The sequence below is a fragment of the Allobosea lupini genome, assembly GCF_900109525.1.
Lineage (GTDB): Bacteria > Pseudomonadota > Alphaproteobacteria > Rhizobiales > Beijerinckiaceae > Allobosea > Allobosea lupini.
Window position 1 is genome coordinate 1 of sequence record NZ_FOAN01000005.1, and the last position, 449,465, is coordinate 449,465.

A 449,465-nucleotide genomic window follows, 5' to 3' on the forward strand; every position below is an offset into this window, starting at 1 on the left:
ACGCCGAGGACGATCTGGCCGAGCTGGTAGTTGTAGCCGATCTGGCCACCGCCGACGAAGCCGTCGAGATCGCCGAAGGCGCTGACGCCACGCGAGTCCATGTTGCCCCAGCCGTAGCCGGCGTTGGCACCGACGTAGAAGCCGGTCCAGGTGAAGGCAGGAACGTAAACCGGAGCAACGACCGGGCCCTTGCGGCTCGGCAGGTCGGCAGCGGAGGCAGCGCCGGCAGCGATGAGGCCGAGGGCCGCAACGCCCGAAAGCAGATACTTCTTCATCACAAACTCCTTAGTCATCGTATTCCCGGCGCTGGCCGGTAGGCGGTATCTAGGACCCTATATAGAGACTGTGAATGACCCTGTCTGTTGCGGTAAGAACACATGTGCTGGCGCGACCATGTCGAAATTGCGGCACGATCCGTATTGCGGCAAACATATCTATGAATGCCGGTTAGTTGTTGCGAGGCCTCATGGAAGGCTAACCGGATAGTCACGCAATCACAATGACGCGGGCTCACTTCATAGCGAGCACCGGCATTGCGAACAGGCGGCGTCGTTATAAACGCTAAATGTTGCCTTCCCTATCCTTAGCTACCACAGTGTCGTAGAGGCCATAATATGTCAGCCCTTCGTGGCTTTCGATGCCTGTGTAGCGCAAGGAAGCATCCTCGTAGCGGCGGAAGGCAAAGACGGCCTCATTCATCCGCTCAGTATTAAACACCTTTAGCCGCACCAGGAGATGGAAATCCGTTACCGTTAAGCCCGTCACGGTAAGGAATAAACTGGGCTCTAGTTTGGTGATCACGTCCTGCAGGGTATTTTCTCGGAAATCCGTGAGGTACATGAAGACTGGGATGCGCGTCGCAAATTTGATTAATTTCTCTTGAACAAGCTTGCGCTTGGACTTATATTCCTTTTCTTCTTCACTCAACTCCCTTTTCTCATTTGCCGTCAGCTCGCGACCTTTAGCCTTATTCTTGATTTCTTTGACCTTATCGCTCTTGTTTATGATTGTCTCGATGATGCCATCGCCAAGAGCACGCCATCCCTCGATGCGTGCGACAGCGGCCATCGCCTCGCGACTACCGAGCACACGCCGCAGTGTGTCGTTGTCCACGTTCACTAGTAGTGCGGACTCCCATTTACGGGCGAGCAACGTGGCCGATGTGCCCGCCATCGCGATATCGAGAATACCTCCCGCGTCGATCTGGGTCATGTTGGCGCCGTCGTAGGCCAGCACCGGCAAGAACGAGACAAGCTCGCGGACGGCATTTTCCGGGTTCGCCTCGCCCGGCGAAAGACCGATTCCGTATTCCGACAACTGCCTCAACGCGCGAGTCGGCGCGAAGTCGAACACGAAGCAGACAGGCTTCAGCACTTCTTCTTCGCTCGGGTTGTCGCCGTTGGGGTTCTTAATCGACCAGGGAGATTGCACCCTGAAGGCGGCCTGAAAATAGGTTTCAGGAGACTTTAGGTTGCGAAGCATCAAAATCGACGCCCACTGCGCCACCGTCACACCGGTCGTCAGCTTGCCGCATGATAGCGTGATCGTCTTGCTGACGAAGCCGCTGCCGACTGCCAGCCGGACTGGCGGCAAAGCATCAAGACCTATCCCGGCCGAAGTTCCCGCCGCCACAATCACACTGTAATCGTGCCAGAAGGTATTGTGCTTCTCGGCCAGCAAATTCGCCATCGCATGACAAGCGGCAACGTTGGGCAGGAACCAAAACGAGTGTTGCAAGTAGGGTAGCAGCCGGACATCCGAATATGGGAAAGGCGGCCGTGTTCCTGTTTTCAGGCTTTCGACCGCTTGGGGCGCATGACCGCCCCGGATGATGTCCAGCCATTTCTGGACGTCAGTCTTGTGCTTGAACGCGGCAGCATTTCCCGAGCCGGCGGCGGAGAAAAAGGCGTTCAGGTCAAATTCATCGAACTCCCCGGCACTGGCGATAGCCAGCAGTTCGTCGGGCATCTGATAGGTCAGCAACCGCATCTGTGGCAGCGCGCTGTAAGGATTGCGCTCGCCTGGATAATTCTTTGCGAACTCGGCTTTGGCGCGCTGTTCGTCGGTATACGTCCAGTTGAAAATTTGTTCCTCAATGAACTCGCCCGTCGCCAGCGCCTTGAACGGCGTGCCCGAGAGATAGAGATAGGCGCGAGTGGTGATCGGCAGGAAGTCGCCCTCGCTTTCCGACAGCACGCCCAAATCTTCGTTCACGTCTTCAAGATCGTCAGCATATTCGAGGCTGGTTTCCCTCTTGGCATCCGCCGCATCTTCCCCCTCGAAAAGCTCCTGCGCCGTCTCGCGCCATGCGCCAAAATGGTATTCATCGAACACCACAAGGTCCCAATTTACCGCGTGGAGCCATTCGTTCCTGGCCTTAATGTTTCCGGCCTTGTCGCGCCCCAGCAGGTCCTGGAACGAGCCGAAATAGACAACCGGCTTGTCGCCGTTAGCCTGGCTAGGGTCTCGCCCGGAGTTGCGCGACAGATATTGCCAGCCATCAAAATCGACGTGAGATTCAAGGTCCGTTTGCCAAGCGTCTTCCACCGCGGGCTTGAATGTCACCACCAGCACGCGCTTGGCACCGAGCTTCTTAGCGAGTTGATAGGTTGTGAATGTCTTGCCAAAGCGCATTTTCGCGTTCCAGAGGAAGCGTGGGACAGCATTGGCGTCCTGCTTCCACCGGGAATGGAAATAAGCGCTGGTTTGCACCACTGCCGCTGCCTGTTCCTTGCGCAGCGGGAAGGTTTCGTGATGCGTGCCGGAGAATTGTTGGCCTGTGCGCAATTCGGCCAGCACGGTTTTCACGTCGGCGACGGTGCATCGCATCCATTCGAGCTGTGGATTGGCGAAGCCCTTGCGCCGCAGGGCTTCGCGCACGCTATGATCGGTGATGATACCGCCATCATCTCGTTCCGCGCTTTCGTCCAGCTCGATGATGTAGTTGTTGATCGCAGCAGTTCTGAGCTGTTCCGCCACCCGCTGCTTCACGTCGCGGGTGGTCTGTCCCACTTTAAGCAGCCCGTCATGCGTATCGGCAGTGATGCCATACGCATAGATGCGGGGGCGCGCATCAGGCTTGGGGGTCAGAATTTCCTCTATGGCGGGCTTATTCACGATCCGCCCCCATCGGACGGATCATCTGTTCGATGAACAAGATCTCGGCTTCGCTAAGCCCGTACTTTTTAAACAGAACAGCATCGGTCCATATCTGGTTCCACGGCTGGACTGGAACCCAGCGATACATTCCCCGAAAGACGTGCTGCGCCGGCTTACGAAGCGACACAAGGAAGCGCGCCAGTCTTGTCTGCAAATATGACTCAACACTCTCAGCTTCGATTCTTGAATTGAGGGGACCGGCGACGAGATAGGTTTGAGTGCACGCAGATCCTGGTTCCCCGATTATTGGCGGGCCCAGCACGACGTCTACGCCGCTTCTCTCTCGCTCACGACCGGAGCCAGCAACGGGTAAAAATAGCTTCCAAACGTCAAGCAAGTGCACGTTCTTGCTGATGACCTGTCGAGCCATGGCGCCACGAACTCTTTTTGTCCCAACATTGGCATAGAGACGAACCTGCGCATCATCTGGCATCTTATCACGGCCATAATCGGAAAAATTCGTCGCTAATCCAAATGGTGTATCTCCGCTAACAAGCTCCTCGAATGGCTGCTCTCCAGCCGCCAATACCTTATGTAAAATGTCTACTGCTCGCTTGTCTCGCACGAAGACATCAAATTCGTCTAAGACGCGCTGATGGGGTCCGATGGTCGCGCCGTTTCGATGATAGGTGCCTTCACATAAGCCCGGATTGTCGCGGTCCCATAGGAAGTAGCAAATTCCGCCACCGATGCCGACGGTCGGAAACGCATCCTTGGCGTTTTCATAGTCGACGAGTGTACGGGTACGATGATCGCTGAGAAATTCGGCGCGAAACTCGCCAAGTCCACGACCGCCAGCCATCCATCTTGATGGAATTACCATCGAAAGGAATTTCGGCTCTAATCGCACGGCTTGCTGAACGAACAACTGGTAGATGGGAGAATCATTCGTTCCACCGCCGCCGCCAGTCATTTGGTACGGCGGGTTTCCGATAATAACGTCGAACTGCATATCGGCTCCGAACATCTCGCCAATGCGAGCTTTGATATTGTTAGCATGAATAAACGCATAAGCGTGAGTTTCAAGATTTTCACCCCGGTCAAGGGCCTCTTTGCCGGCCCCGCAGAATACACATCTACCCTTGTCCCAAGAATGTTCTGTACGCTCGAACCAAACATTTCCGTCATTACTAATGAAATTCTTGGCGACAGAATGCTCCCCGGTTGCATGCTTTGAACAATAGAGACTTCGACGCGCAAGCAGGCTGGTAAGCTCGGTGATGCCGATTCCGAATACTTGCCGGGTCAGGATATGATCGACGCGCGCTTGCAGGTCCGGTATGTGCGCCTCTAGCCCTACTATCAATCGCCGGGTGACCTCTCGTAGGAACACCCCAGATTTCGTACACGGGTCAAGGAAGCGCACTGAACTGTCAGCCCAAATGTCGGCGCGTCCGTTTCGCGCCGCCCAGGTCTCAGCCAGCGTGTCCAACATGCGGTTTGCAAACTCTGGGGGCGTAAATACTTCATCGTTGGAGAGGTTTGCGATACAGGTCAAAACATCCGGGTTGCGTCCCCGGAGCGTAAAGCTCGCTTGCTCATTCATACCGCTCCCCCCGAGGCATCGCTGCTGGCTCAGCCTACCAGCTCGCGCACCGTTGTTGGCGGATATACCTTGGTAGGCGTAAAAATCTCGTGCTTGCCCAGATGGGCAAACAAAGAATCTTCTGCGCCTAAACTTGCCATGCCAGTCAGCACATCGAGCCGGAAGTCGCGCCGCTGAAACTTGCCTTTGCCAAGGTAACCCCATTCCACCACGTTGATCGGCATGCCATTCGTGTCGCGCATGGTCATGGCATCGCCGTGGACGAGATTCTGCGACAGGACGTTGTAGGCGGCGCGATACAGCTCATGCGTCTCGTCCAGATCGAGATATTCTGCGAACACCTCCAGCATATTCGCGCGGCATTCAGAAATGTTATCTTCTAGCAATTCGATGCCGTAGCAACACATCAGGCCCAGTAGGGCGTAATGCCCCTTCTCGAACGTGGACTTGCCGAACTTCGCCTCAACGGCGGCCAACTTGCGTTGCAGGACCGGCACCAGAAAATTTCCGCTGCCGCATGCCGGCTCCAAGAAGCGGGAGTCGATCCGCTCAGTTTCGCCCTTGACGAGGTCGAGCATTTTTTCCACCAGCCACGGGGGCGTGAACACCTCACCGTGATCGGCAACCCGCTTCTTGGATCTGATTAGACTCATGGTCAACGGGCCTTCATAGTCAGCGGTGGGGAACTGGACATAGGCGCAACTTTCATGCTCTTCGTCCTCACAATACGCCAGGGTCGGCGCTAGCCACCTTCGTCGTGTGGAGATGCGAAAGGTCAACTGGCGCCTTCACCTTGCTCATCTCAGCGAACAGCCGGGACACAGAATGTCCCGAGCCGTAGCCGCGTCCGACGTTCCTTCCGACTGCGTGCCCCGTCAAAGCATCATGCACATCCTCTGACAGACCAGCGTCGCGGCACATATCTTTGAACAGGTGTCGGAAGGAGTGGAACACCTTCGCCCTGTCGGCGATGCTGATCGGCTTCCGCCCCTGATAGTTCCCCCACCACTGAGACCATGCCGCCGTGTGCGCCCGGCCCTCAGCCGACCGCAGCAACGGCCACAGCGTCGCCTCAGCCCCACCTTCCCCTCGACGCAGCTCGACGTAGGCAAGGAAGCCCATGAGCTTCAGCTCCGGATGGATAGGCACCTTTCGAATGCTGGTCTTCGTCTTGACCTTCCGGCCCCCTGACGTGCCGATGCTGATGAAGGCAATGCCGCCATCGTCGGCTTGCACATCGCAGACCCGGAGCTGGCCCAATTCCGACAGGCGCGCGCCTGTGAACAGCGCCAGCAGCGGGAGCCAATACTGCGCTTCGCCACGTCCACCCGTCTGACGTTTTCCCTGCCGATGCACCGGCCCGTCCACGAAGATGCGTTTGAGATCGTCGGAGCTAAACGGCTCGCGGTCACCGCCTTCGTTGTCGTCTCCCTCAACCCAAGCGGACGGAAAATGGTTGGGCCATGAGCTTGCCTCTTCGAGGTCACTGCGCTTCCGTGCATGCTCGACCATGGCCGAGAGTAACGTAAAGGCCTTGTTGATCGTAGCCGGCGCCCTTTGAGGATACGCAGTCAAATCCTCACGCAGCAGCTCCGGCAGCGTCATTTTGGAGAACTTCTTCGGGAGCCGAGAGGGCAGCGCCGAAATGGCTGCGACGAACTCCTGCACTCGCTTTTTGGTGATCTCGCCGATGCGAATGTCACCATGCAGCTCTTTGAACCGCTGCACAGCGCTCGCGGCCTCCATGGCGGTCAGCTCGCGCGGCTTGCGGCCGCCCTGAACGCCGCTGCCTTTCTTCCAAAGGGCCAGCGCCTCCGAAATAAGCGGCCCCAGCTTATCGTTAGCATCCGCCAAATTGAACCCGGTTGCAAAAAGCGGGTCGGCTGGCATGAACGCCGTGCCATTCAACTGGGCCAGCGCAAGCCGACTGCCCTCGACGCTGGCACGGCGCACAAGGCCGATTAGATCACGGTATCGTTCCGCCGTTCGGTCAACATCAACCGTGGCCAAGTGCCGCGCGATGATCTGAACTCCGTCTTCGATGCCGGGCGGATTTGGACCGGTGTCCTTGACTTTGGTTCTGGTACTCGGCCAGCCGGCCTTGAGAAGGACATGGTCGGCGGTGTTCTGCACCCGCTCGTTGCCCTCTTCGTCGCGGCGGTCTTGCACACGGGCAAGCGTGTCGGTCCATTCTTCGACAAGCTCGGCACGGTCTTCGCTATCGATTGGCGGACTGATAGCGGCGGGGCGAAGCACGTCGCGGTAATAGCCGAAAACAAGCCTTTCCAACTCTGCCCGGCTAAGCCGGGACAGTTCGTGTCGGCGAACTTTCGCCTGAAAATCCGCTTCGGCGTCATCTGAGCGGCGCAGCTCATCAAATCGAGCGAGGTAGAAGCTCAGCTTCTCGCCTAACAGGCGGAGCGCTTGCTTTCGGTCCTTCGTCTTCAGGCTTACCCGGATAGTTCCGGTCTCGCGGTTGGCCCCGTCATTACGCTTGAACTTCGCGTTGTATGCGTCGAGCACGTCTTCCGGCACACGCATATCAAAATAGAACCGGCCATTGCGGACGATTAGGTAGGGTGTTTTGGGCACGGTTTCGCTGCTCATGTATGCCAAAATGTATGACAGCCCGAGCCGAGTAAACCGTTGATTTTTCGAGAGTTTAAGCCCTTCAAGGACTTAGGCCGCAAATGGCGCTCCCATGGGGAATCGAACCCCAGTTTTCGCCGTGAGAGGGCGACGTCCTGACCGCTAGACGATGGGAGCAGCGCGGCAAGGCCGTCCGTATAATCGGCGCCGGCCCGCGCCGCAAGCCCCTCCGTGCAGCCGAAGCCGAAAAACCTGCGGGCAGGATGAAGCACCGCCCGCAGGGACTTTCCCTCTCGTCTCAGCCGGCGGCGTGCGAGCGCTCGGCCTGCGCCAGCGCCGGATAGTCGGTGTAGCCCTTGGCGTCGCCGCCATAGAAGGTCGCGACATCCGGCGTGTTGAGCGGGGCGTCGAGCTTCAGCCGCTCCGGCAGGTCGGGATTGGCGATGAAGAGCCGGCCGAAGGCGATAAGGTCGGCCTCGCCCTTCTCCACCGTCTCGATCGCGAGTTCGCGGGTGAAGCCGTTATTGGCGATGTAGGCGCCGCGGAAGGCCTTGCGCAGCGCCTGGTAGTCGAAGGGCAGATAGTCGCGCGCATCGCGCGTCGCGCCCTCGACGACATGGATGAAGGCGATGCCGCGCTTGTCGAGTTCGCCGACGAGATGGCCGAACAGCGCCTGCGGATCGCTATCGCGGGCATCGTTGGCTGGGCTTACTGGCGAGATGCGGATGCCGACGCGCTCCTTCGGGAACACCTTGCTCACCGCATCGACCACCTCCAGCGTCAGCCGGACGCGGTTCTCGATCGAGCCGCCATAGGCGTCCTGCCGCTGGTTCGAGCCGTCGCGCAGGAACTGGTCGAGCAGGTAGCCATGGGCGCCGTGCAGCTCGATGCCGTCGAAACCGGCCGCCTTGGCGTTCTCAGCCGCCCTGACGAAATCGGCGACGATGCCGGGAATCTCGTCGAGACGGAGCGCGCGCGGCTCGGACACCTCGGCGAAGCCGCTCTCGATATAGGTCTTGGTCTTGGCCAGCACCGCCGAGGGCGCGACCGGCGCCTGGTTGCCCGGCTGCAGCGAGACATGGCTGACGCGCCCGACATGCCAGAGCTGCGCGAAGATCGTCCCGCCGGCAGCATGCACGCCCTCGGTCACCGCCTTCCAGCCAGCGACCTGCGCGTCGCGATAGATGCCGGGCGTCCAGATATAGCCCTGGCCCTGCTGCGAGATCTGCGTCGCCTCGGTGATGATCAGCCCGGCGCCGGCGCGCTGGCGGTAGTACTCGACATTGAGCGCGTTCGGGGCATCATCATGCTTGTTGGCGCGGTTGCGCGTCAAAGGCGCCATCACGACGCGGTTCTTCAGCTCGAGATCGCCGAGGCGGAACGGCGTGAACAGCTTGGCGGAGGAGGCATGGCTCATCGTGGCGATCCTTGTCGCGAAACGGCCGCAAGGCCGGGGGAAGCGTCCATGGCGCCGGTCGCCGTCAGGCGGGCCGGAGCCGTCGCAAGCAAGATAGGCAAGATGGCAGGGAATGGCAGGGGCCGCCCTGCCCCGCTCACGAGAAAGCGAAGATGCTCTCTTCGCGATAGCCGCCACGCATGAGCCTTTCCGAAAATCCAGAAAAGACAGGAAAAACCCTCTCCCTGCGCTGGCTGCAGCGCGGAGGCGGCTGGCTGCGGACGGGCGTCACCAGCGCCGTCAGCCTGGTCTACCCGCCCTCATGCGTCGGCTGCCGGGCGGCCACGAGCGAGGCGCAGGGACTCTGCGCCCAGTGCTGGGCCGGGCTCGGCCTGATCGAGCGGCCCTATTGCGAGCGGCTCGGCACGCCCTTCGAGGTCGATCTTGGACCGGGGCTGGTCTCGCCCGCGGCGATCGCCGACCCGCCCGTCTTCGCAAGGGCGCGCGCCGCCTGCCGCTTCGACGGCACCGCACGGGAGCTGGTGCACCGGCTGAAATATGGCGACCGGACCGAGCTGTCCCTGATGCTCGGGCGGATGATGGCTCAGGCCGGCCGCGAACTGATCGTCGATGCCGATCTCATCGTCCCCGTGCCGCTGCATCGCTTCCGGCTATGGACGCGGCGTTTCAACCAGGCGGCGGCGCTGGCCGCGACCATCGCCGGGCAATCAGGAAGACCATGCGCGCCGCAAGCGCTTGCCCGCGTCAAGCGCACCAGGCAGCAGGTCGGGCTGACCAGGGCGCAGCGCGCCGACAACCTGCAGGGCGCCTTCAAGGTCCTGCCGGCCATGCGCCCGCTGGTCGAGGGAAGGCGCATCCTGCTGGTCGACGACGTGCTGACCACCGGCTCCACCGTCAACGCCGCGTCGCGCGCCTTGCTGCGCGGCGGAGCGAGTGCGGTCGACGTATTGACCTTCGCCCGGGTCGTGACGGAAGCGTGACGGCTCCCTATATTGCGATGCGAAGATAGTCTTTGCAGGATAGGCCGATGCCGCAGGTCACGATCTACACCACGGGCTGGTGCCCCTATTGCCATGCCGCCAAGGCGCTGCTGACGAAGAAGGGCGTCGCCTTCGATGAGATCGGCGTCGACGGGAAGCCGGAGCTGCGCCAGGAGATGACGGCCAAGGCCGGCGGGCGGACGAGCGTGCCGCAGATCTTCATCGACGGACGCCATGTCGGCGGCTGCGACGATCTGCACGCGCTCGATGCGCGCGGCGAGCTCGACCCGCTGCTGAAGGCCGCCTGAGGAGAGCCCGATGACCGCCCCACGCTTCACCGCCGCCTGCGTCCAGATGCGCTCGACGCGTGATCCCCTGCGCAATCGCGACGATGCGGTGCGCCTGATCCGCGAGGCGGCGGCGGCCGGGGCGCAATTCGTCCAGACGCCGGAGGTCACCAATCTCTGCGAGCGCAACACCAAGGTCCTGCGCGAGACCAGCCAGGACGAGGATAGGCACGAGGTGCTGGCCGGACTGCGCGACGCAGCGCGCGGGGCCAGGATCTGGCTGCAGATCGGCTCGCTCTCGGTCAAGGCCGGCGAGAAGATCGCCAACCGCGGCTATATGATCGATCCCCAGGGCGAGATCGTCGCGCGCTACGACAAGATCCACCTTTTCGACGTCGACCTGCCCAATGGCGAGACCTGGCGCGAATCCAACACCTTCACCGGCGGCGACCAGGCGACCCTGGTCGAGACGCCCTGGGGGCTGGTCGGGATGTCGATCTGCTACGATGTCCGCTTCCCCTATCTCTACCGCGCCGAGGCCGAGGCCGGCGCCTTCATGCTGACCGCGCCGGCCTGCTTCACCCGCCAGACCGGCGAGGCGCATTGGCAGGTGCTGCAACGGGCCCGCGCCATCGAGAACGGCGCCTTCATGGTCTCGGCGGCGCAGGGCGGCCTGCACGAGGACGGCCGCGAGAGCTATGGCCACTCGATCATCGTCGATCCCTGGGGCCGCGTCCTGGCCGAGGCCGGCAACGAGCCCGGGCTGATCATGGCGCAGATCGATCTGGCTCTGGTCGCGGACGCCCGCCAGCGCATCCCGACCCTGCGCCATACCCGCTCCTTCGCGCTCGCGACGCGCAAGAGTGAAACGCCGCAGCTCGATGCGGCCGAATGAGCGTGAAACTTGCCGGTGGACGGCTGCGTCCCTATTTGCTGCCCTCACCGCCGGCTTTGAGTTGAGATGATCCGTTACACCCTGATCTGCGACAATGCCCACGAGTTCGAGAGCTGGTTCGCGAGTTCCGCCAGCTTCGACGAGCAGGCGAAGCGCGGCTTCGTCACCTGCCCGGTCTGCGACAGCGCCAAGGTCGAGCGCGCCGTGATGGCCCCGGCCGTGGCCCGGACCGATCGCGGCCCGCGCCCGGCAGAGCCAGCGGCGGAGGCTACGGCGCCCTCGCCTGCCCCCGTCCCCTCCCCGGCACCGCAGCCAGCGGCCTTGATGGGCGAGAAGGAGATGGCGTTTCGCGCCATGCTGACGGCCCTCCACGAGCATGTCGCCGCCAACGCCGAACCTGTCGGCAAGCGCTTCGCCGAGGAGGCGCTGAAGATCCATCACGGCGAGAGCGAAAACCGCGCCATCTATGGCGAGGCCTCCGCTGAGGACGCCCGGATGCTGCATGAGGAAGGCGTCGAGTTCCTGGCCCTGCCGCGCCTGCCGGAAGGGCGGAACTAGCTCCCCGTTGCATTCCTAGGATCGAGTCATCCCGGGCGACCGAAGGGAGACCCGGGATCCATTCCGGAACAAATCCGATGATGGTTCCGGCATGGATCCCGGACCGCAGCCGCTGCGCGGCTTTTCCGGGATGACACCCGAAGGCTCATGTATTCGGCGTTCGCCTCTTGCGTTCCTCTCGTAACGGGCATATACCCGCAACCCATGTCGGTTCCCTGCATTTGCACCACGCTGCGCTCCGCCTCCCGCCGGATGATCGCCTTCTATGACGAGACGATCGCGCCGGTCGGGGTCAACATCGCGCAGTTCAGCCTGATGCGTTCGATCGCAAGGGTCGAGCCGGTGACGCTGACCGCGCTCGGCCGCCGGGTGGAGCTCGATCGCTCAACCGTCGGCCGCAATGTCCGCGTGCTCGAGAAGATGGGTCTGGTCGAACTTGGCCGCGGCGAGGACCAGCGCGAGGCCACGGTCACCCTGACCGAGGCCGGCCATAAGGTTCTGGAAGATGGCGCCCCTCTGTGGGACGGCGCCCAGAAATCGCTCGAAGACCGTCTCGGCGTCGAATTCATGCGGCAACTGCACACCGCACTCGATTCGCTCTGATTTTCTGAAACAGATACGGGTATATACCCGCAAAGAAAGGGCCTTTCATGCCGACCGATCTCGCAGAACCAGTTCAACCTGTCGGCCTCGCCGCCGCGTTCGCCCGGCGCGGCATCCATTATGGCTGGGCCGTCGCGGCGGTGACGTTCCTGACCATGCTGGTCACCGCCGGCGCCGTCGGCGCGCCGGGCGTGCTGATCCTGCCGCTGCAGAAGGAGTTCGGCTGGGCGACCTCCGAGATCTCCTCGGCGCTGGCGGTCCGGCTGCTGCTGTTCGGGCTGATGGCGCCCTTCGCCGCAGCCTTCATGAACCGCTTCGGCGTCCGCCCCGTCGCGCTGGTCGCGCTCAGCCTGATCGCGGCGAGCATCATCGGCTCCTTCTTCATGACGCAGCTCTGGCAGCTGGTGCTGCTCTGGGGCTTCGTACTCGGCTTCGGCACCGGGCTCACCGCCATGGTGCTCGGCGCCACAGTCGCGACGCGCTGGTTCGTGCAGCGCCGCGGCCTCGTCGTCGGCCTGCTCACCGCCAGCACCGCGACCGGCCAGCTCGTCTTCCTGCCCTTGCTCGCAGCTCTGACCGAGCAGGTCGGCTGGCGCGCTGCCATGACCTTCGTGCTCGGCATGATCGCGCTTGCGGCGGTCGGCATCCTCGCTCTGATGCGCGACCGGCCTGCCGATGTCGGCCTTGCCCCGTTTGGCGCAACGCAGATCGTGCCGGCGCCGGCGCAAGCCGCCAGCCTCGGGGCGATGCTCGCCTCGCCGATCGTCGCTCTGCGCGACGCGGCGAAGACCAGCACCTTCTGGATCCTGTTCGGCACCTTCTTCGTCTGCGGCGCCAGCACCAACGGGCTGGTCCAGACCCATTTCGTCGCGCTCTGTGGCGATTACGGCATGGCGGCGGTGACGGCGGCGAGCGTGCTCGCAGTCATCGGCATCTTCGACTTCCTCGGCACGGTCGGCTCCGGCTGGCTCTCGGACCGCTATGACAGCCGCTGGCTGCTGTTCTGGTATTACGGCCTGCGTGGGCTCTCGCTGCTGTTCCTGCCCTTTACCGACTTCTCCTTCTACGGCCTCTCGATCTTCGCGATCTTCTACGGGCTCGACTGGGTCGCGACCGTGCCGCCGACGATCAAGATCGCCGCCGACCGCTTCGGCGAGAAGGCGACGCTCGTCTTCGGCTGGGTCTTCACCGGCCACCAGCTCGGCGCCGCCTTCGCCGCCTATGGCGCCGGCTTCAGCCGCACCGTCTATGACAGCTACCTGCCGGCCTTCTTCATCGCCGGCGCGCTCTGCCTCTTCGCCGCCGGCTTCTGCATCATGATGCGCGGCGGCGAGGCCAAGCCGATCCCAGCCACCGCCTGAACGGAGACCTCGCAATGACCTCCCTGTCCTATCGCAGCGCCCTGATCGTCGGCGCAGGCTCCGGCATCAGTGCGTCGGTCGCCCGCGCCCTGGCGGCGCAAGGCGTCAAGGTCGGCCTTGCCGCCCGCAATACCGAGAAGCTCGCCGCGCTCGCAGCCGAGACGGGCGCTGCGACCTTCCAGGTCGATGCGTCCGATCCGACTGCAGTCGCCAATCTGTTCGAAGCGGCGGACGCTAAGATCGGCGAGCCCGACGTGGTCATCTACAATGCCAGCGGCCGCCTGCGTGGGCCGATCGCCGAGCTCGATCCCGCGGCGGTCGCGCAGGCGCTCGCCGTCACCGCCTATGGCGCCTTCCTGGTGACGCAGCAGGCGGCGAAACGCATGCAGCCGCATGGCCGCGGCGCCATCCTGCTGACGGGCGCGACCGCCGGCATCAAGGGCTTTGCGCTGTCGGCGCCCTTCGCCATGGGCAAGTTCGCCTTGCGCGGCCTTGCCCAGAGCGCTGCGCGCGAGCTCGGACCGAAGGGCATCCATGTCGCGCATTTCGTCATAGACGGCGCCGTGCGCAGCAGCCGCCACCCCGATACGAACGACAACACGCTCGATCCGGACGCCATCGCCCAGAGCTATCTCGACGTGCTCCGACAGCCGCGCAGCGCCTGGTCGCTCGAGGTCGAGCTCAGGCCCTGGGTCGAGAGCTTCTAGAGGCCGGTCAGGCCTTCTCCATCGGCGGCACCTTGAAGGTCTCGACCGTCGAGGCACCGCCGGCGAGCAGCGTCTCCCATTCGGCCTCGGCCTTCACCCGCGCCAGGCACGGCGCGAGCTTCGCCTCGACTAGGCCATGAGGCACGAAGACGAGGCCGTCATCGTCGCCGACGACGAGGTCATGCGGCTGGACGGCGACGCCGCCGAAGACGATCGGCCCGTTGACGATCCCGCGCTCCATGGAGGACGGGCCGCGCGGCATGATCCAGCGCGAAAAGAAGACGAAGTCCGGCCATTGCGACACCGGCCCGACATCGCGCACCGCACCGTCGACCACGACGCCGGCAATGCCCTTGCGCCGGGCGGCACCGCCAAGCAGGTCGCCGATCATCGCCGCATCCTTGCGCCCGCCAGCCGCGACCACGATGACATCGCCGCGCTCGGCCACGTTGATCGCATGATGCACCGGCCCGTAATCGGCCGGCTCGCACCAGGCGGTGATCACCTGGCCGACCAAACGCTTGCCCGGCGCGAAGGACCGGGTCGGCCGGATGGCCGGATCGGCATGGCCGCTGCCGCCGAGCTGGTCGGCGATCACCGAGCTCGGCACCGCCTGCCAGGCGTCGATCAGGGCTTGCGGCAGGCGCGGATGGGCGGGCGTGGCGAGACGGGTCGGCATCGGCGTTTCCTCGGCTTTTCTTTAAGTCAACTCAGGCCGCCCGGCCGGGCCGCTCGGCGAGCAGGCGGCGCACCGCCCGCTCCAGCCGAAGCACACCCTCGACCAGCACCTCCGGCGGCGAGCGGGTGAAATTGACCCGCATCGCGCTCTTCAAGGCGCCAGACGGGTCGAATACGCTCGACGGCACGAAGGCGACGTTCTCGGCCAGAGCGTGAGTGTAGAGCGCATCGGTGTCGATCGCCTCGTCCTTGGCCCGCATCCAGACGAACATACCGCCCGGCGGCACCTCCCACTCGAACCAGTCGGAGAGATGCGTGGTTGCCGCGGCGCAGAGCGCATCGCGCCGCTCGCGATAGGTCGCGACGATCTTCGGGATGTGCTGCGCCTCGAAATTGCTCTCGATCATCTCCAGCGCGATCGCCTGCGTCAGCAGGCTGGAGGCGATATCGGTCGACTGCTTGGCCAGCGCCAGCGTCGCAATCAGCGAGGCCTCGGCCACGACCCAGCCGACGCGCAGGCCCGGCGCCAGGCTCTTCGACAGCGTGCCGAGATAGATCACCGGCCCGGCATAGGCACCGTTCGGATGGCGCTGCGCATGGTGGGCGAGAAGGCTCGGCCCGGCCGGCCCGTCGAACTGCAGCGGCAGATAGGGGTCATCCTCGAGCAGCCAGGTCCCGGCCGCCTCGACCTTGTCGAGCAGGGCAGCGCGCTGATCCTGCGGCACCAGCACGCCGGTGGGGTTGGAATAGTTCGGCACGGCATAGACGAACTTGGCCTGGCGTAGCGCCGCATCCTGGCCGGGCGCCTCCAGGCTCCAGTCGAGCCTCTCATAGCGCGGCATGCGCGGGCGCCAGGCGTCGAGCGCTCCGAGATAGGTCGGGAACTGCGAGAGGATCAGCTCGCCGGGGTCGACCAGCGTTTTGCCGACGAGGTCGAGCCCCTGCATCGCGCCCGTCGTCAGAAGCACGTTCTCAGGTCCGAAGCGGCGCCCGGTCGCGGCGCTGAAGCGCTCGGCGATCGCCGCCCGCAGCGCCGGCAGCCCTTCGATCGCCCCGTATTCGAGGATCTGCGTGCCCCAGCGCGTCAGCGCCCGCTCCTGGGCGGCGGCGATCGCCTCGACCGGATAGATTTCGGAGGCAGGCAACCCGCCGGCGAGGCTGACGACATCCGGCCGCCCGCCGATCGCCATGAACTGCTGGGTGATGCTGTTGCCGGTCGAGAGCCAGCTGGCAAAAGCCGGCCGAGGCGAAGGAGATTGCGTCATCGAAACTCTGCTGAAGACGAGATCGGGCGAAGCTATAGACCCGCGCCGCGGCGAGAAACCCGCTTGGACGCATGGCTGCGCGCCTTATCCGAACGTCTGGCGCGACTTCCGCGAACCACTGGCGTTATCTTCGCTGCAGTGCAACAATCGAGATTGCACGAGCACGGCAAGACGGCACGGCAGGGAGCGACCATGAACGCGATCGATCCGCTTCGGAATCAGGCCCAGCGCGACAAGCCCTGGATCTTCCGGACCTATGCCGGCCATTCCGACGCGTCCGAATCGAACAAGCTCTACCGGACCAATCTCGCCAAGGGCCAGACCGGCCTCTCCGTCGCCTTCGACCTGCCGACCCAGACCGGCTACGACCCCGACCATGTGCTCTCGCGCGGCGAGGTCGGCAAGGTCGGCGTTCCGATCACCCATCTCGGCGACATGCGGGCGCTGTTCGACCAGATTCCGCTGGCGCAGATGAACACCTCGATGACGATCAATGCGACGGCGGCCTGGCTGCTCTCGCTCTACATCGCCACCGCCGACGAGCAGGGCGCCGACCGCGCTGCCTTGCAGGGCACCACCCAGAACGACCTCGTCAAAGAATACCTGTCGCGCGGAACCTATGTCTTCCCGCCGCGCCCCTCGATGCGATTGACCACCGACATCGTCGTGTTCACGGCGCGCGAACTGCCGAAATGGAACCCGACGAACGTCTGCTCCTACCATCTGCAGGAGGCCGGCGCCTCCCCGGTGCAGGAGCTATCCTTCGCCTTGGCGACCGCGATCGCCCTGCTCGAGTCGATCAGGGCCCGGCCGGAGGTCGCGCCCGAGGAGTTCGGCAGCGTCGTCGGCCGCATCTCCTTCTTCGTCAATGCCGGCATGCGCTTCGTCACCGAGCTTTGCAAGATGCGGGCTTTCGTCGACCTCTGGGACGAGATCACGCTGAAGCGCTTCAGCGTCTTGGAGGGGCAGCATCGCCGCTTCCGCTATGGCGTGCAGGTCAACTCACTCGGGCTGACCGAGCCGCAGGCCGAGAACAATGTCTACCGCATCCTGATCGAGATGCTGGCGGTGACATTGTCGAAGAAGGCCCGCGCCCGCGCCGTGCAGCTCCCGGCCTGGAACGAGGCGCTCGGCCTGCCCCGCCCCTTCGACCAGCAATGGTCGCTGCGTATGCAGCAGGTGCTGGCCTATGAGACCGATCTGCTCGAATTCGGCGACATCTTCGACGGCTCGAAGGAGATCGACGCCAAGGTCGCGGAACTGAAGGCGGCCGCGCTGGAGGAGTTGGCGAAGATCGACGCCATGGGCGGTGCGCTCGCCGCGGTCGAGAGCGGCTACATGAAGATGGCGCTGGTCGAGAACGGCGCGCGCCGCATCGAGGCGATCGAGCGCGGCGAGCAGATCGTCGTCGGCGTCAACAAGTTCACCACCAGCGAGCCCTCGCCGCTCTCGGCCGGCGACGGCGCCGTCGTCACAGTGCCGGATTCGGTCGAAACCGAGGCGGTGGGCCGGCTGAAGGCCTGGCGGGCCGCGCGCGACGGCAAGGCGGTCGAAGCCGCACTCACCGAGCTCGCCAGCGCGGCGAAAGAAGACCGCAACGTGATGCCGGCGTCGATCGCCTGCGCCAAGGCCGGCGTCACCACCGGCGAATGGGCGCAAACGCTGCGCGAAATCTTCGGCGAATACCGCGCCCCGACCGGCGTCGACACCACCAAGCTCGGCGACGACGCCGGGCTCGCCACTGTCAAGGCCGCCGTCGCCAAGGCGGCCGAGCGGCTCGGCCGCCCACCTCGTTTCCTCGTCGGCAAACCCGGGCTCGACGGCCACTCGAACGGCGCGGAGCAGATCGCGGTGCGTGCCCGCGATGCAGGCATGCAGGTCTCCTATGGCGGCATCCGCCAGACGCCCGAGGAGATCGTGACGCAGGCCAGGGAGACGCAAGCCGACATCATCGGGCTTTCCATCCTTTCCGGCTCGCATCTGCCGCTGGTGCGCGACGTCACCGCCCGGCTGCGCGTCGCCGGCATGGACGTTCCCGTCGTCGTCGGCGGCATCATTCCGCCTGACGACGAGAACGCGCTGAAGAACATGGGCGTGGCGCGCGTCTATACGCCCAAGGACTTCGCCCTCGACGGCATCATCGCCGACGTCGCCGGGCTCTCGGCGAAGAAGGGCTGAGGGCTAGGATCATTGAGTTCGCAATAGGTTAGGGCTCTACAGCAATCATCGTCATCCCGGACAAGCGGCGTAGCCGCGCCGATCCAGGATCCATTCCGGAGCCTTTCCGAAATAGGTTCCGGAATGGATCCTGGGTCTCCCTCTGGTCGCCCGGGATGACCAGCGCTTTTTAAGGCGGGACAAGCGCATGACCCGACCGGCGTCCCCAGCTCTCCGCCGGCGCGAAAAGAGCTCAGGCTTCCCCAAGCGCGTGCGGATGATTATCGTCCCGAAACCGCTCCGATTGTCGCCATAGTCCTGGCGCTGATCGGGCTGGAAGGCGGCAGGCGGCAGGGCCGCCAGGGATTCGCTGAGGAGAGGAATGAGCGCATGCCCGCATGGCTGCAGACCAATTTGACCGGGACCAACATCCGCGCCGCCTTCATCGGCGCCGTGGGCCTTGCCCTGGCGGGGCCCGCCGCGGCTCAGACGATGGGCTTCGACCCCAGCGATTTCGGCAAGGTGAGCATGCCCCGGCGCCAAAGCACCGGCGACGCCGCCACCCACATCGAGAACAACAAGGGTGCCTTCGAGCCGATCGCGGAGCTCGACCAGCGCGATCCGCTCGCCAGGATGGCCAAGCCCGTCGGGCGCATCGACATCCTGCTGAAGGACAACAAGACCGGCAAGCAGTCAGGCGCCCATTGCACGGGTGAGTTGCTCCCCGGCGACTATGTCCTCACCAACCATCACTGCCTGCCGCAGAGCGGCGAGATGACACCGGTGCGCGCCATCATCGTCATGGATTTCCTGACGCAGGATGGAAAAGGCGCCAAGGTCTTCGAGCTCGACCCCAAGCCCGTCGAGTTCAATGCCAATCTCGACTACGCCATCGCCAAAGCGAAGGGCAATCCGACCGCGACCTATGGTTCGGTCAAGCTCGCGGCGACGCCGACCGGCGGCGCCCCCTCGCTCATGGTGATCCACCACCCGGCAGGGCGGCCGAAAGTGATGAGCCGCTTCCGCTGCATGGCGACCCGCCAGCAGGGCGACGCAGCCGAGATGCGCCATCGCTGCGACACGCTCGGCGGCTCGTCGGGCTCGCTGCTCTACAACGCCGGCAATGCGGGCATCGCGCTGCACAAGCAGGGCGGCCTCGCTCCCAACGACCCCAACAGCTACAACACCGCGACCAGCATGACCGCACTGCTCCAGGCCAGCCCGCTGCTGCGCAAGATGGCCGGCGCGGGCGGGCAGGCCCCGGCCGCGGACGGCGGCGGCGCGGTCGCGTCTGGCGGCGGTCAGGACGACCAGCCGAGCTCGACCGAGCGCAGCAGCGTGCGCGGCTCCGACAATCTCGACACCGACGGGATGAACTCGCTGCTGAAGAACTGAGGCGGGTTCGTCATTCCGGGGCGCCTTGGAACGGCGAACCCGGAACCCATGACCACGACGATTCTCCAGCGCCTCATGCTCGCCCTTGTGGCGAGCATCCACGTCTTGAACACCGAGTTTGATCAACGAAGCGAAGACGTGGATGGTCGGGACAAGCCCGACCATGACGGAAGGGGCAGGCGTCAGCCCTGCTCGCCGTGGCTGCGCCCGTAAGGGCTGCGCGTCGGCGAGTGCCAGCCCGCGAGTGCGGCAGGGTCGGCCTCGTAGATCTCGACCTTGAGCGGATGGCAGACGGCGACGTCACTTGAATGGGTCTGGCCGCAATCGCCGCCTGGACAGGCCGAGATCGCCCCGAGCAGATCGATCTCGGCGAAGAATTCGAGGAAATCGCCGGGCCGGACCGGGCTCGCCTTCATGAAGTACTGCTGCGTGTCACGGGTGAAGCCCGTGCACATGAAGACGTTGAGCACGTCATGGACGTGATGTTCGACCTCACGTGCCGGCAGCCCCCTTGCCTTTCCCAGCGCGCGGGCGAGGTTCGAATGGCAGCAATGATGGTAGTCGCCGCCATCGCCGAGCAGCCGGTGGGTATAGGGATCGCAGCGCGTGCCGATCACGTCGTGCACGCCGGCGCCATCCTGGTCGAAGCCGTACCAGCCGAGCGTGTCATGGGTGATCGTCGCCATCGGCCGCAGATGCGGCAGGTTGCTCCAGAGCCGGTCGCCCAGTCCGACATGGGTCGCGTGCAGGGCGCGCGTCTTGCCGCTGAAGAAGCGCTCGTCGAGATCGTCCGCGTTCCATAGATTGAGGTCGCCGACCTGCGGCCCCTCGATGCTGACGACCCGAAAGAAGTGGCCCTTCGGCACGCGGAAACTGCCGGCCTCGCGCGGCGGCACAATGATCTCGTCGCGCTTGGTCAAGGTCCGGCGTGCACGCGCCAGCATCGCCATGTCGGCCCCCGGCAGGCTGCCATTGGGGTAGACCACGACCGGCGGCTTGCGCCGACGCTCCTCCGCATCGGCGGGGGCGATCACCTGCGAATCCATGGCCATGACGTGCTCCGCCGACTGATATGTCCGCGGTTTTCTATCGGGACCGACGAGCCCGGTCCAGACTGCGACATGTCAGGCCAGCCCGTTGCTCTTCAGCGTCTGGTAGGCCTTGAGGATTTCCTGCAGCCGGCCTTCGCGTGAGCGGTCGCCGCCATTGGCGTCGGGGTGGAAGCGCTTTACCAGTTCCTTATAGCGCGCCTTGATCGCGGCGCGGTCGGCGCTCTCGTCGAGGTCGAGCGTCTCCAGCGCCTTCTTGGCGAGGACACCGACTCTGGGCTCGGCCCGTTCCTGCTGGCGGCCGGCGCGGCCACGGAACAGGTTGAAGGCATCCTGCATCTCCGGCCCGCCGGCCTCGCGCCCGCGCTGCGCCATCCGCGCGGCGCTGGCATTGACGCCGAGCTTCCAGGTCGGCCGGTGGCCGATCTCCTCCTGCTTGGCATAGGCCGCGAGCGCCTCGTCGTTCATGCCGGCGAAGTAATTGTAGGTGGCGTTGTAGGCCTTCACATGCTCGAGGCAGAACTGGAAGAACTTGCCTTCCTTGCCGCGCCCCATCGGCGCGCGGAACTCGCCCGCCTTCGTGCAACCCGGATGGTCGCAAAGACGCGCATCGGCCTCGACCACCTCTTCCGCCTCGGAAGGGCCGATCCTGATCCGGTCGAAAAGGCGCGAGCTGAAGTTCATCGTCTCATGGTTATGCGGGTTGAACGCTGCGCCGACAAGCCGACCGCCGCGCGGATCGCTCCGCGCCTGCAGCAAGCCGATCGCCTTGGCGGCAGCTTGACCCTGATTGCTTAAGGAACCCGGTTCAGCCGAAGCGGCCGGGATGCCCCCTAGATAGTATTTCCACGCTTCAAACTCAACGGCCGCGCGCCGCATCGCCCCGGTCGCGAGTGCGGGCTTCGACATGAGAGCCCGGAGAATCCGGCTCCAATGAGGCAGCGCTGCACACGCTCGATCTTGACCGTCGAGCGCGAATGGGTGTTCTCGCCACCAAGGGGCGTCAGCGCTCCATCTACTCACGAAAGAAGCATCCATGCCGACCATGGCCGACCGGATCGCCGGCAAGCTCACCGCGCAGCTGGCACCGGAGCATCTCAGGGTGATCGACGAATCCCACCAGCATCATGGCCATGCCGGCTGGCGCGAGGGCGGCGAGACGCATTTCCGAGTCGAGATCGTCTCGCCCGCCTTCTCCGGCAAGAGCCGGCTCGAACGCCATCGCCTGGTCAACGCCGCGCTCTCCGAGGAACTCGCCGGTAGCGTGCACGCACTGGCGATCGCGGCGCGTGCCCCGGGCGAGGCCTGAACCTCAGGCCGCCTTGCGCTCCGGCGCAGCCAGATAGATCGCGGTCGAGACAAGCAGCAGCGCCGCGAAGCCCCAGTGCATGTTGGCGAAGGCGAGTGCGGCATCGCGCCCATCGGCCCGCTGCGCCGCGACGAACCAGCCGGAGCCCCACTGGATCAGCCCCGCCCCGGCGATGAACAGGAAATTGACGAAAGTCATGCCGCGCCCGACCAGATGCGCCGGGAAGAACTCACGCGCATGCGCCATCAGGATCGCATAGGTGAAGCCTGTGCCACCAACGATCGCAAAGAGCAGGATGGCGCCGGCCAGCGACTGCGCACCGATCACTGCCAGGAGTGCGAATCCGATACCCGTAGCTACGGTGCCCCAGGCGACCAGCGCCTTGCTGCGGCCCGCCCGCTTCTGCAACGCACCATAGACGAAGGCGCCGACGACCATCATCGTCGCCATGCCCAGCGCGGCATGGCCGGCGGCGATGCCATCGAGCCCGTGCACCTGCATCATGTAAGGCGCGATCCACAGGCCGCGCGCCGTTGCGATTATGGCGTAGCCGACGAGAGTGATCGGCGCGAGCAGCCAGAGCGGTCCGATCGCGGCGATGCTCTTCAGACCCTGCAACAACCCCTCATGCTTGCCCGAGGCGTCGGTGACCTCAGGTGGATCGCGCACCAGCACTGCTGCGAGCACAGTTGCGAGCAGGAAAGCCACGGCGAAGGCGAGCATGGTCGGGCGCCAGCCATAGGCTTGGGCCGCCAGCGCCAAAGGCGCAGCACCGACGAGATTGCCGAGTGAGCCGAGGCCGATGAAGATCGAGGTCAACAGGCCGAAGCGTGCCGGCGCCTGCGTCCGCGCGAACAGATAGAGCGACGACATGAAGATCGGCGAGCAGCCGATTCCGACCAGCGCCATCGCGGCTGTGGCGGTATTGGCGCTGCCGGCCTGCGCGAACAGGAAGGCGCCGACGCTGCCGACCGCCATGGTCACCGCCACCGTCCGGCGCGGCCCGAGCCGATCGAGCGCCCAGCCGACCGGGAACTGCGCCAGCGCGAAAGCCATGAACCAGGCGGCGCCGAGCATGCCGAACTCCGCTGGCCCGATGCGCAGGTCGCCCATCACCGGCGCGGCGATCACGCTCAGGAAGGAGCGATAGAAGATCGACAGCACATAGGCAGGCAGCAGCGCGAAGAAGATGATCACGCCGCCCCTCCGGCCAATTTCTGGATGACCGCCGACGTGAGTTCGCCGGCAGCCCCTCGCCTCACTTCACCCGCTCGAGCACCGAGACGTAATTGGCGACGGCAGCGCCGCCCATGTTGAAGATGCCACCGAGGCGGGCATCCTTCACCTGCATGCCCTCCGGCGCCTCGCCGACGAGCTGCATAGCGGAAAGCACATGCATGGAGACGCCGGTCGCGCCGATCGGATGGCCCTTGGCCTTGAGGCCGCCGGAGACGTTGACCGGCAGCTTGCCGTCCTTCTGGGTCCAGCCTTCCTTGATGGCGCGGGCGCCATCGCCTTCCTTGGTCAGGCCCATCGCCTCGTATTCGATCAGCTCGGCGATGGTGAAGCAGTCATGCGTCTCGACGAAGGAGAGATCGTCGAGCGCGACGCCGGCAGCGGCCAGCGCCTGCTGCCAGGCGCGCGCGCCGCCCTCGAACTTCAGGATGTCGCGACGCGACAGCGGCAGGAAGTCCTGGACATGGGACATGCCGCGGAAGCCGACGGCGCGGCGCATGCTCTTGGCGGTCTCCTCGTCGGCGAGCACCAGCGCGGCGGCGCCGTCCGAGACCAGCGAGCAGTCGGTCCGCTTCAGCGGGCCGGCGACGTAAGGGTTCTTCTCGCTCTCCTCGCGGCAGAAGGCGTAGCCGAAATCCCTGCGCATCTGGGCATAGGGGTTGTCGACGCCGTTCTTGTGGTTCTTCGCAGCTATCATGGCGAGCGCATCCGACTGGTCGCCATGGCGCTGGAAATAGGACGAGGCGATCTTGCCGAAGACACCGGCAAAGCCACCCTGAACGTCGCTCTCCTGCGCGAGATAGGAAGCCTTCAGCAGGTTCTTGCCGATCTCCGGGCCAGGCGTCGTGGTCATCTGCTCGACGCCAACGACCAGCACGACCTTGGCCGCCCCGGCCTTGATGGCACGTACGCCCTGATGGACCGCTGCCGAGCCGGTGGCGCAGGCGTTTTCGACGCGGGTCGCCGGCTTGAAGCGCAGCGCCGGGTCGGCCTGCAGCACGAGCGAGGCAGTGAAGTCCTGGGCCGAGAAACCGGCGTTGAAATGCCCGAGCACGATTTCGTCGACCTGGTCGGCGGTGATGCCGGCATCGATCAGCGCGTCGGTGGCGACGCGCACGATCAGGCTCTCGACGGTCTCGGTATCCTGCTTACCGAAAGGCGTGTGGGCCCAGCCGACGATTGCAGCGCTCATAGCCATCTCCTGGTTGATGTGCAGATACACTACATCTGCCTCCACGCACCCGTGGCCACAAGCCATCAAGCGCGCATTCCTCCTGTGCGAGGAAAGGCCAACGAAACCGGGCGAAGTCAAGCGGATCAAGAGCCCGCGGCGAGCGAGCGCCGACCGGCCCTGCGGTCAGGACATGACGAGATGTCGCGCGACCCCCTCGCGCGACTTCCGACCCGCAAGGCTAGCGCAGCGTCTTTTCGACCTCCGACAGTGCCTTGTCCTTCCGGCACGCAGCCAGCGGGCGCGCCTTGGCCGAGACGATCTCGATGACGTTCTTCTCCTCGGCGTCCACCTTCACCGTCATGCAGGCGCAGCCATAGCCATAGCTGCCATTGCCGCTCTTGCGCCATTCGCCCGCCTTGTAGGGCGGCGGCCAGTCGCCCTTCGCCTGATGCCCGCCCTGCACGGCGATCGTCCACTCGCCGTCCCTGTCGTAGAGCGAGGCATTGCCCGGGCTCGGATTGTCGAGCCAGCCGCAGCGCTGCGCGCTGCCTGGCTGCTGCGCCATGGCGACGCCGGCCGCAAAGATGAGGGTGGCCGCAGCAGCGGCCACTGACCGGCCGATCATTGGAAGAACCTCGACTGGCTGGTGAACCGGGCTCCCGGCAGCGGCATGCCGGCGAGGCTGGAATCGATCGGTGGCGCGAAGGTGATGGGCCGGTTCGGTCCGGCCGCCAGCAGCACCGCCTCGAACACTTCGGCGATCGCAGCGATGTCCTTGGCGTGGTCGGATCCGTTCACCATGGCGCGCGCGCCGACATAGTTGCGGGACTTGCCGCTGAAATAGGTCGAGAACTTCCGGCCATTGGCGAACCCATCGCCGGTGAGCATGCCATGCGACATCACCGCATAGGCGATGGCGGGGGTCTTCACCAGTTCCGGGTCGAGCAGCAGATTGAGCCCCTGCCCGATCGCGGCGCCGGTCGTGGCATAATTCGACCACCAGGTCAGCTGGACATAGCCACGCCCGAAATAGGCGAGCTCGGTGCCGGTATCGTCATTGTAGGCCTTGACCGCGGCGCCGCCATCGACAGTGCCCATCTTGGCACCCTTGGTCAGCTTCGAGATCGCACCGCTTGCGGTGATCTTGAACTGGTCGCCATCCTGCTCGGTGACGCGGACGCTGCCATCGGCGAGCGTAGCGACCTTGACCGGCTCGTGATATTTGCGGCCCTTGCCATGGCCGACCTCGTCGACCGGCGCCATCGTCATCAGCCAGGCGCGACGCTTCAGCATCACCGCATTGCCCGCTTTGTCGACCAGCGGCTTGCCCTTCTTGTTCTTGGCCTGGACGAACTGCGTGACCGGGCTCGTCGTCTCCCAGGCGACGGTCGCCAGCATATAGGCCGCCCAGCGGATATCGGTGATGCTGGAGTCCCTGTTGATCAGGCGGAGCAGCACCAGCAGGTCGGGAATCGCATTGGCGTTGTAGCGCGGCTTCTTGCCGAAACGGTCCCGGAATTCCCGCTCGAAGATGCGTTCGTCGTAGGTTCCGACGTAGTGATAGGTAGCCGCCATCATCCATCTCCATAGGCCCGTCGGTTCGGGCGTAAGGAGCGACTGCGACAAATAAGTGGCTCGGTTTTTTAAATCGCCAGCAGCAGTAGAGCACCGACGCCGGCGACGATCATCGCCATGCCCAAGAGCTCGCGCCAGCTCGTGCCTTCAGAGAAGATCCGGCGCGAGGCGATCTGCGCCAGCGGCACCTCGACCAGCGCAAGCGTGCGGACATTGGCCGCCGTGGTCAACGAGAAGCCGAGGAACCAGCATTGCGAGGCAGCAGCGCCGAGGAAGCCGGCAGTGAGCGAGCGACGCCAGTTGCGCAGGCTGAGGATCAGCGCCGGACGGTTGGCGACGAGCATGTAGAGCGTCAGGAGCAGGGTCTGCAGCGCCAGGCCAAGAGCGAGGATCGTCGTCGCCCGCATCAGGAAGTGCCCTTCCGGCAGCGTCTGGATCGCCCCGCGGAAGCCGATCGCCGACAGCGCGAAGGCGGCGCCGGCACCGATCCCGAGCGCAGCCGGCCGCATCCCTGCCGCGCTGAGCTTGTCGCCCGGCTTCCACGACATCAGCACGACGCCGGCCGTCGCGACGACGATCGCCGCGAACTTCGGCCAGCCTAGCGCGTCGCCGAGCAGCGCCGCCCCGAACAGCGCGACCTGCACTGGCTCGGTCTTGGTGTAGGCTGTCGTCACCGCGAAGGAGCGCTCGCGCATCGCCGCCAGCATCAGCGCGGTGGCGAGAATCTGCGTCAGCGCACCGAAGACAGCGAAGCCGAAGGCACGCAGATCGGGCATCGGCGGCAGGGCGCCGCTCGCGAGGCAGACCAGAACGAGGAAGAGCAGCGCGAAGGGCAGGCCGAACAGGAAGCGCACCTGCGTCGCCCCGACGACGCCGATCACCTCCGTCAGCGAGCGCTGGGTCAGGTTGCGCGCGGTCTGGAGCAGCGAGGCGGCAAGCGTCACCGGTATCCACAGAAGGCTGAAGCTCACGCGCGGAGGTCCCGTAGAAAGAGCACCGCATTGCTTTGGACCGCCACGCCACGCTAGGCAAATCACCCGATGAAGGGTAGGTATGCGTCATGAGCGAGGCAGGATTGTCGCCCGCCGTCTCGAAAATGCCTCAAGCGTCGCGTTGAAGCCCCAGGCCCCCGCCAAGACAGGTTCAGACCTCAGCCGATGATCTCATTCCGTCTCGCCGCCGGCGCCACGCTCGCCACGCTCCTCGCTGCCGCCGTCCCGGCGCAAGCCGGCACCAGCATCGTGGTCGACGCCTCGAGCGGCGCCGTCCTGTCGAGCGAGAACCCGACCCAGGCCTGGCATCCGGCCTCCACCACCAAGATGATGACGCTCTATCTCGCGCTCAAGGCCGTGCGCGAGGGCAGGATCGGACTTGAGACCGCGATCCCGGCCTCGAAGCTCGCCGCCAGCCAGCCGCGCGTGAAGGTCTATATCAAGGCCGGCCAGGAGATCACGCTCGACAACGCCATGCGCATCATGATGGTGAAGTCGGCCAACGACATCGCCTATGTCATCGCCGAGGGTGTCGGCGGCAATGTCGAGACCTTCGTCTCGATGATGAACGCCGAGGCCCAGCGGCTCGGCATGAACGACACGCATTTCGTCAACCCGAATGGCTGGCACCATCCTGACCAGCAGAGCAGCGCCCGCGACCTCGCCGTGCTCGCCATGGCCCTGATGAGCGAGTTCGGCCGCTACTCCGATTACTGGAACACCGGCGCGGTCCAGCTCGGCAAGCAGGTGCTCAACAACACCAACGGACTGGTCGGCCGCTATTACGGCGTCAGCGGCATGAAGACCGGCTTCGTCTGCGCCTCCGGCTTCAATGTCGTCACCACCGCCACGCGCAATGGCCGCACGCTGATCGCCGTCGTGATGGGCGCCAGCTCCGGTGCGGAGCGCACCGTCAAGGCAGCGCAATTGCTCGACGACGGCTTTGGCAAATGGGGTGGCTTCGGCGGCAGCGTTACCGGCATGCCGTCCGGCAATGGCGGGCGTGCCTACAGCATCTGCGACAGCGTCCGCCGCGGCGGCCACGCGCTCGGCGACGACGCCGAGACATCGGGGCCGATCAGCTTCATTTCGACGAACAGCGGCGTCGGCGGCAATGCCGAGGGAACCTCCGACCGCTTTGCCGCGGCAGTGCCGCAGGGCGGCGGCTCCGGCTCGGTGCTGACCCGCGCCCCCTCCGGCCGCATCACGCTCGGCCCCCGCGCCAAGTTCGAGCCGATCCAGGTTTCCTTCGGCCGCACCCCGGGCTCGGCTTCGGCGCCGCTCGCCGCCAATGTCGTGGCCAGGCCCGACACCCAGGTCGCGCGCGAGACGATCCAGCCGGGCGCGCCCGTCGCCGCCGGCCTCGTCGCCGGCAACCGCACCTTCTCGCGCAATGGCGCGATCCCGCCGGCCTCCTCCGCCTTCGCGCCGGTTGCGCCGACGCAGGAGGAGACGCCCGCTACTGCGGCGCTCGGCTCCGGCCCGATGCGCCTGCAGGGCGCGATCCAGCCCGGCGCCGCGACGCCCGCCAGCCTGCGCCCGGGCGCAGCCGCCGGAATCAAGGCTGCGAACAAGCCGGCTGCCAAGCCATTGCTGACCAGGTCGAAGCAGGAAAAGGCGGAGCCTGCCAAGGCCAAGCCGAGCCAGGCGCAGGCCAAGCCGCTGGCGAAGCCTGCGGCCCGCCCTGGGACGAAGCCCGCCGCCAAGCCTGACGCCTCCAAGCCCGACGCCTGATCCGTCCGGCTGACATGCACGAGCGCGGCGCCTCCTCGGCCCAGCATGGCCTTGCGCTGGCGCTCGGCTCCGCCGCCGCCTTCGGCACCAATATCGTCAGCGCCCAGCTCGCCGGCCATGCCGGATTGAGCGGGCCGCTCATCGTCTTCTACCGCGTCTTCCTGATGCTGGCGCTCGTCATCGGCGCGACGCTGATCTGGCGCGCCAGCCTCGTCGTGCCGCGCCGGCGCTGGTCGGCGCTCGCCTTGTTCGGCCTGAGCACGGCGCTCACCGCTTGCGCCTATCTCTCCTCGGTCGCCTTCCTGCCGATCACGGTGGCGGCCGTGGTGTTTTATACCTTTCCCATCCTGATCGTTCTCGCCGAGCCGTTCCTCTCCCCAGCCCGCTTCAGCCTCGACCGGGTCGTGATCGCGCTTGTCGCCTTTCTCGGCGTCGCCATGGTGGTCGGGCCCGACTGGCACGGGCTCGACCCGCGCGGGCTGGCTCTCGCGCTCGCCGCCAGCGTGCTGGCCGCGGTGCAGTTCTTCTCGGCAGCGCGCTGCGCCGACACCGGCACCATTCCAAAACTGTTCTGGTCGCATCTCGTCATCCTGCCGGTGACGCTGGCGATCCTCGCTCTCACCGGCCTGTTCCAGCTGCCTTCGGCGCTGCTGCTCGCACCGGTCGCGGTCGCGGTGACGATCGGTGGCTATCTGATCGGCTTCCTGCTCCAGGTGATGGCGCTCGCCCGCGTCGCGCCCGGCCCAGCTGCGCTCGCTTTCTGCGCCGAGCCGGTCTTCGCCGTCGCGATCGCCGCGGTCTTCCTCGGCGAGCGCGTCGGCGCGCTGCAATATGCCGGCGGCGCCCTTGTCGTCGCCGCGATCATCGCCAATGTAATATTGGAACAAAAGCGAGCCCGCCGATTGCCGGCGGTGGCCGTGTAGGGAAGCTGACCACCGATGTCCGAGCAGTCCGTCCGCCCCGAACAGATCCCGCTGACGCTGCTGACCGGCTTCCTGGGCGCCGGCAAGACCACACTGCTCAACCGGCTGCTCAAGGACCCGGCACTGGCCGACACGGTCGTGCTGGTCAACGAGTTCGGCGAGATCGGCCTCGACCACCTCTTCGTCGAGGGCATCGAGGACGGCATGATCCTGCTCGCCTCGGGCTGCCTGTGCTGCACCATCCGCGACGACCTGATCGTCACGCTCGAGGATCTGCTGCGCCGCCTCGACAATGGCCGCGTAGCGCCGTTCAGGCGCCTGGTGATCGAGACCACCGGCCTCGCCGACCCTGCGCCGGTCCTCAATGTGCTGATCAACCACCCCTATCTCGCCATGCGCTTCAGGCTCGACGGCGTCGTCACGGTGGTCGACGCGGTCAACGGCATGGCCACGCTCGACGCCCACCCCGAGGCGCTCCGCCAGGTCGTCGCCGCCGACCGGCTGGTTCTGAGCAAGACCGATATCGCGACCGACGGCGCAGCGGTCGCGGCGCTGCGCAAGCGGCTGGGCGACCTCAACCCGGGTATTGAAATCCTCGCGCCCGAAGCCCCTGCCGAAGCGATCATCGGCGCCGGCCTCTACGACATCGCCGAACGCCCGGACGACTTGCGCCGCTGGCTCGCAGCGGAAGCGTTGGGCGGCGATGATCACGACCATGACCACGATCATGGCGACGCCGACGGGCACCACCATCATCACGGCGGGGATGGCCATCATCATCATCACCACGACGTCAATCGCCACGACGCCAGCATCCGCGCCTTCACCCTGACCGCCGAGGCGCCGATCCGCGAGGCGACCTTCGACCTGTTCTGGACCCTGCTGCGCTCGACCCATGGCGCCAAGCTGCTGCGACTGAAGGGGCTGGTCGCCCTTGCCGAACACCCCGAAGGCCCGCTCCTCGTCCATGCCGTCCAGCAGATCCTGCACCCGCCGGTGCTGCTGCCGGCTTGGCCCGACACCGACCATTGCTCCCGCCTCGTCCTGATCGTGAGGGATCTGGAAGAAGAGACGGTGGCTCGCCTCTGGTCGGCCTTCCTAGGCCGCGCCGCGCCCGCCCAGTCCGAGCCTCACCACCACCATCACGCCTGACTGGCTCCGAGCACCGGGCTCTCCTGCGTCTTTCCGAGGCAGCCCGCAGGGCTGAGCCCAGAATGACGCCGAGTGGCTATTCTCAACATCCCGACGGCCCGCTTCTTGGTTCGTCACGCGCAGACCCTGTCCCGCCCCGCGTCCACGTGCCGATCCGGCACGGAAGCGCACCGAAGCGGGGCGAGCCGCGAAAGGGCTGCGCCATGCCGAACCTCGCTGCATTCCCGGCTGCGCCGGAGGAGACCGTGCCGAAGACTGCCGTCTCCAGCCCGGCCGGCCTGACGATCGAGCGCCGCCCGCTCGCTGCCTGCGCCGCCATCGAGACCGAATGGCGCGACCTCGCCGGCCGCGCCATCGAGCTGAACCCGTTCTGCGAGCCCGATTTCGCGTTGCCCGCCGCGCAGCATCTCGTCGACTTCCGAGACGTCTCCGTGCTGCTGTTCTGGGATGGCCCCACCGCGCCACGCCGCCTGCTCGGCTTCGTGCCGGCCCGCCTCAGGCGCAGGCTGCTGGGCCAGGACGAGCTGATCGGCTGGAACAATCCCCGGCTCGGCCTCGCCACGCCGCTGATCGACATCGACCAGGTGGAACGCGTCGTTGCTGCCCTGCTCCACGCGCCTGGCCGCTGGGGCCTCGCCGATACGCAGAACCTGCAGCTGAGCCGTCTCGATCTCGACGGCCCGCTGCTGCACGGCCTGTTGCAGGCAGCCCAGCGCACCAGCCATGCCGCTGCCATTGAGCCGGCCTCCGCACCAGCCTCCCCGCCGACGCCGGATCTCGCGGCCCTGCGTCACGGCCTGTCACGCCATGGCAAGCTCTCCTTTGCCGAATCGGCCTCGCGCCAGGACCTGCGCGACATGGTCGAGCTCCATCTGGCGCTCGAAGCCTCTGGCTCGCTGGCGCGCGCCGGCGGCGCTGCGCTTCAGGACATCCGCGAAAGCGCCTTCCTGCGCGCCATGACCCGCAATCTGGCGCGCGGCCATCGCTGCCGGGTCGGCCTGCTGAGCCTCGACGACAAGCCGGTCGCGGGCGCAATCCTGATCGGCAAGAGCCCGCGCCTCTGGCTCTATTCGGGCGCGCAGGACGAGCGCTTCGCCAGCTTCGCCCCGTTGGCCCAGCTCGTCGCCTGGCTCGGCCGCCGCGGCCGCCAGCGCGAGATTCTTGCCGACCTGCCCGGCCTCAACGCCGTCACGCTGTCGCAGCGCCTCGGTGACGTCCGCCTCTCCGTGACGGCGAAAGCTACGCGCCGCCCGACGCCTTTCACCCGGCGTCGCGCAGCAGCCGCCTGATGATCTTGCCGGTGGTGGTCATCGGCAATTCCTCGCGGAACTCGATCTCGCGCGGGTATTCATGCGCCGCGAGCCGCTCGCGCACGAAACCCTGGATCTCCGCGACAAGCTCCGTCGTCGGCGAGTAGCCCGGCTTCGGCACGATGAAGGCCTTGACGATCTCGGTGCGCAGCGCGTCAGGCTTGCCGACCACCGCCGCGAGTGCCACCGCCGGATGGCGCAACAGGCAGTCCTCGATCTCGCTCGGCCCGATCCGGTAGCCTGACGAGGTGATGACGTCGTCGTCGCGGCCGACGAAGCGGATATAGCCCTGCGCATCCTGCGAGCCCTGGTCGCCCGTCGTCATCCAGTCGCCGATGAACTTGGCCTCCGTCGCCTCGGGCTTGCGCCAGTAGTGCAGGAACATCACCGGATCGGGCCGGCGCACCGCGATCTGCCCCTCCTCTTCCGGCTCGCAGATGCTGCCGTCTGGCCGGATCACCGCGACCTCATGGCCCGGCACCGCTTTGCCGATGAAGCCCGGCTTGACCACCCCGATCGCGGCGCAGGAGGCGAGCACGAGATTGCACTCGGTCTGGCCGTAGAACTCGTTGATCGTCAGGCCGAGCTTCTCGCGGCCCCAGGCCAGTGTCTCGGCGCCGAGCGCCTCGCCGCCCGACGCGACCGTGCGCAGCTTGAGATCATAGCGCCCGCGCGGATTCTCGACTGCGCGCAGCATCCGCAACGCCGTCGGCGGGATGAAGCAGTTGCGCACGCCCAGATCCGCCATCAGCCGCAGTGCTTCATCGGGATCGAACTTGGCCGCTGGCCGCGCCACGATCGGGACACCGTGATGCAGCGCCGGCAGGAGATTGTTGAGCAGGCCGCCGGCCCAGGCCCAGTCCGCCGGCGTCCAGAGCAGGTCGCCCGGCTGCGGCAGGAACTCGTGCGGCATCTCAACGCCCGGCAGATGGCCGAGCATCACCCGGTGACCATGCAGCGCACCCTTGGCATTGCCGGTGGTGCCTGAGGTGTAGATCATCAGCGCCGGATCGTCCGGCCCGCTGTCGACCGGCGCGAAATCATCGCTTTCCGCTTCCAGCAGCCGCGCGAGCCCATCAGCCCTTCCGTCCGGCCCGTCGGCCGAGATCACCAGCTCGAGGTCCGGCAGCGGCTCCTCGATCTGGCCGAGCTTGGCAAGCCCGGCCGCATTGGTGATCAGCGCCTTCGCCCCGCAATCGCGCAGGCGGTAGGACAGCGCGTCCGCACCGAACAAGGCCGCCAGCGGCACCGCAATGGCGCCGAGCTTGTAGGCTGCCATATGTGCGATCGGCACCAGGCGCCCTTGCGGCAACAGGATCGCGACCCGGTCGCCTTCGCCGACACCGCGCTTGCGCAGCGCATTCGCAAGGCGGTTCGACTGCACCCGCAACTCGCCATAGCTGACCGGCACGATCGACCAGTCGGGCTGAACCTCCAGGATCGCGATCTTCCCGGGATCGACCGCGGCCCAGCGATCGCAGCAATCGACGCCGATATTGTAGCGCTCCGGAATCCGCCAACGGAAAGCAGCGCGCAGGCGCTCATAGTCACGGATGTCGGGAAGCATGCGGCAGGCCCAGGATGACGGATCGAGCATACGCCGGTCGGCGCCCGCTCTTGCAAAAAGCGGCGCACGATATGCGAAGCCGAAAGCCGCTGTCACCTTGGCCTAAGGTCAACTGCCCGGCCGGTCAGAACGCCCGCTCGGCCTCCGCCGGCAGGAAGCCTTCGGCGAAGGCATTGCCGGCCTTGGCCTTGTCCTTGAAGGAGACAGCCAGCCCGATCTGGTCGAGCCCCTTTTGCCAGCGCGCCTTGTCGATGCTGCCGAAGCCGTTCGCCTTGACGCCCGGCGTCATCACATAGTGGTCGAGCGCCATCTTCAGACGCTCCAGCTCGATCTCGGGACGGGCACCGTCATTGCGCTGGAGCACGCCGGCGATCGCCGCCTCCGGCGCGGCGACGACATCGCGGACACTGCGCGTGATCGCCCGCAGCAGGCCACGCACCGCTTGCGGCTTCTCCGCGATCAGCTTCGGTGAGACGATCACGGCATTGCCGTAGAGCTCGATGCCATGATCGGCCATCAGCAAGGTTACGATATCCTCGGCCGGCACGCCACGCGCCTTCATGTTGATCACGGAGGTGTGGGCAAAGCCGAAGATCGCATCGAGCTCGCCGGAGGCCAGCATCGGCTCGCGCACGGTGAAGCCGATATTCTCGAGCTTGATCTTGGCGTCGTCGATGCCGTTGACCTTCCTGAACACCGGCCATTGCGCGAAGGCGCCGTCCGCGGCGGGAGCGCCGAGCTTCTTGCCTTCCAGGCTCTTGGGATCGCTGCTGATGCCGCGGCTCTTGCGCCCGACGATCGCGAAAGGCGGCCGGTCATAGACCATCATCACCGCCTTGAGATCGATCGTCGGCTTCTCGTCGCGGAAGCGGATCAGCGTATTCACATCACCGAAGCCGGCATCGAAGTCACCGCTTGCGACCCGGGGGATCGCTTCACGCGACCCTGTCCCGGGCTCGATCGTGACGTCCAGCCCTTCGTCGCGGAAATAGCCCTTGTCCAGGGCAGTGAGGAACAGCGCCGCCGGCCCCTCGAAACGCCAATCAAGCGTGAAGCGCAACGGGATGGTGGCAGCTGCGACAGGCGCACTGCGCAAGCCGGCCCAGGCGGCAACACCGGTTCCCGCGAGGAAACGCCCGAACCCGCGCCGGGAGATCGGCGCGCCAGGCAGGGGCATGGCAACGGACATGGCAAACTCCGGAGCGACCATAGCCGACACGGACGCAAGGACCTCTCCGACGGGGCTGACGGAGCACCATACCGGAGACGCAAAGCAACCAAGACTTCCCTAGCCGGCAGGTCAAGCGCCAACACGGCAAGATCGCGGCGAAATCGCGGAAATGGTTACGTTTTTCTGCGGCAGTGCTGCAGGAGTCACAAGGGCAGCGCCCCGTCGGTCTTGACCTCCTCCATCACCGCATAGGTGCGGGTCTCGCGGACGGCCGGCAGCGCCAGCAGCACATCGCCGAGAAAGCGGCGATAGGCGTTCATGTCGGCGACACGGGTCTTGACCAGATAATCGAAGCCGCCGGCGACCATATGGCATTCCAGCACCTCAGGAGCCCGCTTCACCGCTGCGGCAAAGCGCTCGAAGGCGTCGGGCGTCGTCTTGTCGAGATAAACCTCGACGAAGACCAGGAGGTTGAGGCCGAGCTTCACCGGATCGAGCGTCGCGCGGTAGCCGGTGATGAAGCCCTCGCGCGCCAGCCGCTTCAGCCGCTCGCCGGTCGCGGTCGGCGACAGCCCGACCTTTTCCGCCAGTTCGACGCCGGCGGCGCGGCCGTCGTTCTGGAGCAGCGCGAGCAGGCGCCGGTCGGTTCGATCGATAACCGGATTATTCTCTGCCATAGCAATATCCAGCGGGAAAAATCACTATATATTCGCCGAAATCTCCATTGATATCCAGCCCTGTTGCGATGATTCTGCAGATCATCCCGCCGCCGAGACCCGGAGCCTTCTTCATGGCCGCCCCTGCGCCCGTCTTCCACGCCCCTTATGCCGAGGACGATGCCGCGATCGCCGGTCGCCTGCTCTCCGGCGGCCGCCGGGATCCCCTGGCCAAGGCGAGGATCGATGCCCGCGCCACCTCGCTGGTCGACGCGATCCGCACCCGCAAGGTCGGCCTCGGCGGCATCGAGGAATTGCTGCGCGAATACTCTCTCTCGACCAAGGAGGGCCTCGCGCTGATGGTGCTGGCCGAGGCGCTGCTGCGCGTGCCCGACGCCGCCACCGCCGACCGGCTGATCGAGGACAAGCTCGGCCAGGGCGACTTCGCCCATCACGAATCCAAGTCCGACGCCTTCCTGATCTCGGCCTCGTCCTGGGCGCTCGGCATCACCGCCCGCATCATCCAGCCGGGCGAGACGCCGACCAGCATCATCGGCAACCTCTCGAAGCGCCTCGGCCTGCCCGCCGTGCGCACCGCGACGCGCCAGGCGATGCGCGTCATGGGCAACCATTTCGTCCTCGGCCAGACGATCGAGGAGGCACTGAAGCGCGCCCGTTCCGGCTCGGGCAAGCTCTACCGCTACTCCTTCGACATGCTCGGCGAAGGCGCCCGCACGCAGGCCGATGCCGACCGCTACTACGCCTCCTATGCCGACGCGATCGACGCCATCGGCCGCTCGGCCGGCAACGACAGGCTGCCGAACCGCCCCGGCATCTCGGTCAAGCTCTCGGCGCTGCATCCGCGCTACGAGGCGACCAATCGCGAGCGCGTCCTCGCCGAGCTCACCCCAAAGGTGATCGAGCTCGCCCGCCAGGCCAAAAAATATGACCTCAACTTCACCGTCGATGCCGAGGAGGCCGACAGGCTCGAGCTTTCGCTCGACGTGATCGCTGCGGTGATGGCCGAGCCTTCCCTCGCCGGCTGGGACGGTTTCGGCCTCGCCATCCAGGCCTATCAGAAGCGCGCCGCGGCGGTGATCGACCACATCGCGGCGCTGGCCGAAACCTATGACCGCCGGCTGATGGTTCGCCTGGTCAAGGGCGCCTATTGGGACACCGAGCTGAAGCGCGCCCAGGAGCGCGGCCTGCCCGACTATCCGGTCTTCACCCGCAAGGCGATGACCGACCTCAACTACGAGGCCTGCGCGAAGCAGCTCCTCGCCTTGCGCCCGCGCATCATTCCCCAGTTCGCCACCCACAACGCGCTGACCGTCGCCACCGTCGCCGAGCTCGCCGACGATGCCGAGAATTTCGAGTTCCAGCGCCTGCACGGCATGGGCGAGGCGCTGTATGAGCGCCTGCTGCAGTCGGATGCCGGCTTCGCCTGCCGGACCTATGCGCCGGTCGGCGGCCATCAGGACCTTCTCGCCTATCTCGTCCGCCGCCTGCTCGAGAACGGCGCCAACTCCTCCTTCGTCTCGGTCTCCGGCGATCCCGACGTGCCGGTCGCGACGCTGCTGGTGCCGCCGGCCGACATCATCGGGACGCCGAGCGCAGCCCGCCATCGCCGCATCCCGCTGCCGGCCGAGCTCTTCGGACCGTCGCGCCGCAACTCCGCCGGCGTCGAGCTCGGCGATGCGCAGAGCCTCGCCGGCCTCCTCGCCGAGATCCGCGCCGCCGCCGCCAAGCCCGTGCCCGAGGCCGTGCCGCTGATCGACGGCAAGCCCGGGACCGGCACCGCCCGCGACGTGCTCTCGCCGATCGACGGCAATCCGGTCGGCCGCGTCACCGAGGGCGATGCCGCCAGCGCCGAGAAGGCGATGGCCGCAGCCAAGGCCGGCTTCCACGCCTGGAACGCGACTCCCGCCCGCAACCGCGCCGCATCCCTGCGCCAGGCCGCCGACCTGATGGAGGCCCGCCGCGGCCCGATCCTGGCGCTGCTCCAGTCCGAGGCCGGCAAGACGCTGGACGACGCCGTCGCCGAATTGCGCGAGGCCGTCGACTTCCTGCGCTACTACGCTGCAGAAGCCGAGGCCAAGTTCGCCGTGCCGACCGCCCTTCCCGGCCCGACCGGCGAGGACAACCGCCTGATCCTGCGCGGCCGTGGGCCCTTCGTCTGCATCGCGCCCTGGAACTTCCCGCTCGCAATCTTCACCGGCCAGGTCGCGGCGGCGCTGGTCGCCGGCAACAGCGTCGTCGCCAAGCCCGCGCCGCAGACCCCGCTGATCGCCGCGCTTGCCGTCCGCCTCCTCCACGAGGCCGGCATCCCCAAAACCGCGCTGCACTTCGCCCCCGGCGACGGCAAGCTCGGCGCCGCCTTGGTCGCCCATAAGGACGTCGCCGGCGTCGCCTTCACCGGCTCGACCGCGACCGCCCGCGCCATCAACCGCGCGCTCGCCAACAAGGACGGCCCGATCGTCCCGCTGATCGCCGAGACCGGCGGCCTCAACGCCATGATTGTCGACGCGACCGCTCTGGCCGAGCAGGTCGCCGACGACGTCGTCCTCTCCGCCTTCCGCTCGGCCGGCCAGCGCTGCTCGGCGCTGCGCCTGCTCGTCGTGCAGGAGGACGTCGCCGACAAGATGGTCGAGATGATCGAGGGCGCCGCCCGCGAGCTCACGCTCGGTGACCCCCGCCAGATCGAGACCCATGTCGGCCCGGTGATCGACGCTGCCGCCAAGGAGCGCCTCGACGCCCATATCGCCGCGATGCGCTCAGCCGGCCGCGTGACCTATGCCGGCAGGACGCCGGATTTGCCCGGCACCTTCGTCGCCCCGCACATCATCAGGCTCGACAAGGTCGCCGACCTCGCCGCCGAGCATTTCGGCCCGGTGCTGCATGTCGTGCGCTGGAAGGCCGGCCAGCTCGACAAGGTGCTCGCCGAGATCGAGGCGACCGGCTACGGCCTGACCTTCGGCCTGCATTCGCGCATCGAGGCCACGGTCGAGCGCGTCGTCGACCGGCTCTCGACCGGCAACATCTATGTCAACCGCAACATGATCGGCGCGGTCGTCGGCGTGCAGCCCTTCGGCGGCCACGGCCTGTCGGGCACCGGCCCCAAGGCCGGCGGCCCGAACTATCTTGCCCGCTTCGCCACCGAGCAGACGGTGACGATCAATACGGCGGCGGCGGGCGGAAACGCCTCGCTGATCGCGATGGGGGAGTAGCCTCCTTCTCCCATGGCAGCCCCCTTCTCCCCTCGGGGGAGAAGGTCCCGGCAGGGGGATGAGGGCGGCTCGACCGGGCGAGCCGTCGACCACTCACCCCGCCTGACGGGCCCTCATCCGTCAGCGCTTCGCGCTGCCACCTTCTCCCCCGAGGGGAGAAGGGTTCCCCGCCCCCTACTCCGCCGCCCTTGCCGCTGCCTGCTTCAGCCGCGCCAGCGCTTCCTCGGCGCCGGCCTTGACCGCCGGGTCCGTCACCTGCCCCTCCTGCGCGACGCGCTCGGCCAGCGCCGCGACGCTGAACTCAGCCCCGCTGGCGACGAGCTTCAGCACCGCGTTCGACAGCACGTTCGGCCAATAGGCCGCGCCGCCCTTGGCCAGCCCCTTGGCCTTGCGGCCCTCGAATTCCTTGGTGAGCTGTTCGGGTGTCTTCCTGGCCATGGCGTAGGGCTTCCGGTGAATCGGGTCTGAGGCGAGCTTATAGCAGCCTGCCGGCAAAGAGCGCGGAACCTCGACGCAAACTCCCTTCCCCCTTGTGGGGAAGGGCCGGGGATGGGGGTGGTGCCGCCTGGCGATCGCTCGCCGGAAAGACGACTGGCAGCAGCGACAGCACTGTCTTGTTCGAGAGATCGCTCCAGCTTTGCGACCCCCACCCCTGCCCCTCCCCACTGATCTCGGGCCTGCCCGAGATCAGCACTCAGAGTGGTCGAAGTCGGGTAGACCCGACTTCGACGCGGGGAAGGGGTTCGCGCCTCGCCGTCTAATTCTCGCCCTGCAGCGGAATCGCCTCGAGCTGCGCCTTGTGCCCGGCGATGCGCCGCTCGGCCTCGTACCAGGCCTCCCTGCCCTCGACGCCCTGGCCGCGCAGGCGGATCGCCTCGTGGAAGGTCGCGCGCATCTCGTCGGAGAGGGCCTGCATGAATTCGCCTGAGCATTGCAGGCTATCCGGCCCACTACAGGCCTTCGCCCGCCGGCAATCCTTGCGGCCGCAGAAGCGCCAGCACTGCAGCAATGTCGCGAACTGGCGCAGCATGATCGGCCGCTCGCGCTGGAAGCGCTCGAACTCCTCCTTGGTCGCGCCACGATGGTCGGGATTACGGGGCATGGGATTCCTCCGATTAGCCTCCTTCTCCCCTCGGGGGAGAAGGTCCGGCAGGGGATGAGGGCGGCACGACCGGGTGAGCGTTTGAGCGTCGGGCTGGACTTCCCTCATCCGTCAGCGCTTCGCGCTGCCACCTTCTCCCCCGAGGGGAGAAGGAGCGCGCCGCGCCTCCCGCGCCCAAGCTTTTCCCCGCCCGCAGGCTGATCCAGCGGGCGTTGTCGCATGTGAGGGGCAGCGGAGCGCCGCGAGGCGCTGGTTTGGTATCCGCTTCCGTGAGTTACGGACGCGGCGCGGATGGATTGAGCCACCATCCGCACGCCCCGTGGCGCTCCGCCAGCGGCGATTTGAAAGCTCCGGGCCGCGCTTCTGTCACGCCGGTGCGAGCCGGCGCGGTCTAGCGAGCTCCTCGCGCAGGGATCGTAGTGTCCCCAGGTCGGTTCCCGAAGCCTCCCGGGAGCGAGGCGCAACCCTCGCCCGCAGGCGCCGCACCCACCCCGCCAAACGACATGCCTCCGGTTGGCCGCCCCTCGGGGATGGGATGCGGCGGAGTATACGGGAGGTTCGGAGGGCGGGGATAAGATTGCAGTCTATTCCCGCGAAGCGTCGCAAGCTCGAGAGCCCCCTTCCCCGGATGGGATACCTACCGTGGATTGCATTAGATATACTGATAACACATCATAAGCCGGGATTCGCGCCGATTTGGGATGGCCAATGTCACTCGAAGCAGAAATCAAGCAAAGCGCTCGAAAAATTGCTACAGACTCTTACGAGATGTCTGTTGGCGAATTGATGAATGTTTACCGAGATGGCGAGCTAATTGTGAGCCCCGAATTTCAGCGTTTGTTTCGTTGGAGCAGAAGTCAAAAGAGCCATTTGATTGAATCTTTACTGATTGGAGTTCCGATACCGTCGATATTTGTCTTTGAACTGGAAGACGGAATTTGGGAATTAATTGACGGCCTACAACGAGTTTCAACCATACTTGAATTTGCTGGTCTTCTTAGGAAAGAAGATGGAGATTTATACGATCCATCCGTACTCGAAGGCACACGTTATTTACCATCACTTCAAGGAGCAACATGGGAGAAATCGAAATCAGGAAATGGAATTGGATCGACGCATCAAATTGCCATAAAGCGCTCACGTATCAGCCTGCAGATACTCCGGAAAGCCAGCGATGAAAAGGCAAAATACGATCTATTTCAGAGATTGAATAGCCACGGTTCGACAGCAACAGCTCAAGAGTTACGTAATTGCATTCTGTTTATGCTAAACAAGGGTATGTTTAGGAGAATGAAACAGCTTGCATACGACGATAGATTTATAAATATCATGAAACCATCCGATCGACTCACGGAAAATCAAGCGATGCTTGATTACCTGACGAGATATTTGGTATTTATTCATGTTGATTATAATAAAGCATGGGACATTGAAGAATTCCTAGATAATGGCCTCGTCGAACTCTCGGAAGAAAGCGAAGAAGATATAGGAGATATGCTAGATACATTTGAAGAAACCCTAGATTTATTTAGCAGAATTGGCGAAGATAACGCGCTTCGACGTTTCAAAGATGGAAGATTCCAAGGAAAAGTTGGGCAGGCTGCATTCGAAACAATCTTTCTCGGTGTTGCTCAAAACATTTCATCGATCCAGAAGAAGAAAGATAAAAAAACCTATGTCCTTAATAGAATAAGAAATTTATGGCCGCGCGCTGACGTGATGGATTTTACGCGGGCAGGATTACGCGGAACGGATCGAATTCAGAAAACGATTCCATTTGGAAAAGATTGGTTTTCCAAATGAGAGCACTGACAATCGACGACCTACAAAGCATACTCGACTCCGAGCTAGTTTGGAGAAGGCGCGAAATGTCGTCTCTAGTAACTCTGTTGAAATCAAATACAGAGGTTACGCAAAAAGCAATTATTAGAGCCGGCGTTCCGCTCTTATATGCTCACTGGGAAGGGTTCGGTCGAGAATGCTTTGTACGATATTTTGAATACGTATCTTATAGAAAACTAAAATTCAGGCAATTATCTCCAGCATTTCTTTACATGTCTTCATTTCCAAGTATGTCAACAATACAAAATGGTGGAATTAAGAATGGAATCGATGCCATTAACTCAATTATAAAACGCATGGATTCGACCAATAAGGATCCATTTAGAAAAAGGATAAGCACAAAATCGAATTTGAGATCAGACGCTCTAGAGGATTTAATGCTTTCGTGCGGCCTAGATACAAGCGAGCTGATGCTACATTCTGAATTCATCGACAAAGAATTGTGCGACTCTCGCAATGAAATCGCTCACGGAAGCGGAGCGGCTCCGTCACTCGATGCATTTCTAAAGCGACGAGATACGACATTCACTATTATGACAACGCTACATAATACGGTAGTCAACGCAGCGATAAACCAAAAATACAAAGCAGCCGCTTAAGAGTTACGAGCAGCCCGCTCCCGGAAGCAGCCCGCTTGACTCCCCTCCCCCTCCCATCCTACGCCCATCGACGGGACACGCCGCCCCAACGCGGCGCGCCCATCTGCAAGGATGGAGACATCGATGGCGAATACGATTCCGGCAGCGCGTCCGCGCGTGCCGCATTTCTCGTCCGGCCCCTGCGCCAAGCGCCCCGGCTGGACCCTCAAGGCCCTCTCCGACGCGGCGCTCGGCCGCTCGCACCGCGCCAAGGTCGGCAAGGACAAGCTCAAACTCGCGATCGACCTGACCCGCGAGGTCCTGCAGATTCCGGCCGATTACCGCATCGGCATCGTGCCGGCCTCCGACACCGGCGCCGTCGAGATGGCGATGTGGTCGTTGTTAGGCGCCCGCGGCGTCGACATGGTCGCCTGGGAAAGCTTTGGCGAGGGCTGGGTCACCGATGTCGCCAAGCAGCTCAAGCTGGCGGATGTGCGCACCTTCACCGCCCCCTATGGCGAACTGCCGAACCTGAAGAAGGTCGACACCAGGAACCGCGACGTCGTCTTCACCTGGAACGGCACGACCTCGGGCGTGCGCGTCGCCGACGCCAGCTGGATCGCCGATGACCGCGAGGGCCTGACGATCTGCGACGCGACCTCGGCCGCCTTCGCCCAGAAGCTCGATTGGCAGAAGCTCGATGTCGTCACCTTCTCCTGGCAGAAGGTGCTCGGCGGCGAGGCCGCGCATGGCATGATCGTGCTCTCGCCCCGCGCGGTCGAGCGGCTCCTGACCTACAAGCCGGCCTGGCCGCTGCCGAAGATCTTCCGCATGACCTCGGGCGGCAAGCTCTCCGAGGGCATCTTCGCCGGCGAGACGATCAACACCCCGTCCATGCTCGCGGTCGAGGATTATCTCGATGCGCTGACCTGGGCCAAGAAGGTTGGCGGGCTCGACGGCCTGGTGAAGCGCGCCGACGGCAATGCCCGCGTCATCGCCAAGTTCGTGCGCGAGAACGACTGGATCGACTTCCTCGCGGTCAAGCCGAAGACGCGCTCGAACACCTCGGTCTGCCTCAGGTTCACCGACCCGGCGGTGACGGCGCTGCCGGCCGAGGCGCAAGCGGCTTTCGCCAAGCAGGTCGTCTCGATCATCGAGAAGGCCGGCGCCGGCTACGATCTCGGCCATTACCGCGACGCCCCTCCCGGCCTGCGCATCTGGTGCGGCGCGACCGTGCAGTCGCGCGACCTCAAGGCGCTGCTGCCGTGGATCGCCTACGCGTTCGCCGAGGCGAAGGCCTCGCTCGGCAAGAAGGCGGCGTAAGCGCGACCTAACCCCTCCCCCTTGCGGGGAGGGGCAGGGGTGGGGGTCGCAACCGCGGGCTCGCCCCTTGGACATTTTGCGCGACGCCGATCGAGCCGTCGCGCCTCTCCGCATTCGGCTGCACCCAGTCGTTCCACCCCCACCCCTAACCCCTCCCCACAAGGGGGAGGGGAATGGAGGCTGCCATGACCAAGCCCCGCGTCCTCATCTCCGACGCCCTTTCCCCCGCCGCCGTCCAGATCTTCAAAGATCGCGGCATCGACGTGACCTTCGATCCGAACCTCGGCAAGGACAAGGACAAGCTCGCCGCCGTGATCGGCGACTATGACGGCCTCGCCATCCGCTCGGCGACCAAGGCCACCGCCAAGCTGCTGGAGGCCGCGACGAAGCTGAAGGTGATCGGCCGCGCCGGCATCGGCGTCGACAATGTCGAGATCCCGGCCGCGACCAGCCGCGGCGTGATCGTGATGAACACGCCCTTCGGCAACTCGATCACCACCGCCGAGCACGCCATCGCGATGATGTTCGCGCTCGCCCGGCAGATCCCCTCGGCCGATGCCTCGACCCAGGCCGGAAAGTGGGAGAAGAACCGCTTCATGGGCGTCGAGATCACCGCCAAGACGCTCGGCCTGATCGGCTGCGGCAATATCGGCTCGATCGTCGCCGAGCGCGGCATCGGCCTGCGCATGCGCGTCATCGCCTTCGACCCCTATCTCTCGCCGGAGCGGGCGGTGCAGCTGGGCGTCGAGAAGGTCGAACTCGAGGACCTGCTGAAGCGCGCCGACTTCATCACGCTGCACGTGCCGATGACCGAGAAGACGAAGAACATCCTCTCGGCCGAGAACCTCGCCAAGACCAAGAAGGGCGTGCGCATCATCAACTGCGCCCGCGGCGGGCTGGTCGACGAGGCCGCGCTGGCGGAGCTGATCAAGTCCGGCCATGTCGCCGGCGCCGCTTTCGACGTGTTCTCGGTCGAGCCGGCCGAGCAGAACCCGCTGTTCGGCCTCGACAATGTCGTCTGCACGCCGCATCTCGGCGCGAGCACCAATGAGGCGCAGGAGAACGTCGCGCTGCAGGTCGCCGAGCAGATGAGCGACTATCTCTTGAAGGGCGCGATCACCAATGCCGTGAACTTCCCGTCGATCTCGGCGGAGGAAGCGCCGCGGATCAAGCCCTTCGTCGACCTCGCCGAAAAGCTCGGCTCCTTCCTCGGCCAGCTGACGGAAGCGCCGGTCAAGGGCATCCGCATCGAGTACGAGGGCGCGGTCGCCAGCCTGAACCTGAAGGCGATCTCGGCGGCGGCGATCACCGGCGTGCTGCGCCCCTTCCTGCCCGAGATCAACATGGTCAACTCGGCCATGGTCGCCAAGGAGAAGGGCATCGTCGTCGAGGAATTGACCCGCGAGGTCGCCGGCAATCTCGAAAGCGTCATCCGCATCGTCGTCGAGGCCGAGGACATGCCGCGCCATGCTTCGGGCACGGTCTTCCATGACGGCAAGCCGCGCATCATCGAGATCCGCGACATCCAGGTCGACGCCGAGTTCGCGCCGCACATGCTCTATGTCCGCAATGCCGACAAGCCGGGCTTCATCGGCCAGTTCGGTTCCTTGCTCGGCGCGGCCGGCGTCAACGTCGCGACCTTCAATCTCGGCCGCGACAAGCCGGGCGGCGACGCGATCTGCTATGTCGCCGTCGACGAGCCGGTCTCGGACGAATTGCTCGCCAAGATCCACGAGATCCCGATGGTCAAGCGGGCGAGAAGGCTGAAGTTCTGAGGGCTGGCCTTGTCATCTCGTCATGGTCGGGCTTGTCCCGACCATCCACGTCTTCGCTTCACTGCGGCGCATGCGGTGTTCAAGGCGTGGATGCTCGCCACAAGGGCGAGCATGACGGTGGTGGCCCTACCCACGCCGCAATCGCCCTCCCCTGTGGCGCCACCACAGGGGATTTTTCATGCCGACCCGCCGTGCCTTCGCCTGCACCACTGCCCTTGCTGTCCTCGCCGCGTCCCCGGCCTTCGCCGACTGGGACAAGGCCAAGCTCGATGCCGGCATCAAGACCATCGAGCAGGGCACGAAGGGCCGCATCGGCGTCGGCCTGATCGACCTCAAGGATCGCAAGAGCTGGACTTATCGCGGGGGCGAGCCCTTCCCGCTGCAGAGCGTGTTCAAGCTGCCGCTCGCGATCGGCGTGCTGCAGGCGGTCGAGGCTGGCAAGTTCAAGCTCGACCAGCCCATCACCGTCACCCGCAACGATCTCTCGCTCTATCACAGCCCGCTCGCCAAGGGCTTCAAGGGCGAGCGCAACGACTATCCGCTGCGCGAGCTTCTGACGCGCTCGACAGCCGAGAGCGACAACACCGCCGCCGACCTCTTGCTGCGCCTGATCGGCGGGCCGCAGGCGCTGACAGCCCTGCTCAGGGACGGCGGCGTCACCGGCATCTCGGTCGACCGCTACGAGCGCGTCTTCCAACCGGAGATTCTCGGCCTGCCCGGCTATGGCTGGGACCAGCAGATCGACACTGCCAAGTTCTACGCCGCCATCAGCGCTATACCCGCCGCAGAGCGCAAGAAGCGGCTGCAGGCGACGCTGACCGACAAGCGCGACGCCGCCTCGCCCGAGGCCTCGATCGCCTTCCTCGAAGGCCTCGCCAAGGGCAACTGGCTGCGTGATCCGGCAAACGCCGCGCTGCTTGACAAGATCATGCTGGAGGCCAAGACCGGCCCGAACCGGATCAGGGCGGGCCTGCCGAAAGGCGCGCGCTTCGCCCACAAGACCGGCCTCGGGCCGAGCGCCGACGGGCTTAACCACGCCACCAACGATATCGGCATCGTCACCCTGCCGGATGGGCGGCGCTTCGCCATCGCGGTCTATCTCGCCGGCGCCCAGGTCGGCGAGAAGGAGCGCGAGGCGGCGCATCAGGCGGTCGCGAAGCTGGCGGTGGAGAGCCTGCGCTAGCGCACTCACCCGTTTCTCCGAATCGCGGAAATGCTCTAAGTCTTTGTCCCATCACGTTTTCTTTACGCGAACCGGTGCCCACTCGCTCGAAAATGCTCTGGAGGCGGATCCGGTCAGGTTTGACCAATCTGATCGGCGCACCCGTCTCTGAATCCGAGAGCCCGCCGTGATCCCCCCTAATTGGACAGGCGTCCGGTATCCGGTCGGTCGAGGTCAAGCGTCCGGGTCTCGGGAATGAGCAGGCCGGTGATCAGGGTGATCCCTGAAACCACCATCAGGTAGACCAGGAACAGCCGCTGCTCGCCCGCTTGCGAGAGATAGGTGTTCACATAAGGAGCGGTGCCACCGAAGATCGCGGTCGCGAGCGAGAGTGGCCCGCTTACTCCGGTTGCCCTGACCTCGGTCGGGAAGACCTCGGCCCACACCGCTGTGTTGACCCCGAACAGGCAGGCCAGGATCAGCAAGGCGCAGATCATGGCCGTCAGCAGGCCTGAGAAGCTGTTGGTGATGAGCGCGTCGAGCTGGAAGGTCGCGGCGATGAAACCGACCCCGAACAGGATGATGAAGATGCGCCGCCCGAAGCGGTCGGCGAGCCAGCCCACGATCGGGATCGCGAGGAGAAAGACCGCCTGCGCGATCAGGCTGGCGGTCAACGCCGATTTGGCGTCGAGCCCGCGATTGATCTGCGCGAAGGTCGGGCTGTAGATCAGCCAAGTGTAGAACATGATCGAGCCGCCAGCCGAAAGGCCGAAGACGACGGCAACGCCACGCCAGTTCCGGACGAGCGGCGTCAGTCCGCTCGCGGTGTCGGAGCGCTGCGCTTTGACCTGCTCGAAACTGTCGGTCTCGGTGAGTTTGCGCCGCAGATAAAGTCCATAGAGGCCGAGCAATCCACCAAGCGCAAAGGGAATACGCCAGCCCCAGCTTTCCAGCGCCGGCCGATCGAGGTTGGCATTGAGCAGAAGACCGGTGACGGTCGCGATCATGGTCCCGAGCACGACGCTCATCCAGGACGTGCTGCCATAGAGAGCGCGCCGATGTCGCGGCGCGCGCTCGACCAGATAGGTGACGGATGTACCCATCTCGCCGCCATGCGCGATGCCCTGGGCGAGCCGCGCCACGAGCAGGATGACGGAGGCCGCAAGCCCGACTGTCGCGAAGGTCGGCGCGCAGGCGATGACCAGGCTGCCGCCGGCGGTGATGAACATCGCCAGCGTCAGGCTTTTCTTGCGACCGACGCGGTCGGCATAGAGCCCGAACAGGAAGCCGCCGAGCGGGCGGGTCAGGAAGCCGGCGGCGAAGACGGCGAGGGCCGCGAGCAGGGCCGCCGACTTGTCGGCCGACGGAAAGAACTGGAGCGCAAAATAGGGCGCGAAGATCGTGTAGATCGCCCAATCGAACCATTCAAGCGTGTTGCCGAAATTGACGGCGACGAGATCCTTCATTCGCCGGGATACGGCAGGACGAAGCTCGCCTGTTGCAGCGATGTCAGACATGGTGACCCCTCTTTTATTTGATGTTTGCTGGTGTCCGGCGCGACGTTGCGCGCGGTGCGTTAGCGGCTGGCGGCGCGCCCTTCGAGGCCGAAGCGGGCATCGGCGTCCGCTCCCGGCACGCGCATTTCGAAGGTTTCCTTCACCACCGCGTAGTCAAAGTAGCCGAGGCGGGCGATCGGCTTGATCGCTGCGATATCGAGCTTGCCGTCCGCGGTGATGAACCTGTCGTCGATATGGATCGTCTCGACCTGGGCGAAGACGATATCGATCGTGCCGACCGCCGAGTTGCCCTTCATCCGGTGCGTGCTGAGATATCGGCACTCGAACTTGACCGGGCTTTCCTGGACCATCGGGATGCGCGCATTGTCCGCATACTCCCGGGTCACGCTCAGGCGATCGAACTCGCTTTCCTGCGGCGGCAGCGCCATTGCGCTCAGATTGACGGCCTCGCGCAGATCGTAGGTCGCCATGTTCCAGACGAACCAGCCGGTTTCCTCGGCATTGAGCACCGTGTCCTTGCGCCGCCCGTCCGGGTACTGGTTCGCCGAGAACATTACCATCGGTGGGTCGAAGGTCAGATTCTGCCACTGGCTGTAAGGCGCGATGTTCTCGACGCCGGCCGCGCTGACACTCGACAACCAGCCGATCGGCCGCGGCACGGTACAACTCTTGAACGGCGAATAGGGCAGCGGGCTCGGCTCGATCTGGGGAGAGTACTTCATGGCGCATCCCGGCTGTCTGGTGGCATTCAAATAATATCCCACCGATATATCGGATGGATCACGGTTTGGAAAGCCCGTGAAATCGGCTATCGAGATTCCTGGGATTCGCCGTACCTGACCGGGCACGGCCATCGCTATGGAAAGGCCGGATGAACCAGTCGGAGCAGGCGCTCGGCGCCCTCGAGAGCCTGATCGAGCAAGGCGCTCTCAAGCCGGGATCGATGGTGTCCGAACGCGGCCTGATGGATCTGACCGGACTCGGCCGGACACCGGTTCGCGAGGCGATCCAGCGCCTCGCCCTCAACCACATGCTGAAGATCCACCCGAACAAGGGCATCGAGATACCGGCGATTTCTGTCGAGGACCAGCTCAGCGGGCTGGAAGTGCGTCGCGTCGTCGAGGTCCTGGCGGTCGAACTCGCCTGCAGCCGGGCCTCGGCGAAAGACATCCGCGAGATCGAGGCGCTGTCGTCAGCGCTGGATGGCGAGTTCGACCTTCGCGACTACTCGCAGACCGTTCGCCAGACACATGCGTTGATCATCCAGGCCGCGCGTAACCCTTATCTGGAAGCGCTGATGGTCCCGCTGCAGACCCTCTCCCGGCGTTTCTGGATCATGCATGTAAGGGACGAGCAGCAGGAGATCGTCCACGGAAAGCTTTTGCATCAGGCTATTCTGCGAGCGATCGCCGCGAGGGACATGTCCGCAGCCACCGCAGCCTCGTTGGCGCTCAACAGCTATTTGGTGGAATTCGCCCTGTCCGTCGTCGCGCGGATGGCCGTATCGCGCAGTTGACCGCGGCGACCGGCAACAGCAAGCCTCCGATCGGCTCCTCGTCGCTCCAGCGCTAGGCGTTCGGTCGCTGCCAGATCAGTCATGCACGGGAAAGTTGCATTGACAAATGAAGGACAAACCCCCATTTGTAGTGCTCGATCTAGGCCGAACGAATTGGCCCGCGCTATTTTTGCGCACCGCTGACGACCTTCCTGCTCAAATCGAAAACATGCGTGGCATGCGGCTGCGCGTGAATTGCCAACCGCAAGAAGGAATATGACTATGGCCAACGGTACTGTGAAATGGTTCAACGGCACCAAGGGTTTCGGCTTCATCCAGCCGGATGATGGCGGCCAGGACGTGTTCGTCCACATCAGCGCCGTCGAGCGCGCCGGCCTGCGCGATCTGCGCGACGGTCAGAAGATCTCGTACGAGCTGGTCCAGGACAAGCGTTCGGGCAAGATGTCGGCCGACAATCTGCGCGCCGAGTGAGCTGACGCGCTGTCCAGCGTGAGAGATCAGCGGCCGGCGACCACGGATGTACTGGCGCCAGGCCCGCTCCACGCGGGGTAGCTCAGGAAGGGTCGGGATCTACCCGGCCCTTTTTTGTTTTCAAGAGATGTTCGGTCAAGGCGTTTCGACCACACGTCTCGACCAGATGCTTTCACGAGAGGTAAGTCCGAATGCAGGTTCTCGTCCGCGACAACAATGTCGACCAGGCGTTGCGCGTCCTGAAAAAGAAGATGCAGCGCGAAGGCGTGTTTCGCGAGATGAAGCGGCGCTCGGCCTATGAGAAGCCGTCGGAGAGGCGCGTTCGCGAGAAGGCCGACGCGATCCGCCGCGCCCGCAAGCTCGCTCGCAAGCAGGCGCAGCGCGAAGGCCTGCTCCCCGCTCCCAAGCCGAAGCCGCGTCCGGCCCGCCCGCCGCGTCCGGCAGCCGTCGCGTCCTGATCCTCATAAAGGAGCCGCTGCCATGGCAACAAAAGGACTGACCGCCGAGCAGGCCAAGCTTCGCGCGGAACGGAACTTCGCCAAGACCGAGCAGCGGCGACAGGAAGCCGAGAACGCCATGGCGGCGGTTCAGGCCGAGCGGCGTGCCGTCGCCGAGAAGACCGCGAGGCTGCGCGCATTGCGTCTGGCCAAGGAGGCGGCAGACGCACAGACCGCCGCCGAGCAATTGGCGGCGAAACCAGTGGCGACGAAGAAACCTGCCGCCCGTCGCACCGTCGGGAAAGCCAGCGCCGCGCGCTGACTCTCCGGCGGCGCAGCCTCGACGTCGCAGAACAGCGCAATAGTCGCTATCCCGGTCTTGTCTCGGCTGGCTTTCGAGCCGGGCAGGATAGCTGCTCGAGGCGCGCCCCGGCCCATGCCAGGAGGCGCCCTTCCCTGCAGCTCCCGGCGCATCCTTCCAGCCGGGCTCGATCCCGTCATGGTCGGCAGCAGATGCGCGATGCCCGCGTGGCAGTCGATGCGGCCCCGGGGCGATGTCAGCGCGGCCTGCGTTCGGCGATCCAGATGCCGCCGAGCACCAGCGCCAGCGCGAGTCCGTGATAAAGCGCAAGCTGCTCGCCGAGGATCGCGACGGCGAGCAATGGCGCGAACACCGGCACGAGATTGACGAAGACGCCGGCACGGCCGGGTCCGATCAGCTCGATCGCGCGCATGAAGAAGAGCTGCGACAGGATCGAGGGGCCGATCACCACAAAGGCCAGGATCAGCCAGCCCTTCGGCGTCGGCCAGAAAGCCTTGCCGGTCGCGATCTCGACCCCGAGCAGCGGCAGCGAGACCATGCATGCGACGATCGCCATCGCAGTGAAGAAGATCAGCCCGGGCATTGGCGGGCGCGTGCGGATACCGACCGTATATCCCGCATAGAAAATGCAGGCGATCATCATCCACAGATCGCCCGGTACGAAACTGAGCTGCGAGAGGACGTGCCAGTCACCTCGGCTCGCCGTGACCAGGACGCCGACGATCGTCACTGTGACGCCGAGCGCCTGCAGGCCGCCGATCGGCGTGCGGAGGGCAAGAAAGGCACCGAGCAGCACGAAGACCGGGATCGAGCCCTGCAGAATGCCGATGTTGATCGCCGTGGTCGAATAGGCCGCGATGTACATCAGCGTGTTGAAGCCGGTGAAGCCGAAGGCGCCGAGCAGGATCACCTTGAGCCAGTTGACCTTCAGTGCCGGCCAATGCTCGCGCAGGCCCCGGCGGAACAGGTAGGGCATGACGGTGCAGACGAAGACCCAGCGCAGCGCCGTCAGCGTCATCGGCGCGATCTCGCCAACGGCGAGCCGGCTGGCCACGGCATTGCCGGCCCACATCAGCGTGGTCAGCGTCAGCAGCACATAGGCGTTTGCCCAGAAACGCTGCGGGAGGGAGGCTGCCGGCTGCAAGACGCATGATCCTCATGTCTGCGGAGCGCTTGCATAGCCTTGCACACAGCGCTTCTCCTATGAGAGGAGGCGCAATACAGCCCGTCGCCGCACGCAAACGTGCCAAGGACCTCATGAACGTGTTCAGCCGCAAGCCGCTCCGCGTCCTCGTCGTCGACGGCTACAAGCGCGAAGGGCGCGAGGAGTACATCCGCGACGCCGGCGCGACGCCGTCGGAGGCCTATGCCGCGGAACTGCGCCGCATCGAGCCTTCGCTGATCACCGATATCTGCCTGCCTGCCGACGAAGGCGCCAACCTGCCCGACGGCGCCGGCCTGTCCGCCTATGATGGCATTGCCCTGACCGGGTCTTCATTGCATATCCACAGCCCCGAGCCCGCTGTGACCCGGCAGATCGAGCTGATGCGAGCGATCTACAAGAGCGGCACGCCCTGCTTCGGCTCGTGCTGGGGCATCCAGATCGGCGCCGTCGCCGCCGGCGGCACGGTCGCGCTCAATCCGAACGGTCTCGAGATCGGCTTCGCCCGCCGCATCACGGTCAACGCGACCGGCGCTCGCCACCCACTGCTCGCCGGCCGGCCTGCCGCGTTCGATGCCCCGGCGATCCATTTCGACAGCATCGTCGTCCCGCCCAGCGACACGACCATCCTGGCCTCGAATGCGATGAGCCCGATCCAGGCCGCCGAGTTTCGCCAGGACGGCGGCACCTTCTGGGGCGTGCAGTACCACCCGGAATTCTCCCTGCGCCTGATCGCCACGATCCTGCGGCGGCACAGCCGGACCCTGATCGAGCGCGGCCTGCGCAAGGACGAGGCCGCCGCGGCCGCCTGGATCGCCGATCTCGATGCGCTCGACGCCGACGCCACCCGCAAGGACCTCGCATGGGGACTTGGGCTGGACGAGGAAGTGCTCGATCCGGTCAAGCGCGTGACGGAGCTGCGCAACTTCCTCGAAATGCGCGTCAAGCCGCAGGCGAGCGTCCGCGGGCGCGCTTAATCCTCAGCCGCGGCTCAGGGCGGCGAGCGCGCTCGCCAGCGCCGCGCGCGTATAGGGCTTGCGCAGGGCCGGTACGCCAGCTTCCAGGGACGGTACCGCATCATAGCCCGTCGCGAAGATATAGGGCACTTCGAGCTCGCGCAGGCGCTGCGCCACCGCGTCGGAGTTTTCGGCGCCGAGGCTGACATCGAGCACGGCGCATTCCGGCTTGCGCCGCCCGATCGCGGCGAGTGCCTCGCGCACGCTCGCACAGGAGATGACCTCACCTGCCCCGAGCCCTCGCAGCATCTCCTCGACCTCCATCGCGATCAGGAACTGATCCTCGACGAGGAGCACGGTCTTGCCGGCCAGCGGCTCGCCTTCATCCAGGAGCGCTTCATCGGGTGCGCGCTCGGTCTGCGCCTCTTCAGCGGCCGGCGTCGAAAGCCAGGTCACGAACACCGCCGGAATCGCGAGGCGCGCCTCGACGCCCTCCGGCAGGTACGAGACCTCGCTGCTGCCACCCAGATCGAACGGAATGCTGCGCGAGACCAGAACGCTGCCGAAGCCCTCGCGCGTCGGCGCACTCACAGGCGGGCCGCCGCGCTCGCACCAAAGCAAGCGGCAGCTGCCATCCTCGTCCCGCTCCCAGCTCAAGGAGAGCTGTCCGCTCTCGCGCGACAGCGCGCCGTATTTCGCGGCGTTGGTCGCAAGCTCGTGGATGACCAGCGCCATCACCGAGAAGGCGCGCGAGTCGAGCGCGACTTCGGGCCCGGCGATCGACAGACGTCCGGGCGCCGTCTTGTACGGGCCGAGCTCGGCCTCGATCAGCGCCCTGAGCGCGCCGCCGCCGGCACTGCGCATGACCTGGTCATGCGCCAGCGACAATGCTTCGATACGGCCCTTGATCGTCTCGACATAAGCGGCGATCGCGACTTCGTCGCCGAGCGGATAGGAGATGATCGACTTGATCACCGAGAGGATGTTCTTGACCCGGTGATTGAGCTCCTGGTTGAGGATTTTTTGGCGAAGATCGGCCTTCTTGCGCTCCTCGGCCAGCAATTCGCCCTGGCGCAGCACCACTTCGACGAGCGCGCTGCGTGCCGATTCCGCCAGCTCGCGCTCGATCTGCGTCCACGGACGCGAACGCTTCTCCACCGTCTGCTTCCAGACGGCGAAGCTCTGGCGCGGCGTCAGCCGGTCGCCGAGCGGGCCGGAGGTGTAGGTCTTGTTGGGATCGCCGCCCCATTCGATCGTCTGCACGAATTCGCGGCGGAAGAAGAAGAGATAGTCACGCGGCAATTGCGAAAGCGGCACGGCGATCACGCCGGAGACCTCGGCGCTGAAGACGCCCGCATTCGGCAATGATGCGCTCAGGCAATCGCTGCTCCAGACCGCGCCGGGCGAGATCATGCCGACATGACCGGCGAGCTCCGGCACGAACTCGGCCGGCGGCACCGAGCCGTTCGACGACCATTGCCCTTCCATCAGCAGGCCGAGCCCGTCGCACGCCAATAATTGCCGGAACTCGTCTAGATTGGCGCGCAGGAAACCGGCGACATCGGTGCTGTGCGAGGCCGAGGCAAGGAGATTGCCGAGGAAGGCGCGCGCCCGGTCGATCGCTTCCAGCGCCTGCTTCTGCGTCAGGGCACTGAGTTGCAGCGCGAAGAACTCGCCGAAGATCTCGGCCGCGATGCGCTGGTTCATCGACATCGAGCGTGGCGTGTAATGGTGGCAGGCGATCAGCCCCCAGAGCTCGCCGTCGACGATGATCGACACCGACATCGACGCGGCGACGCCCATATTGCGCAGATATTCGCAATGGATCGGCGAGACGCTGCGCAGATGCGCATAAGACAGGTCGAGCGGCTCGCCGCCCTCGTCGAGCACCGGCTCGATCGCGAAGCGCTCGCCGCTCGAATTGGAGACCAGCCGGATCGGGTTGAGCAGATAGAGCTGCCGCGCCTGCTTGGGAATGTCGGAGGCCGGAAAGTGCTGCCCCATGAAGCTTTCGAGATCGGCGCGCTTGGACTCGCTCACCACCTGGCCGGAGCCGTCGGCCGCGAAGCGATAGATCATCACCCGATCGTACTGCAGCACCGCCCGGAGCAGGCGGGCCGCGCTCGATATCAGGTCGCGCGGGTTGGACGCGCTCGACAGGCGCCCGACCAGCGTGCGCGCGAATTCGAGCGGTGAGCTCGTCCCGTCTGGCGCCGACCGCTCGAATTCGATGATGGCATTGCCTTTGAAGCGGTGGACGCTGACATCGAAAGGCTGGTCGGATGCCGAGAAGATCATCTTCGGCATCAAGCCGGCCCGCGCCGGCGTCCCCGAGCGCGCGAGCGCGTTGCGCAATTCGTGAACCGGCTGGCCGCCCATGACCTCTTCGAGCCGCCGCCCGACCAGATTGCCCTCGGGCAAGCCGAGGAAGTCGGCGGCATTGAGCGAATGGCGGCGGATGACCACCGCCTCCTCGTCGCAGACGAGCATGCAGCCATGCGGCTGGATGCTGCCGGGGATGTGGATCGGTTCCCGGTCGCAATTGGTCAGGTCGACTGTGCTCATCGGCCGAATCCGTTCTCCCGCATGGCGGTGGCCGCCTGCTCGAAGGTGGTTTCGGCGGCGCATACAGCCACCGCCATGTCGATGCTCTCCAGACGTTCCATGATAGCGAGCAGATCCCGCCAGGATCCCAGCCGCTCCTGCCGCACCAGATGGCGCGCGCCATGGTTCTCGTCGTAGCCGAGGGCGCCTGCCATGCGCCTGATCAGCTTTGCCCCGAGGGCCGAGCCTTCAAGGACGTAGATGACCCCGACGAGCGAGGCTATGTCTTTTGACAGGTGGAAGGGGCGTATGTCCGGTGGCCTGGAGCCGATATCGGCAAGATCGGCCGTGATCAGCGGTGCGATCGCGGTCGGGCGCCAGGTGCCGAACGAAGCCGGCCAGTCGGCGCCGGCGAGATAGTGCTCCACCGGTTGGCGATGCGCATAGGATGCCCTGAGAAAGCTCTGATAGGCACCAGCGCTGTCGAGCCGGCCGATGGTCCGGTCAAGCTCCTCATGGGCCTGGCGCGTGTGGTCACGGAGGTGAAGGCGAAGCGAGGTCGATGTCATCGCCGCCACAGAAGGGGCGGCGAGCCAATTTCGTCAAGGCTACTTGCTTCAGGCAGCCCGCTCCGACTGCAAAGCAGTCGCCCCGAACACCTTGCCGCCGAGCGCCCGCGCCGTGTCGAGATGATCGGACATGTCCGGCACCGGCACCAGGAATTCCGAAGTCACGACCGGCGCGCCGCAATAGCCGAAGATGCCATGGTCGATCTGCGTCTTCATCGCGCCGTAATAGCCATGGCGGGCGAAGGTGCGCATGTCGGCGCCGGCGAGCGCGACGAGATGGACCGGCAGATGCTCGAGCTTCTTGACCGTCTTCATGTCCTCGAGCTCCTCATAGGCCCAGCCATTGGCGAAGACGCGGTCGATCCAGCCTTTCATCAGCGCCGGCATCGACCACCAGTAGATCGGGTAGACCAGCACCAGCGCATCGGCCCGGTCGACCCTGGCCTGCTCGGCGGCGATGTCGGCGGGCTGGGCAATCTCGCGGCGATGGACGGCAAGATCGTTCAGCGAGAAGCGCGGGTCGAAGCCTTCCCTGGCGAGATCGGCGATCTCGACGCTGTGGCCGGAGCCGGACACGCCGTCTGCCAGTGCCTGCGCGACGGCATGGCTGAGCGAAGCGGGATCGGGATGGGCGACGACGACGAGGGCATGCATGGACAATCTCCTGGGATGATTGCGATCGGCTCGCGACCGCTATATACTTTTTGTAAGTTACTTTTGGTACATAAGACATGTCAAGCCCGGATCCCGAACGACCGCGCCGTCAGCGCCTGACCCGCGAGGATCGCCAGCGCCAGCTCATCGAGACCGCCTGGCGGATCGTCGGCGAAGAGGGCACCGACGCCCTGACGCTCGGCCGCCTCGCCGAGCGGGCCGGCGTCGCAAAGCCGGTGGCCTACAGCCACTTCGCTACCCGCAGCGGGCTGTTGATCGCGCTCTATCGCGACTTCGACATCAGGGAATACGCGATCATGGAGGCGGCGCTCGACGGCAGCGAGGCCACCCTCACCGGCAAGGCAGGGGCGATCGCCTCGTCCTATGTCGACTGCGTCCTGACGCAGGGGCGCGAGATCCCCGGCGTCGTCGCGGCCCTCGCCGGCTCGCCCGAGCTCGCCGCGGTGAAGCGCGATTGCGATCTGATCTTCCTCGAGCGTTGCCGCGCTCTGCTGGCGCCCTTCGCCGATGGACGGACGATCCCGACCGCCGGCTTGCGCGCGATGCTCGGCGCCGCGGAGGCGCTGTCGCATGCCGCGGCGACCGGCGAGATCGGCGCCGACGAGGCGAAGCGGGAATTGTTCGAGACGATCACCGCCATGGTCGCGCGCAGCGCGAAGGACTAACGCGACGCCACGGGGTTCCCCACACGCCGCCCACCCTGTAAGTCCGCGGCAACTCCAGTCTCGCAAGCGTCCCGGACATCATGATTCGCCTCGAAAGCATCGGCAAGCAGAACGGCCAGCAGATCATCTTCATCGAGGCCTCGGCAGCGCTGCAGAAGGGCGAGAAGGTCGGCCTTGTCGGCCCCAACGGCGCCGGCAAGACCACCTTGTTCCGGCTGATCACCGGCGAGGACCTGCCCGACGAAGGCCAGGTCAGCGTCGATCGCGGCACCACCATCGGCTATTTCAGCCAGGATGTCGGCGACATGAAGGGCCGCAGCGCCGTTTCCGAGGTGATGGACGGAGCCGGACCTGTCAGCGCCATCGCCGCCGAGCTGAAGGAGCTCGAAACGGCGCTGGGCGATCCCGACCGCGCCGACGAGATGGAGGAGCTGATCACCCGCTACGGCGAGGTGCAGGGCCGCTTCGAGGAGCTTGACGGCTATGCGCTCGACGGCCGCGCCCGCGAGGTGCTCGACGGGCTCGGCTTCAGCCAGGAGATGATGGAGGGCGATGTCGGCGCCCTGTCCGGCGGCTGGAAGATGCGCGTTGCGCTCGCCCGCATCCTGCTGATGCGGCCCGACGTGATGCTGCTCGACGAGCCGAGCAACCATCTCGACATCGAGAGCCTGATCTGGCTGGAGAGCTTCCTCAAGGGCTATGACGGCGCCCTGCTGATGACCTCGCACGACCGCGAGTTCATGAACCGCATCGTCGGCAAGATCGTCGAGATCGATGGTGGCACGCTGACCAGCTATTCCGGCGATTACGAATTCTACCAGCAGCAGCGTGCGCTCGCCGAGAAGCAGCAGCAGGCGCAGTTCGAGCGCCAGCAGGCGATGCTGGCCAAGGAGGTCGCCTTCATCGAGCGCTTCAAGGCCCGCGCCTCGCATGCGGCACAGGTCCAGAGCCGGGTCAAGAAGCTCGACAAGATCGAGCGCGTCGAGCCGCCCAAGCGCCGCCAGACCGTGCAGTTCGAATTCCAGCCAGCGCCGCGTTCCGGCGAGGATGTCGCGACCCTGAAGAACGTGCATGTCCGCTATGGCAACAAGACGATCTATGAGGGGCTCGACTTCCAGGTCCGGCGCAAGGAGCGCTGGTGCGTGATGGGGGTGAACGGCGCCGGCAAGTCGACGCTGCTGAAGCTGGTCGCCGGCGCCACGCAGCCGAACGAAGGCACGGTCGTCGTCGGCGGCACCGTCAAGATGGGCTATTTCGCCCAGCACGCCATGGAGTTGCTCGACGGCGACGAAACCATTTTCGAATCGCTCGAAGGCTCGTTCCCGCAGGCCGGGCAAGGCTCGCTGCGCGCGCTCGCCGGCTGCTTCGGCTTCTCGGGCGACGATGTCGAGAAGCGCTGCCGCTTCCTCTCCGGCGGCGAGAAGGCCCGCCTCGTCATGGCCAAGATGCTTTACGATCCGCCGAACTTCCTGGTGCTCGACGAGCCGACCAACCATTTGGACATCGCCACCAAGGAGATGCTGATCTCGGCGCTGGCGCAATATGAGGGCACCATGCTGTTCGTCAGCCACGACCGCCATTTCCTGGCAGCTCTCTCCAACCGGGTGCTCGAGCTGACCCCGGACGGCGTCCACAATTATGGCGGCGGCTACACCGAATACGTCGCCAGTACCGGCCAGGAGGCGCCGGGCCTGCGGGGGTGAGCGCTGCGGATGCAGGCGCCGTGTTTCCCTAACGAAAGTTGCCCTGATTTACACAAAGCCACTGCCGAAAGGTGCGCCGGAGGCTAAATCCTGTTGGCGTTATCTCGCTGACTGGGTCTATGCTCCAGTCTTCCGGCGACGCGTTCTTTGGTTTGCGCAAGGACAGGCGGCCCCAGCAGCCGGCCTCGACTTGCCTGCGAATGGGGATGGCAGATGGCAGGCGATCTCGATTTACTGATCGGAACCTGGACCGTCCGGGTCAAGGGCTGGGTCTGGGAATATGATTTCCGGCGCGACGGCGGCGTAACCTGGCGCGATCTCGGCAGCATGGAGAGCGGCGTCGGCAATTGGGCCGCCAGCTCCAAGCTGGTCAACATTTGGTGGAAGGGCTCGACCACCCGCGAGAGCTGGCAAAGGCCGCTGACCAGCGGCAACGACCATACCTGGTACGAATCGTCCTATTACCGCGGCAAGTACCGCATCGAGAAGACCGGCTTCACCCCGCCTTCGCCGACCCCGCCATCGGGACCAACCGATGCGACGCTCATCGACGCGGCCTGGGACGCGAGCCGCTCCTCCCTGCGCTTCGCGCTGAACCGGATGCGGCTGCTGCAGCGGCAGATCAAGTATTTCGAGGATTCAGGTGGCAGCGAGGACGCTTTCAACGAGTTACGCCGGAATTATCGGCGCGACATCGCGGTGATCTCGCGCAAGCTGCTGGTGCCGCTGAATGCAATGGACCCGGCCTTCCGCAGCGCGCTGGCAAGTGCCATCAACCTGGTCGAGCAAAACCTCGCCTTGCCGAAAGCGCTCAATGCGGCGCGCGCCGGCGGCAAATGCGGCGATCCCAGGCCGGCCTTCGCCTGGACGACACCGCGCCGCAAGCCACCGGACACCGACCTCTGCACGTCCTGGTTCACCTCGAACGCCGATCTCCAGCGCGACGTCGTCACCCATGAGTATTTCCACACCGTCGGCCTTGGCGACATCAGCGTGAACAACACCACGGATGCGCTCGGCAACGCCAACACCATGGCGCAGGTCGTCGCTTTCCTGCATGACCGCGCCCGGCAGAAGAACTCCGACGGCAACGAGCAGATGATTCCGGCGCTGCCGACGCCTTGAGGGCAGCAGGCTGCTCCTGACGTTGCGAAAACCGCACTGGCACAAGCAAGGGCCAATCATCGTCGTCGGGCGGTGATGGCGCCCTTGCGGCGCTGTCCCGCGTTCCGGCCCAATTCCGCCCTCGCCGCGCCGAAATCCACCGGACAAATCGCGGCTGCTTGATTTGTCGGGGGACTAGAATGATGAAGACCGGACTGGCCGCAGCCTTGATTTTCGCGCCGAGCCTCGCAGGCGCCGCCGAGATCGAACTTGCCTCGAGGATCGACAGTGTCACCGTCTACCCCGACGGGGCGGTCGTGACCCGTCTCGGCAAGGCCTCGCTGCTTGAGGGTGTCTCGCAGATCGTGCTGCGCGGCCTGCCTGCCAGCGTCGATCCCGCGTCGATCCGGGTCGAGGCGCAGGGCGACGGCTCCTTCGCGATCGGCGCGGTCGATGTCCGCCAGGTTCCGGGTGAGGCCCGCCCCGCCCTCGATCAGGTGCTGGAAGGCAAGATCCGAGTATTGCAAGGCGAGAAGGCCAAGCTCGCCGGCGAGATCAGCGCGATCGAGGCCAAGCGCGCCACCATCGAGAATTTCGGCAAGGTCGGCCCGGACAAGCTGGGCGAAGGCGGCAAGGTTCTGCCAGTCAGCGATTGGCCGGCCGTGTTCGACGCGATCGGCACGGCGCTGGTCAAGGTCCAGGGCGAACTGCTCACCCTGCGCAACCGCATCTCGGATCTCGACGCCGAGATCGCCGCGCTGGAGAAGGCGAGGCCCCTCGCACCGCGCGCCGGCCAGCCCAGGCGCGATGTCGCCATCGCCGTCGAGGCCAAGGCGCCCGTCGCGGCCGACATCGCCGTCAGCTACCGCGTCGCCGGCGCGAGCTGGCTGCCGGTCTATGAGGCCCGGCTGACGACCGGCAGCGCCAATGCGGCCGAGATCGCCTTCACCCGCCGCGCCGAATTGCGCCAGCGCACCGGCGAGGACTGGAACGAGGTCGCAGTCGAGCTCTCGACCACACGCTCCGCGCAAGGAACGCGCGCGCCGGAGCTCACCCCCCTGCGCATCGCCTTCTACGAGCCGCCAGTGGTCTATGAAGAACGGGCGCGCCTGCAGAGGCAGGATTCCGAGCGCACTGCCAGGTCGCCTGCCCTGGCGATCGCACCGGCGCCCGTCACACCCGACCAGGCGCTCGGCGCCGCCGAGCCCAAAAAGGCCGAGGTCCAGACCGCCAGCGTCAGCGCCGGCGCCTATCAGGCCAGCTTCAAGGTGCCGGGCCGGATCACCGTCCCGCAGGACGGCTCCAGCAAGGCGGTGGTCCTGACGCAGGGCAAGGTCAAGCCGGAGCTATCCGCTCGCGCCACGCCGGAGCTGGAGGAGAAGGCTTATCTGGAGGCCAGCTTCAATCACGAGGATGAGGCGCCGCTGCTCGCCGGCGAGGTCTATCTCCATCGCGACGGCGCTTATATCGGCAAGGGCCGGCTCGGACAGGTCGCGCCGGGCGACAAGGTCGAGCTCGGCTTCGGCGCCGACGATCGCCTCAAGGTGACGCGCGTGCCGGTGCGCCGGCGCGAGAACGATTCCGGCTGGCTCGGCTCGACCCGGACCGACCAGCGCGAGTTCAAGACGGTGGTGAAGAGCCTGCACGCCCAGCCGGTAAAGCTGACAGTGACCGAGCGCGTGCCCTTCTCCGAGAACAGCGCGATCACGGTCGAGCTTTTATCGCAGAGCACGCCGCCGACCGAGAAACAGGTCGGCGACAAGCGCGGCGTCTCGGCCTGGAGCTTCGAGCTCGCTCCTGGCGCGCAGAAGGAGATCCGCCTCGCCTACCGGATCAAGTATCCCGGCGACCGCGAGGTGATCTTCGACCAGACGCGGCGGTAGCTCCCGTCATTGCGAGCGCAGCGAAGCAATCCAGGGGACGTAGAGCTCTGCCGCTCCTGGATTGCTTCGTCGCTGACGCTCCTCGCAATGACGGTCGGGCGCCTCCCGCCCGGCCTGTCACTCCGCCGCGATCGCCTGCCAGCCCTGGCCGAGTTCCTGCTCGACCAGGCCGACCCAGTAGCGCACGCCGGCCGGGATGATCTCGTCGTTGAAGTCGTAGAGCGGGGTGTGCAGGCCGGCGAAGGAGCCGTCGGCTGCGACGCCGTTGCCGATGCGCATGAAAGCGCCGGGGCAGACCAGCATCATCTCGGCGAAATCCTCGCCGCCGGTCCCGCGCAGCATCTGGCCGTTGACATGCGCGGCCCCGACAGCTGCCGAAGCCGCCGCGACCGCGACCTGGACCTGCTCGGCCGCGTTTACCAGCGGGCTCGTGCCGCGATGGTAATGCGCCTCCGCCTCGCAGCCCCAGGCTTGCGCCGTCGCCGCGGCAAGCTCGGCGATGCGGCGCTCGACCAGATCGCGCACATCCTTCGAATAGGTTCGCGCCGTGCCGCCGATGACGAGTTCGGACGGGATGACGTTCGAGGCGTTCTCGTCGCCGCCATGGATGAAGCCGACGCTGATCACGGCGGTGTCGAGCGGCGCGACATTGCGGCCGATGATGCCCTGCAGCCCCAGCACGAAATGCGCCTGCGCATAGGTGATGTCGGTCGAGCGATGTGGCTGCGAGCCGCCATGGCCACCGACGCCGCGGAAGGTCACCCGCCAGGAATCGGCCGACGCCAGGAAGGGGCCGACCGCCGTCCCGAAATGCGACGCGGGCAGGCCGGGCGTATTGTGCAGGCCGTAGATCGCATCGCAGGGGAAGCGCTCGAACAGCCCGTCGGCCAGCATGGCGTTGGCGCCGCCGCGGCCTTCCTCGGCCGGCTGGAAGATCAGGTTGACCGTGCCGCCGAAATCCCGGTTCTCGGCGAGATAGCGCGCCGCCGCGAGCAGCATGGTGGTGTGGCCGTCATGGCCGCAGGCATGCATCCGGCCGGGGACTGTCGAGGCATGCGGCAGCCCGGTCAGCTCCTCCAGCGCCAGGCAGTCCATATCGGCACGCAGGCCGATGGCGCGCTGTCCCGGCCCATTGCCGCGGATGACCCCGACAACGCCGGTCTTGCCGACGCCCTCGGTGACCTCGACACCCCATTCACGCAGCCTGTCGGCGACGAGCCTTGCGGTGCGATATTCTTCCAGGCCGAGCTCGGGATGCGCGTGGATGTCGCGGCGGATCGCCGTGAACTCGGCGTGATGTTCGCCGAGCCAGTCGTCGAGCTTCGTCATGATCGTATCCCCAGCCTGCGGCGTTCTTTTGCAGGCATGGCTCATGCCACAGCCCGTCGCCATCCTGTTCTTCTCATACGTCCGATCGCCGCCAACTCATTCTGCGAACACGGCAAAACCGCCATGCTCCCAGAGACTGACGAGGGGTGTTCCGGCGGCGAGGGGGCCTGGAAGAGTATTCAGCCCGCCATCGCGACTTCGGCGCCGCGGCCGAGATCGGCCATCCACTGGCGATAGCGCGGCTGCGCCTCGAGCTGATGGGCATAGTGCCGGCGAAGCGCCGCGGTGAGCTTCCCACCGCGCTTCAGCTGCGCATCGGCGAAGCCGATCATCACCGAATTCGGCCAGGCCTGCGGGCGGATCGTGCGCAGGCGGGCGAACAGGGCGTCTTCGCCTTCCTCGGGTTCCACCTGCGCCATCAGCGACAGCATCGCCGCGGTCGAGCGCGAGATGCCCATATGGCAATGCACCAGCAGGTGCCCCTCCTGCCGCTTGATCGCCGACTCGCGCAGTTTCGCGCCGAAGTCGAGAATCTCGGCGACATGGGCCTCGGTCGGATGCACGCGGCCGTCCTGCGGCGTGATGATGTCGTGGAAACGCAGGGTCGTGCGCTCATGCGCCTCATAGGCCACGAAGGATTGCAGTTCCGGCAGGTCGGGATCGAGCAGCGACAGCACATGGCTGACCTTGCGCGTGCTCTGCGCCGGCAATTCCTCGATCCCGCAGATGGTGAGCGTCGAAATGGCGATGGGCAGCATCGGCGTTTGTCCCTGATTTCGAAGGCGCCGGGTTAATCCGCCCCGGCCACCTCCGCAACCGCGATCACAGCAGGGCTGCCCTGCCCGTCAGGGCCTGGCCTCGTAGCGCAGCCACTGGATGCCCCCGCCCAGGGTTGTCGCCGCGGCAAGCGCGAGGTTGCTGCGTACGCCCTCGGCGAAGAGCCGCCCGCCGGCACCGAGCACGACCGGATAGACCATCAGGTTGTAGGCATCGACCAGCCCGGCGCGCTGCAGACCATGGACGAGCTTCAGGCTGCCATAGACCAGGATGTCGCCGCCGGGCGCTTGCTTCAGAGCTGCGATGGCGGCAAGCGCATCGCCTGCCAGGATCGCCGTGCCCTGCCATTCGGCGTTCGTCAGCGTCGTCGAGGCGACATGCTTCGGCAAGGCATTGATCTGGTCCGCGAACGGGCTGTCGGTCACATGCGGCCAGACCGCGGCAAAGGCGTCGTAGGTCCGGCGGCCGAGCAGCAGGGAACCCGCGGCGTCGAGCTCCTCCTGCTTCAGCCGCTCGCCTTCCGGCCCGCGCGAGAACGGCCCGGTCCAGTCGCCGAGGCCGGAATTCTCCATGCCGACCGGATCCTCGATGACACCGTCGAGCGAGATGTACTGGGTGACGACGAGCTTGCGCATGCTGCTTCTCCAGCGGTTTTCGAAGCAGTGCTGCACCGCCCCTTCTGCCAATGCGTCGAACCGGAAGCAGCGGAATCGACAGCATGCGCAAAAATTCTTTCCCCGGCTTTGCCGCCGTCAGCCTTGACCTCGCCATTCTCTTGGACGAAGAGGGCTTGCAAGGACCTCACCCGAAACCCCGGCCTTGCGCCGGGGTTTTTATTCGTGCGGACGCTTGCGCCAGCGCGCTTTCCGTTCGGCCGGTCCGGCCGAACGACCGGAATTCGCGCTGACTCGATAGGTCAGCAAAGAGGGAATCTCCTCCATGGCGAACGTGGTCGTGGTCGGCGCCCAGTGGGGCGACGAGGGCAAGGGCAAGATCGTCGACTGGCTGTCGAGCCAGGCCGATGTGGTGGTGCGCTTCCAGGGCGGCCATAACGCCGGCCATACCCTCGTCATCGACGGCACCGTCTACAAGCTCTCGCTGCTGCCTTCGGGCATCGTGCGCCCCGGCAAGCTCTCGGTGATCGGCAACGGCGTCGTCGTCGATCCCTGGCACCTGGTCGAGGAGATCGCCCGGCTGCGCACGCAGGGCGTCGCGATCAGCCCCGAGAACCTGCGCATCGCCGACAACGCCACGCTGATCCTGCCGCTGCACCGCGAGCTCGACCATTTCCGCGAGACCTCGAACTCGGCGCTGAAGATCGGCACCACCAAGCGCGGCATCGGCCCGGCCTATGAGGACAAGGCCGGCCGCCGCGCCATCCGCGTCATCGACCTCAAGGACGAGACTGTCCTGAAGGCCAAGATCGAGCGCCTGCTCGCCCATCACAACGCGCTGCGCCGCGGCCTCGGCATCGACGAAGTCGACGGTGTCGAGCTGCTGAAGCAGCTGACCGAGATCGCGCCGCAGGTGCTGCCTTACGCCGACACGGTCTGGGCTCTGCTCGACGCCGAGCGCCGCGCCGGCAAGCGCATCCTGTTCGAGGGCGCACAGGGCGCCCTGCTCGACGTCGACCACGGCACCTATCCCTTCGTGACATCCTCCAACATCGTCGCCGGCCAGGCCGCGACCGGCTCCGGCCTCGGCCCTTCCGCAGTCGGCTATGTGCTGGGCATCGCCAAGGCCTATACCACACGCGTCGGCGAAGGCCCGTTCCCGACCGAGCTCTTCGACGAGATCGGCGAATTGATCGGCCAGAAGGGCAAGGAATTCGGCGTTGTCACCGGCAGGAAGCGCCGCTGCGGCTGGTTCGATGCCTGCCTGGTGCGCCAGACGGTCAAGACTTCCGGCATCGACGGCATCGCTCTGACCAAGCTCGACATCCTCGACGGCTTCAAGGAGATCAAGGTCTGCACCGCCTACAGGCTCGACGGCGAGATCCTCGAGCACCTGCCGGCCGGCCAGCGCGACCAGGCAAGGGTCGAACCGATCTACGAGGTAATCGAGGGCTGGGAGGGCTCGACCGCCGGCGCTCGCTCCTGGGCAGAATTGCCGGCGCAGGCGATCAAATATGTACGCCGTATCGAGGAGCTGATCGGCGCCTCCGTCTCGGTGCTGTCGACCAGCCCCGAGCGCGACGATACGATCCTGGTCCAGAACCCGTTCGAGGGTTGACGGGCCAAACCAACCCGGACATGTGAGGCCAATGGCCGATTTCCACCCCATTCTGGCGCGTGCGATCGCCGGACTGACCGACAAGTCTCCGGAAGCACGCCGCGCGGTCTATGATCGCGCGCGCACGGCGCTGCTCGCGCAATTGCGCAGCCTCGACCCGCCGCTTTCCGAAGCCGACATCACCCGCGAGCGACTCTCGCTCGATGAGGCCGTGTCGCGCATCGAAGCCGAGATCGCCCTCGCCGAGGCGATCGAGCCGAGCCTGCCACCGCTCCTGCTGGACGAGCCGCCGGCGGCTGCCGCGACACCGCCTGCGCGACCGGAACCGAAGCCGCGCCCCGCGGTATCGCAGGAACCGCCGAGCTTCGACGAGCAGGCGGCCGCTCGTGACGAAGCCCAGCCGATCCGCCCACGCGTCGCGCCGCCGCGCAAGCGCAGCGTCAACCCTGGCCATGTCCGCACGGCCATCGTCGGTGGCGGTGTTGCGCTCGCCGTCGCGGTGATCGCCGGCGCAGCCTATTACGTCAACAAGGTCGCCCCGCAGGACCAGCAGGTCCGCCCGCGCGTCGAAACCCAGGCTCCCCCGGCGCAGCAGGATCAGGCCGGCAAGATCAGCGAGCGCGCCGGCGGCGAGACTGCCCCGACGCCGAGCCAGCCTTCCGGCCAGCGCCCGAACCAGCAGGCCGGCGCCCAGCCCGGCAGCGACATCGCCGTCGCCCAGCGCGCCATCCTCTATATCGAGGTCCCAGAGACCCCGCAGCAACCGCGCACCGTTCAGGGCCGCGTGCTCTGGCGGCTCGACAGCGACACGGCCGGTCCCGGCCGACCGGTCGAGACGATCGTGCGCGCCACCATCGAAATCGCCGATGCCGGGCTCTCCCTCGACTTCACCATCCGGCGCAACACCGATAGTGCCTTCCCCGCCTCGCACATCATCGGCATGCGCTTCACCACCTCCGGCGAAGCGGCGAACGACGCGATCCGCGAAGTCGGCGTGCCGCAGTTCAAGCTCGAGGAGGGCGAGCGCGGCGCGCCGCTCTCCGCGATCTCCTCGGCGCTGGGCGAGAACCTGTTCGTGGCGGCCCTCTCGAACGTTCCAGTCGAGTCCGAGCGCAATCTCGACCTGCTGCGCAACCGCAACTGGATCGACCTGCCGGTCCGCTTCAACTCCGGCCGGCGCGCCATCATCACCTTCGAGAAGGGCGGCGCCGGCAACCAGACGATCGGCGATGCGCTGAACCGCTGGCAGGGCTGAGGCGAACAGGACCTCAGCGCGCCTGCCGCGTTGCAAGCTGCCGCATGACCTCGGCCATCACGGGATCCTTGCCGGCGGCATAGTCGGCAAAGCGCGGCGCAATGGTCACGGTCGGCCGGAGATCGCCTGCCGGCACGCCGTAGATGTAGTTCAGCAGGAAGCAGGTCGTGATCTGCGACAGGCTGCAGCCGTGTTCCCAATCATGGAAAGCGGTGGTGTAGCGCAGCGCCAGCTTCGCGTTCGGCAGCACGGTACCTCCACCTTCGCCCCAGAATTGCGAGCGGTCGCCCATCGCCTCTCCCATGATGATGGCGCGCTGTCCGGCGAAATGTCTCAGCCGCGCCGCCGTGCTGATCGCCGCGGAGAATGTGTGTGCGCCGGTCAGGATGAAGAGCCTGCCGGACGCAGGCAGAAGCTCCGGCAGCCGGCGCGTGAAATCGGCCGTCAATGTGTAGTTGCCGCCGGGATTGAACCGCAGATCGACGATGGCATTGCGAATGGGCTTCTTCGCCGCTTCGTCGAGCATTTCGGAGAGATAGGCGGATAAGCCGACCGGTCCCTGATCGCTCACACGGTTGATCTGGACATAGAGCAGGTCATCGGCCGGAAAATCGTGCCAGTAGTTCGCGTCGAGATGCGTGAGATAGGTCGGCAAGACGACACCGTCGAGCACATGTCGCCATCCGCTCGACCGCCCCGGCGGGCTCAGATTGTCGCTCGGCCACACGAAGCGATCGTGAGGCGGGCGAGTGGCCGCCTTGGCGACGAGCTCGACCGAACCAACGGCCCCATCCGCAAAACGCATTTCGAAGCTGCTGCCCTCAGCCGTCGCGGCAAGACCGGCCGCATGGAGCAGCTCCGGCGAGATCAGGAGGTTCGGCACGAACTCCCGGGCGAGATTTGCCGGCCCTCCAACATAGGGACGCAGCGCCTCGACCAGTGCAGCGAGCGGGCGTCCGTCGACGCCGAGCACTTGCCCGCCGAGAAGACGCTGCCTGTCCTCGTCGGTCGCGATCACGAACAGCCCGTCGGCGAACCAGTCGAGGCGGATCGGCACGGCGTTGAAACCGCGATCGCCCGCCAGCCCGAGCACATTGGTATGGCCGTTGTCGGCAAGAGCCACGGCCTTGGCCGCAGCCATCGCCAGGCCTGCCCGGTCGAGCTCGCCGGCGCGCGGCTCGATTGCGGCGACCGCCTGCCCGAACGCCGCACGGCTCTGCGCCGTGAAGCTGCGCTCGACCTCCGGCAGGCGGCGCAGATGGGCGAGGTCCTGGAGGTTCCTGTCGCGTTGCGTGGCAGCGGCGGGGACATCCGCTTTCGGATAAGGCTTCAGCGTCGGATAGAGGATGAGGCCGAGCGGGACCGTGGCGAGGGCAAGCAACGCTGCTGCGACCGCAAGCAGCCGGACCACACGTCGGCGCCACGATCGCATGGGGTTCTGATCGCCTCGTCGCATAGGCCCGACCAATCTCGCGGAAGTCCGCCTCACCTTTACAGGAGAATGGCGCTTGCCCCGTCGCAATGAGTATACAGGCGGCAGCGTCAAAGGCTGTCCTCTACCGTCCTGCAAGGCAGGGACGGAAGACCTCACTCTTGATCGGCTGCCACACCCAGTTGCTCGGCGGCTGCGCGTAACCGGCGATCCCTGGTCCAGAGCAAGGCATCGGCAAGACGCGCGGAAGCAAGGAGGTGGACATCGACATGGCCAATGCCGAGTCCGTAGAGTCGCTCATCCTCGATCAGGGCCATGACCTCTTCATGGAGAGCGACTGGAGCCTGCGGTAAGGCGTTCAGGATCGCGATCACATTGTCTCGCCGGGCCAACGAGCCGAGCGCAATCTCCGCGACAACGAATGAATGAACGAGCACTTGGCCCTCGGCGAGGAGCTCGATCAGCCGCGGTTCGCCATGTCGAAGATGATCGATCCAGACCGAGGTATCGAGCAGGATCATACCGTCGGCGGGCGCCTGCGCGGTGCCGGGGTGGCTTTCGGATCGGAGCCGCCCAGTTTGATCGCCCGCCGTGCCGCCTCGCGCTGGATCAAGGCGGCAAGCGCTTCCTTCAGCAGAACCGAACGCTCGGTTATGCCGGTGTAGGCCTGGGCCTTCTCGACGAGCTCGGGATCCAGGGTCACGGTGGTGCGCATGGCCTTCTCCGTCGGCGCATCAAATCTAGCATCAGATGATGCGCAAAGCCATGCGTGGCAACAGAGCTCGGCTCAGCCCCCCGACACCTTCTGGTAGTCCTTCACATCGGAGAAGACGATCTCGGGCGCGCGCTCGGCGTCGTATTTCAGGGTGAACTGCGACGAGGCCATGAAGACCGGGTCGCCGTCGAGATCATCCGCCATCGAGGACGGCTTGGCCGCCGTGAACTTCTGCAGCGCGACCTTGTCCTCGCTGGAAATCCAGCGCGCAATCGAAAACTGGCAGGGTTCGAAATCCACGGGGAGCGAATACTCCGCCTCCATGCGCTCCTTGAGCACGTCGAGCTGCAGCGCCCCGACGACGCCGACGATGGCGGGCGCACCGTCATGCGGCAGGAAGAGCTGGACCACGCCCTCCTCCGCCATCTGCTGCAGCGCTTCGCGCAGCTTCTTCGCTTTCATCGCGTCCTTGAGCTTGACCCGGCGCAGGATTTCCGGGGCGAAGCTCGGCACGCCGCGGAAGACGATGTCCTCGCCCTCGGTCAACGTATCGCCGATGCGCAGCGTGCCATGGTTCGGCAGACCGACGATGTCGCCGGCGAAGGCCTCCTCGGCGATCGAGCGGTCGCGTGCGAAGAAGAATTGCGGCGCGTTCAGCGGCAGCGGCTTGCCGGTGCGCACCAGCTTCGCCTTCATGCCGCGCGAGAGCTTGCCCGAGCAGATCCGCATGAAGGCGATGCGGTCGCGATGGTTCGGGTCCATGTTTGCCTGGATCTTGAACACGAAGCCGGTCATCTTCGGCTCGCCCGCCTCGATCAGCCGCTTGTCGGCCGATTGCGCCCGCGGGCTCGGCGCCAGGCGCCCCAGCGCGTCGATCAGGTCGCGCACGCCATAGTCGCGCAGCGCCGCGCCGAAATAGACCGGGGTCAGATGGCCCTCGCGGAAAGCCTCGAGGTCGAAGGGCTTGCAGCCCTCGCGCGCCAGGAAGACCTCCTCGCGGAAGGTGTCGGCAGCGCCATGGGGCAGCAGCTCGTCGAAGAGCTTGTCGTCCTCGCCGTCGACCTTCTGGCCGGCATCGCTCTCGTCGCCCTTCTGGTTGCGGCGCAGCGTGTTGGAGGCGAGGTCGAGCGTGCCGACGAACTCGCGCCCGCGCCCGACCGGCCAGGTCATCGGCGCCACGTCGAGCGCCAGCGTCGTCTCGATCTCGTTGAGCAGGTCGAAGGGATCGCGCGTCTCGCGATCGACCTTGTTGATGAAGGTGACGATCGGGATATCGCGGAGGCGGCAGACCTCGAACAGCTTCTTGGTGCGCGCCTCGATGCCCTTGGCGGCGTCGATCACCATCACGGCACTGTCGACCGCAGTGAGGGTCCGATAGGTGTCTTCCGAGAAGTCCTCGTGGCCGGGCGTGTCGAGCAGGTTGAAGACGTGCCCGTCATATTCGAAGGTCATCACCGAGGTGACGACCGAGATGCCGCGCTGGCGCTCGATCTTCATCCAGTCCGAGGACGTCTGGCGCCGGCCGGCCTTGGCCCGCACTTCGCCGGCGAGCTGGATGGCGCCGCCGAAATAGAGCAGCTTCTCGGTCAGCGTGGTCTTGCCCGCGTCCGGGTGCGAGATGATGGCGAAGGTCCGCCGGCGCGCATGGGGCGCCGCGGCAGCCGCCGCGTTGTCGATGGTCGAAAGATCGGTCATGGCGTGGTCAAGACAGGATGCCGCCCCTCCTGTCAATCGGGCGACGCATGATCGCGGCACCTCGCTCCGCCGGCACATCGCCCAGGCTCCCAACGCAAATTTAACCAAACCATGCCCTTATGGGCGATGGGTTCCCCGCTGCGCACCGAGAGAAAGCCGCGGCCTGCCGTTTCGCGAAACAGATGGCCACCCTGCGCACCATCTCGAGCCAGATACTTGCCGCGATAGCACTTCTCGTCATCGCCGCCGCCCTCGCCATCGGCCTCGGCGTCCATAGCCTCAGCCGCTATGCCACGATGACCAACGAGATGCAGTCGGTCACGCATCGCTCTGCCATCGCCGAGCGGATCAATGGGCTGGTGAACGCCGTCGTCATGGAATCGCGCGGCATTTACATGAGCGAGGGCGCCATAGGAGCAGAGCGTTTCGCCCCACCGCTCCTGCAAGGCCTCACCGAGATCGAACTGCTGATGGCCGAATGGAAGCCGCTGATCGAGGCGCAGGAACGGGCTGACTTCGAACTCCTCGAAGCGCGTGTCCGGGAATTCATCCAGTTCCGTCGTGAGATCGTTCGGCTCGGGCGCCAGGGCGCCACGATGGCGGCGCGTGCAGCCGGAAACGACGACGCCAATCGCGACAATCGCAAAGCGCTCAATGAGACGTTGAAGCGCATTGCCGGCAGCTATGACAGCCGCAGCGCCGCGCTCGATGCCAGGCTCGAAGCGATGCAGCGCGACAGCGTCAACCTGCAGATCGGCGTCGGCGTTCTTTCGATCGTCGTCGGCCTCGGCCTCGCGCTCCTCGTCGTGCATCGCCGTGTTTCGCATCCGCTGCGCAGGCTTGCGACGACGATGCATAGCTTGGCGGCAGCCGAACTCGTCCCGAATGTCCCGCTCGTGCACCGCCAGGACGAGATCGGCGCCATGGCTCGCTCGGTCGAGGTCTTCCGCGAAAATGCTCAGGCTCGAGAAGCTCTCGAGGTTGCAGCCGCTCGAGAGGACGCCGGGCGCACGGCGCGCCAGCAGCGGATCGCCGAGATCGTTGCGGCCTTCGATGCGCGCCTCGCCGACGCGCTGGAGACGGTCGAGACCGGCGCCCACACGCTGGAGGGTGCGGCAAGAGCGGTGAGCGAGATCGCCAGCGCCCGCACCATGCAGATCGACGGGGCGCAGAACGCCTCGCAGGATGCCTCCGACCGGGTCCAGCATGTCGCCGTCGCGGCTGAGGAACTGTCCAACTCGATCGCCGAGATCGCCGACCGTGTGACGCGTGCGAGCACCATAGTCAGCAGTGCTGCGCGGGACGCCCAGGGAGTGAGCCGGCGCGTCGATGGTCTCGCACAGGCCTCCGAACGCATCGTCAGCGTCATCGACCTGATCCGCGACATCGCCGAGCAAACCAATCTCCTCGCGCTCAACGCGACGATCGAGGCTGCCCGCGCCGGCGAGACCGGGCGCGGCTTTGCCGTCGTCGCCGCCGAGGTCAAGACCCTGGCGAGCCGGACAGCCGAGGCGACGAACGGTATCGCCAGCCAGATCGAGGCCTTCCGGGGCGAGGCCCGGGATGCCGTCGCAGCGATCGGCGCCATCGCCGCGACGATCACGGACGTCTCGCAGCACACCGGCGCCATCGCCGCCGCGACCGAGCAGCAGAAGAGCACGACCTCGGAAATCGCCCGCAACGCCCAGGCGACCGCGGACGGGGCCGCGACCGCGGCGCTGGCGCTGGGCAGCCTTGCCGCAGCCTCCGGCGAGGCGACGAGCGCCGCCTCGGATACGCTGCGCACCGCCGAGAACCTGGCGCGCGAGGCGGAGGCGCTGCGCGGCGCCGTCGCGACCTTCTTCAGCCAGATCAAGGCAGCCTGACGCGGCTGCCGGATCGTCAGTTCTTAAGCCGGTAGCCGGTCTTGAAGATCCAGGCGATCACGGCGATGCAGGCGGCGAGGAAAACCAGCGTCATGGCGAGGCTGACCGCGATCCCGACATCGGCCGTGCCGTTGAAGCTCCAGCGGAAGCCGCTGATCAGATAGACGACCGGATTGACCAGCGTCACCGCCCGCCAGAACGGCGGCAGCATGTCGATCGAGTAGAACGAGCCGCCTAGGAAGGTCAGCGGCGTGATGACGAGCAGCGGAATCGCCTGCAGCTTCTCGAAGCCATCCGCCCAGACGCCGATGATGAAGCCGAACAGGCTGAAGGTCGTAGCCGTCAGGATCAGGAAGAGCAGCATCCAGACGGGATGGGCGATCTTCAGCGGCACGAACAGGAAGGCGGTGGCGAGGATGAGCAGACCGAGCACGACCGACTTCGTCGCCGCCGCCGCCACATAGGCGAAGACCGCCTCCCACCAGGCGATCGGCGCGGAGAGCAGTTCGAAGATCGTACCGACGAACTTCGGGAAATAGATCGCGAAGGAGGCGTTGGCGATGCTCTGCGTCAGCAGCGAGAGCATGATCAGGCCGGGCACGATGAAGGCGCCATAGGGCACGCCGTCGATCGCCTGCATATGTGAGCCGATCGCCGCGCCGAAAACGACAAAATAGAGCGAGGTCGAGATCACCGGCGAGAGCACGCTCTGCAGCGGCGTGCGCCAGGTGCGGGCCATCTCGAAGCGGTAGATCGCCTTGATCGCGTGGAAATTGACGCTCATGCGTTCGCCCTCAGAAGGCCGACGAAGATGTCCTCGAGCGACGACTGACTGGTGCGCAGGTCGCTGAAGCGGATGCCGGCCTCGGCCAGGTCCTTCATCAAGGCGGTGATGCCGGTGCGCTCGGCCTTGGTGTCGTAGGTGTAGACGAGCTCAGCCCCCTCGGCCTGCAGCGCGAGCCCGTAGCGGGAGAGCGCTGCCGGCACCGCCGCGAGCGGCGCCTGGAGGTGCAAGGTGAGCTGCTTCTGGCCGAGCTTGCGCATCAGCTCGGCCTTGTCCTCGACCAGGATGATCTCGCCCTTGCTGATCACGCCCACACGGTCGGCCATCTCCTCGGCCTCCTCGATGTAATGCGTGGTCAGGATGATGGTGACGCCGTCGTCGCGCAGGCGCCGCACCAGCTTCCACATGTCCTGTCTGAGCTCGACATCGACGCCGGCGGTCGGCTCGTCGAGGAAGAGGATCTGCGGCTCGTGCGCCAGCGCCTTGGCGATCAGCACGCGCCGCTTCATGCCGCCCGACAGCGTCATGATCTTGCTGTCGCGCTTCTCCCAGAGCGAGAGGTCGCGCAGCACCTGCTCGACGATGGCCGGGTTCTTCGGCTTGCCGAACAGGCCGCGGCTGAACGAGACCGTCGCCCAGACCGTCTCGAAGGCATCGGTGGTCAGCTCCTGCGGCACGAGGCCGATCCGGCTGCGCGCAGCACGATAGTCGCGGATGATGTCGTGGCCGTCGGCGAGGACCGTCCCGGTGCTAGGCCGGACGATGCCGCAGATGATGCTGATCAGCGTCGTCTTGCCCGCGCCGTTCGGCCCGAGCAGGGCGAAAATCTCGCCGCGCTTGATGTCGAGATCGACGGTCTTCAGCGCCTGGAAGCCCGAAGCATAGGTCTTCGACAGGCCGGATATCTGGATGATCGGTTGCATGGGCGAACGCTATACTCGCAGCACGGCAGAGGGGGATAGCGGAATGCTGCCGTTTCGCCCTGCCGGCACGACATCCCGCGAAACAAGAATGGCCGGGCAAGCCCGGCCATAGCAAGTCCTTCTACCAGATCCTGTCAGCGCATGAAGAACCAGAGCAGGATGATGATCGGGATCGGAACGCCCACCAGCCACAGAATGATCGAACGCATCGACGCTACCCCCTTGATTGCCATCGGATCAGGATGACGGGACAACGTCGCGGACAGGCCGGCGGTTCCACCGCCCGCCATCGATCTCATTTGTAGGCGATGCTGTCGATGATCGCCGACATCGCCGCGTCATGCGTCCTATGGCCCTCGAGCGAGGCCCAATAGGTCATCATGATGATCTTGCCGCTCGCCACGTTCGGATTGATCGCGATGTAGCGGATCAGCGACTCGCCATCCTTGCTCTTGGCCTTGAGCTCGGTGAACGACCACGCCTTGCCTTTCACCTCCTGCTTCACCGTGTCGGAGGCGCCGGTGATGGTGACGCCTTCCTTCTCGAAATAGACGTTGTGCTCTTTCTGCAGCGTGTCGAGCTCGGCGGGCGCCACCAGCTCGAACCAGAGATAGATCTCCTCGTCCGGCGTCCTGATCTCGACGCCGCGCTTGATCTTCGCCGTGGTCCAGGCGTCCGGCACGGTGACGACCGCGATCGGATCGGCATCGGTGATCTGCAGCGCCCCGGCAACGGCCGGCGAGCCGCTGAAGCCGGCGAGCGCCAAGGCCAGCGCACAGACGATCTTCCGCAACATGAATGTCCTCCCCCGGGATCGGCCGGGTCCCGCGCCCGTGCGCGCGCCGTGATCCGCCGGGCGCGAGGGTGTGCCACAGCCCGCGGCGATGACAAGGCTGGGTAGCCGCAATTCAGGCGAGTTCGGCAGCGCTCGGATGCCAGAGAAGTTGATAGCCGTTCACAAGCGCGGCCAGAGATGTCGGCGGGGTGACGACGGCGACCGAACCGGACGGACGCGGCCGGCGCGCGACATAACCTGAGGGCGACCAGAGCAGGGTCTTGTCGCCGCGCACGGCCAGGAACTCGCCCTCGGGCATGGCGATCATCGCGCCATCCGGCAGGCTTTCCGCCGCCAGCCGATGCAGGCGCTTCCCGCGGCCCGTCCGGCGCTCGCGATCGAGCCGCTCGTCAATCGCAGGGAAGAGCGGCACTTCGGGAAGCCCGAGTCCTGCGACCAGCGCGGCCCGGTAGGCATGCGCATCGCTGCGTCGGCATTCGACGCAGGGACGGTGCCCTGCGGCGAGCGCAGTCACCTCGTCGCAGAAGAACAGCTCGGTGTAGTAGCGGCCCCAGACATCACGCTGCCGGCCCTTGAAGGAAAGCACGCAGCAGATCCATTGCTTCGTCGCGAACAGCCGCGTCGGCAATGCCTTCGTCGCCGGATCATGGAACTTGCCGCCGCGATTGCCGAACAGGAGGCCCCGCGCCGGATCGGCGAAGAGCGAGCCATCGGGGCGAACGCGATTGGGCAGTGGCATGGGGCGAGCCTATGAAGCGGTGACGCCCGATCATGTCACCAGCCCACTGGCCTTGCGACACCGTGCCGGACTCGCAGCTCATCATGCTTTCCGGCAAGCTCCCTGAGCGGAAGAAGCCGAAGGGCGCACGCAAAGGGGCAGGACAGCATGGACGGGATCACCGAAAACGGCACGCCGCCGCTGGTCGCACATCCGTCGCGCGGCGCCATCCTCGGCGAGATCCACGCCCGCCCCTTCGCCCCGCTTTCGACCCCGCAGCGGCTCCTGCACTTCGCCTTCATGACCGACCAGGCGCAGGCCGCCGCAGATCGCGAGGCCCTCGCCCGCTTCTGCGCCGAGCGTGGCGTGGCCGGCCCGGCGGAGGGGGCCAAGCATCACCGCACCAGGCTCGGCGAAACAAGCCTTCGCTGGGAGCAGCACAGCGAGTTCACCACCTATACTTGGGAACTGTCCTCCCCCGGTTCGGCGCCCTTCCTGCCGGCGACCACCATCCTGCCGCACGGCATGCATGCGTTGCCCCAGCCGGGGCCGCACCTGGCGTCGATCGACCTGCATCTGCTGCCGGAACGGGCGGCGTCCGAGCTTGACGCGGTGTTCGATGCGGCCAGCCTCGCCGCGTCGCTGGTCGATGGCGAGGCGGCGATCGCCGCGACCGATTTCCGCGCCGGCGCCGACGGCTTCGTGCGCATCCTCGTGCTCGACCGGGCCTTGACCCCGGCCAAGGCCGGCGCACTGGCGCAGCGGCTGCTCGAGGTCGAGACCTATCGCGTGCTTGCCCTGCTCGGCCTGCCGGAGGCCCACCGCCTCGCCCCCTCAGTGCGCCGCACCGAAGAGGTGCTGGTGCGCATTGCCGGCACGATGACGCTGACCGATGGGCTCGCCGCCGACAATGCCCTGCTCGACGAGATGACCGCGATCGCCGCGACGATGGAATCGGAAGCCGCGTCCTCGAATTACCGTTTCGGCGCCAGCCGCGCCTATGACAGCATCGTCGGCCAGCGCCTGGAAGCGATCGACGAGGCGCCTTATGGCGGCTGGCCGACCCTTGCCGCCTTCCTGTCGCGGCGCATGGCCCCGGCGATGCGCACCTGCCAGATGCTGCAGCAGCGCCAGCTCGACCTGTCGCGCCGGCTCGCCCGCGCCGCCAACCTGCTGCGCACGCGCGTCGACGTCGCGCTCGAACAGCAGAACCGCGACCTGCTTTCGGCGATGAACGACCGCACCCGGCTGCAATTGCGGCTGCAACAAACTGTCGAGGGGCTCTCGGTCGCGGCGATCGGCTACTACGTCGTCAGCCTGTTCGGCTATCTCGCCAAGGGCGCCAAGGATGCCGGCTACCTGCCGATCGATGTCGGCATCGCGACCGCGCTGTTCGTGCCTGTCGCGATCCTCGGCGTCTGGCTGATGGTCCGCCGCATCCGGCACGGCCACCGCGACGGCTAGAGCATGTTCCGCAAAAGTGGACACCACTTTTGCGATGAGAACATGCTCAACTTTTTGGTCTTGCGCGAATTCTTTTCGTTCGACCTATCCCGGTCGAACGGAAAGCGCGCTAGCGCTGCACGATGACCTTGGTGCCCGGCCTGACGCGGTCATAGAGATCCGTCACGTCGCGATTGGTCATCCTGATACAGCCGGACGAGACCGCGGCGCCGATCGTGTCGGGCTCGTTCGAGCCATGGATGCGGTAGAGGCTCGAGCCCAGATAGATCGCCCGCGCGCCGAGCGGGTTCTCCATCCCGCCTTCCATGTAGCGCGGCAGGTCGGGCCGGCGCTTCAGCATCGCGGCAGGCGGGCGCCAATCCGGCCATTCGCGCTTGCGCGTGACGGTCTTGGTGCCCGACCAGCTGAAGCCCTGCCGGCCGACGCCGACGCCATAGCGGATCGCCTGCCCTTGCCCGAGCACGTAGTAGAGCCGCCTCTGGCTGGTCGAGACCACGACCGTGCCGGGCGCCTGCTTGCCGCTCCAGGGCACGACCTGGCGCGGCACCGGCTGTTCGCTGAAAATGTTGAGGAAGTCCGCAACCCCGCGGCTGAACGCGTTCGAATAGGCGAAGGCCGGTGCGCAGAAAGCGAGACTGGTGACGATAAGAAAAATGGCGCGCAGCATGATGATCCCTGCAACGCCCCCCGCCGGGATTTAACCGGAAGAGGCAAAGCAGGGTCAACCCCGGATCACCCCCGCAGGCCGGCGGTGATCGAGCCGCGATAGGACAGCGCCGCCGGAATGAGCGCCGCCAGCGAGCCGAGCAGCAGGATCAGCCCGACCTGGGCGAGCTCCGCGGACCCCAGCGCGAAGGAGAGCCGCAGGCCCGTCTGCGCCTCGAACAGGCCGGAGACTGCAAGCGTAGCGGCGGCGCCAAGCCCCAAGCCGACAAGGCAACCGGCCGCGACCAGCCCGGCCATGCCGATCCAGACCACCAGCAGCACGTAGGCCGGCGGCGCCCCGAGCGCGCGCAGCACAGCATAACGCCGCCGCCTCAATCCCGTCACCGCGACGAGCAGCAGGAAGATCGCCGCCAAGATCAGCACGGCGTTGAGCACGGAGGCGACGCTGAGCACCTGCCCGACATCGCCGAGCGTGCGATAGAGCCCGACCAGCACCTCGGCCGGAAAGAAGGCCATGGTGCCGCCCTGACGATAGCGCGCTCTGAGCGCATAGGCGTCGGCAACCGCCTTCGGCTTCACCACCAGCGCCGGCACGCCGGGAATGCGCTGGCCGTCGAAGGGCGGGCCGAGCGCGGCGCCCTCGCCGGCATGGCCGTTGCCGAGCCCATGCACCTCCCAGACGCTCTCGACCGGCACCAGGATCGCCCGGTCGAAGGGTGAGCCCAGTCGCGGCAGGCGGCCGACCGCGACATAGGCATGGCCCTCATGGCGATGGCTCGCCTCTTCCGCGTCGGCGACTCCGCGCCTCGGCCAATGCCCGGCGATGGCATGCGAGGGCTCGATCTTGTCGCCGAGCCCGTAGGTGACGTCGGCGCCGAGCACGGCCTCGCCCTCGCGGGAGAACAGCCGGCCTTCGCTCGGTTGCACGCGCCCCCAGCGGCCGGCGAATGCGAGCGTGGTGCCGATCACCGGATGGCCGCGGGCGATGTCGCCGAAGGCGAGCGGCGCCACTGCAGCGACACGCGGGTCGCGAACGAGTTCGTTGAGCAGGCGCCCATCGACCAATGGCAGCGCCTCCGGCTGGAGATAGATCGCCGACATCACGAGTTGGGTCTGGCTGCCGGGTGCGCCGATCAACAGGTCGAAATCATCAGCGGCGCGGGCCGAGGCCTGGCGCAGCGCCCGCTCCTGCGCACCGATGGCGACGCCGATCGCCACCGCCAGCGCGACCAGCGCCACGATCGCCGCCGCCGTCCAGCGCAACGCCCTGAGGTCGGCGATGATCATCGGCAGCGGGTTCACGCCGCCGCCTTCAGTTGGAACGGGCCATCGCCAATCATCCCGACCTGCTGCATCCGCGCCAGCAGCACAGGATCATGCGAGGCGCAGAGCAGTGTCGCGCCGCTTTCTTTGGCGACCTCGACCAGCAGGGATCCAACCTCCGCCGCATGCACCGGATCGAGGCTTGCCGTCGGCTCGTCGGCCAGGATCAGGGCCGGCGCATTGAACAGGGCCCGCGCGATCGCGACACGCTGCTGCTCGCCGCGCGAGAGTACGGCGGCGCGCCGGCGCAGATCAGTCAGCCCCATACGCCCGGCGAGAGTGGTGGCACGCGCTTCCTGCTCGCTCGTCTGCCGCCAGCCCGAGAAACTCGCGGGCAGAGTGATGTTGGCGAGCACGTCGAGCTCGGGCACGAGATGAAAATCCTGGAAGACGAAGCCGACCGTGTCGCGCCGCCAGCGATCGCGCGCCGCACCGGGCATCGTGGAGACCACGAGATCGCCCCAGCTGATGCTGCCGGCATCGGGCAGGAAGAACCCGGCAGCGAGATGCAGCAGCGAGGTCTTGCCGGAGCCGGACGGGCCGCGCAGGCCGATCAGCGCACCGGGCGGCACCACGAAATCAGAAACGTCGAGCACCCGGAAGAGCCGTCCGTCGCCATCGCGATGATCGACCTGGATGCCGGAGAAATGCAGCGGCCGCACCCCGCCGCCTTGCCGCTCAGACACTGTGGAAGCCGGCATCGACCAGCCTGATCTGGCTGACGAAGCCGGTCTCGGCATCGGTCGAGGAGCCGATCTCGAGCCGGCCGCTGACCGCGACCTTCTGGCCGGCGCTGACCATCGGCGTCGCGGCGCGCATGAACACGACGACGATGTCGACCGGCCAGTCGGCGTCCGACTGGCAGAACGGGCAGATGGCGAGCGGCTCGCGCGTCAGCACGAAGAAATGGCTCTCCGGCTTCAGCGGCGGCGCCATGTAGCCGATCATCCTGACCGGCTTGCCGCGCAGAAAGGTCGCCCGATCGGAGAACTGGAAGCCGAGCACGCCGAAGGATTTGTAGAGCCCGTCGAAGGTCAGCGTCTCCGCCTCGGCGGCAAGCGCAGGCAGCGAAACGGGCAACGCCGCAAGCCCCGTGAGGAGCCCGCGGCGGGACAGCGCCCTGAGCAGGTGCGGCCGATGCGGGATCATGCGCCTGCTCCAGCTCTAGCTCACTTGCCGCCGAGGGCCAGCGCCTCCGCCATGACGCGGAAGACGAAGACGTTCGGCTTGTGGCCGCGGAAGCGCTCGGCGCCCGGGCCCATCGCGGTGAGCAGCACGTCATCGCCGGAATGGACGCCGGAATTGGCGTCGAAGGGCAGGTTGCCCTGCTTGCGGGTGGCGAGCGGCGAGGCGCAGTCCTTCTCGTTGGCGACATTGGTCTTGCCATCCGGGCCCTTCACGGCCGGGACGCGCTCGCCATCGAGATAGGGCCGGCCGGTGTCGCAGGTGTCCGGATAGCTGCCGAAGGCGACGGCGAGACGGCGCGAGGTATCGACCTTGGTCGGGTAGCCGTCGGCATCGCGCGGGCCGTAGTTCGGCGGCAGCGACTCGTTGTAGGTGCCGAGCTTGTCGCGCAGCAGCTGGCCCGGGCGATCGTCGTCATAGGTGCCGATGATCGAGATCGGATGGGCGTGGTCCGGCACGACGATGATCAGCGTGTCGTTGCGGTCGCCGGCGAACTCCTTGGCGACCTTTACGGCGTTGTCGAGCATGATCGTGTCGAAGACCGCGCGTTCCCAGTCGAGCGAGTGGCTGTACTTGTCGATGCGGGCCGATTCCACCATCAGGAAGAAGCCGTCCTCAGCGCCCTTCAGCATCTCGATCGCGGCCTTGGTCTGCTCGACCACGTCGGGCTGATCCGGAAATTTCGAGATCGAACCCTTCTTGGCGAGGCGCAGGTCGAAGGCACCGTCGATGTTCGAGGTGTTGTAGAGGCCGAGCAGCTTCTTGGCGCCGCCGGCGACCGCGGCATTCATCTCGGTCTTGGTGGTGGCGAGCGAGTAGCCCGCGTCCTTGAACTTGGCGATGAAGTCGAGATCGTCGGTGCGCTTGGTGCCGGGGGTCGACTTCGGCAGGAAGTTCGGCGAGCCGCCGCCCATGATCACGTCGGGCTGCACGTCGAAGAACATCTTGACGATGTCGTTGTAGTCCGAGCGGCGGCGGGTATGGGCGACCATCGCGGCCGGGGTCGCATCCTCGATCTCGGCATTGGTGACGACGCCGATCGCCATGCCCGAGCGCTTGCGCTTGATCACCTCGGAGATGGTTTCGACCTTGGGATGGTCGAGCGTCAGCGCGTTCTTGGCGCAGTAGATGCCGAGCGCGTTGACGCAGGATTTGTGGCCGGTGGTGTAGGCGCTGGCGGAGTTGGCGCTGTCGGTGACGATCGAGTCGGTGCCCGAGGTCGAGATCAGGGCCATGTGCGGCATGTCGTCGATGGCGAGCTCGCCGCCATAGAGGCCCTGCTCCCAGCCCTTAGACAGGATACGGGCGGCGGTGCGATGCGCGACCGACATGCCGTCGCCGACGAAGAGGATGACGTTCTTGGCCTTGCGCTCGGGCGTCGCATAGACGGTCCAGTTGACGCTCGCCCTCTCGCTGCCCTGCGTCGCCTCGATGACGTACTGGCCGGCCGGCAGCTGCGCGCCGCGCAGCCAGAGAGCCGAATGCTTTTGGCCTTCCTCGCTCTGGACGAACTGGGCCTCGCGGCCGAAGGCCTCGTTTACCGGCTTGCCGTTGATCGTGACCTTGACGTCGGCCGAGGCCGGTGCGTTCGGGAACTCGACCTTGAAGTCGAAGCGCGAGCCCTCGAGGATCTCGGCGCGGTTGAGCGGATAGATGGTCTGCGCCGTCGCCGGCGCCACGCTGGCGAGCATCGCCGCCGCTATCAGCAAAGTTCGCTTCTGCATGATCTTCTCCGCCCCAATGCATCCGGTGGCCGGTCGGTTAGGCGCGCGAGATGACACTATGATTACTTTGCTCCGGCCAAATTGTTATACTATAACAACTTGCGATCATCGAGATCGGGCGGCCGGAATGCCTGCGCATAGCGCCTAGGCACCCGCCCCTTCATCGTCGCGCGCGAGACATGGTCCGAAAAGCAAGAGCAGGCGGAGCCATTCGCACCCGCCCGCGTTTCGATCAGCGAGTATCGGGCACGTCAGGCTCATCCTGACAACTCCTGACACATTGCTTTCCTATCAGCCTCGTCGCCGCACGAGGAAACGCCGAAAGAGACATCGCCATGCTGACCTTCTATCACGCGCCGCAGTCGCGCTCCTTCTCGATCCTCTGGCTGCTTGAGGAGCTCGGCCAGCCCTATGAGACGGAGATCGTCGACATCCGTGCCGAAGGCGGCCCGCCGGAAAGCTATCGCACCATCCAGCCGCATAAGAAGGTACCGGCAATCGTCCATGACGGCACGACCGTCACCGAGCGCGCCGCGATCTGCCTCTATCTGACCGAGCAGTTTCCCGAAGCCGGGCTGGCTCCGGCGACCGGCGACAAGGACCGTCCGGCCTTCCTGACCTCGCTGATCTATACCGACGCCGTGCTCGACCCGATCATCGCGACCTCAGTCCACAAGTTCAAATACGAGGCACGCGGCTTCTCCTTCGGCTCGCATGCCGACACCGTCGCCAATCTCGCAAAAAAGCTCGGCGAACATCTCTATGCCGCCGGCGAGCGCTTCACCGCCGCCGACACCCAGCTCGGCGCGGGCATCCATTTCGGCATGAACGTCGTCGGCGTGCTGCCGCGCCTGCCGGTCTTCGAGGCCTATATGGGCCGGATGATGGAGCGGCCGGGGCTGCAACGGACACTGCAGAAGGACGGCACGCCCGCCACCGCCCAGGCCGGCTGAACCAGTGCTCAGCGCCGGCCGAAGCGGAACTGCTCCAGCGCCGCGATCTGCTGTGCCACGGGCGAAACCTGCGCCGCCAGCGAAATCCCCTCGAAATGCCGGCGGCCGCGGAAGCGGGCCCGCTCGAAATTCGAGCGACCGTCGAAGGCGGCGTTGCTGAACCAGGCGCCTCTGTCGAAACGAGCCGCGGCGAAATTCGCCATCTGCCCGAACCGCGCATCCTCGAAGCCGGCATTGCCGGCGAACTCGGCCTCGCCGAAATCGGCCGCGCCCGCGAAGCGGCAATCGCCGAAGCCCGCCTCGCCGGCATGGCGCACGCCGCGGAACTGTGTCACGCCGTCGAAACGCGAGCCCCGGAACCAGGCATCGCCGACGAATTCTGCCTCGACGAAGCAGGCCGTGCCCTCGCAGCGCATGTCGCGGAACTCCGCCGTGCCGTGCAGGGTCGCCGCGCCGAAATCGGCATCCCCGGCGAAATGTGCCCGGTCGAAGAAGGCGTCGGCACGGAAGCTGGCATCGCGGAAGCTGGCCGGCCCATGAAAATGCGCCTCCGAGAACCAGGCATCGCCGCAGAAGGCGCTGCCGGAAAAGCGCGCCGCCGCCGGAAAGATGATGCCGGCGACATTGAAATCGCCCTCGAAAATCTCGTCGACCAGCTCGACATCGGCAAAGAGGCGCCAGAGCGCCAGCAATGCGCCGTCGGTACCGATTCGGCTGCGCAGGCGAGTCATCTCACCGGCCCAGCCATTCCAGGCCGCTGCGCCCTCTCCAAGCCGCGCCAGAATCGCCTCGCGCCGGGCAGCCATGAAGGCAGACGCCTCCGGCCCGGCCGCGCCGAAGCGCGCCGCGCGCTGCGCAGCGGCAAAGCCGGCCTGATGCGGCCGCGCCCAGGAATTCAGCTGCAGGAGTTCGGCGCGTGCATCGGGCACGAGCCGGAACAGGCTGGCCATGGTTGGATGACGCCCCGGTTAACGATTCATTAGCCATAGGCGAGCCGCCGATTGGGTTCAATCGCTGCTTTGCGCGCAGCAGGCTCCGACGCCTCTCGTCGATGGACCGTCCGCCCGCGGATTTCTCCGCCAGGGGCAGTACATCGTTAAGGCTACGGGTCGATAAGCCGCTGTAGCGTAAGGCATTCGAAGTATTTTCAGCGTGATCCTGAGCCGTATCTGCCACGCGGAATGCCAGCGCCGATGAATGCCATCCTGCCGACGATCCTGTTCACGGCTGCGGCCGACGCAGTGGCGCCGTCGACATCGAAGCACCATATTGCTGGAAACGATGCAGTGAAGATCGATGGTGGCGAGCTGATTCTCACCATCTTCATCGCCCAGAACTGAGGGACGCCATGAACCTGCTGGCCCGCTTCATCCTCCGCCTCGGCGCCGTGCTCGCCCCGGCCCAGCCGCAGCTGAAGCCGATCCCGGTCCCGGTGCGCCGCCCTCAAGCGCGGCGCTGAGCCGCCCCGCAAGCTTCTCCCCAGAAACCATCAGGCCAGGCCATCGCTCTCGCGATGGGCTTGCTCGCATGCGAACTTGCCGCGACATCGTCTTGGGCCGGTGGCGGGCCGCCCGGCCTTGACAGCAGGCCGCCTGCCCCCAACTCTATGGATATGACGACGAAGTATCGCCTCGTATTCCGGGTCGCCCCGATCGCGGAATCTTAGCCCCGGACTCGGCCCGAGCGCGCCCCGAGTCCAGGGGTGCCGTCGATGCTGTCCGCCGCCATGGCAGCACGATTGTCCAAGGCGTCTCCCCCAAAGAAAACCTTCCAGACCTTGCCGGTCGCGCCCTGGCGCCGCCGTCGCGCGCGTCATCGCAGGACACCAGACCCATGACCCAGCCGAGCCAGAAGACCCATCGCAAGCCGAAGATCATCGTCGGCGAGATCGACCATGAGCGCCTGACCGGCCTTGCGACAACCGCGCTTGATCGCATCCCGGAGGTCGCCGAGGAACTGCTCGCCGAGATGGACCGCGCCAAGGTCGTCGCGCCGGCCAAGCTGCCGGCCGACGTCGTGCGCATGGGCTCCTTCGTCACCTTCGATTCCGACAGCGCCCAGCACCGCCGCGTCCAGCTCGTCTATCCCGGCGAGGCCGATATCGAGCAGGGCCGCATCTCGGTGATGACGCCGATCGGCGCCGCACTGATCGGCCTTGCCGCCGGCCAGTCGATCGCCTGGACCGCTCGCGACGGCAAGAAGCATGTGCTGACGGTGACCGCGGTCGAGCAGCCCGCCATGGCGGCGACCTGAGCAGATGACGGCCGCCCCCGCTCGCTTGAGGTGGGGAGGAAGCTGCCCTCAGCCGGCCGCCATCACCTTCATGGTCCCGCCCTGCGGCTCGGCCCAGCGCAGTTCGCCGAGCCGCAGCATCGCGTTCACATGCGCGAAGACCTCGCTGAAGGCGAAGGAGAGCTGGTGCGGGTCGAGCGGCCGCGTAAACATCACCGGCACCAGCTCTGCGACCGAATGCGGCCCCTTGGCGACTGCGCCCGCGATCAGCCGGCAGCGCTCGGCGTGATGGGCGCCGAGCGCGGCGCAGCGCTCCTGCAATCCATAGAACGGCAGCTGGTGCCCAGGCAGGACCAGCGTCCCGGGCGGGATCGCCTGCGGCAGCGCCCGTAGCGAACGCAGATAGAGGCCGAGCGGATCACCCTCCGCATCCACCGCCCAGACGCTGATGTTGGGCGTGATCTTGGCGAGCACCTGGTCGGCCGCCAGGAAGACGTTCGCCTCCGGGCAATGGAACATCAATTGCTCCGGCGCATGGCCATCACCTGCGAGCACGAAGAAGTCACGCCCGCCGATGCGCAAGACGTCGCCGGCGACGACCCGGGTGAAGGTCGGCGGTAGCGGCGTCACCTGCCGGAGATAGCCATGGCCCAAAGTCGAGACGACCTGCGTCACCTCGGCCGAGAGGCCGTGGCGCTGATAGAACTGCTTGTAGACCGGCGCCTCGGACGCACCCGGGCTGAGCGAGATGTTGAGGCAGCCGAGATAGCCGGTCTGGCTGGTCAGGAGCGGCGTGCCGAAACGCTCGCAGAGCCAGCCGGCGAGGCCGATATGGTCTGGATGGAAATGCGTGACGAAAAGCCGGGTCAGCCGCTTGCCGGCGAGCGCCCCGGCCATCAGCACGAGCCAGGCCTGCTTGGTCGCCTCGTCGCCGATGCCGGTGTCGATCACGGCGAAGCCGTCGCCATCCTCGATCAGGTATATGTTGACGTGGTCGAGCCGGAACGGCAGCGCGATCCTGGCCCAGAAGATGCCGGGCGCAACCTCGATCAGCTGACCGGGCACCGGCGGCTCGGGAAAGGGGAAGGTCAGGCCGTGGGGATCGGGAGCGTGCAATTTGGTCAGCCCTGAACAATGTCTGCAGGGTTCATAGCAGGCGATGATCGCGCCGGACAACGGTTGTTAAGTCTCGCGCGGCAAGATCGCACGATGAGCGATTTCGACACCCTCCGGCGCGACTGGCTCGCCCATCTCGGCCATGAGCGCCGGCTCTCGCCGAAGACGCTCGAGGCCTATGGTCGCGACATCGAGCAGTTCGCCACTTTCCTCACGCATCATCTCGATGCGCCCCCTTCGCTGAAGGCGGTCGCAGCCCTGAAGCCGGCCGATCTGCGCGCCTTCCTCGGCTATCGCCGCCGCGACGGCGTCGGCAACCGCACGCTGATGCGCCAGCTTGCAGCGCTGCGCTCGCTCGCCCGCTTCGGCGAGCGCAGCGGCCGGTTGACCGCTGCCGCCTTCGCCGCGACCCGCGGACCGCGACTCGGCAAGGGCCTGCCGCGCCCGCTCGACGCCAAGGCCGCCGCGGCCGTGACCAGGGCCGACAGCCGCGCCGGCGAGGAGCTGCCCGACTGGGTTCTCGCGCGCGACGCCGCCGTGCTCTCCTTGCTCTATGGCAGCGGCCTGCGCATCTCCGAGGCGCTCGGCCTCAGGCGCTCGCAGGCACCGCTCAGCACCGCCGATGCGCTGACCGTGCTCGGCAAGGGCGGCAAGACCCGGATGGTGCCGGTGCTGCCGGTGGTGGTCGAATCGATCGGCGCTTATCTCGCGCAATGCCCGTGGCGGCTGGCGCCGGAGGGGCCACTCTTCGTCGGCGTGAAAGGCGGGCCGCTCTCGCCGCGGATCATCCAGCTCGCGGTCGAGGGCTTGCGCGGCTCGCTCGGCCTGCCGGGCAGCGCGACGCCGCATGCGCTGCGCCATTCCTTCGCCACCCACCTGCTCGGCCGCGGCGGGGACCTGCGCGCCATCCAGGAGTTGCTCGGCCACGCCTCGCTCTCGACCACGCAGATCTACACCCGCATCGATTCAGTCCGCCTGCTGGCGGCTTATGATTCCGCCCATCCGCGCGCCCGGGGATAACCGCTTACCTTCGGTAAATTCGTCTTGATTCCGTCACGCGCACCGGGCATCAGGCGCGGCCTTTCCGGGGGGAATCACTGATGGCCTCAGTTGCACCAGACGTCACCGAAGACAACCAGCCGACCAGCAAGGTCAACAAGCGCATCGCGCTCCTGATCGGCATTCTCGCGCTCCTGCTCGCCTTCTCGGAGATCGGCGGCAAGAACGCCGAGCAGGACGCGCTCGCCAAGAACATCGAAGCCTCCAATCTCTGGGCCTTCTTCCAGGCCAAGACGATCCGCGGCACGACGCTGCGCACCGCCGCCGACGCGATGGAGGTCGAGCTCGCCGGCGCGACCGACCCGGCCGTGCGCGAGCGCCTGCAGAAGCGTATCGACGGCTGGAAGGCGACGATCGCCCGCTATGAGTCCGAACCCGAGACCAATGAAGGCCGCAAGGAGCTGATCGTCCGCGCAAAGGCGGCCGAAGCCAAACGCGACATCTCCAGCGCCCGCGACGACAAATACGACATCGTCTCGGGCCTGCTGCAGATCGCGATCGTGGTCTCGTCCGCGGCGATCATCACCGGCGTCGCCCTGCTTGCCTGGACCGGCGTCGGCCTCGGCGCGCTCGGGCTCGCGCTGATGATCATCGCCGAGGTCGCGCCGACCGCGCTGTTCTGATCAAGCCGAGGGCGCGGCACTCAGTAGTGGATCGCGCCCTTCGAGCCGCCGCCGCAGGCGATCGCGTCGCCATTGATCGCGACGCTGCGCGGCGAGGCCAGGAAGGCGACGATGTCGGCGACCTCGGCCATGTCGACCAGCCGGCCGATCGTGACATTGGCGGCCATGCGGCGCTCGACCTCTTCGGGCGCCAGCCCTGACGCCGCCACCCGTGCCGCGACCACGCCCGGCGTCTTCTCGGTCCGCGTCGTGCCGGGATGCACCACGGTGACGTTGATGCCCTGCGGGCCGAGCTCGTCGGCGAGGTTCTTGGTCAGCGCCGCCACCGCGACATTGCGGATCGAGCCGATGGTCGAGCCGGTCAGGCGCGCCGCCAGCCCGCTGATGTTGATGATACGGCCCCAGCCACCCGTCGCCATCACCGGCGCCGCCTCGCGGGCCATCCTGAGATAGCCCATCACCTTGACGTTGACGTCGTCGAAGAACAGCGCGTCGGTGATCTCGGCGAGCTTGGGCGGCGTTGCCTGACCGCCGGGCTTGGCCGCGGCATTGACGAGGATGTCGAGCCCGCCCAGCGCCGCAACGGTGCCGGCGACCACCGCCTTCACCGAGGCATCGTCCTGCGTATCGACGGTCAGGCCGACGATGTTGCGGCCGGTCTCCTTCGCCAGCTCGGCCGCGGCGGCATCGAGCTCCGCCTGGTTGCGCGCCGCGATGACGACATCGACGCCTTCCAGCGCCAGCTGCCGCGCAATGGCACGGCCGATCCCCTTGCTGCCGCCCGTGACCAGAGCGCGCTTGCCGTTCAGCATCAGATCCATGGTGAGGTCCTCGAAGGCGGGATGGCGGGGCGCGTAGACTGCATCGGTCCCCGCAGTTTCGGGCGCATCCTGCGTGAGCCGCGCGACCTGGTCCAGCGCCCCTGTCACACCCCCGTTCTGCTTTGCCCGCGAAGGCGCTTGACCAACTCATATCTCTCTGGTTATGAATAAACCCATAGCCAACGGGTTATCGATTGTAATGCCAGACTCCCACGACATGCTGTTCAGGACGCTCGCCGACCCGACGCGGCGCGCCATCTTCGAGCGCCTGTGCCGTGATGGCGAGCTGACCGTCGGGGCCCTGACCGCGCAGGCCGGGGTGTCGCAGCCGGCCGTCTCCAAGCATCTCGGCGTGCTCAAGCAGGCCGGGCTTGTGCGTGACCGGCAGGCCGGCCGCCAGACCCATTACAGCGCCCAGCTCGGCGCGCTCAGCCCGCTGATCGACTGGACCAGCCAGATGGCCGGGTTCTGGGAGGCGCGGTTCGACGACCTCGAAGATCTGCTCGCAAGGATGGACCAATGACCACCGCCACACTGACCCGCTCCGTCACCGTCGAGCGCGAGATCGCCCATCCGCCGGAAAAGCTCTGGCGCGCCCTGACGCAGCCGCACCTGATTGCGGAGTGGCTTATGAAGAACGATTTCGCGCCGGTCGTCGGCCATTGCTTCAACCTGCGCGGCGAGTGGGGCGGCGTGCTCGATTGCGAGGTCCTCGACATCGAGCCGAACCGGATGCTGTCCTACACTTGGGATTTCGCCCATGACGATCCGGCCTTCAACCTGAAGAGCACGGTGACCTTCACCCTGACACCGACGCCCAAAGGCACATTGCTGCGCATGGAGCAGGCCGGCTTCCGGCCGGAGCAGAAGCAGGCCTTCGGCGGCGCCAGGGCCGGCTGGCAGGAGTTCCTCGGCAAGCTGGAAGAGCTGCTGGCGCGCGAAGCCTGAACGCTCGCCCTGGCTCTCATCTCAAGAAGGAGGTTCCGTTGACCTGGAACAACGTCATCCGGCAGGGCCATCGTTGGCTCGCCCTCATCTTCACCGCGACGGTGATCGCCAATTTCGTCGCCATGGCGCTGGGGCAGCCGCCGGCCTGGATCGTCTATTCCCCGCTGCCGCCGCTGTTCCTGCTGATGTTCTCCGGCCTCACCATGTTCGCCCTGCCCTATGCCGCCAGCTGGCGCCAAGGGCGACGGGCGCAAGGCTAGGAGCCGAGCCGTGGCTGGCAAGACCACGAAAGCGGCGCCGAAGCCGGAAGCCGAAGCCTCGGCCTCGGAGCAGATCGACGCCCGGATCGCGGAACTGACCGACTGGCGCGGCGCGACGCTCGCGAGGGTCCGCGCCGTCATCCGGGAGGCCGATCCCGAGGTCGAGGAAACCTGGAAATGGCGCGGCGTCCCGGTCTGGGAGCATGCCGGCATCATCTGCACCGGCGAGACCTACAAGGCCGTGGTGAAATTGACCTTCGCCAAGGGCGCCTCGCTGCCCGATCCCGCGAGCTTGTTCAATTCCAGCCTCGACGGCAGCACCAGGCGCGCCATCGACATCCATGAAAGCGATGCGATCGACGAGGCGGCGCTGACGGCACTCATCCAGGCTGCCGTTGCACTGAACACGGCCGGGAAGAAGCCGAAGACGGCGTGATCAACCTGCGTGCTGGGGAGCGCGCGGCCAGTCCGGTCCCTGCCCCCGCAGCCTCTCCCAGGCCCGCGCCATCTGCAGCACGCCGACATCGTCGAAGCGCTTGCCGGTGATCTGCAGGCCGATCGGCAGGCCCGACGCCGTCATGCCGGCATGGACCGAGATCGCCGGCTGGTCCGACATGTTGGCCGCCACCGTGAAGACGATGTGCTCGAAGGGCCGCTCGGGATCGTGGATCGGCGAGGCCAGTTCGGCGGAAAAGCTCGGCACCGGCGAGACCGGCGAGAGCACATAGTCGAATGGCGCGATCGCCTTCAGCGCCGCATGGCGGATCGCCAGCATCTGGCTCATGCCGCGATGCACCTGCGCGCCGGTGAGAGAGCGTCCGCGCTCGGCCCAGGCGTAGATATAGGGCAGCACCTTGTCCTGCCGCTCCGGCGGCAACGAGCCGATTTCGGCCCAGGCGCGCTGGCGCCAGAAATCGTCGAGCCCGTCGAGCATGTCCTGCGTCAGGAAGGGCGGAGCCAGTTCGACGATTGCACCGACCCGCCGGAAGGCATCGGCCACCTTGGCGATCGCCGCCCGCACCTCCGGCTCGACCGGCAGGCCGATGCCCGCTTCGAGCTGGAGCCCAACCTTCAGCCCGCGCGGCTCGCGCTCCAGATCGGTCCAGGCGATCTCCTGCGGCGGCAGGCTCATCGGATCGCGCTCGTCAGGCTTGGAGAGTTCGCGCATCATCAGCGCCGCATCGGCGACCGTGCGCGTCATCGGCCCGGCGACGCGGCCGTAATAGGTCGGGTCGATCGGCACGCGGCCGAAGCTTGGCTTGAGGCCGACCAGCCCGCACCAGCCGGCCGGCAGGCGGATCGAGCCGCCGATATCGGTGCCGACATGGAAAGGACCGTAGCCGGCTGCGCCGGCGGCCGCCGCACCGGCCGAAGAACCGCCCGGGTTCTTCGAGAGGTCGAACGGGTTGCGCGCCAATTCGTGGAAGCTCGACAGGCCGGAGGAGAGCATGCCGTAATCCGGCATCGTCGTCTTGGCGAAGATGACGCAGCCGGCCTCGCGCAGGCGCTGCGCCGGCGGCGCGTCCGCAGCAGCGGGGGCGAGCTCCATCGCCGCCGTCCCGAGCGGCACTGCCGTGCCCTTCGTCGCGATGTTCTCCTTGATCGTGCAGGGCACGCCGTCGAGCGCCAGCGCCTCGCCGCGGCGCCAGCGGCCCTCGCTTTCCTTCGCAGCGATACGTGCGCCCTCGGGATCATAGGCGTAGAGCGCCTTCAGCGCCGGCTCCCAGATCTCGACGCGCTGGATCACCGCCTCCGTGACCTCGACCGGCGAGAGCTCGCGCGAACGGAAGGCCCGGAGCATGTCGACGGCGCTGAGATCGGCGAACTCGATCATGACTTGAACTCCGCAAGCATAGTCATATCAGTCCCGGGAACGGCGCATGCGCGGATCGACCGCGTCGCGCAACCCATCGCCCAGCAAATTGAAGGCCAGCACCGAAAGCGCGATCGCCGCGCCGGGGAAGATCGCGAGCCAGGGCTGCGCCGCCATGAAGGTCTGCGCCTCGTTGAGCATCCGGCCCCAGGAGGGAGCCGGCGGCTGCGTGCCGAGACCGAGATAGGACAGGCCGGCTTCGGCGAGGATGGCGAGCGCGAACTGGATCGTCGCCTGCACCACAAGCACGCCGGCGATATTGGGCAGGACGTGCTGGCGCGTGATCGCCATCTCGGTCAGCCCGGCCGCGCGCGCCGCCAGCACATAGTCGAGCGCCCAGCATTGCAGCGCCGCCCCGCGCGCCAACCTGGCGAAATAGGGCAAGCTGAACAGCGCGATCGCGATCACCGCGTTCATCATGCCGGGACCCCAGACCGCGCTGATCATGATCGCCGAGAGCACGGCCGGAAAGGCGTGGCTGAAATCGGCCATGCGCATGATCAGGTTGTCGAGCCAGCCGTCGCGCCGGATCGCGGCGACCAGCCCGAGCGCGCTGCCGACCGTCAAGCCGAGCCCGACCGCGCCCAGCCCCACCGCCAGCGACTTGCGAGCGCCGACCATGATCATCGAGAACACGTCGCGGCCGAACTGGTCGGTGCCGAACCAGTGCTCGGCCGAGGGCGGCCGCAGGCGCTTCAGGATCGCCATCTGGGTCGGCTCATAGGGCGTCCAGAGATGGGAGATCAGCGCCATCGCGACGACGAGCCCGCCAAGCAGCAGGCCGGTCAGGAAGGACGGCGAAGCCCACCAGCGCCGCGGGCGCGAACGTGGCGCGACGGCGCTCATGACGCCTGCCGCAGGCGCGGATCGATCAGCCCGTAGAGCAGCTCGATCGCGAAGTTGATGAAGACGACCAGGCCTGAGAACAGCATCACCAGGTCCTTGACCACGATCAGGTCGTGCTGCGCGATCGACTGGAAGACGAGCCGGCCTAGCCCCGGCAACGCGAAGACGTTCTCGATGATGATCGCGCCGGCCAGCAGCACCGAGAACTGCAGGCCCAGCACGGTGACGACCGGGATCAGCGCATTGCGCAGCACATGCCGCAGCATGGTGCGCCGCCGGCTGACGCCCTTGGCGCGGGCGGTGCGGACATAATCCTCCTGCATCGTCTCCAGCATGGCCGAGCGGGTGACGCGGGCGAGGATCGCCGCCTGCGGCAAAGCAAGCGCGACAGCCGGCAGCAGCAGCGATTTCAGCGCCGGTACGAGCCCGGCCTGCCAGCCCGGAAAGCCGCCGGCCGGCAGCCAGCCGGCGCCGACGGCGAAGACCAGCACGAGCAGGAGGCCGAACCAGAAATTCGGGATGGCGAGCCCGGCCTGCGCGAAAACCATCACCGCCGCATCGCCGGCGCGGTTGTGATTGGCCGCGGCGAGCACGCCTAGCGGGATGCCGATGGCGGAAGCGAGCAGGATCGCCATTGAGGCGAGCGGCAGCGTCACCACCATGCGCTCGCCGATCAACTGGGTGACGGGCACGCGGTAGGTGTAGCTGAGACCGAGATCGCCGGTGACAAGCCCGCCGATCCAGGAGAAGAACCGCAGCAGCGCCGGCTGATCGAGCCCCATCTCCGCCCGCAATGCCGCAAGCGCCTCCGGCGCCGCATTGAGTCCGAGCGTCACCGCTGCCGGATCGCCCGGCAGGATCTCCAGCACGAGGAAGATGACGATCGCCGCGCCGAGCAGCGTCAAGGCGAAGGCGAGGAGGCGACGGAGCAGGTAGGCGGTCACCCGCGACTCCTCCTGCTTACTGAAATACAACCCGCGCTGTCATCCCGGACGCAGCGCAGCGCAGATCCGGGATCTATTCCGGAACCTATCCGATAGAGGTTCCGGAATGGGTCCCGGGTCTCCCTCCGGTCGCCCGGGACGACCGGGAACATGCAGAGATACGTGCCCACGCTACCGCCAGCGCACCTCCGCCAGCGGCGTCAGCGGCAGCGGCCAGTCGGTCCACATGCCCTCCAGATCGGCCTTTGTGACGGTGATCTTTGGCAGGATGAAGAGGAAGCCGTTGACGGCATCGCGCGCCAGCATGCGCTGGGCGTCGCCATAGAGCTTGTTGCGCTGCGCCTCGTCGACGGTGCGGTCGATCGTTTCGATCAGCGCCTTGAACTCGGGATTCCTGTACTGGAAGTAGTAGTCGTCGCGGGCGTAGTTGGCGATGTCGAGCGGCTCGGTATGCGAGATGATCGTCAGGTCGAAATCCCTGTTCTTGAATACCCGCTCCAGCCATTGCGGGAATTCGAGCGGCTCGATCTTCGCGGTGATCCCGATCTGCGCCAGCAGCGCAGCAATGATCTCGCCGCCGCGCCTGGCATAGGCCGGCGGCGGCAAACGCAGCGTGCATTCGAAGCCCCTCGGGAAGCCGGCCGCCGCGAGCAGGGCCTTCGCCTTGGCGAGATCGACCGGGTAGGTGCCGGTCAGGTCGACATAGGCCGGATGCAGCGGCGAGAAATGGCTGCCGATATAATCGAGATCGAAGCCGTAGATGCCGAGCGCGATCGTCTTGCGGTCGAGCACATGCGAGATCGCCTGGCGCACCCGGATATCGCTGAAAGGGGCCTTCGCGTTGTTGATCGCGAGGATGGTCTCGCCCTCGGTCTTGCCCAGCGTGACCTTGAGCTTCGGATCGGCTTTGAGCTGCGGAATCGCCTCCGGCGCCGAGAGATTGGTGAAGACGTCGATGTCTCCCGCACGTAGCGCCGCGACCTGCGCCTGTGGATCGGAGATGAAGCGGAAGACCGCCTTGGCGAGCGAAGGCTTGGCGCCCCAGTACTCGTCGTTGCGCGCCAGTTCGAGCCGGTCGCCGCGGTTCCAGCGCGCGAACTTGAACGGGCCGGTGCCGACCGGATTGGTCTTGTTGTTCGCTGCCGTTGTCGGCGAGACGATGATCGCATCGCCCCATGAGAGCCCATAGACGAAGTTCGCCGTCGGTTGCTTCACCTTGATGATGACGGTGATCGGATCGGGCGCCTCGATGCTCTCGATCGGCGTGAAGATCCAGCGCTGCGCATTGGTCGAGTCGGGCGCGACGGCGCGCTCAAACGAGAACTTCACGTCGCGCGAAGACAGCGGCGTGCTGTCGTGGAAGCGGGCGTTCGGCCTGAGTTTGAAGGTGTAGGTGAGATTGTCGGGCGCGAGCGTCCAGCTCTGCGCCAGCGCCGGAACCAGCTTGCCGGTGCGGTCCATCGCCACCAGCCCCTCGAAGATGTTCTGCAGCACGACCTCGCGGATCGCTTGGGCCGCGCCCGAGGTCGGATCGAGCGTCGGAGGCTCAAGCGTCATGCCGATGGTGACGCTGTCTCTGGCCTGCGCGAGCGCCGCGAACGGAAGCTGGGTTGCGAGCGCGGCGAGACCCGCTCCCGCCAGAAGATCGCGCCGCGTCGTCATCGTCCGCCTCCATCGTCGTTGCGGCGCAGGATGGCGCGGGAGGTGGGAGCGAGGCAAGAGCACTGAAGGGCGCGTCATGCGCGGGCTCGCCCCGAGCATCTCAGGCAGAATGAGGCTCCGGCAGGAGCCATCTGGTCACGAGATTCTCGGGTCTGCGCTGAGCTTCGCCCGAGAATGACGGGCTCGATCAAACGAAATAATCCGGATAGCTCGCCTTGAGGTGCACCAGATCGGGCAGCAGCGTCCCCAAATGCTGGCGCATCGCGACGACCGCGGCGGAGGCGTCGTGCCGTCTGATCTCGTCGACGATGGCGAGGTGCTCGCGGATCACCATCGCCATCCGGCCCGGCACCGGCAGCGTCATCCGCCGGCAGCGATCGATCTGGCTCTTGGCGGCCTGGGCGAGCTTCCAGACGCCGGGATAGCCGGCGATATCGGCGAGCGCCTCGTGGAAATCCTCGTCGGCGAGGTGGAAGCGCTCCTGATCATCGGCCTCATACGATTCGTGCAGCACTGCGATCGTCGCATCGAGCCGGGCGATGTCCTCGGCGGTGGCCGTCCGCGCCAGCACCTCGACCGTGGCGCATTCCAGCGCCTGGCGGATGAACACCGCCTCGGGGATCGCCCCCGCCGGAATGCGGGCGACGAAGGTGCCGGCCTGCGGGAAGATCTCGACCAGCCCCTCCTCCTTCAGCCTAATCAGCGCCTCGCGTACCGGCGTGCGGCTCATACCGAAGCGGGCGGTCAGGTCCTTCTCGGACAGCGGCACACCGGGCCGGAGCACCATGTCGAGGATCTCGCGGCGAAGCTCGTCCTGCACGACGGAGGCGGCCGTGGCGCGGCCCGCCGACGCTCCGGCCACACGCTGCGGCTTGCGCTCGCGGCGCGAGCCTCCAGTCTCGCCTATCCCTAACGCCTCCGACATCGTCCTATCCTGGCCATGATCACTGCCTTATTGGACCACGATGCGCGCTCCGCGGCCAATCAGGGCGTAACACGGCCGAGCGGTGCATACTAGTATATTAGTATATTGACGTCTCACCAGTGCTGGCCCTATGGTCCGGCCCGACAGAGGAAACGCCAGCAATGCTGCTGCACGACGATCGTCTTTTGCCTGCCGAGCCGGTGACGCGCGGCATTGCGCGCCGCCTCTATGCCGGCGTCCGCGACCTGCCGATCATCTCGCCGCATGGCCACACCGACCCGCGCTGGTTCGCCGAGGACAAGCCGTTCCCCGATCCGGCGACGCTGTTCGTCAAGCCGGACCACTACATTTTCCGCATGCTCTATTCGCAGGGCATCAAGCTCGAACAGCTCGGCATCGCCCGCAAGGATGGCGGCGAGATCGAGGGCGACCCGCGCCAGATCTGGCGGCTCTTCGCCAGCAACTGGCACCTGTTCCGGGGCACGCCGACGCGGCTCTGGTTCGAGCACGCCGCCTTCTCGATCTTCGGCATCACCGAACGCCTCTCGGCCGAGAGCGCCGACCGCATCTATGACCGCATCGCCGAGCAGCTGGAGCAGGACGCGATGCGCCCGCGCGCTCTGTTCGAGCGCTTCAAGATCGAGGCGATCGCCACGACCGAAGGCGCGCTCGACCCGCTGAAATGGCATGACATGATCAGGGAATCCGGCTGGGGCGGCAAGGTCGTCACCGCCTACCGTCCCGACAGCGTCGTCGACCCCGAATTCGAGGGTTTCAGGGACAATCTCGACCAGTTCGGCGAACTGACCGGCGAGGATGTCGGGAGCTGGACCGGCTATCTCGAAGCCCATCGCAAGCGCCGCGGCTATTTCATCGAGCGCGGGGCGACCTCTTCCGATCACGGCCACGCCACGGCCCGCACCGCCAACCTTTCGCCGGCCGAGTGCGAGAAGCTCTTCGCCAAGATCCTGAAGGGCAAGTTCTCGGCCGAGGACGCCGACGTCTTCCGCGGCCAGATGCTCACCGAGATGGCGAAGATGAGCCTCGATGACGGGCTCGTCCTGCAGATCCACCCCGGCTCCTATCGCAACCACAACCCGCATCTGTTCGAGCAGTTCGGCCGCGACATGGGCTCCGACATCCCGCGCGGCATGGACTATGTCTCGGCACTGAAGCCGCTGCTCGACGCAGTCGGCAATGAGCGTGGCCTCACCGTCATCGCCTTCACCCTCGACGAGACCAGCTATTCGCGCGAGCTCGCCCCGCTCGCCGGCCATTACCCGGCGCTGAAGCTCGGACCGGGCTGGTGGTTCCTCGACGCGCCCGAGGCGATGCTGCGCTTCCGCGAGCTCACCACCGAGACCGCCGGCTTCTACAACACGGTCGGCTTCAACGACGACACGCGCGCCTATCTCTCGATCCCCGCGCGCCACGACGTCGCCCGCCGGATGGACTGCCACTACCTCGCCAAGCTCGTCGCCGAGCACCGCCTCGACGAGGACGAGGCTGCCGAAGTCGCCCACGATCTCGCCTACCGCCTGGCCAAGGAGGCCTACCGGCTGTGAGGCAGAGACCTCCCCATACTTGGTCGTCCCGGACAAGCCGCGTCAGTGGCGCCGATCCGGGACCCATGCCTGAACCATTCCGGCATGGGTCCCGGGTCTCCCTCCGGTCGCCCGGGACGACTCGCGTTGATGTCACCGCTTGCAGAAAGAACTGCCGATGACGACAAAGACCATCGACGAACGCCAGGCCGCGCATCCCCGTGATGTGCGCGGCTACGACACCGAGACGCTGCGCCAGGATTTCCTGATCGAGCGCATCTTCGTGCCGGGCGAGGTCGCACTGACCTACAGCCATTACGACCGCATGATCGTCGGCGGCGCGATGCCGGCGGCCAAGCCGCTGACGCTCGATCCGTTCCCGCCGACCGGCACGCCCTTCTTCCTGGCGCGGCGCGAGCTCGGCGTGATCAATCTCGGCGGCGCCGGCTCGGTCAGCGTCGACGGCGAACGCTTCGAGCTGCCGTCCCTTGACGCGCTCTATGTCGGGCTTGGGGCAAGGGAGGTGTCTTTCGCCAGCACCGACCCGGCCAACCCCGCCAAGTTCTACCTGACCAGCGCCCCGGCGCATCGCGAGGCCAGGCACCAGCTCATCCGCAAGGACGACGCCAATACCATCCATCTCGGCTCGGCCGAGACCTCGAACAAGCGCACCATCCGGCAATACATCATGCCGAACTCGACCGGCACCAACCAGTTGGTGATGGGCATGACGGCGCTGGAGCCGGGCTCGGTCTGGAACTCCATGCCCTGCCACACCCATACTCGGCGGATGGAGGCCTATCTCTACTTCAACCTCGACCAGGCCCACCGCGTCTTCCACTTCATGGGCGAGCCGCAGCAGACCCGCCACCTCCTCGTCGCCAACGAGCAGGCGGTGATCTCGCCGAACTGGTCGATCCATTGCGGCTGCGGCACCTCGAACTACTCCTTCGTCTGGGCCATGGCCGGCGACAATGTCGAGTTCACCGACATGGACGCCGCCCCGGTGGAGACACTGCGCTGATGGCCGCGCCCTCGCCCTTCTCGCTGGACGGCCGCACGGCGCTGGTGACTGGCGCCAATACCGGCATCGGCCAGGGTATCGCGGTGGCGCTCGCCGAGGCTGGTGCGAAGGTCGTCGCGGCTGGACGCTCGAGCATGGCCGAGACGGAGAAGCTCATCGCGGAGGCGGGTGGGATCTGCTTCGCGCTGCAGGTCGATCTCCAGCAGCAGGGCATTGCAGCACGGGTTATCGAGCAGGCCGCGGAACTGGCCGGCCCGCTCGACATCCTCGTCAACAATGCCGGCATCATCCGCCGGGCCGACGCGCTCGATTTCAGCGAGAGCGACTGGGACGAGGTGATGAACCTCAATCTCAAGGCCAATTTCTTCCTGGCCCAGGCCTTCGCCAAGGCCGCGCTCTCCGCCGGACGCACCGGGCGCATCGTCAACATCGCCTCGCTGCTCTCCTTCCAGGGCGGCATCCGCGTTGCCTCCTATACGGCGAGCAAGAGCGGGCTGGCTGGGCTGACCCGGCTGCTCGCTTGCGAATGGGCGGCCAAGGGCATCAATGTCAACGCGATTGCCCCCGGCTATGTCGAGAGCAACAATACCGAGGCGCTCCGTGCCGATCCCGACCGCAACGCCGCGATCCTCGCGCGCATCCCGGCCGGCCGCTGGGGCAGGCCGTCCGATATCGGCGGCGCGGCGGTGTTCCTGGCGAGCGATGCCGCGGCCTACATCCATGGCGCGATCCTTCCCGTCGACGGAGGCTGGCTGGCCCGATGAGCGACCGTCTCAACTCCTTCTTCCAGCACGACACTGACATCGCCTGGGAGCCGACCGAGCCCGGCGTCAGGCGCAAGATCATGGCCTATGGCCCGGACCTGATGGTCGTGCGCGTCGCCTTCGAGCAGGGCGCGATCGGCAAGGCCCACCAGCATCCGCACCGCCAGGCTTCTTACGTCGAGAGCGGCGTCTTCGACGTCACCATCGACGGCAAGACCAGCCGGCTTGTTGCGGGCGATACCTTCTTCGTGCCCGAGAACCTCGTCCACGGCGTCGTAAACGTCGAGGCCGGGCAACTGATCGATTCCTTCACACCGATGCGGACGGAATTTTTGTGAAAGTCCGCTGCGCCGGCCCTGCCGGCGCAGCTCCCGCCTGGGGCAAAAACGACCGGAATAAGCCGGCGATCATTTTGGGGAGAGGATCAAGACCATGCTCAATCGACGGAGTTTCTCCGCGCTCGCCGGCGTCGCCTTTGCCGCGTTGCTTTCGACCTCGGCTCAGGCGCAAAACGTCACCCTGCGCTCGACCGACATCCACCCGACCGACTATCCGACGGTCGAGGCCGTCCGCCATATGAGCAAGCTGCTCGATGAGCGCACGCAGGGCCGCATCAAGATCAACGTCTTCCACTCGGCCCAGCTCGGCCAGGAGAAGGACACGATCGACCAGACGCGCTTCGGCGTCATCGACATCAACCGCATCAACATGGCGCCGTTCAACAACCTGATCCCGGCGACCAACGTGCCGTCCCTGCCCTTCATCTTCCGCTCGGTCGACCACATGCGGAAGGTCATGGACGGGCCGATCGGCGACAATCTCCTGAAGGACTTCGAGAAGCACGACCTGATCGGCCTCGCCTTCTACGATTCCGGCTCGCGCTCCTTCTATAACTCCAAGAAGGCGATCAACAGCCCGGCCGACATGAAGGGCATGAAGATCCGCGTGCAGCAGTCCGATATGTTCGTCGCGCTGGTCTCGGCGCTCGGCGCCAACGCCACGCCGATGCCGTTCGGCGAGGTCTATTCGGCCCTGCAGACCGGCGTCATCGACGGCGCCGAGAACAACTGGCCGTCCTATGAATCGACCCGGCATTTCGAGGTCTCGAAGTTCTATTCGGTGACCGAGCACTCGCTCTCGCCAGAGGTGCTGGTGATGTCGAAGAGGAGCTTCGACAAGTTCAATGCCGCCGACCAGGCGCTGATCAAGGCCGCCGCCAAGGAATCCGTCGCCAAGATGCGCGAGCTCTGGGACGCGCGCGAAAAGGCCTCGGAAGCCAAGGTCAAGGCCGGCGGCGCGCAGATCAACACGGTCGAGAAGCAGCCCTTCATCGACGCGATGAAGCCGGTCTACGACAAGTTCGTCACCGACGCGAAGCTCAAGGACATGGTCGCCGCGATCCAGGCGGTGAAGTGAGCTGAACGACGGGGCGGCTTTCGGGCCGCCCCGTTTTCCAAAGCCCTCATCCTGAGGAGCGATCGCAGATCGCGTCTCGAAGGATGCTCCAGTTGGTTCCGGAGCCTCCTGGAGCATCCATCGAGACGCCGCTCCGCGGCTCCTCAGGATGAGGGCTGAGCACAAGCAACCGACATCAGTCTCGGACATCCCATGCACGCCTTCACCGCGTCTCTCACGCGCCTCGGCGCCAAGCTCAGCCTCTACGCCCTGTTCGCCGCCGGCGCCGGTCTCGTCCTGATGACGATCATGGTCGCCTGGGGCGTTTTCGGCCGCTATGTCCTCAACGACACGCCGATCTGGGTCGAGGCCGGCTCGCTCTTCCTGATGTCCTGGTTCATCCTGCTCGGCGCCGCCGTCGGCGTGCGCGAGAGCGATCATCTCGGCTTCGAGGTCGGGCTCGCCATGTCGCCGCCGCCCCTGCGCGCCGCTCTGATCCTGATCGGCGAGGGCCTCGTCTGCGCTTTCGGCATCGCCATGCTCGTCTATGGCAGCCAGCTCGCCGCCGGCACCTGGAGTGACCGCATGCCGATCATCGGCATCTCGCGCGGCTGGGACTATGTCCCGATCGCCGCCGGCGGCGCGCTGATCGCCCTCTTTGCGTTTGAGAAGATGCTGCTCTTCGTCACCGGCGAGAAGCAGGCCCCGCTCGGCTTCGGCCATTTTGGCTCCGAGCAGGAGGTCTGAACCATGGAACTCTGGGTTCTCTTCGGCGTCTTCTCGCTGCTGCTGCTGATCGGCGTGCCCGTCGCCTTCTGCCTCGGCATCGCCTCGGTCGCGACCGTCGCCTATATGGGCCTGCCGCCGGTCGTCGTCTTCCAGCAGATGAATTCCGGCATGAATGCCTTCGCCATGATGGCGATCCCGTTCTTCATCTATGCCGGCGACCTGATGATCCGCGGTGGCATCGCCGAGCGCCTGATCCAGATGGCGGCGAGCCTGGTCGGCCATCTGCGGGGCGGCCTCGGCCAGGTCAATGTCGTCACCTGCACGCTCTTCGGCGGTATCTCCGGTTCGGCCGTGGCCGACGCCTCCGCCGTCGGCGGCCTGATGATCCCGCAGATGAAGAAGCGCGGCTACGACGCCGACTACGCCGTCAACGTCACTGCGAATGCGGCGATCATCGCGCTGCTGATCCCGCCCTCGCACAACATGATCATCTATTCGCTCTCGGCCGGCGGAAACCTCTCGATCGCCGATCTCTTCACCGCCGGCGTCGTCCCCGGCCTTCTGCTCTGTGCCGCGCTGATGGTCGCGGCCTGGGCGGTCGCGGTAAAGCGCGGCTATCCGCGCGAGGCCTTCCCCGGCTTCGCCGCCGTCGGGCGCTATGTCGTGCTGGCCTTGCCAGGCATCCTGCTGATCGGCATCATCTTCGGCGGCGTCCGCTCCGGCGTCTTCACCGCGACCGAATCCTCCTGCGTCGCTGTGGTCTACGCCATCCTCGTCACCATCCTGGTCTATCGCCAGCTGACCTGGACGGCCTTCGTCGAGGCGACGCTCGGCGCGGTCCGCACCACCGCCATGGTGCTGCTGGTGATCGGCGCCGCCGGCTCCTTCGGCTGGCTGATGGCCTTCCTGCAGGTGCCGCAGGCGACGATCGCGGCGATGAAGGCGGTCTCCGACAACCCGCTCGTCATCCTCCTGATGATCAACATCATCCTGCTGGTGCTCGGCACCTTCATGGACATGGCGCCGATGATCATCATCTGCACGCCGATCTTCCTGCCTGTGGTCAAGGCCTTCGGCGTCGACCCGATCCATTTCGGCGTGATCCTGATCCTCAATGCCGGCATCGGCCTCAATACCCCGCCGGTCGGCTCGGTGCAGTTCGTCGCCTGCGCAATCGGGCGGATCTCGATCGGCGAATCCATGCGCACGATCTGGCCGTTCTACGGCGCATCTGTTGCCGTGCTGCTGCTGGTGACCTATGTGCCCGGCATCTCCCTCTGGCTGCCGAGGCTGTTCCATTGACCCGTCTGTCCTCCGCCACCCTTGCCTCGCTCCCGGCCGCCGTCAGGCGTCCGAGCTATGATCGGAGCAAGCTCCAGCCGGGCATCGTCCATCTCGGCCTCGGCGCCTTCACCCGCGCCCATCTCTGCGAATTCACCGACGATGCGCTTGAGCGGGAGTTCGGTGACTGGGGCATCGTCGGCGCCAGCCTGCAGCGGCCCGACCAACGCGACCGGCTGAAACCGCAGGACGGGCTTTACACCTTCCTGAAGCGCGCTCCCGCCGGGCCGGAGTTGCGCGTGATCGGCTCGGTGCTCGACGTGCTCGTCGCGCCCGAGAACCCGCAGGCGCTCGTGGCGAAGCTCGCCGCCCCGGAGACGAAGATCGTCTCGCTCACCGTCACCGAGAAGGGCTATTGCCACGACCCGGCGACCGGCAAGCTCAAGGCCGACCATCCCGACATCGTCCACGATCTCGCCAATCCCGATGCACCGCGCTCGGCGGTCGGCCTGATCGTCGCCGGCCTTTCCGCCCGCAACGCCGCGGGCCTTGGCCCGTTCACTGCGCTCTGCTGTGACAATCTTCCCTCGAACGGCCATATCCTGGCCGGTCTCATCAGGGACTTCGCCGCCCTGCGCGACGACAAGCTCGCCGCCTGGATCGAAGCCAACGGCGCTTTCCCCTCGACCATGGTCGACCGGATCGTGCCGGCGACCACCGAGGCCGATATCGCCGAGGTCGCTGGCCTGCTCGGCCTCGACGACGCCGCCCCGGTGATCGGCGAGCCCTTCCGGCAATGGGCCGTCGAAGACGTCTTCGCTGCCGGCCGGCCACGCTGGGATGCGGTCGGTGCTCAGATGGTCACCGAAGTCGCGCCGTTCGAGTTCATGAAGCTGCGCATGCTCAACGGCGCGCATTCGAGCCTGGCCTATCTCGGCTATCTCGCCGGTCACGAGACGGTCGCAGAGGCCAGCCGTGATCCGGTCTTCGCGCGCTTCCTGCAAGGGCTGTGGAGCGAGATCATTCCGACCGTGCCCGCTCCGCAGGGCGTCGACCTCAAGACCTATGCCGGTGACCTGCTCGCCCGCTTCCAGAACCCGGCAATCAGGCACCGCACCTGGCAGATCGCCATGGACGGCTCGCAAAAGCTGCCTCAGCGCCTGCTCGGCACCATCCGCGAGCGGCTGAAGGCCGGCGCGCCGATCGATCACCTTGCCCTCGGCGTCGCCGCCTGGATGTCCTATGTCACCGGCACCGACGAGACGGGCGCTGAAATCGATGTGCGCGACCCGCTTGCCGGTGAATTCGCGATCCGCGCCAAGGCGCTCGGCCGCGATGCCGTGGCGCTGAGCACGGCCCTGTTCGGCATTGGCGCGATCTTCGGCGAGGACCTGCCGCGCGAGGAGCGCTTCACGCAGGCCGTAGCGGGGCATCTCGACAGCCTGTTCCAGAAGGGCGCGAAGGCGACGGCCGCGGCGCTGGGGTGAATGACGTGCGTCATGCTCGGGCTTGACCCGAGCATCTCAGGCTGGAGTAGGCTCCGATCGGCGCCTTCTCGTCAGGAAATTCTCGGGCCTGCGCAGCGCCTCCGCCCGAGAATGACGCACTTGGTCCCCCTTGATCCCCGCCCCGCCCTGACGCCAGATACAGGCGATGTTCGCCCGCTTCGCCAACGCCCTGGCCACCAGTGCCCTCGCCGCATTGCTGCTCCTGCCCTCAGCGGAAGCGAAGGCTCAGGCGCAGCCGGCCGCAACCTATGTCGTGCCGAACTACTGGGACCCGAATGTCAGAGTCGAGCGGCCCGATCCCGGCCCGCCGCGCGTGATCCGCTTCCTGACCGACGACGATTTCCCGCCGATGCATTTCGCCACGCCGGAAGGCGGCGTCACCGGATTCTCCGTCGAGCTCGCACGAGCCGTCTGCGAGAAGCTGATGTTGAGCTGCACCATCCAGGCGCGCCGCTTCGACACCTTGCTGGACTCCCTCGCCGAGGGACGCGGCGACGTGCTCGCCGCCGCCATCCCGGTCACTGTCGAATTGCGCACCCGCTTCGCCGCCAGCCAGATCTACCACCGCTCGCCAGCAAGGCTGCTGACGACGCGGGGCAATGCCCGTGCGGACCTCGAACTGGGGAGCTTGCGCGGCACCCGCGTCGCCGTGGTCGCGAGCACCGCGCATGAGGCCTTCCTCGAGCGCCTCGCCCCGTTCATCCAGCGCCGAACAGCACCCGACCTGCAGGCGGCCCTTGCCATGCTACGCAGCGGCGATGCCGAATATGTCTTCGGAGACGGGGTCTCGCTGGCGCTGAGCATCGCCGGCCGTGGCGGCAGCGAATTCGCCTTCGCCGGCGGCCCCTATCTCGAAGCCCGCTATTTCGGCGAGGGCGTCGGTTTTCTGCTGCGCAAGGACGATCTCGCCTTGAAACGGGCGATCGACTACGCGCTGCAAGGCCTCTGGGACGACGGCACCTATGCCAGGCTGTTCATCCGGTTTTTCCCGGTCAGCCCGTTCTGATCATCCCTGGCGGGCTGGCTCGGCTTGGCGAGGCGCCCTTCCTCGGCCTTGTAGAAATACTGCGAGGCGACCAGCCAACCTTTGAGCGGCCGCAGGGGCGGGATGCAGGTCAGCAGCACCAGCGGCAAGGTCGTGACCAGATGTACCCAGGTCGGCGGCTGGTAGCTCAGCTCCAGCCAGAGCGGGAAGGCGACCGCCGGCACGCAGACGAACATCATCACGAAGAAGGCCGGGCCATCCGCCGGATCGGCGAAGGAATAGTCGAGCCCGCAGGCCTCGCAACGCGGCTTCAGAGTCAGGAACCCGTCGAAGAGCTGTCCTTCACCGCAGCGCGGGCAGCGGCCGCGCAGGCCGGTCTTGAGCGGAGACAGCGCCGGCCAATGCTGATGTGCCATGTCGTCCTCCTGACGGTGAAGCAACGAAATTGACTGCATTCACCAGAGATTGACAGCCACATAATCCCGATATTGATTGCAGTCAATATTCATGCATATGCAGCACTGTCGCACCCTATGCATTGGGTACAGTCCCGATCCGATCAGAGCGCTCGGACACTCGCTTCCGGAGCCTGCTCCAGTGCGTGCGCCATGAAGGCGAGCGCATCGCCCAGCGCCTTTCGGCCGATTGGCCCTCCCAGGCAGATGCGGGCAGCTTCCGGCGCCGGCCCTTTCGCGGTGAAGGCATCGCTGGCGACGATGCCGATTCCGGTCGCCTGCATCTGCCCGACGAAGGCGGCCCGGGTCCATGGCTGCGGCAGCTCCAGCCAGAGATTGAAGCTGAGCGGATCGGCGCTGCTCGAGCCCGCCGGCAGGATTTCGGCGGCGAGTCGCTGCCGCGCCGCCGTCTCCGCCCTGACGAAGGCAAGCAGCGCATCGGCGCTGCCGTCCTCGATCCAATGCGTCGCAAGCGCCGCGGTCAGGGGCGAGGCCATGATGCTGCTGGCCCGCAGCGCGGCGGCGAAGGGCCAGCCGGAACGTAGATCCGACACCACGACATAGGCGAGCCGCAAGCCGGCCCCAAGGCATTTCGACAGGCCCGCAATGTGCCAGGTCAGCTCCGGCGCCAGCGCCGCAAAGGGAGCGGGCGCATCGGGCGGCAGGAAGCCATAGGCATCGTCCTCGATGATCGCCACGCCATGCCGGCGGGCGATCGCTGCGACCTCCCCGCGTCGCCGTTCCGGCATGGTGATCGTCGTCGGGTTCTGCAGCACGGGATTGAGATAGAGCGCTTTCGGCTTCAGGCGGCCGCAAGCCTCGGCAAAGGCGTCGGGGTCGAGCCCGTCGCCATCCATGGCAAGGCCGGTCAGGGACAGGCCAAGCTGGGCGCAGATCGAGCGGATGCCGGGATAGGTCAGCGCCTCGCACATCACCGCATCGCCCGGCCTGGCGAGAGCGCTCAGGATCGCCAGCAGCGCCGCATTCGCGCCCGGCACGACGAAGAGCTGTTCAGAGGCGGGAGCAAGCCCGCGCCGCCCGAGCCAGAGCGCAGCCGCCGCCTTGTCGGCGGGCGAGCCACCGAGCGGCTGATAGCGCAGCAGACTGACCAGTCGCTCACTGACCTCGACCATGCCCTGCCGCAGCCGGGCGACCAGTGCCGGATCGTCGGGCTCCGGCGGCAAGGTCATCGAGAGGTCGACCAGCTCCGGCATGGCAGGCCGCGGGATCGAGTCTCGACCGGTCGCCGGGGTCTTGACTGTCGCAGCCTTGACGAAGGTCCCCTGCCCGACCCGCGACTCGACCAGGCCGCGCCGCTGCGCCTCGACATAGCCGCGCGCCACGGTGGTGAAGTCGATGGCGAGCGCCTCGGCCAGCCGACGCTGCGGCGGCAGCCTGTCACCCGCCGACAGCGCTCCCGCGGCGATGTCGGCGGCGATGCGGTCCGCGATGGCGAGATAGCGCGGCTTGTCGCTTCGGGTCAGGTCGGGGAGCCAATCCATCGATGCGATCCGTCGAAAGGCGAAGCACTGAATGGATTGACTGTATATTGTTGCGCAGCCGCGCTGTCACTAGCGAGAGCGCTCCGACTTCGATCGTCATTGCGAGCGAAGCGAACCAATTCAGAAGGGCGTAGAGTTCTGGGCCCCTGGATTGCTGCGTCGCTTTCGCTCCTCGCAATGACAGGAGAGGTCGACCGCCTCTCAGCTGACGATCTCGCCCCTGAACGCCCAGCGCGTCATCCGGCGCTCGACCAGCGCGCAGGCGGCGTACATCAGCACGCCCATGATCGCGATGGCGAAGAGGCCGGCGAAGGTCGTGGCGGAATCGTTGCGGGCGCCGGCCGAGAGCATCAGGAAGCCGATGCCGCGATTGCCGCCGACCGTCTCGGAGATCACCGAGCCGATGAAGGCGAGCGTCACCGCAACCTTCAGGCTGGCGAAGAGATAGGGCATGGCGCGGGGCACGCCGACCTTGGTCAGGATCTCCCATTGGCTGGCGCCCAGCGAACGCATCACGTCGCGCATCTCGGGCTCGATCGTGGCGAGGCCGGTCGCGACGTTCACCACGATCGGGAAGAAGGAGATGACGAAGGCGGTGATGATCGCCGGCAGGGCGCCGACGCCGAGCCAGATCATCAGGATCGGCACGATTGCAACCTTGGGCACCGCGTTGAAGGCGATCAGCAGCGGGTAAAGCCCGGAATAGACGAAGGGCGAGGCACCGACGGCAAGGCCGAGCAGAACGCCGAAGCCGATCGCCAGCACGAAGCCGATCGCCGTCGTCCACAAGGTCTCCAGGCAGTATCGCAGCAGGATGTCCCAGCGCTGGATCATCACCTCGAAGATGCGGGAGGGCTTCGGCGCCAGGATCTCCGGCACGTCGAAGACGATGCAGGCGAGTTCCCAGAGCAGCAGCAGGCCCGCCATGGCGAGCCAGGGCATGGCAACGAGCAGGATCTGCCTCTGCCGATCAGTCATAACCTTGGTCCTGCCGGGGCCGCATCACGCATGTTCCATATGGATGCGTTCGCGCAGATCGTGGACGATGTCGACGAACTCGGCGGTGAAGGTCGTCTCCAGCGTGCGCGGGCGCGGCAGCTCGATCTTGCTGATCTTGACGATCCGTCCGGGCCGGCGGCTCATCACATAGACGGTGTCGGCGAGATAGACCGCCTCGCGCAGGTCGTGCGTCACCAGCACGGCGGTGAAGCGGCGCTCCAGCCAGAGCGCCTGCATCACGCCCCAGAGCTCCTCGCGGGTGAAGGCGTCGAGCGCGCCGAAGGGCTCGTCGAGCATCAGGATCTCGGGCTCGTGCACCAGCGCCCGGCACAGGCTGGAGCGCTGCTGCATGCCGCCGGAGAGCTGCCAGGGAAACTTGTCGCCGAAGCCGCCGAGGCCCACCGATGCGAGCAGCTTTTCCACCCGTTCGACGTATTCGGCCTTGTTCGCCCGGAAGCGGCGCTTGTGCGGCTCGACCACTTCGAGCGGCAGGAGGATGTTGTCGCGCGTCGTGCGCCAGGGCATCAGCGTCGGCGCCTGGAAGGCCATGCCGACGCCGCGGATCGGGCCCTTGACCGGCTGGCCGTGGACCCGGACCTCGCCGCCGCTCGGTGGCAGCAGCCCGGTGACCAGCTTCATCAGCGTGGACTTGCCGCAGCCGGAGGGGCCGACCACGGCGATGAACTCGCCCTTGGCGATGTCGAGCGTCGCATCCTCCAGCGCCAGCATGCGCGAGGGCCCGCTGCCATAGGCGAGGCTGACCTTGCGCAGTTCGACGAGAGGCGTGTCGGTGGAAGCCGGCATGGAGGGCGTCATTCTCGGGCTTGTCCCGAGAATCTCAGGACCAGGAATCTCCAGGAGATGGTCGGGTCGAGCCCGACCATGACGGCTGAGATCAACGCCTCAAGGCGCGACCATGCGCTCCGCCTTGGGCGGCAGGAACTTGTTGGTGAACACCTTGTCGGGTGCCGGCGCGGCCGGCAGGCCGAAGGCGTCGGCAACGTCGGTGACCGAGCGGGCAAAGCGCGCCGGGTCGACATCGCCCATGCCGTTCTCCTTCACGAAGGGCGTCAGCACATTCATCTTCAGCGACAGGTCGAGGCGCTCGGTCTCGAGCTTCTCGTCGATCAGCGGGTCGCGCTGCTTGGCGGCGGCGATACCGAGAGCCGGATTGGCGGCGACCTCCTTCCAGGCCTTGGCCGTGGCGCGCAGGAAGCCCTTCACCACCTCAGGCTTCTCGGCGAGGGCCGGCGAGACGATGATGCCGTTGCCGTATACGTCCATCTTGTAGTCGGAGTAGTTGAAGGAGACGATGTCCTCCTGCTTCACACCGCGCGCCTTGAGGTCGAGCACCGAGGAGAAGAAGTGCCCGCTGATGAAGTCGACCGTGCCCTGCACCATCGACTGCTCGCGCAATTGCGGCGTCAGGTTGACGTGATTGACACTCTTGGCATCGATGCCGACCTTCTTGGCGAAGGCGGGAAAGAGCCGGAACGAAGCGTCGAATACCGGCGCGCCCAGCTTCTTGCCGGCGAGATCGGCCGGCTTGGTGATGCCGGTCTTCTTCAGCGTGTGCACGCCGAAGGGCGGGAAGTCATAGGCCATGAAGACGCAGAGGATCTCCTTGCCGGCGTTCTTGGCGTTGTACTCGATCAGCGAGTTCACATCGGCGAAGCCGATATCGTAGGCGCCGGTGGCGACGCGCTGGACCGCGCCGGCCGAGCCCTGGCCGGGATCCATCGTCACGTCCAGCCCCTCGGCCTTGTAGTAGCCCTTCTCCAGCGCGACCAGGAAAGGCGAGGTCGGCCCCTGGAACACCCAGTCGAGCGTGAACTTGACCGCGGTCTGCGCCTGCGCCGGCGACATCGCCCCCAGTGCCAGCGCAGCCGCGCCGGCGAGCGCGACGCGGCGGCTGAGCGCCGCCAAACCCTTGCCGGCCCGCTGCGAGCCGGAATGCCCCCACTTCACCTCACGAACCATCGAAGCCGACCCCTGCTTATGTTGTACGACGACGCTAACGGGGCTCTCTTGTGAGTCAATCGACCGGGCGGGGTTGTCTGCCGCTTTTTCAGGCAGGCGTTTTCCATCTTGCCGGCAGATGGCGTCCCGGTTGTTGCACCGCACGCGCATATCTGCGAAACCGCGCCCTTCCCTGCCCTATCCTGCGAGACCTCTAGCCAAAATGCCCGCTTTCGAACCCGCGCTGATCGAAGCCGCCCGCGTCTCGGCCGCCTGGCCGTTCGAGGAAGCCAAGAAGCTCGTGGCGCGGTTGCAGAAATCGGGCAAGCGGGAGGTGGTGTTCGAGACCGGCTACGGTCCGTCGGGCCTGCCGCATATCGGCACCTTCGGCGAGGTCGCGCGCACCTCGATGGTGCGCCATGCCTTCCAGGTGCTGACCGACGGCGCGATCCCGACCCGGCTGATCGCCTTCTCGGATGATCTCGACGGCCTGCGCAAGGTGCCGGACAACGTCCCGAACAAGGAGCTGCTGGCGCAGCATCTCGGCAAGCCGCTGACCGAGGTGCCGGACCCGTTCGGCACGCATGACTCGTTCGGCCGGCACAACAATGCAAGGCTTTGCGCCTTCCTCGACCAGTTCGGCTTCGACTACGAGTTCAAGTCCTCGACCGACGCCTATCGCGCCGGCGAGTTCGACGCGACCCTGCTCAGGATGCTGGCCCGCTTCGACAAGATCATGTCGATCATGCTGGCGACCCTGCGCGAGGAGCGCGCCGCGACCTATTCGCCTTTCCTGCCGATCCATCCGAAGACCCGCATCGTCATGCAGGTGCCGATCGAGGCGCGCGATGTCGAGGCCGGCACCATCACCTGGACCGATCCGCAGAGCGGCGAGCGCTTCACCACGCCGGTGACCGGCGGCCATGCCAAGCTGCAATGGAAGCCGGATTGGGCGATGCGCTGGGTCGCGCTCGGCGTCGACTACGAGATGGCCGGCAAGGACCTGATCGACTCGGTCAAGGTCTCCTCGCAGATCGCCCGCGCCATCGACGGCACGCCGCCGGAGGGCTTCAACTATGAGCTCTTCCTCGACGAGCAGGGCCAGAAGATCTCGAAGTCGAAGGGCAACGGCCTGACCATCGAGGACTGGCTGAGCTACGGCCCGCCGGAATCGCTGGCGCTGTTCATGTATGCGCGTCCGCGCGAGGCCAAGAAGCTGCATTTCGACGTGATCCCGCGCGCGGTCGACGACTACATGCAGTTCCTGGGCGGCTATGATCGGCAGGACTGGAAGAACCGGCTCGGCAATCCGGTCTGGCACATCCATGCCGGCACCCCGCCGCAGCCGGAGGTGGTCGCCACCGGCGCCGGCGACAATGCGGTGCGCACGCAGATCTCGTTCTCGCTGCTGATGAACCTCGTCGCCGTCGCGAACTCCGAGGACAAGGCGGTCCTCTGGGGTTTCCTGCAGCGCTATGCGCCCGGCATCTCGCCGCAGACGCATCCGCGGCTCGATGCGCTCGTCGGCTACGCGCTCGCCTACTTCAGAGACTTCGTGAAGCCGGCCAAGCACTACCGCCCGGCCGACGAGACCGAACGCGCCGCCTTCCTCGCATTGGACGCGGCACTCGCCGCGCTGCCGGCAGGTGCGAGCGCCGAAGAGGTTCAGGATGCGGCCCTCGACGTCGCCAGAGCCATCCCGCGGTACCAGAACCTCAGCGCCAAGAATGCGACGCCGGAGCGGCCGGGCGTCTCCGGCGACTGGTGGAAGGCGATCTACCAGGTGATGTTCGGCGAGGATCAGGGCCCGCGCTTCGGCTCCTTCGCTGCGATCTACGGCCTCGACAACACCCGCAAGCTGATCGCCAAGGCGCTCGATGGCGGGCTGATCCGCGAGCATGAGGCCTTCCTCGCGGCGCGCCAGCCGCTCAGCGCATGAGTGCAGTGGCGGCTGAGGCGGTCGAGAAGGCCATCGCCAGCCGCCGCGCCGTGCGCGCCTTCTTGCCCGATCCCGTCGATCCGGCACTGGTGCGCCGCCTGATCGCACTGGCCGCGCAGGCACCGAGCGGCACCAATATGCAGCCCTGGCGCCTGCGCGTGCTCGGCCCCAGGACCCGCGCGAAGCTGGAGACGGCGCTGGTTGCCGCGCTCGACGATCCCTCCCCGCGCGAGGAGGAGTATCGCTATTATCCTGCGACCCTCCGCGAGCCCTATCTCTCTCGCCGCCGCAAGGTCGGCTGGGACCTCTACGGCCTGCTCGGCGTCGCCAAGGGCGACCATGCCGGGATGCGCCGCCAGACCGAGGCGAACCTGCGCTTCTTCGGCGCGCCGGTCGCGCTGATGCTGACGGTCGACCGCGATCTCGAGATCGGCTCCTGGCTCGATCTCGGCGCCTTCGTCCAGACCTTGCTGATCGCGGCGCAGGGCCACGGCCTCGATTCCTGCCCCCAGGCGATCTTCGCCAGCTTTCATGGAATCGTGCGGCGCGAGCTTTCCATTCCACAGAGCGAGGTCGTGGTCTGCGGCATCGCGCTCGGCAAGGCCGATCCGAACGCTCCGGCAAACCGGCTCGTGCCGGAGCGCGAGCCGGTCGAGGGCTTCACCAGCTGGCTGGATTAGGGCGCGCCCCGCGCCTCAGCCCGCCACGGCGGTATACTCGGTCTCGACCGAGGAATCGTGCAGATGGTGGTCGTAGCCGTAGATGTGGATCGAGATCGCATCGCCCACGCCGCGGTTCTGCATGCGGTGGATGTTCGGCCCGGTCGGCAGCATGCAGGCGACATAGCCAGCCTGGCGCTCATGCTCCTCGGTCGGAACGGCGCGACTGGCATCGATGGCGCGATACCAGGTTTCCGTCAGGACGCCCGCGACCATGCCAAAGCAGCACGAGCAGTGATGGTCGTGGATGCAGGTCGTGGCGCCTTCGCCCCAGACCATCGCCCAGACGCTGACGGCCTCGTTGCCGGCGAGCAGGTTGCGGGCATAGCCGCCCTGCTTGCGCAGCAGCGGCAGGGCCTGGATCAGGTCGGGGATAGCAACGAGCTCGTCGAGGACGGCACGGGCCGCGGCGAGATAGTCGCGCGAGCAGGTGCCCTCATGGGTCTGCAGGGCATTCAGCACCGCGCCGCTCCGCTCCTCGCCGAGAAAGCCCTGCATGTCCCTGATCTCCCGTCGCATCGAATGACAGGAGGATGATAGGCCGGACCCGGTGGGAACGGTTTGCGATCCGCCGCCAAAAATGCAGCAGAATTAGAAACAGATACCAATATAATTCTCGATATGAGAAAATAATTTCCGCTCGTAGATAACGAGTGATATTCTGTTCCGAGGAGATTCGTCGCCGTGGCCAGGCTCGACACCTTCGATCTGCGCATTCTCGCCCTGCTGCAGCAGGATGCGAGCCAACCGCTGGCGGAGATCGCGGCGGCGGTCGGACTGTCGCCGACACCATGCTGGCGGCGCATCCAGAAGCTGGAAGAGGCGGGCCATATCAGGCGGCGCGTCGCGCTGCTCGATCGCACCAAGCTGAAGGCCGGCGTCACCGTCTTCATCGCGGTGAAGACGGCGCGCCATACGATGGAATGGCTGGAGCGCTTCCACGCCGCCGTGCACGACCTGCCCGAGATCGTCGACTTCTATCGGATGAGCGGCGATATCGACTATCTGCTCAAGGCCTATGTCTCGGATATCTCCGCCTATGATGCACTCTACAAGAAGCTGATCTCGCGCATCGAGCTCAGCGACGTCACCTCCATGTTCGCCATGGAAGAGCTGAAGTCGACCACGGCGATCCCCCTCGGCTTCGCCGCCGAGGAGCCGTAACGGATCAGGCGCGGAGCGAGTTGAACCCCTTGCCCTCGGCCGCGAGCTTGCGCAGCAGCGGCGCGGGTTCGAGCGAGGCATCGCCGCTTTCCTTCGCCTGCTGCTCAAGCCGCTCGACGATGGTGGCCAGTCCGACGCTCTCAGCCCAATGCATCGGCCCGCCGCGCCAGGCGGGCCAGTTGTAGCCGTTGAGCCAGACCGTATCGATGTCGCCGGCGCGCGTGGCGATGCCTTCGTCAAGGATGCGCGCGCCCTCGTTGACCATCGGGTCGAGCAGCCGCGCCAGGATCTCTTCGCTGGTGAAGCTGCGCCGCGTTACGCCCTTGCTCGCCGAGACCTCGACGATCAGCGCCTCGACCTCAGGATCGCGCTCGCCGGCACGCGCGCCTTCGGGATAGCGGTAATAGCCGCGCCCGGTCTTCTGGCCGAACCAGCCGCGCTCGCAGATCGCATCGGCCACTGCCGCGCTCTTGCCGCGTGCCTTGCGGCTGCGCCAGCTGATGTCGTTGCCGGCGAGATCGGACATGGCGAAAGGGCCCATCTTGAAGCCGAAGCCGGTCAAGGCCGCGTCGACCTCATGCGGCATGGCACCGGCGACGAGCAGGCGCTCGGCGGCGCGGGTGCGCGCCTCCAGCATGCGGTTGCCGACGAAGCCGAAGCAGTTGCCGACCACGACCGGCACCTTGCCGAGCTTGCGCCCGAGGCCGATCGCGGTTGCGATGACGTCGTTGGCGACGCCGGCGGGACGAACGATCTCCAGGAGCTTCATCACATTGGCCGGGCTGAAGAAATGCATGCCGAGCACGTCCGCCGGCCGGCTCGTCACGGCGGCAATCTCGGCGAGGTCGAGATAGGAGGTGTTGCTGGCGAGGATCGCGCCCGGCTTGGCGATCGCGTCGAGCGCCCCGAATATCTCGCGCTTGACACCCATCTCCTCGAAGGCGGCCTCGATCACGATGTCGGCCTCGGCGGCGGCGGCGAGCCCAACCGCCGGCGTGATCAGCGCCATGCGCTGCTCGCGCACCGCCTCGGTCATCGAGCCGCGCTTGACCGAGAAGCCATAGGTGTCGCGCACCCGGGCATAGCCCTTGTCGACCTGCTCCTGCGTGGTCTCGATCAGCGTCACCGGGATGCCGGCATTGGCGAAGCACATCGCGATGCCGCCGCCCATGGTGCCGGCGCCGATCACGGCTGCACGCGCGATCGGACGCGGCTTCACGCTCTCGTCGATACCGGGCACCTTCGCCGCCTCGCGCTCGGCGAAGAAGACATAGCGCAGCGCCTTGGAGCGCTCGTCGCCGAGGAGCTTCACGAACAGCGCCCGCTCGGTCGCAAGCCCCTCCGCCAGCGGCAACGTCAGGGCCGCGCGCACCGCCTCGACCAGCGCCGCGACATTCGGCATCTCGCCCGATTTCGCCAGCGCATCCTTGGCCAGTGCCTCGAAAGCCTCGCGCTCGCTCCCGGTCAGCTTGTCGGTGCGCGCGCTGGTCTTCACCGGCACGCCCTTGCCTGCCAGCTCCTGCGCCAGCGCGATCGCAGCCGCGGTGGCATCGCTCTCGACGAGCTTGTCGACCAGCCCGAGCGCCAGCTCCTTCTGCGCCGGGATCGGCTCGCCCGAGAGCATCATCGGGAAGGCGGCGGCCGCTCCGATCAGGCGCGGCAGGCGTTGCGTGCCGCCGGCGCCCGGAATCAGGCCGAGCTTGATCTCCGGCAGGCCGAGCTTCGCGGCCGGCGTCGCGACGCGGCCATGGCAGGCGAGCGCCACCTCGAGCCCGCCGCCTAATGCGACGCCCTCGATCGCGGCGACCACAGGTTTAGGCGCATCCTCGATCGCCGCCAGCAGGTCCGGCAGGATCGGCGGGGCCGGAGGCTTGCCGAACTCGCTGATATCAGCACCAGCGATGAAGGCGCGGCCCTTGGCGGCGATGACCAGTGCCGTCACGGCGGGATCGGCCATCGCCTGCGCCAGCGCGTTGTTGAGATCATTCCGGAGCGCAGCCGAGAGCGCATTCACAGGCGGGTTGTCGAGCGTCGCGACGGCGATCTCGCCCTGGCGGGTCAATGTAACGGTAGGCATGCGATCTCCACCCTGTCCTGCTCGCAGCGCAACCGCACCGCTGAATTAGTTGAAACTTAAAATAATGACGGGAGCCCCGCAATGCCGCGAGCCTAAGGGCTTCCTTGACCGGCGCAAGCGGCTCCCCCATCGTCTGCCGCCCGTTTCCGGCGGGAAGGACATTCGAGAAGGTTTGCATGACCGAGACCGTTCTGAGCGAGACCCCGGCCGAGGGCGTCAGGCAGATCACCATGAACCGGCCCGATCGGCGCAATGCGCTCGACCGCGCCACCTATCAGGGGCTGATCGACGCGCTTGCCGCCGCTGATGCCGACGCCTCGGTGCGCGCCGTCGTGCTCACTGGCGCCGGCGGCTGCTTCACCAGCGGCAACGACATCAAGGATTTTGCCGCGGCTGCCGCGACCGGCGTCGGCGCCGAGATCGCCATCGACTTCCTGACCGCGATCTCGACGGCCAAGAAGCCGATTGTCGCTGCGGCGGAAGGCTTCGCCGTCGGCATCGGCACCACCATGCTGCTGCATTGCGATCTCGCTTTCGCCGGACGCAGCGCCAGTTTCCGCATGCCCTTCGTCAGCCTCGGCCTCTGCCCGGAAGGCGGCTCGAGCTATCTCCTGCCGCTGATCGCCGGCAGCAAGCGCGCCGCCGAATTGCTGATGCTGGGCGAGCCCTTCGGGCCTGAGGTCGCGCAGGACGCCGGCCTGATCAACGGCGTCACCGACGAAGGCGGCGCGCTGGCGGCCGCGCTTGAGAAGGCCAGGGCGCTGGCGGCGCTGCCGCCACAATCGGTCGCGCTGACCAAGTCGTTGCTGAAGCGCGGCAGCGCCGCCGCCGTGGCCGAGACGATCGGCACCGAGGCACGCCATTTCGGCGAGCGCCTGAAATCGGCCGAGGCACAGGCCGCCTTCCTGGCCTTCCTGACCAAGCGCTGACGGCGCGCGACGACGGCGCCAATCTGTCGCGCCGTTGTCGCGGGAATCGCGGAACTTCCTGCTCCTCGTCACGTTGACGCGCGTCGGCAATCGCAAGGAGCAGGATGTGAAGCTGAAGGTCGTCGCCACACTGGTCTATCGCTTCGACCATGAAACGCCGGTGATCGTCGCGATCGAGCCGGCGCGGTCCCCGGATCAGACCATCGTTTCGGAGCAACTGCTGATCGACCAGCCCGCCGAGTTGATCCGGGACCTGGATGCGGACACCGGCATGCGCCGCTTCCGCGGGGTGCTGTCGGGCCAGGTCTCGATCCAGTATCAGGGCACGATCGACAACGGCACACGCCGCCTGCTGCACGCCGATGCGCGCCAGCACGCTTGGGCCGAACTGCCGGCAGAGGTGCTGCCCTATCTGTTGCCGAGCCGCTTCTGCCCCTCCGACAACCTGATGCGCTTCGCCCAGCGCGAGTTCAGCGACATCGAGGCCGGCGGCGCCAAGGTGCTCGCCGTGGTCGACTGGCTGCAGGAGCACGTCGATTACATCCACGGCGTCAGCAACGCCCAGACCACGGCCGAGCAGACCTTCATCGACCGCGCCGGCGTCTGCCGCGACTTCAGCCATCTCGCCATCGCGCTCTGCCGTGCGCTCAATCTGCCGGCCCGCGCCGTCAGCGTCTATGCAGCCGATCTCGCTCCGCCGGACTTCCACGCCGTCTTCGAGGTCTATCTCGACGGCCAATGGTGGCTGGTCGATCCGACGCGGCTGGCACCGGTCGACGGCATGGTCCGCATCGCGGCTGGGCGCGACGCGGCCGACATCGCCTTCCTGACCAGCGGCAATTTCTGCCAGTGCCTCAACCAGTGGGTCGAGGTCAGCCGCATGGAGGACAGCGAGCCGGCGCAGGCGGCCTGAGCTCAGGCAGCCGCCATCCGCCGCCGTCCGGCGCGCCACAGGCTGTGCGCCAACGCCGCCAGGAAGAGAACCGCCTGCACCACGACGATGCACGGCCCGGTCGCGACATCGAGATGGAAGCTCAGGATCGTGCCGAAGACGCTCGACGTCACCGCCGCCGCGATCGCGGTCAGGAGCATCAGGTCGAAGCGGCGCGTCGTCAGGAAGCCGATCGCGCCGGGCGCGACCAGCATGGCGACGACCAGGATGATGCCGACCGCCTTGAGCGCGGCGACGATGGTCAGCGCCAGCATGGCGAGCAGGCCGAAATGCAGTGCCCTGACAGGCAGGCCGATCGCCCGCGCATGCGCCGGGTCGAAGGCGTGCAGCAGGAAGTCGCGTCGTTTGACGAGCATGAAGCCGGCGACCGGCAAGGCGATCAGCGCCGTTTCGGCGATGTCGCCCCAGGTCACGCCCAGCATATTGCCGAACAGGATGTGCATGAGGTGCTGGTCGCTGTCGACCTTGACGAAGAGCACGAGGCCGAGCGCAAACATGCCGGAGAAGACGATGCCCATCACCGTGTCCTCCTTCACCCGGCTGTTCTCCTTGAGATAGCCGATGCCGAAGGCGCAGGTGAGGCTCGCCGCGAAGGCGCCGATGGCGAGCGGCAGGCTCGCGATATGGGCGAGCACGATGCCGGGCAGAACCGCATGCGAGACCGCATCGCCCATCAGCGACCAGCCCTTGAGGACGAGTAAGCAGGACAGCACGGCACAGACGAGGCCGACCATCACCGCGACCGCGAGGCCGCGCAGCATGAACTCGTGCGCAAAGGGCGCGAGCAGCCAGGTTTGAACGAGGCTCATGCCGGGCCTCCGACGCTGGCGGCCCGGCGCGCGCCAAGGTGGCCGTGTTTGGGTGCGAACAGGAAGGCGGCGAGGAAGAGCAGCGTCTGGAACACGACGATCAGCCCGCCGGTCGAGCCGTCGAGGAAATAGCTGGCATAGGCGCCGACCGCCGACGTCACGACGCCCATCGTCACCGCAATCGCGATAAGCAGCCCGAAACGGTCGGTCAGGAGATAGGCGGTCGCGCCGGGTGTCACCACCATGGCGATGACGAGGCAGGCGCCGACCGTCTGCAACGCCGCGACCGTGCAGGCCGAGAGCAGCACGAAGAACAGGATCTTCAGCCGTGTCGGCGACAGGCCGACCGCACGCGCCTGGTTCTCGTCGAAGAAGACCAGCATCAGGTCCTTCCAGCGCAGTAGCAGGATAGCGAGCGAGACGAAGGCGATGATCGCGACCTGGACGACGTCCTCGTCGGAGATGCCGAGGATGTTGCCGAGCACGATCGACTGGACGTTGACCGAGGTCGGGTTGATCGAGACGATCATCAGGCCGACGGCGAAGAACGTCGTGAAGACGATGCCGATCACGGCATCCTCGCGCAATTGCGTGCGCACCCTGACCAGCGCCATGGCAAGCGCCGCCAGCAGGCCGGAGAAGAAGGCGCCGGCGGCGTAGGGAACCTTCAGGAGATAGGCGAGCGCGACGCCAGGTACGATCGCATGCGCCAGCGCGTCGCCCATCAGCGACCAGCCCTTGAGCATCAGGTAGCAGGACAGGAAGGCGCAGACGCCGCCGACCAGAGCCGAGACCCAGATCGCCTTGACCATGTACTGATAGCCGAAGGGTTCGAGCAGGAGCTCCATCACGGCTGCCCGTCCTTCCTGCCGGCGGCGGGCTTCTCATGATCGCGATCGCCGTAAAAGACGAGCGGGCGCTCGTCGTCGGTGATCACGGTGACGCGCCGCTGGTCGGCGTCGGCATGCAGGCTCGCGCCCTCCAGGCGGAAATGCCGGAGCGCGCCGCCGAAGGCCCGCTGCAGATTGTCCTGGGTGAAGGTCGTCTCGGTCGGCCCGGCCGCGAGCACAGTCTTGTTGACGATCACGACCTGGTCGCAGAAATCCGGGATCGAGCCGAGATTATGGGTCGAGACCAGCATCAGCCGGCCTTCCGCCCTGAGTTCGCGCATGAGCCCGACGATCTGGTCCTCGGTCTTGACGTCGACACCGGTGAAGGGCTCGTCGAGCAGGATCACCTGCCCGCCCTGCGCCAGCGCCCGCGCCAGGAAGACGCGCTTGCGCTGGCCGCCGGAGAGTTCGCCGATCTGGCGGCGGCGGAACTCCAGCATGTTGACGCGCTCAAGCGCCAGCTCGGCCGCTTCGCGGTCCGCCTTACGCGGCATGCGCATGAAGCCCATATGGCCGTAGCGCCCCATCATCACGACGTCGTCGACCAGCACCGGGAAGGTCCAGTCGACTTCCTCGGCCTGAGGCACATAGGCGACGAGGCCGCGCTTCAGCGCCGCGCGAACCTCCATGCCGGCGATGCTGACCAGCCCCTGCGCCGGCTTGAGGAAGCCCATCAGCGTCTTGAAGATCGTCGACTTGCCTGAGCCGTTGACGCCGACCAGCGCGCAGATCGTGCCGGGGCCGAGCGCGAAGGAGGCATCGTTCACCGCGGTGACGCCATTGGCGTAGCGCACGGTGACGCCGCTGACCACGATCGACGGCGTCGCTCCCTGCCCCGGGCGAATCTCGGCGGTCCGAGGATTCACTGGCCGAACCCTTTCGCGATGGTATCGACGGTGACTTCGAGCAGCTTGAGATAGGTCGGCACCGCGCCGCGCGCATCGGAGAGCGAGTCGACATAGAGCACGCCGCCATATTTGGCGCCGGTCTCGCGCGCGACCTGCTTGGCGGCACGGTCCGAAATCGTGCTCTCGCTGAACACGGCCGGAATCTTGTTCTTGCGGACGAGGTCGATCAGGCGGCGCACCTGCTGCGGCGTGCCCTGCTCGTCGGAGTTGATCGGCCAGAGATAGGCTTCGCGCCAGCCATAGTCGCGGGTCAGATAGCTGAAGGCGCCCTCGCTCGAGACGAGCCAGCGCTTCTCGGCCGGCACCTTGTCGAGTCGGGCGCGCAGGGGCGCGTCGATCGCCTTGATCTGCGTCGCATAGTCGGCGGCGTTCTTGGCATAGGTCGCGGCATTGGCCGGATCCGCGTCGGCCAGCGCCTTGCGGATGTTCTCGACATAGACCAGCGCGCTCGCCGTCGACATCCAGGCATGCGGATTGGGCTTGCCCTCATAGGGTCCGTCCTTGATGCCCATCGGCGCGATGCCGTCCGTCACCACCGCGCTCCGAACGTTCTTCACATTGTCGAAGAACTTCTCGAACCAGCGCTCCAGGTTCATGCCGTTCCAGAGCACGAGATCGGCCGATTGTGCCTTCACCACGTCGAGCGGAGTCGGCTGGTAATCGTGGATCTCTGCTCCCGGCTTGGTGATCGACTCGACGATCGCCGCCGTGCCGGCGACGTTCTGGGCGATGTCCTGGATCACCGTGAAGGTGGTGACGACGCGCAGCGGCTTGCCCGGCGCGGCCTGTGCCAGGGCGCTACCAGCGAAAACGGCGAGGCCAAGCGTCAGTGTCGTGGCTGCGACGAGATCAAGGAAACAGCGGCGCGAGGGCATGGTCTCTCCAATAGCGAACAGGGATTGCTACAACGCTATTGCAAACTATTTGCATCTGTCAACGCAATTGCAACCCAATTGCGACAAGTCATTTTTGCAAATGCGTCTCAGGGTTGCTACCTCTCGCGCATGAAAGGAATCGACCAGCGCGTAACGGAATTCGAGCACCAGCTCCGCAAGGCGGGCCTGCGCATGACCCAGCAGCGCCGGCTGATCCTGCGGGTCCTGGCCGAGGCCGATGACCATCCCGATGCGAAGGGCATCTTCACCCGCGCCTTCTTGCACGACCCGACGCTGTCGCTTTCGACCGTGTATCGCACGATGAAGCTGCTGGAGACGCAGGGCGCGATCGAGCGCCATGCCTTCGAGGACGGCGTCTCGCGCTACGAGCACGCCGACCAGCAGCACCATGACCATCTGATCGATGTCGAGACCGGCCAGGTCGTCGAATTCTCCTCGCCCGAAATCGAGGCGCTTCAGGCGAAGATCGCGGCCGAACTTGGCTACGAGATCGTCCGCCACAAGCTCGAACTCTATGGTAGGAAGCTCGGCCGGAAGGGCCGCCGCAAGCCCGGCGAAGGCTGAAGCCGGGTTTTGGCGGCAATGAATTTACTGAATCTCAATCGCCACTTCGATAGCTCACGCAACGGCAACTTGCCTGTCGGAAGCGTGCATTAGCTTTGAGTAATCGTTTCGAATTGCCAGCCGCCATTCGCTCGCGCTCGGGCGCCAGCCTCGATACCAAGCTCGTTCTGGGTTGCATGGTCCTGCTCGCGCTCTCGCTTGCACTGGCGCTCGGCCTGATCACCATTCTCGGCAGCGATTATGTCCGTGCCAGCCGCAATCTCGAGGCGCTGACGCTCTACAGGAAAGTGCTGACAGCAGCGAACCGGCTCTCGGCCGAACGCGGCCCGATGAACAGCGTGCTCGGCGAGGAGCCGGCGGCGGACGGCCCTGCCGCGCGCAAGCTCGCCAAATTCCGCACAGTGAGCGATCAGGCCCTGGCCGAGATCACACCCGATGACGGTAATGAGATCACCCGGCGTCTCGTCGATCGCGACAAGCTAGACAACGTCCGCACCAGCCTCGCCGCGGCAAGACGCGCAGCGGATCGGCTGAGCGCACGGCCACTGGCCGAGCGCGACACCACCGAGATCCGCAGCGTGATCGCGGGCATGTTCGGGGTCGTCGAGACGATGCGGCCAGTGGTGCTCGCCGCCATGGCCGAGCTGATGGAACACGACATCTCGCTGACGGGGCATGCCCTGACCGGGCTGATGCTTGGCGATCTGCGCGAGTATGCAGGGCGGCTCGGATCCTTTCTCGCCCCGTCGATCGCTGCGCGCCAGCCGCTCTCCGCGACGGCTTACGACGAACTCATCCTGACTCATGGGCGCGTCCTGCAGATCTGGCAATCGCTCGAACACCAGCTTGCCCTGCACGTCGACGCGCCCGAGTTGGTCGCCGCCGTCGGCGAGGCGAGAATCCGTTACTTCCGCGACGGGCTCGATCTCATCGCGCGGCTGAGCGCCGAGGGAAAGACAGGCCACTATTCTGTCACCACCGAACAGATGACCTTGCAGTACGTTCCGACGATGGCGCCGCTGGAACGCCTGCGTGACGGCTTCCTCGACGATATGCTGGCGCATGCACGGGCCACCCGGGCGAACAGCGTCCATTGGCTTCAGTTCGTCGTGGCCTTCACCGTTCTGATCGTCCTCACCAATCTGCTGCTGCTCGTGCTGGCGCGCCGGCGCATCTTCCGCCCGCTGCTGCAGGCCCGCAACCACATCGTGGCACTCGCCGAGGAACGCAATCTCGACCAGCCGACGCGCGTCAGCAGGCATGGCGGCGAGATTCATGAGCTGTTCGCGGCCCTTGAATCGCTGCGCCTCAAGCTGCGCGAGCGCCTGCGCCTCACCGAGCGCCTGAAGGTGCAGGCCGAAACCGATGCGCTGACCGGCCTGCTCAACCGCGGCACGTTCGATCGCCTCGGCCAGGACGACTCCGGCTTCGCCGACCTGCCTGTCGAAACCGGCCTGATCCTGATGGATATCGATCGCTTCAAGCTGATCAACGACACCTATGGCCACATCGCCGGCGATCAGGTCCTGCGGGCCACTGCGGGGCTCGTGGTGGAAATGGTTCGCAAGAACGACCTCGTCATGCGCTATGGCGGCGAGGAGTTCGCCATCGTCCTGCCGAGCACCTCCCTGCGCACGCTGGCGCGGATCGCGGAAACGCTGCGCGCGGCGATCGCCGAGCAGGCGATCGCGCTCGACGACGGCACCGAAGTGCTCGTCACTGCGAGCTTCGGCGTCGCCACGGGCCGACGCGATGGCCCTGGCTGGAAGATATTGATCGAAGCAGCCGATCAGGCGCTTTACATGGCCAAGGCCGAGGGCCGAAACCGGGTCGGCGTCGCCGGCGAGCACGGGCTCGCCGGTCAGGTCGTGGCCGATCGGGTCAGGGCAGCCTGAGGCCGCCCGAGCCTCAGCCCGCCTTTCGCTTGTTCTGCCGGTTGGCGATCAGGTCGTCGACGACGGCCGGATCGGCCAGGGTCGAGGTGTCGCCGAGCGCGCCGAACTCGTCCTCGGCGATCTTGCGCAGGATGCGACGCATGATCTTGCCGGAGCGGGTCTTGGGCAGGCCGGGCGCGAACTGGATCAGGTCCGGAGAGGCGATCGGGCCGATCTCGTTGCGGACATAGGAGACCAGCTCCTTCTTCAGGTCGGCAGAGGGCTTCTCGCCGGCCATCAGCGTGACATAGGCGTAGATGCCCTGCCCCTTGATGTCGTGGGGGTAGCCGACCACGGCCGCTTCCGAGACCTTGGGATGCGCCACCAGCGCCGATTCGACCTCGGCCGTGCCCATCCGGTGGCCGGAGACGTTGATCACGTCGTCGACGCGGCCGGTGATCCAGTAATAGCCGTCGGCGTCGCGCCGGCAGCCGTCGCCGGTGAAGTACTTGTTCGGATAGGTCGCGAAATAGGTCTCCTCGAAGCGCTTGTGGTCGCCATAGACCGTGCGCATCTGGCCGGGCCAGCTCTCGGCGATGACGAGGTTGCCCTCGGCCGCGCCCTCCAGCACCTTGCCCTCGGCGTCGACCAGCTCGGGCTTGACCCCGAAGAAGGGCCGCGTCGCCGAGCCGGGCTTCAGCTTGGTCGCACCCGGCAGCGGCGAGATCAGGATGCCGCCGGTCTCGGTCTGCCACCAGGTGTCGACGATCGGGCAGCGGCGCTCGCCGACGACGCGGTGATACCACTCCCAGGCCTCGGGATTGATCGGCTCGCCGACCGAGCCGAGCAGGCGCAGCGACTTGCGTTTGGTCTTCTTCACCGGCTCCTCGCCGGCGCCCATCAGCGAGCGGATCGCGGTCGGGGCGGTGTAGAAGATGTTGACCTTGTGCTTGTCGATCACCTCCCAGAAGCGGGAGATCGTCGGATAGGTCGGGATGCCTTCGAACATCAGCGTCGTCGCGCCGTTGGCGAGCGGCCCGTAGAGGATGTAGCTGTGCCCGGTGACCCAGCCGACATCGGCGGTGCACCAGTAGATGTCGCCGTCATGGTAGTCGAAGACGTATTGATGCGTCATCGCGGCGTAGACGAGATAGCCGGCGCTGGTGTGCAGCACGCCCTTGGGCTTGCCCGTCGAGCCCGAGGTGTAGAGCAGGAACAGCGGGTCCTCCGCCTTGACCTCGACCGGCGGGCAATGGCCGGACACCTTGGCGATCTCGTCATGATACCAGACGTCGCGGCCGTCCTTCATGGTGACGTTGCCACCGGTGCGCTTGACCACGATCACCGTCGCGATGCCACCCTTCACCTTGTCGTCGGCGGCATCGACATTCTTCTTCAGCGGCACGGCACGGCCACCGCGCAGGCCTTCATCGGCGGTGATCACGATCTTCGAATCGGAGTCCTCGATGCGGCTCGCCAGCGAATCCGGCGAGAAGCCGCCGAACACCACCGAATGCATCGCACCGATCCGGGCGCAGGCCAGCATCGCATAGGCCGCTTCCGGGATCATCGGCAGGTAGATCGTGACCCGGTCGCCCTTCTTGACGCCCTTGGCCTTCAGCACGTTCGCGAACTTGCAGACCTCGGTATAGAGCTGGCCGTAGCTGATCTTCTTCGACTCCGAGGGGTCGTCGCCTTCCCAGATGATCGCCGTCTGCTTGGCGCGCGTCGCAAGATGCCGGTCGATGCAGTTGAAGGCGACATTGGTGGTGCCGTCCTCGAACCATTTGATCGAGACCTTGCCCGGCTTGTAGCTGGCGTTGCGGACCTTGGTGTAAGGCTTGAACCAATCGATCCGCTTGCCCTGCTCCGCCCAGAACTTGTCCGGGTCCTTGATCGAGGCCGCATACATCTTCTTGTACTTGGCGTCGTTCAGATAGGCCTTCTTCGCCCAGGAAGCCGGCACGTCGTAGATCATCTCGGTCATAACAGGCGTCTCCCCGGACTTCGGCCGTCATCGGGGCCGGCATGCAGATCGCGACGGCGATGCCACCGCGATCCGACCGGCCTTTTTCAAGTTGGTCGCATCATAGGGCGCGACATCACGCCGACAAGCGCCGCGGGCTCGCACTTTCGTTGCTGCGACTTTCGGCGGAAATCGTGGTCGTCAGAGCCCGCCCATCTTGCAGACGAGAGCCCATTCCTCGTCCGTCACCGGCTGCACCGAGAGGCGGAAGGAGGTGACGAGCGCCATCTTGGCGAGCTTCGGTTCCGCCTTGACGGCGGCGAGCGAAACCGGCTTCGGCAAAGGCTTCAGCGCCTTGAAATCGACCAGCACCCAGGGCGGGCCGGCCTCGGTCCAGGGATAGTGCTCCTTGATGACTTCGGCGATGCCGACGACCTCGAGACCCTCGTTCGAGTGATAGAAGAAGACCTGCTCGCCGGTCTTCATCGCCATCAGGTTGAGCTTGGCGGTGTGGTTCTTCACCCCGTCCCAATGCGTGCCCTTGGCGCCGGCCTTGACCAGGTCGTCCCAGGAGTAGACCGACGGTTCCGATTTGATCAGCCAGTGCGCCATCAGCCTTCGTCCTCTTCCTTCAGGGGCACCGGCGGCCGCGATGCCGCCTCGCCATTCTCGTTCCAGAACCTGACCATCTCGCGCGTCAGCCCGGCATAGTCCTGCGGGCTGAGCTCGACACGAACCTCGGCTTCGCCGAAGGGCAGGATCAGCACGAAGCGATGCGTGTCCTCGGCGCGCCGGCGGCGCAGCTCGATCACCCGCTGGGCAATGCGCCCGGCGAGCGGCACCGGCTGGCTCTCGGCCACCAGTTCGGCCCCCGTGGTCTTGCGCACCTCGGCGATGCCGCGCGCGACGCGCTTCGTCAGATCGGACCAGTCATTCGCCATGCATATCCTCTCCGCTCAGTTCTCCGCCCGCACCGGCCGCGCCAGCAGCTCGGCGACGGCCTCGCGCACCCCGACTGCCCCAGCGATGATGCTTGATACGGCCTCGGCGATCGGCATGTCGATCGCCTCCGCACGCGCCATCTCGACCAGCACGGAGGCTGTGAAGGCGCCTTCGGCGAGCCTGCCCCCGGACGCGTCAGTCGGGGTCTTGCCCTGCCCCAGCGCCTGGCCATAGGCGAAGTTGCGCGATTGCGCCGTGGCGCAGGAGAGCACGACGTCGCCCAGCCCCGACAGCCCCATCAGCGTCTCGGCCTGCGCGCCATGCGCCTCGCCGAAGCGGCGGAGTTCCGCAAATCCGCGCGCCACCAGGGCAGCCCGCGCGCTCTCGCCGAGCCCGAGGCCGATGGCGATGCCGGCGGCGATGGCGAGCACGTTCTTGGCGGCACCGCCGATCTCGACGCCGCGCGGATCATTGCTGTGATAGAGGCGCAGCGCCGAGGAATTCAGCGCCTCCGCCAGTGCCTTGGCCAGAGCGGCGTCGGCGGAGGCTAGCGACAGCGCCGTCGGCAATCCGCGCGCAATGTCGGCGGCGAAACTCGGCCCCGACAGCACGGCCGGACAAGCTTGCGGCAGCGCTTCGGCGATGATCTGCGTGGTGAAGCGCCCGCTGCCCTGCTCGATGCCCTTGGCGGCCGAGATCACCGGCAGCCCTTTCGGCAGCGCCGGCGCCAGCAGCGTTGCGGCCGAACGCAAGGCCTGGGTCGGCACCGCCAGGATCAGCGCCTCGACCCCGGCCAGCAGCGCGATGTCGGAAGTCGGCTCGATCGCCTCGGGTAGCTTTGCCCCCGGCAACCGCGGCGCCTCGCGCTTCTCGCGCAGGCTCGCCACTGTCTCCGCGTCGCGGGCCCAGAGCACGACGCGCCGCCCGGCCCGCGCCGCCGCCAGCGCCAGCGCCGTGCCGAACGCGCCGGCGCCGGCGACGCCTATCGTCCGGTAGCGGCTTTTTGCACTCACGCCTGCGCCCTGAGTTCTTCGAGCGGCCAGCGCGGGCGTGCCACCGCGCCCATATCATCGACGAGGCCGAGCCGCAGGCGCTCCAGCCCGGCCCAGGCGATCATCGCGCCATTGTCGCCGCAGAGTGCGACCGGCGGCGCGACCATCGGCAGCCCGGCCTCGGTCGCAAGCCGCACCAGGCCATTGCGGATCTGCTGGTTGGCGGCGACGCCACCGGCAACGACCAGCGAAGACGGCTTGATCCCGGCCTCGCGGCAGGCGCGCAGGCCCGCCCGCGTGCGATCGACCAGCACGTCGACCACCGCAGCCTGGAAGGAGGCGCAGAGATCGGCGACATCGCGATCGGAGAGCGGCGCGATCCGCTCGGCGACCAGGCGTACCGCCGTCTTCAGGCCGGACAGCGAGAAATCCGGATTGGGCCGGCCGCTCATCGGCCGCGGGAATTCGAAGCGCTCGGGATCGCCGCTGCGTGCCTCGCGCTCGACCGAAGGTCCCCCCGGATAGGGCAGGCCGAGCATCTTGGCGATCTTGTCGAAGGCTTCGCCGACCGCATCGTCGATGGTCGTACCAAGCCGGAGATAATCGCCGACACCGCGCACCGCGAGCAATTGCGTATGCCCGCCGGAGACCAGCAGCAGCAGATAGGGGAAGGCGAGATCGTCGGTCAGCCGCGCCGTCAGCGCATGACCTTCGAGATGGTTGATCGCGATGAAGGGCTTGCCCGTCACCAGTGCGATCGCCTTGGCGGTGGTGAGGCCGACCATGACGCCGCCGACCAGTCCCGGCCCCGCTGCCGCCGCGACGCCGTCGATCTCGGAGGGCTTCATGCCGGCACTCTCGAAAGCACGCGCCACGATCCGGTCGATCGCCTCGACATGGGCACGCGCCGCGATCTCCGGCACGACGCCGCCATAGGCGGCATGGGCCGCGATCTGGCTGAGAACCTCGTTCGACAAAATCTTGGCCTCGCCGGAGCGTTCGACGCAGACGATCGCGGCGGCCGTCTCGTCGCAGGTCGTCTCTATGCCCAGAACTCTCATGCTCGTCATGGTGTTGGGCGGGCATCGGCACTGGTCGCCGGGCTGCCGCCGAGGTGCGCGGTTTCGCGCGGGGATTTCCTCCGTATAGTGCTGCATGAAGGAGAAGGCCAATGCCCAGCGTCGGCCCATCCGCACAGAACCGGAGAGCTCGCACCAGATGACGGACATACCGATCGCCGGTTATGCCATCCTTGTCGGCGAATGCCTTGGTTCCGTCACGGAGGCCGCGCAGGGAGCGAGGATCGGGCGCGGATCTCGCATCCGTATCCAGCCCGGCAGCTTCGATCCGGCCTGAGCCCGCCCGAGGAGACGATATGCGCGTTTTGGTGTTCAGACCGCTTGAGGATGCCGAGCGCAGCGCTCAGAGCTTGCGCGAGCGTGGCAAGGACCCGGTGGTCGCGCCGCTGTTTCAGGTCCTGCCAACAGGCGAGAAGCCGCCCAAGGGACCATTCGACGCGCTGGTGCTGACCAGCGCCAATGCCGTGCCGGCGCTGGAGGGCTTGCCGAAAAGCTGGCGCGGCGTCCTGCCTGCGTTCTGTGTCGGCACGCGCACTGCGGACGCTGCCGGCAAACTCGGCTTCACCGCCCACAGCGCCAGGGGTGGGCGCGCCGAGCTGCTGGCGCTGATTCTGGAAAAGTTGCCGAAGGGCCAGAAGTTGCTCCTCGTCGCCGGCCGCGACCGGCACGAAGACCTGCCGCAGCAACTGGGCGACGCCGGCCACGAGGTGACGATCTGGACCGCCTATGAAGCCAAGGCCGTCGACGCCCTGCCCGCTGCGGCCGCCGATGCGTTGCGCGACGGCTCGGCCGACGCCGCCCTGCATTATTCGCCGCGCAGCGCAGAGATCTTTTTCGACCTCGCCGGCAAGGCCGGGCTAACCGAGCAGGCGCAGGCCCTGCCGCAGCTCGCGCTCTCGGTCGCGATCGCCGCACCGCTGATCTCGGCAGGGTCCGACACCGTGCTCGTCGCCGAGCATCCCGAGGAAGCCGCGCTCTTCGCCGCACTCGATCAGCTTCCCGCTCGCACTTTGCTGACCGGCGATGCTAAGGAGCCGGCAGCGGCGGACGACAAGGCGGACAAGGACGAGATGGCGGCGGGACCGAGCAGCGACCAGGGCCAGACCGGCAAGCGCCGCAATCGCTCCGGCCGGACGCCGCCGACCATCGAGCTGGCCGCCAGCCCGGCCACGGAAACGGCCCCCGCAGAGGCTGCCGCCTCGACGACGACCGCAGCCGAAGCCGAACGCATCGAGACCGCCGCCGAAGCGGTCCTGCCGACCGAGGCGCTCCCCGAAGAATTCACGCCGCCGCCGGTGCCGGAGCAGCAGCGCCGCTACAGCCTGCCGACCGTCGCGCTCGCCGGCCTCGCCGGCGGGGTGATCGGCGCCGGCCTGGTCCTGTTGGCTCTGCGCCTCGCCGGTCCCGATGACGGCGCGCGGCTGGCCGAGCTCGCCAAGCGCGTCGAGAGCCTGCAGGCGCAGAGCGCCACGATCGGCGCCATCGACCGCAAGGCGACGGCGGCGGCTGAAAGCGCCGCCAAGGCGGGCAGCGAAGCGCAGGCCAATGCCGCCCGGCTGGCCGAGCTGGCCAAGGCCGCCCCGGTCGGCGCAAGCGTCCCCGCCGGGTTGGCAGAGAAGCTCGACCGCGCCGACAGCGCGGCCGTCGCCGCGCGCGATGCGGCAGCGACGCTGGGCCAGCGCCTTGCCGGCGTCGAGGCCGCGGCCAAGAGCGCCGCCCAGCCGAGCAGGCAGGCGCTCGCCGCCGCCCGCGTCGTCCTGGCCGAGCGCATCCGCGACGCGATCGGCTCCGGCCGGCCCTTCCAGGCCGACCTGACCGCGCTCGGCGATATACCTGCCGAGCAGAAGGCGGCGCTCGCCGCCGTCGCCGGCACCGGAGCGCCGACACGCGACAAGCTGCTGGCGCAGTTCAAGAGCCATCAGACCCTGTTCGTGCGCGAGACCACCCCGGCCGCGAACAGCTGGGAAGACAAGTTGCTCGGACTGGCGAGCCGTATCGTCACCATTCGTCCCGTCGGCGACTCCGGCTCCAGCGATCCTGCGACCCTTCCGATCAGGCTGGAGGGCGCCCTCGTCCAGAACGACATCGCCAAGGCCGCCGAGCTCTGGACGCAACTGCCCGAGCCGGCGCGGCGCGGCAGCGAAGCCTTCGGCGCGGCGCTGAAGCAGCGCGCGAGCGCGGAAACGACGATCAACCGCATCGCGCAGGATGCGGTCGCGGCGCTGGGCACGGCAGGCTGAGAGGATAGATCCCGATGGTTCGCGTACTGGTCTATCTCCTCGTCATCGCCGCCCTGGCCGCCGGCGCCGTCTGGCTCGCCGATCGGCCCGGTGAGGTCTCGATCCTCTGGCAGGGCTATCGCATCGAAACCAGCGTCGCGATCGCGGCGATCGGCGTCGTCGTGCTCGCCTTCCTCGCTTTGGTCGCCTGGGCGATCGTGCGCTTCGTTTTCGGCCTGCCCTCCGCCTTCGGCTACGCCTCGCGGGCCAGGCGCCGGGCCCGCGGCTTCGAGGCGATCTCGCGCGGCATGGTCGCGATCGGCGCGGGCGATCCCGTGGCTGCCGGGCGCTATGCCGTCGACGCCCGCAAATTCGTCGCCAACGAGCCCCTGACCCTTCTGCTCGAGGCGCAATCGGCCCAGCTCTCCGGCGATCGCGGCCAGGCCGAGGCCGCCTTCAAGGCGATGCTCGACAAGCCGGAGACGCGCGTGCTCGGCCTGCGCGGCCTGTTCGTCGAGGCCCGCCGGCGCGGCGACATGGCCGCCGCCCGCGCCTTTGCCGACGACGCGGTGCGCCGCTCGCCCTCGCTTGCCTGGGCCAATGACGCCCTGCTCGATTTCCACACCGCCGCCGGCGACTGGCAGGCGGCTCGCACCGCGGTCGAGCGTCGCGCCGCGCTGCGCCTTGCCGACAAAGGCGAGGCCAAGCGCCAGCGCGCCGTCTTGCTCGCCGCCGAAGCGCTGGAGGCCAAGGACCGCGAGCCCGAAAAGGCGCTCGCCGCCGCGCTCGAAGCCGTCAAGCTCGCGCCCGGCCTCACCCCGGCCGCAGCGCTCGCCGGCCGGATGCTCTCCGAGCGCGGCGACATCAAGAAAGCGGCACGTCTGCTGGAGGCGGCCTGGAAACAGGTCTCGCATCCCGATATCGCCGGCGCCTATCTCGATGTTCGCCCCGGCGACAGCGCCCGCGATCGCCTCGCCCGAGCAGAAATGCTGACCAGGCTCCGTCCCGCCGATCCCGAGGGCGTGCTGGCGCTCGCCGGCGCCGCTATCCATGCGCAGGACTTCGCCCGCGCCCGCGCCGCGCTGAAGCCGTTACTCGCCGGCGGCGCCTCGGTCCGCGCCTGCCTGCTGATGGCCGAACTGGAAGAGGCCGAGCACGGCGCCACCGGCCGCGTCCGCGAATGGCTGGCCCGCGCGACCCGCGCCCCGCGCGACGCCGCCTGGGTCGCAGATGGGCTCGTCTCCGACAAGTGGCTGCCGATCTCGCCGATCTCGGGCCGGCTCGACGCGTTCGTCTGGACGGTCCCGCCAGCGACGCTGGGCAGCCAGGGCGCCCATTTCGACGACGATGTCCTCGCCGATCTCGACGACCCCTCTGCGCCGCTGCTCGAAGGCAAGGCCGAGGTCGCGGAAGCGGTGACGGTTCCGGCCGCTGCCGGTCTCGCTCCGCCGCCTGCGCCCGAACCAGCGAAGCCGGAGCCCAAGGTCGAGCCCAGGCCTGAACCGGTCGCTGCGGCCGCCCCTCCTCCGGCCGAGCCGGTCGTCGAGATCGGTCCCCCGGCGACGAAGCCTGCGACACCGCAGGCCAAGCCTGCCCCTGTCGTCTTTCCGGTGGCGCATGCACCCGACGATCCAGGCCCTGAGCAGCAGGCGCCGGGCGAGACCAAGGGCCGGTTCCGGATTTTCAGTTGACGTTAAAGCGGGCGTCATTCTCGGCCGAAGCGCAGCGAAGAGCCGGGATTCTCGCGACGCGAAGGCGCTAACCAGCGCCTCCTCCCGCCTGAGATGCTCGGGTCGAGCCCGAGCATGACGCGTGATCTTTGCGCCCCGGGCGCCTATAGACGGCGCATGACCGTCTCCGAGATCACCACTTCACCCGTCATCGACCTCGTCATCGCGCCCGAGCAGGCCGGCCTGCGCCTCGACAAGGCGCTCGCCCTGCTCGGCGGAGAGGTTTCCCGCGCCCGCCTGCAGCAGGTGATCAAGGAAGGCGGCGTCAGCATCGACGGTGTGGTGGTCGCCGATGCCAGCCGCAAGGTCGCCGTCGGCCAGCGCCTCTCCCTCATCATGCCCGAGGCCAAGCCGGCCGCGCCGGTCGGCCAGGACATCCCACTCACAGTCGTCTTCGAGGACGAGCACCTGATCGTCATCGACAAGCCGGCCGGGCTCGTCGTCCATCCCGCCGGCGGCCATGAGGACGGCACGCTGGTCAACGCGCTGATCGCCCATTGCGGCGAGAGCCTGTCCGGCATCGGCGGCGTGCGCCGGCCCGGCATCGTCCACCGGCTCGACAAGGACACCAGCGGCCTGCTCGTCGTCGCCAAGAACGACAAGGCGCATCGCGGCCTCGCCAAGCAGTTCGCCGACCATGGCCGGACGGGCCCTCTCGAACGGGCCTATCTCGCTCTGGTCTGGGGTTCGCCGCGCCGGCAGACCGGCACGATCGACGCTCCGATCGAGCGCTCGAATCGCAATCGCGAAAAGATGATGGTGGTCGGCGAAGGCCGGGGCCGCGAAGCGATCACCCATATCGAACTGATCGAACGCTATCCGCCCTTGCTGCGCGGTCATGAGGAGGTCGAGGCGCTGGCAAGCCTGGTCGAATGCCAGCTCGAGACCGGTCGCACCCACCAGATCCGTGTCCATATGAGCCATATCGGCCACCCGCTGCTCGGCGACCAGCTCTACGGCTCCGGCTTCATGACCAAGGCGAGCCGCCTGCCCGAGAATGCCCAGGCGGCGCTCGCCGATCTCGGCCGCCAGGCGCTGCATGCGCGCCTGCTCGGCTTCGAGCATCCGGTCACCGGCGAAGAATTGCGCTTCGAGTCGGAACCACCGGCCGAGTTTGCACGTTTGCAAGCAGAACTCTCGATCCTGTGACCGATTTTTGCTGCGTTGCCCACTTTCCGCCACCCTCGCATCGTCTATACTGCGTTGCGAAAGCGGATGGCTAAAGGGGCGCCGCTAGGGTGTTTTCAGCGGGCGACAGGGCGAAGGTCGTCGTCAACGCATGGCACCGGACGATCCTGCCCGATGGAACATCGGGTGGTTGGCTCGCCGCTCGGCGGGAGCCGGAAAGGAGTACGAGCATGGCGACTGCGTCGTTGCCCGTCATGTCCGCGGAGGGCGGACTTTCACGTTACCTGGATGAGATCCGTCGGTTCCCGATGCTGGAGCCGAACGAGGAATTCATGCTGGCCAAGAGCTGGCGCGAGCATGGCGACCGCGACGCGGCCCATAAGCTCGTGACCTCGCATCTGCGCCTCGTCGCCAAGATCGCCATGGGCTATCGCGGCTACGGGCTGCCGATGGGCGAAGTCGTGTCGGAGGGCAATGTCGGCCTGATGCAGGCGGTCAAGCGCTTCGAGCCCGACAAGGGCTTCAGGCTCGCGACCTATGCGATGTGGTGGATCAAGGCCTCGATCCAGGAGTACATCCTGCGCTCCTGGTCGCTGGTGAAGATGGGCACCACCGCCAACCAGAAGAAGCTGTTCTTCAACCTGCGCAAGGCCAAGAGCAAGATCTCGGCACTGGGCGAGGGCGATCTCAAGCCCGATCAGGTCAAGACCATCGCGACCAAGCTCGGTGTCAACGAGCAGGACGTGATCGACATGAATCGCCGGCTCGGCGGTGACGCGTCGCTGAACACGCCGCTGCGCGAGGATGGCGAAGGAGAGTGGCAGGACTGGCTCGTCGACGACAGCGAGAGCCAGGAGCGCCGCCTCGCCGATTCGGAAGAGAGCGACAACCGCCATCTGGCGCTGCGCGAGGCGCTGGGCGTTCTGAACGACCGCGAGCGCCGCATCTTCGAGGCGCGCCGCCTCGCCGAGGACCCGATCACGTTGGAGGAGCTCTCCGAGGAGTTCGGCGTCTCGCGCGAGCGCGTGCGCCAGATCGAGGTCCGCGCCTTCGAGAAGGTGCAGGACGCGGTCAAGAAGGCGCTGGTGAAGATTGAGGCGCCGCGGGCCGCCCTGCCCGCAGCCTGATCAGTATACGGGTTGCAGCGGCTGCAAAGGCAGCCTGAGCGGCCCAAGGAAGACCCTGCCTTCGCGCAGGACCAGCGGCGGCAGCGGCGAAAGCCCTGCCGCCGTATTGCTTTGCCCACTATCGCCGGTTCGCCCGCCGAGCAGGGCCCCCAGCCCCGCCGTCAGCCCGCCGACCTTGATGCCGGCGATGCGGTCGATGCCGGCCACCGCCGCCACGACCTTGCCGGCCGGCCGGTGCGCCTCGTCGAGCGCCAGTTGCCCGCTTGCCTCAAGCCGGGTCGGCCCCTTGACCAGGACGAGCTTGGTCACGTCCACGAGGCCACCGGCGGTGCGCCAGGCTTCGAGCGCATCGGGGTTGAAACCGCGCCGGAATGACAGCGCGCGCGACAGGCTGGCCTGCAGATCGAGATCGGCAAGCTGGCCATTCCCGACAAGCGCCTCCAGCGCCGGCAGCACGCCGCCCTTGGCGTTGACCGCGAGATCGACGGTGCCGTCACTGGCGAAGCGCTGCGGATTGGGCCGCAGATGCACTTCGGTGGCGCTCGCCCGCCAGGTCTCGGCAGCGCCCTGCCCCGGCTCGGTGACGGTCAGCACCGGCTCGCCCAGCACCAGCGAAAAGCGTTCGAAGGCGAGCCCGCTGAGATGCAGGCTCGCGGCCAGTTCCTTCCAGTCGAGCGCGGCCTTGCGGCCTTGCGGCAGGCTGGCCAGCATCGGCCCGGTCATCTGCAGGATGATGTGACCGGGCGTCCAGACCTGCGCGACCGCGACGGCCGGCCCGGCATCGACCTTGACCTCGTCGCCCCAGCGCGAGGAGGTCAGCGTCAGGCTGGCGCAGCGCACCTCGATGCGGAAGGGATAGCCGCCGACGCTGCGCTCCCGGCAGGTCCAGTTGCGGCCGGCCCCTGCCTCGCGGGCGATGCCGGCATCGAGTTCCTGATCAACCCTGCTCCGCGCAAAGCCCCAGATGGCGGACCAGCCGGCAGCGAGCAGCGCCAGCAGCACGAAGGGCGCGTAGAGCCAGAAGCGGCCATGCCGGCGCACGGGCGTGGGATCTGACATGCGCGGGCGCTCCATTGCGAAAATCTCGGCAGGTTGATAGCGACCGGGGCCGCGGCACGCCAGCGCCGCCGCAGATTATCCGCCAACCGGTCGCGAAGCCTCTCTGGCGAGGCAAACGGGCTAAATTGTGAGGAAACGGATGACGGCGCCGCTTCCGCCGGAAGATCTCTGGGTGTTCGGCTACGGTTCGCTGATCTGGCGCCCTGGCTTCGCCTTCGTCGAGCGCGCCGGCGCTCGCCTGCACGGCTATCACCGCGCGCTTTGCATCTATTCGCATGTTCATCGCGGCACGCCCGAGGTGCCGGGGCTGGTGCTCGGCCTCGATCGCGGCGGCATCTGCCGCGGCGTCGCCTTCCGCGTCGCCGCCGAGCAGGCGGAGGAGACGATCGACTACTTACGCGCCCGCGAGCAGGCGACTTCGGTCTATCTCGAACGGCGGCTTGCGCTGCGGCTCGACGATGGACGGCGGCTCAATGCACTCACCTACATCGCCGACCGCAACCACGAGCAATATGCCGGCCGCCTGCCCGAGGAAGCGGTGCTCGCCCTCGTTCGCCAGGGCAAGGGCGTCTCCGGCGAGAACCCGGACTATGTCCGGCGCACCCATGAACACCTGCACGAAATGGGGATCCACGACCCGCTGCTGGCTCATCTGGTCGCCGAGATCGACAGGGCGAGCGGGCCAGCGATCGGCTAAGCTCCCTCTCAATCCTCATCCTGAGGACGCCCGCAGGGCCGTCTCGAAGGATGAGGGTTGAGAAACACGCGACACGAGACTCACGCCTCCGGCATCAGGTCGCAGAGCGCGGCGCGACGGCCGGCGCTGTCTTCCGCCAGGAGATGGACATGGATCTCGCTGGCGCCGGCCATGGCGACGGCATCGCGCCAGCGCGTCAGAGCCGCATCGATTCCGAACGGGCCACTGTCGCGCGCGGCGACGATCTTGCGGTCCGTCGACACCGCCAGCAGCACCGCGTCGGTGAAGCCGAGCGCATGCCCATCCTGGATGCCGAAGATCGAGGCGACATAACGCCGTCCCGAGCGACCGCGCCAGGCGGTGAAGCGCCGTTCTGCGAGCTGCGCGGTGGCGCGCAGCGGCATCTCGCGGACCTGCCCCGACAAGGCCGAAGCATCCTCGAACAGCGGAGCCGTACGCTCCGCCTTGGCGGGCTGCAGCGCCTCCAGCAGGTTGAGCTGGCGCGGCATGGTGTCGAGTGACCGGTTGCGGTCGAATGGGAAACGGGCTCGGGCCAAAGCAGCCATGTCGTTCCTCCTTTGTTCTAGAACAAAATCGGAACAGAACGACCCAATGTCAAGGCCGATCAGGCGCCGGGCTGCGGCTCCTGCCGTATGCTGACAGGAGCGGGCACTCCGAGCCGCTCGAGTTCGGCCAGCCCGTCCGCCAGGAGGCGGTTGCTCGCGGTCTCGATCTGCTCCTGCAACAAAGCGTGGAACGCCGCCTTGTCCATGCCCGGCTGGATCGCCGGCATGATCTCGACCTTGATCGTGCCCGGCCGCTTGATCAGGCTGCGCCGCGGCCAGAACAGCCCGGCATTGAGCGCGACCGGCACGCAAGGCACGCCCAGCTCGGTGTAAAGATGGGTGACGCCGTATTTATAGGCCGGCTCGGCCCCGGCCGGCCGGCGCGTGCCTTCCGGAAAGATCATCAATTGGCGCCCGTTCTGGCCGAGCTCGACCTTGGCGCGCCGGGTTACCGCCTGCAGGGCCCGGCTGCGGGCGCCGCGATCGACCGGGATCATCCTGAGTTTCAGCAGGCACCAGCCAAAGAAGGGCAGCCAGGTCAATTCGCGCTTGAGGATGTAGACGGGATTGCGGAACACCGTGATCAGCGCGAAGGTCTCCCAGGTCGACTGGTGCTTCGCCGCCATGATGATGCCGCCGGGCGGAATGTTCTCGACCCCCTTGATTTCATAGCGCGTGCCGACGATCACCCGCATCCACCAAAGCGACGTCTGCGCCCAGCACAGCGCGACCTTCAGCAGGAAGCGCGCCGGCAGCACCATCGTCATCATGGCTGCGAGCAGCCAGAATGAAAGGTTCAGATAGAAGGCGACATTGAAGAGCAGGGAGCGGATCAGCAGCATGGTCCGCAAGAACCCCGGCGGTCGATGGACGTCAAGAGCCCGCCGGAAAGATCAGGCGCCGCGCGGCGGTGCCGGCGCCCGCGAGCGCTTGTCGTAATCGGGGCCGATCAGTTCGCCCGGCTTGGGCGAGATCGGCTTGCGGCCGCCGATGATCACGGAAAGCCGCGAGGTCTCGGGGTCGGTCTCGAGCTTGCTGCGCAGTGCGGCGACCAGGTATTTGAGGTATTCCGGCACCAGCAGGCGGATCGCGTGCCAGTCGCGCCACCAGCCGGCGACGTCGACCTGGTCGGTCACCACCGGATGCGGCACGAAGCGCACGCCCGGCATGGCATGGCGCAGTTCGAGCAGCGTGCGCGGCATGTGGTAGTTCGACGTCACCACCAGCAGCGAGCGGAAATCGTGGCGGCGAACCCAGCGGCGCGTCTCGATGGCGTTGCCGATGGTGTTTCGGGCGCGATAATCGAGGTCGACGCAGCAGTTGAGCGCCTCGCGCGCGCTCGGGTTGAGCTTGGCGAGTTCGTCGCGGCCCGTCCGCTCGTTGACGCCGCTGATCAGCAGGCGCCGTCCGCGGTCGGCATTGAGCAGGCTGACGGCGTCGTCGATGCGCTGCGCGCCGCCGGTGACGACGACGATCGCATCCGTGCGCGGCGGCGCGCCGGCTTCGGTCAGCGACAGGCCGGTGGTGTACCGGACATAGCCGGCAACCACGACGAAAGAGCAGAGAAGGACGCTCCAGAACAGGAAACGGCGAAACCAGCGGCGCCGCGGGGAAGCAGGCGTCGTCATCGGTCGCAGGGCAGCCGGGCTGTCCTCAACGCAGGGAAAATGACCTTGCCGGGTTCCAAGCAGCACCATGAGATCGGGATACTAACGGCCCAATCGGGCACAATGACGGCATTCCCACAACCCCGCCGCGCAGCGAGTCAGCCCATTGCTCTGAGATAATGGCGCACCGTCAGCCGCGAGACGAGTCCCGCGATCGTCGCGACCACAGCCGCGACCAGGATGACGACCGCATAGCCGGACCAGCCGATCTCGAAGGCGCCGAACAGCGCCTGCAACTGGTCGGCCTCGGGCGTCGCGCTCCAGGCCGAAGACAGGAAGCCGAGCAGCGCGATCGCGATGATCGCCGCCAGTCCCCCGGCCGCGCCGCCGCGCAGGCCGAGTGCGACGAAGCGCGTCTGGAATTCGCGGGCGATGAACTCGTCGGTCGCCCCCACGAAATGCAGCACCTCGACCGAGTCGCGGCTGCCGGCCATGGCGCCGCGCGTCGCGAAGGCGACGGCGAGCCCGGCCGCCACCAGCACCAGCAGTACCACCGCGACGCCCGCAAGGATGATCGTGCTGGCCATGGTCGAGAGCCGGCGCACCCAGAGCCGGTGGTCGTCGAGCGTCGCGCTCGGCACCTCGCGCCGCAATGTCTGGCCGAAGGCGACGAGTTCACTGGCGGAGGTCGAGGACAGCCGCAGCACGATCAATCGCGGGATCGGCAGTTCGACGAGGTCGAGCCCGGCGCCGAGCCAGGGCTCGAGCAGCTTGTCCGACTCCGCCTTCGGCAACGGCTTGGCCTCGGCGACGCTCGGCACGGCGCGCGCCAGCTCGACCGCGCGGGCGATGTCCCGCTCGATGTTGCGGCGCGGATCGGGCCTGACCTGGATCGTCATCTCGTTGGCGACCGCGCCGCGCCATTGCTCGGAGGCACGGGCGGCGAGCAGCGCCGCGCCGGCGCTCAGCGCCGCCAGGAAGGTCAGGATGGCGATGACGACGACGAGTGCGCGCCCGGCAACCGAATCCACCGGCACCAGTGGCTGGTCGCGGCGCAGGCTCGCTGGCAGGCGCTGACGACCGCGCGGCCGCTCTTCCTCGGTCTCGTCGATGTCGAGGGGCTCAGGCATCGACATGCAGATGCCCATCCGCCAGCACGAGGCGCGGTGCGTCGTAGAGTTCCATCAGCGCGATGTCGTGGGTCGCGATCACCACCGCCGTTCCCAGCGACTGCAATTCCATGAACAGCCTGAGCAGACGCCGGCCAAGGCCGGGATCGACATTGCCGGTCGGCTCGTCGGCGAGCAGCAATTGCGGCCGGCTGATCAGGGCGCGCGCGATCGCGGCGCGCTGCTTCTCGCCGCCGGACAGGACCGCCGGCACGGCATGCATGCGCTCGCCGAGCCCCACCCAGCGCAGCAGTTCGACGACCTCGGCACGATAGCTCGCCTCGTCCTTGCCGAGGACGCGCAGCGGCAGCGCGACGTTCTCGTAGACGGTCAGGTGATCGAGCAGACGGAAATCCTGGAAAACGACGCCCATGCGCCGGCGAAAGTCGGTCAGCGTGGCGGCTTCGAGGCGCGAGACGTCCTGGCCGAACAGGTTGACCAGTCCGCGCGTCGGTTTGAGCGCCATCAGGACCAGGCGGATTAACGTGGTCTTGCCCGCGCCCGACGGCCCGGTCAGATACTGGAAGGAGCGTGGCGCGATGCTGAAGTTGATGTCCTTCAGCACCTCCGGCCCCATCCCGTACCGCAAGCCGACATTCTCGAACCGAACCAACGCACTTCCTCTCGCTGATCTTTTCCGAATCGTGCCGGACGAGCGCCGAGCCGACAGGACCTTACACCGAGACGTCTCCCCGGCGGAAAGCGCCGGCAGGTTTTCCTCAGCCTCGCGCGGCGCAGGCTTTACGCGACGTTAACCATAAATCGACCCTATGGGAGGCGGAGCCGCCGACCGCACCCGCTTGCGCTTGCGCGCAGCGAGGAGAGGATCAGGCTCCGGACCGACATCTCTGGGATGCAGCGCGGAGCGAGCATTTTTAAGGCCATGCAGATCGTCTGCCCCAACTGCGCCAGCCGGTACGAGATCGCCGAGGCCAAGATCGGGACCGGCGGCCGCAAGGTGCGCTGCGCCAGCTGCCAGACGACCTGGCAGATCGAGGCACCGCGCGCCTCCGACGCGCAACCGGCGGATGACGTCCTGCAATCCGACCTGGATGCCGCGATCCCGGAGCTTCCCAGCCCTCCCAGCGCCGAGCAGACCGCCGCCGAGCTGGAGGAGGAGCTGCGCCGCGCCGCCGAGATCGACGCCGACATCTCGGCGATCGCATCGGAGCAGACCGAGCCTCCGCAGCCGGACGCAGCACCATCACGGCCTCCCGGGCGCAAACGCAGCTGGATCGCGCCCCGCAATCCGGCGGCACGCCTGTCCTCGGCAGCGGCCGGCCTCTTCGTCGCGGCCGGTCTCGCCGCGCTCGGCCTCGGCCTCTGGCAGCGCGAGCGCATCGTCCGGACGGTACCGCAATTCGCCGGGCTCTACGCGAGCATCGGCTTGCCGGTCAATGTGCGCGGGCTCGCCTTCAGCGCCGTCGAGAGCGAACTGGTTCAGGATCAGCAGGGTCGCTTCCTCGTCGTCTCCGGCGATGTCACCAACATCGCCAAGGGCACGACCAAGGTGCCGCCGATCACGGTGATGGTGCGAAGCGAGGATGGCAAGGTGCTCTACAGCTGGACGACGGAGCCGCCGCGTCCGTCGCTGGAGCCGGCGGAGCTGATGCATTTCCGTGCCCGCCTCGCCTCGCCGCCCAATGACGGACGCTCAGTGCAGCTTCGTTTCGGCGCCGGCAGCCCCGGCGGCGTCGCCAGCCTCAACTGATCTCTTCCGGCTGGTTTCCACACCGCCACCGCCCAGCCGCTTCAATTGTCGGCGCATGGACGCTATGACTGGGGCCTGTTGAGATGAGCCCGCGATTACGGGGCTGCGCGGGCATCGGCTCGCGCCGAAAGGAACTGTCGTCGATGTCCCAGCCCAAGCGTATCCGCGTTCTCTATGACGAGGCGGCGATCGCCGCACGCAATGCCGAGATGGCCAGCGATATCGCCGCCAATGCCGGCGAGGACCTGCTCGTCGTCGCGGTGCTGAAGGGCAGCTTCATGTTCGTCGCCGACCTGATCCGCGCCATGCATCGCGCGGGCATGACTCCGCAGGTGGAGTTCGTGCATTTGTCGAGCTATCGCGCCGCCACCGTCTCTTCCGGCCAGGTCGAGATTCTGCGGGATGTGCAGAGCGATGTCCGCGGCCGGCATGTCCTGCTCGTCGACGATATCCTCGAATCCGGCCGTACGCTCGCCTTCGCCAAGGACCTGCTCGCGGCGCGCGGCGCCGCCCGCGTCTCGACAGCCGTGTTGCTGGAAAAGCCGGCCAAGCGCGCCGTCAATATCCAGGCTGACTATGTCGGCTTCGAATGCCCCGACTATTTCGTCGTCGGCTACGGCATGGACGTCGCCCATTCCTATCGCCAGTTGCCCTATGTCGGCGTGATCGAGACCGCCGACCAGGCCGGTCTGCCGGGGATCTGAAGCGATGTCGCGCATTCTCGTGGTCGATGACGAGGAGAGCCTGCGCTCGCTGGTCGCGCGCGGCCTCGCCATGGATGGGCACGATTGCCTGACCGCCGGCGACGGCGCCGAGGCGCTCGACATCCTGATGGCCGAACAGGGCCATTTCGACCTGCTGCTCACCGATATCCGCATGCCGCTGATGGACGGCATCGCGCTGGCGCTCGCTGCCAAGCAGCACTTCCCCGACCTCACGATCATGCTGATGACCGGCTATGCCGAGCAGCGCGAGCGGGCAAAAAGCCTGGAGACGATCGTCTCGGAGGTGATGACCAAGCCTTTCACCATAGCCGAACTGCGCGAGACGGTGCTGCGCGTGATCGAGCGCTCGATCGGGTAAAGCCGTTCGTCTCTTGACGCTCGGCAGCTGATATCTATCTTTGGTAGATATCGCCAGTTGGAGCCTGTGACATGGGGACCGCTTCCTCGGCAAGAGCCAAGCTCTTCATGCATGGCCGCAGCCAGGCGGTGCGGCTGCCGAAGGAGTTCCGCTTCGAGGGCAGCGAAGTGCGGGTCAGCAGGGTCGGCGACAAGGTCATCCTCGAACCGATGGCCGGCGCGCCCTTCGATGCAGATGCATGGCGCGCCCGGCTCGATGAACTCGGCGCCCGCGATTTCCTGGTCGACGGGCTGCCGGATGATCCTCCGCCGGCCGACGAAGACGAGATCGCATTCGGCTGAGGCGATCCGATGTTCTGCCTCGACACCAATGTGATCGTATACGCGATCAATGGCCGCGTTCCGGCCATCGAGCAGCGGCTTCGCCAAGAATTGGCGATAGGAACGACACTCCTCGTCCCCGCCATCGTCCTGTTCGAGCTCCGCTACGGCATCGCCAAGAGGATGCGGCGCGAGGCGTCCACGCGGGTCCTCGATGCTTTTCTGGCGGACGGCTTCGACGTGCTTTCGTTCGAGGCCGAGGATGCCGCCGAGGCCGGCGACATTCGCGCCGCGCTGGAAACCTCCGGCATGCCTATCGGTGCCTACGATATCCTGATCGCAGCCCAGGCTCGGCGGCGCGGCGCCGTTCTCGTCACGGTCAATCGCCGCGAATTCGAGCGCGTCCCCGGCTTGATGGTTACAGATTGGGCGGGATGACCGCTCAGCGGTTCAGCCACCAGATCGAGGCGTTGAGCAGGCTCGCGAAAGAGACCCAGGCGAAATAGGGCACGAAGAGCGCCACGGACAGCCTGTCGCCCAGCCTCGCGAAGCACCGCATCGTCCAGATCATCGCCGCCAGCAGCATCGCGATCACGACGAGCCCGCCCGCCGGGCTGTTCAGGCCGAAGAAGGCGCAGGACCAGAGCATGTTGAGCACAAGCTGGGCATGATAGGCGAGCAGCGTCTGCGCCCTGCCCGGCGTATCGACTGGCTGGCGCAGTGTGCGGAACGCAGCCAGCGCCATCAGTGCGAACAGCGTCGTCCACACCGGAGCAAACAGCCAATTTGGTGGATTGAACGGTGGCTTGGCGAGGCCGGCATACCAGCCCGGAATCTGCGGCACCGTCACGGCGCTGCCGATCAGCGACGCCGCGACCACCGGCAGGATGGCGAGGAGCGCGGCAAGCCACACATTCAGCTGACGATCGGTGCTGCCTGACGATATGCTCATGCGGTGACAATGGGGTGAGCTTGCGCGCCGCACAAGACGAGCCTCTTGCACCGCAACAATTCAGGTGAGATGAATTTTCTCACATAGTGGAAATCGGATCGCCTCATGACCAAGCGCCCGCTGCACCCCCGTTCGCTCGCCGCGCAGGCGCTGGGCAAGATCGATCCGCTGACCAAGGCCGTGGTGCCGCCGATCCATGTCTCCACCACCTATATCCGCGACGAGGACAACGCCTATTCCTCCGGCTTCATCTATGGCCGGCCGGACAACGAGACGGTCCATGAGGCGCAGGCCGTCCTCGCCATGCTGGAAGAGGCCAAGGCCGGCGCCCTGCTGTTCGGCTCGGGGATGGCCGCGGCGACCGCCGTGTTCCAGGCGCTCTCTCCCGGTGATCATGTCGTCGCCTCCAAGGTGATGTACTGGGCGCTGCGCGCCTGGCTGCTGACCGAGGCGACCCGCTGGGGCCTGAAGATCGACTTCGTCGAGACCGATGACCTCGCCAGGCTCAAGGAAGCGGTGAAGCCCGGCGTCACCAAGCTGATCTGGGCCGAGACCCCGTCCAACCCGCTCTGGACCATCACCGACATCGCCGCGGTCGCGAAGATCGCCCATGCCGCCGGGGCCAGGCTCGCGGTCGATTCGACCTGCGCCTCGCCGGTTCATACCCGGCCGCTGACGCTCGGCGCCGACATCGTCATGCACGCCGCAACCAAGGTGCTGAACGGCCACTCCGACGTCGTCGCCGGCGCGCTCTGCGCCAATGCCGATGACGAGTTCTGGAACCGGATCAAGACCATCCGCAAGGGCCAGGGCGGCATTCTCGGCCCGTTCGAGGCCTATCTCCTGATGCGCGGCATGCGCACGCTTCATGTCCGGCAGGAGCGCCAGTCGGCTTCGGCCATGGCGCTGGCGCAGAAGCTGTCCGCCCATCCGCTGGTCTCGCGCGTGCTCTATCCCGGCCTGCCGCAGCATCCCGGCCACGACATCGCCGCCAGGCAGATGGAAGGCGGCTTCGGCTTCATGCTCTCCGTCCAGGTCAGCGGCGGCGAGGCGGCGGCGGTCAAGTCGGCCGCCCATGTCGAGCTCTACAAGCGCGCGACCTCGCTCGGCGGTGTCGAGAGCCTGATCGAGCATCGCGCCTCGATCGAGGGCGCCGGCTCGCCCTGCCCGCCCGACCTGCTGCGCCTTTCGACCGGCATCGAGGATGTCGAGGACCTCTATGCCGATCTCGACCAGGCGCTGAAGGCCGGGCACGGCTGAAACCTCAGAACCAGATGCCCTTCGCTGTGATCAGCAATTGCCGGCGGTCGGCGAGCCCGTTCAGGCCGCCATTGATCAGCTGGGTGACCCGGGCCGCATCGTCGCGATCCGCGGCGGCGTTGATCTTGCGGTCGCGCCAATAGGCGAAGGCGATCTGGACCGAGATGCGCGGATCGAGCGCCAGCTCCGGCCGCCCTTCGAGATCGACGTTCAGCATCCGGCCGATGCGCTTGTAGTTGGCCCGCCCCGTGAGCTGAAAGATACCGCGCCCGTGATAGCGCGCGCCGTCGCCGGGCTCGGTGTTGCCGAGATCCTCGCGGCCTTCGTATTTGGCGAACTGCTTCTTCCCGCCCTTCTCCTCGAGCGTGCGGAAACGGTCGGTCTCATGGGCGGCCTGCGCCAGGAAATGGCAGACGCGCAGCGGCGTTGTCAGATCGGCCTCGGCGGCGAGCCGGGTGAAATGCAGGGCGATGTTGCCCATGATCTCGGCCTTGCCGATCGGCGCAAGGCGCGACAGGCGCTCGAGACTGACGGCGAGATCCGGCTGCCGCGGAGCCTGCGGCTCCTCGACCGGTATATCTTCGGCTGGCGATCCCTGCATCGACATGGCGGCACTCCTGTTGCGCGTTTGCGCGAGTATGCATCGGTTTCGCGGTGCGGGGATAAGTTCGCCGGCAGAACCGTCATGGCGCTGAAACAGCGCGCGTCTAGCGAGGGCCTCCGTCCCAGGGAAAGCTCGCCATGACCACCGACACCGCTCTCAATCGCCGCGCATTGCTCGCCGGCCTCGGCACTGCCGCGCTCGCCGCTGCGGCAGCGCCCGCCCTCGCCCGCTCGCTTCCGCCTGTGCCGACGAGCAACCTTGCCACCGACACCGGCTATTGGGATGCCGTCCGGCGCCGCTACAGCGTCACGCCCGACATGGTGAACCTCGAGAACGGCTATTGGGGCATCATGGCCGAGCCGGTGAAGGCCGAGTTCAAGCGCCTGACCGACTTCGTGAACTTCGAGAACACCGTCTATGCCCGCAGCAGGATCGGCCAGGATCTCGACAACATCCGCACGCCGCTGGCCGATTTCCTCGGCGTCGCACGCGAGGAGATCGCGCTGACCCGCGGCGCCACCGAAGCGCTGCAGACGCTGATCGCCGGCTACAACAAGCTGAAACCCGGAGACGGCGTTCTCTACGCCGATCTCGACTATGATTCGATGCAATACGCGATGAACTGGCTGAAAGGCCGGCGCGGCGTCGAGGTCGCGAAATTCGATATCCCCGAGCCGGCGACCAAAGCCAATGTGCTCGCCGCCTATGAGGCCGCGCTCAAGGCCAATCCGAAGACGAAGCTGCTTCTGCTCACCCATATCAGCCATCGCACCGGGCTGATGATGCCGGTCAGGGAGCTCGTCGCCATGGCCAAGGCGCGCGGCATCGACGTCATCCTCGACGCGGCCCATAGCTGGGGCCAGGTCGACTTCAAGGCGAGGGATCTCGGCGTCGATTTCATCGGCTTCAATCTGCACAAATGGATCGGTGCTCCGCTCGGCGTCGGCCTGATCTACATCGCGCGCGAACGGCTGGCCGATATCGACACCCATTACGGCGACGAGGATTTCAAGCCGGACGATGTCCGCTCGCGTATCCACACCGGCACGCCGAATTTCGCCGCCCAGCTGACGGTCCCCGCCGCGCTCGCCCTCCACCAGGAGATCGGGCCGCAGGCCAAGGAGGCGCGCTATCGGCACCTGCGCAACTACTGGGTCGCGAAGGCGCGAGAGCTCAAGGGCGTCGAGATCCAGACGCCGGACGATCCCGAGATGGTCGCCGGCATCACCTCTTTCGCCCTGACCGGCAAGCGCTCGGCCGCCGACTGCAACGCTGTCGTCGCGGCGCTGCGCGACCAGCACAAGGTGATGACGGTGCGACGCGGCGGCGTCGCCAAGGGCAACACCATCCGCATCTCGCCGGCGCCCTATCTGACGGAAGCCGACCTCGACCGCTTCATCGCGGCGCTCGCGGTCGTCTCGGGCAATAGGGCGGGTTGAGATTTGGCCGTCATTCTCGGGCAGCGCGAAGCGCAGACCCGAGAATCTCGTGACCAGAAGGCGCTGGCTTGCGCCTCATCCGGCTTGAGATGCTCAGGTCAAGCCCGAGCATGACGCGGGACCGTCAGATCAATTCCGCCGCAGCAGGCGCTCCAGATAGTCGAGCTCCTCGGTCGGCCGCAGCGGATCGCCGAGGCGCCGCCGCAGTTCCTCGAGGATGCGCCGCGCCCGCTGCGTCGCGCTCTCGTCGGCACCCGGCACGCGCACGCGGCCATCGGCCCAGTCGCGCTGGCGCTGCGGGCGGCCAAGCGGATCGTTGTTGTCGCGCTGCTGCGCCGAGGGCCGGCCGGCCGGGCGTCCATCCGGCTCGCCATAGGCGTTCTCGTTGCCCTCGCCCTCGCCGGGCTCGCCCTGCATCTGCTGGGCGAGGTTCTGGCCGCCCTTGCGCAGGGCTTCCAGCGCCCGGCCCTGCGAATCGACCGCCTGCCCATCCTGGCCTTGGCCAAGCTGGCCCTCGGCCTCGCGCATCGCATCCTCGGCCTCGCCAAGTTCACCGGGGTCGGCGCCCATGCCGCGCATGCGCCGCTGCAGATCCTGCAGCCGCTCGCGCAGGGCCTGCTGGCGCTGTGACAACCCTTGCTGTCCCTGGCCCTGCCCGCCTTCGGCGTTCTGCCCGTCCTCGCCCTCGCCGTCCTCGCCAGGCTGCTGCCCGGGTTGCTGGCCACGCTGCCCGCGCTGGCCCTGCTGCCCTTGCTGGCGCTGGCCCTGCTGGCCGGGACGCGCCTGCTGCTGGCCGGGGCGGCGGCCCTGCTGGGTGCGGTTCTGGTTCTGCTGGTCCTGCTGGTAGGTCTCGTCGCGCAACTGCTGCTGCTCGCGCGTCATCCGGTCGAGATCGCCCAACGCCTGGTTCATCTCACGCTGGCGCGGGTCCTGCTGGCCCGGGCGCGCCGTCTTGAGGTTGTTCAGGAGGTTGTTGAGCTCTTCCATCAGGCGCTGCGCCTCGGCCATGTCGCCGCGCTTGGTCAGTTCCTCGATGCGGTTGAGCATGTTCTGCAGGTCGCGCGGTGTCACCGTTCGGAAATTCTCCGGCAGCCGCGCCTGGTTCTGCTCGCCGTTCTGCTGCTGGCGCTGCCATTGCTGGGCAAGCTCGCGCATGTACTGGTCCATGGCGCGGCGCAGATCTTCGGTGAGCTTCTTCATCTCCTCTTCGGAGGCACCGCGCTCCAGCGCCTGCGCCAAGTTCTCCTGCGCGGCCCTGAGCGCCTTTTCGGCATCCGAGAGGTCGCCATCCTCGAGCTGCAGCGCGAGCGCCCACATCATCTCGGCGGCGTCGCGGAGCTGGTCGTCGCTGGCGGCGCGGCGCAGTCGTTCGCCGATCATGCGCATGCCGAGATAGACACCGGTCTCCTTCATGAAGCGGTCGGGCTCGATCATCAGCGCGTCGAGCGCAAGCTGAACTTTCTTGCGGTTGTCGACGTCCATGACGAGCTTGCGCCGTTGCTCGACCAGCGCCTTGGCCAGCGGCTTGGTGAAAGTCCGCTGCGGCAGCACGACTTCGAGGGTCTCGCTGCGTCCCTCCTGCCCGGTCTCGTCGCGCGCCAGGAGGCTCATATTAACCTTGGCGCCGGCCCAGGGATGGGCCGAGAAATCGACCGTGCTCTTCATCTCGTCGTCGCCGGAACCGGAGGGCGGCACCGGCAGCACCTGCTTCGGCGCCTCGACCAGCGAGCGGCCACCCGTGATCGGCCCGACACGCGAGACCAGCACTTCGGCCGAGGCGATGCCGTAATCGTCCTTCGCGCGATAGCTGAGGCCGAGCCCGCCCTGCACGCCGCTGACGGGCTTGGGCGCATCGGCGAAGGCGATCTCCGGCTTCTGGTCGATGATCGCGTGCAGGCTCAAGGTCTGCGCCGGGGCGCCCGAGCCGGTGATGCGCAGGGTGCCGTCGCCGGCCACGAGATAGCGCTTCTCGGTCACTGCGACCGTATTCGGCGGCACGGCCTTGGCCGGCGCCGGCTTGGCGTCTCCGGATTTGACTTCGCCGGGCTTGCCCTCGACCGGTACGGCATCGAGCCGGCCGGTCGTTGCGACATCCATTCCGCTTTTGCCGGCGATGCGCACCACCACCGTCGATTTCTCGGGCACGTTGAAGTTCGGGCTGGCGAGCCTGCCGAAATCGATCAGGATCGGCGGCATGCGCGTATAGGAGGGCGGGTCGATCCAGGCATCGATCCGGACCGCAGCGGTGGCAAGCGCAGGTCCGCGCCAGTCGAAGGCGGCGGCGAGCCGCGGCAGGGCCTCATGCCCGGCGACGAAGAAGCCGGCGACCGCTGCGACCAGCGGCACGGCGCGCAAGGCCCGCCTGTCACGCCCGGCCATGCGCGGCTGTGGCGGCGCGACCTTCAGCGCCGCGACGTGAGCGCTCTGGCGCTGCAGATGCAGCGTCCACAACGCCTGCGAGACCGGATCCTTGCCGCCGACCGCGAGCGTATCCTCGAGCGAAGTCGCCGGACGGTGAGCCCCGTCCATCGAGTGGTCGAGCCGGGACAGCGCCTCGCGGCGGCTCGGCCAGCGACCGGTGACGGCCGGCCAGAAGCTTCCCAGCAGGAGCAGAGCAAAGACGGCGGAGCCGGCGGCCCGCCCCCACCAGGGCAGATACAGCCAGAGCCCGAGCCAGGAGACGGCGAGAAAGGCGAGGACGACGCAGAGCGGCGCCCACAGCTTCGGCCAGAGACGCTCCCAGGCGAGCGACAGCCGCGAGGCCGCAGTGAGCCGCTCCAGCCGCTTGCGGATCGTACCAACCGAATCTAGCGCCGTGCGGCGCGGTGCTTCGCTCATCCGATGCTCCGGGCCGCCCCCCGCGGCGCCTCTCCTAGCTTCATCGATCGAGCAAAGAGGCTAGCACGTGATTGTGGCGTGACCAGCACCCAGGCACGATGCCCCACAGGCGCTCCGCTTATTGTGAAGCAGACTCAGGGCAGCCAGGGCGGTGCACGATCCGTGCCGATCAGCTCTTCATAGGTCTGGCGCGGCCGAGTCACCGCGAATTTGTCGCCTTTCACCAGCACTTCGGCGACCAGCGGGCGCTGGTTGTAGGTCGACGACATGCTGGCACCATAGGCGCCGGCCGTCATGAAGGCGATGAGGTCGCCCGGCTTCAGCGCCGACAATTCGCGTCCGGCGGTGAAGGTGTCGCCTGATTCGCAGATCGGCCCGACGACGTCATAGGCGATCGTCTTGGCCCCCTCCGCCGGCTCCGCCACCGGCCAGATCTCGTGATAGGCCTCGTACATGGCGGGCCGCATCAGGTCGTTCATCGCCGCATCGACGACCAGGAATTCCTTGGTCGGGCGCGGATTGAGGTGGAGCACCTTCGTCAGGAGGATGCCGGCATTGCCGACGATCAGGCGTCCCGGCTCGAAGCCGAGCTCGGCGTCGAGCCCTTGCATCAGCTTGGCGACCATTCCGGCATAGGCTTCGATCAGCCCCGGGCCATGGTCGAAATCCTTCGGAACCTCGTAGGGGATGCCGAGCCCGCCACCGAGGTCGAGCCGGTCGACGCGGTGCCCTTCGGCCCGCAGCGCCAGCACGAGATCGCGCATCTTGGTGTAGGCCGCTTCGAAAGCATCGACCTCGCGGATCTGGCTGCCGATATGCACGGCAAGGCCCATGATCCTGACGCCCGCCATGTTGGCGGCGCGGGCATAGAGCCGATGCACCTCCTCGAAGGAGACGCCGAACTTGTTGGCCGAGGAACCGGTGGTGATCTTGGCATGGCCGCCGGCACCGATGTCTGGATTGACCCGGAACACCGCCTCCTGGCGCTTGCCCAGCCGCTGCGCCACCTTCGACAACAGGTCGAGTTCGCCTTCGGTCTCGATATTGACCTGGTAGATGCCGGCCTCGACAGCGAAGGCGAGCTCGCTCTCAGCTTTGCCGACACCGGAAAAGACGATCTTGCTGGCCGGAAAGCCGGCGGCGAGCGCCTTGCGGATTTCGCCCTCGGACACCGTATCGGCGCCGGCGCCGAGCGCAGCGAGCGTCTTCAGCACGCCGAGATTGCTGTTCGCCTTCATGGCATAGAAGACATGCGCCGGCTTGCCCGGCGCGGTCGACGCCATCGCCGCCTCGTAGAGGCGGTAATGCCGCTCGATCGTCGCCGAGGAATAGACATAGACCGGCGTTCCAACCTTATCCGCGATCTCGCGCAGGTCGACATCCTCGGCGAAGAGCGCGCCGTCGCGATAGGCGAAGTGATGCATCGAAAACTCAGAGCAACGGGTCGAGCACGAAAGGCTTCTCGGGGACCTCGATCGGCCGGTTGCGCTTCGGCGGCTTGCCGAGCGGCGAAGCATCCGTCGCGTTGAAGCTGTTCTCGACCGCGCCTGTCTGCTGATCCGGCAGGTCGATTGCATTCTTGGCGTTAGGAGGCGGTTCGAGCGGGCCGCGGCGGCCGCAGGCGGTAAGCGCGAGACCGAGTAAGCCGGCCAGCAACACGGCGCGACCGATAGTCAGACGGGAATGCGGCACGAACGGGTATCCTCGGGCAAAGCGTCGGAGGGACTGTAGCGAATGGCGGGCAAGCTTGCGAGCCTTTGCGCCGGGATCATGACTGTGGCTTCGCGTCCTTGGCGAGCTGCTTCAGCCAGCGCTTGGCCTGCCGCTTCACATTGGCGGGCGCGGTGCCGCCATAGCTGGTGCGGCTCTTCACCGAACGCTCGACGCCGAGCACGGCGAAAATCTCGTCGCTGATCTTGGGCTCGACCTCCTGCATCTCGGCGAGCGAGAGCTTCTCCAGGCCGACGCCCTTGCTCGATGCGAGGCCGACGAGCCGGCCGGTGACGTGATGGGCGTCGCGGAACGGCATCTTCAGCACCCGCACCAGCCAGTCGGCGAGATCGGTCGCGGTGGCGTAGCCGAGGCCGGCCGCCTTCTTCATCGTCTTCAGGTCGGGCTGCATGTCGCGGACCATGCCGGCGCTGGCGGCGAGGCAAAGCGACAGGGTCTGCACGGCGTCGAAGGTGCCTTCCTTGTCCTCCTGCATGTCCTTCGAATAGGTCAGCGGCAGGCCCTTCATCATCGTCAGCAGGCCCTGCAGCGCCCCGAAGACGCGCCCCGCCTTGCCGCGCACCAGTTCGGCCGCGTCGGGATTGCGCTTCTGCGGCATGATCGAAGAGCCGGTCGAGAACTTGTCGGAGAGCTTGACGAAGCCGAACTGCGGCGTCGCCCACAGCACGATCTCTTCGGCCAGGCGCGAAAGGTGCATGGCGCAGATCGAGGCGGCCGAGAGCGTCTCCAGCACGAAATCGCGATCCGAGACCGAATCGAGCGAGTTTGCCGTCGGCCGGGCGAAGCCGAGTGCCTTGGCCGTCATGTGCCTGTCGATCGGGAAGGAGGTGCCGGCGAGCGCGGCGGCGCCGAGCGGGGATTCGTTCATGCGCTCGCGGGCGTCACGAAGACGGCCGCGGTCGCGCGCCAGCATCTCGACATAAGCGAGCAGATGGTGGCCGAAGGTGACCGGCTGCGCCGACTGCAGATGGGTGAAGCCCGGCATCACCGCCCCGGCATAGGTATCCGCCTTCTCGGCGAGTGCGAGCTGGAGGTCGGCGACCTGCTCGTCGAGCTGGTCGAGCGCATCGCGCACCCACAGGCGCATGTCCGTCGCGACCTGGTCGTTACGCGAGCGGGCAGTATGCAGGCGCCCTGCGGCGAGCCCGATCCGGTCCTTGAGATTGCTCTCGATGTTCATGTGGATGTCTTCGAGCGCGCGCGAGAACGTGAAGCGCCCGGCCTCGATCTCGGCCTCGATGCCCTTGAGTCCGGCGGAGATCACGTCCACGTCCTCACGCGTCAGGATGCCGGTCTCGGCAAGCATGGCGGCATGGGCCAGCGAACCGCGGATGTCCTGGCGCCACAGGCGCTGGTCGAAATCGATGGAGGCGTTGATCTCCTCCATGATGGCGTCGGGACCTGTGGCGAAACGCCCACCCCACATGCGGTTGCTCACGGCGGTCTTTCCTGCTCTTCAAGGACGCACGATGACGTCTCGGTCGAAAATGGCGGTGGCCTGTGGGGCCCTGGCGCTGCTGGTGCTCGGCAGCGCAGCGGCCTTCTACTCCGTGCGGGGCGTGGCCGGCAATTCCACTTGCAGCGCCGCCTCGGCGAAGGCTGAAACGCTGCGCCCCCTTGCCAAAGGCGATGTCGCGGGCGTCGAGGTCGCCAAGCAGCCGGCGCTCCTGCCCGATCTTGCGTTCAACGGCCCCGACGGCAAGCCGACGACGCTCTCGGCCTTCCGGGGCAAGACCGTCCTGGTCAACCTCTGGGCGACCTGGTGCCTGCCCTGCCTGACCGAGATGCCGGCGCTAGATGCGCTGCAGGGCGCGCTCGGCAGCTCGGATTTCGAGGTCTTGGCGATCAACATCGACACGCGCCACCCCGACAAGCCGAAGAAGTGGCTCGCCGACAAGGCGATCACCCGCCTCGGCTATTATGCCGACCCGCAGGCCAAGGTGTTCCAGGACATCCGCGCCGTGAAGAAGGTCGAGGGCATGCCGATCAGCCTGCTGATCGACCCGGCCGGCTGCGAGCTCGCTCTACTGCAAGGGCCGGCCGAATGGGCCGGCGCCGACGCCAAGGCCTTGATCGGGGCAGCGCTCGGCCGCTGACGCCTCAGTACGCCACGACTGTCCAAGTGATCGCGCCCTTCTTGAAGTATCCACCGACGTCGTAGGTGAGGGTTCCCGTCCCCTCACCCGCGCCTGCCTTGCTGGGTGCGCCGCCGAACTTGCCCTCGGAATTGCGCGTCACCTTGGTCAGCGTGATCAGGACCTGAAAATACTCCTCCTCGCCGGCCTTGTGCGAGGCGCGCGCCATTTTCGAGCCGATCAGCATGGTCGCCGGAGCCTCCGACGTCCACTCCCAGTACAGATGTTCCTTGGCATCGCTGGTGAACTTGATCCTGCCCTCGTCGGTGCTGTCCTCGAAATGGACCCAGCGGCCTGACGCCGACTTGCCGGAGACCTCGTTCTTGTCGGTCAGCCTGAGGATTGCGTAGACGGATTTCTCTCCGCTGCCCTGTTCGATCATGATCTTATGTGTCCGCAGCATCGCATGTTCTCCGGTGAGAAGGGGAAGGCGACGACCTAGGCAGAGCGTGACGCCGCTAAGGGTGCGGATTGCAAGGCAGGGCACAGGCCTGCGGCATCCCGAGAGGATTGGACCGCTCTGATGCCGTTTCGCGCCGCCATAGGGCCCCGCATTCGGCGGCCGGCAGGACGCGCCGCTACGATTGCGCCGCAAACTTGCGCAAGGGAACGACGACCGCCCTGCGCGGTTCGTCCGGGCACGGCATCACGGCAATAGGCCTCCCGACAGCGAATGGAGCGACAATCATGCGTTTTTCCGGACTTTCCCGCGCCGGCACGGCCCGGACCCTTCTCCGGCTGGCGGCGGGCGCCCTTTTGCTCGCCGGGTTGGCCGGGCACGCACGGGCCCAGGATAGGACCGCGATCTCGGGTACGACGGTCTCGCTGGCGCCTCTGAAGGGCTTCGCGCCCTCGACCAAGTTTGCCGGCCTGGAGAACACCGAGGCGAAGGCCTCCATGCTCGTCGTCGAGATGCCGCCCGAGGCGCATGCGCAACTGTCGGCGCTGTTCAACAATCTCCAGACCGCCAAGACCAACTTCGCCAAGCAGAACATCGTGATCGACGAGGCCGAGGACATCGATACGGCCGGCGGCAAGGGCCGCATCCTGACCGGCCACCAGAATGTCGCCGGTACGACCTTCGACAAATGGGTCGTGCTGCTCAAGGGCGCCAAGACCGTGATGATCACCGTGCAGGCGCCGGAAGATTCCGATCTCGATGGCGACGACGTGGTCACCATGCTGAAGAGCGTCTCGCTCGGCGCCGAGCCGACGCTCGACCAGAAGCTTGCGGCCCTGCCCTTCCGTGTTCGCGCCACCGAGCCTTTCCGCGTCGTCGACACCTTCGGCGGCCTTGGCGTGCTGATGACCTCAGGCCCGCTGAACGTCGACCCCAAGGGCAGCCAGCCCATGCTGATCGTCAGCTATCAGACCGGTGGTCAGGTCGCGGCCGGCCAACTCGCCGCCGTCGCCGAGAAGCTGCTGCAGACGACGCGCGGCTTCGAGAAGGCCGAGATCGCCAAGCGTGAGACCGTCGCCTTCGCCGGCAGCAAGGCTGGCGTGCTGCTTTCGGGCAGGACCGCTGAAGGTGCCACCGGCAAGCGCTTTGCCCAGTATATCGGCCTCGGCCCGGATGGCCGCTTCGTGCGCCTGATCGTCAGCGCCGATGAGGCGACCTATCCCTCACTGGAGCCGGCGATCAAGGCGATCGCCGACAGCATCGCCTTCGCCCAGTGATCGACCGATGCCACTGCCCGGCGTCACGGATCTGCAACATTTGCCATGGCCGGCCGGCTGCTCCATACGCTGCCGGCCATGAGCTACACCATCGGCCTCGCCACCACCTTCCACGACCCGGCTATTGCCATCATCGATCCCGGCGGCGAGGTCCTCTTCGCCGAGGCCACCGAGCGCTATCTGCAATACAAGCGCGCCCCGAACTGCGAGCCGGACACGGCTGCGCGGATGGAAAGCCTGCTCAAGCGCTACATCCCGAAGGATGCGCAGATCAGGCTCGCGACCAGCTGGGGCGAGGAGTTCACCGGCTTCCTCGACCAGATGAGCCGCGCCGGCTCCTTCAGCCTCGACTCGCTGCTGAAGCTCTCGCCCGCCTTCAATCGTTCGCTCGTGCCCGAGCGCAGCGAACGCGCCCTGATCGCCAACCTGCATCACCAGCAGCAGCGCGCCGGCCTCGGCACCCTGCTCGGCCTCGACCGCGCCTTCGGCGAGGCGAAGGTCAGCGGGATCAAGCGCTACGGCCACCATCTCAGCCATGCGGCTTACGCCTGTTGGTCGTCGCCCTTCCGCGATGCCGCCTGCCTCGTCGTCGACGGCATGGGCGAGACGGGCGCCTCCGCGATCTTCGCGCTCAGGGATGGCCGCCTCACCGAGCTGAAGCGCCATCGCGGTCGCGAATCGATCGGCTTCTATTTCGGCTTCGTCACCGATCTCGCCGGCTTCGACCAGGCCAAGGGCGAGGAATGGAAGATCATGGGCCTGGCGCCCTATGGCAAAAACGATCCTGAGCTACTCGCGCTGCTGCGCAAGCTCTATCGCGTCGACGGCACCAAGCTCAGCTTCGCCGACGCCGCGACGGTCCAGAACGTCGCCGACGAAATCCTGGCTCGCCGCCCGGCCGACGCGCTCGACAAGGGCTGGGCCGATCTCTCGCGCTGCGGCCAGAACGTCTTCGCCGAGATGATGGAGGCGCTGCTCGCCGAGACGGCGGCGCTCTGCCCGTCGGAAAATCTCGTGGTCGCCGGCGGCTGCGCGCTCAACTCCTCCTTCAACGGCAAGATCGTCGGCCGCCACGGCTTCAAGCAGGTTCATGTCCCCTCCGCCCCCGCCGATGACGGCAACGCGATCGGCGCCGCCTGGCTCGCCCATGCCGAGGCCAATCCGGACTGGCAGGCGCCCAAAGGGCCGATGAGCCCCTATCTCGGCTCAAGCCTCTCGACCGAGCCGTTCGAACGCATGGCGGCCTGGGAGCCGCGCCTGAAGAAGCTCTCGCCCGACGAAATCATCACCGCGACGGCCAAGCTCCTGGCCGAAGGCAAGCTGATCGGCTGGGCCCAGGGACGGGCCGAGTTCGGGCCGCGCGCCCTCGGCAACCGCTCTATCCTGGCTGACCCCCGCCCTGCCGACGCCAAGGACATCCTCAACGCCAAGGTGAAGTATCGCGAGGCCTTCCGGCCGTTCGCGCCCTCGATCCTGGCCGAGCACGGCCCCGACTGGTTCGAGAACTACCAGGATGCACCCTATATGGAGCGCACCCTGACCTGGAAGGAGGCGGTGCGTGACCGCGTCCCCGCCGTCGTCCACGAGGATGCGACCGGGCGCCTGCAGAGCGTCACGGCGCAGCGCAACGCCCGCTATCACGCGCTGATCTCGGCCTTCCACGCGCTCACCGGCGTGCCGGTAATCTTGAACACCTCCTTCAACATCATGGGCAAGCCGATCCTGCACACGAGCGAGGATGCGATCCTGATGTTCTATACATCAGGGCTCGATGCGCTGGTGGTCGAGGACTGGCTGCTGGTGAAGTGAGCGCCCGCTTCGGCGGCAGACGTATCCGGACATGAAAAAGGCGGCGCTCGCGCGCCGCCTTTTGATTCCACGAAGGGGAAGAGGCTCAGCTCGCCTGCTTGACGGCGATGCCCTTCTCTTCGAGCAGCGCCTGCAACTCGCCGGCCTGGAACATCTCGCGGGTGATGTCGCAGCCGCCGACGAACTCGCCCTTGACGTAGAGCTGCGGGATCGTCGGCCAGTTCGAATAGGCCTTGATGCCCTCGCGGATCTCCTGATCCTCGAGCACGTTGACGCCCTTGAACGGCACGCCGACGTAAGAGAGGATCTGCACGACCTGGCCGGAGAAGCCGCACATCGGGAATTGCGGCGTGCCCTTCATGAAGAGCACCACGTCGCTGGACTTCACTTCGGCATCGATACGGGCGTTCACGTCGCTCATGGCCTTATCTCCAAATGCGGGTTCAAGGCCCGCCGGATGAACTCGTTCTAATCTTGGGGAACCGTCGTCGTCAGCGCAAGGGCATGCAGCACGCCGCCCATGTTTCCTTGCAGGGCGGCATAGACCATCTGGTGCTGCTGCACGCGCGATTTGCCCTTAAAGGCGGACGAAACCACTGTCGCGGCATAATGGTCGCCATCGCCGGCGAGATCCTTGATCTCGACGACGGCGTCGGGGAACGCCGCCTTGATCATCCGTTCGATCTCGCTCGCTTCCATCGCCATGACTGGTCTCCTCAGGCGGCCTTGCCGGCCATGTAGTCCGGCAGCCAGCTCTCATGGGTCTTGCTGAGGGCTGCGACCGAAACGGCAACCTCACCCGGCAGAACAAGCTCGCTGCCGCCGGTCTTGCCGATGATCAGAGCCGGAACGCCTGCGGCCTTGGCTTCGGCGACGACCGCCTCGGCAGCACCGGCCGGCAGCGACAACAGGTAGCGGCCCTGATCCTCGCCGAACAGCACCGCATGAGCCGGGCCGGCCGGCAGGGCCGCGATGGTGGCGCCGATGCCCTTCGCCATCGCCATCTCGGCGAGCGCGACGGCAAGGCCACCATCCGAGAGGTCGTGGCAAGCGCTGAGGCGTCCGGCAGTGATCAGCGAGCGCACGAACTCGCCATTGCGGCGCTCGACAGCTAGATCGACCGGCGGGGGCGCGCCCTCCTCACGACCACAGACCGTCGCGAGATAGGCGCTCTGGCCGAGCCAACCCCTGGTTTCGCCGATCAGGACGATCGCCTCGCCCTCGGCCTTGAAACCGATGGTGGAATGCTTCGTCACATCGGCGAGCACGCCGACGCCGCCGATTGTCGGGGTCGGCAGGATCGAGACGCCGTTGGTCTCGTTGTAGAGCGAGACGTTGCCGGAGACGACCGGGAAGTCGAGCGCCCTGCAGGCCTCGCCGATGCCGCGGATGCAGCCGACGAGCTGGCCCATCACCTCGGGCCGCTCCGGATTGCCGAAATTGAGGTTGTCGGTGATGGCGAGCGGCAGGGCCCCGACCGCCGTCAGATTGCGCCATGCTTCGGCCACCGCCTGCTTGCCGCCCTCGAACGGATCGGCCTCGCAATAGCGCGGCGTCACGTCGGCGGTCATGGCGAGGCCCTTCGGCCCGTCCTCGATCCGCACGATGCCGGCATCGCCCCCCGGCGTCACCGCCGAATTGCCGAGGATCAGCGTGTCGTACTGCTCGTAGATCCAGCGCTTCGACGAGAGGTCGGGCGAGCCGACCAGCGCCAGCAGAGCCTCGGCGTTCGACATCGGCGGCGTCACGTTCGACGCCTCGATCACCGGCCGCTTCGGCGTCTCGACCCAGGGCCGATCGTATTCGGGAGCCTCGTCGCCGAGCTCCTTGATCGGCAGGTCGGCCATCGTCTCGCCGTCATGCTTGACGACGAAGCGTAAGCTGTCTGTGGTCTTGCCGACGACGGCGAAGTCGAGGCCCCACTTGCGGAAGATCGCCTCGGCCGGCTCCTCATGGCCCGGCTTGATCACCATGAGCATGCGCTCCTGGCTCTCCGAGAGCATCATCTCATAGGCGCTCATGCCGTCCTCGCGGCAGGGCACCGCGTTGAGATCGAGCTCGACCCCGAGATCCCCCTTGGCGCCCATCTCGACCGCCGAGCAGGTCAGGCCGGCCGCGCCCATGTCCTGGATCGCATCGACATGGCCGGCGGCCATGATCTCGAGGCAGGCTTCGAGCAGCAGCTTCTCCGCGAAGGGGTCGCCGACCTGCACGGTCGGGCGCTTCTCCTCGGCGCCCTCGCCGAAGGCGGCAGAGGCCATGGTCGCGCCATGGATGCCGTCGCGGCCGGTCTTCGAGCCGAGATAGACGATCGCCTTACCGACGCCCGAGGCCTTGGCGTAGAAGATCTCGTCGGAGCGCGCGAGGCCGACGGCCATAGCGTTGACGAGGTTGTTGCCGTCATAGCGCCGGTGGAAGCCGGTGGCGCCACCGACATTCGGCACGCCGAAGGAATTGCCGTAGCCGCCGATGCCGGCAACGACGCCGGAGACGAGGTGGCGAGTCTTCGGGTGGCTCGGATCGCCGAAGCGCAGCGCGTCGAGCACGGCGATCGGGCGCGCGCCCATGGTGAAGACGTCGCGCAGGATGCCGCCGACGCCGGTGGTCGCGCCCTGATAGGGCTCGATGAAGGAGGGGTGGTTGTGGCTCTCCATCTTGAAGACGATCGCGAGCCCGTCGCCGATGTCGATCACGCCGGCATTCTCGCCCGGGCCCTGGATCACCCAGGGGGCCTTGGTCGGCAGCGTCTTCAGATGGATCTTCGACGACTTGTAGGAGCAGTGCTCGTTCCACATCGCCGAGACGATGCCGAGCTCGGTGATCGACGGCTCGCGCCCGATCAGATGCAGGAAGCGCTGGTACTCGTCCGGCTTGAGGCCATGTTCGGCGACCAGCTGCGGGGTGATCTTGATGTCGTTGGGAATCACGCGGCCTGTTCCTGACGGAGGGGGCGAGCCGAAGGCTCGATCTCAAGCGGGGGCAATAGCCTGAAAACGCCGGTGGAGACAATCGCTCGGAGCGCCTACCCTACCCCGATCTCCGCCATGGCCGCACGCAGCTTGGCCGGGATCGGCACCGGCGTCTGCGGACCGCGCTCGACATAGACATGGGTGAAGAGGCCTTGCGCCGCCGTGAGCTGCCCGCCCTGCCGGAAGATGCCGATGCGATAAGTCACCGAAGAGCGGCCGAGCTTCTCGACCGCGAGGGCGCCCTCGACCACCTCCGGAAAGGCGACGCTCTCGAAATAGTCGCAGCGCGTGCCGACCACGAGGCCGACGATCCTGCTATCCTTGACGTCGAGAAAGCCCTGCTCGATCAGCCAGGCGTTCACCACCGTGTCGAACCAGTTGTAATAGATCACGTTGTTGACGTGACCGAAGACGTCGTTGTCGGCCCAGCGCGTCGGGATCGTGCGGAACAGGCGAAAATCGGCACGCCCGAGCCTGACCGGCTTTTCGCTCATCGCTCTTCCCCGCCCGCCTTGTCGCCCGTGCCGATCTCCGGAACGCCGAGCGCATCCGCCAGCCGCGCCTTGGCCGAGCCGGGCCGAAGCGGCTTCTGCTGGCTCTCATGCGGCGCCCAGCCGGAGAGCCAGACGATCTCGAACGTCGCGCGCAGGCGTCCATCGGGATCGGAAAAGCGCTCGGCATAGAGCTCAGCCGCCCGCAGCAGCACCGCACGCCGCAGCGGCTTGCGGCTGCGTTCGGTCAGCGCATTGGACCAGCCCATGGCGCGCAGATCGCGCAACAGGCCGAACATGTCGCCATAGCGGACGGTGACGCTCTCGCTGTCGATCACCGGGAGCGCGAAGCCGGCGCGCTGGAGCAGCGAGCCAAGATCGCGCAGATCGGCGAAAGGGGCGACGCGCGGGCTGGCACCACCAGTCAATTCGACCTCCGCCGCGAGCAGCGACTGGCGCAGTTCGGTCAAGGTCTGGCCGGCGAGCAGGCAGGCGATGAAGAGCCCGTCCGGCCTCAGCGCCCGTTTGATCTGAATAAGGACGCCCGGCAGGTCGTTGACCGCATGCAGCGCCAGCAACGAGGCCGCGAGATCAAGCGATTCCGCGGCGAAGGGCAGTGCTTCGAGATCGCCCACGACAGTGGCGCCAGCTTCCGCGGCCTCTGTCATGCGCAGCAAGCCGCCAGCCCGCGCCTGCAGCGCCGATCCTGCCAGCGGCAGCGGCGTGCCGAGATCGGCAGCCCGCTCGAAGCGTCGCAGCACGGCGGACAGCCGCTCGTCGAGATCGCCGACGCAGCGCGCCAGCAGGAAATCGGGATAGCCGGCAGCGAGCGCAGCCGAAAGGCGGCGGCGATAGAGCGCGCGGTCGAAGACGACTGAGCTCACCGCCCGCCCCGCTTCACTCCATCCCCTCCAGCTCGATGATCAGCCCCTCGATCATCCTGAGCCCGATCTGCCAGAAGGCCGGATCACGCGCATCGAGGCCGAACGGCTTCAGCAGTTCGGAATGATGCTTGGTGCCGCCGGCCGAGAGCAGCGCGAAATAGCGTTCCTGAAAGCCAGAGGCCGAGTTCTGGTAGACGCCGTAGAGCGAGTTCACCAGGCAATCGCCGAAGGCATAGGCGTAGACGTAGAACGGCGAGTGGATGAAGTGCGGGATATAGGCCCAGAACGTCTCGTAGCCCGGCCCGAGCCGGATCGCCGGCCCAAGACTCTCCGACTGCACGCTGAGCCAGAGATCGCAAAGATTCTCGGCCGTCAGCTCGCCCTGCCGGCGCGCCTCGTGAACCTTGCGCTCGAACGAGTAGAACGCAATCTGGCGCACGACGGTGTTGATCATGTCTTCGACCTTGGCCGCCAGCATCGCCTTGCGCTGCTTCTGGTCGCGCGTCTCGTCGAGCAGCTTGCGGAATGTCAGCATCTCCCCGAAGACGCTCGCCGTCTCGGCCAGCGTCAGCGGCGTCGGCGCCATCAGTGCCCCGTTCGGCCCGGCCAGCACCTGGTGCACGCCATGGCCGAGCTCGTGCGCCAGCGTCATCACGTCGCGCGGCTTGCCCTGGTAGTTGAGCAGCACATAGGGGTGCGCCGAAGGGACGGTCGGGTGCGCGAAGGCGCCCGGCGCCTTGCCCGGCCGCGCCGGTGCGTCGATCCAGTGCTCGTCGAAGAAGCGCTGCGCGATCCCCGCCATATCGGCTGAGAAATTGCCGTAGGCCGAGAGCACCGTGTCGCGCGCTTCGGTCCACGGGATGGTCCGCTGCTCGACCTTGGGCAGCGGCGCGTTGCGGTCCCAATAGTCGAGCGTGTCCTGACCGAACCAGCGGGCCTTCAGCTTGTAGTAGCGGTGCGACAGGCGCGGATAGGCCTCGCGCACGGCGGCGACCAGCGCATCGACGACCTCGCGCTCGACGCGGTTGGCCAGATGGCGAGAATCGGCGACGTCCTCGAACTTGCGCCAGCGGTCGGAGATCTCCTTGTCCTTGGCGAGCGTGTTGGTGATCAGGCCGAAGGTACGCAAATGCTGGCGGAAGACGGTGCCGAGCACCTCCGCGGCTTCCTTGCGCACGGCACCGTCGGCGTCCTGCAGCCGGTTCAGCGTCAGTTCGAGCGTGAGGTCGTCGCCGCCGACCTTGAAGCGCAGCGAGGCGATGGTCTCGTCGAAGAGCCGGTTCCAGGCGCCATGGCCGGTCACCGACTTCTCGTGGAAGAGCTCCTCGATCCGATCCTCGAGCTGGTGCGGCTTGTCCTTGGCGAGATCGTCGAGCCAGGGCTTCCAGTGGCTGAGCGGGGCCTGCGCCGCGGCCTTGGCCAGCAGTGCCTCGTCGATTCGGTTGAGCTCGAGCCCGAAGAACAGCAGCTCGGTCGAGATCGCGGTGACCTTGTCCTGCGTGTCGCCATAGAACTTGGCGCGCTGCGGGTCGGTGGTTTCGCCGGAATAGACCAGTCCGGCATAGGACATGATCTTGCCGACCAGATCCTCCAGCCCCTCATAGGCCCTGACCGCCTCGGCCAGCGCGGCGCTGGCGTCCTCGCGGGCAGCGAGCGCCGCGAGCTTGCCGCGATAGAGCTCCGCGAAACGCCGCGCCTCGGCAGCCGCGCGCTCGACATCGGCCGCGAAGGCGGGCGAATCCATCGCCGGGTAAAGATGCGTCAGATCCCATTCCGGCAGGGCGCCGAGCGCCTCGGCCGCGCCTCCGGCATAAGCGGCGCGTGCGATCGCGGGACGGTCGAAGGAGCGGGTCATGAGCAATCTGCCTCGGCCTGTCGGAGAGGATTTACGGCCCCCTCATATGCGCGGCCAGCGGCTCGCGATCAACGGTCGCGCTGTCACAGCAGCTCGATTTCCCGCTGGCGTCGCCGGCTTAAGCGGCGCTTAACCGTTCTCCCCGACAGTGACCCGAAACGGAACAGCCGCTTCCGGCTGATTGCCTGGCCTATCGAGGTTTCATGTCCGCAACCATCCTGGTCGTCGACGACGATCCCGTCCAGCGCCGGCTCCTCGACGCGATGCTGAAGCGCTTCGGTTACGAGGTCGCACTGGCGGAGGGCGGCGAGCAGGCTCTGGCGGTTCTCGTCGATGAATCGCGCCGTATCGACTGCCTGATCCTCGACCTCGTCATGCCCGGCCTCGACGGCATGGGCGTGCTCGCGGCGCTGCGCGAGCGCGGCAGCGAGGTTCCGGTGATCGTGCAGACCGCCAACGGCTCGATCGAGACCGTCGTCTCGGCGATGCGCGCCGGCGCCGTCGATTTCGTGGTCAAGCCGGCCGGCGCCGAGCGCCTGCAGGTCTCGCTCAAGAACGCGCTGAAGCTCGGCGCTCTCGAGCACGAAATCCGCTACATGAAGCGGCGAGCCTCAGGCCAGCTCGGCTTTCGCGATCTCGCCAGCAAGAGCCAGGACATGGGCCGCGTCGTCCAGCTCGCCGAACGCGCCGCCCGCTCCAACATCCCGATCCTGATCGAGGGCGAGTCCGGCGTCGGCAAGGAGGTGCTGGCCCGCGCCATCCAGGGCTCCAGCGACCGCCGCGGCAAGCCCTTCGTCACCGTCAATTGCGGCGCGATCCCGCACAATCTCGTCGAATCCATCCTGTTCGGCCATGAGAAGGGCGCCTTCACCGGCGCGACCGAGCGCCATATCGGCAAATTCGTCGAGGCCAATGGCGGCACGCTTTTCCTCGACGAGGTCGGCGAACTGCCGCTCGATGCGCAGGTCAAGCTGCTGCGCGCCATCCAGGAGAGCGAGGTCGATCCGGTTGGCGGCAAGAAGTCGGTGCGCGTCGACATCCGCGTCATCTCGGCGACCAACAAGAGCCTGCTCGAGCAGGTCAAGCGCGGCGAGTTCCGCGAGGACCTATATTACCGCCTCAATGTCTTCCCCATCACCTTGCCGCCGTTGCGCCGGCGCCGGGAGGACGTCGCCGACCTCGCCCGCGGCTTCCTCGCCCGCTTCGCCGCCGAAGAGGGCCGCAAGCTGCGGGGTATCAGCGCCGAGGCGCTCTCGCTGCTCGCCGACTATGACTGGCCCGGCAACGTCCGCCAGCTCGAAAACGCGATGTTCCGCGCCGTCGTGCTCTCCGATGGCGACGAGCTGACCATCGCCGAGTTCCCGCAGATCGCCGCGCAGATGGATGGCTTCGACGTGCGCATTCCGCCGGCGCCGGCCTCCATTGCCAGCGAGCCGCGTGGCGAGGCGCCGCCGCGCGTCATTCAGGTGCCTGTCCGCGATCCCAACGCGCTCGACCTCGTCGCCGGCTCAGACATGCGCACGCTCGACGAGCTGGAGCGCGAGATCATCAAGTTCGCGCTCGCCCATTATCGCGGGCACATGTCCGAGATCTCGCGCAAGCTCGGTATCGGCCGCTCGACGCTCTACCGCAAGCTCAAGGACTATGGGCTGATCGAAGGCGAGGACGCCGCCGACGGCGCCGACGCCGCCTGATCCGCCCGAATCGAAACGCGTTCTGCGACCCACAGGGGACGGGTTGCAGAGGGCGAATATCGGCCGCTGTTGCAGGGCGGCATCTTGTCGAAACAGGCCGAGTCACGCAGTTATCGGCGTGGATCGGCCAGGGACCGGGGAAGTTTATCGATGCGCCTTCGCCGCCTGGCGGAAACCGTCTCAGCCGCCGCTCTCGGCCTTTCGTTCGCGCTCGCTGCCGCAACAGCGCAGGAGGCAAGCGGGATCGGTCAGCCACTGCCTGAACAGCCCGCTCTGGTCATTCTCAGGACCGACGCCGAGCCGCGACAGCTCGACATCCCCACCCCGGCGGAGGTGACGCTCGACCTGCGCCCGTCCGCCGGCCTGCAGTCGGCCGAAGCGGCAGAGACCAGGGAGATCGTCACCGGCGCGCTCTCGACCAGGCCCGACCACAGCCCGGCCGAGCTTGAGCTCGATCTGCCCGAGCCGGAGATGCCGCCGGTCGATCCGGCTCTGGTGAAGCCGGCTGAACCCGCGCCGCAGCCGCAACTGGCAAAGCCCGCACAGATCGACCTGCCGCCGCTGCCCGACGTCGCGGTCACGATGCCGCCCGGGCTCGAACTCTCCGGCCGGATCGCGGCCCAGGTCGAGATCGCAGCCGCCCTGCCCCGCCTGTCCGCTCGCGAGCGGGCCGACATCGTCGCCGCTTATGCCGCCAACGAGAACCGCCCGTTCTGGATCGACGGCAAGGGTTTCGGTGCCTCCGGCAAGCAGATCGTCGCGCGGCTCGGCCGCGCCGGCGATGACGGCCTGCGCGCCGGCGACTATCTGCTGCCGGTCTTCGAGGGCAGCGACAAGGACAGCCTCGCCGCGGCCGATATCCGGCTCTCGGCGCTCGCCGTGCTCTATGCCCGCGACGCCCGCGGCGGCCGTCTCGACCCGCGCCGTCTGTCGAAGCTGATCACGCCGAAGCTCGAATTGCCGTCAGCGACCGAGGTCCTGTCCGAGCTCGCCGGTGCGGCCGATGCCGGCGCGGTTCTCGCCGCCTATAATCCCCAGCATGCCGGCTATCAGCACCTGAAGGCCAAGCTCGCCGAGCTGCGCGCTCACAAGCCCGAGACGCCGGTCGCCCACATCCCGGCCGGCCCTGCCCTCAGGGTCGGCATGCGTGACGAGCGCGTTCCGCTGGTCCGCGCCCGGCTCGGCCTCGGCAGCAGCGAGGAGCCGGTCTACGACCGCTCGACCGCGCTGGCTCTGGCCGACTTCCAGAAGCAGGCGGGGCTGCGCGCCGACGGCGTGCTCAGCGACCAGACCGTCGCCGCCCTCGCAATGCCGCGCTCGACCCGGCTGGAGAGCGACATCATCGCCCAGATGGAGCGGTGGCGCTGGCTGCCGAGCGATGTCGGCGAGAACCGCATCGTCGTGAACATCCCCGAATACCGGATGCGCGTGATGCACGGCGACAAGCTCGCCTATGAGTCGCGCGTGATCGTCGGCAAGCCGGAATCGGCGACGCCGGTGTTCTCGCACCGGATGGAGCACGTCGTCGTCAACCCGTCCTGGTACGTGCCGCCCTCGATCCTGAAGAAGGAGTTCCTGCCCGGGCTCGCCAACGATCCGACCTATGCCGCCAGGCGCGGCTATGTCGTGACGCGGGGCAAGAACGGCAGCATCTCGGTGCGCCAGCCACCGGGCGAGCGCAACGCGCTCGGCTGGATCAAGTTCATGTTCCCGAACGACCATGCCGTCTACCTGCACGACACGCCCAATCGCGGCCTGTTCAGCGCCGGCAAGCGCGCCTTCAGCCATGGCTGCGTGCGCGTCGAGAACCCGTTCGCCCTCGCCGACCTGGTGCTCGGGCCGGAATGGACGAGCGAGCGGCTGAAGCGGCTGATCGGCTCGGGCGAGCGCACCATCAAGCTGCCGCAGCCCCTACAGATTCATCTCGTCTATGAGACGATCGTCGTGGACGCAGCCGGTGCCATCACCACCTTCGACGATATCTACGGCTTCCACAGGCTGGTCAGGAACGCCCTCGAGCAACGTTCCTGACGGTTCCGGCCTGGAAAAAGTCCCATTCGGCACGGTTTCGCCATGATCTGCCGGTAGCGAGCAATCTTGCTTGCCGGATTCCGGCGGGGAGTTGTCTCGCCGGTAACCTCCCGTTAAGCCTTCTCGGCAACTGTTCCTTCACGTTTATCGCTCCGGTTCGCCGGGTGCTTCGAGACGGGTCTGGCAGAGTGAGCAGGTCGAAAGCCGAGATCGCAGCACGGCTGCCGCAGTTTTTGCGGTTGAGCGCCCGCGCCGGCTTTCTGCTCGCTACGAGCGCAAGCTTCCTGGTGCTTGGCGTGCGCGGCACGCAGAACGCCGTCGCCAACGGCGACACCCGCACGATCACGATCAAGCACATGCACACCAAGGAGGAGACGACCGTCACCTTCAAGCGTGACGGCCGCTACGACTCAGCGGGGTTGGAGAAGCTAAACTGGGCGCTGCGCGACTGGCGCATCGACGAGCCGATTCGCATGGACCCGCGCCTGTTCGACATCGCCTGGGAGGTCCATCGCAAGGTCGGCTCCGACCAGCCCTTCCACGTCGTCTCCGCCTATCGCTCGCCCGGCACCAACTCGATGCTGCGCCGGCGCTCGCGCGGCGTCGCCAAGCACAGCCAGCATATGCTCGGCAAGGCGATGGACTTCTACCTGCCCGACACCCCGACAGCCCGCATGCGCGAGGTCGCGATGCGGATGCAGCGCGGCGGCGTCGGCTTCTATCCCGGCGCGCATACACCTTTCGTCCATCTCGACGCCGGCTCGGTCCGCTCCTGGCCGCGCATGACCCGCGACCAGCTCGTACGCCTCTTCCCCGATGAACAGACCGTGCATCTGCCTGCCGACGGCAAGCCGCTCGCGGGCTACGAGGTCGCTAAAGCTGCGATTCTCTCCAGCGGCGGCTCGGTGATGGGCTATGGCGCCGGGGACTACGACGAGGGCGCGATCATGGCGTCCGGCGGCGGCGGCAAGAGCTTCTGGGCGGCGCTGTTCGGCGGCGACGACGAGGAGGCCGACGCCCGCCCGACCCGTGGCCGTACGGCCGCAGCCCGTCGCGCGCCGACGCCGCAGCCGACCGTCATGGCTTATGCCGGCGACAGCAACAGCGGCGATGGCGGCCGCTTCGCCGTGTTCAATGCGCAGCCGGCCCAGCCCGAGCCGAGCGGCCGTTCCGTGCTGCGCGAGCGGTCGAATCGCGCAACGACCACCACCGCGCCGCCGCCGGAGGAGACGCAGGTCGCCGCCCTGGCTCCTGCCCAGGTTGCGCCGCCCGAGCCGTCGAAGCCGAGCCCGATCGCGACCGCACTTCCTGTGGCGCGCCCGAGTGGCCTGACGCCGCCCGTGCCGAATCCGCCGGCCGGCTCGTCGCAGCTCGCCGCCCTGGCGGCGGAGGCCACGGCCCTGCCGCTGCCCGCTTCCGAGCAGAAGCTGATCCTCGCCTCGCTGCCGCCGCGTAGGCCGACCGACCTGCCCGGCCCGTCGCTGGAGACCATCCTGACCGGCAAGGCCGTCTCGGCCCCGCTGCCGCCGTCTCGCCCGGTCGCGCTGGCAAGCCTGTCGACCGAGGGGCTGCGTCTGAGCGACGACGCCGAGGACACCGTTTCCGCCATTCCCGCCGGCGCCAAGCTGGTCGCGATCAATCATCCGATGCCGCCGATCCGGCCGCGCCCGCCGGGCGCCGCGCCGGAGCAGGCCGGCACGACGCAGGTCGCCGCGCGGCCGCGTAGCACTCCGATCGCTGCGGAATACAACGCCGACCGGGCCGGCCTCGACTCGCTCTTCGCCGCCGTCTCGGCGCCGGAGGCCCCTCCGGCACGGCGCGCCACCGTCGCGACCGCCAAGGCGAAGGCTGGCTCGGAGGCTCAGGCCAAGGGCTGGGTCGCCGGCGCGAGCCCCGCCGCCTCGCTCGGCTTCTCGGCCGCCGAGCCCAGCGATGTCGGCACCAGCGGCTTCAGCGGCCCGGCGGTCAAGGCGCTGCCGACGACCTTCGTCCAGAACTGAGCGAGCCCCAAGACTATTCCTTGTCGATCGGCCAGGCCTTGAACACCGGAAGCGCCTCGCAGGCCGCTGCCTGGCGCGCCAGCGCCGGCCAGCGCTTTTCTTCGACGAATTCCGGGATAACGAAACGGCAGAACCCCCAGGCGATCGCGGCAGCGATATCGCCCGGCCGCAGCCCAGGGCCGGCGCCGATCTCGCCACGCTCCGCCGCCTGGTCGAGCAGGTCGAGCGCGGTGTGGAGCTGCGCCAGAATGCGCTCCTGCCAGTTGTCGTAGCGCTTCTCCTCCGGCCGCTTGCGCTCGTATTCGACCGAGACCGCCTTGTCCGCCGCGACGATGCCGATGCCGGTAAGGCTCAGGTCCCTGACCCGCACAGCCTTGTCCGTCGGCCGCAGGGAACGGCCAGCGACGTCCTCGAAATGCTGGATGATCAGCAGGGATTCGCTGAGCACCGTGCCGTCATCGGCGACCAGGCTGGGCGCCTTGATCAGCGGGTTGATCTTGCGGAACTCCGGCATGTGCCGGAACACCGAGACCGAGCGATGCTCGAATTCGAGGCCGAGCAAGGTCCCGGTGATGGCGGCGCGCCGCACATAGGGGCTATCGAGCATTCCAACCAGCAGCATCGCGATCTCCCGTTGTCATGGTCGGAACACTGGCCGCTTACGCACGCCTTGCCACGCGAATTCGGGTGAAGCGCAACTTCACGCCATTTGATGCTCGTCGGCGGGATAGTCCTCGGGCGCCAGCTCGCCGGCCGCGATCTTCGCCTGAACGGCCGCCTGGCAGGGATCCCATGACGGTGTGTTGCCGAAGCGCTCGAGCATGAGATCGATCAGCACCCGCACCTTGCCGGGCACGTAAGGCCCCGGCGGACGCACGACATGCAGCGCGCTCTCCCGCATCGGATAGCGCCAGAGGATATGCTCGACGGTCCCGGCGCGAATCGCATCGCTGGCAATGAAGGTCGGCAACACGACGATGCCGAGCCCCGCCTCGGCCCAGCGCAGCAGCGTATCGCCATTGTCCGAGCGCAACCGCCCGGATGGGCGCACGGAAACCCAGCGCCGGCCCATGCGGAAGCCCCAGTCGACCACGCTATTGCCCGAATAGACCAGGCATTCGTGCCGGGCGAGGTCGAGCGGCGTCTCCGGCCGGCCGTGGCGGGCGAAATAGTCCGGGCTGCCCAGCACCGCCGCCTTCACCGGTGCGATGCGCCGCGCCACCAGGCTGGAATCCTTGAGTGAGCCGATCCGGATCGCGGCATCGAAGCGCTCGCCGATCAGATCGACCTGGCGATCGCTGGCTTCGACATCGAGTTCCAGCCGGGGGTGGCGCTCCGCGAGCTCCGCCAGCACCGGCGCCAGATGGCGATAGCCGAAGGAGAGCGGCATCGACAGCCTCAGGCGCCCGGCGACACCCTCGGATTGCTGCGCCATAGCCTCGCGCGCCTCGGCGAGCTCCGACAGGATGCGCTCGCCGCGCGCCTTGAACTCCAGTCCCGCCTCGGTGGCGGCGACGCCGCGGGTCGTGCGGCTGAGCAACCGCGTGCCGAGATCGGCCTCCAGCCGGGCGATGCGGCGGCTGACGATCGATTTCGCCAGGCCGAGGCTATGCGCGGCCCGGCCGAAGCCGCCGGCGTCGACCACGGCGACGAAGCTCCTGATATCGTCGATCTCGGACATGAAGCGTTCCTGACAGCGTTCCTGGATGAGCAACAGATTGGTGCCCAATATGGGCATTCTGGTGCGCCAGGTGAACCGCTACCTCTTCCTCATCAAATCCCGCTTTCGCAGGAAGGCCGCCTAGAGGCGCGCTCCGAGACAAACAGCCCCGTTTCATCGGCCTGCCAGCGTTACAGATGAGGAAGCCATGCTCGACAAGCTCAAGAAGCGCCGTACGCAATATGCCCTCGGCAAGAATCTGCCGATCTCCGAAACGCAGGTCGATGCCCTGATCCGGGAAGCGATCCGCCTCTCGCCCTCCAGCTTCAATTCGCAGAGCTCGCGCGCCGTCATCCTGTTCGGCCGGGAGAGCGACAAGTTCTGGAGCATCGCCAAGGAGGCGCTTCAGGCGATCGTGCCGGCTGCCGACTTCGCCGGGACCGCCAAGAAGCTCGAAGGCTTCGCCAGCGGCGCGGGTACCGTGCTGTTCTTCGAGGACCAGGAGCCGGTCAAGGCTCTCCAGGCCAATTTCCCGCTCTATGCGCACAATTTCCCGATCTGGTCGGAGCATTCGACCGGCATGGCGCAGCTGGCGGTGTGGACTGCGCTTGCCGATGCCGGCATCGGCGCGAGCCTCCAGCACTATCATCCGCTGGTCGATGCCGAGGTCGCCAAGACCTGGAACATTCCTGAGTCCTGGAAGCTCACCGCGCAGATGCCGTTCGGCTCCAACGAGGCGCCCTTTGGCGAGAAGACCTTCATCGACGACGAGGTCCGGTTCCGCACCCATCGTTGATCGGGGGCAGCTCGGGCTGATTGCCTGAAGCAACACCCCGAAGAATAAAGCGCCGCCCGGGGAGCATCCTCCGGGCGGCGTTTTTGTGCGACGCACACCGAATCCGGTCCAAATAGGGCTGCTTCGCCTGAGATGAGGTCCCCGGCGCTGGTCATGAGCCCGCCGCCCCGCCGGCTCGATCTGTCCGGCGCGCGCCTCGGCGCTTGCAAAGACGCCGCTCCTGTCGGATGCCATAGGGAAAGCGCTGCAGGTTTCGCAGTGGCTCGCTAGGCTGAACGGCCGGGCTCAAAGCAGGAGGGGGAGCGTAGTGAAGATCGGTTCGCCTAAGGAACTCTTCGCGGGTGAGGCGCGCGTCGCCATGACGCCCGACAGCGCCCAGCAACTGCAGAAGCTTGGCTATGACTGCCTCATCGAGACCGGAGCGGGTCTCGCCGCCGGCTTCACCGATGACGCCTACCGGGCCGCCGGCGTGACGGTGGTCGAGAGCGCCGCGGCGCTCTGGGACGAGGCCGACATCATCGCCAAGGTGCGCCCGCCCGAGACCGCGGAAGCCGAGCGGCTGAAGGCCGGCAAGACGCTGATCTCGTTCTTCTATCCGGCGCAGAACAAGGAGCTGCTGGAGTTCTGCAAGGGCAAGGACGCTAACGTCATCGCCATGGACATGGTACCGCGCATCTCGCGCGCCCAGAAGATGGACGCGCTCTCGTCCATGGCCAACATCGCCGGCTATCGCGCCGTGATCGAGGCCGGCAACAATTTCGGCCGCTTCTTCACCGGCCAGATCACGGCCGCCGGCAAGGTGCCGCCGGCCAAGGTGCTGGTGGTCGGTGCGGGCGTTGCGGGTCTTGCCGCCATCGGCACCGCGACCTCGCTCGGCGCCATCACCTATGCCTTCGACGTCCGCCCGGAAGTCGCCGAGCAGATCGAATCGATGGGCGCTGAGTTCGTCTATCTCGACTTCAAGGGCCAGCAGCAGGATGGCGCCGCGACCGGCGGCTATGCCGCGCCCTCCAGCCCCGAGTTCAGGGAGGCCCAGCTCAAGAAGTTCCGCGAGCTCGCTCCCCAGATCGACATCGTCATCACCACGGCGCTGATCCCCGGCCGCGATGCGCCGGTGCTATGGACCGCCGACATGGTCGAGGCGATGAAGCCCGGCTCGGTCATCGTCGATCTCGCCGCCGAGCGCGGCGGCAATTGCGAGCTGACCAAGCCGGACGAGAAGATCGTCACGCCGAATGGCGTCACGATCGTCGGCTACACCGACTTCCCGAGCCGGATGGCGGCCCAGTCCTCGACGCTCTACGCCACCAACATCCGCCACATGATGACGGACCTGACGCCGGCCAAGGACGGCAAGCCCGTCCACAACATGGAGGACGACGTCATCCGCGGCGCGACGGTGACCTTCGAAGGCGCCATCACCTTCCCGCCGCCGCCGCCCAAGGTCGCCGCGATCGCGGCCCAGAAGCCGAAGGAGAAGGCCAAGGAGCTGACCCCGGAGGAGAAGCGGGCCAAGGAAGCCGCCGCCTTCAAGGCGCAGACCCAGTCGCAGCTGATGCTGCTCGGCGTCGGCACCGTGCTGATGCTGATCGTCGGCGCCTATGCGCCGGTGAGCTTCATGAGCCACTTCATCGTCTTCGCCCTCGCCTGCTTCGTCGGCTTCCAGGTGATCTGGAACGTGTCGCATTCGCTGCACACGCCGCTGATGGCCGTCACCAACGCGATCTCCGGCATCATCGTGCTCGGTGCACTGCTGCAGATCGGCTCGTCCAGCTGGCTCGTCACTTTCCTGGCGATGATCTCGGTGCTGATCGCCTCCATCAACATCGTCGGCGGCTTCCTGGTCACGCGCCGGATGCTCGCCATGTTCCAGAAGTCCTGAGGGGGCCGCAGTGAGCATCGGTATCGTTTCTGCGGCCTACATCTCCGCCGCCATCCTGTTCATCCTCTCTCTCGGCGGGCTCTCGAACCAGGAAAGCGCCAAGCGCGCAGTCTGGTACGGCATCGTCGGGATGGCGCTCGCCGTCATCGCCACGGTCTTCGGGCCGGGCAGCGGCAAGCTCTGGCTCGTCATCGTCATGTTCGCCATCGCCGCGGCGATCGGCTGGCAGGTGGCGATGAAGGTGCAGATGACGGAAATGCCGCAGCTGGTCGCGGCTCTGCACTCCTTCGTCGGCCTGGCCGCCGTCCTCATCGGCTTCAACGCCCATATCGAGCTCGCCTCGGTGATGAAGCTCGATGCGGTGGCCCGCGAGGCGCTGACCGGCTTTGCCGGCGTGCTGGCGCATAAGACCGGGGTCGAGATCTCGATCCTGAAGGTCGAGGTCTTCCTCGGCGTCTTCATCGGCGCGGTCACCTTCACCGGCTCGATCATCGCCTTCGGCAAGCTCGCCGGAAAGGTCGACGGCAAGGCCAAGAAGCTGCCCGGTGGCCATATGCTCAACGCCGGGGCCGCTGCGCTCTCGCTGCTGCTGCTGATCCTCTACGTCCAAGGAGCAGGCTTCTGGGCCCTCTTCCTGATGACGCTGCTCGCCTTCTTCATCGGCTACCATCTGATCATGGGCATCGGCGGCGCCGACATGCCGGTCGTGGTCTCGATGCTGAACAGCTATTCCGGCTGGGCGGCAGCGGCGATCGGCTTCACGCTCGGCAACGACCTGCTGATCGTGGTCGGCGCGCTGGTGGGTTCGTCAGGCGCGATCCTCAGCTACATCATGTGCAAGGCGATGAACCGCTCCTTCATCTCGGTCATCCTCGGCGGCTTCGGCAACACCACCGGACCGGCGCAGGCGATCGAGGGCGAGCAGATCGCGATCGACGTCGACGGCGTCGCCACCGCGCTGAACGACGCCGACAGCGTCATCATCGTGCCGGGCTACGGCATGGCGGTGGCGCAGGCGCAGCAATCGGTGTCGGAGCTGACCCGCAAGCTGCGCGCCGCCGGCAAGGAGGTGCGCTTCGCCATCCACCCGGTGGCGGGGCGCCTGCCGGGCCATATGAACGTGCTGCTCGCCGAGGCGAAAGTGCCCTACGACATCGTCCTGGAGATGGACGAGATCAACGAGGACTTCCCGAACACCGACGTCGCGATCGTCATCGGCTCGAACGACATCGTCAATCCGGCGGCGCAGGAGGACCCGAACTCGCCGATCGCCGGCATGCCGGTGCTCGAGGTCTGGAAAGCGAAGCAGGTCTTCGTCTCCAAGCGCGGCCAGGGCACGGGCTATTCCGGCATCGAGAACCCGCTCTTCTACAAGGAGAACACGCGGATGTTCTACGGCGACGCCAAGAAGAGCCTCGACGAACTCCTGCCCAAGATCGCCTGATCGCACAGGCCATTCGCCGAGCGGCAGACCCGGGAGCGCCCCGGCAGAAACGGAAAAGCCCGCCCGGCGATATCGCCGGGCGGGCTTTCTTCTTGCGCGAAGGTGCCGTTCAGGCGGCCTTCGCCAGCTCCGGCGCTACGGTGAACGGCGCGGCCGTCTTGGCCTTGACCTCGTCGAGCGTGACGTCGGGCGCGAGCTCGATCAGGGTCAGCCCGCCACCCTTGGCCTTGTCGCAGGCCATGACACAGAGATCGGTGATGATCAGGTCGACCACGCCGGCGCCGGTCAGCGGCAGCGAGCAACGCTCCAGCACCTTGGATTCGCCCGCCTTGTTGGCGTGATCCATCACCACGATCACCTTCTTGACGCCAGCGACGAGGTCCATCGCACCGCCCATGCCCTTCACCATCTTGCCGGGGATGGTCCAGTTGGCGATGTCGCCATTGGCAGCCACTTCCATGGCGCCGAGGATGGTCAGGTCGATATGGCCGCCGCGGATCATCGCGAAGCTATCGGCCGAGGAAAAGAAGCTCGAGCTCGGCAGGATCGTGATCGTCTGCTTGCCGGCATTGATCAGGTCGGGATCGGCCTCGCCCTCATAGGGGAAGGGACCGATGCCGAGCAGGCCGTTCTCGGACTGGAGCGTGACGTCGACGCCGTCCGGAATGTAGTTCGCCACCAGCGTCGGAATGCCGATGCCGAGATTGACGTAGAAGCCGTCCTGCAGCTCCTTGGCGGCGCGGGCGGCCACCTGTTCACGGGTCCAGGCCATCAGGCGGTCTCCCTCTTGCGCTCGGTGAGCTTCTCGATCTTCTTCTCGTTGATCGTGCTCTTGATCAACCGGTCGACATAGATGCCGGGGGTATGGATCGCTTCCGGATCGAGCGAACCGACCGGCACGATCTCCTCGACCTCGGCGACGGTGACCTTGCCGGCGGTCGCCATGTTCGGGTTGAAGTTGCGCGCGGTGCGCCGGTAGATGAGGTTGCCGGCCGTGTCGGCCTTCCAGGCCTTGACGATGGCGAGATCGGCCCGCAGCCAGGTCTCGCGTACATAGAGCTGGCCCTCGAATTCCTCGACCGGCTTGCCCTCGGCGACGACCGTGCCGACGCCGGTACGGGTGTAGAAGGCCGGGATGCCGGCGCCGCCGGCGCGGATGCGCTCTGCCAAAGTGCCCTGCGGGTTGAGCTCCAGTTCGAGCTCGCCGGAGAGGTATTGCTGCTCGAACAGCTTGTTCTCGCCGACATAGGACGCAATCATCTTCTTGATCTGCCGGGTCTGCAGCAGCATCCACAGGCCGAAGCCGTCGGCGCCGGCATTGTTCGAGATCACGGTGAGGTTCTTCACGCCGGAATCGCGGATCTGCGGGATCAAGCTCTCCGGGTTGCCCGACAGGCCGAAGCCGCCCGACATGATCGTCATCCCGTCGAACAGCAGCCCGTCCAGGGCCGCCGCCGGACTGTCATAGACCTTCTGCGTCATTCAATTTCACTCCCGTTGTCATTGGATTGCGTTGGCAGCTTGCCGTCAGGCGCGTTCGAGTCCGATGGCGATGCCCTGGCCGACACCGATGCACATGGTGGCGAGTGCGCGGCGCTTGCCGGTGAGCGACAGCTCCAGCGCGGCCGTGCCGGCGATGCGGGCGCCCGACATGCCAAGCGGATGGCCTAGCGCGATCGCCCCGCCATTCGGGTTCACGAAGTCCCCGTCTTCCGCGATGCCGAGCTCGCGCAGCACGGCAATGCCCTGGCTGGCGAAGGCTTCGTTGAGCTCGACGATGTCGAAATCGCCAGGCTTGATGCCCAGCCGCTCGCACAGCTTTCGCGTCGCCGGGATCGGCCCGAGGCCCATCACGCGCGGCGCGACACCGCCGGTGGCACCGCCAACGACGCGCGCCAGCGGGGTCAGGCCGTATTTCGCCGCAGCCTTCTCGGAAGCGACGATCAGCGCCGCCGCGCCATCGTTGACGCCCGAGGCGTTGCCGGCGGTGACCGTGCCGCCTTCCTTCCGGAAGGGGGTCGGCAACTTGGCGAGCTTCTCCAGCGTGGTGTCGCCGCGCGGATGCTCGTCGCTCTCGACGCTGATTGGATCACCCTTGCGCTGCGGGATGACGACCGGAACGATTTCCTTGCCGAGACGACCATTCTGCTGGGCCGCGACCGCCTTGAGCTGCGAGCGCAGGGCGAAGGCATCCTGGTCGGCCCGGCTGATCTTGCAGTCGGCCGCGACGTTCTCGCCGGTCTCCGGCATGGAATCGATGCCGTACTGTGCCTTCATCAGCGGATTGACGAAGCGCCAGCCGATGGTGGTGTCGTGGATCTCGGCATGGCGCGAGAAGGCGCTGTCGGCCTTGGGCATCACGAACGGCGCCCGCGACATGCTCTCGACGCCACCGGCGATCATCAGTTCGGCCTCGCCGGCCTTGATCGCGCGCGCTGCGGCGATGACCGCATCCATCCCTGAGCCGCAGAGCCGGTTCATCGTCGTGCCTGGCACCTCCTTGGGCAGGCCGGCGAGCAGCAGCGACATGCGCGCGACATTGCGGTTGTCCTCGCCCGCCTGGTTGGCACAGCCGAAGATCACGTCGTCGACGGCGCCGAAATCGACGCCTGGGTTGCGCTCGATCAGGGCCTTCAGCGGCACGGCGCCGAGATCGTCCGCCCGCACCGAAGAGAGAGAGCCGCCGAAACGGCCGATCGGCGTGCGGACATAGGCGCAGATGAAGGCTTCGCTCATGCGGAAGGACCCTTGCTGTTTCCTCGAATTCCATGCGCCGCCGGATGCGGCGGATGCAAATTATCTTTCGCCCCGACTGCCGACGCTTGCTTGCGGCGGAATATGCAGCAGCCAAACTCTTATGTTAAATGAAATCACTGCCCACGATAATAACCGTGAGGTTATCGAGCCATGGCCGAGTCGCTCCTGTCGACAATGGATCGGCGCATCAAGTTTCGCCATCTCCGTTGCTTCATCGAGGTCGCGCGGCTGAAGAGCGTCGTCAAGGCGGCATCGGTGCTCCATGTCAGCCAGCCCGCGATCTCCAAGACCGTGCAGGAGCTCGAAGAGCTCCTGGGGGCCGCCTTGTTCGAACCCAATCGCCGGACCATGCTGCTCACCGGCGCCGGCGAAATCTTCCTGCGCTATGCCAGCGCCAGCGTCACGGCGCTGAAGCAGGGCATGCGCATGGTTGGCGGCGACGAGATGTCGCCGGAGCATGCCTTCACCGTCGGGGCCCTGCCGACGGCCTCGGCCAGGATCCTGCCGGCCGCCATCGCCCATGTGACGCGACGCTATGAACGCCTGAGACCACGGGTCGTGACCGGGGCGAACGACGTGCTCATGGCGCAGCTGCGGCTCGGCGACCTCGATCTCGTCATCGGCCGCATGGCCGCGCCGGAGACGATGACGGGCTTCACCTTCGAGCACCTCTATTCCGAGCGGATCGGGCTGGTCGTCCGGCCGGAACATCCCCTGCTGCAAGCGGAGGCGTTCGCCCTTGCCGCGATCGCGGACTATCAGCTGCTGATGCCACCGCCGGGATCGGTGATCAGCTCGACGGTCGAACGTTATATGATCGCCAATTCGATCCAGCCGCGCTCGGGCGTGATCGAGACCGTCTCGGACGCCTTCGCCCGCGGCTATCTCCGGCAGACCGATGCGATCTGGTTCATTTCCGAGGGCGTGGTCGCCGAGGACGTCGCCAGCGGCCAACTGGCCCTCTTGCCGGCCCATACGGAAGACACGCTGGGGCCGGTCGGCCTGACGACGCGCGCCGACGCCGTCCTGTCCCTGTCGGCCCAGATCTTCATCACGGCGCTGAGGGAGATCGCCGCCGGCTGGCGCGCGGGAGGCACCTGAAAAGCCAGGACCGCAACGATCTCGAGGGCAACTTCCAGCCGAAAAAGCTTGTCGTACCGCGCGACCGGAGGCCGACCCGGGACCCAGTCCGGAACCTCAATCGGAAAGGCTCAGGGATCGATCCCGGATCTACGCTTCGCTTCATCGGGGATGGCGGCGTGCCAGGCCCTGACGATAGCCTCAGGCGCTCTCGCCGACCGCCTGCAGATAAAGGTCGAGGATCGCCTCTTCCTCCTTGCGCTCGTCGAGGTCGCGCTTGCGCAGCGCGATCACCTTGCGCAGGACCTTGACGTCGTAGCCGTTGCCCTTGGCCTCGGCATAGACCTCCTTGATGTCGTCGGCGATCGTCTTCTTCTCTTCCTCGAGCCGCTCGATGCGCTGCACGATGCTCTTGAGCTGATCGCCTGCAACCGGATCGTCCATTCTCAAAACCCTTCTTCGGAAATTGGCCGCAGGGGTTCGCAAGGATGGGCGGCAAGGTCAAGCAAGAAGGACGCCGTGTTCACATCTCTCGTGCCGCAGCCAGCGCTCCCGGCAGAAGCCGCGCCAGCCTCAAGCCCCCCGCGCGAGCCGCATGCGGCTCGCCGATCAGGTCCTGCCTGATCTCGATCAGCGCGTCGAGGAGGCCCCGGCGCGTGGCATGGCGGTCGATCGTGTCGCCTGGCAGGCCGCCATTATAGGGCTCGTTGTCGCCGACGATCAGGTCGCCCTCCGCCTGCAGCGCCGCGATCAGCGCCTGCGCGAGGCGCCCCTCCCTGTCCCAGAGCACGCCTGCATGCCAGGGCCGCGGCACGCCCTTCCAGAACGGCGTGAAGGAATGCAGCGAGACGACCGCCGGCGGGTGGCCGGCGGCAAGCGCCGTCTCGATCGCGCCATCGATGGCCGCGTCATAGGGTGCGTAGTAGCGCGCGATCCGCTCGGCGATCCCTGCCTCGTCGATGCGAGCATTGCCGGGGACGATCGCGCCGTCGGAAATCCGCATCACCAGCGTCGGATCATCGCGGCCGCGATTGGGGTCGATCAGCAGGCGCGAGAAATTGCTGAGCACGGCGGGCGCGCCGAGCGCCTGCGCCATCGCCCGCGTCATCTCGGCCGCACCGATATCGTAGGCGATATGGCGTTCGAGCTGCTGCGGCGGCAGGCCGAGCAGGTTCAGCTCAGGGGGGATCGCGTTGGTCGCATGGTCGCAGAGCAACAGGATGCCGGTCTCCGGATCGCCGGGAATGACCTCGACCTCGCCGGGTTGCCGCACCGGAGCACCGCCCTGCAAGCCCTCGTCCGCACGCATCATGACCTCGGACTACATCATCAAATCGCGGGTGACGCCCACGCCGACGCGGCATAGAAGGGGCTGAGACGAAAGTCGATTGCCAACGGCAGATTCGCAAGAGGAAGCGGCTTGGAGCAGCGGCAGGACGCAATCGCGGAGCGGCATCGGATCGCCCGCCGGATCTTCGACGCGGCCGTGGACAGAGCCCATCCGCGCAGCTGGCTCGCCGCGCATCTGCCACCCCCGCCGCCGCAAGGCCGCCTGATCCTGCTCGCCGCCGGCAAGGCCGCCGGCAGCATGACGCAGCTGGCGGAGGCGCATTATCTCGACACGCTGAAGCTCTCGCCCGAGCGCTTCCTCGGCCATGCCGTGGCGCGCCATGGCTACGAGGCTCAGACCCGCCACATCCCGATGCTGGCCGCCGGCCACCCCGTTCCCGACGAGGGCAGCATCGCCAGCGCGACGCGGGCGCTCGAACTCGCTGCGTCCGCCACCGCCGATGATCTCGTCCTGGTGCTGCTCTCCGGCGGCGGCTCGGCCAACTGGGTCGCGCCCGCCGGCGCGCTCGCGCTCGCCGAGAAGCAGGCGGTCAACAAGGCACTGCTGCGCTCGGGCGCACCGATCGGCGAGATGAACATCGTCCGCAAGCGTCTCTCGCGCATCAAGGGTGGCCGGCTCGCGCTCGCCGCCGCACCAGGCAGGCTGCTGACCCTCGCCGTCTCCGACGTGCCGCATGACGATCCTGCCGCGATCGCCTCGGGCCCGACCGTGCCCGATCCGAGCACGATGGCCGACGCCCGCGCCATCGTCGCCCGCTACGGGCTGTCGCTGCCGCCGGCGGCGCTGGCGCTGCTCGCCGACGATGCCAGCGAGACGCCCAAGCCCGGCGATCCCGCCTTTACCGGCAGCGAATACCGCATCGTCGCCCGCCCGGCCGACGCCATCGCTGCAGCCGTCAAGGCCGCCGCCCAGGCCGGCTACGAGCCGATCGATCTCGGCCCCGATCTCGAAGGCGAGGCGCGCGACGTCGCTGCCGCCCAGGCCGCCCGGGCGAAGGAACTCAAGGCCGCCGGCCGCCGCGCCGCGCTGATCTCGGGCGGTGAGCTCACCGTCACCATCGCCGGCAATGGCCGTGGCGGGCCGAACCAGGAATTCGCGCTCGCCCTGGCGCTCGCGCTCGCCGGCGAGCCCGGCATCGTCGCGCTCTCCGGCGACACCGACGGCACCGATGGCGGCGGCGGCGAAGCGACCGACCCGGCCGGAGCGGTCATCGACGAGACGACGCTGGCGCGCGCCCGCAGCCTCGGCCTCTTTCCCGCCCAATCGCTGGCCCAGAACGACTCGACCGGTTTCTTCTCGGCTCTCGGCGACCTGTTGCAGACCGGCCCGACCCTGACCAACGTCAACGATTGCCGCGTGATACTGATCGATCCAAGAAGCGATTCATGAGCAAAGGCGCACGTCTCCATTCGATTTTGCTGGCCGGAGGGCTGCTCCTGGCCGGCGCCAGCCCGGCGCTGGCCGATCTGCGCATGTGCAACACGACGGGCAGCCGCGTCGGCATCGCCCTCGGCTATCGCGATGCCCAAGGCTGGATCACCGAAGGCTGGTGGAATCTGGCGCCGCGCGCCTGCGAGACCCTGCTGCGCGGCACGCTGGCGGCGCGTTTCTACTATGTCCACGCCGTCGACTACGACAAGGGCGGCGAATGGACCGGCAAATCCGTCATGTGCACGCGCAACAAGGAATTCACCATCCGCGGCATCGAGGACTGCCTGGCGCGCGGCTATGAGCGCTCCGGCTTCTTCGAGGTCGACACCGGCGAGCAGAAGGGCTGGACGATCCAGCTCACCGACACGGCAGGCGCGGCGCCGCGCCCGTGATGCGGCGCAGCAAATCGCTTGCCCTAATCGGTTGAATCGGCGAGGGCTGCCGAAAGCGGCCCAGAAGGCTTTTGAAGGGGGAATGACGCGATGAGGCGGGAACGGCGGATCAAGATCATCGCCACGCTGGGGCCGGCCTCGTCCACCTCGGAGATGTGCGCTGCCCTGTTCAAGGCCGGCGTCGACGTCTTCCGCATCAATATGAGCCACACTCAGCGCGAGGACCTGCCGGCAAGGATCGCGATGCTGCGAGGGCTGGAGAAAGAGTTCCGCCGCCCGGTCGGCATCCTCGCCGACCTGCAGGGGCCAAAGCTGCGCGTCGGCCAGTTCGGCGGCGATGGCGGCGTCATGCTGGAGAAGGATGCCCGCTTCATCCTCGACGCCGACACGGCGCCCGGCACAGCCAAGCGCGTGCACCTGCCGCATCCCGAGATCCTCTCGGCGCTGGAGCCCGGCCATCACCTCATCCTCGACGACGGCAAGATCCGCCTCGTCGTCGAGAAGGCTTCGCCCAAGCAGGCCGTGACCAAGGTCGTCGTCGGCGGCCGCCTCTCCTCGCGCAAGGGCGTCAGCCTGCCCGACACCACGATCCCGGTCTCTGCCATGACCGACAAGGATCGCTCGGACGCCGAGGCCGCGGCCGAGGCCGGTGTCGACTGGATCGCGCTCTCCTTCGTGCAGCGGCCGGAGGACATGGCGGACCTGCGCAAGATCGTCCGGGGCCGGGCGCTGGCGCTTGCCAAGATCGAGAAGCCGCAGGCCGTGCTCCGGCTTCAGGAGATCATCGAGGCCTCCGACGCGATCATGGTTGCGCGCGGCGATCTCGGCGTCGAGATGCCGATTGAGAAGGTGCCGGGCACCCAGAAGCGCATCACCCGCATGGCGCGCCGCATGGGCAAGCCGGTCGTGGTCGCGACCCAGATGCTGGAGAGCATGATCACCGCGCCGGTCCCGACCCGCGCCGAGGTTTCCGACGTCGCGACAGCGGTGTTCGAGGGCGCCGACGCCGTCATGCTCTCGGCCGAGAGCGCCGCCGGCCAGTACCCGATCGAGGCGGTCGCGATGATGAACCGCATCGCCGAGGAGGTGGAGAGCGAGTCGATCTACCGCTCGATCCTCGAATCGCAGAAGGCCGAGCCGGAGGCGACCGGCGCCGACGCCATCGCCAAGGCCGCGCACGAGATCGCCGACGCGCTGCATCTCAAGGCGATCGCCGCCTGGACCTCCTCGGGCTCGACCGCCCTCCGGATTGCCCGGGAGCGGCCGAACTCGACTGTCGTCGCGCTGACGCCGAACGCCGCCACGGCGCGCCGCCTGACGCTTGTCTGGGGCGTCCACTCCGTGGTGACCAAGGACGCCAGCGACATCGACGACATGGCCTTCCGCGCCTGCAAGTTCGCGGTACGCGAGCGTTTTGCCGCCGAGGGCGACCGGCTCATCGTCGTCGCCGGCGTTCCGTTCGGCACGCCGGGCGCGACCAACATGGTTCGCATCGCCTTCGTCGCGAAGGAGCATGTCGAGCAGGCGTGATCTGCTCGGCATTCCCCTGCGCCCGCCCCTGCTCTACTGCTTGAGCGGTCAGCCTCTGCGAGCCAGCGACGCCCATGGCCCTCACCGACATCGCCACCCGGACCTATAATCACAGCTGGCGGCTCGACCCGATCATCCGCAGCCTGCTCGACACCGACTTCTACAAGCTGCTGATGCTGCAGATGATCAGGAGCTTCCACCCGGAGGTGCAGGTCACCTTCGGCCTGATCAACCGATCCAAACAGATCCGTCTCGCCGACGTGATCGAGGAAGCCGAGCTGCGCGCTCAGCTCGACCACGCCCGTGAATTGCGCTTCACCAAGAAGGAGCTGATCTGGCTCGCCGGCAACAGCTTCTACGGCAAGACCCAGATGTTCACGCCGGACTTCATCGCCTGGCTCGCCGAGTTCCGCCTGCCGGACTACGAGCTGCGCAAGGTCGACGGCCAGTACGAGCTGACCTTCGCCGGCCCCTGGACCCATTCGATGATGTGGGAGATCCCGGCGCTCGCCATCGTCAACGAACTGCGCTCGCGCCAGGCGCTCAAGACCTGGGATCGCTTTGCGCTCGACGTGCTCTATGCCCGCGCCAAGTCGAAGCTCTGGGACAAGGTCGAGCGGCTGAAGAAGCTGCCGGACCTGCGCATCTCCGATTTCGGCACGCGCCGCCGCCACGGCCATCTCTGGCAGCGCTGGTGCGTCGAGGCGCTGAAGGAGGGCTTGGGCCCGACCTTCACCGGCACCTCCAATGTCCTGCTCGCCATGGAGAACGATCTCGAGGCGATCGGCACCAACGCCCATGAATTACCGATGGTGCTGGCCGCGCTCGCCGACAGCGACGAGGAGCTGAAACGCGCGCCCTATCGCGTCCTCGACGAATGGCGCCAGGTCTATGGCGGCAACCTCCTGATCGTGCTGCCCGACGCCTTCGGCACAACCGCCTTCCTCGATGATGCCCCGTCCTGGCTCGCCGACTGGACGGGCTTTCGTCCCGACAGCGCCCCGCCGATCGAGGCCGGCGAGCAGATCATCGCCTGGTGGAAGTCGCAGGGGCGCGATCCCAGGAGCAAGCTGCTGATCTTCTCCGACGGCATGGACATCGACTCGATCGAGGAGGCCTACCGGCATTTCCACGGCCGGGTCCGCACCGGCTTCGGCTGGGGCACCAACCTGACCAACGACTTCGTCGGCTGCTCGCCGGTCGGCACGCCCGATCTCGACCCGATCTCGCTGGTCTGCAAGGTCGTCAGCGCCAATGGCCGCCCGGCGGTGAAGCTCTCCGACAACCCGAACAAGGCGACCGGCGACCCGGCCGAGATCGCGCGGTATCTGCGGGTGTTCGGTGGGGCGGATCGGAAGGCGAAGGCTGTGAGGGTTTAGCCGCTGGCTCTCATCGGCGGCTGGCTCGCGTCGGCGATCGTGGTCCGTCAGGGCCTCGTGGTCGGCCCTAGAAGTCGGCGTCAGCGATCGGCGTCGCGTGGAAGCTGCACAGGCAACAGGAAGCCGAACGGCGTCTTGGCGCGAAAGCGATCGTCCTTCGTTGCCCGATTCATCTCTCCGTCGGAGGATGCCAGGCGCAGCTTTGCTGCGAAACTTTCGCTGTCCTCGGGAGCACTGAACAAATAGCCTTGGCCGATCGGACATCCCATGCCGGCCAGCAGCGCCCGCTGGGCCTCGGTTTCCACCCCCTCCGCCACGACGGCGGTACCGAGGGCGCGACCGAGATCGATGATGGCCCGGACGATGACCATCTGCGAATGACTGGCAGCTAGTTCGGCGACGAAGCTTCGGTCGATCTTGATCTCCGTGACCGGAAATACCTCGAGCAGACGCAGGTTCGAATAACCGGTCCCGAAGTCATCGACGGAGAGGCCGACGCCAAGGTCCCGCAGCTGGTGTATCGCCGCCAGCACGCCGGGCGAGTCGTTGAGAAACATGCTTTCGGTGATCTCGAGCGTCAGCCAGGCCGGTTCGACACCGGCCTTTCGGATCACCCGGTCCACGATCTCCGCCATGTCGCGGTGCAGAAATTCCGTGGCGGACACGTTGACCGAGAAGCGCAGCGGCCGTTCCCTGTATTTGTTGATCTTGCTTGCAAAGGCGGCGACGGCAGCAAGACCGCGCTCGCCGAGATCGAGGAGGAGGCCGATCCGCTCTGCCGCCTCGATGAATCGCCCCGGCGGCAGGACGCCGAACAGGGGGTGGTTCCATCGCATCAGCGCCTCAGCGCCGACCCACTCGCCCGTCACCAAGTCGATCTGGGGCTGGAAATGATGGAAGAACTGGTCGTTTGCGAGAGCAGCCCTTAACTCGCGGGTCAGCTGGACCCGGTTGCGCGCTTCATCCTCATCTTCGCTCTGAAACTGGCGGGGGCCGCTCAGCGGAGCCGATTTCGCTGCACGCAGCGCCGCCCCGGCATTTCGGATGAGGGAGATCGCGTTGCCATTGGGCTGACCGAGCGCATAGCCAACGGCAAAGCGCAGCGAAACATTTGCTCCGGGAACGACGAAGTCCGGGGCGAGCGCGGCGCACACCTCGGCGACGATCGGCGGCCCGCTGGCTTCATGCGCCGGTTCGAAGGCCAGGGCGAACTCATTTGCTCCGATGCGGGCGACGAGAGCAGCGCCGGTCTCGCGCAGTCGGCGACCCGTTTCCATCAGCAGCGCGTCCCCGACATCGAAGCCGTACCCGGCGTTGATGTCGTGGAAGCCGATCACGTCGAGCTTTACGATCATGACCGGGCCGGCGCGTGTCGCGAAACGCCTTTCCGCAGCGACGATGAAAGCCTGTCGGTTGAGACATCCTGTTGCAACGTCGAGATTAGCGGCGCGATCGAGGGCGATCTCTGTCTGGCGCGTCGCCGACACGTCGCGAAGAATGGCAAGATAGAGCAGTTCGTCGCCGATCGTGAATGGTCGGAGGCTGAGGCTGTTCCAAAAGGCCGACCCGTCCTTCCGGTAATTGCGCAAGGTGACGTCGACCGGTTCGGCCGCCCTGATGGCCGCTGCTATACGGGCGACTTCCGGCTGCTCCCGCTCATTGCCTTGCAGGTAGCGACAATCTTTCCCGAGCGTCTCGTGCCGCGCATAGCCCGTCAGCCGTTCAAAGGCCGTGTTCACGTAGATCAGCGGCCCGCTTCCTTCAGAAATCCGGCCGATAGCCACACCATCGGAGAAGTCCTCGACCAGCGTCGGCAGGATCGAGCGGAGCAGGGAGTCCGAGCCGGAGTTCACGCAATTGCCGAACGGTTTCGGCACGTGCTTCATGAACTTCGGGAGCTCCAGTTCCTTGAAGTCTTTCATGACCCGAGCAATGGCGCGGTTGCCTGTCGCCGGGCAATCCGGGGTCGCGGTCGTTTCGGGACAACCGTCAGCCGATTTCGGCCATAGTGGGTCTCGACCCGTTTCCGGACGTCCGGAATCGTTCGCGGTAGTCTGAGGGCATCGCTCCGATATGAGCGAGAAAGGCGCGGCGCATCGCCCGCGCGGAGCCGAAGCCGCTTTTCGCCGCGACTGACTCGATTGGCAGGCGGCTGGCTTCCAGCAGAAAGCGCGCGACATCGATCCGCGTGAGATCGACATATTCGGACGGCGCGATTCCCACCTCCTGCGTGAAGACCCGCGTGAAGTTGCGCGGACTCATCGCCGCGATACGCGCCAGAGTGTTGACGGAAAGGTCGGCATCCGGATGGCTCAGGATATACTGCTGGACCTTGTTGAGGCGGCTGCGGTCGATGGCTTGGGCCGCCAGATGCATGCTGAACTGAGACTGGTCCCCCGGCCGCTTCAGGAACACGACCAGGCGACGGGCGACATAAAGCGCCACGTCGCGGCCCAGATCCTCCTCGACCAGCGAAAGGCCGAGATCGATCGCCGCGCTCGACCCGGCGGAGGTGACCATCGCGCCGTCCCGAACGAAGACGCGATCACCGTCCACCTTCGCGTCCGGAAATCGCTCGGCCAGGAGCGGCGCATACTGCCAGTGCGTCGCCACGTGGCGGCCACTGAGGAGCCCGGCGTCACCAAGCAGGAACGCCCCCGTGCAGACCGAGCCGTAGCGCCGTGTCTGCGGAGCCGTCCGGGCCAGCCAGTCGATGACGTCCCTGCCCGGGGCACTGGGAACTCCGACGCTGCCGGCCATGAGAAGCGTATCGGGATCCTTCGGGCTCCTGAGGTAATCTGAGTCCGGCAGGACCCTGAGTCCCGAGCCGCACCGGATCGGCCCGTCCTCTTCGGCGACGATACCGACCTCGTAGAACGCCTCGGCTGCGCGCGCATTGGCTTCGGCGAACACGTCCATCAGGCCAGCGAGTTCCAGCGAGTGAACGTTGGAGGGAACGAAGATGGTGATCCGCATGTGGATATTCCTCGGGCGGCGAGTGCATACGCTGCAGGAAGGTCAGCCCGCACCAGCCTGTGAGAGCGGCCGCTATCGCCGGCCAGGCGCATCTGCCCGCGACAATCAGGCGCTCCTCTGGAGCAGCACCTTAGGCTGGAAACTGCTCGCCGTCCTGCCGCCCCGGCGCCGCCTCCAGATCACCACCTCGCACGATTCCATATGCCGCGATCCTAAGCGCTCGCCCTCAATCCTGCACATGCTCTGAAGGGTACGGCAGAGGGCCCGAACGCCTCTGCTCGACATAGCCGACCGGGGACAGGGTCAATTCGGTGCGGAGCTTGATCGCCCGGCAAGCCGGAGCCGCAGCGATGCAGAAACACTCCCGCTTCCAGCGCATGGCGGCTGTTCCTTGCCGCGCTGCGCAAGTCGGGTATCGTCGAGGTGTTCTCAGGGCGGGGCGAAATTCCCCACCGGCGGTATGCGGCCCCGGCCGTGAGCCCGCGAGCGCCTTTCGCGAGGAAGGGTCAGCAGATCAGGTGCGATGCCTGAGCCGACGGTCACAGTCCGGAAGAAAGAGAACGTGCCGTCGTCCGCGCTCCACCGGCGCGGCGCGCGGCCGTGATCGCCTTGGGTGACGTGTCTGTCGCGAAAGGAGATCACTGTGACACTCGCCCGTTTTGCCTTCATTAAAGCCGCCTGGCACGCCGATGTCGTCGACCAGGCCCTCAAGGGCTTCCTCGAGGTCATCCCTCCCGCTCAGGTCGATGTATTCGACGTGCCGGGCGCATTCGAGATGCCGCTGCTCGCACGCGACCTCGCCGCGACCGGCCGCTACGCCGCAGTCGCCGCCGCGGCGCTGGTCGTGGACGGCGGCATCTATCGCCATGACTTCGTCGCGCAGGCCGTCGTCGATGGCTTGATGCGGGCCGGGCTCGATACCGGCGTGCCGGTGCTCTCGGTCTCGCTGACCCCGCATCATTACCGGGAGGCGCCGCATCACGCCGAGATCTTCAGGGCGCATTTCGTGACCAAGGGCCGCGAAGCAGCGGAAGCAGCGCTCATGATCGTCCGCACCCGCGCCCGCTTGGCGGCCTGACGATCAATGCATTAGGCTGCCTCCCGCGCGATCGAGAGGCAGCCTCGATGGCCGCTAGACCTCGATCAACAGCGGTCTGTGGTCCGAAACCTCTGGCTGCTCGACGACCGTGAAGGCGAGAACCTCGACCGTCTCGTTCACCAACATGTAGTCGGCATAGCGACCCGGCTTCTTGTAGTGGGATGTCCGGGTATCGGAATGGCCGCGGCCGACGACGAGATCCTTCAGCCCGAGACTGGCCAGAATCCCGAAGGTCTGGCTGTCGGGCTCGACATTGAAATCGCCGCAGACGACGAGCCGGTCACCCGGCTCCGCCACGGCCTGGACCAGGCCGACCAGGCGCTGCGCCTGCGCGAGGCGCTCCGGCGTGTCGATCTTGCCGCGGAGATCTCTCAATCCATGCATGTGCGCGATGGTGATCGGCTTGCCCAGATCGAAATCGTGGAGCCGGACGACATGGGCGCTACGCGAGCGCGGATGCTCGCCATAGCCGTCCGGGGAAAAGCCCTTGTGCACGAAGCCCTGCATCTGCCCGACGATCGGAAAGCGGCGGTGCACGAAGGTTGCGAGCCCCCATTGCGATGGCACGGTCTCATCGCCATCCCACAAGATGCCCTGCGCCGCCGGGCAGAAAATCGCGACATGCTCCGGCAGTGCCGCCGATATGTCCTGGAAGAAGTTGGCGCGCTGCGGCAGCACATGATCGCCGTCGCGATAGTCCAGCCAGTCCTTGTTTGCTGCCGGCGTATGGACGACCTCCTGCAGGCAGAGGACATCAGGCGCCTCCCGCGCCAGATACGCGCGCGCCTCCTCGTGCAGTGTCCCGCCCCAGCCATTCAGGCACATGATGCGCAATGCGGTAGTCCTTGTCTGTCTAGCCGATCCGGAACACCTTGCCGGTCCCGGCTTCGCGGAAGAGATCGACCCGCTCGCCGTTCCAGTGATAGTCGAGATGCCGGCCCTGGACGGGATTGCCGGCGAGATCGGGCCAGAATAGCCCGGCGCACTCTCCGCCCGGCCGGCGCACGCTCGGATAGGCCACGCCATCCGAGCCGGCGGCGCGCAGCCTCGAACCCAGCGCCTGGCTTTCCGAATAATCGTCAGGCCGCAGCAGCGCGCTCTCCCCAGCCCGCTCGTCGCGCAGATCGTGGAGGGCGGCCTCGATCGACAGTACCAGTTCCCGGAACTGCGAGGTCCAGCCGGGCGGCTCCTTCGTCCGCGCCATGAAGCGGCCATGGTGGTGGATCGTCTCGAACAGCGCCGTCTCGAAGCTTTCGGCGACATAGAGCACGCCGAAGCTGCCATCGCTGAACCGGCTCGGGCGGTCGCGGCTGATATGGGTGAACGGCGCCATCAGCCAGCTCGCGCCCGCCCCGGAGACGCGGCGGGCCGGCGGCACCAGGTCGAGATTGCCGATCGTCTCCATCAGCCGCGGATTGGTCTTCATCTCCGCCAGGATCAGCAACGGCCAGTCGCCGGGGTCGGCGATATCCTCGAACAGGTCGATCGGCGGGAAGGCACTGCGGATGATACGGACCGCCGCCGGCCAGACGACCGGCGCGACGGGAAAGTCGCCCGTGCTCACCAGAGCCCGCGCTCCGCGTCGAGATAGCGCCGCACCCGCATCAGGTCGGTGAGCTCGCCGCCGAGCATGACCTCCAGTGCCGACTTGCCGGCGAAGGCCGCGTTGCCCGTCTTGATCCAGGCATAGCCGCGCTGCGGCTCGCGGAAGATCAGGCGCAGCGCCTTGTGGATGCCCATCAGATTGGAGAGCCGGGCTCGCGCATCGCGGTCGATCCGGCCGATCTCGCCCGCCTTCCAGCGCCGATAGCTGCGCACGGGCTGGTCGAGCAGCACGGCGGCCTCCTCGTCGGTCAGCCCCCAGAGCCGGAACAGGTTCACCGACGCACGGAACATCGCCGCAGCCTCGGCCTCTGTGATCGCAGCAGGCGAGAAGGCATCGGGCGACGTTGGAACCGGGGAGAGCTGGCTCATCAGGCAATCTCCATTTGGCATAAGATAGATAAAATGCTGCCAAATGGCAATAGGACGCAAAGATCGCGTCAATCGGCGTTCAATGCCAGCCCCGATGTCGCCCCGACAATCTGGTCGATCGCATCGACGACGATTTCCGGCGCGGCGTGATGCGGCATGTGACCGACACCGGGCAACAGGACGAACCGACCTTGCGGGGCCTGTCGCGCGATCGCCGCGGAGTGGATTGTCGGCGAGACGATGGCATCGCTGTCGCCGGTGATCGCCACCACCGGAACCTTCAGCTCGCGATAGTGCGGCGCCTGCGCGCTGACGAAATCGAAGGTCGCGGCGATGTCCTGGGAATTCGCCTCGAACACGGCCGGGCGCATCAGCAGGCGGATCTCGCCGGTCTCGATGTAATCAGGCGTTTCCGGTGCCGGTTCGAACACCGAGCGCGCCCCGCCGCTAAGCAGATGGCGCGCCACCGGTACGGCGACGACGCGGCTGAACACCGGCCCGAGCAGCGGCGCCGTGGTGAGGTGATGATACCAGGCGATGCCGCCCGGCCATGGGTGGGTGACCGCACCGAGCAGGATAAGTCCACTCAGCCGCTCCGGCCGCTCGAGGGCGATCCGCGCCGAGGCTGCGCCGCCGAGCGAATGCGCCACCAGCGCGAAGCGCTCGGGAACGATCTGGTCGAGCCCCTGCATCAGCGCCTGCGCCTGCCGTCCCGGGTCGGCCATCGCCCGCCCGGCCAGCCGCTCGCTCCAGCCATGGCCCGGCCGGTCGATGGCGACAACGCGATAATGCGACAGCTCAGGCCCGAGCGTCGCCAGCAGGTCGGCATGGTTGGACGAAGCGCCATGCACCAGCACCACCGTGCCGCGCGATTGTCCGTCGGGCCCCCGCTCGCGATAATGCAGCCGTCCACCTTCGACGGCGACGAATGCACCCCGCGGCGGGTAGCGCTGCTCCACCTCGGCGCGCGTCATCTCGCTGAACAGGGCAAGCCCGACGGCAACGAGAACGAGAGCGATCAGGGCAAAGCGCAGCATCGACGGATTACGCGCGGCGAATGGATTCGGTTCTGCGGACAACGCGAGTCACGCGTCGCGGCCGTCGACCTCGAGCTTGAGCGATTCGACGGCGTCCTTCACCGCGTCGAGCTGCGGATAGATGGCGAGCGCCCGCCGATAGGCGACCATGGCGCGCTTGTCGTCGCCCTGCTGGCGCAGGATCGTGCCGAGGCCCATCATCGCGCCGTAATGGCGCGGCTCACGCTTCAGCGTCTCGGCGATGTCGAGCAGCGAGCGAATCGGATCACCCGCGAGAAACAGCGCATTGGCCCGCTGATTCCAACCCTCGGCCCAGTCGGGCTCCAGGGTGACGACCCGGTCGAGCAATTCGATCGCCAGCGGCAATTCGCGCGCCTTCAGCGCATCCTGCGCTCTGGTCATGAGGAGATCGGCCGTATCCGACCCCGACCGCGCCCAGCGACGCTGGATCAGGTTGGCGATTCCCTTCGCCTCCTCCGGCGTCTTGGCGCCGGCAAGCCGCTCGAACAACCGGTCAAGCGTGACGGGGCTGCGCGGCGGCGGCACTTCCGGCAGGTTGGGCTTGTCGTCGCGATCGGCGTTCGGCACGGCGCCGTCACGCAACGGTTTGTCCTGCGCAAGAACCCCGGGGGCAGCTGCGAGCAGCAGCCCCGGAATCAGCGCAAGGCGGGCAAGACGAGAGAGTCTCATGCCCTCAAGGTGAGCCCGGCGAAGCCCGGCGTCAATTCACGGCCCAGCGAGATCGCTGGAGAACATGGCCATGCACACGCCAAAAAAGCGGGCCGCACACTGTGCAGCCCGCTCAATCTCGACAAGGAAGCTTCCAGCGCAGCCCGACGGCCGCACGGAATCTCAGCCCTGACGCGCCTTGAAGCGCTTCTGGACCTTGTTGATGATGTAGACGCGGCCCTTACGGCGCACGAGCTGGTTATCGCGGTGGCGCGCGCGCAGCGACTTCAGCGAATTGCGGATCTTCATAACCGGTACTCCCATCGGCCCGCCTCGCGGCGAAACCGGTCAAAAAACTGAAGGCGACGCGAACCGGAGGCCGGCTCTCATCGAGCAAACGACATGCGCGCCTGATGCGATGGCCGGCTGTATAAGGATTTTGCCGGGATTGGCAAGGCCCCGGCGCGTTTTTCCGCCTGGTGATCGCGTGCGTCATGCTCTCGTCGCAATCGCATGGCGGCCCTAGCGTCCCGGCCACTGCATACCTAGATTGCGGCGACGGCAGACCTATCAGGGAGCTCTCTCCATGTTCAACGCCAAGTCCCTCCTCGACGCCCTAGTCAATGCGGGGAGCCAGGCTGGCGCCCAGGGCGGCCAGGCCGGCGGGTTGGGCGGCGTGCTCGGCAACCTCGCCCAGCAGGTCCAGCAAGCCGGCGGCGCCGGCGGCCTCGCCGGCATGGCCGGCCAGATCTTCGGGCAGGCCAGCCAGGGCGTGCAGGACGCCGCCCGCAATACCGGCCTGCAGCAAGGCGCGACCGATATCGTCGGCCAGTTCTCCGGCGGCAAGACACCCGAGCAGTTGATCGAGCAGGCCAAGGGCATGCTTGGCGGCAACCAGCTCGCCGCCGGCGCCGTGCTCGGCGGCCTCGGCGCGCTGATCTTCGGCACCTCGGCAGGCCGCTCGATCGCCGGCTCCGCCGCCAAGCTCGGCGGCCTCGCTCTGGTCGGGGGCCTCGCCTACAAGGCCTATCAGAACTATCAGGCCGGCAAGCCGCTGCTCGGCGCAGATCAGCAGGCCGCGCTTCCCGCACCGGCCGGTTCCGGCTTCGAGCCTGAAGCTGCCAAGAACGAGCACGCGCTGGTCTTCATCCGCGCCATGATCGCAGCCTCCGCTGCCGACGGCCATATCGACGATGTCGAGCGCAATGCCATCATCGGCGGGCTGCGCGAGGCCGGGCTCGATGCCGAAGCCAATCAGTGGCTCGCCAACGAGCTGGCGAACCCGGCGAGCGTGGATACGCTGGTCGAGGGCGCCGAGACGCCCGAGCTCGCGGCGCAGATCTATACGGCTGCCCGGATCGCCATCAATCCGGATACCCCGGCCGAGAAGGACTTCCTCGCCGGCCTCGCCGGCTCGCTCGGCCTCGATGCCGAGCTGGTCGCGAACATCGATGCGGCCGCGAGCGCCGCGAAGGCCTGACCGGTAACGCAGGTCTGCAGTGCGCCGGGCATGGATTGACCGCCCGGCGCGCCGAGCCGTCCAATGCGGCATGCAATCACCAAATCCGCATTGGTCGGCGCGCCTGCCGTTCTATTATGGCTGGCTCGTCATCGGCATCGCCTTCGTCACCATGGCGGTGGCGGTCAACGCGCGCACGGCGTTCTCGCTGCTGCTGCCGCCGCTGATCGGCGAATTCGGCTGGGATCGCGGCCTCGCCTCGGGCGCGTTCTCCTTCGGCTTCCTGCTGTCGGCCGTGACCAGCACCTTCGTCGGCCGCATGATGGACAAGCACGGACCGCGCGTGGTCATCGAGACCGGCGTGGCGATGCTGGCAGCGGGCATGTTGATCGCGCCTGCGATCGGCGCGGCCTGGCACCTCTATTTGACGCTTGGCGTCCTCGTCGGCTGCGGCGCCAACCTGATGAGCTTCTCGGCGCAGTCGCTGTTCCTGCCCAACTGGTTCGTGCGGCGCCGGGCCTTCGCCATCAGCATCGCCTTTTCCGGCGTCGGCTTCGGGGCGCTGCTGCTCCTGCCCTGGCTGCAATCGATCATCAGCCGGGACGGCTGGCGCGCGGCCTGCTGGATCATGGGCCTGCTCGTCCTGTTCCTCCTCGGCCCGCTCAACCTGCTGGTTCGGCGCCGGCCGCAGGATCTCGGCCTGCAGCCGGACGGCGAGACTGCCCCGCCCGGCACCGTCGCCGAGCAACGCAAGGCGGCGGTGGTCGATCCGGCCTGGGTCGCGGTCGACTGGACGCTGGCGCGGGCACTGCGCACGGCCCGCCTCTGGTGGATCATGATCGGCTATTTCTGCGCGCTCGTCGCTTGGTATGCCGTCCAGGTCCACCAGACCAAGTACCTGATCGAGGTCGGTTTTTCTCCGCTCATGGCGGCTTGGGCGCTGGGGCTGGTCAGCGCCGTCGCCATCCCCGGCCAGATCGCGCTCGGCGCCCTGTCGGACCGGATCGGCCGGGAATGGATCTGGATGATCGGCTGCCTCGGCTTTGCCATCTGCTATGCCGCGCTGATCGCGCTGGAGCACACACCCTCGCCCGTGTTGCTCTATGTGATGGTGATCACGCAGGGCTTCCTGGGTTATGCGATCACCTCGGTGCTGGGGCCGATCGTCTTCGAGATTTTCGAGGGGCCGCATTTCGGCGCCATCTTCGGGACGGTCACGGTGGCGCTGCTCGGTGGCGGCGCCGCCGGACCCTGGCTCGCCGGCACGATCCACGACGCCACCGGCAGCTACCGCCTCGCTTTCCTGCTGGTCATCGCCTGCTGCTTCATCTCGGCGGCAGCGATCTGGCTGGCAGCGCCGCGCAAGGTCCGGCTGGTGCCGGGCCGCGTCAAGTCGTCCGGCTGATCAGGGCGCGCGCTTGACGCCCTGGTCGTCCTCGAAGACCGGCCGGAAGAAGCTGCGCTCATAGCTGACGATGAAGCGGTGCTTCTCGTTCTCGGCGACCACCGCGAGGCATTCGGCATCCTTGAACGAGGCCTCGCGATAGGCCTCGTACTCGGCGAAGGACGGGAAGCTGAACATTGCCAGCGCGACGTTGGAGGTGCCTTCCGACGGCATGAAATAGCCGTGGTGCTTGCCGCCGAAGCGCTCGACCAGGCGGATCCAGGCCTTGCCATAGGCTTCGAAGGCCGGGAGCTGGTAGGGGTCGACGATGTAGCGCAAATGGCAGGTGATCGTCATGGTCAGGCAGCCTTCGCACTCTTGAGAAACTCGGCCATCCGCCCGAGCGCACGTTCGATATTCTCCAGCGAATTGGCGTAGGAGAGCCGGATATAGCCCTCGCCATGCACGCCGAAATCCGGCCCGCCGATCGTGGCGACGCCGGTTTCCTCGAGCAGGGCCGAGGCCAGCTTCTTAGCCTTCCAGCCGGTCTGCGACACGTTCGGAAAGGCGTAGAAGGCACCCTTCGGCACGATGCAGGAGACGCCCGGCAGCGCGTTGAGCCCGGCGACCACCGCCTTCCGACGTCGGTCGAACTCCGCCAGCATCATCGCGACCGCATCCTGCGGGCCGGTCAGTGCGGCGAGCCCCGCCCATTGCGCCGGGGCGTTGACGCAGGAATGCGAGTTCACCGCGAGCTTGCGGGCGTTGTCGTAGAGCGGCTTCGGCCAGACCGAGAAGCCCATGCGCCAGCCGGTCATGGCATAGGTCTTCGACCAGCCATTGAGCAGGATCAGCCGGTCGCGGATCTCGGGATAGCTCAGCAGGCAGACATGCTTCTCCCCGTCATAGAGCATCTGGTCGTAGATCTCGTCCGACATCACGGCGACATCGGGGAAGCGGGCGAGGCCGGCGACGAGCTTGTCGACCTCGGCCTTGGGCGTGACGCCACCGGTCGGGTTCGCCGGCGAGTTGACGATCAGCAGCCGCGTCTTCGGCGTGATCAGCGACAGAGTCTCCTCCGCGGAGAAGGCAAAGCCGTTCTCCTCGCGGATCGGCACGGGCACCGGCGTCGCGCCGGTATACTCGATCATCGAGCGATAGATCGGGAAGCCTGGATCGGGATAGAGGATCTCGGCGCCGGGCTCGCCGAACATCAAGATCGCCATGAACATGGTGACCTTGCCGCCCGGCACGATCATCACCTCCTCAGGCGAGACATCGACCGAAAAGCGCTTGTGCAGGTCGGCGGCGACGGCCTCGCGCAACGGCAGGATGCCGTTGGCCGGCGTGTAGCCGTGATGGCCGTCGCGCAGAGCCTTCACCGCCGCCTCGACGATATGCTCCGGCGTCGGGAAATCCGGCTGGCCGATACCGAGATTGATGATGTCCTTGCCCTGGCGCTGCAATTCGGTGGCGCGGGCGAGCACGGCAAAGGCGTTCTCCTCGCCGATCCGGCCAAAGGACGGGACGACATGCAGCGTCATGGCAGTTTCCTCTTCACGTGCGGCGCCAGCGGTTGCGCCTTTCCCACTCTCTTCCGTGCAAAGCACCGAGCTGGCAAGAGGACCGCGCCGACCGCCATCACGACACGCAAGGCCCTGCAGCGCATCTCGACATCAGAAGCCCGCAATGCAATCCTGACGTTCATAAGGACGGCCGGATCCGCGGCTTCGCCAGCGCTTGCCTCGACCGCGACCGTTTAGGGGGCGAAACATGGCAAAAGCGACGACATCCGGAAAGCCGCCGGCGGAACGCGCCAGCGAGGCTCAAAAGCCGATCGAGCCGGTGACCCCGGCGGAAGCAGCGGCCAAGATTGGAGCGGAACCTGCCCCGGCCCCGATCGAGATGCCGTCCGATACGGTCGCCGACGTCGACGCCCCCGTAATCCGGATCGCCAATCGTAGTTTCAGCGCCAGTCCCAAGAAACTCTCGGGGCGCAGGCTGGATGTCCTGCCGGACCTGCCGGATATCCGCGACCGCATCTACCAGCCTCATCTGCGGGCTTTGAGACCGAGCCGCTATCCGTCGATCCCCTTCAAGATCCGCGATCAGGGCAGCAGCAACAGCTGCACGGGCTATGCGCTCGCCCATGCCGTGGACATGCTGCTGCATCGTGCCGGTCTGGACGCGCCGGCGATCAGCGTCAGCGCCCGCATGCTGTACGAAATGGCCAAACTGAACGACGAGTGGACCGGTACCCGCTACGAGGGGTCGAGCATTCGCGGCGCGATCAGCGGCTTCTACCGCAACGGCGTCTGCACCCAGGGACTGGTCGACGACGATGCGACCGATCCGTGGGTCCTGACCTATGAGATCGGCAAGGAGGCGCGCCAGAACCGGATCGGCGCCTACTATAGATTGATGCCGGATCTCGCCGACTATCACGCCGCCATCGACGAGATCGGCGTCATCGTCGCCTCCGCGCAGATTCACTCGGGCTGGGCCAAGCCGGAAAAGAATCAGATCGTGCCGAGCGGCGTGTCCGCCGGTGGCCACGCCTTCGCCATCGTCGGCTATGACGCAACCGGCTTCTGGGTGCTGAACTCCTGGGGCAGTGCCTGGGGCGATGACGGCATTGCCCACTGGTCGTACGAGGACTGGGCCGCGACCGTCATGGATGCGTGGGTGCTGCAGCTCGGCGTCCGTGCACCGACTGCCTTCAGCGCCCTGCCACGACGCACGCTCGCCAATGCCGGCCTGCTCAAGGAGACCGCAGCGTCCCCTGTCCGGACGGATATCGTCGGCCATTTCATCAATATCGACGACGGCGCCTACGTCACCGGCGGCCGCTACTATTCGCCGACGCCGGCTGAAATGACCGAGACCGTCAAGCGCCTCGTCGATCCCACATCGAACGAGGGGCAGGGTTACCAGCATCTCGTCATCTACGCCCATGGCGGCCTGAACAGCACCAGCGACGAAGCCAACCGGATCGCCACGTGGAAGCGCAACGCGGTCTTCAGCCGCAATGGGATCTATAACTTCCATCTGATGTGGAACACCGAGGCGATCGGCGAGGTCTTCGGCAAGATGTCCGAGGCGCAGGACGGACGCGCCGCCGGCTTTCTCGGCGACCTCGCGCTCGAGACGCTGCTGCGCCCTCTCGGTCTGCGAGCCTGGCGCAACATGAAGCAGGATGCCACCATGTCCTTCGCCAAGGGTACGAGCTACGATGGCGGCTTCTACGGGCTGAAGCCGCTGCTCCAGGGTCTCGACAAGGCCGGCAAGCGGCCAGTGCTGCACCTGGTCGGCCACAGTGCCGGCTCGATCATGCTGGGCGAAATGCTGGCCGCGATGTCCCGCTTCGGCCTGTCGCAGCTCGAGCTCGGCTCGATCCACCTGATGGCGCCGGCCTGCACCACCGAGTTTTTCCAGGAGACTTATGCACGCTATCTCGCCAAGCCCGGCGGACCGGCGCTGATCGACAAGATCTACCTCTACAATCTCGATGACGAACGCGAGCGGAACGATGTCGTCGGCTGGGGTGGGCCGTTCGGCTACGGTCGTTCGCTCCTCTATCTTGTCTCCCGCGCGTATGAGGAGAAAGCCAATATGCCATTGGCCGGCATGCAGCGCTTCCGCGACGAGTTGGCACCCTCAAACAAGATCCGGATCGACTATTCGTCGAGCGCGAACGACAAGCTCGGCCTGACCCGCTCGACCAGCCATGGCGGCTTCGACAACGATGTTGCCACGCTGACGACCATCATGACGCGGATTCTCGGCAAAGCCCCGAAAAAGCCTCCGACCAGCGACGAACTGACGGGCTATTGAAGGCCGGCCACCGGTCTGCAGATACGGCCCGACCCACATCGATGCGGCGTAGCATGTGAATTCGGGTCGGCGATTTGTCCACTCTCACCGCGCGCGCGGCTGCGCTGCCTGGGAGGCAGGGGCGCATTTGGAACACTTGCAAACTGCGCCGCAGCGACCTTTGCTGGCGAGGGCGCCAACCAAGCGATTGGCACGGCGCTTCAAGTCGTTGTATGCAGCATACAGCAATTGCGGCAAGTGTTCTTGCCACTTCGCCTCAGATCGGCATGACCTGCCGGTCAAATCGATTTAAAGACGATGCCGAAGCGGCGCGAAGGCCGCCTGGCTGCGAGAGGGAATGACGGGATGGCCAAGACGCCGACGAGCAAGACGCCTGGGAAGAAGCCGGTCCGCAAGGTCAAGCCGGAGCAGTTGCGCTCGAAAGCCTGGTTCGACAATCCTGCCAATGCCGACATGACCGCGCTCTATATCGAGCGCACCATGAATTTCGGTCTGTCGCGCGAGGAGTTGCAGTCCGGCCGGCCGATCATCGGCATCGCTCAGACCGGCTCCGACATCGCCCCCTGCAACCGCCATCACCTCGAGCTCGCCTCCCGCGTCCGCGACGGCATCCGCGAGATGGGCGGCATTCCCTTCGAGTTCCCGATCCATCCGATCCAGGAAACCTGCAAGCGGCCGACCGCCTCGCTCGACCGCAACCTGCAGTATCTCAGCCTGGTCGAGATCCTCTACGGCTACCCGCTCGACGGCGTCGTTCTGACCACCGGCTGCGACAAGACCACGCCGGCCCAGATCATGGCCGCCGCGACGGTCGACATCCCGGCGATCGCCCTGCCCGGCGGGCCGATGCTGAACGGCGACTTCCGCGGCGAGCGCACCGGCTCGGGCACCATCGTCTGGAAGGCGCGCCAGATGATGGCGGCCGGTGAGATCGATTATCGCGGCTTCGTCGATCTTGTTGCCTCGTCCGCGCCGTCGGCCGGCCACTGTAACACCATGGGCACGGCCTCGACCATGAACGCGCTCGCCGAGGCGATGGGCATGACCCTGCCCGGCGCCGCCGCGATCCCGGCACCTTATCGCGACCGCTACGAGATGGCCTATCTCACCGGCCGCCGCATCGTCGAGATGGTCTGGGAGAACCTGATCCCCTCGAAGATCCTGACACGCGAAGCCTTCGAGAACACCATCGTCATCAACTCGGCGATCGGCGGCTCGACCAATGCCCCGATCCACGTCAACGCCATCGCCAAGCATATCGGCGTCAAGCTCGACAACGAGGACTGGACCAAGATCGGCTACGACACGCCGCTCTTGGTCAACATGCAGCCCGCGGGCGAGTATCTCGGCGAGGACTATTACCGGGCCGGCGGCCTGCCCGCCGTCATCGCCGAGCTGCTCGAGAAGGGCAAGCTCAAGCCGGCGATCACCGCCAACGGCCGCACCCATGAGGAGAACTGCAAGGGCTTCTTCGCGATCAATCGCAACGTCATCAAGAGCTACGACGAGCCGATGAAGAAGGAGGCCGGGTTCCTCAACCTGTCCGGCAACCTGTTCGACTCGGCGATCATGAAGACCTCGGTGATCACGCCGGAGTTCCGCAAGCGCTATCTCGAGAACCCGAAGGATCCGATGGCCTTCGAGGGCAAGGCCGTCGTCTTCGACGGGCCGGAGGATTACCATCACCGCATCGACGATCCGGCGCTGGCGATCGACGAGCATACGGTTCTCTTCATCCGCGGCGTCGGCCCGGTCGGCTATCCCGGCGCGGCCGAGGTGGTGAACATGCGGCCGCCGGATTACCTGATCAAGAAGGGTGTCACCGCCCTCGCCTGCGTCGGCGACGGCCGCCAGTCCGGCACCTCGGGCTCGCCCTCGATCCTCAACGCCTCGCCGGAAGCGGCGACCGGCGGCGGGCTGGCGCTGCTCAAGACCGGCGACAAGGTCCGCATCGACCTGAAGAAGCGCACCGCCAACATCCTGATCTCGGACGAGGAGCTGGAGAAGCGCCGCGCCGAGCTCAAGGCGGCTGGCGGCTACAAGTATCCGAAGAGCCAGACGCCCTGGCAGGAGATCCAGCGCAAGATCGTCGACGAACTCTCCGAGGGCATGGTGCTGAAGCCGGCGGTCAAGTACCAGAAGATCCACAAGAAGTTCGGCATTCCGCGCGACAACCACTGACACGGCACAGGGGCGGCGGCGGACCTCCTGCCGCCGGCCATTCCTAACGCGCATCCCCGCTCGCCGGCCGATGCGCGCAAGCGGGGCTGACAAATCGGCTCAGGGACGACAGTATGACGCCCCTGAGCTCATTTGAAACGATTTAAAATGGCTTACACCCCGCCAGTCGACGCGTTTCGCCAACTTCACGCCTCCGGCTGCTTCGTCATGCCGAACCCTTGGGACGAGGGCTCGGCTCGCTGGCTGCGCGGCCAGGGCTTCAAGGCCCTTGCTTCGACCAGCGCCGGCTTCGCCTTCACGCAAGGACGTGCCGACCAGGACGTGCCGCGCGACATGATGCTGGCCCATCTCACCGAACTGGTGAAGGCGGTGCCGGATCTGCCGGTCAATGCCGATTTCGAGAACGGCTATGCCGACACGCCCGACGGTGTCGCGGCCAACGTCAAGCTCTGCATCGCGACGGGTGTCGCCGGCCTCTCGATCGAGGACGCCACCGGCCGCGCCGATGAGCCGCTCTATCCCTTCGAGCTCGCCGTCGAGCGCATCCGGGCCGCCCGCCGCGCCGTCGATGAGACCGGCACCGGCGTCGTGCTGACCGCCCGCGCCGAATGCTTCCTCACCGGCCATCCCGACGCGCTGAACGAGTCGGTGCGGCGCATCGAGGCCTATGCCGAGGCCGGCGCCGACGTGCTCTACGCCCCCGGCCCGAAGACGATCGCCGACATCAGCGCCATCGTCGCGGCCGCCGGCGGCAAGCCCGTCAACACGCTGGTCTATGGCGATGTCGGCCTCAGCGTCTCCGACATCGCCGCCACCGGCACGCGCCGCATCTCGATCGGGGCGGCTCTGGCGCGCGCCGCCTGGGCCGCCTTCATCGAGGCGACGCGCCTGATCAAGGACGAAGGCAGCTTCAAGGGCTTCGCCGGCAATGGCGCCTCGGCCCCGCTCAACCCGTTCTTCCGCGACGATCTCAAGGCGCGCTCGTGAGCGGGCAGCTTCTCATCGCCCCGGAATGGCTCGGCAAAAGCGGGCTCTGGCAGGTCGATGCCAAGGGCAAGCGCAAGCCGGTCGACGCCGACGACATCGATCTATCCGACGAGCTCGCCGACCGGCTGGAGAGCTGGATGGATACCTTCGACGCGATCTATGACGAGGCGAACGAGGCCGCCTCCGATTTCGCCGACGAGGCCGAACGCATTGCCTGGGAGGCGGAAGGCACGGAGCTCGCCGCCGCCATCGCCGCCGAGCTCGGCCCGGACTGGCAGATCACCCACGACTTCACCGCCTGGCGCAGGACGATCAAGGCATGACGACGCTGAACTGGACGCCTCGCCCCTTTCCGCCGGCCAAGGTGCTGCAGGGCCACTATAGCCGGCTGGAGCCGCTCGACCCGGCCCGCCATCTCGACGACATCTGGCAGGCCATGGACGGCCATGAATCGGTCTGGGACTGGCTGCCCGCGACGCTTCCGCCGAGCCGCGAGGCCTATCGCGAACTGCTGACGTCGATGGTGGACAAGGCCGGCATCATCCCCTTAGCCGTGATCGACGAGGCCGACGGCAAGGCCAAGGGCCATCTCTGGATGATGGAGATCCGGCCCGAGCACGGCGTCTTCGAGGTCGGCTGGATCACTTATTCGCCGTCGATGCAGCGCACCCGCATGGCGACGGAAGCGGTCTATCTCGTCGGCGAATACGGCTTCTCGCTCGGCTATCGCCGCTATGAATGGAAATGCAACAACCGCAACGAACCCTCCAAGCGCGCCGCACAGCGCTTCGGCTTCCAGTATGAAGGCCTTTTCCGCCAGCATCAGGTGGTGAAGGGCGAAAGCCGCGACACCGCCTGGTTCTCGATCCTCGACGGCGAGTGGCCCAAGGTCGGGCAGGGCTTCAGGAACTGGCTCGCGCCGGAGAACTTCGACGCCCAGGGCCAGCAGAAGACCTCCCTGGCCGATTGCATGAAGACGGCCGGAGCCGCCTGAGATGGCCCTTCGTCGCGCCACGATCGACGACATTCCGGCGATCGTCGCGCTGACGCAGGCCGCCTATCTGCCGAACGAGAGCATCATCGGCGTGCCCTCGCTGCCGCGCATCGCCGACTATCGCAAGGTACTGGCGGAGCACGAAATCTGGCTCGCCGAGAGCGAGGGGACGCTGGACGGCGTCCTCGTGCTCGAGGACGAACCGGCGAAGTTCACGCTCTGGAGCATCGCCGTCTCGCCGGCCGCCACCGGCAGGAAGATCGGTTCGCAACTGATGGATTTCACCGAGGAGCGAGCCAAGGCGCTCGGCCATGACGCTGTCCACCTCTACACCCACGAGAAGCTCGCCGACCGCATCGGCTGGTACGAGCGTCTCGGCTACCAGACCACCCATTTCGAGGATCTGCCTGATCGCCGGCTGATCCATATGCGAAAAAGCCTTCGATAACCGGGAAACCAAGGGAAGAAACGACATGGCAGGACGTTTGAAGGGTAAGGTCGCGGTCGTCACCGCTGCCGGCCAGGGCATCGGGCGCGCCATCGCCGAGGCCTTCGTCGCCGAGGGTGCGACCGTCTGGGCCACCGACAAGGACGTCGCCTTGCTAGACGGCATCCCGAAGGCGAAGAAGCGCAAGCTCGACGTGCTCTCGACCAAGGCGGTCGAGGCCTTCGCCGAAAAGGTCGGCACCATCGACATCCTCGTCAACGCCGCCGGCTTCGTCCATCACGGCACCGTGCTCGACTGCGACGACAAGGCCTGGGAATTCTCCTTCGACCTCAACGTCAAGTCGATGCACCGCACGATCAAGGCCTTCGTCCCCGGCATGCTCGCCGCCGGCAAGGGTTCGATCGTCAATATCGCTTCGGGCGCCGGCTCGGTGCGCGGCATCCCGAACCGCTATGTCTACGGCGCGACCAAGGCGGCGGTGATCGGCCTGACCAAGGCGGTCGCAGCCGACTTCATCAAGAAGGGCGTTCGCGCCAACGCGATCTGCCCCGGTACGATCCAGTCGCCCTCGCTCGACCAGCGCATCGTCGACCTCGCCAAGGTGACCAAGACGACTGAAGCAGCCGCCCGCCAGGCCTTCATCGATCGCCAGCCCATGGGCCGGCTCGGCACCGCCGAGGAGATCGCCTGGCTCGCCGTGTATCTCGCCTCCGATGAGTCCAGCTACACCACCGGCCAGATCCACCTCGCCGATGGCGGCTTCGCGCTCTGATCAGCGCAGGAGAAGCGCCATGCACGTCCTGATCAGCGGCGCCGCCGGCATGATCGGCCAGAGGCTCGCCGCGCGCATCGCCCGCGAGGGCGCCTGTGCCGGCACGCCGCTGACCCGGCTGACGCTGACCGACGTGGTGACGCCACCGCGCCCGGCCGGCTTCGACGGGCCGATCGAGGCCCGCACCGAGGATTCGAGTTCGGCGGCAGTCGCGGCCGAGCTCGCGGCCTTGCGGCCCGACATCGTCTTCCACCTCGCCGCGATCATCTCCGGCGAGGCGGAGCGCGATTTCGACAAGGGCTACCGCATCAATCTTGACGGCATGCGCAATCTGCTGGAGGCGATCCGTCAGGAGAGCGCGAAGAACGGCCCGTATGTGCCCAAGCTCGTCTTCTCCTCGTCCAGCGGCATCTTCGGGGCCCCCTTCCCCCCGGCGATCTCCGACGAGTTCCATGTCACGCCGCTGACCAGCTACGGCGCGCAGAAGGCGATCGGCGAGCTCCTGCTCGCCGACTATTCGCGCCGCGGCTTCGTCGACGGCGTCGGCATTCGCTTCCCCTCGATCGTGATCCGCCCGGGCAAGCCCAACGCCTCGGCCGGCGGCTTCTTCTCCGGCATCATCCGCGAGCCGCTGCAAGGCCAGGAGGCGCTGCTGCCGGTCGCGGACGACGTTATCTTCACCCATGCCTCGCCGCGCTCGGCCGTCGGCTTCCTGCTGCACGGCGCCTCGCTCAGCCGCGAACAGCTCGGCCCGCGTATCAACCTCAGCATGCCGGGCGTCTGCGTCACCGTCGGCGAGCAGATCGAGGCGCTGCGCCGCATCGCCGGCGACAGGGCGGTGAAGCTGATCCGGCGCGCGCCTGACAAGGCGGCCGCCGACATCGTCAAGGGCTGGCCGACGCGCTTCGATGCGAAGCGCGCATTGTCGCTCGGCTTCACGGCCGAGCAGGATTTCGACGAGATCATCCGCGTCCATATCGAGGACGATCTCGGCGGCCGCCTACCCAACTAAATGCAAGAAGCGAAAGATCGGACAAAGACATGCATATCCTCGTCATTGGCGGCGCCGGCATGGTCGGCCGCAAGTTCATCGAGCGCCTGGCGCGAGACGGCGGCCTCGGCGGCAAGGCGATCGACAAGGTGACGGCGCAGGACGTTTTCCCCGCCTCGGCGCCGGCGAACGCACCCTTCGCCTTCGAATCGCTGACCTCCGATCTCTCGCAGCCCGGCGAAGCCGAGAAGCTGATCGCCTCGCGCCCCGAGCTGATCGTGCATCTCGCCGCGATCGTCTCGGGCGAAGCCGAGGCCGATTTCGACAAGGGCTACCGCATCAATCTCGACGGCACGCGCTATCTCTTCGACGCCATCCGCCTTGTCGGCGACGGCTACAAGCCGCGCGTGATCTTCACTTCCTCGATCGCCGTCTTCGGCGCGCCCTTCCATGACAAGATCGAGGACGAGTTCTTCACCACGCCGCTGACCAGCTACGGCACACAGAAGGCGATCGGCGAGCTCCTGCTCAGCGACTATTCCCGCCGCGGCTTCTTCGACGGCGTGGGCATCCGCCTGCCGACGATCTGCGTCAGGCCCGGCGCGCCGAACAAGGCCGCCTCCGGCTTCTTCTCCAACATCATCCGCGAGCCGCTCAACGGCGAGGAGGCGGTGCTGCCGGTTTCCGACCAGGTCCGCCACTGGCATGCCTCGCCTCGCTCGGCGGTCGGCTTCCTCGTCCACGCCGCGACGATGGACACGAACGCGATCGGCCCGCGCCGCGCGCTGACCATGCCGGGCTACTCCGCCACCGTCGCCGAGCAGATCGAGGCGCTGCGCAAGGTCGCCGGCGAGAACGTCGTCAAGCGCATCAAGCGCGTGCCCGATCCGGTGATCGACGCCATCGTCGCTGGCTGGCCGCGCAATTTCGACGCGAAGTGCGCGCCGGCGCTCGGCTTCAAGGCGGAATCGAGCTTCGAGGAGATCATCCGCGCCCATATCGACGACGAGCTCGGCGGCACCTTCGTCGCGTAAGGTCCGGACTCCACCGTCATGCTCGCCCTTGTGGCGAGCATCCACGTCTTGGATGCCGCACTCGTCGAAGGAAGACGTGGATGGTCGGGACAAGCCCGACCATGACGGAATGAGGCGAACCTCTCTCAGGGCACCTTCTTCAGCATCAGCGGTGCGCCGACGGCCGGGTCCTTGCGCCATTGCCCGCCTTCGAAGACCAGCTCGATCTTGTGGCCCTTGCGGGCGATCAGCTCGAGTCGGCCGGCCTCGTAGCGCCAGGCGACCGGCGAGAAGATCGTCAGGCCGGTATCGGGGCAGAGCCCGTCGAAGCTGGTCGCGAAGGCTCCCGCATTGGCCGAGGGCGAGGTCGAGAGCACGAGCTTGCAGACATCGCGGCCGACCTGCCGCATCACGGTATAGCGCCCGGGCACCGTCGTCGCAGCGGGCGCGCTGGCCGGATCGACCACGGTTGGGCGTGCCGCCGCTGTTGCCGCAAGCTCGGCCCCTGCTGGCGCCGGGCGCTGCTGCGCCCGCACATGGCCCGTCGGATCGAGCCCGTAATCCGCCCCGTCGCTGCCCTTGCCGCGCCGCCCCGGATCGGCCTTACCACTGAAGACGATCACCGGCTTGCCATGGCCGTCGAGCAGCCTCGGAGCGCCATCGACCACATCCCAGGCGACGACCCCGGTAAGGATCGGCAGGGCCCGCCGACACGTCGCCGGGAATCTGACCTGGCGCCCCTGCCCGGCCGCCTCGGTGCCGAACGTCACCGTGCACTCGCGCGCCGCACCGAGCTTGTCGAGGTCCCAGGCGCCGATGAACGGCTTCAGCGCCTCGGGCGCCTTCTCGGCGCCGCGTGGCAACGCCTGCGTCTGCGCCACCGCCGGCGAGACGGCGAGCAGTGCCAAAGCGGCGATCGCTACGCCTGGCCGCATCCAGTGCATTCCCGTCGTGATCAGGCTTTTGTCCATGGCGTCTCGGCAACCGGTGTCAAAGGACCCTTGCCATCGAACCATGAAACCAGATTGTCGACCAGAAGCTGACCCATCTGTTCGCGCGTATGCACGGATGCCGAGCCGACATGCGGCAAGAGCACGATATGATCCATTGCGATCAGCTCGGCCGGGACGCGCGGCTCGTCCTCGAACACGTCGAGGCCGGCGGAGAGGATGGTCTTGGCCTTCAGCGCCTCGATCAGCGCCTGCTCGTCGATCACCGTGCCGCGGCCGACATTGACGACGATGCCGTTCGGGCCGAGCGCCTTCAGCACCTCGGCATTGATGATGTGGTAGGTCGACTCGCCGCCCGGCGCGACCGAGACCAGCGTGTCGACATCCTGAGCCATTTCGACCAGCGAGGGGTAGTAGCGGTAGGCGACGTCGGCCTGGCGCGAGCGGCCGTGATAGGCGATCGGCACGTCAAAGGCTTCGAGTCGACGCGCCACCGCCTTGCCGATCCGGCCGAGGCCGACGATGCCGATCTTGCGCTTGCGCAGCGAGGTGGTGAGCGGATAGGCGCCCTGCAGCCACTTGCCGGCGCGCAGATAGCGGTCGACCTGCGGCAGCTGGCGCACGGTGGAAAGCAGCAGGCCGATGGCAAGATCGGCGACCTCGTCGGTCAGCACATCTGGCGTATTGGTGACGATGATCCCGCGCTTGCCGGCGGCGACGGCATCGACATTGTCGTAGCCGACGCCGAAATTCGAGACCACTTCCAGCTTCGGCAGCGCATCGAACAGCGCGTCGTCGATCCGCACATGCGCGCCGCCGCCGGCGACGCCGCGCACCCGGTCCTTGACGGCTGCCAGAGCCGCTGCGCGGTCCTGCTCCTTCCAGAGCTCGTGCACGATGAAGCGTGCCTTCAGCTGGTCGGCGGCATAGGCCATCAGCGGCCCGGTCATGATGATCTCGATCTTGCTCTGCGCGGTCATGGCCCTGCTTTCCTGGAACGCCTGCGTGACTTGATTTCAAATTCTTAAAACGATTAGATCAACCTAGCGGCCCGCATGTCGCCGGGGAATTCCCACAGCCGCAGACAGGGCTGCTCGCAGAGCCGGTTATGCCATCCCGGCTCCGCTGTCGATTCAGCCCGATATAGTATGATTTAATCACGCGGTTTTGCCCGCATCTGCACCAGCTCGACCGGCGAGCAGACGCAAGGTGCTGTTCAGGCTGTCGATCACCAGCCCACTCATCCGCGCTGCCGCCAAGTCGCCGTCGCGTTGTACGATCGCGTCAAGAACGCGTTCGTGATCGATCAGGGAAGCGGTGAAGAAGAACTGGTCGTCCGGAGCCTTGAGAAAGAGCGACCACTGGATCGTCGCGCAAACCGCAGGCGCGAGGCACTGCAGCGGTGGATTGCGGGTCGCGGCGAAGATCGCCTCGTGGAAGGCAAGATCGGCATTGACGGTCGGCTCGGCATAGGGCGGGTTTTCGGCCATGCCGCGAAAGGCCGCCTCGATCCGGCGCAGATCGGCGTCGCTGCGCCGCTGCGCCGCCAACCGGGCCGCGCTGGGCTCGACGAAGAGCCGAAGCTCGAACAGGTCGCGGATGAATTTCTCGTTGGGATCGGCCTTGAAGTGCCAGGCGAGCACATCGGGGTCGAGCAGATTCCAGGTCTCGCGTGGCGCCACCCGCGTGCCGCTCTTCGGCCTGGCCTCGACCAGCCCCTTGCCGGACAGAAACTTCACGGCCTCGCGATAGGCGGTGCGCGAGACCGAGATCTCGCCCTTCAGATCGTCCTCGTTCGGCAGCAGCGCTCCCGCGGGCGAGGCGCCGGTGATGATTGCGACCGCGAGCCTGTGCGCAACCTGGCTGAACAGCCGGTCGGGATTGAGCCTTGTCGCGCGCACTTTGACATGAAGCTGCATCGAACCGCGATTTCCTCCGTGATCGCCAGCCTGCGAGAGCTCACTCCGCGGCCGGTCCAGCGCTTGACACGCCTGTTTCTATCGTATGACTTTATCCGGGAACGAGGTTGACGCAACAGGCGGCTCGCCTGGGTTGGGTGGCCTCGTCTCGATCGGCCGTCAGAAGCCGATGTTCTGCAACGCCGCCGGCGGGGATTGTGTCAGGCACCCCGGGGCAACCTGAAGAGCGGGAGAAACAACCAAGATGGCATCCGTCCAGATTGCCGACGTGCGCAAGGCCTATGGTTCGACGCAGGTCATTCACGGCGTCGACATCGACATCAACGATGGCGAGTTCGTCATCCTCGTCGGCCCCTCGGGCTGCGGAAAATCGACCTTGCTGCGCATGATCGCCGGCCTCGAGAACATCTCGGGCGGCGAGATCCGGATCGGACCGCGCGTCGTCAACGACGTGCCGCCGAAGGAGCGCGACATCGCCATGGTGTTCCAGAACTATGCGCTCTATCCGCATATGACGGTGGCCGACAACATGGCCTTCTCGATGAAGCTGCGGAAGGCGCCGAAGGCCGAGATCGACGAGCGCGTCAGCAAGGCCGCCGGCATTCTAGGGCTCGACAAGCTGCTCGACCGCTATCCGCGCCAGCTCTCCGGCGGCCAACGCCAGCGTGTCGCCATGGGCCGCGCCATCGTGCGCGATCCGCAGGTCTTTCTCTTCGACGAACCGCTGTCGAACCTCGACGCCAAGCTGCGCGTGCAGATGCGCACCGAGATCAAGGAACTGCACCAGCGCCTCAAGACCACAACGGTCTACGTCACCCACGACCAGATCGAGGCCATGACCATGGCCGACAAGATCGTCGTGATGCATGACGGCATCGTCGAGCAGATGGGCGCCCCGCTCGACCTCTATGACAACCCGGCGAACCTCTTCGTCGCCGCCTTCATCGGCTCGCCGTCGATGAACCTGCTGAAGGGCACGATCCGCGCCAACGGCTTCGAGACCCAGGGCGGCGTGATCTGGCCGGTCGGCAAGCATCCGGCGGATTCGAACGACCGGGCCGCGGTGCTCGGGATCCGTCCAGAGCATCTCATTCTCGACCCCGCCGGCCTGCCGGCCGAGGTCGTGGTCATCGAGCCGATGGGCTCGGAGACGCAGGTCGTCGTCCGCTGCGGCGGGCAGGACCTGACCTGCGTCTTCCGCGAACGCATCACCGCCAAGCCCGGCGAGACGATCAAGATCCGGCCCGACACCTCGGTCACCCATCTGTTCGACGCCGCGACCGGCAAGCGGATCTGATTTTCATGGCCGCCGCACGGGGAACACCCCGGCGGCGGCGATGGCCCACAAAAACGCGACGAGGCTCCCATGCAGGGCCTCGCGGCAACCCGGAGGAGTGAAGCAATGAGCATTTCCAGACGTGACGTACTGATCGGCGGCGCAGGGCTCGCAGCCGGCGCTACCCTTGCCGCGCCGTCGATCGCCCAGACAGCCAATATCGAGAAGGGCGCGACGCTGCGCGTGCTGCGCCCGACCAAATTCGTCGATCCCGACCAGACGATCTTCAACGAGAACACCGAAGCATTCACCAAGGCGACCGGCGTCCAGGTCCGTGTCGACTATGCGAGCTGGGAGGATCTGCGTCCGCAGACCGCCGTCACCGCCAATACCGGCGCCGGCCCCGACGTCGTCGTCGGCTGGGCCGACGACCCGCACATCTTCGCCGACAAGCTGATCGACCTGACTGCTGTCGCCGAGGATCTCGGCAAGAAATATGGCGGCTGGTACCCGGTCGCCGAGAAGTACGGCAAGAAGGACAAGACCAATACCTGGATCTCGATCCCGATGGGCGGCTCCGGCGGCCCGGCGGTCTATCGCGAATCCTGGGTCAAGGAGGCGGGCTTCGACAAGTTCCCGACCGACCATGCCGGCTTCCTCGACCTCTGCCGCAAGCTCAAGGCAAAGGGTCATCCCGCCGGCTTTGCGCTCGGCAACGCCGTCGGTGACGGCAACTCCTTCTGCAACTGGCTGGTCTGGTCGCATGGCGGCTACATGGTCGACGAGAACAACAAGGTCGCGATCAACAGCAAGGAGACGATCGAGGCGCTGAAATACGCCAAGGCGCTCTACGAGACCTTCATCCCCGGCACGCTCTCCTGGCTCGACATCAGCAACAACAAGGCGCTGACGGCCGGCGAAATCGGCCTGACCCAGAACGGCGTCTCGCTCTACTTCTCGATCAAGAACTCGAAGGACGAGAAGACCGCGGAGATCGGCAAGGATCTCAACCATGCGCCGATGCCGATCGGCGCCGGTGTCGGCCGGCCGACCGAGACGGCGCTGGTGATCAACGCCATGGTGTTCAAGCACACCAAGTTCCCGAACGCGGCCAAGGAGTATCTGCGCTTCATGATGGAGAAGGAGCAGTACGACAAGTGGCTGACCGGCTGCTTCGGCTACTGGACCCAGCCGCTGAAGGGCTATGCGCAAAGCAAGGTCTGGGAGAGCGATCCCAAGATCCTGGTCTATCGCGACACCTGGGAGCGGGCTCTGTGGAGCGGCTACAAGGGCGCGATCACCGAGGCTGCCGGCACCGTCAACGCCGAATACGTCATGGTCCAGATGGTCGCGTCCGTCTGCGCCGGCCAGGCGACGCCCGAGCAGGCGGCCGCCGAAGCCGAGCGCCGCGCCAAGCGCTACTATCGCACCTGATCCGTCGACACCGCGCCGCTGGATAACCGGCGGCGCGGCTCCATCACGGGATAAAGCGCCATGACGATTGCGGCCGAAGCCCGGCCGGCCACCCAGCCCGAGCAAAGCTGGCTGGTCAGGCTGTTCGACTACAAGCCATTCCTGATCTTCATCTGCCTGCTACCGGCGCTCGGCCTGCTATTGGCCTTCCTGAGCTATCCGCTCGGCCTCGGGGTCTGGCTCGCCTTCACCGATACGCGCATCGGCCGCAGCGGCGTCTTCATCGGCTTCGAGAACTTCGAGTCGCTCTGGCACGACCCGGTCTTCATCACCTCGGTCTGGAACACGCTGCTCTATACCGGCGTCGCCACCGTCGGGAAATTCGGGCTCGGCCTCTGGCTGGCACTGCTGCTCAACAACAACCTGCCGTTCAAGTCGCTGCTGCGCGCGCTGATCCTGGTGCCGTGGATCGTGCCGACCGTGCTCTCGGCCATCGCCTTCTGGTGGATCTACGATCCGCAGTTCTCGATCATCTCCTATGTGCTGGTCGACGTGCTCGGCTGGCGCGACACCTATATCGACTTCCTCGGCTCGCCCTGGCCGGCCCGCTGGTCGCTGATCGCCGCCAATGTCTGGCGCGGCATTCCCTTCGTCGCGATCTCGCTGCTCGCCGGCCTGCAGACGATCTCGCCGGCGCTTTACGAGGCGGCGATGCTCGACGGCGCCAATGCCTGGCAGCGCTTCCGGCATGTCACCCTGCCGATGCTGATGCCGATCCTGGCGATCGTGCTGACCTTCTCGGTGCTGTTCACCTTCACCGACTTCCAGCTGGTCTACGCCATCACCCGCGGCGGGCCGATCAACTCGACCCATCTGATGGCCACCCTCGCCTTCCAGCGCGGCATCCCCGGCGGCCAGCTCGGCGAGGGGGCGGCGATTGCGGTGGCGATGATCCCCTTCCTCGTGATGGCGACGCTGTTCAGCTACTACGCGCTCGCGCGCCGCAAATGGCAGCAGGGAGAAGACAATGACTGACCAGGCCTCCCCTGCCGCGCGCCCGCAGCTTGTCGACAAGGAGCGGACGGGTGTGATCGACTGGTCCTCGGGACCGCGTCGCTTCATCACGCTCTATCTGCCGCTCTCGATCTTCGTGATCGTGCTGCTGTTCCCGTTCTACTGGATGGCGATCACGGCGATCAAACCGAACGGCGAATTGCTCGACTACAAGAACAACAACCCGTTCTGGGTGAAATCGCCGACGCTGGACAATATTAACAAGCTGCTCTTCCAGACCGACTACCCGCAATGGCTGCTGACGACGATGACGGTGGCGACGGTCGCGACCGCGCTCTCGCTCTTCGCCAGCGTGCTCGCCGCCTATGCCATCCAGCGCCTGAAGTTCAAGGGCTCGAACTATGTCGGTCTCGCCATCTACCTGGCCTATCTGGTGCCGCCCTCGATCCTGTTCATCCCGCTGGCGACGCTGATCTTCCAGTTCGGCTTGTACGACTCGCAGCTCGCGCTGATCCTGACCTATCCGACCTTCCTGATCCCGTTCTGCACCTGGCTCCTGATCGGCTACTTCAAGTCGATCCCCTACGAGCTCGAGGAATGCGCCATGATCGACGGCGCGACCCGTTTGCAGACGCTCTGGAAGATCACCCTGCCGCTGGCGCTTCCCGGACTGATCTCGGCCGGCATCTTCGCGTTCACCCTGTCCTGGAACGAGTTCATCTACGCGCTCGCCTTCATCCAGTCGGCCGAGAAGAAGACCGTGCCGGTCGCGGTGCTGACGCAGCTCGTCGAGGGCGACGTCTATCATTGGGGCTCGCTGATGGCCGGCGCGCTGCTCGGCTCGATCCCCGTCGCGATCCTTTATTCGTTCTTCGTCGACTACTACGTCGCCTCGATGACGGGTGCGGTGAAGGAGTAGCTTCCGGCGGGCGGCCAGGCCGCCCGCCTTCCAACCAAGGCAAATCGTCGTGACCTCAATCGCCTTCGTCGGGCTCGGCGCCATGGGCGCGCCGATGGCCGAGAATCTCGTCAAGCGCCAGTTCCGCGTCACCGGCTTCGACATGCGGGAGAGCGCCCGGACCGCGCTCGTCGCAGCCGGCGGCCAGGCCGCCGACAGTGCTGCCACCGCGGCTGAAGGAGCCGAGGCGCTCGTCTTGATGGTGGTCAACGCCGCACAGGCCCGCTCGGTCCTGTTCGACGCCGGCGCGCTCGATGCGCTGGCTCCGGGCGCCACCGTCATCCTGATGGCGACCTGCCCGCCCGGCGAGGTCGAGACCATAGCTGACGCCGTGACCAAGACCGGCCGGCATTTCGTCGATGCGCCGGTCTCGGGCGGCGTCAAGGGTGCGCATGGCGGCACGCTCACCATCATGGTCGGGGCCCCTGCCGACAGCTTTGCCAAGGCCAAGTCCGTGCTCGACGCCATGGGCGACAAGGTCTTCCATGTCGGGGGGAAGCCGGGCCAGGGCGCGACGGTGAAAACCGTCAACCAGTTGCTCTGCGGCGTTCATATCGCGGTCGCCGCGGAGGCGCTGTCGCTAGCGCAGAAGGCCGGCATCGACGGCGCCCTGCTGTTCGAGATCATGGGCGGCTCGGCCGCCTCGTCCTGGATGCTGAGGGACCGCGGCCCACGCATGCTCGAAGACGAGCCGCCGGTCGCCAGCGCCGTCGACATCTTCGTTAAGGACCTCGGCATCGTCCTCGACGCCGGCCGCGCCGCCAAGGCGGCCTTGCCGCTGGCAGCAGCCGCGCACCAGATGTTCCTCGCCGCCTCTGGCCTTGGCCATGGCGGGCGCGACGACTCGCATGTGGTGCGCGCCTATCGGGCGCTGAACCGCAAGCCGGACAACGATGCGTGAGCTAAGGCATTTTCAAGCGAACTGGGCACCGGTTCGCGTGACGAAAATGCGTCAAACCAAAAACCTGGCGTATGTCCGCGTCTTTGAGAAACGTGAAAATACGCCGGCTTCAGCGCGTCGCCTTCGGCGGCGCCGTGGTCCCGCGCACCACCAGCTCCGGGGTCAGCACGGCGCGCTGCGGCGGTGCCGCTGGATCGGCGATGCGGCGGAGCAGCATCTCCGCGGTCTTGCGGCCCATCTCGTCCTGGAAGTTCTTGACCGTGGTCAAGGCGGGATACCATTGCGAGGCTTCCTGAACATCGTCGCAGCCGATGATCGAGAAGTCCGCACCAGCTTCCAGGCCGCGATGGCGCAGGCCGAGCATGGCGCCGAAGGCGGTAAGATCGTTGAAGCAGATCGCGGCGGTCGGCGGGTTCGCGGCGTCGAGCACCTTCTGAACGCCCTTCAGCCCATTCTCGCGCGTGCCATAGGCCGAGTAGACGATCGTGGGGTCGAGCGGCAGCCCATGCTTGGCCAGGGTCTCGCAATAGCCGCGATAGCGGTTGCGCCCGGTCGAGATCAGCGGGCTTTCGCCGAGAAAGGCGATGCGGGTGTGGCCGAGGCCGATGAGATGCTCGACGGCCAGCACCGTGCCGTGCCGGTCGTCAGAGCCGACGAAGTCCAGGCCGATGCCGGGAATCTCGCGCGAGAGCTGGACCAGTGGCACTTGCGCCGCCATCAGATGCTGCAGCGTCTCCGCCGTGGTGCCGCCGGCCGGGCAGATGATCATGCCGTCGGGGCGATATTCCTTGAGCGTGGTGAGGACGCGGTCCTGCCGCTGGAGGTTCTCGGCATAGGTGCCGAGCAGGATCGAGCGGCCATGCGCCGCTGCCGTCTCCTCGATCGCCGCGAGCAGCTCGGCGAAATAGGGATTGGTGATGTCGTGGAAGCCGACGCCCAGGATATTGGTCCGGTCGGTCCGCAGCGAGGCCGCGCTGCGGTTGTAGCTATATCCCATCTCGCGCGCGATCTGCTGCACCCGAAGGCGGGTGCCGTCGGCGACCAGCGGACTTTCGCGCAGAGCAAGAGAAACCGTCGCGGTCGAGACCTCCAGCCGATCGGCGATGATCTGCAAGGTAACGCGACCCCGGCCACCGGGCTTTACACCCGCCTTCCCCGCCCCCGAAGGGTCGCGCGAGTGTCCGTCATTCGCCATCGAACGCTTCTCCTGAAGCCGGTAAGCCGATGCATTCAACCAGTTCTTGGCCAAATCGTTCCGCATTGCATTGTTCCATCTCATAGAATTGGGAGAAACTGAAGATGAGCACGACTAAAGAATCGATCGGCTTCATCGGTGTCGGTTACATGGGTCAGGGCATGGCGAGTTGCATTCTCGCCAAAGGCTTTCGCCTGACCGTCATGGGCCATCGCAATCGCAAGCCCGTCGAGGAATTGAAGGCGGCCGGCGCCGCCGAGGCGGCCACGCCGAAGGAGCTCGCCGGGAAGGCGAGCATCATCTTCCTTTGCGTCACCGGCTCGCCGCAGGTGGAGCAGGTCGTCAACGGGCCTGACGGCATCGCTGCCGGCGCCCAGCCCGGAACGGTCATCGTCGACTGCTCGACCTCCGATCCCGTCTCGACGGTCGCTCTGGCTGAACGGCTCGCTGCCATCGGCCTGCACCTCTGTGACGCTCCGCTGGGCGGAACACCCGCCCAGGCGAAGCTCGGTCAACTCTCCACGATGATTGGAGCCGACAGTGCGGTTTTCGAGCGCATCCGCCCGGTCTGCGAAGCCTGGGCCCAGAAGATCGTCCATCTCGGCCCGGTCGGCGACGGCCACAAGATGAAGCTGCTCAACAACTTCCTCTCCCTCGGTTACGGCGCCATCTATGCGGAGGCTCTGACGCTGGCCCAGAAGGTCGGCATCACCCCGCAGACCTTTGACAGCGTCATCACCGGCGGCCGGATGGAGTGCGGCTTCTACCGGACCTTCATGCAATATGTGCTGGAGCGCGATCGGGATGCACACAAGTTCACGCTCTCCAACGCGCTGAAGGATGTCCGCTATCTGGAGAGCCTCGCCAATGCCGCCGGAGTTCCCAACCCGGTGGGCGGTGCCGTCAAGAACGTCTATGCGGCAGCCGTCGCCAGCGGCAAGGGCGAGGACTATGTGCCGATGCTCTCGGACTTCGTCGCTGCGCAGAGCAAGGTTTCGCTCGGCTGAGTCCGGCTGTGCCATGGCGGGACGCGCCCGGAGCACATCTGTGCCGAACGCGGTCGCCGGTAGCCAGTTGCGGTGCCAAACCGTCATCATGGCCTCCATCCACGGGTGGAGGCTTCAAGATGCGTGCCGGCATCAGTCCAGGCGGGCCGAGCCTTCGGGCACGTGCCGGATGCGCTCGCGGTAGAGCAGGTAGAGCCCCGACGCGATGACGATCGTCGCGCCGATGAAGGTGAAGCGGTCGGGAATCTGGCCGAAGACGAACCAGCCGAGCAGGATCATCCAGATGATCTGGGAATAGATGAACGGCGCCAGGATCGTCGCCGGCGCCCGCTGATGCGCCAGGATCAGCAGCCAATGGCCGAGTGCGCCGAAGAAGCCGGTCCCGCACATCAACAGCCAGCTTTGCCAGTCCGCTGGCCAGGACCAGTACAGCGGCAGCAGCGGCAGCATGATCACCACACCGCCGATGCCGGAGTAGAACATCGTCGTCTGCGGCGAGTCGCTCGCGGCCAGCATCCGCGTCGACAGGCTGTAGAAGGCGTAGCAGAGACAGCCGCAGACGCTGAGCAGGGCCGCCGGATGCAAGCCCCCCAGTCCCGGCCGCGTCACCACGAGGACACCGAGGAAGCCGACGCCGATCGCGATCAGCCGGCGCGGCCCGGCCCATTCCCCGAGCAGCGGCCCGGCCAGCAGGGCCACCAGCAGCGGCGTTGCGAACATGATCGAGACCGTCTCGGCCAGCTGCAGATATTGCAGGGCGACGAAGTTGAGCGCGGTCGAGCCGAGCAGCAGCAGCGAGCGGAAGCCCTGCAGCCAGGGACGCCTCGTCCGGGTGATGCCCGGATGGCTCCAGGGATTGAGCAGGAGCGAGACCAGGGCGACGCTGATCACATAGCGCGCCAGGACCACCTGCATCGGCTGCATCGTCCCGCCAAGCCATTTGGCGCATGTGTCGAGCAGGGAAAAGCAGACGATCGCCCCGCTCATCAGGGCGATGGCGGTCAAGCGTGTCCGGCGCGTATCCGGAAGCGGAGCGGGAGCGGCCGACAAAGGCTGAGCGTCTCGTCATGCTCTGGAGGAATGACGAGACATCAATGAACCGATTTAAGGCTTGAAACCAGCCCGCCAGCGCATGCGAGTCATGCCGCCGACGCGCCCGGCGTCAGGCGGCGTCCTCAGCCTCGTCCTCGGCATCCTCGACATCGGCACCGGCCTTGGACAGGCCCTTCGACGCCTTGCGCAGCAATTTGCGCAACTGCTTGCGCTCCTTGGCGTCGAGCTTTTCGAGCAGCTCTTCCTCGACCTGATTCCAGACCGCATCGAGTGCCGCCGCGGTCTTCTGGCCGTTCTCGGTCAGCGCCACCTGCACCAGACGGCCATCGCGCCCACCGCCCTCGCGCGTCACCAGCCCCTGCAGCGAAAGCCGGCCGATCGTCTTGGACACGGTCGGCGGCTTGACCCGCAACAGCGTCGCAAGCTCGCCCATCGTCATCGGTGCGCCCTGCAGGGATTTCAGCGCCTGTTCCTGGCCCGGGAAGAGCCCGAGCGCGTTGAGACGCTCGCCCATCCTTGCCCTGTGGAGCCGCGCCGTCACCAGCAAGGCACGGCCGACGCTTTTTTCGAGGGACTTGGTCATGAGCCGGCCCTTGGAAAAGGTTGCGGATACTTTTCGCCGGCTGTGCAATCGCCCGCCTTCATGACAGGCCGATGACAATTGTCAGACAGGCTTTTGAATCCGCGCGATTTCCTGCGCAACCCTGGCGAGAAAAGCCGCGCGGCTCTGCGGCGTCGACCGATTCATGTCGTAATGCGCGAGATAGGAGACCCGCGCAGCCGGGTGGCATACCGCCCGCAAGCCGCGTTTGATCTGCCGGCGCGGCGGATCGCCCATCAGGAAGGTGCGCCAGCGCGAGCCGCCATAGCTTGTCACCGTCGTCAGCCGGCGAATGTTCCAGAGATTCGGGCGGATCGAGCCATCGACCAGCTTGAACGAGACGCCCGGCAGGAAAACGCGATCGAAATAGCCCTTCAAGATCGCGGGATAGCCGTAGTTCCAGACCGGGAAGCACAGATACAGTGCGTCCGCCCGCAACAGGCGCTCGACATAGCCGGCTACATTGTTCTGGTTTGTGCCGAGATCATGATAGCCGACGCGCTCCTCGCAGCTCAGCACGGGATCGAACCCCTCGGCATAGAGGTCGCAGTCGTCGACCTCATGCCCGGCGCGGCGCAGGCCGGAGACAACAGTCTCATGCACCGCCGCCCCGAAGCTTGCGGGATCGGGGTGGGCATAGAGGACGAGCGCGCGCATCGATCGGCTCAGGCGCCGACGCCGGCTTCGCCGAGCGCCTTGAACAGGAAGGTCTTGCCCGAGCGGTAGTCGTAGTCCGGGTCCTCCCAGGCGATCATCTTGCCGGGATTGAGCAGCCCCTGCGGATCGGCCTCGCGCTTGAAGGCGAGCTGGACCTCGTCGGTCTGCTTCATTCCGCCCTCCTCCAGCGTGTAGCGGTGCGGATTGAAGATCGGCGCGCCCATCTCCTCATGGATCGCCATGATCTCCTCCAGACGCTCCTCGCTGGTGAAGCGCACCAATGGCAGGCCGAAGCAGGTGATCTTGCCGTCGAAGCGGACGAATTCGAGATGGCAGGTGACCTCGTCGCCGAAGCGGGCATGGATCTTGTCGACGAGATCGACCTGGTTCGGGAAGGGATAGAGCACCTGCAGATAGGTGATCGAGGGATCGACACGCAGCGCCCGCAAGGTGGTGTGGTTCCAGCCGAGCTCGAAGGTCGGCGGCAATCCCTTCGCCTCCTCCGCCGTCAGCGTGTCGGAGCGCATCAGCACTTGCGAGCCGCCGAAGCGGCGGGCGAAGGCCAGCATCGATTCGACGGCGAAATCGGCGACCATGACCATGACGCAATGGCTGTCGCGCGGCAGGAACTTCCTGTGGCGCAGGAAATAATCGTGCGGAGCGGGCGCGGCGACGACCGCGAGGTTTTTCAACGCCAGCCCGTCCTGCTCGCCCAGCGCATTGGCGAACTCGGCCGCAGCGCGCAATTCGCCGAAGCCGAGAATGACGTCGACCCAGGCATAGGCCGGGCCGAGCGGCATCTCGACCTGAGTGATGATGCCGTTGGTGCCATAGGCATGGGCGACCTTGTGCAGGTCTTCGCCCTGGAGCTCGAGGATGCGCGGCGTGCCCTCCATCGTCGCGACGCGCAGCGAGATGATATTGCCCCAGTCGCGCAGGCCGCCCCATTTGATCGAGCCGACGCCGCCGGAGCCGCCGGCGATGAAGCCGCCGATTGAGGCGGTGTGATAGGTCGAGGGGTGCAGCCTGATCTCCTGGCGCGAATGGGCGCGCGTCTCCTGGTCGATCTTCGCCAGCACGGCGCCGGGCTCGGCGACATAGCGCCCGGCCTCGATGCTGGTCACCTTGTTGAAGCCGGCGAGGTCGAGCACGATCCCCCCTGAGAGCGGCATCGCCTGGCCGTAATTGCCGGTGCCGGTGCCACGCGGCGTCACCGGGATGCCGAGCGCATGCGCCGCCGAGAGTGTCTCCAGCACCTGAGCTTCGCTCACCGGCGAAACGATGATGTCGGCGACGACATGGTCGAGCTGGCGCTTCAGCGTCGGCGAATACCAGAAGAAGTCGCGGCTCTTCTGCTTGACCAGCGCAGGGTTGTCCTCGGTGCGGATGCCGGAGAGGCGGCGCTTCAGGGCGTCGATGTCGTAGCGTGCGGTCATGCGGGGCGGCTCATCAGGGAATCGAGTTCGCGATAATCGGGCAAGGCACGGTCGATGGCGCGGCCGTTGACCAGAATAGTCCGGTCGGCCTGCGGCCTGGCGAAGAATTCGGTCCAGTCGCGGGCGCGTGTCAGGATCAGGTCGGCAGGGCCACCGACAGCCAGCCGGCCGGCGCTGGCCAGTCCCATGACCTCGGCCGGCGTCGCAGCGACCGCCCTTGCCCAGTCACGGTCGGAATGGTCGAGCTGAAGGATGCGGGTGCCCTCGCGCAGCGTCTCGACGAGATCGAGGTCGCCATAGGCGTAGAACGGGTCGCGGGTGTTGTCGGAGGCGACCATCACCGGCACGCCAGCGGCCTTCAGCTCGTGCAGCGCGGTGACGCCGCGCCAGCGTGGCGTGCGTCCGCGCTGGCGATCCTGCAGATACATGTTGCACATCGGCAGCGAGACCACGGCAATCCCCGCCTCGCGCACCTTCCCGATAATGCGCGCCTCGTCCTGCGGCTGCTGCAGCGAGAGCGAGCAGCAATGCCCGGCCAGGATCTTGCCGGTGAAGCGATGGCGCAGCGCCGCATCGGCGATGTGCTCGAGCGAACGCGCCGCCGGATCGTTGGTCTCGTCGACATGGAAGTCGAGATCGAAGCCGTGTTCGATCGCCGTCCGGAAAAGCGTGTCGAGGGCGACGTCGAGCTCAGGCACCATATAGGTGACGGCGCCGAGCAGCCTGTCGCCATGATCGGTCACGGCCCTCACGATCGCCCGCATATGGGCGGGATCGGCGACGGCATCGATCCCAAACAAGGGCGAGGCTTGCAGGGCGATCCGACCGGCCCATTCCGCGCGCAACTCGGCATAGACCGGCCAGGAAATGCCGATCTGCTTGCCGAGCGAGTCGAGGTGGGTGCGAATCGCCGCCGTGCCATGGGCATAGGCGCAGCGCAGGCCGAATTCCATGCGCACCCGCACGTCGCGGGCCGACCAGTTCGCCTCGCGATCGGCCGCGACCGCGCTGAGCGCGCCCATGAAGCTGCCATCCGGATTGGGCCGGCGCGGCCAGATATGGCCCTTGTCGAGATGGGTGTGGACATCGACCAGCCGCGGCAGCGCAATACCGCCGTCGAGATCGACTGCCGGCTGGGCTTCGAGCGCGGGCGTGCCGCCCGGCCGAAGGGAAGTGATGACACCGTCCTCGACGGCGATGTCGAGCAGCGTCAGGCCGCCGCGGTCACCAGCCAGGCTGCCGGCCTCGACCAGATGGGCAGGCGTCCTGACATTGCGCAGCACATAGCTGCCGGAAGCCGGGATTGCTGCAAAGCCGGTGGTCACGTCGATCGTCTCCGGCCTGCACGCCGCCTTCTGAATCACCCGCCGACCATGCTGGCTCGCCGCGTCCCGATCAAGCGGCGCGCGCGGCATCCCCACACGCCGGAGATTCAACGCAAAGCGGCCCTTGTCCGTTCTGTCGCAATGCAGCAAGAGAGCGGCGCAGGGCATCAAACCGGAAACTGGAATCCGCTTTTCGATCCGATGCCTCACCAAGGAGCTGGTCATGGCGGCACGCATCATCGACGGCAAGGCAGCGGCGGCGGAACTCAGGGCCGAAATCGGTCGCGAGGTTGCGGCGCTCAAGGCAGCCGGCAAGCCCGTGCCCGGCCTGCATGTCGTGCTCGTCGGCGAAGACCCGGCCAGCAAGGTCTATGTCGCCTCCAAGGAGAAGCTCGCGGCCGAGATCGGGATGAACTCGGTCGCCCATCGCCTCTCGGCCGACACCACGGAAGCGACGCTGCTCGCCAAGATCGCCGAGCTCAACGCCGATGACGGCGTCGACGGCATCCTCGTCCAGCTGCCGCTGCCCAAGCATATCGACACCGGCCGCATCATCGATGCGATCGACCCCGCCAAGGATGTCGATGGCCTCCACCCGATCAATGCCGGCCTGCTCGCCGGCGGCAAGAACGGCCTCGTGCCGTGCACGCCGCTCGGCTGCATGCTGTTGCTCAAGCAGGCGCTGCCCTCGCTATCGGGGCTGGAAGCGGTCGTCATCGGCCGCTCCGAGCTGGTCGGCCGGCCGGTGGCGCAATTGCTGCTGCAGGCCGACTGCACCGTCACCATCGCCCATTCGCGCACGCGTGACCTGCCGGCCGTTGTGAGGCGCGCCGATATCGTCGTCGCCGCAGTCGGCCGGCCGCGCATGGTCAAGGGCGACTGGATCAAGCCGGGCGCGACCGTGATCGATGTCGGCATCAACCGGATGCCCGACGGCAAGCTCGCCGGCGATGTCGATTATGCGCAGGCGGCCGAAGTCGCCGGCGCGATCACGCCGGTCCCCGGCGGCGTCGGCCCGATGACTATCGCCTGCTTGCTGCGCAACACGCTGACAGCCTATCGCGCCCGGCGCGGATAGGTCGGACGCGGAGGCCGGCGTTAACTATAGATTAACCAAGAATTTGTGCGGCGCCGCGGGCGGGAGCATGGTCGGGCTCTCGAACGACGTGGAGGCGCGCCATGCAAGGCTCGGCCATCGACATCGCCCGGCACAATGCCGATCTGTTCGACCGGACCGAGATCGCCGAGTGGTACGGCGAACAGAGTCTCTTTGCCTCCGAAGCGGTGATCCTCGAACGCTTCCAGCACGCCTATGCCGGCAAGCGCCTGCTCGATCTCGGCGTCGGCTCCGGCCGCACCACTGGCGCGCTGCTGCCTGACGTTGCCGACTATGTCGGGATCGACAAGGCCGAGGCGATGCTGGCCGTCGCCAGGCGCCGCTTCCCGGGCGCGACCTTCCTCGACCTGGATGTCCGCGCGATCAGCGAGTTCGGCCCCGGCCGCTTCGATTTCGTGCTCGGCGCCCTCGCCATTCTCAGCGCCTTCGATCATGCCGAGCGCCTGGCTGTCATCGCGTCGGTCCGTGAGGTGCTGGCGCCCGGTGGTGTCTTCGCCTTCTCCTTCCACAATCGCGCCTGGAGCCGCGCCGGCGGCATGCCGCTGCATGCCCGCTCCTGGCACCCGCGCGAGATCGTGAATTCGGTCCATCCGCAGAGTTGGATCAACTATCTGCGCCTGCGGCCCTTCGCGCGTGAGGAGGCAGACTACGCCATCCATGTCGACCCTGCCCATCGCTGGAGCGGGCTGTTCTATTTCATCGACCTGGCGACGCAGGAGCGCCAGCTCGAAGCGGCCGGATTCGAGATCCTGGCGCGCTTCGGCGAGGATGGCCGCCCGCTCGCAGCGGGCGACGACACCAGCCGCGACGGGCTCCTGAACCTCGTCTGCAAAAAAGCCGGCACGTCTCACTGACGCGCCGGCCCCGCAGTTGAAAGCGTCGTCGCGCGAGCAGCGACCTCGCCTCACATGTGGATCGGGCGCTTGTCGACGGCGAGCGCCGCTTCCTTGACCGCCTCGGCCAATGTCGGATGGGCGTGGCAGGTGCGGGCGAGGTCTTCCGCCGAGCCGCCGAACTCCATCAGCACCGTCACCTCGGCGATCAGGTCGCCGGCATGCGGGCCGATGATGTGGCAGCCGAGCACGCGATCGGTCGTGGCATCGGCGAGGAACTTGACGAAACCGTCGGTGTGCCGCATCGCGCGCGCCCGGCCATTGGCCGTGAACGGGAACTTGCCGACCTTGTAGGCGACACCCGCAGCCTTCAGCTCTTCCTCGGTCTTGCCGATCGCGGCGACCTCGGGGGCGGTGTAGACGATGCCCGGAATCGCGTCGTAGTTCACATGGCCATGCTTGCCGGCAAGGATCTCGGCGACGGCGACGCCTTCATCCTCGGCCTTGTGCGCCAGCATCGGCCCGCGCACCACATCGCCGATAGCGTAGATGCCGTCGACATTGGTCTTGAAGTGGTCGTCAATGACGACGCGGCCGCGCTCGGTTGCGACGCCGGCCTTGTCGAGAGTCAGACCGTCCGTGTTCGGGCGCCGGCCGATCGCGACCAGCACGATGTCGGCATTCAGCGTCTTGGCCTCGCCGCCGGCGGCCGGTTCGACCGTGACGGTCGCGCCACCCTTCTTGGCCACGTCGACCTTGGTGACCTTCGAGCCAAGATGGAAGGTGAAGCCCTGCTTCTGCAGGATGCGCTGGAACTGCTTGGCGATCTCGTCATCCATGCCGGGCAGGATGCGGTCGAGATATTCGACCACCGTGACCTTGGCGCCGAGCCGGGCCCAGACCGAGCCGATCTCCAGGCCGATTACGCCGGCACCGACAACCAGCAGCTCCTTCGGCACGGACGCAAGCTCCAGCGCGCCCGTGGAGGTCACCACCGTCTTCTCGTCGGTGGTGACGCCCGGCAGCGCCGCCGATTCCGAGCCGGTGGCGATGACGATATTCCTGGTCTCGAGCTCCTGCGCCTTGCCGTCCTCGCTGGTGACGACGACCTTGCCGGCGGCGGGAATCGAGGCCGTGCCGTGGAACGGGTCGATCTTGTTCTTCTTCAGCAGGAAGGCGACGCCGTTGACGTTGGCGTCGATGGTCTCCTGCTTGTGGACCAGCATCTGCTTGAGGTCGAGCTTGGGCTTGCCGACGGTGATGCCGAGGCTCGGGAACGTATGGCTGGCCTCCTCGAACATCTCGGACGCATGCAGCAGCGCCTTGGAGGGGATGCAGCCGACGTTGAGGCAGGTGCCGCCGTGGGTCTTGCGCTTCTCGACCACCGCGACCTTGAGGCCGAGCTGGGCAGCGCGGATGGCGCAGACATAGCCGCCGGGGCCGGTTCCGATGACGACGAGATCGTAGGACATGGTCTCTCTTCCGTTCAGACTTTACGATTGCTGTTGCGCCAATGGCGCGTTGGGTCCGAAGCGATGCTCCGCCTTCCTCAGGCCAACAGCCGGATTGCCATTAACGCCAGGCCGACTGCGCCGGCCAACCAGACCAGGGTACGCCAATAGGGGATGCCGGCGAGGTAGAGCGGGATGTAGACGATGCGGGCGATGAGCCAGACCGCGCCGCCGATGAAGCCGATGCCATCAATACGACCGCTCGCGACCAACGCCACGGCCAGCACTGCAAAAGCCGGGTACGTCTCCAGATAGTTGCGCAGCGCCCGCTCGGCCCGCCCCGCGAAGACGCCTTGCGGCCTCACATCGTCATCGCGCGGCCCGGCATTCCAGGCCGAGCCCAGCTCGCTGGTCGCCGCGATCGCCTGCGCTCCGATATGGACGAAGAGCAGGGCGACGCTCGCGACGATCAGCGAGAGCATGGGTTCGCCTCAGAGGTCGAGGACGAGGCGCGCCGGGTCTTCCAGGCCTTCCTTGATCCGGACGAGGAAGGTCACCGCTTCCTTGCCGTCGATGATGCGGTGGTCGTAGCTGACCGCGAGATACATCATCGGGCGGATCTCGATCTTGCCGCCGACCACCATCGGGCGCTCCTGGATCTTGTGCATGCCCAGGATCGCCGACTGCGGCGCGTTCAGGATCGGCGTCGACATCAGCGAGCCGTAGACGCCGCCATTCGAGATCGTGAAGGTGCCGCCCTGCATCTCCTCGATCTTGAGGGCGCCGTCACGGGCCTTCTTGCCGAACTCGCCGATCTTCTTCTCGACGCCGGCTATGGAGAGCTCGTCCGCATCGCGCACCACCGGCACGACCAGGCCCTTGTCGGTGCCGACGGCGACGCCGATGTGGTAATAGTTCTTGTAGACGATGTCGGTGCCGTCGATCTCGGCGTTGACGGCCGGGATCTCCTTCAGCGCCTGCACGGCGGCCTTCACGAAGAAGCCCATGAAGCCGAGCTTCACGCCGTGCTTCTTCTCGAACACATCCTTGTACTGGTTGCGCAGCGCCATGACGTTGGTCATGTCCACCTCGTTGAAGGTGGTCAGCATCGCGGCGTTGGTCTGGGCTTCCTTGAGGCGGCGCGCGATGGTCTGGCGCAGCTTGGTCATCTTCACGCGCTCTTCGCGCGAGCCGTCGTCGGGAGCCGACGGCGCCCGGACCTGAACCGGAGCGGCAGGCGCGGCAGCGACGACGGCCGGGCCGGTCGCGATCGCAGCGAGCATATCACCCTTGGTGACGCGGCCATCCTTGCCGGACGCTGCGACCTTGGAGGGATCGACGCCGCTCTCCGCCGCAAGGCGCGAGACGGCCGGGCCGGAATCGGCGGCCTTGGTCGCCGGCTTGATCTGCGTGTCGCCGGCGACTTCGCCGGCCTTCTTCTGCGCATCGGCGGAGGTCTCGGCTCCGGCCTTGCCGGCGGCCTGCGCCACGGCAGTGTCCGCCTTCTTCTCGTCCTTGGTCGGTGCAGCGGCCTTGCCGTCGCCGGCCGCAATGGTGCCGAGCAACGCGCTGACGCCGACCGTCTCGCCTTCCTTGGCGACGATCTCGCCGAGCACGCCTGCGGCCGGAGCGTTGACCTCCAGCGTCACCTTGTCGGTCTCGAGCTCGACCAAAGGCTCGTCCGCCTTCACCGCATCGCCGGGCTTCTTGAACCACTTGCCGATGGTGGCCTCGGAGACGGATTCGCCGAGGGTCGGAACGCGGATTTCGGTCGCCATGTCAGGCCTCTTCTTATTCGGATCTCGTGGATGTCATCCCGGGCGGAGCGAAGCGCAGAGCCGGGATCCATTCCGGAACGGTTCAGGCATGGATCCCGGATCGGAGCCGCTGACGCGGCTTGTCCGGGATGACGCAGTGTTTAAGCGGCAAAAGCCTCGTCCAGGAAGGCGTTGAGCTGGGCGACGTGCTTCGACATCAGGCCGGTCGCAGTCGCGGCCGAGGCCGGGCGGCCGACATAGCGCGGCCGCTTCGACTTCGAGCCGGCATGGCCCAGCACCCATTCCAGATAGGGCTCGACGAAGGTCCAGGCGCCCTGGTTCTTCGGCTCCTCCTGGCACCAGACGACGTCGGCGCCCTTGAAGCGCCCCAGCTCGTGGGCCAGCGACTTCAGCGGGAACGGATAGAGCTGCTCGACGCGCATCAGGTAGACATCGTCGATCCCGCGCTTCTCGCGTTCCTCGAGCAGGTCGAAATAGACCTTGCCCGAGCAGAGCACGACGCGGCGGATCTTCGAATCCTTGACCAGCTTGGTGGTCGACTTGCCGCGCTCGGCATCGTCGTGCAGCACGCGATGGAAGGTCGAGCCCTCGGCCAGCTCGCTGAGGTCCGAGACGCAGCGCTTGTGGCGCAGCAGCGACTTCGGCGTCATCAGGATCAGCGGCTTGCGGAAGTCGCGCTTCAGCTGGCGGCGCAGGATGTGGAAATAGCTCGCCGGGGTCGAGCAGTTCGCCACCTGCATGTTGTCTTCGGCGCACATCTGCAGGAAGCGCTCGAGGCGGGCCGAGGAGTGTTCCGGACCCTGGCCCTCATAGCCGTGCGGCAGCAGGCAGACGAGGCCGGACATGCGCAGCCACTTGCGCTCACCCGAGGAGATGAACTGGTCGAACACGACCTGCGCGCCATTGGCGAAGTCGCCGAACTGCGCCTCCCACATCGTCAGCGCGTTCGGCTCAGACAGGGTGTAGCCGTATTCGAAGCCGAGCACAGCCTCTTCCGAGAGCATCGAGTTGATGACCTCGTAGCGGGACTGCCCCTCGCGGATATGGTTCAGCGAGGTGTGGCGGGCTTCGGTCTCCTGGTCGATCAGCACAGAATGGCGCTGCGAGAAGGTGCCGCGCTCGCAATCCTGACCGGAGAGGCGCACCGGGTTGCCGTCGAGCAGCAGCGAGCCGAAGGCCAGCGCTTCCGCCGTCGCCCAGTCGATGCCCTGCCCGCTCTCGACCGCCTTGCGGCGGTTGTCGAGGAAGCGCTGGATCGTCTTGTGGACGTTGAAGCCTTCCGGGACCTCGGTGATCTTCTGCGTGATCTCCTTGAGCGTCGCTTCCGGCACGCCGGTGGCGCCGCGGCGCGGATCGTCCTCGTCGGCGCGGATCGCCTTCATGCCGGCCCAGCGGCCGTCGAGCCAGTCGGCCTTGTTCGGCTTGAAGGCCTGGCCGGCGTCGAACTCGACCTCGAGCTTCTCCTTCCAGGCGGCGCGCATCTGGTCGAGCTCGCCCGGCTGGATCACGCCCTCGGCTTCGAGCTTGGTGCTGTAGAGCTCCAGCGTCGACTTGTGGCCGCGGATCTTGCGGTACATCAGTGGCTGGGTGAAGCCCGGCTCGTCGCCCTCGTTATGGCCGAAGCGGCGATAGCAGAACATGTCGATCACGACCGGCTTGTGGAACTTCTGCCGGAACTCGATCGCGATCTTGGCGGCGAAGACGACCGCTTCCGGATCGTCGCCGTTCACATGGAAGACCGGAGCCTCGACCATCTTCGCCACGTCGGACGGATAGGGCGAGGAGCGCGAATAGCGCGGATAGGTGGTGAAACCGATCTGATTGTTGATGATGAAGTGCAGCGAGCCGCCGGTGCGGTGGCCCTTCAGCCCGGAGAGACCGAGACATTCGGCCACGACGCCCTGGCCGGCGAAGGCGGCATCGCCGTGGATCAGCAGCGGCAGCACCTTGGAGCGCTCGACGATATCGCCGAACTGGTCCTGCTTGGCGCGGACCTTGCCGAGCACCACGGGGTCGACGATCTCGAGATGCGAGGGGTTGGCCGTCAGCGAGACGTGGACATTGTTGCCGTCGAACTCGCGATCGCTGGAGGCGCCGAGATGGTACTTGACGTCGCCCGAGCCCTCGACGTCGTCGGGGGCGAAGGAGCCGCCCTTGAATTCGTGGAACAGGGCGCGATGCGGCTTGCCCAGGACCTGGGTCAGCACGTTGAGGCGGCCGCGATGGGCCATGCCGAAGACGATATCGCGCACGCCGAGCGAGCCGCCGCGCTTGATGATCTGCTCCAGCGCCGGGATCAGCGACTCGCCGCCATCGAGGCCGAAGCGCTTGGTACCGGTGAACTTGAGGTCGAGGAACTTCTCGAAGCCTTCGGCCTCGACGAGCTTGTTCAGAATCGCCTTCTTGCCCTCGCGGGTGAAGGCGATCTCCTTGTCCGGCCCCTCGATCCGCTCCTGCAGCCAGGCCTTCTGCTCGGGATCGGAGATGTGCATGAACTCGATGCCGATGGTCTGGCAATAGGTTCGCTGCAGGATCGCCGTCATCTCGCGGATGGTGGCGAACTCCAGGCCGAGCACGTTGTCGATGAAGATCTTGCGGTCGAGATCGGCCTCGGTGAAGCCGAACGCAGCCGGCGACAGCTCCTCCGGATCCTTCTGGCTCTCGATCCCCAGCGGATCGAGCTGGGCATGGAGGTGGCCGCGCATGCGATAGGCGCGGATCAGCATGATCGCGCGGACCGAGTCGCGCGTCGCCTGCTGGACGTCGGCGGCGGAGATGGTCGCGCCGGCGGCCTTGGCCTTGGCGCCGAGCTTCTCGCCGACAGCCTTCTCGACCGCGGCCCAGTTGCCGTCGAGCGCCGAGACCAGCTCGCCGCCGGCCGGGATCGGCCAGTTCGGCTTCTTCCAGGACGCGCCCTTGGCGTTGTCGACGATCGCCTGCTTGTCGTCGTTCAGCGCGGAGAAGAAGCCCTGCCACTCCGGATCGACCGACTTTGGGTCGGCCTGATAGCGGGCGTAGAGGTCCTCGATATAGGCCGCGTTGCCGCCATAGAGGAAACCCGTCTGCGCGAGAGCCTCGTTGATGTCCTGGCGAGCCATGATCGTCCTGCCTTCCTCTCCGTCATCCCGGGGCCGGCGCCGCCAACCCGGGATCCATAACCGCGACAGCACCCTTACTGTCGCGACCTGTGTTCATGGGTTCCGGGGCCGCGCCTGCGGCGCGCCCCGGAATGACCCGTTCCTCAGCCCTTCAATACTTCGACCAAGGTCTTTCCAAGGCGCGCCGGCGACGGCGAGACCCGGATACCGGCCGCTTCCATCGCCGCGATCTTGTCCTCCGCGCCGCCCTTGCCGCCGGAGATGATCGCGCCGGCATGGCCCATGCGGCGGCCGGGAGGAGCCGTGCGGCCGGCGATGAAGCCGACCATCGGCTTCTTGCGCCCGCGCTTGGCCTCGTCCTTGATGAACTGCGCCGCCTCTTCCTCGGCCGAGCCGCCAATCTCGCCGATCATCACGATCGACGTCGTCTTCTCGTCGGCGAGGAACATCTCGAGCATGTCGATGAACTCGGTGCCCTTGACCGGGTCGCCGCCGATGCCGACCGCCGTGGTCTGACCGAGGCCTTCGTTGGTGGTCTGGAACACCGCCTCATAGGTCAGCGTGCCGGAGCGCGAGACGATGCCGACCGAGCCGGGCTTGAAGATGTTGGCCGGCATGATGCCGATCTTGCTCTCGCCGGCGGTGACGACGCCCGGGCAGTTCGGCCCGATCAGGCGGGTCTTGGAGCCCGAGAGCGAGCGCTTCACGCGCACCATGTCGAGCACCGGGATGCCCTCGGTGATGCAGATCACCAGCGGGATCTCGGCGTCGATCGCCTCGCAGATCGCGTCGGCGGCGCCCGGCGGCGGCACGTAGACCACTGAAGCCGTCGCGCCGGTCTTGTCGCGCGCCTCGGCGACGGTATCGAAGACGGGCAGGCCGAGATGGAGCGAGCCGCCCTTACCCGGGGAGGTGCCGCCGACCATCTGCGTGCCATAGGCGATCGCCTGCTCGGAATGGAAGGTGCCGTTCTTGCCGGTGAAGCCCTGGCAGATGACCTTGGTGTTCTTGTCGATCAGGATGGACATCGGTTTACCTCAAGCCTTCTTGATCGCAGCGACGATCTTCTGCGCGGCGTCGTCGAGGTCATCGGCCGGGATGACGTTGAGGCCGGAATCGCGGATGATCGCCTTGCCTTCCTCGACATTGGTGCCTTCAAGACGGACGACCAGCGGGACTTCGAGCCCGACCGTCTTCACCGCCGCGATCACGCCGCGGGCGATGACGTCGCACTTCATGATGCCGCCGAAGATGTTGACCAGGATGCCCTTCACCTTCGGGTCGGCGGTGATGATCTTGAAGGCCGCCGTGACCTTTTCCTCCGAGGCGCCGCCGCCGACATCGAGGAAGTTCGCCGGGCTTTCGCCGTAGAGCTGGATGATGTCGAGCGTCGCCATGGCGAGGCCCGCGCCGTTGACCATGCAGCCGATGGTGCCGTCGAGCGCGATATAAGCGAGGTCGTACTTGGACGCTTCGATCTCCTTGGCGTCCTCTTCGGTCTCGTCACGCAGTTCCATCAGCTCGGGATGGCGGTAGAGCGAGTTGGAGTCGAACGAGACCTTGGCGTCCAGGCACTTGACCTGGCCCTGCGTCGTTACGATCAGCGGGTTGATCTCGAGCATCGCCATGTCCTTGCCGACGAAGGCGGCATAGATCTGTCCGAGCACGCTCGCCGCCTGCTTGGCCTGGTCGCCGCTGAGGCCCAGAGCCTTGGCGACGGTGCGGCCGTGATGCGGCATGATCCCGGTCGCCGGATCGACCGAGAAGGTCAGGATCTTCTCAGGCGTGTCATGGGCCACCTTCTCGATGTCCATGCCGCCCTCGGTCGAGACCACGAAGGCAACGCGAGAGGTCTCGCGATCGACCAGCGCCGAGAGGTAGAATTCCTTCGAGATGTCCGAGCCGTCCTCGATATAGAGGCGGTTGACCTGCTTGCCGGCCGGGCCGGTCTGCGCCGTCACCAGCGTGTTGCCGAGCATTTCCTTGGCGTGGCTCTCGACCTCTTCGATCGACTTGGCGAGCCGCACGCCGCCCTTGGCATCGGCCGGCAGCTCCTTGAACTTGCCCTTGCCGCGCCCGCCGGCATGGATCTGGCTCTTCACCACATAGAGCGGTCCGGGCAGCTTCTTCGCCGCCTCGACGGCCTCCGCCACCGATAGCGCCGGGAAGCCGGCGGAGACGGGCGCGCCGTACTCCTTGAGAACCGCCTTGCCCTGATATTCGTGGATGTTCATGCCTGATGTCCTGTGCCGGTAAAGGGAGAGGCGACGGCGTGATGGCGCAAGACGTTGCCGCCGGCCATCACGCCATCCGTCTGTCTCACGCCAATGACGCGTCGATGCTCTTGCAGGCGTCGATCAGACCCTGGACCGAGGCGACCGACTTGGCCAGCATCTCCTTCTCGGCGCCGTTGAGGCGGATCTTGACGACCCGCTCGACACCCTTGGCGCCGATCACCACCGGCACGCCGACAAACATATCTTTGACGCCGTACTGGCCCTTGAGCGCGGCGGCCGCCGGCAGAACGCGCTTCTGGTCCTTGAGATAGCTCTCGGCCATGGCGATCGCCGAGGCGGCCGGGGCGTAGAAGGCCGAGCCGGTCTTGAGCAGGTTGACGATCTCGCCGCCGCCCTTGCGGGTGCGCTCGACGATGGCGTCGAGACGCTCCTGCGTCGTCCACTTCATCTTGACGAGGTCGGGCAGCGGGATGCCGGCGACGCCGGAGTAACGGACCAGCGGCACCATGTCGTCGCCATGGCCGCCGAGCACGAAGGCCGAGACGTCCTTGACCGAGACCTTGAACTCGTCGGCGAGGAAGTGGCGGAAGCGGGCGGAGTCGAGCACGCCGGCCATGCCGCAGATCATGTTGGGCTTCAGGCCCGAGAACTTCTGCAGCGCCCAGACCATCGCGTCGAGCGGGTTGGTGATGCAGATCACGAAGGCCTTGGGAGCATACTGCTTGATGCCCTCGCCGACCGACTTCATCACCTTGAGGTTGATGCCGATCAGGTCGTCGCGGCTCATGCCGGGCTTGCGCGGCACGCCGGCGGTGACGATGATCACGTCGGCGCCCTTGATATCTTCATAGGACTGCGTGCCCTTGTAGCCGGCGTCGAAGCCGTCGACCGGGGCAGACTCGGCGATATCGAGGCCTTTGCCCTGGGGAATGCCCTCGGCGATATCGAACAGGACGACGTCGCCCAGCTCCTTGAGGCCCGCGAGGTGCGCGAGCGTGCCGCCGATCTGTCCGGCGCCGATGAGGGCGATCTTCTTGCGGGCCATTGCCGAATCCTTGTTGTTGGATGCGAGAGCAGTTGAAGCCGAAAAGCCGACGGTTCTTTGACGCAAGCCGCTTCCGGGCTCAACCCCGCGCACTAACGCACATTGGAATAGCCCGAATTGGTCGTTGAGACATAGCTGGCGGCGAATATCGTGGAATAACAAACCGTTAGGCGCTAACCAACCGCGACGACCCGTCAGGCTGCCTCGCAATGGGGCAGTTACAATTTACAAAAACTGTCATTTTTTTCAGATGACACCGGTCGCAAGCGTGCGCAGCGCCACCCGGATCAGCGTGGCGAGCCTGGCATCGACCGAGGCCTGCGGCACATCCGCCTCCAGTTCCAGCGAGGCAGGATGGATGAAGCGGTGGGTGGCATCGATCACGAAGGCGATAGCGCGGTCGCGGTCGCGCGGCTCGAAGGCGCCCGTGGCGATGCCGTCGTCGATGACGCGCTCGAACAGGGCGCGCACGCGCGTTCTGTTGCGCCGGCTGATCGCATGGCGCTTTGCCACGGCCTGCGACAGCGCCGCGAACAGATGCGGCTCCTCGTGCAGCAGGGTGCGGTTCGCCTTGGCGAGCGCCAGGATCAGGCGCTCGAGCTTGTCCTCGGCAGGGTCAGGCCCGTCGGCGATGTCGGCGAGCGAACGCTCGGCCGCCTTCAGCCAGACATCGACGACAGCATCGATCAGCGCCGTGCGCGAGGGGAAGTAGCGATAGACATTGGCATGGGTCATGCCCGCCTCTTCCGCCACCGCGACCACGGTGAAGCGACGCAGGCCGTGCCGGCGCAGATGCTCGCCGGCGACCGAGAGAATGCGCATCTCGCTCGGTTCGCGCGGCGCAGCCACGCTCAGGTCTCCACCAGCCCGGTCGCGTCGCCGCTAGCCGCCGAGTCGGCCCGGCCGTGCGGCAAGGCGAGGTATTCCTCCGAACGCATCTCGATCAGGCGCGACACCGTCCGGTCGAACTCGAAGGCCTCGCGGCCGTTCTGCGCGACATAGAGCCCGGTCGGCTCTGCCGCCGCCGAGGCGACGAGCTTCACATGGCTCTCATAGAGCGTGTCGATCAGGATGATGAAGCGCTTGGCCTCGTTGCGCCGCTCGATGTCCATGATCGGGATGTCGTCGAGGATCAGCGTGTGGAAGTGCTGCGCGAGCGCGAGATAGTCGGAGGCGCCATAGGCCTGGGCGCAGAGATCCTTGAAGCTCGCCCGCGCCACGCCGCCCGCCGCCTGCGGCAGCTTGAGCTCATGCCCCTTGATCGCGATCGTCGTTGGCGCCCCCTGCGCCAAGCCGGTGAGCTGGCTGAAGGCCTTGTCGAGCGCGGCCTTCGCCTTGTCGTCGGCGGGCACGTGATAGGTCGGCGCGCCGCCGAGCTTTTCCAGCCGGAAATCGGTGCGCGCCTCCAGCTTGATCACGTCGACCTTGCTGGCGAGCAGTTCGATGAAGGGCAGGAAGAGCGCGCGGTTGAGGCCGCCCTCATAGAGACGCGAGGGCTCGACATTGGAGGTCGCGACCACGGTGACGCCGTCGGCGAACAACTTGGTGAACAGCCGCCCGAGGATCATCGCATCGGCGATGTCGGTGACGGTGAATTCGTCGAAGCAGAGCAGGCTCGCTTCTTCCGCCAATTCCGCCGCGACCGGGCCGATCGGGTCCGGCTCCTTGACCGTACCGGCCTTGAGCGCCTGGCGATAGGCGTGGATGCGCTCATGCACATCGGCCATGAAGGCGTGGAAATGCACGCGCCGGCGCGCCGCGACCGGGACCGTCTCGTAGAACAGGTCCATCAGCATGGTCTTGCCGCGGCCGACCGAGCCCCAGATGTAGAGGCCCTTGACTGCGTCCGCAGCCGGCTGCTTGCGCCCGAACAGCCAGCCGAGGGCGCTGCTCTTCTTCGCCAGCTTCCGGCTGGCGAGGGTTTCGGACAGCGCCTGCAGCCGCCTGACGACGGCGATCTGTGCCGGATCGCGCTCGATCGCGCCCGAGGCGACCAGGGTGTCATAGCGTTCGGGGAGCGTGGCGGACATGGCCTGGAGGCGGGACAGCAGGGAGAGACGTCGCCTTCCGGGTTACGGCAGGGCGGCCCGCCCCGCAACCCTCGGCGAGGCCGGCGCGCTATGCGGCCTGGCGCGGGCGCACCCAGCCGGCGCGCAGATGGCGGGCGAGCTCGCGCGCCGACTCCGAGGGCTGCGAGCGCGACAGATGCAGCGTGATCGCGAAGGGCGGCAGCTCGGGCAACCCTTCTGCCGACCCGAGAATGTCGAGATCGGAAGGCACGGTGCAGGCGAGCCAGGCGGTTACGGCAAGGTCGGTCCGAACCGTCGCCGTGGTCGCATCGATGTTGCCGTTCTCGAACACGCTGCGCCACGCCCGGCCCTGCCCGTCGAGTGCTTCGGTCACGGCCGGCCGGAAGGCGCAGCTATCGGCCACCAGCGACAAGGGCAGTGGCTGTTTCAGATGAGCGGTGCCGGCCCTGGCGCCGACCCAGACCAGCCGTTCGATGCCGAGGCATTCGCCGCCGGCGGCCGAAAGCGGCTCCTCGACCAAAGCAAGATCGACCTCGCCCTTGCCGAGCGCCTCCAGCAATTGCGGCGAGGACGCGCAGACCAGCGAGATCTCGACCAGCGGCCTCGCCTCGGCAAATTTCTTCAGGATCGGCGCGAGCGCGGTGCCGACGAGGTCATAGGGCACGCCAAGCCGCACCGTACCGGCGCAGCTTGTCGTCATCTCAGCCCAGATCTCGTCATTGAGACCGATCAGCCGGCGCGCCTTGGCGAGCAGGCGATCGCCCGAGGCCGTCAGCTTCAATCCGCGCCGCTCGCGCAGGAACAGGGCCTGCCCGAGCCGCCGCTCAAGCCGCATGATCTGCTGGCTGACGGCGCTCTGCGTCAGATGCAGCACATTGCCAGCCACGGTCATGCTGCCATGGTCGGCCACGGCGACGAAAGCCCGGATCAGCTCGAGGTCGAGATTGCGCATGGTCGGCATTATGAGTCGTAATGCCGAATCCCTTCAACATTCGTTTTCATGATCCCGCCAGGACACCTATGTCCTCGGCTCCATTTTGGAGCCGCCTCATGTCGCCGGAATCGATCATGCCGCTGATCGCCTTCGCCGCTATCTCGACGGTGACACCAGGCGCCACCACGACCCTCGCCACCGCCTCCGGCGCCCATTTCGGCTTCCGTCGCTCCCTGCCCTTCATGATCGGCGTCGCTATCGGATTGGCCGGAATGGCAGTCGCGGCTGCGGCCGGGCTCGCCGGTCTGCTCCTGGCTATGCCCTCGCTCGAATTCGCGATGAAGCTCGCGGGCTCGGCCTATCTGCTCTGGCTCGCAATCAGGATCGGCCGCAGCGGCCGGCCGCATCTCGACAGGAGCATCGCCAAGCCAACGAGCTTTGCCGGCGCGCTCTGGATCCAGCTCCAGAATCCCAAGGGCTGGGCGATGACGCTCGGCGCCGCCGCCTCCTTCGGAGAGCTCGCCCGCGGTGCGGGAGAACTCGCCGCCCTGCTCGGCACAGTCTTCGGAGTGCTCGCGCTGCTGTCGCTGATGCTCTGGTGCGTCGCCGGACTGCTTCTGGCGCGGCTACTCACGCAGGCCTGGCAATGGCGCGCCCTCAACATCGCGCTTGCGCTGGCATTGGCCGCCTCGATCGCAACCATGTGGCGATAGCGCACAATCTTGACCATTCCGGCCAATCTTACAGGCATCTAGCCGTAAATTGCCGCAATTGCTCCTCTTGCATTTCCAGATCACAAGCTCATCTTGGCATCCGAGTTAGGGAAGACACGCCTCCTTTGGGCAGCGCCATCCGCGCTTTCACAGGAGTTGCAATTGAACCGTTCGATCAAGTCTGGCGCCAAGGCCAGACACGGCGAGGTCAGGCGTCTCTGGCCTGCCGAGCGCGACCTCTTCACCGCCCATCTGCTTCGTCTCGACACCGCCACGCGGCGCGAGCGGTTCGGGACGGCGGTCAACGATGATTTTCTCCGCGCTTACGCCGAAACCACCTTCGGCGTCGGTGGGCTCGTCTACGCCTATGTCGAGGCCGGCGAGATTCGCGGCGCCGCCGAATTGCGCGGGCTGGAGGAGATTATCGTCCAGACGGGCGAAGCCGCCTTCAGCGTCGAACGCGACTGGCGCCGGCGCGGCATCGGCGGGGAGCTGTTCAGCCGTCTGATCACGGCCGCACGGAACCGCAATATCCGCACGCTCTACATGACCTGCCTGCCGGAGAACGCGGCGATGCGGAATCTCGCGCGCAAGTTCGAGGCCGAGATGGTCGGCGGCTACGCCGATGTCGAGGGCCGGATCGCCACCGGCGCGCCGACGCCGTTCACCCTGCTGGACGAAGCTCTCGACAACGCCCGCAGCTTCGCGACCTTGTCGCTCTCGCTGCAGCGCAAGTTCTGGCCGCAGGGCCTGTTCAGCCGGAGCGCCTCGCGGCACTGACACCGCCTCGCAGGAACGACGGGCGCCGTGCTTATCGATTCATCGAGAGCCCGGCGCCCGATTTGGTGATCGCGCCGTTCATGGCACCGCCACTGCCGACGCGCAGGCGCGCCACCACCGCTCCCCCCCGTTGATAGAGATAGACCTCGCCGTCGCGGTAGTCCCAGGCGTTGACCTGCTGCAGGTCGCGATTGCTGCAGCCCGTGGCGTTGGCGCGGTAGAGGTCGAGCGAAGGCGAGCTCGAGAGCTGCACCCGGCAGGAGCCGCCGGTCGCCTCTTGTGCCGTCCAGTTGCCGATGACGCCGTCGCGGCTCGAAACCGCGCCGCCGCGCGTCGAGCCGCCGCCCGGCGTTGCGCCTGGATTGGCGTTGGCGACCTGGTTGCTCGGCGGCGCAGGCTCGACCGGGCGCTGCTGCTGCACCGGCGGCTGTTGCCCCGGCTGCGCCGTCTGCGGATCGAAGAACGGATCGTTCTGGGGCGGCATGCCGCCCGCGCCCGGCGCGGAACCGCCAGGGGGATAACCACCCGCCTGCGGCGACGGCCCACTCGGATAGCCGCCCGGTGGCGGCAAGGGCTCGGAGGTGATCGGAGCCGACTGGATCGGCGGCGCCGACTGGACCGGCTCGCTATAGACCGGTGCGCGCGCGACGGCCTGGCCGGAACCCGAACCATAGCCACCGAAACGCTGCGATCCCGCGCAGGCGGTCAGCAGCACGAGAGGCAGCAGGCTCGCGGCCCGCAGCAGCACAGAAGTCCTGAAGCTCATTCCCACCATCTCGACCAGTCGCCCGTCCGCGGCATTGTGCCCATGCCGCCTGAATGCGGCATGAAATATTTGGCTAGTGTCGTGTTTTCGAAGTTCGCTCCACATCTGATATCGACCAAGAGCGAACTTCGAAATCACGACACTAGAAACCCAAGTGTTGCCGGTGTCCCTGATGATTCTGAAATTCGCTCCGCGCTTGATATCGAGTGGCGGCGAATTTCAGGATCGGGACACTGGAGCGCGGTTCAAGGCTGCAAAGCGCGCATCGGTCAAGTCTCAACATGGTTTTGCAGCACGCTTATGGCATGGCAGAACGGTGCTCCCGCCATCCGGACCATCAGATGAAGCCGCTTAGCCCCTCTTCGATCCGCGCGCCCTTCGCCCGCTACAGCCACGGCGTCGAACTGTCTCCCGGCCACCGGCTCGCCCTCTGCTCCGGCCAGCTCGGCATCGCCGCTGACGGCACGATCCCCGAAGGAGCCAGGGAGCAGGCGGATCTCTGCTTTGCCAACATCGCCGCGATCCTGGGCGAGGCCGGGATGACGCTGAAGGACATCGTCCGCATCAACGCCTACGTCACCGAGCGGGCCCATATGAGAGGCTATATGGAGTCGCGCGACGCCCATGTCGGCACCCCGCCGCCGGCCTCGACCCTGATGATCGTCTCCGGCTTCACCCTGCCGGAATTCAAGGTCGAGATCGAGGTCGTCGCGGCCGCGCCCGAAAGGCGGCGCAAGCCGGCGCGCACGGTCACAGCGCCGAAATTCTGATCCGACGCCCTGCAAGGTCATCCCGGACAAGCCGCGAAGCGGCGCCGATCCGGGATCCGTTCCTGAGCCTTGCCGAAAGACGTTCCGGAATGGGTCCCGGGTTTCCCTCCGGTCGCCCGGGACGACCCGAGTGATCGGGCGCAGGCCCCGCGCGACGATCAGCTCGCGTCGGGCGCGCGCCAGGGGAAGCTCCAGGTCTCGGTCAGCGTCTTGCTGCCGCTCTTCAGGAAGGCGCGCATCTCGGCGAGCTGGCCCGGCTCCACCACGATGTCGATGAAGGCGCGGAAGCCCTCCGTCTTCGGGTTCGGCACCAGGAAGGCCCGGTTGATCCGGCCATAGGCGATCGAGGGCACGATCTCGACCTTCTCCGGCTGCTTCAGATAATAGCCGAGATCGCCGCCGGCGAAATCGACGATGAAGCGGCGGGTGTTCTCGGTCACGGCCTCGCCCGAGCCGAGCGCCTTCGGCTTGGCCTGGTAGGTGTTGATCGCCCGCCCGCCCGGATGCAGATCGCTGGAATCCAGCATCGCCGTCAGCTTGTAGCCGAAGCGGAACTCCCGGCCTGGCTCCAGTGCCTGCTTCGGTGCCCAAAGCGCGACGATGTTGTCGTTGGTTTCATCCGTGGTCGGCAGTTCGATCAGCTCGACCACGCCCTCGCCCCAGTCGCCTTGCGGCTCGATCCAGTAGGACGGCCTGAGCTCATAATTGAGGTCGAGGTCTTGATAATGCTCGAACACCCGGTCGCGCTGCATCAGGCCGAAGCCGCGGACATTGCGCTCGACGAAGGAGGAGGTGGCCGGAACGCGGGCGTTGCGCAGGGGGCGCCAAATCCACTCGCCAGTGCTGGAATGGATCAGCAGTCCATCCGAATCGTGCAGCTCGCTGCGGAAATCGTCGTGGAAGCGCCGGTCGTTCTCGCCGGTGAAGAACATCGAGGTCAGCGGCGCCAGGCCGAGCTTCTCGATCGGCTTGCGCGGGAACAGCGCCGCGCCGACATCGACCACGCTGTCGCCGTCCGGATAGATATGGAAGCGATAGGCTCCGGCGACGGACGGCGAATCGAGCAGCGCATAGACCGTGATGCGCTCGGCATCGGCTGCCGGCGTCTCCACCCAGAACTCGCGGAAGATCGGAAACTCCTCGCCGCCCGGCACGCCTGCGCCGATCGAAAGGCCACGCGCCGAGAGGCCATAGCGCTGCCCGCGCCCGAGCACGCGAAAATAGCTCGCGCCGATGAAGGAGATCAGCTCGTCGAAGACGCGCGGATCATTGAGCGGGTAATGCAGCCGGAAGCCGGCGAAGCCGAGATTGACCGGCAGCGGCTTGTCGAACTTGGTTCGCCCGTAATCAAAGAGATTGGTGGCATAGGGCACCGGCGTCGGTACGCCGTCGCGGATCACGTTCACCGTTACCGGCCGGGTGAACAGGAAGCCGGGATGGAACATCTGCATGCGGAAGCCGGAATTCGATTGGGCGAGCAGCGCCCGCTCCGGCCGGAAGCGGATCTCGCGCCAGGCGTCGAAATCGAGCCGCGTTAGCGCCTCCGGCAAGGCCGGCCCTGCTTCATAGGGTACGGCCGCGATCTCGCGGGCCCGGCGCACCACCTCGTCGAAGCCGAATCGCGGCTGCGGCGGCGCCTGTTCCGGCTGCTGCGCCAGCAAAGCCTGCGGCGCAGCGGTGGCGCACAATGCGGCGCTCAGCCCGGCCAGAATCCGGCGGCGATCGGTAACCGTCATGATCGAAGCTTGCCCCTTGGATATAAACGCGCGAAGGCGCGCTGCGCCAACGACTTAGGCGATGAAATGGGGCTGGTCTAGGGCACAGCCATCGCCTGCGCAGGCCAGTGTTGAAAGGAAACGCGAGCGCCGCCCTTCTCCCCCCGCCCCGTCCTGTAAAAAATCCGGTCTCGGCCGTCAGAAAAAACTTGAAGCGCGGAGTCCGCGCCCGTATATGCAGCTCACCCAATTCGCACGTGCCTGTGGCCGCGTGCTGGTCGGTGGGCATCCGGACAAGAGGCCGGACAGCCGCCAGGGATGGGAAACGGATGGAGGGGGATGGATATCCCCTCAAATCACGCTCCCGGCTTTCGCAAGAAGGCCGCTCCCGAACAGCGACCAGCAGCCGGAGGCGAAACCGGCGAACCCCGAATCTCCACGGGGGACGTAGCTTAAAGCAACGACGGAGCGGGCTTTTTTGGTCTCGTTGGTCCTCCAAAGGCCAACACCGAAGAGGCTTGTCCTTCATTGCCGGGCGTGCGGGGTTAATCTCCCAATCGACGGTGTTTCGGGTCCGGACGTCTCGTCCGCAGTCCTAAGGCGTCTCCACAGCGCCTCGGGTCGCGGTCGTTTCAACCGGCTACACGTCGTATCGGCGCCGCTTGCGCCGAAGAGGAGCAGCGTCTCATGACCGAGCGCATCCGTGAGTTTCTGCGTGACCGCCGCGAGGACGGCCCCTGCGTCGTGATCGACCTCGAGGTCGTGCGCGAGAATTATGTCGCCTTCTCCCGGGCGCTGCCGGACACCCGCGTCTTCTACGCGGTCAAGGCGAACCCGGCTCCGGAAGTGCTGCGCCTGCTGGCCAAGCTCGGCTCCTGCTTCGATTGCGCCTCGGTCGTCGAGATCGAGCTGGCGCTGTCGGCCGGCGCCACGGCCGACCGCATCTCCTTCGGCAACACCATCAAGAAGGAGCGCGACGTCGCCCGCGCCATGGAGCTCGGCGTGCGCCTGTTCGCCGTCGATTGCGAGGCCGAGGTCGAGAAGGTCGCCCGCGCCGCCCAGGCCACCAAGTCCGAAGGCGCGCGCATCTTCTGCCGCATCCTCTGCGACGGCGCCGGTGCCGACTGGCCGCTCTCGCGCAAGTTCGGCTGCGTGCCCGAAATGGCCGCAGACGTGCTCGAGCACGGCCATCGCCTCGGCCTGCAGGCCTATGGCATCTCGTTCCACGTCGGCTCGCAGCAGGCCAATGTGAACGCCTGGGATTCGGCCCTGGCCTCGGCCTCGGCCGTGTTCAAGGAGTGCGCCACGCGTGGCCTGTCGCTGTCCATGGTCAATCTCGGCGGCGGTTTCCCGGCGCGCTACCTGAAGCCGATCCCGGGCGTCCCGGCCTATGGCGATGCGATCTTCCAGGCGCTGTCGAAGCATTTCGGCAACCGCCTGCCGGAGACCATCATCGAGCCGGGCCGCGGCATGGTCGGCGAAGCCGGTCTGATCGAGGCCGAGGTCGTTCTGATCTCGAAGAAGAGCGAGGACGACCAGGTCCGCTGGGTCTATCTCGACATCGGCAAGTTCAACGGTCTTGCCGAGACGATGGACGAGGCGATCCGCTACCCGATCCGAACGATCCGGGACGGCGACGCCACGGTTCCCTGCGTGCTCGCCGGCCCGACCTGCGATTCGGTCGACGTCATGTACGAGAAGACCCCGTACATGCTGCCGTTCAGCCTGGAGATCGGCGACAAGGTCCTGATCGAGGGTACCGGGGCCTATACGACGACCTATGCGGCCGTCGCCTTCAACGGCTTCCCGCCGCTGAAGCAGTACGTCATCTGACGAAACGGGAGGGCTTGCTGCCCTCTCTCACTCATCGGGTCCGGCGAAGCGCCCTGCCACGATCGGCAGGCTGCCCGGGAAACCGGGCGGAGCGCTCGTGCCTCCAAGAATGGAGCGCGGGCGTGGCTCCCGCCGGACCCTCTTCCACACAATCCCTTGTTTGTGGCCGCGTCCGCGCGGCGCCGGGAAGGTCCGCGAGACGGCGGGCGCTCCGGCAGGAGGTGCGTCATGATCACGATCCGCGACGAGATCGAGACCGATATTCCAGCCCGCGAGGTCCTGCTCGACCGCTGCCTCGGCGAGCGCCGCACGACGAAGTCGAGCGAGCGCCTGCGCGAAGGCCGCATGCCGGCGGAAGGCCTGGCCCTGACGGCCGAGCGCGATGGCGCGATCGTCGCGACCGTGCGGCTCTGGCATGTCGAGGCCAACGGCAAGCCGGCGCTGCTGCTCGGCCCGCTCGCGGTCTCGCCGGACCTGCAGGGCGAGGGTCTCGGCAAGGCGATGATGCGCGAGGCGATCTGGCGCGCCGCCTGCCGCGGCCATGGCGCGATCCTGCTCGTCGGCGATGCGCCCTATTACGAGCGCTTCGGCTTCACGCCTGAGCCGATGGCCGAACTTGCCATGCCAGGCCCGTTCGAGCGCGAGCGCTTCCTCGGCCTCGAGCTGCGCGATGGCGCGCTCCAGGGCGCGAGCGGCGTTCTCAAGGCCACGGGGGCGCTCGTGCCGGCCGCCGGAACGGACGGACTCCGACGTCGCGCAGCCTGAGCGTCCGGACACCGCACCATCCTTGACGGGCAGGCCTTAGGGTCTGCCCGTTCTGCGTTTGGGCGATTGTTATTTCACCGGCTTTGTCGCCGAAACGTCATCTTGCCTTCACCGGACTGTCGTCCGGCATCGCCATCACCCGCCGCGAAGGCGGGAACAATGGCAGACACGGTTCTGACGAACAGATTGGCAAAGCCGCGGGTGCTGCAGCTCGCTTCCTGGCGACCTCGCCGGTCGACGCTGCTCGCCTTCGGCTTGCTGGCCCCCTCGCTGATCCTGCTGACGCTGTTTACCTACTGGCCGGTCGCTCAGGTCTTCTGGCAATCATTGCACAACCAGCAGAAGGTCGGCGGCCCGCAGGGCTTTGTCGGGCTCGCGAACTTCGCGGCCCTCTTCGCCGACGCCGCCTTCCGCAAGGCTCTCGCCAACAACCTGCTCTACGCCGTCGGCACCGTGATCCCGAGCCTCGTGCTGGCGCTCGGCTTCGCCATGGCGCTGGTCCGGTCGAGCCGCGTCAACGCGCTGTTCCGCTCGCTCTTCTTCCTGCCGGTGCTGATCCCGCTCGTCGCGGCCGCCTCGGTCTTCCTGTTCATCTTCCTGCCCAATGCCGGACTGCTCGACTACCACCTCGCCAAGCTCGCGATCTCCGGGCCGAACTGGCTGGGTGATCCCGACATCGCCCTGTATTCGATCATGGGCCTGACGATCTGGAAGAACGCCGGCTACTACATGCTGTTCTTCCTCGCCGGCCTGCAGGCGGTGCCGGCCGACGCCTATGAGGCGGCGATCCTCGATGGCGCCAATCCCTGGCAGCGCCTGCGCTACGTCACCCTGCCTTATATCAAGCCGACGATCGGCTTCGTGCTGGTGATCGGGCTGATCAACGTCGTCACCCAGGTCGACCACGTCTTCGTGCTGACCAAGGGCGGCCCGTCCGACTCCACCAACCTGCTGCTGTTCTACGTCTACCAGCAGGCGGTCGAGAGCTATGATGCCGGTCGCGCTGCCGCCGGCACGCTCGTTATGCTGGCGCTGCTCCTCGTCATCTCCGCCTCGTCACTGCGCACGATCGAGCGCTCCTTCGGGGAGCGCGACCGATGATCGAAGCCTCGACCGGCGTCGCCAACCGCGAGATCACGCCCAAGCTCGGCTATGCCGCGACCATGCTGCTGGCGGCGCTCTGGATGGTGCCGTTTCTCTGGATGCTGGTCGCCGCCTTCAACCCGCACACCTATGGCGGCACGGGCATGGCCTCGCTGGTGCCGTCCTATCTGCCGACGCTCGGCAACTTCGCCGAAGCCTGGGCCTCGGCCGATTTCCCGCGCTACGGCCTCAACACCGCGATCATCAGCTTCGGCATCCTGGCCGTGCAGATCGTCACCATCACGCTGGCGGGCTATGCCTTCGCCCGCATCGACTTCCCCGGCCGGACGCTCTGCTTCTATCTTTTCCTGCTGCAGCTGATGCTGGCGCCGGTCGTGCTGATCGTACCGAACCTCGCGACGATCGCCCGGCTCGGCCTCTATGACAGCCTGCTCGGCGTGATGGCGCCCTATTTCGCCTCCGCCTTCGGCACCTTCCTGATGCGCCAGGCCTTTCTGGCGATCCCGCGCGAGCTCGAGGACGCGGCGCTGATCGACGGCGCCAGCGTCTGGCAGCGCATCGGCTTCATCTACCTGCCGCTGGCGAAGCCCTCGCTGATCGCCTTCTCGATCGTCTCCGTCACCAGCCACTGGAACGAGTTCCTCTGGCCGCTGATGGTGATCAATTCGCCGGATTTGCGCCCCCTCACCGTCGGCCTCGCCTCGTTCACGCGCGGCGCCGAGGGTGCGCAGGCCTGGGGCGTCATCGCCGCCGGCACTCTGATGGTCAGCGCTCCGCTGCTGATCGCCTTCGCGCTGTTCCAGCGCGCCTTCGTCAATTCCTTCGTCTCGTCAGGCATCAAGTAAGGGGTCCAGACAATGACCAGCACCACCCGCAGATCGGTCCTCGCCGGCGCGGCACTTGCCGCTTCCTTCGCGGTCGCACCCGCTTTCGCGCAGGCGCCGACCGAGATCGAGCTGTTCTTCCCCGTCCCGGTCGACGGGCAGCTCGCCCGTGACATGACCGCGCTGATCAAGGAGTTCAACGAGAAGAACCCTGCGATCAAGGCGACGCCGGTCTACACCGGCTCCTATGACGAGACGCTGATCAAGACCCGCGCCGCGATGAAGGCCGGCAAGCCGCCGGCCGCCGTGATCATGTCGGCCAACTTCCTGCTCGATCTCAAGATCGAGGGCGAGATCCAGAAGCTGGATGACCTCATCAAGGCCGACGGCAAGAGCAACGACGCCTATATGGGCCAGTTCTTCCGCGCACTGCACGGCAACGCCGTGCTCGACCGCTCGGTTTACGGCGTCCCCTTCCATAATTCGACGCCGCTGCTCTACGTCAACGCCGACCACTTCAAGGAAGTTGGCCTCGATCCGGAGAAGCTGCCGACGAACTGGGAAGAGCTCGCCGCAGCCGCCAAGAAGCTGACCAGGCGCGAGGGCGACCGCGTCACCCGCTGGGGCATCATGGCGCCCTCGAACTACGATTACGGCGGCTGGATCCTGCAGGCCCTGACCCAGTCGAACGGCGGCCAGTGGTTCAATGTCGATTACGGCGGCGAGGTCTACTATGACAGCCCGTCCATGCTCGGCGCCCTGACCTTCTGGTCGGACCTCGTCGCCAAGCACAAGGTCCACCCGGCCGGGGTCCAGGCGGGGGGCGCGGTCTCGACCGCTTTCCTCTCCGGTCAGGCCTCGATGATACTGCTCTCGACCGGCTCGCTGACTCATATCCGCACCAACGCGAAGTTCCCCTACAAGGTCGCGTTCGTGCCGAAGAACGTGAAGAACGAGGTGCCGATCGGTGGCGCCTCGCTTGTCATCCCGACTGGCGTCGAAGGCGAGCGCCGCAAGGCTGCCTGGACGCTGATCAACTGGATGACCTCGCCGGAGAAGTCCGGCTGGTGGAGCCGCGCCACCGGCTACTTCGCGCCGAACATGGCCGCCTACGAGCTGCCGGAGATGAAGGAGTTCATCGCCAAGAACCCGGATGCCGGCATCGCCGTCAGCCAGCTCGCCTATGCCAAGCCCTGGTTCGCGACCTATAAGACGGTTCCGGTCCGCAAGGCGATCGAGGACGAGCTCCAGGCCGTCCTCTCCGGCAAGAAGCAGCCGAAGGAAGCACTCGTCTCGGCCCAGAAGACCGCCGACGAGATCATGAAGCCCTATGTCGAGCAGACCGCCCTCAAGCTGCCGACGCAGTAAAGAGCGATCGCCATCTTCATGGTCGGGCTTGTCCCGACCATCCACGTCCTCCCTTCATCCACGTCGCAAGACGTGGATGCTCGGCACAAGGCCGAGCATGACGGGGAACCAAGACTCGGATCGTAACGCCATGCTGATCGCCCACATCACCGACCTTCACATCCGCCCGCTCGGCAAGCCGGCCTATCGCGTCTCCGAGACCAATGCCCTGACCGAGCGCGCGCTCGACGTCGTCGCGGCCCTGCGCCCGCAGCCGGATGCGCTGGTGATCACCGGCGACCTCACCGATTGCGGCCTCGCCGAGGAATACGGGCTGCTGGCCAACCTGCTGGAACGGATCGAGGTGCCGGTGCTGCTGCTGCCGGGCAATCACGATCGCCGCGAGACCTTGACGACCGGCCTGACGCTCGGACCGCACGCCGTGCTCGACGACGGCTTCGTCCAGTTCAGCGCCGACCTCGGCGATGTCAGGCTGATCGGCCTCGACACCCTGCTGCCCGGCCAGAGCGCCGGCGCACTCTGCGACAAGCGCCTCGGCTTCCTGGAGAAGGCGCTCGCCGGTGCGAACTGCAAGCCGGTCGTCATCTTCATGCACCACCCGCCCTTCGACTGCGGCATCATCCACATGGACCGAATTCGCCTGCTCGAAGGCGCTGATGGCTTCCGCGAGATCGTCGCCCGTTATCCGAATGTCGAGCGCATTCTCTGCGGCCACCATCACCGGCCGATCACGACGCGCTTCGCCGGCACGATCGCGCAGATCGCTCCGAGCGTGACGCATCAGGTCACGCTCGATCTCGCGCCCGAAGGTCCGGCGACCTTCCATATGGAGCCGCCGGCTTACTACCTGCACAGCTATCGCGCCGGCACCGGCCTCGTCAGCCACATGGCCTATGTCGAGCGCTATCCGGGTCCCTACCCCTTCGTGCTCGACGCCGATTATCCCGGCGCGCACGCCTGATACCGCCTGCCTGTCGCCTCTTCCGGTTGACCCTGGGGACGCCAGGCCATACCAGCGTCCGCTTATCCACCAAGGCACGACCCAGGAGTTGAAAAGAATGACGGATTGGCCCGTATACGGCGAGATCAGCGGCCCGATCGTGATGATCGGCTTCGGTTCGATCGGCCGCGGGACGCTGCCGCTGATCGAGCGGCATCTCAAATTCGACAAGAGCCGGTTCGTGGTGATCGCACCCGACGCCGACAACCGCGCTTTGCTGGACGAGCGCGGCATCCGCTTCATCCAGGAAGCCGTGACGCTCGAGAACTACAAGACCATGCTGGAGCCGCTGCTGACCGCGGGCGGTGGCCAGGGCTTCTGCGTCAACCTCTCCTGCGACACCGGCTCGCGCGACATCATGGAGCTCTGCTCCAGCCTCGGTGCGCTCTATATCGACACGGTCAACGAGCCCTGGCTCGGCTTCTATTTCGACGAGACGAAGGGTCCGGGCGAGCGCTCGAATTATGCGCTGCGCGAGATGACTCTCGCTGCCAAGCGCGCCCGCGCGCCGGGCTCGACCACGGCCGTCTCCTGCTGCGGCGCCAACCCCGGCATGGCCTCCTGGCTGGCCAAGAAGGCTCTGCTGAACATCGCCTCCGACATGCGCCTCAACGTGCCGCAGCCGACCACCCGCGAGGAATGGGCCGGGCTGATGAAGCAGGTCGGCGTCAAGGGCATCCATATCGCCGAGCGCGACACGCAGCGCTCGAAGAACCCCAAGCCGCCGGGCGTCTTCGTCAACACCTGGTCGGTCGAAGGCTTCATCTCCGAGGGCGTGCAGCCGGCCGAGCTCGGCTGGGGCACCCATGAGAAGTGGATGCCGGACAATGCCCGCACCCACGAGACCGGTTCGCAGGCGGCGATCTACCTGATGCAGCCCGGCGCCGAGACGAAGGTACGCAGCTGGTGCCCGACCCCGGGTCCGCAATACGGCTTCCTGGTGACGCACAACGAGTCGATCTCGATCGCCGACTACTTCACCGTGCGTGACGAGGCCGGCAAGGCGATCTACCGGCCGACCTGCCACTACGCCTATCACCCGGCCAACGACGCCGTGCTTTCGCTGCACGAGATGTTCGGCAATGCCGGCCGGCCGCAGGAAGAGCACCACATCCTCGAGGAAAACGAGGTCATCGACGGCATCGACGAGCTCGGCGTGCTGCTCTACGGCCACGACAAGGGCGCCTACTGGTTCGGCTCGCAGCTCTCGACGGAGGAGGCGCGCAAGCTCGCTCCCTACCAGACCGCGACCGGCCTGCAGGTCACCTCCGCCGTGCTCGCCGGCATGGTCTGGGCGCTGGAGAACCCCAAGGCCGGCATCGTCGAGGTCGAGGAGATGGATCTCGACCGCTGCCTTTCGATCCAGATGCCCTATCTCGGGCCGGTGCAGGGCTATTACACCGACTGGACGCCGCTCGACGGCCGCCCGGGCCTGTTCCCGGAGGATATCGACACCTCCGACCCCTGGCAGTTCAAGAACATCCTGGTGCGCTGATCGTCACAGCAAAAGGCCCGCCTCACGGCGGGCCTTTTTCATTTCGAACGCTGCGCTCAGAAACGCGGCGTCGAGAAGCTGTTGGCGAAGGGGTTGGCGCCCGAGCCGATGCGCGAGGGCAGCGTGCCCTCGCCATAGAGCTCGCCCGCAGCCGAATAGACCGGGCTCGCCACGAAATGCTGCGAGGCATAGCGGTTCATGCTGCCGACGGGTACGACATTGCCGGCGTCGAAATAGCTGCGCTTCTGGACGGTGACACGCAAAGGCTTGCGCTGTTGCTGCGCCTCGGCCACCGAGGCGGCAAAGGTGACCGCTGCGACCGACAGGGCGAGACCAGCGGCGAGACGGGAAAGCGAACGCATGACGATCTCCTGAGGCGGTTGCCCCCGCCGAAGTTGCCGGCGGATCGGCTATCGCAGACGATACAATTCCCGAGTTAATGCTTTTGTTGCGCCTTGCCAGTGCAGGGCGGCCACACGAGGCCGTTACCGCGCTTGCGCCTGCTTGCTGCTGGTCGGCCGCAGCGCCGGGGCCTTGCCGTCGGCGTCGAGCCAGGAGCCCTTTCGGCCGGTCGCCGCAAGCCGCGGCACCGAGCAGCCCTGCCGGCGGTTGAGCTCGGTGCGGGCGAAATTGCTGCGCAGCTCGGGATCGTCGCCGGCGCTCAGGAGATCGATCCGGTCGATCAGGCAGATCAATTGCGCCCTGTCGGCCGGTCGCGCCTCGCTCCCGCACCACCAGCCGGAGAAGGACAGATGCGCCGCCCCGTCGAGATGGCGGAAGGCGATGCAGGCTCGCCCGGCTTTGCCGTCGCTCAGGCCGATATCGGCGGTCTCGACGGTGCCGAACTTGGTCTCGATCGTGGTCGCCGCACCGCTGCGCCCGACCGAGAGGCCACGCGCCGCACTCTCGCGCACCAGCGTGATCACGAAGGGTTGCGCCTGCCCGGCGAGTGCCTTCTGCACCTGTGCATCACGGTTGACCTGGAACTTGAGCGCCAGGAAGGATTTGCTGTCGCCGAATTCGCCGAAGCTCAGCATGTCCTCGCGGCGCTGGCCGTCCTGGCTGCGCCGCGCCTCATAGGCGCTGCGCTTGTCGAGCTCGGGCGACTCCAGGCCAAACAGCGCGATCGGACGACCGATCATCACCCAGCCGTCCTGTCCGGCGGCCATCGGTAGCGCCTGGAGGCGAACATCGCGTACCAGCGGAGCGGCTACGGCCTCCGTCGAGGCCAGATTGGCGAGCGCAGGTTCCGACGAACCGGAAGAAAGACCGGCAACGAGCATCGCAGTCAGGCTCACTCCGGTCAGCGCGGCGAGGCCGCGCCAGACGAGGCCGCCCGTCAAGCCGATCGCGCCGGAACGCAGCAAGCGCAGCACGGGCCGCATGATCCGCGCAAAGCCGGCTTCGGTCGCGTCGGCGAGATCGACCAGCCGGGCCGCGAGATCGAAGCGGCCCGGTGCGGCGTCGGCCAAGCCCTGCAGGCGCGGCAGAAGGCGTTGCCCGCTGTCCTGCAGGCGCAGCTTGAGGCGCTGCCAGATGGCGCTCATCTCGTCCCCGGACACGACAATACCCAACCCGTTGGACGGCCCGCACTCCTGCAAGCCGCTTCGTCCCACTCGCAGGCGAGCTTTCGCCGGCCGTGATGAGCAGGCCGTTACCGGACGCGCTTCATCGCGAAACAGGGTCAATGGCGGGTAAGGAGGCAGGGTTAATGCCGGCGCTGCAGCAGGACGATTGACTTTTCACGGCAGCTTGTGTTTGGGATTGCGCGCCGGGCACTTATCTCCCGGCTTCGCGATGATGTTCAGGTTGGCTCTGTGACGTTCCGTCTGACGACGAAAACCACGACCAAAACGACGGCCGGGAAAACCCGGACGTCGCACTGACACGTCGCCTCGATTCCGGGATCTCCCCCCCGGCCGGGGTCAACCGGCCGAACCCGCGATCGAGATGAGCGGCGACGGCCTCCCCGGGGAGGCACAACCGGTTTCGCCAGAAGGAATTCATAGAGATGAGCTTCAAGGTCGCGGTCGTCGGCGCCACGGGCAATGTGGGCCATGAAATGCTCGACATCCTCGCCGAGCGCGCTTTCCCCGTCAGCGAGGTGGTGGCGCTCGCCTCCTCCCGCTCGGTCGGCACCGAGGTCTCCTTCGGTGACAAGACGCTGAAGGTGAAGGCGCTCGAGCATTACGATTTCTCCGACACCGATATCTGCCTGATGTCGGCGGGCGGCGCGGTCTCGAAGGAATGGTCGCCGAAGATCGGAGCGCAGGGCGCCGTCGTGATCGACAACTCCTCGACCTGGCGCATGCATCCCGACGTGCCGCTGGTCGTGCCGGAGGTGAACGCCGCCGCGGCCGCCGGCTTCAGCAAGATGAACATCATCGCCAACCCGAACTGCTCGACCGCGCAGCTCGTCGTGGCGCTGAAGCCGCTGCATGAGCGCTTCGGCGTCAAGCGCGTCGTCGTCTCGACCTATCAGTCGGTCTCCGGCGCCGGCAAGGAGGCGATGGACGAGCTCTTCAACCAGACCCGCTCGGTCTTTGCCGCCGGCGAAGTCCAGGCCAAGAAGTTCTCCAAGCGCATCGCCTTCAACGTCATCCCGCACATCGACGTCTTCATGGAAGACGGCTTCACCAAGGAAGAGTGGAAGATGATGGCGGAGACCAAGAAGATCCTCGATCCGAAGATCAAGCTGACCGCCACCTGTGTACGCGTGCCGGTCTTCATCGGCCATTCCGAGAGCGTCAACATCGAGTGCGAGAAGCCGGTGACCGCCGACGAGGCGCGCGAGGTGCTGCGTACCGCTCCCGGCATCCTTGTCATCGACAAGCACGAGCCCGGCGGCTACATCACCCCGCACGAGGCAGCCGGCGAGGATGCGACCTACATCTCGCGCATCCGCGAGGACGCCACGGTCGAGAACGGCCTCGCCTTCTGGTGCGTCTCGGACAATCTGCGCAAGGGCGCCGCGCTCAACGCGGTCCAGATCGCCGAGGTGCTGGTTAACCGAAAGCTGATCCAGCCGCGCAAGCAAGCCGCCTGAGTTCAGCGCGCTTCCTTTAAAGAAAATTTCAAGGCGGGCGTCATGCCCGCCTTTTTCTTGCGCGCACGCATGGCGGCCGTGCCGGATTTGCGCGAGGGATCGCCCCGATCATCGGCTAGGGTCGGCTTCTCCTAGAGATTCACCGAAGCCCTTGCCCGACACCCTGACCAGAGTGCCTCTGCCGGTCGAACCAGCCCCGGCCGAGCCGCCGCAACGTCCCGCTCCGCGACGTGACAACAGCCTGCGCGGCATCGGCCTGATGCTGCTCGGCAGCGTCTTTCTTTCGGCCGCCGACGTCGCCTCGAAATACCTCACTGCCACGACGCCGGCGATCCAGGTCGTCTGGCTGCGCTATGCCGCCTTCGCCCTGATCATGCTGGCTGTCGCCGCTCCCGGCGGCTTCAAACAGCTGAAGCCGCGGCGCGCGGGCATGCAGATCCTGCGCGGCGTCGCCGTCACCGTCTCCTCGATCCTGTTCGTCTCGTCGCTGAGATACCTGCCGATCGCCGACGCGACCGCGACGAGCTTCGTCTCGCCGCTCTTCGTCACTGCCTTGTCGATCCCGATCCTCGGCGAGAAGATCGGCTGGCGGCGCTGGACCGCGACCGCCGTCGGCCTGATCGGCGTGCTGATCGTCGTGCGTCCCGGCGGCAGCGATTTCCAGGCAGCTTCGATACTGCCGGTCCTCTCGGCCGTGACCTGGGCCTTTGCGCTGATCGTCACCCGGATGATGAGCGCGACCGAGAACCCCGTGACGACGCTCGCCTGGTCGGCGGTCGTCGGCTGGATCGTGCTCTCGGCGCTCCAGCCTCTGACCTGGCAGCCACTCTCGACTGAAGCGCTGCTGGTCGGCCTGTTCATCGGCGTCTCGTCGACCGTCGGCCACTGGTTCGTGATCCAGGCCTTCCGGCATGCCGACGCCTCGCTGCTGGCGCCCTTCTCCTATGTGCAGCTGCTCTGGGCCTCGGCCTTCGGCTTCATCCTGTTCTCGGTGCTGCCCGACGCCGTGACCTGGTTCGGCTCGGCGATCATCATCGCATCAGGCCTTTATACCGCCCATCGCGAACGCATCAGGGCCCGCAGGGTGATCGGGCGCTGATTCCGGAGAGGCTCACGGAGCCGCCTCAGGCCTTCTTGGCCCCATAGCGCGCCATGAAGGTCGCTACCGCCTCGCCGACGACATAGGCGATCTCGTCCTCGCTCGGCGGCACGCGCTCGGCATTGAACAGGCGTGGGCGCATCAGGGTCGACTGCGAGAGATCGACGAACTGTGCTGCCGCCAGGGCCGCATTTGCTATGGCCAACTCGCCCTGCTCGACGCGGCGGGCGAGGAAGGCGGCAAGCTGCTGTGCCCCCTGCATCGGGCCGCGCTCATAGAACTCGCGGCCGAGGTCGGGCATGCGCTCGGCGACCCCGAGCACGATGCGATGGGCGCTCAGCGCGAAGGGATTGGTCAGCAGGCGAACCAGCCCGCTGCCAAAATTCGTCAGCGCGAGCGTGAGATCGGGCTCTTCGGCCAGGGCCGCATACATGCCCTGCTTCTGCTTCTCGCGCTCGCGCTCGATCAGCGCGACGAAGAGATGCTCCTTGTCCTCGAAATAGACATAGAGCGTGCCCTTGGAGACGTTCGCGGCCGAAGCGATGTCGTTCATGCTGGCGGCGTCGAAGCCGCGGGCCGTGAACACGGCATGCGCCCCTTCCAGGATCTGGTGACGCTTCTCGGGATCGGCACCCGCGACCCGCCGGTTGCGGGAGATCGCCTTGACATGTCGCGGCTCGAGCGTCGCGCTCATTATGTTCCATCCGTCCCGCGCATGTTCGCGCTTGCAAAAATAATCGAACCGAGCGGTTCGATTTCCTCTTGATATGCACCTCGTACGGCGCTATTTCAAGCACAATCGAACCGAGCGGTTCGAAACCAGATTGTCAGGGCATTGTCACCATGACTGCCGAAACCACCGTTGAAAAGCGCCTGGCGCCACGCCGCGACCGTCTGAAGCTGGTCGATCCGGCGCTGGAACAGACTCCCGCGCCCGTCGAAGGCCGCAAGGCGAGCGAGGACGTTGCCGCCCCGCCCCAGGCTGCCGAGAAGCCGGCGCGCAAGCGCAGCGGCGTCAAGCGCGTCGCGCTGATCCTCGTCGCTGGCACGGCGCTTGCCGCCGGCCTCTGGTACGGCATCGACTGGTGGCGCAATGGCCGCTTTATCGTCTCGACCGATGACGCCTATGTCGGCGCAGAGATGGCGACGATCTCTGCCAAGCTGCCCGCCAACATCGCCGCGATCGCGGTGACGCAGAACCAGGAGATCAAGGCCGGTCAGCCTCTCGTCAAGCTCGACGATGGCGACCAGCGCATCGCGCTGGAGAGTGCCCAGGCCAAGAGCGCCACCGCCAAGGCCACGCTCTCGCGCATCGACGCGCAGATCGAGGCTGCCCGCGCCAGCCTGCAGCAGGCGCAGGCACAGCAGACCTCGGCCGAGGCCGCCGTCACCCGCACCACCGCCGATTTCGAGCGCGCCAGCAACCTCGCCGCCAAGTCCTATGGTTCGCAGGCGACGCTCGACGCCGCCACCGCCGCGCGCGACCAGGCCGTCGCCTCGCTCGCCAGCGCCAAGGCCGGCGTGGTGCAGGCGCAGGCCAATATCGAGGTGCTCAAAGCCCAGCGCGTCGAGGCCGCCCGCCAGATCGACGAGCTCAAGGTCGCCGAGGACAAGGCTGCGCGCGACCTCTCCTTCATGTCTATCTCGGCGCCGATCGATGGCCTCGTCGCCAATACCAACATGCAGCTCGGCGACCTCGTCAGTGCCGGCAAGCGCCTGATGTCGATCGTGCCGCTCGACCAGGTCTATGTCGACGCCAATTTCAAGGAGACGCAGGTCGGCCCGCTGAAGATCGGCGACAAGGCGAAGATCACCGTCGACGCCCTGCCCGGCCAGGTCTTCGACGGCACGGTCAGCGGCATCGCCGGCGGCACCGGCTCGGTCTTCACCCTGCTGCCGCCCGACAACGCCACCGGTAACTTCACCAAGATTGTTCAGCGCGTGCCCGTCCGCATCGCCCTGTCGCCGGAATCGGCCGGCAAGCACATTCTGCGCCCGGGCATGTCGGTCGTGGTCTCGATCGACCCGCGCCCGAGCGCGCAGAAATAGCCAGCCGTCCGGGCCCTCGACCCGAGGAGCCATTTCCGACCGGGAAATGGCGATGTGCCAATGTTCAATCGCCCCTTCTGGGCCAAAGCGCACCGCGCCTCACGGCGCTCCTCGGGCCGGGGGCCCGGTTCCGCAGACCAGATTGAAATCCCCAGTCGAGGAGGCCGGCATGGCCACCGCCACGACGACCATTCCGGCCGGCGCCGCGCCGGCGCCAGACGCCATTCCGCTGCGCCGGGTCTTCGCCTTCATGGCGATGGTCTTCGGCATGTTCATGGCGATCCTCGACATCCAGATCGTCTCGGCCTCGCTGGCGGAGATCCAGGCCGGCCTGTCCGCGTCGAGCGACGAGATCGCCTGGGTCCAGACCGCCTATCTGATCGCCGAAGTCATCATGATCCCCTTGTCCGGCTATCTCAGCCGGGCGCTCTCGACCCGCGTCTTCTTCTCGATCGCCGCCGCCGGCTTCACCATTGCGAGCGTGCTCTGCGCCATGTCGAGCTCGATCAATGAGATGATCCTTTGGCGGGCGATCCAGGGCTTCATCGGCGGCGGCATGATCCCCGGCGTGTTCGCCGCGGCGTTTACCATCTTCCCGGCCTCGAAGCGGCCGATCGTCTCGCCGCTGATCGGCTTGATCGCGACGCTCGCCCCCACCATCGGCCCGACCGTCGGCGGCTATCTCAGCCACGCCTTCTCCTGGCACTGGCTCTTCTTGGTCAATCTCGTACCCGGCATCGCCGTCACCATCGCGGCCTGGAACCTGATCGACTTCGACAAGCCGGACCACAGCCTCCTCAAGCGCTTCGACTGGGTCGGGCTCGGCGCCATGGCCGCCTTCCTCGGCAGCATGGAATACGTGCTCGAGGAAGGGACGCGGCTCGACTGGTTCGAGAGCCACGAGATCGTGCTCTTCACCTTCGTGATGATCATCGGTGCCGTGCTGTTCTTCTGGCGGGCGCTGACGCGGAACGACCCGCTGGTCGATCTCTATGCCTTCAGGAACCGCAACTTCGCCTTCGGCTCGCTGTTCTCCTTCACCATGGGCATCGGCCTCTACGGACTGACCTATCTCTACCCGGTCTATCTCGGGCGGATCCGCGGCTATGACGCGCTGATGATCGGAGAGACCATGTTCGTCACCGGCCTCGCCATGTTCCTGACGGCGCCGATCGCCGGGCGCCTGTCGACCAAGCTCGACCCGCGCATCATGATGATGATCGGCTTTGGTGGCTTCGCACTCGGCACCTACCTCGCCTCGGCCATCACCGCCGATTGGGATTTCCACGAGCTGCTGGTGCCGCAGATCCTGCGCGGCTGCTCGCTGATGCTGTGCATGGTGCCGATCAACAACCTGGCGCTCGGGACCCTGCCGCCGCAGCAGCTCAAGAACGCCTCCGGCCTTTACAATCTCACCCGCAATCTCGGCGGTGCGGTTGGGCTCGCCGTCATCAACACCCTGCTCAACAACCGCACCGACCTGCACATCGCCCGGTTGCATGAGGCCGTCGCCGCCGGCCGCCAGATCGCCGAGGAGAATCTCGCCTCGATGACGCAGCGCTTCATCGAGTATGGCGACGCCGCCCAGTCGATGGCACTGAAGCTGCTGACGCAGCGGGCCCACAAGCAGGCGCTGGTCATGGCCTTCGGCGACGTCTTCCTCGGCCTGACCGTGATCTTCGGCGCCCTAGTGCTGCTGTCCCTCTTCATGACCAAGCCGCCGGCTGCCAAGCCCGGAGCCGCAGGCGGTGGGCACTAAAGACGCCCCAAATTGCGGCCCCCTGCACCGTGGACAACCCCCTGATGCGTCTTGCCGCAGGTGCGAGGAGATTGACAGCCGGTTTCGGAGAAGGCAAAAATATCAATAATATCAGTAGTTTAGATAAATTCTAAACTACAATGACACCGATCTTCGAGTTGGAAGGCGTTCATGAGCATTCTGTCCCTCAAGGATGGCATCCCGGCGCGGACCCAGGCGGAACAGATCCCCTGGCCCCAGAAGGCCCCGGCTGCTTGCCCCATCAGCGCGGTCAAGGCACGCCTGCGGAGCGTCGGCCTGCGCCCGACCCGCCAGCGCATGGCGCTGGGCTGGCTGCTCTTCGCCAAGGGCGACCGCCATGTCAGCGCCGAGATGCTCTACGAGGAGGCGCTGCGCGCCCGCGAGCCGCTCTCGCTCGCCACCGTCTACAACACGCTGCGTCAGTTCTCCGAGGCCGGCCTGCTGCGCCAGGTCTCGGTCTCCGGGCCGAAGACCTTCTTCGACACCAATGTCTCGGAGCATCACCACTTCTACAACGAGGACGACGAGACCGTCGTCGACATCCCCGGTTCCGAGATTCACGTCTCGGGCCTGCCGGTCGCGCCGGAAGGCATGATGATCTCCTCGGTCGAGGTGATCGTGCGCCTGCGTCGCGCCGATGGCGAGGAGACGGTGACGAAGGTCGCCGGGGGTCACCGGGCGTGATCGTCTGCTCCTGCAACGTCCTGTCCTGCCGGCAGATCAAGGGCACGATCGCCCCTGACGGCAGCGGTCCGCGCACGGCGGGCGAGGCCTATGACTGCCTCGGCTGCAGCCCGGATTGCGGACGTTGTGCCCGCGAGGTCCGCTCCTTGCTCGTCGAGGCGCGCGCCGCTTGCGCTAGCCAGTGCCATAGCTGCGCCAGCCACGATGTCGAATGCGCCGTGCATGTCTCGGTCGGCCTGATGATGGCCGGCATCGAGGAGAACGACGACCGCGTCGCCGCCTGATCCGGCACGGCGCGTTTTCTCGCGCCTGGCGCGCAATCTCTCCTTCCCTTTCCGAGCGAGGCGCTCTACATTAGGATCATTCTAATGTAGTCGATTGCGAGGAGCGCGGCATGAAGGGCGACAAGAAGGTCATCGAATACCTCAACAAGGGCCTGCGCTCCGAGCTCACGGCCATCAACCAGTACTGGCTGCACTACCGGATGCTCGATAATTGGGGGCTGAAGGACATGGCCAAGACCTGGAAGAAGGAATCGATCGAGGAGATGGTCCATGCCGACCGTTTCGTCGACCGCATCCTCTTCCTCGAAGGCTTCCCGAATCTCCAGACCCTCGACGCGCTGCGCATCGGCGAGAACGTCAAGGAAGTGATCGAATGCGACCTCAAGGCCGAGGTCGAGGCACGCTCCCTCTATCAGGAAGCGGCGAAGTATTGCCGCGACGTCGGCGACTACCCGTCCGAGGACCTGTTCAAGGCCCTGATGAAGGACGAGGAAGGCCATATCGACTTCCTCGAAACCCAGCTCGACCTGATCGGCCGCATCGGCCTCGAACTCTACACCCAGAAGCATGTCGGCGGGCTCGAGGGCGACGAGCACTGACCTGCAGCAGCTGTTTCAAAAGGGGCGATCGACCGGGCCTGGTGACAGGCCCGGTTTTTTTTTGCGCAGCTGCCTCCCCAAATACGGCAGCGCGTGTCAGAGAGCGGCGACCAGTAGGGAGGAACGAATGGCTGAGATCGTCGCCGTAGCTCGGGATGAAGGCCACCGCTTCAGCAAGCCGCTGCTGCCGGCGATTCGCCTGCTCGCCGGCCTCGGCGTCGAAGGCGACGCCCATTGCGGCGAGACGGTGAAGCATCGCTCGCGTGTCGCCGTCGATCCGACGCAGCCGAATCTGCGTCAGGTCCATCTGATCCAGGCAGAGCTGTTCGAGGAACTCGCGGCCCGCGGTTTCTCGCTGCAGCCTGGCGATATGGGCGAGAATGTCACCACGCGCGGGCTCGACCTGCTCGCTTTGCCCACCGGTGCCCAGCTGCGGCTCGGCCCCAACGCACTCGTCGAGATCACGGGCCTGCGCAATCCTTGCGTCCAGATCGAAGCCTTCCAGCCCGGCTTGCTAAAGGCCGTGCTCGGTCGCGATGCGAATGGCGGGCTGATCCGCAAAGCCGGAATCATGTCAATCGTGCTGGAGGGGGGAGAGGTCCGTCCCGGCGATTCAATCGAGATCAGCTTGCCCGCTTTGCCGCACCGGGCCCTCGAACGCGTTTGAGGCGGCGGAGCCTTTCGGCCCGCCGCCTCATCGAAGCGTGAAGATCACCGACTGGTCAGGCTGAGGCAGCCTGACCAGCGATATGCGCTCGCGACAGCTTCTCAGAGGAAGCTGATGTTCGCGGCTTCGGGGCCTTTCTTGCCGGCGCGGATCGAGAAGCGCACGCGCTGCCCGTCCATCGGCGGCTGCAGGCCGCTGCGGCTCAGCGACGAGACATGCAGGAACACGTCCGGCCCTCCCTTGTCGGGGGCGATAAAGCCGAAGCCGCGATCGGTATTGAAGAACTTCACGGCGCCGTCGAACGGACCTTCCATCGGGGCGCTGGCGCCACGATCGAAGCCGCCGCGATCGCCGCGGTCGAAGCCGCCACGGTCGCCGCGGTCATAGCCGCCGCCACCCCCATAGCCGCCACCAAAATCGTCGCGCGGCGGGCGCGGCGAGAACGGACGGCCACCGCCTCCCGGACCGCCGGCGCCACGCGGCGCGGCGGGGGCTGCGGTCGAGGCATCGATCTCGTGGACGGAGACGACCTGCAGGCCGCGCCGGCCTTCGCCGAGATCGCAGATAATGGTCGCACCGGGCTGCAGATCCTGCGGATCCTGCGGGCCGATGGCCGAGATGTGGAGAAAAACGTCGCCGGAGCCGTCCGCCGGAGAGGCAAAGCCGAAGCCTTTCTCCGGATCGAACCACTTGACCTTGGCTTCGATATTCTCGTGGGTGACGAAGGGCGCCGGGGCGGCGGGCTTACGACGATCGAACATGCAGCTTCAACGATAGTGACCGGGAGCGCGCAATCTAGCGCAAGCTTCTGGGTTCGTCATCGGTGCGGCGCAGCAAAAATGCTTGTCCGGCGAAATCATGCCGGATTGCAAATTTTTTCCCCAGCGACCGCCGTTTCAAGCGGCGGATCGACTAAAACTCACCCGTTCCGGAGCAGACGTCAACCGTCCTGTCCAGGCTCCGCCTCCGAGCAGCGGATCATCTGCACTTTCTTGGGCATCTCGCCGACCGCCGGGACGAACTGTCCGGTCTGCGGATCGAGGAGCATCAGCGTGCCAGTAGCGACAGCGAAATAGGCGCCATGCAGGTGCAGTCTGCCCTTGCTCTCGAGGATGTTGATGCAGGGGAAGGTGCGCAGGTTCGCGAGCGATTGCTGGACCGAGAGCAAAGCGAGGCGCTCGACATAATCGTCCAAGGTCTCGTTTCGGCCGCGCCCGCCCGAGCGCCTGGCCGCGGGTTCGACCAGCGTGATCCAGCGGCCGATGAAGTCGCCGGACGACAGCGGCCCCTGCGTATCGTCGGCGAAGGCTCTGATGCCTCCGCAGCGGCCATGGCCGAGCACGACGATATGTTCGACCTTGAGCGCCTGTACGCCGTATTCCAGCGCAGCTGAGGTCCCGTGCAGCTGGTCGTCGGGCGAGAAAGGCGGGATCAGATTGGCGATGTTGCGGACCACGAACATCTCGCCTGGGCTCGCATCGAAGATCACCTCGGGCGAGACCCGCGAATCGCAGCAGCCGATCAGCATGATCTTCGGCGTCTGCCCACTCTCTGCGAGTTTTTGGTAACGACTCTGTTCGCGCACGAAGCGATCGTCGAGGAAGGCGCGATAGCCCTCCGTCAGGCGCTGCGGGAACGGCTCGGGAGCTTGCTGGTCCATGCTTCAGTTGGGCCAGAAGCCGACGGCCTTCGTCAAGAGCCCGTCCAGCTGATTCTGCTGCAACGCAGCATCAAATCTCGCAAAACTGCTTCTGCAGTTGCGCCGCCAGCGCCTGCGCGTCGCCGCGAATCAGAATGCGCTTCAATCGCGCACTCGCGCCTGCCGTCAGCGAAACCTGGGAGCGGGAGACCGACAACTCCTTGGCCAGCAACGCGATCAGCGCGGCATTGGCCTCGCCCTCGCTCGGAGCTGACCGGACCCTGGCCTTCAGCACGTCGCGCCCGTCGGCCAGCGTCTCGACGCCGTCGAGGCCATCGCGCCCGCCGCGCGGCGTCAGGCGGACGGAAAGCGCGAGCCCGTCCGGCGTGACCGACCAGGCGGCCATCCAGCCTAGAAAACGTTAGGGTAGATGTAGCGGGTGATCACGCTCTGGATGAAGAAGATCAGCAGCAACAGGATGATCGGCGAGATGTCGATGCCGCCGAGATTGGGCAGCATGTTGCGGATCGGCCGCAGCGCCGGCTCGGTGATGCGGTAGAGGAAATCCCAGACCGTCGAGACGAACTGGTTGCGCGTGTTGACGACGTTGAAGGCGATCAGCCAGCTCAGCACGGCCGAGGCGATCAGGATCCAGACATAGAGGTTCAGCGCCAGCATCACGACGTCGAGAACGGCACGCATCGAGCAGCATCTCCGAGAAGGCCAGGCGCTCCGCGACGAGCACCCACAAAACTCCTGCCGCAAGCGATTGACAGGAGCGCAACGCAGGGCCTAGAAGGCCAGCGCCTTGGGGGCTGTAGCTCAGATGGGAGAGCGCTGCAATCGCACTGCAGAGGTCAGGGGTTCGAATCCCCTCAGCTCCACCAGGCCTAACGACTGATCGTTGATCTCCCAAAATCATGCCGCTGAAGCCGCTTGAGCGATGGCCTCGCCTTGGCTGCCGGCGCTCGCGCTGCCTAGTATCGGGCGACACGCCTCGAACCGCCCGGCAGCGCGACGATGACCCGCTACCCCATGTTCAACCCGCAGCTGCTGCAGAGCTTCGTCGCGGTCTGTGAGAGCATGAGCTTCACCCGCGCCGCCGAGCGGGTCTCGCTGTCGCAATCGACCGTCAGCCAGCAGGTCCGGCGGCTGGAGGAGATGCTGGGCAAGGCTCTGTTCGAGCGCAATCCGCATCAGGTGCAATTGACCGAGGAGGGCAGCCGGCTGCTCAGCTATGCAAGGCGCATCCTCGCTCTGCACGAAGAGGCACATGACGCGCTGACCGGCTTCTGGCGAGACGGTGTCCTGCGGCTGGGCATGCCCGAGGATTTCACCGTGCCGACCGCAGGCTTGCTCGCGCAGTTCAGTCTGGCGGAGCCGCATCTGCGGCTCGACGTCACCAGCGGCCTCAGCGCCGATCTCTACAGTGCCTATGAGCGCGAAGAGCTCGACCTCGTCCTGGTCAAGCAGCGCCGCCGCCAGCCACCGCGCGCCGCGCGACCCGAGCCGCTGCTCTGGCTCGACAGCCTGGCCCACCCCGCCATCGAGCGTGCGCCGGTGCCGCTGGCGGTCTTCCCGCTCAACGGGCTCTACCGCGAGGAACTGTGCGAGGCGCTGGACAGCCTCGGCATACGCTGGCGCGTCAGCTATGCCAGCACGAGCCTGGCAGCCCTCGTCGCCGCCTCCGCCGCCGGTCTCGGCCTGACCCTGCTTCCCGCGAGCTGCCGGCAGCAAGGCCACCGCGTGCTCGGAGCTGCTGAAGGCCTGCCGGAGGTGACCGGCTTCGAGTTGGCGCTCTACTATCGCGACAATGCCCCGAGTGCGACCGAGGCCCTCGCCGGGGCACTGGCTGGCTTCTGCGGCCTCCAGCCATAGCGCGATCTCTGGCGCTCATTGCTGGCTATCGACTTGAACGCATTGATCATTGCCGAATCGAATGATCATCATGGGCAAACATCGCTGCCAATGCTTGCCCTCGTCCCGTAGATCGGAGCCACAAGCTCACAGTCAGATCGGGGAAACACCATGGGCAGCGTGCAGCACCAGAGCCGCAGGGGCTTTCTCATGCAGACCGGCCAGCTCACCACGTCAGCCGCGATTATCGGCCTGGCCGGTAGCGCAGAGGCAGCGCCCGCTAAGGCTGGGAAGGACGATGCCAAGACCGGCATCACCACATTGACGGACCGCCACTACTATCTCGGTGGCGTCCGGCTCGAAGACGGCTTCGACTATGACGGCGACATCGTGGTCGGCACCCGCACCGGGCTCTACACGCTGGAGATCAAGGACGGGGCGATCGCCGCCCTGCATCCGGCCGGCGCCACCCTTTCCGCCGCGCTGCCGCGCTACGATGCCGGCGGCCAGCTGGCGCTCCCGGCGATGCGCGACATGCACATCCACCTCGACAAGACCTTCTATGGCGGCCCCTGGCAGGCGCCGCGCCCGCGCCAGGGCAAGACGATCATGGACATGATCGCGCTGGAGGAGAAGCTGATCCCGACCCTGCTGCCGACCTCGCAGGAGCGCGCCGAGGGCCTGATCGCGCTCCTGCAGTCGAAGGGCACGACCACCGCCCGCAGCCATTGCAACATCGATCCGGTCAGCGGGCTGAAGAGCCTGGAGCACCTGTTGCTCGCGCTCGAGAAGCACCGCGACGACTTCTCCTGCGAGATCGTCGCCTTCCCGCAGCACGGCCTGCTGCACTCCAAGGTCGACGGGCTGATGCGCGAGGCCATGCAAATGGGCGTGCACTATGTCGGCGGGCTCGATCCGACCAATGTCGACAAGGCGATGGAGAAATCGCTCGACGCGATGTTCCAGATCGCGCTCGACACCGGCAAGGGCGTCGACATCCACCTGCACGAGACCGGCGCGTCCGGCGCCGCGGCTGTCACCTACATGATCGACACGGTCGAGAAGAATCCGGCTTTGCGCGGCAAGGTGACGATCAGCCATGGCTTCGCTTTGGCGACAATGGCGCCCGGCCTGCAGGCGGAGACGATCCAGCGTCTCTCGGCCCAGAAAATGACGATCGCCTCGACCGTGCCGCTCGGCGCCCTGACGATGCCGCTGCCGCAATTGCAGGACAAGGGCGTCTTCGTGATGACCGGCACCGACAGCGTCATCGACCACTGGTCGCCCTTCGGCAGCGGCGACATGCTGGAGCGGTCCTACCTTTACGCGCAGGTCTATCGGAACTCGGACGAATTCCGTCTGTCGCGCTCGCTCGCCATCGCGACCGGCGGCGTCCTGCCGCTCGACGACGAGGGCAAGCGCGCCTGGCCGAAGGTCGGCGACACCGCCGGCTTCACGCTGGTCGGCGCGAGTTGCTCCGCCGAGGCGGTCGCGCGCATTCCGGCGCGCAGCGCCACCTTCCACAAGGGCCGGATGGTCTATGGCAGCGTCGGCAAAGCCTGAGACGGCCCGGCACTCATAAAGTCGAGATGCAGGCGCGCCCGGAAATCGGGCGCGCCACGCTGATCTCTGCTCAGCCCTTCAGCTTGGCGTTGCACTGGCTCCAATAGCCGCCGCCCTTCTCGATCCACTTCAACTCGCCATTGGCGTTGGCGGCCTTGTTGGCGTTGTACTGGTCGGCGCAGGTCTTGAGGCGCGCGCGGCCGGCGGTCTCATCCGAATATTTCGTCGCGACGGCCTTCGGGAACACCGCGGCCTTGGCCTTGCCCGCGGGCTTCGCCGGGGTCGCCGCAGCTGGCGTCGCCGCCGGAGCGTCCGTCACCGCCGCGGCCGCATCGTTCTCGGAGGCGTCGTCGTCGGCGCAGTTGGCCTTGCGGAAATCGTTCCACTTCTGGCCCTTCAGCGTGTTCGCCTTCTTGGCGTCCTGATACTTTGCGCTGCACTCCTTCATCGTCAGGGCCGAGGCCGGCGCGCCGGCAAGGCCCATGGTCATCAGAGCAAGGGCGGTGGAGAACAGAAGCGTCTTCATGTGCAGTCTCCCTGGGCGATAAATCGAGCTCGCCGCAGCGAGCTTAACCAACGCCGGGAATCTCTGCCATTGCCTTGCGGCAACTTCTTGGCGTGTCGAGCGTTTACAGCCCGGTCATTTAAAGAGGATCAAGCCATGAAGACATTCACTCTCGCCGCCCTTGCCGTCATGGCCATGGGTCTGGGCGCCTGCTCGACCACGGAAGAGCGTATCGGCGGCGCGGCCGTCGGTGCTGGAACCGGCGCGGTCGTCGCCGGGCCGGTCGGTGCCGTCGTGGGGGGGGCTGCCGGCGCCGTCACCGGCCCGACAGTGGCTCGCACCACGCGACGGGCGGTGCGCTAAACGCGATCGGCGGCGGAACCCTACCGCCGCTCCTTCGTTTCGACCATGAAGCCATTCGAGCCCATGGAGTCGAACGATGGACAACGACAAGCGCCTGCCGCCGGACGTACCCTCGCACGAGGATGAGATCGACCGTGCGACGGGTAGCGTCGCGGCTCGGGCCGCAGACCTCGCCAATCGCACGGCAGAAACCGTCAAGGACGGTTATGGACGGGCCAAGGAGAAGCTGGCCGAGATCGATCCCCGCGACACATTGCGCGACGCCGGCCGCTATGCCCAGGAAACCGGCGAAGCAGCAGTCGAGACGGTCAACCGCCACCCGCTCGCGGCCTTTGCCATCGGCGCGGTCAGCGTGGGCCTGCTCGCCTGGGCGATGACGCCACGCCGGTCGAGCTGGCAACCCGACACATCAGGCTGGACACGCATGCTGCGCGACTACAGCGACCAGGCGCTGCGCGCCGGGCGCGATCTCGTCGGCAGTGGCCGCGAACAGCTCGATCGCAGCCGAGATTATGCCAGCCGCGGGCAGGAATATCTCGACATGGGCCGCGATTACGCCCGTGAAGGCGGCCAGATGCTCATGCGTCGCGGCGAGCGCGAGCCCCTTGCCGCTGTGGTCGGCGTCGGACTGGCGCTCTACGTGATCGGCTCTCTTCTGAGCAGCAGCGGCAGCAGCGGCCAGTCGCAACCTGCCGCCCGCCGCCGGGCCAAGCGGTAACCGATCGACTGGGCGGCTCAGCCCCGGCGCGAGGCCTTCTCCGCCTGGCGAGCCGCCTGCTTCTCGGCATCGCCGGCCCGCACAACACTCCGGATCGTCAGCGGCGGCTTGCCCGACCTCTCGGCGATCACGCGGTCCTGCTCCTGAATTGCCTCCAGCGCGGGATCGTCGCCATCGATCCCGCCGAGCAGCTCGGTGGGGACACGGCGATTGGAGCTGCGCGAGCCGTCCTCATAGAACACGTCGAACAGTACGAAGGCCGCGTCGAGCGGCTTTGACTTCTTGCGGGCCATGTTCAGTCCTGTTGGTTGAGCGATCTGCCCGGCCGCAGCGCTCGATGGCGGGCCGAGAGATCGCGGAGCCGCGCGAGCGGCGGCAGAAAGCGATGGCCGCGAGGTAGACCTGTCAGGCCGGCAAGGCAAGCCGGAACGGCGCCAAGGACGAGATGCAGCCTATGCCAGACTCAGTGTCTCGACGATCTGCGAGTCGAGCACGAGGTCGTCGCTGGCCCCCATCAGCCACAGGCTGTCGGCTGTGAAGCGCAGGATCGGCCTGTCCCACCAGCGCTCGATCAGACCGGCGAGCGCTGCAGTCTCGGCCACGTCGAGATCGTCGCTCAGGTTCCAGATGCCGACCACATAGAGATCACTGGTCGGCCGCCCGAGCGCCCGCTGGAGAAGGTGGAGCATGTTCTGCCCGTCGCGGCGTTCCGGGTACAGTCGCAGATAGAGCCGGCCGCGATTGACGTTGCCCGAGAACAAGCCGCGCAGTTCCATTGCGACAGGCCCGATGCGCGACAGCGCATCGAGCGCGGCAGGATCGATCACCGGCGGCGCACCGACCGACAGCGAGCTGCACACCGTCGCATGCAGCTTCGCCTGCCGCCGGCTGACGATGTCCCAGGCGATCTTGCCCGCGAACGGCGACGCGCGCAGCTCGCGCTCCAGCTCCTGGTAAGCCGGCGCCTCCTGCAAGCCCAGCGTCGGCACCACCAGTGAATAGATCGGCGGGTGCCGACCGTTGTCGTAATGCGTGCCGTCCTTGCGCGCGATCGCCCTGGGATGGGCAGGGTCGATCAGCGGCAGATGCGCCAGGCGGTAGCTATCGTCGAGCGCCATTCCGGCACCTGCAACGAAGGCCGTGCGGCTCCTGAGATAGGCGAGATCCTCGTCGCCGATCAGCTCGATCCCGGTCGCCTCGCTCACGCCTTCAGCATCCACTCATGCGCAGGGTCGTTGTGGAACTTCCAGACCCGCTTTGGCCCGGCCATGACGTTGAGATAATACAGCTCGTAGCCATGCGGCGCGCCGACGGGGTGGTAGCCCTTCGGCACCAGAACGACGTCGCCATCCGAGAACGCCATGGTCTCGTCGAGCGAACGGTCGTCGGTATAGACGCGCTGGAAGCCGAAGCCCTGCGGCGGGTCGAGGCGATGGTAATAGGTCTCCTCCAGCAGCGATTCAGCCGGCAGATTGTCCTGATCATGCTTGTGCGGCGGATAGCTCGACCAGCACCCCGAAGGCGTGATCACCTCGACGACGAGCAGGCCGTCGGCGGCTTCCGTCTCCGGCAGGATGTTGCGGACATGGCGGGTGTTGCTGCCCTCCCCGCGCGTCAGCGAACCGACATCGGCCGGGCCGATGATGCGGGCAGGCCGCGCCCCGGCCGCACCCGGCGCCGAGCAGATCGCAAGCTCGCATGGTCCCTGTGCGGTGAGGCTCCAGTTCGAGCCGGCCGGCACATAAAGCGACCAGGGATCGGGCTCGAACGGCGAGGAGCGCCCGCCGATCACGCCGAAATCCTGCCCCGCCGCGCTCGCCGCGACCTTGCCCGAGAGCAGCACGAGACAATGCTCCCTGTCCCCGGTCTCACGCGACAGGCTCTGCCCGGCGGCCAGCTTGTGCACGGCGAATCCGACATGCTCCCAGCCGGCCGTCTCGGGCGTGACCTCATGGATGCGCCCCTCGGCATCGGGCGCCTGCGGCTTGACCAGCAGCTTCGACATCGCTCGCATCCAGGCTCAGGCGAGCCCGGCCTCCTTCAGGCTCTGCTTGAGATGGGCGACGCCCTTCTTGGCATAGGTCAACGGATGCGCCTTCTGCGGATCCTGCTCGGCCTCGACCACGACCCAGCCGGAATAGCCCGGCAGCGCCTTAAAGACGGCGGGGTAGTCGACCATGCCGTCGCCCGGTACGGTGTATACGCCAAGTTCCTGCCCCTTGCCGAGGATGGCGTCGAGGAAGCTCCAGTCCTCCTTGCGCGCCTGCTCCATCACGCCCTTGCGCACATCCTTGGCATGGACATGGCTGATGCGGGCACGGTAGCGCTGCGCGAGCTTGACCGGGTCGGCCCCGCCCCAGGTCGCATGGCCGGTATCGAGCAGGAGATGCGCCGCCTCGCCCGTCGCGGCCATGAAGGCGTCGATATCGGCCTCGCTCTCGACGATGGTGCCCATATGGTGGTGGTAGACCAGCCGGACGCCCTCGGCGAGCGTGCGCTCGGCGACCTCGGTGATCCTGCGGCCGAACTGCGCCCAATCGCCGGCTGCCATCACCGGCCGCTGCGACAAAGGCTTCGAGCGGTCGCCATGGATTGCGTTCGACGTCTCGGCAAAGACCAGCACGGTCGAGCCCATCGCCTTGAGCAGGTCGAGATGGGCACGCAAATGCTCCATCTCCTCATCAGCGTCGCGCTTCAGCAATTCGGCCGAATACCAGCCGGAGATACAGGCCATGCCGAACGGATCGAGCGCCGCCTTCAGCGCATTGGGCTCGCGCGGGAATTTGTGGCCGAGTTCCATGCCGACGAAGCCGGCTTCGCGGGCCTCGGCCAGGCAGGTTTCGAGCGGCGTCGCGCCGCCGATGTCCTGCAGATCGTCATTCGACCAGCCGATGGGGTTGGCGCCGATACGGATAGGCATGTCGTCCTCTTTGATCAGTTGTCGCGCGCGGCAAGCGCGCCGTCATAGCGCTTGCGCGCTGCCTTGACCTCGTCGCGTACCGAGACCGCGGGCACCGCCACCTCCCACCAATGCCCGCCGGCATCGGTCGAGATCAGCGGATCGGTATCGATGACGATGACGCTGGTACGATCATGGCCGCGCGCCTCCGCCAGTGCGGTCTCGAGTTCAGCCAAACCGGCGACCTTGCGCGAGATCGCGCCCATCGCGCCGGCATGCGCGGCAAAATCGATCTCCGGCAGCGTCTCGTGGCGGGTATCGCGCAGGAGATTGTTGAAGGAGGCGCCGCCGGTCGCGTTCTGCAGACGGTTGATGCAGCCGAAGCCTCTGTTGTCGAGCACCACGATGGTCAGCTTGACCCCGAGCATCACCGAGGTCGCGATCTCCGAGTTCATCATCAGATAGGAGCCGTCGCCGACCATGACGAAGACCTCGCGCGCCGGGTCGGCGAGCTTGGCCCCCAAGCCCCCGGCGATCTCGTAGCCCATGCAGGAATAGCCGTATTCCATATGGTAGCCGCCGGGCGCGCCGGCCTGCCAGAGCTTGTGCAATTCTCCCGGCAGGCCGCCGGCGGCACAGAGCACGACATCGCTCGCCCGGCTCTGGCGCTGTACCGCGCCGACAACCTGCGCATCGCTCGGCAGGGCCTGATTGCTCATCGCTGTGTAACGCGCGGCGGTTTCAAGCCAGGCATCACGCGATGCCTGCACCTGCGCGCTCCAGCCTGCCGGCGCCTTCCACCCCGCCAGTGCGGCTTCCAGCTCGGCGAGCGCGGCCTTGGCATCGGCAACCAGCGGCTGCGCGCCATGCTTGCCGGCATCGAATCCTTGCGTGTTCAGCCCGATGATCCGGCACTCCGGATCGGCGAAGAGCGCGCGCGAGCCGGTGGTGAAGTCCTGCAGGCGCGTGCCGACCGCGAGCACGACATCGGCATGCTTCGCGGCATCGTTGGCCGCGCCAGTGCCGGTGACGCCGATCGCGCCGAGATTGAGCGGGTTATCATGCGGCAAGGCGCTCTTGCCGGCTTGCGTCTCGGCGCTGGGGATGCCGTGCGCCAGGCAGAAGCGCGCGAGCTCGCCCTCGGCCTCGCTATAGAGCGTGCCGCCGCCGGCGACGACCAATGGTCGCTTCGCGCCCTTCAGCAGCGCGACCGCTTGCGCCAACTCCTGCTCGTCCGGACGCGTCCGGCGCGGTTGCCAGATCCGCTCGGCGAAGAAACTCTCCGGGTAGTCATAGGCTTCCGTCTGCACGTCCTGGCACAGCGCCAGCGTCACCGGCCCGCATTCCGACGGATCCGTCAGCACCTGCATCGCCCGCTCGAAGGCGGGGATGATTTGCTCCGGCCGGGTGATCCGATCGAAATAGCGCGAAACAGGGCGGAAGCAGTCATTGGCCGAGACGGTGCCGTCGCCGAAATCCTCGATCTGCTGCAGCACCGGATCGGGCCGGCGGCCGGCGAAGACATCGCCCGGCAGCAACAATAGCGGCAGGCGGTTGACATGCGCGACCGCGGCGGCCGTCACCATGTTCGTAGCGCCCGGCCCGATCGAGCTCGTCACTGCCATCATCCGACGCCGGCGCGAGGCCTTGGCGAAGGCGATCGCGGAATGCGCCATCGCCTGCTCGTTATGCGCGCGCAATGTCGGCAGGATGTCGCGCGCACCATGCAGCGCCTCGCCGAGCCCCGCGACATTGCCATGGCCGAAGATCGCCCAGACGCCGGCGAAGAGCGGCAATGTGCGGCCACCAACGACCGTTTTCTGCGCGGCAAGCGCCGCCACCAGCGCCTGCGCCATGGTGAGCCTGATCGTGCTCATGATCGCAATCTCCTCAGCGGCCTTGCCAGGCGTCGACCAGCCGGCCGAAGCGCTCGGCCATCATCGCGGTCGCGGCCTCGTCGTCGAGCTTGCCGGCGAGCCAGCCGCGCGCGGCCTCTCCGAAGATGCTGCGGCCGACCGCGAAACCTTTCACCGTCCTGGCGGTCTGCGCCAGCCGGAACGCAGCCTCCAGCTCCGGCAGCGGCGCGTCGAGCCCGAGCAGCACGACGCCGCGGCAATAGGGATCGTTCTCGGCGATCGCGGCATCGACCGCCGCCCAGGCCGCTGCGCTCGGCTGCCCCTCGAGCTTCCACCAGTCCGGCTTGATCCCGATGTCGTAGAGCCGGCGCATGACTGACGCCACGGTGTCGTCGCCAACCGGACCGTTCTTCGAGCAGATGATCTCGACCAGCAGCTCGCGGCCGACCTGCCGGCAGGCGAGCGCGACGCGCTTCAAGGTCGCCTCCTGCTCGGCCTTCAGCGCCGCGTCGTCGTCGGGATGATAGAAGGCCAGCACCTTGGCGACATGGTCGACCGGCCACTCGTTCAGCGCGGCTCCGAGCGAACCGTCGGCATCGGTTTCGAGTCGCAACGGCCGCGAACCCGGCAGTTCCAGCGGCCGCGCCACCCAGAAGCCGTGATCGCCGGCCCGAAACAGCGCCTCGCGGCCATGGCTCCCGTCGAGCAGCATGCCAAAGCCCTCGGCACCCTTGGCGATCCGAGCCGCGGCATCGACGGCAAGCCGCTTGAACACCGCGATGCGCTCGCGCGGCACGCCGGCCTCGTCCGCCATCGCCTCGATCTGGGAGCGGTGGTCGATCGCGAGCGCCATCAGCGTCGCCGCCTGCGGCCGGCGCGTCGTCGCCCAATGGACATGGTTGATCGCCACGTCATGGCGTAGCGCCCGGTGCGGCGAGCCATGCTTCAGGAAGAACTGCAATTCGGCGAAGGTCGGGCTTTCCGGCGAGCAGAGCAGGCGCGAGACGGCAAAAGCGCCGCAGGCATTGGCCCATGTGCAGCAGGTCTCGATCGGCTCGTCGCTGAGATAGCCGCGCAGGAAGCCCGACATGAAGGCATCGCCGGCGCCCAGGACATTGTAGACCTCGACCGGGAAGCCCGGCCCCTTGATCCCGTCCTCGATCGAGGCAGGGATGGCTCCTGGGAAGACCACACAGCCCATCGGCCCGCGCTTGCAGACGATCGTCGCCTGGCTCAGCGCGCGGATGTTGCGGATCGCGGCGAGCGTATCCTCCGAGCCGCCGGCGGCGTGCAGTTCCTCCTCGGTGCCGACGATCAGGTCGCACTCCGGCAGGATCGCCTGGAGATGCTGGGTGACGCTGTCGGAACGGATATAGCGCTCCTCGCCGGCGCCATGCCCGGCAAGGCCCCAGAGATTGGGCCGGTAGTCGACGTCGAACACGACCTTGCGGCCATGCTTGCGGGCGAGCGCGATCGCCTTTCGCTGCGCCTTGGCGGCGTTCGGAATGGCGAAATGCGTGCCGGTGACAACCACCGCCTTGGCCGAGGCGATGAAGGCCTCGTCGATCTCGCTCTCGTCGAGCGCCGCATCGGCGCAATCGGTACGGTAGAAGATCAGCGGGAAGGTCTTCTCGTCGCGCACACCGAGGATCACGAGCGAGGTCAGGCGCTTGGGATCGACGACGACGCCCCTGGTTTCGACGCCCTCGCGCTGCAACTGCTCCAGGATGAAGCGGCCCATCTGCTCGTCGCCGACGCGGGTGATCACCGCCGATTTCAGGCCGAGCCGGGCGGTGCCGATCGCGATATTGGTCGGGCAGCCACCAACCGCCTTGGAGAACGAGGCCATGTCCTCGAGCCGGCCGCCGATCTGCTGGCCATAAAGGTCGACCGAGGAGCGGCCGATCGAGATCAGGTCGAGCACGGGTTCAGGCATCGGGGCGGGCTTTCTCTGCGGTGCCGACGGCGAGCGTCATGGCGAGCGCGAAAGTGGCCGACATCGAGCGGAAGGCGCCGTAATCGGCCTCCTCGACCTCGAGCCACAGGGAGCAATGCTGGGCGAGCGGGCTGAGCGCGCTGTCGGTGATCGCGATCACCGGGATGCCCTTGGCATGGGCCTGCGCCGCGATTCCGACCGTCGTCGGCGTATAGGGCGCACAGCTGACGGCGACGACAACGTCGCCCTCGCGCGCGATCGCCGCCTGCTCGGGGCCGAGCGCGGCGATGTTGTCGACCAGCACCGCCCGGATGCCGAGCTTGCCGAACGCATAGGCGAGATAGGACACCACCGCGAACATCCGGCGCGCGCCAACCAGGATGATCGTCTCCGCCCCGGCGAGCAGGTCGGTCGCCCGGTCGACGTCATGGTATTTCACGGTCGATTGCAGCCGCGTCAGCGAGCTGCGGCTGGCCTCGACGAAGCCGTCCAGCAGCACCTGCGCCATGTTCGGCCCGGCCGCGCCTTCGTCGCGCAGCGCCGCCAGCCGGTCGCGATAATCCGGGAATTGCTGGCGCAGCCGCGAGCGGAAGAGCTGCTGCAATTCGCTGAACCCGGAATAGTTCAGCGCCTGGGCAAAGCGCACCAGCGTCGAAGCCTGCACGCCGGCCTGCTGTGCCACCTGCGCCGCCGTGCTCAGCGCCATGTCGTCGGGATTGGCGAGCGCATAATCTGCGACCTGCCGCAGCCGTTTCGGCAGGCTCGCCCCCCGCTCGCGCAGCAGGGCGACGAAGCCGTCGAAATCGTCCTTAGGCGTTTCCTGCTGCACTGGCGATGTCATCGGGAACAGGGGCTCTCGCGGCCTTGACTTGCGCCGCCAGAGAATGGAATGTTTGTTCCATTAGTCAAGCGCAATAAAAATAATGTGCCATTGTGACAATGGCATCGCAGGGAGAGACATACGTTGTCCGAGCCAACCGACTTTCGCCGCGACCTCGACGGCAAGGTCGCCGTCGTCACCGGCGGCAGCCAGGGCCTGGGCGAGGCGATCGCTCGCGAATTCGCCGCGCGCGGCGCTGCCGGCCTCGTCCTGACCGGCCGCAACCGCGAGCGTGGCGAGGCGGTTGCCAGCAACCTTAAGGCCTCCGGCTGCCACGCCCTCTTCCAAGCCGCCGATCTTGCCGATCTCGAAGCGGTCCGCGGGATCATCCCGGCCGCGGAGAAAGCTTTCGGGCGCCTCGACATCCTCGTCAACGCCGCCGGCGACACCGACCGCGGTACGATCTTCGATACCAGCCCCGAGCTCTATACCCGGATCATGGCGGTCAACCTGACCGCGCCGTTCTTCCTGATCCAGGACGCCGCGACCCTTATGCGCAGGCAGGATATCCGGGGTTCGATCGTCAACATCCAGTCGATGTCGGCCCATGGCGGCCAGCCCTTCCTGGCCGCCTACAGCGTCTCGAAGGGCGCGCTGGCGACGCTGACGAAGAACGCCGCCTACGGGCTGTTAGCCGACCGCATCCGCGTCAACGGCCTCAATATCGGCTGGATGGCGACGCCCGGCGAAGACGCGATCATGCGCCTGCGTCACGATGCGCAGGATGGCTGGCTGGAGAAGGCTGAGGCCGGCCGCCCCTTCGGCCGCCTGATCGATCCGCGCGAGGTCGCCAAGGCAGTCGCCTATCTGGCGTCGGCCGAATCGGGACTGATGACGGGCGCCAATATCGACTTCGACCAGACCATTCTCGGCGCGCACGACTGAGCCGCCGGAGCATTCTCGAACCGCAGGACGACGGACGTGATGAGATTTGGATTGCTGGGCGCCGGCCGCATCGGGCGCATTCACGGGCTCAACGTCGCGGCGCGTGCCGATGCGCAGTTGGTCGCGCTCTCCGACGCGTCCGCCGAGGCAGCCGCCTCGCTCGCCCAGGCGTCCGGCGCCAAGGTCGCGAGCACGGAGGCGATCCTCGCCGATGGCGGCATCGACGCCGTGGTGATCTGCACGCCGACCGACACCCATGCCGACCTGATCGAGGCCGCCGTCACCGCCGGCAAGGCCGTGTTCTGCGAAAAGCCGGTCGATCTCGACGCCGGGCGCATCCGCCGCTGCCTCGAGGTCGTCTCGAAGTCCGGCAAGCCGCTGATGATCGGCTTCAACCGTCGCTTCGACCCCAACTTCGCGGCTCTGGAGGGCCGGCTGCGCGCCGGCGAGGCCGGCGCGATCGAGATCGTAAGCGTCATCTCGCGCGATCCCGGCCCGCCGCCGGTCGAGTACGTCAAGCGCTCCGGCGGCCTGTTCCGCGACATGATGATCCATGATTTCGACATTGCGCGCTTTCTCCTCGCCGAGGAGCCGGTCGAGGTCTTCGCGCTCGGCTCGGCTTTGGTCGATCCCGCGATCGGCCAGGCCGGCGACGTCGACACCGCCGCCGTGCTGATGCGCACCGCGAGCGGGCGCATCGCCCAGATCTCGAACTCGCGCCGCGCCACTTACGGCTACGACCAGCGCATCGAGGTCCACGGCTCCAAGGGCATGCTGCGCGCCGGCAACATCCACGAGACCACGGTCGAGATCGCGACCGGCGCCGGCTTCCGCGCCGACCCCGTGCAGAACTTCTTCCTGGAGCGCTATGCCGCGGCCTATCGCGCCGAGCTCGACGCCTTCGTCAGCGCCTGCCGCGACAAGCGCGCGCCCTCTCCCTCCGGCCTCGACGGCTTGAAGGCCCAGATCCTGGCCGATGCTGCGACAGAATCCCGTCGCACCGGCAAGCCGGTCGCCGTCTCGCTGGAATCGCTGTGATGACGCCAGCCGAACTCGACCTGCGCCAGTACGCTGTGCTCGGTCTCGTCGACGAGGCGAGCCGCCTGGCGCTCGACTATTTCGGCCGCAAGGACAGCCTCGGCATCAGCATGAAGGGCGCGCAGGATTGGCTCACTGTCGCCGACGGTGCGGTCGAGGTCTTCCTGCGTGAGCGCCTTGCCGTGCTCTTCCCGAGCGATGCGGTGATCGGCGAGGAAGGCGGCGGCGAAACAGCCGATGCGGTCTGGATCATCGACCCGATCGACGGCACCTCGAACTTCGCCCGCGGCGATCGCACCTGGTGCATCTCGATCGGCCTGCTGCTCAACGGCATTCCCGAGATCGGCATCATCTCGGCCCCGGCGCTGGGCGAGGTCTATCTCGGCCGCCGCGGCCGTGGCGCGACCATGAACGGCGAGCCGATCAAGGTCTCCGGCACCGCCGACATCCGCCGCGCCTATCTCGAATTCGGCTGGTCGACCCGCATCCCCACCGAGGATTATCTCGCCACGGTCGGCCGCGGCTTCGCCGCCGGCGCCTCGGTCAAGCGCTCGGGTTCCGGCGCGCTCGGCCTCTGCCATGTCGCGATCGGCCGTACCGAAGCCTATGCCGAACTGCACATCAATGCCTGGGACGTCGCTGCCGGACTGGTGATCGCGACCGAGGCCGGCGCCGACGCCAACGACTTCTTCGCGGGCGATGCGATCAAGGCCGGCAACCCGGTGCTATGCTGCACCCCGGAGCTGACGGGCGAGCTGGAACGCATCACCGGAATAGTAAGCCGGCACAATAGCCGTTGATCTTTGCCGACGACCGGTCACTATCGACCCAACAAGAACAGACAGAACCAGATATCGGGAGGAAGACCATGCAGAAACACCACTGGCTTCGCGCCGGACTTTTCGCCGCCGCCGCGAGCGCGGCCTTCGCCGCCGCTCCGGCCCAGGCCCAGGGCTCGCTCGTCATGTATTGCGGCGTGCAGGAGGAATGGTGCCGCGCCATGAGCGGCGCCTTCGAGAAGGAAACCGGCATCAAGGTCGCGATGACCCGCAAGTCCGCCGGCGAGATCTACGCCCAGCTCAAGGCGGAATCGTCCAATCCGCGCGGCGACATCTGGTGGGGCGGCACCGGCGACCCGCATCTGCAGGCGGCCGAGGAAGGCCTGACCCAGGAATACGAATCGCCCGCCAACAAGGACCTGCACGAATGGGCGCTGGCCCAGTGGGAGGCCGCCAAGAAGCGTTCGGTCGGCATCTATGCCGGTGCTCTCGGCTTCGGCTACAACACCCAGCAGATCAAGGCCAAGGGCCTCAACGAGCCCAAATGCTGGGCCGACCTGCTCGATCCCAAGCTGAAGGACGACGTCCAGGTCGCAGACCCCAACTCCTCGGGCACCGCCTACAACCTGCTCGCCACGGTCGTGCAGCTGATGGGCGAGGACAAGGGCTTCGACTATCTCAGGGCCCTGCACAAGAACATCAGCCAGTACACCAAGTCGGGCGCCGCCCCTGCCAAGGCGGCGAGCCTCGGCGAGACCGCCGTCGGCATCGTGTTCATCCATGACGCCGTCGTCTTCGCCGTGCAGGGCGACCCGATCAAGGCCGTCGCCCCCTGCGAGGGCACCGGCTACGAGATCGGCTCGATGTCGATCGTCAAGGGCGCGCGCAATCTCGACAACGCCAAGAAGTTCTACGATTGGGCCCTGACCCCGGCCGCCCAGGCGCTTGCCGCACCGGCCAAGTCCTATCAGGTGCCGTCGAACAAGAACGCGCCCGTTCCGGCCCAGGCTCCGAAGATGTCGGACATGAAGCTGATCAAGTACGACTTCGTCAAATACGGCTCCTCGGCCGAGCGGGTCCGGCTGCTGACCAAGTGGGACAAGGAGATCAAGGCGCTGCCGAAGTGATCGTGCAAGTGAGCGCACGCTGACCTCTGACATCTGAGACGAGAGGCGAGAGACGATGCGTCCCGCGACGAGGCTTGCGCTGCTGGCCGGCTGGCTCGGCTATGCGCTCATCCCTTGGTATCTGCCCGAGGGGATGAGCCTGTCCGGCTATCCGTTCGGCAAGTCCGGCACGGCGCTGGCGCTCGTGCTCTCGGGGGCTGCGCCCTGGCTCCTGCCCGTCGGCATCGCCCTTCTCCTCGCGAGCCTGCTCAGCCTCCGGCAGGAAAATGCCGCCACCGGCAAGCTCCTGGCCTGGATCGGCTTTGCCGGCCTCGCAGTCTTCTTCGCCCAGGGCTTCGCCGTCACGCTCAAGGACCAGGGCATGCCGGCGCTGGCCGCCCTGCTCGGCGGGGCTGGCGCATCGCAACCCGGCATGGGCTTCGGCGCGCTCGTCACGCTTGTCTCGCTGCTCCTGCTGCTCTGCCACGGCCTTGCCTATCGCGGCCTGTGCCGTGGCGACCTCTTCACCACGTCCTCGATCGGCATCGTCATCATGCTGATCGTCACCTTCATCTTCCTGCCGGTCGCAGTGATCCTGCGCAGCGCTTTGGTCGATTCCAGCGGCGCCATCGTCCTCGGCAAGTTCGTCGAGCGCCTGTTCTCTTCGACGATCTGGGGGCTGGGCTGCCTGTCCGCCAACACCAATTGCGGCGTCGCCTGGAACACGCTGATCCTGGCGGTGCTGACCGGGCTGATCACCACCCTGCTCGGGCTCGCCTGCGCCCTTCTGATCCTGCGCACCGGCATGCCCGGCAAGCGGGCGATGCGCCTGCTCACCGTGCTGCCGATCATCACGCCGCCCTTCGTCATCGGCCTGGCGCTGATCCTGCTCTTCGGCCGCTCCGGCCTGTTCTCGACATTCCTGTTCGACTGGTTCGGCATTCCGCGCTCGCGCTGGATCTACGGCCTGCCCGGCGTGCTGCTCGCCCAGGTCCTCGCCTTCGCACCGATCGCCTTCCTGGTGCTGATCGGCGTCGTGCAGGGCATCGCGCCGAGCCTGGAAGAGGCCTCGCAGACGCTCGGCGCCAAGCGCTGGACCACCTTCCGCACCGTGACCTGGCCCCTGCTGCGCCCTGGCCTCGCCAACGCCTTCCTGCTCGGCTTCGTCGAGAGCATGGCCGATTTCGGCAATCCGCTAGTGCTCGGCGGCAATTTCGAGGTGCTCTCGACCAAGATCTTCTTCGCCGTGGTCGGCGCCGCACATAACCAGGGCCAGGCGGCGGTGCTCGCCATCGTCCTGCTCGGCTTCACGCTCGCCGCCTTCTGGGCGCAGCAATACTGGCTCGGTGGAAAATCCTACACCACCGTCACCGGCAAGGGCGATTCCGGCCTGCCGACGCCATTGCCGCGCCGGATCACCTGGATTTCGGCCCTCGTGATCGGGCCCTGGGTGGCGCTGACCGCTGTGATCTACGTCGTCATCCTGATGGGCGGCTTCGTCAAGACGATGGGGCGCGACCACACCCCGACGCTGCAGCACTACATCACCGGCTTCTCGATCGACTTCAGCCGCGGGCTCTATTTCGACGGCTCGGCCTGGCCGTCCTTCTTCACCACGCTGAAGCTCGCGGCGATCTCGGCGCCGCTGACCGCGATCATTGGCCTGCTCACCGCCTATCTCCTGACGCGCCAGCGTTTCGCCGGACGTGGCGCGCTCGAATTTGCGACCATGCTGAGCTTCGCCATTCCCGGCACCGTGCTCGGCGTCGCCTATATCCTCGCCTTCAACGTGCCGCCGGTCGAGATCACGGGCACCGGGTTGATCCTGGTCATCGCCTTCGTCTTCCGCAACATGCCGGTCGGCGTGCGCTCCGGCATCGCCGGGCTGTCGCAGATCGACAAGAGCCTGGACGAGGCTTCGGCGACGCTGTCGGCCCGCAGCTTCACCACGCTCTGGCGGGTGGTGCTGCCGCTGCTGCGCCCGGCCCTCGTCGCCGCGCTGATCTACAGCTTCGTGCGCAGCATGACGACGGTGAGCGCCGTGATCTTCCTGGTCTCGGCCGAGTACAATCTCGCCACCGCCTATATCGTCGGCCGCGTCGAAGCCGGCGAGTTCGGTCTCGCCATCGCCTATTCCTCGGTGCTGATCGTGGTGATGGCCCTCGGCATCAGCCTGATCCAGCTCGGCGTCGGCGAGCGCAAGCTCGGCCGGCGCAGCACCCCGCCCGCCCTCGCCTCCTCCGCGGCCGAGCCGATCAAGTAAGGATACGTTGCAGCCATGCCCAAGGCCGGCCCCGCCTCAGTCGCGTTCCGCAATGTCAGCATGCGCTACGGCGCGGTGACGGCGGTCGACAATGTCAGCTTCTCGATCGAGGCCGGCAAGCTCGTCACGCTGCTCGGTCCCTCCGGCTGCGGCAAGACCACGACGCTGCGCATGATCGCCGGGCTGGAGATCGCCAGCGAGGGCCAGATCCTGATCGGCGACAAGGACGTCACCCGGCTCTCCGCCGCCGATCGCGACGTCAGCATGGTCTTCCAGTCCTATGCACTCTTCCCGCATATGAACGTGCTCGAGAATGCCGCCTACGGCCCGACCGTGAAGGGCCTGCCCAAGGCCAAGGCGCAGGAGATGGCGCTGGAGAAGCTGGCGCTGGTCGGCCTCAAGGGCTTCGAGAAGCGTTTTCCCTCGGAGCTCTCAGGCGGTCAGCAGCAGCGCGTCGCGGTGGCCCGCGCCCTCGTGCTGGAGCCACAGGTCCTGCTCTTCGATGAGCCGCTCTCAAATCTCGATGCCAAATTGCGCCGGCGCGTGCGCGAGGAGATTCGCGAACTGCAGCAGACGCTCAACCTCACCGTCGCCTATGTCACACACGATCAGGAGGAGGCGCTCGCCGTCTCCGACCGCATCATCGTGATGTCGAATTCCCGCATCGCCCAGGAAGGCACGCCGCGCCAGCTCTATGAGGAACCCGCCGACGCCTTCGTGGCCGACTTCATCGGCGACGCCAACATGGTCGACGTCACCGTGAAATCAGTCGCCGACGGGCGGGCTGCCGTCGCGATCGGTCCGGCGAACGTCTCATTGGCGGCGCGCGGCCTGCAGCCGGGCCCCGCGAAGGCAGCCATCCGGCCGCAGAGCCTGCTGGTTTCGCGCCATGAAAGCCAGGGCACACTGCCGGGCAGCGTCCGCAAATGCGCTTATCTCGGCAACCATCTCGACCTGATGATCGAGACCGCGGTCGGGGAACTCTTCGTCATCAGCCACGATGTCGACGACATGCTGCTGCCGGGCACGCCTGTCTGGCTCTCCTTCGCCAGCTCGGGCGTGATCCTGGTGCCCTGAGTGTCTACTCAACCGCCGATGTTGAAGGAATAGCTCGCGCCGATGCCGACCGAGAACTGGTTGCGCTGCCCCAGCCTGTCGACCAGAGGCGAGTTGCCGGCGTCCCCGACCAGCCGGTCGTAGCGGGCGAACAGCGTGGTCGAGAAGCTCGGCGACCACGCATATTCCAGCGACGAGGCGAGACCGACCGATTTGGCGCCGGCACCGGGCTTGTAGGCGGAAATCGTGCCGTTGAGCGCAGCCTCTCCCGGCAGCACGCCGAAATTCCGGCGCATATAGGAAGCGCTGCCGAGCGAGGCACGTGGACCGACGGCGAAGGTGAAGGCGCCGAAGCGCTCGACCCAGTCGGCCGAGAAGTCGGCGACCACGCCATGATGCCCGTTGAAGCCCTGGCGGACTTCGACACGGGTGCGCAACCGCTCGGGGATGACCCAGTACTCGGCGAAGACGCCGGCCTCGATCGCCCAGGGCACGTCGCGCATGCCGAGCAGCCGGATATTAGAGCCTGAGTAACGACCGGAGCGATAGGCGCCGACCACGCCGACATCGAAGCGATCAGTGTCGTAGATGGCGTAGTCCAGGCTGTCGTCGGGGGCGCTGAACCCGGCCGGCTCCCCGGCGCGGCGCCAGGACAGGGACGGCATGAAAGACGGCCCGGCGGAGTTTGCTCCGTCATATTTCGGGCCGACCTGGAACGAGCCGCCCAGCGTGACGATCCAGCCCTTGGCCGGAGTCGGATCGGTCAGGATCTTCTTGGTGTCGTCATCGTCGTCGTCGTCATCGTCGTTCGCGCGCACCACCCCGTTGGAGAGGACGAGCAGCGCGGCGATCCCGGCCAGGACGGCGACGTGCCGGCGCCGGCCGCGGGCTGGACGTTCGTGACGTACGAGAGAAAGCATGGAGAGGGTCGTCCCATGGGTCGTCAGTCCGCGATCGCGCGGCCCAGCCTAATACCGAGTTTCTTAATGCGGTGCCAAAGGCTTCTTTCCGCTATGCCTAGCAATTTCGCAGCCCTGACCTGCACGCCGTCGCTGCGCCTGAGCGCCTCGAGGATGAAATCGCGCTCGATCCGCTCGAGTTCGGCGTCGAGATCGCGCGGCAAGCTGTCGCGATCGCCCCGGCGCGTGGCGTTGAACAGATCCTGCGGCAGGTCGCCAGCATCGATCGTCGGCGCCTTGGCTACGATCACCGCCCTTTCGATGCAGTTGTGCAGCTCGCGGATGTTTCCCGGCCAGTCATAGGCGGTCATGGCAGCCAGCGCGGCCGGCGAGAAGCCGCTCGCTCGCTTGCCCATCCCTTCAGCCAGCTCGGCCAGGAAATGCGTGGCCAGCAGCGGGACGTCGTCGGCGCGGTCCCGCAGCGGCGGCAGCACGATAGGGAAGACGTTGAGCCGGTAGAACAGGTCCTCGCGGAAGCTGCCCTTGTCGACGGCCTGGCGCATGTCCTTGTGCGTCGCCGCGACCAGCCTGACATCGACCGTCTGGGTCCGGGTCGCGCCGACCGGCTCGAAGCTGCGCTCCTGGATCACCCGCAGCAGCTTGGCCTGGATCGGGAGCGGCATATCGCCGATCTCGTCGAGGAAGAGCGTGCCGCCATCGGCCGCGGCGAAGCGCCCGGTACGGTTGGCGAGCGCCCCGGTGAAGGCACCCTTCACATGGCCGAAGAGCTCGCTCTCCAGCAGGGGTTCGGGGATCGCCGCGCAATTGACCACGACGAAGGGCTTGTCGCGTCGCGGGCTGTTGAAGTGGATCGCCTTGGCGACCAGCTCCTTGCCGGTGCCGCTCTCGCCGTTCAGCAGCACGGTTGCCTTCGTCTCGCAGACCTCGGTGACCTGCTCGATCACGCGGCGGAATGAGGCGCTGTTGCCGACCAGGGTGTCGAAGCTGTAGCGACCTTCGAGCTCGCTGCGCAGCCTTTCATTGTCGCGCACCACATCGGCGAGGCGCAGTGCCCGCCTGATCGTGGCCGAGACGTCATCAATCTCGAAGGGCTTGGCGATGTAGTCGAACGCACCTTCCTTGACGAGGTCGACCGCGTCGCGCACCGCTGCAAAGGCAGTGATGATGATGACCGGCACCTCGGGCCAGCGGCTGCGAACCTCCCGCAACAGCTCGCGTCCGTCCATCACCGGCAGCCTGAGATCGGTCAGCACCAGGTCGAAGCGCGCCTGTTCGAGCTCGCCAAGTGCAGCACGCGCGCTGTGGACGGCCGTGGCGCGGAAGCCGAGATCCTCCAGCGCTGCCGCCAGCACGTCGGCGAGCCGCACCTCGTCGTCGACCACCAGGATGGAATGGCTCATGCCGGTGCTCCCGGTTTCGCCCGCGGCAGGGTGATGGTGAAGGCTGCGCCCCGCCCCGGTTCGCAGACGCAGGTGGCGCTGCCGCCATGGGCCTCCGCCACGGTCTGCACCTTTGCGAGCCCGAGCCCTGAGCCCTTGGCCTTGGTGGTGAAGAACGGGTTGAAGATCTCCGGCCGGATCGCATCCGGCACGCCGGCGCCCTCGTCGCTGATCGTCAGCGAGACCCCCTCCCCGGTGGCGCGCAGGCTGGCCTGGATCGTGCCGCCCTCGGGCATCGCGTCGATCGCGTTGAGGACGAGGTTGAGACAGGCCTGGTAGAGTTGATCGGGGTCGCCGAGGACGGTCCCCCCCCGCTCGTATCCTCGACGGTCAGCTTAATCTTCCGGCGAGAGAACTCGGGCGCCGCGATGTCCGCGACGCGATCGATCACTGCACGCAAGGGGATCTCGATCTTCACCGGCGGCTTGGGCTGCGCGAAATCGAGAAAGTCGCGGACCAGCGTCTCGATGCGGCGCACCTCGTCGATAACGTAGCCCAGCATCTTCTCTTCAGCATTGCCGAGCTTGGCGCGGTTGCGGACGACCTCCGTCGAGGTCTTGATGATACCGAGCGGGTTGCGCACCTCATGGGCGATCACCATTGCCGCCTGCCCGAGCGCCGAGAGCCGGTCCTTTCGCCGGAGCTCCGCCTCGAGCTCCTGCAGCTTGCCGAGCTGCTCGGCCATGCCGTTGAAGCCGGTGGCGAGCTCGACGATCTCGCGCCCGCCGCCCGCCGAGACGCGCTGGCCGAAATCCCCGGCCGCGATCGCGCGCACGCCATGGGTCAAAGCGCGCAGCGGCCGCACCAGCAGGTCCGAGGTCAGGATACCGACGACGATCGAGATCGCGCTGCCGAGCAGGAAGATGCCGAGGAACAGGCTCTCGCGGCCAAGCTGCTCGAAGAACCCCGCCTCGCTGCGCATGCCGATGAAGCTGATCGCCGCGAGCTGGCCGTCGATGCCGCGCAGTCCCGCATAGACAGCGCGGTAGGCGCCGCCATCGGCATCGGGATCGAAGATCTCGTCCTCCCCGGCCTCCAATCTCGCCCGTATGGCCGCAGGTATGACGGCCGTGCGATCGGAATGCGTCTGCATGATCAGTTCGGGCTTGCCGTCGAACAGGGCGAAGAAGCGGATCTCCAGCGCCGTCACCACCTTGATGCCACCGAAGGAGCTTTCGTCGAGCCAGGTCCCGACCAGGAGATTGGCCGGCTGGCCGCCGATCTGCACGGCCTGGACGGCGCCTGCCATGATCCAGCGCTTGCCGTCGGTCTCGATGCGGAACAGGCCGAGGCTGGTCTCGGTCGGCAACGGGGTGAGGCTGCTGAAATCTCGCGTCTTGAACAGCACTTCGCCGCCCGGGCGATAGATCGCGATCAGGTCGTAGCCGACCGAGTTCAGGACCGCAAACTCGCGCTCGACGGTCTTCTGCATCTTCTGGTCGCTGCTCGATTGCTCGAGCCGGTGACCGATCACGCCGGCGACGCGCTGCGCCTCCTGCGTCGCCTCGGCGATCTCGAGCGCGAAGAAGCGCGAGGTGTCGCCGAGCCATTGCTCGACATTGTCCTCGAAGGCATCGGAGATCAGCCTGGCGGCGATGAAGGCGGAGGCAAGCATCGCCGGCACGCTGACCAGCATGAATCCGATCACCAGCCTGAACCTGAGCGATGCCATCCGCGTCGACATGCCGGATCTCGTTTCCCTCACCTCCGGCCGCCGGCCACCGTCATGGCTGCCGCGACCAGGTGTCGTCGTCGCAGATCAGACCGCCGAGTACGCAGCCGCGCATGACGAGGCTCCCGGAGGAAGCCAGTTCGAGCGTCGTGCGATAGGTCTTGCCATCGGCGGGATTATAGCCCTCGCCCTCGAGGCCGCCTTTCGCAGCCGGCTTGAAGCCGGAGAGCACCTGGATTCCCATCAGCGAGCGCTTCCGCAGCCCCTCATTGGGATTGTAGATGTCGAAGCGCTCCTCTTTCAGCCAGACGATCTTGCCGCACAGTGCCGGGCCGCAGCGGCTGATCGCGATCTCGGATTCCCCGTCGGAATCGCGCCAGCGCCCGACGATCTCGGTCATCGGATCGGCCAGGGCCGGCAGCGCCGCCATCCACGCAGTCGCAACCAGCACGATCAGGCCGAGTCCAAGGCCAGCTCCACGTTTCATTCGTCCCCTCCGAGCAGGAACACGCCCGCGATGATCAGCGCGATTCCGCCTGCACGAACCAGGTCGATATGTTCGTCGAAGGTGAACCAGGCGAACAGCGGAACTGTGACATAGACCAATCCCGTCATCGGGAAGGCGCGGCTGAGCGGCGTGTCGCGCAGGATGACCATCCAGACGACGAAGACGCCGATATAGCCGAGCGTCGCCAGCCAGACGCCCGGCAGCGACACCGCCTTCGCCATCATGGCGAGGCCGAAGTCCATGTCGCCGAGCCCGTCGGCGCCCCATTTGAAGGCGAGCTGGGTACCGGTGTCGAGCACGATGAAGGTGAGCCAGATCGCCAGCTGACGGCCCCATGCACTGCTTGCCGGTGGCGAGATGCTGCTCATGCGGCCTTCTTTCGGGCGATTGCGGCGAGATCGGGGTCGAAGCGCTCGAAGCCGAGCCAGGGACTCAAGGACCGCAGCGCCCATTGCAGCGGCGCGAGCCGGTGGCGGACATGCAGGGTCGAGGGCACCAGCCGGCTGCCGAAGCGCAGCTTCGCGGCATAGGCGGTCTGGCCGCTCTGGAGCTTGTCGATGCCGCGCTCCAGACAGAAGCGGACATTCGCCATCCAGCTCACGGCGTAGAGATTGTGCTCGCGGGCCAGCGGGTAGCGCATGCCCAGGAACTTGTCGATCACCCGGTCGGGCTCGACCAGCAGCAGGTTGAAGGCGGCGAGCTCCTCGCCGATCCAGTAGAGCACGAACACCGCCCGCTCGCCGAGCGCACGCGAGACCGCGCCGAAATAGCCGGGCGGCAGCACTTCGAGATCGCCATAATCCAGCCCGCTCTGGGCTCGCGTCGCCGCATAGAGCGCGTCGATCGTCGGCTCCAGCCCGGTGATGTCGGTATGGAAGGCGATGCGGACCTCGCTCGCCTTGGCGAGCTTGCGCTTGATGTCCTTGCGCGTCGCCGCGGAGAGCGAGGCGAGATAGGCGGCTTCATCCTTGAAGGGCAGGTCGAGCAGCGCGATCGGCAGGCTGCCGAGCCGGGCGAAGCCCGCCTGCTTCAGGGCGCCGCCGAAGCCCTTTTCCTCGGCTGGGGCCAGGTCCTTCCAGACCACCAGATGCGCCTTCTCCTCGGCAGCCTGCCGCTCCAGCGCGGCGGCAAGCGCCTGGAAGGCCGCAGCGCGCCCAGCGGCGTCGAGCTTCGGCGAGAAGCCGAGATGGCAGCGCTCGGCATAGGGCGAGCCGATGCAGAGCACCTTCAGCGTGACCAGTCCCGGCACATGGCGGAACAGGGCGTCGCCGAAGCCCCTGAGCTTGCCCTGCAGCGGCGTGTCGAGCCGATAGCTCAGCCGGAAGAACGGCACCACCGCGACGATCTCGCCGTCGGATCCCGCACAGGCGGCCGCCATGCGCAGGCCGACACCGGCCTGCGCGGCGACCGCGTCGCAGGCAGTGTAATAGGCATGGCACTCGGCCTCGCCGGGCAGGCAGCCGTCCCAGGCGGCAGCGGAGACATCCGCGATGCCGGCCAGGATATGGCCTTCGGGCGCGCTCATTCGGCTGCCACGACACGCAGCGGCGTCACCGGGCGGTGGGCCTTGGCAAGCCGCGCAGCCAGCGCCAGTGAGCGCTCGATCACGATGTCATGCTGCTGGTCGATGGTGACGAGGTGATAGCTGTCGTCGAGGATCACCGCATCGACCAGCCCGCCGAGCTTGCGCTGGATCTCGAAGGCGTTCCTGAGGTCGGCGATATCGTCTTCGCGCGGATGGACCAGCAGGGCCGGGCATTTGACCTGCGGGAGCTCGCGGCGAGTGACCGCGATCAGGTCCCACATCTGCTTCAGCGCGCCGGACGGCGTGCCGAGCAGGCCGGCGGTCGAGCTGTCGCCGCTCGTCAGCGAGGAGACCACGAGGGCCCGGGAGCGCGTGTCCTTCAGCCCATAGGGCTCGCGCTCGACGAAACTGTAGCGCCGCCCGAACGGCGTGTTGATGAACCATTTCAGCAGGAAGGCATAGCGCGGGATCGACCAGCCATCATACCAGAAGGTCGGTGCGTAGAGCGCGAGCCCATCGACCTCTTTCGGGCGCTGGGCGGCCACATGCATCGCCAGCACCGCGCCCATGGATAGGCCGCCGACGATGACCGTATCGCAGATCTCGCGCATGCGCTCGAGCTCGTCAAAGACGCTCTGCGTCCAGTCGCGCCAGCCGGTGGCGAGGATCTCCGCCTCCCCGGCGCAATGCCCGGCGAGCTGCGGGCAGTGCACGGTATGGCCGGCCCGGTGCAGCGCACGGGCGACGAAGCGCAGCTCGACCGGGGTGCCGCCGAGGCCGTGGATGAGCAGGAAGCCGGTGCGGTCCCCGGCGAGGCGGACACTGAAATCGCGCTTGGTCATCGGAACATGTCCGTCAGGCTGTTCTGGCGACGATGATGACGCCGCAAGTGATCAGGAAGGAGCCGAGCCATTGCCGCCGGCCGACGCGCTCGCCGAGGACGACGGCGCTGGCCAGGGTGATGGCGAGGAAATTGGCGCTCGCGATCGGAAAAGCGATCGAGAGCGGCACTTCGGCGAGAATGCGCAGCCAGATGAAGAACTCGGCGACATAGGTCGCGAGCCCGGCGGTGATCCAGCCGCAGCGCGCCACTGCCGCCGCCGTGGCCCGGAAATCGGCGCCCTGCGGCAGCCGGTCGGCGCCGATCTTGAAGAGGATCTGGCCGGCGACGTCGCAGATGATCGACGCCACGAACCAGAGGATGATCGTCGTGTTCATGACAGCACCCGCTGGAAGCAGTCGATCAGGCTCGCATTGATGCGGGCATTGACGCAGAGTTGCTCGGGCGTCGGCCTGAAGCGCGGCGGATGGTCAAAATAGGCGAGCGTCGCACGGAAGGGGTCGCTGAAGCGCGGCTCCGACCAGTCGCCGCAGACATCGGCACCGACGATCCGGCGCTCGCTTGCCAGCCGCTCCACAGCCGCCAGCAGATGGCGCAACGGCAATTCGCCCTGGTCCCAGTTGGTGCAGGCGTCGCCCGGCCCGAGCACGTCCTTGTCGATCGTCAGCCAGACCGACGAGGTCGGGATCGCCGTGATCAGCTCGTCGAGGAAATCCGACCAGTCCTCGTCGGCGAGGTTGCGCCAATGCAGATGGCCGCTCTCCTGGCGATAGCTCGCGGTCTTGCCATAGCGTCCCCACACCCGCGAGGGCTCGTGCCGCCAGGGATAGAGCGCGATCCGCCCCTCGGCCACGGCCCGCAAGTTTGCGAACTGCCATTCGGGACGCACGAGATCGTCGCTGCACGGGCCGATCGTCACGACCTTGTGGACTTGCGGCAGCTCCAGCGCCCGGTTGACCCAGGCGCCGCAATTCACCGTGGCGGGAAAGCTGACCCAGTCGGGATGGTTGTCGAAGTGCACGACCGTGACCGGCTCCTCGACACGGCCCAGCAGCACCGAGGTGACGTGATGGAAATCACCCGAGCCGTAGAAGAAGACGGGCACGCTCTTTCCCTCGCCGTCACATTGGCCAAGGCGTTGTAGCAGCTCGGCCTTGGCCCGGCGGCTCGCGACGATGCGCATGGCGCCGGCAAGGTCGGCGGCCTCGATGCACGCGGCCGTGCCGGCATCGATGCGCCGGCGCAGCGGCTCCTGCGCCGCCACGCTACCGTCGAGGTCGATCACGCGCAGGCGCAAGGCCCGTCTCCGCTGCTCAGGCGCCGGCGACGCGGGCGAAGAGCTGGTCGAGCAGCTCGATCGCGAGGTCGATCTCGGCGTAGCTCATGGTCAATGCCGGCGCGAGGGTGATGACGTTCTTGTAGTAGCCGCCGATATCGAGCACGAGGCCGTAGCGCTTGCCGCCGACCTCGAGGTCGGCCTTCATGCCCTCGTCGCACATCAGGTCGACCAGCCGCTTCGACGGGGTGAAGCTGTCATGCGGCTCGCAGATCTCGATCCGCAGCGCCATGCCGAGCCCGTCGACCTCGCCGACGATCCTGTGGCGGCGCTTCAGCCCCTGCAGCCCGTCGAGGAAATACTTGCCCTTGGCCATGACCATGGTCTCGTAGTCCTCTTCCTGCATCATCTTCATCGCCTCCAGCGCGACGGCGGTGCCGAGCGGGTTGGCGTTGAAGGTGGAGTGGGTCGAGCCCGGCGGGAACACGGTCGGGTTGATCAGCTCTTCCTTGGCCCAGATGCCGGAGAGCGGGTTCAGGCCGTTGGTCACCGCCTTGCCGAAGACGATCACGTCCGGTTGCACGCCGAAATGCTCGATCGACCAGAGCTTGCCGGTCCGGTAGAAGCCCATCTGGATCTCGTCGACCACCAGCAGGATGCCGTGCTGGTCGAGCACCTTCTTGAGCTCGCTGAAGAAGTTCGGCGGCGGGATGACGTAGCCGCCGGTGCCCTGCAGCGGCTCGACATAGAACGCCGCGTACTCGGCCTCGCCGACCTTGGGATCCCAGACGCCGTTGTATTCGCTCTCGAACAGCCGGGCGAATTGCTGCACGCAGTGATGCCCGTACTCCTCCTTGCTCATCCCCTTGGGGCCGCGGAAATGGTAGGGGAAAGGGATGAAATGCGCGCGCTCGCCGAAATGGCCGAAGCGGCGGCGATAGCGATAGGACGAGGTGATCGCCGAGGCGCCGAGCGTGCGGCCGTGATAGCCGCCCTCGAAGGCGAACATCAGGCTCTTGCCCTTCTTGGCATTGCGCACGAGCTTCAGTGAATCCTCGACCGCCTGGGCGCCGCCGACATTGAAATGGACGCGCCCCTTGGCGCCGAACTTGCGCTGCGCATCTTGCGCGATCATCGCCGCAAGCTCGATCTTCTCGCGGTGCAGATACTGGCTCGCCACCTGCGGCAGCGTATCGATCTGGCGCTTCAGCGCAGTGTTCAGGCGCGGATTGGCGTAGCCGAAATTGACGGCCGAGTACCACATCTGCAGGTCGAGGAAGCGGTTGCCCGCCGCATCGAGCATGAACGAGCCCTCGCAGCCCGAGAAGATCTTCGGGAACTGCGTGTAGTGGACGGTGTCGCCATGCGAGCAGTACTGCGCCTCGAGCGCGAGAAGGCGGGCTTCCTCCTCGGCCAGCGTCGCTGCCGGCGCGGAGGAAATATCGACCTGCTCGGCGCGGTCGAGCAGGGTGAAGCCGTCATCCATTGATCATGTCCTTGCGTGCAGGGGCCGCCGGTTCGCTCGTGGTTTCCGACAGCAGGGTTTCGAGGAGGCCGACGGCCTCCGAGAAGGTGTTGAACGGGCGGTAGCCGATGCCGTTCTCGCGGCAATGCGCGATCAGGCTCTTCTTGGCGAAGACGAGGTCGGCCTGGCCGGCGACGCAGAAATCCGAGCGACCATCGCCGACCAGGAGGGTCAGCGGCCGGGAAAGGCTGCTGGCGACGCGGCACTTGCAGGTGCCGCTGGCGCAGCCGCCTGAAGGGTCGGCATGCGGCGAGGTCAGCCGCCAGCGATCGCCGGGCAGCTGCTCGATATGGTTCGCGACGACGGTCAGGCCGCTGAGGCCGGCACGGCCCAAAAGCGCATGAATCGTGCGGTCGAGCCCGTCGGAGACAACCGTCACCGGAATCCCGGCGCGCTGGCACAGCCGCACGAAGGCAGCGAAGCCCCAGTCGATCGCCAGCGAGGAGACGAAGGTGTCGAACACGTCGGGCGAGGCATGCAGCAGCGCGACCTGGCGCTGCATGCATTCGCGCGAGCCGATCTTGCCGGCGACCCAGTCCGCCTCGATCTCTTCCCAGCCCGGTTCCGCGAAACGCTGCAGCACGCGGTCGGTCGTATCCTCGCGCGAGATGGTCCCGTCGAAATCGACGATTGCCTGCCAATTCATTCCCGCTGCGCTCCAGCCAGTCCGCGCGCCGCCTCAGCAACCCTCATGCCACACACTAAGCCCTTGAAATATCGAGAAGAAGAGAGTCGCTATTCTGGTTCGCGGCCCTCGCCTTTTGAAGGAGGCTCCATTTTCTGGAGCCTCGCATCCAGTCTATAGGCGGTGAGCTTGCCCGAGGATTGCGTCTCATACGGCGGGCAGAGCAGGTCGCAGGACCACAGCCTCTCGCGAAAGACGCCCCGCATCTAGGGTCCCGCAGGACCGATCTCGCCTCCCCGCGCGAACGATTCGAACCGCCTGATATCCATCGCCGACACAAACGGTCTTGACTCACCGTCAAGCCGGCGTAATGTTCCTTTTATTGAAACTTGAGTTCCATTTTTTGGAACTTCTTTGGAAGCGATCCGGATGTCCATTCTGACGGCAGCCGCAGACGTGCTTCGTTGCTTCTCCAGCACGCGTCACGACGTGACCGTGACCGACCTCGTGACTCTCCTGGGCATGCCAAAGAGCAACGCCTCGCGCCTGCTCAGGGCGATGCGCGACGAGGGACTTCTCGAGACGGTCGGCGACAGCAAGCGCTATCGCCCGGCGCTGCTGCTCGCCCAGATCGGCCAGCTCTATCGCTTCGCCGCTTCGCTGATCGACCGCGCCGACGCCGTGGTCGGACGCGTCTCCGATGAGATCGGCCACACCGGCTATATCAGCGTGCGCCGCGGCACCGAGATCATCGGCGTCACCGCTCATCCCGGCCGGCACGCGCTCAGGGTCGTCACGTCGATCGGCGACCGCATCCCCGCCTTCGCCTCCAGCACCGGCCGCGCTCTGCTCGCCAGGCTTCCCGACGCCGAGGTCCGCGCGCTCTACCCTGAGGGCTTCGTCGCGCCGTCCGAGACCGCGCCCCGCGACATGGACGAGCTTTTGGCGCGGCTGGCCGAGACCCGCCGCAACGGCTTTGCTGAGTCCCACGACGAGGCGGTGCGCGGCGTGCGCGCCATCTCGGTCGGCCTCGGCGATCCCGCCACCGGCGACGAGGTCGCGCTCTGCATCTCCTTCCCGGCTGCGACGGTCGAGCCGAGTGAGCGCCTTTCCATCATCCGTTCCCTGGCCGAAGGCGCCGCCGAGATCGCGGCCTTGACCCAGGACAAGCGCTTCTTCCCCTTGAACCTCTCATCTTCGGAGACCGCTCCATGAGCAATCGCTGGCGCATCGGCTTCGACATCGGCGGCACCTTCACCGACTTCATCCTCTATGACGGTGAGAAGCGCTCGGTCCTTCTGCACAAGCGCCTGACCACTCCGCACGATCCGTCCGAGGCAGCGCTGATCGGCCTTGGGGAACTCGTCGAGATGGCCGGGATCACGCTCGCCGATGTCGGCGACATCGTCCACGGCACGACCCTCGTCACCAACGCCGTGATCGAGCGCAAGGGCTCCAGGCTCGGCCTGATCACCACGAAGGGCTTCCGCGACATCCTCGAAATGGGGACCGAGCAGCGCTACGACATCTACGATCTCTTCCTGACCTTCCCCGATCCGCTGGTCTCGCGCGAGCATCGCCTTGAAGTGCCCGAGCGCATGGACCGCGACGGCAAGGTCGTGACCGCGCTCGACGCCGAAGCGGTGCGCAAGGCCGCCCGCGAGCTCGCCGCCGCCGGCTGCGAGGCGATCGCGATCTGCTTCCTCAACAGCTACCGCAACCCCGCCCATGAGCAGGAAGCGGGGCGCATCGTGCGAGAGACCTGCCCGGAACTCACGGTCTCGCTGTCGAGCGAGGTCGTCGCCGAGATCTGGGAATACCAGCGCTTCGTCACCACCGCCGCCAACGCCTATGTCCAGCCGCTGATGCGGCGCTATCTCGAGCGGCTTGAGCGCGAGCTTGCCGCCCGCTCCTTCACCGGCGCGCTCCGGCTGATGCATTCGGCCGGCGGCCTGGTCTCGCCCGAGACGGCCCGCACCTTCCCGATCCGCCTGCTCGAGAGCGGTCCGGCCGGCGGCGGCCTCGCCACGGCCCTGTTCGGCGAGCTCGCCGGCCACAAGGACGTGATCTCCTTCGACATGGGCGGCACCACTGCCAAGGCCTGCATGATCGAGGACGGCCGCGCCGAGATCGCGCCGATGCTGGAAGCCGGCCGCGTCAACCGCTTCGCCAAGGGCTCTGGCCTGCCGATCAAGGCGCCGGTGATCGACATGATCGAGATCGGTGCTGGCGGCGGCTCGATCGCGGCGATCGACGAGGTCGGCCTGCTCAAGGTCGGCCCGCATTCGGCCGGCTCCGATCCCGGCCCGGCCTGCTATGGCATGGGCGGCACGAAGCCGACCGTGACCGACGCCAATCTCGTGCTCGGCTACTACGATCCCGGCTTCTTCCTCGGCGGGCGCATGGCGCTCGATCTCGACGCAGCGCGCAAGGCCGTCGCCACCGTCGCCGAGCCGCTCGGCCTCTCCATCGAGGAAGCGGCCTGGGGCATCCACAAGGTCGTGGTCGAGAGCATGGGCGCCGCCGCCCGCGTCCATCTCGTCGAGAAGGGCAAGGACCCCCGCCATTACGCCATGGTCGGCTTCGGCGGCGCCGGCCCCGCCCATGCCGTCGATGTCGCCCGCGTGCTCGGCGTCAGGCAGGTCATCATCCCGCCGGCCTCGGGCGCTGCCTCGGCGCTCGGCTTCCTCGCCGCGCCGCTGTCCTTCGACATGGTGCGCTCGCTGCCGGTCGAGTTCTCCGAAGGCTTCGACGCCGCCGCGGTCAACCGCGTGCTGACCGAGCTGGAGGAAGAAGGCCGCAAGCACCTGATCGAGGCCGGGGTGAAGCCCGCCGATGTCACTGTCGAGCGCACGGCCGATATGCGTCTCGTCGGCCAGATGCACGACATCTCCGTGCCGCTGCCCTCCGGCGCGATCGATGCGTCGAGCCTGGAGGCGATCCGCACCGCCTTCAGCAAGGCCTATTCGGCCCGCTACACCTCGGTCTATGAGGGCGCCCGTCTGGAAGCGATCAACTTCCGCGTCCGCTGTGCCGGCCCGGTGCCGACGCTCTCGCTCTCCGGCGCTGCCGGCGGCGGCGACGCCACGAACAAGGTCAAGGGCAGCCGCCGTGCCTGGTTCGAGGGCGGCTGGAGCGAGGCGGAGGTCTATGACCGCTACGCCCTGCGCGCCGGAGACACGATCAAGGGCCCGGCGATCATCGAGGAGCGCGAGGCGACCACGATCGTGCCGCCCGGCGACAGCGTCACGATCGACGAGGTCCTGAACCTGATCATCCATGTCGGCCAGGCCAATGCGGCCGAGACCACGATCACCGCCGACATGCCCCTCGCCGAGGCCGCGCGCCGCATCGAGGCCGATCCGATCTCGCTGGAGATCATGTGGAGCCGGATGATCAACGTCGTCGAGGAGATGTGGCTGACCGTCTGCCGCACCGCCTTCTCGCTGGTGATCTCGGAGGCCCAGGACTTCGCCTGCGAACTGCTCGACCCCGAAGGCGAGACGCTGGCGCACAGCCCACGCGCCATGCCGGTCTTCAACCTGACGCTGCCGCGCGCGGTCAAGGCGCTGCTGGAGCGCTATCCGGCGCAGACGCTGAAGCCCGGTGACGTGCTGATCACCAACGACCCCTGGCTCTGCGCCGGTCATCTCTTCGACATCGCCATCGTCACCCCGGTCTTCCTGGGGAACCGCGTCGTCGGCCTGATGGGTACCGTTGGCCATGTCTCCGACATCGGCGGCACCAAGGATTCGTTGCGCGCCCGCGAGATCTACGAGGAAGGCTTCCAGATCCCGCCGATGAAGCTCTACGAAGCCGGCAGGATCAACGAGACGCTGGTCCGCCTGCTCGCCGAGAACGTGCGCAATTCCGAGCAGGTGCTCGGCGACCTGCACTCCTTCGTCGCCGCCAACGCCATCGGCACCGAGCGGCTGCAGTCCTTCCTCACCGACTACGGCATGCAGGACCTGCGCGCCCTCGCCCATGTCGTGCAGAGCCGTTCCGAGAAGGCGATGCGCGAGGCGATCCGCGCGCTGCCTGACGGCACCTATCACGGCACCGTCTCGAACAACCCGCTCGGCACGCCGATGACCTATCCGCTGGCGCTGACGGTGAAGGACGACACCATCCATCTCGACTTTGCCGGCGCGCCGCCACAGCTGCCGCAGGGCGGGCTGAACTGCACGCTCAACTACACGATGGCGCACGCCACCTACCCGCTGAAATGCATGCTGACGCCGTCGGTGCGCGGCAATGCCGGCTGCTACCGCGCCTTCTCGATCGATGCGCCCAAGGGCTCGATCCTGAACTGCGACAAGCCGCTGGCGGTCAACCTGCGCACCCGCACCGGCTGGTACCTGGCGCCGAATATTTTCCGCGCCCTGTCGCAGGCGGCGCCCAAGCAGGTGCAGGCCTTCACCGGCCTGCCGGTGGCGGCGAGCGTCTATGGCCGCGACCAGGCCGGCGACACCTATTCCGACATGCTCTTCGTCGGCGGCGGCCAGGGCGGCTCGGCCCATGGCGACGGCAAGTCCGGCCTGCTCTACCCGACCTCGGCGGCCAACACCTCGATCGAGACCTTCGAATCGCGGGTGCCGGTGCTGGTGGTCGAGAAGACCTATCTGACCGACTCCGGCGGCGCTGGCCGCCAGCGCGGCGGCCTCGGCCAGCGCGTGCGCCTGCGCAAGCTCTCCGATGACGGCCTGCCGACCCTGGTCTCGCTCTATCCGGAAGGGGTCAACAACCCGATCCCGGGCCTGTTCGAGGGCAAGGCCGGCGGCGGCGCCTCCGGCCGGATCATCGACGAGCAGGGCCATGTGCTGAAGGACGTCGGCACCGGCGACCTCGTCCAGGTCAGGCAGCCGCACGAGATCGTCGAGCTCGTGCTCGCCGGCGGCGCCGGCTACGGCCCGGCCTCGGAACGCTCCCGCGAGGCGATCGCCCGCGACATCGCGCTCGGCCTCGTCTCACCGGAAGCGGCCAGGCGCGATTACGGCATGCATGCCGCCCATGCCTCCCAGGATGTCGGCGAAGCCAAGACCGGCATCCTTGTTGCCTGACCGATCAAGCGAAAGACGCCCGCTGAGGGCCAATAAGGGGACGTAAGGCATGACGACGCAGAATGACGGAGTGCCTCAGCGGCACCCCAGCCTGTTCGAGCCGGCGACGCTGGCGCTGATCGCGATCCTCTGCGTCTTCGGCGCGATCATCGGGATGCAGCTGCTGGTATCGCTCGGCATCACAGCCAACACCTCGCTGATCGGCGCGCTCGCCGCCATGGCTCTGGCGCGCGTGCCGCTCGCGATCTTCGCGCGCTATCGCTCGATCCACGTCCAGAACCTGGCCCAGAGCGCTATCTCCTCGGCCACCTTCGGCGCCGCGAACAGCCTCTTGCTGCCGGTCGGCATCCCCTGGCTGCTCGGCCGGCCGGACCTCGTCCTGCCGATGCTGGCCGGCGCCTTCTTCGCCATGCTGCTCGACGGCTACCTGCTGTACCGGATGTTCGATTCCCGCGTCTTCCCGGCAACCGGCGCGTGGCCGCCGGGCGTCGCCGCCGCCGAGGCGATCAAGGCCGGCGACGAGGGCGGGCGCAAGGCGGTGCTGATGGGCGTCGGCTTCGTCACGGCGATCCTCGTCGGCTTCGTCAAGGTGCCGCTGGCCTGGATCGGCTTCGCCGGCTCGGCGGCGATGTCGAGCATTCCGATGTCGGCCTTCGGCGTTGCCTTCATCGGCAACATCTGGGCGCTGGCTATGTTCGGCGTCGGTCTGTTGCTGCGTGGCTATTCCAGCCCGATCTTCGGCGGCCCGCTCTTCGAGACGATCATCCCCAAGGGCGACCTGATGGCCGCCTATATCCCGCACGGCTTCATGATCGGCGCCGGCCTCGTCGCACTGCTCCAGGTCGGCCTGCTGCTCTTCCGCCGCAATGAGGCGCAGAGGCAGGCCGAAGCCGCCTCCGGCACCACCGATGCCGAAGTGAAGCGCGCTCTCGGGCTCGGCACCATCGGCTATCTCGTCATCGCCGTCTTCCTTGCTCTGGTCGGTGGGCTCATGACCGACATGTCGATCGGCATGCTGATCCTGTTCGTGCTCTACGCAGCCTTCGCGGCCTATGTGCACGAATTGATCGTCGGCCTCGCCGCCATGCATTCCGGCTGGTTCCCAGCCTTCGCGGTGGCGCTGATCACCCTGATCATCGGCATGCTGCTCGGCTTCCCGATGCCGGCGCTGGCGCTGCTCGTCGGCTTTTCGGCCGCGACCGGCCCCGCCTTCGCCGACATGGGCTACGACCTCAAGGCCGGCTATCTCCTGCGCGGCAATGGCGTCGATCCCGCCTTCGAGCGCGAAGGCCGCCGCCAGCAGCTCTTCGCCGCCATGTTCGCCTTCGTCATCGCCGGCGCGGTCGTGCTGGTCTCCTACCAGTCCTTCTTCGACCGGAACCTCGTCGCCCCCGTCGACAAGGTCTATGCCGCGACGATCAAGGCCGGCGTCGCGCCCGGCGTCGCCTGGCAGCTCTTCCTCTGGGCGATCCCCGGCGCGATCCTGCAATTCATCGGCGGGCCGAAGCGCCAGATCGGCGTGCTCTTCGCCACCGGCCTCCTGATCAACTTCCCGATGGCGGGCTGGGCGGTGCTGGCCGGTATCCTCTGCCGTCTCATCTGGGAGAAGTTGCGCGGCGCCGATGGCGACGGCGACATGGAGGTCTTCGCCGCAGGCGTCATCGCCGGCGATGCGATCTTCTCCTTCTTCGACTCCGTCCTGAAGAACTTCAACAAGCCATGAGGGCTTAAGGCTCGGGCCGGCACCGGCCCGAGCCGCTTCACATCAGGAAGGAAGCGCCATGGCTAAGCTCGGCACTCTCACCATCGGCCAGGCGCCGCGCGCCGACATCACGCCGATCCTCGATGCCGTGCTGGGCTCGGAGCTGCCGCGCCAGCATGCCGGCGTGCTCGACGGCCTGTCGCGCGCAGAGATCGACCGCGACTTCGCGCCCGAGCCAGATGGCGCGCTCCTGATCACCAGGCTGCTCGACGGGACCTCCGTCGTCATCGACCGGGAGCGTACCGAGCAGGCGGCGCAGGCCAAGCTCCGCGCGCTCGAAGCCACCGGCTGCAGCACGATCCTGATGCTCTGCACCGGCCATTTCGCCAGCCTGCGCACGAAGCGCGCCCGGCTGATCGAGCCCGATCGCATCCTGCCGCCGACGGTCGCGGCACTGGTCCAGGATGCCCAGCTCGGCATCATCGTGCCGCTCGCCGAGCAGATCGCCTCCGAGGCCGGGAAATGGGCGCCGCTCGCCCGTCCGCCGATCTACGCCGCCGCCTCGCCCTATGGCGGCGACGGCGCCTCCGTTGCGGAGGCGGCCGAAGCCCTCGCCGAGCGCGGCGCCGACATCCTGCTGATGGACTGCATGGGCTTCGTCGAGCGGCATCGCCAGGAGGCGGCCGCGGGGGGCCTCCCCGTCATCCTGTCGAACGCGCTGATCGCCAAGATCGTCTCGGAAGTGGTGTGATCGTCCCCAAGCCTGCTGAGCTCTCACGGAAAAACGCTGTCATCCCGGGCTTGACCCGGGATCCATTCCGGAGCCTATCCGAAAGAGGTTCCGGAATGGGTCCCGGGTCTTCGCTTCGCTACGCCCGGGACGACTCGCGTTAAATAACATAGCGCGCGCCCTACCCCTTCGCCGAGGGCGGCGTGCCGTGGGTGTGGAAACTCTCGATCGTCTTCAGCCCCCAGGCCTGGCCCTTCTTCCGCTCCTCTTCCGTCCAGGTCACGGTCTGCCAGTCGGGATCGAGGATCAGGCGCGCGCCGGCATTGGCGATCTCGACGCGGTTTCCGGCGGGTTCATAGACATAGAGGAAGAAGGTTTGCTGCACCGCGTGCTTGTGCGGCCCGGTTTCGATGAAAACGCCGTTCTCGAGAAAGAGATCGGCCGCCTCCAATATGTGCTCGCGCTGGTCGACGGCATAGGTGACATGGTGGAAGCGCCCGCGCGCCGGGGTGTGGTCGCGGGTATAGGCGATGTCGTAGCTCTTGTTGTTGACGGTGAACCAGCAGCCGCCGACCTCGCCGGAATCGAGCACGATCTGCTCGGTCACCCGGCTGCCCAGCGCCTTCGGCATGAAGTCGCGGATCGCCGCGACGTCCTGCGCCAGCAGGTTGAGATGGTCGAGCCGGCGCACGGCACAGCCCCGGCCATGGTTGCGCTGCGCCTGGTTCTTCAGGGCAGGCCGTTCCTTTTCAGGAGCGGCATACTTATTGGTCTCGAAATAGATCTCGAAGACATGATCGTCCGGATCGCGGAAGCGATAGGCCCGGCCATGGCCGAGATCGCCCTCGCTCCAGCCGATGCCGCAGCCCATCGCCTCGATCGCCGCGACGCGGCGCAGGAGCGCCGCCTCGCTTGAGGCGCGATAGCCGATATGGCCGACACCGGTCGTCTCCGCCGCGGTGAGCTTCAGCGTGTGGAATTCGTAATCGTCCCAGGCACGCAGGTAGACGCTGTCGCCCTCGCGCCCGCTCTCCGTCAGCCCGAAGATCTCGACGAAGAAGTCGAGGCTCTCCTGCGGCTTGTTGGTGAAGAGCTCGACATGGCCGAGATGGGCGATGTCGAAGCAGGGCTCGCTGCTCATCCCCAGACTTCCTTGGCAACTTCGAGGATGCGCGAGAGCTTGGCCCATTGCTCGTCCTCGGCCAGGACATTGCCTTCCTCGGTCGAGGCGAAGCCGCATTGCGGCGACAGGCAGAGCTGCTCGAGCGGCGCGTATTTGGACGCCGACTCGATCCGGCGCTTGAGATTGTCCTTGCTTTCGATCTCGCCGAACTTCGAGGTCACCAGCCCGAGCACGACCTGCTTGTCCCCCTTGGGCAGGAAGCGCAGCGGCTCGAAGCCACCCGAGCGGTCATCGTCCCACTCCATGAAATAGCCGTCGACATTGATCTCGTTGAAGACCATCTCGGCGACCGGCTCGTAGCCGCCAGAGGCGATGAAGGTCGACTTGAAATTGCCGCGGCAGGTATGGGTGGTGATCTGCATGTCGGCGGGCTTCGCCTTCAGCGCCGCGTTGAGCACGTCGCGATAGATGAAGACCAGCTGTTCCGGGTCGTCGCCGCGCTCGGCCAGCATCTTGCGCTGCTCGGGATCGCAGAAATAGGACAGGCTGGTATCGTCGAGCTGCAGATAGCGGCAGCCGGCATCGTAGAAGGCCTTGATCGCCTTGGCGTAGACCTTGCCGAGATCCTCGTAATAGTCCTCGATCCGCAGATAGGCACTCGGATCGATCGCCTTCCGGCCGCCGCGATAGTGCAGCATGGACGGGCTCGGGATCGTCATCTTCGGCACCCGGCTGGTCGTCGAGGCGAGGAACTTGAAATGGGCGAGATGCGGATGATCGTCCGGGAAGTCGAGCTTGCCGGTGACGCGGACGGCATGGCCCTTGGTCGTGACGCCCTTGAACTGGATGCCTGAATCGGTCTCGAAGCTGGTGACGCCGGAGAGTCCGTCGAGGAAGTCGAAATGCCAGAAGGCGCGGCGGAACTCGCCATCGGTCACAGCCTGCAGGCCGACCTCCTCCTGCTTGCGCACGAGCTTCCTGATTTCCTCGTCCTCGATCGCGGTCAGTTCGGCCTGACCGATCTCACCGGCGGCGAGCTTGGCGCGGGCTTCCTTGACCGGCGCGCTGCGCAGCAGGCTGCCGACCATGTCGCCCCGGAACGGCGGCTTCTGTCTCTGGCTCATGGCGTTTCCTTTCACTGGTTCTGTCGTTGGTTCAGGCGGCTGCGAGGCCGAGATGGCGCTCCAGCCGTGACGGGTCGGCGAGGAGCTCGGCGCTCCCCGCGGCGAGGACGATGCGGCCGCGCTCGAGCACGATCGCCTCGTCGGTGAGCTCGAGGATCTTGCGGGCGTGCTGCTCGATCACGATCGCCGACAGCCCTTCGTCGCGGACGAGCCGCTTCAGTGCGCGCAGCAATTCCTCGACGATGATCGGCGCCAGCCCCTCGGTCGGCTCGTCCAGGAGCAGCAGCTTCGGATTGAGCATCAGCGCCCGGCCGATCGCCAGCATCTGCTGCTCGCCGCCGGAGAGCTGGTTGCCGAGATTGGCCTTGCGCTCGGCGAGGCGCGGGAACATCGAAAAGACGCGCTCGGTCGTCCAGGCGCCCGGCGTCGCGACGGCAGTCAGGTTCTCCAGCACGGTCAGCGACTTGAAGATGTTGCGCTCCTGCGGCACCCAGCCGATGCCGGCATGGGCACGCTGCTCGGGCGTCGCCGTGGTGAGATCGCGCCCTGCAAGCACAATCCGACCGCCGCGGCGGCGGGTGACGCCGATGATACTGTTGACCAGGGTGGTCTTGCCGACGCCATTGCGGCCGAGCAGCGCCAGCGAGCGCCCCTCGGCGAGCGAAAGATCGATGTCGAACAGCACCTGGGCCTCGCCATAGCCGGCACTGAGGCGTTCGACTTCGAGGAGCTCAGCCATGGCTATGCTCCCCGAGATAGGCGGCGCGAACGGCCGGATCATTGGCGATCTCGCTCGGCGTGCCGTCGGCGAGCAGGCGGCCATTGACCAGCACCGTGATGCGCGTCGCGAAGCGGAAGACGAGGTCCATGTCGTGCTCGATCAGCAGGACCGAGACGTCCTCCGGCAGTCCGGCGACCATCGCCATCAGCTCGCGTCGCTCGGCCTCGGGCACGCCCGCCGCCGGTTCGTCGAGCAGCAGCACGCTCGGCCTCGCCGCGAAGGCGGCGGCGATCTCGATCTGCCTTTGCTTGCCATAGGGCAAGGTCGCGATCCGCTCGTCCATGATGTCGTCGAGCCTGAAGCGGGCAAGGATCTCGGCCGTCTCGGCGACGAGTTCCTTGTCCCTGTCGAGGGCACGCAAGGGCTGCCGGCCGCGGCCGAGCCGCTCCGAGGTGACGAGCGCGATCATCTCGACAGGCGTCATCGTTCCGAAGAGCTGGTTGATCTGGAAGGTGCGCGCCAGCCCGCGCCCGACCCGCGCCTCGCGGGGCAGCGTGGTGATGTCCTCGCCCATCAGCTCGACCCGGCCGGAACTCGGGCGCAGCACCCCGGTCAACTGGTTGACGAAGGTGGTCTTGCCGGCGCCGTTCGGACCGATCAGCGCGTGGCGCGCGCCCTTTGCCAGCGTGAAGTCGACATGGTCGGTCGCGGTGATGCCACCGAAGCTCTTGCAGAGATCGAAGGTCTGGAGCGCCACGCTCATGTCGACGCCCTCCGGCCGAGGCGCGCGACACGGCCGACAACCGCCTTGATCCCGCCATGGATCAGTTCGCGGCCGCCGAGGACGAAGAGGACAAGGAACAGCCCGATCCAGAACATCCAGTATTGCGGCGTGAAGCTCGCGATCACGTCCTGCAGCAGCTTGAAGGCAACCGCGCCGATCAGCCCGCCATAGAGATAGCCGGCGCCGCCGATGATCAGCACCAGCATCAGGTCGGCCGAGCGATGGAAGGCGAGCACGTCGAGCGAGACGAATTGCGTGGTCTGGGCGAGCAGCGCCCCCGCCGCCCCGGCATAGGCGGCCGCGAGCGTATAGACCGCGACGAGCCGCCAGTGCAGCGGCACGCCCGAGGCGGCAGCGCGCAGCGGGTTGTCGCGGATCGCCCGCAGCGAAAGGCCGAAGGGCGAGCCGACGATGCGGCGCGCCAGCACGAACAGCACGAATAGCACGGTAAGCGAATAGAGATAGGCGACGCTGCCGAAGATATCGAACTCGAACAGGCCGAGCACCGGCCCCATCATGATGCCCTGCAACCCGTCTGCGCCGCCGGTGAGCCAGCCGAGCGAGTTGGCCAATTCCCCAAGGATCAGCGCGACACCGAGCGTCACCATCAGACGTGTCAGGTCGCTGCCGCGCAGGATCAGCGGACTGCTGATCAGCCCGAGCAGGCCGGCGGCTCCCATTCCGACCGCGAGCCCCGCCAGCGGATCGGCGCTGGCATGCTTGGCGAAGAGCCCGGCCGCATAGGCGCCGAAGCCGAAGAAGGCGGCATGCCCGAGCGAGACGACGCCGGCATAGCCGAGGATCAGGTCGAGCGAGAGCGCGAACAGCCCGAGGATCGCGATCTCGTTGAGGATCAGGAGCTGGCGCGGCAGCAGGAAGAAGGCCGCCAGCGCCAGGACCCAGAACACGATCTCGGCCGGATGCCAGCGCCGTGCGCCATAGAGCGAGCGCCGGACGCGCGCCTCGATGCTGTCGGCCTTCATGCCCGGCTCCTCGTGAAGAGCCCGTGCGGCCTTGTGATCAGCAGGACGACCATCAGCGCGTAGATGATGAAGGCGCCGAGCTGCGGCACGAGATACTTGCCGCCGACATCGGCGACCCCCAGCAGCATCGCCGCGAAGAACGGACCGGAGATGGTCGAGGTCCCGCCGACGGTCACGACGATCAGGAAGTAGATCATGAACTTCAGCGGGAAGGTCGGATCGAGCCCCATCAATTCAATGCCGAGCGCGCCGCCGAGGCCAGCAAGACCGGAGCCGAAGGCAAAGGTCAGCGCGAACAGCCGGTTGACCGGGATGCCGAGGCCGCGCGCCACCCTGGCATCATCGACCGCGGCGCGTAGCCGGCTGCCGAAGCGTGTGCGGGTGAAGCCCCATTGCATCGCGAAGGCGAGCGCGCCGCAGAGCAGGATGATGAAGAGCCGGTAGCGGCCGACGCCGATGCCGGCGAGATCGAAGCGCCCGCTCAGCCAGGCCGGCAGCTGCACGAATTGCTGGCTCGAGCCCATCAGGTAGTCGGCACCGGCGACGGCCATGAATACCAGCCCGATCGAGAACATCACCTGGTCGAGATGGCTCTTGGCGTACATCGGCCGGTAGACCAGCCGCTCCAGCAGCAAGCCCGCGAGCGCAGCGGCGAGGAAGGCCGCCGGCAGCGCCCACAGGAACGGCAGGCCGAGCCGCTGCATCGCCAGCACGGTGACATAGCCGCCGAACATGGCAAAGGCGCCGTGGGCGAGGTTGACGAAGTTCATCAACCCCATGGTCACGGACAGCCCGCAGGCCAGCACGAACAGGATCATGCCGTAGGCGACGCCGTCAAACAGGATGGTGAGCACGTCGGGTCCGCCCTGCCAGGCTTACTTCTTCGCCTTGGTCGGATCCTTGACGTTGGGGATCGTCTCGAACTCCTGATTGTAGAGCTCGCCGTTCACGCGCTCGACCTTGCGGATGTAGACGTTCTGGATGATGTCGCGGGTCTCGGGATCGATCGAGATCGGCCCGCGCGGGCTCGTCCAGCTCATCCCCTTCATCGCGTCGACCAGCGCCTGACCGCCCTCGCCCTTGGTCTTCTTCAGTCCCTCATAGAGCGCGTGCATGCCGTCATAGCCGCCGACCGCCATGAAGTTCGGGCGCAGGCCCGGATTGGCCTTCTTGAAGCCCTCGACAAAGGCCTTGTTCTCGGGGCTGTCATGCGAGGCGGAATAGTGCTGGGCGGTGATGACGCCGAGCGCGACATCGCCCATGCCGTTGAGAATATCGTCATCGGTCAGATCGCCGGTGCCGATCAGCTTGATCCCGCTCTTGTCGAGGCCGCGCTCGACGAACTGCTTCATGAACTGGGCACCGACGCCGGATGGCACGAAGACCAGCAGCGCTTCGGGCTTGGCGTCGGCGACGCGCTGCAGGAAGGGCGAGAAATCGGGGTTCTGCAGGGGCACGCGGATGTTCTCGACCTGGCCGCCGCCGGCCTTGAACGCCTCCGAGAACGAGCTCTCGACGTCATGGCCCGGGCCGAAGTCCGAGACGATGGTGATGACGCGCTTGGTGCCCTGCTTGGCGATCCAGGTCCCGAAAGGCGCCGCGATCTGCGGCACGACCTGGCTGGTGCGCACGATGAAGGGCGAGCGCTCGGTGATGATCGCGGTCGCCGCCGCCATCACCACCATCGGCGTCTTCGCCTGCGTCGCCAGCGGCGCGGTCGCGAGCGCCAGCGGCGTCAGGCCGAAGCCGGCTATCGCGGTGACCTTGTCGTTGACGATCAGCTCCTGCGCGATGCGGCGGGTGACGTCGGCCGTGCCGGTGTCGTCCTTGACGATGAGCTCGACCTTCTTGCCGGCGACGGTCGCGCCCTTCTCCTGGATATAGAGATTGGCCGCCGCGGCGATCTGCCGTCCGGTCGAGGCGAAGGGGCCGGTCATCGGCAGGATCAGGCCGATCTTGACCGCGTCCTGCGCCAGAGCCGCGCCGCTGCCCGAGGCGGCCAGAGCCAGGCCGAGCATTCCTTTAAGAACCGTCCTGCGAATGGTCATGTCGTTCCTCCCGAGTGTTTGGCCAATCCCCTTGCCGGGGCTTTCGTTGGATTATTCGCCGTCATCGTCGCGATAGACGAGGCCCGCTTTGGCGAGGCCGTCGCGCATAGCGTACATGTCCAGGCCGAGTTCGCCAGCAGCCAGGCGTCTACGCTTTTCGTCTTCATTGGCCTCGCGCTTGCGGCCGGCGGCGGCGACCGCCTCGGCATCGCGCCTGGGCACGACAACAACCCCGTCGTCATCGGCGACTATCACGTCCCCGGGATGGATCAGCGCCCCGGCGCAGACCACCGGAACGTTGACGCTCCCCAGCGTCGCCTTGACCGTGCCCTTGGCCGAGATCGCTCGCGACCAGACCGGAAAGCCCATCTCGGTCAGCGTCCGAACATCGCGGACACCGGCATCGATGACGAGGCCGACGCCGCCCCGCGCCTTCAGCGAGGTCGCCAGCAGGTCGCCGAACATCCCGTCGGTATTGTCGGTCGTGCAGGCGACGACGAGCACGTCGCCCGGCTGCACCTGCTCGATCGCGACATGGATCATCCAGTTGTCGCCGGGCTGGGCCAGCACCGTCACCGCCCCACCGGCGATCTGCGCGCCGGCATAGATCGGCCGCATATAGGGCTTCAGCAGCCCGCTCCGGCCCATCGCCTCATGGGTGGTGGAGACGCCGAGCGCGGCGAGATCGGCGATCGCCGCGGCGGGCGCACGCTTGCTGGTGCGGATGACGACGGGATTCATGCCAGCGTCTCCAGCGCTTCCGGGAAGAGGCGCTGATAGGCCTCGCCATAGGTCATCGCCTTGCCGGAGTTGCGCCCGCCCTGCATGCCGCGGTTGAGCGCGACGCGGGTGTAGTATTCCCAAAGATGCTTCTGCGCCGCGAGGATCTCGAACGCCTTGCGTTTCTGCTCCCAGACCTCGTCGATGTTGAGGATGACGTTCGGCTTGAAATTGCACTGCTCGGGCTGATGCGGCTCGAACAGGAAGACCGGCGGCGCGGCATAGGTGCGATTGGGATCGGGCTTGTGGCCGGCGGCCTGGGCGATGATGCGTGCTTCCTGGGCGAAGCGCGTCGCCTCGGGATGGTCGACATTATAGGGGTCTTCGAGCGCATGGGTCAGCACGAAGCTCGGATTGAGTTCATGGAAGATGTCGATCGCTCGGTCGAGCATCTCCGGCGTTGTCCGCAGCGGATAGTCGCCGGCATCCATGAACTCGATCTCGGCGCCGAGCGCTGCCGCAGCAGCTTCCGCCTCTTCGCGGCGCTGCGCCTTGACCTCCGCCATCTGCACGCCCGCCTTCTTCCAGGCAAACTGGCTCTCGCCGCGCTCGCCATAGGACAGGCAGAGGATCTTGACGCGCATGCCGCGCCCGGCGTGCAGCGCGATAGCTCCGCCGGCGCGCCAGACGAAATCGCCGGGATGGGCGGTGATCACCAGGCCTGTCTTCTGGGCGCTCATGGCATGCGCTCCTCTTGCACTCTATCGGCCGGCACGAAGGCCTGCCCTGCCATCAGGATGCGGGCGGTGCGCAGCAGCCCGGCCCGCTCGACCACCGGCTGCTCTGCGGTTCCACCGACCGTCAGCGTCACCGTGAACTCGCCGGTGGGATGCTCGACCGAAAGCGTCCGCTCGCGTCCCTCCGGCATCACGACGACCGAAGCCGCAGGCGAGCCCGGCAAGACGGCCGCGGTGGCGACCGTCACGGCTGCGAAGACGCCGATCGAGGCATGGCACTCATGCGGGATGAAACTGCGGGTCGAGATCGCCCCGCCGGCTTGCGGCGGCGCGACCAGCGCGATCTTCGGCACGACCTTCCTGGCGACGTCGCCGAGATTCATCAGCGGCCCGGCAGCGAGGCGGATGGCCTCGATCCGGGCCTTGAGCTCGGCATCCTCGTTGAGCTGGTCGCGCGGCTCGTAGCCGGTGCGCCCGACATCCTCCGCCCGCATGACGATGACCGGCATGCCGTTGTCGATCAGGGTGCAAGGCACGCCCTCGATCACGTCGACGACATTGCCGGTCGGCAAGAGCGCGCCGCAGACCGAGCCCTCGGCATCGAGAAAGCCGATATCGATCGGCGCCGAGGTTCCCGGCACGCCGTCGATGCGCGCTGCCCCCTCGGCGCTCGCCTGCCCGTCCGGCGTATCCATGCTGAGGTCGGCGATCGTGCCGGTGTTGATCGTCCGGACCCGGACGGTGGTTCGCGCGCCACCAGCCTTCACCAGCCCGCGCGCCAGCGCGAACGGACCGATCCCGGCGAGGATATTGCCGCAGTTCGGGGTGGTATCGACCGAAGCCGTCTCGATACCGACCTGCGCGAACAGGAAGTCGATGTCGCATCCCGGCTCGTCCGAGGGCGAGACGATCGCGACCTTACTGGTCAGGGGATGGGCGCCGCCGAGCCCGTCGACCTGGCGCTTGTCGGGCGAGCCCATCACCGCAAGGAGGACAGCGTCGCGTGCGGCGATATCGGCCGGCAGATCATCGCGCAGGAAATAGGCGCCCTTGGAGGTGCCGCCGCGGATCAGCATACAGGGGACGGCGAGCTGGCCCATCGCTCACTCCGCCGCCTTGATGCCGGAACGGGTGATGACCTCGCGCCAGAGCACGAGTTCGGAGGCGATCAGCTTGCCGAAGCCTTCCGGCGTCTCAGGCCGGGCGATGGCACCGTCCTTGGCCAGCGCCGCGGCGAAATCGAGCTGGCTGAGCAGCGTATTGATCTCGCGATTGAGCCGCTCGACGACGGGACGTGGCGTGCGCGCCGGCGCCACGATCCCGTACCATTGCACCGCCTCGAAATCCGGCAGGCCGCCCTCGGACAGCGTCGGCAGGTCCGGTGCGAAGCCCACGCGCTCGCGCGCGGCGACGCCGAGCACCCTGAGCTGACCACCTTCCGCCAAGGGTAGAACCGCCGGCCCGCCCGTCAGCGTGAACTGGATGTTGCCGGCGACGAGATCGTTCACCGAAGGCGCCGTGCCGCGATAGGGCACATGCGTCGCCTCGATGCCGGCGCGATGGCAGAAATAGGCGGTGGCGATATGGGCGGCGCTGCCCTGGCCACCGGACGAATAGTTCAGCTTGCCCGGATTGGCCTTGGCGTAGGCGATGAACTCGCTGAGCGTCTTCGCCGGCAGCTTCGGATTGATCGCCAGGATGTTCGGCAGCATGGCGACGAGCGCCACCGGCTGGAAATCCTTGACCGGGTCATAGGGCACGTTCGGATAGAGCGAGGGCGCGAAGGCGAGCGTGCCGATATGCCCCATCATCAGCGTGTGCCCATCGGGATCGGATTTGGCGACCTGCCCCGAGGCCGTCATGCCGCCGGCGCCCGGCCGGTTCTCGATCACAAAGCCCTTGCCGGGAATGCTGCGCTCGAGCTTGCTGGCGATCAATCGCGCTAGCACGTCGGTGCTGCCGCCGGGTGTGAACGGCACGACGATCCGGATCAGCTGGCTCGGCCACTCCGGCTGGGCGCGCACCGACGTAAGCCCGGCGAAGCCAGTGAGCCCTATGCCGGCAAGGACGGAGCGACGATCCAGCATCATCGCGTCCCCTCCTTTCGCCGAGCCCCGCGCAGCTGCGCGTCGGCGACCGCCTGGGCAACGCCGGGATGCAGCCCCGCCGCAGCCAGCATCTCCGCCGCCTCGCGCATCTCGGCCGAGCGGCGCACGCCATGGGTGGCGACGCGCTCGCGCATGTCGGCGGCGAGCGCATGGAAATCGATCGACGGGAAGGTCGCGTTGAGGCTGGCGAAGACTGGGTCCTTGACGTCCCAGGCCTCGCAGGCGGCGGCGCAGTCGACCATCAGCGCCTCCAGCCCCTTGATCACGATCGAGCGGCAGAGCTTCATCGCCGAGGCCCGGCCATAGACCTCCGAGACCGGCGTCAGGTTCATGCCGAGCTCATTCAGAGCCTCGGACGCAGCCTGCGCCTGCGGCCCTCCGGAAAGGATCGCCACCTTGAGGCCAGGCTTCAGCACCGGCGCCATCACCGCGGCCTCGAGATAGTCGGCACCACTTGCGGTCACCGCCTGCGCCGCCCGCTGCTTGGTCGAGGGCGCGGCCGAATTGACATCGACGAAGACCTGGCCCGGTTTCAGCCAGACCGCAGCTTCGGTAGCCACCGCCTCGGCGCGGTCGGCAGTGACGGCCGAGAAGACGAAAGTCGCGTTTGAGCAGGCCTCCTGCGCCGAGGGTGCGCGGACGACGCCGAGTTCCTGCGCCGCCGCTTCAAGACGGGCGCCGGCGTCGCTACCGAAGAGCAGGTCATAGGCGCGGATGGCGACGCCGTCATTGGCCAGCAGGCCGCGCGAGAAGGTCTGGCCGACCTCGCCGAAGCCGATGAAGGCGATCGCCGTCGTGTTGGCGCCTGCCATTGCTGGCTTCTCCTCGCGCGTTTCATCCCGCCGCGAGGGTCGGCCAAAGCCATTCTGCCATCAAATGATAAGAATGCAGCGATTGATTACTTTTCTTCATCTCGCCGCGGCACGACGCTGCGCTTCAGCGCCTGGCTCAAGAGCGTGATCAGGTCGCGCGTCACCGGGCGCAGCGGCACCGATTTGCGCGTGATGATGCCGAGCGTGCGGGTCACAGCCGGGGAGCGCAGCGGGATCGCGACGAGCTCGCCGGCATCGACGATATCGAGCGAAAGCTGCGGCACCACCGCGTAGCCGATGCGCGAGCGCACGAGGCTGACCGCGGTGACGACGCGCTGGACCTCGTAGCGCCAGGTCAGGCTCTCGCGCCTGGCGCCGAGCGCATCGTCGATCAGGATGCGGTTGCCGGTCTCGGCGCTGATCCGCACCAGCGGCTCGTCCTGCAATTGCGCCCAGGTCAGCGACGCCTCCTGCGCCAGCGGCATCGAGCGATGGCTGACCAGCACGAACGGCTCCTTGACGACCGGCTTCAGCTCGAGGTCCCAGCGATTGGCGGCGACGATGGTGACGCCGAACTCGGCCTCGCCCGACTGGACCTTGTCGGCGATCTCGGACGCCGAGTTGTCGTGGATGCGGACGCCGACACCGGGATGGCGCGCGGCGAAAGCTGCGATCACTGCCGGCATGCAATGCGCCGCCACCGTCGGCAGGCAGCCGAGCGAGACCTGTTCGTCGCCCTCGCGCAGGTCGACCCGGACCTCGTTAATGGCGAAGCCCAGGTCCTCGAAGATGCGCCGCGCCCGCGGCAGCAGGGTGGTGCCGGCCGCGGTCAGCGAGACCTGCCGCGTCGTCCGCAGGAAGAGCGGCGTGCCCAGCGATTCCTCGAGCTTGCGGATGCGGTGGCTGAGCGCCGTCTGCGACAGGTTGAGATGCGAGGCGGCGGCGCGGAAGCTGCCGCGCTCTGCGATGCTGACGAAGGCCTGCAGCCCGAGAACGTCCACCCTCATCGGATCGCCCGCTCCTGTCCGGCGACAAGATCGGCAAGCCGGACCAGCTCGGCCAGCGTCGAGGCGCCCATCTTCCGCATCACCTGGCCGCGATGCACCTTCACGGTCACCTCGCTCAGGCCGAGATCGGCGGCTATCTGCTTGTTGAGGCGACCTTGCGCGACGAAGGTAAGCACCTCCTTCTCCCGCACCGTCAGCGTCGCGAAGCGCTCTTTCAGCTCGGCGAGTGCCGCCTCGTCCTTGCGCCTCGCCTCGTCCTTCCCGATCGCCACACGCACCGCATCGAGCAGGTCCTGCTCGCGGAACGGCTTCAGCAGGAACTCGACTGCCCCAAGCTTGATCGCCCGCACCGCCATCGGCACGTCGCCATGGCCAGTAAGGAAAACGATCGGGATCGGATCGTTCAGCGTGGCCAGCTCGGCCTGGAAATCCATGCCGCTCGGGCCTGGCATCCGGACGTCGAGGACGAGACAGGACGGCGTGTCGGGACGCCGGGCCAGCGCGAACTCCCGCACCGATGCGAAAACCGAGACCGCATAACCGACCGAGCGGAGGAGGCTGTCGAGCCCCTCGCGGACAGAGACATCGTCATCGACGACGAAGACGGTCGCTGGCTGCCTATCCATGCTGCCGATCCAATGTCGTGCCAGCCACCGGCAAGGTGAAGCCGAAGACCATGCCGCGGGGATGATTGACGGCGGCGTAGACCGTCCCGCCATGCGCCTCGACGATCGAGCGGCTGATCGCCAGGCCCATGCCCATCCCGCCCGGCTTGGTCGAGTGGAAGGCCTCGAACACCTGCTCGATCGCGGCCGGCGCCAGGCTGACGCCGGTGTCGCGGACGCTCACCGTGATCGCGCCACCGTCGCTGGCAGCGCCGACCAGCAGGTCGCGCGGCCCTGTCTCCAGGCCGCCCATCGCCTCGGCCGCGTTGATCACCAGGTTGAGCACGACCTGCTGGAGCTGAACCTTGTCGCCAAGCGGCTGCGGCAGGTCATCGGCCAGATCGGTCTGGAGCATCACGCGGTGCCTGCGCAATTCGCCGCGGGTCAGGGCCAGAACCTCCTCGATCAGTGCGACCATATCGAGCCTGTCGCGCGAGGGCGGAGCCTTGGCCACGAGGTTGCGTACGCGTCCGATCACCTCGCCGGCGCGATCGGCATCGGCGACGACGCGCTGCAGGGCCCGCTTGGCCTCGCCGGTATCGGGCGGTGTCGCCGCGAGCCAGCGCAGGGCGGCATGGCCGCTGGCGGCGATCCCGGCCAACGGCTGGCTGACCTCATGCGCGATCGAGGCGGCCAGCTCGCCCATGGTGGTGACGCGCGCCATATGGGCCAGCTCGGCCTGTGTCTGGCGGATGCGCGCCTCCGCCTCCCCGATCCGCAAGGCCAGATAGGTGGTCGCGCCGATGGCAATCAGGCTCAGGGCTCCGTTCGCCAGGCCGGTCTCCTGGATTCCGCGCGGCGTCAGCAGATAGCTCAGCACCGTCAAAACGGCGCTGCCGGCGCCGAACGAGACGACGACCGCCGGCCGGTCGAACCTGACCGAGATCAGGATCACCGCGACATAGAGGACGGCGACCGCAATCTCCAGGCTGGTGAAGGTGTCGGCCAAGAAGATCGCGGCCATCGCCGCGATCAGGCCGAGCCAGAGCCATGGTCTTTCGATGCGCATGCGCTCGCGATCGCGCCTCATGCCCTGCCCTTCGCCACCGGCCTACCCAGTCAAGCTATCGGACAAGACAGATGGCCGAGCGCTCTGTCCAGCCCGTGCATCAGCTCGGATTGTCCAGCGTGAACAGGTCGGCATCCTCGTCATAGGCGAAGTACTCGCCATAGCGGGCCCAGTTCGTCACCGCCTTCAGCGTTGTCGCGGCATAGTCCTCCGACATGTGGTCTTCGAGCTCGTCGCGGAAGCGTGGCGCCGGCGCCCTGTGGCTGGAGCGCTCGTCGAGCACCCGCCGGATATGGGCGGCGAGCGGCACATAGGCCGCGAGCTGCTGGGCGAAGAGGCGCTTGCGTCCGTCGACATCGGCGTCGGCGAAGCGCAAGCCCGCGGCGGTCAGCCTGATGTCGCCGCCTTCGAGATCGGCGAAACGCAGCAGCTGCAGCGTCTCGGCCACCGGGAAGAGATCGTCGATCTCCAGGTGCAGTTCGGCTGCGAGCGGCGGCAGGTCGGCCTCCCCTCTGTAGGCCGCGCCCGCGATCGTCTCGATCAGCCCGGCCATCAGATTGGTCGAGACCCGCGGCAGCGCCATGGCGATGCCGGTGCCGGGAAAGAAGCCGTCACGTGCCGGCGCGCCGGCCTTCGCGGTCATGCGGGCATAGATGTCCTCGACCAAGGTGCGGAAGGCGGGATCGAGACGGTCGCGAGGCTGCGGCAGCTCGACCTTCAGCTCGGCGATGACGCGGCCCGGATTGGAGCCGAAGATCAGGATGCGGTCGCACATCAGCACCGCCTCCTCGATATTGTGCGTCACCATCAGGATCGCCTCGATCGGCATCCGTCCCTCGCACCAGAGATCGAGCAGATCGGTGCGCAGCGTCTCGGCGGTGAGGACGTCGAGCGCCGAGAACGGCTCGTCCATCAGCAGCACCTTGGGGTGCACGACCAAAGCGCGCGCGAGCCCGACACGCTGGCGCATGCCGCCGGAGAGCTCCTTCGGATAGGCGCTTTCGAAGCCGTCGAGGCCGATCAGGTCGATGGCGGCGAGCGCGCGCTTGCGCCGTTCGGCCGGCGCGATGCCCTGCGCCTCCAGGCCGAGCTCGACATTCTCCAGCACGCTCAGCCAGGGGAACAGCGCGAAGCTCTGGAACACCACGGCGACGCCCGAGCTCGGCCCGTTCACGGCCCGCCCCTCGAAGGTGACGGTGCCGCCGCTCGGCTGGATCAGCCCGGCGATCGCCCGCAGCAGCGTCGACTTGCCCGAGCCCGAGCGGCCGAGCAGGCCGACGATCTCGCCAGGCCGAAGCTCGACATCGACCTTGTCGAGCACGACGAGCGAGCCGGCCGCGCCTTTGTCGTAGCTCTGGCAGACCTCTTTGGCACTGACGAGCGGAGTGGCATTCCCGGCCTTGAAATCGCGGGTCGCGATGATCTCGTTCATGGCGGCATCCTCCTGCGGAAAGGTTCAGTCGAGGCGCATCCGGCGTTCCGCCATCACATAGAGCGGGCGCCAGAGCAGGCGGTTGAAGAGCGTGACGAAGAGCGACATGACGGCGATGCCGAGCACGACGCGCGGGAAGTCGCCGGCCTCGGTCGCGTTGGCGATGTAGGCGCCGAGGCCATAGGCCTCGAGCTTGGTGTCGCCCCAGCTCGCGACTTCGGCGACGATGCTGGCATTCCAGGAGCCGCCGGACGCGGTCAGCGCACCGGTGACGTAATAGGGGAAGATCCCCGGCAGCATGACGCGCCGCCACCACGTCCACGAGCGCAACTGGTAGACGCTCGCCGCCTCGCGCAGATCGGTCGGGAAGGCGCTCGCGCCGGCGATGACGTTGAACAGGATGTACCACTGCGTGCCGAGCACCATCAGCGGCGAGAGCCAGATGTCGGGGCTGGCGCCGGTCGCGACGATGGCGACGACGGCGAAGGGGAACAGCACGTTCGCCGGGAAGGCCGCGAGGAACTGCGCCACCGGCTGGACGCGCTCGGCGATTCCCGGGCGCAGGCCGATCCAGACGCCGACCGGGATCCAGATCACGCTGGCGACGGCGATCAGCAGGGTGACGCGCAGCAAGGTGACGAGGCCGCGCGCCAGCGGATCCCAGGCATCTGACCAGGACAGGCTCTGCCCGAGATAGGCGATGGCGGTCCACATCGCCCAGGCACCGATGGCGAGAATCAGGACGAGCCAGGCCCGGTCGAGCGTCTCGCTGGTCCCCGCGCTGACCTCATGGCGCAGCGGCGGCACACTGCGGAACCGCACCAGCAGCAGCCGGCCGCCCAGCCAGGCGAGCGGAGCTGTCAGGCGCTTGAGCAGGCGGGTGCGCCGGGCGAGGCCATGCACCCAGGAGCGCGGCTTCCGCTGGCCGGCGGTCTGCTCGAAACGGAACTTGTCGGCCCAGGCGACGATCGGCCGGAACAGCAGCTGGTCGTAGAGACCGATCACGATCGCCATCGCCAGCACGGCCCAGGCCACGGCTGCGAAATTCTGCTCCTTGATCGCGAGCGCCAGCCAGGAGCCGAGGCCCGGCAACTGCACGGTGGTGTCGCCGACGGTGATCGCCTCGGAGGCGACGACGAAGAACCAGCCGCCGGACATCGACATCATCGTGTTCCAGACCAGGCCCGGCATGGCGAAGGGCGCCTCCAGCCGCCAGAAGCGCTGCCAGGACGACAGGCCGAAGCTGCGGCTGACCTCGTCGAGATCGCGGGGGACCGTGCGCAGCGACTGGTAGAAGGAGAAGGCCATGTTCCAGGCCTGGCTGGTGAAGATCGCGAAGATCGAGGCGCATTCGGCGCCGAGCTGGCTGCCCGGGAACAGCCCCATGAAGAAGGTGACGGTGAAGGTCAGGAAGCCGAGCACCGGCACCGATTGCAGGATGTCGAGCGCCGGGATGATCACCATCTCGGCACGCCGGCTCTTGGCCGCCAGCGTCGCGATGGTGAAGGTGAAGGCGAGAGAGGCGATGATCGCGGCGAACATCCGCATCGTCGTGCGCAGCGCATAGTCCGGCAGCAGCGCCGGATCGAGCACGACCGGCTCGGTGGGTAGGCCCGAGAGCGGCGCGCGCATCGCCGCTGCGCCATGCAGCGCGAGAATGGCGAGCGCGGCTAGCAGCGCGAACGCCGCCAGGTCATAGAGATTGGGTAGGACGCGGTTGCGCGCCAGGGTGGCGAGCGCGCTGCGCCCGGCTTCGCGGTTCGACAGAAACGCCATGGAAACCTCGGCGGGATGGAGGTGACTGCGGCCGATGGCCGGCCTTGCGGGCTGAGCGACTTTGTCAGGCGGCGCACCTGCACCCTGAGCGGCAACCGCCTTCCTCGTCGCGCTGCTCCCCGCCTTCGCTGCGCCAGCGGCATTCCAGGCGCCCGTCAGCTGCATTGATGCGCCATTCGGCAACCAGCCCTGATCGCTTCTGTGCAGCCCTGCGCAGGAGAGTGCCGTTGCTCGGGCGCAAGTTCGGCCAGGCCAGCGCTCGCGAGATTACAGAGTGCCGAAACGCGACGACGTTGTTCATGGCCCACCTCTTCGGTCCCGGTGGGGCCGTCCGACGCGCGAACGGGCGCACACGACGACCCACGCCGCAGCGATGGCTGCATGCGATCGGTCGGCATGGCCATGTCCCTGCGACGGAAAGCCGGTAGTTGCGACAGCGCCTCGCGGTCAGCGCCGCGAAGTCATCGCCTCTCTGCGCCCCGAGGCGATGGCGATCAATCGGACGATGGGATCGGGGCCGATACCTTGGTATAGCGCCGCCAGCGCCGCATCCGGCGGGCCTGGTTCAGTCGGCGCGGCCCCGCGCCTCGACCCGCCATTGCGCGACGAGGTCGACGCCGCGGACGACGTGCAGGATGTCGTGCAGATTGATCGTCGGGTCGCAATGCGGGACCGTGCATTCGACGACAGTGCCGATCGGCAGCGCGCCCTTCCCTTCCAAAGGCAGGATGCGGCCGAACTCGTCGCCGCACCATTCGATCCGCCCGACCAGTTCGCCATTCAGCAAGACCCGCGGCGGCGGCCCGTCGAGCGCAAAGCTCTTGCTGCCGCCATCGGTGATGGCGAAGCCGAGCGAGCTGTGCCCGATCACGGTGACGGCGATGCGCAGCGCCGGCTTGAACTCCGGTCCGCCCCGGCCATGCATGTCGACGCTGTGATAGGCCTCGTCCATGAAGACGTAGGAGCCCGCCTGGATCTCGGTCAGCAACCGATCCTCGCCGTCGAGGAGATGGCTGCCGGTGCCGCCACCCGAGACGATCTCCGGCGCGAAGCCGGCCTCACGCAGCGCCGCGATCATGGCGGCGAGCAGCCGGCCCATCTCCTGGTTGGCGGCGCGGCGCACGGCGAAGTCGTCGATATGCTGCACGCGGCCCTGATAGGCTTGGACGCCGCGATAACGCAGCCCGTCCAGCCCGGAGACGAGCCGCGCCAGCTCGACCCCCTCGGCCGGCGTCGCGACGCCGCTGCGCCTCAGCCCGACATCGAGATCGACCAGCACGTCGAAGGCGGTGCCGTGCCGCTGTGCCGCATCGGCATAGGCAGCGGCCAGATTTGCCCGGTCGACGACGACGCCGATGCGCCCGCCCGCGGCCGCAGCGCGCGCCAGCGCGTCGATCTTCGCCGGGCTGGCGATCGGGGCGCTGAGCAGGAGGTCGCGGACGCCGCCATCGAACAGCGCCAGCAATTCGCCCGGCTTGGCGCAGCAATTGCCGAGCGCTCCCGCAGCCATCTGCCGGCGGGTGATCTCGGCGCATTTATGCGATTTCGCATGCGGCCTGAGGTTCAGCCCAGCCTTGCGGCAGGTCTCTGCCATCAGCGCGATATTGTGCTCGAATAGGTCGAGATCGAGCACGGCCGCCGGCGTCTCCAGCCGCGCCCGGCTGCCAGGAACGCCGACGAGCTGTTCGTTGAGGGCAGCCGCGCCAAACAGGGCGTCGCTCATGTCCTTGCCTCCGCAAGCGCGGCGCGACGACGTGCGGTGGCGTCGCGATCAATGCTCACGCCATCGGCAGCGAAGACCACGCCGTAGTCGCGAGCCGCGCCCGCCGCCGTGACCTTGCCCTCGCGCAGATCGTCCTCGATCCGGATCGGATCGCGCTGCAATGCATCGCCATAGCCGCCGCCGCCCGCCCCGATCAGGCGAAAGACATCGCCGGCGCGGGCGTTGAAGCTCTCCATCGGCATGGTCGGCAGGCTCTGCTCAGTGCCGTCGGCGCGGAGCAGGATGTGAGCGGAGGGAGCACCTGGGCTGCCGCCCTCGAAGCCGAAGGGCGGGTGGTCGCGCCGGTCGCCGCGCAGCACGAAACGGGTCGGCGCCAGGAAGCGGAATTCGCGGATGAAGGAGAGGCCGCCGCGGAACTCGCCCGGCCCGCCGGTATCGGGCACGAGGCCATAGCGCAGCACCTCGACCGGCATGTCGGCCTCGATCATCTCGACCGGCTGGTTGGAGAGATTGGCGGCAGGGTTGGAGATGCCCTCGATCCCGTCCTTGCCGGCGCGGGCCCCCCAGGTGCCGACCACCATCTCGTTGAGCACGAACGGCCGCCCCTCATGCGTGCCGCCGGCGGCCAGCAGATAGGGCCCGCCCTCGGAGCCACCCATGGCCCGTTCCGGTACGATCTGTGCGAGCGCCTGCATGATCGCGTCGAAGACGCGGTAGCCGACGACGCCGCGGGCGCCGCAGGCTGCCGGATAGCGCGGATTGACCAGGCAGCCCTCGGGCGCCCTGACCGCGATCGGCCGCAGGTACCCCTCGCAATTGGGTATATCCTGCTGCGACAGGCAGCGGATCGCGCAGAAGGCGGCCGATTCCGGCAGCGAGATCGGGCAGTTGATCGAGGCCGCGACCTGATCTGCCGTGCCGGTGAAATCGATGTCGATCGTGTCGTCGGCGACGGTGACGGTCGCGACGATCGGCAGCGGCTGCGGGTTCTCGCCGACGCCATCGATATAGTCGGTGGCACGATAGACGCCGTTCGGAAGAGCGCGGATGACGTCGCGCATCATCGCCTCGGCATGGTCGTGCAGCGCGTCGATATAGCTGTCGAGTTCCTGCGCGCCGTAACGGCCGATCAGCGTCCTCAGCCCCTCCTCGGCGACGTTGCAGGCGGCGATCTGGGCGCGGATGTCGCCGAGCACCTCGATCGGCGAGCGGGTGTTCGCCTCGAGGATGCGGAAGACGGCCTCGACCGGCTGGCCGGCCTCATAGAGCTTCAGTAGCGGCAGGCGCAGGCCTTCCTGCTGGATCTCGGTGGCGTAGATCGCGACGCTGCCCGGCACGATGCCGCCGAGATCGGTGTGATGCGCCACCGTCGCGGCGAAGCCTGAGAGCCGGCCGTCTACGAAGATCGGCTTCAGGATGTAGATATCCGGCAGATGCTGGCCGCCGGAACCGTAGGGGTCGTTCGCGATCAGCACGTCGCCCTGCTTCAGCCTGTCGCCATAGCGCTCGCGGACGAAGCCCATGATACGCGGGAAGGAACAGAGCTGGATCGGCAGGGTCAGCCCCTGCGCGATCACCCGGCCTTTCGCGTCGCAGAGCGCGGTCGAGTAATCCATGATGTCGCGGACCACAGGCGAATAGGCCGAGCGCATCACGATCAGCGCCATCTCGTCGGCGGTCGAGGCCAGCGCATTGCGGATCACTTCGAGGGTGATCGGGTCGATTGCCTGCGCGCTCATGCGGCCTCCAGGGCGATGTCGATATTGCCGGCCTCATCGAGCCGCGCGCTCTGGCCGGGCCCGACCACGCAAGTGCAGTCGTATTCCTCGATGACGAAGGGCCCCCGTCGCGCCTTCGCGTCGAGATCGGCCCGGCCGATCACGGCGATCGAGGCAGCGGATCCGCTGGCGTTGAAGGAGACGGCCCGGTCGGCCCGCCGCATCGGCGCCTCCGCCGCGAACTGGTGGCGCGGCGCGACCAGCGGCAGCCGGACCGTCAGGCGGGCATTGACGAGATGGACCGCGTCCTTCTGTGAGCGGTGGCCATAGGTGCGCTCATGCTCGCGGTGGAACAGCTCGCTGAGCTCGGCGATGTCGAACCGCCTCGCCGGAACGGTGAGCTCATAGGCTTGGCCGACATAGCGCAGGTCTGCGGCATAGCGGAATTCCGCCTGCCCAAGGTCGTAGCCTTCGAGCGCGAGGATGCGGCGGGCGTCGGCGCCGAGCGCGGCAAAGAGCTGCTCCAGCCCGGCATCGTCGAGCTCGTCCGCCCGCCGCCGCGACGGCCGTACGAACTCCTGCTCGACATCGGAGCGCAGCAGGCCGAGCGCACTGAAGACGCCGGCGGCGCGCGGAACGATGACGCGGCGGATGCCGAGCGCCATCGCGACCTCGGCCGCGACCACCGGACCATTGCCGCCGAAGGCGACCAGGGTCGCCTGGCGCGGATCGCGGCCGCGATAGGTCGAGACCGCCTTGACCGCCCGCGTCATCGTGGTGACCGCGAGCGTCAGCACGCCGCGTGCCGTCTGCTGGAGGTCGAGGCCGAGCGGGCGCGCGACCTGGTCGTTCAGCGCGGCGCGGCCGGCATCGGCCTTGAGCGGAAAGCTGCCGCCGGCGAGCGCGATGTCGTTGATGTAGCCGAGCGTCAGGAAGGCGTCGGTCAGCGTCGCCTGCCGGCCACCGAGCCCGTAGCAGACCGGCCCGGGATAGGCTCCGGCGCTCTGCGGGCCGACTGAGACCTGGTTCATCCGGTCGATCGCGACGATGCTGCCGCCGCCGGCGCCGATCTCTGAGACGTCGATGAACGGCATCTTGATCGGATAGCCGCCGCCCTTGACCAGCTTGCTCGACAGATTGATGCCGGCACCGACCTCGTATTCGGTGGTGCGGGCCGGCTCGCCATGCTCGATCAGCGCCGCCTTGGCGGTGGTGCCGCCCATGTCGAAGGAGATGATGCTGGGCTCGTCGCTTCCCGAGACCAGCCGCGCACAGGCGATGACGCCGGCAGCCGGACCGGATTCGACCAGCGACGCCGCGCGCTTCACCGCCGAACCCAGCCGCATGATCCCGCCGCCGGAATGCATCATCTCGACCTGGCAGGTGACACCGATCGAGGCGAGCCGCGCCGTCAGCGCACTGGCATAGTTGCGCACGACCGGGCCGATATAGGCGTTCACCACGACGGTCGAGGTGCGCTCGTATTCGCGGATCTCCGGCAGGATCTCCGAGCCGCGGCAGATGTAGACGCCGTCGCCGAGCTCGGCGCGCAGGATCTCCTCGGCCTCGATCTCGTGCCGAGGATTGGCGTAGGCGTGCAGGAAGCTGATCGCAACAGCCTCGACGCCCTCCTCGCGGAAGCGCCGCGCCGCTGCGACGACATCCTCTCTCGACAGCGGGATCCGCACCGAGCCATCCGCGGCGAGCCGCTCGCGCGCTTCAAGCCGCAGGCGCCGCGCCGCGAGCGGCTTCGGCTTGTCGTACTGCAGGTCGTAGAGCACCGGGATGCGCAGGCGGCGCATTTCGAGCACGTCGCGGAAGCCCTCGGTCGTCAGCAGGCCGGTGCGGGCGCCCTTGTATTCGAGGATCGCATTGGTCGCGACCGTGGTCGCGTGGACGATGCCGGTGATGCGGTCGGGCGTGGTCTGGTAGTCCTCTACCAGCGCCTTGAGTGCCTGCGCGATGCCGCGGCTGTAATCGTCGGGCGTCGAGGGCACCTTGCGGGTTTCGATCAACCCGTCGTCGCGCGCGACCACGACATCGGTGAAGGTGCCGCCAATGTCGATGCCGATCCGGTAGCTATGCTGCGCCATGGATGTCTTCCCGGGTTTCTGGAGCCGCCGCTTCGGCTCGCACGGGCAACGGCGTGCGCCGGCCGGCGAGGCCCTTGGGCACGGCAGCGATGAGGGCTTGGGTGTAGGGGTGCTGCGGCCGATCGAGGACGTCGAGGCAGGAGCCTTCTTCGACGATCACCCCTTTGCGCATCACGACGATGCGGCTGCACAACGTGCGCACCAGAGCGAGGTCATGGCTGATGAAGAGCAGCGTCAGGCCGAGCTCGCGTGTCAGGCGCGAGAGCAGATTGATCACCTGCGCCTGCAGGGAGACGTCGAGCGCCGAGACCGGCTCGTCGGCGATCAGCACCTCCGGCTTCATCGCCAGCGCCCGCGCCAGGCCGATGCGCTGGCGCTGGCCGCCCGAAAGTTCATGCGGCAGGCGCGGCCCGATCTCCGGGCCGAGGCCGACCAGAGTCAGCAGCTCGGCGATCTCGCTGTCGCGCTGCGCCTTCGGCACTCCGCGCAGCGCCAGCGTCTCGCCGAGGCAACGCGCCACGCTCTTGCGCGGATTCAGCGCGCTGCTCGAATCCTGGAAAACCATCTGGACACGCCGGCGCCACGGCCCGGCATGGTCGCGCATCAGCTCCGCCATCGACTGGCCATCGAGCAGGACCTCGCCGGAGGTCGGTCGCGCCAGCCCGACCGCGAGCCCGGCCAGCGTCGACTTGCCCGAGCCGCTCTCGCCGACGATGCCGACGACGTCGCCGCGCATGACGTCGAGGCTGACGGCGTCGAGCGCTACGATCCGGCTGTCGCGGCCGAGCAGGCGATCGAGCAGGCCGCCCTGCGGGAAGGATTTGGAGACGCCGCGCAGCGACAGGATCGGGCCGGTCATCGCGGCCTCCAGCAGGCGGTGCGGTGGCCGGCTTCATCGATAAGCGGCGGCATCTGATGGCTGCAGCTTTCGGCCGCGTCGGGGCAGCGTGGCGAGAACGGGCAACCGGCCGGCAGGCGGCCGAGCCGCGGCGGCGCGCCCTCGATCGCGGTCAGCGGGCCGACCGGCCCGGTCAGGCTCGGCACGCAGGCCTTGAGCAGGCTGGTGTAGGGATGGCGCGGCGCAAGCTCGATCGCCTCGACCGGCCCGTCCTCGACGACCTTGCCGCCATACATCACGACGACGCGGTCGACGATCTCGGCGACAAGCTGGAGGTTGTGCGAGATGAAGACCACGGCGAGGTTGAGTTCCCGGCGAAGCTCGGCGATCAGGTCGACGATCTGCGCCTGCACGGTGACGTCGAGCGCCGTGGTCGGTTCGTCCGCGATCAAGAGGCGCGGCCGGCAGGCGATCGCCATGGCGATCAGGGCGCGCTGGCGCATGCCCCCGGAGAATTCATGCGGATAGGAGGCGAGGCGCCGGCCGGCATCGCGGATTCCGACGCGCTCGAGCGCTTCCGCCGCGATGCGCCGTGCCTCGGCTGCCGAGACGCCGCGATGAGCCCGCACCACGTCGGTGATCTGACGGCCGACGGTCAGCGCCGGATTGAGCGAGCTTTGCGGGTCCTGGAACACCATGGCGATGTCGCGCCCGCGCAGCGCCCTCATGCGCTTTTCGTCGGCGGCGAGCAGGTCCTCGCCGTCGAAGATCACCCGCCCGCCAATGGCGCGGGCCGGCGCGCCGAGCAGCCGCATCACTGCGAGCATGCTGAGGCTCTTGCCGGAGCCGGATTCACCGACGATGCCGACGGCCTCGCCCGGCGCGACGCAGAAGTCGACGCCGCGCACCGCCTCGACCATGCCGCCATCGGCCGTGCGGAAGCCGACGCGCAGGCCCTCGACGCTGAGCAGGGCGGCGCTCATGCGACCAATGTCCTGGCTTCGCTGCGCGGGTCGAACAGCTCGCGCACCGCATCGCCGAGCAGGTTGAAGCCGATCACCGTCAGCGAGATGGCGAGGCCCGGAAAGACCGGCAACCACCATTCGCCGGAATAGATCGCGCTGCGGGCGTCGGACAGCATGGTGCCCCAGCTCGGCTGCGGCGGCTGCACGCCGAGGCCGACGAAGCTGATCGAGGCCTCGATGACGATGCCGATCGCGACCAGCAGCGTGCCCTGGACGATAATTGGCGAAAGGCAGTTCGGCAGCACGTCGCCGACGACGATCTGCCAATGCGAGGCGCCCTGCAGGAAGCGGGCGCGGACATAATCGGCGCCGGCGACGCGTTTGGCGACCGCATAGGTGACGCGGGCGAAGACCGGCGAGAACAGGCAGCCGACGAGGACGATGATCTTGACCTCGTTCGGCAGCAGCAGCGGGCCCACCGGCAACGGCCCGACGCCGAGGATGCCGACGATCGCGATCGCCCAGACCAGCAGGGGGATCGAGGCGACGCCATCGAAGATGCGCATCACGGCCTGCTCGCCGAGCCCGCCCTTGTAGGCGGCGAAGATGCCGGCCGAGACGCCGATCAGGGCGCCGATCAGCACCGCGCCGATGCCGACCGAGAGCGAGGCCCTCGCGCCGAACAGGATGCGGCTCAGCACGTCGCGCCCGCCCTGATCGGTGCCGAGCCAATGGCTGGCATCGGGCGCGGCGAGCCTGTCCTCGATGTTGAGCGCGAGCGGGTCATAGGGCGCGATCAGCGGCGCGAAGATTGCGGCGAGCACGATCAGCCCGACGATGCCGGCGCCCAGCCAGCCGCTCCAGTCGAGGCCATTAAGGGCTTTGCGCAGATCGCTCATGCCGCCGCCCTCTGGCGCGGATCGAGCACGCGGTTGATCAGGTCGGCGCTCAGATTCGCGACGACGAAGATCGCGGTGAACAGGAAGACGATGCCCTGCAGCAGTAGGAAGTCGCGCTGCGAGATCGCGTTCAGGAGAGCGCGCGACAGTCCGGGGATGTTGAAGACCTGCTCGATGATCAGCGCCCAGCCGAACATGTAGCCGAAGGAGAGCGCCGCGAGATTGACCACCGGCGGCAGCGCGTTGACCAGCGCATAGAACACGACCTGGCGTGCGGAGAGCCCCATGGCGCGGGCGGTGCGGACATAGTCGCCACGCAAGGTGTCCTGCAGGCTCGCCTGCGTCATCCGCGCCAGCACGGCGATGTAGTAGACCGCCAGTGAAAGCGAGGGCATCAGGATGCTCTGCAGGTGCAGCTTGAGGCCGGCCGAGAGCGGAAAATAGCCGCCCGGCGGCAGCAGGCGCAGATCGACGGCAAGGAAGCGGATCAGCACGATGCCGAGCCAGAAGGCCGGGATCGACAGGCCCAATACTGCGGCGAAGCGGCTGACGCGGTCGAAGACGCCGCCCGGCTTGAGCGCTGCCAGCACGCCGACGCCGATGCCGAAAACGAGCGCGATCAGGAAGGCGAAAAGCACGATCGCCAGCGTCACCGGCAGTGCATTGGCGATTTCGGCAGCGACGTCGCGGCCGGTGACGAAGGACTTGCCGAAATCGCCGCGCGTGACGTCGCCGAGCCAGGCTGCGTATTGCGACAGGAAAGGCCGATCGAGGCCGTGCGCCTGCTCGAACTGCGCGATCTGCTCGGCGGTCGCGTCAGTCCCAAGCACGATCCGGGCCGGGGAGCCCGGACCGGAGCGCGTCAGCGCGAACAGCGCGAGGCCGACGAAGAGCAGCGTGCCGATCGAGGAGACGATGCGGCCTGCGACGAGGCGGAGCATGGCGGGCTCGCTCTAATCCGTGGTCGCGTTAGACCTTGACCTCGCCGGGCGCGATGGTCAGGCCCTGGTTGACCTTCACATCCTGCAGAGCCTGCCGCCACAGGTTGGAAGCGTGGACATAGCCGAGCACGCCGAGCGGCGCGTCGCGGGCGGCCAGCGCCTGCAGCTTGCCGTATAGCTCCTTGAGCTTGGTTTCGTCGGTCTCGGCGAAGGCTGCCGCCAGCGTCTGGTTGAACTCGGGATTGTTGTAGCCGGTGCTCTTGGACAGCACCTGCTCCGGCGTCAGGCAGACCTGCATGATGTAGCTCGGCTCGCCCGGCGACATGAAGACCTGCAGCGCCGCCTGGTGTTCGCCGCGGATCGCCTGCTGGATCAGCACCGAGAACTCGTAGACCTTGAGATTGACCTTGATCCCGATCTTGGCGAGCTGCGCCTGTACGAAGATCGCCGCATCCTTGGTGTCGAGCAGGTAGGGCTCGGCCTGGATGCTCAGGTCGAACTCGGCGCCCGAAGCGTATTTCGATTTGGCGAGCAGCGCTTTCGCCTTGTCGAGATCGAAGCCGAGCTCCTTGTCCGCCTCGGCATTGAACCACCAGCCGCGGGGCGGCGCCGGCACGGACGAGGGATCGAGCAGCCCGTAATAGACCTTCTCGCCGATCGTCTTGCGGTCGATCGCGGCGGAAACCGCCTTGCGGAAGTTCACGTCGTCGAAGGGCGCCTTCAGATTGTTGGTGTACATCAGCAGCGCGCCGCCCAGCGTCGGGCGCGAGGCGCCGGTGATGCCCGGCATCGTCTTCAGCCGGTTGAACTCGCGCGGCGGCGGCGCACTGATCAAATCGACCTGGCCGGTGAGGAGGTAGGCGACGCGGGTCGCGTCCTCCGGGATCATCTTGACGACGAGCCGGTCCCAGTGCGGCAGGCCCTTGCGCCAGTAGTTCGGGTTCTTCCTGAAGCTGATATAGTCGTTCGGCTTCCACTCCTCGAAGACGCCGAAGCCAGTGCCGACACCGGCGGGACGCGACTTGAAATAGTCGTCGCCATGCTCCTTGCGCGAGCCTGCGGGGTAGATGCCCATGTATTTGGTCAGGAAATAGAGCCAGGGGCCGTAAGGCTCGGAGAGCTCGAACTGGACCTTGAGCGGATCCAGTACCGCGACCTTGGTGATGCGGGTGAAGAGTGAGCGGCGTGCTGCCTTGTTGGCGGGGTCGAGCAGGTAGTCGAAGGAGTACTTCACGTCCTCCGCGGTCATCTTCTTGCCGTTGTGGAAGGTGACGTCGTCGCGCAATTCGAAGGTGTAGGTCTTCTTGTCGGCCGAGATCACCGGCAGGGCCTTGGCGAGCTGCGGCTTCAGCACGCCGTCGACATCGTATTCGACCAGGTTCTCGAACACGGCCTGGCCAAGCACCATGGCGTCGTGATTGAGCTGGTTTATCGGATCGATGGTGATCGGATTGCTCGGCAGGACGACGGTCAGCGTCTTGCCATTGTTCGGTTGGGCGTGGAGCAGGCTCGCGGGCAAGAGGCCGCCCAGGGCGCCGCCTGCTGCAGCTGCGAGAAACGCACGGCGATTTGTCGGCACGGTCAGCATCGGAGCTCCCCTGTTTTCTTGGCAATGCCTTGGCGGCGCCGGAGACCGGCGCCGCGCCGAACATGAGAAAGCTAGAGCGCCGGGGCGGCGATTAAAAATAAGAAGTGCTTGCCGCTCGATTGCCTCAGGCTATCGTCTCAGGCGATGCGCTATACCTTCGGTCAAGCGGAAGCGTTCTATTGGGTGGCCCGGCTCGGCGGGTTCCGCGCCGCCGCCCTGCATCTCAACCTGTCGCAACCGACGGTCAGCCTGCGGATCAAGGAGCTCGAGCGCATCCTTGACGGCGAGCTCTTCGACCGCTCGCTCTATCGCCCGGTGCCGACGACGCTCGGCAATGCGATCTATGCCGATGTCGAGCGCATGCTGGCCCATGCCGAGCAGGTGCAGCGCCACAGCAAGGACGGCCTCCGCGGCAGGAGCCTGCTGCGCATCGGCGCTGCCGATTCCTTCGCCGCCGCCATCCTGCCGGAGCTGCTCGCCCAGCTGGCGCGCCGCCATGCCGAATTACAGGTCGACGTCACCGTCGACTTCAGCACGAAGCTCGAACAGCTCCTGCTCGATCGCTCGATCGACATCGCCTTCCTCTCGCAGCCGCGTGCCCATGAAGGGATCACCATCGTCCCGCTCTGGCTGATCGATCTCGTCTGGGTGGTGGGCGAAGGCCTGGCATTCACGGGCAGCGTTGCGACGCCGGAGAACCTGGTAGACCTGCCGATCTTCACCAACAGCTCACCATCGGGCCTGTTCACCACGATACAGATGTGGTTCGGCGCACATGGCCTGAAGCCGCGCCGCCTCAACACCTGCAATCCGCTGACCGTGATCGCCCGCCTCGCCAGCGCCGGCACCGGCGCGGCGATGATCCCGCGCGAGATGATCCACCTCTCCGGCGAGAAGCTGGCGCTGCGCGTGCTCGAAGCCGATCCGCCGATCCCTTCGCACAATCTTTGCGCTATGTGGTGGAACAACGAATCCGCCGACGAGTGCGGTTATCTCGCCAATCTCGCTCGCGAAATCGCGACCGCCTGACGCTGGGACATGCCCCTTATCCAGGCGGAATGCCGGATTTGCGGCCAAAACAGGGCATAGCCCCCGAGCCGAGCATGCATTAGGCTGCCCTCCAGGCCATCTCATAATAGGCCGGCTAGAACAGGGGAATATGATGGACGAGCGTACGCTGAGCAGCTTGATCGAGAACGTGAAGGACGGCGCGATCTCCCGCCGCTCCTTCATTCGCAGACTGGCTGCCGTCGGCATCACGGCGCCGATCGCTTCGCAGATCCTGGCCTGGAACGACGTCGCCATGGCGCAGGCGTCGCTGCAGTACAAGCCGACCAAGGCCGGCGGCGGCGGGCCGCTGAAGATCCTGCTCTGGCAGGCGCCGACGCTGCTCAACCCGCACTTCGCCAGCGGCACCAAGGACCAGATCGCCGGGCGCATCTTCTTCGAGCCGCTCGCCGGCTGGGACAAGGACGGCAACCTCACCCCGCAGCTCGCCGCCGAAGTGCCGAGCCGGGCCAATGGCGGCCTCTCCGAAGACGGCAAGGTCGTGACCTGGAAGCTGAAGCAGGGCGTCAAATGGCATGACGGCAAGCCGTTCACCGCCGACGACGTCGTCTTCACCTGGGAATATGCCGCCGATCCGGCGACAGCCGCCTACACCACCGGCTCCTACACCAACATCAAGGTCGAAAAGGTCGACGACCACACCGTCAAGGTCATCTTCAAGGAGCCGACGCCGTTCTGGGCCGATCCCTTCGTCGGCGTCGTCGGCCAGATCCTGCCGAAGCACCATTTCGGCGACTACAAGGGTGCCAAATCGCGCGAGGCCCCGGCCAATCTCAAGCCGGTCGGCACCGGTCCGTACAAGTTCGTCGACTTCAAGCCGGGCGATATCCTGACCGGCGCGCGCAACGAGGATTACCACGTCAAGAACCAGCCGCATTTCGACACGATCGAAGTCAAGGGCGGCGGCGATGCGGTCTCGGCGGCGCGGGCCGTCCTGCAGACCGGCGAGTTCGACTACGCCTGGAACCTGCAGGTCGAGGACGAGGTGCTGAAGAAGATGGAGACCGGCGGCCGCGGCAAGGTCAGCGCGGTCGCCTCGGGCGACATCGAGTTCATCATCCTCAACACCACCGATCCGTGGACCGAGGTCGACGGCGAGCGCTCCAGCGTCAAGACCAAGCACCCGACCCTGTCGGATCCCAAGGTGCGCGAGGCGATCAATCTGCTGATCGACCGCGATTCGATCCAGAAGTTCATCTACGGCCGCGGCGGCACCGCAACGGCGAGCTTCGTCAACGAGCCCAAGCAGTTCAAGTCGCAGAAGCTGAAATACGAGTTCAACGTCGACAAGGCCAACAAGATCCTCGACGACGCCGGCTACAAGAAGGGCTCGGACGGCATCCGCGAGAAGGACGGCAAGAAGCTCAAATACGTCTACCAGACCTCGATCAACGCCCCGCGCCAGAAGACGCAGGCGATCATCAAGCAGGCCTGCCAGAAGGTCGGCATCGACCTGGAGCTGAAGTCGGTGACGGCATCGGTGTTCTTCTCCTCCGACGTCGCCAATCCCGACACCTACACCAAGCTCTATGTCGACATGGAGATGTATACGACGACACAGCCGCAGCCCGATCCGGAGCGTTTCCTCAACCAGTTCGTCTCGTGGGAGATCGCCAACAAGGAGAACAAGTGGCTGGGCCGGAACGTCTCGCGCTATTCGGATCCTGCGGCCGACGAGGCCTACAAGGCCGCCCAGAAGGAGCTCGATCCGGCCAAGCGCGCCGCGCTCCTGATCAAGGTCAATGAGATCTTCTGTGAAGCCAATGTGATCCTGCCGCTGCTTTCGCGCACCCGCGTCGCCGCCTCGGTGACCAATCTGATGCACGACCATAGCGGCTGGGACGTCGACACCTGGAACGTCGCTGCCTGGTATCGCAGCTGAGGCTGGCTAAGCCGCTCGCGGACGACCGATACCGTCCGCGAGCGGCTTCTTGCCGCTTCCCCGCGAGCCGCCTCCGGCCCGGTGACGTCTCGTTGCCATCAGCCCGTGCGGCTCGCTTTAGCGACACCCCGCTTCACGGGAATTCTTGATGGCGACCTATCTTCTGCGGCGATTGCTGATCGCCATACCGAGCCTGCTCGGCATCAGCCTGATCCTGTTCACGGTCCTGGCACTGGCGCCGGGCGACCCGTTCTCGGAGATGGCGACCAACCCCAATGTCCCGCCCGAGGTCCGCGAGGCGCTGCGCGCCAGCTTCGGCCTGAACGACCCGATCATGGTGCGCTATCTGCGCTGGCTTTCGGCCATGGCGCAGGGCGACTGGGGCTTCTCCTTCGCCAGCCGCATCGATGTCGACACCCTGATCATGCAGCGCGTGCCGACCACGCTCTTCGTCGTCGGCACCTCGCAGATCCTGGCGCTGTGCATCGCGCTGCCGGTTGGGATCTACGCGGCGACGCGGCCCTATTCGGTCTTCGACCAGATCGCCAACACGCTCGCCTTCGTCGGCTTCTCGCTGCCGACCTTCTTCACCGGCCTGCTCCTGATCCTGCTGTTCTCGATCAAGCTCGACTGGTTCCCCTTCGTCTATCGCTCCGACATCGCTGCCAGCGGCTGGCGCTGGTATTGGGAGATGTTCCGTCAGGCGATCATGCCGATCACGGTACTCGGCCTGTTCCAGGCTGCGTCGTATACCCGCTATGTCCGCTCGGCCGTGCTCGACGTGATCCGGCTCGACTATGTCACGACGGCCCGCGCCAAGGGCCTGAGCGAGAAGCGGGTCACGCTGCGGCACATCACCCGCAACGCGCTGATCCCGGTCGTGACGCTCGTCGCCCTGCAGATGCCGGCGGTCTTCGGCGGCGCCATCGTCACCGAGCAGATCTTCCGGATCCCCGGCATCGGCTCGCTGCTGATCGACGCGATCCTCGCCAACGACACCCCCGTGATCATGGCCGTGACCTTCGTCTTCGCCTGCCTGGTCGTCCTCTTCAACCTCATTGCGGACCTGCTCTATGGCTGGCTCGACCCTCGCATCTCCTTCGGCTGACCCGGCCGTGGCCGCAGTGGCCGCCGCGACCGTATCGGTCTCGCCCGGCCGCGAAACCTGGCGGCGTTTCCGCCGCCACAAGCTCGCCATGGCGAGCACTCTCATCCTGGCGCTGCTGATCCTCGGCGTGGTCGTCGGTCCCTGGGTGTGGACCATCCCGATCAACGACATCGACTTTTCGGCGACGTTGCAGGGCCCGTCGCTGGCGCATCCCTTCGGCACCGACGATCTTGGCCAGGATATCCTGGCGCGGATGATGTATGGCGGCCGCATCTCGCTCGCCGTCGGCCTCGCCGCCATGGTGGTCGCGACCACCGTCGGCGTCGTCATCGGCGCTCTCGCCGGCATGTCGCGCAAGATCGCCGACCCCGTGCTGATGTGGGTGACGGACCTGTTCCTGTCGCTGCCGCAGCTGCCGCTGCTGCTGCTGGTGATCTACCTGTTCCGCGAGCAGCTCAAGGCGGTGTTCGGCGTCGAAGGCGGCGTCTTCATCCTGATCGTCGTCGTCATCGGCGGCCTGCGCTGGATGCCGGTCGCCCGTTTGGTCCGTGCGCAGTTCCTCTCGCTGCGCGAAAAGGAGTTCGTCGAGGCCGCCAAGGCCCAGGGCGCCACCAAGCTCCGGCAGATGACGCGCCACATCCTGCCCAACGCGCTCGGGCCCGTCATCGTCGCGTCGACGATCGAGGTCTCCTCTGCGATCATCGCGGAGTCCACGCTCTCCTTCCTCGGCCTCGGCTTTCCGCCGGATATCCCGACCTGGGGGCGCCTGCTCTTCGACGCCAAGGACCACCTCGATACCGCCCCGCACTGGGCGCTGTTTCCTGGCGCGGCGATCTTCCTGACCGTGCTGTCAATCAACTTCATCGGCGACGGCCTGCGCGACGCGCTCGACCCGCGCCGCGTGATCTGAACGCGCTATACGACAACGCCAGGCCGGCAGCCCGGCCTGGCAGCATATGACCTCATCTCCTCGGCAGCTCGCTGATGGAACTGACGGTGGATAGCCGGTCGGCCTTTGACCGCGCGGTGAACAGCCGTCAACATCCGCAGGCTCGACCGCTTGCGGGGTACCCGTCCCTGTAGAATCGTCCGCTCGGCCGAATCGTGCCGGAATCGGAGCGCCGACAGGCGAAGCAGAGCTGATGGATGCGACCTTCCGCGACCGGCTCGTCATCGTCGAGGACGACCCGGTCACCCGCGCGGTCATCGCCGGCTATTTCACCGATCAGGGCTTCCAGGTCGAGGAAGCCGAGACCATCGCCCAGGCCAGGCAGGCGGTGCGGCGCTTCAGGCCGGACCTGGTCTTCATCGATGTCGTCCTGCCGGACGGCGACGGCCTGGAGCTCGCCCGGGAACTCCAATCGGCCTCCGATGCCGGCATCATTTTCGTGACAAGGCGCGACGCCGATGTCGATCGCATCGTCGGGCTCGAGCTCGCCGGCGATCACTATGTCAGCAAGCCGGTCGACCTGCGCGACCTGCTTGCCAGGGCCCGTTCCCTGCTGCGCCGCCGCCGGACCGAGCGTGACGCGGCGCGCCGCAACACCGTGGCGCTCTTTGGACCCTTCACGATCGACCTGCTGCGCCGCGAGCTCGCGATGAACAACGGCGAGCCCATGCGCCTGACCCGCGGCGAGTTCGATCTCTTGGCCGCGCTCATCGAGAGCAATGGCCATCCTCTCAGCCGCGACTATCTGATCGAGGTCATCAGCAACCGCTTCACCGATGTCGACGCACGCAGCGTCGATGCTCTGGTCGCACGTCTGCGCAAGAAGCTCGGGGACACCGACAAATCGGGGATCATCGCGACCGTCAGCGGCAAGGGCTACAAGATCGGCGTCCCCGTCGAGCGCATTTAGCCCTCCAGCGCCCCGATCATCTCCACCCGCGTCGCATGCCGGCCACCCTCGAACCCGGCGCTCAGGAACGCATCGACGATGTCGAGCGCCAGCCCTTCACCGACGACCCGCGCACCGATCGACAGCATGTTGGCGTCGTTGTGCTGACGGATCATGCGGGCTGAGAACGTCTCGGCGCAGACCCCGCAGCGAATGCCCTTGACCTTGTTCGCCGCCATCATGATGCCCTGCCCGGTGCCGCACAGGATGATGCCGAGCCGGCAATCGCCGGAGGCGACGAGCCGTGCCGCAGCTTCGCCATGCTTGGGGTAAGGCGTGCTCTCCGGCGTCGTCGGCCCGATATCGACCACAGCCCAGCCCTGCGCCGCGACATGGGCGGCGATGGCCTGGCGGAGCGGAATGGCGGCATGGTCACTGGAGAGGACGATGCGGTTGCTGGCTGTCATGGCGAAGTCGTCCCTTTTCCCGAGGCCGCCTGGCGGCCTGGCCAGGTTGGATCAGGCGCGTCTTGTCTCGCCCGCATCTTGTCTCGTCAATACCTTGGACCTTCGCGGACCGGCCAGATCGTAAAAGCACCCGAGGCTATCTGGCCTCACACCGCGTCGGCGGTCGCCGGTGCCTCCTCCAGTCCGGCCAAGGCATCCAGGGCGTCGCTGCGGGCCAGCCCGAGCGCTTCGACCGCAGCCGTGAGCGCTTCCCGGTCGGCTTTCGCCGCATCGCGTTCGAGCGCGCTTGCGAGCGCAAGGACCTGCCCGAGCCCGACCGCCCCGGCCGAGCTCCCCAATTGATGGGCCAGCCGCTTCAACTCGCTGCGGTCCAACATCGGCAGGGCGGCCTGCATCTGGGTCAGGATCGTCCCGGACACGGTCGCGAACAGCAGCACGAGCTGCCGTGTGCGCTCATGGCCGATCAGGCGGCGCTGAGTCCCGAAGAAGGCCGCATCGACAGGCTGGTCCGCCGAAAGTGCCACGACCTTGCTCCGGCCACCGCGGCTGCTGCCGCGCCCGATCACCTGCAGCAAAGCGGCGGAGGTGATTGGCTTCGACAGGATCGTGGTCAATCCCGCCGCACGCATGCGCCGCATCGTCTCCGGCGAGACATCGGCCGTCAGCGCGACAATGCGCGGCTGCGCGATGCCGGTGATCTCGCGGATCGCCAGTGTGGTCTCGATGCCATCGATCCCGGTCATGTGCATGTCGAGCAGCACGAGATCGAAGGACCGCCGGCGCAGCGTCTTCAGCGCGGCCTCGCCGGAAGCCGCGGCCTGCACCTTGTGGCCGGCCTTGCCGACCATGAGCCGCGCGACCTCCCGCGTGACCGGATCGTCGTCGACCACGAGAATCGTCTGCAACTGCCCCGTCGCCACCTCGCCCGGCCGGGCGGCAGCCTTGGCCGCCGTTACCGGCAGCCTGACGGAGAAGGTGCTGCCCTGACCTCTGGCGCTGACGACGGAGATCGAGCCGCCCATGAGCTCGGCCAGCTTGCTGCAAATCGCCAGGCCGAGACCGACGCCACCATTGCGCCGCCCGGTTTCCGGATCGACCTGCACGAAATCCTGGAAGATCTGCGGTTGCATGACCGGATCGATGCCGATGCCGGTATCGCGAACCGTCAAGGTCAGCTCGAGGCCTTTCCCCGCCGAGGCGCGCTGCAAGTCGGCCCCGAGCTCCACCTTGCCCGCTTCGGTGAAGCTGATCGCATTGCGCAGCAGGTTGACCAGGATCCGGTGGATCTTGCCGGCATCGCCGTGCAGGCGCAGCCCTTCGGGCGGCGAGCGCAGCGTCAGGACAAGACCCTTCTGCTCGGCGGGCGGGCGCATCAGTGCCACTGCTGCGCCAAGGAGGGGGCCGAGGTCGAAGTCACGCCGATCGAGCCCTTCGGTCCCGGCCTCCAGCCGCGACAGGTCGAGCGTCGCATTGGCAAGGTCGACCAGCGCCTCGCCCGAGGTCGCGGCCATGGCGACGAGGCGGCGGTCGCGCTGGCTCATGCGGCGGCGGTCGATCAGTTCGAGAACGCCGAGCACGCCGGCGAGCGGCGTGCGGATATCATGCCCGACCACCGCCAGGAACCTGGACTTGGCCCGCGTCGCCTCCTCCGCCGCCTTCTGCCCGGCAGAGGCCAGCCGCAGCGCCTGCTCCAGGGCCGCAGTGCGCTCGGCGACCTTGTCCTCCAATACGGCACGGCTTTCCGCCAGCTGCCCCGCCATCACGTTGAACTGCTCGCCCAGCTCCTGCAGTTCGTCGCCCGTGCGGATCGCGATCCGCGCCTCGAGCTCGCCGCGGCCGATGCGTGCGGCCCCCTCTCCGAGCGCCTTGATCGGCGCGACCAGCCTGCGGCTGAGCATGATGCCGGCCAGCACCGCGACCAGCAGGGCGACGAGCAGCACCGTGAGCGAGCGCAGGATCGACGCATGGATCGGCGCGAAGGCTTCGCTCTCCGGCAGGTCGATCACCACGTTCCAGTCGAGGGCTGGAACCGGCGCCATCACCGACAGGACACGCCGGCCTTCGATATCCGTCACCGAAAGCCCGGCTCTGGCCGCTCCGGCTGCCTCATGCGCGCTCACGAGCGCGGCGAGATTCGTGTTGCGCAGCACGAAACGCAGGTCGGGATGAGCGATCAGGCGCCCTGAGCGAGTGACGATATAGGCGCGGCCGGCCTCGCCGACCTTGAGGCGGGAGACCAGCTCCCGGATGAACACGAGATTGACGGTGGCCCGCGCAACCCAGTGCGGAGGCGACGACGCCCGCTTGAGCAGCACCATGTGCGGTTCCGAGCCGCGGCGGAATTCGACCTCGCTGTAAAAGCTGCCCTGTCGCAGCGCAAGCTGGAAGCCGGGATCGGCCGACCAGTCGGTGCCGCCATCCGCCCGGTCGCGTGCATAGCGCGACAACAGGAGCTGCTCGCGCCCGACCGGGTCGATCTGGCGCAGCTCGAGCACGGCAGGCACCTGCCGCATCAACCGCAGGCCATCGAGCCGGCGCTCCTCCGGCGAATTGCTGCTGGCGCCGCTTTGGGAGGCCCAGTCGAGATGCCCCATGATGTCGGCGACGAAAGCGCCGATCCTCTGGGCCGCCGCCCTGGCCTGCTCCTCCTGGACCCGGACCAGCAGGGCCCGCTGGTCCGAGAAGGCGAAGAAGGTCGCGATCGCCGTGTTGAGCCCGAGGGCAAGGCAGATCGCAAGGCCGACGAACAGCGCATATTTGCGGGCGAGCTCGCCGCGCCAGCGTGGCGTACCGTGCTGCTCCGCCGAACGATCCTGCTGCGTCACGACAAGATCCGTTGCGCCCGGATCCGCAGCGAGGCCGGCAGGCTCAAGCCCAGGGCCGCCGCGGCTTTCTCGTTGATGACGAGCTCGAAACTGCGCGAGAACTGCACCGGAAGCTCGGCGACGTCGGCTCCGCGCAGGATGAGGTCGACATAGGAGGCGATCATCTCGGACGTCTCTTCGCGCGCGCCGGCATAGGACATCAAACCGCCCTGCTGGGTGAAGGCGTCGAACGGATAAACGGCGGGCAGGGCGAGGCGCGCGGCAGCGGCGGCACAGATCGCGGCATTGCGGAACGTGAAGCTGTCCGGCAGGAAGACCAGGCCGCCGCCGGCTCCCTTGCCGGCAAAGCCCGCGATCTGCCTGTCGATCCCGGACGGTTCGGTCACGTGGACCGTCTCGAAGACTGGCCCGCCCGCCGGCGTCGTCGCCTGCAGCCGGGCGAGATAAGTCGCGCCGGCCGCCGGCGTCGAGTGAGGATTGAAGACCACCCCGATGCGCCGCGTCGCCGGCGCGATCTCGGTCAGGAGCTCGACCCACTTCTCCGACATGGCGGGGTCGTTGTTGCTGAAGCCCGTCGCGTTTCCATCGGGGCGTTCGAGCGAGCGCACGAAGCCGCTGCCGACCGGATCGGAGGCTGTGGAGAACAGCACCGGGATCCGCCGTGTCTTCGCCAGCACGGCGGCAGTCTCAGTGCTGGAGCCGACGATGATGATGTCCGGATTGCCGGCAACCACTTCGGCCGCGGCGCGGGCAAGGTCTGCCTCGCTCGCCCCTGAGACCTTGCTGCTGACCTGCAGATTCTTGCCGTCGATCCAGCCTCGCTCGGCCAGCATCCGATAGAGCTCGGCCATGCGCGCGCTCACGACGGGATGGTCGAGCGGCAGCCCGATCAGCAGGGCCACCCTCTTCGGTGGCTCCTCCGAGCGCGCCGAGACGGCAAGACCGCATGATGCCAGGGCAACCAGGAAGGAGCGGCGACGCATGCGGCGAACCAGGTGAAGGAAGGAGCCGGCCGCTCCCTGAGGGATAATTTGCATGCTGCGCCCGTTCGCGTCGAGGGGAGATGCGGCGGAGGGATGGGAGCGGCCTTTCCCGGCATTTTCAGCGCGCGCGGCATCGGAAAAGCGCCTTGCGAGCGCTCCCGAGCCGGCGAATCTGCCGCACTTTCACTCCGGGATCGCACCTGCTAGACGGTGCGCGATCGCGCGTGCACGGCGCAAACAGGTTACACGAATTATGCTTCTTCGCGTTGGCACCCGCCGCAGTCCCCTTGCCATGACGCAAACCAACTTTGTAATTGGTTCAATTCGGGCATTGTATCCGCATATCGAATTCGAGATCTGCCCGATTTCGACCGTCGCCGATCGCGACAGGGTCTCCGAGTTCCATCAGTTCGGCATGATCGGCGTCTTCACCACCGAGCATGAGGAGCAGTTGCTCCGCAAGGAAGTCGATTTCGTCGTCCACTCCCTCAAGGATCTGCCGACCCTCCTTCGCGACGGACTCGTTCTGGCGTCGGTGCCCAAGCGCGAGGATCCGCGCGATGTCCTGTGCGGCTCGGTGCTCGAAGAGCTGCCGGAAGGCGCGCGGGTCGGAACCGGCTCGCTGCGCCGCCGCGCGCAGATCCTGAGCCTGCGGCCCGACGTCACCGTCGTCCCCATCCGCGGCAATATCGGCCCGCGCCTCGCCAAGATCGAGGGGGACGATGCGCTCGATGCCGTCATCCTGGCCCATGCCGGGCTGGAGCGCCTCGGCCTCGGTGCCCGCTCTTCGGAATTTCTCGATCCGGTCGCATTTCCCTATGCGGTCGGCCAGGGGGCGCTGGGCATCGAGGCGCGCGGCGAAGATACCGAGCTGGTCGAGATCCTGCGCTCGATCGAGTGCCGCAAGACCAGGGCCGAGGTCGATGCCGAGCGCGAGATGATGCATGCGCTCGGGGCCGGCTGCAGCCTGCCCGTCGGCGCCGTCTGCAACTGGCAGGACGAGCGGCTGAGCCTGCAGGCACAGATCACCTCGCTCGACGGCCATGAGCGGGTCGTCGCGACGCAGGACGAGCCGGGAGAGCAGGCGAAGGAACTCGGCCTCGCCGTCGCCGAGACGCTGAAGATCCGCGGCGGCGAGAAGATCCTGCAGTCGAGCTACCGGGAATACTGCAGCCACTTCAAGATGCTGCAGTCCTGAGGCGGCGGCGGCGCCCGGCCGAACACGCTGTGCTTCACGCCGTCGTCGATCGCGCCATCGTCTCCATCGCCACCGCGATCGCCGCTTCCGTCGCCTCGATATCGGCGAGGCTATGGGCGGATGACAGGTAGCAGAGACCGCGCGGCAGGGTCATCACCCCCTGTCTGAGCAGGGCACCGGTGAAGACCAGCGTCTTGTCCTTGTCGACCTTCGCCGTGTCGCGCAGCGTCTCGACCGGCCCGTTGGCGGCAAAGATCTGAAAGGCCGCCCCGGCCTGGCGCGCCCGGACCGGAACGCCGCGACGCACGGCCTCATCGTTCAGGAAACCGCATAGCTGCGCCGCGAATCCCTCCATGCGCGGATAGATTTCCCCGCGCTCGGCCTGCAGCACCTTCAGGCAGGCGATCGCCGCCGCTACCGAGAGCGGATTGCCGTTGAAGGTGCCGCGATGCATCAGCCGGCCGCTCGACAGGATCTCCATCGCTGCGCGGCTGCCCGAGACCGCGCTGATCGGCAGGCCGGCGCCGAGCGCCTTGCCCAGCACGCTGAGATCCGGCGTGACGCCATAGCGTTCCTGCGCGCCGCCGAGGGCGAGGCGGAAGCCGGTGATCACCTCGTCGAAGATCAGCAGCGCGCCGCAACGCTGCGTCGCCGTCCGCACGCGCTCCAGGAAGCCGGCAGGCGGCTCGAAGCAGCCGCCATTGATCGCGGCAGGCTCGACGATGACGGCAGCGAAACTGGCATCGAGCACCGCCTCGACCTGCCCGGCATCGCCCCAATCCAGCAGCGTCACGCTCTGCGCCGCCTGCGGGTCCTGGCCAAGCGCCGAGGCGCCGTCCTGCCCGATCGCATTGCCGACATGGATCCCGTCGGCCCAGCCATGATAATTGGCCCGGAACTTGATGATCTTGACGCGGCCCGTCGCAGCACGCGCGACGCGCAGGGCGAGCTGGATCGCCTCGGTGCCGGTGCTGACGAAGCTGGTCTGCTCGGCTGATGGCACGCAAGCCGCGATCAGCTCGGCCAGCTCCGCCTCGCCGCGATGTACGCTCGCGGTCCGCAAGCCACGGCCGAGCTCGTCCTGGATGGCCGCGATCACTGACGGAGGTGTATGGCCGAGGATCAGCGGGCCGTAGCCGAGCGCGTAGTCGATGTAGCGGTTGCCGTCGACGTCGACGACATGGGCGCCCTCGCCGCGCTCGACCGCAATTGCCACCGGGTTCTGCGTCGCACGCGGGGTCGAGGAGACGCCATAGGCGAGATGGGACAGCGCGCTCTTGCGATGCGCATAGGAGCCGGCGAAGCGCTGGCGGTCTGCGGCGTCGAGGCTATCACTCATCGCATCTCTCATAGGCGTCGACTGGGCGTCAAAGACAGCCGAATAAGTATCAATGATATAAATATAATACAACATACTTCCGCGAGCAGCGGCCTGATTGGTATTCCAGACCATACATGCTAGCGATTCCCCACGACGAATCCGGGAAGGCAATCCATGGCGAGACCGCAGACGGGTACGGCGGCTGAGCGGCCTTCGTCGGAACGGGACGTCATCCCGCTCTATCACCGCGTCTACGTCATGCTGCTCCAGAAGATCATGGACGGCTCCTACCCGCAGGGCTCCCCGATCCCGAGCGAGGACGACCTCGCCGAGACCTTCAGCGTGTCGCGGGTCACGATCCGCAAGGCGATGGAGAGGCTGGAGCGCGAGGGGCGCGTCCTGCGCCAGCGCGGTCGCGGCACCTTTCCGCTGACGCCGGCGAACGAGCTGGGCGAGCCCGCGAGCCAGCTGCTCAACAACCAGATATCGCTCGCCCGCAAGACGAAGGTCGCCTTGCTGGCCTATGATTTCGTCCGGCCCTCGCCCTTGCTTGCCCAGACCTTCGAGATCGCCGACGGCATGGAACTCCTGCGGATCGAGCGCGTCCGCAGCGACGAGCGCTCACCGATCTCGCACACGCTCTGCTACCTCCCCGCCGACCTCGCTCCGCTCGTGCCGCGCACCGCGATCTCGTCGCTGCCGGTCTCCGCCACGCTCGCCGCCGCGGGCGTCAAGCTCGCCCGGTTCGAGGAGAAGATCACCGCCGTGCTCGCCGATTCCGATGTGGCGCCGCATCTCGACGTCGCGATCGGCACGCCACTGGTGGCGATGACCCGCCATGTCCGCGACGAGAACGCGCGCCTGATCGAATTGCTGCAGGCGCTCTACCGGCCCGACCGCTACGAATACCGCGTGCAGTACTCGATCGACGGCCAGAACCTGGGCACGCCCTGGAAGGCGATGATCACCGACAGCGGCGTCGCTTAGGACGCCGCTTCCGTGCTGGCGCTTCAGCGCCGGATGAACGGGTTCGGGATGTCCGTCGCCGTCGAGATCCAGACGCTCTTGGTCTCCATGTACTCGCGGATGCCGGCGATGCCGCCCTCGCGCCCGACGCCGCTCATCTTGAAGCCGCCGAAAGGCGAGGTCGTGCTGGTCGAGCGGTAGTTGTTGACCCAGACCGTGCCGGCGCGGACACGGTTCGCCATGGTCAGCGCCCGGCGCATCGACTGCGTCCAGATGCCCGCAGCCAAGCCGAACTGCGTGTCGTTGGCGATGCGGACCGCCTCGTCCTCGTCCTTGAAGCGGATCACCGACAGCACCGGGCCGAACACCTCCTCCTGGGCGATGCGCATGCTGTTCTTCACGTCGACGAAGATGGTCGGCTTGAAGAACAGCCCCTTCGGATAACCGGGCACCGACGCCGGCTCGCCACCGGCGACGAGGCGCGCGCCCTCGGACTTGGCGATCTCGACATAGGACTTGATCTTCTCGAGCTGCGGCCTGGTCGAGATCGGCGCGACCTGCGTTGCCGGATCGGAGGGATGGCCGAACCTGACATCGGCGATGAAGGCTTTCAGCCGCTCGACGAAGGCGTCGTGGATCGTGTCCTGCACCAGCAGGCGCGAGCCGGCGACGCAGGTCTGGCCCGAGGCCGCAAAGATGCCGGCGACCGCGCCTTTGATCGCCTGGTCGAGCTCGGCGTCGTCGAAGACGATGTTCGGCGACTTGCCGCCGAGCTCCAGCGTCACTCGCTTCATATGGCGGGCGGCCTTCTCGTTGATCATCCGCCCGGCTTCGGGCCCGCCGGTGAAGGCGATGCGCTCGACCAGCTTGTGGCTGATCAGCGCGTCGCCGACCTCGGCGCCATAGCCGGTGATGACGTTGACGACGCCCTTGGGGAAGCCGGCCGCCTCGACCAGCTTGACGAATTCGAGCAGCGAGGCCGAGGTGAACTCCGACGGCTTCAGCACGACGGTGCAGCCGGCCGCCAGGGCCGGCGCCAGTTTGAGGCTGGTCAGCGGCAGCGGCGAGTTCCACGGCATGATGCAGGCGACGACGCCGATCGGCTCCGGCCTGGTGTAGTTGAACACGCCCGGCTTGTCGGTCGGGATCACCGTGCCTTCGATCTTATCGGCCAGCCCGCCATAGTAGTAATAATAGTTCGCCATGTAGCGCATCTGCATCGAGAGCTCGGCGAAGAGCTTGCCGTTGTCGCGCATCTCGACCCGCGCCAGCCAATCGGCGTTCTCGGTGATGAGGTCGCCGAGCTTGCGCATCAGCGCGCCGCGCCCCGAAGCCGATAGCGCCGGCCAGGCTCCTTCCGAGAAGGCGCGATGCGCCGCAGTGACCGCCCGCTCGACATCGGCGGCATCGCCGCGCGCCACCCAGGCCCAGTCCTCGCCTGTCACGGGGTCCGACGTCTCCAGCCACGCATTGCTCGCCGGATCGACGAAAGCCCCGTCGATATAGTGCTGATAGCGATAGCGCTGGTCCGAATCCTGCTGGGTCGGGCGGATCGCCGGCGAGATCGGATCGAGCGAGAGCGTGGCTGCGGTCATCGGAGGTCCCTGGAGAGCACGGCGTCGGGTAGCCGTTGACAGATATGTATCATCATCATATCAAAAATACCAATACGCTTGTCACGTGGGTGGCAGGCGGCTTGACGCGGCAGCCGGACTGCCGTCGATGACCGTCGAAGCCCGGGCTTGATATCCATAAGAACGAGGGGATGAGCATGAAGACGACGAGATTTGCCTGCGCGGGGCTGTTCGCGCTCGGACTGGCCTCGGCAGCGGCTCCTGCCCAGGCACGCGACCTGATGGTCGTCGGCTTCGGGGGCGGTTTTCAGGACAATGCCCGCAAGCACCTGTTCCAGGGCTATGCGACGGAAAAGGGCGTCAAGGTCGCCGACGACGTCTACAATGGCGAGATGGCCAAGATCTATTCGATGGTGAAGTCGAACGACGTCACCTACGACGTGATCATGGTCGAGGCGCCCGAGCTCGCCCGCGGCTGCGAGGACGGCGTCTTCGAGAAGCTCGACTGGAGCGTCATCGACCAGAAGAAGTTCATCCCCGGCGGCACCACCGCCTGCGGTGCCGGCGCCGTCGGCTGGGGCGTCAGCCTGTTCTACGACCAGGCCAGGAATCCCACCGGCCCGGCGAACTATGCCGAGCTCTGGGACGTCCAGAAATTCCCAGGCAAGCGCTCGCTCCGTTCCGGCGCCAAGATGACGCTCGAGATCGCCCTGATCGCCGACGGCGTGCCGGCCGCGGATGTCTACAAGGTACTGGCCACGCCGGACGGGCAGAAGCGCGCCTTCGCCAAGCTCGACCAGATCAAGCCGCATGTCGTCTGGTGGAAGTCGGGCACGCAGCCGCTCCAGCTGGTCGGCTCGGGCGAGGCCGCCTATGCCGTCGGCTATGTCGGGCGCACGATCCGCGCCAATGAGGGCGGCGCCAAGTACCCGGTGCAATGGAACACGCTGCTGTTCTCGTTCGACTACTGGACGGTGGTGCGCAACTCGCCGAACAAGGCCGAGGGCATGAAGCTGATCAGCTACATGACCGACGAGAAGCCGCTGACCAACCTGGCGCAGGACTGGGCGGTGTCGCCGGCCAACGCCGCCGTCGCCAACAACCCCGAGATCATCAAGAAGAACCCCGGCATGGTCGCCAACCACGCCAAGGAAGGGCTCTTCATCAACACCGAGTTCTGGGTCGAGCACGGTGAGGACCTCGAGGCCCGCTTCAACGCCTGGCTGGCGAAGTAAGCCGGCGCGCGGCCGCGGGGACTCGGCATGTCACGACGGAACCTGCTGGCGGCGGCGCTGATCGCGCCCCTCCTGCTCCTGGTCACGCTGAGTTTTCTCGTCCCGCTCGGGGCGACGCTCTATCGGGCGGTCGACGATCCCGAATTCTCGACCGCCCTGCCCCGCACCGCGGCGCTCCTACGCGCCTGGGACGGCAAGGACCTGCCGCCCGACGAGGCCTTCGCCGCCATCGTCGAGGAACTGCGCGCCGCGCAGCAGAACCAGGAGGCCGGGGCCGTCCTCAGCCGCCTGAACTTCGAGGAGACCGGCCTTCGCAGCTTGTTGCTGCAGGCTGCCCGCGCCTCCGCGCGATTGGCTCCTCCGATCAAGGATGGCCTGATCGCGCTCAATCCGCGCTGGGGCGAACCCGAGCTCTGGCGCATGTTCAAGCGCGCCACCGGCCCCTGGACCTCGCTCTATCTGCTGCGTTCGCTCGATATGCGCCCGACCGACAAGGGCATCGTCCATGCCGGCGCGGAGGATGCGGTCTTCCTGCCGCTGTTCTGGCGCACCTTCGAGATCAGCCTGATCGTCACGGTGATCTGCGCGCTGCTGGCCTATCCCGTCGCCTACACGCTTTCGATCCTGCCGCAGGGCTGGGCCAATGCCGGGATGATGCTGGTGCTGATCCCGTTCTGGACCTCGATCCTGGTGCGGACCACCGCCTGGTTCATCATCCTGCAGCGCGAGGGGCCGATCAACGCGCTGCTGATGGCGTTCGACATCGTCAACCAGCCACTGACGATGATCTTCACCCGCTTTGCCGTCTATCTCGCCATGGTCCATGTGCTGCTGCCCTTCGCCATCCTGCCGCTCTACGGCGTGATGAAGGGTATCAAGCCGGACTATATGCGCGCCGCCGCCTCGCTCGGCGCGCCGGGCTGGCGCCGCTTCCTGCGCATCTATCTGCCGCTGACCATGCCGGGCGTCGCTGCGGGATCGCTGATGGTGTTCATGCTCTCGGTCGGCTTCTACATTACGCCCGCCCTCGTCGGCGGTTCCGGCGACCAGATGGTCAGCTACTTCATCGCCTTCTTCACCAACACCTCGGTGAACTGGGGCATGGCCGCCGCGCTGGCGACGCTGCTGATGGCGATGACCGCCCTACTCGTCATCGTCGCGCGGCTGATCGTGCCGGGCTTCCGCTCCGGCAATGTGAAGGTCTGAGCGATGGCAGGCGCCGCTCCCTCCTCCCCTGCGCGCAAGCTCTCGGTCGGGCGCCTCGCACTGGCGCTAGCCACGGCCCTGATCCTGCTCTTCCTGGTCGCGCCGATCGTCGTCGTCTTCCCGCTCTCGCTCTCCTCGGGCGAGTTGCTGGTGCTGCCGACGCCGGGCTATTCGCTGCGCTGGTACGAGGACTTCTTCACGTCGAGCCGCTGGCTCGGCGCCACCTGGAACAGCTTCGTCGTCGGCATCGCCACCATGATCCTGGCGACCCTGCTCGGCACACTCGCCGCCTTCGGCATCTTCCTCGGCCGCTTCCCCGGCAAGGCGCTGCTGCTCGCCATCCTGTCGCTGCCGATGGTGACGCCGGTCATCGTCACCGCGATCGCCATGTATTTCTCGCTATCGCTCGTCGGCCTCGGCTCGACGCTGACCGGGCTGATCCTCGCCCACACCGTGCTGTCGGTGCCCTTCGTGCTGCTGACGGTGCTGGCCTCGCTGCAGACCTTCGACCAGAACCTGCTGCGCGCCGCCGCCAGCCTCGGCGCCAATCCGGCGATCGCCTTCCGCCGCGTCGTGCTGCCGCTGATCGCGCCGGGCGTAGCGACCGGCGCGCTCTTCGCCTTCGCCACATCCTTCGACGAACTGATCGTGGCACTGTTCATCGCCAGCCCCGGCCAGTTCACGCTGCCGCGCCAGATGTATGCCGGCCTGCGCGAATTCCTGAGCCCGACCATCGCCGCCGCCGCCGTGCTGCTGATCCTCTTCTCGGTGCTGCTGCTGGCCCTCAACGAATTCATCCGGAAGCGCGCGCAGGCACGCGGGGCCTCCCCCTCCGGCCCGACCGCATGAGTACTGGCATGAGTGATCCCATCATCGTCTTCGACAAGGTCACCAAGAGCTATGACGGCACGACGCAGGTCGTGAAGTCGCTCGACTTCGCCGTCGAGCGCGGCGAGTTCGTCACGCTGCTCGGCCCCTCCGGCTCGGGCAAGACCACGACGCTGATGATGCTGGCCGGCTTCGAGGACCCGTCCGGCGGCACCATCACCTTCGACGGCCGCCCGCTGAACAATGTCCCGGCCCATCGGCGCGGCATCGGCGTGGTCTTCCAGAACTATGCGCTGTTCCCGCATATGAGTGTCGCCGCCAACCTCTCCTTCCCGATGGAGATGCAAAGCGTCAGCCGGGCGGAGCGCGAAGAGCGGGTGCGGGGCGCGCTCGACATGGTCAAGCTCGGCCATCTCGCCGACCGGCGCCCGACGCAGCTCTCCGGCGGCCAGCAGCAGCGCGTCGCGCTCGCCCGCGCTCTGGTCTTCCGGCCCAAGCTCGTGCTGATGGACGAGCCCCTCGGAGCGCTCGACAAGCAGTTGCGCGAGCACATGCAGCTCGAGATCAAGCATATCCACGAGCAGCTCGGCGTCACCGTGGTCTACGTCACCCACGACCAAGGCGAGGCGCTGACCATGTCGAACCGTGTCGCCGTCTTCCATCATGGCCGCATCCAGCAACTGGCGCCGCCGAACGAGATCTACGAGAAGCCGGCCAACGCCTTCGTCGCCTCCTTCATCGGCGAGAACAACAGGCTCGACGGGAGCATTGTCGCCCGCGACGGCGCCCAGTGTCGCCTGCGCCTCTCCGATGGCAGCGAGGTCCGCGCCATAGCCGGCACCGACCTGCCGGTCGGCGCACAAGCCGTATTGGCGCTTCGCCCCGAAAAGGTCCTGATCGGCCCCGCCGCCGCCGGCGAGAACCGCTTCGACGCCGTGATCGAGGAACTCATCTATTACGGAGACCACACCCGCCTGCGCCTGCGCGTCGGCGGTTCCGACAGCTTCACCGCCCGCCTGACCTTTCGCGACGGCCTGCCCGCTCTGCAGCGCGGCGAGCGCATCCCGGTCGGCTGGGCGACGGCGGACTGCCTCGCGCTCGGCCCGGAAGAGACCTGAGGGCCGCTCACGGCCGCTCTTGCCAAAACATATTAAGTAGCATACTTAATACAAATAAATGCGCGACGCATGGCGCCGCTGCGGAGGATGCTCATGACTGCCAGCCTGACAACGCAAGTGATCGTAGCCGGCGCCGGGCCGGTCGGCCTCGTCGCCGCCCTGATCCTTGCCAGAGCGGGCGTCGACGTCGTCGTGCTCGAAAAGCGCGCCGCCCTCACAGCCGCCTCCAAGGCCTCGACCTTCCACCCAGCGACGCTGGAGATCCTCGATGAGCTCGGCGTGCTCGCGCCGATGCTGGCCGAGGGCGAGATCGTCAAGCGCATCCAGTACCGCACGCCGGAAGGCCCCTTCGCCGAGTTCATCCTCGCCGACCTCGCCGAGCGCACCCCCTTCCCCTTCCGGCTGCATCTGGAGCAGGCCCGCCTGACGCCGCTGCTGCTGGCGCAGATCGAAGCGCTTCCCAATGCCCGCGTGCTGTTCGGCGCCGGTTTCGAGGCGCTGACGCAGGACGAGAATGGCGTCACCGTCACTGCCGACCGCGATGGCGCGCCGCTAACCATCAGAGCCGACTACCTGCTCGGCACCGACGGCGCCCGTAGTGCCGTGCGCGAGGCGCTGGGCATCGCCTTCGACGGCATGGTCTATCCGCACAAGGTCCTGCGGGTGATGACCTCGGACGATCTCGACGCCGTGCTGCCGGGAATCGCGTCGATCACCTATCTGCACAATGGCTCGAAGTCCCTGAGCTTCCTCAAGATGCCGGATTGCTGGCGCATCATCATCCGCGTGCCCGGCGACGTGCCGGACGAGACCGCGCTGCAGGACGGCTGGTTCGCCGACCGCATCCGCGAGGTCATGCCGAGCTGGACTAAGCCGCCGACCGTTCTGGGACGCGACGTCTACGGCGCCAGCCGCCGTGTCGCCTCGCACTACCATGTCGGCCGGGCCTTCCTCGCCGGCGACGGCGCCCATGTCACCAATACGCGCGGCGGCATGAACATGAACTGCGGCATCCACGACGCGAAGGCGCTGGCCGAGGCGATGATCCGCGCCCTGCGCGAGCATCGGCCGGAGCTCGTCGTTGCGGCCGCGACCGAGCGCAAGCGCATCGCCGAAGAGATGCTGATCCCGCGCACCGACCGCAATGTCGCCGGCGGCGCGGACTGGCTGCAGAAGGTGCGCGATCTCGCCGCCTCGCGCAGCAGCGCCATCGACTATCTCGCCACCGCCGCGATGCTCGACATGCTCGAGCGCCCTGCCCGCGCCGCCTGAGGGACGCCATGGATCTGTCTCAACTCGCCACGCAGCCGGCGCTCGGTGTCCTCGTCCCGCCGGCCAACCCGACCGTCGAGCCGGAGATGAACCGGCTGATCTCCTCGGGCGCGCGGATCTACGCCACGCGTCTGCCGGTGATGCCGGACACGACGCTGGAGCAGCGCAACCGCGCCTATATCGCCTCCTACCAGCCGGCGCTGAAGAGCTTCGGCAGCCTGAAGCTCGATGCCGCGACAGTCGCGCTGACCGGGCCGAGCTACCGGCTCGGCGCCAGCGCCGACGATGCCCTCGCCGCATGCCTCTCCGAGGCCGCCGGTTTTCCGGTTGAGACCGCAAGCGGCGCGATCCGCCATGCGCTGAAGGCGATCGACGCCAGGCGCATCTGCCTGTTTTCGCCCTATCCGGCCTGGCTGACCGAGGAGGCTACGAGCTACTGGGCCGGCGCCGGTTTCACCGTCGCGCAGGTCGTCAAGGTCTCCGAGACCTTCCGCGCCTATGAACTGACCACGGAAGAGGTCGAGGACGCCTTGCGCCAGGTCGAGACCACCGGCATCGACGCCATCGTCATGAGCGGTACCGGCATGATCACTCTGCCGGCCATGCTGGGACGCGCCGAGGGCTCGGCCCCGCCGCTGCTCTCGTCCAATCTCTGCTGTGCCTGGTGGATGATGAAGCAGGCTGGCGTGAAGCCCGGCGCGCTGTTCGCGCGGGCCTGCTCACAGCTGAGCGCGACGCTGGGCTGAGCCAGGCCCGCCTCAGCCGCTAGGCCGGTGGGCGATGCATTTGATCTCGACCAGCAGGCCGGGATGGGCCAGCTCGGAGACACCGATCCGGGTCCAGGCATAGCCTTCGCGCGGGACGAGGCGGTTCTTGACCTCGCGGAACACGTCCATGTGGCGCGCCATCCCGACATGGTAGGTCGTGACGTCGACCATGTCGGCGAAGCTGCAGCCGGCGGCTTCCAGCACGATCCGGACATTCTCCCAGGCGGCGGCGAACTGCTCCGCCGGGTCCTCGATCACCTGGAGATCGGCGGTGCGACCGACCTGGCCGACGACATAGACGATCTCGCCGACGCGCACCGCCGGCGCATAGCCGGCCCGCTCGACGATGGCGCGCATCGATTCCGGGACGATGATCTCGCGATCGGCCATTGAATCCTCTCAGGCGTCATGCTCGGGCCTGTCCCGAGCATCTCGTGCCGAATGGGGCTCTGGAGCACATTCGTCCAGAGATTCCCGGCTCTGCGCTGCGCTTCGGCCAAGAATGACGGCCGCGCTTCAGCCCTGCACACCGGTCGGCAGGTCGTCGCGGACGGCGAGGCCGCCGAGATAGTCCTTGACCTCGGCCGACGGGATCACGTCGGCATATTTGCAGTTGAGGTCGAACAGGTTGATCGCGTGGCTCGCCTGGAAGCGGTCGAACGCCGTCTCCTCCGGGATCACCACCTTGAAGTTATAGGAATAGGCGTCGACCGCGGTCGCGCGCAGACAACCCGAGGTGGTGCAGCCGGTCAGGATCAGCGTGTCGACGTCGAAGAAGTTGAGATGGCTCATGAAGATGGTGCCGAAGAAGCAGGACGGCTTGCGCTTGCCGATGCGGATGTCCTGCGGGCGCGGCGCCAGCGGCGCGACGGTCTGGGTCGCGTGCGTGCCCTCGGTCGAGGTCTTCTCGGCGCCGCGATGGTTCTTGCCGACCTGCACGCCGGAATCGATCATGTCCGGCCGGCGGGCGCTCTCGGTGTAGAAGACCGGGATGTTCTTCTCGCGCGCCAGTTCCAGCAGCGGCACGATGTGCTCGACCGCCGCCCAGGCCTCGGGACCGCAATGGGTGCGGTACTGCTTCAGACCTTCCAGGATGTCCTCAGGCTTGTCGCCGCAGAAATTGTACTGGACGTCGATGATGAACAGGGCCGGACGCTTGCCGAAGCCGCCGCGCTTGCCATAGCCGGCCTGCGCATAGACCTGCTTGTCGCGCTCGGTCAGGAAATCGTCCCAGATTCGCTTGGTCATCGTCTTCAGCTTTCGGTCTCAGGAGCGGTGCAGATAACGGCCGGCCGGCGTCGCGCGGGCATCGGGATCGACGGCGCCGTCGCTGGCGATGATCCGGCCGCGCAGGATGGTGCGTACCGGCGCGCCCTTGAAGCGCATGCCCTCATAGGGCGAGTAGTCGGAGTGCGATTCCTGCGTCGCCGGATCGACCAGGACTTCTCTGTCGGGATCCACGACGACGAGGTCGGCATCCATGCCCACGGCGATGTGGCCCTTGTTCGGGATCGAATAGAGCTTCGCGACATTGGCGCTGGTCGCGGCGGCGATCTGCTCGATCGGCAGCCCGCGCTTGTGCACGCCCTCATGGATCAGGATCGGCAGCAGCGTGCCGAGGCCGGGGAAGCCGGCGCTGGCCTTCCAGATGTCCGGCCCCTTGGTCTCCCGCTTGCGCGGCACATGGTCGGAGCCGATGGTCGAGATCGTGCGGTCGCGCACGCCCTCCCACAGCGCCTCGACATCGTTCCGAGATCGCAGCGGCGGATTGACCTTGCCGAGGAAGCCGATGGGCGACTGGCTGGTCAGCGAAAGGTAATGGCTGCAGGTCTCGACATGGATCGGCGCCCGGCCCGGCCGCTTCGCCCGGCGCACGATCTCGAGGCTCTCGGCGCTCGACATGTGCACGATATTGACCGGGCACTGCGCCTTCTCGCCGAAATAGATCACGCGGAAGACGTTCTCGGCTTCGAGGAAGCCGGGGCTCTGCTCGTCCCAGACCGGCAGGTCGTTGCGGCCGGCCTCTTTCAGCGGCTCGCGGAAGACCGGAATGACCTCGACATTCTCGCAATGGACGCCGACGACGCCGCCCTTGATGCGCGCGCCCTGCAGCAGCGCCCGGTAGAGCAACCCGTCATCGATCTCGGTGAAGCCCTTCGCCGCGCCTGAGGCGCCCTTGTACATCAGGTAGACCTTGATCGAGGTCACGCCGAAGCGCTCGGCGCATTCCGGCAGCGTGTCGATATGCAGCTTGCTGGTGACGCCGAAATGGAATCCGAAATCGATCAGCGACTGGCTCTCGCCGCGCTCCTTCCACGGCCCGGTCGACTGGCGCAGATCGTTGGACCGGTGGAAGGTCATCATCCCGGTGACGCCGCCGATGGCAGCCGAGCGCGATTCCGTCTCGAAATCGGTCTCGTTCGAGCCGAAGCCAATATGGGTATGCGGGTCGATCAGCCCCGGCATCACCCATTTGCCGCGGCAATCGATGACTTTCCTGGCGCTTGCCTGCTCGCCCGGCGCCAGCAGCGCGGCGATGCGTCCGTCCTTGACCGCGACCGAGCCGGTGCGGACCCCGACGCCCGGGAAGACGATCTCGCCCCCCGCCAGCAAGAGATCGAAACTCATGGATGCTCCGTCGTGACCAGAGCCGGCGCGGCGGGCCGGGTGAAGAAGGCGAGGACCTCGGCCATGATGCCGCCGGCGCGCAGGCAGGCGCGCTCGCTCCGGGTCGAGACATCGGCCGTGACCGAAAAGCGGATCGAACCGGCAGCGCCGGTGGCGGTGACCATGGCCGGCGCGGTCCCATCGATCGCGGCGACGATCCCCTCGATATCGAAGCTCTCGCTGCCGTCGAGCCCGAGCTGGCGCCAGCCTTCGCCGTCGGCGAAACGCAGCGGCACCACACCCATGCCGATCAGGTTGGAGCGATGGATGCGCTCATAGCTCTCGGCGATGACGGCGCGCACGCCGAGCAGGGCCGAGCCCTTGGCAGCCCAGTCGCGGCTGGAGCCCATGCCGTAGTCCTTGCCGCCCAGCACGATGAGCGGCACGCCGCGCTCGCCATAGGCGGTCGCGGCCTCGTGGATGGAGACGACCTCGCCTTCCGGCTGGAGCTTGGTCCAGCCGCCCTCGCGGCCGGGCACCATCTGGTTCTTGATGCGCAGGTTGGCGAAGGTGGCGCGCGCCATCACCTCGTGATTGCAGCGCCGGCCGACATAGGTGTTGAACGCCTTCGGCTCGATGCCAAGCCCGATCAGATAGCGCCCCGCCGGGCTGTCGACCGGGATCTCGCCGCTCGGCGAGATGTGGTCGGTGGTCAGCGAGTCGCCATAGGCCCCGAGCACGCGCACACCCGTCAGGCGCTCCGGCACACCCTCGCGCGCCCGCTCGCGGGCGAGCTCCAGGAAGGGCGGCTCGACCAGATAGCTCGATTGCGGGTTCCAGCCGAAGCGCAGCCCGCTCGGCGCCGCGAGTTCATCCCAGAGCAGACTCGACGGCAGGTCGCCATAGACCTCGCGGAACAGGCGCGCATCGCCTGCACGTGCCGCCAGCGTGGCGATCTCAGTCTCGTCCGGCCAGAGATCGGCGAGCCGGACCGGGTTCCGCGCATCCGCCCCGTTGAGCGGCTCGTTTTCGAGATCGATATCGATCCGCCCGGCCAGCGCAAAGGCGACGACCAGCGGCGGCGACATGATGTAGTTGGCCCGCACCTGGCGATGGATGCGGCCCTCGAAATTGCGGTTGCCCGAGAGCGCAGCGGCGGCGACCAGCCCGCCGGCATCGATCGCCTGCGCCATCGCCGGCAGCAGCGGGCCGGACTTGCCGCCGCAGGTGGTGCAGCCATAGCCGACGACGCCGAAGCCGAGCCGCTCCAGCGGAGCCAGCAGGCTGAGCTCGTCGAGATAGCGCGTCACCACGCGCGAGCCCGGCGCCAGCGAGGTCTTGACCCAATCCGGAACGCTGAGCCCGGCCGCGATCGCATTGCGCGCCAGCAGCCCGGCGGCGATCATCACCGACGGATTGGAGGTGTTGGTGCAGGCGGTAATCGCCGCGATTGCCAACGCGCCATGCCGAAGCTCGGCTGAACCTGCTGGCGTCGAGATCGGAACGGCCGCGGCGGGATCGGCGGCAAAACCGCCTTCCGCCAGGGGCTGCGGCAGCCGGCCGCTGAAATCCGTCGCGACGGCGGATAGATCGAGCCGGTCCTGCGGCCGGCGCGGCCCGGCGACGCTGCGCCCGACCTTGGCGAGGTCGATCTGGACGACGCGGGAATAATCCGGGTCGGGCAGGCCGGGCTCGCGGAACATGGCATTGGCCCGGGCATAGGCCTCGACGAACGCCGCCTGCTCCGGCGAGCGCGTGCGGGCGAGATAGGCGATGGTCTGCGCGTCGATCGGAAAAAAGCCGGCGGTCGCGCCGTATTCCGGCGCCATATTGGCGAGCGTCGCCCTGGATGGCACCGACAGCGTCGCCGCGCCCGGCCCGAAATACTCGATCACGGTCGCAACGACGCGCTCGCGCCGCAGCCGCTCGGTGACGGTGAGGACGAGGTCGGTCGTGGTCGCGCCGGCGGACAGCGCCCCGACGAGCCGAACGCCGACGAATTCCGGCACGGGGAAGACATAGGGCTGGCCGAGCATCGCCGCCTGCGCTTCGATGCCACCGACGCCCCAGCCGAGCACGCCGATACCGTTGATCATCGGCGTGTGGGAATCGCCGCCGATGACGAAGTCCGGGCAGGCGATCTCGCCGAGCGATGTCGCGACCCGCGTGACGACCGGGGCGATGTGCTCCAGGTTGACCTGATGGATGATGCCCGTGCCGGGCGGATAGACACGGACGGAGCGGAAGGCCTGCTGCGCCCATTTCAGGAAGCTGTAGCGCTCGCCATTGCGCTCGAACTCGCGCGCCATGTTGCGCGCCATCGCGTCGGGCGTGGCCGAGACGTCGACCTGCAGGGAATGGTCGACGATGACGTCGACGGGAATGCGCGGCTCGACGCTGGCCGGATCGCAGCCGGCCTCGGCAACGGCGTCGCGCAACGAGGCGAGATCGAGCAGCACCGGCAGGCCGCTGGAATCCGGCAGGATGACGCGGCCGATGGTCAGCGGCACGCCGACGCCGTGATTGTCGCGCCAGTGCAGCATCGCCGCGACGGCGTCCGCACCGATATTGGCATCGCAGAGCCGGCCGCGTTCGAGATTCTCGACGAAGACGCGGCAGGCATAGGGCAGCGTGGCAAGGCCGACACCGGCATGCTCGGCCGCATGGGCGACCGAGACATAAGCTCCCGCCGCGGCATCGATCTTCAGGCTGTCATCGGACGTCATGAAGTCGGCCATTTTGCCGTTCGCATCGCTCTCACCCGCCAAAAATGAAAGCCCGGCCTATAAATGTCAACACTTTCAAAAAAGTATTTTCCTACAGACGTTTTGATTCCGGGCAACCAGCTATCGGATTAAGGCCGCGATGCATATGGAGTTGGCCGCGCGATGTCCTGTGCGCTGACTTCCAACGGGCATCCTTCAAAACTGTTGACACATTTTCAACCCGCTTCTAGCATTCGCCCATGGACCTGCAGGAAGCGGAAACCGGCGAACGGCGCCCCGAGACGCTCGGCGAAGAGGTCTTCGGCCGCATCCTCGAGCTTATCTACAGCACCGAACTCGCGCCCGGCATGGTCGTCAACGAATCCGTGCTGGCGACGCGCTTCGGCGTCAGCCGCGGGCCGGTGCGCGAAGCGATCCGCCGCCTCCAGGGCATCCAGCTCGTCTCGCGCGAGCCGTTCCTACGGGCGCGCGTCGTCTCCCTGTCCGCCCAGGCGATCCTCGAGCTCTTCCAGATGCGCGAAGCGCTCGAAGGCTATGCCTGCCGCCTCGCCGCCCAGCGGATGAGCGAGGCCGAGATCGATGCGCTGATCGCCGATCTGGAAGCCGCCCATTCCGGCCAGCCGCCGCCCGAGGCGGCACGCTTCGACTTCCACGAGCGGGTCGTCCGCGCCAGCGGCAACAATCGCATCATCGACAGCCTCTGCGGCGATCTCTACCACCTGCTGCGCATCTACCGGCGCATCTCCGGGGCCGTGCCGGAGCGCAAGGAGCTCGCCTTCACCGAGCACTGGCAGATCCTGCGCGCCATCAAGATGCGCGACGGCGCCCTCGCCGAATCCCTGATGCGCTCGCATGTCGAGCGCGCCGGCCGCCATGTGCTGGCCCAGGTTCCCGAAACTCCATCCCCTGCCGCCACCGATGCGGAGAAACGAGCATCATGATCGCCAGACGCGAGATTTCGGCTCCGGCCGCCTTCCGGGCCCTGCTCAACTCCGGCGAGTTCCTGGTGTCGCCCGGCGTCTATGACGGCTACAGCGCCCGCCTGGTCGAGGCCGCCGGCTTCAAGAGCGCCTGCACCAGCGGCGCCGCCATCGCCAATGCGATCCTCGGCGTCGAGGATCTCGGCATGATGGGGCTGAACGAGAACGTCAATCACTGCCGCCAGCTCGCCCGCTCGATCGCGATCCCGCTGACCTGCGACGCGGACAACGGCTATGGCAACCCGATGAACGTGCATTACACCGTGCAGATGTTCGAGGAGGCCGGCGTCGCCGGCGTCAACCTGGAGGACCAGGTCAGCCCGAAGCGCTGCGGCCACATGCCCGGCAAGGAGGTCGTCTCAAGGGAGGAGATGGTCAAGAAGATCGAGGCCGCCTGCCTCGCCCGCCGCGACGACGACTTCGTCATCATCGCCCGTACCGACGCCCTCGCGGTCGAGGGCATCGACGCGACGCTTGAGCGCATCCGCGCCTACGTCGCTGCCGGCGCCGACGCGATCTTCCCCGACGCGGTCAAGACCGAGGATCAGATCGCCCGCGTCGTCGAGGCCGCCGGCGGCAAGCCGGTCTCGATCAACATGGGCTTCGGCATCCGCCCGCGCCCGACCACGCCGCTGATCCCGCTGCCGCGCCTGAAAGAACTCGGCGTGCGCCGCATCAGCCTGCCGCGCATGCTGCCGGCCGCCGCGATCAAGGCGATGCAGGAGGCGCTCTTCGTGATGCGCGGCGTGATGGAGACCGGCATCCCGGCCGATCGCTCCGATCTCCTGGTCGGCATCGACGAGATCTGGGACCTGATGGGCTTCCCCGCCATGCAGGCGCTGGAAAAGCAGCTCCTCACCACCGACCATTACGAGACCAAGTACAAGGCGACGGCGAAAGCCCACTGAGGCGGAGCGGACCATGACGTCCGCCGAGCCCGACCTCGAGGTCGACGTCGTAGTGATCGGCGCAGGCGGCTGCGGTCTCGTCGCGGCGCTCGCCGCGCATGAGGCAGGAGCCGAGGTCGCGGTCGTCGAAAAACTGCCGCGCCTCGCCGGCAACACCATGCTGTCGAGCGGCTCGATCCCCGCCGCCGGTACGCGCTTCCAGGCTGCCGCAGGGATCGCCGACGACCCCGCCCGCTTCGCCGCAGACTTACGCCGCACCGCCGGCCCCCACGAGGCCGAGGCACTGGTCGATCGCCTCGCCGACATCTCGGCGCCGATGGTCGAATGGCTCGCCGATACCATCGGCCTGCCGATCGAATTGATCGGCGCCTACCGCCATGTCGGGCACAGCGTCAACCGTCTCCACGCCGTGCCCTCGCGCCGCGGTGCTGACCTGATGCAGGGGCTCTGGCAGGCAGCGGAGGAACGCGGCGTCCCGGTGGCGCTGGCGACCCCTGCAATCGAACTTGTCGTCGAAGACGGCGCCGTCCGCGGCGCGCGGGTCCGGACGCAAGGCAGCGCGGAGAGCCTGATCGCGGCGAAAGCCGTGATCCTCGCCTGCAACGGTTTTGGCCATGACCGGGAACTGCTCGCCCGCTTCGCCCCCGACATCGCTGGAGCCGAATATTTCGGCGCGCTCGGCAGCGATGGCGAGGCGGTGCGCTGGGGCGAGGCGCTTGGTGCGCGCCTTGCCAATATGGGCGCCTATCAGGCTCATTCCGCGATCGCCCAGCCGCATGGCGAGCTCGTCACCTGGACCGTCGTCGAGAAGGGGGGCGTCATCGTCGACGAGACCGGCCGGCGCTTCGCCGACGAGACCCTCGGCTATTCCGCCTTCGCCGCGCCGGCGCTGGCACGCGGCGGTCGCCTGTTCGCCATCTATGACAGCCGCATCCGCGAGGCGACCGCCGCCGGCCAGCCGGATTTCGGCGTGCTCGTCGCCCATGGTGGCGCGCCCGATTTCGCCGATGCCACCGCGCTCGCCACAGCGTGCCGCCTGCCGCCGGATGTGCTCGGAGAGACGCTCGCGCTAACGGCCGGTGCAGCCCAGGGCGATCGGCCGGACGTCCTCGGCCGGAAGGCCTGGGGCATGGGGCCCCTGCAGGCGCCGTTCGTCGCGACACGGATCGCTCCGGCGCTGTTCCACACCCAGGGCGGCCTGCTGGTCGACGAGGAGGCGCGCGTGTTGCGCACGGATGGCGGCGTCGTTCCGGGCCTCTATGCCGGCGGCGGGGCCGCAGCCGGCATCAGCGGGCAGGCAGGCGGCGCCGGCTATGCCTCCGGCAACGGCCTGCTCGCAGCGCTCGGCCTTGGCTTCATCGCCGGGCGGGCGGCGGCTCGCCTGACGCGAACCGCCTAGAGGGAGGGCGCAGCCGATGGATCTCCGGGCGCTGCGCTATTTCCGGACCGTCGCCGAATGCGGCAGCTTCAGCCGCGCCTCGGAGATGCTGCGCATTTCCCAGCCGGCGGTCAGCCGCACCATCCGCGAGTTGGAAGGCGAGCTCGGCAAGGAGCTGCTCGAACGCGGCCGCGACGGCGCCCGCCTCACCGAGGCCGGCCGCATCCTGTTCGAGCACTCCGCCCAGCTGCTGCGCCAGGTCGAGCAGGCCGCCAGCGATGTCCGCCGCGGCGCCACCGCCCTGACCGGGCGCCTCACCATCGGCATGCCGCCAGGCGTCGGCCATCTGCTGGCGCCGCCTCTGCTCGCCCGCTTCAGCGCCGCGCACGAACAGGTCGAGATCAAGCTCGTCGGCGGGTTCTCCAGCCAGCTCCGCGACCTGCTCGCCCGCCGCCAGCTCGATCTCGCCTTCGCCCATGATCCGCTGCCGCAGCGCGGTCTCAAGGTCACGCCGCTGCTGCGCGAGGAGGTCTTCGTCGTCGGGCTTCACGGCAGCCTCGGCGACGGCACCGGTGGATTGCCCTCGGCCGAGATCGTCAAATTGCCGCTGATCCTGCCGAGCCGGCCGAACGCCTCGCGCCGCCTGCTCGACGCCTGGGCCGCACGTGAGGGCCTGTGGATCGACGCGCGCTACGAGGTCGACGACCACGTCATCACCAGCGGGCTGGTCAGGCGCGGCCTCGGCGTCAGCCTGATGACCCGCGCCACCCTCGCCGCCGGCATGCTCGCCGGGGCGGTCGACATCCGCCCGATCGCGCCGCGCGCCTATTGGCCGCTGGCGCTGGTCGAGCTTGATCTGCCCTCGCCCTCGACGATTGCGGCGGAGTTCGCCCGGATCGCGCTCGGGATCGTCCGCGAGATGACCGAGCAGGGCGGCTGGCCCGGCGCGATCGGCCCGGAGTGAACCGGCCTCAACTCGGCGCGACCAGCGAGGCCCCGCCGCAGACATAGAGCGTCTGGCCGGTGATCGCCCCGGCCTCCGGCGCCAGCAGGCACTGCACGAGATAGGCGACCTCGTCCGGCGCGATCAGCCGGCCGAGCGGCAGCGAGACGGCAGGCGCCTCGCCGCGACCGGGATCGCGCAGCATCGGCGTGTCCGTCGCAGCCGGCGCCACGACATTGACTGTGATGCCGTGCGGCGCCAGCTCGAGCGCGAGGCTCCGGGCAAGGCCCTGCAGCGCCGCCTTGCTCGCGGCATAGGCGCCCCTCCCCGGCCGGCCGAGCGCGCCGCGGCTCGACAGCAGCACGATACGCCCGCGGATATCAGGCAGGATCGGCACGAGCTCGCGCAGGATGGCGATGGCGGCGCCGACATGCAGTCGCCAGAGCGTTTCCATATCCTCGTCGCGGATCTCGGTGATGCGCCCGGTCCGCATCAGCCCGGCGCAATGCACGAAGGCGTCCGGCCGCTCCGCCAGGATGTCCGGCAAGGCACTCGCCAGCGCAGCGGCATCGAGCAGATCGAGCGGCACTGTGCGCAGGCCGGCAGCCTCCGCCTCGGTCGGTGCCGCCTGGCGGTCGATCCCGGTCACGCGCCAGCCAGCTGCCAGCAGGCGCTGCGCCAGCGCAAGGCCGATCCCGGACGAGCTGCCGGTAATCAGGGCGTGGCGGGAGAATACCGCCTCAGCCATCGGCCGGCTCCGGCTGTATCGCCGCACCATCGATCACCAATCGCTCGCGCAGCAGCGGAACGACCTCCTCGGCAAAATTGGCAAGCCCCTCCGCCATCGGGTGGAAGCGCAGCATCAGGCAATCTACGCCGATGCGTGAGTACGTCTCGATCCGCTGCGCCAACAATTCCGGCGTGCCGACTAGCCCGGCCCCAAGCCCGCGCGCAGCCACGGCGGCGATGCGGCTGCGCTTGCCGTAGTGCAGCATCTCCTGCGCCTGCGCATGGGCGTCGTCCAGCGTATCGGCGCAGATCACATGCGCGCTGAGCCCGATCCCGAGTTCGCGCTCGTGGCCGGCGGCGAGCGCCTTCATCTCGGCGATCTCCTGCGTCATCACCGCCAGGTTGTCGTCATAGAGGCGGTAATCGGGCACGTAGTCGGCGAACCAGACATCGCAGCTTTCCGCCACCAGCGCCTTGCCCTCGGGCGAGCGGCTGGCGGCGTAGATCGGCGGCGGCGAGCGGCGCGCCTTCAAGGGCAGGCTCGCCTTGTCGACCGTGTAGAAGCGGCCGCTGAACGAGAACGCCTCCTGCGTCCACAGCCCGCGCAGCACCCGGACGAATTCGCCGAGGCGCGCGGCGCGGTCGGCGCTGCTCTCCAGCCAGCCGCCATTGCCGAATAGATTGAGCTCGTCGGGCCACCAGCCATTGACCAGGTTGATCGCGAAGCGCCCGCCGCTGATCCGGTCGAGCGAGGCGCCCATCTTGGCCACGGCCTGCGGCGTGACGATGCCGGGATGGGCGGCGACCATCAGCTCCATCCGCTGCGTCCGCTGCGAAAGTGCCGAGGCCATCACCCAGGATTCGAGATCCGGCCCAAGCCAGCGCTCGGCGATCAGGGAGATCGAGAACCCCGCTTCTTCCGCCTGCTGCAGGATGCGAGCGGCAAATTCGAAGGAGGTGTCGGCCGCATCCCCGGCGCCCGCCGTGCCGAGCTCGGCGATCGCACGCTCCATCTCGGGTTCGGCGCGGATGGTGTGGGGCAGCGGCGCCCAGATTCCCAGTCTCATGGCGCAGTCCCGGTCGACGTGAAGGCCGCGGCGGGCTGCACGGACGCCAGCCCGACGAGCGCCGATCCCTGCGAATGGGCGAAGGCAAGCACCTGCTCGCCGACGCGCCGGAGATCGGCGGCGACTGCAGGGTCGCTGCAAATTCCCCCGGCGAACAGGCCGGGCGCCGTGCGGATCGTTGCGCCGTACGGCGTGGGCCAGCCCCGTAGCGCGTGCGCGATCGTCCGCAGCGTCGCCAGCGTCTGGCCCGCCGCCTGCCATCCGGCGGCGCAGGCGATCAGCCCGATCGGAATACCGTCGAGATAGGGCCGCGGCTCCCCCGACAGCTCCTCGGCATAGTCGAGCGCGTTCTTGATCAGGCCGGAGATGGTGCCGTGATAGGCCGGGCTCGCGATGATGAGCCCGTCGCAATGCATGAGCGCCGAAACCAGCGCTGCAGCACCCGCATCCTGGCGCGCGATGCCTGGCTGATAGAGCGGCAGCAGCAGGTCGCGCCCGGCGAAGATGCGGATCTCGGCCTCATCCGCGATCGCCTCGCAGGCCTGGCGCAAGGCGAGTTCGCTCGAGGATTGCTCACGGGGCGTGCCGCCGATGCCGACGATGAGCGGCTTGACGGCGGGCATTCTCGCGGGAGGGGACGTGGCCAGCATGGGCTCCGGCTCGGACAGGACAGGGCGCCTCACAAGACCGGGCTCACGACCCGGCGTCCAAGGCCGTTTCGTCATCGCCCCATAAGCGGATTGCATGCAGATCTCGCGCATACTGTTGACACTATCGACGATGGACTCTGCGCCATCTCCAAAGTGCACCGCGCCCCTGCAACACCAGCCTCATTGAGGGGGGACCATGAGGCGCTGCTGATGCAGGACTTCAACTCATAATGCCCGCCTGACCGCCCGCTTTCGAGACACGTGCCGAAATATGCGTCAGCCAGCGCCGCAAGAAGTGTTGACATTTTATTGCATACAGCAAAGGCTCAGGCATCGTGCGCCTGGCCCGGCTCCTTGCCACTAGGCCCCGATCAGGCCGGAACGAGGGAAGACGAACGATGAGCGGGATGGACGAAGCGGGAATCGGGAGGCGCGCCCTCCTCGGCGGGTTGGCCGCTATGGCCGGGCTCGGCCTGGCGAGCCGGGCGGCCTTCGCCTTTCCGACGCAACCGATCACCTTCGTCGTGCCCTATGCGCCGGGCTCGACCGATCAGTTCGCCCGCGCCTTCGGCACCGAGATGGAGAAGATTCTCGGAAAGAACGTGCTGGTCGAGACCCGTCCCGGCGCCGGCGGCACGATCGGCGCGAACTACGTCGCCAAATCGGCCAAGCCCGACGGCCACACTCTGCTGTTCTCGACCTCGGCGCCGCTCTCGGTCGCGCCGCACCAGAACCAGTTGCCCTATGCGGTGTCCGATCTGCGGCCGGTCGCCCGCGTCGGGCTCGGCCCCAACGTCATGGGCGCCCGCGTCGGAGCCCCCTTCAACGACGTGAAGAGCCTCGTCGCCTATGCCAAGGCCAATCCCGAGAAGGTCACCTTCGGCAGCGCCGGCACCGGAGGCGGCACGCATCTCTCCGGCGAGGCCTTCGCGCTGGCCGCCGACATCAAGCTGACCCATGTGCCCTTCCCTGGCGCGACGCCCGCGGTGGCGGCGACCGTCGGCGGCACCATCGACCTCGCGCTCGGCTTCGCCCAGTCGATCGTGCCGCAGGCCAAAGGCGGCCGGATGGTCGCGATCGCCCAGTTCGGCAAGACGCGCGCCAAGATCCTGCCGGACGTACCGACCTTCGCCGAATCCGGCGTCGACCTCGCGCTCTCGCCGCTGGTCGGCATCTGGGCGCCGAAGGCGACGCCCGACGCGGTGGTGCAGCAGCTCGCCGCCGTGATCGAGAAGGCCGCCGCCGGCCCGGCCGTCATCGCCTTCGCGCAGAGCACGATGACCGAGGTCGAGTTCGCCGGCCCGGACGTCTTCGGCCGCGAGATCGCCGAGGAGAGCGCGATGATGAAGCCGCTGCTCGTCAAGCTCGGCCTCGCCAAGTGACCGGAGAGACGAGCCGCCTGGCCGCGACCCTGCGGCCGCGCCTCGGCGCGATCGCAGGCATCGTCTGCGGCCTGATCGGGACCTTCGCCTCGCTGCAGCTGCCGCTCGGCACGAGCCGGCTGCTCGGCCCCGGGGCGGTGCCGCTGCTGCTCTCGCTGGCGATGACCGGCCTGAGCCTCGCGCTGCTCGTCAAGCCGGGTGCGGACGAGGCCGAACCGGATGAGGAGGATGGCGGCCTGCATGGCGCGGCCATGGTCGCGCTCGTCGCGCTGATGATCGGCGCCTTTGCGTTGCTGCTGACCTGGCTCGGCTTCATCGTCGCCGGCACCGCGCTGATGTACGGCCTCTATGCGATCGGCGAGGAGAAACTGGTCTCGGCCAAAGCCCTCCTCCGGGCCGTGCTGACCGCGCTCGCCGCCTATCTGCTCTTCGTCGTCGCGCTCTCGGTCAACATGCCGGCCGGCACGCTCTGGGGTTACTGATGGAAGGCTTGCTTGGAGGGTTCATCGTCGCCCTGAAGCCGATGAACCTGGTCTTCTGCTTTGCCGGCGCGTCGATCGGCACGCTGATCGGCGTTCTGCCCGGTCTCGGGCCCACGGCTGCGATCGCGATGCTGCTGCCGCTGACGATAGGGCTCGACCCGGTCTCGGCAATCATCATGATCGCCGGCATCTATTACGGCGCCAGCTATGGCGGCTCGACCACCGCCATCCTCGTCAAGATCCCCGGCGAGGCCCAGAGCGTCGTCACCTGCCTCGATGGCTACAAGATGGCGCAGCAGGGCCGCGCCGGCGCCGCCATCGCCATCGCCGCGATCGGCTCCTTCGTCGCCGGTACGGTCGGCGCGGTCGCCATCGGCCTGATCAGCATGCCGCTGGTCGAGTTCGCCATCCGCTTCGGCCCGGCCGAGAACCTGTCTCTGCTGCTGCTCGGCTTCATCGTCATCCTGGTCCTGGCCAAAGGCAACGTCGTCAAGTCGCTGATCATGATCGCCGCCGGCCTGCTGCTCAGCATGGTCGGACAGGACGTCATCACCGGCCAGCCGCGCTTCACCCTCGGCATTCCCGAGCTCACCGACGGCTTCGGCGTCGTCGTGGTCGCGATGGGCATCTTCGGCCTCGGCGAGGTCTTCGCGAACGTCGAGAAATTCCGCACCCGTTCGATGCAGGCGGTTCCCGTCGGCAGCCTGATGCCGACCAAAGACGACTGGAAGCGCTCGGCCATGCCGATCGCCCGCGGCTCGGTGCTCGGCTTCCTGATCGGCCTGCTGCCGGGCGGCGGCGCGACGCTCGCCTCCTTCATCTCCTATGGCGTCGAGAAGAAGTTCACCAAGCATCCGGAGGAGTTCGGCAACGGCGCCGTCGAGGGCGTCGCCGGGCCGGAAGCCGCCAACAATGCCGGCGCGGCCGGCTCCTTCATCCCGCTGCTGGCGCTCGGGCTGCCCGGCAACCCCGTGACCGCCCTGCTGCTGGGAGCGCTGATCGTCCACAACGTCACGCCCGGCCCGCTGATGATCCAGGAGCGGCCGGAGATCTTCTGGGGCGTGATCGCCTCGATGTATGTCGGCAACGTCATGCTGGTGCTGCTCAATCTGCCGCTGATCGGCATCTGGGTGCAGCTGCTGAAGGTGCCCTATCGCGCGCTCTATGCCGCGCTGATCCTGTTCATGATCATCGGCGCCTATTCGCTCAACAACAACCCGGTCGAGATTCTGCTCCTCCTGCTGTTCGGCGTGCTCGGCTACGGCCTGCGCAAATTGCGCTTCGACACGGCGCCGCTGATCCTCGCCTTCGTGCTGGGCGGGCCGATCGAGTTCAACCTGCGCCAGACCATGATGCTGGCGCGCGATCCGCTCGACTATCTGATGGGCCGGCCGATCGCCCTGACCATCCTGGCCTTCGGCCTGCTGCTGATCGTGCTGCCGATGTTCTCGAAGGTCCGTCAGAAGCTGATGCTGGCGCGGGCGGTCAATGAGCTCTGAGGCGATCCTCTCTCCAGCCCTGGCGGCCGAGCGCCATGACGGGCCAAAGGCGCTCGCTTTGCGCTATCTCGCGGCGATGGAGCGGCGTGACCTCGATGCCGCCCGCAGCTTCATCACCGCGGATGCCGCGTTCGTCTTCCCTGGCGGCGTTAGGCGGAGCGATCTGGCCGCGATCGTCGCCGGCTCGTCCGGCCGCTATCGCAGCATCGCCAAGCATATCGAGCGCTGCGACCTCTGCGAGCAGAGAGACGGCACCGCCATCGTCTATGTCCTCGGCAGCCTCTATGGCCGATGGCCTGATGGCACCGCCTTCTCCGATATCCGCTTCGTCGACCGCTTCGAGATCGCCGGCGGATCGATCCGGCGCCAGGACGTCTGGAACGACAGCGGCAAGGCCCGATTGGCCGCACAAATCTCGGATCCGGGCTGAGGCCGTCTCATTCACTCCCGAGCCGGCTGCCGCAAGCGCGTCGTTGAGCAGACGGGGATGATGCCTTCCGTCGGCCGAGGCTGCCGGCTGTCAGGCCGAGCCGGAGGAACTGCGGCAGAACTGCAACAATTTGTTTTATCTCAAGATGTGAACGGCTGTTCATTGCCTCCTGCCCTTACCCGCCTAAGCCTGTGGCGCGGTTGGGTTGGGCATTCTCATGATATCGGTCACCACTCCTGCGCTCGGCGGGACATCTCGCACGCGGCTCGCATCGCACCTGCTCGCGGGCACGGCGCTCGTGCTGCTCCTGTCCGCCGGGCAGGCGCTCGCCAATGGCGGGCGCGGTGGCGACCGAAGCAGCGCGCAACCGGGCTCCGGCGGCGCGGGCGGCATCGACAACCCGACGGGTGCCGGTGGTGCGGGCGCCAGAGGTCAAATAGCGCCAGGAGGCAACGCGGGCGGCGGCGGCGGTGGCGCCGGCGCTGTTACCGGCGGGACTGGCGGGCTCGCTGGCGACGGCAACCCCAGCGAGGGCCGAGGCGGCGATGGCGGCGTGCATGGCGCCGTCGGCGCGGTCCTGCCGGTCGGTGCCAGTACCGGCAGCAATGGCGGCGACGGCACCTCCGGCTATTTCTACTCGGGCGGCGGCGGTGGCGCGGGCGGCTTTGGTGCCGTGGTCACGGGCGCGGGTGCGACGGGAGCGATCGCCGGCACGCTCACCGGCGGCAATGGCGGCCATGGCGGTGGTAGCTTTTATGGTTTCGGCGGCGGTGGCGGCTCCGGCGGCATCGGCCTGCTCTTCACCGATGGCAGCGCGGCGCAGACACTGACGATCGACGGCACGATCCAGGGCGGAAACGGCGGAAACGGCGGCTCCTATGTATCGGACGGCACTGGCGCCGCCGGCGCGGCTGGCGTTGGCGGCGCTGGCCTGGTCTTCACCAATGGCGGCGCGACGACGACGCTGACCGTCAACGGCACGATCCGTGGTGGCGATGGCGGGCGCGGCGGCTCGAATTTGCCGACGTCCTTCGGCCGCACCCCCAACCCAGGCGAAGAGGCGAACGGCGTGGGCGCTGCCGGCGGCGAGGGCATTGTCGGCGCCGACCTGATCATCACCAATAACGGCACGATCGAGGGCGGCTTGTCGGGTGACGGCACGACGCGCGCCGCGGCGATCCATTTCACCGGCGGCAGCAACAGGCTGACTATCGGCAACGCCTCGGCGACCATCAATGGCGGCATCGTCATCGACACCGGCACGCTGACCTTCGACCAGACGATCGCCGCGACGATCAGCAGCGTGGTCAGCGGCGCCGGCGGCGTGGCCAAAGAGGGCTCGGGCACGCTGACGCTGACCGGCGAAAACACCTATACCGGCGGGACGGCGCTCAATCAGGGCACGCTCTCGATCTCGCAGGATACCAATCTCGGCGATGTGTCGGGTGGACTGACCTTCAATGGCGGCACCCTGCAGGCGACCGCGAGCTTCTCGACGGCACGAGCGGTGACGCTCAACGCCAACGGCACGGTCGAAGTGACCGCCGACCAGACTTTCACCATGGATGGCACGATCACTGGCACCGGTGGCATCGCCAAGACGGGGACCGGCACGCTGGTCCTGACGGGCACGAATTTCTACACCGGCGGCACGACGATCTCGGCGGGGACGCTCTCCGTCTCGTCCGATGCCAATCTCGGCAATGCCGCCACCGGCATCACCCTTTCCAACACGACGATCGTCGGCGGGGCCGGCACCGGGGCTGACGCTGTCCTGCGCACCACGTCGACCTTCTCGAGCGGTCGGAGCATCGCCTTCACCACGGGTGGTGGGCGGATCGAGACCGATGCAGGCACGACGCTGACGCTCACCGGTTCGATCACCACCGGCGGCAGCGCCAGCTTCATCAAGCAGGGCGCCGGCACGCTGGTTCTGACCGGCAACAGCTCCGGCGGCTACAATGGCCGGACCTGGGTCAACGAGGGCACGTTGCGGATCGAGGCCGGTGGCAAGCTCGGCAGCTCCGTCGCTGGCGGGCAGGCCTATATCAGCAATGGAGCCACCGCGATCGTCACCGGGACCGGCTCGAGCTGGGAGACCTTCGGCCAGATGCGGGTCGGCGAGATCGGCTCGGGCACGTTGCTGATCGAGGCTGGCGGCTCGGTGAAGACCGGCAGCGGCACCGGCACGGTCGGCATCGTCGGCGGCGGCGGCGACAGTTCGGTCACCATTACCGGGGCGGGCTCGCAATGGGTCGGTAACGGCACGCAGCTCTATGTCGGCCATGCCAATACCGGCACACTGACGCTGTCCGAGGGCGGAACGCTGCAGCTGACCGGAGGTGGAGGCGGCAGCGAGGGCGGGGGCGGCAGCAGTACGCTCGATCTCGGCCTCGTCGGCGGCAGCGCCGGCGGCACAGTCAATATCGGCGCAGCCGAGGGCAGCGCCGCCACGGCGGCTGGCAATCTCATCGTCAGCACCGTCGCCTTGAACACCAGCGCCAGCAAGCTGGTCTTCAACCACACCGAGGCCAGCTATACTTTCTCGCCGTCGATCACCGGCACCGGCTCGGTGCGCCAGCTCGCCGGAACGACGAACCTGATGAGCGCGAACAGCTATTCGGGCACGACGAGCGTGTCCGGCGGCACCTTGCGGGCTGGCGTCGCCGGCGCGTTCTCGTCGAACTCCGCCTTCACGGTTGGTGCCGGCGCGACGCTCGATCTCGCCGGCTTCGACCAGAGCATCGCCTCGCTCGCCGGCGCCGGCACGGTCACGCTCGGCTCGGGCACGCTGACGGCCGGTTCGGATAACTCGTCGACGACCTTCTCGGGCACGATCACCGGCACGGGCGGGGTGACCAAGACCGGCACCGGCACGCTGACGCTGACGGGAGCCAACACCTATACCGGCACGACCAAGGTCTCGGGCGGCAAGCTCGTCGTCAACGGCTCGATCACCAGCACTGTCACGCTCGACGGCGGTACGCTCGGTGGCTCCGGCACGGTCGCCGGTGTGAGCGTCGCCAGCGGCGCGACGGTGGCACCGGGCAATTCGATCGGGACGCTGACCGTCTCGGGCAATGTCTCCTTCGCCTCGGGCTCGACCTATCAGGTCGAGATCAACGCCGCCGGCCAGGGCGACAGGATCGTGGCCTCGGGTTCGGCGACGCTCTCGGGCGGCACGGTGCAGGTCCTGGCCGAGAACGGCAACTACGCGGCGAGCACGAGCTACACCATCCTCACCGCCTCGGGCGGGGTCAGTGGAACCTTCACCAGCGTCACCTCGAACCTCGCCTTCCTGACGCCGTCGCTGGCTTACGACAGTCAGAACGTCACGCTGACCATGACCCGCAACGACACCTCGTTCGGGCCCGACAACAGTGGCGGCACGAGTGGCGGTGGCAGCAGCAACTCCAGCACGGGCAGCAATTACATCGCGCAGACGCGCAACCAGGGCTTCATCGCGATCGCGGCCGAGCGGCTTGGCGTCGGCAATGCGGTCTATGACGCGCTGATCTCGGCCACAGCGGCCGAGGCGCGGGCCGGCTTCGACCTGCTCTCGGGCGAGGCGCATGCGCAAGCCGTCAGCGTGATGATCGACGAGAGCCGGCTGGTGCGCGATACGATCCTGGGCCATCTGCGCGGCCCGCTGCTGACGCCGGCGCCCGGTCAGGTCGCGGGCGCCTTCAGCGCCGATCTGCCCGGCCGCAAGGGCGCGATCGTGATGCCGGCCCCGCTGCCGCAGCCGCGCTACGCCCTCTGGGGCACGGCCTTCGGCGGCACCGGCAACAGCGACGGCGACGGCAATGCCGCCAGCCTGAGCCGCCGCAGCGGCGGGGCACTGCTCGGGGCGGATGTCATGGTCTACGACGCGCCGGGCTCGTCGCTGAAGCTCGGCGTCGCCGGCGGCTACAGCCAGTCGCGCTTCGATCTCGATGCTAGGCTTTCCAGCGGCAAGCTCGAAAGTGGCCATGCCGCACTCTATGCCGGGGCACGCTTCGGCAATCTCAGGCTCGATGCCGGCGCGGCCTATAGCTGGTCGGAGAGCGACATCCGCCGCCAGGTCCAGATCCGCGGGCTCAGTGACCTGCTGCGCCTGCAGCGTCCGGGCTCGGTGACGCAGGGCTTCGCCGAGCTCGGCTACGGCTTCGCCTTCCAGGGCATTGTGCTCGAACCCTTCGCGCAGCTCGCCTTGATCCGGGTCTCGACCGATGCCGGCACGGAGCGTGGCGGCGCGGCGGCCTTGCGGGTGCTCTCCAGCGACCAGACGCTTGGCTTCACCACGCTCGGCGTCCGCGCCGAGGCGCAGATCGGGGCGATGCCGCTGTTCGCGCGGGCGATGCTCGGCTGGCGCCACGGTTTTGGCGATCTCACCCCGCAGGCCCGCACCGCTTTCGTCGCCGGCACCACCCCGGCCACCGTCTTCGCCGCACCGATCGACCGCGAGGCCCTCGTCGCCGAGGCCGGGCTCGACTGGCGGATATCGCAGGCTACCGCGCTGGGCCTGACCTACTCCGCCGCCATCGGGGAGCGCTCCAGAGACCACGCCCTCAAGGGCAGGGTCGAGATGCGGTTCTGAAGCGAAGGGGCTGTCCGGAACAGGCGTGGCAACGGTTGATAGAGGAGTAATCTCTTCACCTACTGAACCTGCTAGCCGACTTGCCGATGGCGAACGATGCGAGCTTGGCTGGGCTGTGCACCGGTGACAAGTTCCGGATCGGCCGACGCACGCCCCTGAGGCCGAGCGCGACTTCGGCGCTGCCGTTCAGGGTGACGCCTGCGCCTGCCGGGTCGCGCGCAGCAGTTCACGCGGCAGCGCACCGGTCTGGCGCTCCACCATGCGGTGCACGACAGGCGGCTCAGGCCCGATATGCAGATCCCTGACCCGGTCGCCGATTTCGGCGTCGGCTTGGGTGACGCGCTGGGCCTGGCGGACATATTCGACCCAGGTCGGGCTGTCGTAGCGTTCGATCCAGAGCTCGGCGTCGGTCAGGTCGCGCAGCAGCGACCAGTGGCGGGCACCGTCGCGGCGGCGGATGCGCCGGCGTTCCTCCATCGCCTTCAGGAACTCGACGACATCCTCCTGCCTGATCCGCCATTCGATGGTGACGAAGACCGGGCCGCTGCGCGGCTCGATGTCGACCGCGACCTCAGGCTTTCGCCAGCGGCCGAGCGGATCGAGATTGAGCGCCTCCAGCGGGGGCAACTGGTAGCGCAGCCCGACGGCCGCGCCGAAGACGAGCGCGACTGCCGCCGCGATGAGACCGCCGGCCGGGCCGGAATGAAGGGTGAACCAGCCCCAGGCCCAGCTGCCCGCGGCCATGCCGCCGAAGGCCGCCATCTGGTAGAGCGCCAGCGCGCGTCCCACCACCCAGCGCGGCGCCGACAGCTGCACAGTCGAATTGAAGGTCGAGAGCGCCAGCACCCAGCAGGCGCCACCGGCCGCAAGTGCCGGCATGGTGAGCCACATGGTCGGGCTCAGCCCCACCACCAGGGCCGCGGCCGCATAGGTCAGGAAGGTCAGGCGCACGAGGGTCTCGGTGCTGAAACGACGGCGCAGCCGGGCGCTGACGAAGGCTCCGGCGACCGCGCCGGCGCCGAAGGCGCCCAGCAGGATGCCGTATGTCAGCGGGCCGCCGCGCACGAGATCGCGTGCGACCAGCGGCATCAGAGCGAGGCCGACGATGCCGCCGAAACCGAAGAGAAAGGCGCGCAGAATGACGGCGCGGATATTGGGCGACATCGCGACATAGCGCAGACCGGCGCCCATCGCGAGCAGGAACGTCTCGCGCGGCAGCACGCGCTCGACCCGCGGCGGTTGCCAGCGGGCCAGCACGACGATGAGGCCGATATAGCTGAAGGCATTGACGACGAAGGCTGCGACCGCGCCGAAGGCGGCGACGATGGCGCCGCCGATCGCCGGGCCGACGCTGCGGGCGATGTTGAAGGCGACGCTGTTCAGCGTCACCGCCGCCGGCACCTCGGGTCGCGGCACCATGTCGCCGACCGAGGACTGCCAGGCGGGGTTGTTGAGCGCGTTGCCACAACCGAGCAGGAAGGTGAAGGTCAGGAGCAGCCAGGGCGAGAGCAGTCCATGCCAGGCAAAGACCGCCAGCATGATCGAAACGGCGAGCATGAAGCCCTGCGCCGTCAGCAGGATGCGGCGACGGTCGTAATTGTCCGCGATCGCGCCGGCGGCAAGCGAGAACAGCATCACCGGCAGCGCGGTCGAGGCCTGGACGAGCGCGACCATGTCCGGCGAATTGGAGAGCGAAGTCATCAGCCAGGCTGCGCCCACCATCTGGACCAGGCCGCCGAAGTTCGAGGCAAGGCTGGCGATCCAGACCGCGCGGAAGATCGGCTGGCGCAACGGCGCAAAGGCCGAATAGCGCCCGTCATCTGGCTTCAGGCCCTCGGCGGCGAGGTCGGCCTCGGCGGTTTCGGCAGTGGTCTGCGTGGCTGGCTCTTGCGGCATGCCACAGTTAGAGCATGCCGGCGGGCGATGGGAAGCCGCGCTGCGCCATTGTCCATCATCAGATGATTTGAGACTGTTTTCACGAACGAAAGCTGGGGCTCATCCGGGTTTCACGGGCGGCTTCGGGACGATGATGCGCCCTGTGTTCCAGGCAGGCCCTGATGGGTCGGTTGAGCTTCGACAGGCATGACGCATCTGACAGAAGCAAACCGTCATCGCAGCAGCGCGAGATCAATCGCCTGGGCGAGCGCGGCTATGCCCGCATCGCTTTCCATGAAAAATACAATGTTAATCCTCGGCCACCGCAGCGGCAGGGCCATGCCTCAGCGCGACAGGATCGGGCGAATGCGCGCCAGATTCTCGATCGTGTGGGCCAGATGGGCGCGCAGTCGGTCGGCCGCTTCGTCCTGATCGCGGCGCGCGAGGCTGTCGAGGATGGCGAGATGCTCCTCGCATTGCGCGCGGTAACGCTTGCGGTCCAGCATCGACCGGTAGGACAGCAGGCGGCGCACGCGATTGAGCCGCCTGATCGTATCGAGGAAGAACGGGTTGCCGCTCGCTCCGACGATCGTCTCATGGAAGCGCACCCGCGCTCGTGCAGCGCGTCAGCGGAATCGGTCTCGATCGCGCCCGCGGCACGATCAACGTGATCATGCGGTTCGCCTCGATCGCGGGACACTCCGATCCTTGATATCGGACGTCTCCTCCACGAGCACAGACATGCGCTATGAACATTTGGCGGGTGTAAGGTCATGCCCGCCGTGATTGCCCCTGCGGGGAGGCGTGCTCAACATTGCCGTCCCGGACGTGCTTCGCGATCGCCAGGTTTGGGACTGAAAGTCGATGACCGAGGGACGACAGTCCGATATCCGCATTCTCGTCAGCGGCGGACGCGGCCGGCTTGCCAGCGTGCTGTCGCTCGTCGGCGGGGATCGTGTACAGGCTTTGCCGCGCGCCGAGCTCGACATCTGCGATGCCTTCGCCTTTCAGGCTGCGCTCGCGAGGCTGAAACCGGACGTCGTCATCAATGCGGCGGCGATCAGCGCCCTCGAGGCCTGCGAGCGCGCGCCGGAGCGAGCACACGCCGTCAACGCGCTGGCCCCCGGCCATATGGCGCATGCCTGCTCAGAGGCCGGAACGCCATTCGTCCACCTGTCGACGGATTACGTCTTCGGCGCCCCGACTGATCGCCCGTGGCGGGAAGCCGATCCGGTATCGCCGATCAACCTGTACGGAAAGCTGAAGGCCGAAGCCGAGCGACATGTCCTCGCCGCCGGCGGAAATGCCTGTATCGCCCGGGTCGCCTGGCTGTTCGGAGACGGCAAGGGTTTCATCGCCCATCTCCTGCGCGGACAGGACGATGCCGTCAGGATCGCCCGCGACCAGATCGGCTCGCCGACGCCGATCGGTCCGCTCGCCGGGCGTCTGCTGGACCTGGCCGGACGCATGGCAGCCAGAGAGCCCATCCCGCGCCTGCTCCATCTCGCCGGCTCGCCGGCCGTGTCGCGGGCCGACTGGGTCGCCACGGCCTTCGAGGCGCTTCGCCTGGCCGGACGGCGGACGCCGGAGCTGGTTCGTGTCCCGATGAGCGACCTCGGCTCCTCGGTCACCCGGCCGCACTTCAGCGCCCTCGACTCCAGCCTGGCCGCGGAGCTCTTCGGAGGCGAACTCGATTGGCGGGTCGCAGCCATGCAGGTCGAGACTTTCATCGACCGTCAGGTTTCGGGATAGGAACTCGTCTTTCTGCTCAGGCCTTGATCGGCTCGGCACGGCCGGAGCGCAACGAGCGATAGGCGGTATCGATCATCGCGAAAGCATGGCGGCCGTCGTCGAGCGTGACGGCCATGTCTCCGCCCTCCCTGAAGGCTTTGACGAAGGCCCAGGCGACATGTTCGTGGAAGACGCCGGTCTTGAAATGGGGCACCGTCGGCGACGAGGCCCAGCTGCCGCGCGGCGGCGACCACCGCCTTTTGCGGGAACACCGACGAACGGCCCTGGCTGCAGCTCTGGCGCGACTTGCGGCCGGGCGCGGGCGTGATGTCGATCGAACCCTGCTCGATCGGGCGCCTCGATGACGGCCGCAACGCCCCGCCGCCCCCGTTCGAGCCGGGTGGCAGCCGCGTGTTCGAGATCGACATCGACGTGGCCGATAGCCGGAGAAGCAGCGGTCCCCGCAAGTCCGCACGACGGATCCGCTGCCCCTCGCCGGCCGTCGATATGCGTGGTCCAGGTCGCCAGCGCCTTGCCGGTCGAAGAGCCTTCTTGTCTCAGCGACGGCTGCTCGACGTCCCGCCCTGATGTCCATGGGAAAGGAACTGCATGAAAGCCGGCGGGATCTCGATATAGCCGAGAGCTTCCTGGCGCGTGTCGAAGTCCGCGATAGCTTCGGTCAGCAGCTCGAACTCGCGCTCGCCGTCGGAGCCTCTCAAGGATGAGATCAACTGTGCAGCTCGCAGCACAGCAGCCTTCCGCTCTTCATAAGACGAGATCATCACGGCGTCGGCGTTCGGCATGACACCACCTCATCGCTACGCAACTCACAGCCACTACGCTAACGACTAAACCGCTGGAATACGAGTCGCTTATTGACGATGACTATCTGGCAGCCGCTCAGAAGCACATGCCGAGCCCGGCGTTGATTGCGTGGTTGGTTGCGTTCGGGGCAATGTGGCCGACCATTGCGAGCCCGCAATAGCATCAGCTTCCGCGGCCGCCGGGCGTGCGCACGAGCCCGCGACCTAAAAGCATTCATTCGGCCTTGGCGCTGTCAGAGTCCGAGCAACATTCCGGTCCGAGGTGGCTCGCCCCGATGCCGTTGACGAAGAGCCCGATCGTCTCTCGAGCGATATGATCGACCGAGAGCGGCCCGGCGGGATCATGCCAGCGGGCGATCCAGCTCAATGCGCCCGCCGCCGCGAAGGCGAGCAGCTTGGGGTCGCAGGCGCGGATCGAGCCGTCGGCGATGCCGGCCTCGATCAGGCCGCGGAAGCGCTTGTCGATCTTGCCCTTGAGAGCGCGCAGGTCCTTGCGCGTCTCGGCGGGGAGAGGGTCTTCGCCGACGAGGATCAGGCAGCGGCCGAAATCCTCGGTGACGATATGGGCGTATTCGGTCCAGAGCACCATCAGACGCTCGAGGCCGCTGCCGCCGCTGCGCCTGGCCTGCGCCGAGGCGGCGGCGGCATCCAGCCGTTCCAGCCCGATGCGGACGCATTCGAACAGGATCTCGTCCTTGCTGCGAACGTAATGGTAGATCGTCGGCTTGGTGACGTTCAGGCGCTCGGCGACATCGTCGAGCGATGTGCGGTGGAAGCCACGCTCGGCAAAGGCCTGCGCCGCGACGCGCAGCACGGCCTCACGCTTGAGGGCGCGCTCCTGCTCGCGCTGCGCCGGCGTCTTCCAGAGGGCTGTCGCCATGACCTGTTCAGGCCCGCTCGATCGCGAGCGCGATGCCCTGGCCGCCGCCGATGCACATCGTCACCAGCCCGTAGCGACCACCGGTGCGCTTGAGCTCATAGGCCGCCTTCAGCGTGATGATCGCGCCGGTCGCCCCGACCGGATGGCCGAGCGCGATCGCGCCGCCATTGGGATTGACCTTGGCCGGATCGAAGCCGAGCTCCTTGGCGACGGCGCAGGCCTGCGCCGCGAAGGCCTCGTTCGACTCGATCACGTCGAAATCCTTCAAGGAGAGCCCGGTGCGCTTGAGCAGCGCCTGCACCGCCGGCACGGGGCCGATGCCCATCACGCCGGGTTCGACGCCGGCATGGGCATAGCCGACGATACGCGCCAGGATCGGCTTGCCCTCGCGGCCGGCCCGGCCTTCCTCCATCAGCACCATAGCGGCAGCGCCGTCATTGATGCCCGAGGCGTTGCCGGGCGTGACCGTGCCGTCCTTCTTGAAGGTCGGGCGCAGGCCCTTCAGCGTCTCTGCCGTCGTCCCGGGCTTGGGATGCTCGTCGGTGTCGAAGCTGATCGTGTCGCGGCCCTTGCGCACTTCGACGGGCAGGATCTGCTCGCGGAAACGGCCGTCCTTTATCGCCTCGGCGGCACGGCGCTGGCTCTCGGCAGCGAAGGCGTCCTGAGCTTCGCGGTCGACGCCGTAGCGCTCGGCGACGTTTTCGGCGGTGATGCCCATGATGCCGTTGCCGAACGGGTCGGTCAGGATGCCGGTCAGGTGGTCGGAGGCGACCGTGTCGCCCATGCGCTGGCCGAAGCGGGCGGTCGAGAGCAGATGCGGGGCGCGGCTCATCGTCTCCGCGCCGCCGGCGACGGCGGTGTCGCAATCACCCAACATGATTGCCTGTGCCGCCGAGACGATCGCCTGCACGCCGGAGCCGCAAAGCCGGTTCAGGGTCATGGCCGGGACCTCGACCGGGATGCCGGCATCGATCGCCGCGATGCGGGCGAGATAGGCATCCTTGGATTCGGTCAGGATGACGTTGCCGAACACGACATGGCCGACCTCTGCGGCGGGCAGATCGGCGCGGCGCAGCGCCTCGGCGACGCAAGCTGTGCCGAGCGCGGTCGGCGCATGGCCGGAGAGCGCGCCGCCGAAGGTTCCGATCGCGGTGCGCACACCCGCGGTGATGACGACATGTCGGCTCATGGTGGTTCTCCTCAAACGGGTTCGGCGTGTCGCTCGGGCTTGTACAGCCCTTCGATCTCGGCGGCGTATTTCTTCGCGATGCTCGCTCGCCGCACCTTCATCGTCGCGGTCACCTCGTCATCGTCATGATCGAGCTCCTTGACGAGGAGGTGGAAGCGCTTGAGCTGCGCCACCGGCGCTAGCTGGCTGTTCGCCTGCTCGATCTCGGCGGCGACGAGTTCGCGCACGCGCTCATGCTCGGCGAGGCTGCGGAAATGGGTGAAGGCGATGCGGTTCTCCTCGGCCCATTTGCCGACGGTCTCGGCGTCGATCTGGATCAGGGCGGAGGGATAGCGGCGCCCGTCGGCCACGACGATGCACTCCTTGATGAAGGCGCTGCCCTTGACCGTGTTCTCGATCTCCGACGGGCTGAGGTTCTTGCCGCCGGCGGTGATCATGATGTCCTTGAGACGATCGACGATCCTGACCTGTCCGGCCTCGATCACCGCGACGTCGCCGGTGTGGAGCCAGGCATCGCGCAGCACGCCTGCCGTGGCCTCGGGATTGCGGAAATAGCCCTCGAAGACGATGTCGCCGCGTACCAAGAGTTCGCCCTGGTCGCCGAGCTTGGCCTCTGCGCCCGCGACCGCCTCGCCGACCGAGCCGGGCAGCAGATGGTCGAGGCGCTGTCCGGTCGCCATGCCGGAGGTCTCGGTCAGCCCATAGACCTCCACCAGCGGCACACCGAGCGTGCGGAAGAACTGCACGATGCGCGGCGGGATCGGCGCCGCCCCGGTGAGCGCGATCTTCGCCTTGCGCAGGCCGATGAAGTTCTGCAGCGCCCGGAAGATGACGAGGTGAAAGAAGGTTGCGAGCGCCTTCTCGCGCAGGCTGCGTGCGGAGTTCGGCTTGGTGGCGAAGGGCTCGCAGGCGGCAAGGCCGGCCTCGAACAGGCGCCGGCGCCAGCCTCCGGCCTCCATCAGCTTGATGTGGATCGAGGCGTGCAGCTTCTCCCAGATGCGGGGGACGCCGAGGAAGAGCGTCGGCGCCACCTCGCGCAGGTCTTCCTGCACCGTGCGGATCGACTCGCCGAAGGAGACGCAGGAGCCGGCATAGATCGGCGCCATCGTGCTCAGCATCTGCTCGGCGACATGGCAGAGCGGCAGATAGGACAGGTTGGTCGTCGACGCGTCGTAGCCGAGCCTCTCGACCACGCCGGCCGCCTGCGCGCGCATATTGCGATAGCTCAGCATCGCGCCCTTGGGCTTGCCGGTGGAGCCGGAGGTGTAGACCATCAAGCCGATATCGGCCTGCGTCTGCGCCGCGAGGCAGGCATCCACGAGGCCGAGGTGTTTCGCCTCGTGCTCGGCGCCGAGGCGCAGCACTTCGGCGAAGGATACGACCAGTTCCGAGGCGTAGCCGCGCAGACCTTTGGGGTCGATCACCACGATGCGCTTCAGCCGTGGCAATTCCTCCAGCCGCTCCAGCACCTTGTCGGTCTGCTCCTGATCCTCGCAGACCACGATCTCGACCTCGGCATGGCCCAGCACATAGGCGACCTCGTTGGCCGGGCTGGTCGCATAGACGCCGATCGCGACCGCGTTGACCATGCCGGCGCCGAGCTGAGCGACGACCCATTCGGCGCGGTTCTCGGAGAGGATGCCGACATGACCGCCCTGCTCCAGACCGAGCGCGCGCAGGCCAAGGCCGAAATGGCGGGCGCGGCGATCATATTCGGCCCAGCTGATCGGCAGCCAGATGCCAAAATCCTTCTGCCTGAGCGCGATACGCTCCGGCATCGTCCGAGCATTCTCGCGTAGCATCTGCGGCAGGGTGAGGTTCGGAAGCTCGCGCATCGCCGCCATCCTCACGAGAGCCAGCGCTTGCGGCGCTTATAGTGCTTGATGTCGCGATAGCTGCGCTCGCCCCCGGCCCCGCCGAGGCCGAGATAGAATTCGCGCACGTCTTGGTCGCGCATCAGCTTCTCGACCGGCCCGTCGATCACGACCTTGCCCATTTCGAGGATGTAGCCGTAATTCGCCACCGCGAAGGCGACGGCGGCGTTCTGCTCGACCAGCAGCATCGAGACCTTCTGCTCGGCATTGATGCGGGCGATGATCGCGAAGATCTCCTCGACCAGCTTGGGTGCCAAGCCGAGCGAGGGCTCGTCGAGCAGGATCAGCGAGGGCCGCGCGATCAGGGCGCGGCCGATCGCCAGCATCTGTTGCTCGCCGCCGGAGAGATAGCCGGCGAGCCCCTTGCGGCGCTCATGCAGCCTTGGGAAGTAGTTGTAGACGAGGTCGAAATCGGCGGCAGGCAGCTTGCGCCCCGTCAGTGCGAAGGTCGCGGCGGTGAGATTCTCCTCGACGGAGAGGTCTTCGAAGATCCGCCGCCCCTCCATCACATGGAAGAGGCCGCGCCGGACGAGGCCGTGCGGGGTCAAGGCAGCGATGTCGTCGCCACGGAAGCGGATGGCGCCGGCGGTGACGTCGCCGTCCTCGAGCGAGAGCAGGTTCGACACCGCCTTCAAGAGCGTCGACTTGCCGGCGCCGTTCGAGCCGAGGAGGGCGACGATCTCGCCCTCCGGCACTTGCAGCGACAGCCCGCGCAGCACCTGCACGGTCCGGTTATAGACCACCTCGACATTGTTGACGTCGAGCACCGCGGGACCGGCCATGACCCTCTAGCCTCTCACTGAGCCGCCGCCGTTACAGCTTGATCCAGTCGGAAGCCGGCTGCATCTGCTTGGCCTTGGCGTCGAAGCGGTAGATGCGCCCGACCGGCACCGAGTTGCCGGGGATCGAGATCGGCACGCCGAACAGCCCGCCGGTGTCGAAATCCTTGATGCTGTTCAGCCCGGCCTTCAGATTGGCGCCGGTGAGCTCCTTGCCGGCCTCGAGCGTGCGCTTCACCGCCTCGGCCATCAGCATGGCAGTGACGAACCCCTGGAGATAGCCGGTCGACTGGTATTCCGGGCGCATCTGCCGGATCTTCTCCAGCATCGGCGCGGTGCCGTCCTTGTCGTAGTAGTAGCGGTAGGGCATCACGCCCATGAAGCCCTCGGCGGCGTCGCCCATGCGCTGCACGGTCGAGTTGTCCATGGTCCAGAACGTGCCCATGAACTGGCTCTTCATGCCCATCTGCTTCGCCTGCGTGACGAATTCCGGGATCGGCGCCAGCACATAGCCGTGGAAGATCGTGAAGTCGGGATTGGCGCGGCGCAGCTTCAGCACCTCGGTCGAGACGTCGACGCTGCCGGGCGGCGTCACGATCTTCTCGACGACGCTGAGCTTCAGTTCCTTGGCGACCGCCTCGCTCGGCCCGATCGGATCGCGCCCGAACTCGCTGTCGGAATAGACGAAGGCGACGCGGGCGCCCGGCTTCTCCTTGGCTATGTAGCGCAGGAGGATGCCGAACATCTCGGTGTAATCGGGCCCGGCCATGAACTGCAGCGGGAACTTCTTGGGATCGTTGAGCTCGGTCGCGAAGGAGGCGCCGGCCATGAGCATGCTGCCGCGGCGCTCGAGCTCGGGATTGATCGTCTTCGAGAAGCCGGTCGAGTCGCCATAGTAGAGCGAGACCTTCTCCTGGCCGGTGATCTTATTGAAGGCCGCGACCGAGGCGTCGACCTTGTAGGCGGTGTCCTCGGCGACATACTTGATCTTGCGGCCCTTGATGCCGCCGCCATCGTTCAGGATCTTGAGATAGTCTTGGATGCCGGCATGGATGCCGACGCCGGCAAAGGCGAAGACACCGGTCAGCGGTATCGAGCCGCCGAGTACGACGTCACCGCCGTCCTGTGCCGCGAGCGGCCTGACCCCGAGCGTCAATCCGCCGGCGAGCGCGGTGGTGCCGGCGAGAAGCTGGCGCCTGTCGAGAGTCGTATTCGTCATCTCATCCTCCCTTGGGTTGGCTGCTCTTGACGGCAGCCGTTTCAGCGAAGTGCTCAGGTCCTGAACGGCCAGAGATGGAAGAAGCGGCGCAGCCGCCGCCAGATCTCGGCGAGGCCGCGCGGCTCGATGATCAGGAAGCCGACGATCAGCCCGCCAAAGACGATGGTGCGCACCGGCGCCAGCGCCGCGAGCGCGTCCGGGTAGATCGGCGTCGCCCAGTTCGCGACGAACTTCAAAAGCTCCGGCACGAGCGTCATGAAGACCGCGCCGAGGATGCCGCCGAGGATCGTGCCCATGCCGCCGACGATGATCGCAGCGAGGTAGAAGATCGAATTGACCAGCGGGAAGCTCTCGGGCGTGACGACGCGGAAGAAGTAGGCCCAGAGCCCGCCGGCAAGGCCGGCATAGAAAGACGAGATCGCAAAGCTGGTCAGCTTGTAGCGCAGCAAGGGAATGCCCAGCACCTCGGCCGAGATGTCGCGGTCGCGGATCGCGATGAAGGCGCGGCCGATCCTGGTGCGCAGCAGGTTGGCCGCACCGAGCACCATCAGGCAGGTCACCGGCATGATCAGCCAGTAGAGCAGGAAGGGCTGGTCGAGTGTGAGGCCGAACAGGCGCGCCGGCGGCATCGACAGGCCGCGCGACTCGCCGGTCAGCGACCAGTGCGAGAACAGGAAATGCAGGATGACCGAGGCCGCGATCGTCGCGATGGCGAGATACAGCCCCTTCACCTTGAGGCTGGGAATGCCGACGAGCACGCCGATCGCCGCCGCGAAACCGGCACCGACCAGAAGGTTGATGAAGAACGGCGTGCCGAGCCGGATTTCCAGCACAGCGACGGTGTAGGCACCGACGCTCATGAAGGCGGCCTGGCCGAGGCTGACGAGCCCGGTATAGCCGGTGAGCAGGTTCAGGCCCGTCGCGCTCGCGACATTGATCGCGCAGAGGCAGGCGAGGAAGAGCCAATAGGGGCTGGCGACGAAGGGGAAGGCGATCGCGGCGAGCGCGAGCAGCACCAGCAGGGCGCGCTGCAAGGAGCTGTCGAACAGCGCCTCGTCGGCGGCGTAGCTGGTCTTGAGCGTGCCGATCCGCATGGCGCTAGAGCCTCTCGATCTCGTGCGTGCCGAACAGGCCGTAGGGACGGACCATCAGCAGCACGAGCAGCAGCGCGAAGGTGACGACGAGCTTGAATTCGCCGCCGAGGAAGGCGCCGGCAAGCGCCTCGACCAGCCCGATCAGAAGGCCACCGACCAGCGCGCCGGCGATCGAGTCGAGCCCGCCGATGATCACCACGACCAGGACCGAGAGGCCGAACACGCCCATGGTCGGCGAGATGCCACCAATCGCCCCGACCAGCACGCCGGCGCCGGCCGCGGTGGCGCAGGCGAGGATCCAGGCGACCGAGAAGACGCGCGGCACGTCGATGCCGACCGAATAGGCCGCGCCCTGATCGGCCGCCGTCGCCTTCAGCGCGACGCCACCGCGCGAGAAGCGGAACAAAGCCAGGAAAAGCCCGATCACCACGGCAGCCGCGACGAAGCCGATCGCGACCTTCGGGGCAAGATAAGCCTCGCCGATGAAGACCGGCGTCGACAGCATGAATTCGGGCAGCCGCAGCGGGTCGGCGCCCCAGCCGAGCTGCACGACACCGGCGAGGATCGAGCCGAGGCCGATCGTGACCATGAACACCGAGATCGGGCTCTCGCCCAGCATCGGCCGGATCAGCGCGCGCTCGACCAGCCAGCCAAGCGCGCCGCCGGCGGCGATCGCAAGCGGCAGCGCGAGCCAGGGCGAGAGGCCGAGCCCGGCAGCAAAGCCGAGGAAGGCATAGCCGCCGAGCATCAGGATCTCGCCGATGGCGAGGTTCACCACGCGCGTGGCCTTGTAGATCAGCACGAAGGCGACGCCGGTCAGCGCATAAAGCGCGCCGGCGCCGAGGCCGGCCAGGGTGACTTCGGCGAGGAAGAGCGCATCCATCACGCCGCCTCCGCCTTGATCCGCCGCGCGATCGCGCCCACATCGCCCGAGCCGAGATAGGCGGCGATCACGGCGTCGTTGCCCTGGACCTCGCGCGGCGTGCCGCTGGCGATGACCTGGCCGAAATTCAGCACCACGACATGGTCTGAGATGTCCATCACCATGCCCATGTCGTGCTCGACCATCAGGATCGTGACGCCCCATTCCTCCTTCACGTCGAGGATGAAACGGGCCATGTCCTCGGTCTCCTCGCGGTTCATGCCCGCGACCGGCTCGTCGAGCATCAGGATGCGCGGCCGCATCGCCAGCGCCCGCGCCAGCTCGACGCGCTTCTGCAGGCCGTAGGAGAGCGTGCCGACCGAGGCGTTGCGGATGTGCTGGATCTCGAGGAAGTCGATGATGCGCTCCTCGATCTCGGCGCGCAGTTCGAGTTCCTCCTTCTGCGCCCTTCCCCAGTAGAACAGCGCATCGAGCACGCCGGTGCGCATATGGGCGTGGCGGCCGAGCTTGATGTTGTCGAGCACGGTCATGCCCCGGAACAGCGCGATGTTCTGGAAGGTGCGGGCGAGACCACGCGCAGCACGCTGCGGCGCGCGGACGCCGTCGAGGCTTGTCCCGGCGAAACGGATGCTGCCGGCCTGCGGCCGGTAGAAGCCGGAGATGGTGTTGAACAGCGAGGTCTTGCCGGCGCCGTTCGGGCCGATCACCGCGGTGATCGCACCCTCGGGTACGCTGAAGGAGACGTCGCTGAGGGCGCGTACCCCGCCGAAGGCGAGCGAGACGCCCGAGACCTCCAGAATGGGCGAAGCCGTCATCTCAGCGCCCCTCGAACTGCGGGGGCCGCTTGGCGAGGAAGGCCTGCGCGCCCTCCCTGAAGTCTGCCGTGCGCGCGCCGGCAAGAAATGCCTCGCGTTCGAGTTCGAGCTGAGCCGAGAGATCGTTGCCGAGCGAATGGCCGATGAGATGCTTGATGCGGGCATAGGCCGCCGTCGGCCCCAGCGCGAGCCGGCGCGCCAGCGCCAGCGCCTCGCTCGCCAGATCGGCGGCTGGCACGACGCGGTTGACCAGCCCGAGCGCCTGCGCCTCCGGCGCACGCATCGGCTCCGCCAGCATCGCCAGTTCCAGCGCCTTGCGCGTCCCGACGATGCGCGGCAACCGATAGGTCGACGAACTGTCGGGGCTGATGCCGATACGCGCGAAGGCCAGCGTGAAGACGGCATCGTCCGCTGCGATGCAAAGATCGCAAGCCATGGAGAGGCTGAAACCAGCCCCCGCGACCGGTCCCTGCACAGCCGCAAGCGTCGGCAGCTTCAGCGCGTCGAGCGCACGCAGGGCGGCGTGCACCGGATCGATGATGGCTTCGATCGCGGCCGCCGGATCGCCGTCGAAGAAGCGGGCGACATCGCCTCCGGCGCAGAACGCGCGGCCCTCGCCACGCAGCAGCAGGACACGCGCCGTGCCGTCCCGCGCAATGCGTTCGATCGCGTCCGCAAGGCTGCGCGCCATCTGCGGGTCGATCGCATTGAGCACGCGCGGACGATTGAGCGTGACGGTGGCGACGGCCTGCTCGATTGCGAGCAGCACCGGGCTTTCGGCCTGGTCCATGACGTTCCCCTTGAGTCCGCAGTCGTTAGCCGCCGCGGTATCTCCAGCTCTACTCGATATTCCTGAGCTTACTCATGAGTAAGGCGAAAGCCGACGCCGTGCGCTATGCGCAATTGCGCACAGCGGGCATTGTCGAAACGGAACAGGCCTGATCGAACGACGCCAGGGGCATATCGATCCTGGCAGCCTTCACATTTTCTCACGTGCCGGGCCCGCGACCACAGCCTGATCGATCATCAGGCGGATTGCTGCGGTCCAGGAGAACTGGCTGCCACCCAGCCCGTCGCCGGAGGTCGGGTCGAAGTATTCGGCGATACCGCCATCCCGCATCAGGGTCTGTGTCGCCAGGTGGATCCGGCTGGCGAGCGCCGCATGCCCATAGCGCTCGAACCCCTCGGCGATCATGAAGTTCACTACAGCCCAGATCGGACCACGCCAGTAGCGCTTCGGCTCGAAGCGGGGATCGAGCGGCGAGGTGCTCGGCACCGGATAAGGTACCTTGGCAAGCCAATCTTCCAGCTCAGCGGCAAGGGCAGCGGCCTGCCCGGCCGAGGGGATGCCGGCGAACAAAGGCAGCAGGCCGGCCGAGGTCGAGGCGTCGACCGTGGTGCCCGTGCAGAGATCACGCGCCTGGTAGATGCGCCGCTCTTCACTCCAGAGCCGGGCGAAGGCCGCGGCCCGGCGCGCCATCCGCGCTTCGATGCGGCGGCGCTCCGCTTCGGTGCCGAACTGCGCGGCCAGCGCCAGCAGATCCTCTTCCGCCTTCTGCAGGATCGCATTCGTCGCGACGTCGACGAGCTTGAAGGGCGAGGCCCGCCACATCGCCGCGGGCTCCCAGCCAAGCCCCGCATAGAGGTCGACCAGCGCGATGAAGCGGCGATAGTCCTCGTCGCGCGGGCGCATCTCGGCGCCGATATGCGAGGTGTCGCGGCGCCGGATCGGCGTCGTAGGGGCAATCGTCAGGCGCGCCATCGCCTCGTCCCAGGCCGGGCTGTTGTCCATGCCCGATTCCCAGGGATGCAGGATGGCGACGAGGCCGGTGGCTTCCGGGTCGCGGGCCTTCTCCCACCAGTCATGCGAGGCGAGCGCGCAGCGATAAAGCCGGGCGGCTCGCGCCTGCGCGTCTGGCCCCCGTGCGATCTCGAAGACGCGGCGCAGCGCCGTGGCGAAGACCGGCGGCTGGGTGATGCCGGAGGTCGGGATGGCATGGCGGGTGCGCCAGACGTCCGGCCCCGGGAAATAGTCATCGCTCGGCGCGTGGAAGACGATATGCGGCACCATGCCGTCGTCCCACTGACCCTCGACCAGCCGCTCCAGCTCGCGCCAGGCGCGCTCCTTGTCGAAGGTCGCCCAGCCCATCGCGACGAACGCCGAATCCCAGTTCCACTGGAACGGGTAGAGCCGGTCGGTCGGGACCGTGTAGCCGCCGCGGTCATTGGCGCGCAGGATGGCGCGGGCCGCCTCGATGTCGATCGTCGTCATGTCCAGGTCCATCATTGCGCCGGAAGCGCCCGGCCCGAGGCCGGGTCCATCCAGACCAGTCGTTTCGGGTCGGGCCTGAGGCCGATGCGGGTGCCCGGCTTGTGGCCACTTCCCGCCGGGGCGGCGACGCGCAGCAGCGTCGCGCCGCTGCGGCCGGTGACGAGGTCATGCGCGCCGAGGGGCTCGACCACCGCGATGTCGAAGGGCAGGCCCTCGCCGGCGGCGACCGGCATCAGGTCCTCGGCCCGGATGCCCATCAGCAGGTCGCCGGAAGCCCTCGGCGCCGGCAGGCTCGATCCCGCCAGCTCCAGCCGCGCATTCGCGACGGAGACCGGCAGGAAGTTCATCGGGGGACTGCCGACGAAGCCACCGACGAAGGTCGTCGCCGGGCGCTCGTAGACCGCGGTCGGGCGGTCGATCTGCTCGATGCGCCCGCCATGCATCACGGCGATCCGGTCCGCGAGGCCCATCGCCTCGGTCTGGTCGTGGGTGACGTAGATCGTCGTGGTCTTCGCCTCGCGCAGCACCGCCTTGAGCTCGGCGCGCATTTCGAGCCGCAGCAGTGCGTCGAGATTGTAGAGCGGCTCGTCCATCAGCAGCACCGGTGGCTCGACCGCCAGCGCGCGGGCGACCGCGACGCGCTGGCGCTGCCCGCCGGAAAGCTTGGCCGGATAGCGGTCGAGATAGGGCGTGATGTGCAGGAGCTCGGCCGCCTTGCCGACCTGCGCCTTGACCCGCGCCTCGTCGGCACCCTGCATGCGCAGGCCGAAGCCGACATTCTCGTAGACGGTCATATGCGGGAAGACGGCGTAGTTCTGGAACACCATGGCGAGTCCGCGCCGGCGCGTCGGCACCTCCGTCAGGTCGCGCCCGCCGATGACGATGCGCCCGCTCGTCGCGCTCTCCAGGCCGGCGATGATCCGCAGCAGCGTGGTCTTGCCGCAGCCGGAGGGGCCGAGCAGGGCGACGAACTCGCCATCGGCGACGGACAGGTCGATCTGCTCCAGCGCCCGCGTCGCGCCGAAGGATTTGGCGATGCCGTCGATGGTGATCTCGGCCATGTCGTTCCAGTCAGCGGTTGGCGATGCCCCACATCGCGAACAGGTATTTCCGGACCGCGAAGATGAAGGCGAGCGAGGGCAGGATCAGCAGGAATCCGCCGGCGAAGCGGAAATGCAGCGGCGATTCCGCCAGCACCGTCAGCAGATAGGCGGTGAGGGTGCGGTTCTTCACCGAGAGCACCGAGGCGGCGAAGACCTCGTTCCAGGAGATGACGAAGGCGAAGATCGCCGCCGCGGCGATGCCCGGCAGCGCGAGAGGCAGCACCACCTTGCGGAAGGCCTGCCAGCGGCTGCAGCCGAAGACCCAGGCGGCCTCCTCGAGCTCGCGAGGGATCGCCTGGAACAGGCTCGCCGAGACCAGCGCCGCGAAGGGCAGTGCCAGCGCCGTGTGCACGAGGCCGACGCCGAAGGCCGTGTCGTAGAGCCCGATGCGGATGAAGGCGACCGTCAGCGGCAGCGCCAGGATGGCGAGCGGAAAGGCACGGGTCAGCAGGATCAGCAGGCGATAGGCGTTCTGGCCGCGGAAGGAGAAGCGCGCCAGCGCATAGCCGGCGGGAGCGCCGAGGCCGATCGAGAGCGCCATGCAGGTCAGCGCCGCGACGATGCTGTTGACCATCGCCGGCCAGACGCCCTCGACCGCGAGGAAAGTCTGCAGGGCGGCGAACGAGGCATCCCCTGGCCACAGCGATTTCGGCCAGCGGAAGACGCCGGTGCGCCCGCCGAAGGCGCCGAGCGCGATCAGCCAGATCGGCACCAACACCCAGGCGCAGAGCGCGACGACGCCGGTCCAGAAGACGGTGCGCTTCAGCCCGCTCATGGCTGCTGCTCCGCCGGCACGCGCAGCACCCGCAGGTAGATCGCCGTCGCGGCGAGCGAGATCACCACGATCAGCATCGCGTAGGCGGCCGCGACGCCGGTGTTCTGGTTGGCGTTCTGCCAGGTATAGGCTTCGCCGACGAGCACCGGGAAATTGGTGCCGCCGATAGCGTAGACCACCGCGAAGACCTCGAAGGCGAGCACGGTGCGCAGGATCAGCGCGGTCTGGATGCTGGGCTTGAGCAGCGGCAGGGTGATGCGGCGGAAGATCGTCCAGGGTCTCGCGCCGAAGACCTCGGCAGCCTCGCGATATTCTTTCGGGATCAGCTGGAGGCCGGCGACCAGGATGACCAGCACGATCGCGGTGGCGCGCCAGATCTCGGCGAGGACGACGCCGAGGAAGAGCGTGCCGGGCGTCTCGTAGGTCAGCCACGCGGTCGGCCCGTCGACCAGCCCGAGCCCGTAAAGTGCGCTGTTGAGATAGCCGCGATCCTGCAAGATCGCGAGCCAGACCAGGCCGGCGGCGAGATCGGAGACGCCGAGCGGGATCGTCCAGACCCAGAGCACGAGATCGCGCCCGCGGCCGATCTTCTCGATCATCACGCTCAGCCCGAGGGCGAGCGCGAGCTGGATCGGCACGACCACGAGCACGAGGAGGAAGGTGTTGCGCAGGGCGAGGCCGAAGTTCAGGTCGGAGACCATGCGCCGGTAGTTGCCGAGCGAGGCCACCCCGCCTTCGCTGAAGGACAGCGCGATCGTCTGCACCAGGGGGAGCAGGAAGATCACCGCCAGGAAGACCAGGGACGGCCCCAGCAGCAGGTAAGGGAGGGCTCGCGACTGCGCTCGCTTCATGGCGGTCCCGGCGGCGGGTGGTGGAATGGGAAAAGCGGGCGGCCCGGAGGCCGCCCAGTGGGGAGGAATGGTTCGCGTCAGTTCACCGGGCAGGCGCCATCGCTCGCCTTGTCCGGCGCCCAGCACGGCGCTTTCGTCGTCTCCATCAGCCCCTTGAGCACGACAGCCTGCGCGTCGAGCACCGTGCGCGGGTTCTCGCCGCGCAGCACGATGCGCTGGAAGCTGTCGGAGAAGACCTTGTTGAATTCGCCGCCCTTGTCGCCGAGCCCGATCGGGAGCAGCGCCGGCAGCGCATCCTTCGCCCCCTGCGTCTTGGCGACGCCCTCGGCGATCAGCTTGATGCCCGGCGAGAGATCGGCCGGCAGGTCGGCCTTCACCACTGGGAAGAAGCCGACCTCGGCTGCGGTCCTCACCTGCACGTCAGGCTTGGTCAGGTGCTCGATCACCGCGGCGGCGCCGGCGCGATCGGGCGCGCCCTTCGGGATGGCGAGGCCGGCGATGACCGGCATGTAGCCGCGCCCCTTCGGGCCGGCCGGCGCCGGGAAGGTGACGTATGTGTCGGGCTCCTGCACCAGCGCGTCCTTGACACGCGCGACATGGTCGAACGCGACCCAGACCTCGCCGGCCATAAGCGGCTCCTGCATGAAGTCGTAGCTGGTCGAGTTCGGATTGACGTATTGCCAGAGGCTCTTGAACTTGCCCCACATCGCCTCGGCCTCGGCCGAGCGGAACGGCGTCACCACCCCGCCGGTGAAGGAGGGGTAGAGATAGCCCTGATAGAAGCGCGGCATCAGCCCCTTCGGCCCGGCCGGGAAGCCGATCAGGCGCTTGCCGGTCTTCTCGGTCAGCGCCTTGCCCCAGGCTTCGAGCTGGTCATAGGTCAGCGCGTTGACGTCGGCGCCGGCCGGCAGCGAGGCGAGCGCCTCCTTGCGCGCGACCATGATGTAGGTCGCCTGCATCCAGGGGATATAGACTTGGCTGCCCGTGCCGAGCTTGCCGAGTTCCATCAGCCCCGGCGGGATGCCGCGATCGGCGAGTTTGGCGGCGATATCGTCGATCGGCTCGATGTCGCCGGAGGTGACGAGCGGCTGCAACTCGCCATGGAGAGCGCCGGCGACGCTGATCGTGCGCTTGCCGGCCCTGCCCTCGGCCTTCATGCGGACGTCGAATTGCGGCGGCTCCTCGACCAGATAGGAGACTTTGCCGGGCACGCCCTTGAGCAGGACCTGGCGGACCTTCTGCGCCTCCTCGACCGGCCGCAATTGCGTCGACAGGAAATTCACGTCCTGCGCGGCGGCGAGATTCGTCGTGAACAGGATCGCAACGGCGCCCGCGCTTGCCAGAATGGGTTTCATCCTCTCCTCCCTCCGTGGTCGTTCTCGTGCGGCCTTGCCGGCCGCTTCAGGCTTGGATCGTCAGGCTTCTGCGCTCGAACCCCGCGGTATCTGGCGCAAATCCAGCACGGCCGAGAGCTCGCGCGGGTCTCTCCCACTCATGCGGGCAAGCACCATCGCGGCGAGCCGCGCGCCGACCTCGGCCGGCGGCAGTTCCAAGGTCGTTAGCCCCGGCCGCGCATAGGAAGCGGCGGGAATGTTGTCATGGCCGGTGACCGCGATATCCGGACCGATGGCGAGGCCGGCCTCGACCACGGCCTGCATCGCTCCCAGCGCCATCCGGTCGGTGGCACAGACGAGAGCCGTTGGCGGCTGGCTTCCAGCCAGCAGCTCGGCGGCGAGGCGGTGGCCGTCCGCTTCGGTCGGCTCGCCTTCGACGAAGAGCCGCTGCACGTCCTCCTCGAAGCCGGCTTCGATCATCGCCTGCCGCCAGCCCGCGGCGCGCAGCGTCGCGAAGGTGAGGTAGGACGGCGCCGACAGATGCGCGATCCGGCGATGCCCCAGGCCGATCAGGCGCGTCGTCAGCGTCCTGAAGCCGGCCTGCCCATCGCCGTCGACGAAGGCGTAGGGCCGCTTGGTCTCGGTCCGGCCATGGCAGATGAAGGGAACGCCCTTCGCCTCGAGATAGGCGACGCGCTCGTCCTTGCGGCGGGTACGGGCGAGGATGAATGCGTCGGCGCGGCCGCTCTCCACCAGCCGGCGATAGGTCGCCATCTCCTCGAGGCCGGGGCGGGCCGCGAGCAGGATGAGGTCGTGCTGCTCGGCCGCGAGCTTTTCCCCGATCGCCGCCAGCAGCTCCGCAAAAACCGGCTCGTGGAAATGCCCGGGCTGCGCCGGCATGACGAAGGCGACGGTCTCGCCTGTGCCCTTGCGCAGGCGGCGTGCGGCGCTGTGCGGACGGTAATTGGCTTCGCGCGCCGCATGCCGGACGCGCTCGCGCGTCGATTGGGCAACGTCCGGATAGTCGTCGAGAGCTCGCGACACTGTGGTGACCGAGAGCCCCAGATTCCGCGCAAGGTCCTTCAGAGAGCTCAAAACAGGTCTCCAAAACGTTTTGGAAAACTATCGTGCCGATAGCGCAAGTCAACCCGCAGGCGTGGAGCGGAAGGCCTGATCGTGATCAGCCACGACATCTGCTACAAGACGCGGCTGACCAGCCTCGGTGGGCACGGCTATGCCCCATCTTCGAGGACATCGTGCCGCTGATGCGCTCGCGTGGCTTCTCGCAGGCCGAGATCGACGCGATCCTTGTCGGCAATCCGCGCCGGCTACTGACTTTCGTCTGACTGGGAGGTTCAGATCGGCTTGCGTGCGAGTGCGCGCAGGCCGGCGACGATGGTCTCGACATAGAAGTCGAAGCTGTGCGTCATCGGCTTCTCGGCGCCGCCTTGCCAGCGGACGATGAAGGCGCGGTTGGCGAGCGCATCGAGATTGCGCGCGAGCCGCGGGAACCGGCCGGCGTCGACGCCGCGAATCTCGGCCTCGAAGGCGTTCGCCCATTCGCTGGCGTCCTCGGCCGGGCCGGGCGCGAGCTCCAGCGTGACATAGCCGAGCAGGCCCGCGACCACCGTATTGTAGGCATCGACCAGCCGTTCGCCGCCAAAGCCCGCGGATTCCAGCGCCGCAAGAATGCGTTCGACCAGCTCCATGTCGACGCCGGTGTTCGAAACGATCTGGGCGCCGAGCAATGGCGCGATATTGGGGTGCTTGCGCAGCGAGTCGCGGTAGCGGGTGAAAAGCGCGCGGAGCCAGCCCTCCCAGTCGTCGACTGCATCCTCGGCCGGCGGGATGGCATCGGCGAAAGCCATAGCCGCCACTGCACCGAGCACGGCATTGCGGCCGCCAGGCATGTGCCAGTACAGCGCCGTCGGAAACACGCCGAGCGCCCGTGCGAGTTCGCGCAGGCTGAAAGCCTCCAGCCCGCGCTCGTCGATCAGCCGCAGCGCCTCCGTCACGATCTGCGCGCGATCGAGCGCAACGACTTCGTCACGCTTGGGACGGCCCCGACGCTTTCGTTGCTCGGCTTCCGGCATGCCCTCCCCGGCGCGCGCTGCGTTCGATCCGGTTCGACTCGACAGGTCGCAATTAGCAGCCACATCGAGGTCGCGATACCTTGCAGCGCAAATCCTCACCGACCCCTCTCGACAAATAAATTGTACATCGTACAATTATTTCCAGTGAGGCCGTGCTGTCGTGAGGCAGTGCGGCGGGGCAAGCTGGCGGACCGCGGATTATGGATACGGCGCGGCGAAACAGGACGATCGACGACGAGCTCGTGGAAGCCCGGTCGCGCTATGCGGAGCGGCGGCCGAAATCGCTGGCCGTTCACCAGCGCGCCTGCGAAGTGATGCCAGGTGGAAACACCCGCACCGTGCTCTATCACGGTCCGTTCCCGCTCCGCCTTGCCCATGGCGAGGGAGCGGTTGCGACCGATGCCGACGGCCACCGCTACCTCAACCTGCTCGGCGAATACACTGCCGGCCTCTTCGGGCACTCGCATCCGGTCATCCGGGCCGCGATCGATGCGGCGCTCGATGGTGGCGTCAATCTCGGCGGTCACAACATGTTCGAGGCGGAGCTCGCCAGGCATGTGGTCGCCCGCTTCACCGCGATCGAGCGGGTGCGCTTCACCAATTCCGGCACCGAGGCCAACCTGATGGCGATCGCCACGGCCCGCGCCTTCACGAAGCGGTCGAAGGTGCTGGTGTTCCGGGGCGGCTACCATGGCGGCCTGCTGTATTTCGGCGGCGGTGGCATCCCGATCAACGCGCCCTATGACTTCATCGTCGCGCCCTACAACGACACTGATGCGACGGCGCGCCTGATCCGGGAGAACGCGTCGGACCTCGCCTGCGTACTGACCGAGGCGATGATGGGCTCGGGCGGCTGCATTCCCGCCCGCCCCGCTTTCCTCGCCATGCTGCGCGAGGAGACGCACGCTGCGGGTGCGCTTCTCATCCTCGACGAGGTGATGACCTCACGCTTCGGCCGCAGCGGCGCCCATGGCTTGCTCGGACTCCGGCCCGATCTCGTCACGCTCGGCAAATGGATCGGCGGCGGCATGTCCTTCGGGGCCTTTGGGGGGCGGGCCGAGATCATGGCGATGTACGATCCCGAAAGGCCGGGCTCCCTGCCGCATGCAGGCACCTTCAACAACAACGTGCTCTCCATGTCGGCCGGCATCGCCGCGCTGACGCAGGTCTTCACGCCGGAGATCGCCGAAGCTTTGCACGCGCGCGGCGAGCGCCTGCGGGAACGGCTGAACGAGGTCTTCCGCAAGGCCGATGTCGCCCTCCAGGCGAGCGGACAGGGCTCGCTGATGAATATCCATGGCTTTCGCGGCCCGGTGAGCACGCCGGACGACCTCGCCGCCAGCGACGATCGCCTCAAGGAGCTCGTCTTCCTCGATCTGCTCGAGCGCGGTTTCTACCTCGCCCGTCGCGGCTTCATCGCCTTGTCTCTGGCCGTCGACGATGCGGCGACGGAGCAATTCCTCACCGCATTGCAGGACGTTGTCACGGAGCGCAGGCATGTGCTCGCCTGAGCGGGCGTGACTATATTCACCGCAGGGCGGCCTGTTCTCGGTGGAACCACCTCGAAATCGGATTGCCGACGATCATGCCGATAGCTCGCCTCAATCGGCCTCGTACAGGGCTTTGGATGACCGCCACTCACATGCATGGCCGATTGCCATGCTGTCTCATCGGGCGCGTTGGCGTTCCAGACGCCGCAAGCATGCCACCTTGCGGTCACTGAACCTGTTCATCGAGTTCCGTCATCTAAGGAGTGCCGAAGATCGTGGCACCGGTGTCGGCCGTGCCGACAGACGAGCGGAAGGCCTCGAACAGTTCGCGCCCGACGCCGCGATGGGACGGAGCGAGATCGGCCTCTGCCGGCGTGCGGCGCACCCATTCCCGCGGGTCGACCAGCGCCGTCAGCGTGCCGGCGACCGCATCGACGCGGATCAGGTCGCCATCGCGGATCAATGCGATGGGCCCGCCATTGGCGGCTTCCGGCGTGACATGGATCGCCGCCGGCACCTTGCCGGAGGCGCCGGAGAGCCGCCCGTCGGTGACCAGCGCGACCTTGAGGCCGCGATCCTGCAGCACGCCTAGCGGCGGCATCAGCTTGTGGAGCTCCGGCATGCCGTTGGCGCGCGGGCCCTGGAAGCGCACCACGGCGACGAGGTCCCCCGTCAGCTCGCCGGCTTTGAAGGCGACCTGCAGCGCTTCCTGGCTGTGGAAGACGCGCGCTGGCGCCTCGACGACATGGCGCTCCTTCGCGATGGCGGAGGTCTTGATCACGGCGCGGCCGAGATCACCGGTCAGGAGGGTCAGGCCGCCGGTCGGCTGGAAAGGCGCCGCCACGCCGCGCAGCACGGTCTCGTCACCGCTGGCGACGGCGCCGTCGCGCCAGGCGAGGCTGCCGTCTGGCGCCAGCACCGGTTCCCGGACATAGGCATCGAGCCCCTGCCCCAGGACCGTCTCGACATCGCGATGCAGCAGCCCGCCGCCAAGCAGCTCGCGGATGACGAATCCCATGCCGCCGGCGGCATGGAAATGGTTCACATCGGCCTTGCCGTTTGGATAGATGCGCGTCAGCAACGGCGTCACCGGCGCGAGATCGGAAAAATCGTCCCAGGTCAGGCGGATGCCGGCCGCCGCCGCCATGGCGACGAGATGCATGGTATGGTTGGTCGAGCCGCCGGTGGCGTGCAGCCCGACCATGCCGTTGACGAAGGCGCGCTCGTCCAGCATCCGGCCGACCGGCTTGTACTCGTTGCCGAGCGCGGTGATCGCCATCGCCCGCTCGGTAGCAGCCTTGGTCAGGGCCTCGCGCAACGGCGTGTTGGGGTTGACGAAGGAGGCGCCCGGCAGGTGCAGCCCCATGATCTCCATCACCATCTGATTGGTATTGGCGGTGCCGTAGAAGGTGCACGTGCCGGGGCCGTGATAGGAGCGCGATTCCGCTTCGAGCAGCGCGTCGCGGTCGACCTTACCCTCGGCGAAGAGCTGGCGTACCCGCGATTTCTCGTCATTGGAGAGGCCTGAGGTCATCGGCCCGGCGGGGATGAACACGGCCGGCAGATGGCCGAAGGAAAGCGCGCCGATGACGAGGCCGGGCACGATCTTGTCGCAGATGCCGAGAAAGACCGCGGCATCGAAGGTCTGGTGCGAAAGCGAGACCGCAGTCGCCAGCGCGATGACGTCGCGCGAAAACAGCGAGAGCTCCATCCCGGCCTCGCCTTGGGTAATGCCGTCGCACATGGCGGGCACGCCGCCCGCGACCTGCGCCACGCCACCGGCTGCACGCGCTGCGGCGCGGATCACCTCCGGAAAGTTCTCGTAGGGCTGGTGGGCCGAGAGCATGTCGTTATAGGCGGTGACGATGGCAAGATTGGCACCGACGCCGGCCCGCAGCATGGCCTTGTCCCCGGGCCCGCAGGCGGCGAAGCCGTGAGCCTGGTTGGCGCAGCCCAGCCGCTGGCGGCGCGGCCCTGCTGCTGCCGCGGCCTCCACCCCATCCAGATAGTGTTGCCGCGCATCGTGTGAGCGGCGCACGATCCGTTCCGTGACCTCGCCGACGCGGGCGTTCAGAAGAGAATTGTTGGCTTGGGTGGTCATCGAGACCTCCTGGCAAGTTTAATCCACTATGACCGCTGCACGGGCATCGCGTAGGAACGTCACGCTCCGTCCTCCTGCCAGGTCCGGCCATCGCGCTCGATCAATGCGATCGAGGCGGAAGGTCCCCATGTGCCGGCAGTATAAGGGCGCGGCTGCTCATTCAGATTGCGCCACGCTTCCAGGATAGGGTCGACCCATCGCCAAGCGGCCTCGACCTCGTCGCGACGCATGAACAATGTTTGGTTGCCGCGGACCACATCGAGAATAAGCCGCTCATATGCATCGGGATTGCGGACCTTGAAGGCTTCGGCGAAGCTCATATCGAGCGGGACATGGCTGAGGCGGATGCCGCCGGGACCGGGATCCTTGATCATCAGCCAAAGCTTGACGCCTTCGTCCGGCTGCAGGCGAATGACCAGGCGGTTTGGTCGGATCTGTCCGACCTGCTCGCTGAAAGCCGAGTGCGGCACCGGCCGGAAGCCGACGACGATTTCCGAGACGCGCGTCGCAAGGCGCTTGCCGATGCGCAGATAGAAGGGCACGCCGGCCCACCGCCAGTTCGCAACCTCCGCCTTCAGAGCGACGAAGGTCTCCGTCTGGCTGAGGTTCGATCCGAGCTCGTCAAGATACCCTGACACCGCTCCGCCTGCCGAGGCGCCGGCGCGATACTGGCCGCGCACCGTGAGGCTCGCGGCATTGCGTTCATCGATCGGCTTCAGCGCCCGCAATACCTTGAGCTTCTCGTCGCGGACAGCATCGGCATCGAGTGATGGCGGCGGCTCCATGGCGACAAGACAGAGCAATTGGAGCAAATGGTTCTGCACCATGTCGCGCATGGCGCCGGCCGTGTCGTAGTAGCCGGCGCGCTCCTCGACGCCGAGGCTCTCGGCGACAGTGATCTGGACATGGTCGATATGGGCGGCGTTCCAGAGCGGCTCGAACAGCGCATTGGCGAAGCGCAGCGCCATCAGGTTCTGCACCGTCTCCTTGCCGAGATAATGGTCGATCCGGTAGACACGCTCTTCGGGAAAGACCTTGCCGATGGCAGCATTCAGCCGGATTGCCGAGGCCAGGTCCTTGCCGATCGGCTTTTCGATCACCACCCGGGAATCGTTGCGGGCGAGGCCGAAATTGCCAAGCCGCTCGCAGATCGGCCCGAAGAGATGCGGTGCCGTGGCGAGGTAATAAACCTGAATGCGGTCCGCACAGGGCGAGATTGCCGCCGCGAGATCCGCCCAGCCGTCATCTCCTTCGGCATCGGCGGTCACATAGTTCAGCCGCGTCAGGAAGCGATCGAGCTCCGGACCGGCCGTCTCCGAAGCCGGCACATGCTCGACGATGGCCGCGCGTGCGAGAGAAACGAACTCCTCTCTGGTCATTGCGCCCCGCGCAACGCCGATGATCGTCGCCTCCGGCGGCAACTGGCCAGCGAAATCGCGATGGAACAACGCGGGCAGCAGCTTGCGCCGCGCAAGATCACCCGTCGCACCGAACACCGTCAGGACAAAGGGAGCCACCGGTATCACGCGGCTGGTCATGCAATCCCTTTCTGGTTTCAACCCCGAAGACTCATCAGCTCCGGCAATCAGCCGGTGAGGCGCGGATGCAGAAATGCATCGACCTCCGCCGCCGTGGGCAGGTCGGCTCCGCGGCGGGCAACGGTGATGGCTGCGGCAGCTGTCGCGTAGGTCAGCAACTCGCCGATCGCTGGCAGATCAAGCGCTGCGATTGCGCCGGGATGAAGCCGCCGGGACTTCGTGAGCTGGGCAAGCAGCGCGGCATGAAACGTGTCGCCGGCCCCGACGGTGTCATGCACCCGCACGGTGCGGCCAGGCACTGAAATGCTGCCCGCAGCGGAGAAGGCGGTCGCCCCTCCTACCCCCTCGGTCACGACGACGAGCTGGGCGCCACAATCGAGCCAATATGCGGCAGCCTCGGCAATCGTCACCTGCCCGTCCCAGGCAATGCGGACATCCTCGTCGCTGGCCTTGATCAAAGTCGCGGTACGATAGAAGCGCTCGGCCGCCCGATTCCACTGTGCCATGTCCCGGATCACGTTCGGGCGAAGATTGGGGTCGACGCTGATGACGCGCTGCCCTTTCTGGCTCTCAGCCAGGGCCGCGAAGGCGGAACCGACAGGTTCGACAACCATCGTATAGGAGCCGAAGGTCAAAGCCTGGACCTCCGCCGGCAGCGCAGCCGGCAAATCGGCGAGCCCGAGCGAGCGATCTGCCGCACCCTCGCCATGGAAGCTGTAGCTCGGCTGGCCGTCACGAGCGGTCGCGATGGCGGAGATGGTCGAGAGCCGGTCAGTCCGCACGAGGAACCTGTCGTCCACTCCCTCGTGAGTAAGAATTTCAGCGAGCAGCGTGCCAAAACGGTCATGCGAGATGCCGCCGAGGAAGCCGGTCTCGACCCCGAGCCGGGCAAGGCCAACCGCGACGTTGAAAGGCGACCCGCCCGCGACAGCCCGTGCCGGCATTTCGGTGCCTTCGGGAGGGCCGACGAACAAATCGATCAGGGCTTCTCCGCAGACGAGGATCATGGCGCGGCCCCCGGGGTCGCGATGACGCCCTTGCGCAGGATGATGTTGCCGTAAAGTCTCCGCTCTCCGCTTGCGATTACGGCATAGGCGGCGCGGACGCGGTCGTAAAATGGCTCGCCGGCGATTGGCGTCAGCCGGAAGCCCGGTTCGCGTCGTGCAATGGCAGCCTCGAACTCAGCGAAGACCGGCTCCCGCCGCTCGCAATCGCCGAAAGCACAAGGGCGGAATGCTGCACCGTCCACGGCCGCATCCAGCGGCATCAGCGAAAGCACGGCATCGAGGATTACCGGCGCCTCATGGCCGTCCATACGCACCAGCCGCCTGGCATGGGCGTCGGCAGGATAATTGGCGTCGACGATCGCGATCTCGTCGCCATGGCCCATCGCCCGCAGGAAAGCGAGCACCTCAGGTCCCAGCAGAGGAGTGATACCCTTGAGCATGCCTCACTCCTTGAACAGCACGTCGTGGTCGCGGGCGAAGGCGGCGAGCAGAGGCAGAGCCGCGCCGCCGATCGCGCGCGCGTCGCGCCCGACCGAACCTTCCAACACCGCCGCCTCTGTCAGGCCCTGGCGGTCGATTCCGGCTAGCCGTTCGCGAATGCGCTCGACCAGGCGCTGGCGGACACTGATGGGAAAGGCGCCATCGATGATGACGGCCTCGAAATCGATCACCGCGCATGTGGAGGCGATGGCCTGTGCCAGCGCCTCGGCCGCCTCCGCGATCCAGGCATCGAGGGGCTCGCGAAAATTCGACCAGTCCTCGGGCGACAGCCAAATGTCGGCGCCGCGCTGCCCGGCAGCGATCAGCTTCCGCTCCAGGCGGTAGATCGAGGCGGTGCGGATCAATTGCTGAAGGCTGACCTCGCCATTCGCGTCGCGCCGCATGATCGGCATCGAGCCGAGCGCCCCGGCATTGCCGCTTCGACCGGGGAACAGGCTGCCGCCCAGCACGATACCACCGCCGACGAAGGCACCGATATAAAAGTAGGCGAAATCTCGGTAGGCCCGCCCCGCACCGAAGGTGAGTTCGGCGGCGCAGGCCGAGGTCGCGTCGTTGCAAAGCCGGACCGGCAACGGCGCAAAGCGGCGCGACAGCTCACCGGCGACGTCGAAATCGCGCCATGCGTCGAGCGCTCCAGCCGGTGTCTCGAGATCGGCCTCCCAGTTCCAGAGCTCGAAAGGCATGGCGACGCCTAGCCCGCTGACCCGCTCCCGCTGCGCAGCGGGGAGCGCGACAAGCAGGTTGGGCATCTCGCGCTCGGCGAAGGCCAGGATGTCCTGCGGCACCGGGAACGGATAGATCATCCGCTGTCTGGCGCGGATGCCGGCGGTGAAGTCCATCAGGACGAGGTCGGAGCTGCGCCGGCCGATCATCAGGCCGAGCCCGAAGGCACCGTCGGGGTTGAGCGAGTATGGCACCGATGGTTGGCCAACGCGGCCGCGTTGAGGCTCGCCGGGGATCAGCAATCCATCGGCCTCCAGCCGATTGATGATGACGGTCGTGGTCTGCGTCGAAAGGCCGGTAAGGCGGGCAATCTCGACCTTGGCGAGGCCGGGATCACGGCGGATAAGCGACAAGATCAGGCGTTCGTTATAGAGCCGGACGCCGGTCTGAGTGCTGCCGCGACTTCCTAACGAGGCCGCGACCACGGATTCGTCGGCGTCTCGCAGCGGTGCGCGCTCTCCCATCCTCGGCTCCCCGAAACACGTGTTCTTCTTGTTTTCGCTACGGTCGTAGCTCTCTTTTCGCGACACGCATGACGCATCGCGCCAATCAGAATGAAACTAATCGGAGCACCCTGTCAATAAATAAATCGGAATGATTTATTTATTGACAGGGTGCCTCGTCTCGTGCCTGATAGCGTCGCAGAAACAACATGCGTGCGGTCGAACCGCGCCGATCGACACCAGTTCCAAGGGAGGGAACAATGCGTCTGCCATTCGGGGTTTGCGCCGCGTCGGCGCTCGTGTTTGCACTGAGCGTCCAAGGCGTTCGCGCCGCCGACAGGCCGATCGTCGGCCTCATCACCAAGACCAACACCAATCCGTTCTTCGTCAAGATGAAGGCCGGCGCCGAGGAGGCCGCCAAGGCCAATGGTGTGGAGCTGCGTTCATTCGCCGGCAAGATTGACGGTGACAATGACGGCCAAGTCGCAGCCGTGGAAAACCTGATCGCCTCCGGCGCCAAGGGCATCCTGATCACGCCGAACGATTCTCGCGCCATCGTGCCGGCGATCGAGAAGGCACGCGCTGCTGGCATCCTGGTGATCGCGCTCGACACCCCGCTCGATCCGCCGACGGCGGCGGACGCCACCTTCGCCACCGACAATTTCCTGGCGGGCGAGCTGATCGGGCAATGGGCCGCGAAGACCTTGGGCGCCAAGGCGGCCTCGGCCAAGATCGCCATGCTCGATCTCAACGTGAACCAGATTTCCGTTGATGTCGCCCGCGATCAGGGCTTCCTCAAAGGCTTCGGCATCGATGTTGGCAACCCGGCCAAGATCGGAGACGAAAAGGATGCCCGCATCGTCGGACACGACGTCACCCTCGGCAGCGAGGAAGGCGGCCGCAAGGCGATGGAGAACCTGCTGCAGAAGGACCCGGGCGTTTCGGTGGTCTATACCATCAATGAGCCGGCCGCAGCCGGAGCCTATGAGGCTTTGCGCTCGGTTGGCCGTGAGAAGGGTGTGCTGATCATCTCGGTCGACGGCGGCTGCCCGGGCGTGCGCAACGTGAAGGACGGCGTCATCGGCGCGACATCGATGCAATTTCCGCTGCTGATGGCAGCCAAGGGCGTCGAGGCCGTGAAGAAATACGCCACGGACGGCGCCAAGCCGCAGGCCTCGCCGGGTCTCGACTTCGTCAATACCGGCGTGGAGCTGGTGACGGACAAGCCCATCGAAGGCTTGCCCTCGATCGACAGCGCCGCCGCGCTGAAGAAGTGCTGGGGCTGAGATTGGCGGTCATGCACCGCGCGCAAGGACCGGCGCCCCGCCTCGGGACGCCCGAAAAAGAGTGGGCGTCCGCGCCGACACGGCACAAGGACAGCCCTCGGTGAGGAAACCACGATGACCGATATTGGCAACAGCCGCCCCGGCATCCAGGCCTTCGAGGCCGTGCTGGACAAGCCTGACACCCGCGTGGCCGAGTTCGAGGTGTCGGCGAAATCGCCGCTCCAGAAGCTTCAGCATTTCTTGCATGCCAACCCCACCGCCGTGCCCGCGATCGTGCTTCTGCTCGGTGTCATTGGGTTCAGCCTGATCGTCGGCTCGCGCTTCCTGTCAGCGTTCAATCTGTCGCTGATCATTCAGCAGGTGACGATCATCGGCGTGATCGGGATTGCCCAGACGCTGATCGTGATCACCGCCGGCATCGACCTCTCTGTCGGGGCGATCATGGTCCTGTGCTCGGTGATCATGGGTAAGCTCGCCGTCATGATGGGGCTGCCGGCGCCGATCGCCCTCGCGGCAGGCATAGCTGCGGGTGCGGGCTGCGGCGCGATCAACGGCGTGCTCGTGACGCGGTTCAGGCTGCCCCCTTTCATCGTCACCCTCGGCACCTGGTCGATCTTCTTCGCACTCAATCTTTGGTACTCGGCCTCGGAAACCATCCGCTCGCAGGAGGTGGCGCGAACCGCCCCGTTCCTGCAATGGCTCGGGACGCCGGTGGATGTGCTCGGCGCCCGCTTCACCTACGGCTCCTTCTTCATGCTGGCGCTGGTCGGGCTGGTCTGGTTCGTGCTCAACCGCACCGCCTTCGGCCGCCATCTCTACGCCGTCGGCGACGACCCCGATGCCGCGCGGCTCTCCGGCATCCGCACGGACCGCATCCTGTTCACCGTCTATGTGCTGGCCGGCGCCATCTGCGCACTCGGCGCTTGGATCCTGATCGGACGGATCGGCTCGATCAGCCCGCAGGCCGGCCAGACGGCCAATCTCGACAGCATTACCGCGGTCGTCGTCGGCGGGGCCAGCCTGTTCGGCGGGCGCGGCTCGATCATCGGCACCCTGATCGGGGCCTTGATCGTCGGCGTGTTCCGCAACGGCCTCGCGCTCTCGGGCGTCGACGTGCTCTGGCAGGAGTTCACCGTCGGGTGGCTGATCATTATTGCGGTCGCCCTCGATCAATGGATCCGGAAGGTGTCGGCATGACCCTCGAGCTCAGAACATCGCAACCGGCCGAGCCGCTCCTCAAGGCCCGCGGTCTCGTCAAGCGCTACGGACGTGTGACTGCGCTGGATCACGCCGATTTCGACCTCTATCCCGGCGAGATCCTTGCCGTTATCGGCGACAACGGCGCCGGCAAGTCATCCCTGATCCGCGCGCTGTCCGGCGCGCTGGTCCCGGATGAAGGCGAGATCAGCCTCAATGGCGAAAGGGTCGCGTTTCGTTCGCCGCTGGAGGCCCAAGCCGCCGGCATCGAAACCGTGCATCAGACACTCGCGCTCTCGCCGAGCCTATCGATCGCCGACAACATGTTTCTCGGCCGCGAACTGCGTCGTCCGGGCGTGCTCGGCTCGGTCTGCCGCATGCTCGACCGCAAGGCCATGCAGCGCATCGCCCGCGACAAGCTGACCGAGCTCGGCCTGCTGACGGTGCAGAACATCAATCAGCGCGTGGAGACCCTCTCGGGCGGCCAACGCCAAGGGGTGGCAGTGGCACGGGCAACGGCCTTCGGCTCGCGCGTGGTCATCATGGACGAGCCGACAGCCGCCCTGGGCGTCAAGGAATCGCGGCGCGTACTCGAACTGATCCTCGATGTCCGCCGGCGCGGCGTGGCGATCGTGCTGATCAGCCACAACATGCCGCATGTCTTCGAGATCGCCGACCGCATCCATATCCATCGTCTCGGCCGTCGCCTGACGGTCATCGATCCCAAGACCCATTCGATGTCGGATGCGGTCTCCTTCATGACAGGGGCAAGAACGCCGATCGAGATGGCGGCCTGAGTTACGCCATCGATTCTCGTATCAGCCCCGTTCTTCCTAGAAGGGCGTTCTAGCCGAGGGTCGGCTCGCAAACCTCACCATCCAGGGCCAGGGAAATCGACCGCCGCTAGTCCGCTTTCAACTTTCCGAGATTGCCCGGCAGGCCGGACACAGGCAGGTCATCTGGGCTGAGATTGCTCCCCGGCTCGGCGTTGGTTTCCGGTCCATGCGCATTCTCGCCTGCATGCTCCTCATCCCATTTGCGCAAGGCTTCTATGAGAATCGCTAGCTCATGCGCCGCGTCGGAGCCTTCTGGCGCGTCGCTCAGCGCGTTGGCCCGCTCGGCCGCCGCTGCATACTCCGTGTGGTTTTGAATAAACATGGTGGACTCCTGACATCGCAGGGGAATTGGTCCCGTTGCATCACTCCGTCATGCTGCAACCGCCTGGCCCGTCTGCCGTTCCATGCCGGGACCACGCGATGGCCATGCACTTCGATCCCTAGGCCCGGTGTCGCATTTCCGCGCGCTCACAGGCTTCGATTCCAGCGAGCCCCTGAAGCGCAAGTAGATCGACAGCGCGACCAGCACCGCGGTCGACCGGGCTGATGTAGCCGATGGTCCGAATGGTGCAGGGCAGCAGGGCATCCGGCTTTCCCGGCGCCAGATCGCCATCATCAGCGCATCGGTCACGAGCCCGGCGGCCATCTCGCACAGCGCGAACGCGTCGACATCGACGACCTCGGCCAGCAATTCCTCGACCGTGGCGAAGCATTCGACGCCGTCGAGGCGTGAATTCCGGCTGGCCACTGCGACGAGCTCGATCTCGGGCGTGGCCGCGTCGCCGGCAAGTGCTGCTCACATGCGATCTTGCCGTGCCCACCTGAGGCGAGACGGATCGGTTCTATAAGCTTGGTCCTGCTCCGGCGGGATTTTCGGCGCCGGACGCAAGGCGCAAGGGCCCAAGGCACCGGCAGGAATCATAAAATCTGCGGGCAAGACTGAGAAAGCGGTTTCTCATCGCGCGGATCTTTGATAAGCCATATGGGAAACCGGTTTCTCAAATTGAGGTCGGGCGTGCCAAGCGCGGTGTCGGGCGAGCGAGTGACGATCTACGACGTGGCGCAGGCCGCGCGCGTCAGCACCGCTACGGCCTCGAAAGCGCTCAACGACACGGGGCGCGTTTCGCTTGAGACGCGCGACCGCATCAAGCGGGTCGCGCGGGAGCTCGGCTTCCGGCCGAACTCCCTCGCGCGCAGCCTGACTCGCAAGCGCAGCTTTACGGTCGGCTTGCTGACGAACGACACCTATGGCCGCTTCACTCTGCCGCTGATGGCCGGAATCTCGGAAGGGTTGATCGACCACGGTGTGTCGGTCTTTCTGTGCGCCATTGGCGACAATCCCGACCTGGCCAGAATCCATGTCGATGCGATGCTCGACAAGCAGGTCGACGGCATCATCGCGACCGGCAAGCGCATCGACAGGCCGTTGCCTGTGGATCTCGCCCATCTGTCCGTGCCCGTCGTCTATGCGCTGATGGCCGGCCCGCGCGATGGCATAACGCTGGTCCCGGACGACCGCCAGGGCGCGGGAGACGCGGTGCGCCATCTCCTGGCCCAAGGGCGGCAGCGCATCGTCCATGTCACCGGACCGTCAGAATTCGACGTCGTGCATGAACGGGCGCTGGCCTGCAAGCAGGCGCTCGTCGAGGCAGGGGTCTCGGCCGAGGACAATGTCCTGTTCGGCTCTTGGTCCGAGCACTGGGGTCATCAGGCGGTCGATGTCCTGTGGTCCGGCGCCGAGAAGCCGGACGGCATCTTCTGCGGCAATGACCAGATTGCACGGGGAGTGGTGGACGCGCTGCGCGAGCGCGGGGTGAACGTGCCCGGCGACGTCTCGGTGGTCGGCTTCGACAATTGGGAGATCGTAGCCAAGGAGACGCGCCCGCCGCTTACGACTGTCGATATGAATCTGAAAGAACTGGGCCGGCAGGCCGGGCTGGCATTGGTGCGGCTTGTCAATGGCGAGGCGGTCGAAACGGGAGTCTGGAAGCTGCCCTGCAGCCTGATCATACGCTCGTCTTAGCGAGCCCCATACGCGAACAAAAACGGCCACAAAAACCAGGGCCGCAACCGGAGGAGACGCAGATGAAGGGATTCAAGGCAGCCTTGCTCGCCCTCGTTGCCGTGCAGGCATCGGCCGGCGCAGCCCTGGCACAGCAGAAACTGACGATGTGGTCGCGCTCGAGCAGCGAGGCCTTCATGCCTTCGCTGGTGAAGGCGTTCAACGCCGCGCACAAGACGCAGATCGAGCTGCAGATCGTACCCAACACCGAGATGGTGCAGAAATACGCGATCTCGGCGGCGGGTGGCTCGGCACCGGACCTGCTCTCGCTCGATCTGGTCTATACGCCGGCCTTCGCCGCGTCCGGGCAGCTCGAGGACCTGACCGACCTGGTCAAGGGCTTCCCCTTCTTCGAGCAGCTCTCCAAGGCTCATCTCGGCGCCGGCACCTATGAGGGCCGCATCTACGGCGTCCCGATGTCGGCCGACGCCTCGGTGATGCTGTGGAACAAGAAACTGTTCAAGCAGGCCGGGCTCGATCCCGACAAGGGGCCGACCAACTGGGCCGAGATCGAGGAGTATGCCGGCAAGGTCAACGCCATCGGCGGTGACATCCGTGGCTTCTATTTTTCCGGCGCCTGCGGCGGCTGCAACGCCTTCACCTTCATGCCACTGGTCTGGGCCTCGGGTGGCGAGATTCTGTCCGACGGCGGCAAGAAGGCGACGCTGAACACGCCGCAGATGCGCGATGCGGTGGCGCTTTATCGCGGACTCGTCGCCAAGGGCTATGTGCCGGAGAGCGCCAAGACCGATCCCGGCTCGAACTTCTTCGGCGGGTTCGCAACCGATCGGATCGGGATGTCGCCGATCGGGGCCTTCGCGATCGGCAACCTCGTCAAGAACTATCCCAAGGTCGAGTTCGGCGTGACCTTCCTGCCCGGCAAGACCGGCGGCAAAGCGTCTTTCGCTGGCGGCGACAATTTTGTTGTCACGGCCGGGCGCAAGAACCTGCCGGCGGTCAAGGAATTCCTGACCTTCGTCTATTCGCCGGAAGGCCAGACCCTGCTCGCCAAGCTCGGCAGCCTGCCGACGCGGGCTGATGTCGCAGCCGAGGCGGTGAAGGATCTCGACCAGCGCTACCTGACCGCGACCGAGGCGATGAAGCTCGGCCGGACGCCATCCTCGCCGGTCTACAACGATATCATCAACAGCAGCACCGGCCCGTGGAAGCAGATGCTCAACGAGGTCTTCTTCGGCAACGATGTCGCGGGTTCGCTCGTCAAGGCCGAGAAGACGATGCAGTCGATCATCGACCAGTCGGGGAAGTAAGCACGCAGCGTTCGCCCGCTTCGTGCGGAAGCCCACCGTCTTCTGGGGCGCTGCGCAGCAGCGAGCCAGGGACTCAGAACCGATGCGCCCGATCGGGAGGCTGCGGATGACGCTCGACTTCAATTCCGATGGCATCGGTTCTGGGTCCCGGGCCCGCGGGCCGTGCCGGAATGACGAAGTGGCAGCCGGAGCCCGCCCTCCCAACCTTGCCGGATCACTCGAGATGACCCCGCCAGTTCCCGCCAAGCCAGGATCCGCTAAACGCCGCGGCGCACGCCTGCGCCGTCAGCAACTGGCCGGGCTGCTGTTCGTCGCGCCGGCTGTGCTGCTGGTTATCGTGTTCTTCCTCGTTCCGCTCGGGATGGCGTTCTGGATGTCGCTGCACAACTGGCCGCTGCTCGGCCGGCCGCGCTTCATCGGCTTCACCAACTATCTCAACCTGGCTAGCGACCAGCGCTTCTGGAACGCGATGCGCTTCACCGGCTACTACACGGTGATCGTCACGATCGCGATCTTTGCGGTCGCCTTCCCGCTGGCGCTCTTCGTCGAGAAGGCGCGGCCGCTGACCAAGCTCTATCGCACTGCGATCTTCCTGCCGGTCGTCGTCGGCTTCGGCTCGGCCAGTCTGCTCTGGGCCTGGCTGATGAATGTCGATGTCGGCCTGTTCTCGCCCCTGGCCTACCGGCTCGGCCTGACCGAGAAGCCGGTCAACCTGCTTGCCTCCTTCGACACCACCTTCTGGTCGATCATCGTCATGGTCGTCTGGAAGACGGCCGGCTTCAACATGATCATCCTGCTGACCGGCTTGCAGGGCATTTCCTCGGAGGTGCAGGAGGCGGCGCGGATGGACGGCGCCTCGCCCTGGCAACGCTTCCGCCGCATCACCCTGCCGCTTATGCGGCGGACCATCGCCCTGGCTCTGATCCTCTCGGTCGCCGGCTCGGTGCTCGCCTTCGACCAGTTCTACATCATCGCCGATGGCGGGCCGCAGAACAGCACGGTCACCGCTGTCTACTGGATCTTCAGCCAGTCCTTCGTCTCCTTTCGCCTCGGCTACGGCGCGGCGATGTCGATGGTGCTGCTGGTGATCCTGGTCACGATCAGCGTGGTGCAACTGCGCCTGCTGCGCACGCCGGAGGGCGCGTGATGTCAAACCGCAAGTCAGCCACAGCGCGTCGCCGCCTCTTTGCCGCGACGCGCTATCACACGATCGGGCTCTTCATCTCGCTGCTGTTCGTTGCGCCGATCGCCTGGAGCGCGCTGGTGTCGTTCAAGCCATCGGCCGAAGCCGCGCGTCCGCCGCTGCCACCCTGGCCTGTGGAAGGGTTCAGCACCCAGAGCTACGAAAACCTGCAGAAATATGGCGTCGGCATCTGGACCTATGCCGGCAACAGCCTGACCGTCGCCGCTGCGACCGTGGCCGTCACGGTCGTTATCAGCCTGTTGGCGGGATACGGCTTCTCGCGCTTCAAGTTCCCGCTGAAGAACGTGCTGTTCGTGCTGATCATCTCGACGGTGATGATCCCGTTCCAGTCGATCCTGACGCCGCTATTCCTGATCCTGACCAAGCTCGGCCTGCAGAACACGCTGCCCGGCATCGTCCTGATCTATGTGACGCTGCATCTGCCCTTCTCGATCTTCATGATGCGCAACGCCTTCGACGCCGTGCCGAAGGAGATCGAGGATGCGGCCCGCGTCGACGGCGCCTCGGTCTTCCTGATGTTGCGCCGGGTGATGCTGCCGCTGGTGCTGCCGGGCGTCGCGACGGTCGCGATCTTTGCCTTCCTGGCCTCCTGGAACGAGTTCCTGGCGGCGCTGATCCTGCTGACGGACCAGAAGAAGTACACCCTGCCGGTGATGATGGCCGCGGTCCGCTCCGGCCAGTTCGGCACCATCGACTGGGGCGCAGTGCAGTCCGGCGTGATGCTGATGATGGCGCCGTGCCTCGCGCTCTTCCTGCTGCTGCAGCGCTACTACATCCGCGGGCTGACCGCGGGCGCCGTCAAGTGAACCTTCCCGACAACCAAGCGGTGACAGCATGACCTCTCACGATCAGCCCCGGGCCAGCGGCTACAGGCCACCAGCCGTGCCCGACGTCGACGTTCGCGGCTTCTGGGGCGAGCGCATCGACGCTGTCGCCGACAGGACGGCGATGATCCTCTATGACCGCTGCGTCGCGGCCGGCATGTTCGACCAGATCGATCCGGCCCGGCCGGTGCCGCCGGTGAAGATGCCCTGGCACATGCGTGCCGATGGCACGCCCGACACTGTGAATGTCCAGATGTTCTGGGATTCGGACGTCGCCAAGGTGATCGAGACGGCAGCCTATGCGCTCTACCGCAAGCCTAACGCCGATCTCGAGGCGAAGATGGACGCGATCATCGAGATGTTCGCGGGCCTCCAGCAGCCGGACGGCTACATGAACTCCTGGTTCGTCCGGATGCAGCCGGGCCATCGCTGGACCAATCTGCGCGACTGCCATGAGCTCTATTGCGCCGGGCATTTGATGGAGGCGGCCGTGGCCTATTTCCACGCCACCGGCAAGCGCAAGCTGCTCGATGTGATGTGCCGCTATGCCGACCATATCGACGAGACCTTCGGGCCGAAGCCTGGCCAGAAGCCGGGCTATTGCGGGCATGAGGAGATCGAGCTCGCGCTGATCCGGCTCGGTCGCGCCACCGGCGAGCAGCGCTATCTCGACCTCGCCCGCTATTTCATCGAGCAGCGCGGCCAGCAGCCGCACTACTTCGACGTCGAGGCGGCGGCACGCGGCGTCGATCCGGCGCAGTGGCGCCACAAGACCTACACCTACAACCAGTCGCATCTGCCGGTGCGCGAGCAGGGCAAGGTCGTCGGCCATGCAGTGCGGGCGATGTATCTCTATTCCGGGATGGCCGATGTCGCGACCGAGTTCGGTGACGACAGCCTGACCGACGCGCTGAACCGGCTCTGGGAGGACCTGACCTCAAAGCAGATGTATGTCACCGGCGGCATCGGCCCGGCGGCCAGCAATGAAGGCTTTACCGACTATTACGACCTGCCCAATGAGAGCGCCTATGCCGAGACCTGCGCGGCGGTGGCGCTGATGATGTGGGCGAGCCGCATGCTCGGGCGGGGGCCGGACCGACGCTATGCCGACATCATGGAGCAGGCGCTCTACAATGGCGCTCTTTCGGGGCTCTCGATCGACGGCTCGCGCTTCTTCTACGACAACCCGCTGGAGAGCCGCGGCTGCCACCATCGCTGGAGCTGGCATCGCTGCCCATGCTGCCCGCCCAACATCGCCCGCACGGTGACCGCGATCGGCAGCTATATGTACGGCATCTCGGCGGACGGCATCGCCGTACACCTCTACGGCGCCAGCACGGCGCGCCTCAGCGCCGGCGCAACCGCGGTGACGCTGAGGCAGGAAACGGACTATCCGGCTGACGGCCGGGTCGACGTCACCATCGGGCTGGACCGGCCGGCGCGCTTCACCCTGTCGCTGAGAATGCCGGGCTGGTGCGGCCAGGCCGCCGTCACGCTGAACGGCGAGGCTGTGCCAATGGTGGAGAACGGCGACGGCTATCTGCATCTCGCCCGGGAATGGAAGGATGGCGACACTATCGCGCTCGACCTGCCGATGCCGGTGCGCGCGCTTCATGCCCACCCAGCGGTGAAGGCCGATCTCGGCCGTGTCGCGATCGCGCGTGGGCCGCTGATCTATTGCGCCGAGGAGGTCGACAATGCAGCCGACCTCAACGCCCTGATCGTGCCGGAAGACCTTTCGGCCGCGAAGACGGTTCCGGTGCCCGATCTCGGCGGGGCGGTGGCGATCGACCTGCCGGTGCGGCGCGAGCAGTGGCCGCAGCGGGAGGGTCGGCTCTACGATGACCATCCGCCGGAATATGCCACGATGACGGCGCGTCTCATACCCTATCACCTCTGGGATAATCGCGAACCCGGCGAGATGCTGGTCTGGATCAGGGGCGGCCGATGAGCGCGCAGCACAACTCGGCACAGCCAAAAGCCACCATCGAGCTCAAGGGCGTGCGCAAGAGCTTCGGCTCGGTCGACGTCATCCATGACCTCGATCTCAAGGTCGAAGGCGGCGAGTTCGTCGTCTTCGTCGGCCCGTCCGGCTGCGGGAAGTCGACCCTGCTGCGTATGATTGCCGGGCTGGAGGAGGTAACGGACGGCGACATCCTGATCGCCGGTCGGGACGTCACCGATCTCGACCCGGCCAAGCGCGGCATCGCCATGGTCTTCCAATCCTACGCGCTCTACCCGCATATGAGCGTGCGCGAGAACCTCGCTTTCGGCCTGGAGATTGCCCGAACGCCGGCGGCGGAGATCCGGCGGCAGGTCGAGGCGGCGGCCGGGATTCTCAAGATCGGACCATTGCTGGACCGCCGGCCCGGTCAGCTCTCGGGCGGTCAGAGGCAACGCGTCGCGATCGGGCGCGCAATCGTACGCAAGCCGCTGGTCTTCCTGTTCGACGAACCGCTGAGCAATCTCGATGCCGAGTTGCGCGTCAGCATGCGCGTCGAGATCGCGCGGCTCCATCGCGAGCTCGGCAATACGATGATCTATGTCACCCACGATCAGACCGAGGCGATGACGCTGGCCGACCGCATCGTGGTGCTGCGTGACGGCAGGATCGAGCAGGTCGGCTCGCCCCGGGAGGTTTACGAGAACCCCGCCAATCTCTTCGTCGCCGGCTTTATCGGCTCGCCGCGCATGAACATCATCGACGGAACCTGCCTGACGGCGACCCGCATCAGCATCGCAGGGACAGAGATCGAGCTCGATCGGCCCATGCCTGCCAGGTCGCAGGAAGCAATCAAGCTCGGCATCCGCCCCGAGCACTGGTCGATCACGGACAGGCAGGACAATGCGCTGCCGGCGCAGGTCGAGTTCGCCGAATATCTCGGCAGCACGCGATACGTGCATTGCAAGCTCGCCAACGGAGACCTCGTCACGATCGAGCAGCGTGGTGGACGGGATGCCAAGCCGGGCGAAGACCTATGGCTGAACTGCCACCGGCAGGCGCTGAAGATCTTCTCCATGTCCGGAGAGGCAAGGTGAGCGGGCCACGGCTGAGACCCTGATGGCGCCCCCAAGGCGCGCCGCCAGAACCTGAGACTGTGCCCTCTCGCTCTTGGGGATGACGACCGTCAGCACGCCATTCTTGAAGCGGGCATCAATCTTGTCCTGCTCGACCTCGTAGCCGAGAGGGATACGACGCTCGAAGCGACCGTAGTACTGCTCCGAAAACTGTCTCTCCTTGTCTTCACGATCGGCTCGCTTCTCGCCTCTGGGGGACCGCGCGATGAAGCGCAAAGACGCGATTGGGCCGATCATTGCGATAAAGCGTGGGGACCCGGTGGCCGTTGTCGCGACCCCAGGGGATCAGATCTCGAACGCGCATAGCAGTCCTCCTTGCGTTCAAATGCAGGATGCGCTTGCGACGCCGGGCGCCTCGCCCGGCGTCTAGGTCGGACTTCAGGCAGCCTCTGCTCAGGCTGCGCGCTTCTCGGTATCGATCTGCGGCCGATCGGCTTTCGGCAGTGCGGCGCCGGTAGCGATCTCGATCCGGCGCGGCTTCATCTCTTCCGGCAGCTCGCGCTTCAGATCGACCGTCAGCAGACCGTTCTCGAGGTCGGCGGCCACGACCTTCACATGGTCCGCGAGCTCGAAGCGGCGCTGGAAGGCTCGCTCGGCGATGCCGTGGTGGAGATATCGGCCATTGTCCTGGCCGGCCTGCTGCCCCGACACCATCAGCAGGTTCGGCTCGTGCGTGATCGTCAGCTCGTCCCGTGCAAAGCCGGCCACGGCCATCGTGATGCGATAGTCGTCGTCACCAGTCTTGACGATGTCGTAGGGCGGCCAGTTGCCGGCCGAATCCTGCCGGTTAGCAGCTTCGAGCGCATGGAATAAGCGGTCGAAGCCAATACTCGACCGATACAGGGGAGAAAAATCGAAGACGGTTCTCATAACCACATCCTCCATTGAGCAACATGGGTACAAGTCGGTCATCCCGAGGTCTAACCGACGCCGGCTTGACCGGCCGATCCCGCAAAAGGCGATCGGCAACAATCGATTTGGATCGGGGGTGGTGTAAATTTTTGAGAGACCCGTTTGGTGCCTCACAAAAGGCGCTGGCGACGACGCTTCCCGATTGAACCGGCACCGTTGAAGCCAGAGCTGCCCCGCCGAAAGCTAGGCGGGGCTCAGGTCATGTCACGATGATCGCGAGGATGAACCCGCTCGCGCCTGCGAGCATCGCCAGTGCGGTCAGGCGAGCCAGCCCTGCCTTGTCGAGAGGCCGCCTGCGCTGGAGGAATTCGACGGCGGACACGTGCACCTCCATGCTTACAGGGCCAGGAGGTCGCTGGGCGTCGCGTATCTGCTCGCCCTGTCGAACCGCCTGCCACTCTCGCCGCGATCGAGCAATGCGAGCGCGTCCATGACATCGTCGAAGCCGATCGGGTGAGAGGCAAAAGGTGGGTGTCGCAAGGCGGGGCATGAGTCCACGGCACAGGCGTCGGATGCCCACGACGACAGGATCGCCCGCTTTTCCGTGTTGGGAAGCGAAATGTCGCGCAGGATATCACGCGGATGCTCGTAGAACCGGCTCGGGTGCAGTAGCCGGTCAATTGCAGTGTCGTCCGCATCCGTGCGAGCGGGCGGCACGAGCGCGGTCAATGGCTGGTTCATCGGTGGGTCCTCCAAAAAGCTCCTTTCAGTTGCTGCGCGAGGCGCGCGGGATGAATTTGGGTCCCGGACGGTGAGCTTCAAGAGGTTCGAGCGCCGAAGCGATTTCCTCCTTACTGCAGCCGGAACTCACCGCTCACCACGCTGAGATCGGCGGGGCCGATGAGGTCCTTGTGGGTGACGGTGATGCGGAACAGCTTGCCGTCGAGCTTGGCCTGCCAGAAGGCGAGGAACTTGTTGAGCTCGGGGAAGCGCGGGGCGAGATCATAGTCCTGCCAGATGAATTCCTGCAGGATCGAAGGGTGGTCGGGCAGGCGATAGAGGATGCCGGCGGTGGTCAGGCCATAGCCCGCGATCTGGCGGGCGAAGTCGGTGGAAGCCATTCCTTTCAGCTCCATGGTTGCGTTGCTCATGGCAGCGCAAATCCAATGCGTCCGCAAGCCGAAAAATTCCAGCTAGCTCCACGAATTCAAGGCGTTAGCACTCGATTGAAAAAAGTGCTGCCAGCCTCTTGAAGGCAAAAATCGGGCAACCTAGATCATCGCGCGGGCACGGCGCCTCAGGGGCGCGCGGAACGTCGCCGCGAGACCCGTACAGGGCCGGCCCGCTTTGACATGTGACCGACATGGAAACTGGAGGAAACTCATGAAGTTTCGGCCACTGCATGACCGCGTCGTCGTGAAGCGCATCGACGCCGAGGAGAAGACCAAAGGCGGGATCATTATCCCCGACACCGCCAAGGAAAAGCCGCAGGAGGGCGAGGTCGTCGCGGTCGGCGCCGGCGCGCGCGACGAGACCGGCAAGCTTGTGCCGCTCGACGTCAAGGTCGGCGACCGCGTGCTCTTCGGCAAATGGAGCGGCACCGAGGTCAAGATCGATGGCCAGGATCTCCTGATCATGAAGGAGTCCGACATCATGGGCGTCGTCGAGACGACCGCGACCCTCAAGAAGGCCGCCTGAAGGGGCCTCATCTCGCATCACCAACCTGAAACCTCAAGTCTGAAGGAGTGAGGAATCATGGCTGCGAAGGACGTGAAGTTTTCGCAGGACGCGCGCGAGCGGATGCTGCGCGGCGTCGATACGCTCGCAAATGCCGTGAAGGTCACGCTGGGTCCGAAGGGCCGCAACGTCGTGATCGAGAAGTCGTTCGGCGCTCCGCGCATCACCAAGGACGGCGTCACTGTCGCCAAGGAGATCGAGCTCGCCGACAAGTTCGAGAACATGGGCGCCCAGATGGTGCGTGAGGTGGCGTCGAAGCAGAACGACGCCGCTGGCGACGGCACCACGACCGCGACCGTGCTCGCCCAGGCGATCGTGCGCGAAGGCGCCAAGGCGGTGGCCGCCGGCATCAACCCGATGGACCTGAAGCGCGGCATCGACCTCGCGGTCGAGGCCGTGACGAAGTCGCTCGGCGAGCATTCCAAGACGATCACCGGCTCGGAGGAGGTCGCCCAGGTCGGCACCATCTCCGCCAATGGCGACCGCACCATCGGCGCGATGATCGCCGAGGCGATGCAGAAGGTCGGCAAGGAGGGCGTCATCACCGTCGAGGAAGCCAAGACCGCCGAAACCGAGCTCGACGTCGTCGAGGGCATGCAGTTCGACCGTGGCTACCTCTCGCCCTACTTCATCACCAATGCCGAGAAGATGGTCGCCGAGCTCGAGGACCCCTACATCCTCATCCACGAGAAGAAGCTCTCGGGTCTCCAGACGATGCTGCCGCTGCTGGAAGCGGTCGTGCAGACCGGCAAGCCGCTGCTGATCGTGGCGGAGGACGTGGAAGGCGAGGCCCTCGCCACCCTCGTCGTCAACAAGCTCCGCGGCGGCCTCAAGATCGCGGCCGTCAAGGCGCCCGGCTTCGGCGACCGCCGCAAGGCCATGCTCGAGGATATTGCCATCCTGACCGGCGGAACCGCCGTGAGCGAGGACCTCGGCATCAAGCTGGAGAACGTCACGCTCCAGATGCTCGGCCGCGCCAAGAAGGTGCGCATCGAGAAGGAGAACACCACGATCGTCGACGGAGCGGGCAAGAAGACCGAGATCGAGGCCCGCGTGGCCCAGATCAAGGCGCAGATCGAGGAGACGACCTCGGACTACGACCGCGAGAAGCTCCAGGAGCGTCTGGCCAAGCTCGCCGGCGGCGTCGCGGTCATCCGCGTCGGCGGCGCGACCGAAGTCGAGGTCAAGGAGAAGAAGGACCGCGTCGACGATGCCCTGAACGCCACCCGCGCTGCGGTGGAAGAAGGCATCCTCCCCGGCGGCGGCGTCGCGCTGCTGCGCGCCGTCAAGGCGCTGGAAGGCCTTAAGGCCGGCAATGACGACCAGAAGACGGGCATCGAGATTGTCCGCAAGGCGATCACCGCGCCCGCCCGCCAGATCGTCGAGAATGCCGGCGGCGATGGCGCGGTCGTGGTCGGAAAGCTCCTGGAGTCGTCCGACTACGCCTGGGGCTACGATGCCCAGACCGGCGAGTACGGCGATCTGGTCAAGGCCGGCATCATCGACCCGACCAAGGTCGTGCGCACGGCGATCCAGGACGCGGCTTCGGTCGCCGGCCTGCTGATCACCACCGAGGCGATGGTCGCCGAGCTCCCGAAGAAGGAAGCCGCTCCGGCGATGCCGGCCGGCGGCATGGACTACTGATGCAACCCGGGCGCCGCGGCTACGCGGCGCCCACGACTCCGCATCGGCGCCTCTATGCTTCGAAAGTTCGCAGGATATGCCCTTCTCATCGCTGAGCGATCCGATCGATCTGGCGCGCGCGCAGGCAGCCCTTGAAACGGCATGGGCGCAGATCAAGCCTGCGCGTCCTGCGGACACCCATGAGCGCGAGCGGACCCGCCTCGCTCACCTCGTCACGGCACTTGCGAGCCTCGCCGAGGACGAGGAGGATTTGGCGCTACGCGCCGTCGAGCGTTATCGCTCCCAGTCCTGAACTCTTTTGCTATTGCTATCCTCCTTCTTCTTGAAGATTTGCCCGGACACGAAACGATGACAACCGCGACCGCTGAGCAGCGCAGCTTCGAAGCCGACGTTTCCCGCCTCCTGCACATGATGGTGCACTCGGTCTATTCCGACCGGGACGTGTTCCTGCGCGAGCTGATCTCGAACGCCGCCGACGCCTGCGAGAAGCTGCGCTACGAGGCTATCGCGCAACCCGAGCTGCTCGGCGAGGAGCCGAAGCTCGCGATCACCATCGAGGCGGATGCCGAGGCGGGCCGGCTCGTCATCGCGGATAACGGCATCGGCATGAGCCGCGACGAGATGGTCGAGGCGCTCGGCACCATTGCCCGTTCCGGCACGCGCAGCTTCATGGAGCGGATCACGGCCGCCGACGGCAAGGACGGCGCCCAGCTGATTGGCCAGTTCGGCGTCGGCTTCTATTCCGCGTTCATGGTCGCCGCCGAGGTCGAGGTCGTCAGCCGCCGCGCCGGCAGCGACGAGGCCTGGGCCTGGTCCTCGGATGGCAAGGGCGAATTCACGGTGGCGCCTGTTGCCTTGGCAGACGCGCCCGTGCGCGGGACGCGGGTGACGCTCCGCTTGATGGACGATGCCAAGACCTATGCCGAGCGTCGGACCCTGGAGCGCATCGTCAAGGAGCAGTCCGGCCATGTGCCGGTGTCGATCGCGCTGGTCGAGAAGCCGGGAGCGGAGCCGGCCACGCTCGCCGACGGCGCCGCACTCTGGACAAGGCCGAAGAGCGAGATCTCGAAGGACGAATACGCCGATTTCTATCGCAGCGTCGCCGGGCAGTATGACGAGCCGGCCGCGACGATCCATTTCCGTGCCGAGGGCCGGCACGAGTACACCGCGCTCGTCTTCGTGCCGGGCGCGCGCCCGTTCGATCTTTTCGATGCCGACCGCAAGGGTCGGATCAAGCTCTATGTGAAGCGCGTCTTCATCACCGACGAAGCCGAATTGATGCCGCGCTATCTGCGCTTCGTCCGCGGCATCGTCGACACCGCCGACCTGCCGCTGAATGTCTCCCGCGAGATGATCCAGAACAGCCCGCTGCTCGGTGCGATCAAGAAGGGCGTCACCAGCCGCATCCTCTCCGATCTCGCGAAGCTGGCCGGACAGGATGCCGAGGTTTTCGCCAGGATCTGGGAGAACTTCGGCGCGGTCATCAAGGAAGGGCTCTACGAGGATTTCGAGCGCCGCGCGCAGCTTCTCGATCTCTCCCGCTTCCGGACGACCGCGTCCGGCGAGGGCTGGAGGAGCCTGAAGGACTATGTCGGCGCCCTCAAGGAAAACCAGACCGCGATCTACTATATCGTCGGCGACGATGCCGGCCGGATTGCCAACTCGCCACAGCTAGAAGGCTTCCGGGCGCGCGGCATCGAGGTGCTGCTGCTGTCCGATCCGGTCGACAGCTTCTGGGTCTCGGCCGCGCCCGACTTCGAGGGCAAGCCGTTCAAGTCGGTGACGCAGGGTGCCGCCGATCTCGGCCTTGTCCCGCTGCTCGACGGCGCGGCGGCGCCTTCCGCCGAGACGAGCGAGCAGGTCGGCGCTCTGCTCGCGTCGATGAAGGAAGCCCTGGCGGACGAGGTCGCCGATGTCAGGGCCTCGGATCGGCTCACTGAGAGCGCCGTGTGCCTCGTGGCGTCCGACCAGGGACCCGATCGCCAGTTCGAGCGCCTGCTTAATGCTGCCGGCCGGATCGACAGCGCGGCCAAGCCGATTCTGGAGGTCAACCCGCGTCATGCGGTAGTCGCGGCTCTCGCCGCCGTCGAAGACGGCGCGCTGCGCAGCGACGTCGCGCATCTTCTACTGGATACCGCTCGCGTCTTGGATGGGGAGCGCCCGGCAAACGCCAATGCATTCGCCGAAAGGCTGAACCGGCTGGTGACGAGAAGCATCGGCGAAGGCTGAGCCTGCAAAGCCCAGCCGGTGCGTGGTAGCTGTCAACTTGCCGGGTAAAACTGCTCGCTCCCTCGGCTTTGAATGTCCGGTTCCAAGCCGCTTCTGAATGTCCGGATGTGGCGCGGTGCTACCGATCATGTCAGGCAAATCGAGTGTCCCGAGAAGTCGTTCGGCGCCGCGACGGCGGCGGCGATGCGGGCTGCAGCGAGCCACGTGACCGAAGACGTCATCCCGATTCCGGCCACTGGATCATGGCAGAGAAACCGGCTGCCACGGTGGCCACGATCCGCGCCTTCCTCGACTAGGGACGATAGTCGTGCCTCGTCCGAGGCGGATTGACGGGACTGCCTCGGGAGGCTGGGACGCCAATCCCGCGCCATGAGCGCTGGGGTCGGCGTCCGCTATCGGACGGGGCGCCAAAGTCGGCGAATGGCGCGAATTGCCCCAAATTGACGCTGGTCGCATCACTCGATACGCCTTTTGACAATTCCAAGCGCCTTCATTCTCGACGCGAGTGTAGTAGGCCGTAGCCCCAAAAGCTCGGCAGCCCCGAGCTTTCCGCTAACCTGCCAACCCGTCATGCTCAACGCAGTCAAGATGGCTTGCCGATCGCGGTGCACACGCTCGGCCTCGGTCATGATCAAGGTGTTCGTGGAGGCTTCGGCTGGAACCAGGGGCGATCGCGGTTTAGAAGAAGGGAGATCGATCACAAGGCGGCCATTGCGTGCCAGAATGGTCGCGCGCTCGATGATATTCTGCAGTTCGCGAACATTGCCGGGCCAGCCATAGGCCAGCAGTCGGGCGACATCTCCCTCGCTCAACGTCAGGCCTTCGACCTTCAGTTTGCGTCGTGCGCCTTCAAGGAAATGCATGGCCAGGAGCGGGATGTCGTCCGGCCTGTCACGCAGCGGGGTCGAGGCGATCGGAAAGACGTCGAGACGGAAATACAGGTCCTCTCGGAAACGACGGGCATCGACCTCTCGCCGCAGATCCTTGTTGGTCGCCGCGATGATGCGGACATCGACCCGCCTCGTCCGCTCTTCTCCGACACGTTCGAACTGTCCCTCCTGCAGGATGCGCAGCAACTTGCCCTGCAGTTCGATCGGGATCTCGCCAACCTCGTCCAGGAACAGCGTGCCGCCATCGGCCAGCTCGAACCGCCCGACCCGGTCCCGCAGGGCGCCGGTAAAGGCGCCTTTGGCATGGCCGAAGAACTCGCTCTCGAACAGCTCTCGCGGGATCGCGGCACAATTGACGCGGATGAGGGGCCTCGCGCTGCGTCGGCTCGCCTCGTGGATGGCATTGGCGATCAGCTCTTTCCCGGTGCCGGATTCGCCCGTGATCAGCACGGCCGCATCCGTCTTGGCGACGAGCTCGACCTGGCTGAGCACGCGCCGGATCGCGGCCGAGCGGCCGATGACGCCGCCATGGTTGCGCTCGATGCGCATCTCCTCCTGCAGATAGGCGTTTTCATGCTGCAGCCTTTCGCGCAGCGTATCCACCTCGGCCAGGGCTGCGCGCAGCCGCTCGTCGGCGGCATGGCGCTCGCTGACGTCGCGGAAAATGATCACGGCCCCGACGAGGCGGCCGCGGTCGCGGATCGGGGTCGAGGTGTATTCCACCCAGAACCCGGACCCGTCCTTGCGAAAGAACATCTCGTTCTCGACATGGTGGACGGCGCCGTCCCGGAAGGCGGCGTAGATCGGGCATTCTTCATGGGGGTAATGGCTGCCGTCCGGGCGGTGGTGATGCACCATCGCATGCATGTCGCGCCCGACGAGGTCTCCGGTATCCCAGCCGAGCATCTTTTCCGCCGCCGGATTGACGAAAGTGGTCTTTCCATCGGTGCTGACGCCGAAGATCCCTTCGCCCGCCGCGCGCAGGATCAGCTGGTTGCCGCGCTCGATATCCTGAAACAGGCGCTCGCTGCGCAGCCATTCCGACAGCCCGCCGCGCTGATAGGCCTCCGCTTCCGCATCGAGGTCGCGCTTGTGGCGCGCCTCCAGATCGAACAGGGTCAGCAGCATCACCGGCGGAGATGTCCGGGCCAGCATCGTCCCGGCGCATTCCACAGCCAACCGGCGGCCGGATGGATGCGCCGGGACGAGATCGCGCGTCCACCACTGCTTCTGCGCCGATACGGCGTCGCTGAAGACGGTGACCGCCGGCCGCTGATCGACGAAGACATCGAATATGCCGAGGGTGCAGAGCGATGGAACGCTCCGACCCAGCAACTGCGCCGCCCCCCGGTTCGCAGCCAGGATCGCCCCGGAGACGAGATCGATCTGGAGGAGCGCTTCGGGGAAGGTATCGAACACCGGATTCTGCGCCACACTATCCGCTCCGGATTCACGAGATTTCGTCACAGGCGCACGATATTTCGTAATTCACGATATATCGTCAAATCTCATTAGGCTGCAAGCCGCTGATTTCATTGCATCGAGCCTCATGGCCGGAGTTGGCCCGAAGGTTGCTGGATCGACACTGAAGATCCAATCCAGCCGGAGGGCATGCAGATGGCTTTGTTCAAGGACGCTTTCGACGCGACGCGCCGACTGGTCCGCGGCTGCGCCTGCGGGCGGCATGACAGCGAGGCGGCTCACAATCAGGCGATGCGCGCCGAGACTGTCGCCGCGCCTTCGGAAGAGACGACCTATCGCCGCGTCGTCGAGAACGCGCTGATGAGAGCGGTTTTCCCGCAGGACGAGGCTAGAAGGCTGTTCATCAAGACGCTGGGCGCCTCCACCGCCGCCGCCGCGATCGCCTCCGTCTTTCCGATCGGGTTCGCCACGGAGGCGCTCGCTCAGACCGGCGGCATCGAAAAGAAGGACCTCAAGGTCGGGTTCATTCCGATCACCTGCGCGACCCCGATCATCATGGCCTCGCCGATGGGCTTCTACGCCAAGCACGGGCTGAACGTCGAGGTCATCAAGACCGCCGGATGGGCCGTCATCCGCGACAAGACCATCAACAAGGAATACGACGCCGCCCATATGCTGGCGCCGATGCCGCTGGCGATCTCGATGGGCGCGGGATCCAATCCGATCCCGTACACGATGCCGGCCGTCGAGAACATCAACGGCCAGGCGATCACGCTATCGATGAAGCACAAGGACAAGCGCGATCCGAAAAGCTGGAAGGGCTTCAAATTCGCGGTGCCCTTCGACTATTCGATGCACAACTACCTGCTCCGCTATTATCTGGCCGAGCATGGGCTCGACCCGGATACCGACGTCCAGATCCGCGCCGTGCCGCCGCCGGAGATGGTCGCCAATCTCCGCGCCGACAACATCGACGGGTTCCTGGGGCCGGACCCCTTCAACCAGCGTGCGGTCTTCGACGGCGTGGGCTTCATCCATCTGCTGACCAAGGAGCTGTGGAACGGCCATCCCTGCTGCGGCTTCGCGGCCAGCCAGGAGTTCGTCACCGGCCAGCCCAACACCTATCGCGCCCTGCTCAAGGCGATCATCGACGCGACCGCCTTCGCCTCCAAGCAGGAGAACCGGAAGTCGATCGCCGAGGCCATCGCGCCGGCGAACTATCTCAACCAGCCGGTGACGGTGCTGGAACAGATCCTCACCGGCACCTATGCGGACGGGCTGGGGCAGGTGAAGCGCGACGCCAACCGCATCGACTTCGATCCGTTTCCCTATGACAGCTTCGCCGTCTGGATGCTGACGCAGATGAAGCGCTGGGGCCAGATCAAGGGCGACGTCGATTATGCCGGCATCGCCTCCAAGGTCTATCTCGCAACCGATACCGCCAAGCTGATGCAGGAGGTCGGGCTGAACCCGCCGGCTCCGGGATCGAAGACCATCGTGATGATGGGCAAGACCTTCGACGCCGCAAAGCCCGAGGACTACCTCAAAAGCTTCCCGATCAAGCGCAGCTGACGCGCTGGTGACGGAGCGGTAGAATGACGATCAGCCCCAATCTTCGCGCCTCGGTCCTGTCGCTGACGATTCTCCTCGTCTTCCTGGCCGCCTGGCAGATCGCCACGCTGGGCGGGAGCGGGCCAGCGTCCAACATCGATCCGGAATACGCCAAGCTGATGGGCCAGCAGGTCACGCAGGGCAAGTCCGCGATGCCCGGACCGCTCGATGTCGCCAAGACGATCTGGGGGCATCTGAAGGACCCCTTCTACGACAAGGGTCCCAACGACAAGGGGCTCGGAATCCAGCTCGCCTATTCGCTCGGACGGGTGCTGCTCGGCTATGCGCTGGCGGTTCTGCTGGCGATCCCGCTCGGCTTCCTGATCGGCATGTCGCCGCTGATCTCGAAGGCGCTCGACCCTTTCATCCAGGTGCTGAAGCCGATCTCGCCTTTGGCCTGGATGCCGCTGGCGCTCTACACGATCAAGGACTCTGGCATTTCGGCGATCTTCGTCATCTTCATCTGCTCGGTCTGGCCGATGCTGCTGAACACCGCCTTCGGCGTATCGGCCGTGCGGAAGGAATGGCTGAACGTGGCGCGCACCCTCGAGGTCGGCCCGGTCAGGCGCGCCTTCACCGTCATCCTGCCGGCCGCGGCCCCGACGATCCTGACCGGCATGCGGATATCGATCGGCATCGCCTGGCTCGTCATCGTGGCGGCTGAGATGCTCGTGGGTGGCACCGGCATCGGCTACTTCGTCTGGAACGAGTGGAACAACCTTTCGATCACCAATGTGATCGTCGCCATCTTCGTCATCGGCGTGATGGGCATGCTCCTCGACCAGACCCTGGCGCGGTTCCAGCGCGCCGTCACCTATCCGGATTGAGCGGCGCCATGCAGGATCTGTCGGCCAACCCCAAATTCATTTCGATCGAGGGCATTTCCCGGCGCTATCCGAAGAGCGGGGGCGGAACCACGACGATCTTCGAAGATCTCTGGTTCTCGATGAGAAAGGGCGAGTTCGCCTGTGTCATCGGCCACTCCGGCTGCGGCAAGACCACGGTCCTCAACATCCTGAACGGGCTCGATGCACCCGATGACGGCGCAGCGATCGTCGACGGCAGGGCGATCGAAGGCCCGTCGCTGGATCGCGCCGTGATCTTCCAGGGCCACTCCCTGCTGCCGTGGCGCACTGTGCTCGGAAACGTCGCCTATGCAGTCGCGGCCCGGCACCGCGACTGGCCGAGGGCGAAGGTGCAGGCCCATGCGATGGCCTTCATCGAGAAGGTCGGCCTCAAGGGGTCCGAACTGAAAAAGCCGTCCGAGCTTTCGGGCGGGATGAAGCAGCGCGTCGGCATCGCACGCGCGCTGTCCATCGAACCCAAGATGATGCTGATGGACGAGCCCTTTTCGGCGCTTGATGCCCTGACACGCGGAACGCTGCAGGACGAGGTCCGGCGCATCTGCCTGGAGACCGGTCAGACCGCCTTCATGATCACCCACGACGTCGACGAGGCGATCTATCTCGCCGACCGCATCGTGCTGATGACCAACGGACCGCAGGCGATGGTGGCCGAGATCGTCGAGAACCCCCTCCCCCGCAACCGCGTGCGGACCGAGATCCATCATCACCCCGACTACTACGCCATCCGCAACCACTTGATCGACTTCCTGGTCTTCCGCTCGAAGACGTTCAAGGACGCGATCCCGGCAGGTTACGACCGCAGACACCCCCCCGTGGTGCGGCCGGCCGCCAGCGGAAGCACGGCTCCCTCAGGCTCGCGCGCGGCCTGAGCTGTCCCCAGGCGCCAAAGATCGATCTTTATCGAGAGGATGCAGACCATGAAACGTGAAGAGCTGACCGAGAAGATTCTCGACATCAAGCGCGAGAAGGGCTGGACCTGGAAGCATATCACCTCGGAGATCGGCGGGATGTCCGAGGTGCTGATCGTCGGGGCGCTGCTGGGCCAGATGAAGCTGGTCAAGCCGCTCGCCAGGGCCGCGGCCGAGCTGTTCGGCCTGACCGAGATGGAAGAGCGCATGCTCAACGAAGTGCCTTATCGCGGCACGGGCACGCCGATGCCGCCGACCGACCCGCTGATCTATCGCTTCTACGAGATGGTGATGGTCAACGGGCCGGCCTGGAAGGCGCTGATCGAGGAAGAGTTCGGCGACGGCATCATGTCGGCCATCGACTTCAACATCTCCTTCGAGCGTGAGCCGAACCCGAAGGGCGATCGCGTCAAGATCGGGATGTCGGGCAAGTTCCTGCCGTACAAATACTACGGCAACGGGCAGGGCATCCCGGAATACGGCTTCAAGGAAGCCTGAGCCAATCACGCGGCCGCCGCTGCCGCCGTTCACACGCGTTCTCCACCATCCAGAAAGTCCGGATGGCGGAGAACGCGTGGAACCAGCGTGATCCGGAGCGCGTCGCTCTCGCCTATCCGCCGGACAGTATCTGGCGGAACCGCTCGCAGTTCTTCGCAGGGCGCGACGCCATCGTCGCGTTCCTGCCGCGCAAATTGGAGCGGCAGCTGGAATACCGGCTCGTGAAGGAACTGGCGCCGGGGTAACGTGGCGATCACCGGTCGACAGTCCCGAGACCGAGCCGCTAGTCAGGTTGCCGACCGCGCTGGCACAACCTTTGCTCAGCCTTACGCGTAAGCCTAAGCTCATGACGAACATGTTGTCGGGGAGGAGATCGATGGTGCTGATGGTGAACCGGCGCAGGGCGCTCGGACTGGGTGTGGGTCTCGCTTCGACGGCGCTCGCGCAGGGCGGCTTCGCTCAGGGCAAGAGACCGTTGAGCGTAGCCGCCATCTATACGGTCCCGGTCGAGCAGCAATGGGTCTCACGCATCCACAAAGCGCTAAACGCTGCCAAGGAGCGCGGCGACATCACCTATAAATTCTCCGAGAACGTCACCAATACCGATTACGAGCGCGTCATGCGCCAATATTCGACCGAAGGCGCCGACCTCGTCGTCGGCGAGGTCTTCGGCGTCGAGCGCGCGGCGCGCAAGGTCGCGACCGACTTCCCCAAGGCCGCCTATCTGATGGGCTCCTCGTTCCAGCCCTCAAAGCCGAATTTCTCGGTCTTCGACAACTTCATCCACGAACCCTCGTTCCTGACCGGCATGGTGGCGGGCACGGCGACCAAGTCAAACGTCATCGGCCTCGTCGGCGGCTATGCCATTCCGGAGGTCAACCGGCTGATGAACGCCTTCATGGAAGGCGCGCTTTCGGTCAATCCGCAGGCGAAGTTCCTCGTGACCTTCATCAACTCCTGGTACGACCCGCCGAAGGCCAAGGAAGCCGCCTTCGCGATGATCGACAAGAAGGCGGACGTTCTCTACGCCGAGCGCTTCGGCGTCACGGACGCCGCCAAGGAGCGCGGCGTCAAGGCGATCGGCAATGTCATCGACACGGCCTCCCAGTATCCGGGCGTGGTCCTGGCCTCGGCGCTTTGGCACATGGAGCCAACGATCGACCGGGTCATCAAGAACGTCGCCAGCGGCACCTACGAGCCTGCCGATTACGGCGTCTACAGTTACATGGCCCATGGCGGCGCGAGCCTGTCCCCGCTCGATCCCAAGCTCGTGCCCCAGGACGTCATCGACGTCGTGAAGGCAAAGGAGAAGGACATTCTCGACGGCGCCTTCCGCGTGAACGTCAACGACGCAGAGCCGAAGTCGACCGCTTGAGCGCCGAGGGGCCAGCCTTCGCGCCCGTCCTGGCGCTGCGCGGCATCACCAAGCGCTTCGGCGCGCTGACGGCGAACGACGCGGTCGATCTCACTTTGCACGGCGGCGAGATCGTCGCGTTGCTCGGCGAGAACGGCGCGGGCAAGACCACGCTGATGAACATCCTCTTAGGCCATTATCTGGCCGACCAGGGGGAGGTCTCGGTCGCTTCCCCCGAAGGCGAGCTGCGGCCGCTGCCGCAGGGCTCGCCGCTGGCGGCGCTCAACGCCGGCATCGGGATGGTGCACCAGCATTTCACCCTGGCCGAGAACCTGACCGGGTTCGAGAACATCGTGCTCGGGCTCGAACCGCTGTTTGGGCTGGCGCGCGGGCGGCGCGCCATGCGCCGCACCGTCGAGGCCCTGATGGCGCGCACGGGACTTGTCGTGCGGCTCGACCTTCGCGTCGCGGAGCTCGGCGTCGGCGAACGCCAGCGCATCGAAATCCTCAAGGCGCTCTCGCGCCGCACCCGCATCCTCGTGCTCGACGAGCCCACGGCCGTGCTGACCCCGCAGGAGGCCGAAGGTCTCTTCGCGGCGCTGCGGGCCTTGGCCGCCGAGGGGCTGGGCATCGTGTTCATCAGCCACAAGCTCGACGAGGTGCTCGCACTGTCGCAGCGGCTCGTCGTGCTGCGCGCCGGCCGCAAGGTCGCCGACCGGCCGACCGTGGGCGCCGATCGGGCCCTGATCGCACAGCTGATGGTCGGCGAAGAGGTCGAGGTCGAGCGCCCGGCGCCCGCCCAACCCGGCCCGGCCGCACTGGAGCTCCAGCGCGTCTCGGCGGGCTCCGGCCGCACGCGGCTGATCGAGGCCACGCTGATCTTGCGACAGGGCGAGATCGTCGGCATCGCCGGCGTATCCGGCAACGGTCAGTCGAGCCTCGCCGGGCTGGTCGCGGGCCTGCTCGGACCCGACAGCGGCATCATGACGGTCTTGGGCCGGCAGGGCGGTGCTAGCCCGGCCGAGCGGCGGCGCGACGGCGTCGGGCGGCTCGCCGAAGACCGCCATCGCGACGGCATGGTCGGCGACATGACGGTCGCGGAGAATCTCGTGATCGAGCGGCGCGGCGAAAGGCCGTTCAGCCATCTCGGCCTGTTGCGGCCGAAGGCGATCCGCGCGGCGGCGCAGGACGCCATCGCCTCCTACGACATCCGCTGCCCCGGCCCGGATGCCCCGCTTCGGCTGCTCTCGGGCGGCAATATCCAGAAGCTGCTGCTGGCGCGGGCGCTGGCGGGCGCACCCCGCCTCATCCTCGCCAACCAGCCGACGCGCGGCCTGGATATCGGCGCGACGGTCAGCGTCCATCGCCGGCTGCGCGAGGCGGCGGAGGCCGGTGCGGCCGTGCTGCTGATTTCGGAGGATCTCGACGAGCTTTTCGCGCTGAGCCATCGCATCGCGGTGATCCATGGCGGACGGCTGACGCCCACAGCCGACGCCGACCGGCTGAGCGCGGCCGAGATCGGGCTCGCCATGGCAGGCGAAGCCTTCTCCGCCTTCGGAGCCGCGGCATGATCCGCTTCGAGCCGCGCGCGCAGCCTTCCCTGCTGCTCAGGATCGCGATCCCAATTGCTTCGGCGCTGTCCGCGCTGCTGCTGTCGCTCGTCATCCTGGCGCTGACCGGCACCCCGGCCTCCCGTGCCATCGGCCTGCTGCTCGCTGGCGCCGCAGGTTCGGTCTTCGCGCTCACGGAGACATTGACGCGGGCGACGCCGCTGATCCTCACCGGGCTCGCCGCAGCCATCGCCTTTCGCTCGCGGCTCTGGAATATCGGCGCGGAAGGGCAGCTCTATGCCGGAGCGCTCGCGGCCGTCGCCATCGGTTCCGGGGCGATCGAAGGGCCGCCCTGGCTGATGCTGCCGCTGGTTTGCCTGGCCGGAGCGCTGGCGGGCGGGCTCCTGATGCTCGGGCCGGCGCTGCTGAAGGCGAAGCTCTCGGTCGACGAGGTGGTGACGACCCTTCTCCTCAACTTCGTCGTGCTGCTCTTCGTGCAGATGATGCTCGAAGGACCGCTCAAGGATCCGATGGGCATGGGCTGGCCGCAGTCGGCGCCTATCGTCGACGAGGCGGCCTTGCCAAAGCTCGTCGCGCAGATGCGGCTGCATGCCGGGCTGATCATCGCGCTCGTCGCGGCGCTGCTCGTCGCCTTCCTGCAGCGTGCGACGGTGCTGGGTTTCGAGATGCGGGCGGTCGGCGGCAATGCCAGCGCCGCCGCCTTCGCCGGCATCCCGGTCGCGGCGACGCTGGTGAAGACCGGCTTCCTCTCCGGCGCGCTAGCTGGCCTGGCCGGGGCCGGCGAGGTGGCGGGGCTGAAGGGCTATCTGACCAGCGACCTCTCGCCCGGCTTCGGCTATGCCGGCATCGTCGTCGCCATGCTGGCGGCGCTGGAACCGCTGGCCGTGATCCCGGCCGCGGTCTTCATCGCCGGCATCTTCGTCGGCGCCGACACGATGAGCCGCAGCCTCGGCGTCTCCAACTATTTCGCCGATCTGGTCGTGGCGCTCTCGCTGCTCTGCGTCCTCGTCGGCTCGCTGTTCCTGCGCTATCGGCTGCGCCGGGTGGAGACGGCATGAGCGAGGCATTCGAGATTCTGCTGCAGGCCAATTTCTGGGCGGCGGCGATCCGGATCGCGACGCCGCTGATCTTCGGCGTGCTCGGCGCGCTGATCTGCGAGCGGGCGGGCGTGCTCAATCTCGGCATCGAGGGCATCTTCGTCGCCGGGGCCATGGCGGGCTGGCTTTCGGTCTATCTCGGCCTGCCGCTTTGGCTCGGCGTCACTGTGGCGGCGATGGCGGGGGCGTGCCTCGGCCTGCTGCATGGCTGCCTGACCGTGGTCCTCGGCCTCTCTCAGCATGTCGCCGGCATCGGCATCACGCTGTTCGCGACGAGCGCCGCCTATTTCGGCTACCGCGTCGCCTTTCCCGCCGTGACGACGCCGCCGCGCATCGAACCCTTCCAGCCGCTCGGCCTCGGCTTCCTCGACGCCGTGCCGATCCTCGGCCCTGCCCTGTCGCAGCAGACGGCGCTGACATGGCTCGCCTTCGCGGTGGTCGGCCTCACCGCCTTCGTGCTGGCGAAGACGCCGCTCGGTCTCGCGATCCGTGCCGTCGGCGACAATCCGGCTTCGGTCGACGCACAAGGGCTTTCCGTCGCCGGGCTGCGGATGGGCGCGCTGGCTGCCGGCTCGGCGCTGATGGCGATCGGCGGCGCCTTCCTGACCATGTCGGCGTTCAACGCCTTCTTCTTCGGCATGATCAACGGGCGCGGCTGGGTCTGCATCGCGCTCACCGTCTTCGCTTCCTGGCGGCCGGGCAAGGCGCTGCTCGGCGCGCTGCTCTTTGGCGCCTTCGACGCCTATCAGCTCAGGCTCCAGACGCTCGCCGGCGGCGTAGTGCCGAGCCAGCTCTTCCTGATGCTTCCCTATCTGCTCTCGATCGCGGCCTTGATCCTGGTCGCGCGCAAGGCTGACTATCCGCGCGCCCTGATGAAGCCCTACATCAAGGGCGAACGCTGATTCTTTCGCGAGCGACGACCTGCCATGCAACCCGATTTGCTGATTCGCCAGGCCAATCTTCCCGAGGGCGGTGCACCGGTCGACATCGCCATTGCGGATGGGACTATCGTAGAGATCGCGCAGCGCATCACGATCGAGGCACGCGAGACCATCGATGCGACCGACCGGCTGGTCAGCCCACCCTTCGTCGACCCGCATTTCCATATGGATGCGACGCTTTCGCTCGGCCTGCCGCGGCTGAACCGCTCGGGCACGTTGCTGGAAGGCATCGCGCTGTGGGGCGAGCTCAAACCGCTGCTGACCCATGAAGCTGTGATCGAGCGTGCCTTACGCTATTGCGACCTCGCAGCGTCGCAGGGGCTGCTGGCCATCCGCAGCCATGTCGACATCTGCGACGATCGGCTGCTGGCCGTCGAGGCGTTGCTGGAGGTGAAGAAGCGCATAGCGCCCTATATCTCGCTGCAGCTCGTCGCCTTCCCGCAGGATGGCTATCTGCGCAGCCCCGGCGCCGTCGACAATCTGAAACGCGCGCTCGATCTCGGCGTCGACATCGTCGGCGGCATCCCGCATTTCGAGCGCAGCATGGCCGATGGCGCAGAATCCGTGCGCCAGCTTTGCCGCATCGCCGCCGAGCGCGGCCTGCCTGTCGACATGCATTGCGATGAGACTGACGATCCGATGTCGCGCCATGTCGAGACGCTTGTGCAGGAGACGTTGCGCCATGGCTTGCAGGGTCGCGTCGCCGGCTCGCACCTGACCTCGATGCACTCGATGGACAACTACTACGTCTCGAAACTGATCCCGCTGATCGCAGAGGCGAAGCTTCACGCCATCGCCAACCCGCTTATCAACATCTGCATCCAGGGCCGGCACGACACCTACCCCAAACGCCGAGGTCTCACACGCGTACCCGAATTGATGGCGGCCGGCGTCAACGTCGCCTTCGGCATGGATTGCGTGATGGACCCCTGGTACTCCCTCGGCGCGGCCGACCCGCTCGATGCCGCCCATATGGCCGTGCATGTCGGGCAGATGACCTCACTGGCCGCGATGAAGCAATGCTTCGACGCGGTAACGGTCAATGCCGCCGCCGCGATGGGGTTGGCGGATTACGGTATCGCCGTCGGCAAGCCGGCCGATCTCGTGGTGCTCGATGCGCGCGATCCGATCGAGGCCATTCGCCTGCGACCGCCACGGCTTGCAGTCCTCAAGGGCGGGCGAGTGATCGCGAAGGCCAAGCCACGCGAGAGCATGCTCGAAATCGCGGGCCGGCCGAGCAGTGTAGCGGCAGCCCACTACGCGCCGCGTCCCCCGAAGGGTGGAGCTGTGGCGTGAGCCCTCATTGCCGTGCGCGGACGAAGGCGCGGAGCAGCACTTTGACAGGATTTGCCGCATCGACAGGTCGAACATATTGCCGCACCGACCAGCGCTGCCGCAGTGCAACAGAACCCTTGCCAACTGAGAGCCGTCCACACATCGCGCGAAGTGGATGAAGCCAGGCCGACCAAGAGGCAAGCGCCTTAGGAGAGCCGGACCTTCCGCATGAAATACGGGCGAGAACTCACCGGAGAATCGCCGAAACGTTCGCGCTCGATACTCGCAATCAGCAGGCGTAGCGACAGAGCCGGTCGTGGTCGACCGCTGACGGGATTCGCTCCTCCACCGCGCCATAGCCGCCACCGCCGGAGGTTTCCAGCCGGATGATGTCGCCCTTTACCAGCGGCAGATTGTTGATCTTGGAGCCGAGCGCCTGCCGCTCGCCGTCGCGGATGAGGTAGAGATGTCCCTCGCGGCCGGGCTCGCCGCCTTCCAGCCCATAGGGCCTGAACTTGAAGCGTTCCAGATTGGCGGTAAACACCGCCGCAGGACTGTCGACGCGCCATTCGCGGAACAGGCCGAGCCCGCCGCGCTGGCGTCCGGCGCCGCCCGAGCCGTCGATCAGCCCGTAAGCGGTGATCGTCAAAGGCACGTCGGCCTCGATCATCTCGATCGGGATCGAGGCGTTGTTGTGCATGCCGTAGGAATAGGCGTTGAGCCCGTCCTGGTCGTCGTAGGCGCCGGTGCCGCCGATCTCGATCTCGACAAGTACGCCGCGCTCGCCCTGCTCGCCGATGGTCTGGAAGGAGCAGACATAGGAGACGCCGTAGTAGGCCGCCGGCACGCGGCCGGGCACCGCCTGATGCAGTGCGCCGAACATTGTGGTGGCGAGTCGGTGCCCGACCGCGACCCGGTTCGCCACCGGAGCAGGATGACGCGGATTGACGATCAGCCCTTCCGGCACGATCAGCGAGACCGGCCGGTAGCAGCCGGCATTGGCAGGGATCTCCTTGTCGGCGATCGCCATCACCGCATAGTAGACCGCCGAGCCGGAAGAGGCGACGGTGGCGTTGATCGGCCCCGACGCCTGCTTGCCGCAGCCGGAGAGGTCGACGACCATCTCCTCGCCCTTGACCTCGATTTGCGCATGGATGCGGATCGGATCGGGCAGGATGCCGTCGTCGTCGAGGAAATCCTCGAAGGAATAGCGCCCGTCGGGAATCCGCCCGATCATCGCGCGCATCGCCCGCTCGGAGCCGTCGAGCAGCAGCGTGCAGGCCTCGACGATGGTATCGGCGCCGAAACGCGTCGCGAGACGCTGCATCGTGCCGTGGCCGACGGCGAGCGAGGCAAGTTGTGCCTGCAGATCGCCCAGCAGCATGTCGGGCCGGCGCACGTTCTGCAGCATCATCGCCAGGACGTCGTCGTTCATCACGCCGCCGCGCAAGAGCTTCAGCGGCGGGATGCGCAGGCCCTCCTGGAAAATCTCGGTGGCACTCGCGGCATAGGAGCCTGCCGCCATGCCGCCCATGTCGAGATGGTGGCAGAGCGTGCCGACGATCGCGATGCGCTGCCCCTCGGCATAGACGGGTCGGTAGGCGAGGATGTCGGGGATGTGCTGACCGCCGCAATAGGGGTCGTTGGTGATGACGACGTCGCCCTCCTGCCATTGGTCGAGCGGCAGGAAGTCGCGGACGATGGTGATCAGGCCAGCGCTCATGGAGTTGAGGTGGCCCGGAATGCGGGCCGACTGCGCGACATTGTAGCCGTCCCGGTCGAAAACGGCGGTCGAATAGTCGAGCATCTCGCGCACGATAGTCGAGCGGCTGGTGCGCCAGACCGTGACGTCCATCTCATTGGCGGTGGCTGTGAAGGCGTTGCGTAGCACTTCGAGCGTGACGGGGCCGAGATCGGTCTTCGCTGCTGCGGTTCTTGTCATGGCGGTCATGGTTCGTCTCGCTCAAATCTTGCGGGCGATAAGCGCGCCCATCGGGCCGGGCGCGCAGGCCCAGCCTGCGGTGAGCAGGATCGTGGTGTATTCCTCCTCGACGAGCGCCGGCCCGGCGATCTCGCCAGCGAGCGCCGGGCGCCGATAGACCGGCACCTCCGCGAAGGCGCCGTCGAGCAGGACGGGCCGCGATTCCATCGGCTCGCTCTTGCCACCCGCCGACGTCGCCGCGGCCGTCGCGGTGCCGGTCGACAGCACGCCGACCGCCGCGAGCCGCAGCGCCACCAGCTCCACCGCCGCCTTCGGATCGGAATAGGAGAAGCGCTGGGCGTGGCCGGCGTGGAAATCGGCAACGACGCGGGCAAGCGCCTCCGGCGTCGCGCTCGCCTCGGTCCAGGGCACCACCAGCTCCGAGGCTTGGCCGCGATAGCGCAAATCGGCCGAGACGAGGTAGCGCCGGCTGGAAGCCGGCACGCCGTCCTCGTCCAGCAGCGCAGCGCCCTGCGCCATCAGCTCCGCGAGCATCGTCCTGACATGCGGCAGGTTGGCATCGGTCGTCGGCATCACCCTGCTGCGGGCGAGATCGTGGACGATGTCGGAATGCAGGATGCCATAGGCCGAGAAGGTCGAGGCGTCGGCAGGGAAGATCACCTCCGACACGCCGAGTTCCTCCGCGACGGGGATGGCGTGAAGTCCGCCCGCCCCACCGAAGGAGACGAGGCTGAAGTCGCGCGGGTCGAGGCCCTTCTCGAACAGGCTCAAGCGCGCGGCGGCGGCGAGGCTCGTATTGGTCACGGTCATCATGCCGTCGACCGCTGCCTCCATGGACAAACCCAGCGGCGCGCCGACTTTTCCGAGGATGGCCGCGCGCGAGGCGTCGAGATCGAGCTTCATCGCGCCGCCGAGAAAATAGCGCGGGTCGAGCCGGCCCATGACCAGATTGGCGTCGGTGACGGTCGGCTCGGTGCCGCCGCGCCCGTAGCAGACCGGCCCCGGCCGCGAGCCGGCGCTGCGCGGGCCGACGCGCAGGCGCCTGGCCTCGTCGATCGAGGCGATCGAACCGCCGCCCGAGCCGATGGTGCGGATCTCGATCATCGGCAGGCGCACCGGCAGTTCGTCGATCTCGCCCTGGGTCATCTGCGTGACTGTTCCCTCGCGCACCACGCAGACGTCGAAGCTGGTCCCGCCCATGTCGACGCCGAGCAGGTTCGGTCGCGCCAGCGCCTGCGCCATGCGCAGAGTCGCGAGCGCTCCTCCCGACGGACCGGAGAGCAGTAGCCGCGCCGGCTGGCGCTTCGCCACCTCGGCGCTGCAGACGCCGCCATTGGACTGGACGAGCAGCAATCGCGCCGCGACGCCGGCCTCGGCCAGGCGCGTCCCCAACCGGTCGAGATAGGTGCCGACTACGGGCAGCAGCAGGGCGTTGAGAACGGTTGTCGAGGTCCGCTCGAATTCCCGGATCTCGGGGCTGATATCGGATGAGAGCGAGATCGGGATGTCGGGAAAGCGCTGGCCCAGCCATTCGGCCAGCGCCTTCTCGTGCCGGTCGCTGCGATAGGCGTTGAGCAGCGAAACGGCGATGGCGCCGGGGGCAGCTGCCGCGATCTTCTCCGCCAGCGGCTCCAGCGCCGCAACATCGAGCGGCGTCTCGACGCTGCCATCGGCGCGCATGCGCTCGACGACGCCGAAGCGCCGTTCGCGGCCGACCAGCGGAGCCTGCCGCTTCTGGCGGGCGCTGTAGATGTCGCGGCGATTGTGTCGGCCGATCTCCAGCACGTCCTCGAAACCGGCCGTGGTCAGCAGAACGCCCTTCGCCAGCTTGCGCTCCAGCACCGCATTGGTCGCGATCGTGGTGCCGTGCAGGAGGATCCGGATATCGGCCAGCGCGAAACCGTAGCGCTCCCCGGCCTCGCGCAGGCCCGTCAGCAGGCCGATCGAGGGATCCTCGGGCGTGGTCGGGGTCTTGAGGCTGGAGAGGCCTTGGGTCTTTTCGTTCAGGATCTGGAGATCGGTGAAGGTGCCGCCGATGTCGATGCCGATGCGGATGAAAGGAACGGAAGTCACGAAAGCTCCGGTCGTCGTCTCGAAGGTAGGAAATGTGATGAAGTTCGCGGGCTCAGCGCATCAGGGCCGGCAGCCACAGTGCCGTCTCCGGCCAGAGCAGCAGCACGCCGACCGCCAGGAGATAGGCGAAGAGGAAGGGCATCACGCCGGCGAAGACGTCGGTGATCGGCCCGCCTTTGGGTCGCATGCCCTGGAGGACATACATCACAGTGCCGTCCGGCGGGCTGATCTGCGCGATCTCGACCAGCATGGTGACGATCACGCCGAACCAGATCGGATCGTAGCCGAGCCCAACGACGATCGGGAAAACCACCGGCACCGTCGTGATGATCATGGAGAAGCCTTCCATGAAGGTGCCGAGCGCGAAATACATGCCGATGATCGCGAGCATGATCGCCCAGGGCGGGATCGGCAGATGCGCGATCATCTCCGCCACGGCCTGCGGCACGTTGATCAGCGTCAGCACGTAGTTGAGCAAATAGGCGCCCATGATGATGAGGCCGAGCAGCGCCGTGTTGCGCGCCGTCGTCAGGGCCGAGGCGTGCAGCATGGCGAGGGAGAAGCGACGCTCGATCACCGCGAAGAGGGCGGACCCGACGACGCCGAGCGCGGCGGCCTCCGTGGGCGTGGCGAAACCGACATAGATCGAGCCGAGCACGAGCACGATCAGGACGAGCGTCGGCACGAGATCCCACAGCGCCCTGATCTTGGTCATCAACGGGACCGGCGGAGGCTTCTCCATCGGATGGCGCAGGCCATGCGCCACGATGATCGCAATGAAGAAGGCCGTGACGATGACACTGGGAATGATCGCAGCGATATAGAGCGCGCCGACAGACGTCTCGGTGATCAGGCCGTAGACGATGAAGGTGATGCCCGGCGGAATCAGATTGCCCATGGCGCCGCCGGCGGCGAGCGAACCCAGCACCATGCGCTGGTTGTATTTCGTGCCCTCGAAATAGGGCAGCGCGACCGATCCCATCGTCGCGGCGGTGGCGACCGACGAGCCGGAGATCGCGGAGAATAGCGCGCAGGAGGCGATGTTGGTGTGTAGCAGCCCGCCCGGCATCCGGTTCAGCCAGACGTTGAGCGCCTTGTAGAGGCGCTCGGACAGACCCGCCCGCAGCAGGATCTCGCCCATCAGGAGGAAGAGCGGCACCGCGATCAGCACGAAATTGCTGGACGGTCCCCAGAAAGTCTGGCCGGCGAAGGCCCAGAACGGCCTGTCCGAGAACATGAAGCCGGTGAGCAAGGCGAGGATGCCGAGCACGGCCGCGACATGCACGCCCGCGCCGAAGAACACGGCGAAGATCGCGACGAGCGCCAGGATTTCCGCGACGGGGAGCGCCTGGGCTCCGGCCGCGAAGATCACGACGCCCATCATGACGAGGAGGAAGGCGACCGCGATCATGCGCCGGTCTCCCGGCGCGCCATGGCGACGGCTTCGAGCGCTTCCTCGGCCTCGTCGTCGATGCTGCGCGAGCCGAGCAGCGCGGCGATCTCGTCATAGCGGCCGCAGAACAGCCCGAGCAAGGCTTCCAGCAGGAGGGCCGCGATCATCACCAGGAAGGCGCCGAGCCCGAAAGCCCATATGCCCTGCGGCCATGCCATCGGAATGTGCAGGGCGCTGTTGTCATGGGCGTCGAACATCACGGATTCATCCAGAAGCTGCCACCCTGCCCATGCGAGAAAGGCGGCGAAAAGCCCGAGCAGAACGAGCGCGAAGAGATGCAGGAACGCGCGGATCTTCAGCGGCATGCGGTTGATCAGCACGTCGACCCTGATATGCGCCCGCTCCGCCAGCGTATGCGCCAGCGACCAGGAGATGCCGCAGGCGAGCATGTAGCCGCTGATCTCGACGGTGGCGGCGCTGGACACACCGAAGAAGGAGCGGCCGACGATGTCGGTGGTGATGAAGAGCGCGCAGAGCACGTAGTTCCAGCCCGCCGCATAGGCCATCCAGCTGGCTGCCCCCTCGATCATCCGGCGCAGTGTCCGGGCGATCTGCAGCGCAGCCGGGGCGTCGGCCCCGGCCACGGGGCTCAAGGCTTGAACTCCACCTTGGAGATCGGCGCGATGACGTCGTTGTAGACCGTGCCGCAGCGCGCGCCGCAGCGCTTGACGAAGCCAGGCAGCACCGTGCTCTGCATGATCTGCCGCACCAGCGCCTTGTCGGCCTCGGTCGCCTTGACCTCGGTCATCGGCTTGGCGGCGAGCGAGTGGATCTTGCAGGCGTCCTTTGCCCCGATATTGCAGTCGATGCCATCGCGCGTCGCGGCGTCGCCGAGCGTCCAAAGCGCATCGGTCATGTCGGCGAAGGTCTTCTCCAGCAGGCCCTTGGTGCCGGCATCGAGCTTGTTCCACCAGCCGAGGTTGACCATGTAGCCGGCGACCGCCCAGGAGAGCGGCAGGTCGGAGATGTGGCTCGCCACTTCCGGCCAGCGCGCTGCCGCGCCCGAACCCGTGCCGGTGACGGCACAGTCGACGACACCGCGTTCCAAGGCACTGTAGACCTCCGGGAAGCCGATCGAGACCGGCTGGCCGCCGATGGTCTGGACGAGATCGACCAGCGAATTGCCGAAGGTGCGGATCTTGCGGCCCTTGAGATCGGACAGGCTGGCGAAGGGCTGGCGGCAGAACAGCACCTGCGCCGGGAACGGGTAGGTGACGACGAGGCGGGTGTTGAAGCGCTCGAGTTCCTTGTTGGCGACCGGCAACATCGCATCGGCGATCTTGCGGGCCATGCCGATGTCGGGGCTCAGGCCCGAAAGGTCGATGCCGTCTAGCAGCGGTACGTCGCCCGACAATGTCGAGAGCGTGCCGGCGCCGATATCGACCTGACCGGAGCGGACGAGGCGGACGATCTCGTTGCCGCCGAGATTGCGCTCGCTGTGAGAGCTGAGCTGGACGGTGATCTGCCCGTTGGAGGCTTTCGGCAGGCCCTCGCGGAGAAACGGAACGTCGACGAGCGTGAACTGGGCGCTGGTCGGCAGCGGCTGCGTCACCGCCGAGATGGTCTGCTTCGGGATCGGCGCCTGCGCGGACGCGACACCGGATGCGGCCAGTGCTGCAAGCAGCGCCGTGCCGGCCGTAATGCACTTGATCATCGCTTTGAGCCTCGGTTGTTCGTGTTCCCCTTGGTGGCCCTCGCGTTGCGGCTGTTTCCTCCGTCCGCCGTGATCGACGGCTTCTATCGTTTCTCGACACTCCTTCTGACGTCTTTTCCTGCGACAGGCCTTTGGCCGCCGGCCTTCAGGGCTGAAATTCAAGGCGATCGGGCGCCCGCTGTCGAATTGTGTTTTTGGATCGGGCCGATCGGGATTCCTGATCGGGCCGCGCCTCGTGTTCGAGCACCCTGCCGATTTGGCAGGCATGGCGCGCGACCAGCGCCGCGAGGAAATTGTTCGATTTTCGCAGATATGAGATCTGGAAGCCGTTGGGGGGCAACGTCACCCCTTCGACCGAAAGCCGCCGCAGGCGCCCGCAAGCCAGATCCTCCCGCACGAGCGCCAGCGGTAGAATGCAGCTTCCCATACCGTCGAGGGCCATGCGGGTCATGATCGTCAGCGAAGCGCTGCCCCAGAGGCGGACTTGCTCGCGCCCCTCTCCCCCGAGCGCGCGCTTGATCTCCTCCGCCAGCGGGCTGCCATGAGAGAAGCTGATGATTGGCCACTGTGCCAGCCGGGCCAGCGTCAGCGGCTCATCGCCCAGCGGCAGCTCCGGGCTCGCAACCCAGCCGAGCGGCAGGTGACACAGGCGCTGGTTGACCGCGCGCGGATCGGCGACAGGGCCAACCTGCATGCCGACATCGATCTGCCCGCGCAGCAGATGCTCGGTCAGGACGTTCGTCGTATCGACGATCATGTCGACCACGAGGTCGGGATAGCTGGTGTTGATGACCTCGATCAGCCGCGGCATCAGGCTGTGCACCAGCGTCTCGGCCACGCCGAGCCGCAGCACGCCGCGCACCGCATCGGCCCGCGAGACGACGGTGCGCGCCTCCGTCATCGTCGCGAGGATGCGCTCGGCGTATTCGAGAAGGACGGTGCCTTCGCGGGTCAGCGTGCTGCGCTTCAGAGGCGGGCCAAACAGCGTCACGCCAAAATGCTGCTCAAGCTGGTCGATGCGGGCGGAGATTGAGGGCTGCGTCGTGTTGAGTTGGGCGGCGGCGGCCCGGAACCCGCCCAGCCGCGCCACCCACACGAAGGTCTCCAGGCATTTCAGATCGTTCAAACGCCGCTCCGTCGCCCCAACACTGTCATGCGCACCGAAGACCTCGGACGAACGCGGCCGCCGGAACGAGCGAGATCTGTGATATGTCGGCACCGTTATGCAGGATCCGGCAAGCATCAACCGTGCCGCTGCTGACTCAGACGGCCGCAATGGCCTTTGCGGTCTTCGGGCCGTTGAACTTGGCTGAGCGCCAAGACCGCTGGTCAGCCCATCATCGCCATGTCTGCTTCCTGGCCATCGACCAGAGTCGGCTTCTGGCGCCGAGGGGACGAGGCCGGTCGATGGCGATGCGCCTCGGTCACGCAGAGATGGAAAGCCCATAGACGCTGGCAACTTGCTCGGACGAGTTATCGGCGCGTTTGGTGCAACCGGGACCAACCAGCGCGGCTGACCAAACTATTCCCGAGCCTTTGGCGATTGCTCTGAACTGACAGGGCGATGGCGGACGCCGTCTGACGTGTTGACAGGCCTGCCGCCTCGGATCAGGATTATTACATAAAGTAAAAATAGGAGTGCGGGGACGTGGGAGCACCAAGAAGTCGGCGGGAGACGCGATCAGCGATCCTGCGCCATCTCTGGTGCACCGGCGGCTCATTTCGTCCGACTTTGTCCAGCAAAACGGGCCTTACGGATGCGAGCATCTCGCGCATCGTCGCGGACCTGAAAGCCGAAAATCTGGTCCAGGAGACGAGACTTACGGCGCCCTATCAAGGCGGACCGAGCGCATTTCTGACTCTTAGCAAAGATCGCCATGTCGGCGCGGTCGAGTTCTCCAGCGGCCGGGTGCATGTCGGCGTCGGATCGCTGACCGGCGAGATCCGTTTCTCCGAATGGTTGGATCTGCGCGACGATGCCGACCTCGAAACCGTCAGGGCTACCTATCGCCGCGCCCTGCACCAACTCACTGACTATGTTCATCGGACTGGGATTCAGCTTCGCCAGATTGCGGTATCGATCCCGGGCTATCACGAGGATCTCCGGATCAACCCGATCATCGCCATTGATCCGGCGAACATCCTCGCGGATATCCAGACGGCACAGCCGGGCGTTGCGCTGCTCGCCGCCAATTCGATCATGACTAGGGCCGTCGCCCACCAGCTGAAACTGGGCGTCGCCCTTGCCGATGGCCCCTATCTCTACGTCTTCGTCGGTCACGGCGTTGCCGCGGCTCTGATTGACGACTTCGCCGCGAGCGGCGACGTCTCGCCCTGCGAGATCGGCCATATGGTGCTTGATCCGCGCGGGCCTCGCTGCCGGTGCGGCCATTCGGGTTGCCTCGAGGCCTATGTCTCGACGGCGGCCGTCGCGCAGGCCATCGGCGTACGCGAGCAGGATCTGCTGTCGATGGGCGGGCGGCAGGCGGGCCGGCTCAAGCTGTCGGCGCGCGGCCGTGGCGACCTCGCGACACGCCTGGTCAGATTGGGGCACGCGCTTGGCAATGCCCTGAACTTCACGCCGGTCCGGCGCGTGGTGGTGGCCGGCTGGCCGGCCGAGCTCGGCGACCAGGCGCATGGCGCGGTTCTCGGCGGGATCGACGCCAGCCTGTTCGGCGGGGCGTCGACGGTGAACCTCGCCTTCTCGAACGCGGAATTGGGACGCGAACCCGCCGCCGGCCTGGCGCTCGCCACCTACGCCTACCTGCAACGGGGTGCGATGCGAGCAGAGGAGCTGGCCGCAGACATCGTCACAGACAACCCAGCCCAACGATAAAAGGGAGGAATCATGGATATCAGAGCAATTGCGGCAGCGCTTCTGGGTGGTGCCATGCTCGTCGCCGCCGGGCCGGCCAAAGCCGAGAGCGTGCTCAAGGTCAAGCCGTCTGGGGACGTCAAGATTCTGGATCCGATGCTCGGCTCGGATTCGATGGCCCGCAATTTCGGCTACATGATCTACGATACGCTGTTCGCGGTCGACGATAAGCTGGCGATCAAGCCGCAGATGGTCGAGGCGTGGGAGACGTCGGCGGACGGCAAGGTCTGGACCTTCGTGCTTCGCGGCGGGCTCACCTTCAGCGACGGCCAGCCCCTGACGGCGGACGACGTGATCGCCTCGCTGAAGCGCTGGAGCGTCAATGACAGCCTTGGACAGCAACTCAACCAGCGCGGCGCCGCCTGGCAGGCGGTGGATGCCAGGACGTTCCGCCTGACGCTGACATCGCCTTGGGGAATGGTGCTCGATGCTCTCGGCAAGCCTGGCGCTCCGGTGCCGTTCATCATGCCCGCACGCATCGCCTCGACAACGCCACCCAACCAGCCTGTCACCGACCACACCGGCTCTGGACCCTTCGTCTTCAAGAAGGACGAATGGATGGCAGGCGCGCGACTGGTCTTCACCAAGAACCCCGCCTATGTCCCGCGCGCCGAGGCGCCCGCCGGATTCTCTGGCGGCAAGGTCGCCAAGGTCGACCGCGTCGAATGGCTGATCATTCCGGACCAGCAAACGGCGCTCAACGCGCTGATGAAGGGCGAGATCGACATCAGCGAGGAGCTGTCCGGCGATCTCATTCCGCTTGCCAAGAAGTCGAAGGAGATCGTGCTCGCTCGCCAGGACGAGATCGGCGTGGCCCAGCAAATCCGGATCAACTCGATCCAGCCGCCGTTCGACAACCCGAAGCTGCGGCAGGCCCTGCTCCACGCTGTGGACGGTGCGGATTTCCTCGCCGCCGTCATCGATGATCCAGACCTCGGCAGACCATGCCGCTCGTTCTATGTCTGCTCGTCGCCCTATTTCACCGAGGCCGGATTCCCCAAATTCGACCTCGCCAAAGCCAAGGCACTCTTAAGGGAGGCCGGCTATGACGGAACGCCGGTGGTGCTGCTCGATGCTGCCGAGAACCCGAACATCCATGCCTTCACGACCGTCGCCGACGAACTGCTGAAGAGCATCGGCTTCAAGACCGATCTGCAGGCGATGGACTGGGCAACGGTCGTCGCCCGTCGGGCCAGCAAAGAGCCGGTCGGCAAGGGTGGCTGGTCCATCTTCATCTCGGGCCCCGGCGGCCTCGATATGATGGAGCCGGTAAGCCATCTCGGCCTGCGCTCGAATTGCGAGAAGGCCTGGTTCGGCTGGCCCTGCGATGCGGAGATCGAGACGATGCGCACAGCCTTCGCCGACCTTTCCGACAAGGAGCAACGGCAGGCGCTTGCAGCGAAGATCCAGGCCCGCGCCGCGGAGACCGTGCCCTATGTGCCGATCGGCGTGCAGTACCAGATCCGCGCCCATCAGGCGAACCTGACCGGGCTGCTCACGCCCCCGGCGCCCGTCTATTGGAACATCGCACGCCGGTGACTGAGCGACGGCTGCGCGTGCCGCCGCTCCCGGCTCTGCCCGCGTAGCCGACGCGATCGCGGGCGCTCCGACCGGAGCCGGACCCGTTATCCTCGAGACCGTACCTGATGTTCCACAATGCGTCCCGCAACGCGGCGCCCAACGAGCCCATTATCGTGGACACGCCTTTTGGGCGGCTGCGTGGTGTGCGCGTGGGCGACCTCCGGTGCTTCAAGGGCGTTCCCTACGCCGCCCCGCCGGTCGGCGCGCTGCGCTTCCGCCCGCCACAGCCGCTACCGCCATGGGCTGGAACGCGCGAGGCGCTGGGTTTTGCGCCGGTCGCGCCGCAACCGGCTGATCCGGGCTTCTATCCCGGTGATCCCGACGCCATGCCGCGGGTCCCGGCAAGCGAGGATTGTCTGTACCTCAACGTGTGGACGCCGGCGGCAGCCGGACCTCATCCGGTACTCGTCTGGCTCCATGGCGGCAGCCAGATCGTCGGCGGCACCAGCCGCCCGGTCTATGACGGCGCAGCCTTCGCGCGTGCCGGCATCACATGCGTTACGGTCGGCCATCGGCTCGGGCTGCTCGGGTTTCTCGAAGGCGGGCGCATCTTCGGCGAGCGTTTCCGCGGCAGCGGCAACAACGCGTTGCGCGACGTCGTGGCGGCGCTGTGCTGGGTTCGGCAGGCGATCGCTGCCTTTGGCGGCGATCCCGGTCGGGTCACGATCGGCGGCGAGTCGGCCGGGGCAAAGAATGTCGCCGCGCTTCTGGCTGCGCCGTCGGCGACAGGCCTTTTCCATGCGGCGTTCTCGAGCTCCGGCGGCGGCGACACGATCGATGCGCTGGATGATGCGGACGCCGTCGCCTGGCGCGCCCTGGCGCTCGCGGGCGGCGACGGACAGCGTCTCCTGACGATGCCGGTTGCCGACCTCATCGCCCTGCAGACGCAGCTGCGCGGCGAAGAGGTGCGGCGGCAGCCTTTTCGGGCCGTGCTGGACGGCGCATTCCTGCCCGAGACGCCGCAGCGACTGCTACCCCGCCAGCCGGTCCCGCTGCTGATCGGCACCGCGCGCGATGAGATGGCCGCCTTTTTCGGCAGCTTCCAGGGCGGAAGCGCGATAGCGCCGCAAGACTGGGACGGTCGACAGCTGACGCATCTGTCGGCCAGCCTCATGGCGGAAGCGGAAGCGCGTGCCTTGCGCGTTTGGCCTGCCCTGCCTGCAGACACTCGCCGCCAGCGGCTGCTGACGGCGGAGGAATACGAATGGCCCTCGATCCGACTGGCCGAAGCTCATGCCGCGGCCGGAGGGCCGAGCTGGGTCTACCGCAATGACCGCCCCCTTGCCGCCGGCCCTTTCGCCGGCCTCGCGCCTCATGTCGCCGATCTCGGCCTCATCTGGAACCAGCCGGGGCCGTATGGCACGCCAACCGCACTCGGCAGCAGCAATATGCACGACGCCGTAGCGACCTTCGTCCGGACCGGATCCGCTCCCTGGACGCAATACGATGCCGAGAGGCGAGCGACGCAGGTCTTCGGCCTTGGCGGCAGCGCGCAGCTTCAAATGGACCCGTCAAACGACCTGCGCCGCATCTTCGATGGCTTGTTCCATCGTTAGCGACCGGTCTCCCCGCTCCTTCAAATCCGGAACGTCAGCCTTCAGGCAAGGTCCCAACGTCCGTTAATGGCGGGATCGGGCCATCCAAGAGAGAGCGAAAAACCTCGCAGCCTTAAGCTTTGCAATTCGGTGGACGGCAACGACCGCCAGCACTGGTCCAATAACGACTTGGGCGCTAATTCTCGGCTCGCTGAGAGCTTGCTGGCAGCACGCGATCACGGGTATCAGGTTGGTATACTCAGACGCTGAGGCCCAGAAGTCGGAGCCACGACCGGATGACCCATGCTCCGCTCTATATCGATTACCTGAATGCGCTGGACGTCGAAGCTCTGGCGCTGACCGACGCCGAGATCATCGCCGCCGTCGAGGCTGGACTTTCCGCGCAAGGCCGCAAGCAGACCGAGATCGAACCGCGTGTGCACTTGATGCCGAAGGCCGGCGCCGACGGCCATTTCAACGTGCTGCGCGGCGCCTTTCGAGCGCCGATCGAGCGGGCTGGCGTCAAGGTCATCGGCGACTTTGTCGACAACTACAAGCTTGGCCTGCCCTCCGAGATGGGCCTGCTGCTGCTGATGGACCCGATGACCGGTGTCCCGACAGCCATAGTCGATGGCAGCCACCTCACCGATATGCGTACCGGCGCAATCACCGCGATCGGCGCGAAATATCTCGCGTCCAAGAACTCCAGGGTGCTCGGCCATATCGGAGCGCGCGGCACGGCCTACTGGAACGTCCGCCTGCTCGATTCTCTGTTCGATTTCGATGAGATCCGGGTTCATTCACGCCGGCCCGAAAGCCGTGAGGCCTTTGGCGCGAAGCTCTCCGCCGATCTCGGCAAGAAGATCGTCGTGACCGAGGACTGGCAGAGTTGCGTCGAGGGCGCAGACATCGTCGTCGAGGCCTCGCGTCTGAACGAGCCGGCCCCGATGCTGAAGACGAGCTGGATCAAGCCGGGCGCCTTCGTCGTACCTTATGGCACGATGAGCGCCGTCGAGCTCTCGCTGACCGACATCATGAGCAAGCTCGTGGTCGATGACTGGGGCCAGTGCAAGGGCGGCCCTTTCGGCTCGCTGCGCGCCCATGTCGAGGCTGGAAAGCTCTCGGAGGAAACGCTGCACGCCGAGATGGGCGAAATCGTCGCGGGGCTGAAACCCGGCCGCGAACGAGAGGATGAGACGATCCTGTTCTGGCATCGCGGCCTCTCGCTCTCGGATATCGCGCTGGGCCATTTCATGCTGGAGAAGGCGAAGACCATGGGCCTCGGCCAGCGGCTGCGCTACGCGTGAACCTCGTTGCCAGCGCGCGCATGTATGCCGTCGATAATGCGACGAGCGCCGCGTGGTCAGCCCTGTTTTCCCGGATCGCGGCGCTGAGCGGCGTTCCGCTCGACATCATCGCCCATGCCGCACCGGCGCCGCTCGAAGATCTCTGGCGGCGCGACGATCTGGGGCTCGCCTTCATGTGCGGTTACCCCTTTGCAAGCGGTCCTTTCAGCGTGAGGCCGGTCGCCGCACCCGTTCCGGCCTCCGGCGATGGCATGCCGTTTTACGCGACGCATCTGGTCGTCAGGGCCAGCAGCGACATAGCGACCCTGCAGGACAGTTTCGGCCACCGCATCGGCTGGACGGTGGCGCATTCGCAATCGGGCTTCAACGCCATCCGGACGCATCTGCTAGGCGATTGGCGTGAACGCGGACTGCTTTATCGCGAGAGCATCGGCCCGCTGCTGACGCCGCGTCGCGTCGTGGAGGCGTTGCTCGCTGAGCGGATCGATATCGGCCCACTCGATTCCTATTTCTACGATCTGTTGCTGGTGGCCGAACCCGAGACGGCGGCACGCCTGCGCATCGTTGCGACGACGACACCCAGGCCGATGCCGCTGCTGGTCGCCTCGCAAGCGGTCGCGAACGAGGTGGTCACGAGCTTGCAGCAGGCCCTGCTGGCCATCGCCGACGATCCGGCCGGACGCAGAATCCTGGCGCATCTGCGGCTGACAGGCTTCCAGGTGGTCGAGGCGGAAAGCTATCGGATACTGGTCCGCGAGGCGCAGGCTGCGGACGCTGCGGGCTACATGCAGCCCGGGTGACAGGCCGCTCTTGGTGACCATCAGGAGACGGCAGTCCCGGCGCCTCTGACCCTGATCGCTGCCAGCGTGATCCGGCCGAGCGGCTGGCCATCCTCACTCAGGATGGTCGCGGCTTCGCGGCCTTCGGCGAGCAGAGCCGACAGGACGGAACGCATGGAAAGGCTTCCGGGCAGGCTGAAGCCATCGCTCGCGCCACCGGGCTCGACGGCATCCGCCGCCCGCACCAACGAGAGCCGGCGCAGTGCCCGGTCGGCGCCGACGAAATCGGCGACGAATTCGTTGGCAGGCGCGGCGAGTATTCGGTCGGGCGTATCGTATTGCACGAGCTTGCCGTCGCGCATGATCGCGACGACGTCGCCCATATGGATCGCCTCGTCGATGTCGTGCGTCACCAGGATGACGGTTTTGCTCAGCCGCTTCAGGATGCTGAGGAATTCCTCCTGCAGCCGCCCCCGCACGATCGGATCGACTGCGCCGAAGGGCTCGTCCATCAGCATCACCGGCGGGTCGGCTGCGAGTGCGCGGGCCACCCCGATGCGCTGGCGCTGTCCGCCCGAGAGATGGCGTGGATAGCGTGAAAGATAGAGTTTTGGATCCAGCCCCACCAGATCAAGCATCTCTTCGCTGCGGGCCTTGATCCGCGCGACATCCCAGCCAAGCAGCTTCGGCACTGTCGCGACGTTCTGCGCGATCGTCATGTGGGGGAATAAGCCGATCTGCTGGATGACGTAACCGATGTGGCGGCGCAGCTCGACCGGATCGGCCTTGGTCACATCCCTCTCACCGACGAAGATGCGTCCCGATGTCGGCTCGATCAGCCGGTTGACCATGCGCATCGTCGTGGTCTTGCCGCAGCCCGATGGCCCGATCAGCACGCAGACCTGCCCTTTCTCGATCGTCAGGTCGAGCGCATCGACGGCCGGGCGTGCGACGCCGGAAAAGACCTTGGTCACGGCTTCCAGGCGGATCGTCATGCTGCACCCATCCGCACTTGCCGTGTCAGAAGTCGCTCGACCGCGGCAAAGCCGACCTCGACGACGAGCGCCAGGGCCGCGACCGCGACCGCCCCCGCGACGAGTTGCGGGAAGTTGAAATTCGCCATGCCGGCCGTGATGAGCTCGCCTAGCCCTCCACCTCCGATGAAGGCCGCGAGAGTCGCGGCCGAAACGATCTGTACGGCAGCCGTGCGGATGCCAGCGAAGATCACCGGCAGCGCCAGAGGGATTTCGATTTTCATCATCACCTGGCGATCGGAAAAGCCCTGGCCGCGCGCAGCTTCGACGATGTCGGCGTCGACCTGGGTAAGGCCGGTATAGGTATTGAGCAGCAGCGCCGGCAGGCCATAGAGCGTCAACGCCACCACGGAGGGCAGGAAGCCCGTGCCGAGCAGCGGCAGCATGATCACGAGCAGAGCCAGCGAGGGCACCGTTCGCAGAATGTTGACGATCGCGATGGCCGCATTGGCGAGGCCGCGTTGACGAGTCAGGACGAGGCCCAGCGGCAGCGCGATCAGCAGAACGGCCACCAGCGCGATGCCGCTGAGCCAGAGATGGTTCTGCAGCGCCACGACGAAGATCTGGGGATTGGCGGCGATCCATCCGGCCATCAGGCGTGCTCCGCCTGGTTCGCGCGCATCCAGTTCTCGACCCGGCGCAAGCTCTCGTCGCAGAAGACGGCGAGCGCCGAGGTCACCACCGCGCCAACCACGACCTTCTCGCCGAAATCCTGGGTGATGCCTTGGAAAATGATATCGCCGAGCCCGCCCGCATTGATGAACGCGGCCACCGTCGCGACCGAGACTTGCGTGACCACCGCGATGCGGACGCCAGCGATGATCACCGGCAGCGCCAGCGGCAGCTCGATGGCGAACAGCCGGCGCCAACTGCCATAACCCATGCCGTTGGCGGCATCGAGGATATCCGGAGAGATTTCGCGCAAGCCGGTCGCCACATTGCGGATAATGATCAGCAGCGCATAGGCGACGAGCGCGACAATCGCCGGCCAGAAGCCAAGGCCGAGATAGGGGATCAGCAGAGCGAAGATCGCCAGAGCCGGCACAGTGTAGAGCGCCCCCGAAACCAGTAGCACGACGAGCGCAAAGCGCGGGCGCCTTGCCGAAAGCACACCGAGCGGCACGCCGATCACAAGCGCGATCAGCAGGCCGACGCAGACGAGCTGGATGTGCTCCCACAGCGCCAGCAGCAACCGGTCGTAGTTCTCGATCGCCCAGGTCACGGGGCGACACCGTTGTCGGCCGCGATGTCTGTCGGCATGAGATCGCCAGCCTCGATCGCGCGCGCCAGCGCCTCGTATTCACGGCCCATCGGCCGGTCGTCGCCGAGGCGCGGAACGAGACTGCGAACAAACGCATGCGCGGCACCGGTGCCGCTCCCTAGCCTGATGGGGCCGCGCAGATCGACGGCTTCTGCCGCCACGACCAACTCGATCGCAGCCAATCGCGTCAGGCGCCTGGCGATGGCATGCGTCTTCTCGACGATACGCGGCGTCATCGGCGCATAATCCTCGACGCCGTCGGCAACCGGCAGCGTCGGTGCCCCGAGCGGCAAGGCGAGATGCCGAATTTCGGCTTCCAGCGCGGAGGCCGTCTTCTGGCTCGTCGCAAAACCGGAATGCGACCCGCCATGTCGGGTGAGGAAGCGAGGCAGGTCGCTGGCCGCCGGCGACATCAGCTTCACGATCCGCGCCGCCGAGATCGCTGCCACATGCGACATGGCGAGGCCCGCGGCTTCGAGCGTCAGCGCCAGCTCTGTGGTGTCAAAATTGACGCTGGAGAGCATCGCATCGCGCTCGATCAGCACCATCGGGCTGTCGGGTGCGCTCGCCAGCTCCGCCTCGACGGCCAACCGCACGGCGGAACTGGCGCGGGCGGCGTGACCCGCGACCGGAGCCAGGCAGCGGAACGACAGTGGATCCTGCACCCGCCGGGCCGCGCCAGGCGCCCAGAGATCACTACCGGCGAGCACGGCCGTCAGTTGCCTGACGCCTTCGGCATGGCCCGACGTTCCGCGCAACCGATCGAGCTCGGCATCAAGCGGTGAGAGATTGGCGCGGAAGGCTTCAAGTGACAGGGCGCCTGCGAGCAAAGCGGAATCGAGGGCTCGCTGCATGTCGGCGACCGCCAGCGCTGCCAGGCCGATGCTCTGGGCGTTGGCATTGAGGAGAGCAAGACCGTCCTTCGGGCCAAGTGCCGGCAGGGCGATGCCAGCTGCGGCCAGCGCGTCGCCGCCGGGCATCGTGCGGCCCCCGATCTGCGCCTCGCCGGCACCGACGAGCGGCAGGAACGCCTGCGCCAGCGGCGACAGGTCGGCCTCGCCGAGCGAGCCGATCCGTCGCACGACCGGA

Annotated in this window: 418 protein-coding genes, 2 tRNA genes, 4 pseudogenes and 1 riboswitch (1 of these 425 running past the window's edge); of the genes and pseudogenes, 192 read left to right on the top strand and 232 right to left on the bottom strand. The window is 66.7% G+C overall.

Annotated elements, in window-relative coordinates; all coding sequences use genetic code 11:
- The 7 genes and pseudogenes from BMZ21_RS15395 to BMZ21_RS15425 form a co-directional block, all read right to left on the bottom strand.
- Window positions 1–275 (bottom strand): annotated as a pseudogene (locus tag BMZ21_RS15395) (porin family protein); the annotation flags it as partial.
- 286 nt (window positions 276–561) lie between these two features.
- On the bottom strand, window positions 562–3,117 hold the full coding sequence (locus BMZ21_RS15400; protein ID WP_091836107.1) for a GIY-YIG nuclease family protein: 2,556 nt from the start codon (window positions 3,115–3,117) through the stop codon (window positions 562–564).
- The gene (locus BMZ21_RS15405) at window positions 3,110–4,705 is read right to left on the bottom strand and encodes an Eco57I restriction-modification methylase domain-containing protein (protein ID WP_091836110.1); all 1,596 of its coding nucleotides are present in this window, start codon (window positions 4,703–4,705) and stop codon (window positions 3,110–3,112) included. The genes BMZ21_RS15400 and BMZ21_RS15405 overlap by 8 nt, the downstream gene beginning before the upstream one ends.
- Window positions 4,706–4,734: 29 nt before the next feature.
- On the bottom strand, window positions 4,735–5,484 hold the full coding sequence (locus tag BMZ21_RS15410; protein ID WP_244543864.1) for an N-6 DNA methylase: 750 nt from the start codon (window positions 5,482–5,484) through the stop codon (window positions 4,735–4,737).
- A complete protein-coding gene (locus tag BMZ21_RS15415) occupies window positions 5,426–7,312 on the bottom strand; it encodes a site-specific integrase (RefSeq protein WP_091836116.1) in 1,887 nt (628 codons plus the stop codon). Before BMZ21_RS15415 ends, BMZ21_RS15410 begins: the two co-directional genes overlap by 59 nt.
- 84 nt (window positions 7,313–7,396) lie before the next feature.
- Window positions 7,397–7,471: transfer RNA gene (locus BMZ21_RS15420), tRNA-Glu, on the bottom strand.
- A gap of 121 nt (window positions 7,472–7,592) precedes the next feature.
- A complete protein-coding gene (locus BMZ21_RS15425) occupies window positions 7,593–8,711 on the bottom strand; it encodes an alkene reductase (protein ID WP_091836118.1) in 1,119 nt (372 codons plus the stop codon).
- Between the two features lie 179 nt (window positions 8,712–8,890).
- Between BMZ21_RS15425 and BMZ21_RS15430 the strand changes: the two genes are divergently transcribed.
- The 7 genes from BMZ21_RS15430 to BMZ21_RS15460 all read left to right on the top strand — a co-directional run bounded on the left by BMZ21_RS15430 (window position 8,891) and on the right by BMZ21_RS15460 (window position 14,102).
- A complete protein-coding gene (locus BMZ21_RS15430) occupies window positions 8,891–9,691 on the top strand; it encodes a ComF family protein (RefSeq protein ID WP_091836120.1) in 801 nt (266 codons plus the stop codon).
- 47 nt (window positions 9,692–9,738) lie between these two features.
- Window positions 9,739–9,999, top strand: a complete 261-nt coding sequence (gene grxC / locus BMZ21_RS15435; protein ID WP_091836122.1) for a glutaredoxin 3 — start codon at window positions 9,739–9,741, stop codon at window positions 9,997–9,999.
- A gap of 10 nt (window positions 10,000–10,009) precedes the next feature.
- Entirely contained in the window at window positions 10,010–10,873 is an 864-nt protein-coding gene (locus tag BMZ21_RS15440; RefSeq protein WP_091836124.1) for a carbon-nitrogen hydrolase family protein, read from the top strand.
- Between the two features lie 66 nt (window positions 10,874–10,939).
- Complete coding sequence (locus BMZ21_RS15445; protein ID WP_091836126.1) at window positions 10,940–11,431, top strand: DUF1178 family protein; 492 nt, start codon at window positions 10,940–10,942, stop codon at window positions 11,429–11,431.
- A gap of 204 nt (window positions 11,432–11,635) precedes the next feature.
- Window positions 11,636–12,034, top strand: a complete 399-nt coding sequence (locus tag BMZ21_RS15450) for a MarR family winged helix-turn-helix transcriptional regulator (RefSeq protein ID WP_091836129.1) — start codon at window positions 11,636–11,638, stop codon at window positions 12,032–12,034.
- A gap of 47 nt (window positions 12,035–12,081) precedes the next feature.
- Complete coding sequence (locus BMZ21_RS15455; protein WP_091836131.1) at window positions 12,082–13,395, top strand: MFS transporter; 1,314 nt, start codon at window positions 12,082–12,084, stop codon at window positions 13,393–13,395.
- Between the two features lie 14 nt (window positions 13,396–13,409).
- Window positions 13,410–14,102, top strand: a complete 693-nt coding sequence (locus BMZ21_RS15460) for an SDR family NAD(P)-dependent oxidoreductase (protein WP_091836133.1) — start codon at window positions 13,410–13,412, stop codon at window positions 14,100–14,102.
- 7 nt (window positions 14,103–14,109) lie between these two features.
- Here the strand turns inward: BMZ21_RS15460 and BMZ21_RS15465 are convergent, their stop codons facing one another.
- Together BMZ21_RS15465 and BMZ21_RS15470 are read right to left on the bottom strand one after the other, a co-directional pair.
- A complete protein-coding gene (locus BMZ21_RS15465) occupies window positions 14,110–14,781 on the bottom strand; it encodes an RraA family protein (RefSeq protein ID WP_091836135.1) in 672 nt (223 codons plus the stop codon).
- 31 nt (window positions 14,782–14,812) lie between these two features.
- A complete protein-coding gene (locus BMZ21_RS15470; RefSeq protein WP_091836138.1) occupies window positions 14,813–16,045 on the bottom strand; it encodes an aminotransferase-like domain-containing protein in 1,233 nt (410 codons plus the stop codon).
- Between the two features lie 192 nt (window positions 16,046–16,237).
- Between BMZ21_RS15470 and BMZ21_RS15475 the strand changes: the two genes are divergently transcribed.
- Together BMZ21_RS15475 and BMZ21_RS15480 are read left to right on the top strand one after the other, a co-directional pair.
- Window positions 16,238–18,223 (top strand): protein meaA, encoded by a 1,986-nt coding sequence (locus tag BMZ21_RS15475; protein WP_091836140.1) that lies wholly within the window; start codon window positions 16,238–16,240, stop codon window positions 18,221–18,223.
- Window positions 18,224–18,592: 369 nt separating this feature from the next.
- Window positions 18,593–19,597: a trypsin-like serine peptidase gene (locus BMZ21_RS15480; RefSeq protein ID WP_091836143.1), complete on the top strand. Its 1,005-nt coding sequence runs from the start codon at window positions 18,593–18,595 to the stop codon at window positions 19,595–19,597.
- Between the two features lie 182 nt (window positions 19,598–19,779).
- Here BMZ21_RS15480 and BMZ21_RS15485 read toward each other — a convergent pair whose 3' ends face one another.
- Window positions 19,780–20,649 carry an urea carboxylase-associated family protein gene (locus BMZ21_RS15485; RefSeq protein WP_167561644.1) on the bottom strand — a complete coding sequence of 290 codons (870 nt, stop codon included), beginning with the start codon at window positions 20,647–20,649 and terminating at the stop codon, window positions 19,780–19,782.
- 72 nt (window positions 20,650–20,721) lie between these two features.
- Window positions 20,722–21,405, bottom strand: a complete 684-nt coding sequence (locus BMZ21_RS15490) for a J domain-containing protein (RefSeq protein ID WP_336529820.1) — start codon at window positions 21,403–21,405, stop codon at window positions 20,722–20,724.
- A gap of 286 nt (window positions 21,406–21,691) precedes the next feature.
- Here BMZ21_RS15490 and BMZ21_RS15495 point away from each other — a divergent pair, with 286 nt between their 5' ends.
- Window positions 21,692–21,955: a BolA family protein gene (locus BMZ21_RS15495; protein ID WP_091837072.1), complete on the top strand. Its 264-nt coding sequence runs from the start codon at window positions 21,692–21,694 to the stop codon at window positions 21,953–21,955.
- Window positions 21,956–21,958: 3 nt separating this feature from the next.
- On the opposite strand, the gene BMZ21_RS15500 is transcribed toward BMZ21_RS15495, so the two are convergent.
- From BMZ21_RS15500 to BMZ21_RS15520, 5 genes are all read right to left on the bottom strand, one after another.
- On the bottom strand, window positions 21,959–23,152 hold the full coding sequence (locus BMZ21_RS15500) for an MFS transporter (RefSeq protein ID WP_167561645.1): 1,194 nt from the start codon (window positions 23,150–23,152) through the stop codon (window positions 21,959–21,961).
- 61 nt (window positions 23,153–23,213) lie between these two features.
- Window positions 23,214–24,383, bottom strand: coding sequence for an acetyl-CoA acetyltransferase (locus tag BMZ21_RS15505; protein ID WP_091837074.1), 1,170 nt, complete (start codon window positions 24,381–24,383; stop codon window positions 23,214–23,216).
- A 220-nt stretch (window positions 24,384–24,603) separates the two neighbouring features.
- Window positions 24,604–24,975, bottom strand: a complete 372-nt coding sequence (locus BMZ21_RS15510; protein WP_208862292.1) for a DUF4087 domain-containing protein — start codon at window positions 24,973–24,975, stop codon at window positions 24,604–24,606.
- Between the two features lie 11 nt (window positions 24,976–24,986).
- Window positions 24,987–25,940: a glycoside hydrolase family 19 protein gene (locus BMZ21_RS15515; RefSeq protein ID WP_208862293.1), complete on the bottom strand. Its 954-nt coding sequence runs from the start codon at window positions 25,938–25,940 to the stop codon at window positions 24,987–24,989.
- A 68-nt stretch (window positions 25,941–26,008) separates the two neighbouring features.
- A complete protein-coding gene (locus BMZ21_RS15520; RefSeq protein WP_091836149.1) occupies window positions 26,009–26,911 on the bottom strand; it encodes an EamA family transporter in 903 nt (300 codons plus the stop codon).
- Between the two features lie 186 nt (window positions 26,912–27,097).
- Between BMZ21_RS15520 and BMZ21_RS15525 the strand changes: the two genes are divergently transcribed.
- The 4 genes from BMZ21_RS15525 (at window position 27,098) to BMZ21_RS15540 (ending at window position 32,030) form a co-directional block, all read left to right on the top strand.
- Window positions 27,098–28,666 carry a D-alanyl-D-alanine carboxypeptidase family protein gene (locus BMZ21_RS15525; protein WP_091836152.1) on the top strand — a complete coding sequence of 523 codons (1,569 nt, stop codon included), beginning with the start codon at window positions 27,098–27,100 and terminating at the stop codon, window positions 28,664–28,666.
- A gap of 14 nt (window positions 28,667–28,680) precedes the next feature.
- Window positions 28,681–29,589, top strand: a complete 909-nt coding sequence (locus BMZ21_RS15530) for an EamA family transporter (protein ID WP_091836154.1) — start codon at window positions 28,681–28,683, stop codon at window positions 29,587–29,589.
- Window positions 29,590–29,604: 15 nt separating this feature from the next.
- Window positions 29,605–30,741 (top strand): CobW family GTP-binding protein, encoded by a 1,137-nt coding sequence (locus BMZ21_RS15535; RefSeq protein ID WP_091836157.1) that lies wholly within the window; start codon window positions 29,605–29,607, stop codon window positions 30,739–30,741.
- A 203-nt stretch (window positions 30,742–30,944) separates the two neighbouring features.
- The gene (locus BMZ21_RS15540) at window positions 30,945–32,030 is read left to right on the top strand and encodes a GNAT family N-acetyltransferase (protein WP_143079720.1); all 1,086 of its coding nucleotides are present in this window, start codon (window positions 30,945–30,947) and stop codon (window positions 32,028–32,030) included.
- Here BMZ21_RS15540 and BMZ21_RS15545 read toward each other — a convergent pair.
- From BMZ21_RS15545 to BMZ21_RS15555, 3 genes are all read right to left on the bottom strand, one after another.
- Window positions 32,002–33,618 carry an acyl-CoA synthetase gene (locus tag BMZ21_RS15545; RefSeq protein WP_091837077.1) on the bottom strand — a complete coding sequence of 539 codons (1,617 nt, stop codon included), beginning with the start codon at window positions 33,616–33,618 and terminating at the stop codon, window positions 32,002–32,004. The genes BMZ21_RS15540 and BMZ21_RS15545 overlap by 29 nt on opposite strands.
- A gap of 124 nt (window positions 33,619–33,742) precedes the next feature.
- Window positions 33,743–34,807, bottom strand: coding sequence for an ABC transporter substrate-binding protein (locus tag BMZ21_RS15550; RefSeq protein ID WP_244543866.1), 1,065 nt, complete (start codon window positions 34,805–34,807; stop codon window positions 33,743–33,745).
- 185 nt (window positions 34,808–34,992) lie between these two features.
- Window positions 34,993–35,466 carry an Lrp/AsnC ligand binding domain-containing protein gene (locus tag BMZ21_RS15555; protein WP_091836163.1) on the bottom strand — a complete coding sequence of 158 codons (474 nt, stop codon included), beginning with the start codon at window positions 35,464–35,466 and terminating at the stop codon, window positions 34,993–34,995.
- Window positions 35,467–35,579: 113 nt separating this feature from the next.
- Between BMZ21_RS15555 and putA the strand changes: the two genes are divergently transcribed.
- Entirely contained in the window at window positions 35,580–38,672 is a 3,093-nt protein-coding gene (gene putA / locus BMZ21_RS15560; protein WP_091837081.1) for a bifunctional proline dehydrogenase/L-glutamate gamma-semialdehyde dehydrogenase PutA, read from the top strand.
- Window positions 38,673–38,846: 174 nt separating this feature from the next.
- On the opposite strand, the gene BMZ21_RS15565 is transcribed toward putA, so the two are convergent.
- A complete protein-coding gene (locus tag BMZ21_RS15565; RefSeq protein WP_091836165.1) occupies window positions 38,847–39,110 on the bottom strand; it encodes a hypothetical protein in 264 nt (87 codons plus the stop codon).
- A gap of 319 nt (window positions 39,111–39,429) precedes the next feature.
- Window positions 39,430–39,774 (bottom strand): hypothetical protein, encoded by a 345-nt coding sequence (locus tag BMZ21_RS15570; protein ID WP_091836168.1) that lies wholly within the window; start codon window positions 39,772–39,774, stop codon window positions 39,430–39,432.
- 708 nt (window positions 39,775–40,482) lie between these two features.
- Here BMZ21_RS15570 and BMZ21_RS15575 point away from each other — a divergent pair.
- From BMZ21_RS15575 to bla, 5 genes are all read left to right on the top strand, one after another.
- Complete coding sequence (locus BMZ21_RS15575; RefSeq protein WP_091836170.1) at window positions 40,483–41,577, top strand: DUF262 domain-containing protein; 1,095 nt, start codon at window positions 40,483–40,485, stop codon at window positions 41,575–41,577.
- Window positions 41,574–42,215 (top strand): MAE_28990/MAE_18760 family HEPN-like nuclease, encoded by a 642-nt coding sequence (locus BMZ21_RS31145; RefSeq protein WP_167561647.1) that lies wholly within the window; start codon window positions 41,574–41,576, stop codon window positions 42,213–42,215. The genes BMZ21_RS15575 and BMZ21_RS31145 overlap by 4 nt, the downstream gene beginning before the upstream one ends.
- Before the next feature lie 123 nt (window positions 42,216–42,338).
- Window positions 42,339–43,517, top strand: a complete 1,179-nt coding sequence (locus BMZ21_RS15580; RefSeq protein ID WP_091836172.1) for a phosphoserine transaminase — start codon at window positions 42,339–42,341, stop codon at window positions 43,515–43,517.
- Window positions 43,518–43,702: 185 nt separating this feature from the next.
- Entirely contained in the window at window positions 43,703–45,292 is a 1,590-nt protein-coding gene (gene serA, locus BMZ21_RS15585) for a phosphoglycerate dehydrogenase (RefSeq protein WP_091837083.1), read from the top strand.
- Between the two features lie 178 nt (window positions 45,293–45,470).
- Window positions 45,471–46,475 (top strand): class A beta-lactamase, encoded by a 1,005-nt coding sequence (gene bla, locus BMZ21_RS15590; protein ID WP_091836175.1) that lies wholly within the window; start codon window positions 45,471–45,473, stop codon window positions 46,473–46,475.
- 176 nt (window positions 46,476–46,651) lie between these two features.
- Here bla and BMZ21_RS15595 read toward each other — a convergent pair whose 3' ends face one another.
- Window positions 46,652–47,971, bottom strand: a complete 1,320-nt coding sequence (locus BMZ21_RS15595) for an MFS transporter (protein WP_091836177.1) — start codon at window positions 47,969–47,971, stop codon at window positions 46,652–46,654.
- 59 nt (window positions 47,972–48,030) lie between these two features.
- A complete protein-coding gene (locus tag BMZ21_RS15600; protein ID WP_091836179.1) occupies window positions 48,031–48,693 on the bottom strand; it encodes a flavin reductase family protein in 663 nt (220 codons plus the stop codon).
- A 149-nt stretch (window positions 48,694–48,842) separates the two neighbouring features.
- Between BMZ21_RS15600 and BMZ21_RS15605 the strand changes: the two genes are divergently transcribed.
- The 4 genes from BMZ21_RS15605 to BMZ21_RS15620 all read left to right on the top strand — a co-directional run bounded on the left by BMZ21_RS15605 (window position 48,843) and on the right by BMZ21_RS15620 (window position 50,717).
- On the top strand, window positions 48,843–49,487 hold the full coding sequence (locus BMZ21_RS15605) for a GntR family transcriptional regulator (protein ID WP_091836181.1): 645 nt from the start codon (window positions 48,843–48,845) through the stop codon (window positions 49,485–49,487).
- A gap of 261 nt (window positions 49,488–49,748) precedes the next feature.
- Entirely contained in the window at window positions 49,749–49,958 is a 210-nt protein-coding gene (locus BMZ21_RS15610) for a cold-shock protein (protein ID WP_091836184.1), read from the top strand.
- Between the two features lie 191 nt (window positions 49,959–50,149).
- Window positions 50,150–50,416, top strand: coding sequence for a 30S ribosomal protein S21 (gene rpsU, locus BMZ21_RS15615; RefSeq protein WP_091836186.1), 267 nt, complete (start codon window positions 50,150–50,152; stop codon window positions 50,414–50,416).
- 22 nt (window positions 50,417–50,438) lie between these two features.
- A complete protein-coding gene (locus tag BMZ21_RS15620) occupies window positions 50,439–50,717 on the top strand; it encodes a hypothetical protein (RefSeq protein WP_091836189.1) in 279 nt (92 codons plus the stop codon).
- A 235-nt stretch (window positions 50,718–50,952) separates the two neighbouring features.
- Here the strand turns inward: BMZ21_RS15620 and BMZ21_RS15625 are convergent, their stop codons facing one another.
- Window positions 50,953–51,861 (bottom strand): DMT family transporter, encoded by a 909-nt coding sequence (locus tag BMZ21_RS15625; RefSeq protein WP_244543867.1) that lies wholly within the window; start codon window positions 51,859–51,861, stop codon window positions 50,953–50,955.
- 113 nt (window positions 51,862–51,974) lie between these two features.
- On the opposite strand from BMZ21_RS15625, the gene BMZ21_RS15630 reads away from it, so the two are divergent.
- Window positions 51,975–52,856, top strand: a complete 882-nt coding sequence (locus BMZ21_RS15630; RefSeq protein ID WP_091836191.1) for a type 1 glutamine amidotransferase — start codon at window positions 51,975–51,977, stop codon at window positions 52,854–52,856.
- 3 nt (window positions 52,857–52,859) lie between these two features.
- Here the strand turns inward: BMZ21_RS15630 and BMZ21_RS15635 are convergent, their stop codons facing one another.
- From BMZ21_RS15635 to BMZ21_RS15645, 3 genes are read right to left on the bottom strand one after another with little or no spacing between them, the layout of a single operon-like run.
- The gene (locus tag BMZ21_RS15635; RefSeq protein WP_091836192.1) at window positions 52,860–55,400 is read right to left on the bottom strand and encodes an HWE histidine kinase domain-containing protein; all 2,541 of its coding nucleotides are present in this window, start codon (window positions 55,398–55,400) and stop codon (window positions 52,860–52,862) included.
- Window positions 55,397–55,948, bottom strand: coding sequence for a biliverdin-producing heme oxygenase (locus BMZ21_RS15640; RefSeq protein WP_091836193.1), 552 nt, complete (start codon window positions 55,946–55,948; stop codon window positions 55,397–55,399). Before BMZ21_RS15640 ends, BMZ21_RS15635 begins: the two co-directional genes overlap by 4 nt.
- Window positions 55,949–55,996: 48 nt before the next feature.
- Entirely contained in the window at window positions 55,997–56,602 is a 606-nt protein-coding gene (locus tag BMZ21_RS15645) for an NAD(P)H-dependent oxidoreductase (protein WP_091836195.1), read from the bottom strand.
- A 77-nt stretch (window positions 56,603–56,679) separates the two neighbouring features.
- Here BMZ21_RS15645 and BMZ21_RS15650 point away from each other — a divergent pair, with 77 nt between their 5' ends.
- The 4 genes from BMZ21_RS15650 to BMZ21_RS15665 all read left to right on the top strand — a co-directional run bounded on the left by BMZ21_RS15650 (window position 56,680) and on the right by BMZ21_RS15665 (window position 61,978).
- Window positions 56,680–57,288: a TetR/AcrR family transcriptional regulator gene (locus tag BMZ21_RS15650; protein WP_091836197.1), complete on the top strand. Its 609-nt coding sequence runs from the start codon at window positions 56,680–56,682 to the stop codon at window positions 57,286–57,288.
- Window positions 57,289–57,368: 80 nt separating this feature from the next.
- Complete coding sequence (locus BMZ21_RS15655; protein ID WP_091836199.1) at window positions 57,369–58,991, top strand: ABC-F family ATP-binding cassette domain-containing protein; 1,623 nt, start codon at window positions 57,369–57,371, stop codon at window positions 58,989–58,991.
- 213 nt (window positions 58,992–59,204) lie between these two features.
- Window positions 59,205–60,116 carry a hypothetical protein gene (locus BMZ21_RS15660; RefSeq protein ID WP_091836201.1) on the top strand — a complete coding sequence of 304 codons (912 nt, stop codon included), beginning with the start codon at window positions 59,205–59,207 and terminating at the stop codon, window positions 60,114–60,116.
- Between the two features lie 182 nt (window positions 60,117–60,298).
- Window positions 60,299–61,978, top strand: coding sequence for a mucoidy inhibitor MuiA family protein (locus BMZ21_RS15665; RefSeq protein WP_167561648.1), 1,680 nt, complete (start codon window positions 60,299–60,301; stop codon window positions 61,976–61,978).
- Between the two features lie 117 nt (window positions 61,979–62,095).
- Here BMZ21_RS15665 and BMZ21_RS15670 read toward each other — a convergent pair whose 3' ends face one another.
- The 3 genes from BMZ21_RS15670 to BMZ21_RS15680 form a co-directional block, all read right to left on the bottom strand.
- Entirely contained in the window at window positions 62,096–63,307 is a 1,212-nt protein-coding gene (locus tag BMZ21_RS15670) for an amidohydrolase (protein WP_091836206.1), read from the bottom strand.
- A gap of 179 nt (window positions 63,308–63,486) precedes the next feature.
- Window positions 63,487–64,065 carry a tyrosine phosphatase family protein gene (locus BMZ21_RS15675; RefSeq protein WP_091836208.1) on the bottom strand — a complete coding sequence of 193 codons (579 nt, stop codon included), beginning with the start codon at window positions 64,063–64,065 and terminating at the stop codon, window positions 63,487–63,489.
- Between the two features lie 87 nt (window positions 64,066–64,152).
- A complete protein-coding gene (locus BMZ21_RS15680; protein WP_091836210.1) occupies window positions 64,153–64,719 on the bottom strand; it encodes a dihydrofolate reductase family protein in 567 nt (188 codons plus the stop codon).
- Between the two features lie 304 nt (window positions 64,720–65,023).
- Between BMZ21_RS15680 and BMZ21_RS15685 the strand changes: the two genes are divergently transcribed.
- On the top strand, window positions 65,024–66,316 hold the full coding sequence (locus tag BMZ21_RS15685) for an adenylosuccinate synthase (RefSeq protein ID WP_091836212.1): 1,293 nt from the start codon (window positions 65,024–65,026) through the stop codon (window positions 66,314–66,316).
- 31 nt (window positions 66,317–66,347) lie between these two features.
- Window positions 66,348–67,571, top strand: a complete 1,224-nt coding sequence (locus BMZ21_RS15690; protein ID WP_091836214.1) for a serine/threonine-protein kinase — start codon at window positions 66,348–66,350, stop codon at window positions 67,569–67,571.
- A 13-nt stretch (window positions 67,572–67,584) separates the two neighbouring features.
- On the opposite strand, the gene BMZ21_RS15695 is transcribed toward BMZ21_RS15690, so the two are convergent.
- The 4 genes from BMZ21_RS15695 to BMZ21_RS15710 form a co-directional block, all read right to left on the bottom strand.
- On the bottom strand, window positions 67,585–68,982 hold the full coding sequence (locus BMZ21_RS15695) for a S41 family peptidase (protein ID WP_091836216.1): 1,398 nt from the start codon (window positions 68,980–68,982) through the stop codon (window positions 67,585–67,587).
- 176 nt (window positions 68,983–69,158) lie between these two features.
- Window positions 69,159–69,524 (bottom strand): type II toxin-antitoxin system VapC family toxin, encoded by a 366-nt coding sequence (locus BMZ21_RS15700; RefSeq protein WP_091836218.1) that lies wholly within the window; start codon window positions 69,522–69,524, stop codon window positions 69,159–69,161.
- A complete protein-coding gene (locus BMZ21_RS15705; protein ID WP_091836220.1) occupies window positions 69,521–69,718 on the bottom strand; it encodes a type II toxin-antitoxin system VapB family antitoxin in 198 nt (65 codons plus the stop codon). Before BMZ21_RS15705 ends, BMZ21_RS15700 begins: the two co-directional genes overlap by 4 nt.
- Window positions 69,719–69,790: 72 nt before the next feature.
- Complete coding sequence (locus tag BMZ21_RS15710) at window positions 69,791–71,413, bottom strand: peptide chain release factor 3 (protein WP_091836222.1); 1,623 nt, start codon at window positions 71,411–71,413, stop codon at window positions 69,791–69,793.
- Window positions 71,414–71,595: 182 nt separating this feature from the next.
- Here BMZ21_RS15710 and BMZ21_RS15715 point away from each other — a divergent pair, with 182 nt between their 5' ends.
- On the top strand, window positions 71,596–73,278 hold the full coding sequence (locus tag BMZ21_RS15715; protein WP_167561649.1) for a methyl-accepting chemotaxis protein: 1,683 nt from the start codon (window positions 71,596–71,598) through the stop codon (window positions 73,276–73,278).
- Window positions 73,279–73,294: 16 nt separating this feature from the next.
- Here the strand turns inward: BMZ21_RS15715 and BMZ21_RS15720 are convergent, their stop codons facing one another.
- From BMZ21_RS15720 to BMZ21_RS15735, 5 genes are all read right to left on the bottom strand, one after another.
- A complete protein-coding gene (locus BMZ21_RS15720; protein WP_091836227.1) occupies window positions 73,295–74,062 on the bottom strand; it encodes an ABC transporter permease in 768 nt (255 codons plus the stop codon).
- On the bottom strand, window positions 74,059–74,985 hold the full coding sequence (locus BMZ21_RS15725; RefSeq protein WP_091836229.1) for an ABC transporter ATP-binding protein: 927 nt from the start codon (window positions 74,983–74,985) through the stop codon (window positions 74,059–74,061). The genes BMZ21_RS15720 and BMZ21_RS15725 overlap by 4 nt, the downstream gene beginning before the upstream one ends.
- A 134-nt stretch (window positions 74,986–75,119) precedes the next feature.
- On the bottom strand, window positions 75,120–75,275 hold the full coding sequence (locus BMZ21_RS30380) for a hypothetical protein (RefSeq protein WP_167561642.1): 156 nt from the start codon (window positions 75,273–75,275) through the stop codon (window positions 75,120–75,122).
- Between the two features lie 5 nt (window positions 75,276–75,280).
- Complete coding sequence (locus BMZ21_RS15730) at window positions 75,281–75,781, bottom strand: hypothetical protein (protein WP_091836231.1); 501 nt, start codon at window positions 75,779–75,781, stop codon at window positions 75,281–75,283.
- Window positions 75,782–75,893: 112 nt separating this feature from the next.
- On the bottom strand, window positions 75,894–76,520 hold the full coding sequence (locus tag BMZ21_RS15735; protein WP_091836233.1) for a hypothetical protein: 627 nt from the start codon (window positions 76,518–76,520) through the stop codon (window positions 75,894–75,896).
- A gap of 147 nt (window positions 76,521–76,667) precedes the next feature.
- Here BMZ21_RS15735 and BMZ21_RS15740 point away from each other — a divergent pair, with 147 nt between their 5' ends.
- Window positions 76,668–77,963 (top strand): DUF3422 family protein, encoded by a 1,296-nt coding sequence (locus BMZ21_RS15740; RefSeq protein WP_091836235.1) that lies wholly within the window; start codon window positions 76,668–76,670, stop codon window positions 77,961–77,963.
- 109 nt (window positions 77,964–78,072) lie between these two features.
- Here BMZ21_RS15740 and BMZ21_RS15745 read toward each other — a convergent pair whose 3' ends face one another.
- The 5 genes from BMZ21_RS15745 to BMZ21_RS15765 all read right to left on the bottom strand — a co-directional run bounded on the left by BMZ21_RS15745 (window position 78,073) and on the right by BMZ21_RS15765 (window position 82,861).
- A complete protein-coding gene (locus BMZ21_RS15745) occupies window positions 78,073–78,630 on the bottom strand; it encodes a L,D-transpeptidase (protein ID WP_091836237.1) in 558 nt (185 codons plus the stop codon).
- A 65-nt stretch (window positions 78,631–78,695) separates the two neighbouring features.
- Window positions 78,696–79,931, bottom strand: a complete 1,236-nt coding sequence (locus tag BMZ21_RS15750; RefSeq protein ID WP_208862294.1) for an FtsX-like permease family protein — start codon at window positions 79,929–79,931, stop codon at window positions 78,696–78,698.
- Window positions 79,928–80,653 (bottom strand): ABC transporter ATP-binding protein, encoded by a 726-nt coding sequence (locus BMZ21_RS15755; protein ID WP_091836239.1) that lies wholly within the window; start codon window positions 80,651–80,653, stop codon window positions 79,928–79,930. Before BMZ21_RS15755 ends, BMZ21_RS15750 begins: the two co-directional genes overlap by 4 nt.
- On the bottom strand, window positions 80,631–81,101 hold the full coding sequence (locus BMZ21_RS15760) for a hypothetical protein (RefSeq protein WP_091836241.1): 471 nt from the start codon (window positions 81,099–81,101) through the stop codon (window positions 80,631–80,633). Before BMZ21_RS15760 ends, BMZ21_RS15755 begins: the two co-directional genes overlap by 23 nt.
- A gap of 20 nt (window positions 81,102–81,121) precedes the next feature.
- On the bottom strand, window positions 81,122–82,861 hold the full coding sequence (locus BMZ21_RS15765) for an alkaline phosphatase (protein ID WP_091836243.1): 1,740 nt from the start codon (window positions 82,859–82,861) through the stop codon (window positions 81,122–81,124).
- Between the two features lie 335 nt (window positions 82,862–83,196).
- Here BMZ21_RS15765 and BMZ21_RS15770 point away from each other — a divergent pair, with 335 nt between their 5' ends.
- Window positions 83,197–83,814, top strand: a complete 618-nt coding sequence (locus tag BMZ21_RS15770) for a glutathione S-transferase family protein (protein WP_091836245.1) — start codon at window positions 83,197–83,199, stop codon at window positions 83,812–83,814.
- Window positions 83,815–83,822: 8 nt separating this feature from the next.
- Here BMZ21_RS15770 and BMZ21_RS15775 read toward each other — a convergent pair whose 3' ends face one another.
- On the bottom strand, window positions 83,823–84,764 hold the full coding sequence (locus tag BMZ21_RS15775; protein WP_091836247.1) for a pentapeptide repeat-containing protein: 942 nt from the start codon (window positions 84,762–84,764) through the stop codon (window positions 83,823–83,825).
- A gap of 243 nt (window positions 84,765–85,007) precedes the next feature.
- On the opposite strand from BMZ21_RS15775, the gene BMZ21_RS30385 reads away from it, so the two are divergent.
- Entirely contained in the window at window positions 85,008–85,154 is a 147-nt protein-coding gene (locus tag BMZ21_RS30385) for a hypothetical protein (RefSeq protein ID WP_158673272.1), read from the top strand.
- A gap of 493 nt (window positions 85,155–85,647) precedes the next feature.
- Window positions 85,648–86,067, top strand: a complete 420-nt coding sequence (gene rnk, locus BMZ21_RS15780; protein WP_091836249.1) for a nucleoside diphosphate kinase regulator — start codon at window positions 85,648–85,650, stop codon at window positions 86,065–86,067.
- Window positions 86,068–86,115: 48 nt separating this feature from the next.
- Here the strand turns inward: rnk and BMZ21_RS15785 are convergent, their stop codons facing one another.
- A complete protein-coding gene (locus BMZ21_RS15785) occupies window positions 86,116–87,162 on the bottom strand; it encodes an MBL fold metallo-hydrolase (protein WP_208862295.1) in 1,047 nt (348 codons plus the stop codon).
- A 93-nt stretch (window positions 87,163–87,255) separates the two neighbouring features.
- Between BMZ21_RS15785 and BMZ21_RS15790 the strand changes: the two genes are divergently transcribed.
- Window positions 87,256–88,182 carry a tyrosine recombinase XerC gene (locus BMZ21_RS15790; RefSeq protein ID WP_091836251.1) on the top strand — a complete coding sequence of 309 codons (927 nt, stop codon included), beginning with the start codon at window positions 87,256–87,258 and terminating at the stop codon, window positions 88,180–88,182.
- Window positions 88,183–88,262: 80 nt separating this feature from the next.
- On the top strand, window positions 88,263–88,844 hold the full coding sequence (locus BMZ21_RS15795) for a DUF4337 domain-containing protein (protein ID WP_091836253.1): 582 nt from the start codon (window positions 88,263–88,265) through the stop codon (window positions 88,842–88,844).
- A 20-nt stretch (window positions 88,845–88,864) separates the two neighbouring features.
- Here BMZ21_RS15795 and BMZ21_RS15800 read toward each other — a convergent pair whose 3' ends face one another.
- The gene (locus BMZ21_RS15800) at window positions 88,865–89,773 is read right to left on the bottom strand and encodes an SDR family NAD(P)-dependent oxidoreductase (RefSeq protein WP_244543868.1); all 909 of its coding nucleotides are present in this window, start codon (window positions 89,771–89,773) and stop codon (window positions 88,865–88,867) included.
- Window positions 89,774–89,864: 91 nt separating this feature from the next.
- On the opposite strand from BMZ21_RS15800, the gene BMZ21_RS15805 reads away from it, so the two are divergent.
- Genes BMZ21_RS15805 through BMZ21_RS15820 form a run of 4 tightly spaced genes read left to right on the top strand, consistent with a single transcriptional unit; the run spans window position 89,865 to window position 91,309 of the window.
- Entirely contained in the window at window positions 89,865–90,188 is a 324-nt protein-coding gene (locus BMZ21_RS15805) for an ArsR/SmtB family transcription factor (RefSeq protein WP_091836255.1), read from the top strand.
- Window positions 90,185–90,613, top strand: coding sequence for an SRPBCC family protein (locus BMZ21_RS15810; protein WP_091836257.1), 429 nt, complete (start codon window positions 90,185–90,187; stop codon window positions 90,611–90,613). The genes BMZ21_RS15805 and BMZ21_RS15810 overlap by 4 nt, the downstream gene beginning before the upstream one ends.
- 38 nt (window positions 90,614–90,651) lie before the next feature.
- Window positions 90,652–90,873: a hypothetical protein gene (locus BMZ21_RS15815; protein ID WP_167561650.1), complete on the top strand. Its 222-nt coding sequence runs from the start codon at window positions 90,652–90,654 to the stop codon at window positions 90,871–90,873.
- A 10-nt stretch (window positions 90,874–90,883) separates the two neighbouring features.
- Window positions 90,884–91,309 (top strand): DUF1801 domain-containing protein, encoded by a 426-nt coding sequence (locus tag BMZ21_RS15820; protein WP_244543869.1) that lies wholly within the window; start codon window positions 90,884–90,886, stop codon window positions 91,307–91,309.
- Here BMZ21_RS15820 and BMZ21_RS15825 read toward each other — a convergent pair whose 3' ends face one another.
- The 5 genes from BMZ21_RS15825 to BMZ21_RS15845 form a co-directional block, all read right to left on the bottom strand.
- Window positions 91,310–92,707 carry an amidase gene (locus tag BMZ21_RS15825; protein ID WP_091836262.1) on the bottom strand — a complete coding sequence of 466 codons (1,398 nt, stop codon included), beginning with the start codon at window positions 92,705–92,707 and terminating at the stop codon, window positions 91,310–91,312.
- Between the two features lie 27 nt (window positions 92,708–92,734).
- Window positions 92,735–93,592 carry an ABC transporter permease gene (locus BMZ21_RS15830; RefSeq protein ID WP_091836264.1) on the bottom strand — a complete coding sequence of 286 codons (858 nt, stop codon included), beginning with the start codon at window positions 93,590–93,592 and terminating at the stop codon, window positions 92,735–92,737.
- A complete protein-coding gene (locus BMZ21_RS15835) occupies window positions 93,589–94,536 on the bottom strand; it encodes an ABC transporter permease (protein ID WP_091836266.1) in 948 nt (315 codons plus the stop codon). The genes BMZ21_RS15830 and BMZ21_RS15835 overlap by 4 nt, the downstream gene beginning before the upstream one ends.
- A gap of 171 nt (window positions 94,537–94,707) precedes the next feature.
- Window positions 94,708–96,198, bottom strand: a complete 1,491-nt coding sequence (locus BMZ21_RS15840; protein ID WP_091836268.1) for an ABC transporter substrate-binding protein — start codon at window positions 96,196–96,198, stop codon at window positions 94,708–94,710.
- 187 nt (window positions 96,199–96,385) lie between these two features.
- Window positions 96,386–97,123, bottom strand: a complete 738-nt coding sequence (locus BMZ21_RS15845) for a GntR family transcriptional regulator (protein ID WP_091836270.1) — start codon at window positions 97,121–97,123, stop codon at window positions 96,386–96,388.
- 161 nt (window positions 97,124–97,284) lie between these two features.
- Here BMZ21_RS15845 and uxaC point away from each other — a divergent pair, with 161 nt between their 5' ends.
- From uxaC to BMZ21_RS15890, 9 genes are all read left to right on the top strand, one after another.
- Entirely contained in the window at window positions 97,285–98,688 is a 1,404-nt protein-coding gene (uxaC, locus tag BMZ21_RS15850; protein ID WP_091836272.1) for a glucuronate isomerase, read from the top strand.
- 157 nt (window positions 98,689–98,845) lie between these two features.
- Window positions 98,846–99,691, top strand: a complete 846-nt coding sequence (gene kduI, locus BMZ21_RS15855; protein ID WP_091837098.1) for a 5-dehydro-4-deoxy-D-glucuronate isomerase — start codon at window positions 98,846–98,848, stop codon at window positions 99,689–99,691.
- Entirely contained in the window at window positions 99,691–100,455 is a 765-nt protein-coding gene (kduD, locus tag BMZ21_RS15860; RefSeq protein ID WP_091836274.1) for a 2-dehydro-3-deoxy-D-gluconate 5-dehydrogenase KduD, read from the top strand. Before kduI ends, kduD begins: the two co-directional genes overlap by 1 nt.
- Window positions 100,452–100,793: a cupin domain-containing protein gene (locus BMZ21_RS15865; protein WP_091836276.1), complete on the top strand. Its 342-nt coding sequence runs from the start codon at window positions 100,452–100,454 to the stop codon at window positions 100,791–100,793. The genes kduD and BMZ21_RS15865 overlap by 4 nt, the downstream gene beginning before the upstream one ends.
- A gap of 94 nt (window positions 100,794–100,887) precedes the next feature.
- A complete protein-coding gene (locus BMZ21_RS15870) occupies window positions 100,888–101,871 on the top strand; it encodes a TRAP transporter substrate-binding protein (protein WP_091836278.1) in 984 nt (327 codons plus the stop codon).
- Between the two features lie 192 nt (window positions 101,872–102,063).
- A complete protein-coding gene (locus BMZ21_RS15875; RefSeq protein ID WP_091836280.1) occupies window positions 102,064–102,597 on the top strand; it encodes a TRAP transporter small permease in 534 nt (177 codons plus the stop codon).
- A gap of 3 nt (window positions 102,598–102,600) precedes the next feature.
- Complete coding sequence (locus tag BMZ21_RS15880; RefSeq protein WP_091836282.1) at window positions 102,601–103,881, top strand: TRAP transporter large permease; 1,281 nt, start codon at window positions 102,601–102,603, stop codon at window positions 103,879–103,881.
- Window positions 103,878–105,347, top strand: a complete 1,470-nt coding sequence (locus BMZ21_RS15885; protein WP_091836284.1) for a mannitol dehydrogenase family protein — start codon at window positions 103,878–103,880, stop codon at window positions 105,345–105,347. Before BMZ21_RS15880 ends, BMZ21_RS15885 begins: the two co-directional genes overlap by 4 nt.
- Before the next feature lie 166 nt (window positions 105,348–105,513).
- Window positions 105,514–106,374 carry a transporter substrate-binding domain-containing protein gene (locus BMZ21_RS15890; protein ID WP_091836286.1) on the top strand — a complete coding sequence of 287 codons (861 nt, stop codon included), beginning with the start codon at window positions 105,514–105,516 and terminating at the stop codon, window positions 106,372–106,374.
- Here BMZ21_RS15890 and BMZ21_RS15895 read toward each other — a convergent pair.
- The 5 genes from BMZ21_RS15895 to BMZ21_RS15915 form a co-directional block, all read right to left on the bottom strand.
- Window positions 106,329–106,769 (bottom strand): DUF983 domain-containing protein, encoded by a 441-nt coding sequence (locus BMZ21_RS15895; RefSeq protein ID WP_091836288.1) that lies wholly within the window; start codon window positions 106,767–106,769, stop codon window positions 106,329–106,331. The two genes, BMZ21_RS15890 and BMZ21_RS15895, sit on opposite strands and share 46 nt — an antisense overlap.
- Before the next feature lie 143 nt (window positions 106,770–106,912).
- Window positions 106,913–108,310: an aminotransferase-like domain-containing protein gene (locus BMZ21_RS15900; RefSeq protein WP_091836291.1), complete on the bottom strand. Its 1,398-nt coding sequence runs from the start codon at window positions 108,308–108,310 to the stop codon at window positions 106,913–106,915.
- 201 nt (window positions 108,311–108,511) lie between these two features.
- The gene (locus tag BMZ21_RS15905; RefSeq protein ID WP_091836293.1) at window positions 108,512–109,288 is read right to left on the bottom strand and encodes an ABC transporter permease; all 777 of its coding nucleotides are present in this window, start codon (window positions 109,286–109,288) and stop codon (window positions 108,512–108,514) included.
- 24 nt (window positions 109,289–109,312) lie between these two features.
- Entirely contained in the window at window positions 109,313–110,113 is an 801-nt protein-coding gene (locus BMZ21_RS15910) for an ABC transporter ATP-binding protein (RefSeq protein WP_208862296.1), read from the bottom strand.
- A 99-nt stretch (window positions 110,114–110,212) separates the two neighbouring features.
- Window positions 110,213–111,289, bottom strand: a complete 1,077-nt coding sequence (locus BMZ21_RS15915; RefSeq protein ID WP_091836297.1) for an ABC transporter substrate-binding protein — start codon at window positions 111,287–111,289, stop codon at window positions 110,213–110,215.
- Between the two features lie 202 nt (window positions 111,290–111,491).
- Here BMZ21_RS15915 and BMZ21_RS15920 point away from each other — a divergent pair, with 202 nt between their 5' ends.
- The gene (locus BMZ21_RS15920) at window positions 111,492–113,207 is read left to right on the top strand and encodes a lysine--tRNA ligase (RefSeq protein WP_091836299.1); all 1,716 of its coding nucleotides are present in this window, start codon (window positions 111,492–111,494) and stop codon (window positions 113,205–113,207) included.
- Entirely contained in the window at window positions 113,204–113,887 is a 684-nt protein-coding gene (locus BMZ21_RS15925; protein WP_091836301.1) for a nitroreductase, read from the top strand. Before BMZ21_RS15920 ends, BMZ21_RS15925 begins: the two co-directional genes overlap by 4 nt.
- Before the next feature lie 15 nt (window positions 113,888–113,902).
- Here BMZ21_RS15925 and BMZ21_RS15930 read toward each other — a convergent pair whose 3' ends face one another.
- Window positions 113,903–114,424, bottom strand: a complete 522-nt coding sequence (locus tag BMZ21_RS15930) for a cysteine dioxygenase (protein ID WP_167561651.1) — start codon at window positions 114,422–114,424, stop codon at window positions 113,903–113,905.
- 186 nt (window positions 114,425–114,610) lie between these two features.
- On the opposite strand from BMZ21_RS15930, the gene BMZ21_RS15935 reads away from it, so the two are divergent.
- Window positions 114,611–115,090, top strand: a complete 480-nt coding sequence (locus BMZ21_RS15935) for an Lrp/AsnC family transcriptional regulator (protein ID WP_091836306.1) — start codon at window positions 114,611–114,613, stop codon at window positions 115,088–115,090.
- 4 nt (window positions 115,091–115,094) lie between these two features.
- Here BMZ21_RS15935 and BMZ21_RS15940 read toward each other — a convergent pair whose 3' ends face one another.
- Window positions 115,095–117,167 (bottom strand): 3-hydroxyacyl-CoA dehydrogenase NAD-binding domain-containing protein, encoded by a 2,073-nt coding sequence (locus tag BMZ21_RS15940; protein WP_091836308.1) that lies wholly within the window; start codon window positions 117,165–117,167, stop codon window positions 115,095–115,097.
- Window positions 117,168–117,343: 176 nt separating this feature from the next.
- Between BMZ21_RS15940 and BMZ21_RS15945 the strand changes: the two genes are divergently transcribed.
- Window positions 117,344–118,096: an enoyl-CoA hydratase-related protein gene (locus tag BMZ21_RS15945; protein ID WP_091836310.1), complete on the top strand. Its 753-nt coding sequence runs from the start codon at window positions 117,344–117,346 to the stop codon at window positions 118,094–118,096.
- Between the two features lie 106 nt (window positions 118,097–118,202).
- A complete protein-coding gene (locus BMZ21_RS15950; RefSeq protein WP_091837099.1) occupies window positions 118,203–119,009 on the top strand; it encodes a transglutaminase-like domain-containing protein in 807 nt (268 codons plus the stop codon).
- Window positions 119,010–119,011: 2 nt separating this feature from the next.
- Here the strand turns inward: BMZ21_RS15950 and BMZ21_RS15955 are convergent, their stop codons facing one another.
- Genes BMZ21_RS15955 through BMZ21_RS15970 form a run of 4 tightly spaced genes read right to left on the bottom strand, consistent with a single transcriptional unit; the run spans window position 119,012 to window position 122,530 of the window.
- The gene (locus BMZ21_RS15955; protein WP_091836312.1) at window positions 119,012–119,857 is read right to left on the bottom strand and encodes a metal ABC transporter permease; all 846 of its coding nucleotides are present in this window, start codon (window positions 119,855–119,857) and stop codon (window positions 119,012–119,014) included.
- Window positions 119,854–120,705 (bottom strand): metal ABC transporter permease, encoded by an 852-nt coding sequence (locus tag BMZ21_RS15960; protein WP_208862306.1) that lies wholly within the window; start codon window positions 120,703–120,705, stop codon window positions 119,854–119,856. Before BMZ21_RS15960 ends, BMZ21_RS15955 begins: the two co-directional genes overlap by 4 nt.
- On the bottom strand, window positions 120,705–121,613 hold the full coding sequence (locus BMZ21_RS15965) for a manganese/iron ABC transporter ATP-binding protein (RefSeq protein ID WP_091836316.1): 909 nt from the start codon (window positions 121,611–121,613) through the stop codon (window positions 120,705–120,707). The genes BMZ21_RS15960 and BMZ21_RS15965 overlap by 1 nt, the downstream gene beginning before the upstream one ends.
- The gene (locus BMZ21_RS15970; RefSeq protein WP_091836318.1) at window positions 121,610–122,530 is read right to left on the bottom strand and encodes a metal ABC transporter substrate-binding protein; all 921 of its coding nucleotides are present in this window, start codon (window positions 122,528–122,530) and stop codon (window positions 121,610–121,612) included. The genes BMZ21_RS15965 and BMZ21_RS15970 overlap by 4 nt, the downstream gene beginning before the upstream one ends.
- 129 nt (window positions 122,531–122,659) lie before the next feature.
- On the opposite strand from BMZ21_RS15970, the gene BMZ21_RS15975 reads away from it, so the two are divergent.
- Window positions 122,660–123,115 carry a Fur family transcriptional regulator gene (locus BMZ21_RS15975; protein ID WP_091836320.1) on the top strand — a complete coding sequence of 152 codons (456 nt, stop codon included), beginning with the start codon at window positions 122,660–122,662 and terminating at the stop codon, window positions 123,113–123,115.
- Between the two features lie 95 nt (window positions 123,116–123,210).
- Window positions 123,211–125,010, top strand: a complete 1,800-nt coding sequence (locus tag BMZ21_RS15980) for a GGDEF domain-containing protein (protein WP_143079721.1) — start codon at window positions 123,211–123,213, stop codon at window positions 125,008–125,010.
- 13 nt (window positions 125,011–125,023) lie between these two features.
- Here BMZ21_RS15980 and acs read toward each other — a convergent pair whose 3' ends face one another.
- From acs to tsaD, 5 genes are all read right to left on the bottom strand, one after another.
- Window positions 125,024–126,976 (bottom strand): acetate--CoA ligase, encoded by a 1,953-nt coding sequence (gene acs / locus BMZ21_RS15985; protein ID WP_091836325.1) that lies wholly within the window; start codon window positions 126,974–126,976, stop codon window positions 125,024–125,026.
- Window positions 126,977–127,156: 180 nt separating this feature from the next.
- Complete coding sequence (locus tag BMZ21_RS15990) at window positions 127,157–127,567, bottom strand: EVE domain-containing protein (protein ID WP_091836327.1); 411 nt, start codon at window positions 127,565–127,567, stop codon at window positions 127,157–127,159.
- The gene (locus BMZ21_RS15995) at window positions 127,567–127,896 is read right to left on the bottom strand and encodes a hypothetical protein (protein ID WP_091836329.1); all 330 of its coding nucleotides are present in this window, start codon (window positions 127,894–127,896) and stop codon (window positions 127,567–127,569) included. The genes BMZ21_RS15990 and BMZ21_RS15995 overlap by 1 nt, the downstream gene beginning before the upstream one ends.
- Before the next feature lie 15 nt (window positions 127,897–127,911).
- Entirely contained in the window at window positions 127,912–128,910 is a 999-nt protein-coding gene (locus BMZ21_RS16000; protein WP_091836331.1) for an NAD(P)H-dependent glycerol-3-phosphate dehydrogenase, read from the bottom strand.
- Window positions 128,907–129,950: a tRNA (adenosine(37)-N6)-threonylcarbamoyltransferase complex transferase subunit TsaD gene (gene tsaD / locus BMZ21_RS16005; RefSeq protein ID WP_091837102.1), complete on the bottom strand. Its 1,044-nt coding sequence runs from the start codon at window positions 129,948–129,950 to the stop codon at window positions 128,907–128,909. The genes BMZ21_RS16000 and tsaD overlap by 4 nt, the downstream gene beginning before the upstream one ends.
- Before the next feature lie 94 nt (window positions 129,951–130,044).
- On the opposite strand from tsaD, the gene BMZ21_RS30390 reads away from it, so the two are divergent.
- From BMZ21_RS30390 to rpoH, 5 genes are all read left to right on the top strand, one after another.
- Window positions 130,045–130,245 carry a hypothetical protein gene (locus BMZ21_RS30390; protein ID WP_100959761.1) on the top strand — a complete coding sequence of 67 codons (201 nt, stop codon included), beginning with the start codon at window positions 130,045–130,047 and terminating at the stop codon, window positions 130,243–130,245.
- A gap of 19 nt (window positions 130,246–130,264) precedes the next feature.
- The gene (locus BMZ21_RS16010; RefSeq protein ID WP_208862297.1) at window positions 130,265–132,208 is read left to right on the top strand and encodes a uroporphyrinogen-III synthase; all 1,944 of its coding nucleotides are present in this window, start codon (window positions 130,265–130,267) and stop codon (window positions 132,206–132,208) included.
- Between the two features lie 14 nt (window positions 132,209–132,222).
- Window positions 132,223–133,878, top strand: coding sequence for a heme biosynthesis protein HemY (locus BMZ21_RS16015; RefSeq protein WP_091836337.1), 1,656 nt, complete (start codon window positions 132,223–132,225; stop codon window positions 133,876–133,878).
- A 114-nt stretch (window positions 133,879–133,992) separates the two neighbouring features.
- A complete protein-coding gene (locus BMZ21_RS16020) occupies window positions 133,993–135,066 on the top strand; it encodes an RluA family pseudouridine synthase (RefSeq protein ID WP_425285447.1) in 1,074 nt (357 codons plus the stop codon).
- 209 nt (window positions 135,067–135,275) lie between these two features.
- Window positions 135,276–136,172 carry an RNA polymerase sigma factor RpoH gene (gene rpoH / locus BMZ21_RS16025; protein ID WP_091836342.1) on the top strand — a complete coding sequence of 299 codons (897 nt, stop codon included), beginning with the start codon at window positions 135,276–135,278 and terminating at the stop codon, window positions 136,170–136,172.
- On the opposite strand, the gene BMZ21_RS16030 is transcribed toward rpoH, so the two are convergent.
- Window positions 136,173–137,231, bottom strand: coding sequence for a DUF2125 domain-containing protein (locus BMZ21_RS16030; protein ID WP_167561653.1), 1,059 nt, complete (start codon window positions 137,229–137,231; stop codon window positions 136,173–136,175).
- A 139-nt stretch (window positions 137,232–137,370) separates the two neighbouring features.
- Here BMZ21_RS16030 and BMZ21_RS16035 point away from each other — a divergent pair, with 139 nt between their 5' ends.
- On the top strand, window positions 137,371–137,928 hold the full coding sequence (locus BMZ21_RS16035) for a gamma-glutamylcyclotransferase (protein ID WP_091836346.1): 558 nt from the start codon (window positions 137,371–137,373) through the stop codon (window positions 137,926–137,928).
- An 80-nt stretch (window positions 137,929–138,008) separates the two neighbouring features.
- On the opposite strand, the gene BMZ21_RS16040 is transcribed toward BMZ21_RS16035, so the two are convergent.
- The 5 genes from BMZ21_RS16040 to BMZ21_RS16060 form a co-directional block, all read right to left on the bottom strand.
- Window positions 138,009–138,494 carry a hypothetical protein gene (locus BMZ21_RS16040; RefSeq protein WP_091836348.1) on the bottom strand — a complete coding sequence of 162 codons (486 nt, stop codon included), beginning with the start codon at window positions 138,492–138,494 and terminating at the stop codon, window positions 138,009–138,011.
- Between the two features lie 59 nt (window positions 138,495–138,553).
- Window positions 138,554–139,336 (bottom strand): lysophospholipid acyltransferase family protein, encoded by a 783-nt coding sequence (locus BMZ21_RS16045; RefSeq protein WP_091836350.1) that lies wholly within the window; start codon window positions 139,334–139,336, stop codon window positions 138,554–138,556.
- Window positions 139,337–139,387: 51 nt separating this feature from the next.
- Complete coding sequence (locus BMZ21_RS16050) at window positions 139,388–140,122, bottom strand: YdcF family protein (RefSeq protein ID WP_091836352.1); 735 nt, start codon at window positions 140,120–140,122, stop codon at window positions 139,388–139,390.
- Between the two features lie 137 nt (window positions 140,123–140,259).
- Window positions 140,260–141,237, bottom strand: coding sequence for a cell division protein FtsX (locus BMZ21_RS16055; RefSeq protein WP_342029035.1), 978 nt, complete (start codon window positions 141,235–141,237; stop codon window positions 140,260–140,262).
- Window positions 141,224–141,847 (bottom strand): cell division ATP-binding protein FtsE, encoded by a 624-nt coding sequence (locus BMZ21_RS16060; protein ID WP_244543891.1) that lies wholly within the window; start codon window positions 141,845–141,847, stop codon window positions 141,224–141,226. The genes BMZ21_RS16055 and BMZ21_RS16060 overlap by 14 nt, the downstream gene beginning before the upstream one ends.
- A 306-nt stretch (window positions 141,848–142,153) precedes the next feature.
- Here BMZ21_RS16060 and BMZ21_RS16065 point away from each other — a divergent pair, with 306 nt between their 5' ends.
- The 5 genes from BMZ21_RS16065 (at window position 142,154) to BMZ21_RS16085 (ending at window position 144,822) form a co-directional block, all read left to right on the top strand.
- A complete protein-coding gene (locus BMZ21_RS16065) occupies window positions 142,154–142,981 on the top strand; it encodes a zinc-ribbon domain-containing protein (protein ID WP_167561654.1) in 828 nt (275 codons plus the stop codon).
- Between the two features lie 143 nt (window positions 142,982–143,124).
- Window positions 143,125–143,685 carry a hypoxanthine phosphoribosyltransferase gene (gene hpt, locus BMZ21_RS16070; RefSeq protein ID WP_199777537.1) on the top strand — a complete coding sequence of 187 codons (561 nt, stop codon included), beginning with the start codon at window positions 143,125–143,127 and terminating at the stop codon, window positions 143,683–143,685.
- Window positions 143,686–143,689: 4 nt separating this feature from the next.
- A complete protein-coding gene (locus BMZ21_RS16075; protein WP_091836358.1) occupies window positions 143,690–144,064 on the top strand; it encodes a response regulator in 375 nt (124 codons plus the stop codon).
- 71 nt (window positions 144,065–144,135) lie between these two features.
- Entirely contained in the window at window positions 144,136–144,405 is a 270-nt protein-coding gene (locus tag BMZ21_RS16080) for an antitoxin (protein ID WP_091836360.1), read from the top strand.
- Window positions 144,406–144,414: 9 nt separating this feature from the next.
- Window positions 144,415–144,822 carry a type II toxin-antitoxin system VapC family toxin gene (locus BMZ21_RS16085; protein WP_091836362.1) on the top strand — a complete coding sequence of 136 codons (408 nt, stop codon included), beginning with the start codon at window positions 144,415–144,417 and terminating at the stop codon, window positions 144,820–144,822.
- A gap of 4 nt (window positions 144,823–144,826) precedes the next feature.
- Here the strand turns inward: BMZ21_RS16085 and BMZ21_RS16090 are convergent, their stop codons facing one another.
- Window positions 144,827–145,336, bottom strand: coding sequence for a TspO/MBR family protein (locus BMZ21_RS16090; RefSeq protein WP_091836364.1), 510 nt, complete (start codon window positions 145,334–145,336; stop codon window positions 144,827–144,829).
- Window positions 145,337–145,441: 105 nt separating this feature from the next.
- Between BMZ21_RS16090 and BMZ21_RS16095 the strand changes: the two genes are divergently transcribed.
- Window positions 145,442–146,596: a trans-sulfuration enzyme family protein gene (locus tag BMZ21_RS16095; RefSeq protein WP_091836367.1), complete on the top strand. Its 1,155-nt coding sequence runs from the start codon at window positions 145,442–145,444 to the stop codon at window positions 146,594–146,596.
- 4 nt (window positions 146,597–146,600) lie between these two features.
- On the opposite strand, the gene BMZ21_RS16100 is transcribed toward BMZ21_RS16095, so the two are convergent.
- Window positions 146,601–147,203: a glycoside hydrolase family 19 protein gene (locus BMZ21_RS16100; protein ID WP_091836369.1), complete on the bottom strand. Its 603-nt coding sequence runs from the start codon at window positions 147,201–147,203 to the stop codon at window positions 146,601–146,603.
- A 134-nt stretch (window positions 147,204–147,337) separates the two neighbouring features.
- On the opposite strand from BMZ21_RS16100, the gene BMZ21_RS16105 reads away from it, so the two are divergent.
- A complete protein-coding gene (locus BMZ21_RS16105; protein WP_091836371.1) occupies window positions 147,338–148,639 on the top strand; it encodes an aminotransferase class V-fold PLP-dependent enzyme in 1,302 nt (433 codons plus the stop codon).
- A gap of 129 nt (window positions 148,640–148,768) precedes the next feature.
- Here BMZ21_RS16105 and BMZ21_RS16110 read toward each other — a convergent pair whose 3' ends face one another.
- From BMZ21_RS16110 to argH, 4 genes are all read right to left on the bottom strand, one after another.
- Complete coding sequence (locus tag BMZ21_RS16110; protein ID WP_091836373.1) at window positions 148,769–151,477, bottom strand: TIGR02302 family protein; 2,709 nt, start codon at window positions 151,475–151,477, stop codon at window positions 148,769–148,771.
- A 134-nt stretch (window positions 151,478–151,611) separates the two neighbouring features.
- Window positions 151,612–152,901: a diaminopimelate decarboxylase gene (lysA, locus tag BMZ21_RS16115; protein WP_091836375.1), complete on the bottom strand. Its 1,290-nt coding sequence runs from the start codon at window positions 152,899–152,901 to the stop codon at window positions 151,612–151,614.
- Window positions 152,902–152,908: 7 nt separating this feature from the next.
- The gene (gene lptM, locus BMZ21_RS16120; RefSeq protein ID WP_091836377.1) at window positions 152,909–153,169 is read right to left on the bottom strand and encodes an LPS translocon maturation chaperone LptM; all 261 of its coding nucleotides are present in this window, start codon (window positions 153,167–153,169) and stop codon (window positions 152,909–152,911) included.
- Between the two features lie 76 nt (window positions 153,170–153,245).
- Window positions 153,246–154,646, bottom strand: coding sequence for an argininosuccinate lyase (gene argH / locus BMZ21_RS16125; RefSeq protein ID WP_091836379.1), 1,401 nt, complete (start codon window positions 154,644–154,646; stop codon window positions 153,246–153,248).
- Between the two features lie 31 nt (window positions 154,647–154,677).
- Here argH and tlpA point away from each other — a divergent pair, with 31 nt between their 5' ends.
- Entirely contained in the window at window positions 154,678–155,304 is a 627-nt protein-coding gene (gene tlpA, locus BMZ21_RS16130; protein WP_091836381.1) for a thiol:disulfide interchange protein TlpA, read from the top strand.
- Window positions 155,305–155,308: 4 nt separating this feature from the next.
- Here tlpA and BMZ21_RS16135 read toward each other — a convergent pair whose 3' ends face one another.
- Entirely contained in the window at window positions 155,309–155,746 is a 438-nt protein-coding gene (locus BMZ21_RS16135; RefSeq protein WP_091836383.1) for a hypothetical protein, read from the bottom strand.
- A gap of 284 nt (window positions 155,747–156,030) precedes the next feature.
- Here BMZ21_RS16135 and BMZ21_RS16140 point away from each other — a divergent pair, with 284 nt between their 5' ends.
- Window positions 156,031–157,020, top strand: a complete 990-nt coding sequence (locus tag BMZ21_RS16140) for a hypothetical protein (RefSeq protein ID WP_091836385.1) — start codon at window positions 156,031–156,033, stop codon at window positions 157,018–157,020.
- A 78-nt stretch (window positions 157,021–157,098) separates the two neighbouring features.
- Entirely contained in the window at window positions 157,099–158,829 is a 1,731-nt protein-coding gene (locus tag BMZ21_RS16145; protein WP_091837110.1) for a carbamoyltransferase family protein, read from the top strand.
- Between the two features lie 85 nt (window positions 158,830–158,914).
- Here BMZ21_RS16145 and grxD read toward each other — a convergent pair whose 3' ends face one another.
- From grxD to BMZ21_RS16175, 6 genes are all read right to left on the bottom strand, one after another.
- Complete coding sequence (gene grxD / locus BMZ21_RS16150) at window positions 158,915–159,250, bottom strand: Grx4 family monothiol glutaredoxin (RefSeq protein WP_091836387.1); 336 nt, start codon at window positions 159,248–159,250, stop codon at window positions 158,915–158,917.
- Window positions 159,251–159,297: 47 nt separating this feature from the next.
- Window positions 159,298–159,534, bottom strand: coding sequence for a BolA family protein (locus tag BMZ21_RS16155; protein WP_091836391.1), 237 nt, complete (start codon window positions 159,532–159,534; stop codon window positions 159,298–159,300).
- 11 nt (window positions 159,535–159,545) lie between these two features.
- Complete coding sequence (purL, locus tag BMZ21_RS16160) at window positions 159,546–161,756, bottom strand: phosphoribosylformylglycinamidine synthase subunit PurL (protein WP_091836393.1); 2,211 nt, start codon at window positions 161,754–161,756, stop codon at window positions 159,546–159,548.
- 95 nt (window positions 161,757–161,851) lie between these two features.
- Window positions 161,852–162,292: an acyl-CoA thioesterase gene (locus tag BMZ21_RS16165; RefSeq protein ID WP_091836395.1), complete on the bottom strand. Its 441-nt coding sequence runs from the start codon at window positions 162,290–162,292 to the stop codon at window positions 161,852–161,854.
- On the bottom strand, window positions 162,289–163,173 hold the full coding sequence (locus tag BMZ21_RS16170; protein WP_091836398.1) for a methyltransferase domain-containing protein: 885 nt from the start codon (window positions 163,171–163,173) through the stop codon (window positions 162,289–162,291). Before BMZ21_RS16170 ends, BMZ21_RS16165 begins: the two co-directional genes overlap by 4 nt.
- A gap of 13 nt (window positions 163,174–163,186) precedes the next feature.
- Entirely contained in the window at window positions 163,187–165,028 is a 1,842-nt protein-coding gene (locus BMZ21_RS16175) for a M3 family oligoendopeptidase (RefSeq protein ID WP_091836400.1), read from the bottom strand.
- 203 nt (window positions 165,029–165,231) lie between these two features.
- Here BMZ21_RS16175 and BMZ21_RS16180 point away from each other — a divergent pair, with 203 nt between their 5' ends.
- The 3 genes from BMZ21_RS16180 to BMZ21_RS16190 all read left to right on the top strand — a co-directional run bounded on the left by BMZ21_RS16180 (window position 165,232) and on the right by BMZ21_RS16190 (window position 170,753).
- Entirely contained in the window at window positions 165,232–166,722 is a 1,491-nt protein-coding gene (locus BMZ21_RS16180; RefSeq protein WP_091836402.1) for a sigma-54-dependent transcriptional regulator, read from the top strand.
- Between the two features lie 150 nt (window positions 166,723–166,872).
- A complete protein-coding gene (locus tag BMZ21_RS16185; protein ID WP_091836404.1) occupies window positions 166,873–168,753 on the top strand; it encodes a L,D-transpeptidase family protein in 1,881 nt (626 codons plus the stop codon).
- Window positions 168,754–168,941: 188 nt separating this feature from the next.
- Window positions 168,942–170,753: a peptidoglycan L,D-endopeptidase MepK gene (locus tag BMZ21_RS16190; RefSeq protein WP_244543870.1), complete on the top strand. Its 1,812-nt coding sequence runs from the start codon at window positions 168,942–168,944 to the stop codon at window positions 170,751–170,753.
- Between the two features lie 13 nt (window positions 170,754–170,766).
- Here the strand turns inward: BMZ21_RS16190 and BMZ21_RS16195 are convergent, their stop codons facing one another.
- Both BMZ21_RS16195 and BMZ21_RS16200 read right to left on the bottom strand, forming a co-directional pair.
- Complete coding sequence (locus BMZ21_RS16195; RefSeq protein ID WP_091836407.1) at window positions 170,767–171,375, bottom strand: glutathione S-transferase family protein; 609 nt, start codon at window positions 171,373–171,375, stop codon at window positions 170,767–170,769.
- 78 nt (window positions 171,376–171,453) lie between these two features.
- Window positions 171,454–172,434 (bottom strand): LysR family transcriptional regulator, encoded by a 981-nt coding sequence (locus tag BMZ21_RS16200; RefSeq protein WP_091836410.1) that lies wholly within the window; start codon window positions 172,432–172,434, stop codon window positions 171,454–171,456.
- Window positions 172,435–172,621: 187 nt separating this feature from the next.
- Between BMZ21_RS16200 and BMZ21_RS16205 the strand changes: the two genes are divergently transcribed.
- The 3 genes from BMZ21_RS16205 to BMZ21_RS16215 all read left to right on the top strand — a co-directional run bounded on the left by BMZ21_RS16205 (window position 172,622) and on the right by BMZ21_RS16215 (window position 176,535).
- Window positions 172,622–173,209: a nitroreductase family protein gene (locus tag BMZ21_RS16205; protein WP_091836412.1), complete on the top strand. Its 588-nt coding sequence runs from the start codon at window positions 172,622–172,624 to the stop codon at window positions 173,207–173,209.
- A gap of 307 nt (window positions 173,210–173,516) precedes the next feature.
- Window positions 173,517–175,091 (top strand): Re/Si-specific NAD(P)(+) transhydrogenase subunit alpha, encoded by a 1,575-nt coding sequence (locus BMZ21_RS16210; protein WP_091836414.1) that lies wholly within the window; start codon window positions 173,517–173,519, stop codon window positions 175,089–175,091.
- A 10-nt stretch (window positions 175,092–175,101) separates the two neighbouring features.
- Window positions 175,102–176,535 carry an NAD(P)(+) transhydrogenase (Re/Si-specific) subunit beta gene (locus BMZ21_RS16215; RefSeq protein WP_091836415.1) on the top strand — a complete coding sequence of 478 codons (1,434 nt, stop codon included), beginning with the start codon at window positions 175,102–175,104 and terminating at the stop codon, window positions 176,533–176,535.
- A 109-nt stretch (window positions 176,536–176,644) separates the two neighbouring features.
- Here the strand turns inward: BMZ21_RS16215 and BMZ21_RS16220 are convergent, their stop codons facing one another.
- The 3 genes from BMZ21_RS16220 to pcaF are packed head-to-tail and all read right to left on the bottom strand — an operon-like array spanning window position 176,645 to window position 179,271.
- Window positions 176,645–177,307: a 3-oxoacid CoA-transferase subunit B gene (locus BMZ21_RS16220; RefSeq protein ID WP_091836417.1), complete on the bottom strand. Its 663-nt coding sequence runs from the start codon at window positions 177,305–177,307 to the stop codon at window positions 176,645–176,647.
- Window positions 177,307–178,017: a CoA transferase subunit A gene (locus BMZ21_RS16225; RefSeq protein ID WP_091836419.1), complete on the bottom strand. Its 711-nt coding sequence runs from the start codon at window positions 178,015–178,017 to the stop codon at window positions 177,307–177,309. The genes BMZ21_RS16220 and BMZ21_RS16225 overlap by 1 nt, the downstream gene beginning before the upstream one ends.
- 45 nt (window positions 178,018–178,062) lie before the next feature.
- Window positions 178,063–179,271 carry a 3-oxoadipyl-CoA thiolase gene (gene pcaF, locus BMZ21_RS16230; protein WP_091836421.1) on the bottom strand — a complete coding sequence of 403 codons (1,209 nt, stop codon included), beginning with the start codon at window positions 179,269–179,271 and terminating at the stop codon, window positions 178,063–178,065.
- 171 nt (window positions 179,272–179,442) lie between these two features.
- On the opposite strand from pcaF, the gene pcaQ reads away from it, so the two are divergent.
- Complete coding sequence (gene pcaQ / locus BMZ21_RS16235; RefSeq protein WP_244543871.1) at window positions 179,443–180,393, top strand: pca operon transcription factor PcaQ; 951 nt, start codon at window positions 179,443–179,445, stop codon at window positions 180,391–180,393.
- 180 nt (window positions 180,394–180,573) lie between these two features.
- Here pcaQ and BMZ21_RS16240 read toward each other — a convergent pair whose 3' ends face one another.
- Both BMZ21_RS16240 and BMZ21_RS16245 read right to left on the bottom strand, forming a co-directional pair.
- Window positions 180,574–180,816, bottom strand: coding sequence for a DUF2312 domain-containing protein (locus tag BMZ21_RS16240; RefSeq protein WP_091836424.1), 243 nt, complete (start codon window positions 180,814–180,816; stop codon window positions 180,574–180,576).
- 79 nt (window positions 180,817–180,895) lie between these two features.
- Window positions 180,896–181,681: an N-formylglutamate amidohydrolase gene (locus tag BMZ21_RS16245; RefSeq protein ID WP_091837117.1), complete on the bottom strand. Its 786-nt coding sequence runs from the start codon at window positions 181,679–181,681 to the stop codon at window positions 180,896–180,898.
- Window positions 181,682–181,792: 111 nt separating this feature from the next.
- Here BMZ21_RS16245 and BMZ21_RS16250 point away from each other — a divergent pair, with 111 nt between their 5' ends.
- The 4 genes from BMZ21_RS16250 to pncB all read left to right on the top strand — a co-directional run bounded on the left by BMZ21_RS16250 (window position 181,793) and on the right by pncB (window position 186,455).
- Window positions 181,793–183,112 carry a glycerate kinase type-2 family protein gene (locus BMZ21_RS16250; protein WP_425285448.1) on the top strand — a complete coding sequence of 440 codons (1,320 nt, stop codon included), beginning with the start codon at window positions 181,793–181,795 and terminating at the stop codon, window positions 183,110–183,112.
- The gene (locus BMZ21_RS16255) at window positions 183,109–183,546 is read left to right on the top strand and encodes a DUF1036 domain-containing protein (protein ID WP_208862298.1); all 438 of its coding nucleotides are present in this window, start codon (window positions 183,109–183,111) and stop codon (window positions 183,544–183,546) included. The genes BMZ21_RS16250 and BMZ21_RS16255 overlap by 4 nt, the downstream gene beginning before the upstream one ends.
- Window positions 183,547–183,636: 90 nt before the next feature.
- Window positions 183,637–185,076: a pyruvate kinase gene (pyk, locus tag BMZ21_RS16260; protein ID WP_091836428.1), complete on the top strand. Its 1,440-nt coding sequence runs from the start codon at window positions 183,637–183,639 to the stop codon at window positions 185,074–185,076.
- Between the two features lie 74 nt (window positions 185,077–185,150).
- A complete protein-coding gene (gene pncB / locus BMZ21_RS16265) occupies window positions 185,151–186,455 on the top strand; it encodes a nicotinate phosphoribosyltransferase (RefSeq protein ID WP_091836430.1) in 1,305 nt (434 codons plus the stop codon).
- Window positions 186,456–186,535: 80 nt separating this feature from the next.
- On the opposite strand, the gene BMZ21_RS16270 is transcribed toward pncB, so the two are convergent.
- Window positions 186,536–188,377 carry a putative bifunctional diguanylate cyclase/phosphodiesterase gene (locus BMZ21_RS16270; protein ID WP_091836432.1) on the bottom strand — a complete coding sequence of 614 codons (1,842 nt, stop codon included), beginning with the start codon at window positions 188,375–188,377 and terminating at the stop codon, window positions 186,536–186,538.
- Window positions 188,378–188,444: 67 nt separating this feature from the next.
- Window positions 188,445–189,431, bottom strand: a complete 987-nt coding sequence (locus tag BMZ21_RS16275; protein WP_091836434.1) for a GlxA family transcriptional regulator — start codon at window positions 189,429–189,431, stop codon at window positions 188,445–188,447.
- Here BMZ21_RS16275 and BMZ21_RS29940 point away from each other — a divergent pair.
- Window positions 189,418–189,678 (top strand): hypothetical protein, encoded by a 261-nt coding sequence (locus tag BMZ21_RS29940; protein WP_143079722.1) that lies wholly within the window; start codon window positions 189,418–189,420, stop codon window positions 189,676–189,678. The genes BMZ21_RS16275 and BMZ21_RS29940 overlap by 14 nt on opposite strands.
- A gap of 174 nt (window positions 189,679–189,852) precedes the next feature.
- Window positions 189,853–189,997: riboswitch (FMN riboswitch) on the top strand.
- A gap of 77 nt (window positions 189,998–190,074) precedes the next feature.
- Window positions 190,075–190,509, top strand: coding sequence for a 6,7-dimethyl-8-ribityllumazine synthase (locus tag BMZ21_RS16280; protein WP_091836436.1), 435 nt, complete (start codon window positions 190,075–190,077; stop codon window positions 190,507–190,509).
- A 54-nt stretch (window positions 190,510–190,563) separates the two neighbouring features.
- Here BMZ21_RS16280 and BMZ21_RS16285 read toward each other — a convergent pair whose 3' ends face one another.
- The 6 genes from BMZ21_RS16285 to ykgO all read right to left on the bottom strand — a co-directional run bounded on the left by BMZ21_RS16285 (window position 190,564) and on the right by ykgO (window position 194,519).
- The gene (locus BMZ21_RS16285; RefSeq protein ID WP_091836439.1) at window positions 190,564–191,364 is read right to left on the bottom strand and encodes an endonuclease/exonuclease/phosphatase family protein; all 801 of its coding nucleotides are present in this window, start codon (window positions 191,362–191,364) and stop codon (window positions 190,564–190,566) included.
- Between the two features lie 19 nt (window positions 191,365–191,383).
- Window positions 191,384–192,097 (bottom strand): RES family NAD+ phosphorylase, encoded by a 714-nt coding sequence (locus tag BMZ21_RS16290; protein WP_091837122.1) that lies wholly within the window; start codon window positions 192,095–192,097, stop codon window positions 191,384–191,386.
- The gene (locus BMZ21_RS16295; RefSeq protein WP_091836441.1) at window positions 192,091–192,504 is read right to left on the bottom strand and encodes an MbcA/ParS/Xre antitoxin family protein; all 414 of its coding nucleotides are present in this window, start codon (window positions 192,502–192,504) and stop codon (window positions 192,091–192,093) included. Before BMZ21_RS16295 ends, BMZ21_RS16290 begins: the two co-directional genes overlap by 7 nt.
- 68 nt (window positions 192,505–192,572) lie before the next feature.
- The gene (locus tag BMZ21_RS16300) at window positions 192,573–193,541 is read right to left on the bottom strand and encodes an alpha/beta fold hydrolase (protein ID WP_091836443.1); all 969 of its coding nucleotides are present in this window, start codon (window positions 193,539–193,541) and stop codon (window positions 192,573–192,575) included.
- Window positions 193,542–193,589: 48 nt separating this feature from the next.
- Window positions 193,590–194,231, bottom strand: coding sequence for a tetratricopeptide repeat protein (locus BMZ21_RS16305; protein ID WP_091836445.1), 642 nt, complete (start codon window positions 194,229–194,231; stop codon window positions 193,590–193,592).
- Window positions 194,232–194,393: 162 nt separating this feature from the next.
- Window positions 194,394–194,519, bottom strand: a complete 126-nt coding sequence (gene ykgO, locus BMZ21_RS16310; RefSeq protein ID WP_038363015.1) for a type B 50S ribosomal protein L36 — start codon at window positions 194,517–194,519, stop codon at window positions 194,394–194,396.
- Between the two features lie 277 nt (window positions 194,520–194,796).
- Here ykgO and BMZ21_RS16315 point away from each other — a divergent pair, with 277 nt between their 5' ends.
- Entirely contained in the window at window positions 194,797–195,690 is an 894-nt protein-coding gene (locus BMZ21_RS16315; protein ID WP_091836447.1) for a tellurite resistance TerB family protein, read from the top strand.
- A 70-nt stretch (window positions 195,691–195,760) separates the two neighbouring features.
- Entirely contained in the window at window positions 195,761–197,074 is a 1,314-nt protein-coding gene (locus tag BMZ21_RS16320; RefSeq protein ID WP_091836450.1) for an MFS transporter, read from the top strand.
- Here the strand turns inward: BMZ21_RS16320 and BMZ21_RS16325 are convergent, their stop codons facing one another.
- Entirely contained in the window at window positions 197,075–197,410 is a 336-nt protein-coding gene (locus BMZ21_RS16325; protein ID WP_091836452.1) for an NIPSNAP family protein, read from the bottom strand.
- 2 nt (window positions 197,411–197,412) lie between these two features.
- Window positions 197,413–198,597 carry a pyridoxal phosphate-dependent aminotransferase gene (locus BMZ21_RS16330; RefSeq protein WP_091836456.1) on the bottom strand — a complete coding sequence of 395 codons (1,185 nt, stop codon included), beginning with the start codon at window positions 198,595–198,597 and terminating at the stop codon, window positions 197,413–197,415.
- 229 nt (window positions 198,598–198,826) lie between these two features.
- On the opposite strand from BMZ21_RS16330, the gene BMZ21_RS16335 reads away from it, so the two are divergent.
- From BMZ21_RS16335 to denD (BMZ21_RS16375), 9 genes are all read left to right on the top strand, one after another.
- On the top strand, window positions 198,827–200,887 hold the full coding sequence (locus BMZ21_RS16335) for a C1 family peptidase (protein WP_244543873.1): 2,061 nt from the start codon (window positions 198,827–198,829) through the stop codon (window positions 200,885–200,887).
- Between the two features lie 345 nt (window positions 200,888–201,232).
- The gene (locus BMZ21_RS16340; protein ID WP_091836458.1) at window positions 201,233–203,068 is read left to right on the top strand and encodes an IlvD/Edd family dehydratase; all 1,836 of its coding nucleotides are present in this window, start codon (window positions 201,233–201,235) and stop codon (window positions 203,066–203,068) included.
- Between the two features lie 147 nt (window positions 203,069–203,215).
- Entirely contained in the window at window positions 203,216–204,055 is an 840-nt protein-coding gene (locus BMZ21_RS16345) for an isocitrate lyase/PEP mutase family protein (RefSeq protein ID WP_091836460.1), read from the top strand.
- Window positions 204,052–204,378, top strand: a complete 327-nt coding sequence (locus BMZ21_RS16350; protein WP_091836462.1) for a hypothetical protein — start codon at window positions 204,052–204,054, stop codon at window positions 204,376–204,378. Before BMZ21_RS16345 ends, BMZ21_RS16350 begins: the two co-directional genes overlap by 4 nt.
- Window positions 204,375–205,049, top strand: a complete 675-nt coding sequence (locus tag BMZ21_RS16355) for a GNAT family N-acetyltransferase (RefSeq protein WP_091836465.1) — start codon at window positions 204,375–204,377, stop codon at window positions 205,047–205,049. Before BMZ21_RS16350 ends, BMZ21_RS16355 begins: the two co-directional genes overlap by 4 nt.
- 1 nt (window position 205,050) lies before the next feature.
- Window positions 205,051–205,497, top strand: a complete 447-nt coding sequence (locus tag BMZ21_RS16360; RefSeq protein ID WP_091836467.1) for a GNAT family N-acetyltransferase — start codon at window positions 205,051–205,053, stop codon at window positions 205,495–205,497.
- A gap of 25 nt (window positions 205,498–205,522) precedes the next feature.
- The gene (locus BMZ21_RS16365) at window positions 205,523–206,269 is read left to right on the top strand and encodes an SDR family oxidoreductase (RefSeq protein WP_091836469.1); all 747 of its coding nucleotides are present in this window, start codon (window positions 205,523–205,525) and stop codon (window positions 206,267–206,269) included.
- 19 nt (window positions 206,270–206,288) lie between these two features.
- Window positions 206,289–207,281, top strand: coding sequence for a D-erythronate dehydrogenase (gene denD, locus BMZ21_RS16370; RefSeq protein WP_091836471.1), 993 nt, complete (start codon window positions 206,289–206,291; stop codon window positions 207,279–207,281).
- 29 nt (window positions 207,282–207,310) lie between these two features.
- Window positions 207,311–208,294, top strand: coding sequence for a D-erythronate dehydrogenase (gene denD / locus BMZ21_RS16375; RefSeq protein ID WP_091836474.1), 984 nt, complete (start codon window positions 207,311–207,313; stop codon window positions 208,292–208,294).
- A 125-nt stretch (window positions 208,295–208,419) separates the two neighbouring features.
- On the opposite strand, the gene BMZ21_RS16380 is transcribed toward denD (BMZ21_RS16375), so the two are convergent.
- The 3 genes from BMZ21_RS16380 to BMZ21_RS16390 all read right to left on the bottom strand — a co-directional run bounded on the left by BMZ21_RS16380 (window position 208,420) and on the right by BMZ21_RS16390 (window position 211,142).
- A complete protein-coding gene (locus BMZ21_RS16380) occupies window positions 208,420–209,244 on the bottom strand; it encodes an AprI/Inh family metalloprotease inhibitor (protein WP_167561656.1) in 825 nt (274 codons plus the stop codon).
- Window positions 209,229–210,203 carry a 2-hydroxyacid dehydrogenase gene (locus BMZ21_RS16385; RefSeq protein WP_167561657.1) on the bottom strand — a complete coding sequence of 325 codons (975 nt, stop codon included), beginning with the start codon at window positions 210,201–210,203 and terminating at the stop codon, window positions 209,229–209,231. Before BMZ21_RS16385 ends, BMZ21_RS16380 begins: the two co-directional genes overlap by 16 nt.
- 177 nt (window positions 210,204–210,380) lie before the next feature.
- Window positions 210,381–211,142, bottom strand: coding sequence for a FadR/GntR family transcriptional regulator (locus BMZ21_RS16390; RefSeq protein WP_091836480.1), 762 nt, complete (start codon window positions 211,140–211,142; stop codon window positions 210,381–210,383).
- A gap of 244 nt (window positions 211,143–211,386) precedes the next feature.
- Here BMZ21_RS16390 and BMZ21_RS16395 point away from each other — a divergent pair, with 244 nt between their 5' ends.
- From BMZ21_RS16395 to BMZ21_RS16415, 5 genes are all read left to right on the top strand, one after another.
- Window positions 211,387–212,439, top strand: coding sequence for an ABC transporter ATP-binding protein (locus BMZ21_RS16395; protein WP_091836482.1), 1,053 nt, complete (start codon window positions 211,387–211,389; stop codon window positions 212,437–212,439).
- A 105-nt stretch (window positions 212,440–212,544) separates the two neighbouring features.
- Window positions 212,545–213,852: an ABC transporter substrate-binding protein gene (locus tag BMZ21_RS16400; protein WP_091836484.1), complete on the top strand. Its 1,308-nt coding sequence runs from the start codon at window positions 212,545–212,547 to the stop codon at window positions 213,850–213,852.
- 60 nt (window positions 213,853–213,912) lie between these two features.
- Window positions 213,913–214,866 (top strand): carbohydrate ABC transporter permease, encoded by a 954-nt coding sequence (locus BMZ21_RS16405; RefSeq protein WP_091836486.1) that lies wholly within the window; start codon window positions 213,913–213,915, stop codon window positions 214,864–214,866.
- Window positions 214,859–215,764, top strand: a complete 906-nt coding sequence (locus BMZ21_RS16410; RefSeq protein ID WP_091836488.1) for a carbohydrate ABC transporter permease — start codon at window positions 214,859–214,861, stop codon at window positions 215,762–215,764. The genes BMZ21_RS16405 and BMZ21_RS16410 overlap by 8 nt, the downstream gene beginning before the upstream one ends.
- Before the next feature lie 43 nt (window positions 215,765–215,807).
- On the top strand, window positions 215,808–216,704 hold the full coding sequence (locus BMZ21_RS16415) for an NAD(P)-dependent oxidoreductase (RefSeq protein WP_091836490.1): 897 nt from the start codon (window positions 215,808–215,810) through the stop codon (window positions 216,702–216,704).
- A 109-nt stretch (window positions 216,705–216,813) separates the two neighbouring features.
- Here BMZ21_RS16415 and BMZ21_RS16420 read toward each other — a convergent pair whose 3' ends face one another.
- A complete protein-coding gene (locus BMZ21_RS16420; RefSeq protein ID WP_091837127.1) occupies window positions 216,814–217,899 on the bottom strand; it encodes a LacI family DNA-binding transcriptional regulator in 1,086 nt (361 codons plus the stop codon).
- Window positions 217,900–218,003: 104 nt separating this feature from the next.
- Here BMZ21_RS16420 and BMZ21_RS16425 point away from each other — a divergent pair, with 104 nt between their 5' ends.
- Entirely contained in the window at window positions 218,004–218,906 is a 903-nt protein-coding gene (locus BMZ21_RS16425; protein ID WP_091836492.1) for an NAD(P)-dependent oxidoreductase, read from the top strand.
- Between the two features lie 132 nt (window positions 218,907–219,038).
- On the opposite strand, the gene BMZ21_RS16430 is transcribed toward BMZ21_RS16425, so the two are convergent.
- The 5 genes from BMZ21_RS16430 to BMZ21_RS16450 all read right to left on the bottom strand — a co-directional run bounded on the left by BMZ21_RS16430 (window position 219,039) and on the right by BMZ21_RS16450 (window position 223,978).
- Window positions 219,039–219,911, bottom strand: coding sequence for a DMT family transporter (locus BMZ21_RS16430; RefSeq protein WP_244543874.1), 873 nt, complete (start codon window positions 219,909–219,911; stop codon window positions 219,039–219,041).
- A 157-nt stretch (window positions 219,912–220,068) separates the two neighbouring features.
- Window positions 220,069–220,542: a MarR family winged helix-turn-helix transcriptional regulator gene (locus BMZ21_RS16435; protein WP_091836494.1), complete on the bottom strand. Its 474-nt coding sequence runs from the start codon at window positions 220,540–220,542 to the stop codon at window positions 220,069–220,071.
- A gap of 81 nt (window positions 220,543–220,623) precedes the next feature.
- Window positions 220,624–221,217 (bottom strand): NAD(P)H-dependent oxidoreductase, encoded by a 594-nt coding sequence (locus BMZ21_RS16440; protein ID WP_091836497.1) that lies wholly within the window; start codon window positions 221,215–221,217, stop codon window positions 220,624–220,626.
- A gap of 8 nt (window positions 221,218–221,225) precedes the next feature.
- Window positions 221,226–222,653, bottom strand: a complete 1,428-nt coding sequence (locus tag BMZ21_RS16445; RefSeq protein ID WP_091836499.1) for an FAD-binding oxidoreductase — start codon at window positions 222,651–222,653, stop codon at window positions 221,226–221,228.
- Complete coding sequence (locus BMZ21_RS16450; protein WP_091837131.1) at window positions 222,650–223,978, bottom strand: cytosine deaminase; 1,329 nt, start codon at window positions 223,976–223,978, stop codon at window positions 222,650–222,652. Before BMZ21_RS16450 ends, BMZ21_RS16445 begins: the two co-directional genes overlap by 4 nt.
- Window positions 223,979–224,201: 223 nt before the next feature.
- Between BMZ21_RS16450 and folD the strand changes: the two genes are divergently transcribed.
- Window positions 224,202–225,056 carry a bifunctional methylenetetrahydrofolate dehydrogenase/methenyltetrahydrofolate cyclohydrolase FolD gene (folD, locus tag BMZ21_RS16455; RefSeq protein WP_091836501.1) on the top strand — a complete coding sequence of 285 codons (855 nt, stop codon included), beginning with the start codon at window positions 224,202–224,204 and terminating at the stop codon, window positions 225,054–225,056.
- A 101-nt stretch (window positions 225,057–225,157) separates the two neighbouring features.
- Window positions 225,158–225,949 (top strand): class I SAM-dependent methyltransferase, encoded by a 792-nt coding sequence (locus BMZ21_RS16460; protein WP_091836502.1) that lies wholly within the window; start codon window positions 225,158–225,160, stop codon window positions 225,947–225,949.
- A gap of 50 nt (window positions 225,950–225,999) precedes the next feature.
- On the opposite strand, the gene lpdA is transcribed toward BMZ21_RS16460, so the two are convergent.
- The 10 genes from lpdA to BMZ21_RS16510 form a co-directional block, all read right to left on the bottom strand.
- Window positions 226,000–227,400 carry a dihydrolipoyl dehydrogenase gene (gene lpdA, locus BMZ21_RS16465; RefSeq protein WP_091836505.1) on the bottom strand — a complete coding sequence of 467 codons (1,401 nt, stop codon included), beginning with the start codon at window positions 227,398–227,400 and terminating at the stop codon, window positions 226,000–226,002.
- A 77-nt stretch (window positions 227,401–227,477) separates the two neighbouring features.
- Complete coding sequence (locus tag BMZ21_RS16470; RefSeq protein WP_091836508.1) at window positions 227,478–227,861, bottom strand: MAPEG family protein; 384 nt, start codon at window positions 227,859–227,861, stop codon at window positions 227,478–227,480.
- Between the two features lie 9 nt (window positions 227,862–227,870).
- The gene (odhB, locus tag BMZ21_RS16475) at window positions 227,871–229,157 is read right to left on the bottom strand and encodes a 2-oxoglutarate dehydrogenase complex dihydrolipoyllysine-residue succinyltransferase (RefSeq protein ID WP_091836511.1); all 1,287 of its coding nucleotides are present in this window, start codon (window positions 229,155–229,157) and stop codon (window positions 227,871–227,873) included.
- A gap of 140 nt (window positions 229,158–229,297) precedes the next feature.
- Window positions 229,298–232,255 (bottom strand): 2-oxoglutarate dehydrogenase E1 component, encoded by a 2,958-nt coding sequence (locus BMZ21_RS16480; RefSeq protein WP_091836513.1) that lies wholly within the window; start codon window positions 232,253–232,255, stop codon window positions 229,298–229,300.
- Between the two features lie 143 nt (window positions 232,256–232,398).
- A complete protein-coding gene (gene sucD, locus BMZ21_RS16485; protein WP_091836516.1) occupies window positions 232,399–233,283 on the bottom strand; it encodes a succinate--CoA ligase subunit alpha in 885 nt (294 codons plus the stop codon).
- A gap of 9 nt (window positions 233,284–233,292) precedes the next feature.
- Window positions 233,293–234,489, bottom strand: a complete 1,197-nt coding sequence (sucC, locus tag BMZ21_RS16490) for an ADP-forming succinate--CoA ligase subunit beta (protein ID WP_091836519.1) — start codon at window positions 234,487–234,489, stop codon at window positions 233,293–233,295.
- Window positions 234,490–234,574: 85 nt separating this feature from the next.
- Complete coding sequence (gene mdh / locus BMZ21_RS16495) at window positions 234,575–235,537, bottom strand: malate dehydrogenase (RefSeq protein ID WP_091836521.1); 963 nt, start codon at window positions 235,535–235,537, stop codon at window positions 234,575–234,577.
- Between the two features lie 246 nt (window positions 235,538–235,783).
- On the bottom strand, window positions 235,784–236,386 hold the full coding sequence (locus BMZ21_RS16500) for a TetR/AcrR family transcriptional regulator (protein WP_244543875.1): 603 nt from the start codon (window positions 236,384–236,386) through the stop codon (window positions 235,784–235,786).
- A 2-nt stretch (window positions 236,387–236,388) separates the two neighbouring features.
- The gene (zapE, locus tag BMZ21_RS16505; RefSeq protein WP_091836524.1) at window positions 236,389–237,567 is read right to left on the bottom strand and encodes a cell division protein ZapE; all 1,179 of its coding nucleotides are present in this window, start codon (window positions 237,565–237,567) and stop codon (window positions 236,389–236,391) included.
- Window positions 237,568–237,655: 88 nt separating this feature from the next.
- Entirely contained in the window at window positions 237,656–238,528 is an 873-nt protein-coding gene (locus BMZ21_RS16510) for a LysR family transcriptional regulator (RefSeq protein WP_167561658.1), read from the bottom strand.
- Window positions 238,529–238,617: 89 nt separating this feature from the next.
- Here BMZ21_RS16510 and BMZ21_RS16515 point away from each other — a divergent pair, with 89 nt between their 5' ends.
- The gene (locus BMZ21_RS16515) at window positions 238,618–239,214 is read left to right on the top strand and encodes a LysE family translocator (RefSeq protein WP_091836527.1); all 597 of its coding nucleotides are present in this window, start codon (window positions 238,618–238,620) and stop codon (window positions 239,212–239,214) included.
- A 162-nt stretch (window positions 239,215–239,376) separates the two neighbouring features.
- Entirely contained in the window at window positions 239,377–239,994 is a 618-nt protein-coding gene (locus BMZ21_RS16520) for a GNAT family N-acetyltransferase (protein ID WP_167561659.1), read from the top strand.
- Window positions 239,995–240,025: 31 nt separating this feature from the next.
- Here BMZ21_RS16520 and BMZ21_RS30840 read toward each other — a convergent pair whose 3' ends face one another.
- Entirely contained in the window at window positions 240,026–240,760 is a 735-nt protein-coding gene (locus tag BMZ21_RS30840; protein ID WP_244543876.1) for an AprI/Inh family metalloprotease inhibitor, read from the bottom strand.
- Between the two features lie 341 nt (window positions 240,761–241,101).
- Between BMZ21_RS30840 and BMZ21_RS16530 the strand changes: the two genes are divergently transcribed.
- Window positions 241,102–241,530 (top strand): RidA family protein, encoded by a 429-nt coding sequence (locus BMZ21_RS16530; RefSeq protein ID WP_091836532.1) that lies wholly within the window; start codon window positions 241,102–241,104, stop codon window positions 241,528–241,530.
- Window positions 241,531–241,688: 158 nt separating this feature from the next.
- Here the strand turns inward: BMZ21_RS16530 and BMZ21_RS16535 are convergent, their stop codons facing one another.
- Window positions 241,689–243,266 carry an OpgD/OpgG family glucan biosynthesis protein gene (locus tag BMZ21_RS16535; RefSeq protein WP_091836535.1) on the bottom strand — a complete coding sequence of 526 codons (1,578 nt, stop codon included), beginning with the start codon at window positions 243,264–243,266 and terminating at the stop codon, window positions 241,689–241,691.
- Between the two features lie 666 nt (window positions 243,267–243,932).
- Here BMZ21_RS16535 and BMZ21_RS16540 point away from each other — a divergent pair.
- The 7 genes from BMZ21_RS16540 to BMZ21_RS16570 all read left to right on the top strand — a co-directional run bounded on the left by BMZ21_RS16540 (window position 243,933) and on the right by BMZ21_RS16570 (window position 251,634).
- On the top strand, window positions 243,933–245,078 hold the full coding sequence (locus BMZ21_RS16540) for a type III PLP-dependent enzyme (RefSeq protein ID WP_091836537.1): 1,146 nt from the start codon (window positions 243,933–243,935) through the stop codon (window positions 245,076–245,078).
- A gap of 228 nt (window positions 245,079–245,306) precedes the next feature.
- Window positions 245,307–245,843 carry a GNAT family N-acetyltransferase gene (locus BMZ21_RS16545; RefSeq protein ID WP_091836539.1) on the top strand — a complete coding sequence of 179 codons (537 nt, stop codon included), beginning with the start codon at window positions 245,307–245,309 and terminating at the stop codon, window positions 245,841–245,843.
- Window positions 245,844–246,002: 159 nt separating this feature from the next.
- A complete protein-coding gene (locus BMZ21_RS16550) occupies window positions 246,003–246,944 on the top strand; it encodes a carbohydrate ABC transporter permease (protein WP_091836541.1) in 942 nt (313 codons plus the stop codon).
- Window positions 246,941–247,792 carry a carbohydrate ABC transporter permease gene (locus BMZ21_RS16555; RefSeq protein ID WP_091836543.1) on the top strand — a complete coding sequence of 284 codons (852 nt, stop codon included), beginning with the start codon at window positions 246,941–246,943 and terminating at the stop codon, window positions 247,790–247,792. Before BMZ21_RS16550 ends, BMZ21_RS16555 begins: the two co-directional genes overlap by 4 nt.
- A 12-nt stretch (window positions 247,793–247,804) precedes the next feature.
- Window positions 247,805–249,139 carry an ABC transporter substrate-binding protein gene (locus tag BMZ21_RS16560; protein WP_091836545.1) on the top strand — a complete coding sequence of 445 codons (1,335 nt, stop codon included), beginning with the start codon at window positions 247,805–247,807 and terminating at the stop codon, window positions 249,137–249,139.
- 130 nt (window positions 249,140–249,269) lie between these two features.
- A complete protein-coding gene (locus BMZ21_RS16565; protein ID WP_091836547.1) occupies window positions 249,270–250,100 on the top strand; it encodes a phosphodiesterase in 831 nt (276 codons plus the stop codon).
- A 97-nt stretch (window positions 250,101–250,197) separates the two neighbouring features.
- Window positions 250,198–251,634, top strand: coding sequence for a homospermidine synthase (locus tag BMZ21_RS16570; protein WP_091836550.1), 1,437 nt, complete (start codon window positions 250,198–250,200; stop codon window positions 251,632–251,634).
- Between the two features lie 56 nt (window positions 251,635–251,690).
- On the opposite strand, the gene BMZ21_RS16575 is transcribed toward BMZ21_RS16570, so the two are convergent.
- Entirely contained in the window at window positions 251,691–251,996 is a 306-nt protein-coding gene (locus BMZ21_RS16575) for a hypothetical protein (protein ID WP_091836552.1), read from the bottom strand.
- 123 nt (window positions 251,997–252,119) lie between these two features.
- Window positions 252,120–253,181 (bottom strand): hypothetical protein, encoded by a 1,062-nt coding sequence (locus BMZ21_RS16580; RefSeq protein WP_143079723.1) that lies wholly within the window; start codon window positions 253,179–253,181, stop codon window positions 252,120–252,122.
- A 464-nt stretch (window positions 253,182–253,645) separates the two neighbouring features.
- On the opposite strand from BMZ21_RS16580, the gene BMZ21_RS16585 reads away from it, so the two are divergent.
- Window positions 253,646–254,680 carry an aspartate-semialdehyde dehydrogenase gene (locus BMZ21_RS16585; RefSeq protein WP_091836556.1) on the top strand — a complete coding sequence of 345 codons (1,035 nt, stop codon included), beginning with the start codon at window positions 253,646–253,648 and terminating at the stop codon, window positions 254,678–254,680.
- A 151-nt stretch (window positions 254,681–254,831) separates the two neighbouring features.
- Window positions 254,832–255,779: a DMT family transporter gene (locus BMZ21_RS16590; RefSeq protein WP_244543877.1), complete on the top strand. Its 948-nt coding sequence runs from the start codon at window positions 254,832–254,834 to the stop codon at window positions 255,777–255,779.
- Window positions 255,780–255,804: 25 nt separating this feature from the next.
- Here the strand turns inward: BMZ21_RS16590 and BMZ21_RS16595 are convergent, their stop codons facing one another.
- On the bottom strand, window positions 255,805–256,473 hold the full coding sequence (locus tag BMZ21_RS16595; RefSeq protein ID WP_091836558.1) for a TetR/AcrR family transcriptional regulator: 669 nt from the start codon (window positions 256,471–256,473) through the stop codon (window positions 255,805–255,807).
- 149 nt (window positions 256,474–256,622) lie between these two features.
- Here BMZ21_RS16595 and BMZ21_RS16600 point away from each other — a divergent pair, with 149 nt between their 5' ends.
- The 6 genes from BMZ21_RS16600 to BMZ21_RS16625 all read left to right on the top strand — a co-directional run bounded on the left by BMZ21_RS16600 (window position 256,623) and on the right by BMZ21_RS16625 (window position 261,842).
- Window positions 256,623–257,828, top strand: a complete 1,206-nt coding sequence (locus BMZ21_RS16600) for an HlyD family secretion protein (RefSeq protein ID WP_091836561.1) — start codon at window positions 256,623–256,625, stop codon at window positions 257,826–257,828.
- A 169-nt stretch (window positions 257,829–257,997) separates the two neighbouring features.
- Window positions 257,998–259,587: a DHA2 family efflux MFS transporter permease subunit gene (locus BMZ21_RS16605; protein ID WP_091836563.1), complete on the top strand. Its 1,590-nt coding sequence runs from the start codon at window positions 257,998–258,000 to the stop codon at window positions 259,585–259,587.
- 171 nt (window positions 259,588–259,758) lie between these two features.
- On the top strand, window positions 259,759–260,292 hold the full coding sequence (gene irrA / locus BMZ21_RS16610; RefSeq protein ID WP_091836566.1) for an iron response transcriptional regulator IrrA: 534 nt from the start codon (window positions 259,759–259,761) through the stop codon (window positions 260,290–260,292).
- Window positions 260,289–260,576 carry a (2Fe-2S)-binding protein gene (locus BMZ21_RS16615; protein ID WP_091836568.1) on the top strand — a complete coding sequence of 96 codons (288 nt, stop codon included), beginning with the start codon at window positions 260,289–260,291 and terminating at the stop codon, window positions 260,574–260,576. The genes irrA and BMZ21_RS16615 overlap by 4 nt, the downstream gene beginning before the upstream one ends.
- Before the next feature lie 110 nt (window positions 260,577–260,686).
- The gene (bfr, locus tag BMZ21_RS16620) at window positions 260,687–261,175 is read left to right on the top strand and encodes a bacterioferritin (RefSeq protein ID WP_057191938.1); all 489 of its coding nucleotides are present in this window, start codon (window positions 260,687–260,689) and stop codon (window positions 261,173–261,175) included.
- A gap of 127 nt (window positions 261,176–261,302) precedes the next feature.
- Window positions 261,303–261,842, top strand: coding sequence for an MOSC domain-containing protein (locus BMZ21_RS16625; protein ID WP_091836571.1), 540 nt, complete (start codon window positions 261,303–261,305; stop codon window positions 261,840–261,842).
- Window positions 261,843–261,943: 101 nt separating this feature from the next.
- Here the strand turns inward: BMZ21_RS16625 and BMZ21_RS31005 are convergent, their stop codons facing one another.
- The 4 genes from BMZ21_RS31005 to BMZ21_RS16645 all read right to left on the bottom strand — a co-directional run bounded on the left by BMZ21_RS31005 (window position 261,944) and on the right by BMZ21_RS16645 (window position 264,183).
- Window positions 261,944–262,603: a cold-shock protein gene (locus BMZ21_RS31005; RefSeq protein WP_091836574.1), complete on the bottom strand. Its 660-nt coding sequence runs from the start codon at window positions 262,601–262,603 to the stop codon at window positions 261,944–261,946.
- A gap of 179 nt (window positions 262,604–262,782) precedes the next feature.
- Window positions 262,783–263,502 (bottom strand): carbonic anhydrase, encoded by a 720-nt coding sequence (locus tag BMZ21_RS16635; RefSeq protein WP_091836577.1) that lies wholly within the window; start codon window positions 263,500–263,502, stop codon window positions 262,783–262,785.
- 70 nt (window positions 263,503–263,572) lie between these two features.
- Window positions 263,573–263,887 (bottom strand): DUF167 family protein, encoded by a 315-nt coding sequence (locus BMZ21_RS16640; protein WP_091836580.1) that lies wholly within the window; start codon window positions 263,885–263,887, stop codon window positions 263,573–263,575.
- Between the two features lie 5 nt (window positions 263,888–263,892).
- Window positions 263,893–264,183 (bottom strand): YggT family protein, encoded by a 291-nt coding sequence (locus BMZ21_RS16645; RefSeq protein ID WP_091836582.1) that lies wholly within the window; start codon window positions 264,181–264,183, stop codon window positions 263,893–263,895.
- A gap of 109 nt (window positions 264,184–264,292) precedes the next feature.
- Here BMZ21_RS16645 and BMZ21_RS16650 point away from each other — a divergent pair.
- The 3 genes from BMZ21_RS16650 to BMZ21_RS16660 all read left to right on the top strand — a co-directional run bounded on the left by BMZ21_RS16650 (window position 264,293) and on the right by BMZ21_RS16660 (window position 266,901).
- Window positions 264,293–264,368 (top strand) — tRNA-Ala (locus BMZ21_RS16650).
- A 133-nt stretch (window positions 264,369–264,501) separates the two neighbouring features.
- Window positions 264,502–265,359 carry a LysR family transcriptional regulator gene (locus BMZ21_RS16655; protein ID WP_091836584.1) on the top strand — a complete coding sequence of 286 codons (858 nt, stop codon included), beginning with the start codon at window positions 264,502–264,504 and terminating at the stop codon, window positions 265,357–265,359.
- A gap of 189 nt (window positions 265,360–265,548) precedes the next feature.
- Window positions 265,549–266,901 (top strand): amidohydrolase family protein, encoded by a 1,353-nt coding sequence (locus BMZ21_RS16660; protein WP_244543878.1) that lies wholly within the window; start codon window positions 265,549–265,551, stop codon window positions 266,899–266,901.
- A gap of 70 nt (window positions 266,902–266,971) precedes the next feature.
- Here BMZ21_RS16660 and BMZ21_RS16665 read toward each other — a convergent pair whose 3' ends face one another.
- Window positions 266,972–267,427, bottom strand: a complete 456-nt coding sequence (locus BMZ21_RS16665; RefSeq protein WP_091836588.1) for a hypothetical protein — start codon at window positions 267,425–267,427, stop codon at window positions 266,972–266,974.
- Between the two features lie 135 nt (window positions 267,428–267,562).
- Here BMZ21_RS16665 and BMZ21_RS16670 point away from each other — a divergent pair, with 135 nt between their 5' ends.
- Together BMZ21_RS16670 and BMZ21_RS16675 are read left to right on the top strand one after the other, a co-directional pair.
- On the top strand, window positions 267,563–267,769 hold the full coding sequence (locus BMZ21_RS16670; protein ID WP_091836590.1) for a hypothetical protein: 207 nt from the start codon (window positions 267,563–267,565) through the stop codon (window positions 267,767–267,769).
- Between the two features lie 76 nt (window positions 267,770–267,845).
- Window positions 267,846–268,487: a hypothetical protein gene (locus tag BMZ21_RS16675; protein ID WP_091836592.1), complete on the top strand. Its 642-nt coding sequence runs from the start codon at window positions 267,846–267,848 to the stop codon at window positions 268,485–268,487.
- Between the two features lie 17 nt (window positions 268,488–268,504).
- On the opposite strand, the gene BMZ21_RS16680 is transcribed toward BMZ21_RS16675, so the two are convergent.
- From BMZ21_RS16680 to BMZ21_RS16710, 7 genes are all read right to left on the bottom strand, one after another.
- Window positions 268,505–268,780, bottom strand: coding sequence for a hypothetical protein (locus tag BMZ21_RS16680; protein WP_091836594.1), 276 nt, complete (start codon window positions 268,778–268,780; stop codon window positions 268,505–268,507).
- Window positions 268,781–268,939: 159 nt separating this feature from the next.
- Window positions 268,940–269,692, bottom strand: coding sequence for a hypothetical protein (locus BMZ21_RS16685; protein ID WP_244543879.1), 753 nt, complete (start codon window positions 269,690–269,692; stop codon window positions 268,940–268,942).
- Window positions 269,689–270,492: a 5-deoxy-glucuronate isomerase gene (gene iolB / locus BMZ21_RS16690; protein WP_091836598.1), complete on the bottom strand. Its 804-nt coding sequence runs from the start codon at window positions 270,490–270,492 to the stop codon at window positions 269,689–269,691. Before iolB ends, BMZ21_RS16685 begins: the two co-directional genes overlap by 4 nt.
- 15 nt (window positions 270,493–270,507) lie before the next feature.
- Window positions 270,508–271,407 carry a myo-inosose-2 dehydratase gene (iolE, locus tag BMZ21_RS16695; protein WP_091836600.1) on the bottom strand — a complete coding sequence of 300 codons (900 nt, stop codon included), beginning with the start codon at window positions 271,405–271,407 and terminating at the stop codon, window positions 270,508–270,510.
- A gap of 14 nt (window positions 271,408–271,421) precedes the next feature.
- Window positions 271,422–273,263, bottom strand: a complete 1,842-nt coding sequence (gene iolD, locus BMZ21_RS16700; RefSeq protein ID WP_091836601.1) for a 3D-(3,5/4)-trihydroxycyclohexane-1,2-dione acylhydrolase (decyclizing) — start codon at window positions 273,261–273,263, stop codon at window positions 271,422–271,424.
- A 13-nt stretch (window positions 273,264–273,276) separates the two neighbouring features.
- Window positions 273,277–275,178: a bifunctional 5-dehydro-2-deoxygluconokinase/5-dehydro-2-deoxyphosphogluconate aldolase gene (locus tag BMZ21_RS16705; RefSeq protein WP_091836604.1), complete on the bottom strand. Its 1,902-nt coding sequence runs from the start codon at window positions 275,176–275,178 to the stop codon at window positions 273,277–273,279.
- Entirely contained in the window at window positions 275,171–276,019 is an 849-nt protein-coding gene (locus tag BMZ21_RS16710) for a MurR/RpiR family transcriptional regulator (protein ID WP_091836606.1), read from the bottom strand. The genes BMZ21_RS16705 and BMZ21_RS16710 overlap by 8 nt, the downstream gene beginning before the upstream one ends.
- 123 nt (window positions 276,020–276,142) lie before the next feature.
- On the opposite strand from BMZ21_RS16710, the gene BMZ21_RS16715 reads away from it, so the two are divergent.
- The 6 genes from BMZ21_RS16715 (at window position 276,143) to BMZ21_RS16740 (ending at window position 283,206) form a co-directional block, all read left to right on the top strand.
- A complete protein-coding gene (locus BMZ21_RS16715) occupies window positions 276,143–276,943 on the top strand; it encodes an SDR family oxidoreductase (RefSeq protein ID WP_091836608.1) in 801 nt (266 codons plus the stop codon).
- Between the two features lie 36 nt (window positions 276,944–276,979).
- Window positions 276,980–277,981 carry an inositol 2-dehydrogenase gene (iolG, locus tag BMZ21_RS16720; RefSeq protein ID WP_091836611.1) on the top strand — a complete coding sequence of 334 codons (1,002 nt, stop codon included), beginning with the start codon at window positions 276,980–276,982 and terminating at the stop codon, window positions 277,979–277,981.
- Window positions 277,981–278,781: an inositol monophosphatase family protein gene (locus tag BMZ21_RS16725; RefSeq protein WP_091836613.1), complete on the top strand. Its 801-nt coding sequence runs from the start codon at window positions 277,981–277,983 to the stop codon at window positions 278,779–278,781. Before iolG ends, BMZ21_RS16725 begins: the two co-directional genes overlap by 1 nt.
- A 68-nt stretch (window positions 278,782–278,849) precedes the next feature.
- Window positions 278,850–279,887, top strand: a complete 1,038-nt coding sequence (locus BMZ21_RS16730) for an ABC transporter substrate-binding protein (RefSeq protein WP_091836615.1) — start codon at window positions 278,850–278,852, stop codon at window positions 279,885–279,887.
- A gap of 55 nt (window positions 279,888–279,942) precedes the next feature.
- Entirely contained in the window at window positions 279,943–282,129 is a 2,187-nt protein-coding gene (locus BMZ21_RS16735) for an ABC transporter permease (protein ID WP_091836618.1), read from the top strand.
- A gap of 15 nt (window positions 282,130–282,144) precedes the next feature.
- Complete coding sequence (locus BMZ21_RS16740; protein ID WP_091836620.1) at window positions 282,145–283,206, top strand: ABC transporter ATP-binding protein; 1,062 nt, start codon at window positions 282,145–282,147, stop codon at window positions 283,204–283,206.
- An 8-nt stretch (window positions 283,207–283,214) separates the two neighbouring features.
- On the opposite strand, the gene BMZ21_RS16745 is transcribed toward BMZ21_RS16740, so the two are convergent.
- From BMZ21_RS16745 to BMZ21_RS16795, 12 genes are read right to left on the bottom strand one after another with little or no spacing between them, the layout of a single operon-like run.
- Window positions 283,215–284,105, bottom strand: coding sequence for a MipA/OmpV family protein (locus BMZ21_RS16745; RefSeq protein ID WP_091836622.1), 891 nt, complete (start codon window positions 284,103–284,105; stop codon window positions 283,215–283,217).
- 23 nt (window positions 284,106–284,128) lie between these two features.
- Window positions 284,129–285,505 carry a sigma-54-dependent transcriptional regulator gene (locus BMZ21_RS16750; protein ID WP_091836624.1) on the bottom strand — a complete coding sequence of 459 codons (1,377 nt, stop codon included), beginning with the start codon at window positions 285,503–285,505 and terminating at the stop codon, window positions 284,129–284,131.
- Entirely contained in the window at window positions 285,502–285,780 is a 279-nt protein-coding gene (locus BMZ21_RS16755) for an ATP-binding protein (RefSeq protein WP_091836626.1), read from the bottom strand. The genes BMZ21_RS16750 and BMZ21_RS16755 overlap by 4 nt, the downstream gene beginning before the upstream one ends.
- A complete protein-coding gene (locus tag BMZ21_RS16760; RefSeq protein ID WP_091836628.1) occupies window positions 285,720–287,228 on the bottom strand; it encodes a methyl-accepting chemotaxis protein in 1,509 nt (502 codons plus the stop codon). Before BMZ21_RS16760 ends, BMZ21_RS16755 begins: the two co-directional genes overlap by 61 nt.
- Before the next feature lie 40 nt (window positions 287,229–287,268).
- Window positions 287,269–287,703 carry a DUF2147 domain-containing protein gene (locus tag BMZ21_RS29945; protein ID WP_143079724.1) on the bottom strand — a complete coding sequence of 145 codons (435 nt, stop codon included), beginning with the start codon at window positions 287,701–287,703 and terminating at the stop codon, window positions 287,269–287,271.
- Window positions 287,700–288,092, bottom strand: coding sequence for a DMT family transporter (locus BMZ21_RS29950; protein ID WP_167561660.1), 393 nt, complete (start codon window positions 288,090–288,092; stop codon window positions 287,700–287,702). Before BMZ21_RS29950 ends, BMZ21_RS29945 begins: the two co-directional genes overlap by 4 nt.
- A complete protein-coding gene (locus tag BMZ21_RS16770; protein ID WP_091836633.1) occupies window positions 288,089–289,249 on the bottom strand; it encodes a GNAT family N-acetyltransferase in 1,161 nt (386 codons plus the stop codon). Before BMZ21_RS16770 ends, BMZ21_RS29950 begins: the two co-directional genes overlap by 4 nt.
- Window positions 289,246–290,091, bottom strand: a complete 846-nt coding sequence (locus BMZ21_RS16775; protein ID WP_091836635.1) for an alpha/beta hydrolase — start codon at window positions 290,089–290,091, stop codon at window positions 289,246–289,248. Before BMZ21_RS16775 ends, BMZ21_RS16770 begins: the two co-directional genes overlap by 4 nt.
- 13 nt (window positions 290,092–290,104) lie before the next feature.
- Entirely contained in the window at window positions 290,105–290,467 is a 363-nt protein-coding gene (locus tag BMZ21_RS16780; protein ID WP_091836638.1) for an EamA family transporter, read from the bottom strand.
- Window positions 290,464–291,387 carry an arginase family protein gene (locus BMZ21_RS16785; RefSeq protein WP_091836640.1) on the bottom strand — a complete coding sequence of 308 codons (924 nt, stop codon included), beginning with the start codon at window positions 291,385–291,387 and terminating at the stop codon, window positions 290,464–290,466. Before BMZ21_RS16785 ends, BMZ21_RS16780 begins: the two co-directional genes overlap by 4 nt.
- 16 nt (window positions 291,388–291,403) lie before the next feature.
- Entirely contained in the window at window positions 291,404–292,852 is a 1,449-nt protein-coding gene (locus BMZ21_RS16790) for an aspartate aminotransferase family protein (protein ID WP_091836643.1), read from the bottom strand.
- Window positions 292,845–293,537 (bottom strand): MtnX-like HAD-IB family phosphatase, encoded by a 693-nt coding sequence (locus tag BMZ21_RS16795; protein ID WP_091836646.1) that lies wholly within the window; start codon window positions 293,535–293,537, stop codon window positions 292,845–292,847. Before BMZ21_RS16795 ends, BMZ21_RS16790 begins: the two co-directional genes overlap by 8 nt.
- A gap of 408 nt (window positions 293,538–293,945) precedes the next feature.
- Between BMZ21_RS16795 and BMZ21_RS16800 the strand changes: the two genes are divergently transcribed.
- The 4 genes from BMZ21_RS16800 to BMZ21_RS16815 are packed head-to-tail and all read left to right on the top strand — an operon-like array spanning window position 293,946 to window position 301,029.
- Complete coding sequence (locus BMZ21_RS16800; RefSeq protein ID WP_091836648.1) at window positions 293,946–294,731, top strand: IclR family transcriptional regulator; 786 nt, start codon at window positions 293,946–293,948, stop codon at window positions 294,729–294,731.
- On the top strand, window positions 294,728–298,576 hold the full coding sequence (locus BMZ21_RS16805; protein WP_091836650.1) for a hydantoinase B/oxoprolinase family protein: 3,849 nt from the start codon (window positions 294,728–294,730) through the stop codon (window positions 298,574–298,576). Before BMZ21_RS16800 ends, BMZ21_RS16805 begins: the two co-directional genes overlap by 4 nt.
- Before the next feature lie 49 nt (window positions 298,577–298,625).
- Window positions 298,626–300,299: an OPT/YSL family transporter gene (locus BMZ21_RS16810; RefSeq protein WP_091836652.1), complete on the top strand. Its 1,674-nt coding sequence runs from the start codon at window positions 298,626–298,628 to the stop codon at window positions 300,297–300,299.
- A 58-nt stretch (window positions 300,300–300,357) separates the two neighbouring features.
- Complete coding sequence (locus BMZ21_RS16815; protein WP_091836654.1) at window positions 300,358–301,029, top strand: AroM family protein; 672 nt, start codon at window positions 300,358–300,360, stop codon at window positions 301,027–301,029.
- A 160-nt stretch (window positions 301,030–301,189) separates the two neighbouring features.
- Here BMZ21_RS16815 and BMZ21_RS16820 read toward each other — a convergent pair whose 3' ends face one another.
- The 25 genes from BMZ21_RS16820 to BMZ21_RS16940 all read right to left on the bottom strand — a co-directional run bounded on the left by BMZ21_RS16820 (window position 301,190) and on the right by BMZ21_RS16940 (window position 328,822).
- Window positions 301,190–302,149, bottom strand: coding sequence for a catechol 2,3-dioxygenase (locus BMZ21_RS16820; protein ID WP_091836656.1), 960 nt, complete (start codon window positions 302,147–302,149; stop codon window positions 301,190–301,192).
- Window positions 302,146–303,255, bottom strand: a complete 1,110-nt coding sequence (locus BMZ21_RS16825; protein ID WP_091836659.1) for a 5-methyltetrahydropteroyltriglutamate--homocysteine S-methyltransferase — start codon at window positions 303,253–303,255, stop codon at window positions 302,146–302,148. Before BMZ21_RS16825 ends, BMZ21_RS16820 begins: the two co-directional genes overlap by 4 nt.
- A gap of 31 nt (window positions 303,256–303,286) precedes the next feature.
- Window positions 303,287–303,994, bottom strand: coding sequence for an ABC transporter ATP-binding protein (locus BMZ21_RS16830; protein ID WP_091836661.1), 708 nt, complete (start codon window positions 303,992–303,994; stop codon window positions 303,287–303,289).
- Window positions 303,987–304,739, bottom strand: a complete 753-nt coding sequence (locus BMZ21_RS16835) for an ABC transporter ATP-binding protein (RefSeq protein ID WP_091836664.1) — start codon at window positions 304,737–304,739, stop codon at window positions 303,987–303,989. The genes BMZ21_RS16830 and BMZ21_RS16835 overlap by 8 nt, the downstream gene beginning before the upstream one ends.
- A complete protein-coding gene (locus tag BMZ21_RS16840; RefSeq protein WP_091836666.1) occupies window positions 304,736–305,743 on the bottom strand; it encodes a branched-chain amino acid ABC transporter permease in 1,008 nt (335 codons plus the stop codon). The genes BMZ21_RS16835 and BMZ21_RS16840 overlap by 4 nt, the downstream gene beginning before the upstream one ends.
- Window positions 305,740–306,597: a branched-chain amino acid ABC transporter permease gene (locus BMZ21_RS16845; RefSeq protein ID WP_091836668.1), complete on the bottom strand. Its 858-nt coding sequence runs from the start codon at window positions 306,595–306,597 to the stop codon at window positions 305,740–305,742. Before BMZ21_RS16845 ends, BMZ21_RS16840 begins: the two co-directional genes overlap by 4 nt.
- Before the next feature lie 21 nt (window positions 306,598–306,618).
- Window positions 306,619–307,791 (bottom strand): ABC transporter substrate-binding protein, encoded by a 1,173-nt coding sequence (locus BMZ21_RS16850; RefSeq protein ID WP_091836670.1) that lies wholly within the window; start codon window positions 307,789–307,791, stop codon window positions 306,619–306,621.
- Between the two features lie 51 nt (window positions 307,792–307,842).
- Window positions 307,843–308,532, bottom strand: a complete 690-nt coding sequence (locus tag BMZ21_RS16855; protein ID WP_091836672.1) for a 4-carboxy-4-hydroxy-2-oxoadipate aldolase/oxaloacetate decarboxylase — start codon at window positions 308,530–308,532, stop codon at window positions 307,843–307,845.
- Window positions 308,529–309,251 (bottom strand): PIG-L deacetylase family protein, encoded by a 723-nt coding sequence (locus BMZ21_RS16860; protein WP_091836674.1) that lies wholly within the window; start codon window positions 309,249–309,251, stop codon window positions 308,529–308,531. Before BMZ21_RS16860 ends, BMZ21_RS16855 begins: the two co-directional genes overlap by 4 nt.
- Entirely contained in the window at window positions 309,248–310,348 is a 1,101-nt protein-coding gene (locus tag BMZ21_RS16865) for a 4-oxalomesaconate tautomerase (protein WP_091836676.1), read from the bottom strand. The genes BMZ21_RS16860 and BMZ21_RS16865 overlap by 4 nt, the downstream gene beginning before the upstream one ends.
- 3 nt (window positions 310,349–310,351) lie before the next feature.
- Entirely contained in the window at window positions 310,352–311,338 is a 987-nt protein-coding gene (locus tag BMZ21_RS16870) for a Bug family tripartite tricarboxylate transporter substrate binding protein (protein WP_091836680.1), read from the bottom strand.
- Complete coding sequence (locus BMZ21_RS16875; protein WP_091836682.1) at window positions 311,335–312,168, bottom strand: DUF1932 domain-containing protein; 834 nt, start codon at window positions 312,166–312,168, stop codon at window positions 311,335–311,337. The genes BMZ21_RS16870 and BMZ21_RS16875 overlap by 4 nt, the downstream gene beginning before the upstream one ends.
- Before the next feature lie 86 nt (window positions 312,169–312,254).
- Window positions 312,255–313,175 carry a LysR family transcriptional regulator gene (locus tag BMZ21_RS16880; protein ID WP_091836685.1) on the bottom strand — a complete coding sequence of 307 codons (921 nt, stop codon included), beginning with the start codon at window positions 313,173–313,175 and terminating at the stop codon, window positions 312,255–312,257.
- Window positions 313,172–313,801, bottom strand: a complete 630-nt coding sequence (locus BMZ21_RS16885; protein ID WP_091836689.1) for a response regulator transcription factor — start codon at window positions 313,799–313,801, stop codon at window positions 313,172–313,174. The genes BMZ21_RS16880 and BMZ21_RS16885 overlap by 4 nt, the downstream gene beginning before the upstream one ends.
- The gene (locus tag BMZ21_RS16890; RefSeq protein WP_091836691.1) at window positions 313,794–314,870 is read right to left on the bottom strand and encodes a sensor histidine kinase; all 1,077 of its coding nucleotides are present in this window, start codon (window positions 314,868–314,870) and stop codon (window positions 313,794–313,796) included. The genes BMZ21_RS16885 and BMZ21_RS16890 overlap by 8 nt, the downstream gene beginning before the upstream one ends.
- Before the next feature lie 79 nt (window positions 314,871–314,949).
- On the bottom strand, window positions 314,950–316,281 hold the full coding sequence (locus BMZ21_RS16895; RefSeq protein ID WP_091836693.1) for an ABC transporter ATP-binding protein: 1,332 nt from the start codon (window positions 316,279–316,281) through the stop codon (window positions 314,950–314,952).
- A 24-nt stretch (window positions 316,282–316,305) separates the two neighbouring features.
- Complete coding sequence (locus BMZ21_RS16900) at window positions 316,306–318,057, bottom strand: ABC transporter permease (protein ID WP_091836695.1); 1,752 nt, start codon at window positions 318,055–318,057, stop codon at window positions 316,306–316,308.
- Between the two features lie 565 nt (window positions 318,058–318,622).
- A complete protein-coding gene (locus BMZ21_RS16905) occupies window positions 318,623–319,780 on the bottom strand; it encodes a DSD1 family PLP-dependent enzyme (protein WP_091836697.1) in 1,158 nt (385 codons plus the stop codon).
- Window positions 319,777–321,519: a hydantoinase B/oxoprolinase family protein gene (locus tag BMZ21_RS16910; RefSeq protein WP_091836699.1), complete on the bottom strand. Its 1,743-nt coding sequence runs from the start codon at window positions 321,517–321,519 to the stop codon at window positions 319,777–319,779. Before BMZ21_RS16910 ends, BMZ21_RS16905 begins: the two co-directional genes overlap by 4 nt.
- Window positions 321,516–323,591 (bottom strand): hydantoinase/oxoprolinase family protein, encoded by a 2,076-nt coding sequence (locus BMZ21_RS16915; RefSeq protein ID WP_091836701.1) that lies wholly within the window; start codon window positions 323,589–323,591, stop codon window positions 321,516–321,518. The genes BMZ21_RS16910 and BMZ21_RS16915 overlap by 4 nt, the downstream gene beginning before the upstream one ends.
- Complete coding sequence (locus tag BMZ21_RS16920; RefSeq protein WP_091836703.1) at window positions 323,578–324,450, bottom strand: ATP-binding cassette domain-containing protein; 873 nt, start codon at window positions 324,448–324,450, stop codon at window positions 323,578–323,580. The genes BMZ21_RS16915 and BMZ21_RS16920 overlap by 14 nt, the downstream gene beginning before the upstream one ends.
- A complete protein-coding gene (locus BMZ21_RS16925; protein WP_091836705.1) occupies window positions 324,447–325,412 on the bottom strand; it encodes an ABC transporter ATP-binding protein in 966 nt (321 codons plus the stop codon). Before BMZ21_RS16925 ends, BMZ21_RS16920 begins: the two co-directional genes overlap by 4 nt.
- Window positions 325,409–326,293, bottom strand: a complete 885-nt coding sequence (locus tag BMZ21_RS16930) for an ABC transporter permease (protein WP_091836708.1) — start codon at window positions 326,291–326,293, stop codon at window positions 325,409–325,411. Before BMZ21_RS16930 ends, BMZ21_RS16925 begins: the two co-directional genes overlap by 4 nt.
- Window positions 326,290–327,234, bottom strand: a complete 945-nt coding sequence (locus BMZ21_RS16935) for an ABC transporter permease (protein WP_091836710.1) — start codon at window positions 327,232–327,234, stop codon at window positions 326,290–326,292. The genes BMZ21_RS16930 and BMZ21_RS16935 overlap by 4 nt, the downstream gene beginning before the upstream one ends.
- Window positions 327,235–327,262: 28 nt before the next feature.
- Window positions 327,263–328,822 carry an ABC transporter substrate-binding protein gene (locus tag BMZ21_RS16940; RefSeq protein ID WP_091836713.1) on the bottom strand — a complete coding sequence of 520 codons (1,560 nt, stop codon included), beginning with the start codon at window positions 328,820–328,822 and terminating at the stop codon, window positions 327,263–327,265.
- A gap of 144 nt (window positions 328,823–328,966) precedes the next feature.
- Between BMZ21_RS16940 and BMZ21_RS16945 the strand changes: the two genes are divergently transcribed.
- The 5 genes from BMZ21_RS16945 to BMZ21_RS16965 all read left to right on the top strand — a co-directional run bounded on the left by BMZ21_RS16945 (window position 328,967) and on the right by BMZ21_RS16965 (window position 334,739).
- The gene (locus BMZ21_RS16945) at window positions 328,967–329,851 is read left to right on the top strand and encodes a LysR family transcriptional regulator (protein ID WP_091836715.1); all 885 of its coding nucleotides are present in this window, start codon (window positions 328,967–328,969) and stop codon (window positions 329,849–329,851) included.
- Between the two features lie 133 nt (window positions 329,852–329,984).
- Window positions 329,985–331,772 (top strand): peptide ABC transporter substrate-binding protein, encoded by a 1,788-nt coding sequence (locus BMZ21_RS16950; protein WP_091836717.1) that lies wholly within the window; start codon window positions 329,985–329,987, stop codon window positions 331,770–331,772.
- A gap of 148 nt (window positions 331,773–331,920) precedes the next feature.
- Window positions 331,921–332,880 (top strand): ABC transporter permease, encoded by a 960-nt coding sequence (locus tag BMZ21_RS16955; protein ID WP_091836719.1) that lies wholly within the window; start codon window positions 331,921–331,923, stop codon window positions 332,878–332,880.
- Window positions 332,846–333,790 carry an ABC transporter permease gene (locus BMZ21_RS16960; RefSeq protein WP_091836721.1) on the top strand — a complete coding sequence of 315 codons (945 nt, stop codon included), beginning with the start codon at window positions 332,846–332,848 and terminating at the stop codon, window positions 333,788–333,790. Before BMZ21_RS16955 ends, BMZ21_RS16960 begins: the two co-directional genes overlap by 35 nt.
- Before the next feature lie 232 nt (window positions 333,791–334,022).
- A complete protein-coding gene (locus tag BMZ21_RS16965; protein WP_091836723.1) occupies window positions 334,023–334,739 on the top strand; it encodes a response regulator in 717 nt (238 codons plus the stop codon).
- On the opposite strand, the gene rpiB is transcribed toward BMZ21_RS16965, so the two are convergent.
- The 3 genes from rpiB to BMZ21_RS16980 form a co-directional block, all read right to left on the bottom strand.
- A complete protein-coding gene (gene rpiB, locus BMZ21_RS16970; RefSeq protein WP_091836725.1) occupies window positions 334,736–335,185 on the bottom strand; it encodes a ribose 5-phosphate isomerase B in 450 nt (149 codons plus the stop codon). The two genes, BMZ21_RS16965 and rpiB, sit on opposite strands and share 4 nt — an antisense overlap.
- Before the next feature lie 146 nt (window positions 335,186–335,331).
- Window positions 335,332–338,010, bottom strand: coding sequence for an ATP-binding protein (locus BMZ21_RS16975; protein ID WP_091836727.1), 2,679 nt, complete (start codon window positions 338,008–338,010; stop codon window positions 335,332–335,334).
- The gene (locus BMZ21_RS16980) at window positions 338,007–338,912 is read right to left on the bottom strand and encodes an ABC transporter substrate-binding protein (protein WP_167561661.1); all 906 of its coding nucleotides are present in this window, start codon (window positions 338,910–338,912) and stop codon (window positions 338,007–338,009) included. The genes BMZ21_RS16975 and BMZ21_RS16980 overlap by 4 nt, the downstream gene beginning before the upstream one ends.
- A gap of 133 nt (window positions 338,913–339,045) precedes the next feature.
- Between BMZ21_RS16980 and hemC the strand changes: the two genes are divergently transcribed.
- Complete coding sequence (hemC, locus tag BMZ21_RS16985; protein WP_244543881.1) at window positions 339,046–340,191, top strand: hydroxymethylbilane synthase; 1,146 nt, start codon at window positions 339,046–339,048, stop codon at window positions 340,189–340,191.
- A gap of 34 nt (window positions 340,192–340,225) precedes the next feature.
- Here the strand turns inward: hemC and BMZ21_RS16990 are convergent, their stop codons facing one another.
- Complete coding sequence (locus BMZ21_RS16990; RefSeq protein ID WP_167561662.1) at window positions 340,226–341,530, bottom strand: aspartate aminotransferase family protein; 1,305 nt, start codon at window positions 341,528–341,530, stop codon at window positions 340,226–340,228.
- A gap of 156 nt (window positions 341,531–341,686) precedes the next feature.
- Between BMZ21_RS16990 and BMZ21_RS16995 the strand changes: the two genes are divergently transcribed.
- A complete protein-coding gene (locus tag BMZ21_RS16995) occupies window positions 341,687–342,499 on the top strand; it encodes a GntR family transcriptional regulator (RefSeq protein WP_091836735.1) in 813 nt (270 codons plus the stop codon).
- A 23-nt stretch (window positions 342,500–342,522) separates the two neighbouring features.
- Here the strand turns inward: BMZ21_RS16995 and BMZ21_RS17000 are convergent, their stop codons facing one another.
- Window positions 342,523–344,073 carry an aldehyde dehydrogenase gene (locus BMZ21_RS17000; protein ID WP_091836736.1) on the bottom strand — a complete coding sequence of 517 codons (1,551 nt, stop codon included), beginning with the start codon at window positions 344,071–344,073 and terminating at the stop codon, window positions 342,523–342,525.
- A 176-nt stretch (window positions 344,074–344,249) separates the two neighbouring features.
- On the opposite strand from BMZ21_RS17000, the gene BMZ21_RS17005 reads away from it, so the two are divergent.
- The 6 genes from BMZ21_RS17005 to BMZ21_RS17030 all read left to right on the top strand — a co-directional run bounded on the left by BMZ21_RS17005 (window position 344,250) and on the right by BMZ21_RS17030 (window position 350,457).
- Window positions 344,250–345,287: an ABC transporter substrate-binding protein gene (locus BMZ21_RS17005; protein ID WP_158673557.1), complete on the top strand. Its 1,038-nt coding sequence runs from the start codon at window positions 344,250–344,252 to the stop codon at window positions 345,285–345,287.
- Window positions 345,288–345,314: 27 nt separating this feature from the next.
- Window positions 345,315–346,493: an ABC transporter permease gene (locus tag BMZ21_RS17010; RefSeq protein ID WP_091836740.1), complete on the top strand. Its 1,179-nt coding sequence runs from the start codon at window positions 345,315–345,317 to the stop codon at window positions 346,491–346,493.
- Between the two features lie 3 nt (window positions 346,494–346,496).
- On the top strand, window positions 346,497–347,342 hold the full coding sequence (locus BMZ21_RS17015; protein ID WP_091836742.1) for an ABC transporter permease: 846 nt from the start codon (window positions 346,497–346,499) through the stop codon (window positions 347,340–347,342).
- Window positions 347,343–347,350: 8 nt separating this feature from the next.
- Complete coding sequence (locus tag BMZ21_RS17020) at window positions 347,351–348,439, top strand: ABC transporter ATP-binding protein (protein ID WP_091836744.1); 1,089 nt, start codon at window positions 347,351–347,353, stop codon at window positions 348,437–348,439.
- A 93-nt stretch (window positions 348,440–348,532) separates the two neighbouring features.
- Window positions 348,533–349,711: an FAD-dependent monooxygenase gene (locus BMZ21_RS17025; RefSeq protein WP_167561663.1), complete on the top strand. Its 1,179-nt coding sequence runs from the start codon at window positions 348,533–348,535 to the stop codon at window positions 349,709–349,711.
- An 8-nt stretch (window positions 349,712–349,719) separates the two neighbouring features.
- A complete protein-coding gene (locus tag BMZ21_RS17030; RefSeq protein ID WP_091836749.1) occupies window positions 349,720–350,457 on the top strand; it encodes a maleate cis-trans isomerase family protein in 738 nt (245 codons plus the stop codon).
- Between the two features lie 12 nt (window positions 350,458–350,469).
- Here the strand turns inward: BMZ21_RS17030 and BMZ21_RS17035 are convergent, their stop codons facing one another.
- The 4 genes from BMZ21_RS17035 to acnA all read right to left on the bottom strand — a co-directional run bounded on the left by BMZ21_RS17035 (window position 350,470) and on the right by acnA (window position 355,811).
- A complete protein-coding gene (locus tag BMZ21_RS17035; RefSeq protein ID WP_091836751.1) occupies window positions 350,470–350,868 on the bottom strand; it encodes a RidA family protein in 399 nt (132 codons plus the stop codon).
- Between the two features lie 126 nt (window positions 350,869–350,994).
- The gene (locus BMZ21_RS17040; RefSeq protein ID WP_091836753.1) at window positions 350,995–351,726 is read right to left on the bottom strand and encodes an isochorismatase family protein; all 732 of its coding nucleotides are present in this window, start codon (window positions 351,724–351,726) and stop codon (window positions 350,995–350,997) included.
- A gap of 18 nt (window positions 351,727–351,744) precedes the next feature.
- A complete protein-coding gene (locus tag BMZ21_RS17045) occupies window positions 351,745–353,106 on the bottom strand; it encodes a dihydroorotase (RefSeq protein ID WP_091836755.1) in 1,362 nt (453 codons plus the stop codon).
- The gene (gene acnA, locus BMZ21_RS17050) at window positions 353,103–355,811 is read right to left on the bottom strand and encodes an aconitate hydratase AcnA (protein WP_091837143.1); all 2,709 of its coding nucleotides are present in this window, start codon (window positions 355,809–355,811) and stop codon (window positions 353,103–353,105) included. Before acnA ends, BMZ21_RS17045 begins: the two co-directional genes overlap by 4 nt.
- Before the next feature lie 239 nt (window positions 355,812–356,050).
- Here acnA and BMZ21_RS17055 point away from each other — a divergent pair, with 239 nt between their 5' ends.
- From BMZ21_RS17055 to BMZ21_RS17070, 4 genes are read left to right on the top strand one after another with little or no spacing between them, the layout of a single operon-like run.
- Window positions 356,051–356,752, top strand: a complete 702-nt coding sequence (locus BMZ21_RS17055) for a GntR family transcriptional regulator (RefSeq protein WP_091836758.1) — start codon at window positions 356,051–356,053, stop codon at window positions 356,750–356,752.
- Window positions 356,749–357,699 (top strand): isocitrate lyase/PEP mutase family protein, encoded by a 951-nt coding sequence (locus tag BMZ21_RS17060; protein ID WP_091836760.1) that lies wholly within the window; start codon window positions 356,749–356,751, stop codon window positions 357,697–357,699. The genes BMZ21_RS17055 and BMZ21_RS17060 overlap by 4 nt, the downstream gene beginning before the upstream one ends.
- Window positions 357,700–357,712: 13 nt before the next feature.
- Complete coding sequence (locus tag BMZ21_RS17065; RefSeq protein WP_091836762.1) at window positions 357,713–359,098, top strand: FAD-dependent oxidoreductase; 1,386 nt, start codon at window positions 357,713–357,715, stop codon at window positions 359,096–359,098.
- A 16-nt stretch (window positions 359,099–359,114) separates the two neighbouring features.
- Window positions 359,115–360,041: a LysR family transcriptional regulator gene (locus BMZ21_RS17070; RefSeq protein ID WP_091836764.1), complete on the top strand. Its 927-nt coding sequence runs from the start codon at window positions 359,115–359,117 to the stop codon at window positions 360,039–360,041.
- Window positions 360,042–360,048: 7 nt separating this feature from the next.
- Here BMZ21_RS17070 and BMZ21_RS17075 read toward each other — a convergent pair whose 3' ends face one another.
- Genes BMZ21_RS17075 through BMZ21_RS17085 form a run of 3 tightly spaced genes read right to left on the bottom strand, consistent with a single transcriptional unit; the run spans window position 360,049 to window position 362,439 of the window.
- Complete coding sequence (locus BMZ21_RS17075) at window positions 360,049–360,768, bottom strand: SDR family NAD(P)-dependent oxidoreductase (protein WP_091836766.1); 720 nt, start codon at window positions 360,766–360,768, stop codon at window positions 360,049–360,051.
- Window positions 360,761–361,816 (bottom strand): LLM class flavin-dependent oxidoreductase, encoded by a 1,056-nt coding sequence (locus tag BMZ21_RS17080; protein WP_091836768.1) that lies wholly within the window; start codon window positions 361,814–361,816, stop codon window positions 360,761–360,763. The genes BMZ21_RS17075 and BMZ21_RS17080 overlap by 8 nt, the downstream gene beginning before the upstream one ends.
- Window positions 361,813–362,439 (bottom strand): NADPH-dependent FMN reductase, encoded by a 627-nt coding sequence (locus BMZ21_RS17085; RefSeq protein WP_091836771.1) that lies wholly within the window; start codon window positions 362,437–362,439, stop codon window positions 361,813–361,815. The genes BMZ21_RS17080 and BMZ21_RS17085 overlap by 4 nt, the downstream gene beginning before the upstream one ends.
- Before the next feature lie 425 nt (window positions 362,440–362,864).
- Here BMZ21_RS17085 and BMZ21_RS17090 point away from each other — a divergent pair, with 425 nt between their 5' ends.
- The 5 genes from BMZ21_RS17090 to BMZ21_RS17110 all read left to right on the top strand — a co-directional run bounded on the left by BMZ21_RS17090 (window position 362,865) and on the right by BMZ21_RS17110 (window position 370,838).
- The gene (locus BMZ21_RS17090) at window positions 362,865–363,848 is read left to right on the top strand and encodes a Bug family tripartite tricarboxylate transporter substrate binding protein (protein ID WP_091836773.1); all 984 of its coding nucleotides are present in this window, start codon (window positions 362,865–362,867) and stop codon (window positions 363,846–363,848) included.
- Window positions 363,845–364,330: a tripartite tricarboxylate transporter TctB family protein gene (locus tag BMZ21_RS17095; protein WP_091836775.1), complete on the top strand. Its 486-nt coding sequence runs from the start codon at window positions 363,845–363,847 to the stop codon at window positions 364,328–364,330. Before BMZ21_RS17090 ends, BMZ21_RS17095 begins: the two co-directional genes overlap by 4 nt.
- Entirely contained in the window at window positions 364,330–365,829 is a 1,500-nt protein-coding gene (locus BMZ21_RS17100; protein ID WP_091836777.1) for a tripartite tricarboxylate transporter permease, read from the top strand. The genes BMZ21_RS17095 and BMZ21_RS17100 overlap by 1 nt, the downstream gene beginning before the upstream one ends.
- A complete protein-coding gene (locus BMZ21_RS17105; protein ID WP_091836779.1) occupies window positions 365,819–366,259 on the top strand; it encodes a nuclear transport factor 2 family protein in 441 nt (146 codons plus the stop codon). The genes BMZ21_RS17100 and BMZ21_RS17105 overlap by 11 nt, the downstream gene beginning before the upstream one ends.
- 217 nt (window positions 366,260–366,476) lie before the next feature.
- Window positions 366,477–370,838, top strand: a complete 4,362-nt coding sequence (locus tag BMZ21_RS17110; protein ID WP_167561664.1) for an autotransporter domain-containing protein — start codon at window positions 366,477–366,479, stop codon at window positions 370,836–370,838.
- A gap of 186 nt (window positions 370,839–371,024) precedes the next feature.
- On the opposite strand, the gene BMZ21_RS17115 is transcribed toward BMZ21_RS17110, so the two are convergent.
- Together BMZ21_RS17115 and BMZ21_RS30615 are read right to left on the bottom strand one after the other, a co-directional pair.
- Window positions 371,025–372,734 carry an MFS transporter gene (locus BMZ21_RS17115; protein ID WP_091836783.1) on the bottom strand — a complete coding sequence of 570 codons (1,710 nt, stop codon included), beginning with the start codon at window positions 372,732–372,734 and terminating at the stop codon, window positions 371,025–371,027.
- Window positions 372,735–373,057: 323 nt separating this feature from the next.
- On the bottom strand, window positions 373,058–373,321 hold the full coding sequence (locus tag BMZ21_RS30615) for an FCD domain-containing protein (RefSeq protein ID WP_208862299.1): 264 nt from the start codon (window positions 373,319–373,321) through the stop codon (window positions 373,058–373,060).
- Between the two features lie 256 nt (window positions 373,322–373,577).
- On the opposite strand from BMZ21_RS30615, the gene BMZ21_RS17125 reads away from it, so the two are divergent.
- The gene (locus BMZ21_RS17125; RefSeq protein ID WP_091836785.1) at window positions 373,578–374,465 is read left to right on the top strand and encodes an SDR family oxidoreductase; all 888 of its coding nucleotides are present in this window, start codon (window positions 373,578–373,580) and stop codon (window positions 374,463–374,465) included.
- Between the two features lie 16 nt (window positions 374,466–374,481).
- Here BMZ21_RS17125 and BMZ21_RS30395 read toward each other — a convergent pair whose 3' ends face one another.
- The 17 genes from BMZ21_RS30395 to BMZ21_RS17205 all read right to left on the bottom strand — a co-directional run bounded on the left by BMZ21_RS30395 (window position 374,482) and on the right by BMZ21_RS17205 (window position 391,431).
- The gene (locus BMZ21_RS30395) at window positions 374,482–374,658 is read right to left on the bottom strand and encodes a hypothetical protein (protein ID WP_167561665.1); all 177 of its coding nucleotides are present in this window, start codon (window positions 374,656–374,658) and stop codon (window positions 374,482–374,484) included.
- A gap of 343 nt (window positions 374,659–375,001) precedes the next feature.
- Window positions 375,002–375,247, bottom strand: coding sequence for a hypothetical protein (locus BMZ21_RS17130; RefSeq protein ID WP_091836787.1), 246 nt, complete (start codon window positions 375,245–375,247; stop codon window positions 375,002–375,004).
- A gap of 235 nt (window positions 375,248–375,482) precedes the next feature.
- Window positions 375,483–376,148, bottom strand: a complete 666-nt coding sequence (locus BMZ21_RS17135) for a TetR/AcrR family transcriptional regulator (protein ID WP_091836789.1) — start codon at window positions 376,146–376,148, stop codon at window positions 375,483–375,485.
- A gap of 7 nt (window positions 376,149–376,155) precedes the next feature.
- Complete coding sequence (bktB, locus tag BMZ21_RS17140; RefSeq protein WP_091836792.1) at window positions 376,156–377,337, bottom strand: beta-ketothiolase BktB; 1,182 nt, start codon at window positions 377,335–377,337, stop codon at window positions 376,156–376,158.
- A gap of 11 nt (window positions 377,338–377,348) precedes the next feature.
- Entirely contained in the window at window positions 377,349–379,172 is a 1,824-nt protein-coding gene (locus tag BMZ21_RS17145; RefSeq protein ID WP_244543882.1) for an AMP-dependent synthetase/ligase, read from the bottom strand.
- A gap of 11 nt (window positions 379,173–379,183) precedes the next feature.
- Entirely contained in the window at window positions 379,184–379,993 is an 810-nt protein-coding gene (locus tag BMZ21_RS17150; protein WP_091836796.1) for an ABC transporter ATP-binding protein, read from the bottom strand.
- 31 nt (window positions 379,994–380,024) lie between these two features.
- A complete protein-coding gene (locus BMZ21_RS17155) occupies window positions 380,025–381,209 on the bottom strand; it encodes an ABC transporter substrate-binding protein (RefSeq protein ID WP_091836799.1) in 1,185 nt (394 codons plus the stop codon).
- 53 nt (window positions 381,210–381,262) lie between these two features.
- Entirely contained in the window at window positions 381,263–382,303 is a 1,041-nt protein-coding gene (locus tag BMZ21_RS17160) for a branched-chain amino acid ABC transporter permease (RefSeq protein WP_091836802.1), read from the bottom strand.
- Window positions 382,304–382,307: 4 nt separating this feature from the next.
- Window positions 382,308–383,186 (bottom strand): branched-chain amino acid ABC transporter permease, encoded by an 879-nt coding sequence (locus BMZ21_RS17165; RefSeq protein WP_091836804.1) that lies wholly within the window; start codon window positions 383,184–383,186, stop codon window positions 382,308–382,310.
- Window positions 383,186–384,001: an ABC transporter ATP-binding protein gene (locus BMZ21_RS17170; RefSeq protein ID WP_091836807.1), complete on the bottom strand. Its 816-nt coding sequence runs from the start codon at window positions 383,999–384,001 to the stop codon at window positions 383,186–383,188. The genes BMZ21_RS17165 and BMZ21_RS17170 overlap by 1 nt, the downstream gene beginning before the upstream one ends.
- 1 nt (window position 384,002) lies before the next feature.
- Complete coding sequence (locus BMZ21_RS17175) at window positions 384,003–384,791, bottom strand: enoyl-CoA hydratase/isomerase family protein (protein WP_091836809.1); 789 nt, start codon at window positions 384,789–384,791, stop codon at window positions 384,003–384,005.
- A gap of 189 nt (window positions 384,792–384,980) precedes the next feature.
- On the bottom strand, window positions 384,981–386,273 hold the full coding sequence (locus BMZ21_RS17180) for an MGH1-like glycoside hydrolase domain-containing protein (RefSeq protein WP_091837146.1): 1,293 nt from the start codon (window positions 386,271–386,273) through the stop codon (window positions 384,981–384,983).
- A gap of 11 nt (window positions 386,274–386,284) precedes the next feature.
- Window positions 386,285–387,334, bottom strand: a complete 1,050-nt coding sequence (locus tag BMZ21_RS17185) for an ABC transporter ATP-binding protein (RefSeq protein WP_091836812.1) — start codon at window positions 387,332–387,334, stop codon at window positions 386,285–386,287.
- 10 nt (window positions 387,335–387,344) lie between these two features.
- Window positions 387,345–388,151: a carbohydrate ABC transporter permease gene (locus BMZ21_RS17190; protein ID WP_091836814.1), complete on the bottom strand. Its 807-nt coding sequence runs from the start codon at window positions 388,149–388,151 to the stop codon at window positions 387,345–387,347.
- Window positions 388,148–389,002: a carbohydrate ABC transporter permease gene (locus BMZ21_RS17195; RefSeq protein WP_091836816.1), complete on the bottom strand. Its 855-nt coding sequence runs from the start codon at window positions 389,000–389,002 to the stop codon at window positions 388,148–388,150. Before BMZ21_RS17195 ends, BMZ21_RS17190 begins: the two co-directional genes overlap by 4 nt.
- Before the next feature lie 77 nt (window positions 389,003–389,079).
- The gene (locus BMZ21_RS17200; RefSeq protein ID WP_091836819.1) at window positions 389,080–390,357 is read right to left on the bottom strand and encodes an ABC transporter substrate-binding protein; all 1,278 of its coding nucleotides are present in this window, start codon (window positions 390,355–390,357) and stop codon (window positions 389,080–389,082) included.
- Between the two features lie 60 nt (window positions 390,358–390,417).
- Window positions 390,418–391,431 (bottom strand): substrate-binding domain-containing protein, encoded by a 1,014-nt coding sequence (locus BMZ21_RS17205; RefSeq protein ID WP_091836821.1) that lies wholly within the window; start codon window positions 391,429–391,431, stop codon window positions 390,418–390,420.
- A gap of 32 nt (window positions 391,432–391,463) precedes the next feature.
- Here BMZ21_RS17205 and BMZ21_RS31010 point away from each other — a divergent pair, with 32 nt between their 5' ends.
- Window positions 391,464–391,682, top strand: a complete 219-nt coding sequence (locus tag BMZ21_RS31010) for a phosphotriesterase family protein (RefSeq protein WP_280141483.1) — start codon at window positions 391,464–391,466, stop codon at window positions 391,680–391,682.
- Window positions 391,683–391,691: 9 nt separating this feature from the next.
- Here BMZ21_RS31010 and BMZ21_RS17210 read toward each other — a convergent pair whose 3' ends face one another.
- Window positions 391,692–392,351, bottom strand: a complete 660-nt coding sequence (locus BMZ21_RS17210; protein ID WP_167561666.1) for a TetR/AcrR family transcriptional regulator — start codon at window positions 392,349–392,351, stop codon at window positions 391,692–391,694.
- Between the two features lie 320 nt (window positions 392,352–392,671).
- Between BMZ21_RS17210 and BMZ21_RS17215 the strand changes: the two genes are divergently transcribed.
- The gene (locus tag BMZ21_RS17215; RefSeq protein WP_244543883.1) at window positions 392,672–393,940 is read left to right on the top strand and encodes an aspartate aminotransferase family protein; all 1,269 of its coding nucleotides are present in this window, start codon (window positions 392,672–392,674) and stop codon (window positions 393,938–393,940) included.
- 235 nt (window positions 393,941–394,175) lie between these two features.
- Here BMZ21_RS17215 and edd read toward each other — a convergent pair whose 3' ends face one another.
- From edd to BMZ21_RS17240, 5 genes are read right to left on the bottom strand one after another with little or no spacing between them, the layout of a single operon-like run.
- A complete protein-coding gene (gene edd / locus BMZ21_RS17220) occupies window positions 394,176–396,020 on the bottom strand; it encodes a phosphogluconate dehydratase (protein WP_091836829.1) in 1,845 nt (614 codons plus the stop codon).
- A gap of 59 nt (window positions 396,021–396,079) precedes the next feature.
- Complete coding sequence (gene zwf / locus BMZ21_RS17225) at window positions 396,080–397,558, bottom strand: glucose-6-phosphate dehydrogenase (RefSeq protein ID WP_091836831.1); 1,479 nt, start codon at window positions 397,556–397,558, stop codon at window positions 396,080–396,082.
- A 47-nt stretch (window positions 397,559–397,605) separates the two neighbouring features.
- Window positions 397,606–398,565 carry a carbohydrate kinase family protein gene (locus BMZ21_RS17230; RefSeq protein WP_091836834.1) on the bottom strand — a complete coding sequence of 320 codons (960 nt, stop codon included), beginning with the start codon at window positions 398,563–398,565 and terminating at the stop codon, window positions 397,606–397,608.
- Window positions 398,562–399,005: an RbsD/FucU family protein gene (locus BMZ21_RS17235; RefSeq protein WP_091836836.1), complete on the bottom strand. Its 444-nt coding sequence runs from the start codon at window positions 399,003–399,005 to the stop codon at window positions 398,562–398,564. Before BMZ21_RS17235 ends, BMZ21_RS17230 begins: the two co-directional genes overlap by 4 nt.
- A 3-nt stretch (window positions 399,006–399,008) precedes the next feature.
- Window positions 399,009–400,253, bottom strand: a complete 1,245-nt coding sequence (locus BMZ21_RS17240; RefSeq protein ID WP_091836838.1) for an ROK family transcriptional regulator — start codon at window positions 400,251–400,253, stop codon at window positions 399,009–399,011.
- A gap of 239 nt (window positions 400,254–400,492) precedes the next feature.
- Between BMZ21_RS17240 and BMZ21_RS17245 the strand changes: the two genes are divergently transcribed.
- The 3 genes from BMZ21_RS17245 (at window position 400,493) to BMZ21_RS17255 (ending at window position 403,512) form a co-directional block, all read left to right on the top strand.
- Window positions 400,493–401,518, top strand: coding sequence for a sugar ABC transporter substrate-binding protein (locus tag BMZ21_RS17245; RefSeq protein WP_091836841.1), 1,026 nt, complete (start codon window positions 400,493–400,495; stop codon window positions 401,516–401,518).
- Between the two features lie 114 nt (window positions 401,519–401,632).
- Window positions 401,633–402,715: an ABC transporter permease gene (locus tag BMZ21_RS17250; RefSeq protein ID WP_091836843.1), complete on the top strand. Its 1,083-nt coding sequence runs from the start codon at window positions 401,633–401,635 to the stop codon at window positions 402,713–402,715.
- A complete protein-coding gene (locus tag BMZ21_RS17255; RefSeq protein ID WP_167561667.1) occupies window positions 402,691–403,512 on the top strand; it encodes an ATP-binding cassette domain-containing protein in 822 nt (273 codons plus the stop codon). The genes BMZ21_RS17250 and BMZ21_RS17255 overlap by 25 nt, the downstream gene beginning before the upstream one ends.
- A gap of 106 nt (window positions 403,513–403,618) precedes the next feature.
- Here the strand turns inward: BMZ21_RS17255 and BMZ21_RS17260 are convergent, their stop codons facing one another.
- Both BMZ21_RS17260 and BMZ21_RS31075 read right to left on the bottom strand, forming a co-directional pair.
- Window positions 403,619–403,873: a hypothetical protein gene (locus BMZ21_RS17260; protein ID WP_091836846.1), complete on the bottom strand. Its 255-nt coding sequence runs from the start codon at window positions 403,871–403,873 to the stop codon at window positions 403,619–403,621.
- A 123-nt stretch (window positions 403,874–403,996) separates the two neighbouring features.
- A pseudogene (locus BMZ21_RS31075) lies at window positions 403,997–404,089 on the bottom strand (DUF6766 family protein); the annotation flags it as partial.
- A gap of 444 nt (window positions 404,090–404,533) precedes the next feature.
- Here BMZ21_RS31075 and BMZ21_RS17270 point away from each other — a divergent pair.
- The 6 genes from BMZ21_RS17270 to BMZ21_RS17295 all read left to right on the top strand — a co-directional run bounded on the left by BMZ21_RS17270 (window position 404,534) and on the right by BMZ21_RS17295 (window position 411,948).
- Window positions 404,534–405,574 carry a LacI family DNA-binding transcriptional regulator gene (locus BMZ21_RS17270; protein WP_091836850.1) on the top strand — a complete coding sequence of 347 codons (1,041 nt, stop codon included), beginning with the start codon at window positions 404,534–404,536 and terminating at the stop codon, window positions 405,572–405,574.
- 62 nt (window positions 405,575–405,636) lie between these two features.
- Complete coding sequence (locus BMZ21_RS17275) at window positions 405,637–406,881, top strand: ABC transporter substrate-binding protein (protein ID WP_091836853.1); 1,245 nt, start codon at window positions 405,637–405,639, stop codon at window positions 406,879–406,881.
- Window positions 406,882–407,104: 223 nt separating this feature from the next.
- Window positions 407,105–408,028: a carbohydrate ABC transporter permease gene (locus tag BMZ21_RS17280; RefSeq protein WP_091836855.1), complete on the top strand. Its 924-nt coding sequence runs from the start codon at window positions 407,105–407,107 to the stop codon at window positions 408,026–408,028.
- Window positions 408,028–408,891, top strand: a complete 864-nt coding sequence (locus BMZ21_RS17285) for a carbohydrate ABC transporter permease (RefSeq protein WP_091836857.1) — start codon at window positions 408,028–408,030, stop codon at window positions 408,889–408,891. The genes BMZ21_RS17280 and BMZ21_RS17285 overlap by 1 nt, the downstream gene beginning before the upstream one ends.
- A 28-nt stretch (window positions 408,892–408,919) precedes the next feature.
- Window positions 408,920–410,860 (top strand): glycoside hydrolase family 127 protein, encoded by a 1,941-nt coding sequence (locus BMZ21_RS17290; RefSeq protein WP_091836860.1) that lies wholly within the window; start codon window positions 408,920–408,922, stop codon window positions 410,858–410,860.
- Complete coding sequence (locus BMZ21_RS17295) at window positions 410,857–411,948, top strand: ABC transporter ATP-binding protein (protein WP_091836862.1); 1,092 nt, start codon at window positions 410,857–410,859, stop codon at window positions 411,946–411,948. Before BMZ21_RS17290 ends, BMZ21_RS17295 begins: the two co-directional genes overlap by 4 nt.
- 48 nt (window positions 411,949–411,996) lie before the next feature.
- On the opposite strand, the pseudogene BMZ21_RS17300 reads toward BMZ21_RS17295, so the two are convergent.
- The 5 genes and pseudogenes from BMZ21_RS17300 to BMZ21_RS17315 form a co-directional block, all read right to left on the bottom strand.
- Window positions 411,997–412,291 (bottom strand): annotated as a pseudogene (locus BMZ21_RS17300) (Hsp20/alpha crystallin family protein); the annotation flags it as partial.
- Window positions 412,292–412,380: 89 nt separating this feature from the next.
- Window positions 412,381–412,857 (bottom strand): Hsp20 family protein, encoded by a 477-nt coding sequence (locus tag BMZ21_RS17305; protein ID WP_091836864.1) that lies wholly within the window; start codon window positions 412,855–412,857, stop codon window positions 412,381–412,383.
- A 241-nt stretch (window positions 412,858–413,098) separates the two neighbouring features.
- Window positions 413,099–413,221 carry a hypothetical protein gene (locus tag BMZ21_RS31015; protein WP_280141484.1) on the bottom strand — a complete coding sequence of 41 codons (123 nt, stop codon included), beginning with the start codon at window positions 413,219–413,221 and terminating at the stop codon, window positions 413,099–413,101.
- Window positions 413,222–413,235: 14 nt separating this feature from the next.
- On the bottom strand, window positions 413,236–413,580 hold the full coding sequence (locus BMZ21_RS17310; protein WP_091836867.1) for a hypothetical protein: 345 nt from the start codon (window positions 413,578–413,580) through the stop codon (window positions 413,236–413,238).
- A gap of 110 nt (window positions 413,581–413,690) precedes the next feature.
- Window positions 413,691–413,960: an usg protein gene (locus BMZ21_RS17315; protein WP_244543884.1), complete on the bottom strand. Its 270-nt coding sequence runs from the start codon at window positions 413,958–413,960 to the stop codon at window positions 413,691–413,693.
- Window positions 413,961–414,222: 262 nt separating this feature from the next.
- Here BMZ21_RS17315 and groES point away from each other — a divergent pair, with 262 nt between their 5' ends.
- The 4 genes from groES (at window position 414,223) to htpG (ending at window position 418,449) form a co-directional block, all read left to right on the top strand.
- On the top strand, window positions 414,223–414,537 hold the full coding sequence (gene groES / locus BMZ21_RS17320; RefSeq protein ID WP_091836872.1) for a co-chaperone GroES: 315 nt from the start codon (window positions 414,223–414,225) through the stop codon (window positions 414,535–414,537).
- A 57-nt stretch (window positions 414,538–414,594) separates the two neighbouring features.
- Complete coding sequence (groL, locus tag BMZ21_RS17325) at window positions 414,595–416,220, top strand: chaperonin GroEL (RefSeq protein ID WP_091836874.1); 1,626 nt, start codon at window positions 414,595–414,597, stop codon at window positions 416,218–416,220.
- A 76-nt stretch (window positions 416,221–416,296) separates the two neighbouring features.
- A complete protein-coding gene (locus tag BMZ21_RS17330; protein ID WP_091836876.1) occupies window positions 416,297–416,512 on the top strand; it encodes a hypothetical protein in 216 nt (71 codons plus the stop codon).
- Window positions 416,513–416,568: 56 nt separating this feature from the next.
- Window positions 416,569–418,449: a molecular chaperone HtpG gene (gene htpG / locus BMZ21_RS17335; RefSeq protein WP_091836878.1), complete on the top strand. Its 1,881-nt coding sequence runs from the start codon at window positions 416,569–416,571 to the stop codon at window positions 418,447–418,449.
- Between the two features lie 455 nt (window positions 418,450–418,904).
- Here the strand turns inward: htpG and BMZ21_RS17340 are convergent, their stop codons facing one another.
- A complete protein-coding gene (locus BMZ21_RS17340; protein ID WP_091836881.1) occupies window positions 418,905–420,773 on the bottom strand; it encodes a sigma 54-interacting transcriptional regulator in 1,869 nt (622 codons plus the stop codon).
- Window positions 420,774–420,956: 183 nt separating this feature from the next.
- Here BMZ21_RS17340 and BMZ21_RS17345 point away from each other — a divergent pair, with 183 nt between their 5' ends.
- From BMZ21_RS17345 to BMZ21_RS17390, 10 genes and pseudogenes are all read left to right on the top strand, one after another.
- A complete protein-coding gene (locus tag BMZ21_RS17345; protein ID WP_091837150.1) occupies window positions 420,957–422,333 on the top strand; it encodes a CmpA/NrtA family ABC transporter substrate-binding protein in 1,377 nt (458 codons plus the stop codon).
- Window positions 422,334–422,356: 23 nt separating this feature from the next.
- Window positions 422,357–423,199 (top strand): nitrate ABC transporter permease, encoded by an 843-nt coding sequence (gene ntrB / locus BMZ21_RS17350; RefSeq protein WP_091836883.1) that lies wholly within the window; start codon window positions 422,357–422,359, stop codon window positions 423,197–423,199.
- Window positions 423,200–423,207: 8 nt separating this feature from the next.
- The gene (locus BMZ21_RS17355; protein WP_091836886.1) at window positions 423,208–424,107 is read left to right on the top strand and encodes an ABC transporter ATP-binding protein; all 900 of its coding nucleotides are present in this window, start codon (window positions 423,208–423,210) and stop codon (window positions 424,105–424,107) included.
- 48 nt (window positions 424,108–424,155) lie between these two features.
- Window positions 424,156–424,644 (top strand): cyanase, encoded by a 489-nt coding sequence (gene cynS / locus BMZ21_RS17360; protein WP_091836888.1) that lies wholly within the window; start codon window positions 424,156–424,158, stop codon window positions 424,642–424,644.
- Between the two features lie 4 nt (window positions 424,645–424,648).
- Window positions 424,649–424,877, top strand: a pseudogene (locus BMZ21_RS17365) (DUF1348 family protein); the annotation flags it as partial.
- 143 nt (window positions 424,878–425,020) lie between these two features.
- The gene (locus BMZ21_RS17370; protein ID WP_091836891.1) at window positions 425,021–426,019 is read left to right on the top strand and encodes a BMP family protein; all 999 of its coding nucleotides are present in this window, start codon (window positions 425,021–425,023) and stop codon (window positions 426,017–426,019) included.
- Window positions 426,016–427,569 (top strand): ABC transporter ATP-binding protein, encoded by a 1,554-nt coding sequence (locus tag BMZ21_RS17375; protein WP_091836893.1) that lies wholly within the window; start codon window positions 426,016–426,018, stop codon window positions 427,567–427,569. Before BMZ21_RS17370 ends, BMZ21_RS17375 begins: the two co-directional genes overlap by 4 nt.
- Entirely contained in the window at window positions 427,566–428,627 is a 1,062-nt protein-coding gene (locus BMZ21_RS17380) for an ABC transporter permease (protein WP_091836895.1), read from the top strand. Before BMZ21_RS17375 ends, BMZ21_RS17380 begins: the two co-directional genes overlap by 4 nt.
- Entirely contained in the window at window positions 428,624–429,568 is a 945-nt protein-coding gene (locus BMZ21_RS17385) for an ABC transporter permease (RefSeq protein WP_091836898.1), read from the top strand. The genes BMZ21_RS17380 and BMZ21_RS17385 overlap by 4 nt, the downstream gene beginning before the upstream one ends.
- Window positions 429,569–429,592: 24 nt before the next feature.
- Entirely contained in the window at window positions 429,593–430,903 is a 1,311-nt protein-coding gene (locus BMZ21_RS17390; RefSeq protein ID WP_091836900.1) for an amidohydrolase family protein, read from the top strand.
- 268 nt (window positions 430,904–431,171) lie between these two features.
- Here the strand turns inward: BMZ21_RS17390 and BMZ21_RS17395 are convergent, their stop codons facing one another.
- The 6 genes from BMZ21_RS17395 to BMZ21_RS17420 all read right to left on the bottom strand — a co-directional run bounded on the left by BMZ21_RS17395 (window position 431,172) and on the right by BMZ21_RS17420 (window position 439,130).
- Complete coding sequence (locus BMZ21_RS17395) at window positions 431,172–432,833, bottom strand: hydantoinase B/oxoprolinase family protein (RefSeq protein WP_208862301.1); 1,662 nt, start codon at window positions 432,831–432,833, stop codon at window positions 431,172–431,174.
- Window positions 432,834–432,845: 12 nt separating this feature from the next.
- Window positions 432,846–434,897 (bottom strand): hydantoinase/oxoprolinase family protein, encoded by a 2,052-nt coding sequence (locus BMZ21_RS17400; RefSeq protein WP_091836902.1) that lies wholly within the window; start codon window positions 434,895–434,897, stop codon window positions 432,846–432,848.
- Between the two features lie 52 nt (window positions 434,898–434,949).
- On the bottom strand, window positions 434,950–436,308 hold the full coding sequence (locus tag BMZ21_RS17405; RefSeq protein ID WP_091836904.1) for a TRAP transporter large permease: 1,359 nt from the start codon (window positions 436,306–436,308) through the stop codon (window positions 434,950–434,952).
- Window positions 436,305–436,934 (bottom strand): TRAP transporter small permease subunit, encoded by a 630-nt coding sequence (locus BMZ21_RS17410; protein WP_091836906.1) that lies wholly within the window; start codon window positions 436,932–436,934, stop codon window positions 436,305–436,307. Before BMZ21_RS17410 ends, BMZ21_RS17405 begins: the two co-directional genes overlap by 4 nt.
- Before the next feature lie 5 nt (window positions 436,935–436,939).
- Complete coding sequence (locus BMZ21_RS17415) at window positions 436,940–438,004, bottom strand: TRAP transporter substrate-binding protein (protein ID WP_167561668.1); 1,065 nt, start codon at window positions 438,002–438,004, stop codon at window positions 436,940–436,942.
- Window positions 438,005–438,149: 145 nt separating this feature from the next.
- Window positions 438,150–439,130, bottom strand: a complete 981-nt coding sequence (locus BMZ21_RS17420) for a LysR family transcriptional regulator (protein WP_158673435.1) — start codon at window positions 439,128–439,130, stop codon at window positions 438,150–438,152.
- A gap of 606 nt (window positions 439,131–439,736) precedes the next feature.
- Here BMZ21_RS17420 and BMZ21_RS17425 point away from each other — a divergent pair.
- The 5 genes from BMZ21_RS17425 (at window position 439,737) to BMZ21_RS17445 (ending at window position 446,102) form a co-directional block, all read left to right on the top strand.
- The gene (locus tag BMZ21_RS17425; protein WP_167561669.1) at window positions 439,737–440,840 is read left to right on the top strand and encodes an ROK family protein; all 1,104 of its coding nucleotides are present in this window, start codon (window positions 439,737–439,739) and stop codon (window positions 440,838–440,840) included.
- A gap of 12 nt (window positions 440,841–440,852) precedes the next feature.
- Complete coding sequence (locus BMZ21_RS17430) at window positions 440,853–442,418, top strand: ABC transporter substrate-binding protein (protein ID WP_091836914.1); 1,566 nt, start codon at window positions 440,853–440,855, stop codon at window positions 442,416–442,418.
- Between the two features lie 107 nt (window positions 442,419–442,525).
- Window positions 442,526–444,016 (top strand): carboxylesterase/lipase family protein, encoded by a 1,491-nt coding sequence (locus tag BMZ21_RS17435; protein WP_091836916.1) that lies wholly within the window; start codon window positions 442,526–442,528, stop codon window positions 444,014–444,016.
- A 275-nt stretch (window positions 444,017–444,291) separates the two neighbouring features.
- The gene (locus tag BMZ21_RS17440) at window positions 444,292–445,302 is read left to right on the top strand and encodes an ornithine cyclodeaminase family protein (RefSeq protein WP_091836918.1); all 1,011 of its coding nucleotides are present in this window, start codon (window positions 444,292–444,294) and stop codon (window positions 445,300–445,302) included.
- Window positions 445,299–446,102 carry a phosphate/phosphite/phosphonate ABC transporter substrate-binding protein gene (locus BMZ21_RS17445; RefSeq protein ID WP_143079728.1) on the top strand — a complete coding sequence of 268 codons (804 nt, stop codon included), beginning with the start codon at window positions 445,299–445,301 and terminating at the stop codon, window positions 446,100–446,102. Before BMZ21_RS17440 ends, BMZ21_RS17445 begins: the two co-directional genes overlap by 4 nt.
- Before the next feature lie 20 nt (window positions 446,103–446,122).
- Here the strand turns inward: BMZ21_RS17445 and BMZ21_RS17450 are convergent, their stop codons facing one another.
- The 4 genes in view from BMZ21_RS17450 to BMZ21_RS17465 are tightly spaced (each overlapping or abutting the next) and all read right to left on the bottom strand, a layout consistent with a single transcriptional unit that may run on beyond the window.
- Entirely contained in the window at window positions 446,123–447,076 is a 954-nt protein-coding gene (locus BMZ21_RS17450; RefSeq protein WP_091836923.1) for an ABC transporter ATP-binding protein, read from the bottom strand.
- Window positions 447,073–447,708, bottom strand: coding sequence for an ABC transporter permease (locus tag BMZ21_RS17455; protein WP_091836925.1), 636 nt, complete (start codon window positions 447,706–447,708; stop codon window positions 447,073–447,075). Before BMZ21_RS17455 ends, BMZ21_RS17450 begins: the two co-directional genes overlap by 4 nt.
- Entirely contained in the window at window positions 447,708–448,337 is a 630-nt protein-coding gene (locus BMZ21_RS17460; RefSeq protein WP_091836928.1) for an ABC transporter permease, read from the bottom strand. Before BMZ21_RS17460 ends, BMZ21_RS17455 begins: the two co-directional genes overlap by 1 nt.
- Window positions 448,334–449,465: the 3' portion of an HAL/PAL/TAL family ammonia-lyase gene (locus BMZ21_RS17465; protein ID WP_280141485.1), read on the bottom strand. It continues 416 nt past the right edge of the window; only the last 1,132 of its 1,548 coding nucleotides appear in the window; its start codon lies beyond the right edge, outside the window; its stop codon occupies window positions 448,334–448,336. The genes BMZ21_RS17460 and BMZ21_RS17465 overlap by 4 nt, the downstream gene beginning before the upstream one ends.

Excerpts from the sequence above, each read along its gene's own strand:
- BMZ21_RS15405 (WP_091836110.1), bottom strand. The coding sequence starts at position 4,705 with ATGAATGAGCAAGCGAGCTTTACGCTCCGGGGACGCAACCCGGATGTT.
- BMZ21_RS15415 (WP_091836116.1), bottom strand. The coding sequence starts at position 7,312 with ATGAGCAGCGAAACCGTGCCCAAAACACCCTACCTAATCGTCCGCAAT.
- BMZ21_RS15425 (WP_091836118.1), bottom strand. The coding sequence starts at position 8,711 with ATGAGCCATGCCTCCTCCGCCAAGCTGTTCACGCCGTTCCGCCTCGGC.
- BMZ21_RS15430 (WP_091836120.1), top strand. The coding sequence starts at position 8,891 with ATGAGCCTTTCCGAAAATCCAGAAAAGACAGGAAAAACCCTCTCCCTG.
- grxC (WP_091836122.1), top strand. The coding sequence starts at position 9,739 with ATGCCGCAGGTCACGATCTACACCACGGGCTGGTGCCCCTATTGCCAT.
- BMZ21_RS15440 (WP_091836124.1), top strand. The coding sequence starts at position 10,010 with ATGACCGCCCCACGCTTCACCGCCGCCTGCGTCCAGATGCGCTCGACG.
- BMZ21_RS15445 (WP_091836126.1), top strand. The coding sequence starts at position 10,940 with ATGATCCGTTACACCCTGATCTGCGACAATGCCCACGAGTTCGAGAGC.
- BMZ21_RS15450 (WP_091836129.1), top strand. The coding sequence starts at position 11,636 with ATGTCGGTTCCCTGCATTTGCACCACGCTGCGCTCCGCCTCCCGCCGG.
- BMZ21_RS15455 (WP_091836131.1), top strand. The coding sequence starts at position 12,082 with ATGCCGACCGATCTCGCAGAACCAGTTCAACCTGTCGGCCTCGCCGCC.
- BMZ21_RS15460 (WP_091836133.1), top strand. The coding sequence starts at position 13,410 with ATGACCTCCCTGTCCTATCGCAGCGCCCTGATCGTCGGCGCAGGCTCC.
- BMZ21_RS15465 (WP_091836135.1), bottom strand. The coding sequence starts at position 14,781 with ATGCCGACCCGTCTCGCCACGCCCGCCCATCCGCGCCTGCCGCAAGCC.
- BMZ21_RS15470 (WP_091836138.1), bottom strand. The coding sequence starts at position 16,045 with ATGACGCAATCTCCTTCGCCTCGGCCGGCTTTTGCCAGCTGGCTCTCG.
- BMZ21_RS15475 (WP_091836140.1), top strand. The coding sequence starts at position 16,238 with ATGAACGCGATCGATCCGCTTCGGAATCAGGCCCAGCGCGACAAGCCC.
- BMZ21_RS15480 (WP_091836143.1), top strand. The coding sequence starts at position 18,593 with ATGCCCGCATGGCTGCAGACCAATTTGACCGGGACCAACATCCGCGCC.
- BMZ21_RS15485 (WP_167561644.1), bottom strand. The coding sequence starts at position 20,649 with ATGGCCATGGATTCGCAGGTGATCGCCCCCGCCGATGCGGAGGAGCGT.
- BMZ21_RS15495 (WP_091837072.1), top strand. The coding sequence starts at position 21,692 with ATGGCCGACCGGATCGCCGGCAAGCTCACCGCGCAGCTGGCACCGGAG.
- BMZ21_RS15505 (WP_091837074.1), bottom strand. The coding sequence starts at position 24,383 with ATGAGCGCTGCAATCGTCGGCTGGGCCCACACGCCTTTCGGTAAGCAG.
- BMZ21_RS15515 (WP_208862293.1), bottom strand. The coding sequence starts at position 25,940 with ATGGCGGCTACCTATCACTACGTCGGAACCTACGACGAACGCATCTTC.
- BMZ21_RS15525 (WP_091836152.1), top strand. The coding sequence starts at position 27,098 with ATGATCTCATTCCGTCTCGCCGCCGGCGCCACGCTCGCCACGCTCCTC.
- BMZ21_RS15530 (WP_091836154.1), top strand. The coding sequence starts at position 28,681 with ATGCACGAGCGCGGCGCCTCCTCGGCCCAGCATGGCCTTGCGCTGGCG.
- BMZ21_RS15535 (WP_091836157.1), top strand. The coding sequence starts at position 29,605 with ATGTCCGAGCAGTCCGTCCGCCCCGAACAGATCCCGCTGACGCTGCTG.
- BMZ21_RS15540 (WP_143079720.1), top strand. The coding sequence starts at position 30,945 with ATGCCGAACCTCGCTGCATTCCCGGCTGCGCCGGAGGAGACCGTGCCG.
- BMZ21_RS15545 (WP_091837077.1), bottom strand. The coding sequence starts at position 33,618 with ATGCTTCCCGACATCCGTGACTATGAGCGCCTGCGCGCTGCTTTCCGT.
- BMZ21_RS15550 (WP_244543866.1), bottom strand. The coding sequence starts at position 34,807 with ATGTCCGTTGCCATGCCCCTGCCTGGCGCGCCGATCTCCCGGCGCGGG.
- BMZ21_RS15555 (WP_091836163.1), bottom strand. The coding sequence starts at position 35,466 with ATGGCAGAGAATAATCCGGTTATCGATCGAACCGACCGGCGCCTGCTC.
- putA (WP_091837081.1), top strand. The coding sequence starts at position 35,580 with ATGGCCGCCCCTGCGCCCGTCTTCCACGCCCCTTATGCCGAGGACGAT.
- BMZ21_RS15565 (WP_091836165.1), bottom strand. The coding sequence starts at position 39,110 with ATGGCCAGGAAGACACCCGAACAGCTCACCAAGGAATTCGAGGGCCGC.
- BMZ21_RS15570 (WP_091836168.1), bottom strand. The coding sequence starts at position 39,774 with ATGCCCCGTAATCCCGACCATCGTGGCGCGACCAAGGAGGAGTTCGAG.
- BMZ21_RS15575 (WP_091836170.1), top strand. The coding sequence starts at position 40,483 with ATGTCACTCGAAGCAGAAATCAAGCAAAGCGCTCGAAAAATTGCTACA.
- BMZ21_RS31145 (WP_167561647.1), top strand. The coding sequence starts at position 41,574 with ATGAGAGCACTGACAATCGACGACCTACAAAGCATACTCGACTCCGAG.
- BMZ21_RS15580 (WP_091836172.1), top strand. The coding sequence starts at position 42,339 with ATGGCGAATACGATTCCGGCAGCGCGTCCGCGCGTGCCGCATTTCTCG.
- serA (WP_091837083.1), top strand. The coding sequence starts at position 43,703 with ATGACCAAGCCCCGCGTCCTCATCTCCGACGCCCTTTCCCCCGCCGCC.
- bla (WP_091836175.1), top strand. The coding sequence starts at position 45,471 with ATGCCGACCCGCCGTGCCTTCGCCTGCACCACTGCCCTTGCTGTCCTC.
- BMZ21_RS15595 (WP_091836177.1), bottom strand. The coding sequence starts at position 47,971 with ATGTCTGACATCGCTGCAACAGGCGAGCTTCGTCCTGCCGTATCCCGG.
- BMZ21_RS15600 (WP_091836179.1), bottom strand. The coding sequence starts at position 48,693 with ATGAAGTACTCTCCCCAGATCGAGCCGAGCCCGCTGCCCTATTCGCCG.
- BMZ21_RS15605 (WP_091836181.1), top strand. The coding sequence starts at position 48,843 with ATGAACCAGTCGGAGCAGGCGCTCGGCGCCCTCGAGAGCCTGATCGAG.
- BMZ21_RS15610 (WP_091836184.1), top strand. The coding sequence starts at position 49,749 with ATGGCCAACGGTACTGTGAAATGGTTCAACGGCACCAAGGGTTTCGGC.
- rpsU (WP_091836186.1), top strand. The coding sequence starts at position 50,150 with ATGCAGGTTCTCGTCCGCGACAACAATGTCGACCAGGCGTTGCGCGTC.
- BMZ21_RS15620 (WP_091836189.1), top strand. The coding sequence starts at position 50,439 with ATGGCAACAAAAGGACTGACCGCCGAGCAGGCCAAGCTTCGCGCGGAA.
- BMZ21_RS15630 (WP_091836191.1), top strand. The coding sequence starts at position 51,975 with ATGAACGTGTTCAGCCGCAAGCCGCTCCGCGTCCTCGTCGTCGACGGC.
- BMZ21_RS15635 (WP_091836192.1), bottom strand. The coding sequence starts at position 55,400 with ATGAGCACAGTCGACCTGACCAATTGCGACCGGGAACCGATCCACATC.
- BMZ21_RS15640 (WP_091836193.1), bottom strand. The coding sequence starts at position 55,948 with ATGACATCGACCTCGCTTCGCCTTCACCTCCGTGACCACACGCGCCAG.
- BMZ21_RS15645 (WP_091836195.1), bottom strand. The coding sequence starts at position 56,602 with ATGCATGCCCTCGTCGTCGTCGCCCATCCCGATCCCGCTTCGCTCAGC.
- BMZ21_RS15650 (WP_091836197.1), top strand. The coding sequence starts at position 56,680 with ATGTCAAGCCCGGATCCCGAACGACCGCGCCGTCAGCGCCTGACCCGC.
- BMZ21_RS15655 (WP_091836199.1), top strand. The coding sequence starts at position 57,369 with ATGATTCGCCTCGAAAGCATCGGCAAGCAGAACGGCCAGCAGATCATC.
- BMZ21_RS15660 (WP_091836201.1), top strand. The coding sequence starts at position 59,205 with ATGGCAGGCGATCTCGATTTACTGATCGGAACCTGGACCGTCCGGGTC.
- BMZ21_RS15665 (WP_167561648.1), top strand. The coding sequence starts at position 60,299 with ATGAAGACCGGACTGGCCGCAGCCTTGATTTTCGCGCCGAGCCTCGCA.
- BMZ21_RS15670 (WP_091836206.1), bottom strand. The coding sequence starts at position 63,307 with ATGACGAAGCTCGACGACTGGCTCGGCGAACATCACGCCGAGTTCACG.
- BMZ21_RS15675 (WP_091836208.1), bottom strand. The coding sequence starts at position 64,065 with ATGCTGCCCATCGCCATTTCGACGCTCACCATCTGCGGGATCGAGGAA.
- BMZ21_RS15680 (WP_091836210.1), bottom strand. The coding sequence starts at position 64,719 with ATGCGCAAGCTCGTCGTCACCCAGTACATCTCGCTCGACGGTGTCATC.
- BMZ21_RS15685 (WP_091836212.1), top strand. The coding sequence starts at position 65,024 with ATGGCGAACGTGGTCGTGGTCGGCGCCCAGTGGGGCGACGAGGGCAAG.
- BMZ21_RS15690 (WP_091836214.1), top strand. The coding sequence starts at position 66,348 with ATGGCCGATTTCCACCCCATTCTGGCGCGTGCGATCGCCGGACTGACC.
- BMZ21_RS15700 (WP_091836218.1), bottom strand. The coding sequence starts at position 69,524 with ATGATCCTGCTCGATACCTCGGTCTGGATCGATCATCTTCGACATGGC.
- BMZ21_RS15705 (WP_091836220.1), bottom strand. The coding sequence starts at position 69,718 with ATGCGCACCACCGTGACCCTGGATCCCGAGCTCGTCGAGAAGGCCCAG.
- BMZ21_RS15710 (WP_091836222.1), bottom strand. The coding sequence starts at position 71,413 with ATGACCGATCTTTCGACCATCGACAACGCGGCGGCTGCCGCGGCGCCC.
- BMZ21_RS15715 (WP_167561649.1), top strand. The coding sequence starts at position 71,596 with ATGGCCACCCTGCGCACCATCTCGAGCCAGATACTTGCCGCGATAGCA.
- BMZ21_RS15720 (WP_091836227.1), bottom strand. The coding sequence starts at position 74,062 with ATGAGCGTCAATTTCCACGCGATCAAGGCGATCTACCGCTTCGAGATG.
- BMZ21_RS15725 (WP_091836229.1), bottom strand. The coding sequence starts at position 74,985 with ATGCAACCGATCATCCAGATATCCGGCCTGTCGAAGACCTATGCTTCG.
- BMZ21_RS30380 (WP_167561642.1), bottom strand. The coding sequence starts at position 75,275 with ATGGCGGGCGGTGGAACCGCCGGCCTGTCCGCGACGTTGTCCCGTCAT.
- BMZ21_RS15730 (WP_091836231.1), bottom strand. The coding sequence starts at position 75,781 with ATGTTGCGGAAGATCGTCTGTGCGCTGGCCTTGGCGCTCGCCGGCTTC.
- BMZ21_RS15735 (WP_091836233.1), bottom strand. The coding sequence starts at position 76,520 with ATGCCACTGCCCAATCGCGTTCGCCCCGATGGCTCGCTCTTCGCCGAT.
- BMZ21_RS15740 (WP_091836235.1), top strand. The coding sequence starts at position 76,668 with ATGGACGGGATCACCGAAAACGGCACGCCGCCGCTGGTCGCACATCCG.
- BMZ21_RS15745 (WP_091836237.1), bottom strand. The coding sequence starts at position 78,630 with ATGCTGCGCGCCATTTTTCTTATCGTCACCAGTCTCGCTTTCTGCGCA.
- BMZ21_RS15755 (WP_091836239.1), bottom strand. The coding sequence starts at position 80,653 with ATGCCGGCTTCCACAGTGTCTGAGCGGCAAGGCGGCGGGGTGCGGCCG.
- BMZ21_RS15760 (WP_091836241.1), bottom strand. The coding sequence starts at position 81,101 with ATGATCCCGCATCGGCCGCACCTGCTCAGGGCGCTGTCCCGCCGCGGG.
- BMZ21_RS15765 (WP_091836243.1), bottom strand. The coding sequence starts at position 82,861 with ATGCAGAAGCGAACTTTGCTGATAGCGGCGGCGATGCTCGCCAGCGTG.
- BMZ21_RS15770 (WP_091836245.1), top strand. The coding sequence starts at position 83,197 with ATGCTGACCTTCTATCACGCGCCGCAGTCGCGCTCCTTCTCGATCCTC.
- BMZ21_RS15775 (WP_091836247.1), bottom strand. The coding sequence starts at position 84,764 with ATGGCCAGCCTGTTCCGGCTCGTGCCCGATGCACGCGCCGAACTCCTG.
- BMZ21_RS30385 (WP_158673272.1), top strand. The coding sequence starts at position 85,008 with ATGAATGCCATCCTGCCGACGATCCTGTTCACGGCTGCGGCCGACGCA.
- rnk (WP_091836249.1), top strand. The coding sequence starts at position 85,648 with ATGACCCAGCCGAGCCAGAAGACCCATCGCAAGCCGAAGATCATCGTC.
- BMZ21_RS15790 (WP_091836251.1), top strand. The coding sequence starts at position 87,256 with ATGAGCGATTTCGACACCCTCCGGCGCGACTGGCTCGCCCATCTCGGC.
- BMZ21_RS15795 (WP_091836253.1), top strand. The coding sequence starts at position 88,263 with ATGGCCTCAGTTGCACCAGACGTCACCGAAGACAACCAGCCGACCAGC.
- BMZ21_RS15805 (WP_091836255.1), top strand. The coding sequence starts at position 89,865 with ATGCCAGACTCCCACGACATGCTGTTCAGGACGCTCGCCGACCCGACG.
- BMZ21_RS15810 (WP_091836257.1), top strand. The coding sequence starts at position 90,185 with ATGACCACCGCCACACTGACCCGCTCCGTCACCGTCGAGCGCGAGATC.
- BMZ21_RS15825 (WP_091836262.1), bottom strand. The coding sequence starts at position 92,707 with ATGATCGAGTTCGCCGATCTCAGCGCCGTCGACATGCTCCGGGCCTTC.
- BMZ21_RS15830 (WP_091836264.1), bottom strand. The coding sequence starts at position 93,592 with ATGAGCGCCGTCGCGCCACGTTCGCGCCCGCGGCGCTGGTGGGCTTCG.
- BMZ21_RS15840 (WP_091836268.1), bottom strand. The coding sequence starts at position 96,198 with ATGACGACGCGGCGCGATCTTCTGGCGGGAGCGGGTCTCGCCGCGCTC.
- BMZ21_RS15845 (WP_091836270.1), bottom strand. The coding sequence starts at position 97,123 with ATGTCGGAGGCGTTAGGGATAGGCGAGACTGGAGGCTCGCGCCGCGAG.
- uxaC (WP_091836272.1), top strand. The coding sequence starts at position 97,285 with ATGCTGCTGCACGACGATCGTCTTTTGCCTGCCGAGCCGGTGACGCGC.
- kduI (WP_091837098.1), top strand. The coding sequence starts at position 98,846 with ATGACGACAAAGACCATCGACGAACGCCAGGCCGCGCATCCCCGTGAT.
- kduD (WP_091836274.1), top strand. The coding sequence starts at position 99,691 with ATGGCCGCGCCCTCGCCCTTCTCGCTGGACGGCCGCACGGCGCTGGTG.
- BMZ21_RS15865 (WP_091836276.1), top strand. The coding sequence starts at position 100,452 with ATGAGCGACCGTCTCAACTCCTTCTTCCAGCACGACACTGACATCGCC.
- BMZ21_RS15870 (WP_091836278.1), top strand. The coding sequence starts at position 100,888 with ATGCTCAATCGACGGAGTTTCTCCGCGCTCGCCGGCGTCGCCTTTGCC.
- BMZ21_RS15875 (WP_091836280.1), top strand. The coding sequence starts at position 102,064 with ATGCACGCCTTCACCGCGTCTCTCACGCGCCTCGGCGCCAAGCTCAGC.
- BMZ21_RS15880 (WP_091836282.1), top strand. The coding sequence starts at position 102,601 with ATGGAACTCTGGGTTCTCTTCGGCGTCTTCTCGCTGCTGCTGCTGATC.
- BMZ21_RS15890 (WP_091836286.1), top strand. The coding sequence starts at position 105,514 with ATGTTCGCCCGCTTCGCCAACGCCCTGGCCACCAGTGCCCTCGCCGCA.
- BMZ21_RS15895 (WP_091836288.1), bottom strand. The coding sequence starts at position 106,769 with ATGGCACATCAGCATTGGCCGGCGCTGTCTCCGCTCAAGACCGGCCTG.
- BMZ21_RS15900 (WP_091836291.1), bottom strand. The coding sequence starts at position 108,310 with ATGGATTGGCTCCCCGACCTGACCCGAAGCGACAAGCCGCGCTATCTC.
- BMZ21_RS15905 (WP_091836293.1), bottom strand. The coding sequence starts at position 109,288 with ATGACTGATCGGCAGAGGCAGATCCTGCTCGTTGCCATGCCCTGGCTC.
- BMZ21_RS15910 (WP_208862296.1), bottom strand. The coding sequence starts at position 110,113 with ATGCCGGCTTCCACCGACACGCCTCTCGTCGAACTGCGCAAGGTCAGC.
- BMZ21_RS15915 (WP_091836297.1), bottom strand. The coding sequence starts at position 111,289 with ATGGTTCGTGAGGTGAAGTGGGGGCATTCCGGCTCGCAGCGGGCCGGC.
- BMZ21_RS15920 (WP_091836299.1), top strand. The coding sequence starts at position 111,492 with ATGCCCGCTTTCGAACCCGCGCTGATCGAAGCCGCCCGCGTCTCGGCC.
- BMZ21_RS15925 (WP_091836301.1), top strand. The coding sequence starts at position 113,204 with ATGAGTGCAGTGGCGGCTGAGGCGGTCGAGAAGGCCATCGCCAGCCGC.
- BMZ21_RS15930 (WP_167561651.1), bottom strand. The coding sequence starts at position 114,424 with ATGCAGGGCTTTCTCGGCGAGGAGCGGAGCGGCGCGGTGCTGAATGCC.
- BMZ21_RS15940 (WP_091836308.1), bottom strand. The coding sequence starts at position 117,167 with ATGCCTACCGTTACATTGACCCGCCAGGGCGAGATCGCCGTCGCGACG.
- BMZ21_RS15945 (WP_091836310.1), top strand. The coding sequence starts at position 117,344 with ATGACCGAGACCGTTCTGAGCGAGACCCCGGCCGAGGGCGTCAGGCAG.
- BMZ21_RS15955 (WP_091836312.1), bottom strand. The coding sequence starts at position 119,857 with ATGAGCCTCGTTCAAACCTGGCTGCTCGCGCCCTTTGCGCACGAGTTC.
- BMZ21_RS15960 (WP_208862306.1), bottom strand. The coding sequence starts at position 120,705 with ATGGAGCTCCTGCTCGAACCCTTCGGCTATCAGTACATGGTCAAGGCG.
- BMZ21_RS15970 (WP_091836318.1), bottom strand. The coding sequence starts at position 122,530 with ATGCCCTCGCGCCGCTGTTTCCTTGATCTCGTCGCAGCCACGACACTG.
- BMZ21_RS15975 (WP_091836320.1), top strand. The coding sequence starts at position 122,660 with ATGAAAGGAATCGACCAGCGCGTAACGGAATTCGAGCACCAGCTCCGC.
- acs (WP_091836325.1), bottom strand. The coding sequence starts at position 126,976 with ATGACCGAGATGATCTACGACGTGCCGGCTTCCTGGGCGAAGAAGGCC.
- BMZ21_RS15990 (WP_091836327.1), bottom strand. The coding sequence starts at position 127,567 with ATGGCGCACTGGCTGATCAAATCGGAACCGTCGGTCTACTCCTGGGAC.
- BMZ21_RS15995 (WP_091836329.1), bottom strand. The coding sequence starts at position 127,896 with ATGGCGAATGACTGGTCCGATCTGACGAAGCGCGTCGCGCGCGGCATC.
- tsaD (WP_091837102.1), bottom strand. The coding sequence starts at position 129,950 with ATGAGAGTTCTGGGCATAGAGACGACCTGCGACGAGACGGCCGCCGCG.
- BMZ21_RS30390 (WP_100959761.1), top strand. The coding sequence starts at position 130,045 with ATGAAGGAGAAGGCCAATGCCCAGCGTCGGCCCATCCGCACAGAACCG.
- BMZ21_RS16010 (WP_208862297.1), top strand. The coding sequence starts at position 130,265 with ATGCGCGTTTTGGTGTTCAGACCGCTTGAGGATGCCGAGCGCAGCGCT.
- BMZ21_RS16015 (WP_091836337.1), top strand. The coding sequence starts at position 132,223 with ATGGTTCGCGTACTGGTCTATCTCCTCGTCATCGCCGCCCTGGCCGCC.
- BMZ21_RS16020 (WP_425285447.1), top strand. The coding sequence starts at position 133,993 with ATGACGCGTGATCTTTGCGCCCCGGGCGCCTATAGACGGCGCATGACC.
- rpoH (WP_091836342.1), top strand. The coding sequence starts at position 135,276 with ATGGCGACTGCGTCGTTGCCCGTCATGTCCGCGGAGGGCGGACTTTCA.
- BMZ21_RS16030 (WP_167561653.1), bottom strand. The coding sequence starts at position 137,231 with ATGTCAGATCCCACGCCCGTGCGCCGGCATGGCCGCTTCTGGCTCTAC.
- BMZ21_RS16035 (WP_091836346.1), top strand. The coding sequence starts at position 137,371 with ATGACGGCGCCGCTTCCGCCGGAAGATCTCTGGGTGTTCGGCTACGGT.
- BMZ21_RS16040 (WP_091836348.1), bottom strand. The coding sequence starts at position 138,494 with ATGGCTGCTTTGGCCCGAGCCCGTTTCCCATTCGACCGCAACCGGTCA.
- BMZ21_RS16045 (WP_091836350.1), bottom strand. The coding sequence starts at position 139,336 with ATGCTGCTGATCCGCTCCCTGCTCTTCAATGTCGCCTTCTATCTGAAC.
- BMZ21_RS16050 (WP_091836352.1), bottom strand. The coding sequence starts at position 140,122 with ATGACGACGCCTGCTTCCCCGCGGCGCCGCTGGTTTCGCCGTTTCCTG.
- BMZ21_RS16055 (WP_342029035.1), bottom strand. The coding sequence starts at position 141,237 with ATGTCGATGCCTGAGCCCCTCGACATCGACGAGACCGAGGAAGAGCGG.
- BMZ21_RS16060 (WP_244543891.1), bottom strand. The coding sequence starts at position 141,847 with ATGGGGCCGGAGGTGCTGAAGGACATCAACTTCAGCATCGCGCCACGC.
- BMZ21_RS16065 (WP_167561654.1), top strand. The coding sequence starts at position 142,154 with ATGCAGATCGTCTGCCCCAACTGCGCCAGCCGGTACGAGATCGCCGAG.
- hpt (WP_199777537.1), top strand. The coding sequence starts at position 143,125 with ATGTCCCAGCCCAAGCGTATCCGCGTTCTCTATGACGAGGCGGCGATC.
- BMZ21_RS16075 (WP_091836358.1), top strand. The coding sequence starts at position 143,690 with ATGTCGCGCATTCTCGTGGTCGATGACGAGGAGAGCCTGCGCTCGCTG.
- BMZ21_RS16080 (WP_091836360.1), top strand. The coding sequence starts at position 144,136 with ATGGGGACCGCTTCCTCGGCAAGAGCCAAGCTCTTCATGCATGGCCGC.
- BMZ21_RS16085 (WP_091836362.1), top strand. The coding sequence starts at position 144,415 with ATGTTCTGCCTCGACACCAATGTGATCGTATACGCGATCAATGGCCGC.
- BMZ21_RS16090 (WP_091836364.1), bottom strand. The coding sequence starts at position 145,336 with ATGAGCATATCGTCAGGCAGCACCGATCGTCAGCTGAATGTGTGGCTT.
- BMZ21_RS16095 (WP_091836367.1), top strand. The coding sequence starts at position 145,442 with ATGACCAAGCGCCCGCTGCACCCCCGTTCGCTCGCCGCGCAGGCGCTG.
- BMZ21_RS16100 (WP_091836369.1), bottom strand. The coding sequence starts at position 147,203 with ATGTCGATGCAGGGATCGCCAGCCGAAGATATACCGGTCGAGGAGCCG.
- BMZ21_RS16105 (WP_091836371.1), top strand. The coding sequence starts at position 147,338 with ATGACCACCGACACCGCTCTCAATCGCCGCGCATTGCTCGCCGGCCTC.
- BMZ21_RS16110 (WP_091836373.1), bottom strand. The coding sequence starts at position 151,477 with ATGAGCGAAGCACCGCGCCGCACGGCGCTAGATTCGGTTGGTACGATC.
- lysA (WP_091836375.1), bottom strand. The coding sequence starts at position 152,901 with ATGCATCACTTCGCCTATCGCGACGGCGCGCTCTTCGCCGAGGATGTC.
- tlpA (WP_091836381.1), top strand. The coding sequence starts at position 154,678 with ATGACGTCTCGGTCGAAAATGGCGGTGGCCTGTGGGGCCCTGGCGCTG.
- BMZ21_RS16135 (WP_091836383.1), bottom strand. The coding sequence starts at position 155,746 with ATGCTGCGGACACATAAGATCATGATCGAACAGGGCAGCGGAGAGAAA.
- BMZ21_RS16140 (WP_091836385.1), top strand. The coding sequence starts at position 156,031 with ATGCGTTTTTCCGGACTTTCCCGCGCCGGCACGGCCCGGACCCTTCTC.
- BMZ21_RS16145 (WP_091837110.1), top strand. The coding sequence starts at position 157,099 with ATGAGCTACACCATCGGCCTCGCCACCACCTTCCACGACCCGGCTATT.
- grxD (WP_091836387.1), bottom strand. The coding sequence starts at position 159,250 with ATGAGCGACGTGAACGCCCGTATCGATGCCGAAGTGAAGTCCAGCGAC.
- BMZ21_RS16155 (WP_091836391.1), bottom strand. The coding sequence starts at position 159,534 with ATGGCGATGGAAGCGAGCGAGATCGAACGGATGATCAAGGCGGCGTTC.
- BMZ21_RS16165 (WP_091836395.1), bottom strand. The coding sequence starts at position 162,292 with ATGAGCGAAAAGCCGGTCAGGCTCGGGCGTGCCGATTTTCGCCTGTTC.
- BMZ21_RS16175 (WP_091836400.1), bottom strand. The coding sequence starts at position 165,028 with ATGACCCGCTCCTTCGACCGTCCCGCGATCGCACGCGCCGCTTATGCC.
- BMZ21_RS16180 (WP_091836402.1), top strand. The coding sequence starts at position 165,232 with ATGTCCGCAACCATCCTGGTCGTCGACGACGATCCCGTCCAGCGCCGG.
- BMZ21_RS16185 (WP_091836404.1), top strand. The coding sequence starts at position 166,873 with ATGCGCCTTCGCCGCCTGGCGGAAACCGTCTCAGCCGCCGCTCTCGGC.
- BMZ21_RS16195 (WP_091836407.1), bottom strand. The coding sequence starts at position 171,375 with ATGCTGCTGGTTGGAATGCTCGATAGCCCCTATGTGCGGCGCGCCGCC.
- BMZ21_RS16200 (WP_091836410.1), bottom strand. The coding sequence starts at position 172,434 with ATGTCCGAGATCGACGATATCAGGAGCTTCGTCGCCGTGGTCGACGCC.
- BMZ21_RS16205 (WP_091836412.1), top strand. The coding sequence starts at position 172,622 with ATGCTCGACAAGCTCAAGAAGCGCCGTACGCAATATGCCCTCGGCAAG.
- BMZ21_RS16220 (WP_091836417.1), bottom strand. The coding sequence starts at position 177,307 with ATGGCCTGGACCCGTGAACAGGTGGCCGCCCGCGCCGCCAAGGAGCTG.
- BMZ21_RS16225 (WP_091836419.1), bottom strand. The coding sequence starts at position 178,017 with ATGACGCAGAAGGTCTATGACAGTCCGGCGGCGGCCCTGGACGGGCTG.
- pcaF (WP_091836421.1), bottom strand. The coding sequence starts at position 179,271 with ATGAGCGAAGCCTTCATCTGCGCCTATGTCCGCACGCCGATCGGCCGT.
- pcaQ (WP_244543871.1), top strand. The coding sequence starts at position 179,443 with ATGGCCGAGTCGCTCCTGTCGACAATGGATCGGCGCATCAAGTTTCGC.
- BMZ21_RS16240 (WP_091836424.1), bottom strand. The coding sequence starts at position 180,816 with ATGGACGATCCGGTTGCAGGCGATCAGCTCAAGAGCATCGTGCAGCGC.
- BMZ21_RS16245 (WP_091837117.1), bottom strand. The coding sequence starts at position 181,681 with ATGCGTGCGGACGAGGGCTTGCAGGGCGGTGCTCCGGTGCGGCAACCC.
- BMZ21_RS16255 (WP_208862298.1), top strand. The coding sequence starts at position 183,109 with ATGAGCAAAGGCGCACGTCTCCATTCGATTTTGCTGGCCGGAGGGCTG.
- pyk (WP_091836428.1), top strand. The coding sequence starts at position 183,637 with ATGAGGCGGGAACGGCGGATCAAGATCATCGCCACGCTGGGGCCGGCC.
- pncB (WP_091836430.1), top strand. The coding sequence starts at position 185,151 with ATGGCCCTCACCGACATCGCCACCCGGACCTATAATCACAGCTGGCGG.
- BMZ21_RS16270 (WP_091836432.1), bottom strand. The coding sequence starts at position 188,377 with ATGAAAGACTTCAAGGAACTGGAGCTCCCGAAGTTCATGAAGCACGTG.
- BMZ21_RS29940 (WP_143079722.1), top strand. The coding sequence starts at position 189,418 with ATGGTGATCCGCATGTGGATATTCCTCGGGCGGCGAGTGCATACGCTG.
- BMZ21_RS16275 (WP_091836434.1), bottom strand. The coding sequence starts at position 189,431 with ATGCGGATCACCATCTTCGTTCCCTCCAACGTTCACTCGCTGGAACTC.
- BMZ21_RS16295 (WP_091836441.1), bottom strand. The coding sequence starts at position 192,504 with ATGAGCCAGCTCTCCCCGGTTCCAACGTCGCCCGATGCCTTCTCGCCT.
- BMZ21_RS16300 (WP_091836443.1), bottom strand. The coding sequence starts at position 193,541 with ATGCTGCGCTTTGCCCTGATCGCTCTCGTTCTCGTTGCCGTCGGGCTT.
- BMZ21_RS16305 (WP_091836445.1), bottom strand. The coding sequence starts at position 194,231 with ATGAGACTCTCTCGTCTTGCCCGCCTTGCGCTGATTCCGGGGCTGCTG.
- ykgO (WP_038363015.1), bottom strand. The coding sequence starts at position 194,519 with ATGAAGATCCGCAATTCGCTGAAGTCGCTGCGCGCGCGCCACCGCGAT.
- BMZ21_RS16315 (WP_091836447.1), top strand. The coding sequence starts at position 194,797 with ATGTTCAACGCCAAGTCCCTCCTCGACGCCCTAGTCAATGCGGGGAGC.
- BMZ21_RS16320 (WP_091836450.1), top strand. The coding sequence starts at position 195,761 with ATGCAATCACCAAATCCGCATTGGTCGGCGCGCCTGCCGTTCTATTAT.
- BMZ21_RS16325 (WP_091836452.1), bottom strand. The coding sequence starts at position 197,410 with ATGACGATCACCTGCCATTTGCGCTACATCGTCGACCCCTACCAGCTC.
- BMZ21_RS16330 (WP_091836456.1), bottom strand. The coding sequence starts at position 198,597 with ATGACGCTGCATGTCGTCCCGTCCTTTGGCCGGATCGGCGAGGAGAAC.
- BMZ21_RS16335 (WP_244543873.1), top strand. The coding sequence starts at position 198,827 with ATGGCAAAAGCGACGACATCCGGAAAGCCGCCGGCGGAACGCGCCAGC.
- BMZ21_RS16340 (WP_091836458.1), top strand. The coding sequence starts at position 201,233 with ATGGCCAAGACGCCGACGAGCAAGACGCCTGGGAAGAAGCCGGTCCGC.
- BMZ21_RS16345 (WP_091836460.1), top strand. The coding sequence starts at position 203,216 with ATGGCTTACACCCCGCCAGTCGACGCGTTTCGCCAACTTCACGCCTCC.
- BMZ21_RS16355 (WP_091836465.1), top strand. The coding sequence starts at position 204,375 with ATGACGACGCTGAACTGGACGCCTCGCCCCTTTCCGCCGGCCAAGGTG.
- BMZ21_RS16360 (WP_091836467.1), top strand. The coding sequence starts at position 205,051 with ATGGCCCTTCGTCGCGCCACGATCGACGACATTCCGGCGATCGTCGCG.
- BMZ21_RS16365 (WP_091836469.1), top strand. The coding sequence starts at position 205,523 with ATGGCAGGACGTTTGAAGGGTAAGGTCGCGGTCGTCACCGCTGCCGGC.
- denD (WP_091836471.1), top strand. The coding sequence starts at position 206,289 with ATGCACGTCCTGATCAGCGGCGCCGCCGGCATGATCGGCCAGAGGCTC.
- denD (WP_091836474.1), top strand. The coding sequence starts at position 207,311 with ATGCATATCCTCGTCATTGGCGGCGCCGGCATGGTCGGCCGCAAGTTC.
- BMZ21_RS16380 (WP_167561656.1), bottom strand. The coding sequence starts at position 209,244 with ATGGACAAAAGCCTGATCACGACGGGAATGCACTGGATGCGGCCAGGC.
- BMZ21_RS16385 (WP_167561657.1), bottom strand. The coding sequence starts at position 210,203 with ATGACCGCGCAGAGCAAGATCGAGATCATCATGACCGGGCCGCTGATG.
- BMZ21_RS16390 (WP_091836480.1), bottom strand. The coding sequence starts at position 211,142 with ATGCAGCTTCATGTCAAAGTGCGCGCGACAAGGCTCAATCCCGACCGG.
- BMZ21_RS16395 (WP_091836482.1), top strand. The coding sequence starts at position 211,387 with ATGGCATCCGTCCAGATTGCCGACGTGCGCAAGGCCTATGGTTCGACG.
- BMZ21_RS16400 (WP_091836484.1), top strand. The coding sequence starts at position 212,545 with ATGAGCATTTCCAGACGTGACGTACTGATCGGCGGCGCAGGGCTCGCA.
- BMZ21_RS16405 (WP_091836486.1), top strand. The coding sequence starts at position 213,913 with ATGACGATTGCGGCCGAAGCCCGGCCGGCCACCCAGCCCGAGCAAAGC.
- BMZ21_RS16410 (WP_091836488.1), top strand. The coding sequence starts at position 214,859 with ATGACTGACCAGGCCTCCCCTGCCGCGCGCCCGCAGCTTGTCGACAAG.
- BMZ21_RS16420 (WP_091837127.1), bottom strand. The coding sequence starts at position 217,899 with ATGGCGAATGACGGACACTCGCGCGACCCTTCGGGGGCGGGGAAGGCG.
- BMZ21_RS16425 (WP_091836492.1), top strand. The coding sequence starts at position 218,004 with ATGAGCACGACTAAAGAATCGATCGGCTTCATCGGTGTCGGTTACATG.
- BMZ21_RS16435 (WP_091836494.1), bottom strand. The coding sequence starts at position 220,542 with ATGACCAAGTCCCTCGAAAAAAGCGTCGGCCGTGCCTTGCTGGTGACG.
- BMZ21_RS16440 (WP_091836497.1), bottom strand. The coding sequence starts at position 221,217 with ATGCGCGCGCTCGTCCTCTATGCCCACCCCGATCCCGCAAGCTTCGGG.
- BMZ21_RS16445 (WP_091836499.1), bottom strand. The coding sequence starts at position 222,653 with ATGACCGCACGCTACGACATCGACGCCCTGAAGCGCCGCCTCTCCGGC.
- folD (WP_091836501.1), top strand. The coding sequence starts at position 224,202 with ATGGCGGCACGCATCATCGACGGCAAGGCAGCGGCGGCGGAACTCAGG.
- BMZ21_RS16460 (WP_091836502.1), top strand. The coding sequence starts at position 225,158 with ATGCAAGGCTCGGCCATCGACATCGCCCGGCACAATGCCGATCTGTTC.
- lpdA (WP_091836505.1), bottom strand. The coding sequence starts at position 227,400 with ATGTCCTACGATCTCGTCGTCATCGGAACCGGCCCCGGCGGCTATGTC.
- BMZ21_RS16470 (WP_091836508.1), bottom strand. The coding sequence starts at position 227,861 with ATGCTCTCGCTGATCGTCGCGAGCGTCGCCCTGCTCTTCGTCCATATC.
- odhB (WP_091836511.1), bottom strand. The coding sequence starts at position 229,157 with ATGGCGACCGAAATCCGCGTTCCGACCCTCGGCGAATCCGTCTCCGAG.
- BMZ21_RS16480 (WP_091836513.1), bottom strand. The coding sequence starts at position 232,255 with ATGGCTCGCCAGGACATCAACGAGGCTCTCGCGCAGACGGGTTTCCTC.
- sucD (WP_091836516.1), bottom strand. The coding sequence starts at position 233,283 with ATGTCCATCCTGATCGACAAGAACACCAAGGTCATCTGCCAGGGCTTC.
- sucC (WP_091836519.1), bottom strand. The coding sequence starts at position 234,489 with ATGAACATCCACGAATATCAGGGCAAGGCGGTTCTCAAGGAGTACGGC.
- mdh (WP_091836521.1), bottom strand. The coding sequence starts at position 235,537 with ATGGCCCGCAAGAAGATCGCCCTCATCGGCGCCGGACAGATCGGCGGC.
- zapE (WP_091836524.1), bottom strand. The coding sequence starts at position 237,567 with ATGTCCGCCACGCTCCCCGAACGCTATGACACCCTGGTCGCCTCGGGC.
- BMZ21_RS16510 (WP_167561658.1), bottom strand. The coding sequence starts at position 238,528 with ATGCCGACCATGCGCAATCTCGACCTCGAGCTGATCCGGGCTTTCGTC.
- BMZ21_RS16515 (WP_091836527.1), top strand. The coding sequence starts at position 238,618 with ATGTCGCCGGAATCGATCATGCCGCTGATCGCCTTCGCCGCTATCTCG.
- BMZ21_RS30840 (WP_244543876.1), bottom strand. The coding sequence starts at position 240,760 with ATGAGCTTCAGGACTTCTGTGCTGCTGCGGGCCGCGAGCCTGCTGCCT.
- BMZ21_RS16530 (WP_091836532.1), top strand. The coding sequence starts at position 241,102 with ATGAAGCCGCTTAGCCCCTCTTCGATCCGCGCGCCCTTCGCCCGCTAC.
- BMZ21_RS16535 (WP_091836535.1), bottom strand. The coding sequence starts at position 243,266 with ATGACGGTTACCGATCGCCGCCGGATTCTGGCCGGGCTGAGCGCCGCA.
- BMZ21_RS16540 (WP_091836537.1), top strand. The coding sequence starts at position 243,933 with ATGACCGAGCGCATCCGTGAGTTTCTGCGTGACCGCCGCGAGGACGGC.
- BMZ21_RS16545 (WP_091836539.1), top strand. The coding sequence starts at position 245,307 with ATGATCACGATCCGCGACGAGATCGAGACCGATATTCCAGCCCGCGAG.
- BMZ21_RS16550 (WP_091836541.1), top strand. The coding sequence starts at position 246,003 with ATGGCAGACACGGTTCTGACGAACAGATTGGCAAAGCCGCGGGTGCTG.
- BMZ21_RS16555 (WP_091836543.1), top strand. The coding sequence starts at position 246,941 with ATGATCGAAGCCTCGACCGGCGTCGCCAACCGCGAGATCACGCCCAAG.
- BMZ21_RS16560 (WP_091836545.1), top strand. The coding sequence starts at position 247,805 with ATGACCAGCACCACCCGCAGATCGGTCCTCGCCGGCGCGGCACTTGCC.
- BMZ21_RS16565 (WP_091836547.1), top strand. The coding sequence starts at position 249,270 with ATGCTGATCGCCCACATCACCGACCTTCACATCCGCCCGCTCGGCAAG.
- BMZ21_RS16570 (WP_091836550.1), top strand. The coding sequence starts at position 250,198 with ATGACGGATTGGCCCGTATACGGCGAGATCAGCGGCCCGATCGTGATG.
- BMZ21_RS16575 (WP_091836552.1), bottom strand. The coding sequence starts at position 251,996 with ATGCGTTCGCTTTCCCGTCTCGCCGCTGGTCTCGCCCTGTCGGTCGCA.
- BMZ21_RS16580 (WP_143079723.1), bottom strand. The coding sequence starts at position 253,181 with ATGAGCGCCATCTGGCAGCGCCTCAAGCTGCGCCTGCAGGACAGCGGG.
- BMZ21_RS16585 (WP_091836556.1), top strand. The coding sequence starts at position 253,646 with ATGAGCTTCAAGGTCGCGGTCGTCGGCGCCACGGGCAATGTGGGCCAT.
- BMZ21_RS16595 (WP_091836558.1), bottom strand. The coding sequence starts at position 256,473 with ATGAGCGCGACGCTCGAGCCGCGACATGTCAAGGCGATCTCCCGCAAC.
- BMZ21_RS16600 (WP_091836561.1), top strand. The coding sequence starts at position 256,623 with ATGACTGCCGAAACCACCGTTGAAAAGCGCCTGGCGCCACGCCGCGAC.
- BMZ21_RS16605 (WP_091836563.1), top strand. The coding sequence starts at position 257,998 with ATGGCCACCGCCACGACGACCATTCCGGCCGGCGCCGCGCCGGCGCCA.
- irrA (WP_091836566.1), top strand. The coding sequence starts at position 259,759 with ATGAGCATTCTGTCCCTCAAGGATGGCATCCCGGCGCGGACCCAGGCG.
- bfr (WP_057191938.1), top strand. The coding sequence starts at position 260,687 with ATGAAGGGCGACAAGAAGGTCATCGAATACCTCAACAAGGGCCTGCGC.
- BMZ21_RS16625 (WP_091836571.1), top strand. The coding sequence starts at position 261,303 with ATGGCTGAGATCGTCGCCGTAGCTCGGGATGAAGGCCACCGCTTCAGC.
- BMZ21_RS31005 (WP_091836574.1), bottom strand. The coding sequence starts at position 262,603 with ATGTTCGATCGTCGTAAGCCCGCCGCCCCGGCGCCCTTCGTCACCCAC.
- BMZ21_RS16635 (WP_091836577.1), bottom strand. The coding sequence starts at position 263,502 with ATGGACCAGCAAGCTCCCGAGCCGTTCCCGCAGCGCCTGACGGAGGGC.
- BMZ21_RS16640 (WP_091836580.1), bottom strand. The coding sequence starts at position 263,887 with ATGGCCGCCTGGTCGGTCACGCCGGACGGGCTCGCGCTTTCCGTCCGC.
- BMZ21_RS16645 (WP_091836582.1), bottom strand. The coding sequence starts at position 264,183 with ATGCGTGCCGTTCTCGACGTCGTGATGCTGGCGCTGAACCTCTATGTC.
- BMZ21_RS16655 (WP_091836584.1), top strand. The coding sequence starts at position 264,502 with ATGACCCGCTACCCCATGTTCAACCCGCAGCTGCTGCAGAGCTTCGTC.
- BMZ21_RS16660 (WP_244543878.1), top strand. The coding sequence starts at position 265,549 with ATGCAGACCGGCCAGCTCACCACGTCAGCCGCGATTATCGGCCTGGCC.
- BMZ21_RS16665 (WP_091836588.1), bottom strand. The coding sequence starts at position 267,427 with ATGAAGACGCTTCTGTTCTCCACCGCCCTTGCTCTGATGACCATGGGC.
- BMZ21_RS16670 (WP_091836590.1), top strand. The coding sequence starts at position 267,563 with ATGAAGACATTCACTCTCGCCGCCCTTGCCGTCATGGCCATGGGTCTG.
- BMZ21_RS16675 (WP_091836592.1), top strand. The coding sequence starts at position 267,846 with ATGGACAACGACAAGCGCCTGCCGCCGGACGTACCCTCGCACGAGGAT.
- BMZ21_RS16680 (WP_091836594.1), bottom strand. The coding sequence starts at position 268,780 with ATGGCCCGCAAGAAGTCAAAGCCGCTCGACGCGGCCTTCGTACTGTTC.
- iolB (WP_091836598.1), bottom strand. The coding sequence starts at position 270,492 with ATGTCGAAGCTGCTGGTCAAGCCGCAGGCGCCCGATGCCGAGGGGCGC.
- iolE (WP_091836600.1), bottom strand. The coding sequence starts at position 271,407 with ATGCCTATCCGTATCGGCGCCAACCCCATCGGCTGGTCGAATGACGAT.
- iolD (WP_091836601.1), bottom strand. The coding sequence starts at position 273,263 with ATGAGCACGATCAGGCTCACCATGGCGCAGGCGCTGGTGGCGGCGCTT.
- BMZ21_RS16705 (WP_091836604.1), bottom strand. The coding sequence starts at position 275,178 with ATGCCTGAACCCGTGCTCGACCTGATCTCGATCGGCCGCTCCTCGGTC.
- BMZ21_RS16710 (WP_091836606.1), bottom strand. The coding sequence starts at position 276,019 with ATGACATCGCCAGTGCAGCAGGAAACGCCTAAGGACGATTTCGACGGC.
- BMZ21_RS16725 (WP_091836613.1), top strand. The coding sequence starts at position 277,981 with ATGACGCCAGCCGAACTCGACCTGCGCCAGTACGCTGTGCTCGGTCTC.
- BMZ21_RS16730 (WP_091836615.1), top strand. The coding sequence starts at position 278,850 with ATGCAGAAACACCACTGGCTTCGCGCCGGACTTTTCGCCGCCGCCGCG.
- BMZ21_RS16735 (WP_091836618.1), top strand. The coding sequence starts at position 279,943 with ATGCGTCCCGCGACGAGGCTTGCGCTGCTGGCCGGCTGGCTCGGCTAT.
- BMZ21_RS16740 (WP_091836620.1), top strand. The coding sequence starts at position 282,145 with ATGCCCAAGGCCGGCCCCGCCTCAGTCGCGTTCCGCAATGTCAGCATG.
- BMZ21_RS16745 (WP_091836622.1), bottom strand. The coding sequence starts at position 284,105 with ATGCTTTCTCTCGTACGTCACGAACGTCCAGCCCGCGGCCGGCGCCGG.
- BMZ21_RS16750 (WP_091836624.1), bottom strand. The coding sequence starts at position 285,505 with ATGAGCCATTCCATCCTGGTGGTCGACGACGAGGTGCGGCTCGCCGAC.
- BMZ21_RS16755 (WP_091836626.1), bottom strand. The coding sequence starts at position 285,780 with ATGCCCGAGGGCGGCACGATCCAGGCCAGCCTGCGCGCCACCGGGGAG.
- BMZ21_RS16760 (WP_091836628.1), bottom strand. The coding sequence starts at position 287,228 with ATGTCGACGCGGATGGCATCGCTCAGGTTCAGGCTGGTGATCGGATTC.
- BMZ21_RS29945 (WP_143079724.1), bottom strand. The coding sequence starts at position 287,703 with ATGAAACGTGGAGCTGGCCTTGGACTCGGCCTGATCGTGCTGGTTGCG.
- BMZ21_RS29950 (WP_167561660.1), bottom strand. The coding sequence starts at position 288,092 with ATGAGCAGCATCTCGCCACCGGCAAGCAGTGCATGGGGCCGTCAGCTG.
- BMZ21_RS16770 (WP_091836633.1), bottom strand. The coding sequence starts at position 289,249 with ATGAGCGCGCCCGAAGGCCATATCCTGGCCGGCATCGCGGATGTCTCC.
- BMZ21_RS16775 (WP_091836635.1), bottom strand. The coding sequence starts at position 290,091 with ATGACCAAGCGCGATTTCAGTGTCCGCCTCGCCGGGGACCGCACCGGC.
- BMZ21_RS16780 (WP_091836638.1), bottom strand. The coding sequence starts at position 290,467 with ATGAACACGACGATCATCCTCTGGTTCGTGGCGTCGATCATCTGCGAC.
- BMZ21_RS16790 (WP_091836643.1), bottom strand. The coding sequence starts at position 292,852 with ATGGATGACGGCTTCACCCTGCTCGACCGCGCCGAGCAGGTCGATATT.
- BMZ21_RS16795 (WP_091836646.1), bottom strand. The coding sequence starts at position 293,537 with ATGAATTGGCAGGCAATCGTCGATTTCGACGGGACCATCTCGCGCGAG.
- BMZ21_RS16800 (WP_091836648.1), top strand. The coding sequence starts at position 293,946 with ATGTCCATTCTGACGGCAGCCGCAGACGTGCTTCGTTGCTTCTCCAGC.
- BMZ21_RS16805 (WP_091836650.1), top strand. The coding sequence starts at position 294,728 with ATGAGCAATCGCTGGCGCATCGGCTTCGACATCGGCGGCACCTTCACC.
- BMZ21_RS16810 (WP_091836652.1), top strand. The coding sequence starts at position 298,626 with ATGACGACGCAGAATGACGGAGTGCCTCAGCGGCACCCCAGCCTGTTC.
- BMZ21_RS16815 (WP_091836654.1), top strand. The coding sequence starts at position 300,358 with ATGGCTAAGCTCGGCACTCTCACCATCGGCCAGGCGCCGCGCGCCGAC.
- BMZ21_RS16820 (WP_091836656.1), bottom strand. The coding sequence starts at position 302,149 with ATGAGCAGCGAGCCCTGCTTCGACATCGCCCATCTCGGCCATGTCGAG.
- BMZ21_RS16825 (WP_091836659.1), bottom strand. The coding sequence starts at position 303,255 with ATGAGCCAGAGACAGAAGCCGCCGTTCCGGGGCGACATGGTCGGCAGC.
- BMZ21_RS16830 (WP_091836661.1), bottom strand. The coding sequence starts at position 303,994 with ATGGCTGAGCTCCTCGAAGTCGAACGCCTCAGTGCCGGCTATGGCGAG.
- BMZ21_RS16835 (WP_091836664.1), bottom strand. The coding sequence starts at position 304,739 with ATGAGCGTGGCGCTCCAGACCTTCGATCTCTGCAAGAGCTTCGGTGGC.
- BMZ21_RS16840 (WP_091836666.1), bottom strand. The coding sequence starts at position 305,743 with ATGAAGGCCGACAGCATCGAGGCGCGCGTCCGGCGCTCGCTCTATGGC.
- BMZ21_RS16850 (WP_091836670.1), bottom strand. The coding sequence starts at position 307,791 with ATGACCATTCGCAGGACGGTTCTTAAAGGAATGCTCGGCCTGGCTCTG.
- BMZ21_RS16855 (WP_091836672.1), bottom strand. The coding sequence starts at position 308,532 with ATGAATCCCGTCGTCATCCGCACCAGCAAGCGTGCGCCCGCCGCGGCG.
- BMZ21_RS16860 (WP_091836674.1), bottom strand. The coding sequence starts at position 309,251 with ATGAGCGCCCAGAAGACAGGCCTGGTGATCACCGCCCATCCCGGCGAT.
- BMZ21_RS16865 (WP_091836676.1), bottom strand. The coding sequence starts at position 310,348 with ATGGGCCAGCTCGCCGTCCCCTGTATGCTGATCCGCGGCGGCACCTCC.
- BMZ21_RS16870 (WP_091836680.1), bottom strand. The coding sequence starts at position 311,338 with ATGATGCTGGATCGTCGCTCCGTCCTTGCCGGCATAGGGCTCACTGGC.
- BMZ21_RS16875 (WP_091836682.1), bottom strand. The coding sequence starts at position 312,168 with ATGGCAGGCGCCAACACGACGGCGATCGCCTTCATCGGCTTCGGCGAG.
- BMZ21_RS16880 (WP_091836685.1), bottom strand. The coding sequence starts at position 313,175 with ATGAGGGTGGACGTTCTCGGGCTGCAGGCCTTCGTCAGCATCGCAGAG.
- BMZ21_RS16885 (WP_091836689.1), bottom strand. The coding sequence starts at position 313,801 with ATGGATAGGCAGCCAGCGACCGTCTTCGTCGTCGATGACGATGTCTCT.
- BMZ21_RS16890 (WP_091836691.1), bottom strand. The coding sequence starts at position 314,870 with ATGAGGCGCGATCGCGAGCGCATGCGCATCGAAAGACCATGGCTCTGG.
- BMZ21_RS16895 (WP_091836693.1), bottom strand. The coding sequence starts at position 316,281 with ATGAACGAGATCATCGCGACCCGCGATTTCAAGGCCGGGAATGCCACT.
- BMZ21_RS16900 (WP_091836695.1), bottom strand. The coding sequence starts at position 318,057 with ATGGCGTTTCTGTCGAACCGCGAAGCCGGGCGCAGCGCGCTCGCCACC.
- BMZ21_RS16905 (WP_091836697.1), bottom strand. The coding sequence starts at position 319,780 with ATGAGCGACGCCCTGTTTGGCGCGGCTGCCCTCAACGAACAGCTCGTC.
- BMZ21_RS16910 (WP_091836699.1), bottom strand. The coding sequence starts at position 321,519 with ATGAGCGCGCAGGCAATCGACCCGATCACCCTCGAAGTGATCCGCAAT.
- BMZ21_RS16915 (WP_091836701.1), bottom strand. The coding sequence starts at position 323,591 with ATGGCGCAGCATAGCTACCGGATCGGCATCGACATTGGCGGCACCTTC.
- BMZ21_RS16920 (WP_091836703.1), bottom strand. The coding sequence starts at position 324,450 with ATGACCGGCCCGATCCTGTCGCTGCGCGGCGTCTCCAAATCCTTCCCG.
- BMZ21_RS16925 (WP_091836705.1), bottom strand. The coding sequence starts at position 325,412 with ATGAGCGCCGCCCTGCTCAGCGTCGAGGGCCTGCGCGTCGGCTTCCGC.
- BMZ21_RS16930 (WP_091836708.1), bottom strand. The coding sequence starts at position 326,293 with ATGAGCGATCTGCGCAAAGCCCTTAATGGCCTCGACTGGAGCGGCTGG.
- BMZ21_RS16935 (WP_091836710.1), bottom strand. The coding sequence starts at position 327,234 with ATGCTCCGCCTCGTCGCAGGCCGCATCGTCTCCTCGATCGGCACGCTG.
- BMZ21_RS16940 (WP_091836713.1), bottom strand. The coding sequence starts at position 328,822 with ATGCTGACCGTGCCGACAAATCGCCGTGCGTTTCTCGCAGCTGCAGCA.
- BMZ21_RS16945 (WP_091836715.1), top strand. The coding sequence starts at position 328,967 with ATGCGCTATACCTTCGGTCAAGCGGAAGCGTTCTATTGGGTGGCCCGG.
- BMZ21_RS16950 (WP_091836717.1), top strand. The coding sequence starts at position 329,985 with ATGGACGAGCGTACGCTGAGCAGCTTGATCGAGAACGTGAAGGACGGC.
- BMZ21_RS16955 (WP_091836719.1), top strand. The coding sequence starts at position 331,921 with ATGGCGACCTATCTTCTGCGGCGATTGCTGATCGCCATACCGAGCCTG.
- BMZ21_RS16960 (WP_091836721.1), top strand. The coding sequence starts at position 332,846 with ATGGCTGGCTCGACCCTCGCATCTCCTTCGGCTGACCCGGCCGTGGCC.
- BMZ21_RS16965 (WP_091836723.1), top strand. The coding sequence starts at position 334,023 with ATGGATGCGACCTTCCGCGACCGGCTCGTCATCGTCGAGGACGACCCG.
- rpiB (WP_091836725.1), bottom strand. The coding sequence starts at position 335,185 with ATGACAGCCAGCAACCGCATCGTCCTCTCCAGTGACCATGCCGCCATT.
- hemC (WP_244543881.1), top strand. The coding sequence starts at position 339,046 with ATGCTGCGCCCGTTCGCGTCGAGGGGAGATGCGGCGGAGGGATGGGAG.
- BMZ21_RS16990 (WP_167561662.1), bottom strand. The coding sequence starts at position 341,530 with ATGAGTGATAGCCTCGACGCCGCAGACCGCCAGCGCTTCGCCGGCTCC.
- BMZ21_RS16995 (WP_091836735.1), top strand. The coding sequence starts at position 341,687 with ATGGCGAGACCGCAGACGGGTACGGCGGCTGAGCGGCCTTCGTCGGAA.
- BMZ21_RS17000 (WP_091836736.1), bottom strand. The coding sequence starts at position 344,073 with ATGACCGCAGCCACGCTCTCGCTCGATCCGATCTCGCCGGCGATCCGC.
- BMZ21_RS17005 (WP_158673557.1), top strand. The coding sequence starts at position 344,250 with ATGAAGACGACGAGATTTGCCTGCGCGGGGCTGTTCGCGCTCGGACTG.
- BMZ21_RS17010 (WP_091836740.1), top strand. The coding sequence starts at position 345,315 with ATGTCACGACGGAACCTGCTGGCGGCGGCGCTGATCGCGCCCCTCCTG.
- BMZ21_RS17015 (WP_091836742.1), top strand. The coding sequence starts at position 346,497 with ATGGCAGGCGCCGCTCCCTCCTCCCCTGCGCGCAAGCTCTCGGTCGGG.
- BMZ21_RS17020 (WP_091836744.1), top strand. The coding sequence starts at position 347,351 with ATGAGTGATCCCATCATCGTCTTCGACAAGGTCACCAAGAGCTATGAC.
- BMZ21_RS17025 (WP_167561663.1), top strand. The coding sequence starts at position 348,533 with ATGACTGCCAGCCTGACAACGCAAGTGATCGTAGCCGGCGCCGGGCCG.
- BMZ21_RS17030 (WP_091836749.1), top strand. The coding sequence starts at position 349,720 with ATGGATCTGTCTCAACTCGCCACGCAGCCGGCGCTCGGTGTCCTCGTC.
- BMZ21_RS17035 (WP_091836751.1), bottom strand. The coding sequence starts at position 350,868 with ATGGCCGATCGCGAGATCATCGTCCCGGAATCGATGCGCGCCATCGTC.
- BMZ21_RS17040 (WP_091836753.1), bottom strand. The coding sequence starts at position 351,726 with ATGACCAAGCGAATCTGGGACGATTTCCTGACCGAGCGCGACAAGCAG.
- BMZ21_RS17045 (WP_091836755.1), bottom strand. The coding sequence starts at position 353,106 with ATGAGTTTCGATCTCTTGCTGGCGGGGGGCGAGATCGTCTTCCCGGGC.
- acnA (WP_091837143.1), bottom strand. The coding sequence starts at position 355,811 with ATGACGTCCGATGACAGCCTGAAGATCGATGCCGCGGCGGGAGCTTAT.
- BMZ21_RS17055 (WP_091836758.1), top strand. The coding sequence starts at position 356,051 with ATGGACCTGCAGGAAGCGGAAACCGGCGAACGGCGCCCCGAGACGCTC.
- BMZ21_RS17060 (WP_091836760.1), top strand. The coding sequence starts at position 356,749 with ATGATCGCCAGACGCGAGATTTCGGCTCCGGCCGCCTTCCGGGCCCTG.
- BMZ21_RS17065 (WP_091836762.1), top strand. The coding sequence starts at position 357,713 with ATGACGTCCGCCGAGCCCGACCTCGAGGTCGACGTCGTAGTGATCGGC.
- BMZ21_RS17070 (WP_091836764.1), top strand. The coding sequence starts at position 359,115 with ATGGATCTCCGGGCGCTGCGCTATTTCCGGACCGTCGCCGAATGCGGC.
- BMZ21_RS17075 (WP_091836766.1), bottom strand. The coding sequence starts at position 360,768 with ATGGCTGAGGCGGTATTCTCCCGCCACGCCCTGATTACCGGCAGCTCG.
- BMZ21_RS17080 (WP_091836768.1), bottom strand. The coding sequence starts at position 361,816 with ATGAGACTGGGAATCTGGGCGCCGCTGCCCCACACCATCCGCGCCGAA.
- BMZ21_RS17085 (WP_091836771.1), bottom strand. The coding sequence starts at position 362,439 with ATGCCCGCCGTCAAGCCGCTCATCGTCGGCATCGGCGGCACGCCCCGT.
- BMZ21_RS17090 (WP_091836773.1), top strand. The coding sequence starts at position 362,865 with ATGAGCGGGATGGACGAAGCGGGAATCGGGAGGCGCGCCCTCCTCGGC.
- BMZ21_RS17100 (WP_091836777.1), top strand. The coding sequence starts at position 364,330 with ATGGAAGGCTTGCTTGGAGGGTTCATCGTCGCCCTGAAGCCGATGAAC.
- BMZ21_RS17105 (WP_091836779.1), top strand. The coding sequence starts at position 365,819 with ATGAGCTCTGAGGCGATCCTCTCTCCAGCCCTGGCGGCCGAGCGCCAT.
- BMZ21_RS17110 (WP_167561664.1), top strand. The coding sequence starts at position 366,477 with ATGATATCGGTCACCACTCCTGCGCTCGGCGGGACATCTCGCACGCGG.
- BMZ21_RS17115 (WP_091836783.1), bottom strand. The coding sequence starts at position 372,734 with ATGCCGCAAGAGCCAGCCACGCAGACCACTGCCGAAACCGCCGAGGCC.
- BMZ21_RS17125 (WP_091836785.1), top strand. The coding sequence starts at position 373,578 with ATGACCGAGGGACGACAGTCCGATATCCGCATTCTCGTCAGCGGCGGA.
- BMZ21_RS17130 (WP_091836787.1), bottom strand. The coding sequence starts at position 375,247 with ATGCCGAACGCCGACGCCGTGATGATCTCGTCTTATGAAGAGCGGAAG.
- BMZ21_RS17135 (WP_091836789.1), bottom strand. The coding sequence starts at position 376,148 with ATGGCGACAGCCCTCTGGAAGACGCCGGCGCAGCGCGAGCAGGAGCGC.
- bktB (WP_091836792.1), bottom strand. The coding sequence starts at position 377,337 with ATGAGCCGACATGTCGTCATCACCGCGGGTGTGCGCACCGCGATCGGA.
- BMZ21_RS17145 (WP_244543882.1), bottom strand. The coding sequence starts at position 379,172 with ATGCGCGAGCTTCCGAACCTCACCCTGCCGCAGATGCTACGCGAGAAT.
- BMZ21_RS17150 (WP_091836796.1), bottom strand. The coding sequence starts at position 379,993 with ATGGCCGGTCCCGCGGTGCTCGACGTCAACAATGTCGAGGTGGTCTAT.
- BMZ21_RS17155 (WP_091836799.1), bottom strand. The coding sequence starts at position 381,209 with ATGACGAATACGACTCTCGACAGGCGCCAGCTTCTCGCCGGCACCACC.
- BMZ21_RS17160 (WP_091836802.1), bottom strand. The coding sequence starts at position 382,303 with ATGCGGATCGGCACGCTCAAGACCAGCTACGCCGCCGACGAGGCGCTG.
- BMZ21_RS17165 (WP_091836804.1), bottom strand. The coding sequence starts at position 383,186 with ATGGATGCGCTCTTCCTCGCCGAAGTCACCCTGGCCGGCCTCGGCGCC.
- BMZ21_RS17170 (WP_091836807.1), bottom strand. The coding sequence starts at position 384,001 with ATGACGGCTTCGCCCATTCTGGAGGTCTCGGGCGTCTCGCTCGCCTTC.
- BMZ21_RS17175 (WP_091836809.1), bottom strand. The coding sequence starts at position 384,791 with ATGGACCAGGCCGAAAGCCCGGTGCTGCTCGCAATCGAGCAGGCCGTC.
- BMZ21_RS17180 (WP_091837146.1), bottom strand. The coding sequence starts at position 386,273 with ATGACGACGATCGACATCGAGGCGGCCCGCGCCATCCTGCGCGCCAAT.
- BMZ21_RS17185 (WP_091836812.1), bottom strand. The coding sequence starts at position 387,334 with ATGGCCGAGATCACCATCGACGGCATCGCCAAATCCTTCGGCGCGACG.
- BMZ21_RS17190 (WP_091836814.1), bottom strand. The coding sequence starts at position 388,151 with ATGAGCGGGCTGAAGCGCACCGTCTTCTGGACCGGCGTCGTCGCGCTC.
- BMZ21_RS17195 (WP_091836816.1), bottom strand. The coding sequence starts at position 389,002 with ATGAAGCGAGCGCAGTCGCGAGCCCTCCCTTACCTGCTGCTGGGGCCG.
- BMZ21_RS17200 (WP_091836819.1), bottom strand. The coding sequence starts at position 390,357 with ATGAAACCCATTCTGGCAAGCGCGGGCGCCGTTGCGATCCTGTTCACG.
- edd (WP_091836829.1), bottom strand. The coding sequence starts at position 396,020 with ATGACCACCCAAGCCAACAATTCTCTTCTGAACGCCCGCGTCGGCGAG.
- zwf (WP_091836831.1), bottom strand. The coding sequence starts at position 397,558 with ATGACCAGCCGCGTGATACCGGTGGCTCCCTTTGTCCTGACGGTGTTC.
- BMZ21_RS17230 (WP_091836834.1), bottom strand. The coding sequence starts at position 398,565 with ATGATCCTCGTCTGCGGAGAAGCCCTGATCGATTTGTTCGTCGGCCCT.
- BMZ21_RS17235 (WP_091836836.1), bottom strand. The coding sequence starts at position 399,005 with ATGCTCAAGGGTATCACTCCTCTGCTGGGACCTGAGGTGCTCGCTTTC.
- BMZ21_RS17240 (WP_091836838.1), bottom strand. The coding sequence starts at position 400,253 with ATGGGAGAGCGCGCACCGCTGCGAGACGCCGACGAATCCGTGGTCGCG.
- BMZ21_RS17245 (WP_091836841.1), top strand. The coding sequence starts at position 400,493 with ATGCGTCTGCCATTCGGGGTTTGCGCCGCGTCGGCGCTCGTGTTTGCA.
- BMZ21_RS17250 (WP_091836843.1), top strand. The coding sequence starts at position 401,633 with ATGACCGATATTGGCAACAGCCGCCCCGGCATCCAGGCCTTCGAGGCC.
- BMZ21_RS17255 (WP_167561667.1), top strand. The coding sequence starts at position 402,691 with ATGGATCCGGAAGGTGTCGGCATGACCCTCGAGCTCAGAACATCGCAA.
- BMZ21_RS17260 (WP_091836846.1), bottom strand. The coding sequence starts at position 403,873 with ATGTTTATTCAAAACCACACGGAGTATGCAGCGGCGGCCGAGCGGGCC.
- BMZ21_RS17270 (WP_091836850.1), top strand. The coding sequence starts at position 404,534 with ATGGGAAACCGGTTTCTCAAATTGAGGTCGGGCGTGCCAAGCGCGGTG.
- BMZ21_RS17275 (WP_091836853.1), top strand. The coding sequence starts at position 405,637 with ATGAAGGGATTCAAGGCAGCCTTGCTCGCCCTCGTTGCCGTGCAGGCA.
- BMZ21_RS17280 (WP_091836855.1), top strand. The coding sequence starts at position 407,105 with ATGACCCCGCCAGTTCCCGCCAAGCCAGGATCCGCTAAACGCCGCGGC.
- BMZ21_RS17285 (WP_091836857.1), top strand. The coding sequence starts at position 408,028 with ATGTCAAACCGCAAGTCAGCCACAGCGCGTCGCCGCCTCTTTGCCGCG.
- BMZ21_RS17290 (WP_091836860.1), top strand. The coding sequence starts at position 408,920 with ATGACCTCTCACGATCAGCCCCGGGCCAGCGGCTACAGGCCACCAGCC.
- BMZ21_RS17295 (WP_091836862.1), top strand. The coding sequence starts at position 410,857 with ATGAGCGCGCAGCACAACTCGGCACAGCCAAAAGCCACCATCGAGCTC.
- BMZ21_RS17305 (WP_091836864.1), bottom strand. The coding sequence starts at position 412,857 with ATGAGAACCGTCTTCGATTTTTCTCCCCTGTATCGGTCGAGTATTGGC.
- BMZ21_RS17310 (WP_091836867.1), bottom strand. The coding sequence starts at position 413,580 with ATGAACCAGCCATTGACCGCGCTCGTGCCGCCCGCTCGCACGGATGCG.
- BMZ21_RS17315 (WP_244543884.1), bottom strand. The coding sequence starts at position 413,960 with ATGGCTTCCACCGACTTCGCCCGCCAGATCGCGGGCTATGGCCTGACC.
- groES (WP_091836872.1), top strand. The coding sequence starts at position 414,223 with ATGAAGTTTCGGCCACTGCATGACCGCGTCGTCGTGAAGCGCATCGAC.
- groL (WP_091836874.1), top strand. The coding sequence starts at position 414,595 with ATGGCTGCGAAGGACGTGAAGTTTTCGCAGGACGCGCGCGAGCGGATG.
- BMZ21_RS17330 (WP_091836876.1), top strand. The coding sequence starts at position 416,297 with ATGCCCTTCTCATCGCTGAGCGATCCGATCGATCTGGCGCGCGCGCAG.
- htpG (WP_091836878.1), top strand. The coding sequence starts at position 416,569 with ATGACAACCGCGACCGCTGAGCAGCGCAGCTTCGAAGCCGACGTTTCC.
- BMZ21_RS17345 (WP_091837150.1), top strand. The coding sequence starts at position 420,957 with ATGGCTTTGTTCAAGGACGCTTTCGACGCGACGCGCCGACTGGTCCGC.
- ntrB (WP_091836883.1), top strand. The coding sequence starts at position 422,357 with ATGACGATCAGCCCCAATCTTCGCGCCTCGGTCCTGTCGCTGACGATT.
- BMZ21_RS17355 (WP_091836886.1), top strand. The coding sequence starts at position 423,208 with ATGCAGGATCTGTCGGCCAACCCCAAATTCATTTCGATCGAGGGCATT.
- cynS (WP_091836888.1), top strand. The coding sequence starts at position 424,156 with ATGAAACGTGAAGAGCTGACCGAGAAGATTCTCGACATCAAGCGCGAG.
- BMZ21_RS17370 (WP_091836891.1), top strand. The coding sequence starts at position 425,021 with ATGGTGCTGATGGTGAACCGGCGCAGGGCGCTCGGACTGGGTGTGGGT.
- BMZ21_RS17380 (WP_091836895.1), top strand. The coding sequence starts at position 427,566 with ATGATCCGCTTCGAGCCGCGCGCGCAGCCTTCCCTGCTGCTCAGGATC.
- BMZ21_RS17385 (WP_091836898.1), top strand. The coding sequence starts at position 428,624 with ATGAGCGAGGCATTCGAGATTCTGCTGCAGGCCAATTTCTGGGCGGCG.
- BMZ21_RS17390 (WP_091836900.1), top strand. The coding sequence starts at position 429,593 with ATGCAACCCGATTTGCTGATTCGCCAGGCCAATCTTCCCGAGGGCGGT.
- BMZ21_RS17395 (WP_208862301.1), bottom strand. The coding sequence starts at position 432,833 with ATGACCGCCATGACAAGAACCGCAGCAGCGAAGACCGATCTCGGCCCC.
- BMZ21_RS17405 (WP_091836904.1), bottom strand. The coding sequence starts at position 436,308 with ATGATCGCGGTCGCCTTCCTCCTCGTCATGATGGGCGTCGTGATCTTC.
- BMZ21_RS17415 (WP_167561668.1), bottom strand. The coding sequence starts at position 438,004 with ATGATCAAGTGCATTACGGCCGGCACGGCGCTGCTTGCAGCACTGGCC.
- BMZ21_RS17430 (WP_091836914.1), top strand. The coding sequence starts at position 440,853 with ATGGATATCAGAGCAATTGCGGCAGCGCTTCTGGGTGGTGCCATGCTC.
- BMZ21_RS17435 (WP_091836916.1), top strand. The coding sequence starts at position 442,526 with ATGTTCCACAATGCGTCCCGCAACGCGGCGCCCAACGAGCCCATTATC.
- BMZ21_RS17440 (WP_091836918.1), top strand. The coding sequence starts at position 444,292 with ATGACCCATGCTCCGCTCTATATCGATTACCTGAATGCGCTGGACGTC.
- BMZ21_RS17450 (WP_091836923.1), bottom strand. The coding sequence starts at position 447,076 with ATGACGATCCGCCTGGAAGCCGTGACCAAGGTCTTTTCCGGCGTCGCA.
- BMZ21_RS17455 (WP_091836925.1), bottom strand. The coding sequence starts at position 447,708 with ATGGCCGGATGGATCGCCGCCAATCCCCAGATCTTCGTCGTGGCGCTG.